This window comes from Herbaspirillum frisingense (assembly GCF_047325095.1).
GTDB classification, from domain to species: Bacteria; Pseudomonadota; Gammaproteobacteria; order Burkholderiales; family Burkholderiaceae_D; genus Herbaspirillum; species Herbaspirillum frisingense.
Map to the genome: position 1 here is coordinate 1190768 of NZ_CP168558.1, position 458075 is coordinate 1648842.

The following is a 458075-nucleotide window of genomic DNA, read 5'->3' on the forward strand; positions in this document are numbered from 1 at the left end:
CGCCTCGCGATTGGGGCCGATCGGTTCGATCTGTTCGATGACGTAGAGCTCGCCCGGGTTGGGGCTCAACTGGATGACGGAGGGGAATAGTTGATGATGCTCAGCGACCTTCCTTTCATAGTCCGCGCGCTGCTCCATCGGTACATACCGGATGAAGCCGAAGCCACCGGCCCAGGGGAATTCCTGGGCCAGGTCGCGGCTGTCCATATAGCGCAGCAGACGCTCGCGATTGAGTTCGCCCGGACCGATGGCGAGGATGGCACCACGCGTGCCGCGCAGGCCGTGTTCATAGCGGCGCAGCAGGGACTCGATGTCGTCCCTGATCCAGCGGCTGTCCATGGCCAGACTGCTGCGTACCTCCTGATGATTCAGATGGGACAGGCCGGCCACCCCGGCCAGCAGCAGGCCCAGGGCAATCAGCAGGAAAATCCAGGTATTGCGCGTGACTCTGGTCATTTTCGACAGGTCTTTCTTGTTGGAATGCATGATCATCAATGAAACAAGCCCACGTACCCCCACGTGAGCCGGCGCAGTGCGCCAGGATGTGCTGATTCCACCAGCAGGCAGTCCGGTGGACAATCAGGAAATTCCCGGTCTGGCCATACAGGCCAGCCGGGATCAATCGGTTTATGACTTAGGTGCGCGCCTCAATGCAGCAGGATCCTTGCTTTCAGCGGCATCTCCTCGATCTGCTCGAAGCGACGCAGCCGGGTCAGGATGGCTTCGTCCAGCACATGCTCCTTGTTCAGCAGCAACACCCCGGAGCGTGTACGCAGGTCTTCGGCCAGCTTCATGCCGACCCGCAGTTCCTGCGGTGCCAGCAGGCGGGTCTGCTGTTCCAGCATCAGCCGCTGTTCTTCGATCATGGTGACGAAGGCCTCCACCACCAGCGGGTCGTAGCGATGGCCGGCATGTGTGCGCAGCATTGCCAGTGCCTTTTCCGGTGTCGTGTTCTGGCTGGTGATGCCGCCATTGCACAAGCCCTCGAAGTCGCGTACCACCGCCAGGATGCGCGAACCCAGGGGGATCGCGTCGCCCGACAGGCTTTCCGGTACGCCTCGGCCGTCATGGCGTTCGTGTTGATGACGGATGATCTCGCCGGTCTCGGCCAGGCTGGGGATGGGCGTCAACAGCATCTGCCCTTTCACCGGGTGCCAGAGGAAGCGCTGCAACTCCTCGCTGCTCATCTTCTCGATCGGCTTGCGTACCAGATCTTCGGACAGGCCCAGCTTGCCGATGCCATGCAACATGCCGGCCATCATGGTGTCCCTTGCGTGATGCGCCGTCATGCCCATGCGCAGTGCGAGCTGTTCGCACCAGCGCGCCACCCGGGCCGACTGACCGCTGGCCAGACCAGCGCGCAGTTCGCTGATGTCGGAGAAGACATGCAGCATGGAGAGGAAAGACTTGTGCTCTTCTTCCTGGGCGCTTTCCAGGAACATCACGGTCTGCCGCAATTCCTCGGTGCGTGCCTGCACCTGCCGCTCCAGCTGGCGGTTGAAGTCGGCCAGTTGCAGGTTCTGTTCGTGGACCTTGCGTTCCAGCGCCATCTTCTGCTTGCGCAGTTGCTGCTCTTCCAGCGCGTGCGCCACGATCATCAGCAGTTCGCGATCGTCCCAGGGCTTGGCGAGGTAATGGTGGATGCCACCATCGTTGATGGCCGAAATGGTGCTGCCGATCTCGGAATAGCCGGTCAGCAGGATGCGCATGGTGGCCGGCCATTGGCGCTTGACCTGGGCCAGGAATTGAGCGCCGCTCATGCCCGGCATGCGCATGTCGGAGATGACCAGGTCGACGTCGGCGCTGGCCATGACTTCCAGTGCGGCCTCGGCGCTGGTGGCGGTGAGCAGCTGGTAACCCTGCGGACGAAAGCTGCGCTTCAAGGCCGAGAGGATGCTCTGCTCATCATCCACCAACAGGATGCAGGGCGGCGGCAGGGTAAAGGGATCGGCTTGTTGGACGGTCTGGATTTCCTGGCTATGGATGGCGCTCATGATGCTTCTCCTCTTTTTGCTGGCGCTTCAGTCGCTTCAACTGTTTCAATCGCTTCCTTTGCCACTGGTGTTGCTGTCGCTTTTGTCTTCTCCGTGACGCGTGCGGGATCAATCGGTAATTCGATCCGGAAGGTGGTGCCTCTGCCCGGTGCGCTGCAGACGCGGATGTCACCGCCATGCTTCTTGATGATGCCGTAGGACAGCGACAAGCCCAGGCCGGTCCCGCTGCCGACCGGCTTGGTAGTGAAGAAGGGTTCGAAGATGCGGTTGATGTGTTCCGGTGCGATCCCGTGACCGGTATCGCTGATGCTGATGGCGACCCGATCGCCACAGCGCTCGGTGCGTAGCGTAACCACGCCCTTGTCGCTGATGGCCTGGGCCGCATTGACCAGCAGGTTCATGAAGACCTGATTCAGTTCCGAGGCCAGGCACCTGACCATGGGAAGCTCGCCGTACTGCTTGACGACCGTCACCTTGTACTTCAATTCGTTGTTGGCGATGTTGAGCGTGCTATCCAGGCCGCGATGCAGGTCGGCCATCTGCCAGTTGCTCTCGCCGGTGCGCGAAAAATCCTTGAGCGATTGCACGATGTTCTTGACCCGCTGCAAGCCTTCATTGGATTCACTGAGCAGTTCGGTGACGTCCTGACTGAGGTATTGCAGGTCGGCCCGGTCTTCGAAGCCCTGCAGCTCGGACTGCGCCACGCTGGCCGGCAGGGCGCCGCCGAGTACGCACTGGTAGAGCTTGATGCCTTCCAGCAGGGTTGCCACGTAGTTGCCCAAGGTATTGAGGTTGGCGGACACAAAGCCGATCGGGTTGTTGATCTCGTGCGCCACGCCGGCGGCCAACTGGCCGATGGAGGCCAGTTTTTCGGACTGCATCAGTTGCGCCTGGGCCATGCCCAGCTGTTCGATCAGCTTGCGCTGTTCCTCGGCCTGGCGTTGCAGCGTGTCTTCCATTTCCTTGCGGCCGCTGATGTCGGTCATCAGGCCGATCACTTCCAGCGGCGTGCCGGCTTGGTCGCGGATCAGGCGCAGGGTGTCGTGCATCCAGAGATAGCGGCCATCGCTGGCGCGGAAGCGGTATTCGTAGATCTTCTGGTCTTCCACGAACAGCATGGCCAGGCTGGAGAAGATGGCTGCCGTATCGTCGGGATGGATGTGGTTGAACCAGAAATTGGAATCGTCCAGCATCTCCTGTGGCTCGTAGCCCAGCACGCGCGAAGCATTCTCGCTGACGAAGGTGAGCCGGAAGTCGCCCGACGGCACGCTGCTGTAGATGATGGCCGGTGTGTTGCCGATGATGTGGCGGTAACGTGCGTTATCCTTGAGCAGGGCACGCATGTCGGGGGCGTCACCGATCGTACTGTCGTCCAGGTGCGGACTGCTCAATTGCCTGGACACCAGGGCATCGCAATGTCCCATGATGGCCTCCCCTCATCGTAGCCTCCGCAGCAGGGGGCGGAGGTCTGCCCCGTATCGTTAGACGGTGCGATGCATCGCCAGAGCCTTGGCTGTACCGCGTTGCGACAGGTCCGGCTGGGACCGCGTCATGCCGGAAGCAGCGCCCGGCGCACTCCCCACGGCAGCATCCAGATTGAATACGCTGATCGCCTGGATCATTTGCTGGGTCGATTCTTCCAGGCTGGCGGCGGCCGCTGCGGCTTCCTCCACCAGTGCGGCATTGCGCTGGGTGACTTCGTCCATCATCACCACCGCTTCATTGACTTGCTGGATACCGGTCTGCTGTTCGCCGGAAGCGGCCGTGATCTCTGCCACTGCAGTGGCGGCCTGCGTCACCGAACGCATGATGCCGTCCATGGTGTCGCGCATCTCGTCGGCCAGCTTCACGCCGGCGCCGACGCGCTGCGACGATTCATCGATGAGGGCCTTGATTTCCTTGGTGGCCTGGGTCGAACGCTGCGCCAGGGTGCGCACCTCGCCGGCCACGACGGCGAAGCCGCGACCCTGTTCACCGGCACGCGCGGCTTCCACGGCGGCGTTGAGTGCCAGGATATTGGTCTGGAAGGCGATGCCATCGATCAGCCCGGTGATCTGCTTGATCTGGTCGGCGCTCTTGTTGATCGCATCCATGGTTTCGTTGATGTGCCTGATCGAGGCTTCGCCGGTGCGGGTGGTGACCAGCGCTTCTTCCACCAGACGGTTGGCCTGGCGCGCGTTTTCGCTGTTCTGGGTGACTGTGGAGGCCAGTTCCTCCATGCTGGCGGCGGTCTCTTCCAGACTGCTGGCCTGCGATTCGGTGCGCGAGGACAGGTCCATGTTGCCACGCGCGATCTCGCTGGTGGCCTGGGCCATGTGTACGCCACTGCGACGCACGTCGCCCACCGATGCCACCAGGTTCACACGCATCTGTTCCATTGCCTGCAGCAGGGCCCCCATTTCATCGCGACGTGCCTGCAGATCGTTGGCCGAGAGATCGCCACCGGCGACCCGGCGCGATTGTGCGACCGCCTGCCGCAGCGGTGTGAAGATGCGCGAGGCCAGTGTCATGCGCAGCAGCGCCAGGCTGGCCAGGGCAACGCCGGAGGCAGCCAGGGTCGGCAGGCTGCTGGCGTGATCCATACATTGCGCATTGAGGAAGGCCAGTGCGCCTACGCCCACGGCGGCCACCCCCAGCGCGAGGTCCAGCCGGGTCTTGAGCGATACCCGCGCCGCGCGTTGCACCGCGCCGCGCAATCCGGTCGGTACCACCTCGCCGCGATACACGGCGATGCGAGCACTTTCTTTCTTCAGTTCCTTGTAGGCCCCCTCGGCGGCATTGACTTCGGCACGACTGGGCTTGGTACGCACCGACATGTAGCCGCTGCAGACGCCGCGCTCCCAGATCGGGGTGACGTTGGCCTTGACCCAGTAGAAGTCGCCGTTCTTGCAGCGGTTCTTGACCAGGCCTGTCCAGGGCAGGCCGGCCTTGAGCGTGCTCCACAAGTCAGCGAAGGCCAGCTCCGGCATGTCCGGATGGCGCACGATGTTTTGCGGCGCGCCGATCAGCTCTTCTTCGGTAAAGCCGCTGACGGCGATGAAGGTCGGATTGACGTAGGTGATGCGTCCCTTGGTATCGGTCTTGGAAACGATCGATGCATGGGCGTCGATGTCGCGTTCCTGTTGGGTGACGGGCAGGTTCAGGCGCATGATCGACTCCAGGGAAGTTGGTTGATGGAATCATTAAAACACAAATTCATTTAAATCGTTTAAAAAACGATTTATTCGAGATATAAATAATGAATTCGTTGCGCGTCACCAACGTAGTTGTCGGAAGGAAAAGACCTGATGAGCTTTGTTGAGGATTAATCTAAGTATCTGAAATATATAGATAATATTAATTTTTATAGCGTTTTCCCGTCCGCTTTCCGAGCGTCTGGAGAAAAGCGACGTCGAAATATAAATGATTAATTTGTTTTATTTATTGGTGGGTGCCAGATGATGGAAAGTGTGCCGTCTCCATCCTTCCGCCCTCCCTTACCGGCGCGATCGATTACCCGCTCCAGGCTGGCAGGGCAAGGCAGGGGGGGGCGCATGCTGTCCAATGCCCGACCCCGGACGGAACCTGCATTGCAGTGCGGACGAAACAAGCCCGCGCAGGCCTGTTGCTTCAGTGCTCCGCGCCTGCGCCTGACGCATGCTGCCGCAAGGCCAGCGCCAATTCCTGGTCCAGGCTGGCCATGTGCCTGACCAGCATGGCCGGGACCATCGCCATCACGATATCGGCCAGCGGCGCATTGCCATCGTCCAGGTAGGGGCGCAAGCGGTGCATCAGCGCCAGCAGCTCGGCATGGTCGCGCCGGTGGGCGCGGATCTCGCCATAGCCGATGGCTTCCATCATGTTTTCTTCCTGGCGAAAGCCGGCTTCGATCTCGGCAACCAGCGCCGCATAGGCACTGGCAAAGCGGTCCGCGGGCAAGGCCGCGAGGGCGGCAATGCCTTCCAGCACCTGGCGGTGCTCGGCATCCATGTCGGTGAGCAAGGCAGGGATGGCCTGGCGATGCAAGCCGGCGTCGATGGTCGGGGTGGGATCGGCGGTATGGGGCATGACCAGTCTCCAGCAGCAGGGTGCGACCGGTCGCGGGTCGGGGCGGAGGCGTCCGGGTTGCCGGCAACAGCGCGGTGCCGTTTGTTGCTGATCGGTACTCGCTAGCCGGAAGAACGCTCACTTCTGATTCTAGAAGCTTGGTCTCGAATTATTTTGAGATAGCGCAAAGCTGCCGGCATTGCCGGCGCCGGAAAGTGCATGGCACAAAGCCGGACGCCACCCGTGAAGGTGGCGTCCGGCTTGCTTCAGTCAGCCACCCCGGAGGGTGGCCGCGCGCTTGTAAAAAACGCCGTCACTGGCTCTGCAGTAGGTGCCGTCAGGGGGGCAGCACCTTGCGCAGCATTGCTGCCAGTTCGGGCGGGGAAAACTTGGCGACATAACCATCGGCGCCCACCGAACGCACATGGTCTTCGTTGGCTGAACCGGTCAGCGAGGAGTGGATCACCACCGGCAATTGCTTGTATCGGTCCGAGGCCTTGATCTTGCGGGTCAGGGTGAAGCCATCCATTTCCGGCATTTCGAGGTCGGTCAGCACCATGGCGACCTTGTTGGTCAGCGGCTTGCCTTCCTGTTCAGCTGCTTGCGACAGTTCCTGAAGTTTCTTCCAGGCCTGGAGGCCATCGGTAGTCATCACGTAGGGCAGGTTCAGGTCCTTCAGGCATTGCTCGATCAGGGCACGCGCCATGCGCGAATCGTCGGCGGCCAGGATCACCGAGCCAGGCTTGAGCCGGAACTCGTTGCTGCCCGGCGACGGGCTCTGCAGCTGTTCCTTCACCGGCGAGACCATGTTCAGGATATGTTCCACGTCCAGCACCTGGACCAGCCGGCCGCCATCGAGCGCCGAATCAAGGCGGGCGATGCTGGTCACCAGGCTGCCCGGCGAATGCGAATCGGCCGGCAGTACCTGGCTCCAGTCCAGGCGCACGATCTCTTCCACCGACTCCACCGCAAAAGCCTGGGTATGGCGGGCGAATTCGGTGATCAGCAGGATGTTCATGCCATGACCAGCCTTGCAACCGGCCACCGCCGGCAGGTCCACCACCGACATCACCTGGCCGCGGATGTTGACCATCCCCAGCATCGGCGAGCGCATGCCGGCCGCAGCGGTGATGTCCATCATGGGAACGATCTCGCGGATCTTGAAGACGTTGATGCCATACAGCTCACCCGGCTTGTCGGTGGAACCATCAGGAGTTCCCAGACGGAACAGCAGCAGCTCGAACTTGTTGCTGGAGGTCAGGTTGGTGCGTTCGTCGATTTCTTTTTGAAAGGCGTCCATTGTCGTCCTCGGGGATCAGAATTGTTCCCAGTCGCCGTTGTCGGCGGCGTGGTCATGGTTGCTCTTGGTAGCGGCCGGGCGGGTCGGTGCAGCCGGCTGGGCGATGCTGCGGGCGCGGGCCTGGGCCACCGCCGGGCGCGCCGGGGTGATGTCGCGCACTACCGGTGCGGCTGCGGCCTGCATCATGAGCACCGGCACATGGCTGCTGTCGAGGCGGAACACGCCAACGGTCTGGCTCAGTCGTGTCGCCTGTTCCTGCAGGGCCTTGGCGGCGGCAGCGGCCTGCTCCACCAGGGCGGCATTCTGCTGGGTGTTTTCGTCCATCTGCACCACGGCATTGTTGATCTGTTCGATCCCTTGCGACTGCTCGGCGCCGGCGGCGGTGATCTCGGCCACGATGTCGGAGACGCGCTTGACGCTGGCGACCACCTCGTTCATGGTCTGGCCGGCTTCGTGGACCAGCTTGCTGCCAGTGTCCACCTTGGTCACGGAGTCGTCGATGAGACCCTTGATTTCATGGGCAGCGGCAGCGCTGCGCTGGGCCAGCGAACGCACTTCCGAGGCCACCACTGCGAAGCCGCGTCCCTGTTCACCGGCACGGGCAGCTTCCACGGCGGCGTTCAGGGCCAGGATGTTGGTCTGGAAGGCGATGCCGTCGATCACGCCGATGATGTCGACGATCTTGCGCGAGGATTCGTTGATGGCGCCCATGGTATCGACCACCTTGCCGACCACCTGGCCGCCACTCTGGGCGATCTCGGACGCGGATACGGCAAGCTGGTTGGCCTGGCGGGCGTTGTCGGAGTTCTGGCGCACGGTGGAGGTCAGTTCTTCCATGGCCGAGGCGGTTTCTTCGAGCGCGCCGGCCTGTTGTTCGGTGCGGGAGGACAGGTCCATGTTGCCGGTCGCGATCTCGGCCGAGGCAGTAGAGATGGTGTCGGTACCCTGGCGCACTTCACGCACGATGTTCAGCAGGTTGCCGTTCATCTGCTTGAGCGCGTCCAGCAGCTGGCCGGTTTCATCGCGATGGGCGCTGGGGATGTCGGCGGTCAGGTCACCTTCGGCCACCTGGCGGGCAATGGCGACCGCATTGGTCAGCGGACGGGCCACCAGACGGGCGATCCACCACGAGAGAATCATCGACAAGGTGATGCATGCAACGACCAGGACGATGATGGCCAGACGTGCCTGTTCATAGACCTGGGTGGCAGTGGCATCGGAGACGGCAGCCCCCTTGCTGTTGACTTCGGAGAGTTCGCTGATCTGCTCCTGCAGCTTGCGATAGACCGGGGTGGAGGCGCTGTTGAGCAGGGCGTGTCCGGCCTGCTTCTGGCCGTCCTGGAACAGGGCGGAAATGCGGTCATGCAGTTGTTTGTATTCGGCTACGTTGCGCTGGATTTCCGGATACAGCTCCTTTTCACGGGGCTCGGAAACCAGCTTGCCGTATTCCGTCACTTCCTTCATCAGCATGTCCATCTGCTTGTCGGCGCGCTCACGTGAGGCCTGCTCTTCCTTCTTGTCGTCGGCCAGCAGCTGCTGCATGTCGAAGCTGCGCGAGCGGGCCAGTGCCAGGCTGATCTTGGACAGCGTGCTCATGCTGGGCAGCCAGTTGCGGGCGATGTCGGTGGAACTCTGGTTGACCTGCCCCAGTTGTGCAATGGCGAAGCCGCCCAGCCCTACGATGAACACCAGCACCACCAGAAAGGCAGCGTTGAGCTTGTGGGCGATTTTCAGATCGTAGAACCATTTCATGATGACAACTCCTGATAGGTGCGCTATTCGGATGTGTGAGTGCGCTCAGGGACCATCATAGGGAGGAAAAGCAAATAAATCAAATAAAACAAATTAAGCAGTTGTTTTATTTTCTTAGGGATTTTCCTGATTCAGGGGTTTTCCGGCGACGGGGCTTTGCTGCAGCCATTTTTCGACGGTATTCATCAAGCCCACCTGGGTGAAGGGCTTGCTGAGGTAATCGTCCATGCCGGCGTCCAGGCAGCGCTGGCGATCACCTTCGATGGCACTGGCCGTAAGGGCGACGATGGGGGTGCGCGGGCGAGCCTGGGCCTGTTCGATGGCACGGATTTCGGCGGTGGCCTGGTAGCCATCCATGATAGGCATCATGCAGTCCATGAGCACCAGGTCGTACTGGCCGTGGCGTATGGCGTCGACCGCCAGCAAACCGTTTTCCACTTCCTGCAGGACACAGCCACGACGCGCCAGCAGGATGCGCAGGAGCTGGCGGTTGATGTCGGTATCTTCGGCCACCAGGATGCGGGCGCCGTTCATCACCGTCGAGGGGAGGCTGGCAGGGGCGCCGGGGGAGGGCGCCTCCTGCACCGGCCTCTGCGCACTGAGTGACGCGGCCGGCGCTTGCTCCGCTTGCACGGTAGAAGCCGTCAGTACCGGGGATGGCGAGGGTGAGCCGGCGCCGGGCAGCGGCTGCGCGCCTTCGGCGCAGAGGATATCGAAGCTGAAGCGGGTCGACTGGCCCGGTACGCTCTGGCAGGCGATCTTTCCACCCATCAATTCCACCAGATTCTTGCTGATTGCCAGGCCCAGCCCGGTGCCCCCGAAGCGGCGCGAGATCGTGTTGTCGGCCTGGGTGAATGGCTGGAACAGTTGCGCCAGGGCTTCCGGTGTGATGCCGATGCCGCTGTCGGCAACGGCAAAGAACAGCCGCCAGCGGTTGAGCCCCGATTCTTCCTTTCGTGCCGACATGCTCAGGCGCACGTGCCCGGCCGGGGTGAACTTGATGGCGTTGCTCAGCAGGTTGCCCAGCACCTGTTTCAGGCGCGAGGGATCGCCCACCAGGCACAGGCTTTCGTCGCAGTCGATGCGCAGGTCGAACTCCACCTCCCGGTTGTGGATCGACGGGCGATACAGCTCGGCCACATCGCGCGCCAGGCGGGCCGGATGGAAGGCCACCTCTTCCAGGTCCAGCTTGCCGGATTCGATCTTGGAAAAGTCCAGGATGTCGTTGATGATGCGCACCAGGCCGCTGCTGGCATTGTGGATGCTGTCGGCATAGTGGCGCTGTTTGCTGGACAGGCCCGATTCCATCAGCAGTTCGGACAGGCCCAGGATGCCATTCATGGGTGTGCGGATTTCATGGCTGACCATGGCCAGGAAGCGTGACTTGGCCTCGTTGGCGCTGTCGGCTTCTTCCTTCAACTGCATGGCCAGGGCGGCGTCCTGCTCGCGGCGCTGTGCCTGGCGCAAGGCCACGGCGAAACCACCGATCAGGCCCACCAGGCTGATGGCCGCCACCAGCATGAGCGGGTACATGGATTCCAGCCATTCGCCGAAATAGACCTTGTCGGTGACTCCGATCTCCAGAAACATCGGCGCATTGCGCACCGGCCGGTGTATGCCCAGCCAATGCTGCTGCATGAAATAGTAGGGGGCGCGGCCATCCTGGTTGGAAGGTCGTTGCGGATGCAGTTCAGCCAGCGGCGTGATGTCGCGCTCGGCATCAGTGGCGTGGACCAGGGCGGTGCTGATCAGGGCTTTTTCATCCTGGCGCGAGAGCAGGATGGAAAACGGCTTGTCCTTGGTGACGGCACTGAAGAAGTCTTCAAAGAAGGTGCAGGGCAGGGCCACCACCACGATGGCCAGCATGCGCCCCTGGCGATCATTGATGCGCCGGCTCAGGTAGAAGGTCGGCACGCCGGCGGCACGTGAATTGACGGTTTCTCCGAGGAAATCTTCGGTCGAGGCCGATTTGCTGTGGTGCAGATAGTAGTCGCGGTCGCTCAGGTCCAGCGGTGGCGCCGGATGGACACGCGAGAGCGCGATGATGCGACCGTCGGCGTTGCTGATGCCGACGCCGGAAATGAAGGGCAGTCCGCGGATCTTCTCGCGCAGCGCCTGCGAAAAATCGGCACTGCCCACGTGCTGGCGGAGTTGCAGCTCGTCATCGATGTTGGCCGCTTCGATGTCGTACTGGATGCTGTCGATCACCAGACGCGCGGAGGACATGGTCTGGGCCGTGCTTTCTGCCAGCACGGTGGAGAGGGTGGACAGATCGTTACGCCAGTCGTTGAGACTGGCCCGATACAGCAATACGCCTGAGACGATGAGGGTGGTCATCAGCAGTCCCAGTAGCAGTACGCCCAGCGTGACCGCGGAGCGGCGGATGCGGGGCCGCAGCGGCGCGGTGCGGGGGGCAGGCAGGGGCTGGCTCATGTCGTGCAGGCAGGTACGGCGTGGGTGGACGTGGATGCAGGCCTGATTCAGGCAGACATGGGCGCGTGGGCGTAGCGCCGGATCTCATCCAGTACCAGCCCGAAGCTGACCTGCAGTTGCACCAGTTCTTCGGGGCGTGGCGTCTGGCCCTGGCGGCCGGCCTGTTCGGTCTGCAGCAGCAGGGCAGTCAGTACACGGGCGTTGAACAGGGCGCACATGCCCTTGAGGGTGTGGCTCTCGTGGCGGGCGGCGTCGGCATTGCCGGCCAGGGTCGCCTGTTCCAGTCGCGAAAAGATGTCAGGTGCACTGTCGAGGAAGGTACGTGCCAGCGCCGCGACGGTGCGCGCATCGCCGCCTACGGCCTCCAGCAGATCGCTGGGATCGATATGAAGATAGTCGCTCGCTGACTGGCCCGGATGCACGGTTCCCCCCTGTGTTTTCATTTCTTTGCCGCCGTTTTATTTCGGCTCTTCTATTGGCAATGTGAAGCTGAAAGTCGATCCCTGATGTTGTTTGGACTGTAACACGAGTTTGCCCCCCATGAGCGTTACCAGACGCTGGGCAATGGTCAGTCCTAGACCGGCGCCATCCCTGGAACGGCGCACGCTGTCGTCGGCCTGGGTGAACTTCTCGAAGATGGTCTCCAGTTGCGCGGGTGGAATGCCGATGCCGGTGTCCTTGATATGGATGTCGAGCTGGTCGGCGGCACTGCGCTCGACCTCGACCATGATGCGGCCTGTGTCGGTATAGCGTACGGCGTTGCCGATCAGGTTTTCCAGCACGCGCAGCACCTTGCGCTGGTCGCATACCAGCAGCTGCGGGACGTCGTCTGCAATGCGGCATTCCAGCAGCACACCCTTGTCGCGGGCAGCCGCATAGTGGCGGGCGATAGCCTGCCCGACCAGTTCGCGCAGGTTTTCCGGTGCCATGTGAACGGTTACGCGGCGGTCTTCCAGTTCGGTCACCTCTAGAATGGCATTGACCAGGTCCAGCAGGCGATTGCCACTGTCGTGGATGGCCGTGGCGTACTGCGCCAGGGGCGACTCCCCCAGCTCCTCGCGCAAGGCGTCGGAATAGCCGAGCACGCCGTTGAGCGGGGTGCGGAACTCATGCGACATGTTGGACAGGAAGCGCGACTTGGCCTGGTTGGCCTGCATGGCGTCCTGGCGGCTGCGTTGCAGCGAGCCGGCCATCCAGATCAGTACCGCATTGAATACCAGCACCGCCAGCGTGATCAGGGTCGCCAGCGTGAGGGTACGGTTGCGTTCGCGGTAGTAGGGGGCCAGGCGTTCTTCGATGTCGATGCCCACCGAGGCGTAGAGCGGGTAGTCGCGCAGCTTCTGGAAGGCGTAGATGCGCTCGCGGCCGTCGACCCGGCTGGCGGCTTCCACCACGCCGCTGCCCTGGGCCAGCATGGCAGCGTAGACCTTGCCGCCGCGCACCTGCTCGCCCATGGCGTCCATGTCGCCGGTGCGGCGCACCCGTGCCACGCCATCGGCACCGACCAGGGTGATCACGCCGTGATGGCCGACATCGATCTGGTGGTACAGGCTGGTGAAGTATTGCGGGTCCATCGAGACCACCACCACGCCCCCGAAGCTGCCGTCGGGGCGGTTGATGCGTCGCGTGAGCTGCAGCGACCATTTCTTGGAGACGCGGCCCAGTACCGGGGTACTGATGAAAAGCTTGTCTTCACCGCCATGCATGTGAACCTGGATGTGTTCGCGGTCGGACAGGTTCAGGGGTGTGAAGGGCTTGCTGGAGAGCACCACGTCACCGTTGCGGTCGACGATGGTGAAGAGGTTGTAGACGTTGCGTGCCACCAGGCCATTGTCGATCTCGTTGGCCAGGTCCAGTGCCGGGCCGCGTTCACCATAGCGGTAACGCAGGTAGACGGCAGCCTGGTCGGCTGCTTCGATGGTGCGGTAGGCATGTTCCAGGAACAGCCGCGAGAGCGACTGGGCATCGCGACGGGCGTCCTGCAGGTGGTTTTCGCGGCTGGTCTGCAGCTCCTTGAGCGCTCCAAGCCACAGACCGCAGATCAGCAGCAGGGAAAACAGCCCCAGCGCCAGGCGCAGATCGATGCGTGCAAACCGGAGCGGCAAGAGAGAGGTTTTCCGGTCATCCATGGCACTGCTGGCCTTTCCAGTGGTAGTCCCTAGCGGGACTCGCGCTCCCTGCGTGCACAACAGGCCCGCATGTAGCCGCGTAATTCATCAAAATTGACCGGTTTGGGGAAGAACACCACCCCTGCCGGAATACCGCCACGCTGCGCCATCTCGTCCTGATCCAGGCTGCTGACGATGGCGATGCTCACATCGCGCAGTTGTGGATCGTTGAGGATGGTCTTGACCACTTCGTAGCCGTCCATGCCTTCCATCACGATATCGGCCAGCACCACGTCGGGTTTGCTGCGCGCGATCTCCAGCAATGCCTTGTAACCGTTGTCGCAATAGACCAGATCCAGCGGCAGCCCCCAGGAACCGAGCGCGCTTGCATACAGCTCGCGTTGCAGGCGGTTGTCCTCGATCACCAGTACGGCGGTGCGGCCATTGCCAGGGCGCGGAGCCGGCGCGTTGCGACTGTACTCGGTAGCGTCGCCGGAGCTACCCGGCGTGGCCTTGTAGGCATGCACGGCAGCCAGCGGAATGCGACGGTGACCGCCCTTGGTCTTCCAGGCTTCGATGATGCCGGCCTCGACCAGTTGCTGAACGGAGGACACCGAAATGCCCAGGATATGGGCCGCTTCCTGCGTGGTGCAGACCTCGGAGCTGATTGTCTTTGCGGTTTTCATAAATCCATTATCGGTATATTACACAAATAAATCAAATTCGTTAGATAAAATTTGAATTCGGTATAATCGGTTTTCGACGAAAAGCAACAGTCTTGCCGCGCAGTCAGTTTCGACGACCGCATCAGGCAGGGAATTTCGTGAGTTCGTCAGATTTTGTGTATTTTGCCTGCTTTTGGGCAATCCAGCAGAAGTTATCGGCCGGCGGGAGTTTCCGCCGACGATGCCCCGTGCCAGCCCTAGAGACTGTCCAGGCGAGCGCGCAGGGTGGCGGCCTGTTCCTGCAGGCGGGTGATATCGGCCTGGTCCATCTTCTTGAGTTGCTGGTAGGCCATGCCCATGCGGGGGTTGTTGCCGAAGGTGGAACGGTGGCGCAGGAAAAAATCCCAGTACAAGGCATTGAAGGGGCAGGCGTCCTCGCCGGTCTTCTGCTTGGGATCGTAGGCGCAGCCCTGGCAATAGTCGCTCATGCGCCCGATATAGGCGGCGCTGCTGACATAGGGCTTGGTGGCGATGATGCCGCCGTCGGCCCATTGGCTCATGCCCAGGGTGTTGGGCAGTTCCACCCATTCGAAGGCATCGATGTAGATGCCCAGGTACCAGTGGTGCAGTTGCTTGGGGTCCAGTCCGGCCAGCAGGGCGAAGTTGCCGATCACCATCAGGCGCTGGATGTGATGCGCGTGCGCCGTCTGCAACGACTGGCCGATGGCGTGCTGCAGACAGCGCATGCGGGTCTGGCCGGTCCAGAACCAGGCCGGCAGCGGCAGCCGGTGTGCCAGGGCATTGCGTTCGTCATAGCCGGGCATCTGAGACCAGTAGATGCCCCGCACGTATTCGCGCCAGCCGATGATCTGGCGGATGAAGCCCTCCACCGCCGCCAGCGGCGCATCGCCATCGCGATAGGCCTGCTCGGCGCGACGGACCACCTCCAGCGGCTGCAGCATCTTGACGTTGAGCGCGAACGACAGCAGCGAGTGGAACAGGCGCTGGGCCCGGCTGCTCATCGCGTCTTCATAGTCGCCGAAGCAGGGCAGCACGCGGGTGATGAAATGCTCCAGGTGCTGCAGGGCTTCGTCGCGATCCAGTGGCCAGCGCAACTGCTTGGCCTGCGGCTCGCCGAAGCTGGCCACGCCCTGTTGCTGCAGCATCTGCCATAGCGCGCCGTGGTCGTGCGGTGCGCGCCAGTCTTCCGGTTCGGGCGGAGTACCGGGCCAGCGCTTGCGATTGTCGTGGTCGAAATTCCATTGACCGCCCTCGGGCTGGCCGGCCGCATCAAGCAGCAGTTCGAAGCGGCGGCGCATCTGCCGGTAGAAGTGTTCCATCAGCCATTGCTTGCGCCCGGCGAAGAGGCGCGGCAGCTCATGGCGGGCGGTGAGGAAGTGCTCGGTATCGACCGCAGTTGCCGGCAGCGCCTGGCCCTCGGCCCATTGTTGCAAGGTCTGGTCGACCCGCCATTCATCCGGCGCCTGCCATTGCACCTCCTGGGCCTGGTAGTGGGTCACCAGGGCCGACAGGTTGGCCTCAAGCGACTGGCGGTTGCTGGCATCGTCCAGGCTGATGTAGCGCACCCGGTGGCCGTCGGCGCGCAGGCGCGCGGCAAAGGCACGCATGGCGGCGAAGATGGCCAGGATCTTCTGCGCGTGGTGCAGCACGTAGTCGGTTTCCGAACGGACTTCCATGAGCACGTAGACCACCTCGGGATCGACGGTATCGAACCAGGAGTGCAGCGGGTTGAGCTGGTCACCCAGGACCAGGCGCAGAGTGCGGGCCGGATGGGACGAGGACGTGTCTTTCTTCTTCATGCTGATGCGTCAAAAAGGATGCCTGCGCCCATAGCGGCTCAGTGCCACGAACGCGCAGAGCTTGAGCAGGCAGGGCAGGGCGGCATAGACCAGGGGCAGGCTGGTGCCGGGGCCCTGGCCAGGGTGGTAATCCAGGGCCGACAGGATGGGGAGCGCGATGCCGGCCAGGGCCAGCGCCAGCTTGCCCAGCATGGTGAGGATGCCAAAGGCCGCACCCACCGAGCCGCGCCCGGTGACGACCCGCGCCAGCAAGACCGGCGGCAGCAGCAGGTCGGCGCCCAGTGCGGCACCGGTGGCCAGGCACACGGCACGGAAGGCGAGGCGATCGCCCGGCCCCAGCCACGCCGCGCCGATGAAGCCCACGGTCGACAGCAGCATGGCCAGGCGCCAGCAGGCCACCGCGCCGACCTTGCGCGCCAGCGCACTCCACAGCGGCAGACCCAGCGCGGCCGCGCCGAAATAGGCGGCCAGGAACAGGCCGGCCAGGGCCTTCTCCTGCAATTGATCTTCGATGAAGAACAACGCCAGCGTGGCCGGAATGGCAGCCGACAGGGCATTGAGCAGATAGGGGGACAACAGGGCGCGGAAGGCGTGATTGGCCCACAGGCTGGCCAGCGCCTGTCGCCACGGCTGCCCGGCTGCCACGGTGGGCGGCGCCGGCTGGCGCAGCAACAGCACTAGCGCCACGCCCAGCACGGCGGCAAAGAACAGGCAATACATATTGAGACGGGCCGCCACCCGCGTCGGGTCGGCGGCCAGGATGCCCACCGGCACCACGCTGGCCACGATCACCCCGACCAACCCGGCCGCCTCGCGCCAGGCCACGGCGCGCAGACCATCGTCAGGCAGGCGCGAGCCCCATGACAGGTAGGCGATGCTCAGCATGCTGTGCGCGCCATAGGCCAGCACCAGCATGCCGACCAGCCAGGGCATGGCGGCCTGGGGCGTGGCGGGAGGATTCCACAGACAGACGAAAGCCAGTGCCAGCACCAGCGCGGCCAGGCCCATCCAGCGCTTCTGGCGTTGCGCCGAGTGATCCAGCAGATGACCGAAGAGCGGGTCCTGCAGCATGTCCAGCAGGCGTGCGGCAAACAAGACCCACCCCAGCGGGGCCAGTGCCACGCCGACATGGCTGGCGTAATACGCCGGCAGCTGTACGAACAGCGGCAGCGCCGCCATCGCCAGCGGTGCGCCCAGCATACCGTAGGCCGGGTCGTGCCAGCGCCCGGGCAGGCGGGCGGTGCCTGCACTCAAGGCGTTTCCCCCAGCAGGCGGCGTCGCAGGCTGTCGTCACGGCTGGGCTGGCCGAGCCAGATATTGAAGAAGGAGCGTGCCAGTTCGGGATCGGCGATCTCGGCCAGCAGCTTGTTCCTGTCATAGAGCCGCATGCCACGTCGGGGCAGATAGACGCCCACCAGTTCATCGCCATCGGCGACATCGACGAAGGCGCGGCTGAGCTCGCTCTTCCAGCGCGCCAGCGTGGGGCCGGGGATCGGCGCCGGACTCATGCGCTGGATTTCGTCGATGGAGGTATTGGCCAGCCGGTCGCGGCTGATGCCGACCTTGTAATCCAGTTGCAGCGCGAAAGGCTGGTTGTCGTCCAGAGGGCGCTGCGGCGCCCACAGGGTGGCGTCATAGATGCGCAGGCCCAGCCAGCGCATGGTGCCGCTGCCCACGGTCTGCGCCTGCGGCAGCACTTCGCGCCAGGGTGGGGTGGCTTGCGGAGCGGCCTGCGCGAAGGCGGTCCCGGCCAGGGAGAGTTGCAGGCCCAGAGCGATGCCTGTCATCAGGCGCCGCCGGTAAGACGAAGACAGGGAGGCAAACAGGGTGAACAGGGCGGTAGCGATGGACATGCGGGTCATTCCTCGGGGCGAAGGTAGGGTGCACCAATGCGCGGCGCTTCACATGCTCGCTAGATTACTACCAAAGAAAGGCGAACGCTACTACTCGGTATTTTTTATTTACCAATCGGTATTATAGTGTTCGAGCCAGACCGTTCAGCGCGTCCATTTGCGCTCGTAGTCCATCTCCTCGAAGTGCTGGACCAGGAAATCGATGAACACCCGGACCTTGGCCGGCAGGTGCTTGCGCCCCTGGTAGGCGATATTGATGGTCAGGCGCGGCAGGTCCCAGTCATCCAGCACCGGCACCAGCCGGCCGGCGACGACGTCGTCGTAGATGATGTAATTGGGCTGGATCAGGATGCCCAGCCCCTCCAGCGCGGCGGCCCGGATGATCTGACCGTCGTTGGATTGCATCAGGGCGCTGATCTCCAGCGTGCGTTCGCCGGCCTGACGGTGGTGAAAGCGCAGGCTGTTGGGCTGGTTGGCATGGCTGTAGATCAGCAGGTCGTGCGCGACCAGGTCCTCCAGCGTGCGCGGTACGCCACGTGCGGCCAGGTAACCCGGAGCGGCGGCCAGGATGCGGCGGGTCGAGGCCAGGCGGCGCACGGCGATGTTGGAATCCGGTTCGAACTCGCGGGTGCGGATGGCCACATCGATGCCACTGTCGAGCAGGTCGACGTAGCGATTGGCCGCTACCAGGTCCAGCGTGATGTCCGGATAGAGCCGGTGAAAGCGCGGCAGGATGGGGCTGATGTGCTTCATGCAGAACGACAGCGAGGAGGTCACCCGCAGCATGCCGCTGGGCGCCACGCTATTGGCGTTGACCAGTTCCTCGGCCTCCTTCATCTGCACCAGGGCCGCCTTGCATTGGCGGTAGAAGGCTTCACCGGTCTGGCTCAGTCCCAGGCGGCGCGTGCTCCGCTCCACCAGGCGTGCACCCAGGCGTTCTTCCAGCGCCGCCAGGCTGCGGCTGGCCGCGGCATTGGACATGCCCAGCACCTCTGCCGCACGCGACAGGCTGCCCAGCTCGGCCACCTGCACGAAGAGTTCGAATTGGCTCCAGCGGTCCACCCGGGTCTCCCGTCATGGCCGGGTGGAAAACAGTTTTCCACTTCCGGCATATATCCCTCCAAAAAACCGGCCTATATTAACGCCCAGCGGAAAAATCCGGACGATCCACCCAAAATAAGCGAGGAGACCATGCTCAACCTGAACGAAGACACCATCACCCAGGCCGTGCTGGCCCGCCATGCAGGCATGCCCGACGAGCGCCTGCGGCAGATCATGACCAGCCTGGTGCAGCACCTGCACGCCTTCGCCCGCGAGGTCAAGCTGACCGAGGAAGAATGGTTCGAGGGCATCCGGTTTCTCACCGAGACCGGCCAGATGTGTTCCGACAAGCGCCAGGAATTCATCCTCCTCTCCGACACCCTGGGCCTGTCCACGCTGGTAATGGCGCAGCAGAACCACAAGCCCGCCGGTTGCACCGAGGCCACGGTGTTCGGTCCTTTCCACGTCGAGAATTCACCGCGCTACGAACTGGGTGCCGACATCGCCAACGGCGCACGGGGCGAGCCCTGCTTTGTCAGTGGCAGTGTGCGAGGACTGGATGGGCAGCCGCTGGCCCATGCCACGCTGGAAGTGTGGCAGGCCGACGAGGATGGCTTCTACGACGTGCAGTATCCCGACCTGGACCAGCTGCAAGCCCGTGGTACCCTGCAGACCGACGCCCAGGGGTGCTTCCATTTCCGCAGCATCCTGGCCAACTCCTATCCCATCCCGCATGATGGCCCGGTAGGGCGGATGCTGGACAAGCTGGGCCGGCATCCATGGCGCCCGGCTCACCTGCACTTTCGTATCCGGGCCGAGGGCTATGAAACATTGATCACCCACGTGTTCCGCCGCGGCGACCACTACCTGGACTCGGATGCCGTGTTCGGCGTGCGTTCCACGCTGATTGCCGATTGGCCGCGCCATGAGGCGGGCATCGCCCCCGATGGCAGCCATTGCGAGCAGCCCTTCTACACGCTGCACTATGATTTCATCCTCAATCCCCAGCGCAACTGAACCGAGACCGCCATGCAAGCCTTTACCTACACCAGCGCTGCCGCCCGTGTGATCTTCGGCGCCGGCAGCCTGCAACATCTGGTCCGCGAAACCGAGCAACTGGGCGCCCGCCGCGCGCTGGTGCTGTGCACCCCGGGCCAGCGTGCCGAGGCCGAACGCGTGGCCGCGCTGATCGGCGAACGCTGCGCCGGCATCTTCGACCAGGCCGTCATGCATGTGCCCATCGAGACCGCGCGCCACGCCCGCGAAGTCGCCCGCGAACTGGAGGCCGACTGCGCCATCGCCATCGGCGGCGGTTCCACCATGGGCCTGGGCAAGGCCATTGCGCTGGAATCGGATTTGCCCATCCTGGCTATCCCGACCACCTATGCCGGCAGCGAGATGACGCCGATCTACGGCATCACCGAAGCCGGCCTCAAGAAGACCGGGCGCGATGTGCGCGTCTTGCCGCGCACGGTGATCTACGATCCCGAGTTGAGCCTGGGCCTGCCGCTGCCCTTGTCGGTCACCAGCGGCATCAATGCCATGGCGCATGCGGCTGAGGGTTTGTACGCGCCCGATGCCAATCCCATCATGTCGATGCTGGCCGAGGAGGGTATCCGCGCACTGGCCGAAGGGCTGCCGCAGATCGTCCTGCGCGCCGATGACCTGGATGCCCGCAGCCAATGCCTGTACGGCGCCTGGCTGTGCGGGACGGTGCTGGGCAATGTCGGCATGTCGCTGCATCACAAGCTGTGCCACACGCTGGGCGGCAGCTACAACCTGCCGCATGCCGAGACCCACACCGTGATCCTGCCGCATGCACTGGCCTACAATGCGCCGGCCGCGCCGCAGGCCATGCAGCGCATCGCCCGCGCCCTCGGTAGCGAGGACGCGGCACAGGGCGTGCATGCGCTGGCGCGCACGCTGCAGGCGCCGTTGTCGCTGCGCGAGCTGGGCATGCCCCATGAAGAGCTTGATCGCTGCACCGATATCGCCTTGCAGAATGCCTATGCCAATCCACGTCCGCTGGAGCGGGCCGCCTTGCGCGCCTTGCTGGAAAATGCCTGGCATGGCCATGCACCGGTTGCGGGGAACTGAGATGGCAGTCCGGCACATCGTGATGTGGGACATCCAGGGCGAGCGCGGTAGCGCGCCGCATCTGGCCAATGTCGAACAGGTCAGGCAAGCCTTCGAAGGGCTGGCCGGCCGCATTCCCGGCCTGCGCCATCTGGAGGTCGGCACCGACGTCAGTGGCGTCGATTACGCCTGTGACGTGGTGCTGGTCACGGAATTCGACAGTGCCGAGGCCTTGCGTGCCTATGCCGACCATCCCGCCCACCTGGCCGTGCGCCAGCAACTGGGCAGCCTGCGCATCGCGCGGCATCAGGTGGATTATCCGGTGCGCTGAAAAGCGACCAAAAGCCGGGCTGAAAGGCTGCGCAAAAGTGGCAGACGCGCCACGCCCATCGATCAGCGCAGCAGCAGGTGACCGATGGCGGCGCGTTCTTCCATCAGTTCATCGACGGCCCCCTGCAGGCGTTCACGTGCGAACGCGTCGATCGCCAGGCCGGTGATACGTTCAATGCGACCTTCTTCGCAGCGCACTGGCACGCCAAAGAAAATCCCTTCCGGAATATCGTAGTCGCCATTGGAGGGCAGGCTCATTGATACCCACCGGCCGTGGCTGCCGCAGACCCAGTCACGCATGTGGTCCACCGCCGCACTGGCGGCTGATGCCGCTGATGATTTGCCGCGGGCTTCAATCACCGCACTGCCACGTTGTGCCACGCGGGGAATGAAGACTTCCCGATTCCATTGCTCATCCTGGATACGCAGGGGCACCGGCTCGCCTCCGACCAGCGCGAAGCGATAGTCGGCATACATGGTGGGTGAGTGATTGCCCCACACCATCACCTGCTCCAGGCTATCCACCGGTTCGCCCAGGCGCGTGGCCAGCATGGCGCGAGCCCGATTGTGGTCCAGTCGCATCATCGCGCTGAAGCAGGCGGGGGCGAGGTCGGGGGCGGCACTCATGGCGATGAGGGCATTGGTATTGGCCGGGTTGCCGACCACCAGCACCTTGACCGAGCGGCTGGCAACGGCATTGAGTGCGCGCCCCTGCTGGGCGAAGATGTTGGCGTTGGCTGCCAGCAGGTCGCGCCGTTCCATGCCCTTCTGGCGCGGCTGTGCGCCGACCAGGATGGCGTGATCGACCTGATCGAAGGCGCGCTCTGCGTCATCCGTGCAGACGATACCCCGCAGCAGCGGGAAGGCGCAGTCCTGCAATTCCATTTCCACGCCGCGCAGTGCCGGCTGCGCCGCAGGGACATCCAGCAAGCGCAGGCTGACCGGCTGGTCTGGCCCCAGCATGTCGCCGTTGGCGATGCGAAAGACCAGTGAATAACCGATTTGACCGGCGGCGCCGGTGATGGCGATGTGCTTGATTGGCTTCATGATGGACTCATAGTTGATGAATGGGAGGCCCGGTGCAGCAGAAATCGAATCTGAAGCTTCGACCTCCACCGCCCGTCTTGCCTGGACTGTTCTCGCAGACCGTGAATCCACTTTACGCACGTCTGATGAAGCTGTAAAACAACTTAATCTGTTTTGATCAACCTACAAAAAAGGTAGATATTTGCCTCGGTATTGCTGTCTCCCGACCGCTTAGACCATGCCGCCATTGGCGCGGATGGTCTGGCCGTTGATCCAGCCGCCGGCCGGGCTGACCAGGAAGGCCACCACCTCGGCGATATCGTCCGGCTGCGCCAGGCGTTCCAGCGGCGGCAGCTTGGCCAGGTGTTCGATCTGGGCCTCGGTCTTGTCCTTGAGGAAGAGATCGGTGGCGGTCGGTCCCGGCGCCACGGCATTGACGGTGATGCCGCGTCCGCGCAGTTCCTTGGCGAAGATGTTGGTCATGGCCTCCACCGCCGCCTTGGTGCCGGCATAGACCGAATACCCGGGCAACGCCAGGGCCTTCACGCTGCTGGAAAAGTTGACGATGCGGCCGCCGTCGCGCAGCCGTTTGGCGGCGATGCGCATGGTGTTGAAGCTTCCTTTGAGGTTGATGGCGATCAAGCGGTCGAAGAGCTCGTCATCGGTATCGGCCAGCATGGTCAGGCCGGGCTGGATGATGCCGGCGTTATTGACCAGGAAGTCGACGCCACCGAAAAGCGTGCAAGCCTGATCGACCATGGCGGCCACCTGTGCCGGGACGGCGACATCGGCCTGGACGGCGGCAGCCCGTCCGCCGGCGGCTTCGATCCCGGCCACGACCGCGTCTGCGTCGGCCTTGCGACCGGCATAGTTGATGATGACGGCGATGCCGTCGGCCGCCCGGCGCCTGGCGGTGGCCGCCCCGATGCCGCGTGATGCGCCGGTGACGATGGCGACCTTGTTGCTGGAACGGGAGCCGGAAGCGGTATTGGCGATACTGGTCATGGTTTTTCTCCTGAATGGAAAGTCATTGGGACGGAACGGCATGGAAGAATCATCTCACCGGTATCGCTTCTGCTGTAGTCGTATAATCGACATATCGCTTATCCACTTATTGCATAGCCATGTTCGATGATCTGCTCCTGTTGCGCAGCTTCGTTGCCATCGTCGAATGCGGCAGCATCTCCGCGGCTGCACGGTCGCTGCAGATGGCCCAGCCGACCCTGAGCCGGCAGTTGAGCGCATTGGAACAGCAGTGCGGCGCCGAGCTGCTCAGGCGCGATACCCATCGCATGAGCCTGACCGAGACCGGCCAGCGCTTCCTGCACGATGCCCGCGCCATCATCGAACTGGCCGACGCAGCCCAGCAACGACTGAGGCTGGAACAGGGCGGACTGCAGGGCAACATCCGGGTGTTTTCCACCATCGACTTCGGGCAGACCGTGGTGAGTCGTCTCATCAGCAGTTTCATCCACGCCCACCCCGGCGTGACGATGGAACTGGCCTATTCGAACCGTCCGCTGCACATGATCGAGGAGGGCTGCGACGTTGGCATCATCGCTGGCGAGCTGACCGACGACCGGGTGGTGGCGCGCTCCCTGGGACAGATCCGCCGTCATGTGGTGGCGTCGCCCGGGCTGGTGGCGGCACACCGCCGCTGCCGTCGTCCGGAAGACCTGCAGGAATGGCCGTGGGTGATCCTCTCGTCCGCTACCTTTGGCGGTACGCGCGAGGTAACGCTGTATCGGGACGGGGAAGAAAGTCGCCTGCAGGTACGCCCGCTGCTGCAATCCGAAGGCGTGACCAGCCTGCGCGAAGCAGCGCGCATGGACCTCGGCGTGGCGGCGTTGCCGACCTGGCTGGTCGAGGAGGATCTGGTCTCCGGCCGGCTGGTGCGACTGCTGCCGAAGTGGGAAGCCAGCACGCTGCCGGCGCATGTGGTCTATCCGGCGCGGCGCAACCTGCCGCTGCGGGCCAGGACCTTCGTGGACTTTGCGCTGGAGTACATGTCCACGGTCCTGACCTCGCACAGGCGCTGAAAAGCCGCGCTGAAGGATTGCACGGAAGAGCTGCGTCCGCTCTGCCTCAGGAGTGCAGGGCCTCGCTCCAGAGATCCACCGGACCCAGGCGATCAGCACTTTGCGTGGCCAGCATCCAGCCTGGATATTCAGGCGGCAGGGCACTGACCTCATCAAGGGCCTGCAATTCTTCCTGATCGAGTTGCAGATCGATGGCGCCCAGGTTGTCCTGCAACTGGTCGATGCGACGCGCTCCCATGATGACCGAGGTCACCACCTCCCGTGACAGCAGCCAGGCCAGCGCCACCCGCGCCGGGCTGACCTGGTGACGGCGGGCGATTGGCGCCAGCACATCGATGATGTTCCAGGCGCGCCCCTTCTCGACGATGGGGAAGTCGAAACCGGAACGGCGCGAGTCCGCCGGTTTCTGGTTGTCGCGGCTGAACTTGCCCGACAGCAGGCCGCCGGCCAGTGGGCTCCATACCATCAAGCCCATCTTTTCGGCTTCCAGCAGGGGGGCGATTTCTCGCTCCAGATCGCGTCCGGCGAGCGAGTAATAGGCTTGTACCGTTTCGAAACGCGCCAGACCCTTTTCCGCCGAAACACCGATGGCGCGGGCGATCTTCCAGGCCTGCCAGTTGGATACGCCCACGTAGCGCACCTTGCCCTGGGTCACCAGATCATCCAGCGCGCGCAGGGTTTCGTCGATGGGGGTGATGGTGTCGTTGGCGTGCACCTGGTAGAGATCGATGTGGTCGGTCTGCAAGCGGCGCAGGCTGGCTTCGACCGCATCCATGATGTGACCCCGCGAGGCTCCCACATCATTGCGACCCGGCCCCATGCGGCTGTAGACCTTGGTGGCCAGTACCACATCGCTACGCGCCAGGCCGAGGTTGCGGAAGGACTGGCCCAGCGTGGCCTCGCTGGCGCCGGCCGAATAGACGTCGGCGGTATCGAAGAAATTGACGCCGGCCTCGAAGGCGGTCCTGACCAGCTCATCGGCCTCTTTCTGGCCGACGTTGCCGATGTGCTGGTAGACGCCTTCGCCATTGCTGAAGGTCATCGTGCCCAGGCAGAGACGGGAAACGAGCAGGCCGGTGTGGCCCAGGGTACGGTATTGCATGTTGGATTCTCCTCGGCTGGAATGGATAGGTTCGGACGGTGACCGGTGGCGAAATCGACGACCGTCAGTGCGTCATGCGATCAATGTAGTCCTTGCGTTCCAGGAGGAAAATACAAATAATCGGCGGATCATTTTCCATAAATAGAAAACGTCGATGGACTGGAACGACCTCAAGTTCTTTCTCGAAGTGGCCCGCAGCGGCAGTCTCACCAGGGCGGCCAGTGCATTGAAAGCCAGCCAGTCCACAGTGGCGCGGCGCGTGAGCGAGCTGGAGCAGGACCTGGGCGCCACGCTGTTCGAACGGCATCAGACCGGCTACTTCCTCACCGACGAAGGGCAGGAGATACTGCGCCGCGCCGAAGCCGCCGAGCAGGGCGTGCTGGCCGTGGAGCGGGGCGCGGCCAGTCTGAGTGGAACGATCTCCGGCACGGTGCGCTTGGCAACCTCCGAGAACCTGGCCACGGATCTGGTCATTCCCGCCATGCCGGCGCTGGTCAAGCGCTACCCCGCGCTATGTCTGGAGATCGTCACCCACACCGCCACGGTGACGCTGGGTCGGCGTGAAGCCGACCTGGCCTTGCGGGTGGTGCGGCCGGCCAGCGGCAACCTGAAGCTGCGCCAGCTTGGCCGGATGAGTTATGCCGTCTACGCCAGCCGCGCCTACCTGAAGCAGCACCGCCAGCGCGACGGCGATCCCTTCGCCGGTCGCGATGTCATCACCTGGGACGACGCTCACAGCCACCTGCCGGCGGCGCAATGGATGACGAGCCATGCTACTCAGGCGCGCACCGTGCTGATGGTATCGAACCTGCCGATGCAGATCGCGGCGGCGCGTGCCGGCCTGGGGCTGGCGATCATCCCGGATTTCCTCGCCACAGCCCCGGAGCTGGTGAAGGTGGTGCCATCCGAGGAGCTCTTCGACAATGGCCTCTGGCTGGTGATGCACGCCGACCTGAGCGCATCGGCACGCGTGCGCGCCGTGGCCGATTTCCTGGCCGAGACGGTGGCGCGGCATCCGGTTCTGGGGCGCGCGCGCTGAGTGGAGAACGGGGGCGGGGCAGGGGCAGGATGGCGTCGCCGACGCCTTGCTCTTGTCGGCAGTCAGATCCGCAGTCTGGCGTCGGGGTGACCCTCCTCGGCCTAGAGTCCCTTGCGCAGGATATCGAATGCCTCAAGCAGGTACCTGGAGGCAGGCTTGCGTTGACCGGATTGTTCGCGCCAGGTCTGCAAGGCAAGCCGCATGGCACCCACAGACACCATGGCCACCATCCGCAGCCGTGCTCGCTGCTCAGGATGGCGCCATACCTGGCATAGCGCGTCGAAGAGCATGACCTCCTGCTCCGCATAGAAGGCCTGTTTGCGCGCCATCAGGGACTCACTGGAACGCATCAGATTGTCCACCGCCGTCATCTGTTCGGTGGTGTAGCGCCCAATGTGCGCCACCATCACGTCCCGTACCGCATCCAGTGGATCGGCATCCGGCGACACCTTCAGCAGGTCCGCCAGCAAGGCAGCGGTATCGGCGTCCCGCCAGTACAGGATGATGTCGTCCTTCGACTTGAAATACGAAAAGAAGGTGCGGCGGGAAATATCTGCCGCCGCCGCGATGTCGTCCAACGTCGTGGCGGCATATCCACGCGCCATGAACAAGCCTTGCGCCACCTCGGCGATGCGACGCCGCGTCTCCAGACGCTTGCGCTCGCGCAGGCCAGGGGAAGCCCCGGAGTCGACGGAAGATGAAATGTCAGACATGAATAAACTCATTGCTAAATTGCACTGAGTGCATTAAATTATGCACTCAGTGCTTATTTTTGAATCCGATTACTGCTTTCCAGACAGGTTGACGATGATGACACATTGGACGGAGTCTCTCATCCCATTTCAACGCGGACGTACGGCCATCGTCACGGGGACCGGCGGCCTTGGCTATCGTACGGCACAGGCGCTGGCCGCCAGTGGCGCCCGGGTGATCATCGCCGGGCGGAATGCGGACAAGGGCGCTGCGGCGGTGCAACGCATCCGCAGCGAAGTGCCTCAGTCCCTGGTCGATTTCGCATTGCTGGACCTGGCCAGTCTGTCTTCCATCAGCCAGTTTTGCCGGCGCCTGCAGGATACGCATGGGTGTGTCGACCTGCTCATCAACAATGCTGCCGTGATGGCGCCGCCGCAGCGCTGCAGCACCGAGGATGGCTTCGAATTGCAGTTCGGTACCAACTACCTCGGGCATTTCGCATTGACTGCCCAATTGCTGCCTTTGCTGCGGGCGGCCACCCAGCCGCGCGTGGTGACGGTGTCGAGCGTAGCGGCGCGCTCGGGAAAGATCAGTTTCGAGGATCTGCAAAGCGAGCATGCCTATCGGCCCATGAGCGCCTATGCGCAATCCAAGCTGGCCTGCCTGCTGTTTAGCATCGAGCTCCAGCGGCGCAGTCAGGCCATGGGCTGGAATATCCGCAGCATCGGCGCACATCCCGGCGTTTCCCGTACCGACCTGATCGCCAATGGCGCTGGCGCGCAAAGCGCTGCGGGATTGCTGCGGCGTTACTTCTGGTTCCTGTTCCAGCCCGTGGAGCAGGGAGCACTGCCCATCCTCTACGCGGCAACGGCCGAAGAGGCCGAGGCAGGTGCTTACTATGGACCGGACAAGCTGGGGGAGACCCGCGGATTTCCAGCCCCTGCCCGCGTCCCCAGGCAAGCGCTTGATCGCGGCGTGGCCGAACGGCTCTGGCAGGTGTCGGAACAGCTGGCCGGCGTGCGATTTACCTAGGGCGGGCATTGTGCTTCCAGGCCGCCGCGCAGTGTGAATTGGGCACCGGCGTCCGTTTGCTCTTCACCGTCGAGCTGGCCGGCGGGTCCGGCACCGACGCTTTTCTCCCGCATTCGGGTGGCGCTTCTATGATGACATGCTGCTGAGTTAGAATCGTTCGCCTAGACGTAACCAATACGTTACTGAAAAACTTACTCAGGGGGGAGAATGCGTCATTTTGATGAGCTGCCGCGTCGCAAATTTTTGCAGGCCGGGGCGGCATTGCTGTATGCGGGCAGTGTTCCTTCGGCGCTGCTCGCCGCGCCCGCGCTACATTCCCCCAGAAACCTGCGAGCCCTGCGCAGCAGCATGCACGGCCGTCTGATCTTCCCGGGTGAAATGGGCTATGCAATGGCCGCTGCACCCAACAATGCCCGCTATGCCGACATCCTGCCACGCGCCGTGGCGATGTGCGCCGACGCGCATGATGTCCAGCTCTGCCTGCGCTGGGCGGCCGACCATCGCGAGCCGTTTGCGATCCGCTCGGGCGGCCACAACTACGCTGGATTCTCCACCACCCGGGGCTTGCTGATCGACGTCAAGGCGATGAACAAGGTGTGGTACGACCTCGACAAGAACCGTGGCTACATCCAGGCCGGTGCCTGCAATCAGGATATGGCCGACGCTTTCAGCGGTACCAATTTCGCAATCCCCTCAGGCCGTTGCCCGACCGTGGGTGCCAGCGGCCTGGTGCTGGGCGGCGGCTGGGGTTTTTCCGCGACCCACGCGGGCCTGACCTGCGACAGCCTGGTGCAGACCGACCTGGTGCTGGCCAGCGGCAAGCAGGTCTCCGCCGATGCCGGCGGTGATTACAGCGACCTGTTCTGGGCGCTGCGCGGCGGGGGTGGCGGCAACTTTGGCGTCAACACCGCATTCAGCTTCGAATTGCATGAGGTCAAGGATGATGTGACCATCTTCAACATCGTGTGGCCGGGCGAGAAGCAGGTCGAATTGCTGCTTGCCCTGCAAGCGATCCAGAACGAGCACGCGCAGCATATCTCCACCCGCACCAAGGCCTATCCCAGCGCGCCAGGTGCGTATCCGAAGCGCGACCAGCTGCTGGTGACCACCTTGGGCCAGTTCTTCGGTCCGCGCGAAAAGGCGCTGGAAGTGCTGGCACCGGCGCTCAGTATGGTCAAACCGATCAAGCAGGACATCCGCCAGATGAGCTACTGGCAAGCGCGCGACTACCTCATCACCGATGATCCGAATGGCATGTACGATCTGCGTTCGAGCTACGTCGCCGACAAGCTGCCTCCGGAAGCGCTGGAAACCATGCTGCGCTGGATGATGAAATGGCCCGGCGGCTCGCTGCTGCCGCAGAACATGGGCATCCTGTTCGCCATCGGCGGCAAGGTCAGGGAGGTGGCGGCGGACGCCACCGCGTATGTGCACCGCAATGCCAATTACATCTTCGAGATGGAGAGTGCCTGGGCGCCGATCGATCATCCAGACACGGTGCGCCGGCAGCAGGCATGGCTGGCCGCCTATTTCGAGGACATGCAGTGCTATATGCTGCCGCAGTCCTACGTGAATTTCCCCAGCCGGAACCTGCCCCACTGGGCCAAGGCCTATTACGGCGACAATCTGACACGACTGATGCGGGTGAAGAGAAAGTACGATCCCGAGAAGCTGTTCACGTTCGAGCAAAGCATACCGTCAGCTTGAAGCGGAAATCGCCTGGACCTGATCCACCCCGGGTCCGATCGAGGCCCAGGCATGCTATCTGTGAAGCATTCGTGCAGGTTCAACCCAGGTTACCGGCGAAGCGTCGTGCGTAGTCTTCACGTTTAAAGGCCTCGATCAGGAAATCGATGAAGAATCGCGTCTTGGCCGGGAGCAGGTGGCGGCTCGCATAGTAGAGAGAGATTGCGCCCGCATCGGCCCACCAGCGCGGCAAAACCCGCACCAGCTCCGCCGACTCCAGTCCTGCCAGGACATCAGGAACGGCCACCATGACCATACTTAAGCCCAGCAGCACCTCGCTCTTGCATCAACCATAACCGGACCAGGCGGGCCGCCGCGTTGCTGGTGCAGCGCTGCGGCCACTTCGGACAGGGAGGCAGCTTGCACCTTGGTCAAGACCCTCGGCAAAGCGCGATTGCTGTCGCCCTGCTTGTTCAGGTTAAATCTGGCAGGCGCACGCCATTGCCTTTGTCTGTCACGACCTCGACAAGTAGATTCCGAATCCAGCGATGGCCAGCGTGTCCGTGGCTGCGCTCGTGCCAAATCAAGCTGACGTCGAACTGCTCCGAAAGCCAAGGGATATCGATCAAGACGAGCCGGTCCGCCTGGCCTCGTAGTTGCCGCCTCGGCACAAGGGCGACAAGATCGCTAGACGAAACGATCTCGGGGACGAAGAGGAAGGACGCTGCCGACATAACGACTTGGCGGCGATGCCCAAGCGCTGCCAGTGCCTCGTCGATCGGCGTTGTGAAGGCGCCGCCCGATGGTGACACGATTACATGTTCCAGTTTCGCGAACTCTCCGGGCGTAAGTCCGGGCCTGAGACTTGGATGATCTCGTCGACCGATGAGGACGTAGGTCTCCGTGTATAGGTGGCAGGTTCGCAGATGCACGTGACTGGGATCAGGCGTGGTGAGAGCCAGGTCGATCTCGCCGCGACTTAGCTGTTGCTCCATCGACGCAGGATCCCAATGGCGAACGGCCAGGCGCACCCCCGGCGCGCGCTGCCTCAACGTCACAGCGAGCGGTATCAGGACCGCAGCCTGCACATAGTCCGTGCAAGCCACCGTGACTGTCAGCTTGCCCCGTGCCGGCGAGAAGTCTTTATGGGAATGGAGGGTAATTCGCAGTTGATCGAGCGCTTCTCGCAGCGGGCCGATTAGGTCGAGCGCCTTGGCCGTAGGCGTCATCCCGCGGTGGGCCGGGACAAGCAAGGGATCGTCGAACACATCCCGAAGGCGGCTCAACTGTGCGCTCACTGCTGGCTGACTAAGGTGAAGTCGCGCGGCCGCCTTTGTCACATTCCGCTCTGCCAGGAGAGCTTCAAGAGTCAGCAACAAATTGAGATCGATGCGTCCGGTATCCATGTGGTGGATTGTAGAGTAAAAAATAATCGATTTCACATATACCATGGCCAGAGGCCATCATGCGGTCATTGCAAACCACTTGGAGAACCGCACCATGACCAAGAAAGTCCTCATCGTCTACGCCCACCCTGAGCCGGCCTCGCTGACGCGGCAACTGGTCGATGTCTCGATTGAAGCCCTTACCGCCCAAGGGCATGAAGTCATTCAGTCGGACCTCTATGGCATGCGCTGGAAGGCTGTCTTCGATGCAGAGGATTTTCCGAGCAGGGTTAATCCTGATCGCCTCTCGTACATTATGGAATCAGGTCATGCCTATGCAACTGGGCAGCAGACGGCGGATGTCGCCGCAGAGCAGGTGAAGCTGCTGGCGGCCGATGCGGTGATCATGCAGTTCCCCCTCTGGTGGTATGGCTTGCCCGCCATCCTGAAAGGCTGGATCGATCGTGTCTACGCCTTCGGCTTTGCCTACGGGTACAAGAATGGCACCAACGAATATCGCTTTGGGGACGGCATCCTGAAGGGCAAGCGGGCGCTGGTCAACGTTTTGGCAGGCGGCCCGGCTGCGGACTATGGTCCGCGCGGCATCAACGGCCCGATTGATCAGCTGCTCTTTCCGCTCACCCACGGCGCGCTTTTCTATCCAGGCATGGACGTGCTCCCCGTCCATCCGGTGTACGGCGCCGCCCATGTCGGCAAAGCGGAAGAGATCGAACTCATCCGGGCGGCGTGGCGTAGTCGCGTCGAACGCCTGTTCGACGACGCGCCGATTCCGTTTCGCTCGCAGAACGGAGGCAGCTTTCCCGATCGCCACACCATGGCCGACCATGTTTCGCCAGGCCAAACCGGCATCGCCGCGCACATTGCCGACCTGACCGACGCATAAGGACATGGAAATGGATATGGCCCTCATCGGGCTTGGGCAAATGGGCTCGGGTATGGCCGCCAGGCTGGCCTGGAACAATCGCGACAAGGATGTCTTTCCGGACATCCCTGGCGAGGCCGAATGGATCCCGCTGCCGGCGCACCCAAAGAACACGGATGTCAACGAACTCGCTTGGACGACAATAAACAAAAAACCCGCTATCTCCTAGGAGATAAGCGGGTTTTCCGGATGTCCTTGGATTTCAAAGGACTGATGTTTGGTGGAGCCGGCGGGAATCGAACCCGCGTCCAGAAGCACTCTACAGACAGTTCTACATGCGTAGTGCAGTCAATTGGTTTTGATCCTGGCGACGCGGACGCACACGCTTCGACAGGACGAGTTACCTTGGATTTAATGACGTATCAAGTAACCCGATACGCCACGATTCCCTGTAAATGACTCTACCGCTGTTGCCAGCACACCCCAGGGAAGAAGTGCTGTAGAGCTAGAAGTTTCTTAGGTTTCTAGGTGCGATTTACGCTGCGAGAGCGTAAGATTCGTCGTTTGCATTTAAGCAGTTCCGGATGGATTAACGAGGTAACCAGTCCTCGGCATGCCCTGTTCCGCTTTGCAACCCCTGTCGAAACCAAGTCGGCCCCGTGAGTGTTGAAGCTTCGCAAATCCAGCTGGGCGCTTGAACCTGCGTATTACGCTTGCCTCCCGCTAGAGAGGCGCCCGCTTTTCGGCGGGAGGTAAATTATAACCTACTCCTTGTTGTATGGGCGTGGCCGCGCTTTTCAAGGTCCGGCGTCCACTCCGTTCATCCATTCATCCATCCGTTCATTCATCCAGTCACTGGATCGTCAGTTCCACCCGCGCCTTGGGCTCCTTGGCTGGAATACCGGTGCCGTCCAGCCTGGGGGCGATCAGGAAGATACGCGCCGGGTCGATCACACTTTGCTCCTGCAGGTAATTGCGCACCTGGTCGGCACGACGCTGGGCCAGATTGCGCAGATCATCCTGGGTGACCTCGGTATGTTCCAGGATCATCTTTTCCATCTCTTCCGGCGGTAAGGACTTGGACAACCCGATCATGTTGCGCGGCTTGTCGAACTTGCTGTCCTTGTAGACGCGCTCCAGATACTTGCCGCGCTCGGCCGGGCTGATGCGCACCGGGCCGGAGGGCTGGCCTTCGCGGGCGATCAGGTCGGCGCGTTTCAGGCCGCGCATCTTGCGTTCCAGGGCTTCTTGGCGCAGGCCCTGGTCATCGACCTGAGGATCGACGCGGCCGGTGATGTCGAGCTTGATGCCGGGGCGTTCGTGCAGGACATAGCCCAGCGCATCGAGCTTCTTGCGGACCTCGTCGGTGACCTCGGAAGAGCCCGGCGCGAACTCGATATAGCGTAGTTCGCCGATGTGCTCGTCGGCACGGAACATCGATCCGATGAGGGCAAAGGGCGAGGTAACGGCCTTGACGATCAGGTTCACGAAGACCCGTACGATGATGCCGCCGACCGAGAACTCAGGGTCGGAGAGCGAGCCTGAGATCGGCAGGTTGAGATTGATATTGCCGTCACGGTCCTTGAGCAGCGATACCGCCAGCATGACCGGCAGCTTGGTGGCGTCGGGGCTGTCCACGCGTTCGCCGAAGGTCAGCTGTTCGATGCGCAGGTCGTTCTGGGCGACCAGCTTGTCGTTCTCGATCTTGTATTGCACGTCCATGGACAGCTTGCCCTTGGTGATCGGATAGCCGGCGTACTTGGCGGAGTACGGCGTCAGGCGCGGCAGTTGCACGCCGTTGGCGCTGGCCTTGAGATCCAGGTACATGGGCTTGAACAAGGGATTGAGCGAGCCGGAAATCTGCAGCGGGGCATCGTTGTCGATCTTGCCGCTGATGTTGACGGGAGCGGGCTGCGGTTTCTCCGAGGAGATCTGGCCGATGGTGCCGGCCAGGCCGGTCATGTTGGCGGTGTAGTTGGGTTTGACGAAGTTGTCGGTGTAGTTGATGTTGCCGCCTTCCAGGACCACCTGACCGATGCGTACGATGGGGGCATCAGCGGAGGCGGCCGGCGTGGTCACCGGGGCGGTGGAGGTTGTCTTGCGGGAGCTGCCGATGTTGCCGGGCGTGGCGTCCTTGCTGTCCTTCTTGCTGTCGTCGGTGATCGAGCCCTGTTCCTGGGCGTCGGCCACGACGATGTCTTGCAGGTTCAGGCGGCCCTTGTCGGAAAGGATGGCGCGGGCGTAGAAGTTGGACAGGGTGATCTTCTCCAGCGCCACTTGCATGCGTGCACCCAGTCTGGCCTGGATGCCACTCACGGCCAGGGTGCGCCAGCGCAGGAAGTCGGTGGAGGTGACCTTGTCCTGCATGCGCAGGTTGGTGACGGCAGCCTCGCCCTTGTAGTCCAGCGCGAGCTTTTGGCTCTCCAGCGGCGGCGTGACGGCCAGCTTGCCCTTGGCGCTGACCAGGCCGCTACTGAAGGTCACGTTGAGGACATTGGTGAAGTAGTGCTGGAAGGGCGTGATGGGCAGGTCCTTGACGTCCAGGTCGAGGTCCAGCTGCTTCAGGTGGGACGCAGCCTGGCCGCTCAGTTCGGCACTGCCGGCTTTGTCGAAGCGTGCCTGCAGCTTGAAGGGGATGGGCTGGTCCAGCGTGTCACTGAGATTTTTCGCCTGCAATGACAGGGACTGCAGGCTGATCGGCTGGGCCCCCTTGCCGGGCGGCGTCAGGCGCAGGTCGGCCAGGTCCACGCTGGTGTCGTCGAGCTTGATGTGCCCATCGCGCAGTTGCAGGGTGGAGTTACCGGAGAGCTTGCCGGCGATGTCGGTGACGGGGCTGCGCGCCAGGTAATTGCGGTAGGCGGCAAGGTCGATGCGTTCCAGCTTGAGCTTGCCACTGACCTGTGCCTTGAGCGGCTGGACCTGACCGTCGAAGGCCAGCGTGCCGTGACCGTTTTCCGTCACCGACAGGTTCAGTTGGGCGGGCTTGGCATCGACGGCGGTCGACAGGCCGGTGGCATTGATCTCCAGTTTGGAGAGCTTGATGTCCTGCGCCGGGCTGGCGTTGGCCTGGTCACGCCAGTGGATGTCGCCGCCGCTTACTTTCAGTTGTTGCAGGACGATGGGGGCCGCTGGTGCGGGTGTCGCTGGTGCAGCCGGAGTCGCCGGAGTCGCCGGTGCCGGCGTGCTGGCCTGCGCTGGCGTGGCGCCCGGGTTTGGCCGGCGCCTTGCTGTTGCTGGTACCGCTGCCGAGGGCGCGCAACCAGTTGATTTCGCCGCGGGCATTCATGTCGACCCAGACTTGCGGCTGTTCCAGGCTGACCTGGCTGATCTCGCCGCTGGCGGCCAGCAGGTCGAATTGTCCGAGCTGCACGGCCAGCGACTTGGCCTTGAGCAGCGGGGCCTTGGCCTTGTCCTGCAAGGAAATGTCATCGATCCGGATATCACCGGCCAGGGTCACGGTGGGCTTGTCTTCCTTGCGACTGAAGCCCAGGTCCAGCCTGGTGGTGAGCTTGGCGCTCTGCACGGCCAGGGGCAGTTCGGCGGGGACGAAGGGCAGGTAGCTGACCAGGTCCAGCTGGTCGATGTCGATGGCGAATGCCGATTCCTGCGACGAGGTGAAGGGTTTGCTGCGACCCTTCAGGTGCAGCGGCGTGCCGTTGATGGTGGCGGCAAGTTGCGGCTGCACGAAACTGTCGATGTTGCCGGGCAGGTTGGAGATGAAGGGCAGACCGAGTTGTAGGGCGGCGATGTCGATGTTTTTGCCGCTGACCTTGTCTTCGAAGTGGATTGCGCCATCCTGCAATTGCACGTTGGCAAGCGAGAAGCGGGCCTGGCCTTCGCTCTTGGGCTGTGCAGCCAGACGGTCGAGGATGTCGGAGAAGTTGTAGTGGCCGCTGCCGTTGGCGTCCAGGCGGATGACATGCAGTTGCGGAGTGGTCAGCTTGATCTCATCAAGTACCGGTGCCATGCGTAGCAGTGAGGCCGAGGAGGCGTCCACCAGCAATGATTGGGCGCTGAAGAAGGCACTCTTGCCGTCGGCTTCGAAGAGCGTGATATCGGAGGCCCGCAGCGCCAGCCGGAAGGGATTGAAGCTGATCTCGCCGATAGAGAGCTTGCGGCCGATCTGGGCCTGGGTCTGATCGACGGCGATCTTGCGCACCAGCGCCGGCAGGGCGGCCCAGCTGAGGGCGGCCAGCACCAGCAGGACGACCAGGATCCAGCCCAGCCATCTGAGGGGGCGGCGCAGACGCTGCCATGCGGGGTGCTGGGTGAAAGAGGCGGTGCCCGGCTTGGTCATTGCGGTTTTCCCTTGTCGGTGCCGGCCCGTCGGCTGCATTGGCTGCAATGGCTGCAATCCTTGCAAGGGAGGCCGGTTCTGATTGTGATGTGTCGGCGGTGAGCCTGTCTGCCGTCATTCTAATGCGAGGCGTCGTCACTGTGACACGTGAGGCTGGCGCAGGCTAGGAGGGGAAAGCGGCGCCAAAGTTTCCGCTGGGCGCCGCTGGGAAATCAGGAGAGGAGGGTGAGGATCTGCAGTGGGGCGTGCAGCAGGACGTCGGCATCCCATCCGGTGGGCTCGCTGTGACCGCAGTAGCCCCAGGCCGCAGCGATGGTGGGCATGCTGGCGGCACGGCCGGCCTGGATGTCGCGCAGGTCGTCGCCGACGTACCAGCAATCCTCGGGCGCCAGTTGCAGGCGCCGTGCGGCTTCCAGCAGCGGTGCGGGGTGGGGCTTGGGGTGCGGGGTGGTATCGCCGGAGACGATGCAGGCAGCGTGGCCCAGGCCGATCTGCGGGGCTAGCACGTCGGTGAAGCGCGCAGCCTTGTTGGTGACGATGCCCCAGGCGATCTGGCGCGATTCCAGCTGTGCCAGCAGTTCGGGGATGCCGTCAAACAGGCGGCTGTGCTGGCTCATGTTGGCTTCGTAGCGATCCAGGAAGCGCACGCGCAGCGCTTCATATTCGTCGTGCTCGGGATGGATGCCGAGCGCTGCCCCGATCAGGCCGCGTGCACCGGCCGAGGCGACCGGGCGAAGCTGCTCATAGGGCGCATCGTCCAGGCCGCGCTCCTGGCGCAGGAAATTGGCGGCCGCCGCAAGGTCGGGCGCGGTATCGGCGAGGGTGCCGTCAAGGTCGAACAGGATTGCGCGCGGGGGGCGTAATGGCATGGGGTCTTGTCTGTGATGGCGGTGGAGAGGAGCGGCCGCAGCAGGGCGCTGCGGCGCGATGGCGGATCAGGCCAGCTTGGTACAGGCGACCAGGTAGTTGACGCTGGTGTCTTCGTTGAGGGAGTAGATCTTGGTCAACGGGTTGTAGCCCATGCCCTTGAAGGCGTCGATCTGCAGGTCGGCCTCGCGGGTGTAGCGGGCCAGTTCGGCCGGGGTGATGAACTTGGCGTAATCGTGCGTGCCCTTGGGGAGCAGGCGCAGGACGTATTCGGCGCCGATGATGGCCATCAGGTAGGACTTCATGTTGCGGTTGAGCGTGGAGAAGAACAGCTTGCCGCCCGGCTTGGCCAGGGTGGCGGCGGCGCGCACGATGGCGGCCGGATCGGGTACGTGTTCCAGCATTTCCATGCAGGTCACCACGTCGTACCGGCCGGCTTCGCGTGCGGCCATGTCTTCGGCGGCGATTTTCTCGTAGCGCACCTGTACGCCTGATTCCATGCTGTGCAGGTCGGCCACTTTCAAGGCCTTGTCGGAGAGGTCGATGCCGGTGACGTCGGCGCCCTTGATGGCCATGGATTCGGCCAGGATGCCGCCACCACAGCCGATGTCGATGACTTTCTTGCCGGCCAGCGGAGCGCGGGCATTGATCCACTCCAGGCGCAGCGGGTTGATTTCGTGCAGGGGACGGAATTCGGAACCCGGGTCCCACCAGCGATGGGCCAGTTCACTGAATTTCTGGATCTCTTGGGGATCGGCGTTCATGGTCGCGTTGGTCGCATTGGTCGTGTTCATGGGGCCTAATGATAGCCCAAACGGACAGTCCCGGTTGGCGGCGGCAGATCAAGTGATGCGGCAAAAAGGGGCTGACGCGCAAATGCCGCAGCAATAAAAAAACCCCGCCGAAGCGGGGTTCATTGAGCCTTGTAGCGTCAATCGATTACTTGCGGGTACCCACAACTTCGATTTCCACACGACGGTTCTTGGCGCGGCCAGCAGCGGTCTTGTTGTCAGCGACCGGTTGCGACTTGCCCTTACCTTCGGTGTAGACGCGGTTGGCTTCAACGCCCTTCGAAACCAGGTAGGCCTTGACGGACTCAGCGCGGCGAACCGACAGCTTCTGGTTGTAGGCGACGGAGCCGATCGAGTCGGTGTGGCCGACGGCGATGATGACTTCCAGGTTGATGGCCTTCAGGTTACCAACCAGTTCGTCCAGCTTGGCCTTGCCAGCCGGCTTCAGGGTTGCCTTGTCGAAGTCGAAGAATGCGTCAGCAGCGTAGGTGACCTTTTCCGAGGTCGGAGCAGCGACAGGAGCCGGAGCCGGAGCAGGAGCAGCAGCGGCAACCGGAGCCGGTGCCGGCGGTTCTTCGCACGGACCGTTCACGTAAGCGGTTTGCCAGCACAGACCGTAACCGCTGCGGGTCACGACGTCACGGCCATCTTGCAGGTACAGGCTGCCGGGACGAACCTTGATGTCCTTGGTTTCCTGAGCGGTGGCAGACAGTGCGATGGCTGCGGACGCAGCAGCGAAGACGAGTTTTGCTAATTTGTTCATGTTTCTCCTCTCGGGTGAGATATCCGCAGATAAACTGCGCTACAAGATTACGACATCAAAAAATGAATAATATCATGTGTTCAGGTCGTCACAGGCCCTTGTTCCATGGGGCTAGTAATGAACTTAGCCGCCATTCTGCCACACGGATTGCCCTTGAGCGATGCTTGCCAATTGGTCCAGACAACGTTTTTGGGACTGTGTTGTTTCTTCGCAACGGGATATTTTTGAGCCATTTTTGTTCCATCTGAGCCTGAAAAACCCCGATTTTTTCTAGAAAATCCTTATTTTTCATACAGTTCGCGCATTTTCGTCTCGGCAAGTAGTTGTCATTTTCTCCGAGGCATTGTCGGCGGCGATGTGGATCATTTTTCGGAGCCGGGGCACGGGAATGATCCCGAGAAAGTTTTTGGCGCTTGTTATTTTGGCATCAGGTAGGCCAGCGCAAGGAAAACAATGCCTTCTGGTAATGCTTCCGTATCCATCTCCCCAATCTGGTGCGTCAACGGCCTGGCTGCCGGATGCCGCCACTAATATATATAGCGAGTGCGACCACAAGGCCAGCCGCTCTCGCAGGCTGGGAGCGGCTGTGCGGCGGGCATCTGAAATTTGCGTCACTTCCCTGGCGGGCGGTGAAGCGCGCCGTTGGAGGCGTTTTGAGGGCGGTTGAAGGGCTTTTGACCCTCCTGGCGTGCTAGAATCCACTGTTCTGATCAGTCCAAGGGCCACGCCCGCCCGGCAGGATTTTCTGGCCGGGAAACATCTTTCGACTCTCCAATGGATCAATTCGCTAAAGAAACCATCCCCATTTCCCTCGAAGAAGAGATGCGCAAGAGTTACCTCGATTACGCCATGAGCGTGATCGTGGGTCGGGCACTGCCGGACGTGCGCGATGGCTTGAAGCCGGTGCACCGCCGCGTGCTGTACGCGATGCACGAGATGAACAACGTCTGGAACCGTCCCTTCGTGAAGTGCGCGCGCGTGGTCGGTGAAGTGATGGGCAAGTATCACCCGCACGGTGACGCTTCCATCTATGACACCCTGGTGCGTATGGCCCAGGACTTCTCGCTGCGCTATACCCTGGTCGACGGCCAGGGCAACTTCGGTTCCATCGACGGCGACGGCGCTGCGGCGATGCGTTACACCGAGTGTCGCCTGGACAAGATCTCCAACGAATTGCTGGCCGACATCGAGAAGGAAACCGTCGATTTCGTGCCCAACTACGACGGCAAGGAAAAGGAACCTTCGGTCCTGCCGACCCGTATCCCCAACCTGCTGGTCAACGGCTCCTCCGGCATCGCCGTGGGCATGGCCACCAACATCCCGCCGCACAACATCACCGAGGTGATCAACGGCGCGCTGCATCTGCTGGCCAACGAGCATTGCACCATCGATGAACTGATCGAACTGGTGCCGGCACCGGACTTCCCGACCGGCGGCATCATCTATGGCGTCTCCGGCGTGCGCGACGGTTATCGTACCGGTCGCGGCCGTGTGGTCATGCGCGCAAAGACCCACTTCGAAGAGTATGGCCGCGAAGGTCGTATCGCCATCATCGTCGATGAGCTGCCCTACCAGGTCAACAAGAAGGCCTTGCTGGAACGTATCGCCGAGCTGGTGCGCGACAAGAAGCTCGAAGGCATTTCCGACCTGCGCGACGAGTCCGACAAGTCGGGCATGCGCGTGGTGATCGAACTGAAGCGTGGCGAAGTGCCTGAGGTCGTATTGAACAACCTCTACAAGCAGACCCAGCTGCAGGACACCTTCGGCATGAACATGGTGGCCCTGGTCGATGGCCAGCCCCGCCTGCTGAACCTGAAGCAGCTGCTGGAATGCTTCCTGTCGCACCGGCGCGAAGTGGTTACCCGTCGCACCGTGTTCGAACTGCGCAAGGCGCGTGAACGCGGTCACGTGCTGGAAGGTCTGGCCGTGGCACTGGCCAACATCGATGACTTCATCGCCATCATCCGCGCCGCACCGACGCCGCCGATCGCCAAGGCCGAACTGATGTCGCGCGCCTGGGATTCGTCCATGGTGCGCGAGATGCTGGCCCGCGCCGGCGAAGCCAACGAAGGCGGCATCGAAGCCTTCCGTCCGGAAAGCCTGCCGTCCCACTACGGCATCCAGTCCGATGGCCTGTACAAGCTCTCCGACGAGCAGGCCCAGGAAATCCTGCAGATGCGTCTGCAACGCCTGACCGGCCTGGAGCAGGACAAGATCGTCAACGAATACAAGGACGTCATGGCGCAGATCGCCGACCTGCTGGACATCCTGTCCAAGCCGGCCCGCGTGACCGCCATCATCACCGACGAGCTCAACGCCGCCCGCAACGACTACGGCATCGGCGCCAAGGACGAGCGTCGCTCCACCATCGAGCACAATGCCACCGACCTGGCCACCGAAGACCTGATCACGCCGCAGGACATGGTGGTCACGCTTTCGCACACCGGCTACATGAAGTCGCAGCCGGTCTCCGAATACCGTGCGCAAAAGCGCGGCGGTCGCGGCAAGCAGGCCATGGCGACCAAGGATGACGACTGGATCGACCAGCTCTTCATCGCCAACACGCATGACTACATCCTGTGCTTCTCCAACCGTGGCCGCCTGTACTGGCTGAAGGTCTGGGAAGTGCCGCAGGGCTCGCGCAACTCGCGCGGCAAGCCCATCGTCAACATGTTCCCGCTGCAGGATGGCGAGAAGATCACCGTGATCCTGCCGGTGTCGGGCGCCAACCGCAGCTTCCCGGATGACCGCTACGTCTTCATGGCCACCAGCCTGGGCACGGTCAAGAAGACCCCGCTGTCGGACTTCTCCAACCCGCGCAAGGCCGGCATCATCGCCGTGGACCTCGATGAAGGCGACTTCCTGATCGGTGCCGCGCTGACCGATGGCGCCCATGATGTGATGCTGTTCTCGGATGCCGGCAAGGCCGTGCGCTTCGATGAAAACGATGTCCGTCCGATGGGCCGTACCGCCCGTGGCGTGCGCGGCATGAACCTGGAAGAAACGCAGCAGGTCATCGCCCTGCTGGTGGCCGAGAACGAGCAGCAATCCGTGCTCACGGCCACCGAGAACGGCTTCGGCAAGCGTACCCCGATCACCGAGTACACCCGCCATGGCCGTGGCACCAAGGGCATGATCGCGATCCAGACCAGCGAGCGTAACGGCAAGGTAGTGGCTGCGACCCTGGTCGATTCCAGCGACGAGATCATGCTGATCACCACCGGTGGCGTGCTGATTCGCACCCGCGTCTCGGAGATCCGCGAGATGGGTCGTGCCACCCAGGGCGTGACCCTGATCGCGGTGGAGGACGGCACCAAGCTGTCCGGCCTGCAACGCGTGGTCGAGTCCGATGTGGAAGACGTGATGGACGGCGAGAACGCCGAGGGTGCCGGCAGCGAAGCTCCTGCCGCTGGCGAGTAAAGCAAGTCCCGGGCGGCTGGCGACATGCCGGCCGCCTTTTTTGATGGCGAACGCAGAAATGGTCTATAACTTTTCCGCCGGACCGGCGGTATTGCCCAAGGAAGTGCTGCAACAGGCGGCCGACGAGATGCTGGACTGGCATGGCAGCGGCATGTCGGTCATGGAGATGAGCCATCGCGGCAAGGAGTACATGTCCATCATCGAAGCCGCGCTGGCCGACGTGCGCGCGCTGATGAACATCCCCGCCAACTACAAGGTGCTGTTCCTGCAGGGCGGGGCGATTGCAGAAAACGCCATCATCCCCATGAACCTGGCGGCCCTGCGTTCACCGGCCGGCAAGCATGAAGTGGGCGTGGCCGACTACATCAACACCGGTTCCTGGTCGGCCAAGTCGATCAAGGAGGCAGGGCGCTATTGCACAGTGAACGTGGCGGCTTCCTCGGCCGACCGCAAGTTCGCCAGCATTCCGGCACGCAGCGAATGGAAGCTCTCGCGCAATGCCGCCTACGTCCACATCTGCAGCAACGAGACCATCGACGGCGTCGAATACCAATACACTCCTGAGGTTGCAGCCGATACCGATGGCGCGCCGTTGGTGGCCGACATGTCCTCGCACATCCTTTCGCGCGAGGTCGATGTCTCGAAATACGGCGTCATCTATGGTGGTGCCCAGAAGAACATCGGCCCGGCCGGCGTGACCATCGTCATCGTCCGCGAAGACCTGCTGGGTCACGCGCTGCCGTTCTGCCCCTCGGCCTTCGACTGGAAGATCGTGGCCGACAACGACTCCATGTACAACACTCCGCCGACCTACGCGATCTACATCGCCGGCCTGGTGTTCCAGTGGATCAAGCGCCAGGGTGGCGTGGCCGCGCTGGAAGCGCGCAACATCGCCAAGGCCGGGCTGCTCTACGGTTACCTGGATAGCACCGATTTCTACAGCAACCGTATCGCAGCCGATTGCCGTTCCCGCATGAACGTGCCGTTCTTCCTGCGCGACGAGTCGCTCAATGACACTTTCCTGGCCGGCGCCAAAGAGCGCGGCCTGCTGCAGCTGAAAGGCCACAAGTCGGTCGGCGGCATGCGTGCATCGATCTATAACGCGATGCCGATCGAGGGCGTACAGGCCCTGGTCGATTATCTGAAAGACTTCGAAAAGCAGCACGGCTGAGCCGCACCTGACCGGGCATCCAGCCCGAGCGGTGCCGGCCTTCGGTCGTGCGCCATGCCAATGCCATGCCAAGAGCGCCGCAGGCCGGTCTTCGCGCCGGAATGCGGCTGCAGACACTGAAAGAGCAAGATGAGTGACGACAAGTTGCTGCCCCTGCGCCAGAAGATCGATGCCATCGATGCGCAAATCCTCGACCTGCTGAACCAGCGCGCCCGCGTCGCGCAGGAAGTGGGCCACGTCAAGGCCGAGACCAATGCCCCCGTGTTTCGCCCCGAGCGCGAAGCCCAGGTGCTGCGCCGCGCCGCCGACCGCAATCCCGGTCCCTTGCTGGGGACCGATATCCAGACCATCTTCCGCGAAGTGATGTCGGCCTGCCGCGCGCTGGAAAAGCGCGTGGTCGTCGCCTATCTCGGCCCTGAAGGCACCTTCAGCGAGCAGGCCGTGTACCAGCAGTTCGGCCACGCCATCGAAGGACTGCCCTGCGTGTCCATCGATGAAGTGTTCCGCGACGCCGAAGCCGGCACCGCCGATTTCGGCGTGGTCCCCATCGAGAATTCTTCCGAAGGTGTGATCAATCGCACGCTGGACCTGTTGCTGCAGACCACCCTGACCATCAGCGGCGAAGTCTCCATCCCGGTGCATCACAGCCTCATGACCGCCGACGGCAAGATGGATGGCATCACCCGCATCTGTGCACACTCACAGGCTCTGGCCCAGTGCAATGCGTGGCTGAATATGAACTATCCTTCCATCGAACGCCAGGCGGTGGCCTCCAACGCCGAGGCGGCGCGCATGGCAGGTGAAGACAAGAGCGTGGCGGCCATCGCCGGCGAGATCGCTGGCCAGAAGTACAACCTGCAGACCGTCAATGCCCACATCCAGGACGACCCGCACAACCGCACCCGCTTCGCCATCATCGGTCGTCTGCGCACGGCGCCCTCCGGTCGCGACCAGACCTCCATCGTGCTGTCGGTCCCCAACAAGGCCGGTGCGGTGTACAACCTGCTGGCCCCGCTGGCGCGCCATGGTGTGTCGATGACGCGCTTCGAATCGCGACCGGCCCGCATGGGGGCGTGGGAATATTATTTCTACGTCGATCTGGAAGGTCACGAGCAGGACGAGAAGGTCGCCCAGGCGCTGGAGGAGCTGCGCCAGAATGCCGCCTTCTTCAAGCTGCTGGGTTCCTATCCGCTGGGCCTGTAAGTGCCTGCCGTCCTGACACCTTTACCGTCCGAGTCCAACGTGTTCAAGAAAGTCGTCATCTTCGGCGTGGGCCTCATCGGCGGCTCGTTTGCCCTGGCGCTGCGCCGCGCCGGCCAGGCCGCCCACATCGTCGGCGTCGGTCGCTCCCCGGCCAGCCTGGAGCGCGCCCGCGAACTGGGTCTGATCGATAGCGTTGCCACCGACCCGGCGGCTGCAGTCGATGGGGCCGACCTGATCCTGCTGGCCGCCCCGGTGGCCCAGACCGAAGCCATCCTGGCCTCCATCGCGCCCTACCTGGCACCGCGGGCCATCGTTACCGACGCTGGCAGCACCAAGGGCGACGTGGTCGCCGCAGCCCGCAAGGCGCTGGGTGCGCGCATCAGCCAGTTCGTCCCCGCCCATCCGATCGCCGGGCGTGAGCAGCATGGTCCGGAAGCCGCCCTGGCCGACCTCTACGAAGGCAAGAAGGTGGTCATCACCGCCTTGCCCGAGAACGCCGCGCAGGACGTGGAAACGGTCGCCGCCGCCTGGCGCGCCTGTGGTGCCGTCATCCACCGTCTTTCGCCGCCGGAGCATGATGCGGTGTTCGCCTCGGTCAGCCATCTGCCGCATGTACTGGCCTTTGCGCTGGTGGACGATATCGCCGCCAAGCCGCATGCGGACACGCTGTTCCAGTATGCGGCCAGCGGCTTTCGCGATTTCACCCGCATCGCCGCTTCTTCGCCCGAGATGTGGCGCGACATCACACTTGCCAACCGCGATGCCCTGTTGACCGAAGTCGATGCCTATCTGGTGCAATTGCAGTCCATCCGCGAGATGATCGCCAATAGCGATGGCCCCGCGCTGGAACAGGTCTATGCCAGTGCCCGCGATGCGCGCCAGCAATGGGCCGCCGCCATCGAGGCTGCCGAACGCAAGAACGGCTGAGCCAGCCTGGCCGGCAGAATAGTGAAACTTTGCGTGCCGCTGCGGCGGCCCGATTCATCCACCGAAAACGAATCACGATGAAACAGCCTTCCTACCCCCGTCATATCGACCTGACTCCGGTGCACCACGTGCAAGGCACGGTCAAGCTGCCCGGCTCCAAGAGCATCTCCAACCGCATCCTGCTGCTGGCGGCGCTGTCCGGCGGCACCACCCGTATCTTCGACCTGCTGGCCTCCGACGATACCCTGGTCATGCTGATGGCCCTGCAGACCCTGGGCGTGAAGTGGGAGCAGATCGAAGGCACCCAGGATTACATCGTGCATGGCGTCAATGGCGTGCTGCCGGTGCACCAGGCCGATCTCTTCATGGGCAATGCCGGTACCGCCATCCGCCCGCTCACCGCGGCGCTGGCCGTGCTGGGTGGCGACTACACGCTGCACGGCGTGCCGCGCATGCATGAGCGCCCCATCGGCGACCTGGTCGATGCCCTCAATGCGGTCGGCATGCGCATCGACTACACCGGCAACCCGGGTTATCCGCCGCTGCATATCCGTCGCGGCCAGTTGACTTCCTCGCGCATGAAGGTGCGCGGCAATGTGTCCAGCCAGTTCCTGACCGCCTTGCTGATGGCGGCGCCCTTGATGGCGCGCGAAGAGGCGATGCAGATCGACGTGGTCGGCGAGCTCATTTCCAAGCCCTATATCGAGATCACGCTGAACCTGATGCGCCGCTTCGGCGTCGAGGTCGAGCGTGATGGCTGGCAACAGTTCATCATCCAGCCCGGCCAGCACTACCGCAGCCCGGGCAGCATCCACGTCGAGGGCGATGCGTCCTCGGCCTCCTACTTCCTGGCGGCCGGCGCCATCACCGGCGGCCCGATTCGGGTCGAAGGGGTGGGCCGCGACAGCATCCAGGGCGATGTGCGCTTCGTCGAGGCGCTGCAGCAGATGGGGGCCACCATTACCATGGGTGAGAACTGGATCGAGGCCTCGTCCAACGGCCCCCTGAAGGCCATCGAAGCCGATTTCAACCATATTCCCGACGCCGCCATGACCATCGCCGTGGCCGCGCTCTATGCCGACGGCCCCAGCACCTTGCGCAATATCGCCAGCTGGCGCGTCAAGGAAACCGACCGCCTGGCTGCCATGGCCACTGAGCTGCGCAAGCTCGGCGCCGAGGTGGAGGAGGGCGCCGACTACCTGAAGGTGACGCCGCCGGCCGAGATCGGCAGCGCCGCCATCGACACCTATGACGACCATCGCATGGCCATGTGTTTCTCCCTGGCATCGCTGGATGGTGCATTGCGGCGTGGCAACCGGGTGCGCATCAATGACCCCAAATGCGTGGCCAAGACCTTCCCGGATTACTTCGACGTCTTCAAAAAGATTGCCGAGCAAACCTTGATCTGATAAACCCTGTAGTAACGAGAAATTGCACTAAATTATTCACTGATAAAGGGTTCAGGCCATGGAAAAAGCAAAGATACCGGTCATCGCCATTGATGGTCCCACCGCCTCGGGCAAGGGCACCGTGGCCCAGAAGGTGGCCCAGCAACTGGGTTTCCATTACCTGGATTCGGGCGCGCTGTACCGCCTGACGGCGCTGTCCGTGCTGCGGCGCGGCATCGCCCTGGACGACGAGCATGCGCTGGCCAAGGCGGCCGAGCACCTGCACTGCCATTTCGATGGCGCCCACATCTTCCTGGCCAATGAAGACGTGACCCAGGCCATCCGTGCCGAAGAGGTTGGCAATACCGCTTCCCGCATCGCCGCCCTGATCACCGTGCGCCAGGCCTTGTACGGCCTGCAGTTGTCATTCAGGAAATCCCCCGGCCTGGTGGCCGATGGTCGCGACATGGGTACCGTCATCTTCCCCAACGCCCGTCTGAAGGTGTTTTTGACCGCCAGTGTGGAAGCGCGCGCCACAAGACGCTATAAGCAATTGATTGACAAGGGTTTTTCTGCTAATATCGAAGACCTCTCCAGAGATTTGAAGGAACGTGACGAACGCGACGTGAGTCGCTCGTCGGCCCCCTTGAAGCCTGCGGAGGGCGCATATCACCTGGATACATCCGACATGACCGCTGACGAAGCGGTGCAGCAGGTACTCAGCTGGTACGCTGCCCTGGGGCATTGAAAGCGCCTGAATCTGCTTGAAAAAGCGCCTTTCGCTGCCATCATGGGCAAGTCCTTGTTGTACCCGTAGTGCCATTGGTGCCCGGCAGATGCAAAGTCTGACGGGTGTTGATAAACCTAACCCAGTATCCATGCCGTCGGCGGCAACGCAGGCGGCAGTGCAAGTCGGGACGATTGCATCGTACGGATACCGGCCAATCTTTCTTACTTTCTTTTATGTCTACCACTACCGTTATCGCTGCAGGTGTTGATACCTCCAGCGAATTTGCTGCTCTGTTTGAAGAATCGCTGTCGCGTCAGGACATGCGTTCGGGTGAAGTCATCTCGGCAGAAGTCGTGCGCCTGGATCACAACTTCGTGATCGTCAACGCCGGCCTGAAGTCGGAAGCATTCATCCCTGTTGAAGAATTCAAGAACGACAACGGCGAAGTCGAAGTCAACGTCGGCGACTTCATCTCCGTTGCGATCGAATCGCTGGAAAACGGCTTCGGCGACACCATCCTGTCGCGCGACAAGGCCAAGCGTCTGGCATCGTGGCTCTCGCTGGAAAAGGCGATGGAGTCCGGCGAGATCGTCACCGGTACCGTCAATGGCAAGGTCAAGGGCGGCCTGACCGTTCTGACCAACGGCATCCGTGCCTTCCTGCCGGGTTCGCTGGTCGACACCCGTCCGGTCAAGGACACCACCCCGTTCGAAGGCAAGACCCTGGAATTCAAGGTCATCAAGCTGGATCGCAAGCGCAACAACGTCGTTCTGTCGCGCCGTGCCGTGATCGAAGCCTCCATGGGCGAAGAGCGCGCCAAGCTGATGGAAACCCTGAAGGAAGGCACCGTCGTCACCGGTATCGTCAAGAACATCACCGACTACGGTGCGTTCGTTGACCTGGGTGGCATCGACGGCCTGCTGCACATCACCGACCTGGCATGGCGTCGCGTGCGTCACCCGTCGGAAGTGCTGTCGGTTGGCCAAGAGATCACCGCCAAGGTCCTCAAGTACGATCAAGAGAAGAACCGCGTCTCCCTGGGCGTGAAGCAACTGGGCGACGATCCGTGGACCGGTCTGTCGCGTCGCTACCCGCAAGGCACCCGCCTGTTCGGCAAGGTCACCAACCTGACCGACTACGGTGCATTCGTGGAAGTCGAACAAGGCATCGAAGGCCTGGTGCACGTCTCCGAAATGGACTGGACCAACAAGAACGTGGCCCCGAACAAGGTTGTCCAGCTGGGCGACGAAGTCGAAGTCATGGTTCTGGAAATCGACGAAGAGCGTCGTCGTATCTCCCTGGGCATGAAGCAGTGCAAGCCGAACCCGTGGGACGACTTCGCCATGAGCCACAAGAAGGGCGACAAGGTCAAGGGTTCCATCAAGTCGATCACCGACTTCGGCGTGTTCATCGGCCTGCCGGGCAACATCGACGGTCTGGTGCACCTGTCCGACCTGTCCTGGACCGAAGCTGGCGAAGAAGCCGTGCGCAAGTTCAAGAAGGGCGACGAGCTGGAAGCCGTTGTTCTGGCCATCGACGTGGAACGCGAGCGCGTCTCCCTGGGCGTGAAGCAACTGGAAGGCGACCCGTTCAACAACTTCGCCGCCCTGAACGACAAGGGTGCGTTGGTGACCGGTACCGTCAAGTCGGTTGAGCCCAAGGGTGCTGTGATCCAGCTGAACGACGAAGTCGAAGGCTACCTGCGTGCATCCGAAATCTCCCGCGACCGCGTGGAAGATGCCGGTACCCACCTGAAGGTTGGCGATTCCGTCGAAGCCCTGGTCATCAACATCGACCGCAAGGCTCGCAGCATCCAGCTGTCGATCAAGGCCAAGGACAACGCCGAGACCCAGGAAGCCATGCAGAAGATGTCGGCTGACTCCAACGCTGCTTCGGGCACCACCAGCCTGGGCGCGCTGCTGAAGGCCAAGCTCGACAACAAGAACTGATCTTCCGGTCACGATGACGAAGTCGGAGCTGATCGCCCGTCTGGCTGAGCGTTATCCGCAACTTGTCGCCAAGGATGCGGATTACGCGGTCAAGACCATCCTCGATGCCATGGTCGACGCACTCGCGACCGGCCAGCGTATCGAGATCCGTGGTTTTGGCAGCTTCGCGCTCAACCGCCGTCCGCCGCGTATCGGCCGCAATCCCAAGTCTGGCGACAAGGTGATGGTTCCCGAAAAACGGGTGCCGCACTTCAAGCCCGGCAAGGAATTGCGCGAACGCGTCGATGCGATGGTCGGCCAGCCAATCCGCGAGGATTGAACCGGCTTGGCCTGTGACCAGGCAGTTCTTGTCGCCAGCTTCATTGATGGCGATGTCAGGCTGCAGTAATCGTTGATACCTTGCACCTGCCCAGCGCACGCTGAGCGGGTGTAAAGGCAGATCAACAAAATGAACGGCATCTTTGGATGCCGTTTTTTTTCACGTACAATCCGCATTTGACCTGGATTGACCTGGAAAGCGAGCGAAACAGGCCCGATTTTTCCGGCCAGCGCAATAATTGCGATCCGGCACGCCCCGCCGCGAGGTGCGCAGGCGGCCTTCCGGGCAGCACACTGACCCGCCAGAAAGGATTACGCCATGAAAATACTCTCCCGATTGATCGCGGCCATCCTGTTCGTGTTCTTCTTTTTCTTCGCCCTGCGCAACACCCAGGAAGTGACCATGCACTTCTTCCTCGGCTATGAGCGCAGCGACCCGCTGGTCCTGGTCCTGCTGGCCTTCTTCGTGGTCGGCGCGGTACTGGGCGTGCTGGCCATGGTGCCGCTGGTCTTGCGCCATCGTCGCGAAGCCTCGCGCTACAAGAAGACCCTGGCCCAGATACAGAAGGCCCAGGAAGACCTGGTCCAGGCACAGGCCCAGCCGCCACAGCCAGACAGCGTGATAACAGCGCAGCACATCCTCTAATTGCCCCTCTCTCTTTATGGAATTTGAATTTTGGTGGTTGCTCGGCATCCCGGTCTTCTTCGGACTCGGATGGATTGCCGCGCGGGTTGACATCAACCAGTTGCTGTCCGAATCGCGTACCCTGCCACGCGGCTATTTCAAGGGCCTCAACTTCCTGCTCAACGAGCAACCCGACAAGGCCATCGACGCCTTCATCGAAATCGTCAAGCTGGACCCGGAAACGGTAGAACTGCACTTTGCCCTGGGCAACCTGTTCCGCCGCCGCGGCGAGACCGAACGCGCCATCCGCGTGCACCAGAACCTGCTGGCGCGCCCGGACCTGCCGGCCGAGCACCACGGACATGCCCTGTATGAACTGGGCCAGGATTATCTGAAGGCTGGCCTGCTGGACCGCGCCGAGGAAACCTTCAACAAGCTCATCGACACCCCCTACAGCGCCCAGGCCGGTCGCGCCCTGCTGGAAATCTACCAGCGCGAGAAGGAGTGGACCCGCGCCATCGCCGCGGCCGAGATCCTGCAGGCCACCCGCGCCGGGGGCCGCCAGCGCGAGATCGCCCAGTTCTATTGCGAACTGGCTGCCGACGAACTGGTGCGCACCAATACCGATGCCGCCATGTCCCTGCTGGACAAGGCCCTGGCCGCTGACCGCAAGAGCGTACGCGCCACCATGCTGATGGGCGACGCGCTGCGCGCCCGTGGCGACATCGAGGGCGCGCTGGAAACCTGGCGACGTGTGGAGCACCAGAGCGTGCCGCATACTGCCCTGGTGGCGCAGCGCCTGATGGATGGCTATATCGCCGTGGGCCGCCCGCAGGAGGGTATCAACCTGCTGCGCGCCTACCTGGCCGAAGCGCCGTCGATCGACTTGCTGGAAGTGGTCTTCAAGGCCGTCCTCGACGCCGATGGCATCGACGCCGCCAACGTCCTGGTCAGCGACGAACTGCGTCGTACGCCCACGCTGCTGGGCCTGGACAAGTTCCTGGAAGCCCGCATGATGAGTGCGCCCCAGACCGTGCGTCCCGAGCTGGCGGTAGTCAAGACCCTGGTGCATGGCTATACCCAGAAGCTGGCACGCTACCAGTGCAGCCACTGCGGTTTCAAGGCCCGCCAGTTCTATTGGCAATGCCCGGGCTGCAGCCAGTGGGAGACCTATCCGCCGCGCCGCACCGAAGAACTGAACGTGATGAACTGAACGTGATGAATCAAGGCCGCATGGCCGTACCTGACACTCTGGATCTACCATGAAAATCACCATCATCGGCACCGGCTACGTTGGCCTGGTGACCGGCGCCTGCCTGGCCGAACTCGGCAACGATGTGTTCTGCCTGGACCTCGACCAGCGCAAGGTCGACATTCTCAACAACGGCGGCATCCCCATCCACGAACCCGGCCTGGAAGAAGTGGTGGCGCGCAACCGTGCCGCCGGCCGCCTGCAGTTTTCCACCGACGTTGCCGCCAGCGTGGCCCACGGGGATATCCAGTTCATCGCGGTGGGTACCCCGCCCGACGAAGACGGCTCGGCCGACCTGCAATACGTGCTGGCCGCCGCCCGCAACATCGGCCGTCACATGGAAGGCTTCAAGGTGGTGGTCGACAAGTCCACCGTGCCGGTGGGTACGGCTGACCGCGTCAAGGCCGCCATCGCCGAGGAACTGGCACAGCGCGGCACGACCGATGCCAGCTTCTCGGTGGTCTCCAATCCGGAATTCCTCAAGGAAGGCGCAGCGGTAGAAGACTTCATGCGCCCTGACCGCATCGTGATCGGTCACGATCAGAGCGCCGATGGCCAGCGCGCGCAGAAGCTGATGAAGAAGCTCTACGCGCCCTTCAACCGCAACCATGAGCGCACCTACTGGATGGACGTGCGCTCGGCCGAATTCACCAAATACGCCGCCAACGCCATGCTGGCTACGCGCATTTCCTTCATGAACGAACTGGCCAACCTGGCCGATCGGGTAGGCGCCGACATCGAGTCCGTGCGTCACGGCATCGGTTCCGATCCGCGTATCGGTCACAGTTTCCTGTATGCCGGCTGCGGCTATGGCGGCTCCTGCTTCCCCAAGGATGTGCAGGCGCTGGAGCGCACCGCCCGCGACTACGACCAGGAACTGCTGATCCTGCAGGCCGTCGAGCGTGTCAACGATCGCCAGAAGCACGTGCTGGGCAAGAAGATCGTCACCCGCTTCGGCGAAGACCTGGCTGGAAAGCACTTCGCGATCTGGGGGCTGGCCTTCAAGCCCAATACCGACGACATGCGCGAAGCGTCGTCGCGGGTGCTGATCGGCGAACTGGTACGACGCGGCGCCAGCGTGGCCGTCTACGATCCGGTGGCCATGAAGGAAGCCGGCCGCGTGCTGGAACTGGACTTTGCCGACGATACGCAGTTGCTGCAGAAGATCCGTTTCGCCGCGTCGCCCAATGACACCTTGCAAGGTGCCGACGCCCTGGCCATCGTCACCGAATGGAAGGCTTTCCGCAGTCCTGATTTCGAGCGCGTCAAGGCGGTACTGAAGACCCCGGTCATCTTCGATGGCCGCAACCTGTTCGATCCGCAGCTCATGGCCGACAGCGGCATCGAATACTACGGCATCGGCCGCACTCTTCAAGCGCGTGGACAATAACGTGAACAAGGACCTCTCTTCCGCCTGGGATTCCGCCCGCATCCTCATCGTGGGCGATGTCATGCTGGACCGCTACTGGTTCGGCGAAGTCAATCGCATCTCTCCCGAAGCCCCGGTTCCGGTGGTGCGCGTGGAACGCCGCGAGGAGCGCCTGGGTGGTGCCGCCAACGTGGCACGCAATACGGCCAGCCTGGGAGCCAGGACGGCGCTGCTGGGCGTCACCGGCGACGACGAGCCGGCGCGCGTGATGGAGAACATGCTGCGCGAAATGGGCATCGACAGCCACCTGAACCGCGACCCCAGCATCGCCACCATCGTCAAGCTGCGTGTGATCGGGCGCCAGCAGCAGCTGGTGCGCATCGACTTCGAAGAGGCGCCTACCGATACCGTATTGCGCGACAAGCTGACCCAGTTCAACTCGCTGGTGGCCGATTACGACGTCATCGTCTTTTCCGACTACGCCAAGGGCGGGCTGGTCAACGTCGCTGAGATGATCGCCACCGCGAAGAAGCTGGGCAAGCGCATCCTGGTCGACCCCAAGGGCGATGATTTCACGCGTTACGCCGGCGCCTCCATCCTCACGCCCAACAAGTCGGAGATGGTGCGCATCGTCGGCCAGTGGAAGAACGAGGAAGACCTCACCGCACGTGCCCAGAAACTGCGTACCGAACTGGGCCTCGAAGCCTTGCTGCTGACCCGTTCGGAAGAAGGCATGAGCCTGTACCGCGACGGCGAAGTTACTCACTTCCCCACCATGGCGCGTGAAGTGTTCGACGTATCTGGCGCAGGCGATACCGTCATCGGTACTCTCGCCGTGATGCTGGGCGCAGGTGCTTCGCTGGTGGATGCCGTCACCATGGCCAATCGTGCCGGAGGCATTGTGGTCGGCAAGCTCGGTACCGCCACCGTGACCCGCGAGGAATTGCTGGCAGGGTGATTTGAGAGCGGTTTTCTAGCTGGATTACTGTCAACAGGCTGCTGTGACTTTCGTTGAGGATGGGCAGCGCATTTCCGGATGCGCTGCCCTTTGTTTTTTCCCTCAATCCAGAAAGTCGAAAGGACGCATCATGTTGAAGAAAACCCTGTTGTTCGTACTGAGCTTTTTCGTCGCTACCGGTCTCGCCCTGGCCGAGGTGGACGTCAACAAGGCCGATCAGGCCGCCCTCGACGGCGTACGCGGAATCGGTCCCTCCATGTCCAGGCGCATCCTGGATGAACGCCAGAAGGGCGGTAGCTTCAAGGACTGGAGCGACCTGCAGGCCAGGGTCAAGGGCATCAAGGACAAGGCCGCCGCGAAGCTGTCTGCCAATGGCCTGACGGTGAACGGTCAGCCTAAGTCCGGAGCGCCCGGCGACGCGGCTGCCCGCTCGGGTAAGGCTGTCAAATCCCCACGCGCTGAGAACAAGGGCAAGGAGCCCGCCGCCAAGGCTGACAAGATGGCTGAAGAGCCGGCGGCCGCCAAGAGGTGACGGCTAAAAGTTGCTGATCTGAGGAAAGCCCTCGTAGCAAGGGCATCCGCAGGGTGGCACGACAGCGTCGATGAATCTGGCGCTTGACGGTGGGCCGAGGTAGGGGAGGCCTGCTGTTCGATGTCAGGCAATGGGAAGCGGGCGAGGGCGATGTCCGCGCTTCTTGTGCATAACTAAATCTTGTTTCTCGAAAAATTTGGGGTTAAAGTGAGCTGCAGCCTGCCGTTAACCTGGGCAACCACGTCCATCTGCGTTGATGAATCATGATAATTGCCGAGCTCCCCGTCAATGAAGCTGCCCGCATCGACGCCCTGCATTCGCTGCGCATCCTCGATACGCCCAGGGAAGAGCGCTTCGACCGCCTGACCCGCCTGGCGCGGCGTCTGTTCGATGTGCCGATGGCGGTGGTGTCGCTGGTCGATGTCCATCGCCAATGGTTCAAGTCCTGCGTAGGACTGGGCGATGCCACCGAGACCTCGCGTGACGTTTCCTTCTGCGCCCATGCCATCCTGAGCGAAGACCTGACCATCGTTCCCGACGCCCGGCTCGATGCGCGTTTCGCCACCAATCCCCAGGTCACCGGCGAACCCTTCATCCGGTTCTACGCAGGATGTCCCATCAAGAGTGAAAGCGGCTTTACCCTGGGTACCTTGTGCCTGGTCGATACGGTCCCCCGCAATTTCGATGTCGATGAGCAATCCCTGCTCAAGGACCTGGCTGCCATGGTCGAACAGGAACTGGCTGCCGTGAAACTGGCCACCATCGACGACCTTACCGGGGTCTCGAACCGGCGCGGCTTCGAGGCGCTGGCCCGGCATGCCCTGGCCAACGCCCGGCGCATCGGCCATGCCGCCTGCGTGCTCAACTTCGACCTGAATCATTTCAAGCAGATAAACGACCGCTTCGGGCATTCCGAAGGCGATCAGGCCCTGACCGATTTCGCCGGCCTGCTCATGGCCAACCTGCGCGAATCCGATGTCATCGGGCGCCTGGGCGGTGATGAATTCGCGGTTTTCCTGACCAATACTTCCCTGGACGATTCGGTCGTCGTCCTGCAGCATCTGCAGCAGGCGGTGCAAGCCTTCAACCAGAGCGGCCAGCGCCAGTATCAACTGGACTACTGCGTCGGTGCGGTGCAGTACGATGCAGCGCGGCACCCTGACCTGGCTGCCCTGCAGCGCGACGCCGATGCAGCCATGTACGAGCGCAAGAAGGCGCGCCGCGCCGCGCCCTGATCCAGTCAGCGGGGGCTGGCGGCGGCAGTGCATGCAGGCAAAGGCGATACGGGCGGCGAAATAGCTTAAAATGCCCCCCTGAGCCAAAAAGCCGACTGCAGCCACCTCATGTCCTATCAAGTTCTCGCCCGTAAATATCGTCCCCGCAGCTTCGACACCCTGGTAGGCCAGGAACACGTCGTGCGCGCGTTGACGCACGCGCTGGAACAGCAGCGGCTGCACCACGCCTACCTGTTCACCGGTACCCGGGGTGTAGGCAAGACCACGCTCTCGCGCATCCTGGCCAAGTCACTCAATTGCGTCGGCCCGGATGGCAACGGCGGCATCACCGCGGCTCCCTGTGGCGTGTGCGAAGCCTGCGTGGCCATCGATGCCGGCCGCTTCGTCGACTACATCGAGATGGACGCCGCCTCCAACCGCGGTGTGGACGAGATGGCGCAGTTGCTGGAACAGGCCATCTACGCGCCGTCCAACGCCCGCTTCAAGGTCTACATGATCGATGAAGTGCACATGCTCACCAACCACGCCTTCAACGCCATGCTGAAGACGCTGGAAGAGCCGCCCGAGCACATCAAGTTCATCCTCGCCACTACAGATCCGCAAAAGATTCCCGTGACCGTGCTGTCGCGCTGCCTGCAGTTCAACCTGAAGCAGATGCCGCCCGGCCACATCATCAGCCATCTCGACAACATCCTGAACCAGGAAGGCATCGCGTTCGATCCCCCCGCGCTGCGCCTGCTGGCGCAAGGGGCGTCGGGCTCCATGCGCGATGCGCTGTCGCTGACCGACCAGGCCATCGCCTATGCCGCCGGCCGGGTCACCCTGGAAGCCGTGCAGGGCATGCTGGGCGCGCTGGACCAGTCCTACCTGATCCGCGTCCTTGATGCCCTGGCCGTGCAGGATGGCGCGGCGCTGCTGGGCGTGGCCGACGATATGGCGACCCGCAGCCTGTCCTACAATGCCGCGCTGCAAGACCTGGGGACGCTGCTGCACCAGATCGCGCTGGCGCAGGCCGTACCGGCCGCACTGGCCGAGGACCTGCCCAACCGCGAAGATATCCTGCGCCTGGCGACCCAGTTCAGTCCCGAGCACGTGCAGCTGTTCTACCAGATCGCCGTGCACGGCCGCAATGAACTGGGCCTGGCCCCCGACGAATACGCCGGCTTCAGCATGACGCTCTTGCGCATGCTGGCCTTCCGTCCGGTCAGCGCCACTGCCTCCGGCCCGGTACCGGCCGCAGCAGCACCAGCCGCAGCGCGCCCGGCTGCACCGCGCCAGGCGGCCCCACTGATGGCGCCGCAAGCGGCCGTGACCAGCGCCCCGGTCGCCCGCGTTCAGGCCCCGGCAGCAGCGCCAGCGCCGACCGTGCCGACTGCACTGAATGCACCGCCCGCAGCAAGCGCATCCGCAGCACCTGCAACAGCTTCAGCCGCACCTGCTACGCGTGCTGCCCCTGCAGCCCCGGCATCGGCCCGCGAGGCAGCGCTGATGGCAGCCCGCGTCGGCAAGAACGGCAAGGCTCCTGCTGCTCGTCCAACACCTGCGCCGACACCAGCGTCGGCGCCTGCTGGGGGCGCCGCGCAGGTGGTATCCACCGCTGCCGCCCCGGCTGCTTCGGCTCCGCGTGCCGCCGCGCCGCTGGCGTCGGACATGCCGGACATGCCCGAACCGCCGCCCTTCGACGCCATTCCGCCCTGGGAAGAGGATGCACGCGGCGACACGATGCCACCCGCTGGCTTCGCGGCTGAAAAAAAAACTGAGCCCGCTGTCGCCGTCGCACCGGCCGCGCCCGCCGCACCCCAGCGTCTGGCCGCCACACCCGCACAGCAACAGGAAACCGCCCGCATCGCCGCTGAACTGGGCTGGGACGGCCATTGGCCCAGCCTGGCCGCCAGCCTGGCACTGCGCGGTGTGGCCCATCAGATGGCGTTCCAGAGTGAACTGGTGCGCTGCGAAGCGCTCAATGGTGGCAATGTCTGCTTCCACCTGCGCATCCCCCTCGACACCCTGCGTTCCTCGGGCAGCGTGGAAAAACTGGTGGCCGCCCTGTCAGAACGCTTCGGCAAGGAAATCCGCGTGGAAACCGAACTCGGCGCCGTCGCCGACACGGCCAACGCGGTGGCCGAAGCCGAACGCGCCGAGCGCCAGCGCAAGGCTGAACAGAAGATGACCAGCGACCCCTTCGTGATGACCATGATGCGCGAATTCGGCGCCACCATCGTGCCGGGGTCGATCCAGGCGTTGTGAAGCAGGAACGGAAGGACCGACCGGATTGCCGGGCGCTTCCGCAAACGCGATAGAATCCCGTGAAATTGAAACAAGGAGCATGAGCATGATGAAAGGTCAACTCGCAGGTCTGATGAAGCAAGCACAGGCCATGCAGGACAACATGAAGAAGGCCCAGGAACAACTGGCCAACATCGAGGTGGAAGGCCAGTCCGGCGCCGGCCTGGTGAAGGTCGTGATGACCTGCAAGAACGATGTCAAGCGTGTCTCCATCGATCCGTCGCTGCTGGCTGACGACAAGGACATGCTGGAAGACCTGGTCGCCGCCGCCTTCAACGACGCCGTGCGCAAGGCTGAAGCCACCGCCCAGGAAAAGATGTCCGGCGTCACTGCCGGCATGCCGATGCCCCCGGGCTTCAAGATGCCGTTCTGAGGTCGGTGCGGCCCGCGCATGCATGCCGGGCCGCCACGATCGCTGCGGTAAAGCAAGACATCCATGATGTTGACGGAATGCACGATTGTTTAGGGGATGCACCATGTTCATCGTCTCGATCACGTACACCAAGCCGGCAGGCGACATCGACTCCCTGCTGACCGCGCACAAGAAATTCCTGAACCAGCAATATGCCGACGGCGTGTTCCTGATGTCGGGCCGCAAGGTTCCGCGCACCGGCGGCATCATCATTGCCGATTGCGCCGATCGTGCCGAGATCGAAGCCATCATGGAGTCTGATCCCTTCTTCATCGGGGGCGTGGCCGAATACGAGATCATCGAATTCGTGCCTTCGATGACCGCCGAGGCGCTGGAAGCCTTCCGCTATTCCGTAGACCGCAATTGAAAACGCCCTCCAGTCTCACCGTCCTCACCGAATCGCTGCGCCGGCTTCCCGGCATCGGGCCCAAGACCGCGCAGCGCATGGCCTACCACCTGCTGCAGCATGATCGCGACGCCGCTGCCGAGCTCAGCAAGTCGCTGGCGCAGGCGCTCGATACCATCCGTCATTGCGCGTTGTGCAACACCTTCACCGAGCAGGTCATCTGCGAGACCTGCCAGGACAGCCAGCGCGACCATACCCAGCTCTGCGTGGTGGAGTCGCCCTCCGACCAGGTCATGATCGAGCAGACGCTGACCTTCAAGGGCCTGTATTTCGTCCTCATGGGGCGCCTCTCGCCGCTGGACGGCATCGGCCCGCGTGACATCCATCTCGAAAAGCTGATCACCCGCGCCACCGATGGCGTGGTCACCGAGGTGGTGCTGGCCACCAACTTCACCAACGAAGGCGAAGCCACCGCCCACTACATCAGCGAGACCCTCAAGGCCCGTGGCCTCAAGGTCAGCCGCCTGGCACGGGGTGTCCCGGTCGGCGGCGAGCTGGAATACGTGGATGCCGGCACCATCGCCCGCGCCATGCTGGACCGCCGCACGACGTGAGGCCGGGCAGGTTTTCAGATGAAAAACTTGCAGGCATGAGGTCGACGATGAAGGTCAAAATGCGCGACATCCAGTCCATGCTGCAATAGAATGACGACTGCCAGCCGCCCGCTACCCCCGGAGGCTGCCGCAGGCGACAGCGCAGCAACCCTGCGCACCGGACTGCACACCAACCCACGCATTTCAGGACACTGGCCACTACCCGACAAGAGCCAGGTCCGGCATCACGATCAGGAGGAGATCACCGGATCGGCCGCGCCGCAGCGCGTCAGCCATCCGGTGCAAGCACGATGAGCACAGGCACATCCAAGCCCGGCCCGCTGGCCGGCATCAAGGTACTGGAACTGGGGACGCTGATTGCAGGCCCGTTCTGCTCGCGCATGCTGGCCGAATTCGGCGCCGACGTGATCAAGGTCGAAGCCCCCGGCAACGGCGACCCGCTGCGCCAATGGCGCGTGCTCAAGGATGGCACCTCGCTGTGGTGGTCGGTCCAGGCCCGCAACAAGAAGAGCATCACCCTCAACATGAAGGACGAGCGGGCTCAGGAAATCGCCCGCAAGCTCGCCCTGGAGGCCGACGTCATCATCGAGAACTACCGTCCCGGCGTGCTGGAAAAGTGGAGGCTCGGCTATGAAGACCTCAGGCAGATCAACCCTGCCACCATCATGGTGCGCCTGTCCGGCTACGGCCAGACCGGCCCCTTGCGCGACCTGCCGGGCTTCGGCGCCATCGGCGAATCGATGGGCGGTATCCGCTACGTCTCCGGCCACCCGGATCGTCCACCGGTGCGCATCGGCATCTCCATCGGCGACTCCATCGCTGCCCTGCACGGCGTCATCGGCGCCATGATGGCGCTGCGCCACCGCGACGTCACAGGCGGCCGCTGGAACGGCAAGCAGGGTGACGACTGCGTCGCCGGCCAGGGGCAGATGGTGGATGTGGCCTTGTATGAGGCCGTCTTCAACATGATGGAATCGATGGTCCCCGAGTTCGACTTTGCCGGCGTGATCCGCGAGCGCACCGGAGGTGCGCTGCCCGGCATCGTGCCCTCCAACACTTACACCACGGGCGACGGCATGAACATCGTCATCGCCGGCAATGGCGACGCCATCTTCAAGCGCCTGATGAGTGCCATCGGTCGCGTCGACATGGCCAGCGACCCCGGTCTGGCACGCAACGACGGGCGCGTCCCGCGTACCGCCGAGATCGACGCGGCCATCCAGCAGTGGTGCAGCACGCAGAGCATCGACAATGCCCTGACCACGCTGCAGGGGGTCGACGTCCCGGTCGGCAAGATCTACTCGGTCAAGGACATGATGAGCGACGCCCAGTTCCTGGCGCGTGACATGTTCGAGCAGCACCAGTTTGCCGACGGCACGCCGGTCAAGCTGCCCGGCATCACGCCCAAGATGTCCGAGACACCCGGCCAGACCAAGTGGCTCGGTCCCGAGCTGGGCGCCCACAGCGATGAAATCCTGCAATCGCTGGGGTATGATGAGGCCCACATCAAGATGCTGCGCGACCACGGCGTGGTCTGAGCGGCACGCAACGGTAGCGCAATCTGCACGGGATTGCGGACCAACACTGCACTGGCTGCAGACAATAAAGCAGCAAAAACGCAGCACCCCCATCCACACACGGAGGAGACATAATGAAATTGAGCTGGAAGCAATTGCTGATCGCCGCGGGCCTGTTCCTGGCCGGCTACTTTTCCTTCAACGGCAGTGCCGGTGCACAGGCACTGGAAAAGCCCAAGGTGTCCATCGCCGTCGGTGGCAAGAACCTGTTCTATTACCTCCCGCTGACGGTGGCCGAACAGCTCGGTTATTTCAAGGATGAAGGCCTGCAGGTCGAGATTTCCGACTTCGCCGGCGGTGCCAAGGCCTTGCAGGCGATGGTGGGCGGCAGCGCCGACGTGGTCTCGGGCGCCTACGAGCACACCATCAACATGCAGGCCAAGGGCCAGGCCATCGTCGCCTTCGTGCTGCAAGGCCGTGCGCCGCAGATCGTGCTGGCCGCCAACAACAAGACCATGCCCAACTACAAGAGCGTGGCCGACCTCAAGGGCAAGAAGATCGGCGTGACCGCACCCGGTTCATCCACCAGCATCATGGCCAGCTATGTGCTGGCCAAGGCCGGCCTGAAGCCCACCGACGTCTCCTTCATCGGCGTGGGTGCCTCGGCCGGTGCGATCTCGGCCATCCGCTCCGGCCAGATCGATGCCATCGCCAACCTGGACCCGGTGATCTCCATGCTGGAGCAGCACAACGAGATCAAGACCATCGCCGACACCCGCACCCTGAAGGACACCAACGACGTCTTCGGTGGCCCGATGCCGGCCGCCACCCTGTACGCCCCGGCGGCCTTCGTCCAGAAGTATCCCAACACCACGCAAGCCCTGACCAACGCCATGGTGCGCGCGCTGAAGTGGATCCAGAAGGCTGGCCCCTCGGACATCATCAAGGCCGTGCCGGAGAGCTACCTGCTGGGCGACCGTTCGCTCTACATCGATGCCTTCATGAAGGTGCGCCAGGCCATTTCGCCGGATGGCTACTTCCCGCCAGGTGGTCCGGATACCGCCCTGCGTACGCTGAAGGCCTTCGAGCCCTCGCTGGCCGACAAGCAGATCGACCTCTCCAAGACCTTCACCAATTCCTTCGTGCAGAAGGCCAACGCCAAGTACAAGTAAGAAGCAAGGCTCCCACCCGATGCGAATGCACAGCAAATGCCCGGCAACGGGCATTTGCGCATCTGAACGGGGCGCTTGCCTGTGTCTCATCCAGCGCGGCCGTGCCGGCCCGTAATGCAGTGAAGTCCTGAATCCCTGAAGCCCAGACGCCATGACGCCAGCCCTCCAGTTCGACAACATCACCTGCACCTTCGTCTCCAAGGACGATCGTTCCCAGCGCTACACCGCCGTGGCCAATACCGACCTGTCCATCGCACCGGGCGAATTCGTCTCCGTGGTCGGCCCCACCGGCTGTGGCAAGTCCACCCTGCTCAACGTCGGTGCCGGCCTGCTGCAACCCTCCTCGGGCAGCGTCAAGGTATTCGGCGAAGAGCTCACCGGCATCAATCGCCGCGCCGGCTACATGTTCCAGGCCGAGGCGCTGATGCCCTGGCGCAGCGCGCTGCAGAACGTGATCGCCGGCCTGCAGTATCGCGGCCAGGACGAGAAGGCGGCTGCCGAACTGGGCGAGCAATGGCTGGCCCGCGTGGGTCTGCAAGGCTTCGGCGACCGTTACCCGCACCAGCTCTCCGGCGGCATGCGCAAGCGTGTGGCCCTGGCGCAGACCCTGATCCTGGACCCCGACATCATCCTCATGGATGAACCCTTCTCGGCCCTCGATATCCAGACCCGCCAGCTGATGGAAAACGAGGTGCTGGACCTGTGGAACGCCAAGAAGAAGGCCGTGCTCTTCATCACCCACGACCTCGACGAAGCCATCGCCATGTCCGATCGCGTGATCGTGCTGGCCGCAGGCCCTGGCACCCACCCCATCGGCGAATTCAGGATCGACCTGCCGCGCCCGCGTGATGTCGCCGAAATCCGCATGCATCCCCGCTTCGTCGAACTGCACCAGCAGATCTGGGACGTGCTGCGCGACGAAGTCCTCAAGGGATATCAACAACAGAAGCGCGCAGCGTAAGCCGTACCGGAAAAGATCAGGGAAGAGAATCAGCACCATGTGGAAATTACTGAAACCGAATCACAAGAACATCCGCTTCTGGCAACTGATGGTATTGGCCATCGTCCTGCTGGTGTGGCATGTGGCCACCCGCAATCCGCAGACCGCCTTCTTCTTCGGTGAACCGCTGAAGGTGGCCCAGCGCATCTGGGAGTGGTTCACGGTGGGCAGCGGCTCGCTGGAAGTGGGCATAGGCGATACCACCTTCTTCACCCTCACTTTCCCCGCCGAGATCTATTCACACCTGCTCATCACGCTGACCGAGACCGTGCTGGCCTTCGTCATCGGCACCGTCTTCGGCCTGGGCATCGGCCTGTGGCTGGCGCTGTCGCCGACCGCCTCGGCCATTCTCGATCCCTACGTGAAGGCCGCCAATTCCATGCCCCGCGTGATCCTGGCCCCGATCTTCGCCATGTGGTTCGGCCTGGGCATCTGGTCCAAGGTGGCCCTGGCGGTCACGCTGGTGTTCTTCATCGTCTTCTTCAACGTCTACCAGGGCGTCAAGGAAGTCAGCCCGGTGGTGTTGGCCAATGCCCGCATGCTGGGCGCCAACGCGCGCCAGCTGCTGCGTACGGTCTACCTGCCCTCGGCCACCTCGTGGGTGTTCTCCAGCCTGCACACCTCCATCGGCCTGGCCTTCGTCGGCGCGGTGGTGGGTGAGTACCTGGGTTCGGCACGCGGCGTCGGTTACCTGATCCTGCAAGCCGAAGGGACCTTCGACATCAACACCGTCTTTGCCGGCATCGTCGTGCTGACCGTCTTCGCGCTGGTGCTGGACCTGGCCGTGGGCGTGATCGAGAAGCGGCTCATGAAGTGGCAGCCCAAGAGCGGGGAGACTGAAAAGCTCTGAATGCTTGGCCGGGAGGACACAGCGGATTGAAAAAACAACAAGTAAAGCAACCGGAACATCGATAGGGTCGTGTCAGACCGGAACCTGATATCGGAGAGGCGCCAGTGGCAACACCGGCGCCTTTTTGTTGCCCGCCGTCCTGGAGTTCATCCGTATCGGGAAATGCCCTAGATCCCCCGACCCCGCCTTTGTCTATAGTGAGTCACTGCATGGATTGATTCACTCTGGATTGGTCGATGTCCAACAATCACATCCGAGGGGGAACAATGAGTGTGTTCAAGAATATGAAAATCGGCACCAAGTTATCACTGGGGTTTGCCGTCCTGCTGGTGCTGACGATGATCCTGGCTGCCGTTGCACTGGTCAGCATCCAGTCACTGACGACCTCCATCAAGGCCGCAGATGCCGTCCAGGACCGGCACCTGGTGCCGCTCTATCTGGTGCGCGAGGCGCTGGACCAGACCGGCCTTGCGGCGCGCAATGCCTATGTATTCCGTAGCGACGCCGATGCCGCCAAGGAACTGGCCATCGTCGATGAACAGAAGAATATCTATCTCAAGGCACTGGCCGAACTCGAACCGGAAATGGCCGGCAACAAGAGTTTCGACAAGGTGCGGACCGGGCTGCTGCAGATGGCCGAGGAACTCAAGCGTCCGCGCATCTATCGCGAAAGCGGGAAGAACGAGGAGTTCCGTGACTTCCTGGTCAATGAATGCAGCCCCCTGCGGCGCCAGATCGTGCAGGACATCAACAAGGTCATTGCGGAAGTGGACGCCGAAAACGACCGCGCGCATCACTCCACGCTGGAAATGGCGACCCACGGTTCCATGGTGGTCGCCGCGCTCACCTTGCTGGTGACGTTCATCTCGATCATCGTGGCCGTACTGATCACCCGCAGCCTGCTCAAGCAACTTGGCGGTGAACCCGCCTATGCTGCCGACATCGCCCAGCAGATCGCTGCCGGTGATCTGACCTCTGAAGTGGTGACGCGGCCCGGCGATAACGCCAGTCTGCTGCTGGCCATCAAGAAGATGCGAGACAGTCTGGTCGCCATTGTCGGCAAGGTGCGTGAAGGCACCCAGACCATCGAACAGGCTTCCTCCGAGATTGCCACCGGTAACCTGGACCTGTCTTCCCGCACGGAGCAACAGGCCGGTGCCCTGGAGCAGACCGCCTCCGCCATGGAAGAACTGATGTCCACCGTAAAACAGAACGCCGACAACGCCAGGCAGGCAAGCCAGCTTGCGGTATCGGCCTCGGAAGTGGCCAGCCAGGGCGGCGTCGCCGTGGGCCAGGTGGTGAGTACCATGGAAGGCATCAATGCCTCCTCGCGCAAGATCGTCGACATCATCAGCGTCATTGACGGTATCGCGTTCCAGACCAATATCCTGGCCTTGAACGCGGCAGTGGAAGCTGCCCGGGCCGGTGAACAGGGCCGCGGCTTCGCAGTCGTGGCGTCGGAGGTGCGCAACCTGGCGCAACGCAGCGCCACCGCTGCCAAGGAAATCACCGAACTCATCAATGACTCGGTGGGGCAGATCGGCCAGGGCAGCAACCTGGTCCAGCAGGCTGGCGCAACGATGGAAAACGTGGTCAACAGCGTGAAGCGGGTGACCGATGTCGTCGCCGAGATCTCGCACGCCAGTCAGGAGCAGAGTCACGGCATCACCCAGGTCAACCTGGCCATCACCCACATGGATGAGGCCACGCAGCAGAACTCGGCGCTGGTCGAGGAGGCCGCTGCCGCTGCCAATTCGATGATGGAGCAGGCGGCCACCCTGGCCAGCCTGGTCTCGACCTTCCGGCTTGATGCCCGCCAGCGCGCGTAGCGCCAGCGCCACGGTACTGACGGTGGGCCAGCGTACAATGACGGCTTGAACAGCGCACCGCCCGTGGCCCATGAGGGTTATCCGGCAGGACGGCATGCAAATCGGGGAGTGGGGGCAAGGGCGATGAGCCAGCAGAGTGACTTGATCGAATTCGGTTCGGAAAACGCCTATCGGCTGCTGGTGCAGCGGATCAAGGACTACGCCATCTACATGCTGCGTCCGGATGGTGTGGTCGCCAGCTGGAATGCCGGCGCCCAGCGCTTCAAGGGCTATACCGCTGAAGAAATCATCGGCCAGCATTATTCGGTCTTCTATGAAGAGCCTGATCGTCTCGCTGGCCTGCCCGCCACCAACCTGGCCCTGGCCCTGCGCGAGGGCAAGTTCGAGGACGAGGGCTGGCGCGTGCGCAAGGATGGTTCACGTTTCTGGGCGCACGTGGTGATCGATCCGATCTACCAGGAAAATGGACGCCTGCTGGGGTTCGCCAAGATCACCCGCGACCGCACCGAGCAACTGGAAACCAACGAAAAAATCCTCTTCATGGCCCGGCACGATGCCATGACCGGCCTGCCCAACCGTGTCCATTTCCTGGAACGCCTGGACGAAGCCATGTCCACCCTGCATGCCGGCCAGCAACAAGTGGCCGTGGTCAGCATCGACCTGGATGGTTTCAAGGAAATCAACGATGCCTTCGGTCATGGCGTGGGCGACCAGCTGCTCTCCGAACTGGGGAAGCGTCTCAAGAACACCGTGGGCGAGGGCGAGACCGTGGCGCGCTTCGGCGGTGACGAATTCGTCGCCTTCAAGGTATTCCGTCAGCAGCGCCATCTGGCGGACTTCATCAGCCGTCTGCAGCGCGCCCTGACCTCCATGCTGCACCTGGCGCAGACCGACATCGTCCCCGGCGCGAGCCTGGGGGTGGCGATGTTTCCCGGCGACGCGGGTGACCGCGGGCAATTGCTCAACAATGCCGATCTCGCCATGTATCGCGCCAAGAAGAGCATGGATGAAAAGATCTGCTTCTACGAAGCCAGCATGGACGAGGCTTCGCGCGCCCGTCGTGCCATGGCACGCGATATCTGGACTGCACTGGAACGCGGGGAGTTCTTCCTGAACTACCAGATACAGCGCGCCGTCAGCTGCGACGAGATCACCGGCTATGAGGTTCTCCTGCGCTGGCAGCATCCGGTACAGGGACTGATCCCGCCGGCCGTATTCATCCCGGTGGCCGAAGAGTGCGGCGCCATTGGCGCCATTGGTGACTGGGTGCTGGAGCACGCCTGTCGCGAGGCGACGCAATGGAATCTGCAGCCACGCATCGCCGTCAACCTGTCGGCCCTGCAATTGTCCAATGCCGGCCTGGTGGAAAAGGTACGTTCGGTGCTGGCCGCCACCGGCCTGCCAGCGCAGCGGCTGGAACTGGAAGTCACCGAAACCGCCATCATCGCCGACCGCGAACGCGCCCTCTACCTGCTGCAGCAGCTCAAGGCCATGGGCGTGACCATTGCCATGGACGATTTCGGCAGCGGCTATTCCTCGCTGGAGACCCTGCGTTCCTTCCCCTTCGACAAGATCAAGCTGGACCGCAGCTTCATCAGCGAGCTGGAAACCAGCCAACAGGCCAAGGCCTTTGTGCGTGCCATCCTGGCGCTGGGCCATAGTCTGGCTGTGGCGGTGCTGGCCGAAGGCGTGGAAACCGAAGCCCAGCGCGCCATCCTTGAGCAGGAGGGCTGCCAGGAAGGGCAGGGCTATCTGTTCGGCCGACCGGCGCTGCTGAGCGCCCTGGGTGAGCTGGCGCAGGCGGTGCCGCCCCATGAGGTGCCACGTCGCGCCTGATCGGGAATTGGAAATGCCCCGGCGGCCGACGCGCCGGACCGATTTCGCGTACGCTGCCGGTTGTCATTGTCCAGCGAGTTTCCCATGAGCCAGAGTCTGAGCCTGCCCGAGGACGGGGCGCCCACCGTTACCGTTACCGTCACCGCGACCGCCACTGCTGACGTCGCTACCCGTGGCGAACCCCGAGCCGCACCATCGCCCCACGCCGATACCTTGTCGGCGCTGGCGCAGTTTCTGCTCTCCCATCGCAAGGTATTGGTACTGACCGGCGCCGGTATCAGCACTGCATCCGGCATTCCCGATTATCGCGATGACGCAGGCGTGCGACGTGGCCGCCTACCCATCCAGGGCAGCGAATTCCGCCAGTCCGAAGCCGCCCGCAAGCGCTACTGGGCTCGCAGCATGCTCGGCTGGCCACGCCTGGCCCAGGCCCTACCCAATGCGGCCCACCAGGCACTGGCGCAGTTGCAGGCAGCCGGCCACCTGGGCGCAATCCTGACCCAGAACGTCGATGGCCTGCATCAGCAGGCCGGCAGCCGCGATGTGCTGGAACTGCACGGCAGCATCCATGCGGTGCGCTGTCTGGCCTGTAGCACTCCCTATGGTCGTGCCGGGATCCAGGCGCAGCTGGAACGCAGCAACCCCGCCTTTGCCCAGCTGCAGGCAGAAGTCCTGCCCGATGGCGATGCCCAGCTGGAGCCCGATGCCGACGCCGCCTTCCACGTTCCCGCCTGTACTGCCTGTGGCGGCATGCTGCAACCGGACGTGGTGTTCTTCGGCGATGGCGTGCCGGCTGCGCGCAGCGCCCAGGCCGAAGCACTCGCCCGTGACTGCGATGCCATGCTGGTGGTGGGTTCTTCGCTGATGGTGTTGTCGGGTTTTCGCTTTGCGCGCATGGCGGCCGCCGCAGGCAAGCCGGTGGCGGCCATCAATCGCGGTCGTACTCGTGCCGACGAACTGCTGGCCTTCAAGCTGCAGGAGGATGCCGAGTCGGTGTTGCCGCGTCTGGCGGCACGACTGCTGTCACAGCCGCCTTCCTGATCGACCACAGTACGATGGCTGCTGCCATCAGCGCCAGCAGCGCGGCCGCAGCAAAGGCATGCGCAAAACCCTGGGCATAGGCATTTCGCGCCAAGGCCAGCACCGCCGCCTGCCGTTCGCCATAGCCCTGCGCTGCCTGCACCATGTCGCCGGCCATCGCCCGCGCCACGAACTGGGCCGCGTGTCCGGGCGCCTCTTGCATGCCCGCCATCCCCGTCAGCATGCGGCCACGCGCTGCCTCGGCCAGTACTGCACCCAGGCCCGCAAAGCCGGCCAGCACACCCGTGAAACGCGAGGTGGTACTGATGCCCGAGGCCATGCCCGCGCGCTCGCGTGGCACATTGCCCATGATGGCCTTTTGCGTTTCGCCATTGAGCAGGCCACCGCCACTGCCCAGCACTGCCATGCCGAGGATCACCAGCATCTGCGATCCCGATCCGGCCGCCCACATCATCAGCAGGTTGCCCAGCGCCGTCACGCCCAGTCCCAGCGCCAGCACCTGCGCCGAGGACAGGTAGTGACCCAGTCGTCGACCCAGCTGCGGCAACAGCAGCATCGCCAGCGCGAAGGGCAGCATGCCCAGGCCGGTCTGCAGCGCGTTCAGGCCGCGTGCGTTTTGCAGGAACAGCGGCAGCAGCGACGCCATCACCTGGGCCGAGGCCGCATAGGCGAACATGGCCGCCACTGCCGCCACGAAACCGGCATGACGGAATAGCGACAGCTCCAGCATCGGATGCGCGCAGCGGCGCTCCCAGGCGATGAAGAGCAGGAATAAAAATGCGCCACCCAGACCACGGGCGACGCAAACAACGCTGGTCCACCCCTGTTCCGGACCCGTGATCAGGGCCCAGGTCAGGAGGAAGACCGCGCTGGAGAAAGACAGGATGCCCAGCGGATCCAGCGGACGCGGCAGCGGATTGCGTGACTCCGGTACCTGCCGTCCTACCGCCATGCCCAGCAACAGGCAGACCGGCAGGTTGATCCCGAACGCCCAGCGCCAGCCCAGCAGGGTATTGATGACGGCGCCGATCAGCGGCGCCAGCACCATGGTCAGGCCCATGATGACGCCCCACACTGCCCAGGCGCGAGCGCGCTCGCTCTCGTCATGGAAGGCATGGCCGATCACCGCCAGCGAAGGCGCCAGCAAAAGGGCCGCACCCACCCCCTGCAGCGCGCGGGCCGCATACAGGGCCTGTGCCGTGGGAGCCAACGCACAAAGCAGCGAGGCCAGCGCGAACAGCGCCAGCCCGCCCCGCAGCACGCGCTTGCGGCCATAGCGGTCCGCCAGGGCACCGGCCGGCAGCAGCAGCGCGGCAAAGCACAGCACATAGCTGCTGACCACCCATTCCACCTCGCTGAAGGACGCCTGCAGCTCACGCGCCACCGTGGGCAGGATGATCCCGACCACGTTGGTGTCCAGTACCGTCATGGCACATCCCAGCGAACCGGTCAGCAGGATGCGGCCAGCGGTGGAGGAAAAGGGCGAACGCATGGCGGCGCGGGCAGGAGGGCAAGAGGGTCTTACTTCAACGCCGCCACGCCGGCCTTGGCGATGTCTTCATCATGCTGCGGGGTGTCGGCCGACACGCCGATGGCCCCCACCACCTGACCGTCGGCCACCAACGGCAGGCCGCCGCGCATCAGGACAAAGCCGCGTGCCGTGGCGGCCGCCGGGCGGTTGCCGTTGATCGCATCTTCCAGCGCGCCGCTGGGACGGCGAAACAGTGCTGCAGTACGCGCCTTGCCCGGCGCGATCTCGACTCCGGCCGGTACGGCCGCGTTGTCCATGCGCACCAGCGCCACGGGCAGACCGGCGGCATCCACCACCGAGATCACGCAGGGCCAGTTTTCCGCCTGCGCCTTGGCCTGGGCAGCCTGCAGCACCTGTTGTGCAGCGGCCAGCGTGAGCACCGGCTGGGTCGGCAGGGTGGCGGCAGCCGCTACATTGGCAGCCAACAGGCTGGAGAGGGCCAGGGCGAGAAGTCGGTTCTTGATGATCATGGAATTCCTTTTCTGAAATGCGAGAGGGGAGAGGGTTCATTGAACCAGTCTCTATAATTCACTTCAATAATCACCAACCACGACTTAATTAGTTTTAAACTAATTCAAGACATCGCCGCCATCCCTCATACCGGAGCAAGCCTGTGGACCTACGACACCTGCGTTACTTCCTGACCGTCGCCGAAGAACTGCACTTCGCCCGTGCTGCCGAACTGCTGGGCATTGCGCCACCCACGCTGTCGGTGCAGATCCAGGAGCTGGAGCGCCAACTGCAGGTCCAGTTGTTCGCCCGCACCAAGCGCTCCGTATCGCTGACCTCGGCCGGTCGTGATTTCGTCGAGCAGGCTCGTGCGGTACTGGCACGCTTCGACCAGGCCATCGACGTAGGTCGCCGTGCCGGGCGCGGCGAGCTGGGCCGGGTCGAAATCGGCTATGTGGGATCGGCGGTATTCGGCGGCATCCTGCAGCAGCAGATCAGCGCCTTCCGCCGTCAGTGGCCGCAAGCCACGGTACATGCCCGCGAGTGGCCGATGGCGCAACTTTCCGACGCGCTGGAAGAGGGCAAGGTCGACATCGCCTTCCTGCGCATGCCGGTGCCGCTGGGCGGCACCCTGCAGTCGCAAGTCCTGTTGCGCGACCGCTTCTGTCTGGCCCTGCCCGCTGATCATGCACTGGCAAGCCCGGACGCTGCCGTGCGTTCACGGGCCCTGGCCGGAGAATCCTTCATCCTGCCCGAGCAGGAGCTGGGCAGTCGCGAGGTCTGGCGCCGCGGCGGTTTCGAGCCGCGCAGCATGAGTCGTCCAGGTGGACTGCTGGCGGTGCTGGCCGAGGTATCGGTGGGCGCGGGCGTGGCGGTGGTGCCGGGGGTATTGACCTCGGTGGTGCAACTGCCCAATGTCTGCTATCGGCCGCTGGCGGGCAGCGCTATCGTTTCCGAGGTGGCAGCCGTATTCCGTCGTCACGAACGCGCGCCGGCGGTGCGCAATATGATCGCGGCGATCCGCACCAGCAAGCCGCTGCAGGTTCACGGGCCCTTGAACACATCTCGCAACTGATGACGACATGAGTTCCGGCCAGGACACTGGCTTTGTATATTCTTATCCGTTTTCCTTCGTTCATTCGGACCGGTTCGCGGCCACATAATCCTTGGTCGGTTTCACCTCCCAAGGAAATCATCCGCATACGCCACCCGCCACATTTCCACGCCAATGTGATGCAAGTTGGCGGCGGGTATTTCCGCGATCCACTGAAGGAAGTCCATCATGCTCAAGCAACTTGCCGGCCTGCTGCTCATCGGCGCTGCCGTGATTGCCGGCGCCCACGCCGCGCCCCCTGCCACGCCCGAACGCGAACTGAAGATCGGCTTCGTCCCCGGCCCCTACATCGACGAATTCAAGCTGGGCGTGCAACCCGAGCTGCAGAAGAAGGGCTACAAGATCCGCTACTATGAGTTTTCCACAGGACTGGAAGCCAACAGCGCCGTCTTCAAGGGCGACATCGATGCCAACGTGATGCAGCACTCGGTATTTCTGGCTTCCTACAATGAGCGCAACAAGACCGACCTGGTGGGCATCGTGCAGGTGCCTACGCCCCCCATGGGCCTGTATTCGCGCAAGCACAAGGACCTGAACAACCTGAAGAAGGGCTTCACCGTCGCCGTACCCAACGACCCGGTCAATCTGCAGCGCGCCCTGTGGATACTGCAAAGGCTGGGCTGGATCCGCATCCGCGAGAACAAGCCGGTCGACGTCACCGAACTGGACGTGGTGGAAAACAAGGTCGGCCTGAAACTGGTGCTGCTGGAGAATGCCCAGGGTCCACGCGCGCTGGATGACGCCGATTTCGCCGCCGTCCAGGGCAACTTCGCCATCTTCGCCAAACTCAAGCTGTCCGAGGCCTTCATCCTGGAAGACATGAAGCCGCCCTACATCAACGTGGTGGCCGTCAGGAAGACCCGCCAGGACGAGACCTATGCCCGCGATATCGCCCAGGCCTACCGTTCCGACTATTTCCAGAAGGCCATCCGCAGCGACCGCTTCTATGACGGTTTCACCCTGCCGGATTATTTCAGCAGCAAGGACCAGGACGACAAAAACCTCAAATTGGGCAAGAACTGACCGGCGCATTGTCCCGCCGTTGCCACCCGGCTGCCATCAAACAAAAGGCTCGCTCCCGGTCGTTCCGGGGCGAGCCTTTGCTCTATTGTGCTTGATCCGGAGGCTCAGGCCGCCCTGGCCTGGCCACCGGTGCTGGCAGGATGTACGAGTCCGAAATGGGAACGCAGGGTCTTGCCCTCGTAGTCGAGACGGAACAGACCGCGTTGTTGAAGCAGCGGCACCACACCATCGACGAAGTGCTGCAGGCCATCCGGCAGGGCATCGGGCATCAGGTTGAAACCGTCGGCGGCGCCGGCCTTGAACCACCGTTCGATGTCATCGGCAATCTGCTCGGGCGTGCCGACCAGTACCCGGTGACCGCCGCCACCGCACAGGGCACGGATGACATCGCGCACCGTGTGTGGCCGCCCCTTCACCAGCGACAGCGTGGCATGGAAGAAGGTGTGGTTGCCATTGCCGCCACCGGGCAGGGCCAGCTTGTCCGGCAGTGGCCGATCCAGGTCCAGGCTGTCCACTGGCACCCCGAGGATGCCGGCCAGGCGCTTCAGGCTATAGCTCCAGGGAATGTTGTCGATCAGTTCGTCGCGTCGGCGCAGGGCCTCGGCTTCGGTGGCCCCGATGATGGTGGCCAGCCCCGGCAGGATCTTGACCGCATGGGGGCCGCGTCCGAGCTGTGCGGCGCGGGTATTGATGGCGCGGCTGTAGGCCAGCGATTCTTCCACGGTATGGGCCGCCGAGAAGACCGCCTCCGCGTGACGTGCGGCCAGCTCCTGGCCATCCCCCGATCCGCCGGCCTGTACCAGTACCGGCTGGCCTTGCGGCGTGCGCGGCAGGTTCAGCGGGCCGTGCACCTGGAAGTGGCTGCCGCGATGGGCGATGGGATGCACCCGGCTGTCATCGATGAAACGACCGCTGAGCTTGTCGGCCACCAGCGCCTCGTCTTCCCAGCTGTTCCATAGCGACTTCACCACCTGGGTGAATTCATCTGCACGCGCATAACGCGCTGCATGGTCGGGAACCTTGTCCAGCCCGAAATTGCGGGCCGATGCGACATCGGCGGTGGTGACGATGTTCCAGCCGGCACGGCCGCCACTGACATGGTCCAGCGTCGCGAAGCGGCGTGCGATGTTGTACGGCTCGTTATAGCTGGTGGAGGCCGTACCGATGACGCCGATATGGGTGGTCGCGGCCGCCACCGTGGCCAGCAGCACGGTAGGCTCCAGCGCCGTGATGGGACGGAAATCGATCTGCTCGATGATGGCCGCATTGTCGGCCAGGAACACCGCATCGAATTTGGCCGCCTCGGCGATGCGCGCCACCTTGACGTAATGCGCGGCATCGATGAAGGCCAGCGGATCGGCGTGCGGCAGGCGCCACGCCGACGGGATGAAGTCGGAATGCAGGATATTGACGTTCAGATGCAATTGCCTTGGGGGCTGGCTCATGGGGGCTCCGGGGAGGGGAACGACTCGTGACACGTGCACAGGCTCAGGCCATACGCAAGTAAGACCGACCGGTCGCGCTCCATGGAGGCATTCCTGATGATGGGAAACCCGACGATTCTGTGCCGGCCACCCCGGCGGCAGCCACGAATATATCCGCATAAACATATGCGCGCGGGACGGCTACAATGCCCGGGAGCGAGGGGGAGGGACCCCGACGCCAGATCAATAACAAGCGTGCGTGACGTCAATGAGCCTTCTTTTTATCGTATTGCTGATCGTGCTGGCCTGCCTGGTGCTGGGGCTGGCGGCCTGGGGTGGGTTTGCGCTCTGGTACCAGTGCCCTGGACCGCGCTGGGCGCGTCTGCTGGTGATGGCGACATGGAGTCTGCCAGCGCTGGTCACCCTGGCAAGCCTGGGAGCATGGGCCGGGCCAGGTGGCGCATCGCCCTGGGGGCCGCTGGCCTTCGTGCTGGCGCTGGTGGTGTTGCTGTGCTGGTGGCGCGGCATCCGTGCTTCCCATGATCGGGTCTGGGCCGACGATGTGGCCTGCATGCTGGTCTCGCAGGTCACGGGTGATCGCGTCAGACTGGACAATGTACGCAACTTCGAATGGCGCAGCGAGACCGATTACGATGTGCGCTGGGAGTCGCGTGACTACGATCTGTCGCAACTGGTCTCGGCCGACCTGCTGCTGTCCTACTGGATGGGGCCGGCGATTGCGCACACCCTGGTTTCCTTCGGGTTTGCCGATGGCCGGCGCCTGGTGTTTTCGCTGGAGATCCGGCGCGAACGCGGCGAATCCTTCTCGGCCCTGGGCGGCTTCTTCCGCAAGTTCGAGACCGTGATCGTCGCCGCCGACGAGCGCGACATCGTCCGTACCCGCACGAACGCCCGTGGCGAGGACGTCTACCTGTATCGCCTGCAACTGCGCCCCGACCAGTTGCGCAAGGTCTTCCTCGGATACCTGGAACGCGCCGCGCAGGTGCGCGCCACACCGCGCTTCTACAACACCCTCACCAGCAACTGCACCACCATCGTCTTCGAGTTGGCGCGCCGTCTTTCTCCCACCTTGCCGCTGGACTATCGCCTGCTGCTCTCCGGTTATTTCGCCGGGTACGTGTACGACCACGGGGTATTGACGCCCGGCTACCGCTTCGAGCAACTGCGCGAGGCCGGCCGCATCACCGGACGGGCTTTGCAAAGCGGCCCGGGGGACGACTACAGCAAGCTGATCCGGCGTGGCGTACCAGGGGTGGGCGAAAACGAGCTCCGCTGAAACTGCGCGACGAAGTCCAAATCCGTTTACCAACTATCCAAGCATAAAATCATTCGTATTCGCTCACCGCGAAGCTGATTAGCATTTCCTTCCTGCGCCACTCTGGTTGCGCATCCTGAAACGTCAGAGAAGGAAATCCCCATGTCAGAAGCGGTGAATCATTTCCCCCTGCCGGCAGCCGCCGAGTCCTCCCCCGTGCGCCGATCGAGGCGACTGCGTCCCTTGCAAGAACTCGGCAACCGCAGTCTGTTCCTGCTCTCCTGGGCCGCACCGCTGCTCCTGCTGCTGCTCTGGGAAGCCTTCGCCCGTGCCGGTGTGCTCTCGCCGCAAGTGCTGCCGGCGCCCAGCAAGGTATTGCAGACCGCCTGGAACCTGATCGGTCAGGGCCGCCTGCTCTCCGACCTCGGCGCCAGTCTTCTGCGGGCTGCCGCCGGCTTCGTCATCGGCGGTAGCCTCGGCTTCGTGCTGGGCACCCTGGTCGGCTTCTCGCGGCTGGCTGAAGCCCTGTTCGACCGTAGCGTGCAGATGGTGCGCGCCGTCCCCTTCCTGGCGGCGTTACCGCTGGTGATCGTGTGGTTCGGTGTGGGCGAGGGCGGCAAGGTGTTCCTGGTGTCGCTGGGCGTGCTGTTCCCGATCTATATCAATACCGTGCTGGGCATCCGCCAGGTCGATCCCAAGCTGCTCGAACTGGGCCGCGTGACCGGGCTCTCCAACTGGACCCTGATCCGTCGCATCGTGCTGCCCGGTGCCTTGCCCTCGATCCTGGCCGGGGTGCGCTATGCGCTGGCAGTGGCCTGGCTGGCACTGGTGATCGCCGAAACCATTGCCGCCAATACCGGTATCGGTTCACTGGCCATGGATGCGCGTGAATTCCTGCAGACCGACGTGATCGTGCTGACCATCGTCATCTATGCCGGCATCGGCGTGGTCTCGGATGCCATTGCCCGCCTGCTGGAGCGCCGTCTGCTGGCCTGGCATCCCAACTACGCCGCCAAGGGGAAATGATGAGCACCACCACCCATACCATGCATCCGGCCGGCATCGATGAGATTGCCGTGCAGGTCGCCGGTCTCAAGCGCCGCTATGGCCAGCGCACCGTCATCCAGGGCTTGAACCTGCGCATCCATCGCGGTGAGTTCGTGGCCCTGCTGGGTGAGAGCGGTTGCGGCAAGACCACCCTGCTGCGCGCCCTGGCGGGGCTGGACGCCATCGATGGTGGCCGCATCGACGGTCCGGCGCAACCGGCCGTGGTGTTCCAGGAACCGCGCCTGATCCCGTGGGACCCCTTGTGGCGCAACGTTTCCCTGGGGCTCGATGACAAGAGCGGCAAGCCGCTCGCACAGGCGGCGCTGGAAGAAGTCGGCCTGGGTGGCCGCAGTGAGGATTGGCCCCGCAATCTCTCCGGCGGCCAGGCCCAGCGCGTGGCGCTGGCACGCGCCCTGGTGCGCGAGCCTCGCCTGCTGCTGCTGGATGAACCCTTTGCCGCCCTGGACGCCCTGACCCGCATCCGCATGCATGCCCTGGTGCGCCAACTGTTGGCGCGCCATCGACCCGGCGTGCTGCTGGTCACGCACGATGTCGATGAAGCCATCGTTCTGGCTGACCGCATCCTGGTCATGCGCGATGGTGCCATTGCCAGCGATCACCACGTCGCGCCGGAAGCCGCCCACCATCGCGCCCACCCGGCGGCCGAAGCCCTGCGCACGCAATTGCTGGCCGAGCTGGGCGTGGCGGCTGCCGATGCGCTGCATTAATAGCGATCTAATGCCGATCTGATTTCCCTTCACCATCACTGAATGCTCATGACCCAAGACGCCAAGTCCGCCCATCACCATCATCGCCATCGTCGTCTTCTGTTGCAGGCGGCCGCAGGCGCCGCCGCCCTGGGTGCCGTCGGTGCTCCCACCGTGGCGCTGGCCGCCGGTTCCTCTCGCAATACCGATACCGTGCGCCTGGCCTGGGGCAAGGGCGGTCTGCCCGGTATCGCCCGCACCCGTGGCGAATTCGAAAAGACCCTGGCCCGCGATGGCATCAAGGTGCAATGGGTGGGGCCTTTCCCCAATCACGCGCCTTCGCTGCAGGCGGTCACCGGCGGTAGCGCCGACTTTGGTTTCGGCGGCAGCACCACGCCCGCGCTGGCGGCCATGATCGCCGGCTCGCCGCTGGTATTCACCCAGTTTGCCGTGGTCGAGCCACGCAGCACCGCCATCATCGCCAAGGATGGTTCGGGCATCACCAAGGTCAGCGATCTGGTCGGCAAGACCGTGGCGGTAAACCGCTCGGGCCTGGGCGAGTTCCTGCTGGTGGCGGCGCTGGAAAAGCACGGCATCGCCCGCGACAAGGTGCAGTTCGTCTATCTCAATCCGCCGGATGCCGGTCCGGCCTTTTCCCAGGGCAAGGTCGATGCCTGGTCGATGTGGAGCCCGGGCGTGGACATTGCGCGGGTCGAATACAAGGCGCATGACGTCTTCTTCGAAGGCCGCGATCTGGATTTCCTGATCGACTTCAACTCCTACGTCACCCATCGCAAGTTCGCGCAGGAAAACGCCGACATCGTGCGCGCCGTCAATGCCGCCTATCGCGCCGAGGGCGAGTGGATCAGCAGGAATCCGCGCGAGGCCGAGATCCTGGTGCAGAAGGATGCCGGTTATTCGGACGCGGTACGCGATTCGCTCATCAAGCTGGCGCGGCGCTGGGAATTCCATGGCGCCGATGACGCGAAGTTCATCGCCACCTTCCAGGGAGCGGCCGATTGGTTGGCCGCACGCAAGATCCTGCCGCAGAAGGTGCAGGTGAGCGATTACATCGTCAAGGTCTGATTCATTTCAAGGAGAGAAGCATGAGCGTCAACTTCATCGGCATGGTCACCACCAACAAGAATTCGGAGATTCATGCTCCGGTGGGGCCCGCCATCGATATCGATTACCTGCAGCGTTTCGCGCGTGCCCACGAAGAGGCCGGTTTCGACCGGGTGCTGGTGCCGTATCACTCCAACGGGCCGGACGCCATCCTGACCATCGCCCAGGTGGCTGCCGCCACGCGACACATCAAACTGATGCTGGCACACCGGCCCGGGTTCGTGGCGCCCACGCTGGCGGCCCGCCAGTTGGCCACGCTGGACCAGTTCAGCGGTGGGCGGCTGGGGGTGCACATCATCTCCGGCGGTTCCGACGTCGAGCAGCGACGTGACGGTGACTTCCTCGATCACGACCGGCGTTATGCCCGTACCGATGAGTACCTGGAAGTCCTGCGCAAGGTGTGGACTGCCGGCGAGCCCTTCGATCATCACGGCGAGTTCTATCGCGTCGAGCAAGCCTTTTCCGAGGTCAAGCCGGTGCAGCAGCCGCATATCCCGATCTTCTTCGGTGGCGCCTCCGAGGCCGCCATTCCGGTCGCGGGTCGGCACGCCGACATCTATGCCTTGTGGGGTGAGTCACTGGACCAGGTGCGCGAGCTGACCGGGCGTGTGCGAACCGAAGCGGCCCGGCATGGGAGGGAGATCAGTTTCTCGGTTTCCTTCCGTCCCATCCTGGCGGCCACCGAAGACGCTGCCTGGGAGCGTGCCGAACGTATCTTGGCTGAGACACGCCGCCTCCGCTCCGGCAATGGCAGCCGTCATCCGGCCCAGACCGGGCCCCAGGAAAGCGTGGGCGCACGCCGCCTGCTGGCCGCCGCAGAAAAGGGTGACCGGGTGGATCGTCGCCTGTGGACCGCCATTGCCCGCGAAACCGGTGCCCGCTACAACTCCACGGCCCTGGTCGGTACGCCCGAGCAGGTGGCCGAGGCGCTGCTGGATTACTACGACCTGGGCGTAACGACCTTCCTGATCCGCGGCTTCGATCCGCTGGAAGATGCCCTCGACTACGGTCGCGAACTGATCCCGCGCACCCGCGAACTGGTGGCAGAACGCGTGCGCCAGAAACTGGAGAAACAGCAAAAGCAGCAAAAGCAGGCCGCCTGATTGTTCCGGCCGCAACGTGACAGTGGCTCCGCATTGCGGAGCCACTGTTTTTTTGCGGAGATGAAATGCCTGTCGTCAGGCCGACTGCAAAGCCTGTTCCAGATCGGCCAGCAGGTCATCGATATGCTCGATGCCGATGGACAGGCGCACCGTATCCACGGTCACGCCGGCCTTGTCCAGTTCCTCCGGCGACAGCTGGCGGTGCGTGGTGGACGCCGGATGCGTGGCCAGCGACTTGGCGTCGCCGATGTTGACCAGCCGCGTGAAGAGCTGCAGCGCATCCTGGAAGCGCGCGCCACCGTCGCGACCGTTGGCCACGCCAAAGGTCAGCACGCCCGAAGCGCGACCCTTGAAGTATTTCTGCGCCAGTTGATGATCGGGATGGCCTTCCAGCCCGGCATAGTTGACCCAGCGCACCTTGGGATGGCGTTTCAGGTATTGCGCCACGGCCAGGGTGTTGGCGGTGATGCGGTCCAGGCGCAGGGCCAGGGTCTCGATGCCTTGCAGGATCTGGAAGGCATTGAACGGCGACAGCGCCGCTCCGGTATTGCGCAGCGGCACCACGCGTGCGCGACCGATGTAGGCGGCCTCGCCCAGTGCTTCGGTATAGACCACGCCGTGATAGCTGACATCGGGCTCGTTGAGTCGCTTGAAGCGTTCCTTGTGCTGTGCCCAGGGGAACTTGCCGGAATCCACGATGGCACCGCCCAGCGTGGTGCCGTGGCCGCCCAGGTATTTGGTCAGGGAGTGCACCACGATGTCGGCGCCGTGTTCGAAGGGACGCAGCAGGTAGGGCGTGGCCACCGTGTTATCCACGATCAGCGGGACGCCATGTCGATGCGCGATGGCGGCCACGGCCGCGATGTCGGTGATGTTGCCCAGCGGATTGCCGATGGATTCGATGAAGATGGCCTTGGTACGGTCGTCGATCAGGGGTTCGAAGGAAGCCGGCTGGCGTGGATCGGCAAAGCGCGTGGTGATGCCGAACTGCGGCAGGGTATGGGCGAACAGGTTGTAGGTGCCGCCGTAGAGCGTTGAGGCCGAGACGATGTTGTCGCCCGCCTCGGCGATGGTCTGGATCGCATAGGTCACAGCCGCCTGGCCGGAGGCCAGTGCCAGCGCGGCGATGCCGCCTTCCAGGGCCGCCAGGCGCTTTTCCAGCACGTCCTGGGTGGGGTTCATGATGCGCGAGTAGATATTGCCCTGGACCTTCAGGTCGAACAGGTCGGCGCCATGCTGGGTATCATCGAAGGCGAATGCCACCGTCTGGTAGATCGGCACGGCCACGGCGCGCGTGGTCGGATCAGGGTCGTAGCCACCGTGTACGGACACGGTCTCGAATTTCCATTGTGGGTTGTCTGCCATGTTGTCTCTCTCTTATCGTTGAACGGGGATGCCGGAAGGGATACCACACCGAGACCCTAGCGCGACGGCGGGCGGGGCGCCAAGAAATGATTCGTCATATGCATATGCGGCGACGGATGATGCCGGTCGCAACAGCGTGCGATCTTGGTCATCATGCCGTTTCGCATTCCCATCGCGCATGCGTAAGATCAAATTAGTCGTTTGAACAGGTTTTGCTGCACTGCTTCAATGGCTTTACCAACAGCCATTCTTGAATCAGGAGCCAGTATGGAAACGACTACTTCCCACTTGCCCGCCGACATGAGTCACGCTGATGCCAGGCGCGGCGTGCGGGCACGCCTGAGCTATCTCGCCAGTCATGCCCGTGACCCGGTCAGCTATGCCTGTACGCCACCCCCTGGCGTTCCCTGGGAGAGCGCCGACTACACCGTGCACGACACCTTCATCGCTGATGCCGGCGCCTGGCGCGATCTGGATATCGATATCAACGGGTTCGAATTGCGTGACGCCCCCACGGCCTTGCGCAATCCGGGCGATGCCGACGAGATCGAGGCGATCTGTTATGCCGAGGCGGTGGAGCTGGCATTGGAGGTGACCGGTGGCACCCATGCCTATGTCTTCGATCACCTGGTGCGCGAGCGCGACCCTGCACGCGCGACGCTGGATTTCGGGCGCGCCGCCCGTGGTGCCACGCCGGCAGCCAACGGTCGCATCCACAACGATTACACCGAGGTATCGGGGCGCAGGCGCCTGTCCATGGTCTTGCATGATTCGGACCTGATTCCCTTTGCCCGGCACTTTTCCATCATCAACATCTGGCGCAGCCTGCGCGGCGTGATCGAGGACACACCGTTGGCCGTGGTCGACGCGCGCAGCGTGGCACGCGAGGACCTGGTGCGGGGCGAGGTACGCTATCCCCGTCGCACCGGCGAAATCTATCTGATGCGCCACAACCCTGCGCATCGCTGGTGTTATTTCCCGCAGATGGATCGTCACCATGCGCTGGTGTTCAAGCAGTTCGATTCGCGCACCGGCGGCGTGGCACGCTTCACCCCGCATACCGCTTTCGACCTTCCCGACATCCGGCCCGGGGCCCCCTTGCGTCAGAGCCTGGAAATCCGCTGTCTGGTGGTGCATGCATGAGCGCGCCGCACCCCGTGATCGAATACTGGTTCGACTTCGGCAGCAACTACAGTTACCTGAGCACGCTGCGCATCGAGCAGGCGGCGCAACTGGCCGGTGTATCCGTGCAGTGGCGGCCCTTCCTGCTGGGGCCGGTGTTTCGCGAACTGGGCTGGAGCACGTCTCCTTTCGTGTTGCAGAAGGAGAAGGGGGAGTACACCTGGCAGGACATGGCCCGCCAGTGTCGCAAGTATGGCCTGCCGTGGCGGCGTCCCAGCCGCTTTCCGCGTCCTGCGGTGCTGCCCACCCTGGTCGCCCTGGCGGGATCCGGGACGCACTGGGTGGGTGGCTTTTGCCGTCTGATGATGCATCTGAACTTCGCCGAGGACCGCGACATCGACAGCGCCGGGACGGTCGCTGAAGTGTTGACGGCGATGGACCTGCCCGTAGCCTCCCTCCTGGAGGATGCGCAGTCCGCAGACAATCGCGCCCGCCTGCGCGAGCAGACCGTGCTGGCCCGTGCGCGAGGCATCTTCGGCGCGCCTACCTTCTTCGTCGGCAAGGAGATGTTCTGGGGCAACGACCGGCTGGACGACGCATTGGCCGCCTGCAGGGAACCAGCCAGCTTCAGCCCGTGAGGCTGGTCCCGGCCTCGTTGCGTATCCAGGCGGCGACCTGCTGTACTTCGCGGCGGGCTGCAGGGGTGGCCTGGATCATCCAGTAGGCGTAGCCATCCTCGTCCTGCGCCCGTGCTTCGCCCAGCAGCACCAGCTGGCCGCTGGCCAGTTGCGGTCCGATCAGTTCGATGCGGCCCAGCGCCACGCCCTGTCCGGCCAGTGCCGCCTGGATCACCATGTCGTACTGGTTGAAGCGCAGCATGCGGTGCTTCTTCTTCCATTCGCCATGGTCCAGCCAATCCTTCCAGCGCAGGCGCGGGTTGGCTTGTTCGAATTCGATCAGGGTGGTATCGGCCGGCAGCTTGCCTTGCTTGAGCAGCAGGGGGTGCGCCACCGGTGCCACCGATTCCCCGAACAGGCGGATCGCTTCCGGCGGCGTCTGGGCGCGCGTGGTGTAGCGCAGGGCCAGATCGATGCCTTCGTGGCGCAGGTCGATCACGCTGTCACTGGCCGCCACCCGCACGTCTATCCCCGGCACCTGCTGCTGCAGTCGCGACAGGCGCGGCAACAGCCATAGCCCGGTCATGCCGATGCTGGCGGTGATGGTCACCGGACGGCTTGCCTGGGCGGCGCGCAGTTCGCCGATGCTGTCCTGCAGTTGCAGCAGCGTCGCATCACAGCTGCGGAACAGCCGCTCACCGGCGGTCGTGAAGGAGATTGCGCGGTGGTGGCGGTGCAGCAGGGCGGTTCCCATGAATTCTTCCAGCAGATGGACCTGACGGCTCACCGCCGACTGGGTCAGGAACAGGTCTTGTGCCGCCAGCGTGAAGCTCATGCGGCGGCCCACGGCGACAAAGCCACGGATCAGGTCCAGCGGCGGCAGCTTGGCGAGAGGGAGTGTCATGGCGGTCGGCAAGGGGAGCAGGTCGGATACGCTATTGAAGCATAGTCGTGCATCCTCGTGGGCATCCGGTGTCCATCATTTCGCATTCCATTTTGGAATGGATAGTCGTGCCGAAGTCATTTGAATGCGCTCTCTTTTCAGAGTCAAATTGCATCATTCATCTATCCAGGATCGCCTCTTGCCATGAGCCATGCTTCTGTGAGCCACAAACGTCTCTGGGCCGTGCTGGCCGGTGCTGCCATCATGAGCATGGCGCTCGGATCGCGCCAGACCTTCGGCCTGTTCATCAGTCCCTTGTCCTACGATCACGGCCTGCCGGTGACCCTGGTCGCCTTCGCCATCGCCCTGCACAACCTGGTATGGGGTGCGGCGCAGCCGCTGGCCGGTGCCATGACCGATCGTCATGGCCCAGCGCCCGTGGTGGCATTCGGCGCGGTCTGCTACGCCATCGGCCTGGCGTTGACGGCACTCGCCCCCAACGGCGCCTTGCTGGTCTTGGGCATGGGAGTCTTCATCGGCGTGGGTATCAGTTGCACCAGCTTCGGCGTGGTGCTACCGGCGGTGGGGCGCAGCGTACCGCCGGAACGGCGCAGCAGCGCCATGGGGCTGGTCAGTGCCGGTGGCTCGCTGGGCCAGGTGCTGATGTTGCCGCTGGTGCAGGCTTTGCGCGCTGCCTCGGGGATCAGTCTGGCGCTGCTGGTGCTGGCCGCGCTGGTCCTGATGGTGGCGCCGCTGGGGCTGGTGTTGCGCTCCCCAGCGATCCGTACGCCGGTCATGCCGCGCCAGGAGGGCGGTTTGCGGCGGGTGATGGTGCAGTCACTGCGGCACCGTGGCTTCCAGTTGCTGACCCTGGGATTCTTCGCCTGTGGATTCCAGCTGGCCTTCATCGCCACCCACCTGCCGGGCTATCTGGAACTGTGCCACATGCCCACCGGCCTGGCGGCGACGGCGCTGGCGCTGATCGGCCTGTTCAACATGGCCGGCAGCTGGACCTGCGGCTGGCTGGGCGGTCGCTATCGTCCGCAGCAGGTGCTGGGCTGGCTGTACCTGGTGCGCAGCACCGCGATCGGATTGTTCTTCATCGCCCCCAAGAGCAGTCTGTCGGTGACCCTGTTTGCCGCAGTCATGGGGCTGACCTGGTTGGGCACGGTCCCGCTGACCACGGCGCTGGTGGCACGCCTGTTCGGTCCGACCCACATGGGCAGCTTGTTCGGCGTGTGCTTCCTGAGCCACCAGATCGGTTCCTTCCTCGGCGCCTGGCTGGGGGGCTGGATGCTGGAACTGAGCGGATCGTATTCCTTGCTGTGGATGGCCACCTTCGTGGTGGGAATCGTCGCGGCGCTGCTGCATTTTCCCATCGATGATGGCCAGCCCGGGCGACTGAAGGCCGCTTAGGACCGAGACCTTCACTGCACCTTTACGATGACATAGGCGGTCGAGAACACTCTTCCCGGTGTGACGGTCTGCCCCGGCAGCTTTTGCAGGGTCGCCGTCAGGCGCTTGTTGATCGTAAATTGTTCGACGGCTGCAGCGGGCGACGACGGGCTGGGAGGACATCGTTCCTCGGTTGCCCTCAGCCGATACCAGCCGGCATTGCGGCCGGACGGGAAGGACTGCGACAGCCACTGGCCGGTCACCGATGAACTCAGGAACTGCATCTCTTGTTGATTGTCTGCATCGCTCAGGCCTATCCCCACTCCCTTGGCCAGCGACGGGTCGGTGCCGTAGTTGTCCGAAAGCAGATAGCGTACCCCCTGACTCTGATTCACATAGCCCAGCAAGCGGGCAGCCGCCAGCGCCCCCGGTGAAACCTGGAGGCCGAAGGCGGTCTGGTTGTCATCCGTGCCGGCGGCGAAAGGCGGCTTGCTGCCGATGCCCTCGTCGCAGCGGAATGAGAGCGTGAATTCCACCTGGCGCGTCTGCCCCAGATTGAGCTCGGTTTCCGAGATCGGCGGGAACACCACTTCCGGTGTCACATTCTGGACCACGCAAGAGGGCAGCACGCTCAGTGTTGCGCCCATGCGCATGCCGAATGCAATGCCATTGGCCGCGCCAAAGAACAGGTAGCGATAGGCATGGTCTTCACCATCGTCATCCATGTCGCCGCTGGCTCGGTTATAGCCGGGACCGCGCAGCATCAGGTAGCCATTGGGCTGGGTGCACTCATACGCGACGGCTGCCCAGCGCGTGTTGTCCGGTGCGCCACTGCACCAGTTGCTGGTTCCGGTGCCCGGTGTCAGGTCCGATACCCTCGCCACCTCGGCCTTGATCGGACTGAGGTGACGGGCGCGGATCAGGATCTTCCTGGTGGCCTGATCGACATCATAGGTATCGAGCTTGCTGGACTGGTAATAGCGGGAAAGGATCTTGCCCGAGCGCAGATGCGTGAGGCGGATCGCAACCCCGGGAAACCATGTGCGATAGAAACCATGGAGGCCATCCTTGATACCTATTTCGGCATAGCCACCGACCCTGTCATCACCGTTGGTGGAAAAGACTTCATAGATCTGGTCGGCATCGGCCAGGTCGCAGGTCCAGAGCAGCGTATCGCCGTTGATGCCGGCCGCTTCAGCGGCGCTGGCCACCGCGCTGCCCAGTATGCTGCCTGGTGGCTGGATCGCCGTACTGGCCAGATTGATACGGCCGAACCAGAACTGGGCAGAGCCGCCGTCACTGAGCGGCGCGAACGGATAGGCGGCGCGGTTGTTGCGCTTGCAGATGGCTTCTGCCGTCGGTGCCAGCAGCAGCCACAGGGAAAGCATCATCAGCAAAAGCAGCATCGTGCGCGCGCGATGGGGATAGTGAGGAAAGAGGGACATGGGCGACCGGGTGGGGAAGGGGGAAGGGGAAAGGGTGGGAAGGAGACCCCAACCATCATCGCTCCCCGCGCTGCGCCGGTGAATGGGCCTGACCCGCAATGCGCATGGGCCGATGCCTAGCGCAGCATATGGGATTTCGCCCATGCCGCAATCAGACTTCGCCAGCCCGTCGATGGGCGTGCGCCGATCCTCTGGATGCCCGCTCTTGCCTAAGATGCGATCGGTGCAGGGCGCTTCGGTCGGCGTCTGCATTTTCTTTCTGTCGGCCGAATCCTTTTGGGGGTAAACATGAAAAAGTATCTTGCAATCCTGATGTTGGTCTCGCCATCCCTGGTGCTGGCGGCCGGCAATACCATCAGCTTCCGTGGCCAGGTCAGCAAGCAGACCTGCCAGGTGATGGTCGATGGCGCCACCAATCCGGTGGTGCTGCTGCCCACGGTGGCTGCGGGCGACCTGGTGGCCGCTGGCAGCGCCGCCGGTGAGACCCCCTTCGTGGTCAGCGTGAGCGGTTGTACGGCATCGGCTTCGGATTCACTGAAGATCAAGACCCAGTTCCTGGCCAGTTCCGCCACCGGTGGTAACAACATCCCCAACCTCGGCAGTGCCAAGAACGTGGCACTGCAATTGCGTGCGGGCATGGGCGGAGAAGCCATCAAGCTGGTCGGCGGAAGTGCCGTCTCGGTTGATGGCCTGGAGATCGCCACGGGCGCCACCAGTGCGTCGCATACCTTCTCCGTGCGCTACATCTCAGAGGCTGGCTCGGCGGGAGCCGGTTCGGTCATCGGATCGGTGCAGTACGCGCTGGACTACCTCTGACCTGCGGGCCGGGCCGCCCTTCGGGGCGGCTGCCTTGCAGCGTCGCCGCTTGTTGATCATCTCCTTCGCTACCTTCAGGCCCGGTGCAGATTCAATCCACGCATCTCGCAGATTGAATGTAAACCGGCGCCAGCTTTGTCGCTTCACCTTCGCCGCCGCTGGATCGCCGCCGCGGTGCCTTTTCCGTTTTGAACATGAAAAAAGCAAGCTTGCTCGCAGGGCTCATCATGGTGTTGGTATTCATCGCAAGCGCCCAGGCCAGCGTGACCATGCTTGGCACGCGCATCATCTATCCGGCCGATGCCAACGAACAGGCGCTGCGTTTCAGTAACCCGGACGATCACCCCAATCTCGTCCAGGTGTGGCTCGACGATGGTCGCAGCGGCGATGCCCATGCCTTGTCCTCGCCGTTCCTGGTGATTCCGCCGGTGTTTCGGGTAGAGCCGCATGGGGGGCAGATGGTGCGATTGTCGTATGTGGGTGCAGCGTTGCCACAGGATCGGGAGTCCCTGTTCTTCCTCAATTTTCTCCAGGTTCCGGCCCTGAAGGCTGATTCCGTCGGGGAAAACCAGCTGGTGCTCACCGTACGCAGCCGCATGAAACTGTTCTACCGACCGACGGCACTGGCCAGCGAGGCCGATGCTGCGCGGGCGCCGGATGGCCTGGCATTTTCCATCGATAGTACGGGCAGTGCTGCCACCGTCGTTGTCGATAATTCCAGTGCCTACCACGTCGTGGTGCAGCAGGCGACGCTGCTGCAGGGAGAGCAGCAACAAGCGCTGGCGCGGGCCACGGTGATCAGTCCGTTCCAGCAGTTGCGCTGGCCGCTGACACGTGTGCCGGTGGAACGCTCGGACCTGCGCATGCAACTGCGCATCGTCAATGATTTCGGGGCGGAAGTCGTGCGCGACTACCCACTGCACTGACGAGACCGGTAGTGAAACCATGCAGATCAACGCTACGGGCGGGAGCCGGCTGGACAGCGCTGTCGTTGGGCGTCAGTCTGTTGGTCATGGCCCCGCCGGTGGCCGGGCAGCCGGAGCAGAGCTATCGCTTCCTGGAGGCGCTGGAGATGGCCTCGCCTGTCAACAAGGGTAGCCTGTCGCGCTTCAACCGGGTCGGTAATGTGGAGCCCGGCACCTACAGCGTGGATGTGTTCGTCAATGGCAGTTTCAGTCACCGGCGGTCGCTGCGTTTCGACTTGTTCGAAGGGCAGGGCGTCGCAGCCTGCTTCAAGGCGCAGGATGCTGCCATGTTGAACCTGCGTCCTGATCTGCTGGCGCAACTGGGGCAGCGCGAATGTGCGCGCATCGAAGAACTTGCGCCGGGCGCAAACGCGGTGTTTGATCTGGCCAATCTGCGCCTGAACCTCACCTTGCCACAGGCACAGCTCAAGCACGTGGCGCGGGGCTATGTCGACCCCGAACACTACGACGCCGGCGAAAGTATCGGCTTCGTCAACTACAGCATCAGCCAGTACTACGTTCGCACGGCACAGGTCAGCCATAGCGCGACCTACGGCTTTACCGACAGCGGCGTCAATCTCGGTCTGTGGCGCCTGCGCCAGCAGGGCAGTCTGGGCTATGACAACCATGCCGGGCTGGCCTGGAATCCGGTACGTACCTACGCCAGGCGCGCCTTGCCAGGCTGGACCAGCGAACTGTCGGTGGGCCAGAGCTTCACTTCCGGAAAGCTGCTCTCCGGTCTGGCCTACCAGGGTCTGGAACTCAGTTCGGATGACCGCATGCTGCCTGACTCGCAGCGCGGCTACGCGCCGGTCATTCGCGGCAATGCCCGCAGCAATGCCCAGGTCATCGTCAGCCAGAAGGGACGCGAGATCTATCGCACCACGGTGGCGCCAGGCAGCTTTGTCATTGACGATCTGTATCCGACCAGTTACAACGGCGACCTCGACGTCACCGTGATCGAGGCTGACGGCACGCGTTCCGGCTTCAGCGTGCCATTTTCCGCACTGCCGGAATCGATGCGCCCGGGTCGCTCGCGCTACAGCCTGACCGCCGGGCGCACACGTGATACCGACACGCCGGCGCTGTTCATGGACGCGCTTTATCAACGTGGTCTGAGCAATGCCTTGACCGGCAACGTCGGGATGCGACTGGCCCGGGCTTACCGGTCGGTGCTGATCGGAACTACCTTGGCAGGGCCGGCAGGGTCGGTCGGACTGGCGCTGAATCATTCTTACGCAGATACCGGGCGTGGGGCCCGCGCTGGCTGGATGCTGGGCCTGTCGTATTCGCACGCCTTCGAGGCCACCGGCACCAATTTTTCCATTGCCAGCTATCGCTATTCGACGGCCGGCTACCGTGAGCTGGCCGATGTGCTCAGCGAACGCCATGCCGGGCGCGGCAACCAGTGGGCGCTGGCCAATTCCAGCAGCTATCAGCAGCATTCGCGGTTCGACGTCTCGCTCAGTCAGCAACTGGGCAGCGTGGGGTCACTCTACCTCTCCGGGCTGACCCAGACCTTCTATCACAACCGCAGCCGCATCACCCAGTTGCAGTTCGGTTATTCAACCATGTGGAGCAATGGCATGAGCATCAATCTGGCATTCCAGCGGCAGCAGGTCAGTGCCGCCTCCAGCGTACAGTCGGGCCTGGACCCTCGCCTGCCGCAAGCGGGTCGACCAGGTTCCTCGGTCATGCTGTCGCTTTCCATTCCATTGGGGCAAGCCGGCGCTGATCGGCCGGTCCTGAGCAGCTCGGTGGTCAAGGCGGCTGGACAGGATCTGTACCAGTCGCAGCTCTCCGCCATGGTGCGGGGCGAGCGCCACATCAGCTACAGCCTGGGTGCCAGCCACGCACCGGGCGGAGGACAGGACAGCCTCAATGGCAATGTCGGCATGCGCCTGCCGAAGGTCAACCTCAATCTCAACCTGGCGCGTGGCCATGACTACTGGCAGGCTGCGGCCAATGCCCGTGGCGCGCTGGCCTTGCATGGTGGCGGCATCACCTTTGGCCCCTATCTGGGAGATACCTTTGCGCTGGTCGAAGCCAAGGGGGCCGAGGGAGCCCGGCTCTTCAACGGTCAAGGTGCGGTGATCGACAGCAACGGCTTTGCGCTGCTGCCGTCCTTGTCACCCTACCAGCGCAATGTCGTGGAACTGGCGGACGCCGGGATGAGCAGCAAGAGCGAGATCCTTGAGAGCCAGCGCACCGTGATCCCCTACGCCGGCGCCACCCTGAAGCTGAACTTCCGGACCCGCTCCGGCCATGCCTTGTTGATCCGGCTGCGGCGGGACGATGGTCAGCCCCTGCCCATGGGGGCCGATGTGCTGGACCCGCAGGGCGAGCTGGTGGGCATGGTGGGGCAGGGTAGCCAGGCCTATCTGCGCATCGCCCCGTTGCGCGGCAACCTGCTGGTACGCTGGGGGGATGGCCAGCAGGAGCGCTGCGCGGTCCGTTACGACTTGCACGGCCAGGATCTCAAGGCCGCCCTCCTGCGCCTGGATGCCGCTTGCATCGCCGCGCCCCGGCGCGAAGCCTTCCTCCCCGCCGACGCCGGCCCGCCCGCGGCAAGTGGAGCTACGCAATGAGGCGGTGGTCCATGTGGCGCTGTGCCTTCCTGTGGCTGAGCCTGACAATATGCAGCACCGGAGAGGCCGGGATCATGCCGGAACGCACGCGTCTGATCTTCAGCCAGGGCGTTGGCGAGATCAGCCTGCGCCTGGCCAATACCAACGATTACCCGGTGATGCTGCAGAGCTGGGTCGATCAGGGGGAAGGCAGCCAGGCGCCGGACACGGTGCTGTCTTCGATGTTCGTCATGCCGGCGGTGCAACGACTGCAGCCGCACGCCGTCAGCCAGGTGCGGGTGTTGTACACCGGTGATCCCCTGCCGGCCGGGCGCGAGTCGGTGTTCTGGCTCAATCTCTATGAGATAGCGCTGTTGTCGGCCAAGGCCCCGCAGCAGGATGCATCACGGTTACTGCTGGGGATCAACACGCAGATCAAGCTGTTTTACCGCCCACCTGGCCTGCCTGCCCCCGGTCCGCAGTGGCACCGCGCACTGCACTTCCATCTGGAACGCGACTCCGGGGAAGAAGGCGCATGGATGCTGGTATGCCGCAACGACAGCCCCTACTTCGTCTCCTTCGCCGCCTTGCAGCTTGGCGATGGCGCACATGGGTTCTCCGCACGTCTGGCGCCCGACCAGATGGTCCCACCCTATGGCCAGCAGCGCTATGTGTTGCAGCAGGATGGAAATGCCCGGACCGGGATGCCCGCCGCCTGGCAAGCACCGTACCTGCGGTACCAGACCATCAATGACGACGGCCGTCTCAGCGAACACGAAGTTGCGCTGACACCGCCCTCCCACCCCTGAACGGAGTACTTATGCTTGGCCTCACTTACCACAGCACCAGGAGTGACAGGATGCCCGCGATGACGCGCGCGCAGCTGTTGCAGGCGCTGCGTCGACGGCAGTTCCTGCCCTTCCTGCAAGCCATCGTCGGTACCGATGGCCAATGGCAGGGTGCCGAGATCCTGATGCGATGGCAGCATCCGCAAGCCGGGATGCTGCCGCCGGGCAGTTTTCTGCAGAGGCTGGAGGAGGAGGGACTGTTGGCGGCGGCCACGCGGCAGATGCTCAGACAGCTCAGCATCGGCTGGAAGCGGGCGCAGGTGCGTCTGTTGCAGCCCTTCTTTCTCTCCTTCAACGCATGTGGCCAGCAATTGCACGACGATACCCTGGTGGCGCAATGTCAGGCCCTGTTGCAAGACTTGCAGGAGGGGCAGCTACGCTTGATGATCGAGATGCCCGAACGCGGCGGCGATCTCGGGCCGGTGCATTGCCGTCGCCTGTTCGCCCAGTGCGAGCATGCCGATATCGCCATAGCGCTCGATGATTTCGGCGTCGGTGACGCTCGCCTGCACCAACTGGCCTGCGGCCGCATCAGTTGCCTCAAGCTCGACCGTTCATTTGTTGCTGCCATGCACGGAAATTCCATGTACAGTCGCCTGATCGAAAAGATCGTGGCACTGGCCGCGGTATTCGGTGCCTCCGTCACCGCCGAAGGTGTCGAGACCCTGGCGCAGTGGCAGGGCCTGCACCGCATCGGGGTGAGACGCTTCCAGGGATATTACTTTGCCAGGCCGATGGCGCTGCCGGATTTTTTTGCCAGGTTGAATCACGTCAGGAGGCCGGTAAGCGGTCACGCCACACAAGCATCGACGATGAAGCCAGTTTCGGAAAGGGGGTGTTGCCGTGACGACTAGAGGGGTAACGATACGGGTCGGCATTGCCGATGATTTTCCGGTGGTTCTGCGCGGGATAGAGGCGATCCTGGCGCCCTGCACGGACATCGCACTGCACTTTTCCGCCGAGAGCATCGCCCAGCTCATGGCGGCGCTGGCGCAGACACCGGTCGATGTACTGCTATGCGACTATGCTTTCGACGACGACCCGCACGCCGACGGCCTGGACCTGCTCAAGCGGCTGCGTCGTCACCATCCGGCAATGAAGGTGATCTTCCTCAGCGCCCACGCCCAGCCGCAGATCATCTCCAGCGCCCTGGAGCTGGGCGCCGCCGGATTCATCGGCAAGAATCGCAGTGATTTCGTCAACCTGCCACAGGCCATCTACAGCGTGCAGGGAGGCCAGGTCTACCTGCCGCAGTCCCTGTCGTCGGCCCTGCTGGGCAGCCTGTTCAGCGTCAACCCGCGTCAAAGCGGCCTGGGCCAGCTGTCCGAGCGCGAGCTGGTGGTGGCGCGCATGATCTGCCAGGGCATGTCCATCACCGCAATCGCCGAACGACTTCACCGCAGCCCCAAGACCATCAGCAACCAGAAGGTGGCGGCGATGAAGAAGCTGGGAGTGAGCAATGACGTCGAACTGAGTCGCGTCTTCCAGAGCCTGGGCGACTGATCCAGCGCGCCACCGGACCCCATGCCACGCCAGCTCCTCGCCCTTTCCGAGCGCTACTATCGGCGCCTGCTCTACTGCTGTGCCTGCCTGTTGTCGGCGGCCATCGTCTGCGCCATCCTGTTCCTTGGATACAGCGCCTTTTCCCAGTTCCGTGAACGCCAGATCGGCACCTTCACCAGCAAGCGCGAGCAGATCAAGTCCGAGGTTGACCGGCTGACAGCGCGTGTGGTCCAGTTCGCCGAAATGTACGCACGCCTGCAACATCTTTACAAGAGGGAATTGCTGACGCTGGAGGGTTATACCGGCAACGTCGGTGGCGGGCAGATCACCCGCAGTCCGGAAAACTTGACGGTGGTACCGTTCTCGCTCCTGGTCCGCAGCGATACGGCCGCCGACCGCCTGCGCTTGGCCAGCCTGCTGCTCCTCTTGCGTCAGGCGTCGGCCCTGCCGATGTTCAATCCTGCCGAGCCAGGGGTGACGCTGGACGGTTTCATTTATACGGCCGATGCCGGTTTCCTGGCGGTCTCGCCACCGCTGGAGGGGGCTGAGCTCGCTCTGGTGAGGCAACAGGGTATCGCGCGCTTCATCAGCGCCCTGGGGGCACCGGTCAACGCGGCCTTCGCCGCCGAACGAGAGCGAGCCGCCCGCGCCCAGGGCAGCACCGGACAGCGTGTGCTATGGATGAGTCCGGCCTTGAGCGCGCCGCTGGTACGTAATGCGGTGACCAGGCTGGCCGTGCGTATCCAGCTGGACAAGGGCGATGAGGCCACGGCCGTCTTCTCGGTCCCGGCCAGCCAGTTCCGCCAGTTCTTCATGAAGAACGAAGATACCCCTGGACTGTTCGTCTTCGAAGGACAGGGTAGCGTCCAGTTGTTGAGCCAGCCGGACGGCCAGGTCGATCCGGGCCTGATGCAGCACATCCAGGAGCATGTGCGACGCGAGATGGATCTGCATGATCACGTCGGCCATTTCCATGACGATGGCAGCTTCTTCATCGCCCAGACCATCGAGGGGCCGGATTGGGTGGTGGTCTATACCTTTACCTGGCGCGACGTGCTGGCCGGCCTTCAGGGCAACTTCATCACCGGCGCTTTCTGGGGGCTGTTCTCCTTGCTTTTCGTGTGGGCAGCCACCTTGTACTTTGATCGTTGCGTGATCGGCCCGCTACAGAAGAAAGCGCTGGCGATGGTGGAAAGTCGCCAGTTCAGCCAGACCATCATTGACACCCTGCCGGTGGGTATCGCCGTCTATGCGCCGGGCTCCGGCGAGGTGGTGCTGCGTAATGCAGTGGCGGCACAGATGCTGGAGCAATCTGCACTGCCCAGCGCCGGCTTCTACGCCCAGATCCTCACGGCGGTGCGGGTGGGTGACGATCTGCGCCAGGCCATGATCGAAGCCGAGCTGCCTTTGCGCGACGGCGGCGTGAGCCACCTGGGGGCAGTGTGGTCGCGCACCCGCTTTTCTGGTCAGGATGTGCTACTGCTGGGCATGATCGACCTCAACATGCAGAAGGCGCATGAAGCCCTGATGCGCGACGCCAGGAGCATGGCGGACCGTGCCAACCAGGCCAAGTCCATGTTCCTGGCCCAGGTCAGCCACGAAATCCGCACCCCCTTGCACGGGGCCATCGGTCACCTGGAGTTGCTGACGCGTGAAGACCTGTCGGCGCCGCAGCGCCAGCGCATCGAGCTGATCCGGCATGCCTTCGACATGCTCATGAGCCTGGTCAACGACATTCTCGACATCACCAAGATCGAGTCGCAGAGCATCACGCTGGCTTCCGAGCAGTTGCAGGTCAACGAGCTGCTCGAAGAGTGCGCCCAGCTGTTCGCGCCGCTGGCGCTGGACAAGGGACTGCAGTTCCGCTGTCTGCCGGATGTCGCGCTGGAACGTCCGCTGCGCGGCGATCCACGTCGGCTGATGCAGATCCTGCAGAACCTGGTTGGCAATGCGGTCAAGTTCACCAGCACCGGCAGCATCACGTTGTCCACACGCCTGCTGCGCAGTGCCGAGGGGGTGAGCGTGGTGCGTTTCGAGGTGGCCGATACCGGCATCGGTGTTTCGTCCGGGGCGCGCCAGCGCATCTTCAAGTCCCTGCAACAGGCCGACGACAGTATCAGCCAGCGCTTCGGTGGCACCGGACTGGGGCTGTCGCTGTGCCGGCGCCTGGCCGAGTTGATGGGCGGCGATATCACCCTCACCAGCGAGCCGGGGAAGGGCAGCGTGTTCGGTGCCGAGATTGTGCTGCAGACCTTGCCGCAGGCGAATTCGCAGCATGTCGCTCCGCTGCGTGGACGACAGGTGGCGTTGCATGCCGGTGAGGCGAGCACCGCAGCCATGTTGCGCGCCTACCTCAAACATTGGGGTGCCGAGCCGGTCGAGCCGGAGTCGGCGGGCCTCACGACCATTCACCTGGTGGCGCCGGACAGCGTAGAAGCCTTCGTGGCTGCGCCTGTGAGTGTATCGAAGACGGCCGTGCTGATCCGCGCCGATGTGGTTCGCCACAGCAGCAGCGTGACGCACTGGCGCCAGGTCAGTGCCTTCGACCGCCATGCCTGGCGGATGGCCCTGAGCCAGCAGGATGGAATGATCGTACCGCCATGGCGAGGCCGGCCGCAGGCCGTGCAGCTGCCCGTCGCACCGGACATGCTGGACGTGCTGGTGGTGGAGGATGACTACGTGAATCTGACCCTGATCCAGCAACAGCTGCAGGCGTTGGGCTGTCAGCGCCTGCGGTTGGCACTCGATGGCCTGGACGCCCTGGCGCAATGGCAGGCGCAGCGCGCCGACCTGCTCATCACCGATCTGGACATGCCGGGGCTGGACGGCGTCGCGCTGGCCCGACGCGTGCGTCAGGAACATGCGCAGGCATGCATCATCGCCACTACCGCCGCCGGCCCGGACAGCCTGGCACACTTGCCCAGCGGACTGTTCGATGCCCTGCTCTATAAACCAGGGTCGCTGCAGCAGATGCAGGAACTGCTATCCCGTTTCGGCCGCCCGGCAGCGCCGGTACAGGACCAGGGTGACCCGCTGCAAAAGGTACTGCTGGATGCTTTTCGGCACAGTTGGCCGCAGGAGAGGGACAAGTTGCAGCAGGTCCTGCAGCGCGGCGATGGCGAACGCGCCGCACGCATCCTGCATCGCCTGCAGGGTGGTCTGCTGGCCATGGGCCGCGAGCATCTGGCCGAACGCAGCCAGATGCTACAGACGGCACTGGTCGACGGCGAGCCGGATGCAATGCAGGCCATCCTGCAATGGATCGCCGTGGTCGACGCCGAGACCTGAGGGATCAAGCTCAGAATGTATGACGTACACCCGTCATCACGCCGAACTGGTTCATGCCGACCCCGACCGTCCCGCCCACGTCCAGCGGGATCGCGGCGCTGCCGCCGTTCTTCATGTATCCCACCGAGCTATACAGCGCAGTGCGCTTGGAGAGGTTGTAGGTCAGGCGCGCCACCGACAGTGTGGAGTTGTTGGACGTGCCCTTGATCTTGAGCCGTGCCACCTGCGCATCCAGCACCAGCGCGACCGACAGCGGCGTGGAGAAGCCCAGGTAGTACAGGTCCGAATCGGTATTGGCGGTGGCTGCGCGGGTCTTGCGGTCGATCACGCCGCCGCCGATCTTGCTCTGGCCCAGCATCACGTAGCCATTCAATGTGACGCGCTGATCGTGATTGTTGCTGCTGGTGAGGCCATTGGCGGCACCGGTGTTGCCGTACAGGATGTCGTAGGAACTGGAGATGCCGTAGCTGCTGCCGTCATAGGCCAGCATACCGGTGATCTGGCGACAGGCCTTGGCATTGCCGGCCACTTCGCCGGCACAGTTGGTGGCGCTGGCACCGCCGGCGCTGGAGGTATCGCGGCCGAAGCTGTAGGTGGCGCCGACGGTCAGACCGTTGAAGCTGCCCAGGTAGCCGATGGCATTGTCGCTGCGGGCGTTGGGGATGTACGAATCGATGCTGCTGATGGAAAAGATGTTGGGACCCATCACATCCGACTTGGCCGTCACCAGGTAGGTCATGTTGACCTGCCGACCCAGCATCAGGCTACCCCAGCCATTCTTCAGGCCGACGTAGGACTGCCGGCCGAACAGGCGATTGCCCTGGCCCATGGCACCGGTATCGACGGCGAAGCCGGACTCCAGCACGAACATGGCCTGCAGTCCGCCACCGAGGTCTTCGCTACCCTTGAAGCCCAGGCGTGACGGGAACGAGGCCGTCAGCGACGGCATCTTCAGGACCGAGTTGCCGGCAGCATTGGCGTGGGTGGTATAGACCACGCCGGTATCGATGATGCCGTAGATGCTGACCTGGCTTTGCGCCAACGCCTGCTGTGCACAAGTCATTGCCGTGAGCGCCATGGCGCCTGCGACCAGTTTTTTCATGCTCTTCCCCATGTTGATTGAATTGAGTGGACCGGATGTGGAGGTGGCAAGCGTGCAGACCGACCTGCCGTGACGCCGTGCGCGTGGACGCACGACCTCATCGCTTGCTGCGGCGATCATAGGGAATCGGAACGATGAAAAATATCCGGCGCTTGCATCTTGCGGGCGCGCGACTATCCACTTTTTACGTGGGTTGGCGGAGCGCTGCATCAGGGTGCGAGACGCGGAAGGAGATGATGTTTCATGGTGCAGGGACGAAAAAAATGGCACCGTGACGATGCCATTTTTTCCTTCCCTGCAGACAGTCGCGTGATCGCAGGCTAACGCATCCCACCCCGCGTCTGCTTGGGCAGTTCCCCAAACCGCTCCCGATAGTACGCAGAGAAACGTCCGAGGTGACCAAAGCCGAATTCGAAGGCGGTGTCGGTGATGTTGGCGCCGGGATGGGTCAACAGGCGTTCGCGTACCGCGTCCAGGCGGATGTTGCGCAGCAGGTCCATGGGGGCCACGCCGTATTGCTGGTGGCACAGCGCATTGAGCGCGCGTACGCTCACGCCGGCGGCGCTGGCCAGGTCGGCCAGCGCCAGCGGGGCGCACAGGCGGGTGCGGATGTAACGCTCCAGCATGTCCAGCCGCTGCAGCTTGCCGGCGCCTACCAGGCTGTCGCCGGATTCGCTGGCCGCGAGCTGCGCGCTGCCGGGAACACCCAGTACCGGCTGCACCGTGCTGGTCAGCTGAGAGAGCAGGAATTGCGCGGCACTGCGTTCGAAATGGCGAATCCACTCGCCATGCCCCTCGCTCTGCCCGGGCAGGGCCAGTACGCGCAGCAGCGACTGGATCAGCAGGTCCCAGTGCGGCGCGGCCTGCTGCGGCAGCAGGAACAGCGAGGGCATATTGGCCGGTCCGGGCTGGCCCATCGCGCTCAGTTCCTCGAACAGCGCCAGCGGTACCTTCAGGATCAGTTGCTCGGAACCCGCCTGCCACCACAGGCGCAGATTCCGTTTTGGTGCGATCAGCGCGGTCTTGCCCTGCGGGATGCACACTTTCTGGCCGTCGGATTCGATCTCGGCCGTGCCGGAGAGTGTCATGTGGACCAGGGCGAAGCCATTGAACAGGCGTGGCCGCACGATGACTTCGGCGCCGTACTTCAGCATGAAGATCTGCAACTGCTGGATGGCGGCCTTGAAGAGCACGGTGTCGACGTCGTCACCCTTCCAGAACAGATCGTGTTCCGACAGTTCGTTGGCGACCTGGGCGTGGCAGTCGACCTTGCGGGTGGACTGGAACACGCGACGACGATACAGCGGCTCCAGACTGAGCGCATGGACAGTGTTGAGCATGTTAACCTCTTAACGGTCCCGCCCGCGCAGTGCCGGTTGCGGGGGAGACGTTGGTACCGGGTGGTGATGCAGTACGGGCGCACCGGCCGATGGCCAGAAGTGCGCCGCACCTTCATGGATTGCAGGACCGGGAGGCGCGCTGTCTGCTTTCCCTTCAGTCAGCGAGCCTCGCGGTCAATGCAATGAGGTTGCAAGTTTCATGCCCGCCAGGAGGACGGGCAGGGGCAAAGATGGGGCAGGGTGCTGCGGTTCATGTCGGTCTCCTCTACGGTCTTCTGGTCGGGCCTGCGCTGGCGTGGGCGCTGGCCTCGCTATGGTGGTGCGCACGGCACGCGTGGAAGGCGTCGTGTGCTCGGCTCTGCGGCCGCTGGCCTTGGATTCTATGCCCAGGGCGGGAGAACGTACAATATCAAATCAGCATCATGGTATGCCCCGGAGGTATAGTGGAACTTCGCCATCTCAAGTATTTCAACGCCGTCGCCAGCACCCTCAGCTTCAGCCGTGCGGCCGAATTGCTGCACATCGCCCAGCCGCCCCTGAGCCGGCAGATCCGCCAGCTGGAAGACTTGCTGGGGGCCGAACTGATCGACCGTGCCTCGCGTCCCATTGCCCTGACCATGGCCGGCAAGTTCTTCTACGAGCAGACCCTGCAGGTATTGGCGCGGCTGGAGCAGATCGAGGAAGGCACCCGTCTCATCGCCAAGGGACAGCAGCACTGGTTCAACATCGGCTTCGTGCCGTCGGCGCTGTATGGTCTGCTGCCGGAAATGATCAAGCGTTTTCGGACCGAACTGCCGGATATCGAGATCGGCTTTTCCGAGATCGTCACCATGGAACAGATCGAGGCACTCAAGTCCGGCCGCATCGACGTCGGCTTCGGCCGGCTGCCCATCACCGATCCCGACATCGTCTGCGAGACCATCGTGGAAGAGCCGCTGGTGGCGGTGTTTCCGCTGGGTCACGCGCTGCTGGCGCGCAACAAGGTGACGCTGGCGCAACTGGCCGAGGAGCGCTTCATCCTCTATCCGGCGCGTCCGCGTCCCAGCTATGCGGACCAGGTGCTGGAAATCTTTTCCAGTCGCGGTCTGCGGCCCACCATCGTCAAGGAAGCCAACGAAATGCAGACCGCCATCGGCCTGGTCGCAGCCGGGGTCGGCGTGACCCTGGTACCGCGTTCGGTGCAGGGGCTGCACCGGTCGGACGTGGTCTATCGGCCCTTGTCCAACAAGGGTGTGCATTCGCCGGTGATCATGAATTTCCGGGCCAACGACCGTTCCGTGCTGCTGGAGAAATTGCGCGCCACGGCATCAGGCATCGCGCAGATGCATGCAGAGGAATATCCCTGAGCTTGGCCGGAAAGACAACGGGCCATGCGCAAGGCATGGCCCGTTCCATCATGATGCCCTGCCTGCTCAGGCAGCCAGGCGCGGACGGTTGATGTCTGCCTTGGGCAGATCGCTCTGTTCCGGCAGCAGGCTGAAGTTGAACTCGATGGCATAGAAGGGCGCATCGACTTCGTGCTTGCGCAGTTCGGCCGGGTCGGTCACATGCGTCATCTCCGGCACCAGGCCCTCGCGGGTGGCGAAGGCGAAGTCATCCCACAGGTACGGATCGCCGGCGATGTTGATCTGCGTGGTCAGCTTGCGATAGCCCGGCACGGTGACGAAGAAGTGGATGTGCGCAGGACGGCTGCCATGACGGCCCAGCTTGTTGAGCAGGCGATCGGTCGCACCGCCCGGGGGCACGCTGTAGCCGACCGGCACGCGGCTGCGGAAGCGATAACGGCCCTGCTCGTCGGTGCGGATGGAGCAGCGCAGGTTGAACGGGGTCTGGTCCGGATCGAAGAAGGAATAACGGCCCAGGTGGTTGGCGTGCCAGACTTCCACCAGCGCATTGGCCAGCGGCTTGCCGTGCTCGTCGCAGACCTGGCCTTGCATGAAGAGGGTATCGCCCGGCTGCTCGTCCTTGTCCATGCGCGCAAAGCCCTTCTGTTCGGGTGCGCCCGAGACGTACAGCGGACCTTCGATGGTGCGCGGGGTGCCGCCCTGCACGCCACGACGCGCTTCGGCTTCGTCCATGCGCAGGTCGAGGAAGTGCTCGAAGCCCAGGCCGGCGGCGATCAGGCCATATTCGCCGGACTTGCCGGCCGAGGTCAGATAATCCACGGCAGCCCAAAATTCTTCCGGCTGCACATCCAGGTCTTCAATCGTATAAAACATGTCGCGCACGATGCGGTTGACGATGGTCTTGACACGCTGGTTCCCTTCCGCGAGCTCGGTGCTCTCGATTTTCTGCAATACCGCGTCGATGGCTTTCTTGTCCACGTTGTCTCTCCTGTCTCTGGTTGGATGTGGTTGGCTTGCTCTGGTGTCGCTGGCCGGTGAATGTCAGGCCAGCGAGACCAGCGGGGTCTTGCGGTCGCGGCGCAGTGCGTTGACGCGATCCTGGTCGAGTTCGATGCCCAGGCCGGGACCGGTGGGCAATTCGAGGGCGAAGTCGCGATAGCGCAGCGGCGTGGCGAGGATTTCTTCGGTCAGCAGCAGCGGACCGAACAGTTCGGTGCCCCAGGCCAGGGCACCGAAGGTGGCGAACAGCTGGGCCGAGGCCATGGTGCCGATGGCACCTTCCAGCATGGTGCCGCCATACAGATCGACCTGTGCCGCACCAGCGATGGCGGCGACCTGCTGGGCGCCGGCCAGGCCGCCGGACTGGTTGATCTTCACGGCAAACACGTCGGCGGCGCCCACGCGTGCCAACTGGTAGGCGTCCTGCGGTCCGTGCAGGCTTTCATCTGCCATGATGGCGATGCGGTTCTTCTGGCGCAGGCGGCGCAGTCCGTCGTGGTTGCCGGCGGCAATGGGCTGCTCCACCAGATCGACGCCGGCATCGGCCAGCAACCGCATGCCCAGCATGGCATCGGTCTCGGTCCAGGCCTGGTTGACGTCCACCCGCACGCTGCCGCGCTCGCCGATGGCGCGCTTGATCGCTGCCACGTGGGCGCAATCCTGCTGCACGGTGCGGGCGCCGATCTTGAGCTTGAAGATGTTGTGACGGCGCTGGGCCAGCATCTTCTCGGCTTCCTCGATGTCGCGGGTGGTGTCGCCGCTGGCCAGGGTCCAGGCGATGGGCAGGGTCTCGCGTACGCGGCCGCCGAAGAGGGTGGACAAGGGCACGCCCAGGCGGCGCGCCAGCGCATCGCACAGCGCGGTCTCGATGGCGCACTTGGCGAAGCGGTTGCCCTGCACGTGCTCGTCCAGCAGGTGCATGCGTGCGGCGACCTGGTTGGCGTCGGTGCCGAGCAGCAGTGGCGTCATGTAGGTCTCGATGTTGACCTTGATGCTTTCCGGGCTTTCTTCGCCATAGGCCAGTCCGCCGATGGTGGTGGCTTCACCCCAGCCGGCGACGCCGTCGTTGCCGGTGATGCGCACCAGGACCAGGGTCTGGCGATGCATGGTGGTCATCGACAGGCGATGCGGGCGGATGGTGGGAACGTCCAGCAGCAGGACCTCGACGGTCTCGATGGAGGTGGCGGGCAAGGATGAGCTCAAGATGAAATCCGGGTAAGTGGTGTTGAGTGCTGGCAAGCGATGACTTGCCGCATCATAGGAAAAAAGCGCGCCGGGTGTCCAAGACCGTTTCGGGCATGCTGCATACCTTTTGGGTATAACGTCCTTGCCGTGCAAAAAACGGATAAGCCAGGCCGGAAAGATTGCAAATGGTGGATATCCGGACCGGCAGGCACTACCTAAGATGCGTCCTATACCGGGCCAGACCTGGTGTCTAACGATGAGGACACGCAGCATGAACACATCCACCCAGCCTGATCAGCAAGGCTATGCACCGCTGGTGCAGTTCCCCCGCGCCGACGGCGCCCGTACCCCCTACAAGGTATTCAGCTCCAAGGAGGTCTACGACCTGGAGCAGGAGCGCATCTATCGCGGCGAGACCTGGAGTTTCCTGGCCCTGGAAGCGGAGATTCCCAACAATGGCGACTTCAAGAGCACGTTCGTCGGCGATACCCCGGTGGTGGTGACCCGTACCGAAGACGGCAGCCTGGCCGCCTGGGTCAACAAGTGTTCGCACCGGGGCGCCGTGGTCTGCCGCACCCCGCGTGGCAATGCCAGTTCCCACAGCTGTGCTTATCACCAGTGGAGCTTCGATTCGCGTGGCAACCTGCTGGGCGTGCCGTTCCGCCGCGGCCAGAAGGGTGCGGCCGGCATGGCCAAGGACTTCGATCCCAAGTGCCATGGCCTGCGCCAGTTGCGCGTGGACAGCTACAAGGGCCTGGTCTTCGCCACCTTCAGCCAGACCGTGGAATCGCTGCCGGACTACATCGGCGCCGAGATGCGCCCCTGGATCGACCGCATCTTCCACAAGCCCATCGTCTACCTGGGCTGCACCCGCCAGTATTCCAAGTCCAACTGGAAGCTCTACCTGGAAAACGTCAAGGACCCGTACCACGCCAGTCTGCTACACCTGTTCCACACCACCTTCAATATCTTCCGCGTGGGCATGAAGGCGCGCTCGCTGGCTGACAAGCATCATGGCCTGCACAGCATCATCACCGCCACCAAGAACGAGGTGGAGACCGCCGATGCCTACAAGCAACAGGAGATCCGTTCCTTCGACGAGGGTTTCTCGCTGCAGGACCCGTCGGTGCTGGGCCAGATCAAGGAATACGAGGAACTGACCACCAACCACATCCAGCCCATCTTCCCGCAGCTGGTGGTGCAACAGATCCACAACACCCTGGTGGCGCGCCAGCTGCTGCCCAAGGGGCCCAACAACTTCGAGCTGATCTTCCACTTCTTCGGTTACGAGGACGACACCCCGGAACTGCGCGCCCTGCGCATCAAGCAGGCCAACCTGGTGGGGCCGGCCGGCTACATCTCGATGGAAGACACCGAGGCTACCGAACTGGTGCAGCGTGGCACCGCGCGTGACCCGGATCACTGCTCGGTGATCGACATGGCGCGCGACAACCCGGACCAGGAAGACACCCTGATCACCGAAAGCCTGATCCGCAAGTTCTGGATGGGCTACCAGAAACTGATGGGCTTCCCGTCCATCGAAAAGGCATGAACGAGGCACAGCAGATGGAAAACATGGAACAGATGACATTGTGGTTCGCCCTGCACCAATTGCAGGAGCGTTACGTCCACGCCCTCGACAACGACCGCCTGGAAGAGTGGCCCGAATTCTTCACCGATGACTGCCTCTACGAGATCATCCCGCGTGAAAACGCCGATGCCGGCCTGCCCATCGGCATCATCTACTGCGACAGCAAGAAGATGCTGCATGACCGCGTGCTCTCGCTGCGCCATGCCAACATCTACGAGGCACACACCTATCGGCACATGACGTCCGGACTGGTGTTCACCCAGAACGCCGACGGTTCGGTCGATGCGCAGTCCAGCTATGTGGTGGTGCAGACCTTGCAGAACGGTGAGTCCTTCGTCTACCAGGCTGGTCGCTATGAAGACCGCGTGGTCAAGACCGACGCCGGCTGGCGCTACGCCCGTCGCCGCGTGATCTACGACACGCTGCGCGTGGCGACGCTGTTGGCCACTCCCATCTGAGGTCGGTATGAGCGAGTGGTTCGATGTCGGCCATGCCGATGATTTCGCCGAAGGTGAGGTCGCTGCGGCCAGGGCGGGTAGCCAGGCAGTGGCGATGTTCCGCCTGGGTGAAGAGATTTTTGCGCTCAAGGACTTGTGCACCCACGGCAATGCCAAGCTCTCCGATGGCTATGTCGAGGATGGCTGCGTCGAATGTCCGCTGCACCAGGGCCTGTTCGATATCCGTAGCGGTGCACCGCGTTGTGCGCCGGTGACCGAGGCCGTGCGCAGCTTCCCGGTGCGCGTGGTGGCGGGGCGGGTCGAGGTCGGCGTCGGCGATGCCACGCAGACCGGAGACGGCGCGGCAGCTGCGCAGGACGCCGCACCGCAGCTGGTACAGGCCAGCGTGGAGAGTATGGAGCGCGCTGCGCCGGACGTGGCGATCCTGCGCCTGCGTTGCGCCGCGCCCCTGTCCTGGCGTGCCGGACAATACATCGACCTGCTGCTGGAAGACGGCCAGCGCCGCAGCTATTCCATGGCCACCCATGCCGGTGCCGGCAGCGACCTGCTGGAGCTGCATGTGCGTCACCTGCCCGGTGGCGTGTTCACCGATCGTGTCTTCGGCGGCATGCAGCCGGGCCAGGCGCTCACGCTGGAAGGGCCGACCGGCAGCTTCTATCTGCGTGAAGGCGCGCAGCCGGTGATCCTGCTGGCCAGTGGCACAGGATTTGCTCCGGTCAAGGCGCTGGTGGAAGAGGCGATCGCCGTCGGCAATACCCGGCCCATGCGCTTGTACTGGGGGGGCCGTCGCACCGCTGATCTCTACCTCGATGCGCTGTGCCGCGACTGGGCGGCGACGCTGCCCTGGTTCGAGTATGTGCCGGTGCTGTCGGAGGCGGATTCCGCTTCCGGCTGGCAGGGGCGCACCGGCTTCGTCCACCAGGCCGTGATGCAGGATGTTCCTGCGATGCAGCAATATCAGGTCTATGCCTGTGGCGCACCGGTCGTGGTAGAGTCAGCGCGGCGCGATTTCACGGCCGCCTGTGGCCTGCCTGAGACAGCCTTTTTCGCGGACTCCTTCCTTTCGAAGGCCGACCTGCGGACATAGGACGGCAGGCCGGCGCATGCGTTGAACCAGGCTTTCATCGACGCAGGGCGTACCGTCTACACCGCATTGCAACATCACGACGATTTCAAACCATCAAGAACCTAGAGGGGAATCCAGGCATGAACCGACTGACTAAAGTGGCAGGTGCAGTAATGATGGCAATGGCCGCAGGCGCGAGCCTGTCGGCCCAGGCGGCCGACGTGGTGAAGGTCGGCTTCCTGACCACCCTGAGCGGCCCGGCCAGCGCGCCCGGCGTGGACGAGCGCGAAGGCTTCATGCTGGCCCTGAAGACCCTGGGCAACAAGCTCGGCGGCGTGCGCGCCGAAGTCATCGTGGTGGATGACCAGTTCAGCCCGGATGCCGCCAAGCAGGGCGCGGACCGCCTGATCAAGCGCGAGAAGGTCGACATCCTGAGCGGCTTCGTCTATTCCAACATCCTGCTGGCGGTGGCGCCGGCTGCCTTTGCCAGCAAGACCGTGGTGGTCAGCGCCAATGCCGGACCTGCCCAGCTGGCCGGTGCCGGCTGTAATCCCTATTTCTTCAGCGCCAGCTACCAGAACGATGCGACCCACGAAGCCGCCGGCAAGCTGATGGCCGACAAGGGCTATCAGCGCGTGGCCATCATCGCCCCCAACTACCCGGCGGGCAAGGATGCCTCGGCCGGCTTCAAGCGCTTCCTGAAGAAGGAACCGGCGGTGGAGCTGTTCCCCAAGCTGGGCCAGCTTGATTTCGCCACCGAGATCGCCCAGCTGCGCGCAGCCAACATCGACGCGGTGTACTTCTTCCTGCCGGGCGGCATGGGCGTGAACTTCGTCAAGCAATATGCCGCTGCCGGCATGGACCCCAAGATCGTGCGCGTGATGCCGGCCTATGACGCCGACCAGCAGATGCTGTCCAACGGCGACCTGATCGCCGGCGTGGCCAATACCGGCCAGTGGTCGGCCGACCTGCCCAATGAGCAGAACCGCGCCTTCGTCGCTGCCTACGTCAAGGAATACGGTCGCCAGCCCTCGATGTATGCCTCCCAGGCCTATGACGCGGCCATGCTCATTGACAGCGCCGTCAAGGCCGTCGGTGGCAAGGTGGATAACCGTGAGGCCCTGATCGCCGCCATGAAGGCTGCCAATTTCAAGTCGGTGCGCGGTGGCTTCAAGTTCGCGGCCAACCACTTCCCGATCCAGAACCAGTATGCGCGGGTGGTGACCAAGGGCGCCGACGGCAAGTACGTCAACAACATGACGCAGACGCTGTTGACCGACCACGTCGACGCCTACGTCAGCGAATGCAAGATGCAATAAGGGCGGATCATCTTGGGTAATCTGATCTTCGAGCAGGTGCTCAACAGCCTGCAGTTCGGCGTCATGCTGTTCCTGATCGCATCAGGATTGACGCTGATCTTCGGTGTGATGAACTTCGTGAACCTGGCGCACGGCAGCTTCTTCATGATCGGCGCCTATGTGGCGGCGGTGGTGGCCGGTGCCAGCGGATCGTTCTGGCTGGGCCTGCTGGTGGCCCTGCCGGTCACCGCTGCGCTGGGCTTCCTGCTGGAGTGGCTGGTGTTTCGCCGGCTCTACAAGAAGGACCACATGGTGCACGTGCTGGCCACCTTCGCCTTCATTCTGATCTTCAACGATGGCGTGCGCATGATCTGGGGGCCGCAACCGCTGCCGCTGAACATGCCGGCCGCCTTCGCCGGACCGGTCAATCTGATGGGCCTGCCTTACTCCAGCTATCGCCTGCTGGTGATGGCGGTGGGTGTGGCGGTGGCCATCGGCCTGTACTTCCTGATCAACCGCACCCGCCTCGGCATGTGGGTGCGCGCCGGAGCCAACAACCTGGAGATGGTCACGGCCATGGGCATCAACATCCGCCTGCTGTTCCGGCTGGTGTTCAGCTTCGGCCTGTTGCTGGCGGCACTGGCCGGCATCATGCTGGGACCGCTGGTGGCGGTGCAGGCCGGCATGGGTGACGATGTGCTGATCCTGGCCTTCGTGGTGGTGGTCATCGGCGGCATCGGCTCGGTGCCGGGCGCGGCCATCGGCGCGCTCATCGTGGGCGTGGTCGATACCCTGGGGCGCGGTCTGCTGCCGTCCCTGTTCGCGCTGTTCCTGAGCGCCGACGCCGCCGCTTCCGTGGGTCCGGCGCTGGGCTCGATGATGATCTACCTGGTGATGATCGCGGTGCTGTTCTGGCGCCCCAGCGGTCTGTTCCCGGCACGTACCTGAGGAGTCTCATGCAACGTCTGTTCGTTCCCCTGCTGCTGGTTCTGGCAGTGCTGCTGCCGATACTGGCGCAGGCCACCGGGATGGAGTACTACATCGGCGTGGTCACACGCATCCTGATCTTTTCGATGGTGGCGGCCAGCCTGAACTTCATCCTCGGCTATGGCGGCATGGTCAGCTTCGGCCATGCGGTGTTCTTCGGCCTGGGTGCCTACGTGACCGCCATCGCCAGTTTCCATGGCGTCACCAGCGCCTGGCTGATCTGGTTGCTGGCGGCGTTGGTGACGGCGCTGGTCGGCCTGGGCATCGGTGCCATCGCGCTGCGTACACGGGCGGTCTATTTCATCATGATCACCATGGCGCTGGCGCAACTGTTCTACTACTTCTTCGTCGGCCTGCGCTTCTACGGCGGCGATGACGGCCTGCAGGTCAATGCCCGTCCGGTGCTGGGCCTGGGTCTGGATATCAGTGGCGACAATGGTTTCTACTGGGTGGTGCTGGCCTGGCTGGCGCTGTCCTACCTGTTGCTGGGGCGCCTGCTGGCCTCGCGCTTCGGCCTGGCCCTCAATGCAATCCGCCAGAACGAGCGGCGCGCCCAGGCCATCGGCTACCCGGCCATGCGCTACAAGCTGGCCGCCTTCGTGATTGCGGCCGTCATCGCCGGCATCGCCGGCAGCCTGATCGGCATGAGCAACCTGTTCGCCAGCCCCAAGCTCTTGCACTGGTCGCAGTCCGGCATCCTGCTGGTGATGGTGGCCCTGGGCGGGGTGGGATATTTCTACGGCGGCCTGCTGGGGGCGGCGGCCTTCCTGCTGCTGGAAGAAGTGCTGTCCACCCATTTCGAATACTGGCAGATCTATGTCGGCCTGATCCTGTTGCTGGTGGTGATGGTGGCGCCGCGCGGCGTGAGTTCGCTGGCCACCATCGGCAAGACCTTGAAGCAGGGAGAGCAACATGGCGCATGAGCACGCCGCCGCATCGGGCGCGCAGGCGCTGTCGGTCCGGGGCCTGAAGAAGAACTATGGCGGACTGGCCGCCACCCGCGATGTCCATCTGGAGATCGCGGCCGGCCAGGTCCACGCCATCATCGGCCCCAACGGTGCCGGCAAGACCACGCTGCTGTCGCTGCTCTCGGGCGCGCTGGCGGCCGATGCCGGCGAGATCTACCTGTTCGGCCAGGCCATGCACGGTCATGCCGAGCAAGCCAGGGTGGCGGCCGGGCTGGTGCGCTCGTTCCAGATCACCAGCGTCTTCGATGAACTGAGCGTGCTGGAAAACCTGCAGGTGGCCGTACAGCGCGGCCAGCATCGCAGCTATGGCTTCTTCCACGCCAGCGCCAGCGACCGCCTGGCGCGGGAAGCCGCGCTGGAGGTGGCACGCCGGGTCGGGCTGGAGAAGGTGGCGCACCAGTTGTCGTCGCAGTTGTCGCACGCGGCGCGACGGCGCCTGGATGTCGGCCTGGCCATTGCCTGCCGACCGCGCGTGCTGTTGATGGATGAGCCCATGGCCGGTATGGGCCATGAGGAATCGGGCGACATGATCGCTTTGATCCAGTCGCTCAAGCAGGAACTCACCGTGGTGCTGGTCGAGCATGACATGGACGCCGTCTTCGCCCTGGCTGACCGCATCACCGTGCTGGTACAGGGCGCGGTGCTGGCCACCGGCAGCGTGGACGAGATTCGCGCCAATGCCGAGGTCAAGCTGGCTTACCTGGGCGAGGAGGAAACACAATGAGTGCATTGCTGGAGGTGGAAGGCCTCACCGGCGGCTATGGGGCCAGCCAGGTGCTGTTCGGGATCGACCTGCGTGTCAACGAGGGCGAAGTGGTCACCCTGCTGGGCCGCAATGGCATGGGCAAGACCACCACGCTGCGCACCATCCTGGGCCTGAACCGGCCCACCGGCGGCCAGGTGCGTTTCCGTGGCGAAGCCATCCATGCCGCCAGCGCCGACGCCATTGCGCGACGCGGGATCGCCATCGTTCCCGAGGGCCGGCAGATCTTCAAGAACCTGAGCGTGGAAGAAAACCTGTCCGCCTTCGCCGCCCGTCGCAACGGACGCGACAATCCGTGGACGCTGGAGAAGATCTATCAACAGTTCCCGCGCCTGAAGGAGCGTCGCGCCAACGGTGGCGGCCAGCTCTCGGGCGGCGAACAGCAGATGCTGGCCATTGGTCGCGCGCTGATGACCAATCCGCATCTGCTGATCCTGGATGAAGCCACCGAAGGCCTGGCGCCGCTGGTGCGCGAGGAAATCTGGTCCTGCCTGAAAGCCCTGCGCGAATACGGCCTGACCATCATCGTCATCGACAAGTACATCAAGCGCCTGATCGGCTTTGCCGACCAGCACACCATCCTGGAAAAGGGCAAGGTGGTCTGGCAGGGCGATTCTGCGCAACTGTCGGTGCAGACCGAACTATGGGACCAGTATCTCAGCGTTTAAGCGCATTGAATGGTCTTGCGAACTGCCTTAAGGAAAAGATAATGCCCGCGCCCCAATCGTTGACTACCACCCGCCGCGTCCTCTGCCCCGAAGCCGACTGCGAAGCAGGTTACAACCTCAAGGCGGCCTTCCCGGACTTTCCGCAGGTCCTGCAGCAATGGCAGCAGGCCACCGCCGCCATTGCCGGCACGCTGCTGAGCGAGGCCGATATCGCCTATGGCAGCGGGCCGCTGCAGCGTTTCGATTTCTACCGCGCCGACGGTGGCGCGCGTCCCTTGCTGGTGTTCATCCACGGTGGCTACTGGCAGGGTGGCGACAAGCAGGACATCGGCTTCATCGCTGCGCCCTATGTGCAGGCCGGCATCAGCGTGGCGGTGATCAACTATTCGCTGGCCCCGCAGGCGCGCATCGAGGACATGGTGGACGAGGTGCATGCCTGCCTGGCGTCGATCAGGGGCATGGCGCACAAGCTGCAGATCGATCCGGCGCGCATCTCGCTGATGGGGCATTCGGCCGGCGGGCATCTGGCGGCCTTCGTGGCGGCACAACTGGTGGCACAGCCTGGCGCACAAGCGGTGCAGGCGGTGTTTGCAATCAGTGGCGTGTTCGATCTGGTGCCGTTGATTCCCACTTCGCTGAACCGCGCCCTGACGCTGGATGTCGCCCGTGCCGACGCACTGAGCCCGGTGCTGCAGGCTGGCCCGGCCAGTACCCGCGTACACACCATCATCGGTGAGCAGGAGACGGTGCAATTCCATCTGCAGGCCGCGGTGATGGCCAATTGCTGGTCGCAGGTGGTGGCTCATCACGTGGTACCGCAGACCCATCACTACACGGTGCTGCTCCCGCTGGCCGATGCGGCCAGTCCGGTGTGCCAGGCGGTGATCGGGGAAATGCTCGGCTGAGGCCGACGGCTCCCCGTCACTGACTGCGACCCACCGCTCGTCACGCTACCAACCACCGCCCAGGGCCCGATACAGGCCCACGCTGGCGCGTGCCGAGTCTGCCTCGGCCACGATCAGCTGGTCCTGTGCGGCCAGCAGCTGGCGCGTCTGTTCCAGCACTTCCACGCGACTCTCGGCACCATGGTCGAAGGCCTCGGTGACCGCTCTCAAGGCTTCCTCGCTGGCCGCCTTCTGCTGTTGCAGGGCCAGGCGCCGCTGGTCGACTTCGCTCTCGTTGACCAGCGCGTTTTCCACATCCTCGGTGGCTTTCAGCATGGCCTGGCGGAAGCGCGACAGGTCTTCCGCATGGGCGCCTTTGGCCGCCGCCACTTCCGCATCCACCCGACCGAAATCGAACAGGCGCCAGCGCAGGCCCGCTACCGCCATGGGCTGCAGGGTGCGCTCGGAGAGTTCGAAGCGCGACAGGCTCTCGAAACCCAGCAAGCCCGATAAGGACAGCTTGGGGTAGTACTCCGACATGGCCACGCCGATACGGGCGTTCGACGCCGCCAGCCGGCGCTCGGCGGCTATCACATCGGGACGCCGGCGCAGCAGTTGGGCCGGTGCCGGCAGGGCCTCCAGGGAGGGCGCGGCGGCCATGGTCGGCGCATCGCTGGTCCACTGGGTCGCCAGGCTGCCGGGTGCCGCCCCCATCAGGACATCGAGCCGATTGCGCTGGACCTCGATCTCGGCGCGTACCGGTGTGACCGCGGCGCGCGCGCCGGCCAGCCGGGCCTGCGCCTGGGCCAGTTCGCGACGATTGGAAAACCCGTCCTGCAGCCGCAGCGCCACCAGTTCACTCAACTGGCGCTCGGCGGCGATCTGCTGTTCCAGCACCTGGAGCCGCGCTTGCGCCCCACGCAGCCGGAAATAGGCATCGGCCGCTTCGGCGGCCAGCGATATCCGCACCCCCAGGCCATCGGCGGCGGCCGCCTCGGCGCTGGCGAGATCGGCTTCGCGCTGGCGATGCAGGCCACCGAAGAGATCGATTTCCCAACTGGCGCCGACGCCCAGGTCGTATTGCGTGTGGTTGCGCTCGTAACCCGGGAAGTTGCTGGCGATCTGGCCCAGCGGACTGCGCAGCGACTGCCGCTGCTGCTGCACCTGCAGGTTGGCGCTGGCGCTGGGCAGCAGGTCGGCATCGGCCAGTTGTGCCACCGCACGGGCCTGCTCGACGCGGGCCAGGGCGGCCTGCAGGTCCAGGTTCTGGGCCAGGACGCGATCGATGATGCGATCCAGCACCGGGTCGTGGAAACCGGACCACCATTGGCGCAGCGCCTCGCTGGAGGCGTGCTGATTGGTGGAGGCCTGCGCCGCCGCACCGGCATGGGCATAGCGGGCCGGCAGCACCGCGCCCGGGGCATCGCCGCTGGCGTAATCGGGGCCGACGGCGCAGGCGCTCAGCGTGGTGGCGACCAGGAGAGCGAGCAGGCTCAGGGGGAGGGAGCGGGGGCGGTGTGGCATGCGCTTGCCTTTCGTGGGGTTCGATGAGTTACTTGCAAATTGATAGTTGCTAGTGTAAAGTTACTTTCATTATGAAAGCAACTGGTTTGTTCCGATGTGGTGATCCCGCTCCCGTCTTTCGCCTGTTGCTGATGTGTCACTCCCCATTTTCTTTTTCCATCCACCGATCCTTGCAAGGAGTTGTTCCATGGCCCATCCCCTCTCACCCGACGGCAATCCACCGGCTGTGCGCAAACGGATGACGGGCAAGGCCCACCTGGGGCTGGCGGTGGCCGGCGTGGCCGCGTTGGCGCTGGCCTTCTATGGCTGGCACTGGTGGCAGCATGGGCGTTACCAGCAAGACACGGACGATGCCTATGTCGGCGGCGACATCACCGTCATCAGCGCCAAGGTGCCGGGCTACATCGCTACCGTGGCGGTGGGCGACAACCAGGTGGTGCATGCCGGCGACCTGCTGGTCAGGCTGGACGACCGCGACTACCGCGCCGCGCTGGCCCGGGCCGATGGCGCCGTGGCCGCCCGCAAGGCCGAACTCGCCAACCTGGAGGCCACCCGTGCCGTGCAGGCGGCGCTGATCGCGCAGGCCAAGGCCACGGTGGACGCCAGCCAGGCCGAGATCGTGCGCAGCCAGGACGATGACCGCCGCTTCGAGCGGCTGGTGGACAAGGCGGCGGTGTCGGTGCAGGCGGCCCAGAAGGCTGCGGCCGATTACCGCCAGGCGGCGGCCAACGGTCAAAAGGCCCAGGCCGGACTGGCCGTGGCCACGCGCCAGCTGGCCGTGATCGATACCCAGCAGCAGCAGGCCGCAGCCGGCCTGGCCCAGGCCATGGCCGAGCGTGAAGCAGCCAGCCTCAACCTGGGCTATACGGAATTGCGTGCTCCCATCGACGGCGTGGTCGGCAACCGCCGCGCCCGTGCCGGCGCCTATGCGGCCACGGCCAGCCAGCTGATGGTGATCGTGCCGGCCCACGGCCTGTGGGTCGACGCCAATTTCAAGGAAAGCCAACTGGCCGGCATCCAGCCCGGTGACCCCGCGACCATTGAGGCCGATGCCGTGCCGGGCCGGGTCTTCCATGGTCGGGTGGCCAGCGTGGCACCGGCTACCGGCGCCCAGTTCAGCGTGCTGCCGCCGGAAAACGCCACCGGCAACTTCACCAAGATCGTGCAGCGGGTACCGGTGCGCATCGTCCTCGACCAGGCTGATGCGACGCTGGATGCGCTGCGCCCCGGGCTGTCGGTGGTGGCGCGGGTTGACCACCGGAGCCAGGGATCATGAGTGCCAGCGCGACAGCGGCGGGGCAACTGATCCAGCCGTCGCAGATGACGACTTCCGCCAAGGTCTTCGCCTTTGGCGTGATGTGCATCGGCATGTTCGTGGCACTGCTGGATATCCAGATCGTCTCGGCCTCGCTGCGCGACATCGGCGGCGGCCTGTCGGCCGGCAATGATGAAACCACCTGGGTGCAGACCAGCTACCTGATCGCCGAGATCATCGTCATCCCGCTCTCGGGCTGGCTCACGCGCACCATGTCCACGCGCTGGCTGTTCGCCTTCTCGGCCGCCGGCTTCACCCTGACCAGCCTGCTGTGCGGGCTGGCCTGGAACATCCAGAGCATGATCGTGTTCCGCGCCATGCAGGGTTTCCTGGGCGGGTCGATGATCCCCACCGTCTTCACCACCGCCTTCGCCTTCTTCGACAACAAGCAGCGCGTCATCGCCGCCTCCACCATCGGTGCCATCGCCTCGCTGGCGCCCACGCTGGGCCCCACCGTGGGCGGCTGGATCACCGATCACTACAGCTGGCACTGGCTGTTCTTCATCAACCTGCTGCCGGGCATCTTCATCACCCTGACCGTGCCGCGCCTGGTGCGCATCGACCTGCCGGACTGGTCGCTGCTGCGGCGGGCCGACTATCCGGGGATCATCCTGATGTCGCTGTTCCTCGGCTGTCTCGAATACACCCTGGAAGAAGGCCCGCGCTGGGACTGGATGGGCGACCCGGTCATCGCCACCACCGCCTGGGTGGCGGGCATTGCCGGCGTGCTCTTCGTCTGGCGCAGCCTGACGGCCGCCGAACCGGTGGTGGACCTGCGGGCGCTGAAGGATCGCAATTTCGCGCTGGGCTGTTTCTTTTCCTTCGTCACCGGCATCGGCATCTTCGCCACGATCTACCTCACCCCGCTGTTCCTGGGACGGGTGCGCGGTTTCAGCGCCTTGCAGATCGGGCTGGCGGTGTTTTCCACCGGCGTGTTCCAGATCATGTCCATCCCGCTGTATGCCTGGCTGACCAAACGCATGGACCTGCGCTGGATCATGATGCTCGGGCTGGGTCTGTTTGCGCTGTCGATGTGGCAGTTCGTGCCGATCACGCATGACTGGGGCTGGGCGCAACTGCTGCTGCCGCAGGCACTGCGCGGCGTGGCCCAGCAACTCGCGGTGCCACCGACGGTGACGCTGACTCTGGGTGGCCTGGCGCCGGCACGACTGAAGTTCGCCTCGGGCCTGTTCAACCTGATGCGCAACCTGGGCGGCGCCATTGGCATTGCGCTATGCGCCACCATCCTCAACGACCGTACCAACCTGCACTTCATGCGCCTAGCCGAGCACCTCAACGGCGCCAGCGAATCCATGCTGCAGTGGCAGGGGGCGGTGGGCGATGCCCTGAGCACGCAACTGGGTGACGCGCTGGCAGGGCAGGCCGCCGCCTTGCGCCAGTTGTGGCAACTGACCTATCGCGAGGCGCAGACGATGACCTTCTCGGACGCCTTCCTGGCCGTGATGGTGTGCTTCATCATCGCCACCCTGATGGTGCCGCTGATGCGCAAGGTGGTACCGCCCAAGGCGCCCTCGGCAGATGCGCATTGAGGGCAGGGCGGCCCGGCGTGTCACAATGCGGCACAATGCGGGTCGCACGCAGTAATGCCCTGCTGCGGCCACCCTGAGAACCTGAAAACCTGAGTACAGCTGGAGAACCCCACATGCAGCGCAAGCGCTTTGATGACATGCAATGCCCGATCGCCCGTTCGCTGGACCGCGTGGGTGAGTGGTGGAGCATCCTGATCCTGCGCGATGCCTTCTATGGTCTGTCGCGCTTCGATGAATTCCAGAAGCACCTGGAGATCGCCCCCAACATCCTGACCCGCCGTCTGGCCGGGCTGGTGGAGCAGGGCTTGCTGGAGAAGGTTCAGTATTCCGAACGCCCGCCGCGCTACGAATATCACCTGACCCCGCGTGGACGCGATTTCCGCCCGGTGCTGCTGGCCCTGCTGCAATGGGGCAATACGCATTTCGCCCCGGAAGGTGCGGCCGTGATCCTGACCGACATCGAGACCGGCAAACAGGCCATCCCCATGATGGTGGATGCCAACACCGGCAAGCCCATCACCCCCAAGACCCACATCATCGCCGAAGGCCCGGCGGCCAGCGACAAGGTCAAGCGCAGCATTGCCGAGCTGCTGGAACGACGCGCCGCCGCTGCTTCCTGAGCGGCGCATCGTGGGGGGCGGCCAGACCGGCTAGGCTGCCTGGCGGCTGCCGGCAGGATCGGCCAGCCGGGCGAACTCGGCCAACAGCGCGATGAGCACCATGACCGCCGCGCCCAGGAACATCAGGCGATGCTGGCCATGCACCAGGTTGAAGAGCGCCGAGAAACCATAGGCCGCCAGCGCCATCAGGGCCGCCGAAAACACCGTGGCGCGACTCCACACCAGATTCTGCTGCACCGGATGGTGCGGCAACAGCTCATGCACCCGGGCCACTGCCAACGGCACCATGCCCGGCGCAAACATCCCGATCACTAGCGTGTACAGGCCCAGCAGCAGATGATTGTCGCTCTGGTACACGCCCACCAGCATCGCCACCTGCACCACGCTGAACAGGGCCATGCCATTCTGCGCACCAGCCTTGTCCGCTACCCAGCCATACAGCGGCGGACCGACGATGGCGCCGACTCCGTACAGCACCCAGAACAGCGCGCCATATTCGGTCCCCATGCCCAGCCCGCGCGAGATGTAATCCACCAGGAACACCATCGGTGCCACCGCCGAAGCCGCCATCAGCGCGTATTGCGCGAACAGCAGCTTGATGCGCCAGTTGGCCGTGGTCACGTGTCGTGGCGCCGGGTGCGCTGTAGCAGCTGCACTCTTGTGGCCCTGTACCGGCGGCCAGGCAAACCAGCTCGCCGCGCTCAGCACGGCCGACAGCACTGCCAGCCCGATCCAGGTGACACGCAGCCCCATGCCCAGCAGCAGCGGAATGAGCGTACCGGTCGCGGCGATGCCCAGCCCCAGCCCGAGGAAGATCGCACCGCTGGCGCGCCCCCGGCTGGCCGGCGGCACGTGCGGCAGGATGGTTCCGGCCACCAGCACCATCACCACCCCGCCGGCCACACCCGAGAGCAGGCGCCAGACGAAGTACCAGGCCAGCGACAAGGGGAAGGCACAGGCCAGGAAGGTCAGCGTGATGAGCAGCATCATCAGCCGCAGCGCGCACTGGTTGCCGATCCGCCCGCCGATGGGACGGGCGATGAGCGCGCCGATCAGATAGCCGGCCAGATTGGCGGCACCCAGGTAGATCACGCTGGAGGTGGAAAACCAGTGCTGATGGATCAGCTCGGGAATGAGCGGCGTAAAGCCGAACCTGGCCAGCCCGATGCTGACCAGGCTGGCGGACAGCCCGGCGAAGATATAGCGCCAGACCTCGGCGCGGGTAGCGGAGGGCGCGTGGGTGGCATGTGTGGCGTGGGAGGGGTCACCCACAGGGTTTTGTGAACGCATGATGGCCTGCCTGTTCAAGTAGTTTCAACGTGGATTGCAAGTTGACCGATGGGCACCGTGGTCGGGTGCGATGTTTGACATTAACGTCAATATTGACACAATAGTCAAAATTGACATGAGCGTCAAGAATGGGTTTAATGTGTGCATCGTATCGACAACAACAGGAGACCGGGATGGCAGGCGTAAGGCAGTTTGACGAGGACGAGGTATTCGAGGAAGCGCTGGCCGTGTTCTGGCAGAAGGGCTATGCCGCCACCACCATGCAGGATCTGGCGGCGGCCACCGGCGTGCAGCGCGGTTCCCTATACAACGCCTATGGCGACAAGGAAACCTTGTTCCTGCACGTCTTCGGACGTTACCGCGACAGTTACCTGACGCAGTTGCGCCAGGCGCTGGCGCAGGAAGACCCGCGCCTGGCCCTGCGCCAGTTCCTGCATTACATCTTCCGCTCGATGCGCACCGGCAAGCCCTCGCGGGGCTGCCTGAGCACCAAGACAGCCCTGAGCGAGGAAGGCAAGGAAGAACAGATCCGCGCCGTGATCCGGGGTTTGCTGGATGACATGGAAGCGGTCCTGCTGGAGCGCTTCGACCGGCCGGACACCCGCAGCCAGTTGAGCATGACCCCGCGCGAAGCGGCCCGCATGGTGGTCTGCATGACACGGGGACTGGTGGTGCTGGAGCGCGTCTATCAGGACGAGAAACGGCTCAAGGAAATGGCGGAGATATTGATTGGGACGCTGCTGCCCGAAGAGGGCAGCAGGAAATAAAGGCTTCGGACAGAAGCTGGAAACTCAGGCCTTGCCGCTGGAGAGCATGCGCTCGACATACCGCGCAATCAGGTCAATCTCCAGATTGACCTTGCTCCCCGCCTTCAGGTGCTTGAGGGTGGTCACTTCCACCGTGTGCGGGATCAGGTTGATCGAGAAACGGCAGGCATCGGTCAGGTCCTCGACCCGGTTCACCGTCAGCGACACGCCGTTGACCACGATCGATCCCTTGTAGGCCAGGTACTTGCCCAGCGCCTTGGGGGCATCGACGATCAGTTCGCGGGATTCGCCCACCGGTTCGAAGGAGTGCACCTGGCCCAGGCCGTCGACATGGCCGGAGACCAGATGGCCGCCCAGGCGCTCGGCCAGGGTCAGGGCCTTTTCCAGGTTGACTTCGCCAGGGGCGTCCAGGCCGGCGGTCAGGCGCAGGCTTTCGCGGGAGACATCCACGGTGAAGCCGGTGGCGGTCTTTTCGACCACGGTCATGCAGGCGCCGTTGAGGGCGATGGAATCGCCCAGGCCGACGTCGCCCATGGGCAGCGCGCCAGCATCGATGGTGAGGCGCACGCCGGCATCGGGGCCGGCGGCCAGAGGGGTGACGGAAGTGATGGTGCCGACGGCGGCGACGATACCTGTGAACATGGTGCGGTCCTGATGCAGAAAAAGTGGGGAGTCGATTATTCGAAACGTGCAAGGATACGCAAATCCGGCCCGACCTGCTTGACCTCGTGGAAGCGGATGCCGATCTTGCCCGACAGGTCTTCCAGCGGTGGCAGCTCGAACATGTTGCGGCCTTCGCCGATCAGCGCGGGGGCCAGGTAGACCAGCAATTCATCCACGCAGCCTGCGCGGATCAGGGCGCCGTTGAGCTTGGCGCCGGCTTCCACGTGCAGTTCGTTGATCTGGCGTTGGCCCAGTTCGCGCAGCAGGCCGTCGAGGTCGACCTTGCCTTCGGCATTGGCCAGCAGGATCACTTCGGCGCCTTCGGCTTCCAGCGCGGCGCGCTTTTCGCGGTCGTCGGTGGCGGTGAAGACCCAGGTGTTGCCGCCCTGGATCACGCGTGCCTCGGGCGAGACGATCAGCTTGCTGTCCACCACGATGCGGCGCGGCTGGCGCGGGGTGTCGATGGCGCGCACGTTCAGTTGCGCATCGTCCTTCTGGATGGTGCCGATGCCGGCCATGATGGCGCAGGCGCGGGCGCGCCAGATGTGGCCGTCGTCACGCGCGGCCTGGCTGGTGATCCACTGGCTCACGCCATTGTGCAGGGCGGTCTTGCCGTCCAGGCTGGCAGCGCTCTTCATGCGGACCCAGGGGCGGCCGGTGCGCATGCGGTGCAGGAAACCGATGTTGATGTCGCGGGCATCCTCTTCCAGCATGCCGCAGGCCACCTCGATGCCGGCCGCCTGCAGGCGTGCCAGGCCCTGGCCGGCCACCAGCGGGTTGGGGTCGGCGATGGCGGCTACCACGCGGCCCACGCCGGCACGGATCAGGGCGTCGGCGCAGGGTGGGGTGCGGCCGAAGTGGCTGCAGGGTTCCAGGGTGACGTAGACGGTCGCACCGCGTATATCGGCCCCGCGTGTGGCGGCGTCGGCCATGGCCTGGATTTCGGCGTGATTTCCGCCAGGCGGCTGGGTGAAGCCGGCGCCGATGACGCGGCGGTCCTTGACGATGACGCAACCCACACGGGGGTTGGGGGTGGTGTCGAGCATGCCGAAGCCGGCCTGGATCAGGGCCAGGGCCATGGCTTGCTGGTCATTCTCGATGTCGAACTGGTAGAGCGGGTCTTCTGTAGGAGTCATGGCTTGGGCAAACGGAGGAGGCCGCCGTGCGGCGGGCCGGATGCCCGTCAATATACACGGCTTTGTGCGGCCGTCCTTGCGCCGGCGCAGGCCTCACTCATTGCCGGCCTTGCTGCATTGGGCATCGCGCCCGGGGGTGCAGACGCGTACTCTTCCCAGGAAATTGATCACCACCACCCGCTCCTGCCCGTCGTGGCTGAAATACCAGCTGCCGCGCGTCACCGGCTGGCCGCCAGGCTGGTAGGCCACCAGTTCGCCGCCGGTGGTGTAGGCCACCGAGATGGTGCTGGCCAGGGCCTGCCGGCGCGAGACGACGTGCTCGCCGACCATGATTTCCCAGCCGCTGTGCCAGTCGTCGCCGGCGACCGGCCGCATCTCGGCGCGGCGGCCATGGCGCAGGGCTTCGGAGCGGGTCAGCTGGACGCTGTGGAAGAACTCGTTGGCGGCCGTCACCAGTTGCTGTTCATTGGACAGGTTCTGCAGCGCCGGTACGCCGGCGGCCAATACCAGCCCGGCGATCAGCAGGACCACCATCAGTTCGATGAGCGTGAACCCTCGGTGACGCCCATGTGGATGCGCGGGTCTCACCAGCAATCCTTGCCATCGGCGCGACGACCACCCCGGCTGTCCAGATAGAGGGCGCCGCACTCGGTATCGTGATAGTTGCGATTGACGCCTTCCGCGCCCGGGCTGGCCTTGAGCAGCACGCAGGTGGACAGCGTTTCGCCGTCGCAGGCGCGGGCCGACAGGGCATAGGCGCTGGTCTCGGGCGTGGCGCCGGAATACCACTTGAAACCGCCCGTGCCACTACCCGCCGTGAAGCCCTGGTAACGGTGCTGGTGGGAAAAGTGGCGCTCCTCTTGCAGCAGCAACTGCAGCAGGGCGGCACGCCCTTCGGAGCGGCCTGCCTTCTGGATGATGTGGCGATAGCCGTTCCAGCCCATGCCGCCCAGTATCACCACGATGGCGAGCACGATCATGATTTCCAGCAGGGTGAAGCCGTATGACGGCGTTTTGAGGTAGCGAGTCCGAAGTTTCATGTCATTCATGTGAAGGTAGATAAAGGGTGCGCCAGGCCAGCCATCGGCAGCCCGAGGCTGCGGATGCTGCAGATGCCTCGCCATCCGACAGGCGCACCACGGCCTGCAGCGCGACCATGGCACCGTTGCGGCCGTAACCCGCGGCGCTGAGGCGATAGACCGGCGCCGGTGCCGGTGCCGGCATCCCCGGGGCAGGGCTGCCGGCGGTTCCGGGCAGGCGTTCGATCAGATAGCGAGGGGAGGTGCTGCCCTGGCTGTTGGGCAAGCGGCGTCCGGTGAACTGGCCATAGGCCGCCGCCGTGGCACGGGCGCCCACCAGTTGTGCCGGCAGCCAGCCACTGCGTTCGGGACGGCCCAGGCACAGCCCCAGCCCGTCTGCATCGGTGCGGCACTCCAGCTGGGATGCGAACGTGGCGGGATCGATGCGCCGGACCCGGGCGATGTCGTCGCAGGCGTCTTCCAGCGTGGCCTCTGCTGCCAGCCGGGCCTGGGCGTGATCGCGGTGATTGCGGGCGGCGCGTTCGTCCAGCAGCAGCAGCGAGGTGGTGGCCGCACCCAGCAACAGGAGCAGGCTCAGCAGCATGAGCGCGATCATCAGCGTGGCGCCGCGCTGGTGGCGGCATGGATGTCCGGTCTGCAGGCGCATCAGGGGCCAGTGGATATTCATCGCATTGCTCCGGTGCTCAGGTTGCGCAGCATCACGGTGGTGCGGAAGACGGCTCGCCGTCGCTGCTCGCCGTCCTCTTCGGTGACGCGCCAGCCCGGGGCGGCATGGCGACCGGGCGGGAGCAGGTCGAAGCTGCGCGCCGGCGCACCATCGGCCGCCGGTCGACGCTGGGTGCCACGCACCAGCAGGGCGATGCGGACCAGCACGACCCGTTGCCAGCCATCGGCGGGCATGGCCGAGGCATCCAGCCAGCGGTCCGGTGCGCCGTCGTCATCGCTGTCGATGGCGTAGCGCAGTTGCATGGCCTCCACGCCGCGAGCGATGGCGTCGGAGGTCCAGTTGCCGTTCTTGCCCTGGTAGCGACAGCGCAATTCCGCCTCACCACCGGTGCCGGGCGCGATGTAGTAGATGACCCAACTGCGGGCCGCTTCCTGCAGCGGTCCGACCGGGGCCTCGGCGCCACTGCAGTTGACCACCTCGCTGCGGCTGCCACGCGGCGCGCCGAAGAAGCCCAGCATCAGCAGGTCGCTGTGGTTGACGCCATCACCGCTACTGCTGCCGAACCTGTCGGTGGCCGGGTCCAGCAGCTCGGCCTGGCGGCTGTCGTCCAGTCCGCGCAGTCCTTGGCCGGTGGGCATGGCGTCGTCGGCGAGGTTTTCCCAGGGCAGGTGGCCGGCCTGTTGCAGGGCCTGCTGCAGGTGTTCCAGCGCCAGCCGGCCGGTTTCCTGCACGCGTCCGTGGTCGTCGATGTCCTGGTAGACGCTGCGTGCCTGCTGCAACATCACACCGGCTGCCAGCACCACCACCCGCCCCACGGCCAGGGAGATCATCAGTTCGATCAGGGTCAGGCCGTCTTGCCGATGACGCTGCCGGCGAACTTGCCTGGTCATCATGGTCAGCGCCCCAGCACCAGCATCAGCAAGGGGGCGCGTGCCGCTGTGGCAGTGGCCGCCACCGCGCTGCGGCGCCAGCCCAGCTTGAGTACCACAGGCGCTGTGGCGGCCTCTTCACAGGACCATTGGTCCTGCGGCGTCGGGTGGGCATCGCGGCAGACCGTGGCCCGGGCTTCCGGGAGTTCGCGCGTCAGCCGCGCGGCCCAGTCGGCGATGGCGGCGTTGGCGAAGGCGGCAGGGGAACAGGGGGCGAGGTCGCAATCAGCGCGGGCTGGCGGGGCCCGGCCGGCGGTGAAGGAAAACAGGTAGGGATCGGTCGCGCCCGGGGCGGACGATGTGAAGGAAGTAGGCAGGGTGGCCGCCCGCAGTTCGGCCAACTCCTGCGCCAGCAGCGTGGCGCTGGCATGCTGGGCGCTCTCGGCGCTGCTGCGCAGGGCATGCATTTGCAGCATCACCAGGGCCAGCGCGCCGGTGCCGATGACCAGCATGGCCACCAGCACTTCCATCATCGAGAAACCTGCGCAACGGGTTTGCATGCGGCCATCCGAAAAGAAAGCCGCGAGTGTAGGGAAAACGCCCGGGTGCTTCCACCGGGAAGCGTTTTCAGTGGCCCGCTATCGAAAACTTCAGAAGGATGAGCCGGGTTGCGTCAGGAATTGCGTTTCCTCGGCGGTGGAATCCCGCCCAAGGATGCGGTTGCGATGGGGGAAGCGGCCGAAGCGCTCGATCACCGCAAGATGGCGTCGCGCATAGTCGGCATAGCCGTCGAAGGCCGCCTTGTCCTCGCCGCTGGCGGATTTGGCCAGGGCCGTCATCAGTTGCACCACGTATTGCTGGTCATCCAGGTCTTCGGCATGTTCCAGCGGCAGGTAGAGAAATACCCGTGCCAGCGGCGGCAGTTCCTGATCCAGCCCCATGGCCAGCGCCAGATGCGTGCACTGGCGTGCCAGTTCGTCGAAGGCGAAGGCTTGTGGGGTGTCGCGGTAGATATTCCTCGGCATCTGGTCCAGCAGCAGGATCAGCGCCAGCATGGAATGCGCATCCTCGGTCCAGTCATCCAGCGCATTGGCTGCGGCCTGCTGCACCAGCGCTTCGAAGCGGCTGCGGCACTGGGCGTCGATGTCCGGGTTCTTGCTCCACCAGAGCTTCTTCTGGCATTCGGCCACCTGATGTGCCGGCATGGCCTCCCAGCCTTCGCCGAACCAGAAGTCCAGCACTTCCCCGACCTGCGTGGCGCTCTTCATTCGGCGATCACGGTGATCTGCACATCGCCCAGGCTGACTTTCTGGCCGACCGTGATCTTGCAGGTCTTGCGGCTTTCGGGCTTGCCATCGACCCGCACGTGGCCTTCGGCCACCAGTTGCTTGCCGGCGCCGCCGCTGTCGCACAGGCCGCAGAGTTTGAGCAGCTGGTTCAGTTCGACATGGGGATGGCCCTGCAGCGGGAAGGTGATCTTTTGCATATGCTTTCTTTCGGGAGCGCAGCCCCGGGCGGAGCGGACGTGCGGCCAGGGGCATGAAACAGGGACATGAAACAGGGGCATGAAACAGGGAGCGGTAAGGTACGCCGCTCAGGGCGTTTTGTCCAGACCGTGCTCCACAGCATACACCGCAATCTGTACCCGGCTGGAAAGCTTCAGTTTCTTGAGGATGTTCTGGACATGGATCTTCACCGTGCTCTCGGCGACGTCCAGGGTGCGGGCGATTTCCTTGTTGCTCTCGCCACGGGCCACGCAGGCCATGGTCTCGCGTTCGCGGGCGGTCAGCCTGTCGCGGGCGGCCGTCACCGGGGCCGGTGTCTGGTGGGCGGCGCGGAACTGCATCACCAGCTTGGCCGTCATCGCCTCCGAAATCACCGGTTCGCCGGCTGCGGCGCGCTTGATGGCCTGCACCAGATACTCGGCCTCGATGTTCTTGAGCAGATAGCCGGCGGCGCCATTGTGCAGGGCGGTGCTGAGGTCGTCGGCCTCTTCCGAGACGGAGAGCATCAGCACGGCCGTGTCGGGCAGGTCTTCCACGATCAGCTGCATCGCTTCCAGACCCGACAGACCGGGCATGTTCAGGTCCATCAGCACCACATCGGGCTGCAGCTGGCGGGCCCGCTTGACGCCGTCCAGACCATCGACGGCTTCGCCGACGACCTCGAATTCGGGATGGCGTTGCAGCAGCAGGCGTACGCCGCTGCGAAACAGGGTGTGATCATCGACGAGCAGGATGCGGATGGGCGTGGGCATGGTGGGGCGGTTCCTTGCAAAGGTTCTGGGATGGCTTCAGGCCACGAGACGTTCCTGGCGCATCAGACGGATGGTGACGCAGGTACCTTCATCGGGCCGGCTGTCGATCTGCAGTTGCGCGCCGAGGCGGTCGGCGCGTTCCTGCATGATGCGCAGACCCACATGGTCGGCGCCCTTGGCGCTGGCCTTGTCGAGCTGGAAGCCGTGACCGTCGTCGCGCACCGTCAGGCAGAAGTCGCGGCCGTTGGTGACGGCGATGTCCACCCGGTTGGCGTGGGCATGCTTGCGGATATTGGACAGCGCCTCCTGCAGGATGAACAGCACCTGCAACTGCTGTTCCGGCGCCAGCGGCGGACCGTCGCCGCTGATGGTGATGGCGCCTTGCAGGCCGGTCTGGCGCTGCAGCTTGTCGAGCGACTTGCGCATTTCCGAGTCGAGGCTGCTGTCCTGCAGGCGGCTGCGGAAATTGAGCAGCAGTTCGCGCACGTCTTCATAGTTTTCCTGCACGCCGGTGCGCAGCATGGGTGCGATCTCGCGGATTTCGGCCAGGTTCTCGCGCGCCAGCGAATCCTCCAGCATCTGCACCTGCAGGTTGAGGAAGTTCAGTCCCTGGGCAATGCTGTCATGCAGGCCCTGGGCCATCAGGTTGCGTTCGTGGGCGATGGCGAATTCCTTTTCGCGGGCGATCAGGCGCTGGTTCTCGATGGCCGCGCCGAGGTGGCGGCCCAAGGTTTCCAGGAGGCGGCGCTCGTCGCCGTCGATGCTGCGCTCCTGCAGGAAATGCAGGGAGAAACTGCCGATGGCCTGTTCCCGCACCAGGATCTGGAAGATGCCCAGCGACAGCGCGCCTTCTTCCTGGCAGCGGTAGCGCCGCTGCGCATCGAGTTCGCGGAAATCGCGTACCAGGATCACCCCCTGCCGGGTAGCCGCGCCGCACAGGCAGTCATCGACCTTGATGCAACGTTCCTCATCGATGATCTTGTCGGAGATGCCATCCTGCACCGTGAGATAGAGATTGCCGCGCTCGTCGAGGATGCGCACCGTGCCGCCATCGGCCTGCATGCGCTGCATGATGCGTTTGAGGAAACCATCGCACAGGGCTTCGATGGTATGCGCGCCCGAGAGGAAGTCGGTGATCTCGTAGAGCGTGCCGACTTCTTCGTTCTGCTCGCGCAGGCGGGCGGTCTTTTCGGCCACGCGCTCTGCCAGCGTGCGGTGCACGCCTTGCACATGATCGGCCATCTGGTTGAAGGCCTGGGCCAGTTGGCCGAACTCGTCTTCACTCTCCACCGCCAGCCGCACGTCCAGGTCGTTTTGCGACATGCGCGCAATGCCGGCCTGCATGCGCCGCACCGGGCCGACGATCCACAGGTAGAGCAGATACAGCACCGCGATGCTCGCCGCCAGCGCCAGGAAGATCAGCGCCGTCTGGCACAGCCGCAGCCAGGTGGTCTTGCCGGTGAGGTCAGCTTCCACATAGGCCACCAGCAGGTTGATGTCACCCACGAAGTCGGGCAGCTCCTGCAGGTAGCGATCCAGCGCCTGCTGGCGCAGTACCGGGTCGTCCGCCTCCAGCACGGTGCGGGCATGGACCTGCATGCGCTGCTGCCATTGATCTTGCACGTGCAGCAGCTGTTCGTGAATGGGACCGGTGGCCGGCACGAAGCTGGGTTCACCCGCCTGCCCCGTCTGCACCAGCGCCAGGATCTGGCTGAAGCGTTCGATGTGGTGCTGGATGTCGGAACGCTCGTGGCCGGTTTCCATCGCCAGGCCCAGCTCGTAGGAGCGCATGCGCAGGCTGCCGGCCTCGTTGATGACGGTGCCGCCGCCCTCCAGTTGCCAGGACAGCAGCAGGGTATAGCCGATGGCCGTCATCGTCAGGCCCAGACCGACCAGGGTCATCAGCAGGATGCGGAAGGTCAGGCGCTTGTGGGGCGGCAGCGGGTTGGGGAGCAGGGCCAGGGTGGGAGCGGGCATGATGGAAGGTTCCAGGGCTAGCCAGGGAAGCGGCAGTCTAGGCCGTCGGCCGGACTAAAACACCGGGTCCAGGTCAATCTTTGTGCAGATCGTGCAGGATTTGCCGGTCCTGGCGCCCTAGCCGCCGGTCTGCGACATGAAGCGGATGATTCTGTGCGGTGCCTGACTGAATTCATGGCGTTCCGGCTTGAGTTCGATGGCCAGGCGGATCGCCTCCCCCAGCCCGCCATCATCGATGCCGGCGCGCAGCAGCGGACGCAGTTCCAGGCGCGCCTCCTGTCCCAGGCAGAGGTAGAGCGTGCCGTCCACCGAGAGCCGCACGCGGTTGCAGGTGGCGCAGAAGTGCTGGCTCATGGGTGTGATGAAACCCAGCGTGCAGCGACCATCGGCGCTGCCCCAGTAGCGCGCCGGGCCACCGCCCAGCTCGGTGGCCAGGGGCTGCAGGTCGAAGCGGGCCACCAGTGCATCGCGCAGGGGACCAAGCGCGACGACGCCGCTGTTGCGACCGGTCTCGCCCATCGGCATGGCTTCGATCAGGCGCAGGATGAAACCCTGCGCGAAACAGAACTCCGCCATGCGTGGCACCTCGTGTTCATTGACGCCGCGCAGCACCACCATGTTGACCTTGATGGGCGCAAATCCGGCATCCCTGGCGGCGGCCAGTCCCGCCATGACGCTCTGCAGGCTGTCGCGTCCGGTGATCTGCGCCGCGCAGGCGCGATCCAGGCTATCCAGGCTGACGTTGATGCGCTGCACGCCGGCTGCCCGTAGCGCCCTTGCATGCTTGTGCATCTGCGTGGCGTTGGTGGACAGCGACAGTTCCTCCACCCCCGGCAGGGCCGACAATTGCGCGGCCAGCGTGGGCAGCCTGCGCCGCATCAGCGGTTCGCCGCCGGTGAGTCGTATGCGCCCTACGCCGAGTCGGGCGAAGGCGGCGATCACGCGCGTGATCTCGTCGAAGTCGAGCCAGTTGGCTGGCTCCTCGAAACCGGAAAAGCCCTTGGGCATGCAATAGCTGCAACGCAGGTCGCAGCGGTCGGTGACCGACAGCCGCAGGTAGTCGATGCGCCGCCCGAAGCGGTCCAGCAGGGCCGGGCGGCTGGAAGGTGGGACGGACGAGGGGACGGGCGAGGACATGCAGGCTCCTTATTGCAGCAGCGGCGATGTCATGCCGGGAAGTTGCACGCCAGTGATGCGTGCAGCGCCCACCAGTTGCTGCAGGTAGTGACGCAGGGCCTGGTCATGGGCGGCGCGTTGCAGGGCCTGGGCGATGTTTTCGCGCACCGCCTCGAAGGGCAGGCGTGTGCCGTCCAGCTTGCGCCCCACCTGGACGATGTGCAGGCCGAAGCGGGTCTCCACCAGACGCGGGATGATGCCCTGTGGTGTGGCGGCGAAGACGGCCCGTTCGAATTCAGGCACGCAGGCGCCCCGGACGATCTGCCCCAGGCTGCCGCCCTGTGCGCCGGAGGGGCAGTTCGAGAGCGCGGCGGCCTGCGTGGCGAAGTCCTCCGGTTGCGCCAGCAAGTGCTCCAGCACCGATTCTGCACGTAGGCGCAGGGCTGCCAGATCGACCTCCGGGGTGACCTGGAACAGGATATGGTTCACTTCCGCCAGCGCCCCGATGATGAAACGTTCAGGCGTGGCCTGGTAGTGGCGCCGGCATTCTTCTTCACCGGCCTGCGGAATGCCGACCTGGCGCTGCAGCAGGAGCTCGATACGCGCATCGTCGTCCTCACCTTGCTGCTGCAGGCGCTGCGCTTCCTCCAGCAGCAGCCGGCGCAGTACCAGGGTGGTCATGGCCGACTGCAGGTCCTGGTCATCGGCATCGCGGGCGGCCAGTTCCTTGGCCATCTCGGCGTCGCTCAGTTCGTATTCATTGACGGTGACAGGCATCCTGGTTCTCCCCGCTCAACGCGGCCGCACCAGTTGCCAGGCCCGGCTCAGGTAGGTGATGGACGCAAAGCCGCTCCACACATGCACCAGCCGCGTGAAGGGGAAGATCACGAACAGCGTCAGCCCCATGAACAGGTGCGCCTTGAACAGCAGCGGCGCACCTTCGATGAAGCCGGCGGCGTCGCCCCGGAAGGTGACGATGTGCTGCGCCCAGGTCATCAGCAACACCATCATGTGGCCGTCGCGGTGCTGGGCCGACTCGGCGATGGTGGACAGGCCCAGGCACAGCGTGACCAGCAGCCACAGCAGCAGGAGCTTGTCGGCGGGGCGGGTGACGGCGGCGATGCGCGCGTCCGTCAGGCGGCGATGGATCAGGATCGCCAGTCCCAGCAGGCAGAGCGTGCCGAACACGCCGCCGGCCGACATGGCGACCAGTTGCTTGAAAGCGTGGCTCACGCCCACGGCATCCCATACCGCCACCGGCGTGAGCAAGCCCACCAGATGACCGAAGAACAGGCCCAGTACGCCGACGTGGAACAGGATATTGCCCAGTCGCAGGCGGCCGGCATGCAGCAGCTGCGAGGAGTCACTCTTCCAGGTGTACTGCTCGCGCTCGAAGCGCAGCAGGCTGCCCAGCAGGAACACCGCCAGGGCGATGTAGGGGTAGATGCCGTAGAGGAATTGGTGCAGGTAGCTCATGCTGGTCTCCCGGGAGCGGATTGGGTGGCGGACGGTACGGCGGAGCGGGCATGCTGCCGGGTATGGAAATGCAACGGCTGCACGCCGCCCGGCCCGGGTTTGAGCAGGGGTTCCACGCCGTCGGCACCGGGACCGAAGACTTCCATGGCCTCGTCCATGTCGCGCACTGGTGGATCGTCCTGCTCGCGTGGCACGACCTCGGTGAGCCGGGTCAGCAACAGCAAGGGCGCGGCGTAGGGGCTGTCCCGGCGCTGCAGGCGCTGGCCGATGGCGGCCAGCACATGGATCGCCTCGCCCAGCAGCAGGGCGGCCCTGTCCTGCGACAGCAGGCTCAGGAATTCCAGGAACAGCGGCACATAGTCCGGCAACTCGCTGGTGGCCGGCTCCAGGCCCTGGCTGCGGTATTCCTCCAGCAGATCGACCATGGCCTGGCCGCGGTCGCGGCTTTCGCCGTGGATGTGTTCGAACAGGTGCAGCGACAGCGCGGCACTGCGGTCGAAGGTATCGACGTAGTTTTCCTGCAGGGTGAGCAGCGGGACGGATTGCAGGTGGTGCAGCAACGGTTGCAGCGCTGGCAAGGCCTCCGCTAGCGCCGCCTCGCCCTGCAGGGCCTGCTCGATCTCGGGCAGTGCTGCGATCAGTTCGGGCTGGGGATAACTCATCAGCGCCGAGACGACGCGGTAGATCGTGCCGCTGCCGGCCGCGTGATTGACGTGGGAAGTCATGACAGGGGCTCCATTCATTCGGTGACGGGGGACTTCTTGCGCGACTTGGGCATGTCCACGAAGATCACGCTGCCTTGCGGCTTCTTGCCGAACAGGCTGCCGTCGGAGACGCCGCCGGAACAACCGTTGCCGAAGCTGAAGCCGCAACTGCCCTTGTCGTTGAAGCTGTCTTCCACCATTTCCTTGTGCGAGGACGGCACCACGAAACGGTCTTCGTAGTTGGCGATGGCCAGGGTCTGGTACATGTCCTCGACCTCGTCGGCCTGCAGGCCGACCTGCTGCAACAGCGCTTCTTCCTGCCGGCCGTGCACCGTCTGGGCGCGCTTGTAGGCACGCATGGCCAGCAGGCGTTGCAGGGCGTTGAGGATGGGCGCTTCCTGGCCGGCGGTCAGCAGGTTGGCGAGATAGCGCATCGGGATGCGCAGCGATTTCACGTCGGGGATGATGCCGTCCATCCCCATGTGGCCGGCCTCGGCGGCCTTCTGGATCGGCGACAGCGGCGGGATGTACCAGACCATGGGCAGGGTGCGGTATTCCGGATGCAGGGGGAAGGCGATCTTCCATTGCATGGCCATCTTGTACACCGGCGAGCGGCGTGCCGATTCTAGCCAGCTCTCGGCAATGCCCTGGCGGCGCGCCTCGGCGATCACGGCCGGGTCGTGCGGGTCGAGGAAGCAGTCCAGCTGGGCCTGGTAGAGCGCCTGCTCGTCGGCCACCGAGGCTGCTGCCTCGATGCGGTCGGCGTCATACAGCAGCACGCCCAGGTAGCGGATGCGCCCGACACAGGTTTCCGAGCACACGGTGGGCTGGCCGGCCTCGATGCGGGGATAGCAGAAGGTGCATTTCTCGGCCTTGCCGGAGCTCCAGTTGTAGTAGATCTTCTTGTACGGACAACCGGAGATGCACATGCGCCAGCCACGGCACTTGTCCTGGTCCACCAGCACGATGCCGTCATCCTCGCGCTTGTAGATCGAGCCCGAGGGGCAGGACGCCACGCAGGCCGGGTTCAGGCAGTGTTCGCACAGGCGCGGCAGGTACATCATGAAGGTCGATTCGAAGCTGCTGTGCATCTCCTTCTGCACGCCCTCGAACAGCGCATCCTGGCTGCGGGCGCTGAATTCGCCGCCGAGATCGTCTTCCCAGTTCGGCCCCCAGGTGATCTTGTCCATCTTCTTGCCGGTCAGTACCGAGATCGGCCGTGCCGTGGGCGGGGTCTGCATCAGGGGCGCCTTCTGCAGGTGTTCGTAATCGTAGGTGAAGGGCTCGTAGTAGTCGTCGATGGCCGGCAGGTTGGGATTGGCGAACAGATTGGCCAGGATGCGCAGGCGGCCGCCCTGGCGGGGCTCCAGCTTGCCGGCGCCGGTGCGGGTCCAGCCGCCTTGCCACTTCTGCTGGTTCTCCCATTGCTTCGGATAGCCGATGCCGGGCTTGGTCTCGACATTGTTGAACCAGGCGTATTCCACGCCGTCGCGGCTGGTCCAGACGTTCTTGCAGGTCACCGAGCAGGTGTGGCAGCCGATGCACTTGTCCAGGTTGAGCACCATGCCCACTTGTGCGCGAATTCTCATGATGCCGTCCTTTCTTGCAGGCTGCCGTCGAGCCAGTCGACCTTGTTCATCTTGCGCAGGATGATGAACTCGTCGCGATTGCTGCCGACGGTGCCGTAGTAGTTGAAGCCATAGGCCAGTTGCGCATAGCCGCCGATCATGTGGGTTGGCTTCAGCACCGCCCGGGTGACCGAGTTGTGGATGCCGCCGCGCTTGCCGCTCAACTGCGCGCCGGGTGTGTTCACGATCTTTTCCTGGGCGTGGTACATCAGGCAGATGCCGCCCGGGATGCGCTGGCTCACCACCACGCGCGCGGTCAGGGTGCCGTTGCTGTTGAAGACTTCGACCCAGTCGTTGTCCACCAGTCCTGCGGACTTGGCGTCGTCTTCCGAAATCCAGACATGCGGCCCGCCGCGACTCAAGGTGAGCATGCGCAGGTTGTCCGAGTAGGTGGAGTGGATGCCCCACTTCTGGTGCGGCGTGAGGAAGTTGAGCACGATCTCCTTCTCGCCATTGGGGTGCCGCCCGAGCATGGGGGCGACCGTCTTGGTATCGACCGCTGGTTTGTAGACGCACAGGCCTTCACCGAAATCCAGCATCCAGCGGTGGTCCTGGTAGAACTGCTGGCGGCCGCTCAGGGTGCGCCAGGGAATGAGTTCATGCACATTGGTATAGCCGGCGTTATAGCTGACCTCTTCTGACTCGAGGCCCGACCAGGTCGGCGCCGAGATGATCTTGCGCGGCTGCGCCTGGACGTCGCGGAAACGGATCTTGTCATGCTCGCGGCCTCGCGCCAGGTGGGTATGGTCGCGCCCGGTGATCTTGCCCAGTGCTTCCCAGGCCTTGACCGAGACATGGCCGTTGGTTTCGGGAGCGAAGCTGAGGATCATCTCGCAGGCATCGATGGCGCTGTCCAGGCGCGGGCGGCCCTGGCTGACGCCGGGCTCGGTGACGCGCCTGTTCAGTGCGCCCAGTTCGGCCACCTCATGTTCGGTGTTCCAGTTGATGCCCTTGCCGCCGTTGCCCAGCTTGTCCAGCAGCGGGCCGACCGAGGTGAACTTCTTGTAGATGTCTCGGTAGTTGCGTTCCACCACCATGAAACTGGGGGCGGTCTTGCCGGGGATGAGGTCGCATTCGCCCTTCTTCCAGTCCTTCGGTTCGAAGGGCTGGCCCAGTTCGGCCGGGGTGTCGTGCATCAGCGGCTGCAGCACGATGTCGCTGCGGGTGCCGAGGTATTCGCCACCGATCTGGCTGAACTTGCTGGCGATGCCCTTGTAGATTTCCCAGTCGGTCTTGCTCTCCCACAGCGGTTGCACCGCTTCCGAAAGCGGATGGATGAAGGGATGCATGTCCGAGGTGTTGAGGTCATCCTTTTCGTACCAGGTGGCGGTGGGCAGCACGATGTCGGCATACAGGCAGGTGGTGCTCATGCGGAAGTCCAGCGTCACCAGCAGGTCCAGCTTGCCCTCGGCAGCCTCTTCCCGGTACTTGACCTCAGCCGGGCGGATGGCCTGCCCGGCGTCGTCGAACAGCGCATGCTGGGTCCCCAGCAGGTATTTCAGGAAATACTCGTGGCCCTTGCCGGAACTGCCCAGGATGTTGGAGCGCCAGACAAACATGTTGCGCGGGAAGTTCTTCGGGTTGTCGGGGTCGTCGCAGCTCATGTTGACGGTGCCGGACTTCAGGGCTGCCTTCAGGTAGTCCTGCGGGGTCTGGCCCAGCGCCTGGGCGGCGTCGCACACGTCCAGCGGATTGGTTTCCAGCTGCGGGGCCGAGGGCAGCCAGCCCATGCGTTCGGAGCGTGCGTTCATGTCGATCATGCTCATGCCGGCCAGCTTGTCCTTGTCGGCGGTGGGGGCGACGATCTCGTCCAGGCCCAGCTTTTCGTGACGCCACTGGCTGGTGTGGGCGTAGAAGAAGCTGGTGCCGTTCATCTGCCGGGGCGGGCGCACCCAGTCGGTGGCGAAGGCCAGCGGCGCCCAGCCGAACTGCGGGCGCAGCTTTTCCTGTCCCACGTAGTGCGCCCAGCCGCCACCGGACTTGCCCACGCAACCGCACATCATCAGCAGGTTGATGATGCCGCGATAGATCATGTCGTTGTGGTACCAGTGATTGAGCGCGGCGCCGACGATGACCATGCTCTTGCCCTCGGTGTCGTGGGCGTTCTGCGCGAATTCGCGTGCCACCTGGATCACCAGCTCGCGCTTGACGCCAGTGTGCTTCTCCTGCCACGCCGGCGTGTAGGGAATGTCGTCGTCATAGGACTGCGCAATCTGGCCGCCCAGACCCTGGTCCACGCCATAGTTGGCCATCATCAGGTCGTGCACGGTGGCCACCAGTGCGGTGCTGCCGTTGGCCAGGCGCACGTGGCGTACCGGCACGCGGCGCGTCTGCAATTGCTCGGCATCGTCCCCGCCGAAGTAGTTGAAGGCGACCGCGACCACCTCGTCGTGCTGGTCCACCAGCGAGAGCAGCGGCTCGATCTCGCGACCGGAATGACCGTCCCGGCTTTCCAGGTTCCAGCGGCCCAGCTTGGCGCCGTCGTTGACCTGGCCTTCGCCCCAGCGGTAGCCGATGGAACCGTTGGGCGCGACGATCTGGCCGGTGGTGGCATCGATGGCCAGGGTCTTCCAGTCGGCGTTGTTGGCTTCTTCCAGCTGGCTGGGCATCTGCGAGGCGCGCAGCAGGTGCTCCGGCAGGTAGCGGCCCTCGCGTTCCACCAGCCGCACCAGCATGGGCAGGTCGGTGTATTGCCGGACGTAGTGGCGGAAGTAGGGCGAGGGGCGCTGCAGGTGGAATTCCTTGAGGATCACATGGCCCATGGCCATGGCCAGCGCGGCGTCGGTACCCGGGCGCGGGGCCAGCCAGATGTCGCCGAACTTGACCATCTCGCCGAAGTCCGAGGACACCGCCACGGTCTTGGTCCCCTTGTAGCGCACCTCGGTGTAGAAGTGGGCGTCGGGGGTGCGGGTCTGCGGCACATTGGAGCCCCATACCATCAGGTAGGTGGAGTTGTACCAGTCGGCCGATTCCGGCACGTCGGTCTGCTCGCCCCAGATCTGCGGGCTGGCGGGCGGCAGGTCGCAGTACCAGTCGTAGAAGGACAGGGCCACGCCGCCGATGAGGCTCAGGTAACGGGCGCCGGCCGCGTACGACACCATCGACATGGCCGGGATGGGCGAGAAGCCGATCACCCGGTCCGGGCCGTACTGCTTGATGGTGTAGGCATTGGCGGCGGCGATGATTTCGTTGGCGGTATCCCAGTCGGCCCGCACGAAGCCACCCTGGCCGCGCACCGACTTGTAGCTTTTTGCACGGGCGGGGTCGCTGGTGATGGCGGCCCAGGCCTCGACCGGGCCCAGGGTGCGGCGCGCCTCCTGCCACAGTTGCATGAGACGGCCGCGGATCATCGGGTACTTCACCCGCTGGGCGGAGTAGACGTACCAGCTATAGGAGGCGCCACGCGGGCAGCCGCGCGGCTCGTGGTTGGGCAGGTCGGGACGGGTACGGGGGTAGTCGGTCTGCTGGGTTTCCCAGGTGATCAGGCCGTTCTTGACGTAGACCTTCCAGGAGCAGGACCCGGTGCAGTTGACCCCGTGTGTGGAGCGCACCACCTTGTCGTGCTGCCAGCGGCTGCGGTAGGCGTGTTCCCATTGGCGGTCTTCGTCGACCACGGCGCCATGTCCATCGGCGAAGGTGGACTTCACCCGCGACATGAACTTCAATCGGTCCAGAAAATGACTCATCGTGAATCCTCGGTTGCGTGGGTGCATACCCCACCTGCGTTATCGATATGGGCAGTCTTGATGGTTGGAAAGTGTAGGCAGGCGCCCCGTCCCTGCCTATTCACCGGCTTGGTCAGGGCAGCCATCCAGGCGGCGGAGGCGGGCTAGTTCGAAAGAACGAGGGCCATTTCAACAGGGCATGGGCGCGCCCTTGCGGGCGTAGTACCACCAGGTGATGAGCATGCAGCTGGCATAGAAGCCGACGAAGACGAACATCGCCATGTCCGGCGCGCCGGTCATCCTGATCGACGTGCCGAAGCTCTGCGGGATGAAGAAGCCGCCATAGGCGCCGATGGCGCCGGAGAAACCCAGTACGGCCGCCGATTCCTTGCCCGCATCCAGGCGGGCCTGCTGTTGCGCTGCCTCGCCTTGTCCCGCGGCAGCGCGCTCGCGCTCGGTCTGGAAGATGATGGGAATCATGCAGAAGGTCGAGCCATTGCCCAGTCCGGTGAGGATGAACATGCCGATGAAGGAGGCCAGGAACAGCGTGAACTGGTGCGTATGCAGGGCCGGCAGGATGCCCAGCAGGATGGTCAGCCCCATGGCCAGGAACACCCACAGCGTGACGCGCGCGCCGCCGATGCGGTCCGAGATCATGCCGCCCAGCGGCCGCGCCAGGGCACCGGCCAGCGGGCCGAGGAAGGCGAAGCGGGCGACTTCCACCTCCGGGAACTGGGCCTTGATCAACATTGCAAATGCCGCCGAAAAACCGATGAAGGAGCCGAAGGTGCCGACATACAGCCAGCACATCAGCCAGTTGTGCTTGCGCTTGAAGATCACCGCCTGGTCGGCCAGCGACGCCTGGGCAGAGGCGATGTCGTTCATGCCGAACCAGGCTGCCAGGGTGGCGGCGACGATGAAGGGGACCCAGATGAAGCCGGCATTGGCCAGCCAGTAGCTGCTTTCCAGGCCGCTCTTGGGATCATGGAAGAGCACCCCCTGGCCGGCGATGGAGGTGGCGAACACGGCCGAGGAAATCACCAGCGGCGTGACCAGTTGCACCACCGAGACGCCCAGGTTGCCGATGCCGGCATTCATGCCGGTGGCGTAGCCTTTGCGCGCCTTGGGGAAGAAGAAGCTGATGTTGGCCATGCTGGAACTGAAATTGCCGCCGCCCAGCCCGCACAGCAAGGCCAGGCCCAGCAGGGTGGAGTAGCTGGTGCCGGGGTCGCGCAGGGCCAGGCCCATGCCGATGGCGGGGATCAGCAGGCTGGCGGTGGAAATGGCGGTCCAGCGGCGCCCGCCGAACACCGGCACCAGGAAGGAATAGAAGATGCGCAGCGTGGCGCCCGAGAGGGCGGGCAAGGCCGTCAGGAAGAACAACTGGTCCTTGCTGAAGTGAAAGCCGGCCTTGTCCAGGTTGGCGGCCACTACACTCCACAGCATCCAGACTGCGAAGGCCAGCATCAGGCAGGGGATGGAGATCCAGAGATTGCGGTTGGCGACCTGCTCGCCTTGCTTGCGCCAGAAGTCCGGGTTTTCCGGCTCCCAGCGCGTGAGTACGTGGTTCATGAGGTGTCCTTGAAATGGGAAGGGATCAGTCGGCCGCCAGGGCCTTGCGTGGCGCTTGCAGGCCTTCGCGGCGGAACTGGAAGTGCATCCACACCAGCGAGATGCAGACCGTGCCGTAGAGCAGCATGAAGCAGGAGCTGCGTACGCCTGTGACGTCCAGCACCACGCCGAACAGGATCGGCAGGATGAAGCCGCCCAGCCCGCCGGCCAGGCCGACGATGCCGGAGACCGCGCCGATGTTGCCGCTGTAGTCGTCGGAGATGAACTTGAAGACCGAGGCCTTGCCCACCGCCATGGCCACGCCGACCACCATCAGCAGCGCCGTGAAGAGCACCGGGTTCAGGCCGATGTGGAAGGTCCTTGTGCCGCCCACGGTCTGGATGGCGAAATCGGTCTGTGGATAAGACAGCAGGAAGAAGGCCACCCAGCACACCCACATCACCCACCAGGTGACCTGGTAGGCACCGTACTTGTCGGAGAGCCAGCCGCCCACGGCACGCAGGACACCGCCCGGCAGCGAGAAGCAGGCCGCCAGCAGGGCGGCGGTCTTGATGTCGAATCCGTATTCGGTGACGTAGTACTTGACCATCCACAGGCTCAGGCCCACATAGCCGCCGAAGACCACCGAGTAGTACTGGCAATAGCGCCAGACCCTGGGGTCCTTGAGCATGCGCACCTGGTCCATGAAGCCGGTGTCGGACCTGACCTGGTGCGCCGGGTCGGTGGACGAGCCCAGCCAGAACAGCAGGGCTGCGGCCAGCATCAGGGCGGCATAGACCTTGGGCACCAGCATCCAGCCACCGGCGGCGATGAGCACCGGCGCCACGAACTTGTTGACCGCTGCGCCCGAGTTGCCGGCGCCGAACACGCCCATGGCCAGGCCCTGGCGTTCCTTCTTGAACCAGCGCGCCACATAGGGCGTGCCGACCGAGAAGGAACCGCCGGCCAGGCCCACGAACAGGCCCAGTACCAGGAAGTGCCAGAAGGCGTTGGCGTAGGAAATCAGCCAGATCGGGACCACCGTGCACAGCATCAGGATGAAGAACACGATGCGCCCGCCGTAGCGGTCGGTCCAGATGCCCAGCGGCACCCGGATCAGGGAGCCGGTCAGCACCGGCGTGGCGGTGAGCAGGCCGAATTCGGTTTCGTTCAGGTGCAGGGCATTCTTGATGGGGATGCCGATGACCCCGAACATCATCCAGATGGTGAAGCAGACGGTAAACGCGAGCGTGCTGGAACCCAGCACGCCATAGGCCTTGCGCTGGTCGGACATGGAGCCTCCTGCGGATGTTGATCGATGGGTCCAGCTTAGCGATCGGTGCAGGCCGGCAACATCGGTCCGACGGAGAGGCGGGGGAAGGGAGAAGAGGGAGGCAGTAAGGGCAGGCTGCCCGCCGGAAGAACTAGTTCTTCCGGTGGAGCAGGTCAGGCCGGGTCAGTTTGCTGACAGGGTCTGCTCGGCTTTGTCCAGCCAGGTGGCGAGGCTGTCGGTGAGGTCCTTCTGGCTGAAGGAGCAGCTTTCCTCGGTGAAGAGACTACCGGCTTCGAGGCGGCCCAGCAGGTCTTCGGCAACCTGCTGGTAGCGGGGTGGCAGGGCTTGCATCACGTCGTCGCGGGCGCGCCAGGTGGCGCACAGGGTGGCGATGCTGGCGCGTTGCTCGCACAGGGCGGTGAGGGCCTCGCGCATGGGGGCCAGTTGCTGGGCGGCGGGGTGGCTCATGGTGGGCTCCCGGTCAGGCGCGGGCGGCGATGACGAACAGGGCGATCACGCTCAGGTAGCCGACCGCCCAGACCGCCGAGCGGGCCGAGGGTTTGTCGTTCAGGTAGAACAGGGTATAGAGCAGGCGGGCGGCGATGAAGACCACGCTGGCGATATCGATCTGGCCCTGGGCGGCACCAGCCTGCTGCGCCACCAGCACGGCGGCGGCGAAGAAGGGGAAGGCCTCGAAGTGGTTGCGATGGGCGTAGTCGGCGCGGCGGCGCACACCGGTCTGCTGGTCCAGCCAGGCACGCGGTTCGGCGTTGTCGAAGTCCTTGCGACCGCGCTTGGCCACCGCGATGGTGAACACCGGCATCAGGCCGGCGATCAGGATGCACCAGTTGGACAGGGTCATGGATTCAGTCTCCTTGTTGGGTTGTCGTGTTCGATGTTGCGTTCGATGTCGGGTATGGCGCGTCCAATGTGGGCTCAGGATGGGTTCATAGCTCCTTGGCCGCGAAGGTATTGCAGGCGCTGACCTTGCCTTCGTTGATGCCGCGCTTGAACCAGGTCACGCGCTGGGCCGAACTGCCGTGGGTGAAGGAGTCCGGCACCACCACGCCGCGCGCCTGACGCTGCAGGGCGTCGTCGCCGATGGCGGAGGCGGCGTGCAGGGCGTCTTCGATATCCCCTTCTTCCAGGATGTGACGTGCCTGGTTGGCGTGGAAGGCCCAGACCCCGGCGAAGCAGTCGGCCTGCAGTTCCAGTCGCACCGACATGGCATTGGCCTGCTTTTCGCTGGCATTGCGGCGGGCCGCATCGACCTTGTCGGAGATGCCCATCAGGTGCTGCACGTGGTGGCCGACTTCATGGGCGATCACATAGGCCTGGGCGAAGTTGCCGGAGACTTTGAAACGCTGCTTCATCAGTTCATAGAAGGACAGGTCGATGTAGACCTTCTGGTCGCCCGGGCAATAGAAGGGACCGGTGGCGGTCTGGCCGGTGCCGCAGGCGGTCGGTGTGCTGCCGGAAAACAGCACCAGCTTGGGCCGCGCATACTGCTTGCCGTTGGCAGCGAAGATCTGGCCCCAGGTGTCTTCGGTGTCGGCCAGGACAGTGGAAACGAAGCGCGCCATCTGGTCGTTGGGCGAGGGTTTGTGGGCCGGTGCCTGTTGCTGCACCGGTACCGGGCCGCCTCCGCCGGAGAGCAGGTTGAGCATGGTCAGCGGGTTGATGCCCAGGAAGTACGACGCCACCAGTGCCACGGCCACGGTGCCCAGGCCGATGGAGCGGCCGCCGAAGCCAAAGCCGCCCCCTCCGCCGCCACCTTCACCACGACGGTCTTCCACGTTGTCGCTTTCGCGATTGCCTTCCCATTTCATGATTCGTTCCTCTGCGGGCCTGTCTGCAATGCCCGGATTGTAATGGATGACATGGGGCGCCGGCTTGTCGGACGTTGTCTGACGGGGCCGGGAGGGTTCCGTCCGATTCCGCCCGATGAGCTGGCAAGGTATCGTGCAAAAAGGGGCAGGGTGGATGTCGGATGACTGGATGCAGGGACGCCCGCTTGGCGCGCTCGGCATTCGGTGCCACACTGGCTGCCTTGATCGCTGCATCGTCAGCGGCATTCCTGGCTGCACCCATCGCTCCACGCAACGCTGCATTGCCCGCTGTACTGCTGGCTGCACTGCTGGCAGCACCCCGTCCGCAACAAGCACAACAACACTGGAGGCGACACATGATCATCTGGCTCATTGTTTTCATTGCAAGCGCATTGGCGCTGATGATGGCGCGTGCCAGCGCCTGGGTCTGGCTGGCGGCCGAGGCGGCCCTGATCTTCCTGGGCGGCGCCGCGCTCGATATCGACTGGCCGGTGCGGGTGCTGCTGGCGATCCTGTTGTTTACGCCGACCCTGGTGGTGGCGATCCACTCGGTGCGGCAGTCGCTGATCACGCGGCCGGCGCTGGACACGTTCGCCATGATGGCGCCGCGCATGTCCGACACCGAACGCGATGCCATCGAGGCCGGCACCACCTGGTGGGATGCCGAGCTGTTCTCCGGCAAGCCGGACTGGGATCGCCTGTTTGCGCTGCCGGCGCCGCGCCTGACACCGGAGGAGCAGGCTTTCCTCGATCACGAGGTCGAGCAGCTGTGCGCCATGGTCAGCGACTGGGACACCAGCGTGAAGACCCAGGACCTGCCGCAGCAGGCCTGGAAATTCATCAAGGAGCGCGGCTTCCTGGGCATGATCATTCCGCGCCAGTACGGCGGCAAGGAGTTCTCGGCCTACATGCATTCGCAGGTGGTGATGAAACTGGCCTCGCGCAGTTCGGCTGCGGCCATCGCGGTGATGGTGCCCAATTCGCTGGGGCCGGCCGAATTGCTGCTGCATTACGGCACCGAGGCGCAGAAGGATCACTACCTGCCGCGCCTGGCACGGGGACAGGAGATTCCCTGCTTCGCACTCACCAGCCCCTATGCGGGTTCGGATGCGGCGGCCATTCCGGATATCGGCATCGTCTGCAAGGGCCGGTATGAGGGACGCGAGACGCTGGGCTTCCGGGTCACCTGGAGCAAGCGCTACATCACCCTGGCACCGGTGGCCACCGTGCTGGGCCTGGCCTTCCGGGCGCGCGATCCGCATGGCCTGCTGGGCTATGCGATGGAGCCCGGCATCACCTGCGCACTGATTCCCACCGACCATCCTGGGGTGGTCACCGGTCGTCGACACTGGCCGCTCAATGCGGTGTTCCAGAATGGTCCGACCGAGGGCACCGATGTCTTCATCCCGATGGATTGGGTGATCGGCGGCGTGGCCCAGGTCGGACGCGGCTGGCGCATGCTGATGGAATGCCTGGCCGCGGGGCGGGCGATTTCGCTGCCCTCGTCCAGCGTCGGTTTTTCCAAGATGGCGGTGCGCGGTACCAGCGCCTATGCCGCCATGCGGCGCCAGTTCAAGATCGAGATCGGCAAGTTCGAGGGCGTGCAGGAAGCGCTGGCGCGCATGGGCGGGCATCTCTACATGATGGATGCCACGCGCCGCCTGTCGGCACTGGCGGTGGATGCAGGCGAGAAGCCATCGGTGATCTCGGCCATCTCCAAGTACCACGTCACCGAGCGCGGGCGCATGGTGGTCAATGACGGCATGGACGTGATCGGTGGCAAGGGCATCTGCATGGGGCCGGGCAATTTCCTGGCGCGGGTGTACCAGCAGATTCCGATCGCCATCACGGTAGAGGGCGCCAATATCCTGACGCGCTGCCTGATCATCTTCGGCCAGGGGGCGATCCGTTGCCATCCCTATGTGCTGCAGGAGCTGGCTGCGGCATCGGAGGAGGACCGCGAACGCGCGGTGCAGGCCTTCGACCGCGTGCTGTTCGCGCACCTGTCCTTCGCGGCGGCCAATGCGGCGCGCAGCCTGGTGGGTGGCATCAGCGGCGGCTGGCTGTTGCCGGCACCGTCCCAGGCGGCGCATGCCACGCGCCGCTACTACCGCGCCGTGGTCCACCTGTCCTCGGCCTTCGCCTTGCTCACCGATGTCAGCATGGCGGTGCTGGGCGGTACGCTCAAGTTCCGTGAACGTATCTCGGCGCGGCTGGGGGATGTGCTCTCGCAGTTGTACCTGGTGTCGGCGGTGTTGAAACGCTTCGAGGACGAAGGTCGTCAGGAAGCTGACCAGGCCTACGTGGACTGGTCGGTGCAGGATGCCCTGAACCGGGCGCAGGAAGCCATCGTCGAGACCCTGAACAACTTCCCCAACCGGCCGGTGGCGCTGTTGCTGCGGGTGCTGATCTTCCCGCTGGGGCTGCCTTATCGCAAGCCGTCGGACCTGCTCGGCACGCTGGTGGCCAAGGCCATGCAGACCCCGGGCGCAAGCCGCGACCGGCTGGTGGCCGATACCTATGTGCCCGGCGAAGGTGATCCGCTGGCCTGCGGCGAACTGGCCTTTGCACTGGCGCCCGTGGTGCAGCAACTGGAGCAGCGGCTCAAGCCGGAGATCAAGGAAGAGCGCCTGCCGCCGATGCCGCAGAGCCTGCGTGAACTGCCGGCCTGGAGTGCACTGGTCCTGCAGCGCGGACTGATCTCGCAGCAGGAGAAGGAAGTGCTGGATGCCTTCGCCCACTATGGTGACCTCAGCGTGCAGGTGGACGATTTTGCGGCCGACTTCGACCGGGCCGAGAACATGGCAGAGGTTTCCTAGTTCGCGTAAGCTGCCGGCTCCGGATACAGCCACAGGATGAACCATGACCCGACAGCCCCGCATCTACCTCGCCGGTCCCGATGTCTTCGCGCGCGACTATGCCACGCACAAGACGCGCATCAAGCAATGGTGCGGCGAGCTGGGCTTGCTGGCCTTGTGCCCGGGCGATGACGAGGTGCAGGGCGAGAGCAAGTCCGAGATCGCCCGGCGCATCTACGAAATCAACGTAGCCCTGATCGAGTCGGCCGATGCCGTGGTGGCCAACGTGCGCGACTTTCGCGGCCATGAGCCGGATTCGGGCACGGTCTTCGAGATCGGCTACGCGGTCGGGCGTGGCAAGAAGGTGTGGTGCTACAACACGCCGGCGCAGGATCTGCTGGCGCAGGTGCCGCAGGGCGAGCCCGGTTACTGTCGCGAGGGCATGCAGATCGAGGACTTCGGCCTGCCGCGCAACCTCATGCTGGCGCATGCCGCCGAACTGGTGCAGGGTGACCTGCGCGCCTGCCTGGAGCAGGTGGCGCGCTGGCATGCGGGACGGCGCTGAGCCCGTCTGCGCGACATCATTGCAGGGGTACTCGCCCCATCAGATAGAACTCTTCATTGGGACGCATGCTGGTCACGTTGGCCAGCCGGTTGGACATGCCGAAGAAGGCCGCGATGGCCGCGATGTCCCAGACTTCCTCCTCTCCCCAGCCCTGTTCCCCGAGCAGGGCGAAATCCTCCTCGTTGACGGCCCAGGCGCTGGCCGAGACCTTCATGGCGAAATCCAGCATGGCCTTTTGCCGCGGGCTGATGTCGGCCTTGCGGTAATTGATCGCGACCTGGTCGGCCAGCAAGGGGTCCTTGGCGCGGATACGCAGGATCGCACCATGCGCCACCACGCAGTACTGGCATTGGTTGGCATTGCTGGTGGCGACCACGATCATCTCGCGCTCGGCCTTGGTGAGCTTGCCGGGCTTGTCCATCAAGGCATCGTGATAGGCGAAGAAGGCGCGGAATTCGTCCGGGCGGTGCGCCAGGACGAGGAAGACGTTGGGGATGAATCCTGACTTCTCCTGCACTGTCAGGATGCGCTGGCGGATGTCCTCGGGAAGCTCGTCGAGTTCGGGAATGGGAAAGCGGCCGATGGGGGCGGTCGGGGTCATGGGGTCTCCTGTTGTCGTGGTAGGCAGGGCAGTGGCTGCCCCGGAGAGAACATAGCACTTCTTCCGGTCGTTCAATGTCGCCAGCCTGACGGTGAAGCCTTTTGCTTCACGTATTGATCAAATGCAATGAAAAATATGATTAAGATATATCTTGAAATATTCAAAATAAAGATATATCTTGGCTATATCGATCGACACGCAGCGTGCGTCAGTCGCTGCCTTTAGCAAACCGACAAGAAGGAAATACCATGTTCAAGCATCTATTCGGCCACCACGGCCAGCCGGGCCACGGCCCCATGCATCAGCGCCACGACCGTCCGCACCATGGCGGCGGCCTGTTTGATGAAGAGGGCCATCGCGGCCACCACGGGCCGCGTGGCCGCGAGGGCGGCGGGGGCGGTCGCGGTGCGCGCATGTTCGAGCAGGGCGCATTGCGCATCGTGATGCTGCACCTGTTGCAGGAAAAGCCGCGCCACGGCTACGACATGATCAAGGCCATCGAGCAGCTGGTGGGCGGTGGCTACAGCCCCAGCCCGGGCGTGATCTACCCGACCCTGACCCTGCTGGAAGAAATGGGCCATGCCTCGGTGCAGGGCGAGGAGGGCGGCAAGAAGCTCTACACCATCAGCACCGAGGGCCGTGCGCATCTGGAAGAGAAGGAAAACGCCGAGATACTGCAGCAGGTGCTGCGCAAGTTCGAACTGCGCCGCCAGGAACGGCCGGATGCCGATTCGCCGGAACTGCGCCGGGCGGTCCAGAACTTCCGCATGGCGCTGCATACGCGCCTGGCCAAGGGCAAGCTGCAGCAGGAAGAACTGCATGCCATCATCGACATCATCGATCGCGCCGCCGTGGCGGTGGAGCGGGCCTGAGCCCCAAAGAAGCAAGCAAGGAGAGCAACATGAAGGAACATCGCTACCGCATCACCCTGGAACACCTGGCCACGGCGTCGGAGGGGCAGACGCTGCATGAGCCCATCAGTTTCGAGGCTGGCAACCATGACGATATCTTCAGTATCGTTGGTCGCCTGCGCGGCAATGGCCAGTTCGACAGCGATACCAGCGCGCAGTTGGCGCTGGGGCTGAAACTGTTTTCGGAGGTGATGCTGAAGAACCGCAAGCATCCCCTGTTCGAAGAAATACAACCGGCCCTGCGCGACTTCATCATGAAGCTCAAGGCGCAGGGCAAGGCCGCCGCAGAATAAAGCGGCCAGCCGGCGGCGCCCTTACTGGTTGGCCGGCGCGATCATTTCAGCGTAGTCGTAGAGCGCACCCAGGATGTCCTGGGTGCGCTCGTCGTCTGCCTGCTCCTGCAACTGGTCGATCTGTTCGAACAACTGGGCGATGGTGCGCGCGCCACCGGCGCCTTCGAACAGGCGGGCAGCGCGATGCTCTTCCCAGTGCTGGGCTTCATCAGGACGCAGGGTCTCGGGGAAGTTGCGAGCGCGATAGCGGAACAGGATTTCGTTGAGGCGCATATCGTCGAAGGACATGCTGGCCTCGGCCAGGGCGGCTGGAGCCAGGGCGCGCAGTTGCGTCAGCTGGCGCCGGTCACCGTTGCCGATGAAGCCGCCGTAGAGGTCTTCATCGACGTCGGGTCGGTCTTCGCCCTCGCGCTGGTAGACCTGGCGCCACAGTGACGACAGGTCGGGCAGGGCGGCCGCGTGTTCGGCATGGCGCAGCGCGGTGTCGACGTCGATGCCCAGGGCGGCGGCGCGCTCGGCGCTGAGGGTCTTGAGGCTGCCCACCACCATGGGTGACTTGTTCAGGTGGATGCTCTTGACCGGCAGGCGCTCTACGCCCTCCGGCAGGTCATCGCGCCGGGTGAACATGCGTGTGCGCACGGTGGCGGCGTCCAGGCCGGCCAGTTCGGCGGGGTCGTAGCCCAGGTCCCAGGCGATCACTTCGTTCTTGTTGGTGGGGTGCATGCCCAGCGGCCACATCAGCGCCAGGCAGCCCTGCGCCACCGGGAACATGCCGGAGACATGCAGGAAGGGCTTGGCCGCCGGCAGGCCGATTTCGGCGGCGGCCTTTTCCTTCTTGTGCAGGGCCAGGGCGAAGTCGAACAGGCGCGGGTTGTGCTGGCGGATCAGGCGCGCCAGCGCGATGGTGGCGCGCACGTCGGAGAGGGCGTCGTGGGCGGCTTCGTGCAGCAGGCCATTGGCCTTGGAGAGATGTTCCAGCTTGAAGCTGACGCTGCCGTCTTCCTTGGTCGGCCACTGGATGCCATCGGGGCGCAGGGCATAGGTCAGACGTACCACATCCAGCAGGTCCCAGCGGCCGCAGCCGTTGGCCCATTCGCGGGCATAGGGATCAATCAGGTTGCGCCAGAACATGAAGCGGGTGACTTCGTCGTCGAAGCGGATGGTGTTGTAGCCCACGCCGATGGTGCCGGGCTCGCCCAGGGCCTCTTCGATCTGCGCGGCGAATGCGTGTTCGGGGATGCCGTGTTCCAGGCAGTGCTGCGGCGTGATGCCGGTGATCAGGCAGGACACCGGGTCGGGCAGGTAGTCCGGCGCCGGCTTGCAATAGATCATGATGGGTTCGCCGATCTCGTTGAGTTCGGCATCGGTGCGCACGGCGGCGAACTGCGCGGGACGGTCACGGCGCGGCACGGCGCCAAAGGTTTCGTAGTCGTGCCAGAGGAAGGTGTGATTGGACATCGCGGCGGGCTTCTATGGGAATCGCGCGATTATAGAGCCTTGTGGCCTGCGCGCCGTGATCAGTGCGCAGGCCGGCGGGATTGCGGAGGGTTTCTCGATCGATGCCGAGGGCCTGGATGGCGGCGTTACTGCAAGGCCGGCGTATCGCGCTTGAGCACCTTGCGCAGCAGATCCTGCAGGGTGCCGCTGCGCAGGGGCGGGTTGCCGCTGGCGTACTGGATGTTGTCGATCACCCAGCCGCGGGCGTCGCGGGTCAGGGTCAGGCGGTCGGTCCATTTGGCCGGGGATTGCAGCTTGGCATCGCTGAAGATCAGTTCCACCGTGCAGGTCGCTTCACGTTCCTGGGCTTCGCACTGAACCACTCGGAAGGTCGAGGCGCCATTCGGGTTGCCGGTGAACAGGTCGCCCTGCACCAGGGGTGGCAGCGGCTCGGCATCGGGATCGGCGGCCAGGTCCGCGGCCGCCTGGGCGGTGCGGGCTTCCTGGGCGACCGAGACATCCTTGAGCAGGTCGAACAGCGACACCGACAGGAAGCTGCGGAAGGTGATCAGTTCCTTCAGCGTCAGCGCGCCGGAGGGGCGGGCCGAGGCGTGGGCCTGGTAGAACTCCGTGACCAATTCCTTGGCTTTGCCGTCTTCATTGGCCGTGCACGCTGCCAGCAAGAGGCTGGCGGCGGCGAAGAGTGTCGTACCGATCCGCTTCAATCTGATTCTCCCTGTGCCGTGGTCGCGTGCATGGTAGAGGGGCATGCGGCCGACGGTCTGTTGATCTGTTATTTCGTTATTACCTTGTCATCAGTGGAATGTGAACGATTGCGTGAGCAGATCGACAAGCATTCCCGGTGGCAAGCTTACGCCTCCCGGCTCGGCAGGAAGGCCCGAAATACATCGCCAAAAGGCCGCCAATTCGCTGCAAATGCTGTGTCAAAGCGGGCTGGCGAGGCGTGCCGGCTCGCTCTGGAGCGGGTACCACGTTTGTTGCGGCGACGCCTTACTCGCTCTGCTGGATGGCGTCGCTGAGGTTGTCGGTGAGGTATTCGCGCTGGGAAGACTGGTCGTTGCCGATGAATTCGATGTCATCGATGCGCCACTGGCGGTTTTCGCGGACCAGCAGGATCTTGTCGTTCCAGGATTCGTCGCTGCCCGATTGCTGGTAGCGGAAGGCCACCTGGCAGGCGGCGCGATCCGCTTCGCTGTCGCAGGACTGGACGGCGAAGGAAGTGGCGCCCTCGAAGAGCGAGGTGAACAGATCGCCCTCGACGATGGGGGCCGCCTGCGGGCCGGCGGCGGCCTGGTAGCGGGCGTCGGCCGCTTCGGCCCGGGTCAGCAGGCTGTAGAGGGAGCGGCTGACCAGCGGTTCGAACTGCTTGAGTTCATCGGCCGAGGGCAGGCCGGGGGCGTTGTGCTTGAGGTGGATGCGGTAGAAGTCGCCAACCACTTCGGCCTGCTGCTGCTCCTCGCCGCTGAAATTGTTGCAACCCGACAGGGTCAGCAGCATGCCCAGGGCGACGGCGCCGGCACCGGTACGCAATGCATGGGCGGAAGAGGGGGCGGCCGCGGGTGAGGCTGAAGGTGAGGCTGGGCGGGGAGGAGGGGCGGGACGGTGCAAAGTGGTCATCCTGGTGTTCCTGGCGCCGGGTCTTGCCCGGTGCTCGTGTCATGGCGGCATATGCCCCGAAGAGGGCGCTGTGCCCGGTTACGGCCTGATGCTGGGTTGATGCTCTTGGGTCTGCCCGGTTAGTCCGGGGCGAGTCGCAAACGTTCCGCAGCGCCCCGGTTGGAGGCGCTGCAGAGGGGGGCAATGCGGTGGTGCTGGTGCTGCCGACAATCAGGGGGGCGGGCTTAGACCGATTCGGTCAGCAGCGAGAAATGTTCCACCTGCGGGGCGCCGGCGAAGAAGGGGCCGACGATGCCGCGCCATTCGGTAAAGGCGGGCGATTCGCGGAAGTCCACGGTATGGTTTTCCAGGGTGGCCCAGTACACCATGAGCAGGTAGCGCTCCGGCGATTCGACGCCCTTTTGCACCTTGTGGCCGAGATAGCCGGTGGCCTTGCTGATGGTCTGCGCCAGGCCGCGCTGGATGGCTTCGTCGAATTCGGCTTGCTTGCCGGGTTGGATGCGGATGTCCGCCAGTTCCAGGATCATGTGGTTCTCCATTGTGCAGTGCATAGTCGAGGGTGGCCGCCGGCGCCGTGGTGCGTCGGCGGGCCGCACGATTATCACATTTTCCCCGGAGGCCGGCGTTCAATGGAATTTGTGGTCGGCTGAAAAGCTTTCACGCGCGGCCTGCAGTGGCCTGTTTTGGGGCGTCGTCATGGTGCGCGCAGGTTTTTTGCACCGTCTGGCGGCAAGTCGTGTGGATGCCGAAATCTTTTACGGATTTATTTTGCGTCCACGCGCCGCAGCAATTGTTATTTGGGGCCGCGCTCAATACACTAGCTCCCGTTTTATCTATCCAAAATCAAAACAAATCCACAACGAAAGGGATCTCCATGTCGGGTTCGTATTTCCCCCAATGGCGGCTGCGCCAAAGCACCATTGACGGCCAGGGAGCCGTGATCGCCGCCGACGAGCGGCTGCCTGCGCCACAGACCCTGGCCATGGGGGTGCAGCACGTGGTGGCCATGTTCGGTTCGACCGTGCTGGCGCCGCTGCTCATGGGCTTCGATCCCAACCTGGCGATCCTGATGTCCGGCGTCGGTACGCTGCTGTTCTTCCTGCTGGTGGGCGGCCGGGTGCCGAGCTACCTGGGGTCCAGCTTTTCCTTCATCGGCCTGGTCATTGCGGTGACCGGTTATGCCGGTTCCGGTGCCAATGCCAATCTGGGCGTGGCGCTGGGCGGCATCATCGCCTGCGGTGCGGTGTATGCGGTGATCGGCCTGATCGTGGCCGGCGTCGGTACCCGCTGGATCGAGTCGCTGATGCCGCCGGTGGTGACCGGTGCAGTGGTGGCGGTGATCGGCCTGAACCTGGCGCCGATCGCGGTCAAGGGCGTCTCGGGCAGCAGCTTCGACAGCTGGATGGCACTGGCCACCGTGCTGTGCGTGGGCTTCGTCGCCGTGTTTACGCGTGGCATGCTGCAGCGCCTGCTGATTTTGGTCGGGCTGCTGCTGGCCTATGTCCTGTATGCAGTGCTGGCCAATGGCCTGGGCCTGGGCAAGCCGATCGACTTTGCCAGCGTGGCCAATGCCGCCTGGTTCGGCGTGCCGCACTTTGCCACTCCGGTGTTCCAGGTCAGCGCGATGGCCTTGCTGGCTCCGGTAGCGATCATCCTGGTGGCCGAGAACCTGGGTCACATCAAGGCCGTGTCGGCCATGACCGGCCAGAACCTGGACCGCTACATCGGTCGCGCCTTCATCGGTGACGGCCTGGCGACCATGCTTTCGGGTAGCGTCGGCGGCACCGGCGTGACCACCTATGCCGAGAACATCGGCGTGATGGCCGTGACCAAGATCTACTCCACCCTGGTGTTCGTGGTGGCGGCGGTGATCGCCATTCTGCTGGGCTTCTCGCCCAAGTTCGGCGCGGTGATCCTGACCATCCCCGGGGCGGTGCTGGGCGGTGTATCGATCGTGGTGTTCGGTCTCATTACCGTGTCCGGCGCCCGCATCTGGGTCGAGAACAAGGTCGATTTCTCCAACAATACCAACCTGATCGTGGCGGCCGTGACCCTGGTGCTGGGCGCGGGCGACTTTACCCTCAAGCTGGGCGGCTTCGCGCTGGGTGGCATCGGTACCGCCACCTTCGGGGCGATCATCCTGCATGCGCTGCTCAAGCGTCGGGGTTGATTCCATCCTGACAATGCGTGTGGGCGGGAAGGAAGAGGCCGGTTCGGGTCGGGCCGTTCCCGGCAATCGGCCTTGATGTTCTGTTCGTGCTGAATGTTCGGATATGGCGGAGATTTAGTGAAAATTTCCGTTGAGCAATCTCCGTTTGCTGTCTATACTTTGGCGCGTTGCAGCGCAGCGTCGCCGCCATGGCCCCGGGGGGCCGGGCAGGAGGCCAGGACAGCCTGCTACACGTCGTCGGGCCAGGTCTCTTGCCAGGCTCGCTTATCAGGGGAATCACCGCATGAACTCCGCCATCCGCCTGCCAGCCTTGCTGTGCATCGCCCTCCCTTTGCTGTCGGCCTGTGACGCCCTGGCCGGCAAGAAGGACTACGCCTATTTCCGCCAGCATATGGACGAGGCCAAGTCGGTGTCCGACCAATGCCAGCTCAACGGCACATCGGGCATGAACCAGTCCCAGATCAAGGTCTGCGAAGCCGCCCGCGAAGCCTGGGCCAATCGCAACTTCAACTATTGATCGGCTGAGGCGGCCCGGACGCGGCCCGGACGCGGCCTGGCATCGTCACGGCGCTGTCACAAATCTGTCAAAGACGGTCGTTAGAATGCGGGGTTTTCGATTGCCCTCTTCCCTGACTGGCCGCTCATGCACAATCCGCCGGATACGCCGCAAGCCTTGCACCTGCTCTACGAGCCGGCCGGATTCATCTGCTCCTTCCGTTTCGAGGAGGGCCGTGCGCGCCAGATGAACTGGAACGAGGTGATCGATGATCATCCGGTCGCTCCGGCGTTCAGCTGGCTGCACGTGAAGACGGCCGACGTGAAGATCCAGCAATGGCTGGCCCACCACAGCGGCATCCCCGAATACATCACCGAATTCCTGCTCAGCAGCGACACCCATCCGGGCCTGCATGCCACGCCCGACAGCGTCTACGGCACCTTGACCGACATGAAGATGGAGATCGGCGACACCGGCACCGAGAAGGGGGCGCTGCATTTCTACCTGGACCGCACGCGCCTCCTGACGCTGCGCACCCAGCCGCTGATTTCCACCAACATGCTGCGCCAGAAGGTGTTGGACGGCGGCGATTTCGACAATCCCATGGACCTCTTCGCCGAGCTGCTGCGCTGCCTGGCCGACGGATTCAATGCGCGCCTGGACAAGCTCAACGACAAGGTGGACGACATCGAGTTTTCGGTGCTCTCGGATCGCCGGGCCGAAGACCGGGCCGAGCTCTCCGGGATTCGCCGCCAGTTGGCTGAGCTGCGGCGCTTCATCGCGCCGGAACGCCGCATCCTGGCGCAGTTCCAGCGCTTGCGCCCGTCCTGGGTGCCGCGCGAGGCGCTGGAAGACCTGACCCATGCACTGGACGAACTCAATGAACTGCATTCCACCGTGGAAGCGGTCTATGAACGTGCCAAGCTGCTGCAGGAAGAGATCGCGTCGCAGATGTCGGAGCAGATGAACCGCAACCTGATGGCGCTCTCGATCCTGACCGCGCTGTTGATGCCGGCCACGCTGGTGTCAGGGATTTTCGGGATGAACGTGGCAGGTCTGCCGGGTCTGCATGACGAGACCTCGTTCTGGATCGTGATGGGGCTCATGGGTGGCCTGGGGGTGGCGACCGTGGCCTTCCTGCGGTGGATGAAGATCTTCTGAGGAAGATCTTCCAGATGGCGCTTGAGCTGCTCGAGGTGCCTTGTGCGCTTGAGGTGCCTTGTGCGCTTGAGGCGCTTTGGGCGCTTGAGGCGCTTTGGGCGCTTCAGGTGCGGCAGGCACCTGCAGCGTTTCAGTCGCGTGTTGCCATGGCTTCCTCGCTCTCGCGGATCAGCTTGTCGATGTCCAGGTTGTCCACTGCTTCCACCCGCAACGACAGCGGGCGCCACAGCGAATACAGCCACAGGCCGATGGTGCAGAGCGTGCCCAGGAACAGGGTGATGAAGCCCGAGAGGAACAGCCCGATGAAGGGCGAGGCGATCAGGCCGTCATAACCGATCAGGTGCTTGCCGTCCCAGGTGATGGTCTGGGCGCCGAATAACGACAAGACCCCCATCAGGGTCGAAAACGGTACCAGCGAAAACGTGGTGCCGATGGCCAGCAGCTTGTAGATGGACGCCATCGACATGCGCTGGATCTTGATCTGCTCGAACATGAGCCTTCCCCTTGCTCGTCCGCGTGGAGTTGTCCACGCCGCTGCGCCTTCCCGTGCACGGACGGCGTAGCGCATGGCGCCGCCCGCGTGGCCTTGCGGCCGGTTCCCCGGAATACCGGGATTACTTGCCCCAGCTGTCCTTGAGCGTGACCGCGCGGTTGAAGATCGGCTGGCCTTCGGTCGAGTCGACGCGGTCGGCCACGAAGTAGCCGTGGCGTTCGAACTGGTAGATCTCGCCCGGCTTGGCGTTCTTAAGGGTCGGCTCCAGGTAGGCGGTGATGACTTCCTTGGAGTTCGGATTCAAGGCTGCCAGGAAGTCCTTGCCGCCGGCATCCGGATGCGGGTCCGAGAAGAGGCGGTCGTACAGGCGCACTTCGGTGGCCAGGGCGTGGTCCGCGCTGACCCAGTGCAGGTTGCCCTTGACCTTGTAGTTGGAGCTGCCTTCGGTGCCGCTCTTGCTGTCTTCGAAGTAGTTGCAGTGGACGGCGATGACGTTGCCGTGCTCGTCCTTGTCGCAGCCGGTGCATTCGACCACGTAACCGTAGCGCAGGCGCACCTTGTTGCCGGGGAAGAGGCGGAAGTAGCCCTTGGTCGGCACTTCCATGAAGTCTTCACGTTCGATCCACAGTTCCCGGGTAATGGGGAAGTGACGGTGGGCGGTGTCGTGTTCCGGGTGCGCCGGCGGATAGACCGGGGCGCTGCAATCGATGGACACGCCTTCGGGGAAGTTGTCGATGATCAGCTTCAACGGACGCAGCACGGCCACCGCGCGCGGGGCCTTGGGGTCGAGGTCTTCGCGCAGTGCGCCTTCGAGCACGCTGAAGTCGATCCAGCTGTTGTTCTTGGAGGCGCCGGTGCGGTCGCACATCAGGCGGATCGCTTCCGGGGTATAGCCGCGACGGCGCAGGCCGACGATGGTGGGCATGCGCGGGTCGTCCCAGCCGGAAACGATCTTTTCATCCACCAGCTGGCGCAGCTTGCGCTTGCTGGTGATGATGTATGTCAGGTTCAGGCGGGCGAATTCGTACTGGTGCGGCAGCGGCTTCTTGAAGAAACCTTCCTCGGCCAGTTGCTCCAGCAGCCAGTCGTAGAAGGGGCGCTGGTCTTCGAACTCCAGGGTGCAGATGGAGTGGGAGATGTTTTCCAGGGCGTCCTCGATCGGATGCGCGAAGGTGTACATCGGGTAGACGCGCCACTTGTCGCCGGTGTTGTGGTGGGTGGCATGGCGGATGCGGTAGATGGCCGGATCGCGCAGGTTCATGTTGGGGCTGGCCATGTCGATCTTGGCGCGCAGGATCAGGGAGCCGTCGGGATGCTTGCCGTCGCGCATTTCATCGAACAGGCGCAGCGACTCCTCGGCCGGGCGGTCACGCCAGGGCGAGTTCTTGCCGGGTTCGGTGAGGGTGCCGCGGTTCTCGCGCATCTGCTCGGCGTTCTGCTCGTCCACATAGGCCAGGCCCTTGCGGATCAGCGCTTGGGCGCAGGCGTACATGACGTCGAAGTAGTTGCTGGCGTAGTACAGGTGCGACTTGCCCTCGTGCTCCCAGGAGAAGCCCAGCCACTTGACCGAGTCGAGGATGGTGTCGACGTACTCCTGCTCTTCCTTTTCCGGGTTGGTGTCGTCGAAACGCATGTGGCAGCGGCCGGCGTAGTCGGCGGCCAGGCCGAAGTTCAGGCAGATCGACTTGGCGTGGCCGATGTGCAGGTAGCCGTTGGGCTCGGGCGGAAAACGGGTCACCACCTGCGGCAGGGCCTCGCCCTGACCGTTGCTGCGCTCGGCGTAGGTGCCGGAAACCAGATCGGATTCGATGATGCCGCGCAGGAAATTGGTGGAGGGGGCAGGGGTGTGACCGTTTTTCAGTTCGTTGCTCATGAGATGAATCGGAGGAATGCCTGTTTATTCAGATGGCAAGCATTTTACCGCACGTGCCCGATTTCAACGGGCTTTGCGGCTGCCAGGGCCAGATTTTTTGCCGGGAGACAACGCATGGTCCAGCTTGGTGATCAGGCTGATTGTCTTGGGAGACACTTTTCTTGTTACACAAGATACGGGTGGGAATTACCTGTCAGGAGGGGCGGCTGGCAATCTGCGCCCATGACTTGGCAGCGTGCCGGGTCAGGTAAACATTCCCGGCCCCTTGCAGGCAGGGGGGGCAAGAAAAAGGAGCGCAATCATGAATCGACTGATCAAACTGGTCGTCGCCGCCAGTGTGGCGGCTGCAACCCTCTCGGCCTGCGTGGTGGTGCCGGCCGGACCGCCGCAACCGCACTATTACCGTCCTTATTACGGCCCGGGTTATTACTACGGGCGCTGATCGGCCGCCGATCGGTCGCTGATATTCCCGGTACTGGCCTGGATCACATCTGCCTGAACAGATGGGCGAAGAGGCGACTCACCGGCAGCCGCTGGCCGTCAGGTCGGCCATGCAGGGTGAGCCACAGCTTGCCCGCTTCGTCGCGCTGCGCGGCCTGTATCTGACGGGCCTGGACCACGATGCCGCGATGGACCTGCCAGAACTGCTGCGGGTCCAGTTGCGGGATCAGTTCCCGCAGGCTGGTACGGATCAGGGCCTCGCCCTCGGCGGCGACCACGTTGACGTATTTGTCGGTGGCTTCGAAGTACAACACGTCCTGTACCGGGATCATCCTCACCCGGCTGCCCACGGCGGCGCGGATGAAGTCCAGCCGGGGTGGTTTGTCGCCGGGAGCGGGCAGGGCCAGCGCGCGCAACTGTGCCAGGGCGTGCTCCAGGTGGGCCTCCTGGCTGCTGGCGGCGCGCTGGGCCAGCAGGGTTTGCAGGCGGCTGACCGTCACCGCCAGGCGTTCGCGGGTGACCGGCTTGAGCAGGTAATCGACGGCGGCGCGTTCAAAGGCCTGCACCGCATAGTCGTCATAGGCCGTCACGAACACCAGCAGCGGGAAGGGCCGCTGCGCCGGCCATTCCTCCCCCAGTTGCGCCGCCACTTCCAGCCCGCTCAGTCCGGGCATCCGGATATCCAGAAACAGCACATCGGGCAGGGTCGCCAGCGTCAGCTCCAGCGCCTCGATGCCATTGGCCGCCAGTTGCGGCGGTGGCAGTGCCGGCCAGGCCTGGGCCAGTGCCTGCCGGAGCGCCTGGGCCAGCAGGGGTTCGTCTTCGGCGATCAGCGCTGTAGGGACGGCCATGATGGCTCCAGAGTGAAGGATTCTTCAGACAAGGTTTTTTCAGGCATCCAGGGCGCGGTTGTGGCGCGTGGTGCGGTGGGCGCTCCTGAGTGCCTTCAGCGGGATGGTGATCTGCGCCATGGCGCCGGCCGGGACGTTGTGGGTGATGATCAGTTCGGCCAGCGGGCCATAGAGCGTGACCAGACGTTCGCGGATATTGTCCAGGCCGAAATGCATGCCGATCACCGGCTCCTTCTGCGGTGGTGGCTGGTTCAGGCTGATGCTGGTGGGCAGGCCGGCACCGGTATCGAGCACGCTCAGGACCAGCATGTCGTTATGCACGGCGGCGCGCACGGTGCAGTTGCCGCCGTCGACCTTGGGTTCGAGGCCGTGCTTGATGGCGTTTTCGACCAGGGGCTGCAGCAGCATCGGTGCCAGCCTGAGGCGGCCCAGGTGTTCCGGCAATTGCAGGGTATAGGACAGGCGCATGCCCATGCGCAGCGACATCAATCCCAGATAGGCCTTGATCAGGTCGAATTCCTTTTGCAGCGAGGTGCTGTCGGCGCGCGAGGCCGACAGGGTGGTGCGCAGGTATTGCACCAGCTGGTTGAGCATCAGCTCGGCCTGCAGCGGATCGGTGCTGATCAGCGACTGCAGCGTGGCCAGGGTATTGAACAGCATGTGCGGCTCGATCTGGGCTTGCAGCATCTGCAGCTGGGCCTGCACGGCCTGCTTCTCGACCTGGGTGGCGTGGGCTTCCAGGGCGGCCATCTTCTGGCGGTTCCAGAAGAACAGGGTGGCGCCGAAACAGACCAGGAAGGTCAGCACGATGACCGCGATGATGTTGTCGCTATGCTCCGGCACCAGGCTCAGGATGGGCTGGCCCATCAAGAGGCTGGCCAGCACCCGGCCCAGCAGTACCGCCAGCGGTGCCATCACCACGATCACCAGCAGCATGCCCAGCTTGTTGGGTGCGTCGTTACCCCACAGCAGCAGGCGGCTGCCGTTGATGAACAGCATGGCGAGCAGGCCGATGCACATCGATACCTGCAGGTTTTCATAGAAGCTGCCGCCGATGCGCAGCAGGTAGGTGACGGCCAGCGCGCACAGCAGGTTGATCACCAGCGTGGGCAGCAGGGCCAGCGCCAGTTCGCGCAGCAGCAGGAGCAGGCGGGGCGGGACGGAAGTATCGTGTGGGGTCATGCGGTCCTGGGAGAGTGCAAACAAGCGGCCGAGGGGCGCGCTGCCCGCTCAGCGGCGGCGCAGTTCGCGCGCGATCATCGCCTTGTTCCAGTCGGCGGGAAAGCGCCCGAATACGCTCAAGGCGTGGAATAGTACCCCGATTCCCCAGCCAAGGAGAGGCCCGATGCTCCACCAGTGAGGATGCGGGGTGAGCAGGTTGGCCAGCATCAGCCCGGCATTGACCACCAGGTAGATCGCCAGATGCCGGAAAAAGCCCAGCTGGCGTGCCACGCGCCGCTCGGCGCACAGGTAGTCGGGATGGGTGGTGTCGTTGTAAAGCTCGGTATCTCGCATGGCGCTCTCCTTGTCTGGCTGCCTGGGTGATCATGCCCGCAGCATGCGCGCCGGCCGGGTGCGGGGCCAGCGCCGTGCGACCAACGGTAGCAGCGCGGGTGCCGGATGCTTGAAGCGCGGCGTGATCTGCACTACCTTATGCGGCCCACCCTTCGGAGAACTTCATGTGGCCCTATCCCAGGATTCTTGCTCATCGCGGCGGCGGCACGCTGGCGCCGGAAAACACGCTGGCCGGTTTTCGCGCCGGTCTGCAGCACGGTTATCGTGCAGTGGAGTTCGATGTCATGCTCACCCGCGATGAGGTCCCGATCCTGATGCACGATCCCCAGCGCGGGCGCACCCTGCCCGGCAGCGGGCGCATCGCCGAGACCGACTGGGCCGAGTTGCGCGAGCTGGAAGCCGGTGCCTGGCGTGACTCCGCCTTTGCCGGCGAGCGCATTTGCACCCTGGAGCAGTGCCTGGATTTCTGCCTGCAACAGGGCATCTGGATGAACGTCGAGATCAAGCCGGCCGCGCCGGAACATGCGCGGCGCACCGCCGAGCTGACCGCGCAGGCGGTGGCGCGGCGCTTTGCCGGAGTCAGCGGTGCCGCCTTGCCGGTGCTGTCCTCGTTCTCGTTCGAGGCCCTGCTGGCTGCGCAGGAGACCGCGCCGCAGTTGCCGCGCGGCTTCCTGGTGGATGTGATCCCGGAAGACTGGCAGCAGCGCCTGGCGCAGTTGCAGGCGGTCGCCCTGCATACCAACCACAAGCACCTGACCCCGGCCCTGGCGGCCAGCGTCAAGGATGCTGGCGTGGGCCTGTTCTGCTACACCGTCAACGATACGGCACGTGCCGCCGAAATCCGCGCCTGGGGCGTGGATGCCTTCTGCACCGACCGCATCGACCTGATCGCCGCCGATGCCTGGGCAGCGTGAACGGGGGAGGCTCTTGCTAGCGGGCATCGCGCAGCGTGGAAATGAACGGCAAATCGCGCTCTTACCGGCGGACTGAATCATGGCTCGCCCGCTATGATTTCCCTGCGGTCGACGCTGTCAGCCAAAGTTGTCAGGATGCTGTCAACGTCTCGCAAAAGCCCTGCGTTAAGGAAACACAAGGCCGGCGCCCGTGAGCACGCCGGTGGACTTGTGGAGCACACAACACTGAGAGATAGAGGAAAACGATGAAGATCAACAAACTGCTGGCCGCCGTACTCGTCGCCGCCTTCGCCATGCCAGTCATGGCCCAGCCCGCACCGGCAGCGGCTCCCGCAGCCGAAGCGCCGGCCGCCAAGCCTGCTCACAAGAAGCACAAGAAGCACGCCAAGAAAAAGCAGAAGAAGCACAAGAAGCACGCCAAGAAGGCCGCGCCGGCAGTGCCCATCAACAAGGGCGCCTGATTGCGGTTGCCGCCGGCCGGAAGACCTGGCCGGTGACCTGCTTTACCGGAAGGTCAGGCTGACATTGTTAAGGACCGGGGAGCGCAGGGTAGCGCGCAGTACCGGGTCAGCCGAACCTGTAACCCGTCCGGGGTCATCCCGGCGGGTTTTTTTTAGTCCGTCGTTGCGGGGCGTCACGGCGAGCTGGTGGCGCCTGCATGAGCTTGCACGAGGCTGCCCGAGGGGACCCTTGAAGCCCGCCCATCGGCGCCGGATCACGTATAATCATCGGTTCGCAATCGTTTTTTGCACCGACTATCATCCGGGCCGAATCTGCCTCTTTCCGGCGGCATCAGGTCCATTTATCCGTCTTCGAACATGAACTCAGCCGAAATTCGCGACAAGTTTCTGAAATTCTTTGAATCCAAAGAACACACCATCGTCCGTTCCTCCAGCCTGGTGCCGGGCAATGACCCGACCCTGCTGTTCACCAATTCGGGCATGGTTCAGTTCAAGGACGTGTTCCTGGGCACCGACAAGCGCAACTACGTGCGCGCCACTTCCGTGCAGCGCTGCCTGCGCGCCGGCGGCAAGCACAATGACCTGGAAAACGTCGGCTACACCGCGCGCCACCATACCTTCTTCGAAATGCTGGGCAACTGGTCCTTCGGCGACTACTTCAAGCGCGAATCGCTGAAGTGGGCCTGGGAGCTGCTGACCCAGGTCTATGGCCTGCCGGCCGACAAGCTCTGGGCCACGGTCTACCAGACCGATGACGAGGCCTACGACATCTGGACCAAGGAAATCGGCCTGCCGCCGGAGCGCGTGGTGCGCATCGGCGACAACAAGGGTGCGCCCTATGCCTCCGACAACTTCTGGCAGATGGCCGAGACCGGCCCCTGCGGCCCCTGTTCGGAAATCTTCTATGACCACGGTCCGGACGTCTGGGGCGGCCCCCCGGGTAGCCCGGACGCCGACGGCGACCGCTACATCGAAATCTGGAACAACGTGTTCATGCAGTTCGACCGCCAGCTGGACCCGGCCACCGGCGAATACACCCTGACCCCGCTGCCGGCGCCCTGCGTCGATACCGGCATGGGCCTGGAACGCCTGGCGGCCATCCTGCAGCATGTGCACAGCAACTACGAGATCGACCTGTTCCAGGCACTGATCAAGGCCGCTGCCCGCGAAACCGGCATCAGCGACCTGTCCAACGCCTCGCTGCGCGTGATCGCCGACCACATTCGCGCGACTTCCTTCCTGATCGTCGACGGCGTCATCCCCGGCAATGAAGGTCGCGGCTACGTGCTGCGCCGTATCATCCGCCGCGCCCTGCGTCATGGTCACAAGCTGGGCCAGACCAAGCCCTTCTTCCACAAGCTGGTCAAGGACCTGGTGCTGCAGATGGGCGCCGCCTATCCGGAACTGCCGGAAGCCGCCGAGCGCGTCGAGATGGTCCTGAAGCAGGAAGAAGAACGTTTCGGCGAAACCCTGGAACACGGCATGAAGATCCTGGAAGCCGCACTGGCTGCCAATACCGGCAAGCTGGACGGCGAGACTGCCTTCACCCTGTACGACACCTACGGTTTCCCGCTGGACCTGACCGCCGACATCTGCCGCGAGCGCAATGTCGAACTGGATGAGGCCGGCTTCAACGCCGCCATGGAACGCCAGAAGAGCGCCGCCCGCGCCGCCGGCAAGTTCAAGATGGCTGCTGCCATCGAGTACACCGGTGACAAGACCCGCTTCGTCGGCTACGAATCCCTGGCCCAGCAGGCCAAGGTGGTGGCGCTGTACGTGGCCGGCAGCCCGGTGCAGAAGATCGAGGCCGGCCAGGACGCCATCGTGGTGCTCGATACCACCCCGTTCTACGCCGAATCCGGCGGCCAGTCGGGAGATGCCGGTGCGCTGGAAGCGGCCAATGCCCTGTTCGCCGTGGCCGATACGCACAAGATCCAGGCCGATGTGTTCGGTCACCATGGTCAACTGATCAAGGGTAGCCTGGCCATCGGCGACGCCGTCGAGGCCAAGGTCGATGCCGACCAGCGCGCGCGCACCATGCGCAACCACTCGGCCACCCACCTGATGCACAAGGCCCTGCGTGAAGTGCTGGGTTCGCATGTGTCGCAGAAGGGTTCGCTGGTGGATGCCGACAAGACCCGGTTCGACTTCAGCCACAACGCGCCGATGACCGCCGACGAAATCCGTCGCGTGGAAGACATCGTCAACCGCGAAGTGCTGGCCAACGTCGCCACCGGCGCCCAGCTGATGGCTTACGACGACGCGATTGCCGCCGGCGCCATGGCGCTGTTCGGCGAAAAGTATGGCGACCAGGTGCGCGTGCTCTCCATCGGTACTTCCACCGAACTGTGCGGCGGTACCCACGTGACCCGTACCGGTGATATCGGCCTGTTCAAGATCGTCTCCGAAGGTGGCGTCGCGGCCGGCATCCGCCGGGTTGAAGCGGTCACCGGCGAAGGCGCGCTGGCGCTGGTGCAGTCGCTGTCGGCCCGGGTGGCCGAGGCCGCTGCCGCCCTGAAGACCCAGCCGGAAGAACTGTTGCCGCGCATCGGCCAGGTGCAGGATCAGGTCAAGGCGCTGGAAAAGGAGCTGGCATCGCTGAAGTCCAAGCTGGCCTCCAGCCAGGGCGACGAACTGGTGAGCCAGGCCGTCGACATCAACGGCATCAAGGTGTTGGCGGCAACGCTGGAAGGCGCCGACGTGGCGACCCTGCGCGAGACCATGGACAAGTTGAAGGACAAGCTCAAGACCGCCGCCATCGTGCTGGGCAGCGTCAAGGATGGCAAGGTCAGCCTGATCGCAGGCGTGACGGCCGATGCCACCGCCAAGGTCAAGGCCGGCGAACTGGTCAACTTCGTCGCCCAGCAGGTGGGCGGCAAGGGTGGCGGTCGTCCCGATATGGCCCAGGCCGGTGGTACCGAGCCGGCGGCCCTCCCGGGCGCCCTGCAGGGCGTGGCGGGCTGGGTCCAGTCCAAACTGTAAGCCGACACCGGCGCGGAGCACTCATGAGCGATTTCAAGTTCTGCCCGGTCTGCGCAGCATCGCTGGTGCTGCGCGCCGATGAAGGCGAGGCGGGCAAGGTCCGCCTGGCCTGTCCTGAAGGCCATTGGACGCATTGGGACAACCCGCTGCCGGTGCTGGCCGCGCTGGTCGAAATCGACGGCAAGATGTTGACGGCACGCAATGCCGCCTGGGCTGAGGGGCGCTTTGCCCTCATCACCGGTTTCATGGAACGCGACGAGACGCCCGAGCAGGGCATTGCCCGCGAACTGAAGGAAGAGACCGATCTGGACGCCCAGTACATCGAGCTGATCGGTGTCTATGAATTCATGCGCAAGAACGAGCTGATCATCGCCTACTACGTCAAGGCGAGCGGGGTGATCAAGCTCTCGCCGGAGCTGGTGGAGTATCGCCTGTCGGATCCGGCCGATCTGCGACCCTGGCCGGCCGGAACCGGCCATGCCGTGGCCGACTGGATGCGTCAGCGCGATCTGGATGTGCAGTATGTGGAATTTGCCGGTTCCACTACGCCCATCGAGGCGCCGGTGGTGCTGAAGTAATCAAGGCGACAACAAAGTGGTGCCGATGCCCGTTGCAGCAAAAAGCTTGCTTCTGCACAAGCTTAGTGCGGCGAAAACAACAGAACTTGTGCAATGCATCAAGTCGGCGCATTTTGCAGTAGAATCGTTTTCGTTGTGATCCATTTTGAGTCGAAGTAATGACCATTCAATTTCACCGGGAACTTGATGCGCGCGGTCTTAACTGCCCGCTGCCCATCCTCAAGACCAAGAAAGCCCTGGCCGATATGGCCAGTGGACAGGTGCTCAGGGTGACCGCCACCGATACCGGTTCGGTGCGCGATTTCCAGGCTTTTGCCAAGCAGACCGGCAACGATCTGCTGGAGCAATCGCAGAATGATGAACATGAGTTCATCTTCTTCATGAAGCGCAAGTAGATTTCTGCCATGCCAGCAATGGCTGGCAGCATGAAAAAACCCGCAACTCTCCGAGCTGCGGGTTTTTTGTTGTCCGTCGCCAGGCGGTCGAGCAGCCGCCCGGGCGCTTCAGAATTCCGGGTGGAAACTTTCGGCGCGGGCGATGGGCCAGAACTTCTCATAGACCCGATAGCGGTAATTGCCGTCGATCAGGTCGTTGGGCTGGAGATACTTGAGCACGTTGGACATCAGTTGGATCTCGTGATCGTTGATGCGCCGCACGATGTGATGCGGACGCAAGGCCGAGGTGTGAGGCAATCCGGCGGCTTGCACCAGTTCCTGCAGCGCGTGCAGGGTGCTCTGGTGGAAACGATGCACACGCTCGGCCTTGTCCGGGACGACCAGCGCGCGGGCGCGATTTGCGTTCTGGGTCGCCACGCCGGTGGGGCAGCGGTCGGTATGGCAGCTCTGCGACTGGATGCAACCCAGGGCGAACATGAAGCCACGCGCCGAATTGCACCAGTCCGCTCCCAGCGCCAGCGTACGCGCCACGTCGAAGGCGGTGACGATCTTGCCACTGGCGCCGATCTTCACCTTGTCGCGCAAGCCGATGCCCACCAGGGTGTTGTGCACCATGACCAGCCCTTCCTGCAGCGGCATGCCGACGTGGTCCACGAATTCCAGGGGCGCGGCGCCGGTGCCGCCCTCGGAGCCGTCCACGGTAATGAAGTCGGGCACGATGCCGGTCTTGAGCATGGCCTTGGCGATGCCGAAGAATTCCCAGGGATGGCCCACGCACAACTTGATGCCGACCGGCTTGCCGCCGGACAGGCCGCGCAGCTTCTCGATGAATTCCAGCAGCCCGATGGGGTTGGAGAAGGAAGAGTGCACCGCTGGCGAAATGCAGTCCACGCCCATGGGAATGCCACGGGTGGCGGCGATTTCCGGGGTGATCTTGGCCGCCGGCAACACGCCACCGTGGCCGGGTTTGGCGCCTTGCGACAGCTTCACCTCGATCATCTTGATCTGCGGTGACTGCGCCTGGGCCGTGAATTTTTCTTCATTGAAGCTGCCATCGGCATTGCGGCAGCCGAAATAGCCGGAGGCGATCTGCCAGACCAGGTCGCCGCCGAATTCACGGTGGTATTCGGAGACCGAGCCTTCGCCGGTGTCATGGGCGAAATTGCCTTTCTTGGCACCCTGGTTCAGTGCCCGGATGGCATTGGCCGAGAGCGAGCCGAAACTCATCGCCGAGACATTGAAGACCGACATCGAATACGGCTGGGCACGATCAGCGCCGACCGTTACGCGGAAGTCGTGGCTGGCGATCTTGGTCGGGGACAGCGAATGGCCGATCCATTCATGGCCGGCCTGTTGCATGTCCAGTTCGGTACCGAAGGGGCGGCTGTCGACCTCGGCCTTGGCACGCTGGTAGACGATACTGCGCTTCTTGCGCGAGAACGGGCGGCCGTCCATTTCATCTTCGAAGAAATACTGGCGCAGCTCCGGACGGATCGATTCGAACATGAAGCGGAAATGGCCGATCAGCGGATAGTTGCGCAGCACGGCGTGGCGCCGTTGTATCAGGTCATGGATGCCCAGCACGCTCAAGGCCAGCGGAATCAAGACCCAGGCCCAGTTCAGGGCATGGGTGGCCGCCAGTGCCAGCAGGACGACGGTCAGTACGAGCACCGCCCAGAAAACCAGATACCGATTTGCCCACATGGAAAAGTCCGTTTGTTGTCATTGTTGAACCGGTACCGACCAGTTGGTCAGTAGGCGGGGTTAGCAGGATTCTAACGCCCTGGGGCCAGCCGCGTGCGGGACGAACTGAGGGGTGTTTCCCGTCGATTTAGCGGTAAGGGCCGTCGCTGACGGCACGCGGGCCCGTTACGCGGGCAGTGGGCATCCTTATTGCTTTGCCGAATCATCACGCTGGCCGCCTTGGGGATTCGGCAGCCTGGCGTCCTCCATCTCCACAACCACACCAGCTCCTGCTCAGCAGAGGCGAGAGACACGATGTCGTTATGAAAACAGTTGCTTCACGCGCCCTGTGCCGCCATGAGCCAGGCCGGGACCAGGCCGTCGTGGCCATGGCGCGCCCGCCGCGCCTGCTGGAAACCTTGCTGGCCAACCTCGATGGCATGGTCTACCGTTGCCGCGACGACGCCTACTGGACCCTGGAATTCGTCAGCGACGGTTGCCAGGCGCTGACCGGCTACGCCCCGGGTGACCTGTTGCTCAACAGCCGCTTGTCCTTCCTGGAGCTGACCCACCCGGATGACCGCGACATGGTGCGCGCGCATATCGAGACATGCCTGCGCGAGCGCCGTCGCATCGATATCGAATATCGCATCGTGCATGCTGACGGCAGCCTGCGCTGGGTGTGGGAGCGGGGCGTGGGCCTGTACAACGCGGCCGGCAAGGTGGAGGCCCTGGAAGGCTTCCTGCAGGACGTGACCGAACGCAAGGAAGCCGCCCAGGCGCTGCAGGAAGCCGAGCGACGCTATCGCAGCATCTTCGAGAATGCCATCGAGGGGGTGTTCCAGACCACGCCCGACGGCACCTACATCGCCGTGAATCCTGCCCTGGCGCGCATCTACGGCTATCACTCGCCGGAAGACCTGATCGTGGGCCTGCGCGATATCAGCCACCAGCTCTATGTGGAGCCGGAGCGGCGGACCGAATTCATGCGCCTGATGGAGCAGCATGGCTCGGTGTCCAATTTCGAGTCGCGGGTGTACCGACGCGATGGCGACATCATCTGGATTTCCGAGAATGCGCGCGCGGTCTACGACGACGCCGACAAGCTGATCTGCTACGAGGGCACGGTGGAAGCCATCACCGAGCGCAAGCTGTACGAAGCCGAGATGCGCCACCAGGCCACCCATGATGCCCTGACCGGCTTGCCCAACCGCAACATGCTGCACGAACACCTGCAGCGCGCCATCCAGGTGGCGCGCCAGAAGGGTGGCCTGACGGCGGTGGTGTTCGTGGACCTGGACCAGTTCAAGTTCATCAATGACAGCCTGGGCCACCAGGTCGGGGACGAATTGCTCAAGACCGTGGCGCAGCGCCTGCAAGCCTGCCTGCGCGATACCGATATGGTGGCGCGCCAGGGCGGCGACGAATTCGTGCTGGTGCTGCAGAACCAGACCGGCGGCGAGCAGGGCATTGCCGAGGTCATGCAACGTATCCTGGCGGCTGTGGCGCGCCCCTGGCAGGCCGGAGACCGTGAATTCCAGGTCACCGCCAGCATCGGCGTGAGCCGCTATCCGGCCGATGGCAAGGATGTGGAAACCCTCCTGAAGCAGGCCGACTCGGCCATGTACCGGGCCAAGGAGCAGGGACGCAACAACTTCCAGTTCTTCGCTCCATGGATGGATACCCAGGTCAGCAACCGCCTGGAAATGCTGATCAACCTGCGTCGGGCGCTGGATCAGGACGAGTTCAAGCTGTACTACCAGCCCAAGCTCAGCTTGAAGGATGGCAGCGTCATCGGTGCCGAGGCCCTGATCCGCTGGCAGTCGCCCGAGCAGGGCATGGTGCCGCCGGACCGCTTCATTCCCTTCGCCGAGGATGCCGGCCTGATCGTGCCCATCGGCGAATGGGTGTTGCGCACCGCCTGTCACCAGAACAAGTGCTGGCAACAGGCCGGTTTGCCGACCATTCCGGTGGCGGTGAACCTGTCGCCGCGGCAGTTGAACCAGAGCCTGCCGGATTTCGTCAGCGATGTGCTGGCCCAGAGCGGGCTGGCGCCATCCTGCCTTGAGCTGGAAATCACCGAGAACGTGGTCATGAAGGATGCCGAAAAAAGCGTGGCGACCCTGCATGCCTTGAAGCGCCTGGGCCTGCAGATCTCGGTGGATGACTTTGGCACGGGGTATTCCAGCCTGTCGTATCTGCGGCGCTTCCCGGTGGATGCGCTGAAGATCGACAAGTCCTTCGTGCGCGATATCGCCCGCGATGCCGACAGTGCGGCCATCGTCAAGGCGGTCATCTCCCTGGCCCATATCCTGAACCTGCGCGTCATCGCAGAAGGTGTGGAGGATGAGGAGCAGCATGCTTTCCTGAAGGAAAATGCCTGTGATGAGGTGCAGGGTTATTACTTTGGAAAGCCGATGGCGGTGGCCGATTTCACCGAATGGCTGACCCGGCGTGCGGGAAGCGGCCTGCCGGCGCCAGGTAAATAATCGTGCACGGGGTGCAACAGGCTCCATCCACGGAAATCTTTGTGCTACACTCCGCGCAGAACTTTTTAATGCCTTGCGCCCGACCGCCGCAGCCTGTGCGGACAACAAAGTCTCCATGACGCAAGGCCGGTAGTTGAAAAGGTGCCAGTCGGCCGTCCGCAACCCCGCGACATGACGGCTTTGCGAAAGCGCGATACCTCCGCGACGCCGATTTGCCCGGGTCTTAGATTCCAGCTCATTCAATCTCCAAACACCGGAAGGTAGCGCCGCCGCATCCAGCACAGCGCAAGACTTGCCGTACCTGGCCTGATCGCGGGCCTGGTTTGTCGCAGCCCTGCGGGATGGAGATCAGCTGCAAGCCGAACTTTTGTTAACAACAAGACGCACAAGAGTGGTACATGAATATTGCTGAGGCCAAGAAAGTCCTCGAAACCGCATTGCTTTGCACGCATGAGCCGCTGTCGATCAATGACCTGAAGAAGCTGTACGTCGATCCCGAGAGCGATGAGAGCAGCGACGTCAATGCCGAGATGATCCGGCAGATGCTCGACGAGCTGCGTACCGAGTGGGCCGACAAGGGCGTGGAGGTGGTCAGCCTGTCCACCGGCTGGCGCTTCCAGAGCCGCAAGGAAATGAAGGTCTACCTGGAGCGCCTCAATCCGGAGAAGCCGCCCAAGTACACCCGCGCCACCCTGGAAACGCTGGCCATCGTCGCCTACCGCCAGCCGGTCACCCGCGGCGATATCGAAGAGATCCGCGGCGTGGCCGTCAACACCCAGACCATCCGCATGCTGGAAGACCGGGGCTGGATCGAGTCGATCGGCCATCGCGATGTTCCGGGACGACCGGCCTTGTTCGCGACGACACGCAAGTTCCTGGATGACCTTGGCCTGAGCTCGCTGGAGGAATTGCCGCCGCTGCAGCAGGTCAGCGGCGAAGCGGCTGCCCAGGGCGCGCTGCTGGAATTGCAGGCCCTTGAGGGCGGCGTGGCTGCCCTGGCGGCAGAAGAGCCGGACGAGGAGTCTGCAGACGCTACACCGGAACTGCCGGAAGCTGGCGACGAAGCAGACGCTGTAAAGACTGCAGAGGCTGCAGAAGCCGGAGAAGCCGTCGAGATCGCCGAAGCGGTGGATGGTATCGACAGTTCGCCTGACGCCGATGACACCGAAGCGTTGGTCGGGCAGGCCGAAGCCGATGCTTCCGCAGATCACATGGATATCGCAGCCGCCGCCGGGGAAGAGCGCGCTGCGGGTAATCAGGACGACGCTTCCCCGGAAGCACCAGAACCTTTTGAGCAAGACGTTGCCGTAACTGGCACAGACGCCATCGAAGCCGTCGGCGAAGCGGCAGGCGAGCATAACGACACCACCGAGCGGGCCGATCAGCGGGAAGATGACGCGCGTCCGCCACATCCAGATTCGAAGAATGAAGCCAACTAGTTCCAAAGACGAGACCCAGGTCGAACTCGCAGCGGCTGCTGCCGCCACCACCGACAAGCCGGTGAAGAAGCGCACCCGCAAGCCTGCGGCCAGCGCCGCATCCGAGGCAAGCGAGGTGCCGGCGGCGCAAGCCGTGGCTGCCGATGCTGCTGCGCCGAAGAAGCGTGCTCCCCGTGCCAAGAAGGCAGTGGCCGAGGAATCGGCCCCGGTGGAGCAAGCTTCCGCCCAGGTTGCAGCTGCACCTGCACAAGAGCCTGCCGAGCCGGTCAAGAAGCCACGCGCGACCAAGCCGCGCGCCAAGAAGGCCGATCAGGCCATCGAAAGCGCAGCCTCGGCCGCTTCTGCCCAGTTGAGCCTGGAGATCGAATCCGCGCCCGCGCCGGCCAAGCCCAAGCGCGCCGCCAAGCCCAAGGCGGCTGCCCAGGCTGAAGCAGCTCCGGCTGCTGCGGCACCGGCACCGGCGCCTGTCGAGCCGCCCAAGGTCATCGTCACCGTGGGTGAGGAAGTGGTGGCGCCGCCGGTGCTGCTGGACGCCCCGCTGGACCCGAACCGTGCCAAGCCCGCCCGTCGCGGCGTGCGCGGCCCCCGCGCCCTGCGCAACAACCGCGCCGCCCAGCGCGCTGCTGCCGGCGCCGAAGCAGGTGCTCCGGCCAAGGGCGAGAGCCCGTCGGCACCGGAACAGCCGCGCGGCCAGTTCGGCAAGAACAATGGCCATGGTGGTCAAAGTGGTCACAACGGCCAGCCCGGCCAGCAAGGTCAGCAAGGCAAGAAGAACTTCGACAAGAACGGCAAGAAGCCCAAGGCCCCGCAACTGGGTCTGCGCGCGACTGAGCCGGTGGACGACATCTTCTCCTACGTCACCTCGGAAGCCTATGACCGTGACGAAGGCGCCAAGGCCGGTGGTCGCCAGGCGCACCAGATGCGCGGCAAGAACGGTCGCCGCGACCTGACCGCCGAGGATGATGCTCCCAAGCTGCACAAGGTGCTGGCCGACGCAGGTCTGGGCTCGCGCCGCGACATGGAAGAGCTGATCGTCGCCGGCCGTGTCTCGGTCAATGGCGAGCCGGCCCACATCGGCCAGCGCATCCTGCCCACCGATGCCGTGCGCATCAATGGCAAGCTGATCCAGCGCAAGGTGAGCAAGCGTCCGCCGCGCGTGCTGGTGTACCACAAGCCCTCCGGTGAAATCGTCAGCCATGCCGATCCGGAAGGACGCAGTTCCGTATTTGACCGTCTGCCGACCATGAAGGCCGGCAAGTGGCTGGCCGTGGGGCGTCTGGACTTCAACACCGAAGGCCTGCTGCTGTTCACCACTTCCGGTGACCTGGCCAACCGCCTGATGCACCCGCGCTACAACATCGAGCGTGAATACGCCGTGCGTACCCTGGGTGAGCTGGAAGAGGGCATGCGCCAGAAGCTGTTGAGCGGCGTCGAACTCGATGATGGTCCGGCGCAGTTCTCGCGCATCGCCGACGGTGGTGGCGAAGGCGTCAACAAGTGGTATCGCGTGACCATCGGCGAAGGTCGCAACCGCGAAGTGCGCCGCATGTTCGAGGCGGTCGGCCTGACCGTGTCGCGCCTGATCCGTACCCGCTATGGCGCCATGACGCTGCCGCAGACCTTGAAGCGCGGTCGCTGGGAAGAGCTGGAAGAAAACGCCGTGCGCAACCTGATGGCGGCCTGCGGTCTGGAAAAACAGGCTGGCGAGGCCAAGTCGGGCAATGGTGGCAAGCCGCAGGGCAACGCGCCTCGCGGAAATGCGATGCAGAACAAGGGGCCGCAGAAGGGCCGCAGCAGCGGCAATTTCGGCAACCAGGGCGGCAATTACGGCGGCCAGGGTGGCAATGCCGGGGGCGGCAACTACGGTGGCGGCAATTACGGTGGTAACAAGGGCGGCAACAAGGGTGGCCAACCCAAGAGCCGCCAGCCTGACCCGCTGCAGACCGCATTGGGCTTCCCTGACGCCGGCAACGGCCAGCGCCGCGGCAATCGCCCGCAGCGTGGTGGCGGCAACAGCGCGGCCAACTACATGCTGGGCGGCCTGCCGGGCATGAATCGCCGTCGCGGCGGTCGCTGATGCAGTGAATTGTCCGGCGGCAATGCCGCGGACAATTCGGCCTGTCATGCTGCGATAAGCCCCGCAGGAGTGCGCCAATGACGTTTTTTATGGACGTTTTTGGTGCCTTCTTCACATTTCTGCCAATTCGGGATTTGCTGTCAATACCTGGATCGGTTATAATGTGTTAGTTAAACGCAACCTGCCGCGAATCGCATATGTGATAAATCATTGATAGATCCGCCTGCGCCCCGATGTGTTGGAAGTCCGGCGGTTCGCGTGATGTGTGATCTCGATTTGTGTAGAGATAACAAAAGATGGGCAGATGCCCATTTTTTTTTTGCTGTTCAATTTTGGATGTCTGCCTGCCACTCCGGCAAAGCAGCATTGTCATGGAGAAAAAGTCTTGCAATTGCTGGAACTGATCGAATCCACCCTTTCGGGCCTGGGCTACGAACTGGTCGAGTTCGAGAAGGCGCCGCGCGGTCTGGTGCGCGTCTTTATCGATTTCCCGTTCGATCCTGATGCGGAGGAAGCGCGTTCGATCACCGTCGAGGATTGCGAGAAGGCGACGCATCAACTGTTGCACGTCTTCACCGTGGAAGACGTGATCTATGAGCGTCTGGAGGTTTCCTCGCCCGGCCTGGATCGCCCCCTGAAGAAATTTACCGACTTCGTGCGTTTCGTGGATTGCGAAGCCGTGGTCAAGTTGCGCGTGCCGCTGCCTGGTACGTCCAACCGCAAGACCTACGAAGGCGTGCTGCGGGCGCCCGAAGGCGAGGAACTGGTACTGGAATTTGAAGCAAACGATGGGTCGGCTGCCGTGTTGAATTTCACGCTGGCCGATGTGGATAAGGCACACCTGGTGCCGCAGGTCGATTTTAGGAGTCGCAAAGGATGAGTCGCGAAATTTTGTTGTTGGTCGATGCGCTGGCGCGCGAAAAGAACGTCGATAAGGAAGTCGTCTTCGGCGCATTGGAGCATGCCCTGGCGCAGGCTACCAAGAAGCGCTATGAAGGCGAGGTCGACATTCGCGTCTCCATCGATCGCGAAAGCGGCGAGTTCGAATCCTTCCGCCGCTGGCACGTGGTGCCCGACGAGGCCGGCCTGCAACTGCCTGACCAGGAAGTGCTGCTGTTCGAAGCCAAGGAACAGTTCCCCGACATCGAAGTGGACGAATACATCGAAGACCCGATCGAGTCCGTGGAATTCGGCCGTCGCTTCGCACAGGACACCAAGCAGGTGGTCCTGCAGCGCATCCGTGATGCCGAACGCGAGCAGATCCTGGCCGACTTCCTGGCCCGTGGCGATGCCCTGGTGACCGGCACCATCAAGCGCATGGAGCGCGGTGACGCCATCATCGAATCCGGCAAGATCGAAGCCCGCCTGCCGCGCGACCAGATGATCCCCAAGGAAAACCTGCGTATCGGCGACCGTGTCCGTGCCTATATCCTGCGCGTGGATCGCGGCGCCCGTGGCCCGCAGGTGATCCTGTCGCGCACCGCGCCGGAATTCATCATGAAGCTGTTCGAGCTGGAAGTGCCGGAAATCGAACAAGGCTCGCTGGAAATCAAGTCTGCCGCACGTGATCCGGGCGTACGCGCCAAGATCGCCGTCTACACCGCCGACAAGCGCATCGACCCCATCGGTACCTGCGTGGGCATGCGCGGTTCGCGCGTGCAGGCCGTCACCGGTGAACTGGGTGGCGAGCGCGTGGACATCGTGCTGTGGTCGGAAGACCCTGCGCAGTTCGTCATCGGCGCCCTGGCCCCGGCCAACGTCACCTCCATCGTGGTCGATGAAGAGAAGCACGCCATGGACGTGGTGGTGGACGAAGAGAACTTGGCCATCGCCATTGGTCGCGGCGGTCAGAACGTGCGTCTGGCAGCCGAACTGACCCGCTGGCAGATCAACATCATGACGGCCGAGGAATCGGCCGACAAGTCGGCGGCCGAGACCGCGCTGATCCGTACGCTGTTCATGGAAAAGCTCGATGTTGACCAGGAAGTGGCCGACATCCTGGTCGAGGAAGGTTTCTCGACCCTGGAAGAAATCGCCTACGTGCCGATCACCGAGATGCTCGAGATCGAATCGTTCGACGAAGAGACCGTCAATGAGCTGCGCAACCGCGCCCGCGACGCCCTGGTGACCGAAGCGATCGCCTCCGAAGAAGGCCTGGAAGGCATGGAAGAGGAACTGATCAACTTCGAAGGCCTGGACCGTGTGCTGGCCGGCAAGCTGGGTCTGGCTGGCGTGAAGACGCTGCCTGCCTTCGCCGGCCTGGCTTATGACGAATTCGGCGCGATCCTGGCCCTGCCTTCCGAGCGCGCGCGCCAACTGATTGAAAATGCATTTGAAGATGTGACCGACGATGAAATGAAGCTCATCGATTCCAAATACGATGAGCGCGCCAAGGCCCTGCAGGCCAAGGCATGGAGCGCAGTCGAAGGCCGCTGAGAAGCGGTGCGTCTCCACATCATCTGCCGAGCCACATAGAAAAGAGGACTGAATGGCGAGTAACAACGTTGCCCAATTTGCCACCGAGCTGAAAATGCCCGCTGACCTGCTGCTGACCCAGCTGCGTTCGGCCGGCGTCGAGAAGAGCTCTGCATCCGATTCCCTGTCGAAGGAAGACAAGGACCGCCTGCTTGAACACCTGCGCCGAGCGCGCGGGGCCGCGCCGGAAGGCGAGAAGAAAAAGATCACGCTGACCCGCAAGGAAACCACCGAGATCAAGCAGGCCGATGCAACCGGCAAATCGCGCACGATCCAGGTGGAAGTGCGCAAGAAGCGTACTTTCATCAAGCGTGACGAGCCCAGCGTGGACGAGACCGCAGCGCGTGCTGCGGCGCCTCAGCGCGATCCGGCTGTCGAAGCGCAGGAACGTGAGCAGGAAGAGGCTCGCCGTCAGGCCGAACTGAAGGCACAACAGGAGCGTCTGGACCAGCTGGAGGCCGAACGCGCCGCCCAGGCCAAGGCTGCCGAGCTGGAGCAGCAACGCATCCGCGAAGAAGCCGAGGCCGAAGCCAAGCGCCAGGCCGCGGAAGCGGCTGCTGCTGCCGCCGAAGCCGAGAAGGCCAAGGCTGCAGCCCCCGCCGCGACGGCTGCTGCCGCTGCTGCGCCGGCTCCGGCGGTCGACCAGGCTGCCGAAGAAAAGAAGCGCGCTGCTGCCGAAGAAGCCAAGAAGAAGGCTGAAGCCGCCGCCAAGGAAGCCGCTGACCGTGCTGCCGCCGCTGACCGCGCCCGCAAGGCCGTGGAAGACGAAGTGGCACAGATCAAGGCCATGATGAATGCGCCGCGTCGCGTCATCAAGGCGCCCGAACCTGCTGCAGCCCCGGCCAAGACCTCCGAAGGCACGCTGCATAAGCCGGCGACCGCTGCCAAGCCGGGCGAGAAGAAGGATGACAAGAAGCCGGTCGTGGCTGCAGACAAGAAGTCGATCAAGTCGGCCAATGTCTCGTCGACCTGGCAGGACGATGCCAAGAAGCGTGGCACCGGCGGCATGAAGTCGCGCGGCGCTACCGGTGGCGGTGGTCGCGATGGTTGGCGTGCCGGCCCCAAGGGCCGTCGTCATTCGCATGGCGATGATCAGCGTGAAAGCAATTTCCAGGTGCCGACCGAAGCCGTGGTGCACGATGTCTACGTGCCGGAAACCATCACCGTGGCCGAAGTGGCCCACAAGATGGCGGTCAAGGCATCCGAGGTCATCAAGCACCTGATGAAGCTGGGCCAGATGGTCACCATCAACCAGGTGCTGGATCAGGAAACCGCCATGATCGTGGTGGAAGAAATGGGCCACCGTGCCCACGCCGCCAAGGCGGAAGATCCGGAAGCGCTGCTGGTCGAAGGCGAAGAACACGCCGATGCCGAAGCGCTGCCGCGTGCACCGGTGGTTACCGTCATGGGTCACGTCGACCACGGCAAGACCTCGCTGCTGGATTACATCCGTCGCACCAAGGTGGCCTCGGGTGAAGCCGGCGGCATCACCCAGCACATCGGTGCCTACCACGTGGAAACCCCGCGCGGCATGATCACCTTCCTGGATACCCCGGGCCACGAGGCGTTCACCGCCATGCGTGCCCGTGGTGCCAAGGCGACCGACATCGTGATCCTGGTGGTGGCAGCCGACGACGGCGTCATGCCCCAGACCAAGGAAGCGATCGCCCACGCCAAGGCCGGCGGCGTGCCGCTGGTGGTGGCGATCAACAAGATCGACAAGCCGGGTGCCAACCCCGACCGCGTCAAGCAGGAACTGATCGCCGAAGAAGTCGTGCCGGAAGAATACGGTGGCGATGCCCCGTTCATCGCGGTATCGGCCAAGACCGGCGAAGGCATCGACTCGCTGCTGGAAAACGTGCTGCTGCAGGCCGAAGTGCTGGAACTGACCGCACCGGTGGACGTGCCGGCCCGTGGCCTGGTGATCGAAGCCAAGCTGGACAAGGGTCGTGGCCCGGTGGCAACGATCCTGGTGCAATCCGGTACCTTGAAGCGCGGCGACGTCGTGCTGGCTGGTTCGGCCTATGGCCGCGTGCGCGCCATGCTGGACGAGAACGGCAAGAACATCGCCGAGGCAGGCCCGTCCCTGCCGGTGGAAATCCAGGGCCTGACCGAAGTGCCCTCCGCCGGTGAAGAAGTAGTGGTCATGACCGACGAGCGCAAGGCGCGTGAAATCGGCCTGTTCCGCCAGGGCAAGTTCCGCGACGTGAAGCTGGCCAAGCAGCAGGCCGCCAAGCTGGAAAACATGTTCGACCAGATGACCGAAGGCGAGGTCAAGAACCTGCCGATGATCATCAAGACCGACGTGCAAGGTTCGCAGGAAGCACTGGTGCAGTCGCTGCAGAAGCTGTCCACCAGCGAAGTGCGCGTCCAGGTGGTGCATGCCGCCGTGGGTGGCATCAGCGAAAACGACGTCAACCTGGCGGTCGCCTCCAAGGCGGTCATCATCGGCTTCAACACCCGTGCCGACGCATCTGCTCGCAAGCTGGCAGAAGCCTCGGGCGTGGACATCCGTTACTACAACATCATTTACGATGCGGTGGACGAGGTGAAGGCCGCGATGTCCGGCATGCTGTCGCCGGAGAAGCGCGAACAGGCACTGGGTCTGGTGGAAATCCGCCAGGTGTTCGTGGTCAGCAAGGTGGGTTCGATCGCCGGCTGCTACGTGCTGGAAGGCCTGGTCAAGCGTGGCTCGCAAGTGCGTCTGCTGCGCAACAACGTGGTGGTGTGGACCGGCGAACTGGATTCGCTCAAGCGCTTCAAGGACGACGTCAAGGAAGTCAAGTCGGGCTTCGAGTGCGGTCTCTCGCTCAAGGGCTACAACGACATCGAAGTGGGCGATCAGCTCGAAATCTTCGAAGTCCAGGAAGTCGCCCGTACCCTGTAAAAAGGCAATATGCCGGCGTATCCTGATGGATGCGCCGGCTTCACTGGCAAGATCCGTCGCAGCAACGCGGGAATCCTCCCGCCAAGCCATCGACGGATTGTTTTTTTAAAGCATGGCAAAACATAGCAAATCCATTCCCGGGCGCGGCTTGCGCGTAGCCGACCAGATCCAGCGCGATCTGTCGGAGTTGATCGCCTTCGAGCTGAAGGACCCGCGGGTGGGCATGATCACCATTACCGAAGTGCAGGTCACGCCGGACTACGCGCACGCCAAGGTTTTCTTCACCACGCTGGTGGACAACCCGGACGCGATCAAGAACACCCTGGCCGGACTGCGCAAGGCGGGCGGTTACCTGCGTACCCAGCTGGGGCGGCGCCTGACCATCCACACCTTGCCGGAACTGCATTTCGTGCACGACAACTCGACCGCGCGCGGCATTGAAATGTCGCGCCTGATCGACGAGGCCAACGCTACCCGCGCCAAGGATTCGGACGACGAGGCCTGAGCCAGGCGTCGGCTGCGTCGTAGCATTGCAGTTTTCTCCTTCATCTTCGCACCGGTCTGCGATCCCTTCATCGGGGCGCGAGGCCGGTCTTGCATTTCATGGCTGACAATATGACGGCGGACCCCGCGTCCGCTTCCCCCGATAGTGCGCCGGAGCAGGGCAAACGCAGCAAGCGCGGCCAGCCGCAACGGCCGCCGCGTCCTCCGCGCGTGCCGGTGCATGGTGTGTTGCTGCTGGACAAGCCGGTGGGCCTGTCCTCCAACGACGCCCTGATCCGCGCCAAGCGCATGCTCAACGCGCCCAAGGCCGGCCATACCGGCACCCTCGATCCGTTCGCCACGGGCTTGCTGCCGCTGTGCTTCGGCGAGGCCACCAAGTTCTCGCAGGACCTGCTGGAAGCCGACAAGACCTACGAGGCGCTCGTGCACCTGGGTGCGCGCACCGATACCGGCGACACCGAGGGCCAGGTCCTCGGTGAGCGGCCGGTGGCTGTCAGCGTGGCGCAGATCGAAGCCGCGCTGGCGCAGTTCCGTGGCCCGATCAGCCAGGTTCCTCCCATGCACTCGGCCTTGAAACGTGATGGCAAGCCCTTGTACGAATACGCCCGCGCCGGCATCACGCTGGAACGTGAGGCGCGCGACGTGACCATCCATGCGCTGGAGTTGCTGGATTACCAGGCGCCGATGTTGCGTATCCGCGTCACCTGCAGCAAAGGGACCTATATCCGCGTGCTGGGTGAAGATATCGGCGAGGTCCTGGGCTGTGGTGCTCACCTGAACGCACTGCGCCGCACCGGTGTCGGCCCGCTGACGCTGGAGGGGGCGGTCACGCTGGAACAGTTCGACGCCCCCGGTGACGTCGACTCCCGCAAGGCCATGCTGTTGCCCGTCGATGGCCTGCTGCGCAGCTTCCCGGCAGTGCAACTGACGGATGAGCTGGCGCGCCGTTTCCTGCACGGGCAGCGCCTGCCGCTGGGCAAGGAGGGTGTGCCCGTACCGGATCAGACCGGCCGGGTGCGGGTCTATCGCAGTTCGGATGGCGCCTTGCTGGGCACCGGGTTGTTGCAGGAGTACGCCATCCTGGCGCCGGAACGGCTGGTGTCCGCGGCCTCCTAGAAATCAGCCAGACCCAGCACAAAAGCAGCACAAAACAGCAGCAAAGCGGCTTGCAGCAGGTCTTCCCGGGGGATGCTCCGGGCGCCGGCAAGCCGTTGAAAACACAGGTTTTTTCAAAGTTCATGCGTCGCAACATGCTATAATGCGCGCCTCCCAAGAATCGGCATTCCAACCACAGTCACCATGTCAAACAATATCCGCGCAATTCGCAACATCGCCATCATCGCCCACGTTGACCACGGCAAGACCACCCTGGTGGACCAGCTGCTGCGCCAGTCCGGTACCTTCCGCGACAACCAGCAAGTGGACAACCGCGTGATGGACTCCAACGACATCGAAAAGGAACGCGGCATCACCATCCTGTCGAAGAACTGCGCGGTGGAGTACAAGGGCACCCACATCAACATCGTCGATACCCCGGGCCACGCCGACTTCGGCGGTGAGGTCGAGCGCGTGCTGTCGATGGTCGACTCGGTGCTGCTGCTGGTGGATGCCCAGGAAGGCCCGATGCCGCAGACCCGCTTCGTGACCCGCAAGGCGCTGGCCCTGGGTCTGAAGCCGATCGTGGTCCTGAACAAGATCGACCGCCCGGGCGCACGCGCCGAGTGGGCCATCAACGCCACCTTCGAACTGTTCGACAAGCTGGGTGCCACCGAAGAACAGCTGGACTTCCCCGTGATCTACGCCTCGGGCCTGAACGGCTACGCCAGCCTGGACCCGGAAGCGCGCGGCGGCAGCATGGAGCCGCTGTTCGACGCCATCCTGAAGTACGTCCCGGCCCGCAAGGATGACCCGGACGCACCGCTGCAACTGCAGATCACCTCGCTGGAATACTCGTCCTACGTCGGCAAGATCGGCGTCGGCCGTATCCTGGCCGGTCGCGTCAAGGGCGGTCAGGACGTGGTCTGGATGAACGGTCCCGAAGACAAGCCCACCAAGGCCCGCATCAACCAGGTGCTGACCTTCAAGGGTCTGGAGCGCGTGTTGGTGGACGAGGCCCTGGCCGGCGACATCGTGCTGATCAACGGTATCGAGGAAATCGGCATCGGCTCCACCATCTGCTCGCCGGATGCGCCCAATGGCCTGCCGATGCTGAAGGTCGACGAACCGACCCTGACCATGAACTTCATGGTCAACACCTCGCCGCTGGCTGGCCGCGAAGGCAAGTTCGTCACCACCCGCCAGATCCGCGATCGCCTGGAAAAGGAACTGAAGTCCAACATGGCCCTGCGCGTGGTGCAGGCCGAGAACGACGACTCGACCTACGAAGTGTCGGGCCGTGGCGAATTGCACCTGACCATCCTGATCGAAAACATGCGCCGCGAAGGCTTCGAACTGGCCGTGTCGCGTCCGCGCGTGGTGTTCCGCATGGTGGATGGCGTTCGTGAAGAGCCGTACGAAAACCTGACCGTCGATGTCGAAGAAACCCACCAGGGTGGCGTGATGGAAGAACTGGGCCGCCGTCGTGGCGACCTGCAGAACATGGAACCGGACGGTAAGGGCCGTGTGCGCCTGGAATACCACATCCCGGCACGTGGCCTGATCGGCTTCCAGGGTGAATTCATGACCCTGACCCGCGGTACCGGTCTGATGAGCCACGTGTTCGACGACTACAAGCCGGTTGACACCACCAAGGGTGAACTGGCCGGCCGTCGCAACGGCGTGCTGATCTCCCAGGATGACGGCGCCGCCGTGGCCTACGCACTGTGGAAGCTGCAGGATCGCGGCCGCATGTTCGTCAGCCACAACGACCCGGTGTATGAAGGCATGATCATCGGCATCCACTCGCGCGACAACGACCTTGTGGTCAACCCCATCAAGGGCAAGCAGCTGACCAACGTGCGTGCTTCCGGTACCGACGAAGCCGTGCGCCTGGTGCCGCCGATCGAGCTGTCGCTGGAATACGCGGTGGAATTCATCGAGGACGACGAGCTGGTCGAAGTCACCCCGAAGAGCATCCGCCTGCGCAAGCGTCACCTGAAGGAACACGAACGCAAGAAGGCATCGCGCGAAGAATCGATCTAAGGGAGCGGGGTGGCCGGCAACGGCCGCCGGAGTGAGACAGGTTGTGTTGATATGTGGTTTGTGAATAACTGATATCAGCACAATAAAGCAGACAGCCATGATGCACTGCCATATAGTTACACCTGTCTCCTCCAATTTCCTCCTAAAGAATTGGATTCAAGCCCGCAACTTCGGTTGTGGGCTTTTTTTTTGCCGATTTCGCCGGACCAACCGATGAGGCGCTTTCCGGGCTTCCCAGCGGTGTTCGGCGCCGGATTTGTCTTCATCTCTTTGTCAGTAGAGATGAACATTTGTCCAAAATAGATTTTGTTGCGCTGTTTTTGTGCATTGCGAAATGACGACTGCCGGTTTGTGGTGCAGAATCGAGTCCGCTGTACGAAAAATCCTATCTCGAAGAGGATAGAGGGGACACCAGCCCGCAACGCGCAAGCCTTGCGGGCTTTCTATTTGTCGCTGCTATCTGCCATTGCTAGCCATTGCTGGCGTAAGCTGGAAAGACCCTCGGGACGGCGCCGAAGTACCATTGCGATGATTGCGGCGAGTGTGGCTATCCCATCGTCGGCCCCGCGCCCGAAGGCGCAAACGAACCTTGATTGATGCATTTCGTCAGCCCATGAAGAAAGACCTGCCTCCGCGTACCCTGAGCGTCGCCCCGATGATGGACTGGACATAATTAGAGCTGGAACAGCTATAAATACTGGATGGTTTTAATTTTTTGGCCAAATTTTGGCCATCACTCCAGAAATTTGTGTTCCCATCTGTGGTCGAAACGGCAAATATGTTCTCGAGCTTGGATTATGATTGTCGGGGGAACGATGTAATCCGTAGTTACGTAAAGCGCAGGGGCCTTACGAGACCATCCTACGGAGTGAGACTTAGCACGGGGAAATTCGTGACAGAACAAGAACTGAATCCTTCAAGCGAGCTGATCGAAAGTGTTACTGCACCGGCCATAGATATCGTTACATCCTCTTTGCGCCTTCTCCGGTGGGCTCATGACCACGGCCTGTTGGTTGTCTCAGCCTATTATCCAGGGCCGGACTATGAGCACCCTACCTTCGATAGCATTTCCCAAGACGGGATTATTTTGCTCAGGCAAAAGCAGATCCGTTTCATTGGAGTAAATAGCCAACGCGGGCAGATCAGTGTCTACCTTAACAAGGTGGCACCGGGTGGACGTGCTTCAAAGAAGTTGCCTCTTACATGCGATGGCTACCAGCTCATTTTCCGCCAAGGTGCTACAGATGAGGTCTCTCCTACGAACATTGCCCAAGGCGCTAATCCCTGCGCGATTCATGTCGGAGCGCAAGGATCTTTCTACACATGCGGTAGCTCCATTTCCGTAGGCAATTTTCGGGGGGCTGGAACTCTGACGTGCTTATTAAGGGACGGTGCTGGGGGCTTATACGGCATGTCTAACAATCACGTATCAGGGGCATGTAATTACGCCCCTACTGGCCTGCCGATCGTTGCGCCGGGGATTACTGATGTTGCGCCGCAAAATCCTGCGCCGTTTACGCTGGGTTTTCACTTACGGCAGCTACCCATGACATTGGGCGACCCAACCGTTGTAGATACTTCGCTCAACCAAGATGTGGCCGTATTTAAAATTGCTGATCCTGCAAGAATCTCTTCAATGCAGCAGGATGCATACGACACGCCCTCTCTGGCCGCCCCTTTGGTTCCGGGGATGGAGGTTGAGAAGGTGGGGCGTACCACTGGCCACTCTAGAGGGAGGGTAATTAATACGATTACTGGTCCTCTTGCCATCTCCTATTCGGCGCCCCAATATAATTTCTCGGGGCAAGCCTATTTTGAAACGATGAGCGTGGTACATGGTCTGACTGATAGATTTTCGGATTTTGGCGACTCCGGATCACTAGTAGTGCATACGGATGCCGCAGGCATACGCTATGCTGTAGGTATAGTGGTCGCTGGTGGGGATGACTCGTCCGCACCGGGTACGAAATTCTCTCTCATCATGCCAATTCAGCCCATCTTGCAAAGATTGGGTATGTCTTTGGTTTCAGGACATAACTTGTAATGGACCCGTTCCAGGCCGCCGAGCAATTGTATTTAGACATTGCCGCATCGAAAGGTGCGGTGAATGTCAGTGCATGGCCTGATGGAACTTCCTATATCCTCAAGGTATGGGTGGCGCCAGGCGCCAATACTCCGAAATTGCCGCCTACCTATGACGGGTACCGTGTTCTTGTCGAGCCCACTCCTAAGATCCAGGCGAGTGCTTACTTTGCCTAATATTTATTGGAGAACGTAGGCTCTATCTTGGGATGTTTTTAATAGAAAAGGCGCATCGCGCCTTTTTCTTTTTCACTGGCTTGGAGCGCGTGTGTGAGCCACAAAACTATTGAAGAAAGCATCGAGGATACCCTCCAGGCGGTATTTTTACTTGCGGGTGGTAAAGACAAATTCATCGGCATTGCTGAGGCCGAGGCCCATGAAATCGCGAGGAAATGGGATCTCAATATAGATACTATCGGACGGATTCTTCGATCGCATCTTTTCGTGGAACACCACCTTACCGAGCATCTTCAGCGGGTTAATCCAAAACTTGGACCGCTTTTGACGGCAAAACTTAGCTACACGCAAAAGGTTGAGTTGATCGACAGAGGGGATAAGTTTCTGGCTGAGCTTGTTCCTGGCCTTCGTCGTATTGGAGCTATTCGTAACCGATTGGCGCACCAATTGGATGCGGCTATAAAGCCAGAGGATGTGACGGTCTTTCTTCAAAATCTTATTTTCGTTGCGATGAGGACTGAGCGTTTCCGCCCGGATCCCCCGCCCGATGATCCTCTTCTGGTTCTAGAAGAATTTTCTCAGCACGCGGCGAGCTGGCTGCACGCAACATACAGCAAGGTTGGTGCATTAATGCGAAGCGCCGGAGTGGGAATTCCGGAAGAGCGTGCAGCAAAAAAAGACGCCTGAGCGTCTTTTTTTGCTCCGCCTTGCGCTCAATGCCTAGTTTCGTGAGCCTCCTTGGCCTCCCGCCGCTGCCTATCCAAGTATTCACCAACGTCGCGAACATCGGCTACTCGGTTGCGCCCTTCCTTCCGAGTGGGGATCGGGAACGTCCCTGCAGAAATTTTATTGTGCGCAGTGCCGACTTCTAGGCTAATTTCGTCGCAGACCTCGGCTAGTGTCATCGTCATACGCTCGTACTTCATCACAAGGAACATTTGCGCCTTCATTTTGCGCCTCGCTTCTGCAGCTCCCTCTGAATGTACCAAGCGGCCTTTTTCAGATCCTCAATAGCGCTGCCCTTCAGATCTGCGCGCCAGATGTATTTAACCGCATTGCCCAGGTTGAAACCCATATGTTCGGTGATCTGAATACACTCGATACCGGAAGGGTGGCCGGTGTAGTGGGCCGGATTGTTGACGTTATCCGACTGAGCCGCAGGCTTGTTTTTCGACGGAACTATGCGACGCATGCTTCCTCCGTCATGCTGGCCAGGATCGAGCGGGCCTGCCCGCTCGTCATGAGGTTGGTCTCTGCGCGCAGGGAATCGAGCTCGAAGCGCACGTCATCGATGTCTGATTGAAAGACCATCGTCCCGTAGCCGAATTTATTGGCCAGGCGTGCGACTGCAGCTACAGGCATGACACGGCCTACAAGGCGACCGTAAGCCTCGAAGAACTCAACGAATCCCGAAAGGGCGCCGGCCAGGCTGTACCACTGCCCGTCGCTGCGTGCCCGATACACTGCGCCGTCGCGGTCGCAGTCGGTCTCGCCAGTTGTCTCCAGTTCGACCAGGAGCTGCTCGATGGGACGGAAAGTGTCCTCCACGAACGCAGGGAAGTGCGAGAGTGGCATGGCGGGAAAATCGAGGCGTTTGAAGTTGCTGCCGGCCTTCCTGAGGCGGCTACGAACGCGTGTGCTCATGGTCTTCACTCCTTGGATTTCGGGAAAGGCCAGGCAGCATCGGGTGCGAGTGCCCTAGTGGGCTCCGGCTCGATGTCGCGGAAGGCTTCGCGCTTCAGTTCGCTGGTATCGACTCCGACGATCCTTGCGACCTTGAAGAGGGTGGCATTGAGGCTGATCGCGTCGGCGTCATCCTCATCCGGCTTGAACTCACCATCGACGATTTCTGTGGACCAGACGCGACCAGGCTCGAGCAGCCCTTCGATGAAGAGGCGGCACACATCTTCATCTGTTGCCTGCTCAAGCATGTGGTCGACCTCGGCGTGCTGCGTAAGATCGGCGTCGTAGGTCTCGTCGACGTCGCTCGAGATCTCAATATAGAAGCCGCCGGTGCTTCCGGCCACAGCAATGCGTGCGGCCATGGCGCGATACACGGCCGCAGTATGGATAGGCTGCAGCTGATCTCGAATTGCGGAGAAAACGGACTGATGGTACTTGTCGTAGGCGGCCGCGATGACCTCTTCGGCCCGCTTCTTCGGCGGTGTGAAGGCCCCCGCTCCGGAGCCATCGCTCTCCGCGTCTGCAGCCTTCTCCAGCTCAGCCTCGTACTCGGTCTGCTGCTCCTCGGTACGAGCGATGCCGGCCTTTTCCAGCGCCTGCTGGATTTCGGTCTTGAGGTATTCGGGTACTGGCTTCCCGTCATGTTCTACCAAGTACGCCGCTGGCTTTGGAAGTTGGCTGATCGACAGAGCTTCGAGAATGCTCTTGCTCGACATCTCCGCATGATTCACCAGACGTTGCAGGCCCCAGAGTCGCTCAGAGCCGTTGAGGGTGGTGCCGTAGGGGAACTGCACCCGCAACTCCTTCCAGTCCGAGAAGATTGGGATCTTCTTCTTTTCGGCCTTGGTGATGATGATCTTGAAATGGGTCTGCTTCTTGGTCTCGAAGCAGTCAGGGTCGGTGCAGGTGTTAGCGTCGACGTCGGTGAATACATCGGGCTGATTCCCCGCGCGCTTTGGGCATTCCTGGCAGCTTCCGCATCCCTTCACCAGTTTGGCGTCCGCCGGATCAAACGGTGCCTCGTCAAGACTGAGCATGTAGCGCGTGGCCAGCAGCTCCTGGGCGGCCCGGTGAGACATTGTGCCGTCGTGGCCATTATTGGCCAAGATCTCGCTCATTGCCTTTTCCTGCAGCGCAGGTACGGGAATGCGGGCGACCAGAAGGGCGGTCGATGCGTTTACCTTGCCTTCGGTGAGGGCGGCGCGGGCCTCGGGGGCGAGCCGCAGCAGCTGCAGACGGGTGTAAGCCCAACGGCGCTTAACGCCCATCTTCTCGCAAAGCTCTTCAATCGAGAAGCCGTAGTCGTCCATAGCTTTGCGCATCTTCTCGGCTTCTTCAATTGGCGCTACGTCTGCGCGCTGGTGGTTCTCGACCAGCTGCATGATCGCGACCTCCGCATCGGAGATCTCGCGGACGATGGCCGGCACTTCAGTCAGGCCAGCCAACTTGGCGGCGCGATAGCGGCGTTCGCCGGCGACGATTTCCACATCTGTATGGCTACCTGCGACCGGGCGAGTCAGGATCGGCTGAAGGATACCGCTCTGCTTGATGCTCTCGGACAGTTCGGCGAGGGCGTCCTCGTCGAACGTCTTACGGGGCTGATTCGGGTCGGCCACGATGTACTCGATGGGGATCATGCCGAAGTGCGGATGGGTCAGATCGATGCTCATGCTTGCTCCTGGGCCTGGACGTGGTTCCAGACGGGTTTAGTTTGAGAGAGGAATGCGTGCAGGCCGACCACGTCTGCCTGGCTGAGAGAGAGGTGCTGGCGGAGGATGCCGGCCTCGGCGGTGAAGATGCCGACATGGCCGTCCGGGAAGATCGACCAGGTCAACTGATTGGTTTGCTCAGCTTGCTGAGCTACCACAAGTCCCCCCCCGCCCCCCGACTGGGAACCGGCCGAGGGTGTGGAATCCAGGCTCGCGACGCTGTCGCGAGCAGGAGAGGACGAAGCCTTGATCAGCTCGCTGCCTTCGGCAGCGAGAGCGTAGAGGCCATCCTGCACAAGAATGCGGCCGGCTTTGATGGCGACCGCGAGGCAGGTAGAGACTGCGTAGCCTTTCCTCAGATCTAGCGCCATCCTCATCTGCTCGGGTGTCGCAGGTCCATGCTTTGCGAGGAATGCGGTTGCTTCCGCCTCGCGCGAGATCGTGCGTTTGCCCCGTCGAGGTTTCTTGGTCGGCGAAGCGGCCGCCTTATTGCGACTTGCAGGAACGCCGACCGACAGCGCAGCAGCAGGCGGAGGGGCGGTGTCCTTCACGCCCTCGCTGCCTGACTGCCATCCAAGCGCTCCTGGCCCCTTTGCGTGATACTCAGGCAGCATCAAGCCGTTCTTACCTTCGGTCGATTTGCTGACGATTTGGCCCTCCAGTTGTGCCAGGGCGAGGAGTTGGGTGAGAGGTTCGTCGTCAATGTCCAGCGCATCGCACAGTTGCGCTTTGCGCAGACCGGGGCGGCGCCGGATAAGCGCGACCAGTGCATCAAGCTTTTCTGAGTCGGTCATACGTTTCTCCGGGTAGAGTGGTCGTCAGGAACGAAAAATAAGAGGTCCGCCCGTGCGTCTTGCACGCAAACCGTGATCTGCCAAGCGGTGTGATGTGGAGGGGCAGCGATGGGAGCTGGTTGGGGCGCGCCGATGATGACGCCCTGAGCGCGCATGGCGTCCAGGACGCTGGTGAGCGAGGCTCCTGCTTGACCAGTTCTGAGCCTGCGCATTGACTGCAGGCGCTCGTTCATGATGTCCAGCGTCATCTGCGGTGAGGGCTTCATGTACATGCTGGCCTCACTGTGGGACGGCGCGGCAGGCCTTTCGACGGGCCTCCTCGGTGCGATCTCCTGCAATGCTGTGAGGCCACGGAACCCGACACAGATCTCGCAGGCGGTCGAAATCGAAGAGACCGTCCGCGCCATCTGCTACCTCGGCTGCATCGAGAGCGGAGTCGCGAGGTAGCGATAGGTCGTCGGTCACAGCCAAGGCCGAGAGCACAATGAAGGCGCTGGCGAAAGCCAGGATGATGAGAGCCGCTTCCGCAATCTTCGCGAGCTTCTTCATGCTGGCCTCACCGAGATTTTGCAGACGCCGAACATATCGAGTGCAGACGTGTGCACATCGAAGGACGAGTGCGCGATGATAGATATGGTCAGAGGGATACCGCTCTCGCGGGTCACTGTGAGGAGGAAGGCTTTCATTTAGCCTCCCGGCATGTCTTCGGAAGTTCAAGACCAATGAACTGGGCAACAAGGTGCGCACTGGCTTGTGACAAGCTGAAACATGCTCGGCCTATCCAAAGGTCCCAAGAGCCATCCCTGTTGCTATTGAAGCGGCAGTCGTTTTCCCCATTGGAGGTTGCGAACACGAGCGAAGCAGTGCCTTTCACGCTTTGAAGGTCTGCTGAAATGCTGTTGCCTGACGAGGGGCCGTGCTTGATAAGAAGCAGTCGATATCCGCGAATCGCGGTGAGAACGGTTAGAGTGTTCGGCTGGCTCATGCCTTCCTCGCTTTCGACCACAAAGACGGGGCAACAAACAGGGGCGCGGCCCGCAATGCAGACGCGCGGCTGCGGCCTTCGTTGTGACACTTGGCGCACTTGCCGTATTGAGTGAGCTGCTTCGCGGTTACCTGCTTCCCGCAAGCGCAGTCCTTGCGGACATGTGAAATATGGCGGGAATGCGTGACACGCCGGAACATGGCCTCGCTCTCTGGCGCCAGTCCGAAGCGGCTCATTTCGCACCTCGCTTGCTGTACTGATCTGCAGCGGATTGCTTCGCTTCGGCCGATGATTGACCGAGCGGCCAGTCGCGGCGTTGGGCGGGCCCGCGACCAGCAAGGAAATTGAATTTGGGCGGCCGTTGGAATGAGGTGGCCTTGTTGCGTCGTGAACTCATGGATCCCTCCGTGGTTTAACGGATGGGAGTATCACTCAAGTGATTTTATATTTCAACACTTGTGTGATAAATGAGAGATAAAAAAAACACGACAATGTCGTGTTTGCAACAGGCTAATCGGGTCGAGTGAGCCCTCACCGCGATGATTTCTCATGCAGTGGGTGAAGAGCGCAGAGCTGAAGGGTTACTTTTGTTGCCTCTTCCGAGTGAGCTCTTCGATCAGCTCAGCGTTGGCTTGTTTCGTATTTTCAAGATTCCTGAAGTATTCGTCTTGCTGTTTCGATGTGAGGCCTTCGAACAGCTGAAGCAGTGCAATCTGGCGCGCAGTCAGACTCGCCGGCACGTTGCTGTCGTTGGAGGCCGGCGCGATCTCCGGATCGTCGGTCTCCATTCGTAGATATTCGGCGCTGACCCCCAGCACCTTTGCGATATCCAGCAGGCTTTCCCCGTACCCCCTGATACCCGATTCGATGTTGCCAATTGTTCCCTGGGATAAGTGGGCCTTCTGCGCGAGCTGTGCTTGCGTCAGGTGCTTGGCTTTTCGGGTGGCGCGCAGCCGTTCCCCCAGGGTTTCTTTGTTCATGGCGCGGATTAAATCACTTCTGTGAATCACAGAGGTGTTGACGTAAATATCACTGTGGTGATTAAATGCCGGGATGAAACCACTCGATAAAGCCATCGAACTCTCCGGAGGGGTGTCCAAATTGGCGCACCTAATCGGGGTTCGCCAGTCGGTCATTAGCAACTGGCGAGCACGCGGCACGCTGATCGAACCACTCTTATGCGCACGTATTGAGCGAGTGACAAAGGGCGCGATTACCCGCCAGCATTTGCGGCCTGACGATTGGCAGGAGATCTGGCCCGAGCTGGTTACCGTTGGTGAATCGTTACCGCTGTTCGCTGGAGCCACGTATGCAGTCCAGGATGTGCGGTAGCGCCCGATGTCCCAAGGGAAAGCACGTGCAGCTGATCGCCAGGACGGAGACGCCTGGCGAGAAGCGGAAATAGTTCTTCGGCTGGCAGCGCCGCGAGCCCGACGAATGATGCAGCCGACTCGGTGCTCAGAATCGCTTCGCAGTCAGAGAGGGTCTGGCGGACGGAGCTGTTGACGAGAGGGGCGATCACCGCGAGGTTGTGACGGGACAGTTTTGAGGCGAACTGAATTATCACCAGGTAGCGATGCATGGTCATGGCGGGTGCGCATTCTTATTGATGAGCATTCAATTTAATTTCCAGGGGACGAAAAGTCATGCGTAATGAAACGCACACGCCGATTTCCATCGTGGCCACCTACGTGGACATGTGGAGAAAGCGAATCGACGCCAGCCGCGAGACGATCGCGGTATTGATTGTCGAAGCACATGAGCGCATAGGCGGGCCAGCAAACACCGGCATCCGATTCGAGCCGCCAACCCAGGACAGCTTCACCAGGTCGCGCGTAATTGCCGACCGCATCTTCCGCTGGTTGGATGATCGCTCGAAGGACACCAACCTGCTTCCCACCAATTTCCTTCCATCGCTCTTGGCCGCAATGCCGGCGGACATTTGCCTGCGGTGCATCAACGATCTGCTCACGCCACTGCACCTGGTCGCAGGGAGAGTGGACGCCGAGCTGTCCGGCGAGATGGATGCGGTGCGGCACCTTGCAGCGGTGGCGAAAGAGAGTGGTGAAGCCATCGGGGCGCTTAGCCTAGTGGTGGCGATGCCGACCCTGCCGGCCATGGAAGCGGCGGTCAAAGAGCTGGATGAGGCCATCGAATCCAAGCGCAGCGCCCGCCGCGCGCTTCGTGGCGCCATCCTGAAACTGCGCGGTGCAGGAACCCGATTCATCTCGGTGGTCCGCAAGGGGGCCGGCCGGTGATCAAGGATGTTGCAATGATTCCGCAGTCCCTCAAGGACCGTAAGCAATGGCTGATTTGGCGCTTTGAGCCCGGTAAGAAAAAGCCGCTAAAAGTGCCGTACTGGCCGAGTGGAAAGAAGCGTCACGGAACACAAGGTGATGAGAAGGACCGTGCCCTCCTGGGGACATTCGATACCGCCCTCATGGCTGCAACGGCTGGCGGCTTTAGCGGAATAGGCTTTGCCTTCCTGCCCGATGACGGCCTGATCGGTATCGACATCGACAAGTGCATCGACGGAGAGGGCGTCATCAGTGAGCTGGCCCAGGAAGTGCTGGCGCTATGTCCGAGCTACGCTGAGCGCTCCCCGTCACGGACCGGATTCCATATCATCTGCGAAGGGAAGACCGAGACCTTCAAGTCCAATCGAGTGGGCCTGGAGGTCTTTTGCGGCAGCCAGTTTTTCACATTCACCGCCGATTCCCTTTCACCCGACTTAGTCGAGCTGCAGCCGATCACGGAGACGGCATTATCGCGCCTAAGGGAGCTGGTTGACGGCGGTAAGAGCAAGGACATCGAGCGGCCGGCCGATCCGCCGCCTGCCCTTAGCGACCGAGCCAGGCTTGAATCAGCGCTGGCTTACATCCCGGCCGATGATTACCACAGCTGGATAAAGGTGGGCATGGCCGTCTATAGCGTCCTGGGCGATGCGGGCTTTGCAGTGTGGGATTACTGGTCTTCCAAATCCGATGGCTATGGTGGCCAGGAGGACTGTCGCAAGCACTGGAAATCGTTTGGCAGTGGTGTGAAGGTGACAGAGGCAACGATTTATCGCCTTGCCATTGATGCGGGCTGGAAGCAGCCAGCGCCTGCCAAGACTGGGCCTCCGCGTGCGAAAGCAAAGGCGAAGACGGCCGCTGATGGCGAATCTCCCCGACCCCCTGGATGCGAAGGAGATGCCACGGTTGATGCGGAGGATGAGGGAGGTCCAGCACATGGCGGTGCCGAGCCGCCCCCCGAGTTTGATGCCGCTGCGCCGCCGGCAGAGGGGGCGGGGGAGGTGCCGAAGAAATCCGGCAAGCCTCCGAAAGTGCGGCCGCCTGAGTTCTGGGAAACACGTGACTACCTCCTGGAGCACTTCGTCCTGTTGTACGGCACCAGTACGGCCTGGGACACCGTCAACAAACTGCAGATCAAGGTGGCCGATATGCGCTTGGCTTTCGGCACCGATGAAGTGAAGTACTGGCTGGGTAACAGCGAGCGCCGAATGGTCAGCTCGGACAAGCTGGTCTTCGACCCAACCGGGAAGGTCGATGATGACCCTGAATACGTCAATATGTACGACGGATTCGCCATCGAGCCGAAGAAGGGGGAATGCGGCCTGATCCTGGAGCTGCTACTGCACCTCTGCGATGGCGACACGGACATGTTTGTGTGGATCGTGAAGTGGATCGCGTACCCGTTGCAGTACCCCGGCGCGAAGATGGCTACATCCATCATCATGCACGGCGATGAAGGCTCAGGCAAAAATCTGTTTTGGGAAAAGGTGGTGCGGCGCATCTACGGTCAGTACTCCTGGGTGATCGGTAATGCGCAAATCGAATCGCAGTTCAACGAATGGGCCTCCCGAAAGCTGTTCCTGGTGTGCGACGAAGTGGTCACGCGCAACGAACTGAAACAAATCAAGGGGAAGCTGAAACACATGATCTCGGGCGAGGAAATCCCGATCAACCCAAAGAACCTGCCCGAGCGATACGAGGCGAACCACATGAATTTCGTCTTCCTGTCGAACGAGCTGCAGCCGCTCGCCTTGGACAAGACAGACCGTCGCTATCTGGTGCTATGGACGCCGCCGAAGAAAGACGAAGAGTTCTATCGCTCCGTGGCCGACGAGATTGAGAACGGTGGCCTGGAGGCTTTCTTTTACTACTTGCGCGAGGAAGTCGATTGCACCGATTTCTCGCCGCACACTAAGCCGCTCGACAGCCGGGCCAAGCAGAACCTGATTGCATTGGGCCTGACCGCGCCGGAGCGCTTCTACCGCGAGTGGCAAGCGCAAGCACTGCCGTTGCCCTTTATGACATGCAGCGCGATGCAGCTCTACGCTGCCTTCACCAGGTGGTGCCATCTCAACGGCGAGCGCTTTCCGCCTACTCAGACGCTTTTTGGCCGGACGGTGGAGCGAATAGCCGGCGACGCGTTGAGACGGAAATTGGTGGAGTACGACCTCGGTGACGGCGCAGGGGCCAAGCAACGGACGGTCTATTTGATCGGTAAGCCGGCCGAGGGTGTGTCATTGAAGGAGTTTGCGAAGAATGGAAGCGATCTGTTTCAGAAGGATCTGAACCGCTATCGACGTGTGTATGACCAGCAGGAGAGTGGAGGTGAACACTAACCCTTCACCTGCCATTCAACTATTCATAGCTTGAATGCCGCGCGGGAAAAGGCTTTGTGAATAGTTTGAACAGTGTGGGGAGTTTTAATCGGGGCCTTCGTATGCGTGCGCGCGTGAGGGATGTTTGGTTCTTGCTTTGGGTACCTTTTTTAACTATTCAAACTATTCAAACCATTCATAAAGTCAATGCTGATAAGGCTTTCAACGCATTGATAGTTAGGTGAACAGTATGAACGGTTTGCGAAAGGGGCTGAAATGAGGTCGAGGGACGCGATGCCGAAGACGGCGGCATTCATTGATTCGCTTCGATTGGCCTTCGGGGCCGGTTACATCAACAACGTGCTACGAAGGGGCATGCGAGGCCAACCGGTGTTCCACGCGACGGAAGGTGGGTTCGAACTCGGTACGCCGCTGGAGCGCGGCGCGGTAGCAGTGAAATTTGATCAATACGGCGTGTCGTACGTCGTGTCACTTGATGGGGAAGAAGATGCTGGTAGCAATTGAGCTGAACAAGGGAGCGATTTTCAAGGATGTGGGGCATGCGTTGCACACTGCGTTCGTCGTGATCGCCAATGAGGCCCGCCAAGGCTGCGTAACGCGCGCCGCATTGCTGAGGATTATGGAGTATGCGCCGAAGCTCTCCGATACGCAGGCGGACTGGTTCGAAGCTTTACGCGGTGCGCCTGCTGGGACAATCGATTTCTCCGGCCTGCGGGACGATGACATCCGCGCCCAGTGCGCACTCATCGTGTCGGCGGTAAGAAGCAAGCTGCCGGAAGCGGAGATGAACGTCGTGCTGGCGCGTTTCGGCGCCACCGACTACGAGGACGTCGACGGCTCGCGTCGATATGCTTTCTCCCGTGAGCGCTCGGACGCGATTCTGGCACTGGCAGATTGGATGCGGCCGCTGGTCAGGAACGTACCAGCTCAAGCGGTGGATCTTCTCTTGGCTCGCCTCTTTGCCGACCATGCCAAGACGAAGATCACGGTTCGCGAGCTGGCGGATTCGTTCAAGGGATCGCACATGAAGTTCCACCGGGCGGGCAAGGTTGTGCGTGAGCATGTGAAGCAGCTGGAAGTGATGGCCCATGCCCGGCTTCATCCCTATTTTGTAGAGCAGGGGATCGTCCCACCGCGCCGGCAGTTATCCACAACGAAAGAAAACGATTGACGGCGGTGTTACAGTTGGCTTATATTTTGTCCAGACTCGACGCACTTACGTTCAAAGCCCTGGAAAAGAAATTCTCCAGGGCTTTTTGCTTTTCAAGCCGACGTCCACATGTGCAGACGTCTGCGTTGTCTTGCTTGTCCGTTTCTTCGGCACGCCGCGCCATCAATGGAACGGTCACTTCACGGGTCTGTTTCGAAGGGCGTCATTGATCTCAAGTATTTCGTTGGCAATCTTCTGCTTCTGGTCAAGAAGCTGGATCGCGGTCATATGGTTTGACGCAACCGCTTGTGCATGCATTTCTGTGATGACGTCGAGAGTCACGGAAAGAGCTTGTAATCGTGCGGTTATGAGAGATAGCTCCGCCTGCTCACGCAAAGAATTGATGTTGTTATTACTGTCCGCTTGAGTGCGAGCCATCGACTCTTGTTGGAGCAATATTGTGAAGACTAGTCCAACTAGGGTAAGCGCGCTCAGAAATGGATTGAGAGAGCCGCCAATGAAATCACCGAACTGCCCCCAAGCTGCTTGAGCTGTTGAGACATCGGTCGCACCCTCTTTGCCAAAAATGTACTCTGAGAATGGTCCGAACCTTACGAAGTAGGCTACCAGAGTTAGACCGAAGACGCTGCCGGCAATCTTCACCATAGCTTTTGTTGCTTGCTCCAGATCCTCTCGGGACCATGCAGTTACTTTGCTTTTTATGTCCATGTTGTTGTCGTGAGATTAAGTTCAACGCTCTGAGGAAGGTTCCCTAGAGGCCAAGCTCGAAGGATACAACAAGCGAGCCTTTGGGTTTTCGGCTGGGCCGCGCCAGCGCCCACGGACCGAACGTGTAGCCATCTGTTGAGTTCTTTCTTCCGTGCGTGTGCACGAACGTTCGCCGCGCTTTGTCGCGGCTTTTTTATTCGGTGGTGCATATGTAAGTCGATTTGAATGGGAATGGCCCGCTGGGCCTGGGTGACACCTGGACCGAATGGTGCGATGTGGAGATCACGAAGGATGGTAGTGATCGCCCGGTCAGCATCAAGGCAATGCGTACGCCTAGTTGTTCCAGTTGCTCACGTTTGCCTTTTGTGTTTCTGGTCTTTTGTTTCGCTCATCTAGCCGGATTGTGAATCGGGTATAGTTTCATCTCTCATTTTGTGGAGGGGTTATGGAAATTGAGGAAAGCGTCGCTAGAGCGGCGATGATGCACAAGGCCTGCTTGAAGCACGCGTCAAAAATCAAGGAGATTCTTGCGGTGAAGCTGGTCGACGACGACTATGAATGGCGCGAGGCTATCGAATTGGTGGATGGAAGTGATGATGATAGCTTCGAGTTGCACGGCTTCTTTGGGCGCTTTGTGTTCCGATATCATTTCGGACGTGCCACGATGGGGAATTCGTTTGGCTACGTCGGTCGCTATTCGATCCGTCGCATCGAGCTAGATGGATCGGAGGTTGAATTCGCAGCATTACCGTTCGATGCGACAGGTAACCTTGCTGGGGCGGATGGCCGATTCCCTAACCTGGACGAACTGCAGCGGGCGGGTTACGAAAGAGCTAAGCGCGCGCTTGTCGGCCGGCTTTGTCAAAGTTGGCTTGCCGCTCTGCCTGAATTTCCTTGATTGATATTTTTGTCTCCGAGGCCCCGCTGAGTGCGGGGCTTTTTTTCATCTCTGCGATCAGCGAGGCTTGGCGATGGCGGCGTCTCCCTATAAGCACCTCTACAACACGAAGACCTGGTATCGGCTGCGGCATGCCCAGCTGACCGGGGTCCCGATGTGCGAGTTCTGTGCGAAACGCCGAAGGGTGCAGCCTGCCCAGGTGGTCGACCACATTAAGGCCCATCGTGGGGATGAGCGGCTGTTTCACGATCCCGCGAACCTGCAGTCGCTCTGCAAGCCCTGCCACGACAGCGTGAAGCAGCAGATGGAGAAGAGCGGCATCGAGCGTGGGTGCGACGAGAACGGCATCCCGGTGGACGCTGCGCACCATTGGCGCCAGGCCTGAGAGCGACGAGGCGGGTGGCGGTCAGATCTCTGGGGCGGTTCGACCTGAGACCGCTCGCTTCCCTCGATTTGCAGCGGCGGGAAATATGGAGGGGGGGGTATTCCCAGGAGGAACACATGGCAGGTAATCACAATTCGGGCCGGAAGGCCTTGCCGGCGAACGTCCACATGTTGCTGGGCAACCGCAGCAAGAAGGGCGCGGCTGACCTTGCCGGCTGCGCGCGGCCGGCGGTCGCGATTCCCGATCCGCCACCGCACCTCCGGGGGGCGGCGCTGGCTGAGTGGCACCGCATCACGCCGTTGCTGGAGGCGATGGGCGTGATCGCCGAGCAGTACATGGCCCCGCTGGCTGTCTACTGCCAAGCCTGGGCCGACTACGTGCGGGCCTACGAGAAGATCCAGCTGCTCGAAAGCATCGGCCAGGACGGCTATGTCGATAAGACGCCTTCCGGTTACAAACAGATGTCGGTGCACTACCAGGTCGCCAACCGTGCGGCGGACCAGATGAAGACTTTCGGCACCGAGTTCGGCATCACGCCGGCGTCGATAGCGAAGGTCTCCGGCGCCGCGCCGCAAGGGGATTTGTTCGGGTATGGAAACGACAAAGAAAAGGGCAACGAAAAGCCGAAAACGGACTACTTCAGCCGGTGATACGGTCGAGCGCTACGCTCGCGCGGTGGTCTCCGGCGATATCGTGGCAGGCCCCCATGTGCGGGGCGCCTGCCAGCGACACCTGGACGACCTGGTGCATGGCGGCGAACGCGGCCTGCGGTATGACGCCGAGGAGGCCGCCCGCGCGATCAATTTTTTTCCAGACGTCCTGCGGTTGACGGGCGGCGAGTACGACGGCATTCCCTACCAGCTGCTGGACTGGCAGCAGTTTATCGTCGGCTCAATCTTCGGGTGGAAGGGGGCCGACGGCTATAGGCGGTTCCGCACTGCCTATGTTGAGACCGGCAAGGGTTCGGGCAAGTCGCCGTTGGCCGCCGGCATTGGGCTGTACGGCCTGATGGCAGATGGCGAAGCTGGTGCGGAGGTGTATGCCGCCGCGACGAAGAAGGACCAGGCGATGATCCTGTTTCGGGATGCGGTCGCGATGGTCGACCAGTCGCCGGAGCTGGCCGCGCGCATCCAGAAGTCGGGTACAGGTCTGAACGTCTGGAACCTGGCCTGGCTGGAACGCCGGAGCTTCTTCAAGCCTATCGCGTCTGACGACGGCCAGTCCGGGCCGCGACCGCACTTCTCGCTGCTGGACGAGATCCACGAGCACAAAGACGGCTATGTGATCGAGATGCTGAAGGCCGGCCAGAAGAGCCGCCGCCAGCCGCTTTTGTTCGGGATCACGAACAGCGGCATCGACAAGACCACGGTTTGCGGCGACTACCACGACTATTCCGCGAAGGTGTGCTCCGGCCAGCTGCAGGACGACACGTTCTTCGCATACGTGTGCGCTGTGGACGTCGGTGACGACCCGTTCAAGGATGAAGGGTGCTGGCCGAAAGCCAATCCGAGTCTGCGCTTCGGTCTGCCCGGCTATCGCTACCTTCGGGAGCAGGTCGACCAGGCGCGCAACATGCCGAGCAAGGAGAGCACGGTCCGGCGGCTGAACTTCTGCCAGTGGGTCGCGGCAGAGTCGCCATGGATCGGTTCCCACGTCTGGTTCCAATGCCAGGACAAGGAGTTCGACGTCCAGCGCCTGATTGGCCGTCGCTGCTTCGGAGGCTTGGATCTGTCCAGTACGCAGGACTTGACGGCACTCGCCCTGCAGTTCGAGCCGGTGGACGACGATCCGTTCTGGCGCCAGCTTGAGTGGTTCTGGTTGCCTGGCGACGGTCTTCATAACAAAGCCGAGCAGGACCGCGTGCCGTACCTGGTGTGGCGCGATGGAGGTCACCTGGAGGCGCTGGCCGGGCGGGCAATCAACAAGCTCGCGGTCGTGAAGCGGTGCGCTGAAATCGCGGCCATGTACGACTTGCAGGCGCTGGCCTACGACCGCTGGCGCATTGAGGATCTGAAAATGATTTGCGATCAGGAGGGCGTGACGCTGCCGCTAGTGGCATTCGGCCAGGGCTTCAAGGACATGGCGCCGGCGGTCGATGAGTATGAGCGGCGACTCCTCGAGGCGACGCTTCGGCACCGGGGTAATCCGGTAATGACCTGGTGTGCGGCCAACGCCGTGGTCGCCAGCGATCCTGCGGGCAACCGGAAGGTTGAGAAGAAGCGTGCGACTGGTCGCGTGGATGGAATCATCGCGAACCTCATGGCGACCGGCGCCAGCATGGCGGCCGTTGAGCAGACTACAGAACCTGGAATTTTGATCCTATGAATACATCTCAACCCTGGTACAACGAATCTCGTGTTCATCAGCAGGGCAGTACGATCTTGAACAGCTGGCGTGCCGACCGACAGGCTGCACGGTCGGCGGCGCCTCAAGCCGCCACACCTGTTTCCGAGGTGACGCGCGGGACCGAGATGTTCGATGTGCTGACCGGTGGCTTCGGACCAGCCAGTGCTGGCGTCCCGGTGAACGAGCAGACCGCCATGTGTGTCTCGGCCGTTTATGCGTGCGTGGCGCTGATTGGCGGCGCCATCGGTGCATTGCCCTTGAACCTGTTCAAGCGCAACGCCGACGGCCGCGACAGCTATGCCAGTGATCTCTGGTGGCTGTTCAATGAGCAGCCGTGGCCAAACTGGACGGCGGGAAGTGCCTGGGGATTTGCGGCACAGTCAATCGGCCTGCGTGGCGACGGCTTCTGGCGGATACATCGTGTGACGCCATACACAAATCAGATCCAGGGCTTTGAACCTTGCCATCCGGCTCGTATGCTCGTGGTGCGACAGAGCGGGCGGAACTACTATCGCTACATCCAGGACGATGGCACCGAGGTGGTCATCGACCAAGACGATATGCTGCACTTTCCTGGCGTCGGCTTCGATGGTGTGCGCAGCCTGAGCCCGTTACGAGCAGCGCTGCGGCCGCAAGCCGGGATCGCTCTGGCGGCGGACGAGTTTGCGGCTGCTTTCTTCCGCAATGGCGCACGGCCAGACTTTGCATTGAAGACCACGGGCAATATTACGAAGGAGCAGGCCGATTTGCTGCGGGCGACCTGGGCGGAAAAGCACAGCGGTGTGCACAACGCGCACCTGCCTGCGGTGCTCACCGGCGGCCTCGATGTCCACCAGCTGACGATGAACGCGGAAGATGCCCAGCTGCTGACCACCCGTAAGTTTCAGGTCGAAGACATTGCCCGGATCTACGGCGTGCCGCCGCACATGATCGGTTACACGGAGAAGACTACCAGCTGGGGCAGCGGTGTCGAGAATATGTCCATCGGATTCGTCCGCTACACGCTTGCGCGATACCTGACCGGCATGCGGCAGGAAATCAATCGGAAGATCTGGCCACGCAACAACCAGGTGTTCTGCGAGTTCAATCTCGACGCGCTGCTCGAGGGCGATGCCACGGCGCAGGCCGCATATTTTTCGAAGGCCCTCGGCGGTCCTGGTACGCAGGGCTGGATGACCATCAATGAGGTGCGGCATTTGAAGAACCTTAAGCCGCTGCCCGATGGCGACCGCCTGGTACAAGCCGGCGCCGCAGCGGCGCCTGAGGACAACCCGCCCTCGCAAGAAACAACCGACACACCTAAGGGGAACGACGATGCACCCGATGCAGAAACTGCTGGTCAGTAACCGCCGTCAAGGCAAATTCGAAGTGGTGGCGACGGCTGGCGCCGATGAGGCCACCGTCTACCTCTACGACATGATCGTCTCGAGCGACGACGAGGCGGAATGGTGGGGCGGCGTAAGCCCGCAGTCGTTTGTGAAGGCGTTGAACGAGATCACCGCCAACACCATTCACTTACGCGTCAATTCTCCCGGCGGCTCGGTCTTTGCTGGCCGCGCCATTGAGCAGGCGATCCGTGAGCACAAGAGCAAGATCATTGTGCACGTGGATGGCATCGCGGCCAGTGCAGCCTCGTTCCTGATCATGGCCGCCGACGAAATCATCATGGCACCGGGTAGCTTCCTGATGATCCACAAGGCCTGGACCTTCAGCTACGGCAACGCGGACGATCTGCGCAAGCAAGCTGACGTGCTGGACCAACTGGACGCCAGCTTCGTACGGACCTATGCCAAGCGCAGCGGCCAAGGCGAGGAGCAGCTCGCGACCTGGCTGGCGGCCGAAACCTGGTTCTCGGATCAAGAGGCAGTGAGGCAAGGCTTCGCCGACAAGGTGGCCGATGAGGAAGCGCCGAAGGACCAGGGCGTGAACTGGAATTTGGCGGCGTTCGAGCACGCACCCTCTGCGACCATCCGTCCGGCCGCGCCGCCCAAGGCCGTCGCCGAAACGCCCAAGGATCCGGCGCCCGAGCCCGTCGACCGTGAGAAGCTGATGCGTGCCGCCCTGAAAGCAATGATTCCCGCCTGACGCTCACGCGCTGGCATTTAACCAAGCCGCCGAAAGGCGGCATTTTTTTTGGAGTTTTCGATGAGCAAATTGCAAGCCCTGCGTGAGCGCCGCGATGTTGTGGCGCGCGCCCTGAATGATCTGGTCGACAAGGACAAGACCCCCGAATGGAAGTCCGAGCACCAGGAGAAATATGACGCTGCCATGCGCGAGATCGCGGACATCGATGCGCAGATCAAGCGCCACAACGAGGCGATGGCCGCGATTGGCGCCGCCGGCACCGAAGGCAATGTCGATCCGACGCTGCGCAACGAGTTCACCCGTACCCCTGGCGCCCACGGCAACAACGACGGCGCGCTGCGCGCCTACCTCATGAACGGCTTCCAGGGCCTGGACAATGAGCAGTTGACCTCGCTGCGTGCTCGCCAGAACCAGGACATCCGCAATGCCATGTCGACCACCACTGGCACCGAAGGCGGCTACACCGTGGCCACCGAGTACTACCGCCAGTTGACGCAGGCCTTTAAGGCAATGGGCGGCCTGCGCGCCTTGGCAACCATCCTGCAAACCAGCACCGGGGCGCAGATGAACTTCCCGACCGCTGACGCCACTTCTGAAGTCGGCGAGATCGTTGGCCAGAATACCGCAGTCACCACCGGTGAAACCACGTTCGGAAACATCTCGATGGACGTGTACAAGTATTCGTCCAAAAAGATCGCAGTGCCGTTCGAACTGATCCAGGATTCGATGTTCGACATCGAGGGCTACATCAATAGCCTGCTGCAGATCCGCCTGGGCCGTATCACCGCCCAACACTTCACCACCGGCACCGGCGTGAGCCAGCCGCGCGGCCTGATCACCGCCACCCAGGTGGGTAAGGTTGGCGCCACCGGCCAGATCAATTCGATCACCTACGATGACCTGGTCGACCTGGAGCACTCGGTGGACCCGATCTATCGCGCAGGGCCGAAGGTAGGCTGGATGATGCACGACACGTCGGTCAAGGCGGTACGCAAGATCAAGGACACTTCCGGGCGCCCGATTTTCGTGCCTGGCTATGAGCAGGGCAATCCGGGCGGTGCGCCTGATCGGCTGTTGAACCGCCCTTTGGCCGTGTGCCAGGAGATGCCAGTGATGGGGGCCAACGCAAAGTCCGTGGCCTTCGGCGATTACAGCCGCTACATGATCCGCGAGGTCATGGACCTGACCATCTTCCGTATGGCAGACAGCGCGTTCGTGCTGAATGGCCAGATCGGTTTTGTCGGCTTCAACCGCCAGGGCGGGAACCTGATCGACGTCGGTGGCGCCGTCAAGACCTACCAGAACGCCGCCAGCTAAGAAGAGCTGCAGATTCCACAGGGCATCTCTGGTGCCCGTTGTAATGAGGGGCCGGCCAACGGTCGCAACTCAAACTCACAGGAGAAAATCATGGCAAGAAAGAAAGTTCGCATCTTGGTCGACGCAGTCATTGATGGCCAAATTTACAAGCCCAACCAGGTGGTGGATTTCGACGATGGCAAGGCCAAGGTGGTCGTCAAGGCAGGCCAGGGCGACGACAGCAAAGAGGCTGTGCAGTACGCGCTTGGCCAGCCCGGTGCTGAAGTGGTAACTCATACCGTCCTCGAGGCGGAAGAGCCGGCCAAGCCGGCCGGCGGCGAGGGTGGCGGAACGGGCAGCGGTGCGGGCGGCACCCTGCTGCCGCAGGCCTGAGGAGCGCGGCATGCCGTTAATTACTCTTGAAGGCCCCGCGACGGAGCCCATCGACGCTGATGTGGTGAAAAGCTCAGCGCGTATTGACGGCACTGCCTTCGACTCGCAGATCGCCATGATCATCCCGGCGGTTCGTCGGTCGGCTGAGCGTGCGCTCGGCCGCCGTTTGATTACTCAGCAGCTGATGCTGGCGATGGAGCGATTTCCATGCGGGCGCATTGACCTTGAGGTGCCGGACGTCGCCGAGATCCTGCACGTGAAATATCGCGACCCCGGCGGTGAACTGCAGACGATGGATCCGTCGCTCTATGAATTAGCGGACGGCGGCGAGGTGACGCCTGCAGCTCTTGCGCTGGCACCTGGGGCGGTGTGGCCGGCTGTTCTGGCTGGACCGCGCTGCGTTCAAGTAGCGTTCAAGGCGGGCTATGGCGAGAAGACGGATGTGCCGGAAGACATCCGCCTCTGGATGGTGGCACATGCCGCGCAACTGGTGAACCAGCCCGAGGGGCAGACCGAGTCGACGCTCAAGCCGTTACCTTTCGTTGACGGCCTGCTGGACAGTTATAAGGTGCTGCGCGTCAGCTAAGCAAAAATGTGCAGACGTCTGCACAGGAGAATCAGATGCGACCAGGTGAACTCAATCGCCGCATCGTCGTGGAGCAGGCCTCCAACGTCAAGAATGATGACGGAGACCTTGTCTCTAGCTGGGCCACGGTGGCCGAGCTATGGGCGCGGAGGGCGGACGTCTCAGGGCGCGAACTTGAGGCCGCGATGGCGAAGGATGTTGAGATATCGGTGAAATTCGTCATCCGCTATCGCACGGGCATCTTGCCTAATATGCGGGTGGTGCTGGACGGTCAATACTATCGGGTGATTGCTGCACTCGATAAGTCTGGACGCCGCGAAGAGATGCAGATCTATTGCGCAACGGGATTGCTCGATGGCTAAGATGGAAGTTGATGGCTTTGACGACGTGATCCGCCTCCTAGAAGGTCTTCCCGAGAAGGTCGGTTCCGACGCGTTGCGGTCAGCAGCGAATGCTGGTGCCTCGATTATCAAGGCCGAGATTATTGCGCGCGCACCTCGGCAGCGTGGAATTCTCGCCGCCAACATCTACCAAAAGCACATCGAGGAGGTCTCATCGGCGACCTCCCAGACCTACCATGTCTCTTGGCGCAAGAAGGGCGAGGATGATGTGCCGTTCTACGGGGCATGGGTGGAGTACGGGCATTGGTATATCCCGCGTAAGCCTGACGGAATCACATGGAAGAAGCATCGCACCGATTCCAAGCCAATCTTCGTTGCGGCCCATCCTTTCCTGCGGCCAGGATATGAAGCGAAGAAGGGCGCAGCGCTCAAAGCCATGCTGGAGCGGCTTTCGGAGCGGGTATCGGAAGCATTGAAGGGGATGTAATGATCGAAAAGACTGTAATGGACTTGCTGAATGATCTGGTGCAGAACCGGGTCTTCTTTGATCAAGCGCCAGCCGATGTAGATCGTCCCTACATCATCCTTCAGCAGGTTGGCGGCGAGCCCATTGAGTTTCTCGAAGGTCCATCTGGAAAGGACTTCGTGCGCTTGCAGATCGACGTTTACGCAGGGACGCGCACCTCGGCCAATGCGCTGATGTCGCAAGTGAGGTTCCGTTTGGATGATTTGCAGGCGTCTGCAATCGGTGCGCCGTTCAGCTTGTATGAGGCGGCGGTAGAACTCTATCGCCGTAGCTGCGATTTCCGGATTTTGGCGCCATCGTAGGCGCTGAACAGAATTCATCAACAGGCCCCTCATGGGGCCAATTTTTTTTGAAAGGTCACAATCATGGGCTTCAAACTGCCTGATGGCGCAAAACTTTTCGTCGCCGCTACACTCGATGTTGTCGTTGCGACGACAGCGGTATCCAATGCCGCTGAAGCCGTGGCCCAAGTCGGTGGTTCGGCGGATATCGATGTCGGTGACATCGTCATCGTGAGTTCACCCGGATGGCTGAAACTCAACCAACGTGTCGCCCGCGTCAAGGCATTCGCGGCCGGCGCTGTGACGCTCGAAGGCATCAACACTTCTGACATCGAGCAATTTCCAGCAGGCGATGGTGTTGGCAGTCTCCAGAAGGTACTGACCTGGCAGCGAATTCCTCAGGTGAGCTCGTTCGACTCCTCGGGAGGTGACCAGAATTTCGTCACCGTTGAGTTCCTCGACGATGATCAGCAACACCAGGTCCCTACCACCAAGAGCCCTCAGACCATCTCCATCACGGCAGCCGACGACCCGACGTCACTTCATAGTGCTGTGCTGGAAGCAGCCGACGCGATTGGCGCCATTCGTCCTCTACGGCTGGCGTTGAAGGGCGGCTCGGAGATCTACTACAACGGCTACGTCTCCTACAACCCGACGCCTGTCCTGTCCAAGGGCAACGTCATGACCACCAAGGCATCGCTCGCTCTGGTGTCTCGTCCCACCCGTTATGAGTCTTGAGGTGCTGAATGCTCAAACTGAAGCCTAACCCGACCTTCCAGCTGGAGGTCGACGTCCCAGTCGCGGGAGAAGCGAAGCCGACCAAGATCAAGATGACTGCTCTCTACCGTGACACCGAGGAACTAGAGAAGCTGATCGGCGGTGATCAGAGGGTGACCGTCGACGAATTCGTCATGGCGACGATCACCGGGTGGGACGAGGTCGATGCCGTCTTCAGCGAGGCTGCTCTCGGCGAGCTGCTGCGCAACTATCACGGTGTCGGCATCGTGATCCATCGGGCCTACTTCAACGAGGTCTATAAGGCGGCGCGGGGAAACTGATCGCCGCGGCCGAGTTCCTCTATACGCCGGAGCCGGATGCGGCACAGTTGGCGGCGCTTGGGCTGACTCCGGATGATCTTGGGGCTGGTGCCAGCAGCTTTGAGGTCTACCCTGAGAACTACCCTTCGGTCGAGGTGTTCAACGCGATGCGGACCCAGTGGCGTGCTGACATGGGGTCCCTCATCGGCCTGGACTATTCGGCGCTGCCAACGGTCATGCGCCTATATGGCGTGCCTTCGGCGAAGCGGCGGAAAGTATTCGATGACGTGCGGGTAATGGAGCACGCGGCGATTAAGTGGATGCGTGAACAGTAACGGCCGCCTTCGGGCGGCATTTTTCTTCAAGGTAGTGAGATATGTCCAACTCTGGCGGAAGCGATCTAGCAGGTAGCGTAACAGTCGGCCTCACGGCCGAAATGGATCAATTCAAGGCCGACATGCGTGATGCGGGCCAGGCCGTGCGCGAGGTCAAGAGCGAGGCCACGTCGGCGGCGGCAACGGTCGTGCCAGCGTTGAATCAGATCTCGGCCGCCGGCACGGCCGGTGCGAAGGAATTGACCACCGCACAGCAGCGCTACCTGGAAGGCCTGCAACGCCAAGTGGCCGCAATCCAAGGCGGCAAAGTGGCGTCCCTGGAGTTGCGTGCCGCTCAGTTGGGTGTGTCTGAGGCAGCGGCACCCCTGTTGGCAACTTGGCGCCAGTTGGAGGCGACCCAACGCAAGAACGCTGAAGCGTCTGTCGTGGCCGCCTCGGCATTCAAGGCTCAAGCCGAGAGCGAAGAGGATGCCGCAGCGCGTATTCGTGCCTCGGTGGCAGCTTCCCTAGAAAAGACCGCTGCGCTCAATCAGGAGATCGAAGCCTCTCGCGCCGCCGCAGCAGCTGCGCGGGAAGTCGGTGGGCGTAGTGCGCCCGCCGGGACAGAGCGGATTGACGCTTCATTGCAGAACCGCTCCCTGCAGGAAACTGCGGACCGGGTCGCCGAGGTCAATCGCGCTCTCAGTTCCATCGGTCGCGGCGCTAGCAGCCAGAAGGAACTGCAGGCGCAGACCGACAAGCTGGTCAGTCTCTGGGGGCAAGGCCGGATCTCTGCCGAGCAGTACGCGGCGGCGGTCAAGCAGCTCGACGTCTCAGAGGCTCAGCTGAACAAGACAAACGCGGACGCTACGGCCAAGGCTGATGCCTTCATCGCACGGCTGAAGGATCAGGCGGCGACCGCCGGCAAGAGTGCCAAGGAGCTGCTGGAGTACCGGGCCGCGCAGTTGGGCGTCACCAACCAGGCGGCGCCACTGATCGAGCAGATTGAGAAGGCCGAGAAGGGAATGCATGGTTTCAGCCTGGCCACCAGTGGCAGCCGGCGCGAGCTGGGTGTCTTGACTCGGGAAATCGCCAGCGGCAATTTCAGCGGGGCCAGCCGTTCGTTCTCGATCTTCGCAGAGCAATCCGGCCTGATGCCGGCACTGTTGTCCCCGGCATCGATTGCTATCGGCGGGCTGGTTGCAAGTGTCGGTGCCCTGGCCGTCGCTTACTTGCAGGGGCATGAAGAAGAGAGGAAGTTCTCCGATGCCCTGGTGGTCACGGGCAATGCCGCCGGCGCCACCGCCGGGAGCCTTCACGAGATGGCCGTACAGGCAGCTGGCTCTCTCGGTAGTCTCTCGGCTGCGAAGGATGTTGTGCTGGAGCTGGCCAATAGCGGTAAGTATTCGGCGGAGCAGATTGGCATGATCGCGACCGTGGCGGTCGATATGCAGGTGGCCACCGGCCGCGCCGTGAAGGACACCGTGCGCGAATTCGAGGAGTTGGCACGCTCTCCCGTCGACGCGAGTGCGAAGCTGAACGAGCAGTACCATTATCTGACGCAGTCGGTATATGACCAGATCGCGGCATTGCAACGACAAGGCGACACCCAGGCGGCGGTGGATCTCGCTGAGCGGACCTATGCCGATGCAATGGGCGAGCGTGCTCGCTCGATCAATGAGCACATCGGGACCATCGAAGGTGCTTGGAACAAGGCTAAGAATGCGGTGGCGGGGTTCTGGGATAAGGTAATGAATGTCGGCCGCCAAGATCTCCTCAAGCAGGACATCGCTGAATATAGGCGGCGTCTCTCAATCGGTGTCTGGAACCCAGAAGACCAAGCGGTGATCGAGAAGCGTATCGCTGAAATGGAGAAACTGGATAAGGCTCAGGACATGGCTGCGGCTCAGCAACGGGAGGATGCTCGCACCAGCAGTGCCTCTATTGAGGCGGCTCGAGCAGTCGACCAGTTGACGGAGTCTGTCGACAAGAATATCCGCAAGCGCAATGAATTGGCGAAGCTCTCGCAGAACTTTACCGCCCTGATGCGGGAGGCAAACCGAACTGGCGCCGCCAACGCCCGACTTGATGGCGTCCTTTTCAGTGAATCTGGAGACCCACTCAGTGGCGGCCTGTTCTCCAAACTGCAAAAGGACATCGAGGACAAGTACAAGGAAAAGGCTCCAGCCGGCACGGATAACGCGCTCAACGCACGGATCAAAGCGATCCAGGGCCAGCTGCAGGAGGCCGAGCGCAACCTCCGTTCTTCCTTGCAAGACAACAAGGCTCTGTACGACGTCGGTTTGTTGAACACGCAAGAATATCTGCGCGCCGATTACGAGGCCCGCCGTGCTGCCTTGGACAAGGAAATGGCCCTGGCCAAACAGCAGGAAGAGGTAGCAGGCCAGAAGAAGAATCTGAGTGCACTGGAGGAGGCGAAGAACCAGCAGCGGAAGATCCGCGACGAGCAACAGCAGAACGAACAGAAGTACGCCAACGACACGCGCTCCCTGCTGGAGAAGAATGCCCGCGATGTGCAGGCCTATGTCGATTCGCTCAATGCCTCATACAACACCCGTGCCGCAGCCATTCGCAACCTGGTGGATGGCGCGGGCCTTGGTGACGCGGCCCGAGATGAGCTGAACCGGCTCAATCAGGTGCAGCAGGAGTTCGACCGCGCCGCCGATGCCCTGCGCAAATCGAGGGAGAAGGGCGAGGCGCATGGCGGCTTGAGCCAGTCGCAGTACGACGATGAGATGGCTGCGCTCAAGGCAAGTCTGGAAGCGCGGCTCCAGCTGGAGCGTGACTACTCCGAGCAGACAAAGAAGGTCCAGCAGGATGGCTGGCTCGGTGCGGGGCGGTTCATGCAGAACTACGCTGACCAGGCTGCGAACATCTCTAGCCAGGTCGAGAGCCTGTTCAGCTCGGCCGCTCGCGGCATGGAAGATGCCTGGGCGAACTTCGCTACCACAGGAAAGCTCAATTTCAGCGATCTGGCGAAGTCCGTGATCGCGGATATTGCCAGGATGCAGGCCCGTGCTGCGGTATCGGGCCTGTTCAGCAATCTCATCCCCTTGGCGCAATCGCTATTTTCACCGGCCGGCGCTGCGTCTTCGGGCGCCAGCACGGCGGACTATTGGCAATCGGTCGTGGGAGGCGGATTGGGCCTGAAGGCCAATGCGCTGGGCGATGTGTATCAGTCGCCGTCTCTCAGTGCGTATAGCGGCCAAGTGGTATCTCGACCGACCGTATTCGCCTTTGCGAAGGGCGCCGGCCTGATGGGCGAGGCTGGGCCTGAGGCGATCATGCCCCTGTCTCGCGGCGTCGACGGAAAGCTGGGCGTCAGTGTGTCTGGTGTACGAGGTGGTGCTGGCGGTCCGGTGGCAGTCAATTTGATCAATCAGTCCGGGACGCCTCTTGATGCCTCTGCGGAGATGTCGCCCAGCGGTGACCTGACGGTCATCCTCAAGCCGCTGGAGAGGATGATGGCCAACAACATTGCCAGCGGCCAGGGACCGCTCACGCAGGCAATGAAGAGCCGTTTCAACCTAAAGGCAGTGACAACATGAGTGTGCAATTCCCTACCTATGCGCGAATGGCTCTTGGCACGTTCCAGGAGAAGCCGAGTAATAACATGGCACGCACGTCGATGGATCGCGGTGTGCCTAAGCAGCGACGAGTGCAGAGCGACGTCCTGGTCGCTCTGTCATTTGATGTGGTCTTCCTGAGTAACAAGGCTGCATCCGATTTTCGAACCTGGTACTACGGCGATGCCGGCGCTGGAACGGTCTGGTTTGATTGGCGAGATCCACGTACCAATCAGACACGTAGCGTCCGGGTGGTAGCGGGGTCGCTCGGCCCTCTCGCTCCGGACGGGCCGTTTTCTTCTGGTGTTTCCAGGCGGAGCATTCAGCTGGAATATGTGGAGCACCTATGACTTCAGTTGGATTCAGAAAGGGCCGGCAGCGGGTCGATGATATCAACGGAATCTTGCAGTTCCTGGAGATCACGCATCCGAGTTTCAGCGCCCCGGTCTACATCGTCAGCGATACGCGAGATTGGGTCAGCAACGGCCGCACCTATATTGGCTTCCCATTCCGGTTTGCCTTCCCCACCGACTCGGAGAACGAGGCCCCTCAGGCCCGGATCGAGATCGACAACACCGGGCGCGACCTCATGGGGGAGATCGAACGCTTGCCATCGGGTGCCGTGCTCAACGCGACGGTCAAGATTGCCGGCCGCGACACGCCGGACGTGATCGAGTGGAGCTGGTCGGTACCAATCATGGCCATCTCGGCCGACGCCGCCTTGATCAGTGGGACGCTGTCGCAAGACCGGCTCTTGAGGCAGCAGGCCGTCCGCCTTCGCCATGATCCAAACACGTCGCCGGGGATTTTCTGATGGTCACCCCTCGCTCTCTGCAGCGGTACATCGGAATGCCCTATGACGCGGAGAAATTCGACTGCGCTGACCTGGCGGTACTGCTGCAGCTGGAGCTGTTCGGCAAGCACATTGCGCTGCCGTCGGAGAGGGCTAGACGAACGGCTCAGGCTGCCACCATCCGGCGCTACCGCACCGAGCTGGCATTCCAGGTGCCGCCGGAGCAGATCAGAGACGGCGATGTCGTGATCATGCAGGCGGACGCCCCGCATATCGGCACGCTCTTTCACATCAATGGCGCTTGGCGCGTACTGCACAACAGCCGTTCCCTGGGCTCCGTCTGGCTGCACCGGCTCGGCGACCTCCCGGGCATTGGCTTATTTATCGAGGGCTTTTACAGATGGAATTGATTGATCGCGATGGCAAGGTGCTGATGCGGATGGGTGAAGTGCAGACGTCTGCACGTGCCGGCCTTGTCGTCACGCCCCATTCGGTCACGCTGGAGGGCCAGCATATCGGTGTCGAATCGCTGCTGCACAATGAAACCCTGGCCGCTTTCCTGGCGCGTACCGCGCAGGAGGTGGATGCCGATGCCTGGGTGGTGGCGATCAATGGCGCCGAGGTGCCCCCGCAGTTCTGGGCGCTGACCCGCCCCAAGCCCGGCGTCCTGATCGAATGCCGGCGACGGGTGCGCAACGGTGGCATCTTGCGCCTGGCGGCCGTGGTCGCTATTTCTTACTTCACCCTAGGTCCCGGCGGTCTCGGCACCAGCGGCCTGTTTGCAAGCGGCGGCATAGTCGGCGGCGGATTCTTCGCTGCTGCGGCCGCATATGTTGTCGGCACAATGCTGGTGAACAAGCTGCTGACGCCTCAGCAGGCCAGTATCGAAGCGCTCCAGAGCAATACGGCCGGCTCCACGTACAGCCTCGCTGCCAGCAACAATCAGAGCCGCCCGTATGAACCGCTGGGCTTGCTGTTCGGTCAGGTGAGAATTACACCGGACTTCTCATCGCAGCCGTTCACCTGGTACGAGGGACAGACTCAGTATCTCTACGAGGTTCTGCACGGCGGGATCAACTGCGCGTCGGTGTCGGACATCCGGATCGGAAAGACGCCACTCGGAAGCTATTCCGATTGGGAAACCCAGTTCGAGGGTTTCCCCTCGATGCCGAATCAACCGCTGGGTGGCTGGGCAAACGTCGATTCTGTTGCCGGCGCCAAGCTGGTGGGCGGGCCGGATCTTGGCTCATGGCAGGCCTACACCCCAGGCGAATGGGTGACGCGAACCACATCGGTCAACACCATGGCCGTTCAGATCGATCTGGACGCATCGCTGTACTGGATCGCCGACGATGGAAAAGTCGGGGAGCGTACTGCCGATATTGAGCTGCAGTATCGTTTGCTTCCCTCGGGCGCCTGGCAGGCGCTGGATCTTCGCCATTACAGCAGCGCCTCAACCGACACCATTCGGGAATCGCTGACCTATGGCCTGCCGCTGGGGCAGTACGAGATCCGCCTACGCAAGAACACCGCTGACAAGTCGTCGAACCGCGAGGCGAACACCTTCGCCTGGTCCTACCTGAAGAGCGTGCAGCCCGACAGCGGCTACTACGCTGGCATCGGGCGGGTCGGCCTGAAGATGCGGGCCTCTGGCCAGCTCAGTGGCACGCTGGATACGGTGAACTGGCTGGGGCAGAGCAGGGCGATTCCTGTTTGGAACGGCTCGGCTTGGGTGACTGCGACCACCCGTGAGACGGGCGCCTCCAATCCCGGCGCCTTGATGCTGCAGTATATGCGTGGCATTTACGGGCCGGACGGCCGGCTGCACGCCGGCATGGGCTTGAGCGATGACATGATCGACTTTGAGTCTCTGCAGGGGTTCATGGTCCGTTGCACTGCGATGAATTTCCGCTTCGACTGGTATCTCGACCAGACCATGTCGCACCAAGAGGTGCTGAGCAATATGGCCGCTGTTGGTCTAGGCAGCCTGGCATGGCCACGGGGCAAGTGGGGCGTCATGTGGTTCCAGGAGAACGAGCTGGAGAGCGGCGTCGTGAACATGGCCACCATGACCGCCGGGACCTTCAAGGTGGATTACCTGACGCTGGATACCTCCGATGGCCTGGAGTACCAATATTTCGACCGGTATCAGGATTTCACCTGGGTCTCTCTGCGGGTGAAATCGCCCAATGTCGAGACGGCCCTCAATCCGGCACGGATCACTTCGGTCGGAGTGACCGAGGAGGCCCATGCGGCATTGCTGGCGCGCTTCCATATGGCGCAGAGCGAATTCCAGCGCAAGTCGATCACCTTCGACACGGATCTGGAACACCTGACCTATCAGCGCGGGGCGGTCCTGCGCCTGAGTCACGACCTGACTCAGTGGGGATACGGCGGTCGCCTGGCCGTTGTGGGAATGGCCGGTGGTCGCGTCCAGCTGACATTGGACGACATATTGCCGGCCGGCGCCGGTGGTTTCATCGGGCTTCGCTTGCTGGGAGACAAGTCGTGCACGGTCTTCCCGGTGCAGCCCCTTGCCGACGAGAGCCGGGTGGTGACACTGGTCAATCCCTGGCCAGCGTCGGTTCCACTTCCTGGTGCTGACGGATCACCGGTGCACGACGTCATCTGGCTCTACGATTTCAAGGCGACGCCGGGTTATCGCGTCCGGGTGACCGAGATTCAGCCTGACTCGGACATGAGCGGTGCGACGGTGACCTGCGTTCCCGAGGGCGACGAGTTCTGGGCTTACGTGCTGTACGGCGCCTATACCCCGCCAGTGAATCAATCGCGCCGACCGGCGCTGCCCGAGGTCACCAAGATCGAGGTGACCGAGCAGCTGATCCGGCAGGGCAATACCTTTGCGGTGACCTTGACGCTGACCATGGATTTCGCCGGCAGCGTGGACCATGTCGAGATCTGGGGCGCCACTGCGGGCAACACGCTGCATCGGCTCGGAACGGCATCGGGACGGCGGTTTGTCTTTACCGGCGGTGTCAGCGATGTCTGGTCATTCGAGGCCCGGCCCTACGACGGCTTCGGCCGGCTCGGGACGGTCGGGCGGGTCGATTACGCGGTGCTTGGGCTGAGTCTTCCTCCGAGCAATGTCCCGTGGTTCCGCATCGATGGCAACACGCTGACCTGGGGTGTGGTGGCGGATGTGGATCTGCTGGGCTACCTGATCCGGTACCACTATGGCGACAACCCGTCCTGGGGTGATGCCCATCCCTTACATGATGGGGTGGTGACAGACACGCCCTATACGCCGCCGGCCACGCCGCAAGGTCCGCTGACGCTGATGATCCGGGCGGTCGATACCTCGGGGAACCTATCTGAGGTGGCGGCCGTGATCCGCACGCAGTTCGGCGACGTCCTGGTCGCCAACGTGGTCGAGACCTACGACGTCCAGGCGATGGGCTATCCCGGCTCGCTCCTGAATGCTTCCGTTGTTGGCGGCCAAATTGTTGCGGATAACACCTCGCTGTTCTATCGCGATGACGCGGCCAATTTCTACAGCCAGTACGACAGCGCGCAGTTCTTCAATGACAACTATGCGCCGCTGATCTACGTCACGACCGTCATAGCGCCGTCCAGGCTGGCCGAGGGCAGTGCAATAACGCTGGATGTCGATTTCGCGGGCGATGCTCAGTTCATCGAGTATCGGACCACGGGTTCGCAACCCATGTTTGCGAAGCCGGATGCCGAGGTGTTCTACGGGGCGGACGGGACGCCCTTCTATACCGATGACGGTGATTTCATGCCGTGGCCAGGACGCATTACCTCCCATGAGGTGCTGTATCAGTTCCGCTTCCAGACAGGGCGGGGGCCGAATCAAGGTCGGATCGGCAAGTGCGTGGCGGTCATCGACATCCCCGACGTCATTGAACGGTTCAACGACGTGGCGGTGCCGGCTGGTGGCATGCGCTTGGCGCTGAGTAAGACCTGGTACGCCATCGACAACATCCAATTGACGCTGCAGGACGATGGCGGAAGCGCCGTCATGGCGAAGTGGCTGGACAAGAGCATTCCGCTGGGGCCGCGTATCGCTTGCTACAACGCGACCGGGGCAATGACATCGGGAAACGTAGACGTGATTTTGCAGGGCAAATGAAAGGTAAATATGGATATCTCCACCATCAGAAGCATCTTGAACGGGGACGCTGTTCCCAATACCGGCCAATACCGGGTCGCAATGGGGAAGCTTTACGACTTCCTCACGGCCTTTACCGGTACCGACTCGGCCGACACCACCACCTTGGCGACGCTGTTGGGGGTGACGTTGGCGCAGCGAACTGGTGTTGTCGGAAGCATGCGCAACGCCAGAATGCGCATTGCTGCAGCGAGCAATGTCGGTAACTTCATTGCCGACGAAGTCATCGTGCAGTCGGCATTGGGCGGCGAGCGTCGATGCCTGAAGGGCGTGAACGGCAATGTCAACCTGGGCGCTGTGGGCGCTGGTGGCATGGATGTCGCTCCCGCGCCCACTAGCGGCTTCGTCTGCGTATATTTGGGCTATAGCCCGACTGCCGGCAACGCCAGATTGTTCGCGCAAGATGCGACAGCGGCCGCACTTGGCGAGGTGTATGGTGGCGCCAACCTACCGGCGGGCTACACCATGACTGCACTTGTGGGTGTGTGGCCAACTGATTCTAGTGGCAGGTTCAAGATCGGGCAGCAGATTGATCGGGAGATTTTTCTGCCGAACACGCTTGCATTTCAATCCGCTGGACAGAAGCTCACTCCCACCTCGTTCTCGGTCGCCGCAGTTGTTCCCAAAAATGCAAAGTCCATGCGCGGCTCTGTGGGCGGCGTTTGCCCGACCTCACAGGCGCTTAACTTCATCGTGGCCGGCGATGCCAGTAACACAGGCTGGGCATATGCCTCCGCCTCTCCTGTAACGGCAGTGAGCGCCCCTTTCGAGCGCGTTCCGTTGATTACGCCCCAAACGCTGTATTGCACGGCGAACAGCAGCGCTGACACTCCTACGGTCAGCATCTATTGCACCGGCTACAGCTTCTAAGAAAGGACAATATGGAAACCGTATTTGTGCAGCTTGATCCGAGCGAGATGTTCATCATCGGCTATATGGGCTCACCCCAGGATCCCGAAGCGTTTCCCAATCAGCTGGAAATGTCAGTGGACGATCCCCGCTGGGCGACCTGGTATAACGCTCAGTCCTACTTCATCCAGCAAGCTGTGCCGGCACCGGTTGCAGCCTCCTAGGCACCCAACGAATTCCATACAAGCCCGCACTGCGGGCTTTATTTTTTTTGTGCAGACGTCTGCACTCGGTGAAAGGGGGTGATGTGGAACGGCCGCAAAGGGCAAAAGAAAAGGAGAGCCGGATCTCGGTTGAGGATCTGTACTCGTCCGTTCAGGGGCTGCGGCGGAGCCTGGATGCTCGCCACGTCGAAAACGTGCAGCACATGGACGCCAACACGGCGCAGCTACGGGAAATCAAGGAGCAATTGGACGAGCTGCGCGAGGGGTTCCCTGCCGGTGATCCTGGTGGCCACCGGCGGTATCACGAGGAGCTCATAAGGGCTGCGGAAGAGCGGCGGAAGTTCTGGCAGGACTGGCGCTCGCACATGATGCGAACAGGATCATGGGCGGCGCTGGCCTTCCTTCTGTACCAGTTCAAGGATTACTTGCGCTGGATTTTTTCAAATATCAACAAGGGGTAGTACATGCTGAAGAAGTTCTATCAGAAATTCCAGACGCGGCTGGCCGCGCTGGTCGACAAGAGCGCTTGGTTCCTGATCGTGCCGGCGCTGGTCATCGTCTATTGCATCGATCCGGTGCGAACGATCTCGGTGCTGACCTGGATGCTGTTCGTCGCCATCCTGGTGGGATTCTGCATCCAGATCAGTCGTATCGCCTGGTCGCCTATCGACCTGGTCAACATGGTGGGCATGGCGGCCCGTGATCCGCGGGCGAGTGCCATTGTGGTCGCGGCCGTCATCGTGTTTGTAGGCTTGCTGGTGCTTTCGGTGGTGCTATGGACGCGACCGTAGTGCTTCCGAAACTGGCGCTGGTGTATCTGCCCCTGCTGCTCACTACGCAGCAGCAGATCTGGCCGAATGCCCCGATGCCTTCATTCCTTGCTGCCCAGATTGAGCAGGAGTCCTGCATCTCGCTCACGCACTCGAAATGCTGGAATCCGCGTGCCGAATTGACCACGGCAAGGGAGTACGGCTTTGGCTTTGGCCAGATCACTCGGGCCACGCGGGCGGATGGCTCGATACGCTTCGACAAGTTCTCTGAGCTGAAGGCCTCCTATGCCAGCTTGGCAGGGTGGGCCTGGGCCGACCGCTTCAATCCTCGCATGCAGATGACGGCTCTGATCGAGATGGATCGCGGAATCTTTCAACGCCTCGATGCGGCGACAGAGCGCGATAGGCTGGCCATGACGCTGTCTGCGTACAACGGCGGGGAGGGCGGTCTTGCCCAGGATCGATGGCAGTGCAGGCTGAAGCCTGGATGCGATCCGTCCCGGTGGTTCGGTCACGTCGAACTCACCAGCAACAAAAGCCGGGTGAAGTGGCAGGGCTACGGCAAGAGCGCCTACGAGATCAACCGGGAGTACCCGCGCAACATCCTGGATGTTCGACGGGCCAAGTACGTCCCTTTTATGGAGTGAGCTATGGCAGGAATTTTACGAGCGCTGATCCTGCTGGTCGCCGGCGGTCTGGTCGGCGCCGGCCTGGTGTGGAAGGAATGGGCTGCCGAGAAGCGTAGTGCGCAAACTGTGGCTCAGGTGGTGACGGCTGGCCAGGATGTGGTGCTGCGCCAGGTGGTCACGAATTACGTGGACCGGGTGAAAACCATCAAGGTCCAGGGTGAAACACGAATAAAGGAGGTGCCGATTTATGTCACGGCTCAAGATGACGCTGCTTGCAGCATCAATGCTGGTTTTGTCCGGCTGTGGAACGCGGCAAACGCCGGTGCCACCATTTCCCCAGATCCCGGCGGCGCTGATGCAGCGCCCAGCGGGGTTAGCCTCTCAGACACTGCGGCCCAGCACGACCGGGAAGCAACCTACACCCATCAGCTCGAAGAGCAACTGATCGCCCTTCAGGACGCCGTCAGTGGCGTCCTGGAGGTGGCCGCAGCGGCGGCCAAGCAGTAAGAGTAGAGCGCCCGGCCGGTTGCGCGAACAACCGGACCGGGCCTCAATCCACTGAGTTAGCAGTGAATCAAGCCAGGGCCCTACCAGCCTCGCGAGGCGGCCAGGAGTCTACCACAACAAGGAAGGTTCACCGTGGCAACACCCAATCCCATCATTCCATGGCTCGGCGGCAAGCGCCGCTTGGCCGACATCATCATCCCCCGTTTTCCTGCTCACACGTGCTATGTCGAAGTGTTTGCGGGTGGCGCAGCGTTGTATTTCCTGCGGACTCCTGCGAAGGTCGAGGTGATCAACGACGTCAACGGGGACGTGGTCAATTTGTACCGTGTCGTCCAGAACCACTTGGAGGAGTTCGTCCGCCAGTTCAAGTGGTCACTGTCCAGCAGGGAGATTTTCAAGTGGCTGCAGGACACGCCGCCAGAGACCCTGACAGACATCCAACGTGCAGCCCGGTTCTTCTACTTGCAGCAGCATTGCTTCGGCGGCAAGGTCGAGGGACAGACCTGGGGCACGGCCACGACTGCACCTCCCGTCAATCTGCTCCGGATTGAGGAGATGCTGTCAGCCGCACACCTGCGCCTGGCTGCTGCGCAGATCGAGCGTCTCGACTGGACGAAGTGCGTCGAGCGCTACGACAGGCCGCATACGTTCTTCTATATGGACCCTCCATATCTGGAGACGGAAGGCTATGGAGTGCCATTTCCTGTCGAGCAATACGAGCGCATGGCATCAATGATGCGAGCGCTACAGGGCAAGGCCATAGTCAGTATCAACGACCATCCAACTATCAGGAAGATCTTCGCGGGATTCCAATTGGAGGAGCTGAGTATTGATTACACGGTTGGCGGTGGCGGCAAGGCTGCTCGGAGAGGGGAACTGCTGATTTATAGCTGGGATCGGGAGCAAGAGCCGGCCGGACTGTTTTAGGCCGAAGAGGGTGATGAGCTTCAGCGATAATGACAACTAAATTCGGACTTGTCGAAAGATTGACGTTTCCATCGTGTATTGACATTCCTTCGAGGACCGCTTGTAATGTCAGAAGAGGGCCAGTGTTTGCGTCACTGGCCCTCTATTAGATGATCAAGTTGGTGTGGTTAAGATCATCAATATTGCTTGGCTAAGCATCAACTGCAGGATTGGAGCCGGCATTTCAAACTCCAATCCTGCATCCCTAAAAGTCAATTTGACTTTCATCGATAGACCTCCGTAAAAGCGTCGGAACCTTGTGAAGCCCCGCCTACCGGGTCTCAGGCCGCCGACAGATCCTATCTTAGCTCACGTCAGGGTGAGCAGAGTATTCAACAGCCTCCTCCTAGTTGTCGGTTTATTAGTCCGCCTAATATTTTTTTGCGTTTTCTTCCACATTCTCAACCAATTTGCGATATGCGATAACGCGTAGTCCCGCGCGAGGACTAGGGTCCGGAAGGAACGAAGAATATTTTCTGTTTTTTTTATAATTTGTGGCATTGTTGCAACGAGCGTGCTGCCTATGCCTGCTGATAAATTCCCGGCTAAAGATTTCCGCTGTGGTCGTAGCCAAAGCGCGACTAGTACAAGCAGATGGCGATAATGAGGCAGTGGCTGGGGGATGAGGCGGCTGGACTCGTTTAGCTTTTGATTTACACCTGGGGGTCGGGCTCAAGCGGCTACTGGGCTGTTCTAGGTTGAAGAAGAGCGCCTGTGCAGACGTCTGCACGGGCGCTCTTTTTTTTGCTTAAAATACTGTGTTTATATACAGTATTGGCGAAAGCTTAATGTCTATTAGTCTCAATCAAATGGACCCCCATCCGCAGCCGGACGATATTGGCCTTCGCCAGCCGGACGGGCCTGGTCATGGTCAAGGTGCGATGGGGAGTCCGCCTCGGCGAGGGATACTGGTTACCGTGAGGCGACTTAAGCACCAGGGGGTAAACTTGTCTCCTGACGAAAGGAAGCGAGCTCAGGCGGTGGTAGGGGAGTTGAAGATCCGCCAAGTGAGTGAGCGGAGGTCCGAATATCGTTCCATCGCCGAAGTTCTGGACTTCGATGATAGCGACAGTCAGCATCTTAGATATTTCCCGTCCAGGCTGCTGGTACTACTGAATCCAGAAATCCTTTGGGTGGATGAGCGGGGGATGCTGGTCTATGGGATTGAGCGCGTAGGTGGTATTGGAAGTGCAATGGTTTCCTACTGGCAGACGTGGCAGGTCGGTTTCGGCATAGTCGATGCTGGGCCGCCGTTTTGATGGAGTTCTATTTTCGTAGTTGGTATTGTGCCAATGTATATAAAATGCTCCTGGTAAAGAGGCTATTTTAAAAAAAACACATATGGGGGAATTGTGCACGGACAGTGGACAGGTACATTCAGCGGTAGCGGCGATCAGAGCGTCCAATTCAATGTGATCCTTAATCTTGATGAGCGCGGAAGGACTGCCGAAGGACGAATGTTTGTTCACTTTGGACCAACATATAGCCCGCCTGGTCTTGTTTTCTTTCTGTCAATTCCTCAAAACAAAACAAATCGTTTTTCTATCTCGTTAGATAAAAATTCATTCTTCCCTATTGATGCCTCTTCGGGTCTTCAATATTCATGGACCGAATTTGATCGGCAATTCCCTGAAAAGCCTTTCACTCAGTCTTTCAAATTTGCTGGCGAACGCAAAGGAGCGGAATTCCAGATCCAAGTCGAAACTGACCAAGTGATTGGAACAATAAGGTTAAGCCAACGGCAACAGAAAAGCTCAAGCTTAGCGAGCCAGAGGCTGTCGTGGAGTGAGTTTAAAGAAAAGGTGAATGGCCTAGATTCAAACCGCTTCATTTATCGTGGGCAAAACCAAACCTGGCCTTTACGAACCAGCTTTCATCGAACTAAGCGCGCAGACTTATCTCGGTTTTTGGCAGAAGATATTCAGACGCTGCACCGAAGACTATCCGGGCAAACCAAGCATGTGTTCGACCTTACGCAGCCTTTGCAAAATGGAGCGTTCTTCAACATGCTTCAGCATCATGGTTATCCCACACCGATTCTAGATTGGAGCCACTCGCCCTATGTAAGTGCATTCTTTGCTTTTCGAGGGCTATCGAGTGAAAAGTCTCAAGATGGTCGCAATCCATACGTTCGAATTTTTGTCTTTGACATGCAGGAATGGGTGAGGGACTACAGCCAGGTCTCTATGCTCGATGTAGTTACTCCGCATTTCTCCGTGCAAGAGTTTATGGCACTAAATAATGACCGTCTCGTTCCTCAGCAAGGAATAGCTACTGTCACGAACGTTGATGATATCGAGCGCTACATCGCGGAAAGAGAAACAGAGCGAGGCAAGAACTATTTATCCGCCATCGACATTGCATGGAATGCACGAGATGAGGTGGTGAAAGACCTAAATCTGATGGGCATTACGGCGGGATCTTTGTTCCCTGGAATAGATGGCGCTTGTGAAGACGTGAAAGAGCGCCTATTCAATATTTAAGCGGGTGTTGCACTGCTCGATGGAAACCCTCGGCGCGGAACGCGCTTCTGCGCCTAATTTAGTGTTCGGCGAACCTTACGAAGCTGGGCTTATTCAGTTGAGTCAGAACCGTAGAACGATAACTCTCGTACCATCAGCGCGGATATCGTCGGATTTTTGATATTTCGCCCGAGCACCTAACGGCGTAGTTTTCAGCGTAACTTCTCAAGAATCCGGCAAGTTCTCATAGGTAAAATGACCAATGCATCATAAAGTATGATTCGGAACAACATTTCGTGAGAGAGCCTATGCGAGAAAAATTTTCCGCCTTCTATAGCGTCCCCGAAGACGAACGCGAAGCGGCGTGGTCCGACGCTACCTTTGTGCTTGACGCAAATATCCTGCTAAATCTCTACCGATTTCCGCTGGGTACTCGCAGGGACCTATTGGAGATCTTTGATAACCTTGGGGATCGCCTATGGGTTCCATTTCACGCAGCATTGGAATATCAGTTTAGTCGTCCCGGGGTTATTGCTGAGCAGCAGCGCAAATTTTACGAAGTGAAAAAGGCACTTGACGCGGGGTTGGACACGATGACCCAAAGGTTGGGTGCGCTGCAGCTCACGACGCGTCACTCCATCATTGATGTAAATCCCATCGTGGATAAAATCTCTGAGGCAATTGCCGTCTTTAAGAATCAGCTTGACGAACTAAAGAAGGGCAGTGATTTCGACCTCGACAGTGACGCTGTTCGGAGTCGATTGGATGGCGTTCTAGCGGGACGGGTAGGTAATCCACTGCCCAAGGAGGTCCTCGGTCAGATTCAAAAAGAGGGCGAATTAAGATTCAAGTCTCTAATGCCTCCCGGATACCTGGATGCTGGGAAGGGTGGGAAAGGTGACTTAGGCCCGTTCATGTATGAAGGTCTCTACTATGAGCGCAAGTACGGCGACCTCATCGTCTGGAAACAAATTATCAAGCATGCCCAAGAGCGAAAACTAAAAAAAATTATTTTCTTAACTGATGATGCTAAAGACGACTGGTGGCTAACGATAAATTCCGAAGGTCCAAAGACAATAGGGCCAAGACCGGAATTACGGGAAGAAATTCGAAGGGAGGCGGAGGTCGAATTTTTCCATATGTATGACACGAGCAGCTTCCTCAAATTTGCTAGTAAAAACCTCGGTCGCGCCGTGCCGCAAAAATCTATTGACGAGGTTAAGGACATTGTGCGAAGTGCACGGTCGGAAGTCGCGAATGTTGAAGTGGAGGTTGGCACGTCGCTCAATAGTGAAGTGGGTAAGCGGGTGCGCACCTGGCTACAGAGCACGGGCCAGGTTCCTATTCAAGTATTAGGTCATGGAAAGGCCTTTGCGTCCATCAATTCTAAAATGGTCGAACTGAGTATCCTTATCGTGATTCCTGGCAAAGATGTTCAGCATCTTCTGAAAAATGCGGTTATTGACAGCCTTGTGCGCAAAACTGATTTTGATAAGCTGGTGATAATCGTTGGCGGAGTCGACGACCATGAAAGCGCGGCCGAATGGTTCGCCCGGGAGGACGGACGATCCCTAGGCAATCATTATGCACTTATCTATGGCGCGCTTGAGTCTGAAGAGGAAGAATCCAGAACAGTTTTTAAGCCTCAGTTCGCTGCCGGGGTATTGGGTCATTATTTGCTACTGCTTTCTTGAGTCGTAGTTGGGCTTATTCTATGAAGGTCTTTTGCCCGGATTTGGGTGTACCTTGCCAGCATTCTCCAGTCGCGATGACCTGAGACCAGCGCGACCTGTTCGATGCTATAACCTTGCTCGAATAGCCGCGAAACCCCTTCGTGTCTGAGATCATGGAATCGCAGATCTTCGATGCCTAAGGCATTGCAAGCCCTCGGAAATAAGCTACTCACAGTCCCTTCGTTGATAGGAAAAATTCGCTCCTCCTTATCGACTTTCGGCTGGCGCTTGACGATATCGAAGGCGTCGCCTAGGAGCGGGACCTCCTGATCGTTGCCGATTTTCGCCCGAGGATGCTTTCGATTGCGGATAATGATGGTTCTGTCCTGCTCGTTGAGGTCAGCCCATTTGAGGTTGATGATCTCGCTCAGGCGCATGGCCGTGTCGACCGCGAAGGCGATCAGATCGGCCATTGGGACCTTCTGGCGCGCTTTCACCAAGAACCAGGTGCTAATGTTGCCCAGCTCGACCTTCGTCGGCCGGCGCGTGCGCTCTTGCGACCTGGTCGACAGACCAATGTGCGCCATGTAGGCGCGCGCCTGTTCGACGGCATCCAGGTTCACTGGCCAGCGCCAGATGTTTTTGGCAGCCTTAATGACGCTGGCGAAGTAGGTCAGGTCGACGGCGATCGTCACGCCACCCGCGCCGGCGGCTTTCCGGACCTTCACATAGTCGATCAGGACTTCGCCGGTGAGTGCCGGCATCGTATGCTTACCGAGTGCGAGTTTCAAATTCGACAGCACTGCCTTTTTGTTTTTGCCCAACGGTTTGACCTGGGTCTGCTCCTCTATATAGCGATCGATAGCAGAGCCGAGTGTCTTGTCTGATATGATACGCACGTCCTGAAATTTGAGCGCCCGCATATCGGCTTCCTGCCGCGAAGCCCATTCCTGTGCCTGCGCCTTTGTGTCGAACATCTCGCTCTGCGCGGGAAATCCCTTCCTCCGAATCCTCGCACGCCAACGCTTGCCAATTTTCTGGAATGTCGCCATCTGGATTTTGTCCAATTTTTGTCCAATGGCGAATGATAAACCATTTATTTTCGTGAAATATCGTGAAGTCTGAATTGGCCAAAGAAGCGCCGGAAAGCCGCGCTAGTGCTGGGAATAGCCTGAGTTTGCCGCCTCGGACGATTTCTGTCGCCCCGATGATGGACTGGACCGACCGCCACTGCCGCGTCTTCCACCGCCAGATCACGCGCCATACCTGGCTCTACACCGAGATGGTGACCACCGGTGCGCTGCTGCACGGGGATGTGCCGCGCCATCTCGATTTCGATGAGCAGGAGCATCCTGTCGCCCTGCAACTGGGTGGCAGCGAGCCGGCCGACCTGGCGCGCAGTGCGAAACTGGGCGAGCAATGGGGGTATGACGAGATCAACCTGAACTGCGGCTGCCCCTCCGAGCGCGTGCAGAAGGGGGCGTTCGGCGCCTGCCTGATGGGCGAGCCGGCGCTGGTCGCCGATTGCGTCAAGGCCATGCGCGATGCGGTGTCGATTGATGTGACGGTAAAGCATCGCATCGGCATCGACCAGGTCGAGTCCTACGACTTCGTGCGTGACTTTGTTGGACAGATTGCCGATGCCGGTTGCAAGACCTTCATCGTGCATGCCCGCAACGCCATCCTCAAGGGCCTGAGCCCCAAGGAAAACCGCGAAATCCCGCCACTGAAGTATCACTACGCCTATCAGCTCAAGAAGGATTTCCCGGAGCTGGAAATCCTCATCAACGGCGGTATCAAGACCCTGCCCGAGATCGATGAGCATCTCCGGCATGTGGACGGCGTCATGCTGGGCCGCGAGGCGTATCACAATCCCTACCTGATGGCGGCTTTCGATGCCCGCTACTACGGCGATCTGGAGGGTGGCCTCCAGCCCAGCCGGGCTGAGGTGATCGAAGCGATGTTGCCGTATATCAAGCGTCAGCTGGAACTGCACGGCGACAATGGCCGCGGCCTGCGCCTCAACAGCATCACCCGCCACATGCTGGGTCTGCTGACCGGCATGCCCGGCGCGCGCGCCTTCCGCCAGACCCTGTCGGACTCCAAACGCCTCGCGCTGGGGGACCCGGCGCTGTTGCTGGAAGCCCTGCAGCGTACCCAGGCCGCACAGGCCGCGTAATTGCGCAACGGAGGAGGCCCGCAATCCTTTAAAATAGCGGGTTCCAATTGGGAAAAGAGCTCGAATATGCCACTTGCTACAACCGAAGAAATCGTCGCCGAGCTCCGTGCCGGTCGCATGGTGATCCTGGTCGATGAAGAAGACCGCGAAAACGAAGGTGACCTGGTGCTGGCCACCGACTTCGTGACGCCCGAAGCCATCAATTTCATGGTCACGCATGCGCGTGGCCTGGTCTGCCTGACGCTGACCGTAGAGCACGTGGATCAGCTCGACCTGCCGCTCATGGCCACCCGCAACGGCACGGCCTACGGCACCAATTTCACCGTTTCCATCGAAGCCGCCGAAGGCGTCACCACCGGCATCTCCGCCGCCGACCGCGCGCGTACCATCCAGGTGGCCGCCTCCAAGGGCGCCAAGCCCTCCGATCTGGTGCAGCCGGGGCATATCTTCCCCTTGCGCGCCCAGAAGGGTGGCGTGCTCATGCGCGCCGGCCATACCGAAGCCGGTTGCGATCTGACGGCCATGGCTGGACTCACGCCGGCGTCGGTGATCTGCGAAATCCTGAAGGAAGACGGCACCATGGCCCGTCTGCCGGACCTGCTGGAATTTGCCGAGAAGCACAAACTGAAGATCGGTACCATCGCCGACCTGATCCATTACCGCAGCCGTAACGAGAGCATCATCGAACGCGTGGCCGAGCGCGAGATGCAGACCGCCCATGGTACGTTCAAGGCCATCGCCTATCGTGACACGCCCTCTGGTGGCGCTCACCTGGCGCTGGTGCGTGGCGACATCCAGCCGGGCCAGGAGACCCTGGTGCGCGTGCATCAGCCGGTATCCATCCTGGACCTGCTGGAAGCCGGCGTGACCACTCACTCGTGGAACCTGGCTTCGGCCATGAAGGCGGTGCAGGAAGCGCCGTCCGGCGTGATCGTGCTGCTCAACTGCGAAGAATCGGCGCAGCAGATGTTCGACCAGTTCGGTGCCCTGAACAAGGTCGGTACACCCGAGGCGGCCAAGCCGACCCGTGCCGACCGCATGGATCTGCGCACCTACGGCATCGGCGCCCAGATCCTCAAGGATCTCGGCGTGTGCAAGATGAAGCTGCTGGCCAGCCCGCGCAAGATGCCGTCGATGGCCGGCTTCCAGTTGGAAGTCACCGGCTACCAGACCCGCGACGTGGCCTGATTGCAGGACGACACGATTACGCAATTACGCAAGTCAACCAATCGAGAAGGAACAGCCATGACCATCGGAACCTATGAACCAGACTTCAATGGCGAAAGCTTGCGCATCGGCATCGTGCAGGCGCGCTTCAATGAAGACGTCTGTCACGGCCTGCTGGCCGCTTGCCTGGCCGAGCTGAAGCACCTGGGCGTGGCCGACGAGGACATCCTGCACGTGACCGTGCCGGGCGCGCTGGAAATCCCGCTGGCACTGCAGAAGATGGCCGAGACCGAACAGTTCGACGCCCTGATCGCGCTGGGCGCGGTCATCCGCGGCGAGACCTATCACTTCGAACTGGTCTCCAATGAATCCGGCGCCGGCATCACCCGCATCGGCCTGGACTTCGGTCTGCCCATCGCCAATGCCGTGCTCACCACCGAGAACGACGAACAGGCCGAGGTCCGCATGGCCGAGAAGGGCGCCGATGCCGCGCGCGTCGCGGTGGAAATGGCCAACCTGTCCATCGTCCTGGAAGAACTCGGCCAGGCCACCGAAGAAGAATAAGTCCCTCCCGCCGTGCCGCTTGCAGCGCAGGCGGCACGGCAGTGCCGCCGCCTGTCTTGGGTCGGCACTCGCATTCATCAGTTTCAGTCATTCGAGGCTCCGGCCGCATTCATCATGTCGAACAAATCTCAACACGCCAATTCGAACAAGAACCGCACTCCGCGTCACCGCGCCCGCGAGTTCGCGTTGCAGGGCTTGTACCAGTGGCTGCTCAACCACGAGCATGCGGGCGCCATCGAAGCCCACATCCGCGAAGCCCACGGTTTCGACAAGGCCGACGCCGAGCATTTCGATGCGCTCCTCACCGGTGCCATCCGCGATGCCGAGAAGCTGCGCGCCGGCCTCTCGCCGCTGATCGACCGTCCCATCAAGGAATTGTCGCCGGTGGAGCACGCAGCCCTGCTGATCGGTGCCTACGAGCTGCAGAACCACATCGAGATTCCCTACAAGGTGGTCATCAACGAAGCGGTCGAGCTGACCAAGTCCTTCGGCGGCATCGATGGTCACAAGTACGTCAACGGTGTGCTGGACCGTTTTGCGGCCCAGACGCGTGCCACTGAAGTGGAAGCCGCCGGCCGTCGCTGAGCCGGATGGGGCTCGCCTTTGTGGTGAGCCTGCGGGCCGGCGTTGATCGTCCCGCGTTTGCTCCTGTTTTGCCCCCGTTTTGTCACTGTTGTGTGTTCGTTGTCGGGAATTAGTGCATGAACCTGAATCAACTGGCTGCACGTCTGCAGCACATCGCCCCCTTCCATGTGATGGAATTGTCCAAGAAGGCGGCCGTCCTGGAGCAGCAGGGACGCCACCTGATCCACATGGGCATCGGCGAGCCGGATTTCACGGCTCCGCCTGCCGTCGTGGAGGCGGCAACCCGCGCCATGGCCGAGGGCAAGATGCAGTACACCTCGGCGACCGGCCTGCCGGCCTTGCGCACGGCGATCTCGCAGCACTATCGCCAGGTCTATGGCCTGGACATCGCGCCGGAGCGCATCGTCATCACCGCGGGTGCCTCTGCGGCGCTGTTGCTGGCCTGTGCGGCGCTGGTGGACCGTGGCAGCGAAGTGCTGATGCCGGACCCCAGCTATCCCTGCAATCGCCATTTCGTGGCCGCCTTCGAAGGTCAGGCCCGGCTCATTGCCAGCGGCCCGGAACACCGCTTCCAGTTGTCGGCCCAGATGGTGCGCGAGCACTGGAGCGAGGCCACCCGGGGCGTGCTGCTGGCGTCGCCATCCAACCCCACCGGGACCTCGATTCTTCCGGATGAATTGCGCGCCATCGTCGGCGAAGTCCGCCAGCGTGGTGGCTTCACCATCGTCGATGAGATCTACCAGGGCCTGTCCTATGAGGGCGAACCGTTCTCGGCGCTGTCGCTGGGCGATGACGTGGTGGTCATCAACAGTTTCTCCAAGTATTTCAACATGACCGGCTGGCGCCTGGGATGGCTGGTATTGCCGCCAGCGCTGGTGCCGCAGATCGAGAAGCTGGCGCAGAACCTGTTGATCTGTGCCTCGTCGATCGCGCAGCATGCCGCCGTGGCCTGCTTCACGCCGGAAACCATCGCGATCTATGAAGAGCGCAAGGCCGAATTCAAGCGTCGTCGCGACTACATCGTGCCGGCACTGGAAAGCCTGGGATTCACCGTACCGGTGGTGCCGGACGGCGCCTTCTATGTCTATGCCGACTGCAGCGCGCTGTCTGATGATGCCGACCAGCTGAGCCTGGAGATGCTCAACGAAGCCGGCGTGGTGCTGGTGCCTGGCCTGGATTTCGGTCCCTTCACGGCGCGTCGTTATATCCGCCTGTCCTATGCCACGTCGATGGAAAACCTGCAGGAGGCGGTAGCGCGTCTGCGCGTATTCTTCGCGCAGCGTCAGAAGGAAAAGGCCGCCTGAGCCGGGAGCCTGGCAGTGGCCAAAAAAAAGGAGCCCGAGGGCTCCTTTTTTGCGTTCTGAATACCGGTAATATCCAAATCGCAACGCACTGGCCCTTATAGGGCAGCGAGTTGTTCTTCCGCCTTTGGCTTGGCAGCCGATGCCACGTTGTTGGCCGGCTTGGGCTGCTCGGCGCTGGCCGCCACACCGGAGGCCGGCGGCAGCTTGACGGTTGCCGTGGTGTAGATGGAGATGTTCTTGCCCATCGCGACCTGCTTCAGGTTCTGGTACTCGGACAATACCTTGATGCCATAACCACCGTCGTTGGACATGTCGGCCGCGCCGACGTAGCTCTTCAGACCTGCTTCGACGGAGCCGCCACGGGTGACATATTCCTTCAGGATCTGCGAACCGACGCGAATGTTGGCGACCGGATTGAGGGCTGCCTTGATGCCGCCCAGCTCCTGGAACTTGTCGTGGTGTACCTTGGCCATCACCTGCATCAGTCCCTGCGCGCCCATCGGGCTCTCGGCGAAGGGGTTGAAGCGCGATTCGATGGCGATCACCGACAGGATCAGCAGCGGATCGAGCTTGATGTCACGGGCCGTCAGGTAGGCGGCCGACACCAGCATGTCGGCAGCGTCACTGGCCACGCGATAGCGCTTGGCCAGCCAGTTGGTGACCAGCTTCTGCTGACGCGGGTTGCCCAGCAACTGGCGATCTTCGGCCGACAGGTTCTGTGCTGCCAGCGGAGTGATCGGCGCAGGCTGCACCGTATCGGCCGCCATCACGCCTGCCAGGGCGGTGGTCGGAGCCACGGGTGCGGTGGGCGACATCAATTCGGCCAGACCCGGGGTGGCCGGGGTGTCGGCTTGCTGGACTTCCTCCGTGGCATCGGAGAAGGGGGACATGCTGATCAGCTTGTCAGCCAGTTCGGGATTAAAGAACATCAGGCCCAGCACAAACAGCGCGGCAATGCCGAGTATCGTCAGAACACGATGGGCGATACCGAAAAATTGAGCAATGCGCGAGTTGCCGGAGAGATTCCGGAAATTCACGCGGCGAAGCACCTGCGGGGCGCCTGATAAAGGCGCCTCGGAAGCTTGGTTGGACATTGAACCTCCTGCATTATTGCGGCAAAAACAGGGCTCGCCTGGCCAAGAAGTGAAGACCAAACGGCTGAACTGTCGTCGCTGCAATCTATTACGTTACCGTCGCAAGGCGTTACGGCAAGGCCATCCGCGAGGCCTGCTGGCCCTGCCGTCGGATGGCATGTTTCGGGGGGTAGGGCTGACGCCCTGGACACACTTCTTGAGTTGCTGGGACCCCGGATCCCTGGATACCTTGCTTGGCTTGACTGTTTTGTTTCAAGCCTCTACGAGCCCACGGCTCACCTCTTCGGTTTAGAGTGGGCGAATTGTAGAAGCCACTTTATATCGAGTCAATACTATTAAATTAGTTCTTTATAACTTTTGTGTATCATATTCAGCGTGGCCTTCCTTCAAAAATCAATAGAATCAAGCGTTTGCCGGGGATAGTTGAGCCGGCTGTGATGCAAAAAGAAATTTGTTAAAAAGTATGAAATACACTGATTTGCGTGACTTTATTTCCCAGTTGCAACAAAAAGGGGAGCTCAAACGGGTCGCGCACCCGGTTTCCTCGCATCTGGAGATGACCGAAATCGCCGATCGCACCCTGCGAGCCGAAGGTCCGGCGCTCCTTTTTGAGCAGGTTGATCAGAAAAATATCCCCGTTTTAGCGAATCTTTTCGGTACTCCTCATCGCGTCGCACTCGGTATGGGGGCCGAAAGCATCAGTGAATTGCGCCGCATCGGCCATCTGCTGGCGCGTCTGAAGGAGCCGGAGCCACCCAAGGGTATCAAGGATGTGCTGGATCTGGGCACGCTGGTGAAGTCGTTGTGGGACATGGCGCCCAAGGAGCGCGGCTCGGCACCGTGCCAGGATGTGGTGTGGGAAGGCAAGGACGTGGACCTGTCGCGCCTGCCGATCCAGCACTGCTGGCCTGGCGATATTGCACCGCTCATCACCTGGGGGCTGGTCATTACCAAGGGGCCGCACAAGAAGCGTCAGAATCTGGGCATCTATCGCCAGCAGGTGCTGGGTCCGAACAAGGTCATCATGCGCTGGCTGGCCCATCGCGGTGGTGCGCTGGATTTCCGCGAACACTGCATCGCGCACCCCGGAAAACCCTATCCGGTGGCCGTTGCCCTGGGTGCCGACCCGGCTACTATATTAGGAGCAGTCACACCGGTGCCGGATAACCTCTCGGAGTACCAGTTCGCCGGTCTCCTGCGCGGCAGTCGCACCGAGCTGGTCAAGGCCATGGGCAGCGAGTTGCGCGTGCCGGCCTCGGCCGAGATCGTGCTGGAAGGGCATATCTATCCGGACGAAAAACATGCATCCGGATTCGAGCACGCGCTGGAAGGTCCGTATGGTGATCACACCGGTTACTACAATGAGCAGGACTGGTTCCCGGTCTTCACCATCGACCGCATCACCATGCGACGCGATGCCATCTATCACTCCACCTATACCGGCAAGCCGCCTGACGAGCCGGCCGTGCTCGGCGTGGCCTTGAATGAAGTGTTTGTGCCGCTGCTGCAGAAGCAGTTCGCCGAGATCACCGATTTCTACCTGCCGCCGGAAGGTTGCAGCTACCGCATGGCGGTGGTGCAGATGAAGAAGTCCTATGCCGGCCACGCCAAGCGGGTGATGTTCGGGGTGTGGAGTTTCCTGCGCCAGTTCATGTACACCAAGTTCATCGTGGTGGTGGATGAGGATGTGGACATCCGCGACTGGAAGGAAGTGATCTGGGCCATCACCACGCGTGTGGACCCGGTACGCGATACCGTCCTCGTCGATAACACGCCGATCGATTACCTGGACTTCGCCTCGCCCATCAGCGGGCTGGGCAGCAAGATGGGCATCGATGCGACCAACAAGTGGCCCGGCGAAACCAATCGCGAATGGGGAACGCCGATCGTGATGAGCGATGAGGTGAAGAAACGCGTCGATACCATCTGGAAGGATCTCGGCATCTGATGTGCCGGCGTCACTGAAGCAGTGGATCAGCATCCGGAGGCCGCGCACATTGTTGACGCACTTGCGCGGCCTTGCCCTTTCTGATGCGGTGCAATGAATTAGCTGGCCGGGGTGATGTGAATTGGGATACAATGCTCCCCGGCGGGCCCCTGCGCATTGTGGCATGGTCAACCTGGTCAGGTCGGGAACGAAGCAGCCACAGCTATTTCCCACAAGTGCCGCAGACAAGGCTCGCCTCTTGATCTCATCTCAGCCGTTATGTTCGTCATGACGGCTTTCTGCAAGTCCCCCCCTTCCAAAGAGACTACACCGCCGCTCCATGTGCGGCGGCCTGCATGTTGGATACGCGCTATCGGCGGGCGTCCAGGCGATCTGCCAGGATGGCCGACACGCCCGTGAAAGCCGGATACTCCGCCGTGATCACATAGGTCGGAATGGCCTGGGTCAGGACCGACATGCGCCCCTTGTTCTCGAAGCGCGCCCGGAAGGGTGAGCGGGCGAAATAATCCCCCAGGTGTGGAACCACGCCGCCACCGATATAGATGCCGCCGAGCGCACCCAGCGTCAGCGCCAGATCGGCTGCCACCGTACCCAGCATGCTGCAGAACAGGTCCACCGTTTCGCGGCAGATGGCATCGCCTTGCTGGAGCGCGCCTTCCACGATGTCAGCCGCCTTCAACTCCGCAGCGGGATGGCCGTCGATGGCCAGCAGGGCGCGATGGATGAACTCCAGGCCGGGGCCAGACACCAGGCGCTCCGCCGATACGTGCTCATGGAATTGCCAGGCATAGGCCAGCACCGCCGCTTCACGCGGATTGGCCGGGGCGAAGGCCACATGCCCGCCTTCGCTGGCCAGCGGCAGCCAGTGGCCGTCGCCACGGACCAGACCGCCCACACCCAGCCCGGTGCCAGCGCCGACCAGGCCGATTGGCTGGTCTCTTTTGGGCGCACCGCCACCGATCTGCTGCAGCTCGTCGGTGCGCAATTGCGGGACCGCCATTGAGAGCGCGGTGAAGTCATTGACCACCAGCAGCAGGTCCAGCCCCAGCAATTGCCGTGCGGCCTCGATGGAAAAGGCCCAGTCGTGGTTGGTCATCTTGATCTGGTCGCCTTGCACCGGATTGGCGATGGCCACCACGGCGTGCCGGACTGGTGGCTGGCCTGCCAGCTGGAGATAGGTCTGTACGGCATCGGTGAATTCCGGATAGTCGGCACCGCGCAGCACCTGCACCTGTTCGATATGGCCGGGTGCCGTTTCCAGCGCAAAGCGGGCGTTGGTGCCACCGATATCGGCCAGCAGGCGCGGCCCGTCGGCCTGCGCCTTGGAAGTAGAAGGAGAGGGGGCTCCGGTTTGCATAGGGTTGTCCTTGTTGTCTTCGTTCCGTAGGGGCGGCAGAGCGCTGGGCGTCGCCGCCGGTCGGAATGTGTCGGGTCATTGAGGCCTGCCTGAGGGTATGAGGCAGACCGGCGCGCCAGGTTCCGACGGATGGTCGTCCATCCGCGACGGCGCGCATGGTATCAGTGTTGGGGCAGGCGTTGTTGGAGTGCTGAGCGAACCTGGGCAATGACCTCGTTCCAGTCGTCCGTCTGGGTCTGGCGGAAGATCGTGAAGGAGGGATACCAAGGGGTGTCGCTACGGTCCAGCTGCCAGCGCCAGCAGGTATTGACGCGATTGAGCAGCCACACCGGCTTGCCCAGGGCGCCGGCCAGGTGGCATACCGAGGTGTCGACACTGATCAGCAGGTCCAGATGGGCGAGCAGCCCCGAGGTGTCGGCGAAGTCACGCAGTGCTCCAGAGCAATCCTTGACGTGGCTGGCCAGCGGATGGCTGTGCAACTGGGCCAGCGCCGTGTCGCCGACCTGCACCGAATAGAATTCCAGCTGAGCGTGCTCGCGTGCCAGTTCCACCACCGGTGCCAGCGCATCGAAGGGGAGCGATCGTTGACCGTCGATGCGCACGGCGTCCGGATGGGTTTGTGCCGAACTGCCGGCCCAGACCAGTCCCACACGCAGGGCGCGGTTGTGCGGCAGGCGTTGCGCCCAGTCGTTCCAGGCACTGGCCTCAGGCAACAGATAGGGCGCGCGCGGAATGTCTGCTTCGCTGAATGACTGGCACGCCAGCGGCAAGCTCATCAATGGGCAGTGCACATCGAAGGCCGGGCGCATGAAGCGCTGGCTGCTGATGACCTCGGCCGCCCCGGGGACATTGCCCAGCAGCTTGACCAGTGCGGGTTGCACTTCCAGGATCACGCGTGCGCCCATGGCTGCCACCAGTGGCACGTACCGTACGAATTGCAGGGTGTCGCCAAAGCCCTGTTCGGCGTGCAGAAGGATGGTCTTGCCCTCCAGCGAAAAATCGCCCAGCCAGAGCGGCTCGGTGAAGTGGCGCAACTGACCTTGCATCTGTTCGGTGTACCAGCGCGCCTCGTAGGCGCGCCAGCCATTCTGGTAGTCCCCTTGCAGCAATTGCATGAGGGCGTCGTTCCACGGCGCGGAGGAGGCGTCTGGATTCAGTTGGCGGGCGCGATCGTAGGAGGCGGTGGCCTCGTCGAAGCGACGCAGGGTTTCCAGGGTCGAGCCCCGATTGAACCACAGGTCGGCCGAGCTATCGTCCAGCGCCAGGGCTTGGTCATAGGCTTGCAGCGCTTCCAGCGGGCGTTGCAGCTGTACCAGGACATAGCCCCGGTTGGACAGCGCCTGGTAGAAATCAGGCTTTACCGTGAGTGCGCGGTCGTAGGCGGCCAGGGCTTCTTCCAGCAGGTAGCTGTCCTTGCAGGTATTGCCGAGGTTGAACCAGGCTTCGATGAAATCCGGGCGCAGGGTCAGGGCCGAGCTATACGACTGGCGTGCATCGGCGTAGGCAAACAGGTCGTGCTGCGCATTGCCTTGCTGGAACCAGGCATCGGGATTGTCCGGGTTCATCTTCAGCGTCCGCGCGAAGTCTTCCAGGGCTTCGGCGGAACGTCCGAGACGCCGCAAGGCTGTACCACGCCGCAGCAAGGCGTCGGAAAAATCAGGTTTGGTGGCGATCAGGTGGTCGTAGCGGGCGACGGCTTCCTCGTCGCGGCCCAGTTGTTCGAGCGCCCCTGCGTGGTCGAAGTAGGTATCGAGGTGGCCGGGATTGAGGTCGATGGCCTTGGCCAGTTGCGCCTCGGCGGCGGCCCAGTCTTCCTGATGCAGCTTGAGCATGCCATACAGGTAATTGGCTTCGAAATGCCGGGGCAGCTTGAGCAGGACTTTCTTGTACAGCTCCTCGGCCGGCGCCAGATCGCCTTTTTGATGCAGCGCGAGGGCTTTTTGCAGCAGGATGAGAGAAGGATTGGCTTGCTGACGCATGGACTGGTTCGGGAGAGAAAAGGGGGCAGGCGGCGTGGCCGGCCTGAGCGTGCAGCAAGTGTCCCAAATTCACTCCGATTTATCCCGCGGATTACAGGTGGAATTGCCGCCTATATCTTCCTTGCGGCTGCTTGGGTCGCCGCAAGCGGCAATGTGGCTTTTCTTTTACACTAGGACGACGTCAGACAACTGACGGTCGACGCAAGCCGGCATCGACCGCTTATCTTCATTTGTGCTCATGCAGGTATTGCGCCACAACGATCACGCCACTACGGAGTCTTCCCGATGAGTTTCGCCATCCCCGCACCCGCCCAGACCACGATCCCCGTGGTGGGTGGTGCTCCATTCCCGGTCCGCCGCATCTATTGCGTCGGTCGCAACTATGCCGCCCACGCCCGCGAAATGGGCCATGACCCGGACCGTGAGCCGCCATTCTTCTTCATGAAGCCGGCTGATGCGATCGTGCCGACCGACTCCGTGCTGCCCTATCCGGCCGCTACCGCCGATTACCATCACGAGATCGAGATGGTGGTGGCGCTGGCCAAGGGTGGTCGCGATATCCCGGTGGAACAGGCGCTGGATCTGGTCTACGGCTATGCCGTCGGCCTGGATATGACCCGCCGTGACATCCAGGCGCAGGCCAAGAAGCTGGGCCGCCCCTGGGACATGGCCAAGGGATTCGACCAGTCCGCACCCTGCGCACCGATCGTGCCGGTGGCCCAGTCCGGCCATCCAGAGCGCGGCGCGGTGTGGCTCAAGGTCAACGGCGAAGTGCGCCAGCAAGGCGACCTGTCGGACCTGATCTGGAGCGTGGCCGAGACCATTTCCTACCTGTCGGGTCTTGTTGAGCTGTTCCCGGGAGACATCATCTTCTCCGGGACGCCGGAAGGCGTGGGGGCGGTGGTCAAGGGCGATCGCCTGCAGGGACATGTCGACGGCTTGCCCGATATCAACATCACCATCGGCTAAGCCTTCGCACAGCCGCGCCAGCCGGTTCTTGCGGGCGGCTGTTTGACCTGGTTTCCGGCCTGCCGGCCCCGGCTGGCCGGGGGCGGAAACCAAACTGTCATGAAGCGATTGGCGATGCGGCGTATAATAGGGAGTTCCGGGCGTGGCAGGTCGTCGTCCCGGTCAGCATCTTTTGCATCATCCGAAGCGCCCGGCCGCTCAGGTTTGGCCGGTTCGCCCGTAACACATCAACACAGAAAGCAATCAGAACCCGTGCGCATGCACCCCATGCACCGGAGCCGCCTGGCGGCTGCCGCGGCGCTGTCGCACCGTTCGCAATAAACCATGTCCGACACCACGTCCGCGTCCGCAGCACCGGCTGCACCCGCCGTCCGCTTCGAAGATTTCGGCCTCTCGCCCGATATCCTGAAAGCCCTGGCCGAGCAAGGCTATGTCCATCCCACCCCGATCCAGGCCCAGGCCATTCCTGTGGTGCTGCAAGGCCGGGACGTGATGGGTGCTGCCCAGACCGGTACCGGCAAGACCGCCGGCTTCTCGCTACCCATCATCCAGCGCCTGCTGCAACACGCCAGCCACAGCGCCTCGCCGGCCCGCCACCCGGTGCGCGCCCTGATCCTGACGCCCACCCGCGAGCTGGCTGACCAGGTGGCCGACAACGTGGCCGCCTATTGCCGCTTCACCCCGCTGCGTTCCACCGTGGTCTTCGGCGGCGTGGACATGTCGCCGCAGACCGCCATCCTGCGCGCCGGCGTGGAAATCGTCATCGCCACTCCGGGCCGCCTGCTGGACCACGTGCAGCAGAAGACGGTGAACCTGTCTCAGACCCAGATCCTGGTGATGGACGAGGCCGACCGCATGCTGGACATGGGCTTCCTGCCGGACCTGCAGCGCATCATCAACCTGCTGCCCAAGCAGCGCCAGAACCTGCTGTTCTCGGCCACCTTCTCGCCGGAAATCAAGAAGCTGGCCGCCAGCTTCCAGAACAACCCGGTCACCATCGAAGTGGCCCGCAGCAACGCCACTGCCGAAAACGTCACACAGACCATCTACAAGGTGGATGAGGCGGCCAAGGCCGATGCAGTGAGCTTCATCATTCGCCAGCGCGAACTGAAGCAAGTGATCGTCTTCTCCAACACCAAGATCGGCGCATCGCGCCTGGCGCGTACCCTGCTGGCCGAAGGCGTCAAGGCCTCCGCCATCCACGGCGACAAGACCCAGGGCGAGCGCATGGCCGCGCTGGAAGCCTTCAAGCAGGGCCAGATCGAAGTGCTGGTGGCCACCGACGTGGCTGCACGTGGCCTGGATATCGCCGAGCTGCCCTGTGTGATCAACTACGATCTGCCCTACAACGCCGAAGACTACGTGCACCGTATCGGTCGTACCGGTCGTGCCGGTGCCTCGGGCGACGCCATCTCGCTGTTCTGCGACAAGGACGACCGTCTGCTGACCGACATCGAGAAGCTGATCAAGAAGAAATTCGAACGTGCCGAGCTGGCTGGTTTTGCTCCCCGTGCGCGTCATGAACGCGGTGAACGCAGTGATCGTGGCGACCGGAGTGAACGCGGCGAGCGCGCCGACCGTGGCGAGCGTAGTGATCGGGGTGATCGTAGCGACCGCGGCGAACGCAGCCGCAGCAGCCGCGATGGCTATTCCGCTGCGCCGCGTCGCGAGAAGGTCGATCCCTGGTTCCTCAAGCCCTACGAGCCCAGCGCCGTCGAGACCGTGTCCACCAAGCCGGAACTGCCCAAGAACAACCGTCCCAAGCCCAAGGTGGCGGCCCTGCTGGGCGGCATGCCCAAGCGCTGAGCGCTTCTTTCAGCGCGAGCCGAAACGCGCTTGCCAGCCGGTGAGCGCGCCATTCCAGAATCCTTCCCGGTCGCGGACCTGGCCTGTTTCGCTGGCCAGTCCGAGGAAAGCAGCGGCCTGCTGCAACTGTTGCAGTGGCTGTCCCAGGTCCAGTGCCTGCGCGCCGTTCTGCTTGGAAAACTTCTCCCCCGTCTCATTTACCAGCAGCGGTACATGCAGGTAGCGCGGGGTCGGATAGCCCAGCAAGCCTTGCAGGTAGATCTGCCGTGCCGTCGAGTCCAGCAGATCGGCCCCGCGCACGACGTCAGTCACGCCCTGTTCGGCATCGTCCACCACCACCGCCAGCTGATAGGCCCAGAAGCCATCTGCCCGCTGCAAGACGAAATCCCCCACCTCCGAGGCCAGGTGCTGCGTCTGCGGTCCCAGCCAGCGATCTTCGAACTGCACCCGTTCCCCAGGCTGCCCGGCATCCGGCACGCGTAGCCGCAGCGTGCGGGCCTGCTTGCCCGGTGCCAGGCCGTGGCGGCAGGTGCCGGGATAGATGGCGGCGCCGTCACTGGCTGTTCCCACCCGTGAATCGGCGATTTCCTTGCGGCTGCAACCACAGGGATACACCATTGTGCCCAGCTTCTCCCGGGCCAGCTGGTAACGCTCCTTGCGCTGGCTCTGGACCAGTACCGGGCCGTCGGCATGCATGTCCAGCGCCGCCAGGGTCTCCACGATGTCATCGGCAGCACCCGGCACGGTGCGGGTTTCGTCGATGTCCTCGATGCGCAGCAGCCAGCGCCCGTCATGGATGCGCGCATCCAGGTGGCTGGCCAGCGCCGCCACCAGCGAACCGGCGTGCAGCGGCCCGGACGGGGAGGGCGCGAAGCGGCCGACGTAGGCGCAGGCGCTCACATTGGCTCCGGTGCGGAGACCGGCCCGATCAGCGATGCACGTACCTGCGGTTGGGCCAGGTGCTGGATGAACCATTTAAGCGATTTGCCCTGTTCAGCCTTGGGCCAGGCCACCATGAAATTGTCGTTGGGTTTGGCGGCCAGGGTCTGTTTTTCCACCAGCGCCCCCGAGGTCAGGTAGGGTTCCGCCCAGATGCGGGGCAGATGGCCGCAGCCCAGGCCCGCCAGCTGCGCCTGCAGCTTGTCGGCCACGGTGGCCACTGTCAGGGTTTCCTGGCCTGACAGCAGGCCCATGGTCAGGGTCGGCAGCGACTGGCTGTTGTCCCCCACGGCGATGGCGCGGTGGCTGCGTACCAGCTCGGCCGACAAGGGCTCGTCGGCGGTGGCCAGCGGGTGCTGCGGCGCTACCGCGAATACCCAGTCCACGGCGCCCAGTTCCTGCATCTGGAAGCGGCCACTGGTGCGCACGACCTCCGGCCCATCCAGGGTCACCCCGATGACCAGGTTGGCGCGGCCTTCGATCAGCTTTTCCCAGGCGCCGGTCAATACCCCGGGCGTGAAGCGCAGGCGGGTGCCGGATTGTTCGCGATCGAAGGCTTCGATGATGGGCAGCATCTTGTCGAAGGGGATCAGACTGTTGAGCACGATGTGCAGCTCGGTCTCGCGGCCGGTGGCGGTGCGTTTGACACGCTGTTCCAGGTCGCTGGCGGCCAGCAGCAGGTGCCGGCCCTCCTGCAACAATTGCAGCCCGGCCGGTGTCAACTGGGCTCGATGGCCACGGCGGTCGAACAGCAGCACGTCGAGATCGTCTTCCAGCTTGCGCACGCTGTAGGTCAGCGCCGAGGGCACGCGGTCCAGTGCCACGGCAGCGGCGGCAAAGCTGCCCTTGCGGTCGATCATGTCCAGGATCAGCAGGGATTCCAGGGTGAGGTTCACGTCGCTTTCCCTTGTTTAAAATTTTTGAATGAACACTACGGATTTTAGACCTTATCTCGGGAAAAGTTAGCCACTATAGTGACGCCATCGACAAACATTTTGTACAAACCACTTCCGGTCTGTACGTCACTTGAGAAAGAGGTGTTGACATGATGGAACTTCGCAAAGCGAACGATCGTGGCCACGCCAACCACGGTTGGCTGGATTCGTATCACAGCTTTTCCTTCGCGGATTACTATGATCCCAAGCACATGGGTTTCGGCCCGCTGCGCGTGATCAACGAGGACCGCGTGGCCGCTGGCCAGGGCTTTGGTACGCACGGCCACCGCGACATGGAGATCATTTCCTACGTGCTCGAAGGCGAGCTGGCCCACAAGGACAGCATGGGTAACGGCAGCGTGATCCGCCCGGGTGACGTACAACGCATGAGCGCAGGCACCGGGGTACGGCACTCGGAGTACAACCACTCCCAGGACGGTACCACCCACTTCCTGCAGATCTGGATCATGCCGGACCGCGCCGGTGCCGATCCTGGCTACCAGGAGGCGCATTTCTCGGCCGCCGACAAGGATGGCAAGTTGCGCCTGGTGGCTTCCGGCGACGGTCGCGACGGTTCAGTCAGCATGAATCAGGACGCCCAGCTGTATGCCGGCCTGTTCGACGGTGCCCAGCGTGCCGACTATGCCTTGCCGCAAGGCCGCCTCGGATATATTCACGTGGCCCGTGGCAAGGTCAGCGTCAACGGCCAGGCCCTGGAAGCCGGCGATGCCGTCAAGCTCAGTGCGGTCGACCGCATCGAGATCAGCGACGGCGACAAGGCGGAAGTCCTGTTGTTCGACCTGCCGCGCTGATGGATTCGGGTGTCTGCTGCGGCAGCCCCATGATTCTGTAGTCCTGTAGTCGCATTGCCCGCCGGTACCGATCACACCGGCGGATTTTCCACCGTGTCACTTCACTCTCTAGAGAAGGAATACCCGTCATGACCAAAGTTGCCATCGTCTACCATTCCGGCTACGGCCACACCAAGAAGCAGGCTGAAGCCGTGCAGGCCGGCGCTGCTGGCGTTGCCGGCGCCGATGTCGAACTCATCGCCATCAGTGCCGAAGGCACCATCACCGACGCGCAGTGGGCCAGCCTGGATGCGGCCGACGCCATCATCTTCGGCTCGCCGACCTACATGGGTACCGTGTCCTGGCAGTTCAAGAAGTTTGCCGACGCATCCTCCAAGCCCTGGTTCAGCCAGAAGTGGAAGGACAAGGTCGGTGCCGCCTTCACCAACTCGGCGACCATGAACGGCGACAAGCTCTCGACCCTGCACTACCTGTTCACCCTGGGCATGCAGCACAGCATGATCTGGGTCGGCACCGGTCTGATGCCGTCCAACAGCAAGGCTGCCCAGCGCAACGACATCAACTTCGTCGGTTCCTTCTCGGGCCTGATGGCGCAAAGCCCGTCGGATTCCTCGCCGGAAGAAGGCCCGCTGCCGGGCGACCTGGAAACGGCCAAGCTCTTCGGTGCACGCGTGGTGGAAACCGCAGCCAAGTTCAAGAAGTAAGCAGCAGGAAGCATCCAGCAACCGCCACGGCGGACGCAAAAAAGCCGGCCTCAGTTCACTGGGGCCGGCTTTTTCATTGCTGCAGGACGGGCGATCAGGCCTGGGCGGACGCGGTTTCCTGTGTTTCTTCACCCTTGCGCTGCGCCGAAGCGCAATGCGGGCAGGACTTGCCCGGCACATAGTCTGGCGACAACTGCTCGCGTGGCGTGACCACGGCGCGGCAGGCGAAGCACTGGGCGGTCTGGGTTTCCTTCAGTTCCGGGCTCAGGGCGGTACGGTAGTCGAAGACGAAGCAGTCGCCGTTGTAGTGGGCACCGCCGACATCCTCGAAATACTTCAGGATGCCGCCTTCCAGCTGGTAGACATGGTCATAGCCGATGTTTTGCATGTGGATGGCGGCCTTTTCGCAGCGGATCCCGCCGGTGCAGAAGGTGACCACGGTCTTGCCTTCGAAGTCGGCCCTGTGGTCCTCGATGACCTTGGGGAATTCGGTGAACTTGCTGATGCGGTAGTCGACCGTGTTCTCGAAGGTGCCGACATCGACCTCGAAGCCATTGCGGGTATCGACCATCACCACCGGACGGCCCTCGTCATCATGGCCCTGGTCCAGCCAGCGCTTGAGCTCCCTGGGTTCCACGAAGGGTGCCCGGCCCAGCTCGGGCTTGATCAGCGGATGCTTCATGGTGATGATTTCAGCCTTCAGTTTCACCAGCATGCGCGTGAACGGTTGCTTCTCGGAATAGCTTTCCTTGACGATCAGGTCGGCGAAACGCGGATCGGCGCGCAGCCAGGCAAGGAAGGCGTCGATGTCCGGCCGCAGGCCGGCCAGGAACAGGTTGATGCCCTCCGGGCTCAGGATCACCGTGCCACGCAAGTTGTGTTGTTGGCAAAACGCGAGGAATTCGGGACGCTTTTCAGCGGTATCGTCGAAGCTGACGAATTTGTAGGCGGCGATGTTGACGTACGGTGTATCGGGGGACTGCATGGTTCGTTACTCAGCTCTAAGTCTTTGAATTGTCAGCATTATATACGCGCGGCCCAGGCGTTCGCAGCAATTTGCCGGCGCCTGCCCGGCTGGATGTCGCTTCTCTGATGCAGATCAAGGCGGCTTCTAGCAATATTTCGAGCAGTTTTGTGTAAATTGTTCACAGGCAGTTGAATTCCTGTGAAAAGCTGGTCTCGCAAAGCCGAAGTGCATCCCAAGCTCCGGTAAAATGTCGTCCTATGACTACCCCGCAATTTGTTCATCTCCGAATGCACTCGGAGTACTCCATCGTCGACGGCCTGGTGCGCATCGACGACATCGTCAAGGCCGCTGCCAAGGATGGCCAGGCCGCTCTGGCGGTGACCGATCTCTCCAACCTGTTCTGCATGGTGCGGTTCTACAAGGAAGCGCGTGGCAAGGGTGTCAAGCCCATTGCCGGCTGTGACCTGTGGATCACCAACGACGCCGATCGCGACAAGCCGTTCCGGCTGCTGGTGCTGATCAAGAGCCGTCATGGCTACCTGCAGCTATGTGAAGTCCTGTCCCAGGCCTGGTTGAACAACCAGTACAAGGGCCGCGCCGAAGTGCGCATGGAGTGGCTGGAGGCGCTGCGCCACCAGGAAGGTGGCAATGGCCTGATCGCCCTGTCCGGCGCTGGGCTGGGCGACATCGGCCAGGCCATCGACAACGGCAACCTGGCCCAGGCCGAAGCCTGCGCCCGCCGCTGGGCCGATATCTTCCCGGGTGCCTTCTACCTGGAACTGCAGCGTGCCGGCCAACCCAACATGGATGTACAGGTGCGCCAGAGCGTGGCCCTGGGCGCCAGGCTGGGCCTGCCCTGCGTGGCTACCCATCCGGTCCAGTTCCAGAGCCCGGAAGAATTCATCGCCCACGAAGCCCGCACCTGCATCGCCGAAGGCGAGATCATGGCCAATGCGCGCCGGGTGAAGCGCTTCAATGAACAGCAGTACTTCAAGTCGCAGGCCGAGATGGCCGAGCTTTTCGCCGACCTGCCGGGGGCCATTGCCAATACCGTCGAAATCGCCAAGCGCTGCAACCTGGTGCTGCAGCTGGGCAAGCCACAACTGCCGGACTTCCCTACGCCGGACGGCATGACCATCGACGACTTCCTGGTGGCCCAGACCAAGGCCGGGCTGGAAGTGCGTCTCAAGGAACTCTTCCCCGACGAAGCCGAGCGCGAGAAGCAGCGCCCGCGCTATGAAGCGCGCCTGGAGTTCGAGAACAACACCATCATCAAGATGAAGTTCCCGGGCTACTTCCTGATCGTGGCCGACTTCATCCAGTGGGCCAAGAACAATGGCGTGCCGGTTGGCCCCGGCCGGGGTTCCGGCGCCGGCTCGCTGGTGGCCTACTGCCTGCTGATCACCGACCTCGACCCGCTGCGCTACAACCTGCTGTTCGAACGCTTCCTGAACCCGGAACGCGTCTCCATGCCCGACTTCGACATCGACTTCTGCCAGGAAGGTCGCGACCGGGTGATTCAATATGTGAAGGATCGTTACGGCAAGGAGGCGGTCTCGCAGATCGCCACCTTCGGTACCATGGCGGCCAAGGGCGCGGTACGCGACGTGGGTCGCGTGCTGGACCTGGGCTACAACTTCTGCGACGGCATTTCCAAGCTGATTCCCTTCAAGCCGGGCAAGCTGGTCACGCTGGCCGATGCCATCGAGGAAGAGCCGCTGCTGAAGGAGCGGCTGGAGAACGAAGAAGAGGTCAAGCAGTTGATGGGCCTGGCCCAGCAGGTCGAAGGCATCGCCCGCAACATCGGCATGCACGCCGGTGGCGTGCTGATTGCCCCCGGCAAACTCACCGATTTCTGCCCGCTCTACACGCAGGGTGGCGACTCCGGCGTGGTATCGCAGTACGACAAGGACGATGTGGAAGCCGTCGGTCTGGTCAAGTTCGACTTCCTGGGCCTGACCACGCTGACCATCCTGGATCGCGCGGTGCGCTACATCCGCATGCTGGACCCGGCCATGGCCGAGTTCGACCTGGCCAAGCTGCCGCTGGACGACCGGCCCTCATACGAACTGCTGACCAAGGCCAAGACGGTCGCCGTGTTCCAGCTGGAAAGCCGCGGTATGCAAGGCATGTTGAAGGACGCACGCCCCGACCGTTTCGAGGACATCATCGCCCTGGTGGCGCTGTATCGTCCCGGCCCGATGGACCTGATTCCCGACTTCTGCAAACGCAAGCACGGCGAAGCCTTCGACTATCCCGACCCGCGTACCAAGGACATTCTCTCCGAGACCTACGGCATCATGGTCTATCAGGAGCAGGTGATGCAGATGGCGCAGGTGATCGGCGGCTACTCGCTGGGCGGCGCCGACTTGCTGCGCCGGGCGATGGGCAAGAAGAAGGCCGAGGAAATGGCCAAGCACCGTGAGCTGTTCCGCGAAGGCGCGGCCAAGAACGGGCTGGACCAGGCCAAGGCCGACGAGATCTTCGACTTGATGGAAAAGTTCGCCGGCTACGGCTTCAACAAGTCGCACGCGGCCGCTTACGCGCTGCTGTCCTACTACACCGCCTACCTCAAGGCCCACCACCCCGCCGCGTTCATGGCCGCCAACTTGTCGCTGGCCATGGAAGACACGGACAAGGTCAAGATCCTGATCGAAGATGCGATCGACATCTGCAAGCTGGCCATCCTGCCGCCGGACATCAACAAGTCCGACTACCGCTTCATGCCGGTGGGCGAGCCCGGCAAGAAGGCGACCCAGATCCGCTACGGTCTGGGCGCGGTCAAGGGCGCCGGGCAGAATGCCATCGAAGCCATCCTGGAAGCACGCAAGAGCGGCCCTTTCAAGGACCTGTTCGATTTCGCCAAGCGGGTGGACAAGAAACAGATCAACCGTCGCACCATCGATTCGCTGATCCGTGCCGGCGCCTTCGACTGCTTCAAGGTCGATCGCGCCATCCTGCAAGCCTCGGTCAACCTGGCCTGGGAAAGCGCCGAGCAGGCCGAGAAATCGGCCAACCAGGTCAGCCTCTTCGGCGGCGACGACAGCGACCTGGAAGCCCCGCTGGAATACGTGCAAGTGCCGCCCTGGAGCGACAAGCAGCGCCTGACCGAGGAAAAGGGCGCGCTGGGCTTCTATCTCTCCGGTCACCTGTTCTCGGCCTATGAAAAGGAAGTGCGCCGCTTCGTACGCACCAAGATCGCCAGCCTGGAACCCTCCTGGGAGCCGCGCAGCCTGGCCGGCATCATCACCGGCGTGCGGGTGCAGATGACCCAGCGCGGCAAGCTGGTGATCTGCACGCTCGACGATGGCACCGGCGTGATCGAAGCCACCATCTACAACGAACTCTTCGAACCCTTCAAGCATCTCATCAAGGAAGATGAGTTGCTGGTGGTCTCGGGCAAGGTCTCGGAAGACCGCTTCAATGGTGGCCTGCGGGTGGCCGCCGACAAGGTCATGGACCTGGGCGCGGCGCGTATCCAATATGGCGTGCGCATGGTGGTGTCGCTGAACAAGGCGGTTGATCCCAACCAGCTGCGGGACACGCTGTCGGCACACCGCCAGGAGCAGGGCCTGCCCTTCGTGATGCGCTACCAGCAATCCGATGCGGCCTGCGAGGTGGTGCTGGGCGACGCCTGGCGCGTCAATCCCAGTGACAGCCTGCAATCGACCCTGGTGGCGTCGTTCGGCAAGGAGGCGGTGGTGGTCGAATACTAGTCTGTCGGGTCCCAGTCACATAAAACAACATAATTACCATGCAGATTTCCTCGTGTCGGCTGCCGTCGCTCGCCGTCCTTCTGGCCTTCTCTTCGCTAGGCCTGGTGTTGCCCAACCTGTCCAATGCCAGTCTGTTTTTGCTGGTCCTCCTGGGCATCGTGACCCTGTTCGTCTATCGCCACCAGACGCCCGGGTGGCAGGCCCAACTGCCATCGATGAAAGTGCTCTTCATCGTCATGGCCCTGCCGGCCCTGGCAGTGTTGATCCATCAGGTGGGTGTGGGGCACTTCACCTTCCGTGACTATGACCGCCCATTGCGGCTGGCCTTCTTCGTGATGGTGTTCCTGGCGGTCTGGCGCGTGACCGATATGGCGCTGGACTGGCTGCCATGGGCCTGGATGCTGGCCTGCGTCCTGTGTTTCGCCAAGGCCTGGATGATCACCGATGGCGGCAGCCTGCCCAATTCCGGCAGCCTGGGTTTCATGGCAGGGATTGCGTTTTCGAACGCGGCCATGCTCATCGGCACCTGGCTGTTATTGTCACTGCAACTGCCGATGTCGACCTTGCAGCGCGGCTTGCGCATCGTGGCCATCGTCCTGGCCCTGGGCGTGACCTTCATGGTCAAGACCCGCGGCACCTGGCTGGTGCTGCCGTTCTATGCGGTCTTCCTCATCCTGTATCTGAAGCAACTGAGCATGATGCGCAAGATGCTGATCCTGCTGCTGCCGCTGGTACTAGTGGGAGTTGCCATGCTCTCCAGCGACATGGTGAAGCATCGCATCTACGACATCGGTGATGACATCCAGGCGTATTCCGATCGCAGTGACCGCGAAACTTCCGTGGGCCAGCGCCTGCAGATCTGGCTCGGTTCCTGGCAGCTCTATCGCGAGCATCCTGGATTCGGCGTGGGGCGGGAAGGATTCAAGCCGGAACTGCATCGCCTGGCCGACAAGGGAGAGATCTCCAACGCCGTGGCCGAGCTTCCGCACTCGCACAATGGCATGCTGTTCCAGATGGCGCTGTGGGGGACTGGCGGCCTGGTGGCCTGGGTGCTGACCTACCTGGTCCCGCTGGTGATGTTCTGGCGGGAACTGGGGCACGCCGACGTGAAGGTAAGGACCTACGCCGCCATGGGCGTGGCTTTGTGCCTGGGCTACTGGGTATTCGACTTTACCGATGTGATGTTCTTCTGGGTGATCCTCAATGGCTTCTACACGATCAACCTGGCCATCTTCTTCTGCGCGATAGGGCGGTGCAAGCAGGCTTCGGCCGGCCTGCCCGCGAACGCCTAGCCGCGCTGGTCAGCCGCTATTGCGGCGATGCCTGTCGGTCGGCGATCCAGCCTTGGACGATGTCCAGCACGCTCTGCACGCTGATGGCGAGCATGCAATCGCAGGTCATGATGCGCAGTTTTTCGCAGCCCTGGCAGGACGGTTGATCGGTGCACAGATTGCTGGCGCGCTTGCCCAGTGCCGCCCAGCGACCGGGGTGCATGGGGCGCGTCGGGGGGAACAGGCCAAGGGTACGCTGACCGATCGCTGCCGACAGGTGCAGCGGACCGGTACCGCTGGCAATCAGGCCGTCGGCCTGAGCGATGAATTGCGTCAACCGCGCCAGGCTCATCGTGCCGCAGGTATTGACCACGTGCGGCAGAGCCAGCAGGGCGCCGGCATGCTGCTCCAGCCACTTTCCTTCGTCGGCGCTGCCGGTGAGCCAGATACGCAGCCCAGGTTGCTGTTGCAGTGTCTGTGCCAGCGCCGTATAGCGCTCAACCGGCCATTCGCGGCCGTGGCCATTGGACTTGGTGTGCAGGATCAGGTTGAACGCGTGGGGCGCAAACTCTGCCGCGATCCCGGCGTCAACCGGAATCGAAAAATGATAGCTGTCGGCAATCTGTTCGCGAGTCGGAATATGGCTGTCGCCATAGGGGCGCAGGAACTCGAAGTTGATCTGTGACTCGTGGTTCTCGGACAAGCCCTTGCTGAAGCGCACCCTGTCATTGCAGTAGATCAGCTGGTATACCTTCTGCCGCGCATTGCCGATCCGGTGCTTCACCCGTGCGAAGAAGGCGGCCTTGGCCAGGTCGCGGTTGGGCTGGGCCAGGATCACGGTGTCGATGTCGCTGGCACGCAGGAAACCATAGAGCTTCTCGCCCACATCCTCTTCTTCCACGACGTCATCGATGTCGTCGCAATAGCGCACCACGTCGGCCGCATAGCGGCGGCACAGCATGCTGATCCTGACCCCGGGGTTGAGTTCTTTCAGGCGCGCTGCCATCGGCAGGGTCAGGACGATATCGCCGATGTTGTCGGTACGACTGATGAGGATGTGCTTGCTGGTGATCGGCATGGCAGGAACGAAAGTGAGTCTGTTCTTCTTGGTGGGCGAGTTTAGCGGGCGCGGCGCTTGCGCAGATAGCGCACATACCACTTCAGGCTCTCCAGCGGGCGTCCCTGGCGGTACATGAAGCGCGAATGCATGCGCAGTTCCTTGGTGTTGCGCGGCTCCTGGTCCAGTGCCATGTCGGTCCAGGGCGAGATGTCCAGGTAGCGGCGGAACAGGTCGCAGGCCTCATGCCGGCTCCATGCCGCCCATGGTTTCACGGCACCAGCGAAGTGCACGAAGATGGCCTTGCCCACCGGCTCGAGCGCGAACTTGTTGACGTTGAGGTCGTGGATCAGGTCGTACAGGTAGTTCCATTTCGGTGACAGATATCGCGCCCGGCCGTTGAGGACGATGTTGAGCGCGTCCTGGTCGTTGAAACGCATGTCGGTCTTGCTGTCCAGCAGCGCTTCCAGCGTCTTGGGCGTGATGTCTTCGGCCAGCCATTTGCGGATGTTGATGAAGATCACCCCACCGTTGAAATATTCGTTGTGTGCCAGTCCCAGTGCCGCCACCCGACGTTGCAGCGTCACCGGCGCGTCCGGTACCACCACTGCGATGTCGTTGGAGATATCCATGTCCACCAGTTCGTCGACGCGGTTGAAGCACAGGATGTCGGCGTCCAGATACAGCACGCGATCGGTCACCTCGGCCAGCACGGTGGGGATCACCAGGCGTGTGAAGATCGACAGCGAATAATGCGAATGGCCCAGGAAGTGCGAGAACTGGGTGAAATCGTTCAGGTCCAGCAGGTGTAGTTCGGTCTTGACCCGATACATCGACTCAAGCTGCTTCAGGCGCCGCTGATGGTCTTCCGATACTTCGAAGGCCAGCACGTGGAAGGTGAAATGCTGCCCCGGATTATTGGCCACGATGGAAGCAATGGTGCCACCCATGGCGCGGAAATAATTGTTGTCCACGCAAAACGCAATGTGGAAGGAGGGCTTGCCGTTACCGGGCTGCGCCTGGATTTCTGCTTGGCTTGGGACGTTCATCAGATGGCTTTCATGACTTGTTCGACGCTGACCGCCTTGACCCAGTCGCGGCGGCCCGGGGCGGTGATGACGACGCTGTTGGCGCGATCGACCGGTACCCATTCCGGATTCTTCTGCCGCATCAGGGCGATCACCGGCACGCGTACTGCGTTGGCCAGGTGCATCACGGCCGTCTCCACCGAGATGATCAGGTCGCATTCAGCCAGCATGGCCGGCAACTGGAAGAAGTTCTCTTCGGCGCTGAAGAGTTGCGTGCGCTGCAGCTGGTAGCGGCCGATCACCTCGCGCGCATTGGCCAGTTCCTGCGGTACAGCGTTGACGATGAAGCAGGCATCCTGCCAGCCCTCGCGCGCCTGCATGGCCTGGATCAGCGCGGCCACCTGTTCCAGCGTCCAGCAGCGCTTCCTGGTCTTGGCGTAGGGATTGATGAACACCAGCTTGCCGCTGCGTGCGGCGAATTGCCAGCGCACCAGTTGCTCCTGCGCATACTGGTGCCATTGCAGCGGGATGTCCACGAACGGGAACCGCGCCTCGTCCTTGACCTCAAGTCCACTCAACTGACGGAACCAGAAGGCATACACATCGCTGATGTGATGCTCCGGATCGTTGCTGCGGTAGCTCGGCATCTCGGCATCCAGCTGCCGGTAGGCCAGCAGATGATGCGGCTGGAACAGCGAGACCTTCTTGCGCATGCCGACCACCCAGCCTTCCGGACTGATCTCGCGCGCCAGACCGGCGTAGAGGTGCGGGCGCAGGGTCGCCAGCGATACCACGATGGGATAGTGCTCGCCACGCGCCTCGGCGATGGAGGCGCGATACAGCTCCGGACTGTAGGTGCGGGTGTAGACCTTGTCGAAGAAGGAGCAGGCGGCCGTCCAGTCGTAGAGCGAATACTTCTTCAGGTGCGGCCACTGGCTGGCGTCAGCCGTGCGGCGCACTTCATCGACCCACAGGTGGACCTTCAGATGCGGATTCTGCGCGGCGAAAGCCTTGAAGAAATTCTGCAGATAGGTGAAGTCGCCCAGGGCCAGATGGGCGATGAAGAGGATCTTGTCGGATTTCTTCAGCAGGTCGGCGGGGATCAGGCAGTTTTGCATGGGCATGCTCAGACGGAGGCTTCCTGTTGCTGGGAGAACTGCAGGCGGTACAGGTTGGCGTAGACCCCTTCCTTCTGCAGCAGTGCCTGGTGGTTGCCCACTTCGACGATCTGTCCGTGCGACAGCACCACGATGCGGTCGGCACGTTCGATGGTGGACAGGCGGTGGGCGATGACGAAGGTGGTGCGGCCCTGCATCAGGCGATCCAGCGCCGCCTGCACGGCGCGTTCGGACTCGGTATCCAGGGCCGAGGTGGCTTCGTCCAGGATCAGGATGGGCGCATCCTTGTAGATGGCGCGGGCGATGGCCACACGCTGGCGCTGACCGCCGGACAGGCGCGAGCCGTTGTCACCGATACGCGTCTGCAGGCCTTCCGGCAAGCCCGCCACCACATCGTTGAGGTGCGCGGCCTCGACGGCTGCGGCCACGCGCGCTGCGTCGGGGCTGGGGTCGCCATAGGCGATGTTGGCGGCCAGGGTGTCATCGAAGAGCACCGTGTTCTGGTTCACCATCGCGATCTGCTGGCGCAGGCTGGGCAGGGAGATGGTTTCGATGGGGCGGCCGTCGAGCAGGATTTCACCCGAGGTGCTGGAATAGAAGCCGGGGATGAGGCTCACCAGGGTGGACTTGCCACCGCCGGACATGCCCACGAAGGCGATGGTCTCGCCCGCTTCGACCTGCAGGTTGAGGTTCTTCAGGGCCAGCTGTTCGTGGCCGGGATAGGCGAAGCTGACATCGACGAAGTCCAGCTTGCCGGTCGCGCGTGCGGTCAGTGGCTGGCCGGTGGTGCGTTCGGTGGTCTTGTCGATCAGGTTGTAGACTTCTTCGGCAGCGGCCATGCCGCGTTGCAGGGGGCCGTTGATTTCGGCCAGCTGCTTCAACGGTGCCAGCAGCATCAGCATGGCGGTGATGAAGGAGACGAAGCCGCCCACGGTGATCTGGCCGTTGCCGGACTGGATCAGGGCCATCACGATGACGATCGCCACTGCGGTGGCGGTCATGAGCTGGGTGATGGGAACGGTGGAGGCAAAGGCGGCCGTCATGCGCATGGTGTAGCTGCGCAGGTTCTCGGCGCGACGATGGAAGCGCTCCTTCTCGTAGTCCTGGCCGCCGAAGATCTTGATGACCTGCTGGGCGCGGGTGGTTTCCTCGATGACCTGGGTCATCTCGGCGTTGACGTTGAGCGAATCACGGTTCAGTTTCTTGAGGCGCTTGCCGGTGGTGCGCACCACGATGGTCACCAGCGGCAGCAGGACCAGGGTGACGATGGTCAGCACCCAGTTCAGGTACAGCAGCCAGGCCAGCAGGCCTAGCACGGTCAGTGCCGAACGCAGGATGGAGGTGAAGACCTTGGTCACCATGTCGATGATCTGCTGCACTTCGAACATCATCGAATTGATCACCTTGCCCACCGTATTGGTGGCATAGAACTGCACCGGCAGGTCCAGCATGCGGGCGAACATCTGGCGGCGCAATTCGTTGAGGATGCGGGTGGACACCCAGGTCATCATGTAAGAACTGGTAAAGGTGGCGATGCCGCGGATGAAGAAGATGCCGATCACCGCCGCCGGCACCAGCCAGAGCGAGAAGGTTGGCTTGCCCACGAAGCCCTTGTCCAGCAGCACCTGGAAGATGTAGGGCACTACCGGTTCGGTGGCGGCGGTGACGATCATGGCGATGAATGCCACGGCCAGCCGCTTCTTGTAGGGCAAGTGCAGGGCCGCCAGGCGTTTCATGTTGTAGGACAGCATCGGGAGAATCCTTGCGTGCAGGTAATGCGGGTAACGAAAAGGTGAGATTATGCCGTGTTCGCCGGTCCAGCAGGCTGTTGCCGTGCCAATGACCACAGGATGACCCCCAGGAAGGCGAACATCATCACGCCATTGTTGTGTGTCAGGAAAGCCTGGGTCAGCCCGAAGGCCAGGTAACTCAGCATGAGCATCATGCCGGCGCCGGCGGCCATACGAGCCTCGATGCTCCTGCCAGGGACGGCCCGCCCGGCAAACAGCCGCAATGGCAGCAGGTACAGCACCAACACGGCCAGCAGGCCGGGGATGCCATGCTTGACCAGGGCATCCAGGTATTCATTGTGGAGATGGGTATGCTCTGCCACCGAGTCCGATGCCAGGCCCTCTTCGACCATGTGCTGCTTGGCCTGCATCATGCCTTCCTTGCCGAAGCCCAGCAGCATGTGGCGGGGCGCCAGGTACAGGCCCACACGCAGCATCTCCAGGCGCGCGCCCACCGAGGACTGGGCATCGGCGTGTTGGAGGTAACCGCCGGCCTCGCTCACGGCCTGCCGGTAGCGTGCGGTCAGCGGCGAATGGGGTAGCAGCGCCAGTACCGCCAGTGCGACCAGAGCGAGCACGGCTGGCTTGAGCAGGCGCCGGGCCTGGCCGGCACGTATCAGCAGGTATGCGGCCAGGATCGCGCAGAAGGGCAGGGCCAGCCAGCTGCCGCGGCTGCCGCTGAGCAGCGTGGCGACCAGGGCCATCAGAACGCCGGTGGCATGCAGCAGTTTCCAGCGCAGCCCGTGGCCCAGCGCCAGCGCACGCGCCAGCCCATAGGCCGACAGTACCGCCAGCAGCGCGCTGATGTTGCCGTACTGGATCGGATTGGTACTGCCGCCCGGACGGTCCATGCCCCAGGCCAGCCATTGCCACAGACTCAACAGCCCGGCGCCGATGGCGCCGACCGCCGCACCCGACCACAGCGCGCCCGGCCGGGGCGGGAACGTGCACAGCAGCAGCAGTGCCGGGATCGCCAGCAGGAAGCGCAAGGGCGCATCGTATTCCCGCCCCGGTGCGTGATGTATCAGGTTCAGGGCCACATGCAACAGGAAATAGAAGCCCAGGGCGGCGATGAACAGGTAATCCGGAGCTGCCAGGCGGAGGCGGGGAGAGGCGGGCCGCAACAATACCGTCGCACCCAGCACCAGCATCCCCGCACCCAGGGAAAAACCGCTTGCGATGACCAGCGAAATTGCCGACAGCAGGAAGACAGCCAGTGAGGTATAGGTGGGCATGGAAAGCGAAAGAACGCGCAGGCGGGCCGCGAAGTGCGCATTGTAATCGATGCGCTGCGGCCATCGCCTTGCGCCGGGGCGTGGTGCCCGGCAATTCTGCGATACGTGTTGCGCCCGTCCGCGCCGGGCGACCTGGGGCCGGATCACATTAGGATGATGTCGTACTGCTCCTGCTGATAATCGCTCTGGACCTGCAGTGACACCGGCTTGCCGATGAAGTCCCCCAGCATGGCCAGGTGCTGCGACTCTTCTTCCAGGAACATGTCCACCACCACCTGCGAGGCCAGGATCCGGAATTCACGGGGGTTGAACTGCTTGGCTTCGCGCATGACCTCGCGCAGGATCTCGTAGCACACCGTCCGCGGCGTCTTGACCTGGCCGCGCCCCTTGCAGGCCGGGCAGGTCTCGCACAGGATGTGGGCCAGCGATTCGCGGGTGCGCTTGCGCGTCATCTCCACCAGGCCCAGCGTGGAGAAGCCCGACACCGAGATCTTGGTGCGGTCGCGTTGCAGCGCCTTGCCCAGTTCGGCCAGCACCGCCTGGCGGTGCTCCGTGCTCTCCATGTCGATGAAGTCCAGGATGATGATGCCGCCCAGGTTGCGCAGCCGCAGCTGGCGGGCAATGGCATGTGCCGCTTCCAGGTTGGTCTTGAAGATGGTGTCGTCGAAGTTGCGACCATTGACGAAGCTGCCGGTGTTGACGTCGATGGTGGTCATCGCCTCAGTCTGGTCGACGATCAGGTAACCGCCCGACTTCAGGTCCACCCGACGTCCCAGGGCGCGTTCGATTTCCTCTTCCACGCCATACAGGTCGAACAAAGGGCGCTCGCCGCGATAGTGCATCAGCTTGGGCAGCACCGAGGGGGTATAGATGGCGCCGAACTCCTGCAGCATGTGGAAGTTCTCGCGTGAATCGACCTGGATGGTGGCGGTCTGGTCGGACACGAAGTCACGCAGCACGCGCTGGGCCAGCGACAGGTCCTGATGCAGCAGCGTGGGCGCCGGCTTGGTCTTGGCCTGCTTGATGATGGTGGCCCAGGTGGTGCGCAGGTATTCGACGTCCATCTGCAGGTCGGCGTCGGAAGCATCCTCGGCCATGGTGCGGATGATGAAGCCGCCTTTTTCCTCGGCCGGCAGCAAGGCTTGCACCTTGCTGCGCAAGAGCTCGCGCTCGGCTTCGTTCTCGATGCGCTGGGAAATGCCGATGTGCTTGTCCTGCGGCAGGTAGACCAGCATGCGCCCGGCAATGGAGATCTGCGTGGACAGGCGCGCACCCTTGGTGCCGATCGGGTCCTTGATCACCTGTACCGTGATGGTCTGGCCATCGTGCAGCAGTTTCTCGATGGGAATGGCAGGCGCGTTCTGGCCGTCGTGCGGACGGGCTTCCCAGATGTCGGCCACGTGCAGGAAGGCGGCGCGCTCCAGGCCGATGTCGATGAAGGCTGACTGCATGCCCGGCAGCACCCGGACCACCTTGCCCAGGTAGATGTTGCCGGCCAGGCCGCGCGAGAGGGTGCGCTCGATGTGCAACTCCTGCACGGCCCCTTGCAGGATCAGCGCAACCCGCGTCTCCTGCGGCGTGATGTTGATGAGGATGTCTTCGCTCATAGGATTCGAACGCCCGCTTGTTGTAGTAGTTGAGCCGTCTCGAATAGCGGCAGTCCCATGATACCGGAATGACTGCCCACGATATTGCTGATGAACACCGATGCCAGGCCCTGGATGCCATAAGCGCCGGCCTTGTCGTAGGGTTCGACGGTATTGCAGTAGGCGGCGATGGCCTCGGCGGTGAGCGGCGCGAAACTGACATCGGACTGCTGCACGATCTGCCAGACCTCGGTTTCCACGCCCAGCGTCACGCCCACGGCCACACTGGTCAGGACCTGGTGCGTACGGCCGGAGAGCAGGGTGATCATGCGCACCGCCTCGTCATGGTCGGCCGGCTTGCCCAGGATCAGGTCGTCCACCACCACGGTGGTATCGGCCGACAGCAGCGGCCGGTGCGGCAACTGGCGCAGGATCATGGTCTGCTGGGCGCTGTCGAGCTTGGCGCGGGTGACGCGGGCGACGTAGTCCAGCGGGGCTTCCCCGGGCAATACGCTTTCGTCGACTTCCTTGTCCGAGAGCATCAGTTCGAAATCGATGCCGATCTGGCGCAGCAGTTCGCGGCGGCGCGGGCTTTTCGAGGCGAGGTAGATTTTGTGGTCCGCTTGTTTCATTGAGCCATGCATGTCAAGGGCCGCTGCCCGGGAGGCGAGGCCGGCGGTGGACGGGTTCAGGCGCGGTGATACGGGTGGTTCTGCGTAATCGACCACGCGCGGTACAGTTGCTCGGCCAGCATCACGCGCACCATGCCATGCGGCAAGGTCATGCTGGAGATGCGGATGAGCGTGTCGGCGCCGGCCTTGAAGCCGGGATCGAGCCCATCGGCACCGCCGATGACGAAGGCCACGTCGCGGCCATTCTGCTGCCACTGGACCAGTTGCTGCGACAACTGTACCGAGGTCCAGTCGCGTCCGCGCTCGTCCAGCGCAATCACGCGCGCGCCCTTGGGCAGCGCGGCTTCGATCTTTTCGCGTTCCTGTGCCATCACGGTCTCGGCCGTGCGGCTGCCGGAGCGTTCGACGGGTTTGATTTCCTTCAGGATGATCCGGCATTCCGGTGGCATGCGCTTGGCATACTCCTGGAAGCCGGTCTCGATCCACGCCGGCATCTTGTGGCCGACGGCAGCAATCACCAGTTGCATCAAGCCTTGCTGGTGCGCTTGGCGGCCGGCTTCTTGGCGGTCTCGCTCTTGGCGGGCGCCACGCGCACGGTCTTGCCGGTCGGGGTCTTGGGGGCAGCGGTTCTGCTACGGGTGGTCGCAGCCTTGGGCGCGGCGGTCTTGCTGCCGGCAGCGGTGCGGGTGGTGGTGGTCTTGGCGGCGGTGGTCTTGGTGCCGGTAGTGCGCGTGGTCTTGGTGGCAGCAGTCTTGGCACCGGTAGCGCCCGTGGTACGGGTGGTACGGGTCGTGCCGGCTGCAGCGCGGGTGCCGGTGGTGGTGCTGGTCGAGGTGGCGCGCGGCTTGCGGGCCGGCTTCTTCGGTGCATCCTCGTCGTCGTCCAGGGCCTGGCTGGCTTCGACCGCTTCGGCCTGGGCACGCGTACGGCGGATCTTGGGGGCCGGCTCCTCGTCGGCGGCAGCGCGCTTGGCGGAGGCCGAGGTACCGGTGCGCTTGGCCGCGCCCAGCTTGACTTCCTTGTCGCCCCAGATTTCTTCCAGGCGGTAGTAGGTGCGGATGGCCGGCTGCATGATGTGCACGATCATGTCACCCAGGTCGACCAGCACCCATTCGCCGGTGTCTTCGCCTTCGATGCTCACGACGTTGCCGCCCTTGGCCTTGACCTTGTCGCGCACCGAGGCGGCCAGCGCCTTGGTCTGGCGGTTCGAGGTACCGGAGGCGATCGCCACGCGGTCGAACAGGCTGGTCAGGTGGGTGGTGTCATAGATGCGGATTTCTTGCGCCTTGACGTCTTCCAGAGCGTCCACGACCAGGGTTTGCAGTTTTTTGATGTCCATTATTGAGTTCGGTACAGATGTTGTTGTTCGATATAGTCTAGCACCCTGCCCGGGATCAGCGAATCGGGTCGGATGCCGCGTTGCAGCTGGGCACGGATTTCAGTCGACGAGATATCGACCGCCAGCCCGAGGGCCAGGTAGCCGTATCCGTGCGTGGTGCTGCGGATCTCTTGCGGCGCAGCGTTGCGCCGCTTGAATTCTTCCCTCACGGCCGGCGGCACGTGGGCGTCGGCCAGCTCGAAGCCGGGCCGGGAGGCGGCACACAGGTGCGCCAGTTCAAACAGTTCCTGCCAGTGCTGCCAGGTGTCCAGGTGCTGCAGCTGGTCGGCGCCCATCAGGAACACGATGGACACCTCCGGCCCCAGTTCGGCACGCAGGGCGCGCAGGGTATCGATGGTATAGGTCGCGCTGGCGCGGCGGATTTCCTGCTCATCGATGACCACCGGCACCCGCTGGCGATCGAAGGCCAGGCGCACCATCTCCACCCGGTCCGCCGGCGCGGCTTGTAGACCGTGCTTTTGCCACGGGTTGCCGGTGGGAATGACGCGCAATTCGTCCGGATGCAGCAGGTCCACGAAGTGCTCGGCCAGCTTGACATGCCCATTGTGGACAGGATCGAAGCTGCCGCCAAGCACGGCAATGCAGCGCTGCGCCGCGGGCGGCGCCATTACAGCCATTCCTTGTGGACCAGGAAGTCCGAATACAGTGCGGCCTCCGGGCTGCCGGCTTCCGGGTGCCAGTCATAGCGCCATTTCACCAGCGGCGGCATGGACATCAGGATGGATTCGGTACGGCCTCCCGACTGCAGCCCGAACAGGGTGCCACGGTCGAAGACCAGGTTGAACTCCACGTAGCGTCCGCGGCGATAGGCCTGGAAGTCACGCTCGCGTTCGCCATAGGGCGTCTCGCGGCGAGCCGCCACGATGGGCAGGTAGGCCTCCAGGAAGGCGTCCCCCACACTGCGCTGCATGGCAAAGGCCTGCTCGAAGGGCAGGGCGTTGAAATCGTCGAAGAAGATGCCACCCACGCCACGCGGCTCCTTGCGGTGCTTCAGGTAGAAATACTCATCGCACCAGGTCTTGAAGCGCGGGTACAGATCGTCGCCGTATGGCTGCAGCGCATCGCGACAGGTGCGGTGGAAATGGCGGGCGTCATCCTCGACCCCGTAGTAGGGCGTCAGGTCCATACCGCCGCCGAACCACCAGACCGCTTCTTCTCCCTCTGCATGGGTGGTGAAGAAGCGCACGTTCATGTGCACCGTCGGGATATAGGGATTGCGCGGATGCAGCACCAGCGACACCCCCATGGCTTCCCAGGCACGGCCGGCCAGCTGCGGGCGGTTGGCGGCTGCCGACGGCGGCAGGTTCTTGCCCATCACGTGCGAAAAGCCTACGCCGCCGCGCTCCAGCAGGTTTCCTTCTTCCAGCAGGCGCGACGTGCCGCCGCCGCCTTCCGGACGTTCCCACGAATCCGACAGGAAGGCCTTGCCATCGGCGGCTTCCAGGGCCGCGACGATGCGCTGTTGCAGGTCTTGCAGGTAGGCCTTGACGGCGGCGGTGTGGGTGGAGGCGTTGGAATGGGTGGTCACGGCGGGTCGCTCTGGTGCACGGTTACTGGGCGGAAATGCGTTCCAACCCGCGATTGTACCTTGCCCGCCCCTTCGTGGGGCGGCAAAAGCCGGTCCGTCGGGCGCCACGGACCGGCGGTGTGGGGCGTTAGCCTCAGGTTTGCGGTGGTTGCGCCAGCGGCACGGCCACCTGGTAGGTAGCGGGTGCCGGCCAGCCTTCCTTCAGGCAGACCTCGGCGATGGCATTCTGCACATCGGTATAGACCTGGCCGAAATTGGGTGTCGGGGCATGTACGCGCAGGGCGATCAGGGTGCCGGTGGCGTTGAATTCCTGGATCACGATGCCCGGTGCCGGCGTCTGCAGCACATTGGGAATGGCCTTGATGCGCTCGGTCAGCTTGGCGATGGCCACCTGGGGATCGACGCTGTAGGCAATCTGGCAACGCAGGTCGGTGCGGCGCGTGGCATTGACGTTGTAGTTGATGATGTTTTCCGAGAACAGCTTGTTGTTGCCGATGATCACGCGCAGGTTGTTGTCGGTGGTGATGATGGTGGTCACCAGGCCGATGTCGGAAACCGTTCCGGTCTGCCCGGCGGCGGTGATGTAGTCGCCCACCTTGAAGGGACGCAGCACCACCAGGAAGATGCCGGCCGCGAAGTTCGACAGCAGGCCCGACCAGGCCACGCCCAGCGCCACGCCGACCGCGCCGATCATGGCGGCAAAGGAGGTGGTGGGAATGCCGCAGACTTCCAGGATGCCCATCACCAGCAGGATGCGCAGGATCACGTGCATGGCCGAGCTGGCGTAGTTGATCAGGGTGGTCTCGAACTGGCGCGCGGTCAGCACCCGGCGCACCACCTTGGACAGGGTGTTGATGAACATGCCGCCGATGATCCAGATGGCGATGGCGGCGATGACCTTCAGGCCGAATGGCACCAGGTAGAGGTTGATGAGGGTGTCGAAGTTGAGCAGGTGTTCAGGCATCGGGGCTTCCTTTTCTTCGGTGGTGGCGTGTCGTGCTTAGTCTGCCGGCATGGGCTTTTGTTGCAGTCGGCGGGTAGCTCGCATGAAGCATAAAGCGACTGTCCCCCGCAACACACCGGGCGTTGCGGGGGACAGTGGGTCGTACGGTGTTCGGCTTAGCGCTTCAGGGCGCGCCAGCCGATGTCGCGGCGCATCTGCGAGCCGGCGAAGTGGATCAGGTCGGCGGCATCGTAGGCGTGCTTCTGCGCGACCTTCACGCTGTCACCCAGGCCCACCACGCACAGCACGCGGCCGCCCGAGGTGGTCAGCTTGTCGCCGGTCAGGGTGGTGCCGGCGTGGAAGGTCACGCAATCGACGGTTTCGGCCGGGATGTCGGTGATCAGGTCGCCACGGCGCGGTTCTTCCGGATAACCGTGGGCGGCCATCACCACGCCCAGCGCGGTGCGGCGATCCCATTCCAGCTCGACCTTGTCCAGCGTGCCGGTCACAGCGTGTTCGAACACCGTCAGCAGATCGGTCTTCAGGCGCGCCATGATGGGCTGGGTTTCAGGGTCGCCCATGCGGCAGTTGAATTCCAGCGTCTTGGGGTTGCCTTCGGCGTCGATCATCAGGCCGGCATACAGGAAGCCGGAGAAGGGGATGCCATCCTTGGCCATGCCCTGCACGGTCGGCACGATGATTTCGCGCATCACGCGGGCATGCAGCGCCGGAGTCACGATGGGGGCAGGGGAGTAGGCACCCATGCCGCCGGTATTGGGACCCTGGTCGTTGTCCTGCAGGCGCTTGTGGTCCTGGCTGGTGGCCAGCGGCAGGATGTTCTTGCCGTCCACCATGACGATGAAGGAAGCCTCTTCGCCGGCCAGGAATTCCTCGATCACCACGCGTGCGCCGGCATCGCCCAGCTTGTTGTCGGAGAGCATCATGTCCACCGCCGAATGCGCTTCTTCCAGCGTCATGGCGACCACCACGCCCTTGCCGGCGGCCAGGCCGTCGGCCTTGATGACGATGGGGGCGCCCTTCTTGGCGATGTAGTCATGCGCGGCCGCGACGTCCGAGAAGGTCTGGTACTCGGCAGTGGGAATGGCGTGGCGCTGCATGAAGGCCTTGGCGAAGTCCTTGGAGCTTTCCAGTTGCGCCGCTTCCTTGGTGGGGCCGAAGATCTTCAGGCCACGGGCGCGGAAGACGTTGACGATGCCGGCTGCCAGCGGGCCTTCCGGGCCGACCACGGTCAGCGCCACGTGTTCCTGCTCGACGAAGTCGGCCAGGGCCACCGGATCGGTGATGGCGATGTTCTGCAGGCGCTCGTCGAGTGCGGTGCCACCGTTGCCGGGAGCGACGTAGACCGTCTGGATGCGCGGCGACTTGGCGATGGCCCAGGCCAGCGCATGTTCACGGCCACCGGAGCCAACAACTAGGATTTTCATGGGATAGGGAGGTAAAAGTGGCGAATGGGCAAAATGGGCAAAAGCGGAGAATTATTCTTCGATCACGGCGTTGGTATAGAGCTCCTGGGTGTCGTCCAGGTTCTCCAGCGCATCCAGCAGTTTCTGCATCCTGACGCCGTCTTCGCCTGCGAACACGGTTTCGGTGGCAGGCTTCATGGTGATCTCGGCGACTTCGGCCTTGAAGCCGGCGGCTTCCATGGCGGCCTTGACGGCGGCGAAGTCGTTGGGCGCGGTCAGCACTTCGATGCCGCCTTCCTCGTCGGTGACCACATCTTCGGCGCCGGCTTCCAGGGCCGCTTCCATGATGGCGTTCTCGTCAGTGCCGGGGGCGTACATCAGCTGGCCGCAGTGCTTGAAGAGGAAGGCCACCGAGCCTTCGGTCCCCATGTTGCCGCCGAACTTGGAGAAGGCGTGGCGTACTTCGGCCACGGTGCGCACGCGGTTGTCGGTCATGCAATCGACGATGATGGCCGCGCCGTTGATGCCGTAGCCCTCATAGCGCACTTCCTCGTAGTTCACGCCGTCCAGGGCGCCGGTGCCGCGCTGGATGGCACGGGTCACGTTGTCCTTGGGCATGTTGGCGTCGGAGGCGCGGTCCACCGCCAGGCGCAGGCGCGGGTTGGCGTCCGGGTCGCCGCCACCCATGCGGGCAGCCACGGTGATTTCCTTGATCAGGCGGGTCCAGATACGACCACGCCTTTCGTCCTGACGGCCTTTACGGTGCTGAATATTGGCCCATTTGCTGTGTCCAGCCATGTTGAATCTTCCTGCAAGATGGTGAGGGCAGAACCGTCCCTGTGCGGCAATCCGTGATGATCGGCAGGCGCTGCGGCAGGGCCGGCAGGCGCGGACGACGGATCGGCGCGGACGGGGACAAGGTTCGGACAGGACCGATAATGCTTTCCTGCCGCCATGTTCTGACTATAATCGGGCGGGCATTTTACCATACCGCCTCCCCCGTGATTTTTGCCTTCGAAGCCGAGTTGACATGAATAATCCCCTTCCCATCGCCACCCATTCCGGCGGGCAACTGTGCCTGTTGCCGCAACTGGCCAATCGCCACGGCTGCATTACCGGCGCCACCGGCACCGGCAAGACGGTGACCCTGCAGGTGCTGGCCCAGGCGCTGTCCGATATCGGCGTGCCGGTGTTCATGGCCGACGTCAAGGGTGACCTGTCCGGCCTGGGCAAGGCCGGCAGTGCTTCGCCCAAGACCACCGCGCGCCTGGCCCAGCTGGGCCTGCCCGAACCGGCCTGGGCCGCCGCCCCGGTCGCCTTCTGGGATGTCTACGGCGAAAAGGGCCATCCGGTACGCGCCACCATCTCCGACATGGGGCCGCTGATGCTGGCCCGCATGCTCAACCTGAACGATACCCAGCAGGGCGTGCTGCAACTGGTGTTCAAGATCGCCGACGACCATGGCCTGCTGCTGCTCGACACCAAGGACCTGCGCGCCATGCTGCAGCATGTGGGCGAGAACGCGGCGCAGTTCAAGACCGAATACGGCAACATCTCGGCCGCCAGCGTGGGCGCCATCCAGCGTGGCCTGATCGCCATCGACGAGCAGGGCGGCGACCAGTTCTTCGGTGAACCGATGCTCAATATCGAGGACTGGATGCAGACCGACGCCCAGGGGCGCGGCATCATCAACATCCTGGCTGCGGACCGGCTCATGAACGCGCCGCGCCTGTATTCCACCTTCCTGCTGTGGATGCTCTCGGAGCTGTTCGAACACCTGCCCGAAGTGGGCGACCTGGACAAGCCCAAGATGGCCTTCTTCTTCGACGAAGCCCACCTGCTCTTCGACGAAGCCCCCAAGCCACTCCTGCAGAAGATCGAACAGGTGGTGCGCCTGATCCGCTCCAAGGGCGTGGGCGTCTATTTCGTCACGCAGAACCCGCTGGACATTCCCGACACCGTGCTGGGCCAGCTCGGCAACCGCGTGCAGCACGCCCTGCGCGCCTATACCCCGCGCGACCAGAAGGCCGTCACGGCGGCGGCCGAGACCTTCCGTCCCAATCCCATGCTCAATACCGCCAAGGCCATCACCGAGCTGGGCGTGGGCGAGGCGCTGGTGTCCTTCCTGGATGAAAAGGGCCGGCCCAACGTGGTCGAGCGCGGCTATGTGCTGACCCCGGCTTCGCAGATCGGCCCGGTCACCGATGACGAACGCCGGGCGCTGATCGCGTCGTCGCTGGTGGCCGGCGTCTATGAACAGGTGATCGACCGCGAATCGGCCTATGAGCGCCTCAAGGGCCGCGCCGTGCAGCAACCGCAAGCCGCCCCGCAAGCCTCGCCCCAAACAGCCCCGGCCCCTGCTCCCGCCGCTCCGGTGGACGACAACGCCTGGGGGGCGTCAGCCGGCCGCAGCGCGCCGTCGCCGACGACGTCATCGCGTCCCGCCGGGGGCACCCGCATGTCGCCCCGCCAGCCGCAGCCACAGCAGCAACCGGCCCCGCAACAGGACGACGGCGGCGGCCTGGGCGATCTGTTGAAGGATGCCGCCGGCGGCATCTTCGGTAATGGCGGTGGCGGCAATCGCCGCAGCGATTCGCCCCTGCAGGCGATGGTCAAGTCGGCCGCCCGCAGCATCGGTTCGCAGGTCGGTCGCGAACTCATTCGCGGCGTACTGGGTTCGCTGATGAAGAAGCGCTGATGCGATCGCGCCCGACCGTCCCCGGCGGAGGGCGGGCGCAGGCATTACAATCGCGGCCATGACAGCCGCCACCTCCCACTCCACGCCGCGCCAGGTTTTCCTGGGCGGCCTCCTGCTCGCCATCGTCGGCGCCATCTTCTTTTCCGCCAAGGCCATCGTGGCCAAGCTGATGTACCGCTACCAGGTCGATGCGGTCATGGTGATCACGCTGCGCATGCTCTTTTCCTTCCCCATGTTCGCCGTCGTGGCGATCTGGAAGGCCCGCACCCAGCCGCCGCTGGCGCGGGCCGACTACCTGCGCATCGTGGTGCTGGGGCTGATGGGCTACTACCTGTCGAGCTTCCTCGACTTCCTCGGCCTGCAATATATCTCGGCCGGGCTGGAACGGCTGATCCTGTTCCTCACGCCGTCCTTCGTGATGCTGATCGCCTTTTTCTTCTTCAAGCGCAAGGTCGGGTGGATCGAATGGGCGGCCTTGCTGGTGTCCTACTTCGGTACCGTGCTGGTGTTGCAGCACGACCTGCATACCGGTGGCAGCGATGTCCTCCTCGGCAGTGCCCTGGTACTGGGCTCGGCCTTCAGCTATTCGATCTACCTGATTTCCTCCGGCGAACTGGTGCGCCGGGTTGGCGCGATGCGACTGGTGGCCTATGCCATGTGCGTCTCCAGCGTGGCCTGCGTGATCCAGTTCTTCGTGCTGCGGGCACCGGCCGAGCTGTTCACGCAGGTAGCCCCGGTGTACCAGCTTTCACTTTTCAATGCGGTGTTCTGCACGGTATTGCCGGTATTCCTGACCATGGTGGCGGTGGCCCGCATCGGCGCGCCCACGGCGGCGCAGGCCGGCCTGGTCGGGCCGGTATCCACGCTCTTCATGGGAGCGGCGCTGCTGGACGAACCCATCACCGGCATCCAGCTGGTCGGCACCGCGCTGGTGCTGGCCGGCATGTGGCTGCTGTCGCGCAAGAAGCGCTAAGGCGTTCTATACTGCCCCACCGGAACTGAAGTTCCAGACATACCGCTCACCGAAAATCAAGGAGACCCAGATGGCAAAAGCAATCCGCATGAGCAAGACCGGCGGCCCCGAGGTGATGGAATACGTGGACGTCGAAGTCGGCCAGCCCGGGCGGGGCGAAGTCCGCATCCGCCACGCCGCCGTCGGCCTGAACTTCATCGATTGCTATTTCCGCTCCGGTCTCTATCCGCAACCGTTGCCTGCCGGCCTGGGCCAGGAGGGCGCCGGCACCATCGAAGAACTGGGCGCCGGCGTGACCGGCTTCCAGGTCGGTGACCGGGTGGCCTATGCCGGGCGCCCCAACGGCGCTTATGCCGAAGAGCGCGTGATGCCGGCCGATATCCTGGTCAAGCTGCCCGACGCGATCAGCTTCGACACGGCTGCGGCCATGATGCTGCAGGGCATGACCGTGCAATACCTGCTGCGCCAGACCTATGCGCTGCAACCGGGCGACACCATCCTGTTCCATGCCGCCGCCGGCGGCATCGGCCTGATCGCCTGCCAGTGGGCCCGTGCGCTGGGCGTGAATCTGATCGGTACCGTCAGCAGCGAGGAGAAGGCGGCCCTGGCCAAACAGCACGGCGCGGCCCATGTGATCAACTACAAGACCGAAAACTTCGTCGAACGCGTCAAGGACATCACCGGCGGGCGTGGCGTGCAGGTGGTGTATGACTCCATCGGCAAGGACACTTTCATCGGCTCCCTGGATTGCCTGCGTCCACGCGGCATGATGGTCAGTTTCGGCAATGCCTCCGGTCCGGTGGCGCCGTTCGGGGTGTCCGAACTGGCTTCGCGTGGCTCGTTGTTCCTGACCCGGCCTTCGCTGGGCAACTACACCTCCACCCGCGCCGAACTGGACGCCACCGCCGGCGACCTGTTCGACATGGTCCAAAGCAACAAGATCAGCATCGAGATCAACCAGCGCTACGCCTTGAAGGACGTGGCCCAGGCCCATGCCGACCTGGAGGGGCGCAAGACCACCGGCTCCACCATCCTGATCCCCTGATCCGCCATCTCACCGACCAGGAGCCGCCATGGACCAGCCTCGCCACGATCCCGGCAGCCGCAATCCCATGGATCATCCGCCCGAGCAGGAGAGCGGCGCCGACGGCTCGCCCAAGTTCGGGCGGCTGTTGGCGGTGCTGATCTGTGCGGTACTGCTGATCGTCGTCATCACCTTCGCGAGCGAAGCCTACTTTTCATAGCGAACTCGAAATTCTTCGGTGTGAATCTCGCAAGATATCCATAAATCACATCAACAATGCGCCAATAGCGCATTTCTTCCCGTCTTGATCGTCAAATGCAGCCTCTGCGCCCGCGCGAATATTCGCGTCGGCGCCGTCAGGGGCGAACATTTTGACGGGAGTGGGAGATGGGATGGAAATGGCACCGGGGCCGCTATAGCGGCGCACCCGGTTATCCGTGGCGGATCTGGGGCCTGGTCCTGTTGCTGTGCGCAGGTGCGGTGGCAGCTGCGCCGGGCAATATGGGCAGCAGCGGCAGCGCAATCACCCGGACCAGCGCACACGGCGTTCCCGGGGTCAGCGAGACCGAGATCATCCTCGGCCAGTCGGCGCCGTTTTCCGGTCCGGCCGGCGAGCTTGGACGGGATTTCCAGGAGGGGGCGCAAAGCTACTTTGCCCGGGTCAATGCGCGTGGCGGCGTTTACGGCCGTCGCGTCAGGCTGCTGAGCCTGGACGATCGCTACGAACCCGAGCGGGCACTGGCCAATACCCAGCAACTGATCTGGCGCGACAAGGTGTTCGCCCTGTTCGGCTACTCCGGCACGCCCACGGTACTGGCGGCATTGCCGGTCATCCGCGAGGCCGGCATTCCCCTGTTTGCACCGCTGTCGGGCTCGTCTGCGCTGCGCCAGCCCTTCAATCGCCTGCTCTTCCACATCCGTGCCAGCTACGTCCAGGAGACCGAATTCCTGCTACGCCAGTTGAAGAGCACCGGTCGCCGCCGTGTGGCGGTGTTCTACCAGAACGACGAACTCGGCAAGGGCCTGCTGGATATCCTGCGCCAGCGTGTGCCGCTCTACGGCCTCACGCTGGTGGGCAGCGCCGGTATCGAACGCAACAGTGATGCCGTGGCTGCGGCGGCTGCCGAGCTGGCCCGGGCGCGGCCCGACGTGGTGATCCAGGTGGTGTCCTACCAGCCAGCGGCGGCCATGATCAACCGCATGCGCGCTGGTGGTTACCTGGGCGGGTTCTCGCACTATTCCTTCGTCGGTAGCACCTCCCTGTCGGCGCGCCTGAAAAACGCCGGCGTCGGCGCCGAGGTCACCCAGGTCGTGCCCTTTCCCAACAAGGCCCGCCTGCGCATCGTCTACGAATACCAGCAGGCCATGGCCCATACCCCCGGGATCGACTGCAACTTTACCGGCCTGGAAGGCTATATCGCCGCCCGCGCCCTGGTGGAAGGTCTGCGTCGCGCCGGCCGCGATCTCACCCGCGAAGGCCTGATCCGGGCGCTGGAGAGCATCGCCCCGGCCAACTACGACGGTGGTGGCTTCAGCCTGCATTTCACCCCGACCGACCACAGCGGCTCGGATTTCGTCGACCTGACCGCCATCGGCGCGGGCGGACGCTTCATCAACTAGCCGCCCCAGCCCACAGGGCCGGGGCGGGTTTGCGCTACACTGCAGCCTTCGGCCGATCCGGCCTTCTCTCATCCGCCTCAAGGATTTGCCGTGACTGCTAGCCGCTATGCCACGCTTGCCGCTGCTCCATATTCGGGCGTGGCGCTGATCGCCGCCTGCTCGGCAGGCTTCCTGTGGGGGACTGGCGCGCTGGTGGTCAATATCCTGATCGCCCGCTACGGCTTCGCCCCGGGCGATATCTCCTTCTGGCGCTTCGCCGTCGGCGCGATCTTCCTGTGCCTGATCTTCGGCACCCGCATCCACCTGCCCACCTTGCGTACGCTGCTCGTGCCGGTGGTGCTGGCCGGCGCCACCATGGCCGGTTACGTGCTGTGCTGGTTCCTCGGCATCGAACGCATCGGCGCGGCGATTCCGACCTTGATTGCGCTCTGCCTGCCGCCGGGCTTTTCCACCCTGATCGCGCTGGCGCGCGGGCAGGAGCGGCTGGACCTGTCACTGGCGGTGATCCTGACCGCCGCCCTGGGCGGCACCGTGCTGATCGTCGCCCGTCATGGCGGGATGGGGGAGGCCGGTCAGGCTGACCTCATCATCGGCCTGCTGTGCTCGGTGGCCTCGGCGCTGCTCTATACCGGCTTCACGCTGGTCAGCGGGCGTCTGTCATCAGCCCTGGGCGCCGGGCAGGCGGCCACCTGCCTGACCGTGGTGGCCGCGCTGGTGATGGGCCTGACGACTCTCGCGCGTCCCCTGCAGTGGCCGTCCGGCATTCCTCCGCAAGCCTGGTTCCTCTATCTCGGGGTAGTCACGGCGGCGCTGGCACTGCTGGTCTTCAGCTGGGGCGCGGCGCGCCTCACACCCACTGCCTTGACGGTGGCCACCCTGATCGAACCGCTGACCGCGGTCGTGCTCTCCGCGCTGCTGCTGGGTGAACGACTGGGCGCCAGTCAATGGGCCGGCGGCGTGCTGCTGCTGTTGAGCATCTGGGGACTGGGGCGGAGGCTGTCGCGTCCCACCCCATCAGAGCAAACCTAGTCGACCGGCTGCCCGTCCTTGTCCACCTTGATGCGGATGCGGCGCGTCACGCCACTCGGGCCGGGGAAGTCCTCGAAGGCCGAGCGCACCATGTAGGGCATGGCCGCCGCCAGTCCGGCGCGATTGCCTTCGCTGTCTACCACCACGTCGAACAGTTTCCTGCCGTCGGCCACATTGCTGATGCCGATCTGCAGCCGCCTCAGGAAGACCGGGTAGCTGGTGGTCTGCATGGGGCCGCCATACCAGAACGGATCATAGAATGGACCGTAGGGACCATAGAAGCCGAACGGCCGTGGCCCGAAGCGTCCCCAGCCCGGTGCCGGGCCGTAGAAGAAGGGATCGTAGGCCGGCCGGCTGACCACCACCTGCTCGGTATTGATGCCGTAGCTGAAGCTGACGTTGAGCTGGGCCTGTTTCGGCTGGGCCGCTTCGGTAAAGCCCAGGAACTGCAGTTCCTGGCGGATCAGGCCGGCGTAGTTCTGGTATTCCAGGTCGTTTTCCTGTGCCGGGGTGGGGGCGAAGGCATAAGCCTTGTCGTTGTCGGCCGGGGACCAGGCGTGGAAGGAGGTGACATTGCTCTCGATCACCGAGGCGCAACCGGACAGCAGCAGACCCGCCGCCGCGATGAAGGGGTAAAGCCAGCGTTTCATGAAGATGCTCCAGTGGAAAAGGCCAGGCGCCGGGCGGATGGCTAGGCTCTCTGCGGACGCCAGGTCAATGACCAGGGCCGCCGGGAAGCAGTAGGACAAGGGGCCGGGACTTTCTATCCCGGGCGCACCGTCCGGCCGCTTCCTGCGCAGTGCTGCCCCATCCTGGGGCGTGCGCCACGGTCGCTATTGTAGTGCCGCCGTGCTGCCTTGGCGAACCATGGCGGTCGGCGGTGGTCTTTCACCGGACGCGTCCCCGATTCCCGGCTGGTTTTTCAGCCCGTTTTCAGGCCGATAGCATCCGCGTGATGCGGGATGATTGGTAAAATCGGGTTTTTGCTGCACCTGATTTAGATTGCGACTGTCGTCGCCTTCATCTCACCTCATCTCCATTATCTCCATTTCCACTCTGGACAGGCCTCCATGCGCACCGATACGCCTCAGACGATCTACCGTAAAGACTACGCCGCTCCCAACTATCTGGCCGACACCGTCGAGATGGGCTTCGACCTCGATCCCGCCGACACCCGCGTGGCCACCCGTCTCACGATGACCCGCAACCCGGCCGCCAAGGGCCGCGACCTCGTGCTCTTCGGCGAGGAACTGGTACTGGTGGCCCTGCGCCTGAACGGCAAGACGCTCTCGCAAGACAAGGGGGATTTCCGCATTGCCGCCGGCGTGCTGACCATCCCCGCCGCACCGGCCAGCGTGGAACTGGAAATCGAGACCCTGATCCACCCGGACCGCAACACCTCGCTCATGGGCCTGTATGTGTCCAATGGCAATTTCTTCACCCAGTGCGAAGCCGAGGGCTTCCGCAAGATCACCTATTTCCCTGACCGTCCGGATGTGATGGCCCGGTTCACCGTCATGCTGCGCGCCGACAAGGCCCGCTACCCGGTGCTGCTGTCCAACGGCAACCTGATCGAAGAGGGCGCCCTGCCCGATGGCCGCCACTACGCCAAGTGGGAAGACCCGTTCAAGAAGCCGTCCTATCTCTTCGCCCTGGTGGCCGGCCAGCTGGTCTGCCAGGAAGAAACCGTCCGCCTGCATTCCGGCCGCGACGCGCTGCTGCAGGTGTGGGTGGAAGAGGGCAACCTGGACAAGACCCAGCACGCCATGGATTCGCTCAAGAACAGCATCGACTGGGACGTCGAACGCTTCGGCCTGGACCTGGACCTGGAGCGCTTCATGATCGTCGCGGTGGGCGACTTCAACATGGGCGCCATGGAAAACAAGGGCTTGAACATCTTCAACACCAAGTTCGTGCTGGCCAACCCGCGCATTGCCACCGATGTGGATTTCGCCAACATCGAAGCGGTGGTCGGCCACGAATACTTCCACAACTGGACCGGCAACCGCGTCACCTGCCGAGACTGGTTCCAGCTCTCGCTGAAGGAAGGCCTGACCGTCTTCCGTGACCAGGAATTCTCGGCCGACATGATCGGCAGCGACAGCGGCCGCGCCGTCAAGCGCATCGACGACGTGCGCGTGCTGCGCCAGGCGCAGTTCCCGGAAGACGCCGGCCCCATGGCGCATCCGGTGCGCCCCGACTCCTACGTGGAAATCAACAATTTCTACACCGTCACCGTCTATGAAAAGGGCGCCGAAGTGGTGCGCATGTACCAGACCCTGCTGGGCCGCGAGGGCTTCCGCAAGGGCATGGACCTGTACTTCGAACGGCACGACGGCCAGGCCGTCACCTGCGACGATTTCCGCGCCGCCATGGCCGACGCCAATGGCCGCGACCTTTCCCAGTTCGAGCGCTGGTACAGCCAGGCCGGCACGCCGCTGCTGCAAGCCGCCGCCGACTACGATGCCAAGCGCAAGACCCTGACACTGACCCTGGAGCAAAGCTGCCCGGCCACGCCCGGCCAGAAGAAGAAACAGCCCTTCCACATCCCCGTGGCCGTCGGCCTGCTGGACGCCCAGGGCCGCGACCTGGCACTGACCCTGGAGGGGGAAAAGAAAGCCGGTGCCACCACCCGCGTACTGGAACTGACCAAGGCCAAGCAAAGCTTCCGCTTCATCAATGTCGACCAGAAGCCGGTGCCTTCGCTGCTGCGCGGCTTCTCCGCACCGGTGGTGCTGCAGTTCGACTATAGTGATGCCGAGCTGGCCTTCCTGATGGCCCACGACAGCGACGCCTTCAACCGCTGGGAAGCCGGCCAGCGCCTGGCTACCCGGCGCCTGCTGAACCTCACCGTGGCCGTGCAGGCGGCACGCCAGTCCGGTCATGTGGTGGCGGTCGACACCGTGCTCAACAACCTGCAACATGATGGCGCCCTGGCCGATGCCCTGCGCGCCACCCTGCAGGACGAATCGCTGGACCCGGCCTTCCGCGAACTGGTACTGACCCTGCCGTCGGAGACCATGATCGCCGAGCAGATGGAAGTCATCGACCCGCACGCCATCCACGTGGCGCGCCAGTTCCTGCGCCGCTCGCTGGCGCGCGAACTGCGCGACGAGCTGCTGGCCGTCTACCGCCGCCACCAGACGCCGGGTGCCTACAGCCCGGATGCCGCCTCTGCCGGCCGTCGTGCACTCAAGAACGTGGCCCTGTCCTACCTGGCCGAACTGGATGACGAAGAGGCCATGGCCCTGGCCCGCCAACAGGACGAGGATGCCAACAACATGACCGACCGCCTGGCCGCGCTGTCGGCCATCCTCAACAGCGCTGCACCCGGCAAGAGCGAGGCACTGCAGCGCTTCTATACCGAGTTCGAGCAGGAAGCCTTGGTCATCGACAAGTGGTTCACGCTGCAGGCCACGGCCCGCAATGCCGACGTCAACACCGTGCGCACCCTGACCGAACACCCGGCCTTCACCCTGAAGAACCCCAATCGCGCCCGCAGCCTGATCTTCAGCTTCTGCAACGGCAATCCGTCCGCCTTCCATGCACTGGATGGCAACGGCTATGCCTTCTGGGCCGAGCAGGTCATCGCCCTCAATGGCAGCAATCCGCAGGTCGCAGCGCGCCTGGCGCGCAGCCTGGACCGCTGGCGCAAGTACACCCCGGCGCTGCAGGAAAAGATGCGTCTGGCCCTGCAGCAGGTGGCAGGCACGCCGAAGCTGTCGCGCGACGTGGCCGAAGTCATCACCAAGGCGCTGGCCGATTGATCACCGGAAAAGATGATTCGACGATCTTTTATTTCCCTCATTCATAAATCATAAAACCACCCACAAGGAAGACCATCATGAAACGCATCAGCCTCACGCAACACCTGATCGAGCAGCAGCGCCTGCACAACAAGATTCCGTCCGAACTGCGCCTGTTGATCGAAGTCGTCGGTCGCGCCTGCAAGTCGATCTCGCATGCCGTCGGCAAGGGTGCGCTGGGCGAAGTGCTGGGCAGCGCCGGCAGCGAAAACGTGCAAGGCGAAGTGCAGAAGAAGCTGGATGTGATTTCCAATGAAATCCTGCTGGAAGCCAATGAGTGGGGCGGTCACCTGGCAGCCATGGCCTCCGAGGAAATGGAGACCATCCACCGCATCCCCAACCGCTACCCAAAGGGCGAATACCTGTTGATGTTCGATCCGCTGGACGGCTCCTCCAACATCGACGTCAACGTCTCCATCGGCACCATCTTCTCCGTGCTGAAGGCACCCGACGGCATGACCGAGCCGAGCGAGCAGGACTTCATGCAGCCCGGCACCAAACAGGTCGCTGCCGGCTACGCCGTGTATGGCCCGCAGACCGTGCTGGTACTGACCACCGGCGACGGCGTGCACTGCTTCACGCTGGACCGTGAAATGGGCGCCTGGGTGCTGACCCAGAAGGACATCCGTATTCCTGAAGACACCAAGGAATTCGCCATCAACGCCTCCAACGAGCGTCACTGGTTCCCGCCGGTCAAGCGCTACGTGGATGAAATGCTGGCCGGCACCACCGGTCCGCGCGGCAAGGATTTCAACATGCGCTGGATCGCCTCCATGGTGGCCGACGTGCATCGCATCCTCAATCGCGGCGGCATCTTCATGTACCCGGCCGACGCCCGCGAACCCGGCAAGCCGGGCAAGCTGCGTCTGATGTACGAAGCCAACCCGATGGCCTTCATCGTCGAACAGGCCGGTGGTGCCGCCACCGATGGTCAACAGCGCATCATGGATATCCAGCCGGAAAAGCTGCACCAGCGCGTAGCGGTGTTCCTGGGTTCCAAGAACGAAGTCGACCGCGTCACCTCCTACCACCAGCAGTAAGTACTGATGCTGGCCCCGGCCAGCATCAGTCAGCTGATACGGGGGCCGGCGCAGGCATACCCGCCTGCGCCATGCGTACCTGATTGCGGCCGCCGCGCTTGGCTTCATAGAGCGCGGCATCGGCCCGCCCCAGCAGTTCTTCCACCGAGCGCGAAGCGCCCTCCAGCAGATCCAGCGCACACACACCGGCGCTGACCGTCACCACGCCTACCGGATTGCCACGATGCCCCAGGTCCAGCGCCTGGATGCCGGCGCGTATCTTCTCGGCCACCACCACGGCGCCCTCGGCATCGGTCTCGGGCAGGAGCATGACCATTTCCTCACCACCGTAGCGCGCCGCCAGATCCCCCGGGCGCCGCTGGCGCTCCTTCAGGACCAGGGCGATGCGACGCAGGCATTCATCGCCGGCCTGGTGGCCATACAGGTCGTTGTACTGCTTGAAGAAATCGACATCGATCATCACCAGCGACAGGGCCGCGCCGCTGCGCGTGGCACGCCGGAATTCGGCATCCAGCACCATGTCCAGGTGGCGCCGGTTGGCCAGGGTGGTCAGGCCATCCTGATGCGCCAGCAACTCCAGCTGCTTGTTGGCCTGGCGCAGTTCACCCATGGCCTGCAGGGCACGGTCCTCGGCGGCCAGGCGTAGCTCGATCTGGCCGATCAGGCGCCAGCCGAACATGGCAATGATCAACAGCAGCAGCGACACGGCCGCCCCATAGACGATGGTTTGCTGGCGCCAGTCGGCCAGGGCTTCGTCGCGCGCGATGGTGACTGTCACCACCAGCGGGAATGCCTGCACCGATTGGTAGGACAGGTAGCGATAGGTGTCGTCCAGCGGCGAGAGGATTTCCGCGTGACCACTGGCCGGGCCGCTGAGCAACTGACGGATGCTGGTATCTGCCGTGATGTCGCGGCCAATGTAGTCGGCCTCGAAGGGCTGGCGCGTGAGTACCGTGCCCGGACGCAGCACCAGCAGGATGGAACTGCTCTTGCCGATATCCACCGTCTGGTACAGCGCGTTGAAGTGGTCCACCCGCAGGGTCGCCAGCAATACGCCGGCAAAGCTGCCGTCGGGGTGGTTCAGCCGGCGCGACATGGGTATGATCCAGTTGCCGGTACTGCGGCTGACCAGGGTCGCACTGATGTGGGGTTCGCTGTCCTCGTGGTCGCGATGGTAGATGAAGTAGGCGCGGTCGGCATTGTTGGCATCAGCCGGCCGTGGTGTGGATGAACTGGCCATGCGATTGCCGGCGGCATCGTAGATGTAGAGCCCGTCCAGCTGCGGCATTTCCTTGGACAGCTGGCGCAGCAGGGGGGACATGCCACGGGTGTGGGCGGGGTCCACGCCGGTTTCGTAGATGCGGTCGCTGATGTTGATCAGGGAGCCATGGGTCGCCTGGAACACGTCATAGGCATGACGCGCCAGCGCCTTGGCGATATTGCCGGAATAGATGCGGGTGTTTTCCACCTGGGCCAGACGGGCACTCAGGCTTTGCCAGGTATGGCCGGCGGCGATGGCAATGCAGATCAGGATCACGAAAAGTCGCGCCCGGCGCGCCACCGAATGGCGCGCAACCCGTCCCGCCTTTGCCAATATGGGCCGCATGTAAAGTCTCTCCCCTCCCGGCGGCACTTTCCCCGCGCAGGGGAGGCCGTTTTGAGCAGTATAAGGAGAAGGCGGGCGGCACCGCGTCGCGATCAGTCCACGAAAACGCCCTCAATTCAACGGCTGGGACGGCAGCGCCGGCCGCCGCATCAGCCGCACGCTGTGCAAGGCCGTCAGCAGCACCGACAGCCAGATCGGGCCATAGGTCCCAAGCTGCGAGAGGTGCAGCGATTCGCCCAGCACCGCCATGGCCACCAGCACCAGCAGCACCGGTTCCACATAGCCCAGGATGCCGAACAGGCCCATCGGCAGCAGTTTTCCGGCGCGCAGGTAGCTGGTCAGGGCGATCATGCTGATCACGCCCAGCCCCGGGATCAGCAGCCACATGGACGGGGTCCGCACGGTGGCCGCCAGAGAGGCGCTCATGAGCACGGCGACCAGGGACGGCAGCGCCAGCACCATCAGCTCCACCGCAAAGATCAGCAGGGAGTCCAGCCTGATGCGCCGACGCAGGATGAAGTAGGGCGGATAGCCGAGCGCCACGGCCAACGTCGGCCAGGAAAAGGCACGCGTCATCCACAGTTCGTGCGCAACGCCGATGCATGCACATAGCACCGCCAGGCGCTGCAGCAGGTTCATCTTCTCGCCGTAGTAGAAGCGTCCCACCAACACCATCGACAGCGGTAGCAGGAAGTAGCCGAGCGAGACCTCCAGCGCCCGCCCGTTCACCGACGCCCACAGGAACAGCCATTGCTGCAGGGCCAGCAAGGCCGCCATCGCCAGTGTCACCAGACAGGTGCCGGGACGCCCCAGCAACTGCGCCACGGCCGCCCGCAGCCGCGGCAGCTCGCCGCGCCAGGCCAGCAGGCCGATCACGGTCAAGAGGGTGCCGAGGATGCGCCAGGCAAAGATGTCGGTGCCGTCCAGCGGGGCCAGCAGGCGGGTATAACCGGAGAGGAAGGCGAACAGCGCGGACGCCAGCACGGACAAGCCGATGCCACGGCCGATTTCTTGAGGATTCATTGCAAGACCAGAGGACGGCCCGCGCCAGGGAAAGGCGCCGGCAAAAGCGCGATTCTACGGCATGCCGTGGCGCTGCGCGGGTCTCACAATGAAAAGCCCCGGCCGAGGCCGGGGCGATGGTGCGGTGGTCGCCGGTATAGCCTTGGCTAACCGAAGACGTTCAGGCTTTGCTCAGTCAGCAATCAGGCCTCATTCAGCAATCAGGCGCCCGGCGAGGTGCCCATGGGGCCGTCCTTCAGTTCGCGGGCATAGTTGTTGGGACGACCATTGGGGACCTCATACCCCTTGGGATCCACATACTGGCCGTTCTGGCCGCTTTCCTGCATGCCAGCCGGCGAGCCGGTTGGTTGACCCTGGTAGTTGTAGTACTGCGGCGACGAAGAGGACGAGGACGATGGCGACACATCGTATTGCTGCTGCGTACCCTGCACGCCGTTGCCACCCTGGTCATAGGATTGGGCGTAGGCGCCAGTGGCGAAAGTGGCGGCGGCCAGCACGGCGGCGGTGAGGAAGGTCTTGGTCATGGCTGTTCTCCTTTATCCTTGATTGATCATTGCTTGCTGCCCATGGGCAAGTGTTGCAGTGTTGCGCCAGGCGATGCCAGGTTGCACGGGCAGGCAGTCTGGAAGAATCGTTTTCCCCGAGGCCGTTGGCGTTTGTGGAAAACTTGGCTTCATCATAGGAAGCTGTGGCCGCGCCAACAGTCGGAAAGCCCAGCATGTTGTTGTCAGACGTTTCTCGCGTGTCCGACAGTCGCGGCGGGTCAGGATGCGCATGTCGGTCAAGGGAAAAAGCCGGCAGGAAAGCGCGACTCCTGAAGCTCATCAAGCGCAATCCTTGCTGGGTAGCGGAGCCTGGCGCCCTGGTGCCGCGCGTGCAATGAACAGAGGAAGCCGGAATGAATGTCAGCGCACAGGCTGACAGGACCGGGACGATTCGTTACAAAACGTATCCATGCCCGGATCTGGTGCGCCCTGATGGGTCTGCAAGCCTCCGTCGGGCGGCGAAGACAGCTGTCGCAAAATCATCGCCGTACTGACTTCCTTGATCAAATTCATGCCGACGCCTGCTGCAATCGGGTTATGCTGACCTGATCACACCAGCCAATGACGCCACTACGGGGGACGTCATGATGATGCAAGGAAGGGGGACAGCATGCATAAATTCCTGCCAGCGATGCTGCTGGCGACCATGGCCTTCACGGTCCTGCCACTATCGTTGCAGGCCGCTGAATGCACGAAGGTCGTCATCTCTGCCGATTCGGATTACGCACCTTTGCATTGGTACGACGGCAAGCGCCTGACCGGCGCCAGCATCGAGATCGCCACCCGCGCACTCAGTGCGCTGAACATTCCCTATGAGGTCCGCTATGTCGGGCCTTTTCACCGCGTCCTCAGGGAGGCCGAGAGCGGTGAAGTCGCCTTGGTCTCTTCCCTCAAGAACACGCCCGAACGTCAGCAATACTTGGCCTATGCCTCGGTGCCGCTGTTCCGCAACCCGATCGCCGTGTTCGTGGCACGCAACAATCGCTTCCCCTTCAGCGGCTGGAAGGACCTGATCGGCAAGCGCGGGGCCATTACGCTAGGCAACCAGTTCGGTGGCGGCTTCGACGAATTCATGCGCGACAACCTCATCATCGAGACCGCGCAGAAGGTCTACATGAATTTCAGCAAGCTCGATTCGGGCCGTATCGACTATCTCATCACCGGTTACTACAGCGGCATGATCTACCTGAACCAGACCGGCCAGTCCGAGAACTTCATGCCGCTGCGCCCCTTCGTCAGCGAGACCGACAATTACATCGCCATGAGCAAGGCCAGCCCCTGCGTGAAATACCTGCCACGCATCAACGCGCAACTGGAGGCAATGCAAAAGCGCGGCGAATTGCGCGCCGTCCTGCAGAGCTTCGAGACTGACTTGCGCATCGATCCGGCCAATCAGGACGAGCCACCACGGCCGCGATAGACCAGCACCCGGTGCCGGCGCGGGAAATCCCGGTTTGAAGCCGGAAAGCGGCTTTGTTCCGCCCAAGGCCACCGTTGCTGCCGGGTTACATTGTCATCAGCGCGGACGCTGCCGTCCCCGGCAGGGCGCGGAAGCGTCCACATCCACATCAATGCTCACACGCAAGCCTCGCCACAGAACGAGGCAGTGCGGGCTTGTCATTTGTTCATGAATCCAAGAGACGGAGAGGCCCTTGAAGCTGCGTACCAAAATCATCTGGCTGTGTGCCACCACCCTGATCGGCATCCTGGTGATCGCCGCGGTCTCGCTGACCACGCTCAGGCGCACCATGATGGAAGAACGCGAGGCACAGCTGTCCTTGCTGGTGACCCTGGCCAAGGCTGCGGCCGAAAAGGCGCAGGCCCAGGAGCAGGCCGGCAAGCTGACCCGCGAGCAGGCCCAGGCGCAGGCCAAGATGGTCATCGGCAGTTTTGCCAAGGAGCAGAACTACTACTTCGTACGTGGCTACAGCGACGACTTCAACTACGTGCACCCCAATCCCAAGCGGGTGGGCATCCAGGACAAGACCGCCAAGGAAGATGGCGACCGCTACCGCGCCGCCCTGCAGGGTAAGGAAATCGGCCTGCTCATCGCCGAAGGCACGCGTCCCAATACCACCGAGAAGGTGCAGAAGCTGTATGCGGTGACCCGCTTCGCGCCGTGGGACTGGACCATCGGCTTCGGCGCCTACATCGATGACATCAACCAGGCCTTCTATCGCAATGCCCTGGTCCTGCTGTTGCTGGGGGCGGTACTGATGGGTGCCATTGCCACCATGGCCGCCTTCATCCTGCGCTCCATCCTGCGCCAACTGGGCGGCGAGCCGGCACGGGCGGTGGAGATCGTGGAACAGATCGCGCAAGGGGACCTGTCCACCGCCGTGGCGCTGAAGGCCAACGACCGCCACAGCCTGCTGCATTCCATCGAAACCATGCGGCGCAGCCTCTCGGGTATCGTCCAGGGCGTGCGCCAGGGGACCGATACCATCACCACCGCTTCCGGCGAAATCGCCGCCGGCAATCTGGACCTGTCGTCGCGCACCGAGCAGCAAGCCAGTGCGCTGGAGGAGACCGCCTCATCGATGGAAGAACTCACCTCCATCGTGCGCCAGAATGCCGACAATGCCAGCCAGGCCAACCAGCTGGCCATCACTGCCTCCGGTGTTGCGGCCGATGGCGGGAAGGTGATCGAGCAGGTGGTCGGCACCATGGCCGACATCAACAGCGCCTCCACCAAGATTGCCGACATCATCGGCGTGATCGACGGCATTGCCTTCCAGACCAACATCCTGGCCCTGAACGCCGCGGTGGAAGCGGCACGGGCCGGCGAGCAGGGGCGCGGGTTTGCGGTGGTGGCATCGGAAGTGCGCAACCTGGCCCAGCGCAGCGCCCAGGCCGCCAAGGAAATCAAGGGCCTGATCGAGGATTCGGTCGGCAAGGTGGACAACGGTTCGCATCTGGTCGAGCAGGCCGGCCGCACCATGCAGGAAATCGTCACCAGCGTGCGTCATGTGGCCGACGTGGTGGCCGAGATCAGTGCCGCCAGCCGCGAGCAGAGTGCCGGCATCGAGGAAGTCAACCGCGCCATCACGCAGATGGACCAGGTGACCCAACAGAATGCCGCGCTGGTGGAGGAGGCCGCAGCTGCGGCGGCCTCCATGCAGGACCAGGCGGCCCAGCTGGCGCAACTGGTGACGGTGTTCCGTCTGCCGGGTTGAGTCGGTGGGTTCCCGTCCTCTCGCCTCTGGCAGCTCCGGCGCACCGGCCTATCGCCAGCTTTCACCCGAGCAGGTGCAGCAGGTGCTGGACTATATCGATGCCAACCTGCAGCGCAATATCACCGTGTCCACCCTGGCGGCGATGTGCCATCTTTCATCCAGTTGCTTCAGCCGGGTCTTCAAGGCCAGCACCGGCTACACACTTTGCCAGTGGATGATGCGCCAGCGATTGCTGCGCGCGCAGGTGTTGCTGGCGGAGCCGGGTCGCACGGTGGTGGATGTGGCCATCGCCGTGGGTTTTCATGACCAGAGCCATTTCCTGCGCCAGTTCAAGCGCATCACGGGAACGACGGTGCAGGAGTGGCGCCAGCGGCCGGTGACATGACGTCGCCTGTTTCCCGGATCGCCAGATTGACAAATCGACGGAATCGATGCGCGGGCATTGATTCATCTGTAGCAGAGATTAATCTTGCGGTTCGCCTAGCCAGCAAAAAGGCCCGCAGTTGCGTTGCGGGCCTTTGTGTTGTTGAGCTGGAATGGCTGTGATCGGCAATATCAACGATCTCAACGATAGAAGGGTTCGACCCGCCCCTTGAGCTTGGACATCATCGGATTGCCCTTGCGATCCAGTGCGCGGCCGGCGGGAATCTTGACCCAGCCTTCGCTGATGCAATATTCGCTGACGTTGTTCAATTCCTTGTCGTTGAGCTTGATGCCGATGTCATGCTCGAAGATGGCGGCATCATAATGCGGGCTGCGGGGATCGACGCTGAGGCGGTCGGGGAGGGCGGGGCGTTGTGCGGTATCGTTCATGGGCGCGATTATCGGATATAAAAACGGGCAAGACAATTATTTCATATCCGCAAGCAGGCCTGTATTGCCGTCGTGCCAAGCCTTGTTCTTGCACCTTCCAGTCCCAGGTCTTCCTTCCCACTGACGGAGCTCGCTGCGCAGGCGTGACGTCGTCCTACTATCCACAGGGCATTTTCCGACAGCAAGGCTGGCCGCTCGCCGATAGCGCGGCCGCCGCTGGCATCGCATCCTTGAGACCTCTGATCTTGCGCGAGGATGTATGCGATCTACTGTCGAGGAAATGCAGGCCGCCGAATCGGCCGCCCGGGCCTACCGTCCACAGGCCGATGAGCTTGTGCCCAGCCTGCTGCATGGCAAGCTGCTGGCGCCCGCTCCCGATGCAGACGCGCTGGCGTCGGCCCGTCTATATCTGGAGCAGCAATTGCGGGCCGCCGAAGCGCTGCCCTGCGATCTCCCTGAGGATGCCCACGCGCTGGCCGGGTGGATGGAGCGGCGCGCGGCTGATGTCGGCCAGGCTTATGCCGCGTATCTTCAGCAGCGTCAGGCCGGGGCGCCGCGTCGCTTTTTCAGCGGCAAGGCACATGCGCTCAATTTTCTGCGCCGCGTGGCCCCGACCAAGCTGGTCGATGGCGCATGGCTCTACAGCGCCCTGGAACGCTGGCGCGACCCGCTGTTCCGCCCGTTGATCCTGACCTATCTCGAAGAGCTGGGTGATGGCGACCCTGCCATGAACCACGTCAGCCTGTACCGCAGCCTGCTGGCCGCCCATGGCGGCGAACCGGCGCTGCCCCTGTCCGAGCCTCATTACGTGCAGGGCGCGCTCCAGCTGGCGCTGGCCTACCACGGCGGGCAATATGAAGCGGAAATGTTCGGCTTCAACCTGGGCTATGAACAGTTGCCCCTGCATCTGCTCATTACCGCCTACGAGCTCAACGAACTGGGGATCGATCCCTACTATTTCACCCTGCACATCACCATCGACAACGCTGCCAGCGGACATGCACGCAAGGCCGCGGACGCCGTGGCCCAGGCGGCAACACAGGCAGCCGATCCGCAACAGTTCATGCAGGGCGTGCGGCGGGGCTACCTGCTCAACGACCTGGGCCTGAGCACGATGGATGTGATCAATTCCTTCGACCTTGAGCAGGAGGTGGTGAGCGTGATGCAGGACAAGGCGCAGTTCGGCCGGATGATGCATTCCGATTACTGCCGCATCGGTGGCAAGACCGTCAACCAATGGCTGGAACAGCCAGACGGGATGGCACGTTTCCTGGAGGAATTGACCAAGGCCAGATGGATAATCCGGGCGGCGCCGGCAGAGGAAAGCCGCTTCTGGCGACTCATCGATGCGCCGGGTGGGCAGATGTTCGGTGTCTTCGACGACTACGAAAAGCAAACCATCCGTGAATGGATAGAAAAAGGCTGGAGTGACGCCAAGCGCCAGCCCAGTTATCGCGCGCTGGCACGCGGGCGCCAGGTGGAGCCGATGGCGCCGCAGGGCGGGCCACGCGCCGTCATTGGCTCAACCCAGCAGCTCGATGCGCTGGTGGAGCAGATGTCACCTGGCCGCCATCACTTCGTGCCGGGCCTGGAAGCGTCGCGGCGCTTCAGCGCCCTCTATCGGACAGCGTGTGTGGCATGACGGTGTGGCAGGAAAGCACGGATGGCAGGCGCAATTCCCGTCGGGCGGGAGCGTCGTCCTCAAGGAAACGGACGGGCATCGCCCCGGCTCGGCTATAATTGCCGGCCTTGATCCGCTCGAGTCAGTGTTGCCCGCGTTCCCGCGCGGCAATGGCCACAGCGGACCATGCCTGATCGCCGCGCCGCAAGTCGCGGCCTACCCCACATCTGTCATTGGATCGGCCCCGCGCCGGTCGTAGGAGAAATCATGAACATCCGTTCCAGAAAACGCCTGGTCTATCGTCGCCACCGCATCGGCATGCTCATTGCCGCCATTGAAGCACTGATGGCGCTGGAAGAAGCCACGCTGGAAGCCAAGAAGGCAGCGTAAGCATTCCAATACGCCCAGAAAAGACCGGCCCGAGAGGCCGGTTTTTTCTTGCCTGGCCGGATCTCCCCCGCCTGATGTCAATTGAAACAATCGCGTGAACTCCTGACATCGATGTGTAACTGCGTCGCCTCAAGATACACCCATGCCGAAACGCAAACGCAAGCCCGGATGCATATCGGCAGCAAAGCCCCACATTGACGACCCGTCACCACATTGACATTGAATTGGAGAACATCATGCGCATCTTCAGCACCCTCTTCACCGGCCTGATCCTGACCCTGGTTGCCACCGCTGCCCGCGCCGACAGCATCTTCACCGGTGCCATGGACTACGAGTCGCCGCTGCCCATGATCCTGCACGTCGGCGGACGCCTGATCGGCCGGCTCTTCAGCTGAGGCAATGGGTGGCGCCATGGCCGGCCGCGTGCCGGCCCATGCCCCCGGACCTGGTCTGCTATGGCACAATCAGCCGCCTTCAGCGTGAGGAACCGTCACCGATGTGCGTCAACTACAAGCCCACCCCCAAATCCGAGATTACCGCCCTGAGCGGGGCCGATACCAGCGCCACCCCGGACTGGCCCGAGGAAACCTGGCAGGACTATGCTGCTCCGGTGGTGCGCGCTGGCCTGCAGGGCGAGCCCGAGCTGATCGTCGGCACCTACGGCATGATGCCCCGGCGCAAGTTGCAACCCGGTCTGCAGATATCGACCATGAATGCCCGTGCCGAAACCATCGGCGAGAAGCGCAGCTATGCCGGCTCCTGGCGCCAGGGCCATACCTGCCTGTTGCCGATGCAATGCTTCTATGAACCGAACTATGAATCCGGCCGCGCCCAGCGCTGGGCCATCGGCATGGCCGACGACCAACCGTTCTGCGTGGCCGGCCTCTGGCGCGCCTGGGAAGAGGCCGAGGGCGGCTATGCTTTTTCGTTTACGCAGATCACCATCAACGCTGACCAGCATCCGTTGATGCAGCGTTTTCACAAGCCTGGAGAGGAAAAGCGCAACCTGGTCATCATCCCGCGCGCGCTCTACCGGCAATGGCTCAATGCCGGCACGCCCGAGCGCGCAGCGGCGATGCTGCTGAACTATCCGGCCACGCAGATGAAGGCGTGGCCCGCGCCCAAGGCGCAGGCCGGCGGGCAGCAGAGCGGCTTCCTGTTCTGAGGGATCCGCACTGCTGCCCAGGAAGTTACCAGCGATAACGCCAGCCCGCCACCACGGCGTGCTGGGTCTGCAGGTCGTTCAGGCCCAGGTTGTAGTCCAGGAACAGGCTCGACGCCTGGCCCAGCTTGCCGGACAGGCCGGCTCCCAGCACCAGGCCGTCGCGCTTCTGTTGCAGGCCGGCGACCTGGAAGTTGACGCCCGGCGCGCCCTGGAAGGAGGCATTGAGGCTACCGCCGGCATCCAGCCATTGATGGCTCCAGAATGCGCGCAGCTCGCTCTGCAGCTTGCCATCTTCGCGCAGGGGCAGGTGCCAGCGGGCACCTACCATCGACACCGCCGAGCGTGAAGTCTGTGCACTGGCATTGAGGCCGAGCGCACCGGCACCGGTTTCGGAGAAGGCGTCCTGGCGCAGCAGCGTGCCTTGCAGCGAGACCAGCGGCTCGAACACGTAGCTGCCGCGATCGATGCGATAGCTGGCCTCGGCATGCAGGCCGAGTTCATCGCCGTTGTAGTCACCGGCCGCGCGCGAGACATCATTGCCGATCACGATGCTGCGCTGGGTAGCGTACTGGTTGCGGCCATAACCGACGATGCCCTTGAAGCGCCAGTCACCGCTCTGGTACTGCGCGTACACGGCGACCTGATGGCCTTCCACCTTGGCGCTGTCGCCGGCGGTGTTGTAGGCCAGGCGGGTATTGTCGTAGTGATAGGCCAGGCCCATGCTCCAGCGATCATCCAGCACCCGTTCCACCCCCATCAGCAGGCCATTGCTGTTGCTGGTGTAGCCGGCGGCATTGCCGTCGGAGCGGGTATTGCCATGGCCGCCCGCAACCTGCGCCCAGGCGCCGCCATCTTCGCGCACACGCAGGGGCCACAGACCGCTGCTGCCATTGCTGCTGTCGGTCATGGTGGCGGCGCTGTACTGGTAGTCATAGCGATCCGTCTCGGCCGAGGCCAGTTGCAGCTGGCTCATCGCAAAACCGCTGCCGCCGGAGAAGGCGGACCCGCCGCCAATGTTGCGGTTACCCAGGGTCTGCAGCGATTGGCCCATCAGGCCCAGCGTGGACAGGCCCTGATAGGCACGCCCCCCCAGGCTCTCGAAGGCGCTGCGCGCCTGCACTGCCGACAGGCCGTCGATCAGCGCCAGCTTGGCGCGCATGGCGCTGGACAGGCTTGCCAACTGGCCGGCCTGGGTCAGGGCATTGGCCACGCTGGCCTGGTTGCCGGTGGTGGTGACCGAGGCATAGCTGTTGCCATTGCGCGCCATCGTCAATTGCACCGCATTGCCGGTGTAGCTGACCGTAGGCGAGACAAAGGCGAAGTCGCTGCGCACGGCATTGAAGCTGCCGCTCACGGTGCCGCTGGTCGACAGGATGGTATAGGGCGTGCTCAGCGCATAGGCGCCGCTGCCGGCGGCGATGGACAGGCTGCCGGCCAGGGCGGCATTGCCGTTGACCTGGATCAGGCCGCCGCTGCCGTCGGCGCTGGTGCTGACCTGGGTGGTGGCGCCGTCCTGCAGGTTCAGATTGCCCTGGACCGTCAGCGTCGAAGTGCCGGCCGTGGCCAGCGTGCCACCGGCGGCCACCGTGGTGCTGCCCACCGTGCCGGTCCCGGAGAGGGTGCCGCCACTGTTGACGCGCACTGTGCCGCCCAGCACGCCATTGACGCTGAGCTTGCCGCCATTGACATTGGTGCTGCCGGCGAAGCTGGTCGAGTTGCCGCTGAAGACCGTTTCGCCGGCCAGCTGGTTGATCGTGCCGTTGCCCGAGATGGCCGCTGCCAGCGTGTAGTTGCTGCTGCCGCTGGCATTGTGGTTCAGGTTCAGCGTACCGTTGCCGGCGCCGAAAGCCAGCGATGTGGTGTCGAGCTGGCCAGGCGCGGCTGCCGTGCTGCCAGGGGCGGCACCGACGTTGAGGGTACCTGTGGAACCACTGCTGGTGGCGATGCGGATCACCGAGGCGGTAGCGCGCGCACCGTCGCTGATGGTCAGGGTGCCATTGCCACCGGCCCCGACATGCAAGGAATTGGTGGTGATCCAGGCCGAGTTGGCACCGGTCAGCGTCACGCTGCCGTTGCTGTTGGCATTGTTGGCGATATAGCTGCGGTTGCCGGTGACCTGGCCGCCATCGGAGATGGTCAGCGTACCGTTGCCCAGACGACCGACGTTGACGTCCGAGCTGCTGCTCCAGGTGGAGCCGGCCCCGGTCACCGTCATGGTGCCGGAGGCGCCATTGAGGTCGCCCAGCAAGCCCTGCACATCGTTGATACGGCCACCGGCCGAGATGACTACGCTGCCCGTGGCGCCATTGTTGTGGCCGACAAAGAAGTCTCCCGAGTGGTTCCAGACCGAGCCGCTGCCAGTGACCAGAGCGCTGCTGTTGGACCCCGCTTCGGTTCCCACATAGCCATCGGTGCTGGTGACGTTGCCGCCTCCCGAGATGGTCAGGTTGCCATTGCCGACGTTGCCCACGTAGAGCACGCCGGTGTTGATCCACTTGCTGCCGCTGCCGGACACGGTGACATTGCCGCTGCTGCCGGCCAGGTGGCCGACCAGGGCGCCGGTATCGGTGACTACGCCCCCATTGCTGATGCTGAGGTTGCCGCTGGCGCCGTCGCCGTAGCCGATCGACAGGCGATCGCTGGCGGTGAAGTTGGCATTGTTGACCGTGAGCGTACCGCGCGCGCCAGTGATGTCACCCAGATGCACGACCGCGGCAGTGGCATTGGCACCACCGCTGACGGTGAGCCATCCGGTGCCGCCAGTGGAACCGGAGCTGGCGTCACCGCCCACGGTGAGGTTGCCCGCCGCCAGCGAAGAACCGGCGCCGCTGACATTGACGCTGCTGTTGGAGGTGTCCTGGCGCCCGATCACCGTATTGGCGCTGCTGACATTGGCACCGTCGCTGATGGTGAGGTTGCCATTGTTGACCGTGCCCACGAAGAGCGAACCGGTATTGGTCCAGCGACTGCCGACGCCGCTGATATTGACGGTGGACAGTGTGCTGCCGGCGGTACCGATCACGCCGGTGACGGAATCCACCGTGGAACCACCGGTAATGGAAAGGCTGGCGCTGCCGCCACTGCCGACTGTGAGCCGGTCGCCGATCAGCCATTGCGTCCCGTTGATCAGGCTGGCGCTGCCATTGCTGCCACCGCCACTACCCAGCACCACCGAGCCGCTCATGTTGACGACACCGCCATCGACCTGCATCGTGCCGACCGCCCCGGTGTTGCCGATGACCAGGCCGTTGCCGATCAGGCTGCTGTCGGTATTGATCGTGAGGTTGCCTACGCCACCGCTGGCACCACCGACATAGGTGGTACCGCTGATGTTGGCGACCGCACCGGCGTCAAGCGTCAACGATCCGACGCCATTGAGGCCGACGGTCGCATCGCTGCTGCTGTTGAGCCTGGCGCTGCCATTGGTGCCGCTGCCGGTGACGGTAATGGTGCCGTTGGAACCGTTGCTGTTGCCGATCAGGACCGACGAGGTGTTCAGCGTCGCCTGGTTGATCTGCAGGTTGCCCACCGTACTGCCGCCGACGGTCAGTGCCTGAATGGTGGTGTTGCTGGAAAGCACCGGATCGACACCGGGATAGGCGTTGATGACCGCAGCATCCGTGGACGTGGGTGCTGCCCCCGTCCACTGCCAGTTGCTGTCGTTGGTCCAGTTGTTGTCGACGTTGCCGGTCCACGACGCCACCTGGGCGTGCGCGGCGCTGCCGATCAGCAGCAGTGTTGCCAGTGCACTGACTGGCAACGGTCTTGCATGAGCGAAGCTGCGCTTCGATTGCATGATTCCCCCCCTGGGTAGAGGCTGCCTGTTGCCGACATCTCTTAGCGGATGAGCTGGCGTTGCAGCCTATGCTTGTTGTTGATTGATCTTTACGGAAACCCGTAAGGATTTTACAAGCATCAAAACGAATTTTTGGTGGGAGTGATGATTTTTTGTGATCTTGCGCATAGGGGAGGCATGATCATTCCCGTTGACCGGTACTTCGGTTTCACTGGGTGGGATTGCGGCGTGGCCGTACGCAGCCCTGGAACAGGCTTGGGCAGGGCAGGGAGCGGGCTTCAGGAGGCGGCGCTGCCGTCCCCATCAACATCACGGGCGACGGCAGTGCCAGCCAGGTCATCGAGTCAGGCAGCCTGGTAGGTCGGATAGTCGGTATAGCCTTCGGCACCGCCACCGTAGAAGGTGTTGCGGTCGGCCTCCGCCCAGGGGGCGTCCAGACGCAGACGTTCCACCAGGTCGGGATTGGCGATGAAGGGGCGGCCGAAGGCCACCATGTCGGCATGCCCCGAGGCGACCGCATCCATCGCCATCTGGCGCTGGTAGCTGTTGTTGGCGATGTAAAGGCCACCGAAGGCGGCGTGCAGCTTCTTGAAATCGAATTCCGATGCCGCGTTGCTGCCCCGGGTCTGGCCTTCGACGCAGTGCAGATAGGCCAGGCCCAGCTTGCCCAGTTGCTCGGCGTAGTACAGGTAGGTACGCTCGGGATCGCTGTCCAGCGGGATGTCACCGGCCGAGCGGGTCAGCGGCGACAGGCGCACGCCCACGCGATCGGCACCCCAGATATCGGCGACGGCGGTGACCACTTCCACCGGGAAACGCACGCGGTTTTCCAGCGAGCCACCGTACTGGTCGGTGCGGTGATTGGTGCTGTCGCGCACGAACTGCTCCAGCAGATAGCCATTGGCCGAATGCACTTCCACCCCATCGAAGCCGGCTTCCTTGGCCAGCCGCGCAGCGTGGCGATAGTCCTCCAGCAGGCGCGGGATTTCGGCAGTCTCCAGAGCACGTGGCATGGAGGGCCTTGCCTGCGTCTGCGACTCCAGGAATACCAGCTCGCCCGCCTGGATCGCCGAGGGGGCGACCGGCGCTGCGCCGTTTTCCTGCAATGAGCTATGCGAGACCCGGCCTACGTGCCAAAGCTGGTTGACGATCTTGCCACCTGCCGCGTGGACCGCATCGGTGATCTTGCGCCAGGCCGCGACGTGTTCCTCGGTGTAGAGACCTGGGGTGAAGGCATAGCCGCGGCCTTCGCGCGAAATATTGGTGGCTTCGCTGATGATGAGACCGGCCGAGGCGCGCTGGCGATAGTATTCGATGGCCAGTTCGCTGTGCATGCCCTGCATGTCAGCGCGCGAGCGCGTCAGCGGGGCCATGGCAATACGGTTGGCGACGTCGATGGCGCCGATGCGGGTGGGGGAAAACAGATCAGATCCGGTGTGCGACATGATGTTGACTCCTTCTGGTGAGGTGGTGATGGTCGTCATCATCGGCAATGGGAAGAAATTCGGCCAATTTATTATTGATAAAACAGATTTATCGTAGACAATATATCTAGAACTCATTTCATAAATAGTCGTGAGATGCGTTCTGGGCAGAACCCGGAGGGAGCGGCCCGTTTGGGCGAATTGCTGCGTTACTAATTTGGGTCAAGACGCCCAGTCTTGACCCAAATTCGCGCCTTGCACTTCATCCCAAACGGGACTCGCTCGCACTCGCGCCTATTTATGAAATGAGTTCTATATGAAATACGACCTCAACCTGTTGCCGGTCTTCGTCGCCCTGATGGAGGAGCGCAGCGTCACGCGGGCCGCCTCGCGACTGGGCATGACGCAGGCAGCTTTGTCCAATGCGCTGGCCCGGCTGCGCCTGACCCTGCAGGATCCCCTGTTCATCCGCGAGCGCTACGGCATGCGCCCCACGCCCAAGGCCGAATTGCTTGCCCCCGCGCTGGTGGCGGCACTGGCGTCGATGGATGCGGTGGTATTGGGCCAGCAGGCCTTCGAACCGGCGCGCGCCGATCACCTGATCACCATCGCGCCCAATAGCTATGTCGAGTTTGTCCTGGTGCCGCAGCTGGTGGCCCGCTTGAGCGTGGTGGCGCCAGGTGTGCGCCTGCGCACCTTGCCTTTTGGTACCGACCTGGCCGAGACCGGCGTGAGTTCAGGCGATACCGCCATGGTGCTGGGACGCATCAATGACGCCCCGGATAACCTGGTGGTGCAGCACATCGGCGAGGATGGCCTGGCCTGCGTCGTACGGGCCGACCATCCGGTCATCGGCACGCGCATCGGCAAGAGACAATATGAGCGCATGAAGCACGTCAACGTGCTGCCACCCGGCCGTCTGCGCACTGGCCTGTTCCAGGCGCTGGAGCGCAGGGGCCTGCGACGCGAGGTCGCCGTCTCGGTCACGCATTTCGCCTCCATCCCCGAGATCGTGGCCGCGACCGATTACTGTGCGACCTTGCCCATGCTGATCTGCAAGCGGCTCGTCCACGATACCCGATTGAAGGTATTGCCGACGCCGGTCGATCTCGGTACTTTTCCGCTGCACATGGCCTGGCACGTGCGTTATCGCGATGATCCGGCGCATATCTGGTTGCGCAAGCTGGTGGCAGAGGTGGCACAGGCCCTGGGTTGAAGTGCCGGTAAGCGGTGGCGGCGGGGCGTTTTCAGGGTGTGTACGAGGGTCGGGCGTCGGTGCGCGTAGCATTTTCGACTAACGCGGTAATGTCTTGCGGATTGCCGATAGGGCGATCGCTTGTATCATTGCTCCTCCTGCCTTCGCCGATGAAGGTTTTCCCGAACCCCTACTTGGTCACATCATGCCTCTTGATACGCTTCTGCTGTTCGTACCGGCCTGCTTTGCATTGAACATGGCTTTCGGGCCGAACAATCTGCTGTCCATCACCATCGGCGCGCATTACGGCTTGCGGCTGGCAATTCTGGCCTCCGTCGGGCGCCTGGTCGCCTTTGCGATCATGATCGCCGTGGCCGCGCTGGGCATGGGAGCATTGCTCATGGCGTCGCAACTGGCCTTCACGGTCTGCAAGTTGCTGGGCGCCACCTATCTGGTCTGGCTGGGTTTCAAGGTCTTCTTTTCCAGGGCGACGCTGTCCGTTGACGGCCTTGCGGGAGAGCAGGCGCACGGCGATATCCGCACCTTCATCCGCAGGGAATTCCTGGTCGCCATCGGCAACCCCAAGGCGATCCTGGTCTTCACTGCCTTTTTCCCGCAGTTCGTGGTTCCCGGCAATTACTGGGTCAGTTTCCTCATCCTCGGCGGGATCTTCCTGAGCCTGGAAGTGGTCGCGATCGCGGCCTACGCCTATGCGGGCAGCCGGCTTTCCGGCGTGATCCAGAATGCCCGGGGCCTGCGCTGGATGAACCGCATCAGCGGCGGCACCATGATTCTGTTCGGCGCCATCCTGGCGCTGGCCAAGCGGCCTGCTGCATAGCGTTGTTGCAGCGTCAGGACGCTAGCGCGAGCATTCGTGTCAACAAGGTATCAAGCAGTATCGGAAAAAGAGCGGGTAGCGCGGGCTGCGTATTTGTCTTCGATTCGTTGGCTCATGGCATAGCCAAAGGCCTGGCACGGGATTTCAATATAGCGGTAACCCAGATAGCCGAGCAGGACCATGAGTGGCAGGAAGAGGTAGCCTCCGCCATAGTCGGACATCAGGGCGATCAAAGGTGTATGGACCAGATACAGCGAGTACGAGATTTTTCCGACCCAGACCACCCATTGCGGATAGAAGTCATGGTTTTTCAGCGAGATGATGACAAGCAGACTGCAGATGATAACGACCGAGGCATGGAAATGCGGTATTGGTATGGCCGAGTTGACGCCCAGGGCAATGACCAGCAGCGGCACCCATTTGGGTGAGAGTTTCGGCAGGTGATCCCGATACTGGTAAATGAGACAGCCGGCTATCATGCCGTCGATGCGGAACCACGCGTTGAGCATCAAAGGAGCTGACAGGGCCCACACCGCCACATACAGGACCACCAATACCAGTGCGATTCTGCGGCGGAACAGGAAGATACCCAGCAACATCACATAGAACCATTCCTCCAGGGACAGGCTCCAGTAATATCCGAACACCCCGCATTCGGATACCTTCACACACTTGAAATACAGGTAGAGATTTGCGTACTGGAAAAGCACAGCAATCGCGTGATGAATGTTGTTTCTTACCGAGCCTGTGTGAGTACCACCTCCCACAATAACTACTACGGTCAGCCAGAATGCCAGCCAAAAGAACGCAGGCCCCATCGTGCGGCACCAGCGACGGCTAAGGAATATGAATGCAATGGCCGAGCCAGTCTGCCGTTGGGTGATGCGATCCAGTGAGGCCGATACCAGATAACCGCTCAGCACGAAGAAAAGGTCAACTCCAAACCATCCCGAGAACCAGTGCAAATTGATGTATTGCGTCTGCTCCGTCCCCAGCGGAGAACTGGCCCAATGTGCCAGTATGACCAGCAGAATGGCACATCCCCTGACCGCATCCAAATTCTTGTTATGTTCCATTTTTACTTTCCTGGGTAATGCCACCGATCCGAGAGCTAAGTGGGATTACGTTCTTCCGGTAGGAAATACCGGTTTGCATAGTGCGTCCGGCTTCCTGTCACGATCGGGGGGGCTCAACCTCATCTTTGCCCTCCCCACGCTGAGTGGCATCCATCACGCATTTCCCTCTTCATCGCAGGACGGAATGGCAGTTGCCCCACATATGGAAAAGGGTTCCAGGCACAGGCCAGGAACCCTTTTGAATCGGAGTCGGGACGAGCGTCGACTTACGGGAGTGCGGCACTCTTGCCAAAAATAAGCTGTTTAATGGCAAAAAAAATTATAGCGTAAAGAAAGGTTGATTGAAAGCAGCCAGCTCCGGGGTGTGGTGCTGGCTCTCACTGGAGCGGATTCCGATCATTTCGGCAATGGGGGTTGCGAGCCAGGTGGAGAAATCGATGCGATGCGTCAGTACGGGTTTGCCGATGGCTATGATGGTTCGGAGCTGATCCTGTTTGTCACTCCGTTTGCGGGTCTCGCGTTTGCAGACACGGCCGGTGTCCCTATCGATGAAGATCTGACTGCGCTGCGTCAATGGTGCATGGAAGTGTCGGAACTGCCGGCGGTCAAGCAGCGGCCGGCCAGAACGCCGAAGCCGACGATCCATGTCGCATGGGCTTCTGGAGCATGTTCAAATCCATTCTGGGAGACCGGATCGGGACGCATCATCTCGATCCGGCCTTGTGTCCCTTGAGTTCCTTGTGTCCCTTGTGTCAGCCGTCACGGTAACGTCTGTATCCGCGATGCGTGATGCGTGATGCAATACCTTTCGCCTATCCTTTCGTATAACTAGACACTCCCTCCTGCACTGTCCACACTGCGCCCTGTGGCAGAGCTGCAATGGGGGCTCACGCCGTCGTTCGGCGCAGTGCGACCTGTGCCCTCGCAGCCTCGCTTCGCCCATCGATCCTTCTGGCCGGTAATGGCATCGTCCCGATCAGTCGGACGGCCATCCATGCATGCCTACCGCGTGCCGGAAACGGTCGGCTTCAATGACCCTCTGAGGAAAACAACAATGTCCACTTCCCTTCGCCAGATCCGCGCAGGCTCGCTCACCCCACTGCTGCGTCCTCTCGCTGCTGCCGCCATGATATTCGCCGTGGCCCAGGCAGCGCATGCCGAGGCGCCGATGCTGAAGAATCAGCCGGGTTTCTATCGCACCATGATCGGTGACATCGAAGTCACCGCACTGTCGGATGGCACCAACCATCTGCCGGCCGGCAAGCTGCTCAAGGGGATCAGCAAGGAAGATCTGGACAAGCGCCTGCAGGCAGCTTTCGTCACTGATCCGGTGGAAACCTCGGTCAATGCCTTCCTGGTCAACACGGGCAAGAAACTGATCCTGATCGACACCGGTGCTGGCGGCGTGCTCGATGCCGACAGTGGCCACCTGCTCACCAGCCTGAAAGCGGCAGGGTATCGCCCGGACCAGGTGGATGAGGTCTACCTGACCCACCTTCATCCCGACCACGAAGCCGGTCTCACGCACAAGGGCAAGCGCGTCTTCCCAAAGGCCGTCGTGCGGGCCGACAAGAAGGATGCCGACTACTGGCTCAACCCGGCCAACAAGGCCAAGGCCAGCGCCATCAACCAGGAATTCTTCGAGGTCGCGGAGAAGTCCCTCAAGCCCTATATCGCGGCCGGCAAGTTCCGCCCCTTCGAGGGTGACGGCGAGCTGCAGCCGGGTGTGTCCAGCGTGGCCAACTACGGTCATACCCCTGGTCACAATGCCTACCTGGTCAGCAGCAAGGGCCAGCGCCTGTTGATCGTGGGTGACATGATCCATGTGGCGGCGGTACAGTTCCCGCAGCCAGATGTCACCATCGGTTTCGATACCGACGAACATGAAGCCATGGGCGATCGCCGCAAGGCTTTCGATGCGGTGGCAGATGCCCGGGAACTGATTGCGGCTGCTCACCTGTCCTTCCCTGGCATTGGACATATCGTCAAGGATGGCAGCGGGTATCGCTGGGTGCCGATCAACTACGCACTGGCGCGCTGAGCGTATTGATCGTTGCGATGATGTGACCATCGACCAGAAGCGGCTGCCATCGGCGAGCCGCTTTTTGTTGTTGGCAACGTCTGCCAATAATTTCTACTTGCATCAATAAATCGCAGTCGGTATTATTCGGAATCATTCGGTTCCAAATATTCCATGAGCTTATCCCATCTCCCATCAGGACCAGGACGTCCGCGCGAATTCGAGATCGATGCCGCCGTCGAATCGGCGATGCAGGTCTTCTGGACGCGTGGTTACAACGGCACGTCGCTGGTCGACCTGATCGATGGCACCGGGCTGTCACGGGGCAGCCTGTACAAGGCTTTCGGCGATAAGCATGGCTTGTTTCTTTCCGCACTCGACCGCTATATTTCCCAGTCGCTGGTTCGTCTGCTCAGCACGCTGGAGCAGCCAGGATCGGCCAAAGCCGCGATACGGGAAACCCTGATGCGCCTGGCGGAAATGTCTTGCCGCAAAGAAGGGCGTCGCGGCTGCATGCTGGTCGCAACGGCGATGGAAATGGTGTCACACGACGATGATGTCGCCGAGCGAGTCAAGGCCATGGTCGACCGTATCCGTCATGCGTATGCCAAAGCCATTGCGCGTGGGCAGGCCAGCGGGGAAATTCCCGCGCATCACGATCCACAAACCTTGGCAACCGTGATCGTCAGCCTGACTCACGGCATGCGCACGCTTGGAAAGGTAGGAGCAGTAGACAAGCAAATGACCGCTGTCGTCGAAACGGCGATGCGACTGCTCGACTGATTTTTTTTGCTCAATTTGGAACCTATCGGTTTATATTTAATGAATTCTTTCACTACCTCTTCGCACGCAGAGCATGCGCCCCATCCGCGTCGATGGCTGGCATTTGCCGTCTTGCTGGTGGGGGCCTTCCTGCCGCCGCTGGATTTCTTCATCGTCAATGTCGCACTGCCGTCCATCCGTACCGGCCTGGGTGCCGATCCTGCCGAGATGCAACTGGTGATATCCGGTTACGCCGCCGTGTATGCGGTGTTCCTGATCACCGGGGGACGGCTGGGAGACCTGTACGGGCGCAAGAGGGTGTTTCTCGCAGGTCTGGCGGGCTTCGGCCTGTCGTCGCTGCTCTGTGGTGTTGCGCCTACGCCTGCCATGCTGATCGCCGGCCGGCTGCTGCAAGGCTTGAGTGCGGCGATCATGGCGCCGCAGGGGCTGGCATCGATTCAGGCGCTGTTTCCCGAGCGGGAGAGGGCGCGGGCGCTGAGCATGTACGGCGCGACCATCGGACTGGCAGCGATTGCCGCCCAGGCGCTCGGTGGACTGCTGATTGCGGCCAATGTCGGTGCCCTGCAATGGCGGGTCATCTTCCTGATCAACCTGCCGCTCGTGGCGCTCGTGTTCCTCGGCGGAATTCCCTTGTTGCCGGACACGCGCAGTCCACATCCGGCGCGGCTGGACCGGATGGGCGTGCTGCTCTGTGCACTCTCGCTGGGCCTGCTGGTGGTACCACTGGTGAAAGGGCCTGAGGCCGGCTGGCCGTGGTGGACCTGTCTCATGCTGCTCGCCTCACCGGGGTTTGCCGTTGCGTTCTGGCGCTACGAGCGGTGGCTCACGGAGCGCGGTGGAACGCCGTTGGTCGCGCCTCAGTTGGCCGATGCACCTGGCCTGGTGCTGGGGATGATCGGAGTGTTGTTCTTCTATGTGGTCTCGGCCTTCTTTCTCACCTTCTCGATCTATCTACAGGAGGCGATTGGGATGAGCGCATTTGCGACCGGCTTGATGTTTGTGCCGTGCGGACTGGGCTTCCTGATCGGGCCCTTGACGACACCCGCCGCCGCGCGCCGGTTAGGACGCTGGACTCCGGTACTGGGGATGGCGCTGGAAGTCGTCGGCTGCCTGATTCTCAGTGCAGTGGTGGCTTCCACACCCGCCGCGCGGGCACCGGCACTGGCAGGCGTCGTGATCGCGCTCTCGCTGATTGGATTCGGGCAGGGGATCGCCGTGCCCACGCTGGTGCGATCGGTCATCGATCTTGCGCCGGCCGGTGGTTCCGGCATGTTGGCCGGGATCGTGAATTCCGCTTTGCAAATCAGTGCGGCCCTGGGCGTGGCTGTCATCGGCAGCGTGTTCTTCAGTCTGGCGGGTTCCCGCCATACGCCATCGTCCCTGGCGCATGCCTTCAGCTGGGCGATGGTATGTGTCGCCGCCAGCCTGACGGTCGCGGCGCTGTTGGTTGCCCGTGCATCGCGTTCTCGTCGGTAGATGGTCACGGAAAAAATCTCCCACCACGCTGCACGAAGGCCAGAGCCAGAGCCAGACCGCAGCGCGGTCCCGCGCATCTCTGTAGCGATGCAATGTAAATGCTGTCCCACTTGATCACGATAGGAATCTCGATGTCTTCTCAATTTTTGAATCACGTCTCTGTTGTCACCGGCGGTTCGACCGGAATTGGTTTGGCGATCGCACAAGGCCTGCTTGCGCAGGGCGCCAAGCGGGTGTACGTGACAGGTCGCTCACGCAAGAGTCTTGATGAGGCCCTTGGTGTCCTGGGTGACTCAGCGGTGGCGGTGGTGTCCGACGTCTCCAGGCTTGCGGACCTCGAATATCTGAAAGCCGAAATCGAAAAGCGCGGTGACCGCCTCGATTCGATTTTTGCCAACGCCGGCATCTGCGAGAAACACCCCTTCGGGGCGACCGCCGAGGCGGATTACGACCGTACCTTCGATATCAACGTCAAGGGCGTGTTCTACACCGTGCAGACACTGCTCCCGCTGCTGTCGGATGGCGCTTCCGTGGTGCTGACATCCTCCATCTGTTCGAGCAATGGCATGGCTGAACTGAGCGTCTATAACGCCTCCAAGGCGGCAGTGCGGTCCTTCGCGCGCACCTGGACCAACGATCTGCGGGCACGCAAGATCCGCGTCAATGCGCTGAGTCCGGGGTTTACGCGCACGCCGTTGATGGACAACAGCCTCAAGCTCGACCACGCGCAGATCGATAGCCTGAAAGAGTACGTTTCCCAGATCACCCCATTGGGTTACATGGCTGATCCGGCCGAGATTGCGAGTGCCGGGTTGTTCCTTGCGTCTCCAGATGCTCGTTACATTACCGGGATTGAACTGACGGTGGATGGAGGTCTTTCTCAGATCTGAGCATTCCAGCGGATGGCAGGGATCGGTAGATCTCTGCCGGTTGAAGTGTGGTGATCTCTCTTGTCGAATGGGATGGCTGCCGAGGAGACTCTTATTTTGATTTGATTCCATAAGAGATCGCTCGCGGTTTCAACTACTCGGCACTTCGGGAGAGAGACCTAAAGCTTTATTGGAGATGCATTTAAGAAAAATTCTTTAGAAGTTGTCACAGACGGGATCGTCTAGCCGTCTTGGAAGTAGCGGGCTTTCGACATTGAACCCGCACAACCCAACTTCAAGGAAGAATTTATGAAACGTCCGAATTGGTTTCAAGTTTCCGGCGAGGGCGCCAAGGCGCTAGGCGCGCTTCATCATTACGTAACGACCGGCACCGACTTGCCTGGTGAGTTGATACATCTGGTCTTCTTGAGGGTTTCACAGATCAATGGATGCGCGCACTGCATCGACATCCATACGCGCGACCTCATCAAAAGCGGGATGTCGGTCGATAAGGTGGTCCTGGTACCGGTGTGGGAGGAAGTGAGCTATCTGTTCTCCGACCAGGAAAGCGCTGCGCTCGCCTGGACCGAGGAAGTAACGCGTGTCAGCGAAACGCATGCTTCGGATGAAGCATACGCGGCGGCACTTTCTGTCTTTGGTGAAAAAAATCTGGTCGAACTCACCATCGTGATCGCCGCGATGAATGCCATTAATCGGATGGGAATCAGTTTTCGCATGAAGCCGCTTGCGAAGGCTTAGCATTTGAGGGACGAGGGCAGGCTTTTCGTACCAGCATCGCCAAATAGAAAAAGGGTTTCGGGCGAATGCCTGGAACCCTTTATGCGCTGGTGCTGATGGGCGGAATCGAACCGTCGACCTACTGATTACGAATCTGCGAGGAAAATTATATAAATCAATTGGTTAGGGGAATTTTTGCTCCGCCATTCAAAAAACGACGGCCTGCAAGGCCAATAAGGACGCCTCTCGATTTGGAATTGCGGAGCGGACTTTTTGGTTTTGAATGCGAATGTCATTGGCGATACTGATAAAGTTTTTCGTGGCCGCAATCGGCCAGAAGCCGCCTTCGACTACCAAGACAAGCGCCCGCATTGTGCGGGCGTTTGTATGTTCAAATCATGGGCGGGATTTGTTATTCAGAAACGGCGGGTGAAGCTAGCTTAGGCCCCCTGCCCACCGATTAGAACCGAAATAGCCCAGATATAGAACAGACCGCCCAGCGAGAACCAGAGGCTGACCATCATTGCAATGGCCAACATAGTTGCGAGGCTTTTTCTCATGAGCCGTGAGCCATGCATCGGCGTTGATTCTGTTGCGCTCGATGAGCGTTGGCGAGCGAGTAATTACTTAGGTCGCCCAGCAAGTTTTTTTTCAGAGGCAACCGCAGATGCGCTTGTCTGGGGCGTGGCTAAAGGTCTCTTTGCTGTACCGGATTTCCATTTTCCTTTCCCTTTAGTGCCGCCTTCCTTCTTGGCTGCTTGAGCCGCCGGCTTTTTTGAGCCAGGTTTTTTGTAAACTTTAGCTGGGGCATTTCTCCGCGTTCTGCTTTGTGTCTGCCGAGACTGCATTTTCTTACCAATATCAATAGCTTGTTGATTTGCATTGAAAACTGACCCACTTTCCCAGGAAATTTGCATCCAAAGTTGACCCATGTTTAGACCACAATCCTGCTCATGACAGCGAGCGGGAGAACGGAGTGATAGACGTGGCCCTACTTGGAATTATTCGACGCTGGTACATCAGAGACCGCATCTCAATTCGGGAAATCGCTCGCAGGCTCGACATTTCCCGCAACACAGTTCGCCGCTACATCCGATCCGATGTCAGCGAACCCGCTTATCCAGCAAGGCGTTCGCCAAGCTCGCTCGATGAATTCACCGCCAGGCTCTCTGCTTGGCTCAGCGCAGAGGCGGTCAAATCTCGGAAGCAAAGAAGGACCCTGAAACAGATGTTCCTGGACTTAAGAGAACTGGGATACGAGGGGTCGTATGACCGGGTGGCTGCCTTCAGCAGGCAATGGAAGGTGGGTCAAATGGAGAGGGTCAAATCTGCGAGCAAATCAACATTTTAGACGAATTGGTATCGAAGGGCGTCAGGCCTTACTGTACGAATTTAGCGACCCGCTGCGGCGCAGTCGCGAAATCCATTCTCACAGGCGGCGACTGCGATCCGGAATTGGCAAGATTCTTAAATTCGGTAGCAACGGACGGCAGTATCGGACGAAAGCAGCCATGTCAAGGAGATATCACAATATCGATTACACCTACAGGCGAGCTTGATATCACGACCGAACATCAAAATCTATGTGGTTACCGCGGGGATTTCGACTATTTGATCGCTGCGGGTACTCCTGTGGCATAAAGACACCATTCGGTGCGTCAAAATGCATCAAATTTGAGCACCGCCGTTTGGCGGGGAAAGCTAGGCTGGCCGGGACTCGGCGCCTGACGCAAATTTGAGTCAAAACCGACATATGTAGCGGGCAGGCGCGGGGTGGGGGCAACCGCGCGCGCAGGGCCGGGAAAGTGATTTTAACTGTACGTATGTACAGTTTTATTGAAAAAATCACCCCCCCTAGTTATCGATATGACGTGCACCACCTATCCCGCGCCGATCCCGCCAGAGGGCCTCGTCCAGCCCGCCCCGGCGGCCCGGTTCGCCGGCGGGCCGCTGGCCCTGCACATCACACACAAGCTGCATGCCGGCTTCCCTAGCTCCGCCGCTGACTACACCGCCGGTCCGCTGGACCTGAATCAATACCTGGTATATCGCGTCGCCTGTATCCACCACGGCAAGCAACGCAATCCATGTCGCCTGGCTTGCAGGATTGCCTCTTGCCATCAGCTTCCATCTTTCCATCGCCTTCCGAAGGCGCCCGTTCGCTTATGCGCCCCTCATGGACAATCGCCGTCCGGCTACCACAAGTCGGATTGGGGCCAAACGGGAATTCGAAATGTCTTAATCGCTACCTATATTGGTAACATTTGGGATAAACTCGGTATAGAATGACGCCATGCATGGAAATACCTACACCGTTGAAGAAGTCGCCCGGCGACTCAAGTTGCACGTCAAGACAGTGCTGCGCCATATCAGGGAGGGCCGCCTGCGGGCCTCCAAGATCGGCAAGTCCTATCGGATTTCCGGTCCGGACCTGAATGACTTTGCCGGTTTGGCGGCGCCAGTAGCGGGCCAAGGCGAAATTGTGGCGCGTACCACGAGCATCGTAGAGGTACCCGGGATATCGGCCGAATTTGCCAGCCGCATCGCAACCAACCTGCAGGCTTTGCTGATCAGCCGGGGAGGACACGGTCAGCCCATGCATCTTGATACCGCATATAACCCGCTGGAAAGCCATCTGAAGATCATTCTGGTTGCTTCGCCCAGAGAGGCCGCATCGGTGTTGGAGGCACTCGACTCTTTTCTTGGCGTGGCGCAATGACGCCAATATTCAGGACGCGTGATGCAGAGCGCCTTGCCCTGGCACGCTATCGCGAACTGCTGGATGAGTGGCCGGTCCCCCATACCCACTGCATGGTGCCAAGCGGCATGGGAGAAACCTTCGTGCTTTCCTGCGGCCCGTCCGAAGGGCCGCCGCTGGTGCTGCTGCATGGCGCGCAGGCCAACGCGGCAAGCTGGCTGGTGGACGCAGCGATATGGGCACGGCACTTCCGTGTCCATATCATTGACTTGCCAGGCCAGCCCGGATTGAGCGCGCCATCCCGCCTGGTTCCAGCCAGTCGCGCGGCCCTATGCTGGCTCGACGACCTGATGGATGGGCTTGGACTGGTCAACGCCTCGTTCGCGGGCATTTCGCTGGGTGGCTGGATGGCGTTGAGCTACGCAGTATCGCGTCCAGGGCGCGTGGCGCAACTGGTGCTCATCTCGCCCGCCGGCATCGGACGGCAACGGGCATTCCTGCTTAAAGCTTGGCCCTATTTGATGCTCGGGCAGTGGGGATTGCGCAAGATACGTCGCATGGTGATCGGACCTGTTGCCGGCGCGCTGTCGCCATTCCATGCCAAGCTTGCCTCGCTGATGGAATACATCGGCCTGCATGCGCGCATTCAACCTATCGTGCTACCCAGGTTCAGCGATGCTGCTCTGGGTTCGCTGGCCATTCCGGTCATGGCAGTGCTGGGAGGAAAAGACGTGCTGCTTGATTCGGCCCACACGCGGGCGCGGCTTGAACGGTGCGTTCCGCACGCCTGCATACACTGGAGGCCAGAGGCCTTTCACTTCATCACCCGTGAAGCTGAAACCATCCAGGCATTTCTTCTCGCGCCTGACGCGCGCGGTACGCCATGAGAAGCGTGATCATTTCGATGGGCCCGGTCCGAATACTGCATTGCCCGGCCCAGGAAGGGCGTATTGCCAGCGAAGGTGATACGGACTCCTTGTTCAGTGCCGCATGGGAGCGCTGTGCGCAGCTGGTGGCCATCGATGCCAGCTGCCTGGACGAATCCTTTTTCCAGCTGTCGTCCGGATTGGCGGGCCGGCTTGTCCAGCGCTTCGTGAACTACCGCATGCCGCTCGCCATTCTCGGCCAGCTCGGCCGCCATCTTGATGCCAGTCAGGCGCTTACTGACTATGTCCGAGAATCTAATCGCGGAAACGCGGTCTGGTTTCTCGACCGTCTTACCGACCTGGAAAGCCGGCTGAGCTCCAACGCGCTTGCACCGCGCCGGCCATCGTAGTGACACGCGTTTGGCTGAGGCGAGAAGCCATGGCGGGTATACCGTTGGGCGCACCAGGGAGATGAAGGTGGCTTTCTGTATGCGTACCTGGCTTGCTTTGACGGGATTGCCATCGGTTGCTGTACGGCGATCCTGGTTACTCGAGGTATGCGTCCATGGATGTCAACGCGCTGGCTGCAGTGCATGACGATCCTGGCGATGGCTTTACTCTAGGTTCAGCTTCTCTTCCCATGTTGCCATCATGTCAGGACTTACCTTTCCCGCGTTGACCCCGGGGAGGGAGCCTGGCCACGCCCGTGCCCGCCATCCGGTTCGCCGTCGGCCCGCTGGTCTTGCACATCACGCACAATCCGCATACTGGGTCGCCGGACGGTGAACTGCGGCGATGCGTGGCGAGCCGCCGGCGGCTGGCGAGGGGCAAGTCAGGCCGTGAAGAAGCGTTGGAGCGCGTGGCAAAGTCGGGAAGACAATGGAACTCGCCGAACTGTTTCATTCCGGAATTCCAACGCCGGACAACCGATACAAAAATATTTACAAACCGCTTGCTCTGTATATATGTTGATGTAGAATTTCTCAAACAAATAATTATTCAACTGAGGAGACAAGAATGGCATTCATCACGAACGCGTGGTATGTCGCGTGCTGGGCGGCACAAGTGAAACCAGGCGAAATGTTCCATCGGACCTTGCTCGATCAGCAGGTGGTTTTCTATCGCAAGCAGAACGGTGAGGCGGTGGCGCTTCAGGATCGCTGTCCGCATCGCTTCATTCCCCTGCATCTCGGCAACCTGCGCGGCGATAGAATCGAGTGCGGCTATCACGGTCTACAGTTCGACTGCTCCGGAAAATGCGTCAAGAATCCCCATGGTGATGGAAAGATTCCGGCGGCGGCGAAGGTACGGTCCTATCCCGTGCACGAGAAGCACGGCATGCTGTGGATCTGGATGGGAGAGGGGGCGGGCGATCCCGCGCAGATCCCGGACTACAGTGTCCTGGAGCCTGAATCGGGCTATCGGACCAGCACCGGCGGCTATATCCACATCAACGCCAACTATGAGCTGATGGCGGAAAACCTGCTCGATCTGAGCCATATCACCTATCTTCACGATGGCCTGCTGGGTAGTCCGGAGCAGGTGGGGGCCGACCAGGAGGTGAAGGAGGAGGGTAGCCACATCATCTGCAACCGGTGGATGCCCAATGTCAGCGTGCCCGGCATCTTCGATATGCTGTACAAGCGCGATGGCAGGCACGTCGACATGTGGACCAACATGCGCTGGATTCCACCCAGCAGCTTCATCCTGGATTCGGGTGTGCATGCGCCGGGCGGCCAGCGCGAAGACAAGGGCTGGTATTTCGGCGTACACATCCTGACCCCCGAAACCGAGCGCACTACTCACTATCATTTTGCCGCTGCACTGCCATCGGGCACCGTGATGACCTCCGAGGAAGCGGCGCGCTATGCCGAATTGCGTCGCTTCGCCTTCGAGGAGCAGGACAAGCCCATGCTCGATGCGCAGCAGGCCGCGCTCGGCGAGGCCAACTTCTGGGACATGAAGCCGGTACTGCTGAGCGTGGATGCCGGGCCGGTACGCATGCGCCGTGCACTGGAACGCATGCTGGCTGCTGAGCGTCAGGGCAGCGCTACGATGGGCTGACAGACAGCCGATTCGCAATACCCATAATAAAAAACCAGAGAGGAGACAACAATGCAGAATGCATGGAAAGGCGCCGCCATGGCCGCCCTGGTCGCGGCCGCATGGGTGCCGGCTGCTGCGCAGACGCCGGTGAAGATAGGGTTCATCGCTGAACTGTCGGGGCCGCAGGCCTCGATCGGGCGCGATCAGTACGATGGTTTCATGCTGGTCGTCGAACGCAATGGCGGCAAGCTGGGCAATGTGCCGGTTCAGGTGATCAAGGAAGACACGCAACTCAAGCCGGATGTGGCCAACCAGGCGGTGCGGCGGCTGATCGAGAAGGAGAAGGTGCCGATCATCACCGGCGTGTCTTTCTCCAACATCATGATGGCGGTGCACAAGTATGTGACCGACCATCAGGTCTTCCTGATCGGCTCCAACGCCGGCCCCTCGCAGATCGCCGGCGCACAATGCTCTGCTTACCAGTTCATCACCGCCTGGCAGGGTGACCAGGCCGCCGAAGTGGTCGGCAAGTATGCCACCGACCGCCAATACAAACGTGTGCTGTTGATGGCTCCGAACTACCAGGCCGGCAAGGATACGTTGGCCGGCTTCAAGCGCCATTATAAGGGGCAGGTGGTGGACGAGCTCTACACACAGCTGAATCAGCTGGATTTCGCGGCGGAGATCTCGCAGGTGTCGGCGGCGAGACCGGATGCGGTCTTCGCCTTCTTCCCCGGCGGTCTGGGTGTCAGTTTCGCCAAACAATATGCGCAGGCGGGCCTGATGAAGAAAGTGCCCTTGCTGTCGGTGTTCGTAGCCGACGCCATCAACCTGCCATCGATTGGCGATAACGCCCTGGGCATGGTCAGCGGCAGCTTCTGGGGGCCGGATCTGGAGGTGGTGGCCAACAAGCGCTTCGTCGAGGACTTCGAGAAGAAGTATGGGCGAATTCCTTCCAACTATGCGGCCCAAAGCTATGATGCCGCGCAATTGCTGGACTCGGCCATCGGGAAGGTCGGCGGCAACGTGGCGGACAAGCCGGCGTTCATGGCCGCGCTCAAGGCTGCAGATTTCCATTCCGTACGTGGGAGCTTCCGCTTCAACAACAATCATTTCCCGATCCAGGACATGCACATTCTGGAAGTGGCCAAGGATGGCAAGGGACGGCTGAGCCTCAAGACCGTGGCCACGCCCTTCAAGGCGGTCGAGGACGCCTATCACGACAAGTGCCCGCTGAAGAACTGATCAGCGTTTCTTTACTTCACAACGGGATGGTTCAGCGGCCGTCCCGGGACTGCATCCATGACCCTCAAGACCATTCCCGTGCGCGTCGTCGAGAAGCGCCGCGCTGCATTAGATATCTGCCTCTTCGAACTTGAGCGTTGCGATGGCCAGGCCTTGCCGCCGTTCAGCGCCGGTTCGCACATCGACGTTCATCTGCCAGGTGGTCTGGTGAGGCAGTATTCGCTGTGCAACGATCCCGCACAGCACCAGCGCTACCAGATCTGCGTCCTGCTCGATCCTCATACCCGCGGTGGATCACGGGCCATGCACGATAAGGTGGCTGTCGGCGACACGCTGCTGATCGGCGAACCGCGCAACCTGTTCCACTTGGTGCCCGGCGAACATGCGGTGGTGCTGCTGGCGGGCGGCATCGGTGTGACGCCCTTGCTGTCGATGGCCTTGAAACTGCTGGCCCAGGGGCGCCGCTTCCACCTGCATTACTTCACCCGCAGCGCCGAGCGAACGGCCTTTCATACGCAGATACTGCAGTCGCCTCTGCGTACGATGGTGTCGTTCTGGTTCGATGATGCGCCCGGGGTGGCGCGGCCGAGTATAGGCGACATCTTGGGCCATGCGGAGCCGGACGCCCATGTCTATGCCTGTGGCCCGCTTGGCTTTCTCAAGTACGTGCAGGATACCTGTGCGCAGATGCAATGGGCACATCTCCACTACGAGGCTTTCACTGCCGCGCCGGTGGCGGAAGGGGATGCCTTCGTGGTCAAGCTGCAAAGCAGCGGCCGCTTGATAGCGGTCTCGGCCGGGCAGACCGTCGTGGAAGCGCTGGCCAAGGCGGGGGTCGAAATCCCTGTTTCCTGTGAACAAGGGATTTGCGGAACCTGCCTTACCCGGGTCTGCGAAGGCGTGCCGGATCATCGTGACCAGTATCTAACCGATCAGGAACGGGAACGGGGCGACCAGTTCACGCCGTGCTGTTCGCGCGCCAGGTCGCCGGTACTGGTGCTGGATCTGTGAGCGCAAGGCGAGACCGGGACGTGGAACCCGCCTCGCCTGTAGGAAATCGGCAAGCCTGAGGACCTTGCCACACATGCGTTGGCGCCGGAAATCCGCGTTGCGCGGCGGTATAATGGATGCCCACAGGTAATCTTCCACTTTCAAAAAATGATCTCCTCCGGCGCTTCGTCAATTAGGCTGCACACCGACGTAGATAACCGTCTGGCGCAGTCCACCGGACAGGGCGACGGCGCGATGCAGCAAAAGCCGGCCCGCCGCAGCCAGAGCGATCGTACCCGCGAGGCGCGCGACCGCCTGCTGACTGCGGCCATCGACGTGTTAATGGAAAAGGGCTACGCCGGCCTGACCACCAAAGAGGTGGCCACCCGCTCCGGCCTGTCCAACGGCGCCCTGATGCATCACTTCAATTCCAAGGCTGAACTGGTGGTGGCCGCCACCGCCGCCGTCTACGATGTCGCGATCGAACGTGGCCAGCGGGTAGCGAAGTCGGCCCAGGCAGTCAAGGATCCGGTAGCGGGCTTCATTACCGACAGCTTGAGCGTGTATTTCGACTGGCCGTTCGTGGCCGCGCTGGAAGTCATCATCGTGGCGCGCACCGATGCCGAGCTGATGGAGCAGATCCTGCCGGTGATGCAGCACTATCGCGACACCACCAACGAAGTGTGGCTGCAGGTGTTTCGTGCCGCGGGTTTCTCTGCCAAGCAGGCCAATACCATTCTCAATCTCACCCTGAACCTGGTAAGGGGCATGGCGATCAACCGTCTATGGCGCCACGATGATAGCTACTACAGGCAGCTTCTCAAGGACTGGACCAGGTTGATCAAGTCGGCCATCAGTGTGAACTAACGGCCGGCAGGTTCCTGCATCGATGTACTACCGGCGGCATTTTTCTTGTCCGAGAACAGATCGAACATCAACCGGCGCAGCCACTGGTTGCCTGGTTCCTTGTGGAACTTGGCATGCCAGAACACGTTGATCCCGGTCTCTGGCAAGTCCACGGGATGCTCCAGGAAACGCAGGTTGAACGGGGCCAGGCACTGGCGCGCATAGCGCTCCGGGACGGTTGCGATCATGTTGGTGGTCGAGAGGATATGGCCCACGGCCACGAAGTGTGGCACCGACAGGCGTATGTTGCGCCGGATCCCCTTGCGCTCGATGGCCTCGTCCAGCTTGGCGTGACCAGTACCGGGTGCCACCACCATCACGTGTTCCGCCTCTGAAAATTCTTCCACCGAGATCTTCTTCTTGTCCAGGGCATGACCGCGTCGCATCAGGCAGACGTACTTCTGCTCGAAGAGGCGCTGCTGGAAAAATCCTGTCTTCAATTGCGGCAGCAGGCCGACCGCTAAGTCGACGTGGCCTGATTCCATCCCATCCTTGAGATTGATGGTGGTGTTGCGCACGGTATTGATCGAGATGTTGGGTGCGATACCCGCCAGTGTGTCCATCAAGCGCGGCAGGAAATAGATCTCACCGATATCGGTCATGCCGATGGTAAAGGTGCGGCTGGTGCGTTCCGGGTCGAACAGGGCTTGTTGGTTGAGCGTGCTGTGGATGGCGCTGAGAGCATAGGCGATGGGCTCGGCCAGTTGGATCGACAGCGAGGTCGGTTCCATGCCCTTGGAGGTGCGCAGGAACAGTTCGTCACCCAGCAGGCGCCGCAGGCGGTTGAGCGCGTTGCTGATGGCTGGCTGGGTCTGGCCGAGCTTCTCGGCCACGATCGATACACGGCGGTCGACGAGCAACTGGTTGAACACCACCAGCAGGTTGAGATCGATGTCCTTGAGTTCCATTCCAGCTCCCGGGTCGCTTGAGTAATATCACTGCCAGTGATTTTTGAAATTCAGAGAATACTATATATTTATAAATAGCCACTTCCTATAATCGCCTCACCCAACATAAAAATGACAAGCAGGCTGAGGAGACAGGCATGGAACTGGTGGTGCAACCACTCGGGCGTTCGTTCGCCGTAAAGGCGGGAGACAATCTGCTGGAGGTACTGCAGGCCAATGGCGTGCCGGTGTCCTACAGCTGTCGTGCAGGCCGCTGCGGAACCTGCCGCTGCAAGCTCGTCGAAGGCAAGGTGCTGGAGTCTGCTGGCGACGCCAAGCTGACCAATCCGGGCGGGGGCAGCCATGTGCTGGCCTGCATGAGCGTGCTGACCGAAAGCTGCGTGGTGGAGATTCCGGAGCCCGACGAGATCGTGGCCCATCCTGCGCGCATCCTCAAGGCGAGCGTGGTGGCGATCGAGGATCTCACGCACGACATCAAGCGCCTGGTGCTCAAGTCACCCAAGCCGCTCTCCTTCTCGGCAGGCCAGTACGCCATTCTGCAGTTTACGCCGGAACACATCCGGCCTTATTCGATGGCCGGTGTGGCCGACGACGACACACTCGAATTCCATATTCGCAAGGTACCCGGTGGGCGGGTCACCGGCTATGTCTTCAATACGCTCAAGCTGGGCGATGCGGTGCGGGTATCGGGCCCCATGGGCACGGCCTACCTGCGCAGGAAGCATGAAGGTCCGGTGCTGTGCATCGCCGGTGGGACCGGGCTGGCCCCGGTGCTGTCGATCGTGCGGGCGGCCACCGCCTTGAAGATGACCAATCCCATCCACCTCTATTTCGGCGTGCGCTCGTCCGCAGACATCTATGGGCAAGCGTGGCTGGATGAACTGGCACAGCGCAACCCGAACCTGCATGTCCACGTGGTCATCGCCACCAACGAGCCGGGTACCCGCCACCGTGTGGGTCTGGTGACCGATGCGGTCTCGGCCGACTGGAGCGATCTGCGCGACTGGCGTGCCTACCTGTGCGGCGCGCCGCCGATGGTCGAGGCCGCGACTCTGATCGCCAAAGCCAGGGGGATCGCGATGGAGCATATCTACGCCGATGCGTTCTACGCCAGTCCCGACTGACAGCAAGAGACCGAAACAAGGAGACGAGATGAAAGCCGAAGTGCCAGAAATGGTGCGCGCCGAGCGCCGCCAATACTACGACCAGATCAATCATTTCAGCATGACGCCGCTATGGGAAGTGTTGGGCCGTCTCGTGCCGAGGCAGCCGACGCCAGCCATTACACCAGTGCTGTGGAAATACGCCGACGTGCGCGAGCATGTGATGCAGGCCGGCCGACTGATCAGCGCCGAGGAGGCCGAGCGGCGCGTGCTGATCCTGGAAAATCCCGGGCTGCGCGGTAACTCCTCCGTCACCCAGACGCTGTATGCGGGCCTGCAACTGATCATGCCGGGAGAAGTGGCACCGGCACACCGCCATACCCAGTCTGCCTTGCGCCTGGTGCTGGACGGCGAGGGTGCCTATACCGCAGTGGACGGCGAGCGGACCACCATGCGACGCGGTGACTTCATCATCACGCCAGCGTGGACCTGGCATGACCATGGCAATCTGGGGCAAGAGCCGGTGGTCTGGCTGGATGGGTTGGATATTCCGCTGGCGCGCTTCTTCGATACTGGTTTCGCGGAACCTGGCGCGGCCCATTCGCAGGGGGTGACCCGGCACGAAGGCGATGCGCTGGCGCGCTATGGCAGCAACATGGTTCCGGTCGATTTCCACCAGCCGGCCAGTGCGCCCACCAAGGTTTTCGTCTACCCGTTTGCACAGACCCGCAGCGCCCTCAAGACGATCGCACTGGGTGACATCGATGCACATCACGGTTACAAGCAGCGCTTCGTGAATCCGGCCACCGGCGCGTCGCCGATGCCAACCATGGGTGCCTTCATCCAGCTGCTGCCCGCCGGTTTCGAGAGCCTCCCTTATCGCAGTACGGATGCCACCGTCTACGTCTGCCTGGAAGGAGAGGGCGAGGCCCTGGTCGGCGATCAGCTGCTGAAGTTTCAGGAAAACGATGTGTTCGTCCTGCCCTCCTGGTACACGCTGCAGTTGCGGGCCGGGCGCGAGACGATCCTGTTCAGCTATTCCGACCGGCCGGCGCAGCAGGCCATCGGCTTTTGGCGCGAAGAGCGCTTGCCGGCGCATCGGCAAGCCTGACCAATCCGTCCATCCATTTCGACCCTTGCATCTGGCTGCCCTGATGGCCGGGCACTTACTCAATCTTCAATCGGAGCCTTCATGAACTACGCCGTACCCGCTGCGCCTATCATCCACCTCGAGATCGCCGGCAGCACCGATGTCTTCCCCGTCAATCGTATCTTCTGCGTGGGGCGTAACTATGCCGCCCACGCACGCGAAATGGGCAAGGATCCTGAGCGCGATCCCCCGTTCTTCTTCATGAAGCCGGCCAATGCCGCCGTGCAGGCAGGCCAGAGCGAGAGCCGCATTCCCTATCCGCCCATGACCGCCAACTTCCACCATGAGATCGAACTGGTGGTCGCCATCGGCCGTGGCGGCAAGGACATCACTGTCGACGACGCCCTGTCGCATGTGTACGGCTATGCCGTCGGCCTGGACATGACGCGCCGCGACCTGCAGCTGGATGCACGCGAAAAGGGACGTCCCTGGGAGTTCGGAAAGTCCTTCCGCGATTCCGCGCCGATCGGCCCGATTCATCCGGTGGCCAGCGTCGGCCAGGTCACAAGCGGCGCCATTGCCTTGACTGTCAATGGTCAAGCTCGCCAGCACTCCGACGTCAAGGAACTGATCTGGTCGGTCGCAGAGAGCATTGCCTACCTGTCGCAATACGAGCCACTGGAACCCGGCGACATCATCATGACCGGCACTCCGGAAGGCGTGGCTGCGGTGGTTCGCGGTGACTTGATGGAAGGCAGCGTCGAAGGCCTTGGCACGATCCGCGTGCGCGTGGCGGACTGATCGTCGTAGGTAGCAGAGGAGACCTGACATGCATAACCCCAGCGAAGCTTTCCCGGTCGAGCAGAAATGGGCCGGTGACGGCTCCAGCCGCATCCCGTTCTGGGCCTATACCGACCAGGGCCTGTACCAGCGCGAGCTGGAACGATTCTTCTATCGTGGGCACTGGAACTATGTCGGCCTGGAGGCCGAGATCCCCCATCATGGCGACTTCAAGCGCACGGTCGTGGGCGAACGATCGGTGGTGATGATCCGCGATGCAGACGGCGAGATCAATGTGGTCGAGAACGTTTGCGCCCATCGCGGCATGCAGTTCTGTCGCGAGCGCAGCGGCAACCGCAAGGAACTGGTGTGTCCCTATCACCAGTGGAACTACAAACTCAATGGCGATCTGCAGGGCGTACCGTTCCGACGCGGGGTCAAGCAGGATGGCAAGGTCAACGGCGGCATGCCAAGCGATTTCAAAGTTGAGGAGAACGGCCTGACCAAGCTCAAGGTGGCGCGCCGCGGCGGTGTCGTGTTCGCCTCCTTCGACCAGGACGTGGAGGCGCTGGAAGATTTCCTCGGGCCGCAGATCCTGGCCTACTTCGATCGCCTGTTCAATGGGCGCCAGTTGAAGATCCTCGGCTATAACCGCCAGCGCATCCCGGGCAACTGGAAGCTGATGCAGGAAAACATCAAGGATCCTTATCACCCCGGACTGCTTCATACCTGGTTCGTGACCTATGGCCTGTGGCGGGCGGATAACAAGTCGCAGCTGCGCATGGACGACAAGTTCCGCCATGCAGCGATGATCTCCACCCGTGGCACTGGCGGGGTCAAGAACGAGGTGACGACGGGTGTGAGCAGCTTCAAGGAGAGCATGCAGATCCAGGACAAGCGACTGCTCGACATCGTCCAGGAAGACTGGTGGAAGGGGCCGACGGCTGTGATGATGACGGTATTTCCCAGCGTGATCTTCCAGCAGCAGGTCAACAGTGTGTCGACCCGCCACATCCAGCCCAACGGGGCCGGCTCTTTCGATTTCGTATGGACCCATTTCGGTTTCGAGGACGACAGCGAGGAAATGACCGAACGCCGCCTGATCCAGGCCAACCTGTTTGGCCCGGCCGGTTTTGTTTCAGCCGACGACGGCGAAGTGATCGAGTTTTCCCAGAGCGGCTTCGAGCAGAAGCCGATTCACCGGACCCTGGCCGAACTGGATGGGCGCGACGTGCACGATACCGAGCACATGGTGACGGAGACCCTGATCCGGGGCATGTATGACTATTGGCGCAAGGTGATGGAGGTTTGATGATGGATGCCAGCTTGTATGTCGAACTGTGCCAGCTCTATGCCCGCTATGCCGAAGTGACCAGCAGCGGGCGCTGGGAAGAATGGCCGGACTTCTTTACCGACCAATGCCTCTACAAGGTGCAGCCGCGCGAGAACTTCGAGCGTGGTTTCCCCCTGGCCACGATGTCCTTTATCAGCAAGGACATGCTACATGACCGGGTCTATGGGATCCGCGAAACCTTGTTCCACGACCCGTACTACCAGCGCAATGTGACGGGCTTGCCTCTGCTGAAATCGGTGGAAGGGGAGCTGTTCCGGGTCGAGGCCAATTATTCGATCCTGCGCACCAAGATGAGCCAGGAGACCACCGTCTTCAATGCCGGGCGCTATCTGGATGAAGTTCGTATGACGCCACAGGGACTGCGGTTCAGCACGAAGCTGTGCATCTACGACTCGGAAATGATTCCGAACTCCCTGATCTATCCAATCTGAGGCATTCATGAGCGATACCAGCACTGAACAATGGATCGAGGCCGGCAGCGTCGACGGCATTCCCGCAGATGACGTGATCGGCGTCGAAGTCGCGGGCAAGTACCTTGCCCTGTATCGGGTCGATGATCAGGTCTTTGCCACCGACAACATTTGCACCCATGGCCACGCCAGGCTGTGCGACGGCTTCCTGGACGGCCACGAGATCGAATGCCCCTTGCACCAGGGCAAGTTCGATATCCGCAGCGGAAAGGCCATGTGCGCGCCGCTGAGTGACGACGTACGTACGTATCCGATACGGATCGAGGACGGAAAGGTCTTCGTTGCAATCTAAAAAAGGTGCCGCCACGCATGCGGCGCCATTCCCATGATGACAAGAGAGGAGACAACATGAAATATTCGAAGACACTCGCTGCGGGCGCCAGTGCGTTGGTGGCCATGGCGGCGCTGGCATCGATGCCAGCGCTTGCGGCCGATGCCATTCGGATCGGCTTCTCGGCGCCCTTGACCGGTAGCCAGGCCGTCGTGGGACAGGATCAGGTGGACGGCTTCAATCTGGCCATCGAACAGAATGGCGGGAAATTGGGCGGACGTCCTGTGACCCTGTTCAAGGACGATGACCAGCTAAAGCCGGAAATCGGTTCGCAGATCGTCCGCAAGTTCATCGAGAAGGACAAGGTCGATGCCATCGTCGGCATGGGCTTCTCGAATGTATTCATGGCTGGTCTGAAGCCCATCGTCGATTCTGGCATCGTGGCCATCGGCACCAATGCCGGACCGTCACCCGTCGCCGGGGCATCCTGCGCAGTCAATGTGTTCTCCGTCGCGTGGCAGAACGATGGTGCAGCCGAAGCGGTTGGTCAGCACATGAAATCCAAGGGGTTCAAACGCGTGGTGTTGCTGGCGCCAAATTACCAGGCCGGCAAGGACATGCTTGCCGGTTTCAAGCGTTTCTACCAGGGGGCGCCGGCTGATGAACTCTACACTCAGGTCGGCCAGACCGATTATTCCGCCGAGATCTCGCAGATCCAGGCACTGAAGCCGGATGCCGTCTTCGTGTTCTATCCGGGTGGCATGGGCGTGAACTTCGTCAAGCAGTTCAGCCAGGCCGGTCTGCTGGGCAAGCTGCCCTTGTTCTCCATCTTCACCGTGGACGGAACCACCATGCCCGCCTTGCGCGATGCCGCGGTGGGTAGCGTGTACGGCGCGATGTGGGATGCCGCGCTCGACAATCCAGAGAACAGGAAATTCGTCGAGGCCTTCCAGGCGCGCTACAAGCGGGTCCCCAGCGAATATGCCGCCACCGCGTATGACGCCGCGCGGGTGCTGGACTTGGCAGTGCAGAAGAGCAACGGCAACACCAGCGACCGCAAGGCGTTCGCTGCAGCGGTCAAGGCCGCCGGTGGCGAATTCCGCTCTGTGCGCGGGCCGTTCCGCTTCAATAACAACAACATGCCGGTGCAGAACTACTACATGTTCGATGTCGTCAAGAATAGCGGCAAGGTAGAGGTCCGCCACAGCGGTGTGGCGCTGGCAGAGCACGCTGACAGCTATGGCAGCCTGTGCGCGAGGAAGTAAGTCATGGACCTTATCCTACAGATCGCGACCCAGCTACTCAACGGAGTGCAATACGGGGTACTCCTGTTCCTGCTGGCGGCTGGCTTGACGCTGGTGTTCGGGATCATGAGCTTCGTCAACCTGGCCCATGGTTCGCTGTACATGATGGGCGCCTACTTCTCGGCACTGGGCTACGAATATGGCGGCAATTTCTTCTGGGCAGTGGTAGCCGCCCTGGGAGGGTGTGCCGTTCTTGGCATGGCGCTGGAGCGCCTGGTAGTTGCGCGCCTGTACCGGCGTGACCACCTTGACCATGTGCTGGCGACTTTTGGTCTGGTGCTGTTCTTCAATGAAATGGTGCGCATCCTGTTTGGTCCGCAGCCTTATTTCCTGCCGTTGCCCTCCTTCCTGGAGGGCAGCATCGAGATCATGGGCGCTAGCTATCCGGCCTATCGTCTGGCCATTATCGTGACCGGCCTGCTGGTGGCGGCCGGCGCACAGTGGATGATCAACGGTACCCGCCTCGGCATGCTGATCCGTGCCGGCGCGGTCAACCCTGCCATGGTCGGCGCGCTTGGCATCAACATCGGCTTGCTCAATGGTTTGCTGTTTGCCATCGGTGCCGTGCTGGCCGGCCTGGCTGGTGTGATGGCGGGTCCCATCCTGTCTATCCAGTCCGGCATGGGCGAACCGGTGCTCATCGCCACTCTGGTGGTCATCGTTATCGGCGGTATCGGCTCTATTCGTGGTGCCTTGTATGCGGCGCTGATCGTGGGTATCGCCGACACCTTGGGGCGGGCCTTCCTGCCGCAGATCTTCCGCACCCTGATGGATCGCGAAGCGGCCACGGCCGCGGGGCCGGCAGTGGCCTCGATGCTGGTGTACGTGCTGATGGCCGTGGTGCTGGCTGTCAAGCCGAACGGGTTGTTTCCCGCAGGAGGAAAGTCATGATATCGACCTCTCGAACACGAGGTTTCTCGTTCTGGGTGCCATTCCTCTTGCTGGTGCTGCTGGCCTGCGTGCCGGTGCTGGCAGAATGGGCTGACCAGGCCTTTTTCATCACCCTGTTCGCCCGCATGCTGGTGTACGCGCTGGCCGCCGTGGCGCTCAACCTGGCGCTGGGCTATGGTGGCCTGGTCAGCTTCGGTCATGCCTTGTTCTTCGGCGTGGGTAGCTATTGCGTGGCCATTCCCGCCTTCCATGGCATCGATGCCGGCTGGCTCCATCTGCTGGCATGCGTGCTGGTCTGCGGCGTGCTGGGGGCGGTCACCGGTTTCATCAGCCTGCGCACCAGCGGTATCGCCTTCATCATGATCACGCTGGCATTCGCGCAGATGGGCTATTTCGTCTTCGTCAGCCTGAAGCATTATGGCGGCGACGATGGCATGACCATTACCGCACCATCCCAATTCGGCTGGTTCAGCCTGGGCGACCTGAAGACCCTGTACTACGCCGCCTTTGCCTTGCTGTGCCTAGCACTGCTGGCCATGTGGCGCATCCATGGCGCGCCGTTCGGGATGGTGCTGCGTGGCGCCCGCCAGAACCCGCGTCGCATCAATGCCCTTGGCTTCGCCACGCGCCAGTACCAGCTTGCGGCCTATGTCATCTCTGCGGTGGTCTGCGCGCTCGCCGGCATGCTCTTTGCCAACCTGAATGCATTTGCCTCGCCCAGCTCGCTGGCCTGGTCGATGTCGGGCGACCTGATCGTGATGGTGGTACTGGGAGGCATGGGCACTGTCGCCGGTCCGTTGCTGGGTGCCATCAGCTTCCTGGGCGTGGAGGAAATTCTTAAGTCGTACACGGACCACTGGGCCGTGGTCTTTGGCCCGATGATCGTACTGATTGCCCTGGCCGGACGCGCGGGCATCATGGGAGTGTTGTCCAAGCTGGACGAACGCCTTGCCCTGCGCAAGCGCGGCACCGGGCGCGCTACACGGCTTGCCGCCAACCTGGCCGGGGAGGAATCGCGATGAGCCAGACATTGCTTGAAACCAGAGGTCTGACCAAGCGTTATGGCGGTCTTCTGGTCACGGACCAGGTAGACCTGGACATCCGTCCCGGCGAGTTGCACGCCATCATCGGCCCCAATGGCGCCGGCAAGACTACGCTGATCAACCAGCTCTCCGGTGAGCTGCGGGCCGAATCAGGTGTCATCCGCTTCCAGGGACGGGATGTCGGTACGCTGGGAATTGCGCAACGCGCCCGCCGCGGCTTGCTGCGCTCCTACCAGATCACCGCCGTCTTCGAGGAATTCACGGTACGCGAGAACGTGATGCTGGCCGCGCACGGTGCGCGGCGCCACGGCTTCTCGTTCCTGCGTTCGCTGCTGGGACAGCCTGACCTGGCGGCCATCGCGCGAAAGGTCATCGATGAGGTCGGCCTGGCGGCCATCGACGGCACGCTGGTGGGAGAACTGGCCTACGGTCAGCGGCGCCAGCTTGAGCTGGCCATGGCATTGGCAGCCGAACCCCGCTTCCTGCTGCTGGACGAACCCATGGCTGGCATGAGTGGGCAAGAGTCTGCCGCGGTGGTGGCTTTGCTGCAGCGTCTGAAAGGGCGCTACGGCATCCTGCTGGTGGAACACGACATGGAAGCGGTGTTCGCGCTGGCCGACCGCATCACGGTGCTGGTCTACGGCCGGGTGATGTTCTGCGGTACGCCTGAAGAGATCCGCCGCCATCCCGAGGTTAAGGCGATTTATCTGGGCGAGGAGGAGTGAGCATGACAGCTTTGCTGGAAGTAGAGAACCTGAGCGCCTCCTATGGCCAGGCACAGGCCCTGTTCGGCGTCAGTTTCGACGTCCGGCCCGGGGAGGTGGTGACCCTGCTGGGACGCAACGGCATGGGGCGCTCGACCACCATCAAGTGTCTGTTCGGCCTGTTGCGCGCACAGCGCGGGCGCATCAGGATGCGCGGACAGGAGATCCATGCCAGTCCCTCGCACGAGATCGCGCGCCTGGGTCTGGGCCTGGTGCCCGAAGGGCGCCAGGTCTTTCCCAATCTGAACGTGGAAGAAAACCTGGTGGCCACGGCCCGTGCCCCGCGTCAGAAGTCCGTTGTCGCGCCCTGGAACCTGGCCCGTGTCTACGCATTGTTCCCGCGCTTGCAGGAACGGCGCGGCAACCAGGGCTGGCAGTTGTCCGGCGGTGAACAGCAGATGTTGGCCATCGGTCGCGCATTGATGACCAATCCTTCGTTGCTGGTGCTGGACGAGGCCACCGAAGGTCTTTCGCCACTGGTGCGCCAGGAAATCTGGAATGCCCTGCTGGCGCTCAAGCAGGAGGGCCTGGCCCAGATCGTCATCGACAAGAACATCAAGCCACTGCTCAAGCTGGCCGATCGTCATTTCGTGCTCGACAAGGGGCAGGTAGTGTGGTCGGGTGCCTCGGCGCAGCTGGCTCGTGAAACAGAACTCATCCACCAGTACCTAGGAGTTTGACGCCATGGGCGCAGAACGCATCCTTCATAACTATTTCCGTAGTTCCTCTTCCTACCGTGTACGCATCGCCCTGAAGTTGAAAGGCTTGCCGTTCGACTACCGCGCGGTGCACCTCAACCGCAATGGCGGAGAGCAGTTCGGTGCCGCCTTCCAGACGCTCAATCCGCAGGCGCTGGTCCCTGTCCTGGATGATGGCACCGGGCTGATCAGCCAGTCACTGGCCATCCTGGAATATCTGGAGGAGCGCTATCCACAGATTTCGCTATTGCCGCCGGATACGGCGCAGCGTGCCTACGTGCGCCAGGTCGCCGCCAGCATCGCCTGCGAGATGCATCCGTTGAACAACCTGCGGGTGCTGAAATACCTCAGCGGCACAATGGGTGTATCGGAAGAACAGAAGAAGGCCTGGATCCACCACTGGAACCGTCTCGGCCTGGAAGCCCTGGAGCGGCAGGTGGCGAGCTCGTCCATGCGCGGCCGCTTCATCTGTGGCGATACGCCTGGGCTGGCCGATTGCTGCCTGGTGCCGCAATTGTTCAATGCCCGCCGTTTCGAGGTTGACCTTGAACCTTATCCCGTCCTGCGTGGCATCGCCGGCGAGTGCGAACAGCTGGATGCTTTCCGTGATGCCCATCCGGCGCGCCAGCCGGATGCGGAGTGATCCATCGGCCGACAAGCGCCCGATATTTACCGACCGGGGCAGGCAAGAACTGACAGCGACATTACGGAGCGCGCCCACAGAAAAAACGATAGCCGGCAGAGAGACCGGGCTACGCGGCGCCATCCTTTCGACAACTACAGGAGGAAACATGCAGAAGATGAAAATCGCCGGCGCTATGACGCTGGCAGGGATTGTATTGTCCGGCGCGGCGCAGGCGCAAGGCTCGTCGGTGATGATCTACGGGATCATCGACAGCGCTGTGGCCTACACAACCAATGCCAATGCAAACGGCAATTCCGTGATCAAGATGCCGTCGCTGACCGGCAGCTATCCATCGCGTATCGGATTCAAGGGCAGCGAAGACCTGGGCGGTGGCCTCCAGGCCCTGTTCGTCCTGGAGTCCGGCTTCGCCCCCGACAGCGGCGGCATGGGGCAGGGCAACCGCCTGTTCGGCAGGCAATCGTTCGTCGGCCTCAAAGGCGGCTGGGGCCAGGTATCGCTGGGACGCCAGATCAACATGACCTTCCTTGCCACTGCCAAGAGCGACGTCATCGGCCCCAGCCTGTTCTCCATCAACAGCATCGACAGCTACCTGCCCAATGCGCGCAGTGACAACGCCATCGGCTATCTGGGCAACTTCAACGGCTTCACCGTCGGTGCCACGTATAGTTTCGGTCGCGACACTGCCTCCGCCGGCGGCCCCTCGGCCACCAACTGCCCGGGAGAGGTGGCTGGCAACGCCAAGGCCTGCCGCCAGGTGACCGGCTTGCTGGGCTATGACGGCAAGGGCTTTGGCATCAATACTTCCTACGACATCATGTATGGCAATACCGGCGCTTCCGGCGGCCTCAGCAGCAGCGGCAACACCGACCAGCGCGTGACGCTGAACGGATACGTCATGCTGGGTGAGGTCAAGCTGGGCGGAGGAATCATCGATCGCCGCACCCGCGCTGTCGGCAATGTGAACACCGACTCCGATCTGTACTACCTGGGTGCCAGCTATCCCTTCTCTGCGGCCCTGGTGCTGGACGGCCAGCTGATACGCCTGAACGTCAAGGGCAGCAGCAATGACGCAACGATGTCGGTGGCAAGGCTCACATACAATCTTTCCAAGCGCACGGCCATCTATACGTCGATGGGCTACATCAAGAACGGCGGGACCTCGGCCTTGGCCCTTGATGCTGGCGGTACGGTCGGCGCCGGCAAGAACCAGTTTGGCGTGATGACTGGTATTCGCCATATGTTCTAGGGACAACGGGATCGATTGCCTTCTTCGGAAGAGAAGGACCGACATACTCGCAGTAACCACCCTGGACATCGCTGGCGACACTTGCGTGCAGAGTAGTGTCGTTGTTTGGCCCGCCAGATGGCGGGCCATTTTTACTTGGAAAAGCGCAAATGCGCTCGAGCTTTGCGTTGATTTCTTCGCAGGATTGAACTGCGTCATTTATGCCTCAAATCCACTCTATTTCACTTTTACTTTTTTGCGTCCCATTATGATGTTCTGCGGAGCAGTAATATCCCCAGTAATTTGCTGACCAACTGATCCGTGGATCGTCATTTGGATATTGCGTTTGTGCGTTTGCGATGGGAGCGAGGCATCTGAGGTGCCTATCCCTTCAACCATCCCAAGTAAACGAGCCTTCCCCATTAGGTCCAGATTGCGGAATCGAGCGAGTAATTGCTCTTCATCCAAAGACAACGCTTGACCACTTCTTATACCCGTCACCACAAACTGCACGTCCACGCCCAAACGTGCCACAGCTTGTAAATAACCTGCATCCGGGCGACGTTCATCTTGTTCGTAAAACAATTGCGCACGGCGCTGCACGCCTCCTATGGCTGCAAACTCAGTTTGATTAAATCCCAGTCGGGTGCGTTCCGACTTGAGGCGTTCCCCAATTGTGTTCATAAAGACGCATAAATCGATTGACATGAGTCCATTTGGACTCTATATTCGCGTCATTGCTAAGTGACGTGTACAACGATTATCCCATATGCCTACCCTCTCCAAGCACGTAGCCCGCCCCCACGCCGATACTTCGGTGGCCGTTACCTTCCGCCTTGAAGCTGATGAAGAGCAAAGACTGGCCGAGTTGGCCCGCCAGGATTTGCGCACCCGCTCTTCCTTTGTGCGCCTGCTGATCTTGCGCGGCATGGCCGCTTACGACAAAGACGTCAAGGCCCAACGGGCTTGATCCTCGGAGGCTGCCATGTACGACGATCCCCGCAAAATCCGTCATCGCCGCATCGTGGTGCGCGTCAACGACGACAACTACGACATCATGAGAGCCCTGGCCCAGTACCAAGGTGAAAACCTGGCCACGCTGGCTCATGATCTGTTGATGCATCAGGCCATCGCCCTGGCGCAATCCTATTCGATGCCGATCTTATCCGAGCAGAACGTGCAAGCCAAGGCGCTCACGAGCCACTTTTCAGTGCCTCGCAATGCCTGATATCGAATTACCGTTCACCCATCCTGCGTTAGTCGAAGCTCTGGAAGTGATCATGAACCGTGAGGGCTTCGACACGATTGAACAAGCAGCCGAGTTCGTCATGGCCCAATCTGTTCGAGAAGGTATCAAACGTGTTACAGGCAAGGGGCGTGCACTCTATGCCATCAAGGGAAAGAAAACAACATGCGTGTAATCAGCCTGCCGTGCCCTCATTGCCAAAGCGCTGTACGTGCAGCCAAAAGCCGGACCATGTCCACGCTGATGAAGGAAATCACCTATCGATGCCAGAACGTCGATTGCGGCCATACCTTCGTTGCCACGCTGGAGATCTCCCGTACCGTTTCGATGTCCGCGATGCCTAACCCCGAGGTGAGCCTTCCCATCTCGCCCCGTGCCTATCTGGTACCCCAAGGAACAGGCACTGCCTGACCTGCTGGTGACCGCTTAGCCGGTCGCTGAACCCCAAATTGACTAAGACCTGTCGTGCGCCGTTTGGCGCACGCGGGATTCGCTCACCCTAAAGAAATCTCACCATGGCTCTCGATCAGCAACCGGCCGTCCTTGCCCTCGCCTCGCTGCGGCTTCGTATGGGCGACGACATCAAGGAATTTCAATGCGCGCAGCGGATGTTGCTGCGCAAGGCGGTACTGCAAGACGAACTGCAGTGGAATGTGATCTGGCAAGGTAAGAACGTTATTTCCGCCCGCCTCGTCCAGCGCTTGCAGCGTCTCGGCGGCCTGATGGGGGCATGGTAATGCGTACTGTGATCGCTCATGGCATCGCTGTTCTGTTGCTGCTGGCGCCATCTCTTCTGGCGGCTCTCGGGCTGGTGCGGGGGTAATGATGCGCGGAGCCCGAATTAAGGACCATGCGTCATTCCGTCCGGCATCGGACCTGCTGCGTGAGCGTTCGGCATGGGTGCCCACGCCTCCCGGTAATGAAGCTGCTAAGGCTGAGCTAAGTAAGTCCATTTCCCTGCTGCGCAATCGCAGGCGACCCGATCTCCAAACCGGCATTGCCTACTCCTGGGCAGCGATGGCCAAGCCAGTGCGTCGACACATCCTGGCACTGGCGGGACTCTCCGCAGATCGCTGGGAATGTCCAATTCACTCCTTCACTGAAGCGGAACGCTTGGCCATGCGCCATGCGGTGCTGCGCGCCATTACAACGTATGAAAGAGCTCTCAATGCAGTCTAGAACAGTCGATGCCAAGACACGCCGTCGGCATCGGGCCTTCGTGGAGTCTCGGCAATTTACCGGTGAACTGGCACGTATTCCGCTGAAGTGGCGCGGACGTGTCGTGAGCCAGGCGCTAGAACTGATGTCGGTATGGCACTGGAACAAGATTTTTGAGCCGGTTGCGGTTCAATTCGTCCGGGAATTCGCTGAGCAGTACGTGCCGGCCGGCGTGGATCTGTCGCAGGATGATGCCGATATTTGCGCCACGGCCGAGAAAGCCGCCGAGAACGTCAAGAAGGTCTTGTGGAAGGCGATTTCTGACACACACGCCCGCGACCTCATCGAACAAGAGTGCAGCGACTACGGCATTGATATGCCTGAAGTCGACGATGATGATTTGCGCGCCATCATTGCGCGCGTGGTGGATCCGCGCTGGTGGCGTCGGCAACTGCGCAAGGTTGTCGGAAGAGCCTTTGAGGGCGGCAACATTCGCCTGGGCTATGTGCACTATCACGGTGAGCCCTATGCCAGCAATGACGCCGTACTCTCTCGGCTGGCGCAGAACAGAAGAAATACAGCCGCGCTGGAAGCGACCATCGTGCGCAATGAGGCGGGCCAGGAATTCAGCATTGCTGAACTGGCCGAAAAGACGACCGCAAATAAGACCATTCGTCGCGGCGAACTCATGCTGCGCATCAATGGTTTCGAGGTAATTGCAAAGGAGTGCAACGATCAGGGGCTATTTCTTACTTGGTCGTGTCCGTCTCGCTTCCATGCGACGCTGCATACGGGGAAGCCCAATCCGAAATATGACGGATCCGATCCGCGCACAGCCAATAAGTACCTCGGCAAGATGACTGCGCTGGCACGCTCGGCGTTGGCCCGTCGCGGCATCGGTCTGTACGGTTTCCGTATCGCTGAACCGCATCACGATGGATGCCCGCACTGGCACATGCTGGTGTTCGTACGTGCTTTGCCGGACTACACCACGCCGCACGTCAAGGACGTGGCCAGCCGCGCTATCCGCGTCATGAAGCGCTACGCCTGGCGCGTGGATCGCGGCGAACCGGGCGCATTCAAGCGCCGCCTGGACGTGAAACGCATCGATTGGACGAAAGGCAGTGCTGCTGGTTATATCGCCAAGTACGTAGCCAAGAACATCGATGGCGTCGCGGACCACAAGACCAAAGAAGGCTACCTCATCACCACCGATATGGCGGGGGACCGAGAACTAACACCCTCGGCCCGCGTGGAAGCCTGGGCGGCCCGCTGGGGGATTCGTCAGTTCCAGCAATGGGGCGGCGCACCGGTAAGCGTCTGGCGCGAGCTGCGCCGCGTGCCGGCAGACATGGTCAAACAGGCCCCGCCGGCCATGGCCGCTGCCTGGGATGCCGTGCAAAAGGTCGAGGGCGAGAAGCGCGCATGCTGGGCCAGTTACCTGCGTGCGCAAGGTGGCGCGCTGGTAAAACGCGACGATCTGATGGTCACGCTCGCGAAGGAAACCAAGACTGTCACTGGCCGCTATGAGGAGTGCGAACGCGTGATGCCCTATGGCGTGCAATGCCGCCAGATGGTCGGTGTGGTTTTTAAATCTGTTCGTCACACATGGACGCCAGTTCAAGGGCATGACGCTCGCGCATCGGCGGGTTCGGGGTTCCCTTGGACTCGTGTAAATAACTGTACGCAGCCCGCTGGGACTGACTTTGCGGCCGATGCGTCCTTTGAGCCGAAGACCGCGCCGGCGCCGGTCATGTTCAAGCCCGACCAGGCCGCGCAGATCGAACATGCCTGGCTGGCCTTGGGCGCATGTCCCTGGCCACGGCCGGTGGCCGACGACATGTCGAGCGGGCCGGCGCTAACCATAACGGCCGACGAGCAGCGCCGCGCTCTGGCCTCATGGGACGCCATCAAAGCATGCCCCTGGCCGCGCATGGTGCCACTGCCGGACAAGTCACCGCGTCGTGGTACGCCGCGCCAGGTCGCCGACTGGCGCGCCGGCCGGCTCGACGTGGCCGAGATTCCGATTGATCCCAACCCAACGAAAGGGAACGCCCCATGACTGCGTTTCGTGTCGTCGTGCGCACTGTCAGCGCACGCCATTCCTACACCGCCATCGCAGCGCATAGCTGCGACGTGATCGCCGCCGCCGTCGATCGCTTTGGCGTGTGCTCCGTAACGGCCATTCAGGAGAATCAAGAGTGAACGCAAATACCAATGCCACCATGACCGCCCACGCCCACGCCCACGCCCACGCCGCCGCCGTTCCGCTGCGAGACTTCAACCTTCAGCCGCCGCGCTCGCATGACCGCATCACATTCAAAACCGCTGATGACGGTGAGCTGGCAGGCTATGTGTCGAAACTCGGCCGCCATATCGGCAACGGGCAGCTCTTCGCATGGGTAGAACTGGATAACGCCTTGCCAGGTTCTTTCAGCGCTGTGCTGCTGACCGACGTCACGTCGTGCGATGACTGCGGTGCAGCCCGGCGCCAGTCTGCGGCTGTCAACGAAGCGCGCCGCCTTTGCCTGGCCGACTACAGTGGGACGCTGGCAGATCAACAGCGCGCGGTGCGGGCAGCATGATTGTTTTCGACTTCCTCGAATGGGCTTTCAGGCTGTGGGCTGCCGCCCTCTGGGTTCTCCTCGCTTGCTTCGGGGCCTTCACCGGACTGACTGCGTGGGCAATCATGCTTGTCGCGATCTGCATCCATATTGAGAAGAAATTCGTTTGGATTGCGGCCATCCTGTATGCAGTGACTTCGATTTCACTTGTCGTCTTCAGTATCCGTATGTCTGTTTCCACTTTCGATAAATGGGGGGGCTGATGGCCGGAAAAGTTGACGAGATTTTTCTAGACGATGCTTGCCTTGACCGTTTGACGGGCATTCGGCGCGGCAGCACACGCGCGGGAGTGAAGCAAACCAAGCACGAAATGCAGGCGGCATTCCTGCGCGAAATCGGGATTCCCTTTATCTCGAATGCGCGCGGCCGGCCGGTGGTCCTGCTGTCGGCGGTAGAATCGCGCCGCACGGCAGAGGCCCCGAAAAAGGGATGGAAACCAGCAGTGATTGGGGCATGACATGGGGCGCAGGCCGTCGAAAAATTCGAATCTTCCACGCGGCGTGCGTGCGCGCGAGCAGCGTAGTGGGGTGATTTATTACTACTACGATGCCGGCGGCAAGCCGCGTCGTGAGATTCCTCTCGGCTCTAACTACGTTGAGGCCGTACGGAAGTGGGCCGAGATGGAGGCGATGCCGCCGTCCACCGTCTCCAGGGTGGTGACGTTCCGCTACGCCTGCGAGGTGTACCAGCAAAAATACATGCTGGATAACAGCCCCAAGACTAGGCGCGAGAAGCTGCGGCAGTTCCCGTTCCTCTTCGAATTCTTCGACAATCCACCGGCGCCGCTCGAAGAAATCAAGCCGATCCACGTCCGCCAATACATGGCCTGGCGCAGCAAGAAGCGGCAGGATTCTTTGCGCGAAAAGGGGCTTGAGGTGAAGGGCGACGAAGGGCGCGTAGCGGCCAATCGTGACAAGGCGCTGATTTCGCACGTCTGGAATGCGGCACGGGCCGAGGGGCTGACCGATTTGCCCAATCCCTGCGCCGGCATCAAGTCGTTCCGCGAGGAGGGGCGGGACGTCTATGTCTACGACGACATGTATTCCCTGGTATGGGAGAAGAGCGGCCAGGTGCTGCGCGAGGCGATGGATCTGGCATACCTGCTCGGCGGCCGGGTGGCCGACGTGCTCAAGGTGGACGAGAAGCACATCCGCGAGGGCGCCATCGAGGTGACACAGAACAAGACCAACAGCAAGGTGCGCATCGAGATATCGGGGGAGCTGAAGGTGCTTGTCGAAAAAATCCTGGCCAGGAAGAGAAATATTGTCGGAAAAGTAACGACAACGCGCCTGCTGGTGAACGAAGAGGGCCAGCCGCTCACCTATGAAACCTTGCGGAGCAGGTTCGACAAGGCGCGGGAAGATGCCGGTATTCCGTTTGCCGAGTTCCAGTTCAGAGACCTTCGCGCCAAGGCTGGAACGGATAAGACCGATTCCCAAGGGGTGAGGGCGGCGCAAGGGCAGCTCGGACACAAGAGCGTGACGACGACGGAAATCTACGTCCGAAAGCGGCGCGGCCAGAAGGTGACGCCGACCAAGTGAACAAGCCGCCTCCGGGCGGTTTTTTTTGTACCCAATTTCAGCGCCTACCAATGCGAGCTATTTCAGGGCGGCGTGCGTAAGTGCGAAAATTGCGGAGCAAAGCCAGAATTGCGGAGCAAAAAAAAGCGGCCTGCATCGCTGCAAGCCGCTTCTATTCTGGTGCTGATGGGCGGAATCGAACCGTCGACCTACTGATTACGAATCAGTTGCTCTACCAACTGAGCTACATCAGCAAAAGTCCGCGATTATAGCGGTTTCTTTCCGCCAATTCCACTCCCCAAGGAAAATTCCCACCCCTTCGCCCCAAGGGGCAGGACCGGCCATTTCGGGCGGAGAGTCAAGGATCAACCATCGATCTTCCGATCCTCTTCCTTGGCTTCTTTCATGGCATCCGGCTCCAGTTCTTCGGCGGAGCGGTTGCAATAAATGAAATATCCCCATGCCGCCAGCAGCACGCCCGTGCCTGCCAACAGGGCTGCGGCATAGACCAGGTCGGCGGCTTCTTCGTGTACCGCGCGGAAGGTCATGACCAGGCCTTCGATGGCCAGGGCGACGATCACCACCACGAAAAATCGCGACAGGAAGCGCCGTACGCGCGTAGGGGCGCTGATATTGGCGTCGCGGACGACTTCTTCCTCGGTGATGGTCTCGGCGATCTGGAAGGCGACGACCGCGGCCGCCAGGATCCCGATGGCCTCGATCAGTGCCTGGGCTTGCGACAAGCCCATCCCCTCGACCACCGCCTCGTAGCCCATGCGGGCGGCAATGATGATGAGCGCCAGCGCGCCCAGCGCAAAAAGCACGGCAATCGTGCCGTGTACAACGCCAAATACTGCCGTGATCCGTTTCATCGCTTCTTCCCCTTCATCTTGTCATTGAGAGCGATTGGACTGATCAGGTGCGGAAAGGTTGTCTGCCTGTGAACGGTCTCAGAAGAGGGGGCATGACTCGCGCAATGCAGGCGGCGCGGCGATATGGGCAAGGAAAATTGTTTCCTTGCAGCACCATCTGCCCGCACCGAAGGCTGGCTTCCAGATGTCTTACAGCGGGTTCAGTCGTTGTGGCATGGCTGGTGCGCGGGCCGGGGGCCTATCCTGACGTTGTCAGCTTCGGTCATGTTCAACTCGCCGGCGAGGTACTTTACTCGCGGCCCAGCGTCAAGGAGGTCATCATGCCCCAGTCAGCATGGAGCAATAAGCGGGAACGTCAGTATGAACACATCAAGTCCGGCGTCCTCAAGCGCGGCGCGAGTACCAGCCGTGCAGAGGAAATCGCCGCCCGTACGGTCAACAAGGAGCGCGCACAGCACGGGGAATCCCGTTCTGCCAGTGCCAGCTCTCTGCACGATATGCCCGCCTCGCGCCGGGGCGGTCTGCGGTCGCACAAGGGGAGCGGTGGTCGCACTTTCAAGCAGCTTTATGCCGAGGCGGCGGCGCGCAACATCAAGGGGCGTTCGGGAATGAACAAGGCCCAACTGGAAAAGGCACTGGCCTAGCGCGGTATCTGATTTCCGCCCACGGCTCACGTACCGTTCGCGCTTGCGCCGGCATGCGCCGGCAGGAAGGACAACGCCCCCGATGTATCTCGGGGGCGTTGCTTATTGCGTGCTGCTGTTTTGCCCTGCAGTCTGCGGCCGTATCAGCGCTTCAGGCGGCAGGGCGGTGCAGCGACCTGGCTTACTTGGTCACTGCCAGCAGGGTACGTTGACCACCCTTGTAGGTGTACAGGGTCAGGGAGCCGTCCTTGATGTCACCCTTGGCGTCGAACGCGATCACACCGGTCACGCCCTTGTGGCTGATCTTGGCCAGTTCGGGCAGGTACTTCTTGGGATCGGCGGAGCCGGCCTTGGCCATGGCGTCAGCCACGGTCATGGTGGCGTCGTAGGCATAGGCGGCGTTATAGACGACATCGATGCCGAACTTCTTCTTGTAGGCCGCGCGGAAATCGTCCATGCCCTTCTTGCCGGAATCATCCACGCCACCTGCTTCGGCGCAGACCACCTGGTCTTCGCCCAGGCCATCACCGGCCAGGCTGGGCAGGGAGCCGGTACAGATACCGTCGCCACCCATGAACTTGGCGTTGATACCCAGCTGCTTCATCTGGCGCAGCATCGGACCACCCACCGCATCCATGCCGCCGAAGAAGACCACGTCCGGCTTCTTGCCCTTGAGCGAGGTCAGGATGGCGTTGAAGTCGGTGGCCTTGTCGTTGGTGAACTGGGTGCCGACGATGGTGCCACCGGCAGCCTTGGCACCCTTGGCAAATTCTTCAGCCACGCCCTGACCGTAGGCGGTACGGTCGTCGATCACGGCGATATGCTTGGTACCCAGCTTCTGCACGGCATACTTGCCCAGGGCTGCACCCAGTTGCGCATCGTTGGCCACCACGCGGAAGGTGGTCTTGAAGCCTTGCTGCGTGTACTTGGGATTGGTGGCCGACGGCGAGACCTGCGGAATGCCGGCGTCGCTGTAGATCTTGGATGCCGGGATGGTGGTGCCGGAATTGAGGTGGCCGATCACCGCGGCGACCTTCTGGTCGACCAGCTTGGTGGCCACTGCAGTCGCTTGCTTGGGGTCCGACGCGTCGTCTTCGCCGACCAGTTCGAACTTGACCTTCTTGCCGCCGATGGTGAAGCCCTTGGCGTTCAATTCTTCGACTGCCATGCGGGCGCCGTTCTCGTTATCCTTGCCCATGTGGGCGTTAGGACCGGACAGCGGGCCGACGTGAGCGATCTTGACCACTTCCTGGGCATGCGCGGCGCCTGCGAATGCCAGACCGATAGCAGCAGTTAATGGAATAATGGCGCTCTTGAGTTTCATAGATTTCCTCTGTAGATTGGATTGACCACTTTTAATGTTTTGTCTCACTACACAGCTTTATTCAGATCCCTGTTGCGGTGACCTGGCGTCCCGCTTTGCTTTCGTCCCCGACTTTCTGAATAATGCAGACGGTACAACATAAGAATCGGCTAAGCCAAGTTTTTTTTGAGCGGCCTACCTGTAAATCATCCTCATATTTGTCCCATGCCTGCCAAACTTCATACGCTCGATAAGGTGGATCGCAAACTGCTCAACATGCTGCAGAAGGACAACCAGATTTCCACGCGCGTACTGGCGGAAAAACTGCACATCTCGCAACCCACCTGCCTGCGCCGCATCCGTGACCTGCGCGAGGCCGGCATCATCAGCGCCGAAGTGGCGATGGTCGATCCCTTTGCGCTCGGCTACGGCATGCTGGCCTTCCTCGAAATCTCGCTGAACAACCAGTCGGACCAGCACATGCAGGACTTCGAGCAGCGCATGGCCAAGGAGGCCGAGGTCATGCAGTGCTACTTCGTCTCTGGCGAATATGATTACTTCCTGGCGGTCCATGTGATCGACATGGATGCCTACTATCAGTTCGTCAGACGTGTGATCTCCGGTTCCGGCAATGTGCGCCACTTCCAGTCGCGCTTCCCGATGAAGCGCGCCAAATTCACCACTCGCATCAGCTTCGATGAGAAGGCGGCCGAGGTGCAGGTGCGCGTGCCAGGCTGATCTGGCCTGGCGGCATCATGGGTGTACCGGCGTTTCGTTAGGCCCGGCGAGCCGTCTTCATAGCATCCTGGCCTCGCATTTACTAAGTTTACTTAGTTTCGCCATTCACCTTCTTTGTCCCGTAGGGCGGGTCTTTCCATCGGGCTGGCACGCAGTTTGCATTGCGTGGCGGTTGTCAGTTGTGTTATTTTCGGGATATCCAGTGGTGTGCGTTGAAGATGGCCGCCCGCCGCTACATCCTCGCCAAGGTGGCATCGCGGTCACAGGCAGCAAGAGCGGACACAGATCAGCATCCAGCGTCGGCGCGCGCCAGGCCGGCCACTCGGCAATACCCAGCAATCCCTATCATCCACCGTCTGCGGCCTGAGTCTGCAGGGCGCCGCATTGCCTGACCTGCCGTCTTTGTTGCCGGCAGCCGCAGGGGATTGGCAGCCTGACTTGCCGCCGGATTGGCTCAAACCACCACTTCAGTCACACAGAACAGAAAGGAAAACCCGCACGATGCACGAAGTCGAGTTATTCATCCAGGACATGGCGATCATCATGCTGATCGCCGGCATCGTCACCGTTGTCTTCAACAAGTTGAAACAGCCGGTGGTGCTGGGCTATATCGTCGCGGGCGTGATCATCGGCCCGCATACCCCGCCGTACGACCTGATCCAGGATGAGAAGACCGTGCACATCCTTTCGGAGCTGGGCGTGATCTTCCTCCTGTTCTCGCTGGGGCTGGAGTTCAGTCTCAAGAAACTGGCCAAGGTCGGAGCCACCGCCTTCATTGCCGCCGCCGCAGAAATCCTGCTGATGATCTGGATCGGCTACGAGATCGGCCTGTATTTCGGCTGGAAGCGGATGGACGCCATCTTCCTGGGCGCCATGCTGGCCGTGTCCTCCACCACCATCATCGTCAAGGCCCTGAATGAGCTGGGCATGAAGAACGAGAAGTTCGCCCAGATCATCTTCGGCATCCTGATCGTGGAAGACATCCTGGCCATCGGCATGATCGCCTTGCTCTCCGGGGTGGCCACCAGCGGTTCGGTCGATTCCACCGAAGTCTTCACCACCGTGGGCAAGCTGGTGCTGTTCATGACCGTTTCGCTGGTAGTGGGCATCCTCGCGGTGCCGCGCCTGCTGAGCTTCATCGCCCGCTTCAAGAGCCAGGAGATGCTGCTGGTGGCGGTGCTGGGCATCCTCTTCGGCTTCTGCCTGCTGGTGATGAAGCTGCAATACAGTGTGGCGCTGGGGGCCTTCCTGGTGGGAGCGGTGATGGCCGAGTCGCGCCATCTGCATCGCATCGAACGCCTGGTCGAGCCGATTCGCGACATGTTCTCCGCCATCTTCTTCGTGGCCATCGGCCTGCTGTTCGATCCCAACGTGCTGGTCAAGTACTGGATGCCGATCACCGTTATCACCCTGGCCGTGGTCTTCGGCAAGCTCATCAGCTGCGGCCTGGGGACCTTCGTGGCCGGGCAGGGCGGGCGCACGCCGATGCGCGTGGGCATGGGCCTGGCGCAGATCGGCGAGTTCTCCTTCATCATCGCCGCACTGGGCCAGAGCCTGAAGGTCACCAGCGACTTCCTCTATCCCATCGTGGTGGCGGTGTCGGCGGTGACCGCATTGCTCACGCCCTACCTGATCAAGGCTGCCGACCCGCTCTCGGCCAAGGCGGTCACGCTGGTGCCGGCACGCGTATCCGGGCTGATGGGCATGTACTCCAACTGGCTGGAAAGCCTGCAACCGACCGGCGACCGCGCCGAACTCACGCGCATCATCCGCCGCATCCTGATGCAGGTGATGGTGAACCTGGCGCTGGTGATCGCCATCTTCATCGGCGGTGCCTTCTTCGTCGATGGCCTCTCGCGCCAGCTGTCGGCCTGGACGCCGGATTCCGACGTCCAGAAAGCCATTATCTGGGGTGGTGCGCTGGTGCTTTCGCTGCCATTCCTGATCGCCACCTATCGCAAGCTGCAGGCCCTGTCGATGTTGCTGGCCGAGGTCAGCGTCAAGCCCGAGTTCGCGGGAGCGTATACTTCCGGCGTGCGCAAGGTCGTCTCGGAGGTCTTGCCCATCATGTCCATCGTCGGCATCATGCTGCTGATCTTCGTGTTGAGCGCCAGCATCCTGCCGCCGCTGAACCTGCTGGCCTTCGTGCTGGCAGCCGCAGCCGGGCTGCTGTGGTTGCTCTGGAGTAAGCTGGTCAAGCTGCATTCACGGTTGCAGATCGCGCTGTTCGAGACGCTGGACGAGAAGCCGGATGATGTGCACTGAGCGGCAATCATCCCGCCATATAGGAATTTAGGGCTTCCGGAAAACCGGATCCCAGGGTTTTATTTACGTTGGACTAAAGAAAATGACTCAAGACGAACTCAAGCTGGCTGTGGCCAAGGCCGCCATCGACTACGTGGTCGATGGCGAAATCATCGGTGTGGGTACCGGCTCCACCGCCAATTTCTTCATCGATGAACTGGGCAAGATCAAGCATCGCATCAAGGGCGCGGTAGCGTCTTCCGAGGCGACGGCCGAGCGCCTGCGGTCGCACGGCATCACGGTGTTCGATCTCAACGAAGTCGAGACCATGCCCGTGTATATCGACGGCGCCGATGAGATCAATGCCGGTGGTGCCATGATCAAGGGCGGTGGTGCAGCGCTGACCCGCGAAAAGATCGTGGCCTCGGTGGCGCAGAAGTTTGTCTGCATCGCCGATGGTTCCAAGCTGGTCGACGTGCTGGGCAAATTCCCGCTGCCGGTGGAGGTGATTCCCATGTCGCACGCCGTAGTGGCCCGCAAGCTGGCTGCGCTGGGCGGTGAGCCGCGTCTGCGCCTGAACAAGAATGGCGACGGCCAGCCGCTGGTGACCGACAACGGTTGCTACATCATCGACGTACTGGGCCTGGCCATCACCGATCCGGCCGATATCGAAGACAAGATCAACAATATCGTCGGCGTGGTCACCAATGGTCTGTTTGCCCGCCAGGGTGCCAATGTCTGCCTGCTGGGCACCCCCGACGGCGTCAAGAAGCTGGAGTTCTGAAGCCCCTGTTCTGAAGGACGAGCAGCAGCTTCTGCGCTCCTGCAGGACGCAAGAAAAAATGGCCGTGTCGCGAGACACGGCCATTTTCGTTGCTGCCATCGCTGTGGATCAGCGCTGACGATCAGGGCTGCGCGGCCTTGGCCTTGACTTCGTCCCGTGCAATGACCACGGTCATGCGCGCCGGATCAAGATACTTGCGTACCGCCGCATTGAGTTGCGCCAGTGTCAGGTCGGCCAGTTTCAAATCCAGCTGCTGCTGCCACAGGAAGCTGCGGTCCAGGTTCATCAGCGCCGTCCAGCTGGTGGCGATGCCGCCATCGCCGGCGCGCTGCTGGTTGCGCTGCTGCAGGATGCCGGACTTGGCGCGCAGCAGTTCTTCGTCCGTGAAGCCATCCTTGATGAGGCGGATGATTTCTTCGCGCACGGCGGCATCGACCTTGTCCAGGTTCTGCGGGGCCGCGATGGCGCGCACGCTGAAGTAGCCCGCATCACTGATGGCGCCCACCTGCAGCCCGCTGTTGATGCCGTAGGACAGCCCATCCTGCTGGCGGATGCGGTCGGCCAGGCGCGACTTGAGGCTGGAGCCGCCCAGCAGGTAATTGGCAACCGCCAGCGCCGGATAGTCGGGATCGTCATCGCGCAGGCGGATGTTCTGGCGCGCCAGATAGACGCCGTTTTCCTTGTCGGGAGTATCGATGACGATACGCTTGGCAGGGATATCGGCCCAGGTGTGCAAGACCCGTGCATAGGGGGCCGGGCTGGCCCAGCCGGCGAAGGCCTGGTCGATGGCGGCACGGGTGGCCTGGACGTCGAAGTCACCGACGATGGCCAGCTCGCCATGGGAAGCGCCGTAGAAGCGCTGGTGGAAGGCCTTGACCTGTTCCAGCGTGACCGCCTGCACCGCGGCAATGCGCTGCTCCAGCGTTTGCGCGGCACGCCAGTCGCCGCTGGGGTAGTGGTCGAAGTGCAGTTGCAGGGCCTCGGCGGCGCGGGCGTCCGGCTCCTTGCGGGTGGCTTCCAGTGCCGCCAGCGTTTCATTCTTCAGTTGCGTGAATTCGGCCGGGTCCATGCGCGGATGGCGCAGCACCTCGCCGGCCAGCGCCAGTGCCGGGACCAGATTGTCGCGGGTGGTCTGGAAGCGATAGACGTTGCCATTGATCTTCAGGCGCGTGAATTCATCGGCCAGCTGACGACGATCCAGTTTCTCCGTGCCGCGCAGGAGCATGGCAGCCGTCAACTGGGCCACGGCACGCTGGCCGAACAGACCCTGGGCATCGCCGAATTCCAGGTTCATGCTCACCGATACCGTCTGCCCACGCGACTTCTTGGGCAGCAGTGCCAGGTTCAGCGAGGCGTGCGGCGGCTGTTCCGGTGCGATGCGGGTGGTCCGCTGTTCGATGTTGCCGGGCGCCGGGTCGAAGGCTTCCCCGGAGGCGATGGCCGGGCGCGGCTGGTATTGGGCCAGCAGTGCCTCCACGCTGGGCGCGGCGGGGACCTCGCTGCGTTGCGGGTGATCTTCCGGCAGGTACAGGCCCACGGTGCGATTGTCGCGGCGGAAATACCTGGCGGCAGCCGCAGCGATGTCGGCACTGCCCAGGCGCTGCTCCAGGTCGCGGTCGATGAATACCAGCCGCCAGTCACCACGTGCAATCGCATTGGACATGGCCACGGCCATCTGTTGCGGATTGTTCTGCAGGGTCTCGAAGTTGTTCCCGCTCTCGCGATGCAGGCGCGCCACTTCCTCGGCCGTCGGCGGCGTGGTGCTGAAGGATTCTACGGCCGCGATCATGGCCTGCTTGACGGGTTCGATGTCGACTCCGGCCTTGAGCTGCGCCACGATCATCTGCAGCCCCGGTGCGAAGCCGCTGAGCTGCATCGAATAGACCGCCGTCGCCAGTCCGGTCTCCACCAGCGACTTGTGCAGCCGGCCGTTGGGCGTGTCGGCCAGGATGTCGCTGGCGAAGGAGAGGGCGGTTGCGTCCGGGTGCAGCGCGGAAGGCATCTTGTAGCCCAGCGCCACCAGTTGCAGGTCGCCGCGCCGGCGGATGGCGAACTGGCGTTCACCGTCCTGGGTCGGCTCCACGGTCCAGAATTCCGGCAGCTTGCGCTTGGGCCGGGGCAGGCGGCCAAACGTCTGGTTGACCCATTGCAGCACCTCGGCCGGCGCGAACTTGCCGGCGATCAGCAGCACCGCATTGTCCGGCTGGTAGTACGTGCGATAGAAGGCCTGCAGGTTGTCGATGCGGACGTTCTCGATATCGCTGCGCGCGCCGATGGTGTTGCGGCCATAGCTGTGCCAGTCATAGGCCACGCTCTGCATGCGCTTCAACATCACCCGCGAGGGGGAGGTTTCGCCGGCTTCGAATTCGTTGCGCACCACGGTCATCTCGCTGTCGAGGTCCTTGCGCGCAATCCTGGAATTGACCATGCGATCGGCTTCCATGGCGATGGCCCATTGCAGGTTGTCCTGGCCGGCCTGGAAGGTCTCGTAGTAGTTGGTGCGGTCCAGCCAGGTGGTGCCGTTGAAGTTCATGCCGCGCTTGCTGAACTCCTGCGGAATGGCCGGATAGCGCGGCGACCCCTTGAACATCAGATGCTCCAGCAGGTGCGCCATGCCGGTCTCGCCGTAGTTCTCGTGGCGCGAGCCGACCAGGTAGGTGATGTTGACGGTGACGGTGGGTTTGGAGTCGTCCGGCAGCAGCAACAGTTTGAAGCCATTGGCAAAACGGTATTCGCTGATGCCCTCGGCACTGGGCCCGGCGGTGACACCGGGCGGCAACGCCAGGGACGCACCGGTAGCGGCTGTGGTGGCGCTGGCCGGGGTGGCTGCGGCAGTGGCAGCGTAGGAAACCGGGGCCGCGAGGGCCAGGCCCAGGCTGAGGGCGAGGAGGGCAAGGCGCAGATGACGCAAGGACAAGATGGACTCCAGCAGGAAGACGGATGCGAGGGTGGAATGGTAGACCCAGCCGCATTGTAGCCTCAGCGATACGGCCCCATGCGATGCACGCAGGCAAAAAAATCGCCGCCGTGGCGGACCAGGGCGGCGCTGTGCGAGTGGGCAGCGATCCGAGCCGCCCGGCCTCGCGCTTATTCGCTGGGCGGTACGAAACCGGCAGCTGCATCGGCACCTTCGCCGAAGAAGTGCTTTTCCATCTGTGCCGCCAGGTACTTGCGGGCGCGGGCATCGGCTAGCATCAGGCGGTTTTCGTTGACCAGCATGGTCTGGTGCTTCAGCCAGGCGGCCCATGCCTCCTTGGAAACGCTTTCATAGATGCGCTTGCCCAGTTCGCCCGGATAGGGCGGGAAGTCCAGGCCTTCGGCTTCCTTGTTCAGTTTGATGCAGTGGACCATGCGTGCCATGTCGATTCCTTGGTTCGTTAAGATGAAATGCCTGGGACGGGCGGGCCTGCGATGGGGGTCAGCGGTTGAGCCTGCTCACGTCCTGACGAAAAAATTCAATACAGGTTCTTGATCAGCACCTGCGATTTGCGTTGCCAGTTGTAGATCTGCTGGCGGTCCTGCGGCAGGTCGTTCACGCCTGCCAGCACGAAGCCGCGCTTGAGGAACCAGTGCGAGGTGCGCGTGGTGAGCACGAACAGCTTGGTCAGTCCGGCTTCGCGGGCGCGGGTCTCGATGTGCTTCAGGATACGGTCGCCATCGCCCTGGCCTTGCACTTCCGGGTTGACCGTCAGGCAGGCCATCTCGCCCATGCGTGCCTCGGGGAAGGGATAGAGGGCGGCGCAACCGAAGATGACGTTGTCGTGCTCGATCACCGAGAAGTAATGGATTTCGCGCTCGATCAGTTCGCGGCCGCGCTTGACCAGCGTGCCATCGGCTTCCAGCGGTTCGATCAGTTTCAGGATGCCGCCCACGTCCTCGATGGTGGCCTGGCGCAGGCTTTCCAGGTTTTCGTAGGTGACCATGGTGCCTACGCCATCGTGGGTGAACAGTTCCAGCAGGGCCGAGCCATCGGTGGCAAACGGCACGATGTGGGCACGCGAGACGCCCGCATTGCAGGCCTTGACCACGCTGGCGAGGTAGAAGGCCGCATCCGATGGCAGGAAACCCGCCGACAGCACGGCTTCAGCCTGGTGCGAGGAGAGTTCGCGGATCTCGGCTCCGGCGGCGTCCTTCATCATCGGTGTTTCCGACAGGAAGATCAGCTTTTCCGCGCGCAGCGCGATGGCCGCCGAGACCGCCACGTCTTCCATGGTCAGGTTGAAGGCTTCCCCGGTGGGTGAGAATCCTAGCGGCGAGAGCAGGACGATGCCGCCCGCATTCATGATCGGCTGGATCACGTCGGCGGCAATCTTGCGCACCACGCCGGTCAGTTGCAGGTCCACGCCATCGTAGACGCCCATCGGACGGGCCGTGACGAAATTGCCGGAGATGACGCGGATAGCCGAATGCGCCATCGGCGTATTGGGCAAGCCCTGGCTGAAGGCGGCCTCGATATCCAGGCGCAGCTCACCGGCGGCTTCCTTGGCGCATTCCAGGGCGGTGCTGTCGGTGACGCGCAGGCCATTGTGAAAGCGCGCCTCGACGTTGCGCAGTGCCAGTTGCTCGGCCACCTGTGGGCGCGAGCCGTGTACCACCACCACCCGGATGCCCAGGGCGTGCAGCAGCGAGAGGTCCTGGGCCAGTACCTGCAGGTCGCCGGCCGTGACCAGCTCACCCGGGAAGGCGACCACGAAGGTCTTGCCGCGGAAGGCGTGGACATAGGGCGCGACGGAACGCAGCCAGTTGACGAATTCGGTCTGTTTTTCCATGACGCGCATTATAACCAGCGTCGGCGCTGGGCGTAGGCTTGCGCGCTACCAGCGGCCAGATTTCTTGCGGGGATGTTGCAAAGCGGGACCAATGGCCCGACCAGCATGACCGGCAGAGCCTGGCCAGACTGCCCGAACTTGCACCATGGGCCCGGCAGCCGCCTGCAGCCTGACCGGGCGGGCCGTGGCAGGTATAATGTCGGCCTCATGTCCGTTACCAAAGCACCCACCACCACGCCCGGCGCCGAGCCGCAGAAGAACCCGCAGCAGGAGCGCCCGCGCAATGAGCGCAATGTCCGCGATGGCCGCGATGGCCGCACCCCGCGCCGCGCCGATCCCGCCGCTGACGCCGCGCCGCCGCTGCGCAACCCGCTGCCGCCGGTAACCTTCCCGGAAGAGCTGCCGGTCTCCGGCCGCCGCCACGAGATCGCCGAGGCGCTGCGTCGCCACCAGGTCGTCATCGTCAGTGGCGAGACCGGTTCCGGCAAGACCACCCAGTTGCCCAAGATCTGCCTGGAGCTGGGCCGTGGCGAAAAGGGCTTGATCGGCCACACCCAGCCGCGCCGTATCGCCGCCTCGTCCACCGCCAAGCGCATCGCCCAGGAGCTCAATTCCCCGCCCGGTGAGCTGGTGGGCTACAAGGTGCGCTTCAATGACACCCTGTCCAAGGGCGCCTGGATCAAGCTGATGACCGACGGCATCCTGCTGGCCGAGACCCAGACCGATCCGCTCTTGCGCCAGTACGACACCATCATCATCGACGAGGCGCATGAACGCAGCCTCAACATCGATTTCCTGCTGGGCTACCTCAAGCAATTGCTGCCCCGGCGTCCCGACCTGAAGATCATCATCACCTCGGCCACCATCGACGCCGACCGCTTCGCCCGCCATTTCGGCCGCGAGGTCAAGGGCGAGATCGTACCGGCCCCGGTGATCGAGGTCTCGGGTCGTCTGTATCCGGTGGAAATCCGCTATCGGCCCATCGACAATGCCGACCGCAGCGGCGTCTCCACCGAGGTGGCGCAGGCCCGCGCCCGTGCCGAAGGGCGTGCCAGCCAGGCCCAGAAGGACCGCGAACAACGCGACCTGATGGATGCCGTGGTCGACGCCGTCGATGAGCTGGCCCGCATCGGTTCCGGCGACGTGCTGGTGTTCCTGCCCGGCGAGCGCGAGATTCGCGACGCCGCTGAAGCCCTGCGCAAACACCATCCGCCGCATGTGGAAATCCTGCCGCTGTTTGCCCGCCTGTCGGCACAGGACCAGGAGCGCGTCTTCAAGACCAGCAATGCCCGACGCATCGTGCTGGCCACCAACGTCGCCGAGACCTCGTTGACGGTGCCGGGCATCCGCTACGTGGTCGATGCCGGCCTGGCGCGTGTGAAGCGCTACAGCTATCGCAACAAGGTCGAGCAGCTGCAGATCGAACCGGTGGCGCAATCGGCCGCCAACCAGCGCGCCGGCCGTTGCGGCCGGGTGGCAGCGGGGGTGTGTATCCGTCTGTATGACGAGCAGGATTTCCTGCAGCGCCCCAAGTTCACCGACCCGGAAATCCTGCGCTCCTCGCTGGCCTCGGTCATCCTGCGCATGAAGTCGCTGCACCTGACGGACGTGGAGAGCTTCCCCTTCATCGAACCACCCCTGGGGCGCGCCATCGCCGATGGCTACCAACTGCTGCAGGAGCTGGGCGCGGTAGAAGAGCAGGACGGCGTGAACCGCCTCACGCCCCTGGGCAAGCAGCTGGCGCGCCTGCCGCTGGACCCGCGTGTGGGCCGCATGATCCTGGCCGGTCGCGACAATGCCTGCCTGACCGAATTGCTGATCATCGCCGCCGCCGTCTCGGTGCAGGACCCGCGTGACCGGCCGATGGACGCGCAGAACGCGGCCGACAACGCGCACAAGAAATTCGCCGATGAGAAATCCGAGTTCGCCAGCTACCTGAAGATCTGGAAGTGGTTCGAAGAAGCCATCGCCCACAAGAAATCCAATCGCCAGCTGCAGGAACACTGCCGCGAGAACTTCCTCTCGCAGCTGCGCCTGCGCGAGTGGCGCGACGTCCACTCGCAATTGCTGACCATCGTCAAGGAACAGGGCTGGCGCCTGAACGAAGCCGCGGCCACCTATGACCAGCTGCACCTGGCGCTGCTGACCGGCCTGCTGGGCAATGTCGGCTTCAAGAGCGAGGACGATGCGCAATACCTGGGCGCACGCGGCATCAAGTTCAACATCTGGCCCGGCGCACACCTCACCAAGAAGCCCGGCCGCTGGGTTATGGCCGCCGAACTGGTCGATACCGCCCGCCTGTATGCCCGCTGCGTGGCCAACATCCAGCCCGAGTGGCTGGAAAAGCTGGGCGGCCACCTGCTGAAGAAATCCTGGGGCGAGCCGCGCTGGGAGAAGCGCGCCGCGCAAGTCACGGCATCCGAGCGCGCTACGCTCTACGGCCTGGTGGTGTATAGCCAGCGCCGCATCAACTACGGCAACATCAACCCGGCCGAGGCCCGCGAGATCTTCATCCGTGATGGTCTGGTCGGTGGCGACTTCGACACCCGCGCCCCGTTCTTCGCGCACAACCAGAAGCTGGTCCGCGAGATCGAGAACCTGGAACACAAGTCGCGCCGCCTGGACGTGCTGGTGGATGACGAGCTCATCATCGGTTTCTACGACAAGCTGATCCCGCACGACATCTGCAACGGCGTGGACTTCGAGAAGTGGCACAAGCAGGCCACCGCCGCCGATCCCAAGCTGCTCTACCTGAACCGCGACGACCTGATGCGCCACGAGGCGGCCGGCGTCACCACCGAACTCTTCCCCAAGACCATGAACGTGGCCGGCATCGCCATGGCGCTGTCCTACCACTTCGAACCGGGCGCCCCGCGTGACGGCGTCACCCTGACCGTGCCGCTGTATGCCCTGAACCAGGTCTCGGCGGACCGCTGTGAATGGCTGGTACCGGGCATGCTCAAGGAAAAGGTGCATCTGCTGCTGAAATCCCTGCCGCAGAAACTGCGCCGCCACTGCGTGCCGCTGCCCGATTACGCAGCGCGTTTCTGCGAGCGCATGGAAGAACGCAAGACCTTCGGGCGCGGCAACCTGATCGACGCCATCATCGCCGACATCCGCGAACAGATCACGCTCCTGGTCAAGCCCAGCGACTTCAAGCAGGAGACGCTGTCGGCCCACCACGCGATGAACTTCAAGATCATCGACGAACATGGTCGTCAGCTGGAAATGGGCCGCAACCTCGCCGCCCTGCAAGCCGAGTTTGGCGGCCAGGCCCGCCAGCAGTTCCAGAAGCTGGCCGAGCAGGTGGCCATCGCACCGCGTGACGACAGCGACGACGAGGCTGCCGCGCCGGCGACCCAGAAGGCAGCGCCCAAGGGAGCCGCCACCTCTACCGCCGCGGCATCGACAAACGCTGCACCGGCTTCCACAGGCGAGTACAGCAACCTCACCGGCTGGAGCTTCGGCGAGCTGCCCGAACTGCTGGAAATCACCCGAGGCAGCGGCAAGCAGGCACAGACCCTGATCGGATTCCCGGCGCTGGTGGACCGCAAGACCCATTGCGACCTTGAAGTCTTCGACGACCCGGCCGAGGCTGCGCGCTTCCATTACGCCGGCCTGCGCCGCCTGTTCGCGCTGCAGATGAAGGAGCAGCTGAAGTACCTGGAGAAGAACATCCCCGGCCTGCAGCAGATGGGCATGCAATTCATGGCCCTGGGATCACAGGAAGAATTGCGCGAGCAGATCCTGAATGCCGGCCTGGAACGCGCCTTCCTGCAGGACCCGCTGCCACGCAATGCGGACGAATTCAATCGTCGGCGCGACGAAGGCAAGGCCCGCCTGGGCCTGCTGGTCAACGAGATTGCCCGCCTGTGTGGCCAGATCCTGGCCGAATATCATGCGCTGCCCAAGAAGCTGCAGGGCATCAAGGCCCACGCCCAGGCGGCGGCCGACATGCAGGCGCAGCTTTCGCAACTGGTGGGCAAGCGCTTCGTGGCCGAGACCGACTATGGCAACCTCAGCCACTATCCGCGCTACCTCAAGGCCATCAACGTGCGCCTGGACAAGCTGCGCGCCGACCCGGCCCGTGATACGCGCCTGCTGGGCGAGTGGAACTCGGTGGCGCTGCCTTACCAGCGTGCCTTGAAGGACCGCGCCGGCCGGGCCGATCCCAAGATGACCGAGTTCCGCTGGATGCTGGAGGAATTGCGCGTATCGCTGTATGCGCAGGAACTGAAGACGCCCATGCCGGTGTCGGTGAAGCGCTTGCAGAAGGTGTGGGAGAGTATGCAGCGCTAGGTACGTGATTGGCAGCGTGGCACGGCCCGAAAACCGCTTCCACGCTGCGATTCAGCCAATTTCCACCGATTTTCGCGTAAAATGCGTGATTCTTTGAATCAGTCGAGTACGTCGAACACCATGGCCATCAAGTCAGACAAGTGGATCCGCCGCATGGCGGAGCAGGAAGGAATGATCGAACCCTTCGAGCCGGGGCAGGTGCGCCAGTCGGCGGACGGGGCCAAGATCGTTTCCTACGGCACCTCGTCCTATGGTTACGATATCCGCTGCGCCGACGAATTCAAGATCTTCACCAACATCAATTCCACCATCGTCGATCCGAAGAACTTCGACGAGAAATCCTTCGTGGATTTCAAGGGCGATGTCTGCATCATCCCGCCGAACTCCTTCGCGCTGGCCCGTACCGTCGAATACTTCCGCATCCCGCGTAGCGTGCTGACCATCTGCCTGGGCAAGTCCACCTACGCGCGCTGCGGCATCATCGTCAACGTCACCCCCTTCGAGCCGGAATGGGAAGGCTACGTCACCCTGGAGTTTTCCAATACCACCCCGCTGCCGGCCAAGATCTACGCTGGCGAAGGCTGTGCCCAGGTGCTGTTCTTCGAGAGCGATGAAATCTGCGAAACTTCCTACAAGGATCGCGGCGGCAAGTACCAGGGCCAGCATGGCGTGACCTTGCCCAAGACCTGAGCACATCGCGGCGTCAAGCTGATAAACGATTTACAAAGAAGGCTTCCTGCGGGAAGCCTTCTTTGTATGGATGGCGCTTCTGCCATATGTCGTACGTGTTCAACGGCGCTTGCGGCCGGCGCTTAGTTTCAGCGCCTCTTCCCGCATCAGCCGCGCCGCGCCGCTGATGCTGCCGGTCCGGTAGGCCAGGTGCAGCGGGGCTTTCAGGTCCGAGGCACCGGTCAGCCTGAGATAGACCACCCCCTCCGCATTGACCCGCGTCATCGATGCCGGGATCACCGCCACACCGACGCCTGCCGCGACCAGCGACAGCGTGGAGAGGTTCTTGCGCGCCTCCTGGAGCACCTGTGGCGAGAAGCCGGCCGCGTGGCAGGCGGCGATGATGGTGTCGTACAGGCCGGGGCCGTTGGGCCGGCGCGTCATGATGAAGGATTCCTCGGCCAGGGCGTGCAGGGCGATGCTCTTGCGCTTGCCGCCGTCGGCCAGCGGATGGTCGATGGGGAGCGCGGCGACCATGTCTTCCACCAGCATGGTTTCTATCGTCAGCCCGCTGGCGTCGCCCACCGGCGAGCGCACGAAGGCGAGGTCGAGCCGCTTGCCGCGCAGTGATTCGATCAGTTCGTTGGTATTGCTCTCTTCCACCGTCATGATCACGTCCGGCGCATCGGCGCGGAAGGCGCGGATCACCGAATGCACGAAGGGATGCAGTGAAGCCGATTCGGTGAATCCCACCGCGATGCGCCCCATCTTGCCCTGGGCGATGCGGCGCACGCTGGCCACCGTGGTATCCAGCTGGGCCAGCAGGGCGCGGGCGTCGACGAGCAGGGCGGCGCCGCTGTCGGTCAGCTCCATGCCGCGTGGCAGGCGATTGAACAGGGTCACGCCCAGCTCGCGCTCCAGCACGCGGATCTGCTGCGACAGCGGCGGTTGCTGGATCCCGATGCGTTCGGCTGCCTTGGTCAGGTGGCCCTCTTCGGCAACGGCGATGAAATAGCGCAGCAGGCGCAGGTCGATGGCAGGTGACATATCGTATGAATATGGATAGGCTATCTGACATATATTAGACAAAAACCCTCCTCAAGAGTAGCCTTTCATGCATGCGGCAATCACGCCGCGCCTGCATGAGACGACGATGAGCACTCCCGATCCCCTGGCCCCAGAGCGGCCTGTCCCCACTACCAGAGAACTGTTCCTGGGCTTCCTCGGCCTGGGCATGACCGCCTTCGGCGGGGCGCTGCCGCTGGCGCATCGCATGATCGTGGAACGGCGGCGCTGGCTGACCGAACCCGAATTCGTGGAACTGCTGGGGCTGTGCCAGTTTCTGCCGGGCGGCAACATCATCAACCTGTCGGTGGCGCTGGGCATGAAATTCCGCGGCTGGAAGGGTGCGCTGGCAGGCATCACCGGACTGATCGCGGTGCCGTCCATCGTCGTGATCCTGCTGGGGATGATTTACCAACACTTCCAGCATGATCCCAACGTCAAGCACCTCTTCGCCGGATTGGCCGCGGCCGCTGCCGGGCTGCTGATCCAGATGGCGGTGAAGATCGCGCTGCCGCTGCGCAAGAACCTGGTGCTGGCGGGGGTGGCCATCGTCTGCTTCGTGGCCATCGCCTTGCTGCGCATCCCGCTGCTGTGGGTGATGCTGGTGATGACGCCGATCAGCGTGATCCTGACCGCCCGCTACGGCGAGCGTTTCGCCGCCAGGCCGCAGGTTGCGGCTGCCAAGGATGGCGTCAAGGACACAGCCAAGAAGGAGGGCGCGCAATGAGCCAGACCCTGATCGCATTGGCCGTCATCTTCACGCAGTTGTCGGTGCTGGCCTTCGGTGGCGGCAATACCATCCTGCCGGAGATGCAGCGCCAGGTGGTGGAGGTGCATCACTGGATGACGGCCGAGGATTTCAGTGCCCTGTTTGCCCTGGGCCAGGCCGCGCCCGGTCCCAACCTGATGGTGGTGACCCTGGTGGGCTGGCATGTAGCCGGCTTCTGGGGGATGCTGGTGACCAGCCTGGCCAAGTTCGGGCCGTCGTCCATCATCACCATCATCATGCTTCACGTGTGGGAGAGGTTCAAGGACAAGCCCTGGCGGCGTCACGTGCAGGCCGGGCTGCTCCCGGTGACCGGCGGATTGGTGGCGGCATCGGCGTTGCTGATCGCCCAGGCCTCGATCACCCATGGCTTCCTGGCGGCGATCACGGCGGCTACCGCCATCATCGCGCTCAAGACCAGGATCCATCCGTTGTGGTTATTGTTTGGCGGGGCCTTGGCGGGGTTCTTCTATCTCGGCACTTTCTGACGGCGCGGCTGGCGCGGAGTCCCTGCGCCTTCGATACGCGGCAGAGCCGCTACTCAGTCCGAACGGGAGTGGGTATGTCGATCCCGAAAAGAAAACAGCCGATGCCTTCGCAGGCATCGGCTGTTTTTTACGTTCAGCGCTGAGGCTTATTGCTTGACGCAATCCACGAAGTAATCGCGGCGGCCGTTGACTTCGCGCTTGACCAGACCGTGCACGTCGGTTTCGAAACCGGGGAATTTCTCGTTGAAATCACGGGCGAACTTCAGGTAATCGACGATGGTCTTGTTGAAGATTTCGCCCGGGATCAGCAGCGGAATACCCGGCGGATACGGGGTCAGCAGGATCGAAGTGACGCGGCCTTCGAGTTCATCCAGGGGGACGCGGTCGATCTCGCGGTGGGCCATCTTGGCGAAGGCATCCGAGGGCTTCATGGCCGGTTGCATGTCCGAGAGATACATCTCGGTGGTCAGGCGGGCCACGTCGTAGGCACGGTAGGTCTCGTGGATCTGCTGGCACAGGTCGCGCAGGCCCAGGCGCTCGTAGCGCGGGTTGCGCTGGGCGAACTCGGGCAGGATGCGCCAGATCGGCTGGTTCTTGTCGTAGTCGTCCTTGAACTGCTGCAGTGCCGTCACCAGCGTGTTCCAGCGGCCCTTGGTGATGCCGATGGTGAACATGATGAAGAAGGAATACAGGCCGCACTTTTCCACGATCACGCCGTGCTCGGCCAGGTACTTGGTCACGATGGAGGCCGGGATGCCGGTCTCGCCGAACTGGCCGTTCAGGGCCAGGCCGGGGGTGACGATGGTGGCCTTGATCGGGTCCAGCATGTTGAAGCCCGGTGCCAGGTCGCCGAAGCCGTGCCAGTCGTCCTCGGCCTTGATGACCCAGTCTTCGCGCTCGCCGATGCCGTCGGCGGCGAAGCTGTTGGGGCCCCAGACCTGGAACCACCACTCATCGCCGAACTCCTGATCGATCTTCTTCATGGCGCGGCGGAAGTCGAGCGCCTCGATGATGCTTTCTTCCACCAGCGCCGTGCCGCCGGGGGCTTCCATCATGGCCGCGGCGACGTCGCAGGAGGCGATGATGGAGTATTGCGGCGAGGTCGAGGTGTGCATCAGGAAGGCTTCGTTGAAGGCATCCTCGTCCAGCTTCACGGTTTCCGATTCGCGCACCAGGATCTGCGAGGCCTGCGACAGGCCGGCCAGCAGCTTGTGGGTCGACTGGGTCGAGAAGATCAGCGATTTCTTGGCGCGCGGGCGGTCCTTGCCGATGGCGTGCATGTCCTTGTAGAAGTCGTGGAAGGTGGCGTGCGGCAGCCAGGCTTCGTCGAAGTGCAGGGTCTCGATTTCGCCGTCGAGCATGTCCTTCAGGGTTTCGACGTTGTAGACCACGCCGTCATAGGTCGACTGGGTGATGGTCAGGATGCGCGGCTTCTTGTTCTTGGCTTCGCGGGCGAAGGGGTTGGCTTCGATCTTGCGCTGGATGCTTTCCAGCGTGAACTCTTCCAGCGGGATCGGTCCGATGATGCCCAGGTGATTGCGGGTGGGCATCAGGAACACGGGAATCGCGCCGGTCATGATGATGGAGTGCAGGATGGACTTGTGGCAGTTGCGGTCCACCACCACGATGTCGCCGGGGGCGACGGTGGAGTGCCACACCATCTTGTTGGAGGTCGAGGTACCGTTGGTGACGAAGTAGCAGTGGTCGGCATTGAAGATGCGCGCCGCATTGCGTTCCGAATTGGCCACCGGGCCGGTGTGGTCCAGCAGCTGGCCCAGTTCTTCCACGGCGTTGCAGACGTCGGCGCGCAGCATGCGCTCGCCGAAGAACTGGTGGAACATCTGGCCCACGGGCGACTTCAGGAAGGCCACGCCGCCGGAGTGGCCGGGGCAGTGCCAGGAATAGGAGCCATCCTGGGCGTAATCGACCAGGGCGCGGAAGAAGGGCGGGGCCAGGCCGTCTAGGTAGGACTTGGCTTCACGGATGATGTGGCGGGCCACGAACTCCGGGGTGTCCTCGAACATGTGGATGAAGCCGTGCAGTTCACGCAGCACATCATTGGGGATGTGGCGCGAGGTGCGGGTTTCACCGTAGAGATAGATGGGGATGTCGGCGTTCTTGTGGCGGATCTCGCTGACGAAGGCGCGCAGGGCCTTGAGGGCGTGGTCGGTTTCCTCGTCGGAGCCGGCCCCCATTTCCTCGTCGTCGATGGACAGGATGAAGGCCGAGGCGCGCGACTGCTGTTGTGCGAACTGGGCCAGGTCGCCGTAGCTGGTCACGCCCAGCACTTCCATGCCTTCGGCTTCGATGGCGTCAGCCAGGGCGCGGATGCCCAGGCCCGAGGTGTTCTCGGAGCGGAAGTCTTCGTCGATGATGACGATGGGGAATCGGAATTTCATGGAATTCTCCAGGCTTCGCGCGCGTGGGGCGCCGGGTAGGCGGACGCGCGCAGGGGTGAAAAGAAGAGCGCCTGGGCTGGCAGTGCTTGCGCGCCGGAAAAAATGAAAGCGGGATTGTCGCAGATATGCGCTAAAGAGGTGCGCAGTTTAAGCAAAAACGGGAAAAAACAACAGCCGCTGTCCGGACCCGATTCAACGTCTTTGGTACGTCACAAAAGCGTAGTCCAATCCGGAAGTTTCGGAGTGGTGTTCCTCGCGCGCCGTCTCCTGCCAACGCTGCTCGTCGATGGCCGGGAAGAAGGCGTCGCAGTCGAAGCTGCCGGCGATGCGCGTGATGATCAGGCGGTCCACCAGCGGCAGGGCCTCGGCATAGATCTGGGCACCACCGATGATGAAGGCCGGGGCGTCGCCGGCCAGGGCCGCAGCCGCCTGCAGCGAGGTCGCGGTTTCCACGCCGTCGTGTTGCCAGTCGGCATTGCGGGTGATGACGATGTTGCGGCGATTGGGCAACGGCCGACCGATCGATTCGAAGGTCTTGCGGCCCATCAGGATGGCATGCCCCGAGGTGGTGCGCTTGAAGTGGGCCAGGTCTTCCGGCAGGCGCCAGGGCAGGGTGTTGTTGATGCCGATGCCGTTGTTGAGGTCGGTGGCGACGACGATGGTGAGCTGGCCGGAAGGTGTGGTCATGCGGATGCGTTCTTGCCTGAATGGAGTGGAAGGTGGTCGAGGCCGCTCAAATCAGCCTGGACTGGTCTGATTGGCCTGGATGGCCCTGAATCGGTCGCAGCGGGCCGGCCCTGGGCCGGTGACGATTTCTTCAGACGCATAATGTTACAGCAGCCATGCTGCGGCACGGAACTTTCTGCACCTGCACCTGCCCTTATACCTGACACCGGCAGCCGAACGGCCTCGTCAGCGGCCTGCCAGCCAGCAGTGATATTTTCATTCCGGAAACATCGCTGGCATTGTCCGGAAATGCCGGAACCATGCCAACGCCCTGCGAACTTGCGAACAATCCCCGCCACATTTGGGTAAACTAGCGCCTGCTTTCCAGTTCGGCGCAGCCCAGAGCGTCAGCCGGGGCTCTTAACCAGAAAATTGCATGTCAGACAAAACAATAATGCTGCTTCACACCACCTCCGGGCCTGGCGCGGGACCATCCTCCCCGTCCAGCACCACACGATCGACCTGGTGGCGCCGTCTGGCCGCGCCCGCGACCCTCGCCGGTCTGCTGGCCCTGGCCCTACCGCAAGCCGCCCTGGCCTTCGATTTCAATACCGTTGCCGCACGCGCCAAGGCGCTGGCCGGCAAGTCCTACAAGAAACCCACCGATGACCTGCCCAAGTCGCTCAAGGACCTGAGCTACGAGCAGGCCAGCCAGATCTACTTCCGCGACGACAAGTCCTGGTGGCGTGCCCAGAAGCTGCCCTTCGAGCTGTCCTTCATCCACCTCGGCGCCAGCTACACCGAGCCGGTCAAGGTCAATGAAGTGGTCGGCGACGCCGTGCGCGAAATCCATTTCAATCCGGCCCTGTTCGACTACAGCGCCAATCGCAGCGTGGATCAGCGCAGCCTGCGCAATCTCGGCTTTGCGGGTTTCCGCATCCGCTTCCCGCTGAACTCGGCCAAGGTCAAGGATGATGTGCTGACCTTCCACGGCGCCAGCTACTTCCGCGCCATGGGCCGCGGCCAGAGCTATGGCCTGTCGGCGCGCGGCCTGGCGATCGATACGGCGCTCTATTCGGGGGAGGAATTCCCGCGCTTCACCGAGTTCTGGCTGGAGCGTCCCTCGGGGGATGCCAAGGAGCTGGTGATCTATGCGCTGCTGGATTCGCCCCGCGCCACCGGTGCCTACCGCTTCGTGCTCAAGCCGGGCGTCGATACCGTGATGGACGTCAAGGCCCAGCTCTACCTGCGCAGCAATGTCACCAAGCTGGGCATTGCGCCGCTGACCAGCATGTTCCTGTTTGGCGAGAACCAGCCCGGCCCGGCCGACGACTTCCGTCCGGAAGTGCATGACTCGGACGGCCTGTCGATGCAGTCCGGTACCGGCGAATGGCTGTGGCGTCCGCTGGTGAATCCCAAGCGTCTGCTGGTGACGTCCTTCTCCTTCGACAATCCGCTGGGCTTTGGCCTGATGCAGCGTGATCGCAGTTTCTCGCACTACGAAGACCTGGACTACAACTACCAGGCCCGCCCCAGCGCCTGGGTCGAGCCCAAGGGCAAGTGGGGTTCGGGCCGCGTGGAACTGGTGCAGATTCCCACGCCGGACGAGACCAACGACAACATCGTGGCCTACTGGATTCCGAACACCCTGCCCAAGCCGGGTCAACCGTTCAATGTGGAATACCGCCTGTCCTGGCAGAAGGACAATGAAAAGCGTCCGCCGCTGGCCTTCGTCACGCAGACCCTGTTCGGTCACGGCTACCGTCCCAAGCAGGAAGGCAAGGCCGACGAGGTGCAGCAACTGGCCATCGATTTCGACGGTGGCAGTCTCAAGAAGCTGCCGGCCAATGCGCGCGTGGAAGGCGTGGTCGAGGCCGATGCCAACGGCAAGCTGGCCAGCGTGACCACACGCAAGAATGAAATGACCGGCGGCTGGCGCGTGGAAGTCAAGCTGCGCCGGCTGGAAGAAAACAAGCCTGTCGAGCTGCGCGGTTTCCTGCGCAATGCCAATGGCGGCACAACCTTGTCTGAAACGTGGAGCTACATATTACCCCCCAACTAAGGCAGACTTCGGCAGCCTCGCAGGCGCTCGAGGATTACCTCGCCCGCCTGCCGCTGTCGCCTGAACAACGCCAGGACCTGGCGGCGCGGGCGGGTGCGATCGGCTCCGGTGATCCGGTGGCGGACCTGCACCGCGTGCTGGCCGAGGCTTCCGGGCGCGATGTGCAACTTGTTGCAGCCGCCGCCCAGGCGTCGGTGGACGCACGCTTGCGCCTGATGTATCCGCAGTCCCATACCGACGGCGCGACCGATAGCACCGACCCTGCCGACACCGGCAGCGTCGTGCCGCCCATCAGCCAGGAGCGCGGCCAACCGCACATTCCGGTCGGGCCGCCCATGCACCGCAAGTCCATGGTTCCGCGTCCCTGGGGTGAACTCAATCCCTTCTCGCGCTGGGTGGAGGAAGAAACCCGCCGCCTGGAGCGTCGCCCCAGCCGCTGGCGTCGCGCCCGCAAGGGCCGCGCCAAGCTGGCCGAGCCGGTGCCGGCACCGGTGGATGATGAACCGCGTTACATCGAAGATCACCTCGACCAGTCCGAGGCGCCTGATCCCAAGGGCCACTGGCAGCACACCGGCAACGTACGCCGCATCACGTTGCTGATCCTGATGGTGCTGCAGACCTCGATGGCCACCTATTTCATGAGCGACGTGCTGCCCTACCACGGCACCAAGCCGCTGGAGATGGTGGTGCTGTTCCTGTTCGGCCTGCTGTTCCTGTGGGTGTCGGCGGGTTTCTGGACGGCCATGACGGGCTTCCTGGTCCTCATGCGCGGTGACGACAAGTACCTCATCTCGCACGAGAAGGCCGGTCACACCGAGATCGCGAAAGAAGCGCGCACGGCCATCGTCATGCCCATCTGCAACGAGGACGTGGCACGCGTCTTCGCCGGCCTGCGGGCGACCTACGAGTCGCTGGAGCGCACCGGCCAGATCGCGCATTTCGATTTCTTCATCCTCTCCGACAGTGGCGAAGCCGATATCTGCGCCGCCGAAACCGCCGCCTGGAATCGCCTGTGTCGCGAGACCGGCGGCTTCGGGCGCATCTTCTATCGCCACCGCCGCCGCCGCGTCAAGCGCAAGAGCGGCAACCTGGACGACTTCTGCCGTCGCTGGGGTGCCGATTACCGCTACATGGTGGTGCTGGACGCCGACAGCGTCATGACCGGCGAATGCCTGACCAAGCTGACCCGCCTGATGGAAGCCCATCCCGGCGCCGGCATCATCCAGACCGCGCCGCGCGCGGCCGGACGTGACACGCTGTATGCCCGCATCCAGCAGTTCTCGACCCGCGTATATGGACCGCTGTTCACCGCCGGCCTGCACTACTGGCAACTGGGCGAGTCGCACTTCTGGGGGCACAACGCCATCATCCGTCTGCAGCCCTTCATGAAGTATTGCGCGCTGGCGCCGCTGCCGGGCAAGGGCAACCTGTCCGGGCCGATCATGTCGCACGACTTCGTCGAGGCCTCGCTGATGCGGCGCGCCGGCTGGTCGGTGTGGATCGCCTACGATCTCGACGGCAGCTACGAGGAAATGCCGCCCAACCTGCTCGACGAACTGAGCCGCGACCGTCGCTGGTGCCAGGGCAATCTGATGAACTTCCGCCTGTTCCTGGCGCGTGGCATGCACGTGGTGCACCGTGCCGTGTTCGTCACCGGCGTGATGGCCTATGTCTCGGCGCCGCTGTGGGGGCTGTTCCTGATCCTGTCCACGGTATTGCTGGCCGCGCACACGCTGATCGACCCGCAATACTTCACGGCGCCGCGCCAGCTGTTCCCGATCTGGCCGGAATGGCATCCGGAAAAGGCCCTGGCGCTGGTCTCGGCCACCGCCACCATCCTGTTCCTGCCGAAGATCCTGGCGGTATTGCTGTTTGCAGTGAAGGGCGCGCGGGGCTTTGGCGGCGCGCTGGCCCTGTTCCTGAGCATGGTGATCGAACTGCTGTTCTCGATGGCGCTGGCGCCGGTGCGCATGCTGTTCCACACCCGCTTCGTGCTGGGCGCCTTCCTGGGCTGGAATGCCGGCTGGAAGTCGCCGCCGCGCGCCGACAACGAAACCGGCTGGGGCGAGGCGCTGCGCCGCCATGGCTGGCATTCGTTGCTGGGCGTGGCTTGGGGCGCGCTGGTGTACTGGCTCAACCCGTCCTTCATCTGGTGGCTGATCCCGATCGCCGGTTCTCTGGCGGTGTCGGTGCCGGTATCGGTGCTGTCCTCGCGGGTCAGCTTTGGCCGTGGCTTCCGTCGCGCCGGTCTGTTCAAGATTCCCGAAGAGACCTCGCCACCCTTCGAATTGCGCGAGACCGTGCGCCACCATGAAGAAACGCCGGCGTTGCCCGGCTTCGTGGAAGCGGTGGTCGATCCCGCCTTCAATGCCCTGGTGTGTGCCACTGCGCATGCCCATCCGCAGGTGCCGCAACTGACGCAGCACCTGCGCGAGAAGCTGGTGCGCACCGCGCTCAAGGATGGGCCGGACGCGCTCAACGACAAGCAGAAGAACAGCATCCTGGAAGAGCCGGGTCTGCTGTCTCAGCTGCACCAGGCGGTCTGGAGCGGCGTCCCGGAAGTCCATCCGGACTGGCGCGTCGCCCTGGCCCGGCAGGACGCACCGATGCTGGCCGCCTGAGGGGGCGGACAGGACCGGAGACGGCCGATGAAATTCGGCCGTCATCATTTTCTGACATCATCTTTCGCGTTTGCCACGAGCGACCATGACCGAGCCGCAAGATCAACTGCCCCACGCCATCCCGACTTCGCACGCCCCTGCACGACAGAAGGCGTGGTGGAGCGGGCTGGCGCTGGTGCTCGTGCTGGGCGGCGGTTACTGGCTGTATTCGCGCCAGCAGCCGCCGCCAGCGGCGCCCAAGCCGATTCCGGTCAAGCTGGAGACGGTCACCGTCGAACGGGCCGACCTGGAACAGGTAGTCAATGCCACCGGCAATGTGGTGGCGCAGGATTATGTGGATGTCGGCTCCAAGGTGGCTGGCCAATTGTCGGATGTCGATGTGGTCATCGGTGAAGCCGTCAAGGCCGGTCGCCTGCTGGCCACGGTGGCACCGGCCGTGCAGAGCAGCCGCATCGAGAACAACCGCGCCACGCTGGCGCGCCTCAAGGCCGAGCTGGCCGGACAGAACGCCCAGCTGGACTTTGCCCAACTGCAGTTCCAGCGCCAGACCCAGCTCAAGGCCGAGAACGCCACCCGCGAGGAATCCTATGAATCCAGCCGCATGAACATGTATGCGGCGGCGGCCCGGGTGGACGCCACCAACGCCCAGATCCAGCAGACCGAGGCCTCCATCCGCGAAGATGAGGCGGTGCAGAAACAGACCCGCATCGAAGCGCCGGTCAGCGGCACCATCGTCATCCTCAACGCGCGGCCGGGCCAGATGGTGGGCGCCAACCAGGAAGTCCTGATGCGCATTGCCGACCTCTCGCGCATGACGGTGCAGGTACCGGTATCGGAAGAAGACGTCACCCGCCTGCAAAAGGGCATGACCGCCTACTTCACCACGCCCGGCTATCCCGGCAAGCGCTGGAGCGGCAAGCTGCGCCAGATCATGCTGCTGCCCACCGACGACTCCGGGCGGCAGGGCAAGAAGGCCTTCTACACCGTGCTCTTTGACGTGGCCAATCCCAGCCGGGAACTGATGAGCGGCATGAGTGCCGATGTCTATTTCGTGCTGGCGCGGGCCGAGCGTGTGCCCACCATCCCGCGCTCGCTGGTGACCAAGCCCGGCATGGATGGCACCCAGACCGTGAAGGTGGTACTGGAGGACGGCAAGCTGGAGAGCCGCAAGATCAAGATCGGCATCCGCGATGGCGAGCGCGCCCAGGTGCTGTCGGGCCTGAAGGAAGGTGAGCAGGTGCTGTTGCCAGCCAATCCACCGGCCCCTGCGGCCACCGCCGGCGCAGCCTCACGCTAGCCGCCAGGCATGCTGTACAGTAGAGGCTGCGCCGGGGAGGGCGGCCTCTTTTTCCTGTTTCGATGCACATGACCCATGAGATTGCCTAGCCCGACTCCGCCTGTTTCCGATCTGCTGCCCCGCCTGGCGCGGGTGGCGCTGGCCGTCTCGCTGGCGCTTGCCATGGGGGCCTGCGTCACGCCCCAGGTGCAGACCGATCCCATCCTCGAAATGCAGGTGCCCGACAAGTGGGGCGGTGGCGCCTCGGCCGACGTGGCCCACGCAGAACAGTTGTGGCCCGATACCGACTGGTGGAAGCAGTTCGGCAGTGGCGAATTGTCCGAACTGGTGCAGGAAGGCCAGCGCAACAACTATGAAATCGCCGCCGCCTTTTCCCGTATTAAGCAGGCCGAGGCCCAGGCCCGCATCGCCGGTGCGCCGCTGTTGCCCAATGTCAGCCTGAATGCCGGGGCCAGCCGTGAAATGCCGATCTCAGGCGGCACCCCGGCCAATGCCGCCAACGCCAGCCTGCAGATCAGCTACGAGATCGACTTCTGGGGCAAGAATCGCGCCGGGGTCGAAGCCGCCGAAGCCACCCTGCGCGCCAATCGCTATGACCGCGAGACGGTGGCCCTGACCGTCACCAGCGGCATCGTCTCCACCTATCTGCAAGTGCTGTCGCTGCGCGACCGGCTGGAGATTGCGCGCCAGAACGTCAACAACGCCGAACGCGTGCTGCGCCTGGTGGAAGCGCAAAGCCGCGCCGGCTCGGCCTCGCCGCTGGACCTGGCGCGCCAGCGTTCGGCCCTGGCCAACCAGCGACAGCTGATCCCCGACCTGCAACAGCAGGAGCAGGACGCCCAGACTGCGCTGGCCATTTTGCTGGGCCGTCCGCCCCAGAATTTCAAGGTCGAGGAAAAAGGCCTGGCCGGCATCCAGATGCCGCGCATCTCGGCCGGCCTGCCGTCCGAACTGCTGACCCGCCGGCCCGACATCCGTCGCGCCGAAGCCAACCTGGCGGCCGCCAATGCCAACGTCGCCGTGGCCCGGGCGTCGCTGTTCCCCAGCATCACGCTGACCGGCTCCACGGGCGCGCAGAGCAATGCCTTGCTGTCCCTGTTCGATGGTCCCAACCTGTTCGCCAATCTCGGTGCCGGCCTGATCGCGCCCATCTTCGATGGCGGCAACCTGCGCAACCAGCGCGCCCTGGCCGAGGCCCAGAAGGAAGAACTGGTGCAGGTCTACCGGCAGCGCGTGATCACCTCGCTGTCCGAGGTGGAAAAGGCCCTGGGCGCCATTCGCAGCCTGGAAGAACGGTACCGCCTGAAGGTAGGGGAAGTGGACCAGGCGCGCTTCGCCTTCGAGCTGGCCGAAATTCGTTATCGTGCCGGTGCCGAAGACCTGCTGGTGGTGCTCGATACCCAGCGCACCCTCTCCGAAGCCCAGAACCAGCTGGGCCAGATCAAGCTGCAGCGGCTGCAGGCGACCGTCTCGCTGTACAAGGCCCTGGGCGGCGGCTGGCAGGACAAGCAGGTGCCGGGCGACACCGGTACCGCCACCGGCACCGTATCCTGAACAGAGTGGCTCAGGCCGTGGCCTGCCACTCCTGCACCAGCACCTGGACCAGCTCGGCCACGGTCAGCCCGTCGCGGATGAGCGCCGCAGCTTGTCCGGCCCAGTGGGCGCCGAATTCGTGCACATCCCTGGCCACAGCCATCGCATTGAGCTGCTTGCCGGCGTCGTAGGCGGCCGGATAGGCCGGAATTGGCGGCGCGTCGGGGGTATCGATTTCCTGCATGAAGCGATTGACGATGCCGCGTGCACGGCGGCCTGAAATGGCGGCCGTCACGCGCGTGTGTTCGGCGCGCTCGCTCTTGAGCAGGGCCCGATAGGCGGCATTGGCGCCGGATTCGCGGGTGAGCAGGAAGGCGGTTCCCATCTGCACCGCCTGCGCGCCCAGTTGCAGGGCGGCGGCAATGCCCTTGCCATCCATGATGCCGCCGGCTGCGATCACCGGCAGGCGGCTATGCTGCGCCAGCAGGCGCACCAGGGCGAAGGTCCCGATCTCCTCATCCTTGTCCTGGTCGAAGATGCCGCGATGGCCACCGGCCTCGATGCCTTGCGCGACGATGGCGTCGATCCCGGCGGCCTCGATCTGGCGTGCCTCGTCCAGGCAGGTAGCGCTGGCCATCAGGAACACCCCGGCCTGCTTGAGGGACTGGATCACCGCAGCCGATGGCAGGCCGAAGTGGAAACTGACCACCTTGGGCGGCTGTTCCAGCATCAGTTGCTGCATCCCGGTATCGACCTTGAAGCTCTGGTAGATCTCCTTCAAGGGCAACGCAATGCTGCCGCCGAATTCATCCAGATGGCCTTGCAGGTGCTGCAGCCAGGCCGCATCCCGGGTCGCATCCAGCTGCGCCGGTTGATGGCAGAAGAAGTTGACGTTGAAGGGCTTGGCCGTGAGCGCCTGCAACTGTGCCAGCGCTTCGCGGGCCTGCGCCACGTTCGAGGCGCCCAGCGCCAGTGAACCCAGGGCGCCGGCATTGGAGGCGGCAGCGGCCATGGCCACGGTGGAACTGCCAGCCATGGGGGCCTGGATGATGGGATGGGCCAGGCCCAGTCGTTGCAGCAGGGGGGTAGTCATGCATCTCTCCCGAAGCGCGCACCGGCCGGCGCACTGCCGGTGGCGGCATGCGCAGGTGGTTCAGACCGCCATGGGGGCGGTCAGGGGGGCGTGGTGCTGGTAGTTCTCCAGCGAGAAGTCGGAGGGCTCGATCTGCTCCAGCCATTGCGGTGCGTATTCGCCGGTCTTGGCGAAGTCCGGTACGCGGTCGGAAATGAGCAGTTGCGGCAGCGGGTAGGGTTCGCGCGTCAACTGTTCCTTGACCATCTCGATATGGTTTTCGTAGATGTGGGCATCGCCCACGAAGTAGCTGAACCAGCGCGGCTTGTAGCCGGTCAGGCGCCCGACCAGATGCAGCAGTGCCGCCGCTTCGGCCAGGTTGAAGGGCGTGCCCAGGCCGATGTCGTTGCTGCGCACGTACAGGCAGAGCGAGATTTCGCCGGTGTTCTGGTTGGGCAGGAACTGGTACAGCAGGTGGCAGGCGGGCAGGGCGATTTCGTCGAGCACCGCGCAATTCCAGCCATGGAACAGGATGCGGCGGCTGCCGGGGTTCTTGACGATGGTGTCCAGGCAGTCGCGCAACTGGTCCACCGCCTTGTACAGCAGCACCTTGTCCACGCCTTCATCCTGCAGCGTGGAGACGATGCTGAAACCCTTGCTGCGGGCCGCGTCGATCTGCGCGCTATGCGCGGCATCGATCAGCTTGTAGGCCGGCCACTGGCGCCATTGCACGCCATACACCGGGCCCAGGTCGTCGGTGCCGGTACGGAAGGGATTGGCCAGCCAGTCGGCGTTTTCATTGGCGTTCTGGTCCCAGACCTTGCAGCCCAGGGCGCGGAAGTCGGCGGCGCTGCGCGTGGCGCGCAGGAAGCCGCACAGTTCGCCCACCACCGACTTGAAGGCCAGACGCTTGGTGGTCACCGCAGGGAAACCCTTCTGCAGGTCGAAGCGCATCATCGCGCCGGGGATGCTGAGGGTGCGGATGCCGGTGCGGTTGTCTTGCCAGGAGCCGTTCTCGAGGACGTCCTGGATGAGGTCTTGGTATTGTTTCATTGCAATGTTTCGGGTGCTGGCCACTGGCCGAGGGATGCGGGATTGTAGCGCATCGACAGGGCAAGCACCCGACCGGCGGGGAGCCTTGGCATGGCGTCAATGACGAAACGCCAAGGCTTGCCCGCTGCGGGCGGTGGCGCTCAGAAGCCGACGTTCTGGCCGCCCTTGAGTTTCAGCATGGCGCGGGCGTCGTCGGGGCTGGCCACTTCCAGGGAGAGCGCTTCGATGACGGTGCGGATGCGGCGGACCTGGTCGGCATTGCTCTTGGCCAGGTTGCCGGGGCCGTCCCAGAGTGAGTCTTCGAGACCCACGCGGGTGTGGCCGCCCATGGCCGCCGACATGGTGGCGATCGGGATCTGTCCGCGGCCGGCGCCCAGTACGGACCAGAAGTAGTCTTCGCCGAAGAGGCGGTCGGCGGTGCGCTTCATGTGCATCACGTCTTCGACGTCGTTGCCGATGCCGCCGCGCAGGCCGAAGACGGACTGGATCAGGAAGGGGGGCTTGATCAGGCCTCGGTCGATGAAGTGGGCGGCGGTGTAGAGGTGGCCGATGTCGTAGCACTCGATTTCGAAGCGGGTCTGGTTGGCGCTGCAGGATTCGAGGATGTAGGCGATGTCCTTGAAGGTGTTGCGGAAGATGCGGTCGTCGGAGCCTTCGAGGTAGGGGCGTTCCCAGTCGTATTTGAAGTCCTTGAAGCGGTTCAGCATTTCATACAGGCCGAAGTTCATGGAGCCCATGTTGAGGGAGGCGACTTCGGGTTTGAGCTGCAGTGCGGGTTGCAGGCGTTCTTCTACGCCCATGGTGGGGGCGCCGCCGGTGGTGAGGTTGATGACGACGTTGGAGCGGGCTTTGATCTGGGGGAGGAATTTGCGGAATTCGTCGGGGTCCTGGGTGGGTTTGCCGTTGTGTGGGTCGCGGGCGTGGAGGTGGACGATGGCGGCGCCGGCTTCGGCGGCGGCCAATGCTTCGTCCCTGATCTGCTCGGGGGTGATGGGCAGGTGGGGGGACATCGAGGGGGTGTGGATGGCGCCTGTGACTGCGCAGGTGATGATGACTTTCTTGGGCTTGGCCATGGGGTGTGCTCCTTTGATGTTGGTTGTGCTTTTGGGGGTGCTTTGCTGTCTTCTGTCTTGTTGCTTTGCTTCGTTTTGTTTTGTTTTTTGGGTAGTCTGGTCTTGCTGACTATTTGCGCTCTAGCTTAATGCTTTTCTCTCTCCGGTCGCAGGGGAGCGCCGGGGGCGGCCCGGCAGCCGCTCACTTTCTTTGGCCCGCCAAAGAAAGTAAGCAAAGAAAACGGGCCCCAAGAGCCAGCCCTCCTGCGGAGGGTGCCCGCCGGAGTGAAGCGGCAAGTGGGAAAAATAGAGTCGCTTCGCTCCCACTATTTTTCTGATCCACTTGCCGCTTCACTCCGGCGGCTGGCTCCCAAGGGGGAAAGCGTGTCCGGCTCGCCTTCGGCCTCGCGGGGGGACTCGCCTTCGGCTTCGTGGTGCTCTTGCTTGCTTCGGTTTTGCCTTTGCTTTCCTTTTCTTTGCTTCTTTGTTTGCTATTTCTGCTTGCGCTTGTGCGCAATCAGTCCCATCAGTCTGTTGTCGCGCCAGCGGGCGCGTTCGCCTAGCTGGTCTGCGGGTAGGGCGGCGCGTCGCTCTGCTTCAATGCGCTCCAGGGTCTCGCTGTTCCATTCATTGGGAGCTTGTGTCTTCGCTACGTCGCGGTAGGTGTGGCCGTAGCGGCGGGCATAGTCCAGTACGCCTTCGGGGGCGTTCAGGTCGATGGTTTCGAATGGGCCCATGAAGGACCAGCGCAGGCCGAGGCCGTCCTTCAAGACCTTGTCGAGATCGGCAGCAGTGGCGTAGCCGTTTTCGTAGAGGTTGAGGGCTTCGTTCAGTACCGCGCCCTGGATGCGGTTGAGCAGGAAGCCGGTGATCTCCTTGTTCAGGACCACCGGGGATTGGCCAGCACGGGTGTAGATGTCGCGGGCGCGTTCGACCGTGGCAGCGGAGGTCCAGGGGGCCGGGGCGAGTTCGACCAGGGGGACCAGGTAGGGCGGGTTGACGGGGTGGGCGACCAGGATGCGGTCGCGTCCGGGCAGGTGCTCCGAGAAGGCGGAGGTGGGGATCCACGAGGTGGAGCTGGTGAGGATGGTCTGCGGGGCGGCCAGGCGGTCCATTTCGGCGAAGATGGCGCGTTTGACGTCTACCGTTTCCTTGACGTTTTCCTGGACCAGGATGGCGTCCTGCAGGGCGGCGGCGAGGCTGTCTGCCGTGTGGATGCGGGCCAGTACGGTCTGCGGTGTTTCGTCGATCAGGCCATGGCTGGCGAGGTCGGCCAGGTTGTCCTGCAGCAGTTGCCGGCAACCCTGCAGGGCTTGCGGGACGGCGTCCCACAGGTCCACCCGGTAGCCGGCGCGGGCAAAGACGATGGCCCAGGCGCGGCCGATCAGGCCAGCACCGATGACGGCGATCTTTTCACTCATGACGGCTCCTTAGCTCAATACTTCGACATTGCCGCATACCGACAGGCTGCGTCCACTGATGGAGGCGCCGGCCGGGGAGCAGATGAAGATGATCTGGTTGGCGATGTCTTGCGCCGTGACCATCTTGCGCAGCGAGACCTTGGAGAGCAGGCGCTGGCGCATTTCTTCATGTTCGATGCCATAGGCCTCTGCCTTGGCGGCGACGATGCGCTCCTGGCGGGCACCTTCGACTACGCCCGGCAGCACGGCATTGACGCGGATATTGGACGGCCCCAGTTCGATGGCCCAGGTTTCGGTCAGGCCGATGACGCCGTACTTGGAGGCCGAGTAGGGCGTGCGCAGGGCAAAGCCCAGGCGGCCGGCGACCGAGGAGATGTTGACGATGGAGCCGCCACCGTTCTTCTTCAGCATCGGTACGGCGCGCCGGGTGCAGAGGAAGGGGCCGGTGAGGTTGACCGCGATGGTCTGGTCCCAGCCGGACAATTCGACGTCTTCCACCGGCAGGGTGGGGCCGGCGATGCCGGCGTTGTTGACCAGGACATCCAGTACACCGCCCCAGCGCTGGCTGAGGTCGGCGAACATGGCGTCGACCTGGGTCTCGCTGGTGACGTCGGTCAGGCTGTAGCTCACGGGGGCGCCGGCGAACTGGCTGCGGGCGCTGGCGAGGAAGTCTTCGCTGACGTCGCAGATGTGGACGTGGGCGCCGGCCTCGACGAAGGCGGCGGTGATGGCCAGGCCGATGCCCTGGGCGCCGGCGGTGACGATGACTTTCTGGTCTTTCAGATTCAGGTCCATGGTGCAGTGTCCTTGTTGCAGGGAGGGAGAGTGCTGGCTCAGAGCCAGAGGATTTTCTTGCGATAGGTAAGATCGTTGAGCAGCGGTTCGGCCGGTCCGGTGTGGAAGACGGCGCCGCGCTCCAGGGCGAAGACGCGGTCGGCCAGGGCCAGCACCAGGTCCAGGTTGTGTTCGACGATGACGATGGAAACCTCGCGCCGCAACTGGTCGAAGACGGTGAACAGTTCCTGCACCACGGCCGGGGCCAGGCCTTCGAAGGGCTCGTCCAGCAACAGCAGCTTGACGTTGCCCGACAGCGCCCGGGCCACCGCGACCATCTGCTGCTCACCACCGGAGAGGAAATCGGCGTGGGTGTGCAGACGTTCCTTCAGGCGCGGGAAGTATTGCAAGATCTTTTCTTCACTCCAGGCCACGCCGTTGCTGCTGTCGTTCTTGCGCGCCAGTCGGCCCAGCGCCAGGTTCTCGGCCACCGTCATACCGGCGAACAGGCCGCGCCCCTGCGGTACATAGCCGATGCCCAGGCGGGCGATATCGGGGGCGGACAGTCCGGCGATGTCGCGACCGTCATAGCGGATGGTGCCGGAGGCTGGGCGCAGCAGGCCGGTGAGGGTCTTGAGCAGGGTGGACTTGCCGGCGCCATTGCGGCCCAGCAGGGCAACGATCTCGCCCTGCCGTACCTCCAGGCTGGCGTCATTGAGGATGTGGCTCTTGCCGTAGTAGGCATTGACGCCCTCGAAGGCCAGCAATTGCGCCCGCTCTTGCGCATCGCCGCTGCTGCGGCCGGTGACCGGCGGGGTGCCGTGACCGGTGTAGATTTCCTGCACGCGCTGGTCGGCGCGCGCCTGTTCGGGTGTGCCAGCCATCAGTACGCTGCCCTGGTTCATCACGGTGACCTGGTGCGAGAAACCCAGCACGCGGTCGATGTCGTGTTCCACGATCAGTACAGGGATATTGGCGGCGATGATCTGCACCAGCCGCGAGACCCGTTCACGTTCGGTAGCGGCCAGGCCGGCCAGGGGTTCGTCCATCAGCAGCACCTGGGGCTTGGAGCCCAGGGCGATGCCCAGGTCCACCAGCCGTTGCCCGCCGTAGGAGAGGGCCCCACCTTCGATGTCGTCGATGCCCTTGAGCCCGAGGAAGCGCATCAGTTCGGCGGTCTCGGCATGGATCTCGGGATAGCTGTCGATGTCGCGCCACATGTTGTAGCGCGCCGCATGCCGCGCCTGCAGGGAGAGCCGCAGGTTTTCGTAGATCGACAGGCCCTTGAAGAGATTGGTGATCTGGAACGAGCGCGCCAGGCCGCGCTGGCAAATCTCGCTGGGCGGCAGGCCATGGATGGGCTGGCCGTTGAGCAGCACGCTGCCGCCATGCGGGGCGAACATGCCGGAGATCAGGTTGAAGGTGGTTGTCTTGCCGGCGCCGTTGGGGCCGATCAGGGCGTGGATTTCCCCTGCATGCAGCGCGATCTGCGCATTCTTGACGGCCTGGATGCCGCCGAAGCGGATTTCGATGTCGCGGGCTTCCAGGACCACGCCCTGCCGGGGCGGCGGTTGCAGGAAGTCCGGCAGCGGCAGGCCATCGACGATCTGGCGTGCGCTCATCGCGGCGCCCACTTCGGCCGGCGGCTTGAGGCGGCGCAGCAGCTGGCGCCAGATGCCGACCAGCCCGGTGGGCGAGAACAGGATGAAACCGACGAAGGCCAGGCCGAACCAGAGCAGCCAGTTCTCGGTCCAGATCGACAGGCATTCGCGGAACAGGATGTAGAACAGCGCACCCAGCGCCGGCCCGAGGAAGCTGCGCATGCCACCGATCACCACCATCGCCAGCAGTTCGCCGGAGAAGGCCACCGAGGTCGGTTCGGCCGAGGCGAAGCGGTGGTGGAAGGCCAGCAGAGCACCGGCCAGGCCGGTGACGGTGGCCGAGATGATGAACATCTGCAGTTTGTAGACGATGGTGGCGTAGCCCTGGAAGCGCGCCCGCTGCTCGTTCTCGCGGATGGCCACGATGGTGTGGCCGAACGGCGAGCGGATCAGCCGGTGCAGGCAGTAGAGCACGGCAAAGGCGATCAGGCTGACGAAGACCAGGTAGGCCAGCGACTGGTCCAGGTCGATGCCGGCGACCACCGGTCGCACGATGCCGCCCAGCCCCGATTCACCGCCGGTGAAGTCGGTCCAGCGGAAGGCCACCGCGAAGGTCAGCGCCGACAGGGCCAGCGTGAGCAGCGAGAAATACACGCCGCGCCGGCGCAGGATCAAAAAGCCCACCAGTGCCGCGCAAACCGCGATGAAAGCGATGGTGAACAGCAACGGCAGCACGATCTGGCCGGGGAACCAGTATTTCTGCGACAGCGCGGCGGCATAGGCGCCCACCCCGAACCACGCACCGTGACCGAACGAGGTCAGGCCGGTATAGCCCACCAGCAGGTTCAAGCCCATGGCGGCGATGGCGTAGATGACCACGTCGGTGGCCGAGGTGGTGGTCAGGCCCAGCAGTGGCAGCAGCAGGGGCGTGATGATCAGCGCGGCGGCGCCGATCCACAGGGATTGGTGTTTCGGATTCATGGAGAGCATAGGGTTCATGGCCGCGGTCTCATTCGAAGCGTTCGATGCGCTCGCCCAACAGGCCGCGCGGACGGAAGATCAATACCAGCAGCATCAGCAGGTACATCGAGGCCTCGCCGGCCGGGGCGTAGAACTGGATGGTGATGCCGCGTACCACGCCCACCAGTACGGCGGCCAGCACCACGCCCCAGAAGCTGCCCAGGCCGCCGATGACCACCACCACGAAGGCGGCCGTCATGATCTCGGCCCCCATGGCCGGCTGTACCCCCGAGATCGGCGCGAACAGCACCCCGGCCAGTGCGGCCAGGCCGACGCCCAGCATGACGATGGCCGTCATGTAGGGCTGCAGGCGGATGCCCAGTACCGCCACCATGTCGGGCTTCTGCACCCCGGCACGCACCACGCGGCCGAAGGAGGTCTTGTTGAGCAGCAGCCAGATCAGCGTCAGCGCCACGATTACGATGGCCAGCATCAGCAGGCGATAGCGCGAGTACATGAAGTCACCCACCATGATCTGGCCCTTGAAGGCCGCCGGGATCGAAGCCGGGAGTGGCGATGCGCCCCACAGGATACGGATCAGCTGTTCCGCAACCATCGACAGGCCGAAGGTCAGCAAGAGTCCCAGGATGGGATCGGCCGAATAGAAACGGCGCAGCAGGAAGCGTTCGAACAGGATGCCCAGCAGTGCCACCAGCAGCGGCGAGATGAAGACCGCCCCGGTGAATCCCAGATGCCTGGTGATCTCCACGGCGAGATAGGCGCCGATGGCATAGAAGGCGCCGTGCGCCAGGTTGACGATGCCGCCCAGGCTGAAGATCAGCGACAGCCCCAGCGCGATCAGCAGGTAATAGCCGCCGACCAGCAATCCGTTGAGGATTTGTTCCAGCAGGAAAACGATTTGCATTGCAACTCCGGCCCGAGGCCTTGCGAAAGTGAGGCGACTGGCGGCCACGCCCGGGTCTCAGGCATGGCCGCGTGGCGGTATGGTCCGGGGAACTTCAGCTGAACTTGCAGGCGTTTTCCTGCATGGTCGGCGCGATCGAATCCAGCGGTGCGTTCGGTCCCGGCACGGCCGCGCCCAGTTGCAGGAAGTCCCACTGGTCCTTGGCGCGCCCCTTGGGTTTGGGCGAGAGGGTGTACATCTCCTGCATCAGCTGGTGGTCCCAGTCGCGATAGACGCCCTTGCGGCCCTTGAGGATGTCGATCTGCGCACCTTTCTCGAAGTACTCGATCAGTTTCATGGTGTCCAGCGACTTGGTCTCGGCGATCGCCTGGGCGACCGAGCGAAAGCCCACGTATTCGCCCCAGGCCTGGTTCTCGGGCGGCTTGCCGTACTTCTTGATGAAGGCCGCCACGAAGGCCTTGGAGGAAGGACTGTCGACATCGTGGTGCCAGGTGGTGGGCCAGGTGCCGGCGAAGTTGTCTGCGCCCGCACCCCAGGCTGCCACGGTATCGAAGCCGAAGCCGGCGATGGGGAAGGGCAGGCCGAATTCGGAATACTGCTTGATGAAGTTGGTGATCTGGTTGCCGGCCAGATTGGAGATCACCAGATCCGGCTTGGCCTGGCGGATCTTGAGCAGGTAGGGGCTGAAGTCGGTGGCATCGGTGGGCACCAGTTCGTCGTTGGCAATCGTGCCGCCATTGGCGCCGACGAATGCCTTGGCGGTGCGCAGCAGGTCATGGCCGAAGGCATAGTCGGCGGTCAGGGCATACAGCTTCTTGCCCTTGATCAGGCCGTTCTGCAGCAGTTGCTGGCCACAGGCCTTGACGTAGGTGGAGTTGGCGGCCTCGATGTGGAACATGAACTTGTTGCAGCTCTTGCCGCGCAGCTCGTCGGAGTTGCAGCCGGTGTTCATGAAGAGCTTCTTGTTGCGCTGGGCGACCTGGGCGATGCCCAGCGCCGAGGCCGAGGAAATCTCGCCGATCAGCAGCGCCGCGCCATCGCGCTCCAGCAGGCGCTGTGCCTTGGAGGAGGCAGTGGGCGGATTGACCGAGTCTTCCGACAGCAGGGTGAGCTGGCGCCCCAGCAGGCCGCCGGCCTTGTTCTGTTCTTCCACGGCCAGGTTGATGCTCATGACCGCGTATTCGCCCATGGGACCGAGAAAACCCGTGCGCGGCGTCAGGTGGCCGATGATGATCTTGTCGGACTGGGCGCGCACGATAGCCGGAAAGCCCATGGTCGAGGCGCCCGCGATGGCGGCAGCGCCGGCTTGCAGGATGCGGCGGCGGCGCGGGGAGGCGGGACTTGCAGCGCTGCTGGTGGTGCTGTCGTTGTCGTTGTCGTTGTCGTGGTTGATGCCGTTGTTGCCGGACGTGCTCTGGTCTTGCTCCATGGTGCGATCCTCCTAAATATCCGGCGGGCGCCGGTGTCTCCTGGGAACTGCGTTCTTTGTATCGAGCAGGGTGACCGGGGCGGTGGACTGGGATGGCGGCCGTCGGTCGTGTTCGCAGCAACATGCGCAGCGGCCGGGTGGGCCAGCGCAGAGAACCGGAGATGGGCGAGGTGTGCAGCGGCGAGCGGGCAGGGCAGGCAAGCCTGTCCTCACGAGGGGGATAGATGACGCAGGCGCTGTTGTCTGCGCTGTGCGTGCATCCGGTGCAACTGTCTCCTGGTGGCCGTCACCGCTGCGGGCCGGCCACCGCCGCAAGACTGTTGGCTGTGGGGTGGCGCCGCGCTGATCCGATTTTTTGTTCTGCTGATGTCATTTATTTGACATGTGATCAAATGTATTCGATAGAATCGGTAGCGTCAACCGATCATGCAGGCAGCGAAATGGGTGACGGGATCAGGAACGGATAGCTGTCGTCCTTTCGCCGGTCGGCCCCTCAAGGCTGCATGCGCCCTGCCTTGAGCAGCATCGGTCAGCAATGTGGGGCGCGTCCGCAGCTTGTGCCGGAGTGCTCCTGGACAGTGCTCGCGGGAAGTGCTCCGCTATAATCCGCAAAAAATTTTCATCTATCGCCATGGACCAGACACTGATTGCCGACCTCTCCACCGTGCGCAAGATCCAGCACGCCACGCTGTCCGAGCGGGTCTATCAGGACCTGTGCGAACTGATCCAGGCCGGCCAGGTGCGGCCCGGCCAGAAGCTCACGCTCAAGGGCCTGGCCGATGCACTGGGGACCAGCCCCATGCCGGTACGCGAGGCAGTGCGTCAACTGGCCGCCGAGGGGGCGCTGGAAATCCTGCCCAACCGCGCCATGCGCGTACCGCTGATGACCAAGGGCAAGTTCAGCGAACTGCTCAAGATACGGCTGGCGCTGGAGGGCCTGGCGGTGGAACACGCGGCCAGCTACATCCGCCCGGACGAGCTCGATGAAGTCGCCCGCCTGCACGAAACCCTGTCGGTGGAAATGCAGCGCAAGAAGCCCAATGTCGATGTGATCATCCGCCTGAACAAGGAACTGCATTTCGCCGCCTACCAGGGTTCGGGCATGTCGACCCTGGTGGACCTGATCGCCGGCCTGTGGCTGCAGGTGGGCCCGGTGATCAACCTCGACCTGCGCGCCGGTTCGCGCCGCCTGGCTGAAGCGCCGGCCCTGAAGCATCATGCGATCCTGCTGGAAGGCCTGCGCGAGGCCTCGCCGCAAAAGGCGCGCGAGGGGCTGCAGGGTGACCTGTTGAGCGCAGCGGAGATGATCCTGGCCGGCGATGGCCTGCCGGATTGAAATAGGTCATCGCCCCGGGCATCCGGTTTGAAGCCGAATGTGGATGCAGTTGACGATCGTAGATAGAGTTGGTCGATCCATCGAATTGCCTATGGACTTTCGCGCAGGTGCTCCATTCATCGGTCCCTGGATTTCCGGTTCTGTGCGAGGAGTTCTCTTGCCGTCGTCATTGCCTCCTCGCGTGAGTCGGAGACGAGCAGAGGGTAGCCCCAGAATTTTGCAAAGACCGGGGCAAAGGCTCTGAATCCGAGACGTTTCGCCGAGTTGGGTTCAATGACGATCATTGCCAGAACCAGCTGTCGCAATTGAACCTTGTGCTTTTTCATCCAGAGCGCTGTGCGTTTCTTCTCTTCTTGCGAGTGTTCATGGTTTTCTGCAGGTACCGTATCGGTCAAGAGCACGAAGGGCTCCCCGCGCTGCAAATTGGCCTCGAATTCGGCGAAGTCCTGCTCGTGGTCGTGATTCGGTTCCTGGGTAAGCGTCATCCAGACCAATGGAAAATCCGTACTATTCATCGACATGATCGTCTCCTTTGTTTTTCATGGTGCGCCAGGTGAAGGCAATGGCGAACACGCCGGGTAGTGAAATGAAAAGCACTGCCGAGAAGGCAATGTGCCAGCCATCGCGCAAGCCGTCCGAGATCCCACCGAGGGTGTTGAGGAGTACAAGCAGGCTGCCTATAGCCAGCGCCAGCCATCGGGTCGTACGCGTACCAATCAGTGCGAGAAGCACAGTAATGATCCAGCAACCGTAGAACGCGGAGAACATCCACAGTACGTTGGTCTCAAAGGTAATTGCTGGCGTTGCTCCATGCGATCTGGCCAAGTCGTTGACGTAGAAGAACAATTGGAAGCTGACGAAAAGCACAGCCCCCACGGCCGTGGTGAGCCAGAACAGGGCGATCCTGTTGCGATTGTTGATGGCCCGGTTCTGGAGGGCGGGCAGTGAGGGTGGTTGGGAGGGTATAGAAGTTTTCACGATCATTCGTAACGGAAGGGTTTCGCATTTCCAATGCGGGAGGTGTCGCTCTGTGGGCGCTCAATATTTGTAATCCAGGGTTACCATCATGCTGCGCGGCATACCATAGCTCACGGTATCGAAATCGCCCTTCTGCAGTGCGTACTGCTTGTTGAACACGTTGTTGACGTTGACTGTCATCGTGGTGTTCTGGGAAACGGCGTAACGCATCATCAGTGACGCCAGGGCATACGACCCCTGCGCCCCACCCAGCGTACTGGTGCCAGTATTGGCGGCCTCGTAGAAGCTGCTCTGCCATTTGACGCCGCCACCCAGCGTCAGCCTGCTCCACTCTCCTGATAACTGGTAGGTAGTCGAGAACTGCGCCGTGGTGCGAGGTATCTGCGAATTCAGGCGCACTCCATTGGCGTCTTGTGCTGTGAAGTGGGAAAGACCCGCGTAGATGTTCCAGCCGCGTGCCAGCTCACCTTGCAGATCTATTTCCAGACCGCGTGACTTCGTTCCATCCACAGCCTGATAGGCCTGGGCGCCGCCCGGCGTATAGCTTCCAGGGATTATCTGGGCGGCGTTGTCCAATTTGGTTTCGAACAAGGCCACCGATGCATTCAGGCGCCCGTGCATATAAGCAGCTTTGAGGCCGATTTCGGTCGTCTTTCCTGTGGCCGGGGTGAGCACGTTGCCTTGGCTGTCCTGATAGTCGGTTTGCGGATTGAAGATGCGCGTGTGGCTGACATAGGTCGAATAGGTCTTGTCGAGCTCGTAGATCAATCCTGCATACGGGGTGAATGCGCTGCTCTTTTTGTAGTGCATTGACGCGCCGCTGACGCTGTCGTCGATTTCGTAACTGTTCAGGCGGCCCCCCACAATTAGCTTGAGTGACTGGGCCAGGGCGAGCCGGGCGGCGCCGTAGACCCCGCTCTGTTTGATTTCGGTGCTGGTCGGTACTACGGGCATCCCAGCGAAGTCAGGGCGGGGGAAGGGGGCGCTCAGGTCATAGATATTGACCGGGTTAAAGCCAGCGTAGAAGGGGGCGATATCATCCTGGCCGGATGTGCGGCGCGAGCTGGTGGCGCCTACCACCAGATCATGCTGGCGGCCCAGGAGCTGGAAGGGACCGCTCATCATCACATCGATCGTATTTTGCCGGCTGCTGCCGGTTGAACTGAGTGCCACGGGATAGGCTCCATACGGATAGAACCCCAAACCGGTAGTGCGATCGGGGCGACCCACCAGGCCAAGCAATTCAGCGTTGTATTCAGTGCGGTACTGGTTGGCGATGGCCCGGAGTTTCCAGCCATTGTCGAATCGATGATCAACCTCGACAAAGGCTGTCTTGAGCGTGTTGTTCCAATGACTCCAGTCCTGCGCGTAGCTCTTGGACGGAGAATAATTCACCTGCGTACCATCGCTGAACCAGAGCGGCAAACCGCCCCAGGTGGAACCGGTCGACCTGAGGTCCTGATAGTCATAGCCCAGACTCAGTTTCGTGCCAGACGTCAGGTCGGCCTCGACTATCCCGTAGAAAGCCTTCTTTTCGGGCTTGTAGCCGTCAATATAGGAGTGTCCGTTCTGGTAACTCGCCACCATGCGTGCGCGGATGCGTCCGTCCTCGGTCAAGGGAGTCGATATGTCGGCCATTCCGCGATGGGTATCCCAGCTTCCCGCACTGAGCGAGGCGGAGGCCGAGAAGTCTTGGGTCGGTCTTTTTCGTACAAGGTTGATAGCGGCCGAAGGATTGCCCGTGCCAGTGAGCAAGCCCGATCCGCCGCGTACTACTTCGACACGATCATAGAACGCAGTATCGAGCGCGCTGATCCCGCTCCCATTGACGGTACTGCCGACGACCGTGGGGATGCCGTCATATTGCACGTTATTGATCAAGAAGCCGCGCGAGTAGAAACTGGTTCTCTCGCTGTCGGACTGGTAAGACGTGATTCCGGTGGTGTTATCCAGCACGCCTTGCACAGAATTCAATAGCTGATCGTCCATGCGTTGGCGTGTAATCACCGTCATCGACTGGGGTGATTCCAGCGGTGATAGCTGCAAGTGCGTTGCTGTTGTCGTTTCACCGCTGATGTAGGAACCGGTGCCTTCGGTGCTTGCCCTATCCGAGGGAGCCGTGATGGTGACGGCTGGCAGGGGAGTTTCACTTTGCGAGGCGGTCGCTGGTTGTGGCGGGACAGGAGACGATCCGGCGGCGAATGCGCTTTGCGTACTGATGATCATTGCCGCCGCAACGGCAGATCCCAGTATGGTACCGGGCTTACTTCTGGTGACTCTCCGGTATGGCCTATCGGGATTGTGTGAGGAGATCGGGCTTGAGCGCGGCCCAATGGTTCGACGGGGTGTCGCAACAGCGATGAGAGAATTCATGAACGATAATCATTGTTATTTGGATGTCGCATTTAACAATAGAGATAATCGGATGTAATAGCGAAACTCGGCCAGATTATTATTCAATTCGGCCAATCCGATAGATTGCACTTGCTCAGATTGATGTCATGAAAGGTGTCCTGACCTGTTCCCAATGGCGAAGGCTGGGCCAAGGGAAACAGGGTCTGGGGACGTTTTGCTGCGCTTGAGCTGAGGTTTGGCGTGCTTGAACTGAACCTGGCGGGCAGGCGTTTGCGGTGTGTCGGTTCGCCGGGGGGGGGGGCAGCCTGATTGATTCAGGATGAGAATTTATCGAGAAGCTTGATGCCTTCTATCGGAACGTCCGTCTTACCGCCCTTACGCTCCGAGAGGAAGCGTGCCGGAGACTTGCCCGTCGCCTTGCGAAACATAGTGATAAAGCCACTGGCGTTTTCGTATCCCAGCTCCAAAGCCACCGTTTGCACGCTGTCACCCTTGGTCAGCCGTTGAAGCGCAAGGATCACATGAAGCTGTCGCCGCCAGCGCCCGAAGCTCATGCCGATTTCGTGTTGGAAGAGGCGGGTCATGCTCCGCTCGCTCATGCCGATGCGCATGGCCCAATCTGCCTTCGATGTCTTGTCCGATGGGTCGGCCAGCATCATTTCCGCGAGTCGGCGTAGCTTCAGCTCACGCGGTATGGGGAGATGCAGATCTTCTATCGGAGCGGTAGCCAATTCGTCCAGCAGTGCGGCAATCAAGCGGTCTTCGCGTCCCTGCAGCGGGTATAGCTCGGGAAAGCCCGCCACCTTCAGCAGCAGCTCGCGCAGCAATGGCGATACCGAAATCGTGCAACAGGTTTTCGGAAGATCGGGTGCCGCATCTGGCTCCACGAACAGGCAATAGCATTCCGTTTCTCCTTCACCTCTCGCTGCGTGAGGTAAGTCACCGGGTATCCAGATCGCGCACTGCGGTGGAACGATCCACACGCCGTCTTCGATTTCGCAGTTAAGGATGCCGCGTACGGAGTAGATCAACTGTGCCTTGCGGTGTTGATGCCTGGCGTTTTCCCAGTCCTTTGCTACCGAGGTCGCGCCCAGGGCTACGATGGGCCGGGGGATGCTATCAACCTCTCGCGGCGCGACAGTCAGATCAGTGATTGCAATGCGCGACATATCTCGTAGAACCTCGTGCAGGACGAGCGTAGTGAGCCAGATTGGGCGATATCATGATCGATTTGTTCAACGAAGTCGGTCGTCCCTGGTCGTGTAAGATTTCAAGCCCCAAATTGGAGCTACCCCCGATTTTCAAAGACGGACATTGTCCTTGCGGGGCTACCAGCTCCTGTGCACGCCGGCTCTTTGTTCCTGGTTGTCAAACTTGTCCCGGGCCTCGCGGAAGTCTTCTACGTGCTCCACCACCCAAGTCCAGATAGGGGACATGCGTAGCAAGAGATCCTCACCCAGGGAGGTCAGCTCGTACTCTACACGCAGCGGTTTTTCATCATGCTCGCGCCGCAGCAGCAGGCCGTCGCGTTCCAGCGCGCGTAGCGTCTTGGTCAGCATGCGTTGGGTGATGCCGACCAGCTGCCGTTTAATCTCGGCATGGCGCATCGTGCCGTAGACACCCAGGGCGTGCAAAATACCTAATGCCCAGCGGCTGCCTGCATGAGCGAGGACGTCTCGTCTCACGCCATCCTCCTCCTCCTTCAAGCTCTGACAGATGACTTCAGCCTGTGCCAGTGTCTTATCGGTGATCTTTGCTTTCCTCGGTATCATCCGTGTGCCTTCTTGAGAGCGTTACACAATCGTGCAACCATGGAACATCTTATCAGCAACGACTCTCAGGAATCATCATGCATAGTGGTACTCCGTTTCCTCCCCAGGCGATTCTTGTCTTGGGTGCGGGCGAACTCGGCCTCCCGGTGTTACGCAATCTCGCACGTGTTGCCAAACGTGCCCCAGGATCGACAATCAGCGTCCTGCTCAGGGATGCCACCATCAACACACAAGTCGCTGAGAAAAAAGCGGAAATCGATGAACTCCGCAGTTTAGGGATTCAAATGGTTGCGGCAGACCTGGTGAACGATTCAATCGACCAGCTAGCGCAGGTCTTCTCTCATTTCGACACCGTAATCGGCTGCGCTGGTATGGTCGCAGGTCGCGAAACGCCGATGAAGTTGGCTACGGCAGCTTTGCGTTCCGGCGTGAAGCGTTACTTTCCGTGGCAGTTTGGCGTTGATTTCGAGGAAATCGGACGCGGTAGTCCGCAGGATCTCTTTGATGCTCAACTCGATGTACGCGAGTTGCTGCGCGCCCAAAGCAGTACTGAATGGGTCATCATCTCTACAGGCATGTTCACCAGTTTTCTCTTCGAGCCTGTATTCGAAGTGGTGGACTTCGCCACCGACACGGTGAATGCCCTGGGCAGTCTTGAGAACAGCGTGACGCTGACCACGCCAGAGGACATTGGCGCCCTGACTGCTGAAATCGTGTTCTTCGAACCTCGCTTCCGTAACGAGATCGTCTATCTCTCGGGTGATACGCTGACTTATGGCGAGTTGGCGAGCGTTCTGGAACAGGTCCTGGGACGTCCTTTCAAGACCAATGTTTGGAGCGTGCCCCACCTTCTCGAGGAATTGGCCAGAGATCCAACGCATCACATCAAGAAATACCGTGCCGTATTTTCGCTAGGCAAGGGGGTAGCGTGGCCGAAGGATCGTACCTTCAATGAACGACAATCCATCCCGGTCATTACCGCCGCCGAGTGGGCAGAGGAAAATATCAAAGGGAAATGAGCGCCGCGCCGGGGAAGTTGAGCGGAGGAAGCCAGTGCATGCGGCGCTGCGTCAAATTTGGCGGGTATGGCTCAGGCTGTTGGTACAATGCCCACTTTCCGCCACTTCCCTTGCAGGCCTTATGGATATTCTCTTGTTCCTGGTCGATTTCATCGTCCACATCGACCGTCACCTGGCCGAGCTGGCCGCTTCCTACGGACCCTGGTTGTTCCTGATCCTGTTCCTGATCATCTTCTGTGAAACCGGCCTGGTGGTCACCCCCATCCTGCCCGGCGATTCGCTGCTGTTCGTGACCGGCGCGCTGGCTGCCACCGGTGCCTACGATATCCACCTGATGCTGCTGACCCTGATCGTGGCCGCCATCCTGGGGGATAGCACCAACTACCAGATCGGCAAGATGCTGGGCATCAAGGTGTTCGACAAGCCCAATTCACGCATCTTCAAGAAGGAGTACCTGGACAAGACCCATGCCTTCTTCGAAAAGCACGGTGGCAAGGCCATCATCATTGCCCGCTTCGCACCCATCGTGCGTACCTTCGCGCCCTTCGTGGCCGGCGTGGGCGCGATGACCTATCCGCGCTTCTTCCTCTACAACGTCATCGGCGGCATCGCCTGGGTGGCCAGCTTTGGCTATGCCGGCTACTTCTTCGGCAACCTGCCCATCGTGAAGCAGAACCTGAGCCTGTTGATCGTGGTGATCGTGATCCTGTCCATCCTGCCGGGGATCATCGAATACATCCGTCACAAGCGTCGTCCGGGCTGATCTGCGGTACGCAGACCCAGCTTCGGCGTCCCATAAAAAATGCTGCCCGGTCGACACCCGACCGGGCAGCATTTTTCTTTTTATCCACAGGAAATTTCAGTCGGCGTTGCGCCCGTACTGCACATCCGGTCGCAGCGGTGTCTTGCTGGACGCGGCGCGCACGTATTGTGGCGGCCAGGCGATGTCTTCACGCAATTGCTGTGCCGCCTGCATGGGCCAGTAGGGGTCGCGCAACAGTTCGCGCGCCAGCAGCACCAGGTCGGCCTGGCCGGTGCGCAGCACGTGTTCGGCCTGGATGGCGTCGGTGATCATGCCCACGGTACCGGTGGCGATACCGGCCTCGGCCTTGACGCGGGCGGCAAAGCCGGTCTGGTAACCGGGGCCGACCGGAATCGGCGCCGACGGCAGGTTGCCGCCGCTGGAGACGTCCACCAGGTCCACACCCAGCTCGCGCAGGCGGGCTGCGAGGGCCACGGTGTCGTCCGGCGTCCAGCCGCCTTCGGCCCAGTCGGTGGCCGACAGGCGCACCAGCAGCGGCAGCTCGTCCGGCCAGACGGCACGGGTGGCGCGTACGGTTTCCAGCAGGAAGCGGATGCGGTTCTCGAAGGAGCCGCCATAGTGATCGCTGCGACGATTGCTCAGCGGGGACAGGAACTGGTGGCCCAGGTAGCCATGGGCGCCGTGCAGTTCGATCAGCTTGAAGCCGGCCGCATGGGCGCGTCGGGCTGCATCGGCGAAGGCCTGCACCAGGGCGGCGATGTCCTCGACGCTGAGTGCCTGCGGCTCGGTGTAGCTGGTGTCGAATGCCAGCGCGGATGGGGCCCGCGGCAGCCAGCCGCCCTCGGCCACGGCGACACTGCCGGCCGGGCCGTCCCAGGGGCGCAGGGAGCTGGCCTTGCGACCGGCGTGCGCCAGTTGCACGCCCGGCACCCCGCCTTGCTGTTCGATGAAGCGGGTGATGCGGCGCAGGGGGGCGATGTGCTCGTCCTTCCAGATACCGAGGTCGGCCGCGGTGATGCGGCCTTCGGGGACCACCGCCGTGGCCTCCATGATGACCAGTCCGGCGCCGCCCACGGCGCGGCTGCCCAGGTGCACCAGATGCCAGTCGTTGACGAAGCCATCCTCGGCCGAATACTGGCACATCGGCGACACCGCGATGCGATTGGGCAAGGTGATGCCGCGCAGGCTCAGCGGCGAAAACAATTGGCTACTCATGCGGAACTCCTGTCATGTCGATGGCGAACGAAATGCGCAGTCTAGGGGATTTCAGGATTTCGCGTCGGCCACCGCCTGGCTATTGTCCGGTCTCGAACTGCAGCGCCGCCAGGCTGGCGTAGAGACCGTCGCGGGCCACCAGTTCGGCATGGGTGCCGGTCTCGACGATACGGCCGTGCTCCAGCACGATGATGCGGTCGGCGCGCTGCACCGTCGCCAGGCGGTGCGCAATGACCAGGGTGGTGCGTCCCACCATGGCGGCTTCCAGTGCGCTTTGCACCAGCCGTTCGGATTCGGCATCCAAGGCGCTGGTGGCCTCGTCCAGCAACAGCAGCGGCGGGTTCTTCAACAGTGCGCGGGCGATGGCGATGCGCTGGCGCTGGCCGCCGGACAGGCGCACGCCGCGTTCTCCCAGGAAGCACTGATAGCCCTGCGGCAGACGTTCGATGAATTCGTGGGCGGCGGCCATCTGGGCGGCGGCAATCACTTCCGCATCGCTGGCACCGGGCCGGCCGAAGCGGATGTTTTCCATGGCATTGGCCGAGAAGATGACGGTGTCCTGCGGCACGATGCCGATGGCGTTGCGCAGGTCCTGCAGGGTCAGGTAGCGGATGTCCACGCCATCGAGGCGGATGCTGCCCTGCTGCGGATCGTAGAAGCGCAACAGCAACTGGAACAGCGTGGTCTTGCCCGCGCCGGAGGGGCCGACCACGGCGACCGTTTCGCCTGGCCGCACATCGAGCGAAAACCCCGTGAGCGAGGCATGCTCCGGGCGCGAAGGATAGTGGAAGCCGAGCTCGGCGATGTGCAGCGCCGCGCCGTTGGCGGTGCGCGGCGGCAGTTTTTCCGGCAGCAGTACCGACTGCACCGGTGAGTGTGCTGCCAGCAGGTCGAGCAGGCGCTCGGTGGCGCCGGCTGCGCGCTGGGTGTCTCCCATCACTTCCGAGAGCGCGCCCAGGGAGCCCGCCACCAGCGAGGCATAGAGGATGAACTGGCCGAGTTCGCCGCCGCTCATGCTGCCGCGCATGACCGCATGCGCGCCCAGCCACAGCACGAAGACGATGGCGCCGAACACCAGCAGGATGGCCACCACCGTCAGCAGCGAGCGGGCGCGGATGCGCTCCATGGCGGTTTCGAAGGCGCGCTCCACCGACTGGCCAAAGCGGCGCGCTTCGATTTCCTCATGGGCGAAGGCCTGTACCGTGGGCATGGCGTTGAGGATTTCGCCGGCCATGGCCGAGGCATCGGCCACGCGGTCCTGCGAAGCGCGCGAGAGCTTGCGCACGCGCCGGCCGTAGAACACGATGGGCAGGACCACGGCTGCCAGCATGACGATGATGATCGAGGTCAGTCGGGCGCTGGTGATGAAGAGCATGCTCATGCCACCCAGGAACAGCAGGATGTTGCGCAGGGCCATCGAGATGCTGGTGCCGACCAGGGTCTGGATGAGGGTGGTGTCGGTGGTCAGGCGCGAGAGCACTTCACCGGTCTTGGTGGTTTCGAAGAACTCCGGGCTTTGCGTGACCACGTGGGCATAGACGGCGCTGCGCAGGTCGGCCGTAACGCGTTCACCCAGCCACGACACCATGTAGAAGCGCAGTGCGGTGGCTACACCCAGCACGCAGGCCACGCCGAACAGGGCCAGGAAATAGAGATTGATGTGGGCGGTGCTACCGGCCGCGCCTGGGCCGGCCGCACCTGAGCCGGCCGCACCGAAACCCAGATCGATCATCTGCTTGAAGGCGTAGGGCACCGCCAGGGTCGCCGCAGCGGCCACCAGCAAGGCCAGGCCGGCCAGCAGGAACTGTTTCTTGTAGGGAGCGAGAAAAGGCAGCAGGCCGCGCAGCGCCGCCAGCGCCGACTTGCGCGCCGTGGCGCTGGCCTGGCGGGTGTCTGGATCGGTGTCGGCGGACTGGGTCGGGTGTGCGGGTTGGGTGAGCGAAGGCGGCGGCGTGGAAGACATGGACATGGATCAGGGTTTAGGGGCCAGCGCGCTGGAGGGATAACACGTGGGACCGTGGACAACGATCCTGTTGCCATCGGGCTACGTCGGCGGGCGGGGCGAAAATCTCATTGCCGCGTTGAACCACCGCGCTGCGCCCTAGTCGGAACAGGCATCAGTATAAACAGTCCCGGGACAGCGCCGAGAATAGCCCCGGCAGCCCCGGACGATCTGACAAAGTGTATCGCAAAGTTGTCCGTCAGCCATTGCCTGACCGCCCCGGCCTGTTACAGTACCCAAGCCGGTAGCGCCCATCCGCAGAGAAGCAGCATCCACCCACCGTCATTGGCAAGGAGATACGCTTGGCCCAACCCGCACTGATCCCCACATGCTGGGATAGCTCCGATTCCGATTCCGATATTCGCGCCGACCACCGGCAGCCCCGTGCAGAAGCCAGTAGCGGGCACTGTAGCCAGCCCGGCGCCGAACTGGTGGCCGGGCTCAGCGCCCGTGAAGCGTACATCTCGCCGAAGTATTTCTACGATGCCTTGGGCAGCAAGCTGTTCGAAGCCATCTGCGATCTGCCCGAGTATTATCCGACCCGCACCGAGGCGGCCATCTATGCCACCCATCAGGACGCCATGGCGGCAGCAGTCGGTACCGGCTGCACCCTGATCGACCTGGGCGCCGGCAACTGCGCCAAGGCGGCGTCGCTGTTCGGGGCGTTGCAGCCACGGCAGTATGTGCCGGTGGATATTTCCACCGACTTCCTGCACCAGTCGGTGCAGGGTTTGCAGCGTCGTTTCCCGGATATCCCGATGCAGCCGCTGGCGATGGATTTTTCCTCGACGCTGACACTGCCGCCGGAAGTGGATGCGCAACGGCGGCTGTTCTTCTACCCCGGTTCGTCGCTGGGCAATTTCGATCCACAGCAGGCGCTGGCCTTCCTGCGTCGTGTACGGTCGGCGCTGCCGGGCGGAGAGGGTGGCATCCTGATCGGGCTGGACCTGGTCAAGGATACGCACGTGCTGGAAGCCGCCTATGACGACGCCCTGGGCGTAACGGCGGCATTCAACCTGAACGTACTCAAGCACGTCAACGAGCTCATCGATGCCGATTTCAATGCACGGGACTGGCGCCATGTGGCTTTCTACAATGCCCGCTTCCAGCGCATCGAAATGCACCTGGAGGCCAGGCGCGACCTCATCGTCCGTTGGCCCGGTGCGCGCCGTACCTTCCATCAGGGCGAGCGCATCCATACCGAGTACAGCCACAAGTTCAGCGAGCAGGACATCCTGGGTCTGCTGGAGCAGGCCGGTTTCGGCGGCTGCCGGATGTGGTTCGATACGCGGCGCTGGTTTGCGGTGTGTTACGCCCAGGCGCGCTGAAGAGCGCGTTGAGTCCTTTCCCTTGAATTCCAGTTCTTTGCAGGAGAGCGGATGCCCTCAGTCCTTACTACCCTGGACCAGTCCATGCGGCAGCTTGCCCCGGAATCCGCGGCGGCGGCCACCGCCGCCACCATCGATGCCGTGATTGATGCTGCCGTCCAGCAACTCAACCATCGCCCGCGCGAAAAGCTGGGCGACCGCTACCGTCGTCTGCGCCGTCAGTCGCAGCTGATCGCCGAGCCCCTGTCGGCTGAGGATTGCTGCGTGCAGGCCATGCCCGACGCCAGTCCGATCAAGTGGCATCTGGCGCATACCACCTGGTTCTTCGAGACCTTTTTGCTGGAGCGTTTCCAGTCCGGTTTTGCGCCATTCCATCCGCAGTTCCGCATGCTCTTCAATTCCTACTACGAGGGCGTGGGCGCAAAATTCCCGCGCCCGCAGCGTGGACTGTTGACCCGGCCGGCACTGGAGGAGGTGATGGCCTATCGGGCCCAGGTGGACGAACGCATGCTGTTGCTGATCGATGCGCTGGAGGCCGATGGCGCCGATCCCGACACGGGGTCGCAGCAGGCCCAGCTGAAGGATTTCCTGGCCCTGCTGGAGCTGGGCATGCAGCATGAGCAGCAGCACCAGGAGCTGATGCTGACTGACATCAAGGTGCTGTTGTCGATCAATCCGCTGCAGCCGGCCTACCAGCCACTGCCGGCCAGCATGCAGTTGAACGATCCGGTTGAGCTGGAATTGCAATGGCACCGCATCGACGCCGGCGTGGTGGAGATCGGTCATACCGGCAGCGGCTTCTGCTTCGATAACGAGACGCCGCGCCATCGCCAGTTCGTCGAGGCTTATCAGTGCGCTTCGCGGCTGGTCAACAATGCCGAATACCTGGCCTTTGTCGAGGCCGGCGGCTATGAGGACGCCAGCTTGTGGCTGTCCGAGGGTTGGGAGTGGAAGAAGCAGCAGGACCTGAACCATCCGCTCTATTGGCGGCCCGCCGGAAACGGGCGATGGCGTGAGTTCACCGAGTATGGTCTGCAGCCGCTGCAACCGCATCGTGCCGTCGTGCACCTGTCGTATTACGAAGCCGACGCCTATGCCCGCTGGGCTGGGGCGCGTTTGCTGACCGAAGCCGAGTGGGAGCACGCGGCGGCCCGTCTGCAAGGCCAGGGACGTGAGTTCTTCGGCGTGGCCTGGCAGTGGACCAGCAGCAGCTATGCGCCGTATCCCGGCTTTGCTGCGGCACCGGGCGCGGTGGGCGAGTACAACGGCAAGTTCATGGTCAACCAGTACGTGCTGCGGGGATCGTCATCGGCCACGCCGCTCAATCATGCCCGACTGACCTACCGCAACTTCTTTCCCGCCACGGCGCGCTGGCAGGTCAGCGGCATCAGGCTGGCACGCCAGGCCTGATACCGCGCTCGGAGGCGGATTTAGAAGGTCTCCCACTCGTCCGACTTTTCCTCCTTGTGGCTGGCGGGCAGGGCCGGCCGGGCGGTGGGCGCCGCTGATGGCGCCGGACGTGCCGGCAAAGCCTTGGCCGGGCTTGCAGCGGCTGCCACCGCTACCGGCGGCGCCTTGCGCACGGCAGTGGCCTGGATACTGCGCGGGACACTGCTTATTTCCGGTGCTGCCCCCTTCTCGTCCAGACGGAACACACTGACCAGTTCCAGCAGACGCTGGGCCTGATCCTGCAGCGCCTGTGCCGCTGCGGCGGCTTCTTCCACCAGGGCGGCGTTCTGCTGCGTGGTGTTGTCCATCTGCATGATGGCCTGGTTCACCTGTTCGATGCCGTCGCTCTGTTCCCGCGTGGCCGCTGAAATCTCTCCGACGATGTGGCTGACCTGTTCGATGCTGTGGACCACCTCATCCATGGTACTGCCGGCCTGTGCCACCAACTCGGTCCCGGAGGAGACCTGGGTGACCGAGTCGTTGATCAGCTCCTTGATTTCCTTGGCGGCGGTGGCTGAACGCTGCGCCAGTCCGCGCACTTCGGAGGCCACCACGGCAAACCCACGGCCCTGTTCGCCGGCGCGTGCCGCTTCCACGGCGGCATTGAGCGCCAGGATGTTGGTCTGGAAGGCGATGCCGTCGATGACCGAGATGATGTCGACGATCTTGCGCGAGGAATCATTGATGGCGCCCATGGTCTGCACCACCTGCTTGACAGCCTGGCCGCCCTGGTTGGCCACTTGCGTGGCGGTGCCGGCGAGCTCGCTGGATTTGCGGGTGTGGTCGGCGTTCTGCTTGACGCTGGAGGTCAGTTGTTCCAGCGAAGAGGCCGTCTCTTCCAGAGCGCTGGCCTGTTCCTCGGTGCGCGAAGAGAGGTCCAGGTTGCCAGTGGCGATCTGGGTCGAGGCGGTGACCATGGAGTCTGTGCCGCGTCGCACTTCGAGCACGATGGCCTTGAGCTTCTGGTTCATCGCCGCCAGTGCGTGCAGCAGGCGGCCGGTCTCGTCGGTGGAGCGGGAGTCGATCACGGCGGTCAGGTCACCGGCGGCGACGGTCTCGGCCACTTCGACGGCACGGCTGAGCGGCCGGGTGATGCTGCGCGAAATGGTCCAGGCGATGAAGGCGGCGAACAGGGCCGAGACCAGACCGGAGACCAGCATGATCAGGCGCGTGGTGTTGTAGGCGGCTTCGGCGTCGGTGACCGACTGGTCCATCATCTTTTGCTGGGTGTCGGCCAGGTTGTCCAGTTCACCGAAGTAGGCTTTCTGCAACGCACCGACTTTGGTGATGAGCAGTTCGACAGCGGCATCGCGCTGGCCCTTGGCATTGAGTGCCTCGACTTCCCTGCGCTGGGCGGCATATTCGTCGCGCGCCTTCATGACCTTGGCCAGTTGCGCGCGGGCCGCGGGATTGACCAGCATCCCGTCGAGCTCCTTCAGGTGAGCCGTGACCTGCAGCGAGAGATCGTTCACGACCGCCTGTTCCCGCGTCGCCTGCTCTGGACTATTGGTCAGCAACTGGTTACGCACGGCGATGGCGACGTCGTCGATCTTGCCGGAGATGGTGTTGATGAGGGCGATCTTCTTGTAGCGGTCGTTGACCACCAGATCGAGTGCCTTGTTGATGTCTCCCAGGCGGATCAGGCCCAGGGTGACGATGGCGGCGATCACCAGGATCAGGACCGAAAAGGCGAAGGCCAGGCGTGTGGCAATGCTGAGATTACTGAAGCGCATTATTTTCCCCCCGAAAAATGTGATTGCGACTTGTTTGTTAAAGCAAAAGAACTGGTGTGATGACCAGTCATCGATGATAAGCCAGTTACGTGTAACGAGAACCTGCCCATCACGTAAATTCATGACGGAATATCTATCCTCGCGGCAACATCAGCTGGCCGACAATTCAAGCTGCAAGGCCGTGCGGGGGGACGCGGTCTTGCGGCGATCGGTGTCGCTGACCTCAGGCAGCGCGCGGCTGACTCAGGACAGCCGCGTAGCGTAGCACGAACAGCAGGAAGGCCAGCGACCAGCAGGCAGCAGATATCGTCAGGAGGAAGTTGCCCGAGATGAACGTTGCTGCAATGCGACATCCAGCTGCCGCGCTGATGGCCGCATAGATGGCGATGGTGCTGCGATCGGCGCGCAGGGCACGGCCGGTATGCCCCAGCGATACCCGCGTCATCACCCCCAGCACCATGCTGCCCATGGCACCGGCTGTGAGCGCGTGGATGGCGCCGATTTCCAGCGTCGGTAGCGCCACCAGGCTCAGGCCCAACAGGGCTACGCCGGCGATCAGCCACAGATAGGCCAGGTGCAGCACGGCCAGCAGGGGTTCGGCCAGGGTGGCATGGCCGCGCCAGCCCAGCAGCCTGGCCAGGTTCAGCGCCGCCGCCAGTAACAGCAGGGCACCTACGGCAGTGGCGCGGGGCAGGCAGGCCCAGGCCAGCAGCGTGGCGTGCAGGCTGGCGGTGGCGGCCATGTCGAGCCAGCGATGGCTGGTGACTTGAAGCGGGCTGCGGTGTGCCGTGAGCCAGTTGCGCGTGAAGGTCGGGATGATGCGCGCGCCGATCACTGACATCAGGATGCAGACCGCCACCAGTGCCAGGCGCCAGTCCCGGCCCGGGGGCTGGTCCACGCCGCCGGCGCGCAGGTACATCAGCAGGTCGGCCACGCCCAGCAGGGCCACGGGGAGTGGCATGGGCAGGTTGCGGCGGTTGCGGGCGGCGATGATGTCGCGCCAGGCCACGGTGCACAGGGCCACCGGAAACAGCAGTTCAGCCAGCGCTGCCAGCCACAGTGGCAGCAGCGCGGAAACGGTGCCGACCACGCGGCCCAGCAGCCACAGGCCGGCCAATACCGCGAGCAGGGTGCCACGTACCGGAGTGCGGCCGGTCCAGTTGGGGATGGCAGTGAGCAGGAAGCCGGCGATGGCGGCCATGATCCAGCCGAACAGCATTTCGTGGATGTGCCAGCTCAGGGCATCGAAATGGGTCGGCAAGACCACGTGACCGTGCAGGATGCCGATCCACAGCACCATGCACAGGGCCGCCCACAGGCTGCCGGCCAGGAAGAAGGGCCGAAATCCCAGCGAGAACAGGGCCGGAGGGGTGTTTGCAGGACCCGGCTTGGACGATGTGGGGGCCGACGAGCGGACGCTGATCTGGATCATGGGATGTCCCGAGGTTGGCGGCCGACAGCATGGGAGTGCGGCGGCCTGAGCGGGGCATTCTAGGTCGGCAGCCGGGACTTGCCTTTGCGATGAAACAAAGGGGGATGCTTTGCCACGGCAATGTGCCGTGCGCGGAGAGAACGCGGGTGGGATGGGGAGAGAGAAGCCTGAAAAGGGAGACCGCACGAAACAACGCCGACCTGTAGGTCGGCGTTGGAAGCTTACGCTCACGGGGATAGGCCGGGATCGCCGGCGCTGTTCCGTTTTCAGGCAGCCTTGGCTTGCGAGGAGCCGGCCTGGTTGGCGCTCTCGCTGATGGCGATCTGGCGGTTCACGGCAGACAGCACGGCCTTGAAGGAAGCAGTGACGATGTTGGCGTCGATGCCCACGCCGAAGCCGGTCGGGGCTTCGTTCAGGCGCAGTTCGATGTAGCTGGCCGCCTTGGCGTCGGCACCGGCACCGATGGCGTGTTCATGGAAGTCCATCAGCTTGATGTCCAGGCCCAGGGCATGCACGAAGGCATCGATGGGGCCGTTGCCGCTGCCGCGCACGGTGACCGGCTGGCCATTGCGTACGATGTCGACTTCGATGTTGATCGACTCGGCCTTGGCCGTGTCTTCCGACATGCGGTGGGCGCGGTAGACATAGGGCTCGCTGCGCTCCAGGTATTCACGCTGGAAGATGGCGTGGATGTCGGAGGCGTTGATTTCCTTGCCGGTGGCATCGGCCTCGCGCTGGATGGCGCGCGAGAATTCGATCTGCAGGCGGCGCGGCAGGGCCAGGCCGTATTCCTGTTCCAGCAGGTAGGCCATGCCGCCCTTGCCGGACTGGCTGTTGACGCGGATGACCGCATCGTAGCTGCGGCCCAGGTCGGCCGGGTCGATCGGCAGGTAGGGCACTTCCCAAATGGCGTCGGGCTGCTGCTTGGCGAAGCCCTTCTTGATGGCATCCTGGTGCGAGCCGGAGAAGGCGGTGAAGACCAGGTCGCCCACATACGGGTGACGCGGGTGCACCGGGATCTGGTTGCACTCTTCCACCACCTGGCGCACTACGTCGATGTCGGAGAAGTCCAGACCCGGGTTCACGCCCTGGGTGTACAGGTTCAGGGCCAGGGTGACCAGGTCGACGTTGCCGGTGCGCTCGCCGTTGCCGAACAGGCAGCCTTCGACGCGGTCGGCGCCGGCCATCACGGCCAGTTCGGCCGAGGCCACGGCGGTGCCGCGATCATTGTGCGGGTGCACCGAGATGATGGCGCTGTCGCGGTGCTTCAGGTTGCGGCACATCCACTCGATCTGGTCGGCGTAGACGTTGGGAGTGGCGCACTCGACGGTGGAGGGCAGGTTCAGGATGATCTTGCGATTGGGCGTGGCGCCCCAGGTTTCGCAGACGGCGTCGCAGATGTCCTTGGAGAAGTCCAGTTCGGTGGTGCTGAAGGATTCCGGCGAATACTCGAAGCGCCACTCGGTGCCGGGACGCGCATCGGTCAGTTCCTTGACCAGCCTGGTGCCGGTGACGGCGATGTTCTTGATCTCGTCGCGCGACATGTTGAAGACGATCTTGCGGAAGGCTGGTGCCACCGAGTTATACAGGTGAACGATGGCCTTCTTGGCGCCTTCCAGCGATTCCACGGTGCGGCGGATCAGTTCTTCACGCGACTGGGTCAGCACGATGATGGTGACGTCGTCGGGGATGCGGTTTTCGACGATGAGCTTGCGCACGAAGTCGAAGTCGGTCTGCGAGGCCGAGGGGAAGCCGACTTCGATTTCCTTCAGGCCGGTCTTCAACAGCAGTTCGAAGAAGCGCAGCTTGCGCTCGGCGTTCATCGGTTCGATCAGGGCCTGGTTGCCATCGCGCAGGTCGGTGCTCATCCAGATCGGCGGGGTGTCGATCACCTTGCTGGGCCAGGTGCGATCCGGCAGGTCGATGGCGGGGAAGGGGCGGTATTTGGCGGCGGGGTTGTTCAACATCATGATGGACCTCTAAGTCTGAAGAATGCGTGGAATGCGAAAATGCTTCAATGCGTCAGATGTGGCGAATCGGGTTGCCTGGCTGCCACGGGCGCGTGGCCAGACAACCCGTCATAGAGCCAGAGGCGGCATCTCCTGCCGCGCGCAGGTCGGCTGGCATGCTTGCCGGCGCGGAGTATGGATGGTCCTGGTGTTCGAATGCATGATCGCTTCGCCTGATGCGGCTGCGACGTCGGCTTGGTACAGCTTGCGCGTCACTGCCTGGTTTTACTGCCGGTATTGCTGGATTTGATTGGGTTTGCCGGATCGCGTGACATCAGCGGGAACGGCAGGAACTGCGGATTTTAGCGCGAGGCTAGTAGTAGCGACACCGATAGCAACGCTAGCAGGGCGCTGGCGCTGTTGTGGCGTAGGGAGAAGTTTGCTGCGGAAGTCATCTAAGAAATGTAGAAGATTGGCCGCAAGCTTGTCAAGCGCTATCTGCCGGAGCCGAGGAAAAGCCAGGTAAAAGCCTGCCGGATTGAAATAAATTTGTTGCTACAATCGTCTGGCAAATGACCATTAGGTCATTTATCTTCACGCGGCGGGCCCGCAAACGGTGGTGCGGATGGAACGCCGCTGCCCGATTGCGCTCCAACGCAAGCCCTGCAATGGTGCCACCATGCCCGTCAGTTGTCCTTGCAGAAACTATAACAACAGCACCCGCCCGCGGGACTATCCTCATCCATGCAGAAACGCCCGGACCTGATCGTTTGCGAAGAATGCGACGCCGTCTACCAGCGCATGCCGCTCGGGGAGCGCGAGATCGCCCGTTGCCTGCGCTGCGGGGCCGAGCTTGAGCGCGATACCGGCAAGCGCCTGCAGCACCTGCTGCCGCTGACGGTGGGCGCGCTGATCCTGTTCGTGATCGCCAATGTCTTCCCCATCGTGACCATCGAACTGCAGGGCCTGTCCAGCCAGACCACCCTGATCGGCGCGGTGGTCGCGCTCACCCGTGATGGCATGTCGGAAGTGGCGCTGCTGGTGCTGGCCACGACCCTGCTGTTCCCGCTGATCCAGCTGGGCGTGCTGCTTTACCTGTTGCTGCCGGCGGCGCGTGCGACCCGGCCGCCCGGCTTCGTGCTGCTGCTGCGGCTGATGCAGGCGGCGCGGCCGTGGGGCATGATCGAAGTCTTCATGCTGGGCATCCTGGTGGCGCTGATCAAGCTGTCCAACATGGCCGAGGTGATTCCCGGCCCGGCGCTGTGGTCCTTCGGTGGCCTGACGGTGCTGCTGACGGTGGTGGTGTCGTTCAATCCGCGCTATCTGTGGCATCTGTGGGAGCAGCAGCAGGCCGAGCAGTTCGGTGACCAGGGAGCAGGCGCATGAGCCGCGCCCATGAACCGGCCAGCGTCACTCTGGCCGAAGATGAAGACCTGCCGGTGGCGGACGCCGCCTCGCAGGGCGTCATCGGCTGCCACCACTGCGGCACGGTCTGGCAAGGCGCCACCGAGCACGAGCACTGCGGCGTATGCCACGCGCCGCTGCACGTGCGCAAGATCGACAGTCTCACCCGCACCTGGGCGCTGCTGATCGCGGCCTGCATCATGTACATCCCGGCCAACATGATGCCGGTGATGGTCACCAGTACCCTGCTGGATGAACAGCGCGACACCATCCTCTCCGGCGTCATCTATTTCTGGACCTCGGGCGAATGGGGACTGGCGCTGGTGGTCTTCGTGGCCAGTTTCCTGGTGCCGCTGTTCAAGCTGGTGGCGCTGGGCATCCTGGTCATCTCGGCGCGCCGCCGCAGCCGCTGGCAGCGCCTGCAACGGGCCAAGCTGTATCGCCTGGTCGAAGCCATCGGACGCTGGTCCATGCTGGACGTGTTCGTGGTCTCGGTGCTGACCGGGCTGGTCAAGATCCACGGTTTCGCCAACGTCCACGCTGGCATCGGCATTGCCGCCTTCGGTGCGGTGGTGGTGCTGACCATGCTGGCCTCGCTCTCCTTCGATCCTCGCCTGATCTGGGACGATGCCCCCCCGATTTCAACTGTCAACAAGAAACAGGAACCCGCATGACCCCACCTGACACCCCCCAGGACAAACCGGCGCTGCTGCAGCCCCGGCGCACGCGCCAGCGCAACTGGCTGCCCTCGCTGGTCTGGCTCATTCCCATCATCGCGGCCATCGTCGGGCTGACGCTGGTGGCCAAGATCCTGGTCGAGCGTGGCCCGGTGGTTACGGTCAGCTTCCGCTCGGCCGAGGGCCTGGAAGCCGGCAAGACCAAGGTCAAGTACAAGGATGTGGAAATCGGCCAGGTGCAGACCCTGAAGCTGGCCGCCGACCGCTCGCACGTGCTGGTGGGTATCCAGCTCAACCAGGAAGCCTCCGGCTTCAATGCCGAAGACACGCGTTTCTGGGTGGTGCGCCCGCGCATCGCCGCCTCGGGCATCTCGGGGCTGGGCACCTTGCTCTCGGGCGCCTATATCGGTGCCGATGCCGGTGTCTCGGAAGAGACCAAGAAGGAATTCGTCGGCCTGGAGCAGCCGCCCATCGTCACGCGGGATGCCTCGGGTCGCCAGTTCGTGCTGCATACGGACGACCTGGGCTCGCTCGATATCGGTTCCCCCATCTTCTACCGGCGTATCAAGGTGGGTCAGGTGGTGGCCTATGACCTCGATTCGGATGGACGTGGCGTGACCCTGCGCATCTTCGTCAATGCCCCCTACGACAAGTTCGTCACCCAGGCTTCGCGCTTCTGGCATGCCAGCGGCTTCAACATGGAACTCAATGCCAGCGGCTTCAAGCTGCATACCCAGGCGCTGTCGACGGTGGTGCTGGGGGGCATCGCCTTCCGTGACCGCGATGAAGATCGCGTCAGTGCACCGGCCAAGGAAGGTTCTGAATATCCCTTGGTCGAAGACGAAAGCGCTGCCATGAAGGAGCCCGATGGCGTGCCGCAGACGGCCTTGCTGTATTTCGACCAGTCCCTGCGTGGCCTGCAGCCGGGCGCCACCGTCGACTTCCGTGGCGTGGTGCTGGGCGAGGTCAAGAGCATCGGCGTCGAGTACGACCGCGAGCGCCGCGAATTCCGCATGCCGGTGCTGGTGCAGATCTATCCGGACCGCCTGGGTCGTCGCTTCCACGAAGAGACCGGCGAGGAGCGCCGCTCCAATGCGCAATTGCTGCGCCTGCTGGTCAAGCGCGGCCTGCGCGCCCAGCTGCGCAACGGCAACCTCCTGACCGGCCAGTTGTACGTGGCGATCGACTTCTTCCCCAAGGCCAAACCGGCGCAGATCGATCCTGAGAAAGTGCCGCTGGAGTTGCCGACCATCCCGGGCAGCCTGGACGCATTGCAGCAGCAGCTCTCGGATATCGCCGGCAAGCTCTCCAAGGTACCGTTCGACGAGATCGGTCGCGATCTGCAGACCACCCTGAAGACCTTGAACAAGACCTTGTCGACCGCCGAGCAGACCGCTGCGCGCATCAACAACGACATCGCGCCCGAGATGCAGGCCGCCATGAAGGACGCCCGCAAGACCCTCAATGCGGCCGAGCGCACCTTGTCCGACGATGCACCCCTGCAGCAGGACATTCGCCAGACCATGCAGGAACTGTCCAAGGCCGCGGCCTCGATCCGCGTCTTGACCGATTACCTGCAACAGCATCCGGAATCGCTGATCCGGGGCAAACAGGAGCCATGATGCACAACAGGAACAGCCTCTCTCCCAAGACCCTGGCCGCCGCCGCCCTGGTGGCGTCACTGCTGGCCGCTTGCGGCAGTTCGCCGCCCGCGACGTTCTACACCCTGGCCAGCCCGGCCGACAGCGCGCCGGCGGTACGCACCGCCAGCCAGGGGCCGCAGACCTTCATCGAGGTGATGCCGGTGGCGGTGCCCGACCGCCTGGCCCGTCCGCAACTGGTGGTGCGCAGCGATGCCACCCGACTGGAGGTACTGGAACAGGACCGCTGGTCCTCGCCCTTCAACAATGAGTTGCGCGATGCCCTGGCCGCCGGCGTGGCCGCGCGCCTGGGCGCCATCGACGTCTCGCGGGGCGGTCGCCCGGCCGACCAGGCCAGCTATCGGATCAATGTCGAGCTACGCGACTTCGATGCCGCCCGCGGTGGACGCGTCCAGGCCGCCTTCGGCTGGACCATCACCCGCTCCGACGACCGCCGCAGCGGCGCCTGTCGACTGACGGTCGTGGAGCCGGTCAGCGGTGGCGCCAATGCCGACGTGGTCGCCGCCACCCAGAAGGCCGTCGCGCAGGCAGCGCAGGCGATTGCCGATGGCGTACGCGCTTTGCAGGCGGGGCAGGGTGGGCAGTGTTCGGGGTGAGATCGTCCGGATCGATCGAGCACCCAAGAAAAAGCCGCTTCCTCGGAAGCGGCTTTTCAACATCTCAAGACCGGTCAGCGATCAGTAGCGATCAACGATCACCGTAGGAGCGACGCGGGCCGTCGGCGCGGAAGCCGCCACCGTTGTTACCCTTGTAGCCACCGCCAGCACCGCCTTCGCGACGCGGACCACCGGCCGGCTTGGCGCCGCCGAAGCTGCGACCTTCGCGGTTGCCGCTGTAGCCGCCGCCTTCGCGATTGCCACCGAAGCCACCTTCACGGTTGCCGCCTTCGCGGTGACCACCGAAACCACCTTCGCGATGACCACCGCCTTCACGGTTGCCGGCGCCGTAGCGCGGGCCGTTGTTGCTGCGGCCGTCGCCCGGACGCCAGCCACCCGGCTTGCGCGGGCTGCGCGGTGCAGCCGACTTCTTCGGTTCGAAACCTTCCACCACATCGACCGGGATGGTCTGCTTGGTGAAACGTTCGATGCGCTTGACCTGCATGCCTTCAGCGTGATTGACCAGCGAGATGGCCACGCCATTGCGGCCGGCACGACCGGTACGACCGATACGGTGCACGTAGTCTTCGGCGAACTTGGGTAGGTCGTAGTTGAACACGTGGGTGATGCCCGGCACGTCGATGCCGCGGGCGGCCACGTCGGTGGCCACCAGCATGCGCACCTGACCGCGGCGCAGGCTGTTCAGGGTGCGGTTACGGGCGCCCTGGTGCATGTCGCCATGCAGTGCGGCGGCAGCGAAACCGGCAATGTTCAGGCGATCGGCGATGGTGTCGGCGTCACGCTTGGTGGCGGTGAAGATCACGGCCTGGTCGATGCTGGTGTCGCGCAGCAGGTGATCCAGCAGGCGATTCTTGTGCGACAGGTCATCCACGAAGTGCACGCGCTGCATGATGTTTTCATGACGGGTCGACGAGCTGGCGATCTGGATGGTCAGCGGGTTGTTGGTGATGCGCTTGGCCATGTTGCCGACGACGCCGTCCAGCGTGGCCGAGAACAGCATGGTCTGGCGGGTGGTCGGGGTAGCGGCGACGATCTTTTCGATGTCGTCGATGAAACCCATGTCCAGCATGCGGTCAGCTTCGTCCAGCACCAGGATCTGCAGCTGCGAGAAATCGATCTTGCCCGATTCCATGTGGTCGATCAGACGACCCGGGGTGGCCACCAGGATTTCAGGATTGCGCGACAGCAGTTGCATCTGCTTCGGATACGGCATGCCGCCCAGGATCGACACCACGCGCACGCGGCGCATGTAGGCACCGTACTTGTCGGTGGCAGTGGTCACTTGCAGGGCCAGTTCGCGGGTCGGGGTCAGCACCAGCATCTTCGGCTGTGCCGGCTGGTAACGCGGACGCTCGCCACGGGCACGGGTGGCCTGGCGTTCCTGGTTGGGAGTACGGGCGGCCTGCGGCGCCTGCGGCAGGTCTGCCAGCTGGTGCAGCGAGGGCAGCATGAAAGCGGCGGTCTTGCCCGAACCGGTCTGCGAGGACACCAGCAGATCCTGGCCGCTGATGGCGGCGGGGATGGCTTTTTCCTGGACCGGGGTCGGGGAGGTATAGCCTGCTTCGGTCAGGGCTTTGATGATCGAAGGGTTCAGGCCGAGTGCTTCAAAAGTCATAATCTCTTTCGTGAATGTGATACGCCAGGCACGAGACGGGCGAACGCAAGCGCGCCGGACATCGAGTGTCTGAACGAAAAAAAGCAACGCCAACCGACGAAATGACTATGAAAAATACAAAGAAATTTCGGCACAAAAGCTTTGCGCCGGGACGGCATCATCAAGGGATGCCAGGGGCGGGGGGCTTTTACGGGGAACTTGTCGTTATGACAGGTAAGGCTTGCGAAGCTGCTTGGGCGAATCTGGCTGGAAATCCTGGAAACCAGGGTTCACGTCCGATTCGCCTGTGCATCGGTTATTGCAATGCACAAGGCGAATCATACAGTAAAACATCGAAATTAGCACCAAAGGTTTTCGATAACTGTCTTTTATTTGTGGATAAGGCTTGCTTATTCCGCCATTCCGCCAACTACGCGCGAAAAGCCGCCGTCCACGTAGGTGATTTCACCGGTAATACCCGAGGCCAAGTCGGAGAGCAGGAAGGCCGAGGCATTGCCGACGTCTTCGATGGTCACATTGCGGCGCAGCGGGGCAGTGGCAGCCACGGCACCCAGGATCTTGCCGAAGCCCTTGATGCCGCTGGCGGCCAGGGTCTTGATCGGGCCGGCCGAGACGCCGTTGACGCGCACGCCCTTGGGGCCGAGCGATTCGGCCAGGTAGCGCACCGATGCCTCCAGCGAAGCCTTGGCCAGGCCCATGGTGTTGTAGTTGGGGACCACGCGCTCCGAGCCCAGATAGGTCAGGGTCAGCAGGGCGGCGTTGGGCGACAGCAGCGGCAGGGCGGCCTTGGCCATGGCCGGGAAGCTGTAGGCCGAGATGTCGTGGGCGATCTTGAAGCCTTCGCGCGAGAAGCCTTCCAGGAAATCGCCGGCGATGGCGTCGGCCGGGGCGAAGCCGATGGCGTGGACCAGGCCGTCCAGCTGGCTCCAGGACTTGCCCAGGTCGGCGAACAAGGCATTGATCTGCTCATCGCTGCCGACGTCGCAGTCGAAGATCAGCTTGCTGTCGAACTCTTCGGCGAACTTGGTGATGCGGTCCTTGAAGCGCTCACCGACGTAGGTGAAGGCCAGTTCGGCGCCTTCGCGCTTGCACGCCTGGGCGATGCCGTAGGCGATGGAACGGTTGGACAGCAAGCCGGTGATCAGAATTTTTTTGCCTTGCAGAAATGCCATGATGACTCCGTATGGTCCGCCGCGTCCTGCGTAGGGCCGCCTGGCAGGCGGGCGCGCGGGGCGGCCGATGGTGATGGCGACGGTCGCATCGTGCGGCCACCGCGCTGGAACAGACCCGGATTGTAGGGGCTAGCGGCAGGCGCGGCAACCTTTGCGGCCCGTTCGCATCGTGCGGCCATGCTATGAACTTAGGGCCTGTTCACACTCAATCTGCGAGTGCGAGAGGTCGTCAAGCGTTGTCTGCCTAGGCGCAGCGACGCGCCGTAGTGGTGCTACGGCAAGGAGCTGCAACAACGGCAGGCGACGCTTGACGGCCTCTCCCGGAGGGTTGCGCCCAGAAGGCGCGCTGGCGGCGTTGCACGGCAAGGCTGGTGGCACCACCACCAGCCTTGCCGCGCGCCTTGCCACCACGCCTTCTGGGCGCAACGCATCTCGCAGATTGAGTGTGAACAGGCCCTTGCTGCTTTAATTGCTTCCCTGTAATCGTTCCTCTATTTACAATGCCCCGGAACAAAATCGTTTCCAGGCCGGTGGGCACGGGACTTGCCTGCCCCCAGACATCAACGCCCGCGACAGCGCAGACAGACAACCGCATGGTCAAGCCCCTGAAGACATCCCGGATTTTCCTTTCCTCCCTGCTGGCCGCTACGCTGGCTTACGCTGCTCCGGCCCACGCCGAGCATGCCTTTTCGCTGTACGACACGCCCAAGTATCCGGCCGGCTTCAGCCATTTCGACTACGTCAATGCCGATGCGCCACGTCGCGGCACGCTCTATCTGGCCAACCCCGACCGCCGCACCAGCTTCGACAAGTTCAATCCCTTGTCCTTGAAGGGCGTGGCCGCCGCCGGGCTGGACCAGCTGATGTTCGAGACCCTCGCCGTGTCTTCCGCCGATGAGGTCGCAACCGTCTATGGCTTGCTGGCCGACGACATGAAGCTGGCGCCGGACCGCATGTCCATGACCTTCCACTTGAATCCCAAGGCGCGCTTCAACAATGGCGACAAGGTCACGGCCGAGGATGTGAAGTATTCCTATGACACCATCCTGGCCAAGGGTGCGCCGCAATTCAAATCGGTCTTTGCCGATGTGAAGGATTGCGTAGTGGTCGATGCGGCGACGGTGCGCTTCGACTTCGCCAGCAGCAACCATGAACTGCCGCTGATCGTAGGCAGCGTGCCGGTGTTCTCCAGGAAGTGGGCGCAGGGCACCCCCTTCGACCAGATCCAGCTGACCCCGCCCATCAGCACCGGCCCCTACCTGATCGAGAGCTACGACACCGGCCGCAGCATCACCTACCGCCGCAATCCCGACTACTGGGGCAAGGAGGTGCCGGCCCGGCGCGGCATGTTCAACTTCGAGCGTATCGTCTACCGTTTCTACAAGGATGACCTGGCGCGGCTGGAGGCCTTCAAGGCCGGCGAGTTCGACGTGGTGGTGGAGTACAGCGCCAAGAACTGGGCGCGCAGCTATACCGGCCCGCAGTTCCGAGACGGCCGGATCATCAAGAAGGAATTCAAGCATTCCAATGGTGCCGGCATGCAGGGTTTCGTGATGAACCTGCGGCGCGACCAGTTCAAGGATGTGCGCGTGCGCCAGGCCATCGGGCTGGCGCTGGACTATGAATGGATGAACCGCCAGCTGTTCTACGGCCAGTACACCCGCATCTACTCCTTCTTCAACAACAGCCAGCTGGCCGCGACCGGCGAGCCGCAGGGCGACGAGCTGGCCTTGCTGAAGTCGCTGCAGGCCAAGGGCCTGAAGATCGATCCGGCGGTGTTCGGCCCGGCACCCATCCCACCCTCGACCAATCCACCCGCCTCGCTGCGTGCCAACCTGCGCCAGGCCCGAGAACTGCTGGCCCAGGCCGGCTGGGTCTATCGCGATGGCGCGGTACGCAATGCCCAGGGCGTGGCGCTGTCCTTCGAGATCCTGGATGACCAGAGCTCCATGTCGCGCGTCATCAGCGTGTTTGCGCGCAACCTGCGCACGCTGGGCATCGATGTGGTCCAGCGCAGCGCCGACTACGCGCTGGTGGCCAAGCGCATGGAAGACTTCGACTTCGACATGACCAGCATCCGCTTCCCCGACACCAGCAGCCCGGGCAATGAACTGTTCGACATGTTCGGTTCCAAGGCGGCCGATGAAAAGGGCTCCAACAATGCCTGGGGTCTGAAGGACCCGGTGGTGGACCAACTGGTGCAGGCGGTGGTGGCGGCCGATACCCGGGTCCGGCTGACTGCCGCGGCGCGGGCGCTGGACCGGGTGCTGCTGCACAAGTACATCGTGGTGCCGCACTGGTATTCGTCCACCCATCGCATCGCCTACCAGAACCGCTTCGGCATCCCGCAGGTGGCGCCGCTGTATTACCAGGCCGATCCCTATGTGATCAGCACCTGGTGGGAAGAGAAGGGGCGTTGAAGATGAAGCATGCAACGATGTCCGGCCAGGCCGGTCTTGAACGAGGATGCCTGCAGTCATGAATATCTGGTCCTACATTTTGAAGCGGGTGCTGTTGATGATCCCCACGCTCTTCGGCGTGGTCGCCATCACCTTTGCCGTGATCCAGTTCGTACCGGGTGGCCCGGTGGAACAGGCCATGCTGGAGATGAAAGGCCGTGGCGGCGGCGGTGAGGCCTCCGGCGGTGGCGCCACCAGCGGTGCCTCGGCCTATCGCGGCCGGCAGGGCATCGACGAACAACGCATCGAGGAAATCAAGAAACTCTACGGCTTCGACAAGCCCCCGGTAGAGCGCTTCTGGAGCATGCTCAAGGGCTTCCTCACCTTCGACCTGGGCAAGAGCTTCTACCACCATGGCGATGTCTGGACCCTGGTCAAATCCAAGCTGCCGGTCTCCATCAGCATCGGCCTGTGGACCTTCTTCCTGAGTTACCTGATCTCGGTGCCGCTGGGTATCGCCAAGGCGGTGCGCGAGGGCAGCCGTTTCGATGTCGCCACTACCGGCCTGGTGCTGGTCGGCTATTCCATTCCCGGCTTCGTGCTGGGGGTGTTCCTGCTGGTGGTGTTCGCCGGCGGCAGTTTCGTGCAGTGGTTCCCGCTGCGGGGGCTGACCTCGGACAACTGGGCCAGCCTGTCGCTGGTGGGCAAGGTCACCGACTATCTCTGGCATATCACGCTGCCGGTGGCGGCCTCGGTGATCGGCGCCTTTGCGGTCATCACCATGCTGACCCGCAATACCTTCCTCGAAGAAATCCGCAAGCAGTACGTCCTGACCGCGCGCGCCAAGGGGCTGTCCGAGCGCAAGGTGCTCTACAAGCACGTCTTCCGCAATGCCCTGATCCCGCTGGTGACCGGTTTCCCCTCGGCTTTCATCGCTTCCTTCTTTGCCGGTAGCCTGTTGATCGAGACCCTGTTCTCGCTGGACGGCATGGGTCTGCTGGCCTATGAATCGGCGATCCGGCGCGACTATCCGGTGGTGATGGGTACGCTCTATCTCTTCACTCTCATCGGTCTTGTGGTGAAGTTGCTGGGTGATCTCTGCTATGTGTGGGCCGACCCGCGCGTTCAATTCGAAAGCCTGGCGAAATGAGCATGACCCCTTCCTTGGCCCCGTCCATCTCGCCCAGCCGCCGCATCTGGCTGCGCTTTTGCGCCGACCGTACCGGTTACTGGAGCCTGGTGCTGTTTTCCATCCTGTTCGTGCTGAGCCTGGGCGCGGAACTGATCTCCAACGACAAGCCGCTGGTGGCCAGCTACCAGGGCAAGCTGATGTTCCCGATGCTGCAGGATTATTCGGACAAGAGCTTCGGTGGCGATTTCGATTCGCCGGCCGACTATCTCGATCCCTTCATCGAGCAGCAATTCCACAAGGATGGCAACTGGGTCATCTACCCGCCCAATCGCTACAGCTACAACACGCTGAACTACTTCGCAAAGCAGCCCAACCCGGCCGAACCCTCCGGCGAGAACTGGCTGGGCACCGATGATCGCGGACGCGATGTGTTTGCCCGGCTGCTCTACGGCTTCCGGGTGTCGGTACTGTTCGGCATGGCGCTGACCTTCATCGGCGTGGTGCTGGGTGTGGCCGCAGGTGCCGTGCAGGGCTACTTCGCCGGGCGCACCGACCTGATCACCCAGCGCCTGCTGGAAATCTGGGGCTCCATGCCGGAGCTCTACCTGCTGATCATCTTTTCCTCGATCTTCCAGCCCAGCCTGGGGCTGCTGCTGGTGTTGCTGTCGCTGTTCGGCTGGATGAGCCTGTCGGATTACGTGCGCGCCGATTTCCTGCGCAACCGCAATCTCGAATACGTGCAGGCCGCCCGCGCCCTGGGCTTGCCGGACCGCCTGATCATCTGGCGTCACGTCCTGCCCAATAGCATGACCACGGTGGTGACCTTCCTGCCCTTCCGCATGAGCGCGGCCATCCTGGCACTGACCAGCCTGGACTTCCTCGGCCTGGGCGTGCCACCTTCCACACCCAGCCTGGGCGAGCTGCTGGCGCAGGGCAAGAACAATCTCGATGCGTGGTGGATCGCGCTGTCCACCTTCGTGGTGCTGACCGTGACCCTGCTGCTGCTGACCAATATCGGCAATGCCCTGCGCAATGCCCTGGATGTGCGGAGGAAGGCATGAGCGGCCCCCTGCTGGAAGTGAAGGACCTGACGGTGCGCTTCGGCGACGCCGTGGTGGTGGACCGCGTCAGTTTTTCCATTGCCCCTGGCGAGAAGTTCGCACTGGTGGGGGAGTCCGGGTCGGGCAAGACCGTCTCCTCGCTGGCGGTGCTGCAACTGAACCAGGATGCGCGCTATGAGGGCAGTATCCTGCTCGACGGCCAGGACGTGCTGCAGAAGAGCGAGCGCCAGATGCAACAGGTGCGCGGCAACGATGTGGCGATGATCTTCCAGGAGCCGATGACGGCCCTGAACCCGCTCTTCACCATCGGCAACCAGATTGCCGAGGTGTTGATGCACCACGAAGCCATCGACGCCCGCGAGGCCGCCCGGCGTGCCGTAGCCTTGCTGGAAAAGACTGGCATCCCGGAGCCGGCGCGCCGGGCGCTGTCCTACCCGCACGAGCTCTCGGGCGGCCAGCGCCAGCGCGCCATGATCGCCATGGCCCTGGCCTGCAAGCCCAAGCTGCTCATTGCCGATGAACCGACCACGGCACTGGATGTGACCATCCAGGTGCAGATCCTGGCCCTGCTGAACCAGTTGCAGCGCGAGGAAAACATGGCCGTGCTGATCATTTCGCACGACTTGAACCTGGTGCGCCATTTCGCCGACCGCGTGGGCGTGATGGAGAAAGGCAAGCTGGTGGAAAGCGCCAGCGTGCCCGAACTGTTCGCCAGCCCCCAGCAACCGTACACGCGCAAGCTGCTGCAAAGCCGGCCGCAGCGCAATGCCGTCGATGTCCCCGGGGACGCGCCGGTGGTGTTGCAGGCCGAGAAATTGCGCTGCACCTACCAGATCAAGCAGGGCTGGTTTGCCAAGCGCGCGTTCCATGCGGTCGACGGTATCGACCTGCAATTGCGGCGCGGTGAGACCATCGGCATCGTCGGGGAGTCCGGCTCCGGCAAGTCCACGCTGGGGATGGCCCTGCTGCGGCTGTCGCCGGCCAGCGTGGCGGGCAGCATCCGATTTGACGGCGTGCCCATCTCCGAGCGCAGCAGTCGCGACCTGCGGCCCTTGCGCGCGCGCATGCAGGTGGTGTTCCAGGACCCGTTCGCCTCGCTCTCGCCACGCCGTACCGTGGAGCAGATCGTCGGCGAAGGCCTGGCCCTGCACCATCCCGGCCAGAGCCTCGAACAGCAACGCCAGGCGATCGTCGCCGCGTTGGAAGAGGTGGGCCTGACGGCGGCCGTGCTGGAACGTTATCCCCACGAATTCTCCGGCGGCCAGCGCCAGCGCATCGCCATTGCCCGCGCGCTGGTGCTGCAGCCGGAACTGCTGCTGCTGGATGAACCGACCTCTGCGCTGGACGTGACCGTGCAGCAGCAGGTCTTGCAATTGCTGGCCGATCTGCAGCGCCGGCATGGCCTGGCCTACCTCTTCATCACCCATGATCTGGCAGTGGTACAGGCCATGGCGCATCAGGTGATCGTGATGAAGGACGGCAAGGTGGTCGAGAGTGGTGATACCGCCGAGGTACTGCAACGACCGCAGCAGGAATACACGCGTCGCCTGGTGGCGGCCGCCACCTACGCCGAAGCGGCTGGCTGACGCGGCGATCACACCCCAAAAAAAGAAAACCCGAAGTCCGGATCAGCTCCGGGGCTTCGGGTTCATACGGACTACCGTTGTTTTTCTTTTCTCGTGCTTGAGGCGCGTTTTTGTTATGGGCGGTCACGCCGCCCGGGTCTCCTCCGGCATCCTCCGGATTATTGCTTGCGTGCGCCGTTGCCCGAGGCCAGGGTGAGCGGCTTGCCGGCCACCTTGCGGGCTGGCGCCGGGGCGGCCTTGCGTACCGGTGCCTTGGCGGCAGCGACCTGGCGGCGCACCGGTGCAGCACGATGATTGGCGGCGACCCGTGTGGGCGCGGCATGCGCGGCCACATTGGGGACGTGCAACTGCAGGCTCTGGCCGGCGGCCAGGGTGTCGCGCTTCAAGCCATTCCATTCCTTGATCTGTGCCACGCTCACACGATAGCGACCGGCGATGCCGGCCAGGGTGTCGCGCTTGCCGGCCTTGACGTAGATGCGGCGGGTTTCCGGCGCATCCGGAGCAATGGCCAGGCGGGCGTTGTCGGCGATTTCCGGGGTCAGGTCGGTATCGAGCGCAGCGGTTTCCTCGGTCTTGGGCACGAGGATGGTGGAGCCGGCCTTGAGAACCATGCGCGGCGGAATTTGGTTGACGCTGCGGATCACTTCAGGGGTCGTGCCGAACTTGCTGGCGATGGTCTCGATGCGCTCGCGGGCGCTGGAGACGGTGTGTGCGGTCCAGGTGGAGAAAGCCTGCGTCCACTTGGACATGTTGGCCTTGAACTTCTCGGCATTGCTTTCCGGCAGGAGAATCTTGGTGTCTTCGCCGCCGATGATGACCGGGCGGTTGAACTGCGGATTGAGCGCCTTGAATTCATCCAGCGACAGTTCGGCCAGCTGGGCGGCGACCTTGACGTCGATGTTGCGGGTCTTGCCGATGGTCACGAAGTAGGGCTGGTTATCGACCTTGGGCAGGGCGATGTCGAAGCTGGCCGGGTTGGCGATGATGTTCTTGACCGCCTGCAGCTTGGGCACGTAGTTGCGGGTCTCATTGGGCATCTGCGCCGACAGGGTGTTGAAGTCGATCGGCAGGCCGGCGGCCAGGTTGCGGTTCACGGCGCGCTGCACCGAGCCTTCGCCCCAGTTATAGGCGGCCAGTGCCAGTTGCCAGTCGCCAAACATGCCGTAGAGCTTCTGCAGGTAGGTCAGCGCCGCATCGGTCGAGGCCAGCACGTCGCGGCGCTCGTCGGTGAACATGTTCTGCTTGAGGTTGTAGTCGCGCCCGGTGGAGGGGATGAACTGCCACATGCCGGCCGCCTTGGCGGTGGACAGGGCCTCCGGATTGAAGGCCGATTCGATGAAGGGCAGCAGCGCCAGTTCGGTTGGCATGCCGCGCTTTTCCAGCTCCTGCACCACATGGAACAGATAGCGAGAAGCGCGCACCGTGGTGCGCTGGATGTAGTCGGGACGGGAGCTGTACCACTGGGTCTGGCTCTCCACCAGCGCATTGTCCAGATCAGGAATCCCGAAGCCCTTGCGAATGCGTGTCCAGATGTCGATGTCGTTCATCCCCGGCAGGGCATTGCCGGCCAGTTCGGGATTGATCGCATTGAAGGGAGCGGGGTAGATCGAGATATCGTTGGCGTAGGAGAGCAGCGGGGTGCCAGCGCAGAACAGGGCGGCAATGGCAAGTTGTTTCAAAGTACGCTGCATGTGGGCGATATCCTGTGCCAGAGGCAAAAGTTTGCGTGCGGCGCTTCCGTTGCAGAGCTGTGATTGAAGCTCGACACCTCCTGCCGGCGGGATCCGGATCAGTCCGATCACGGTCGCGTGCAGGTTGACGGTAATGCAAGGTCGGAAGCTGCGAGTTTCCCCGGCGTGGTGCAGGGAGGACACCGGTTCGTAAAAAATCGTAAAAACGCTGGTGCCCAAATTGGGGAATTGAAGGAGTGTACGGAAGACCCTTTTTCGCAGTCAAGTAAAAATTGGTCCCTGTTACAAAGCCAAGTCCTTGATTTGAAGGGAATTGCGCCCTAATTTTCCCCCAACGTCGGTCTATTTGTAGGTATTTTTCCATTCGCGCAGCGCCGCAAAGCTGCTAACTTCGTCCAACTGCGCCAAACGGCCCGCCTTCTGCAAGGAATGCTGGATTTCCGGCGAGCTCGCCCGCAGGAAAGGATTGGTCTCGCGCTCCAGCCCGATGGTGCTGGGCACGGTAGGCAGTCCTTGCTCACGGCGGGCGCGCTCACGCACGATGCGCGCCGCCAGCTCGGCATTGCCCGGTTCCACCTCGGCGGCGAACTTCAGGTTCGACAGGGTGTACTCGTGGGCGCAGTAGACCTGGGTGGTGGCCGGCAGGTCGGCCAGTTTCCCAAGGGAATCCAGCATCTGCTGCGGACTGCCCTCGAACAGCCGGCCGCATCCCCCGGCAAAGAGCGTATCGCCACAGAAGAGCATCTGCTGCTGGGCGGTGTAGTAGGCGATGTGACCCAGGGTATGCCCCGGCACCTCGATGACCTCCAGTTGCAAGCCCAATGCGGCGATGTTGACCTGTTCGTTCCCGTGCAGCGGGACGGTGATCCCCTTGATGCGGGATTGTTCACGCGCCGGACCATAAACCGGAACGACAGGGAAGTCGTCGCTGACCGCCTGCCTTGCCAGCTCGATCACGCCGCCGACATGGTCAGCATGATGATGAGTCAGTAGAATAGCGGCCAACGTCAGGCCTTCGGCCTGCAATGCGGCCAGTACGGGCGTGGCATCGCCGGGATCGACCACGGCGGCGTAGCGCCCGTCGTGGATGATCCACAGGTAGTTGTCGTCGAACGCCGGTACGGCCAGGACGTCCAATGAAGTTTTCTGATCTGCTTGAGCTGGCTTGGCTGGCTGGGTCATGAGGCGCGAAAGAAGAGATGGCTGACAAGGCTGAACATGCCCACAATGCTGGCAATCCCGAAATTATAGACCTGGCCACCTGGTTGCAGACGCCCATCGGCAATTACCTGCGCCAGTGGGAGCAGCACCATCTCAATGCCTTGACGGCCGACATCTTCGGTTTCAACGCGGTGCAGATCGGCTCTCCCCAGATCCACGCCCTGCAGGCCAACCGCATGCCGTATCGCTGGCTGGCCGACAAGCGCATGCCGGTGGAAGGCCAGTCCGAACTGGAAGTGCCGCAGGTCGTCACACCCGACTTCGGCGAACTGCCCTTCGCCAGCCAGAGCCTGGACCTGGTGGTGCTGCCGCACGTACTGGAGTTCGCCGCCGAGCCGCACCAGGTATTGCGCGAGGTGGAGCGCGTGCTGATTCCGGAAGGGCAGGTCATCATCTGCGGCTTCAACCCCAGCAGCCTGTGGGGCATGCGCCAGGCAGCGGGGCGCCTGACCGGCGCGCACTTCCTGCCGCAGGACGGCGAATTCATCCGCCTGCCGCGCCTGAAGGACTGGCTCAAGCTGCTGAACATGGAAGTCAACCGCGGCCACTTCGGTTGCTACGCCCCGCCTTGCGAGACCAGCCAGTGGCTGGACCGCTTCGGTTTCATGGAGAAGGCGGGCGACCGCTGGTGGCCCTACTTCGGCGCGGTGTATATCGTGCAGGCGATCAAGCGCGTCCCCGGCATGCGCCTGATCGGCCCGGCCCTGCAGCGGCAGAAGCTGAAGGCGCCGCGTGGCGTGCCGGTGACCAACCGCATCCACAAGACCGACTGAGACCGACAAAACCGGCCGGTGCTGCGCGATCAGGTATCATCGCGGCCCGCCCACCCGAGCAAATAGATGGAAGAGCATGGACAAAGTAGAGATTTATTCCGATGGCGCCTGCAAGGGCAATCCTGGTCGTGGCGGCTGGGGCGCGTTGCTGGTGGCTGGTGGACAGGAGAAGGAAATCTTTGGTGGCGAGCCCAACACCACCAATAACCGCATGGAGCTGATGGCGGTGATCCAGGCGCTCAATGCCCTGAAGCGCCCCTGCGAAGTCGTGGTGCATACCGACAGCCAGTACGTGCAGAAGGGTATCAGTGAATGGATCCACGGCTGGAAGGCACGCGGCTGGAAGACCGCCAGCAAGGAACCGGTCAAGAACGCCGACCTGTGGCAGGCGCTGGACGCCGCCCAGCAGCAGCACCAGGTGGAATGGCGCTGGGTACGCGGCCACAACGGCCACGCCGGCAATGAGCGCGCCGACCAGCTGGCCAACCGCGGTGTGGACAGCATCCGGTAGGCGACCCTCCTTCGATTTTCAGTACACTCGTATCAGCATCAACACCAGCAGGAGCAAGCATGCGTCAGATCATTCTCGATACCGAAACCACGGGCCTTTCGCCGCGCAACGGCAACCGCATCCTGGAAATCGGTTGCGTGGAAGTGCTCAACCGTCAGTTGTCGGGCAAGAACCTGCACTTCTACATCAACCCCGAGCGTGACTCCGAAGAAGGTGCGCTGGCCGTCCACGGCCTGACCACCGAATTCCTGGCCGACAAGCCGACCTTCAAGCAGATCGCCGCCGAGTTCCTGGACTACGTGCGCGGTGCCCAGATCATCATCCACAACGCTCCCTTCGACGTCGGCTTCCTGGATGCCGAACTGGCCCTGCTGGGCTTGCCGCCCTTCAAGGAGCACATCGCCGACGTGGTGGACTCGCTGCAGATGGCCAAGGAGCTGCACCCTGGTCGTCGTAATTCGCTCGATGCGCTGTGTGACCGTTATGGCATTTCCAACGCTCACCGCGTTCTGCACGGCGCCTTGCTGGATGCGGAACTGCTGGCCGAGGTCTATCTCTCCATGACGCGAGGCCAGAACTCGCTGACCATGGACCTGGGCACCGAGGAAGAAGTCAGCGCCGGTGACGGCAAGCTGGAACTGGCCCCGCTGTCCGAGGTGATCGTGCTGGCCGCCAGCGAAGACGAACTGAGCCTGCACGAAGATGTGCTCAACCAGCTGGACAAGGAAGCCCGCGGCAGTTGCGTCTGGCGCTTCGAACCGCCGCCACCCGAGGCCGCCGCCGAAGCAGCCTGAACAGGCGAATCTGGCCAAAGAATGTGGCCGGACTGCCCGCAGGATTTTGCATGGCGATAAAAATGAAGAATTATTTACCAAGCGCTTGCGCACCGTGAAAAAGATTGGCATAATCTTGTCTCTCGATTGGCGCTGCAGTAAAAAGCCGGTCAGGTACGGAAGGTTAGCTCAGTGGTAGAGCACTGCATTCACACTGCAGGGGTCGCAAGTTCAAACCTTGCACTTTCCACCAAATTCAGAAAAGCCCGCCTTGTGCGGGCTTTTCGCGTTTTTGCGTCGAATATGCGGAGCAGAGCAATTTAGTGTTCTGTCGGAGTCAGGGGGATTTGCCACAAAATTGCCACAGTTCAGTGGTGAAGGGATATTCGTGGCAACAATTCGACAGAGAGCGGCAGGAGCTTGGGAAGTACAAATCAGAAAAACTGGATTCCCAACCTGTTCTCGCACATTTGACAGCAAAGCAGAAGCGCGCGCTTGGGCGACTCATATCGAGTCGGAGATGGAGCGTGGCGTTTTCCGTGATCGCTCAGAAGCGGAAAAGACAACCCTGGGTGAGATAATTCGGCGCTACCTCCGCGACGTGTCCCCTGGCAAAAAAGGGGCCGAGAGTGAGCAATATCGGCTTGGAGCGATTCTTCGAGATGATCCGATCGCGGAGATCAAAATGGCGGCACTCAGCGGCAAGCTAATGGCCGCCTGGCGCGATAAGCGACTGCAGACCGTTTCAGGATCTACCACCAATCGTGACCTTGCTCTCCTCTCTGCCGTGATCAACTGGGCTAGACGGGAGCAGGATATTCATATCGAGAATCCGATTAGCTCAATCAGAAGACCCCCAGAAAGTCGCGGTCGGACCCGGCGGTTGACCGCCGGGGAGGAAGAAAAACTCCTTGCTGCTCTGGTCACTCCACCGGCGGGCATTCGCAGCCGCCTGACTGACCCACGCAATAGGTGGATGCATTCTCTTGTGGTATTTGCGATCGAGACAGCAATGCGTCGTAGCGAAATTCTCCGTCTCACCTGGAAAGATGTCCACATCGAGCAGCGTTACGTCCATCTGGTTGATTCCAAGAATGGAGAAACTAGGGACGTGCCACTGTCAACACGGGCAGTATCCATACTCCAAGCGCTTCAAGAGCATGAGTCAGGCCATGTGTTTCCAATTTCAGCAGACAGCGTAAAGAAAAGTTTTAACCGAGCTGCAATTCGGGCTGGCCTAGAGAACTTGCGATTCCACGATTTGCGGCATGAGGCTACCAGCCGTCTTGCCCAAAAGCTTAGTAACGTTTTGGAGCTTTCCTCGGTCACTGGTCACAAAAATCTTGGCATGTTGAAGAGGTACTACCATCCGCGTGCCTCGGACTTGGCGAAAAAGCTTGATTAACCCAAAGGTGAACGTTTATGGGGCGCAGTCTGCGTCTCCAATCCGGGTCGGCCACAGCAGCCACTGCGGCCGGCCCTAACCATGCGTACCGATATAGGAGGTAAGTCCATGGCTAGCGAAATTTTAGCTAAGTCGATCGTCGGAGATATTGTTATTGAAGACGTTTTATGTGATGTAGATGGCGATCTCTTAGGTAACGAGACGGCGCTCTCTAACCTGGTTCAAATTCTTCGTCCGGCGGTCAATCATGTGGCAGTACTGTGCGACGATCAAATCAGGTTACACGAGGCCATCAAAGTCTACTCCCACCTCTTTCTGGAAACATCATCGGTTGCAAGCGCCGCACTTGTGCTCTTTGCATCGAACATGATTGATGCAATGTAAATGCCATTAGCATCTTCGGATAAAGGTGAACGTTTATGGGGGGGGGGGCGCCTGGACCATGCTTAATACCGGGCTACGGAGCCAACGTTGTTGGCTCCTACCGGATATTACTTCGCGCTAAGCGCGAAGCCGCGCCATGGTCCAGGAATGACTTCCTCTATGTGTGAAGGTGCCATGGTTCTGCAATGATTCGTAGGAATCTGTATGACTGTCTTTCGTAGTGACATCGCCTTAATCAATGCCATTTCATATGAAACTAAAGATATTCATTGATACAGAATTCACCGATTTTATTGATTGTCATCTCATCAGCTTGGGAATGGTGGCCGAATCGGGTGAAGAATTTTATGCGGAGGTGCCATATCCGGATGCTGCCTGCAGCTCCTTTGTGCGCGAAGCTGTGATCCCGCTGTTGGGAATGCTGCCAAATTCGAAATGTGAGGTTAAGGACCTAAAGGAGAAAGTGATCGATTGGTTCGGTTTAGTTCGATCGAAGGCTGAATTTCTGGAAATATGCTTTGACTATCAAACCGACTGGGATCTGCTCGCTGACGCCATGGATTCGTGCGTACCGCAATGGTGCTTACCTCGCTTTATCGGACGAAATATTAACGAGTTGCTTCGCTATTCGTTCCATAAAAAAAATAAACTTCCGGAGCACCATGCCCTTTATGACGCAAGAGCCAACTTATACGCTTTCAGAGAGCGACCGACCATGCCATCCATTGATATGAAGAGGTGTAAATAATTTATAGGGCTGCAGTCAGGTCGGAGTTGTTTTAAATACAATTAAATGTGAGCTATTCTCTTTTGCCGAGCCGCACTGGTATAAACGCAACATACAACTGTATATAAATACAGCATTATAGCTGCGGCGCGTACGACGCACGCAGATGCGCGTACGCACCGCGCAGTTCTGCGTTTAGAATGCGCAGATGGGGCGCGCGATCACAATAAACGATCTGAGTCAGGTTACTGGATACACCCGGCACCAGCTGAGGGCATTGTTGGCTGAATTGCCCATGTATCAATTCACGTTGGATGCTGAGCGCGTGGCAGCAAATTACTCCGCGCTGGATATGTTGCTTATCGCGGTCTGCTGTCGGCTAGAAACCCTTTATGGTATGCGGCGTAAGGCAGTTGCAGAATATGCCCCGCAGATCGCGGAAGCAATTAATCGCCCACGGGGCGTTTCGAAGTCATCAAGACTGCTCTTAAGCTTTGATCCGATTGCGGTTGAATATCGAGAAGATAGTATTGAGATCGTTAACGACGCTGTCGTAATTGGATTAGGGCCAGTTCTCGCGGCCGTCAGTGATCACTTGATGCCGATGCATAGCCCCAAGCAGTACGAGCTGAATTTGAATTCAGTTGGACTGGCAGAAAACGGCAATCTTGTTGTCGGTGGGAACGAAAAGATTATTGAGGAAGATTAATGAAATATAGGCCTTGTCTTCCATCTTTATCGCATGCGTTGTAGGTATAACTGCCCATATGCGACGTGTGAGATTAGATAGTTATAAGAAAAATAGAGCCGTTAGGCTCAGATAACAGGATAAAACCATGACGGTCTACGTAGACGATGAACAAATCGCCTGGCGCGGCAAGCTGTGGTGTCATATGGTGGCGGATACACCTGATGAATTGCACGCTTTTGCAACTCGCTTGGGGCTTAAACGTAGTTGGTTTCAGAGTGCATCTGTCTATCCACACTATGATGTAACTCTCTCTATCAGGGAAAAAGCGCTTAGCATGGGCGCTCATCTAGCGGACAGAAAGACACTTATCGCTTGCGCTCGGCGCATGAAGAGTGCGGCAAGTATAGAGCAGCTTTCTCTGTTCGCAACCGCAGCTTAACCGCGCATCCGTGATGTCTCCAAACATGCAAAATGCACTCTCTCTACGGCAATACGAAACGATCGCTAGCAAGACCGATTTGTTTGCCCAAGATCCCCAGGCTATTCAAAACCTGAGCTATGGTTTTCATGGTGAAGTAGGTGGGTTGCTTGCTGCAGTAAAGAAGCAACGCCGAGAGACGATTACTCAAACGAATGCGGAGATAGCCGAGGAAGAAATTGGCGATGCATTATGGTATTTGTCGACTTTAGCCAGACACTCGGGTTTTGATTTTCAGCAGATTGGTGTCCAAGCAATCGCTGCGCTGCAGCGTCATCTACATGTAAGCGCTGCCAAGCGCTCTGATAGCGACCTTCTTTTTAGCGAAATAGATGGGTTGCTGGCTTACCAAACCAAGGAAATTCCAGAGAAAACAGCGAAATTACTCTATGACCTCGCGAGGCACACTGGAATGCTGTTTGCTGTGTTCGATGAGTCTTCTGGGAAAATTGGAACACCACATCCAGAGGAGCAATTTGGAGAACTGTTTGCGCACCTGGGCCTTGTGGCCGCAAGTTTTGGATTGAGATTAGAACAGATTGCAGAGCAGAATTTAGACAAGATCCGGTCACGGTGGCGCTTAGATGATGCACCTTATCACCCATTATTCGACGAAGATTATCTTGAGCACGAGAAGCTGCTTAGAAAATTCGAAATTGAATTCATTGAGCGTGACGTACGCGGTAAGAAGTTTGTCGTGCAGCAGCTTTTTAAAGTGAATGTCGGCGATCCTTTGACTGATAACCGTGCCAAAGCAGATGACTACCGGTTTCACGATGTTTTTCATCTCGCCTACGTTGCTCATCTTGGTTGGTCGCCCGTTATACGGGGGCTCTTGAAGCTGAAGCGAAAGAGCGATCCTTCAGTCGACGAGAATCAAGATGGGGCGCGAGCCATGATTATCGAAGAAGGTATCGCTACTTGGATTTTCAATTACGCGCGCGACAAAGAAGACTTTTTCGTAAAGGTCAATGAAGGCAAGCTGGAATATGGCCTGCTGAAGCAAGTGCATACAATGGTTTCCGGTTTCGAGGTCGATAAGTGTCCGCTCTGGCAATGGGAGAAGGCAATTCTCTCTGGGTTTGAGATATTTCGCCAATTGCAAGAGCACCGCGGCGGTATTGTGGCCGTTGATATGAATACGCGCACTATTACTTATCGGAAGTCAGAAAGGGGTACATCATGAACGCCCAGCAATTTATTAAAGAACTTGCAGCCATTACTTTGCCTAATGTGTTCAATCCTTACGCGGATCAATGCGTTACGCATGATAGAAAAGGCGCCGCAAAATTACGTCGGTCCAATCTGACGGGCTATTTGCAGTCGATCGAGAACATCGGTGCAGATACCATTTGGATGGGCCGCGATTTGGGATACCGTGGTGGACGTCGAACCGGTTTGGCGCTGACAGATGAGTCCAACTTGCATTGGATGGAAGAGTGCTATCCAGGAAGCAAGCCTGTGCGCGCAACGCTGGGGCCCGCTATAGCTGAGCGCACCGCGACCGAAATCTGGGCCGCGATACGTCAGCTTGAGCTGCCTCCTTTACTGTGGAACGTTTTCCCATTTCATCCTCATGAAGAGGGCGATGAGATGACTAATCGTCGTTTTTCCGCGGGAGAACTCAACGCTGTTGATGCTTTGAATCGAGAGCTAATCAGTTGGCTGAAAATTCGCCGTATTGTCTGTATTGGGCAGGATGCCGCTAAGTATGCCGAGAAATTTGGGGTTGAAGTCGAATGCATTCGGCACCCCAGTTATGGAGGCGTCAGAGATTTTCGCGCAGGAATCCAGCGGCTATATGACATTGTTCTTGATGCTGGCAATCATCGACAGCCTGCCTTGTTCTGATTGAACACGTTAAGCGAGTGCGTTTCGCGCATTGCTTACTCCTCCCCAGCTATTGGTATCTAATGTTGCGAAGGTCGAGATACAAGTCAAGCTTCCAGGAGTTAAGCCAGCTTCAATCGAGACGAAGTTAAGAAGTCGAGCAAGGCCGATCAGATTTCCTAAAGCACGTGAGCAGTAGTGGTGCGATCGATAAACGGCCGTAAGATTGACGGAATTTTTACCTACTAGTTTGAAACTGACGTTGCTTAAGCAGGGTCCTCCATAAGGGCGGCGAGCATCAAAGGTTGGGTTGTACGTTGGGATATCGCCACCATCTTGTCCATCATCCGGGATAGGGATAAGGTCCACTTCAGGATCGGCAATATTTAATTCATAGGTTGATCGATAGCTGCTGCGAGCAGCAACGTTGGCGCGCAGTTTTTCGATCATAATTTCCAATGGATTTATGCGGTTTATCCCATCTGAAGAGGGGCGGGAGATCATACGTTCTGTGTAAGTACCCCAGGTTCCGACTTTGCCCCCCCGATCAAGCGCCTCCTCAATTTTTTTGTACATTGCTGGGCGACCGTGACGTTTGTACATTGACTGAGGAAAGATTGTGGACGCCACGGTGTCTAGCGTGAGTCCGCAATCGGTGCCTGCCCGCATCAGGCTGTCAACGACCTTTAATCGTTCCAATTCGTCCGGTGCCATTGACAATGGGTCTTCAATTTCGAGTACGAGATTGAAGTCTTCTCTATGTTCGGCATTGAGCAGATGAACCGCCGCAGCGTGCCAAATTGGAACCAGACGTTTACTGATGTTTTGGTCGAAGAGTTTGGCCATGGTTAGAGAGCAAAGCTGTCAATGAGATGTGTTTCAAGGTACTGTGTGGGCAACCAGGCATGGCCCGAATTGCCCCAAGTAACTCCCCAGCTGTTACGGATCAAGACGTGTAGATCGTTGGTGCTTATATGGGTGCCCAAACCGACGGCTACGACAGCGTGAGCTGCATCTGGGACGTAATCTGTCGCGTATTCGACAATGCCGCCCTTTGGGGAAAAAAATTTATCCGACAACGCCAGGGCAAGGCAAACAAGTTTTCCGGCTTTGAGAGTGTCATGAATAAGCGCTGGATTTAGGCGTCTTTTGGTCACTTTACTGGTCAGTAATGGCCCTGCAACTGTGGGGACAACCGCTAGTGGCCGCGCGTGATCATTCGGGTCATATGCATACTGGACCTCGGGTGGCTGGCCAGGAACATGCAAAGCACCTATTGCAGAAGACATAGTCAAACCGTCGCCTGCTTTCCAGCCTTTGATCTGTTTTGCCGCATGGTGCGCCAAGTAATCGATGCTGAGCGCATCGTTGCTCCCGTTCGCATGTTGATTGAAATCAGAAGACGCGAAAGCTAGGCAGGTACCGCGGCCGAATTGATCTCTGGCTGTTCCACACGCAGCCGAAAAATTAACAATTGGGTTGATCATGCGCCAATCGCCTTTGCTTCTTCGATTCTTTGCGACTTTTCACTGGACGTAAGTCCGGTCGACATTTGCTCATACTCAGCAGCAAAGTTATAGCGATGTTGTCCCTCTGCCGATGGCTGCCAGCGGCGATGTTCAATCATCGAGAAAGGGGTCTGCGTACCATATTCAATGGCCTTATCTTCCGGACGGGATACTGTGAAGCGCATGGAGGAGCGGCGTCCAACAAGCGTATCAGGAGGAAAGTTCTGATCTACCGGGGCAGTACGGACGTCCTTATTGCTTGGAACCTCGACATGGTAGCCAGCTGATCGTATTTCATCGACTGACCAGCAATAACCAGCTCCGGCATTATTTTCAAGTTCGAGGACGAAGACATCGTTGGCCCTCGGCTCGAGGATGACATCGCGATCGCTTGAATCCAATAGCCAAACATCTGCGTGCCCTTTAACGGCGAGCTCGGTCCCAGTAAGTGCTAGTTTGAGTTCTTTAGGCGCCAGGTTAATCACATTGTGTGCAACATGTTTGCTGATGATTTTGAGTCGATTCAAGGTCCAGACCATGGACGTAAAGCTAACGCCGAGCCGCAAAGAGAGCTGGTAGATATTCGACGGGTTGCTTAAAGAACCTGTTGTCCAGCCTTTGCGCCGCAAAATATTGTTGAGAAGCCACGTAGGAGCAAGTAAGGAATAGGCGAATTGATCGGCTTCTTGTTCGACTGTTGCAGCACCATTGCTGTATTCGATCTGAATATCGCTTGTCGCTTCGTGATTAAGAAAATGATGGCCTAATTCGTGAGCGCAGGTCATATGCACTAGTCCAGGGGGGCGATCCACATTCACAATGATGCCTGGCCGATCTTCATTGATATAGGCGCCAAGTAATCGGTCGAGCCGTTGGAACATGACGGCTACACCAGAGAGTTCCGCAATCTTTAGCGGGTCAACGCGTGTATAACCTGCGTCAATGCGTTCTTTCGCCCTGGTTTCTCGCAAGATGTCTCCTGCTCGACGCCCCGCATCGAGTAGATTGTTCCTGGTCGCCATTATTTACCCCGTCTTGTGGTCTTCGAAGAGTTCCGCAGGTAATCCGTAAATCGCATCAATTGGTCCAGATCAGAATCCGAAAGCCCTTTGGTTGCACGCGCAAGAAATGCAAGCTGGCCATTTTCTGTTTCTGTTCGGCCCGTTAAGAGAAAATCAACTGTTGTGCCGTACAGTATCGCAAGCCTATTCAATTCGATGGCTTCGACCTTGCGTTGCCCACTTTCAATGTTGGTAACTGCTGGCCGTGATACTCCGAGCGCAGTCGCCACTTCATCTTGAGACAGGCCCACAAAGTCACGCGCCTGCCTCAAGCGTAGTCCAAGGTCGATGCGCACTTGATCAATGTCCTCGTCGTTTTGACTCATGGCTTGCTCCCAAGGTATTCAATGACCTTCGCAGATAGCTTTTCGACGAATTCATCGCGACTCATGTAGCCCCCGGCCTGGATAACGGCGCTGGGTATTTTTTTGCCGACGATTTCTTCGATATCGACTAAAACTTCAACAGCCGTCATTGACTCGACTGGCGCTACCAAGGCGTCAACGATGCTTGCCCCCTCCGGGCCAACTGGCAGCGCTCGCTCATCCCAAAAATTTTCGAGCTGAGCGCGTAATTTGGCTTCCACTGATGACATATTGCATCCCCGTAACGATATCAAACGATGACTGTACGAATATCGTACATCGCCTAACCGCCACTGTCAAAATATACAGTGAAATTTTTCAACTGCTTGCGTGCAATGTCTTTTTTGCAACTCTAGTCTGAAAATCGCTCGAGAAATGCGTAGGCGCATGCATCGTGGCATGCCGCTGTCTTTTGGCCTCCATACTCCGCTCTGATCACAGATAAGGATTCTGCCCTCCTAAAGCATACTGCATCTAAAAAATGTGTATTTTATAGTGATTATTAGTAACGTCATAAACAAGCCAGATCTTCTTACTAGCCTTCCAGTTTGCTCCGTGATCGGGAAAATTAGATAGCCAGAAGTACAAAGAACTGTTGTAGGTAGACCAAATCGGCATCTATAGGCGGTGTGGGCGCGAGGCAATGTGACTCTGCTTGAAAGGCGGCGTGAGGGCGAGGCAATGTGACCCCGCTTGTATGGCGGAATGAGCGTGAGGCAATGTGACTCTCTTCGGGGGCGGCAGGCAAGATCGCGCCAAGGTTGCGTAGCTAAATGGGCCGCTAATCAGGGCTAATGTGACTCAGCCTGGAGGCGACGCAATGAGAAAGAAACAAGCCCACAATAAGCGCCTGTATATTCGTCACTTGGCATTCAAGAAACAATATGTTTTTGCTGGCGAAGATCGCGCTTGGATGAATATCAGACCAGTTGGGCGGGAATTTGGTAGTCCAGATTTTGAGCGATCAGCGGCACTTGAAAAAGCTACATGGTGAGTTATTTGTAACGCGGAGATATTGAACGAAGCACTGTTCGTATAACACGAGAGCCCCGTACCGAGTTCGGTGCCAGACTTCCGGCACCTTTCATGAGCTGAGCTTGACCGTAGCGGGTGCGTGTTTTACTGGAAGAGTGCCCTAAGGCGACCGAAACATCGTCTGGATCGAGGTTTTGCTTCCACTGGGATGCAATTGCGTGCCGGAGAACGTAGGGCGTAACGTCCCGTTTATTGGGCCAGATGGCTTTTCCTGCCCTTCGCAAAGCAGAGGTGAAATTGACCTTTGAGTCAACGGCCACTATCAGTCCGGTGGAGGCATCCGTGCCGATTAGTCGCGCAATTTCCGACAATAGAAAACTGGAGACAGTGCTATCTATTTCATACTCAATGTCCCGAACTTTTTGTCCCTGCGTTTCTTTCACCTTGCTACCAGCAATTTTTATGACCAAGGTGCGGCCGTCCATGCGCACGTGAATACCGTTTTCCAGTTCTTGTGGCCTCGCGCCGCTGACCGCCATGACCAAGAAGGCTAGTTGATATTTACTTTTCTTAAATTGCTCATACAGCTTTTCCCGAAAGTCTCCATCCTTTGAGAGACCGCCGAGCATATTTCGCTTGGAAACTCGGGGTTTAGGATCTTTTATTTCACATAGCCCAGCCTTTTGTGTCATCAGTATTTTTAGCTCGGCGATGAAGTTGATCGATTTACAAATTCCGAAGATTTCGTTGTCGGCAGAAGCTGCATCGAGCTTATTCAGAAGCTTTACGATACTGGATCGCAAGAAATAGTTTGTTGCCGCCAGACGGCGGTAATAAGTCGCCTTACTTTGTGTTTCTGACAGAACCGCAAAGAAATCGCCCGGCCGGTCTTGTTTTCGGGCTGCCAATTTTGCTATCGTGCGGCGGATCTCGGCATCATAATTGGCCTTCGTCGCATTAGAAATCTTATCGATTTCAGATTCTTTTTTTATGATCTCGACGAGAGAGGCAACGTCGTCAGATAGGAATTTTCTTGCGCGCGGATTTATCATTTTTTGCTCGAAAAAGAGGATGCGATAGCGGATGGGCACCTGGCAGTGCCCACATTCTCTGTCTGACAGAGAATGTCATTTGAGTTGTTGAGCACTGATGTTGAATTTAGGGGCCCCCACTGCTATCGTGACGACATAAATTTGGTGTGGAGATCAAATGAGCAATCGTGATTACTCAAATGGTATGGCTGCAGGAAGCGCTCTTGCCAGTGCGGCGGCAAAGCGAGCTCAAAACAATGCGGGCCAATGGCAAGAATTTTCAGGTCGGCTTGAATCAAAGCTCGTGAACGAAGAGGTCGAGAGAAGCGTGACCGTCGCATATGCAAAAGCTCTCCGAGACGCGTTGAGGCAAGTCGCTCCTTCACATCCGTTGCTTAATACGGTCGAAGCCGAAAAATTTCTAAACAATGCTCGCGCTAAGGCATTCGCAGAAAAAGGCTTCGTCTACAACCAGGCCACCAATCAAGTCTCTCCTCGGCGCTAGATAAATCTTCAGTCACCGAGAAGATCCTTGTTGGATGGAGTCGCCTTCTGTGGAGTTTGAGGCCCTTTCTCTGGACTCTGAGTGCCGATCCCCCCTACCGCACCACCAAGCCCGTGGCGTGCTTCTCTCACGCCTCCCGCGAAGATATGCTGAGTATCTTCGCTCGCACGTTCCGCCCCGGCCAGCACTCCGGAAGCTTGACCCAGCCATCGCATTATGTTGTCCGGAATGAAGTGGATCAGCGAAAAGACCAGATGAACGACGGTGGTCATGAGTGTTGCGTAAATTGTTATAAACGCAATAAAAGATACTATGCCTGTGGTTGAGTCAGTTTGGACGCCTGCCACCACGCTCATAAAGGAACCATTGATCATTCCGGTGACAGGCTGCGTAAGTAGCATCGACCCGATCAGGCCAAACAACATCAGGCTAGGTCTCATCACTAACGACATAATCATCATCCAGCCGGGACCAGCTTTTCCCACTGCATCATCTCCGTCAGGATGTACGTGGGCAACAGCGAAAAGCGGACCAGCGATAACGGATTCCAGAACTAGTACGAACCAATTGACGATAGAAGTCATCCAGGTAATGAACGGAATCATTGGGATGTAAGTGGAGAGAACTACCCCAAAGAAAAACAAAGCGATGGTCAAGGTAGTCACTACCCCAGAAAGGACTTGCAGTACGGCCCCTACATCGAAGGCGAGCCCGACAGTACCCTTCGCGATTACCGAATTTGCGACACCGGCCGCACCGGCCATCGCAGCGAGACATCCTTCACCAATACCTACGATCGTGTCGCCGAAGGACTTCATCTGGCTCATGTGATTCAGGTTGGAGCCTGCAATTTCCTGTGTCATCTGATTGATGCCGCCCATGAAGGGCGCGGACAGCAGCTTGCGCACATACTCCCATGCACCTTCGCCGGCCTGCGGCAGCCGCACGTCTGTTTCGGTGTAGTAGACCTGGCGCACGCTGTCGGAACGATGCTTGGCGTATTCGTCGGCGACCGCCATTGCGTCTTTGTAAGACTGGAGCACATCCTGTGTTTCCTTGTCATTGATCGCGATTGGGTCCGATGTCGGAAGGCCGTTCAGGGTGGATTGCATCACATCGTTCATTTTCACGATGTGGTTGTACCAGGTGCCGGCATAGATCCAGCCACCATCTTTGGCCGCAGCCAGAAAGTCGGATCGCGCCCGGTCATTCGTCTGGTTGACCGCGTTTTTTGCCGCCGTGCGCAGCGCGTTTTCGTAGTTGTTGGCGGCTGTATCGATCGTGCCGGCGGTGGGCTTGTAACCAGTCACGATTTGATTTGCGACAGGCTGCAGCTCCTTGATCATCGACTGAAGCGCCGCGGCGTGCGCTGCCAGAATTGGCTCTTTCAGGACCTTGGTGTTGCTGTTGCCCTCGGAGGCCTCATAAGACTGCTTCCAGGAGACGCCACCGCACACGTTCTTGTTGATGTAGCTGTTGTCGTTAGCGTTCCAGGTGTACTTGGTGACGCTGTAAGTCGCATTGGAGACGTTCTTTGCCGTCGTGTACATCGCAACCGGCGGGGCCAGATCGAACACGTCGTAGTTGAGTAGCTCGCCAGAATTCATCATGACCTGCTGCGATGTTGCAGGCTCGATGCGCGTGGAGCGGCCGGACTCGCTATATTGCTTATTCATCGCTGCGGCGCAGACCTCGAACCGCAGAATGTTTGCTGCCAGCGGTCGGGAGTCTGGAATCATCGGCCGGGAGATCATGTTGTCCCGGCTCATCTGCTCAATGGCGGCGTTCCACATCTTGTCCGCGATACCGACGCCCTGCAGGGCGAGCCATAGGATGCCGATCTGGATCAGCGAAAAGCCTGAGCTGAGTGGAAGAAGCAGCGCCGTACCGCCAACGGTGCGAAGAGGAATCCAGATCGATGACATCTTCCTGCCGAGCAGCTCGCCATCGTGCGCCGAGTCGACCGTTCCCTTGACGGTCGTGTAGCCGACGAAGAGCATGCCGACAAACAGCACGGCGGTGTTGAAGATCGCCATCATGGATCCGAGCACCGTATCAGTCGGCGCGGCCGATGCTTTGCCGCCGGATGAGATCAGCCCGACGATATCGCCGAACACCTCTCGAAGGAAATCGACCGAAGTATCGCCGGGAGGAGGCGTGAATTGAGCGATTGTTCCGCTATCTGGGCCTGCCAGGGCAGAACTAGCCAGAGTGTAGATTGCGAATGCCGTGAGGAGACGTTTCATTTCTCACCCCGAAGCGTCAGGGATGGGATAAAAAGTGCATCAATGATCCAGAGGATCCAGTACGGGAAGATCGCCCATTTATTACCGAACTGATAGTAGGAAAAAAGAGCTATCGTTGCACACGCCGGGAATAAAACCCAGCCGGTCCCCCATTGGGCGAACACTCTCTTGAGACACCATCGATGCTGACCAAACGGCATAACCATACCGGTAAATAACAATAAATATGCCCAGGCCTTATAGGTAAGTACTTCAAACGTGCAGCTGTTCCAAATAACGTATCCTCGGCGAAGAATTTTCAAGAAATAACTCATTGCTTGCCTCCTCCCGACGGGAAGCCACTCCTCGAAACCGCGTCGATGGGTTTAGGTGCATTTTCACGAATCCATTGAATGCAAGAACGCTCCGCGTCTTTTATTTTGCTTTCTGCGCATGGATAGTTTGGTCCACATTGCTGGCTTTCGCGTGCTGCTTTTTCACATTCAACTTGAGCACGGGACGGAGCATTATTTTGCAGTTCTCCAGCAATGCATGGCGCAACGGCTAAAAGTGCCTGGAGATAGCAGCCTACGCACATTGCGTACGATTTGAAAAGGTGACGATTCATTACTAGCCCTTGTTTGAATGGTTGTAGGCGGGTCTTGTGCTCATGAAGGCACGTAGCTCTTGCATCTTTTGTTGCGCTACTTTTCGCTCGGTAGGTGATGATGCAATCGGGAGTGCTGGATCTTGAGATTTGTTTCGATTTGCCCGACGCTTTTGGATCCCCATACCGAGATCGATGGTGAACTCTCCGCTCAGGTACCTCTGAACAATTGCCTCTAGCCACCTTCGCGGGGAAACAATCTCTGGTTTTTTCCCCTGGCGAGCGGCTTCAGTGACACCAGCAAATTCGTCGACGATATCCTGTTGCGAGGTAGGGGATTCTATTCGGCGCAACACAACATCTATGATTGGTCGATGGTCTTGGATGCAGGTTTCGATTTCGAGATTTGCCGAAATAGAAAAAACACTACTACCGCGCGAAGCGCGTTTGTGTGTAGTGGTGGTCTTTGAAGTGATCTCTGATGTAGTCTTTGTTAAAGATGGGGTGTAATGGCCTAGCTTGCCAGGAACTGCCTCGCCGACTTGTTGGTTAGGAGCTCCCCATCCAGTTGGCGAATTTCCATCCAACTGCGAGAGAAGGAAATTCGTGACCCGCTCAAGAGGAATGCGATAGTAGAGTTTCGCCGGGACACCGGAAAGTTTCTCTTCCAATAATCCGAGCGCCTTGAGTTTTTTGCGCGCGGATTCTTGTTTTGCGCGAGATAGGCCGACTTCCCATTCCCAGCTTTGTTTGTCAGGCCCTGATGGGGGGAGCATGACGCCAGAAGCTGTTCGTTCCGCGTCGCGAAGCTTGTAAAACCACGCATCCTGGCCGATTTTGGACTGCCAATGGAGTCCTTGAGCCAAAAACAAGGTCGCTTCGGCACAGCCAATGGCACGCGCGATAGCGGGCGGATACGCGATAATTTCTCTATTGCCAAGTAACTCCGCCAGCAGCCGTGAGATCAGTGCTTCACTCATCGCGAGAACAAGATCGTATTATTGGCTGGCAGGCGGGGGTGTCCGGCTTTGCGCTTTGGTTGTCCGACTTCTTTCTGCGGAGCCGACAAACCATCCTCAACCTTTTCCGGATTGCCCCAATTGCGAATCTGCCCTAAGCGCCATCGCAAATATCTTGACTGCTTGATAGGTGTAAGTCCCTCAAGCCGCTTCGAGCGGATGGTGGAGGGCGCAAAGCCTGTTAAAGCGGCTACTTCTTCCACTCCGACCAAAGTGTCATCTGGCAGTTTTGCCAGTTTTGCTACCAGCGCCCAATCTCTCGCCATCACTCTCTCCTATGGAAATTCACGTCTCCAATATCCGTTAGGGCTGAGAAAAAGCACAGAACACTAAATTACCGCAGCTTAAAAGAGCTAGGTTGAGCTATGATCGATCATCAATGAGATGAACGCAGAATGCGGCTCAATGCAGCGCACGATGACTTTGCGGAGAGGTTGATTTGGGATTGCTAAAAGATCTTCAAACTAGGTTCGGAAAAGTAAGTTATCTACGGTGTGAAAGCGACAATGAGACGGAGCGCGGCTCCTTCGACGACGTAGATCTGAGCGTGCGACCGGACGGTTACGAATACTGGCATTCATTGCGAGAGCAGGGGGAGCGAGAATTGGCAATCGTCTCAGTTGCAGCGCGCAAACCTGGTAGACCTGCGTTATTGCAAACATACAAGATCTATAAGAAAGATTTTTTGAGGCGTTGGAGCAACTTTGTCACGGAACGCGCCGCCACAGACAACGTCACCAAGGATCAGCTGTGGATGGAGCTCGGGTTTATGTGGGATGTCGAGTTACGGGAGTTGCGGAGGGGGGCGACTGGCAAATCTCGAGTTACTTACGATCGGTACATGAAAGTGCTTCGACCACTTGTTGAGAAGAACGGGTGGCATCTCATGCGCCACGGATGCATGACAACGATTTTTAGTGCTCGGCTGTATAGCCAGGAAGAATTTGTGGAATGGGTGAAAAGTTGGGAGTCTCCCACAAACTTGCCACATCTGAAGCTCGTGCCGAAAGTATAATTAGGCTAAAATGAGCTTCGTAGAGATCAGTTAAGCTATTGAAAAATAAAGCTTAATTAAGCATTCTCGTTATTAACACAGGCAATTTTTCTGATTCACACTGCAGGGGTCGCAAGTTCAAACCTTGCACTTTCCACCAAATTCAGAAAAGCCCGCCTAGTGCGGGCTTTTCGCTTTCCTGCTTCCGTTTTCCATTTTCCATTTTCCCTTCATCGCCCCCATTCGCTATCCGTTAAGCTAGCGGGCATTCGGAAAGTACAAGGAAACGAACCCTCATGCACGACATCATCTGCCCCCACTGCGGAAAAGCCTTCAAGATCGACGAAGCCGGTTATGCCGACATCCTCAAGCAGGTCCGTGACAGTGCCTTCGAGCAGCAATTGCATGAACGCCTGGAACTGGCCGAGCAGGACAAGCGCAACGCCATCGAACTGGCCCGCGCCCGGGCCGAGGGCGAACTGCAGAAGGCCGCCGCTGCCCGTGATGCCGAAATCCAGGAATTGAAGGCCCGCCTGGAGGCTGGTGAACTCGCCCAGAAGATGGCCGTGGCCGAGGCCATGGCCAATGTGGAAAAGGAACGTGACCGGCTGGCCCATGACCTGGAGCAGGCGAAAAAGGAAAAGCTGTCCGACCTGCAACTGGCCGAGGCCCGCCTGGCCCAGCAACTGCAGCAGACCGTCAGCGAAAAGGATGCCGAGATCCAGGCGCTCAAAGCCAGGATGGAATCCATTGCCATCACCCAGAAACTGGCCGTCAACGAAGCGGTCGGCGTGGTGGAAAAAGAGCGTGATGAACTCAAGAGCAGCCTGGTGCGCGCCGAACTGGAAAAGCAGCTGGCCGAGAAATCATTGAAGGACAAATACGAAACTCAGATCAAGGACCGCGAAGACATGATCGAGCGCCTGCGCGACATGAAGGCGCGGCTCTCCACCAAGATGGTCGGCGAAACCCTGGAGCAGCACTGCGAGACCGAGTTCAATCGTATCCGTGCCACTGCCTTCCCGCGCGCCTACTTCGAGAAGGACAACGATGCCCGCAGCGGCAGCAAGGGCGACTACATCTTCCGCGATACGGACGCGGCGGGTACCGAGATCGTTTCCATCATGTTCGAGATGAAGAACGAGAGCGATCGTACCGCCACCAGGAACCGCAACGAGGATTTCCTCAAGGAACTGGACAAGGACCGCCAGGAAAAAGGCTGCGAATACGCCGTCCTGGTCTCGCTGCTGGAACCTGAGAGCGAGCTGTACAACACCGGCATCGTCGATGTCTTCCACCGCTACCCGAAGATGTACGTGGTCCGCCCGCAGTTCTTCATTCCCATCATCACCCTGCTCAGGAATGCTGCGCTCAATTCCTTGAAGTACAAGACCGAGCTGGCGCTGGTGAAGGCACAGAACATCGACATTACCAACTTCGAATCCGAACTCGATACCTTCAAGGCCGCCTTCGCCAAGAACTACGACCTGGCGTCGCGCCGCTTCCAGACTGCGATAGAGGAAATCGACAAGTCGATCGACCACCTGCAGAAGACCAAGGAAGCCCTGCTCGGCACCGACCGCAACCTGCGCCTGGCCAACGACAAGGCGCAGGATGTCACGATCAAGCGGCTCACGCGGGGTAATCCGACCATGGCGGGGAAGTTTGCCGATCTCAAGAAAGAGACGCCTGACGGGCAGTGATGCAGCCGGCTTCAAGGACACCGTGGTCAGGTCCTGGTGCCTTGTCATCTCTCGATCATCGATGTGGCGAGGACTCCCCGTAACGGGCGGGAAGTCGGTGCGTGTCGTGGCAGGACGAAGCACCACCCGGCACGCTTTGTTTCGTCCCTGCCAGCTTTCTTAGAGCGAGGAAATCAATGTCGCACCACATGCAGTTGCGTCACCGTGATAGGCGACCTGCTTGCCGTGGTGCTTGCGCGTGCTGTTGCTGGGCTGGATGGCGAATTGCCCCTTGCACTTGGGACAGGTCGTCATATCGCCTTCAAGCGCGACCGCCTTGCCCATGGCCTTGAGTGTATCGTTGGCAGATATCACTTCACCGCCGTGAGAGGTCTTGTCACCCAGGCGGATGACGGCTCTACCTTGTTCATCTTTCATGAGGGGATTTCCTTGGTTGATGGATGGTTGGTGGAATGTCTTCGGCCCATAGCAAGGCATTGGCGATGGGATCTTTTTCGCCAGACCAGTTTTCCATTTCTTTCTTGTCACCTTCTGGATATTCATTTCTATCCAGTGCATGCGCTGTCTCCGCCCACCCGATGGGTGTGCTGCCGGACGGCTCATCGAAAGGATCATTAGAGTCGATGACACTGACCGTGTTTACTGCGTCAGGCCAGATCGGATCACGGCAAGTCCATAGCGCAATCAGGCGGTGACTGGTCATCAGCAAGATGAACGGCATCATCGCAATGCGCGACGCTGCGCTGGCACGCATCCCGAAGCTGTATAGGCAGAACAAAAAGCTTTCCAGCGCGTTTTCCTTTTCCTTGAAGAAGAGGAGCGGCTTAGGTAAATCCGCCGGACCGTGATTCATGTACCAGCACCAGTAGTTCCACTGCGAAAGTAGGCCTGTGAGGCATTCGTCCTCTTCCCACGTTCGCCCGATCGCGAATGCTCGTATGACGTTGCCGTTCTGATCAACCTCATAATGTCGGATATGAAAGATGTGCCTGCTACGGACGATTCTGCGGTGGATACAGAAGATAGTCTTATCGTTCCAGGGGACTTCCCATGTGATATCGCCCTCGCCCGGCTTAGAAAAGAATCTGCGGTGACGAATCGCGTAGATTTTCTTTTCCCTGCGATTGAAGCGGATGGGGCGCCGCTTGAGTGCGAAGAATTCGTCCCTCCCATACTTGAACGCCAAGCGCGCAAATTCGATGAACCCTGCGATTGCTATGAGATAGATAATACTTAATGTCGTACTATCTGATGGAAGGGGCCGCAGATGGATCTTCACCATGCTTGCCAGTATCAGCCCTAACACAAGGATAGTGTAAATAACCGTACCGGCTTGCCAATGCCTTTCTCTAAACGGCTGATCCGTCACGTCCATGTAGGTGGAATTGATTCGGAAAATCGTGGCGGAGTCTTTGCACTCAGAACTGACAGGCTCATTGATGCTCAAGCGATGTCGAAGATCCCATTCGGGGATAGGGTGACCAGCTTTGAATTGAATTATGCGTTCATCCATTTTTAACTTAAAGCGATTTTTTAGCTCCGTATGACGCTAGGCGAGGCGGACCTATTTGTTCGGCGTTAATGCTTGGGAGGTATGTCTTTTTCCCAGAGTAGAGCATTGGCAGCACGGTCTGCTTCGCCAGACCAGCTTTGCATGTCCTTTTTGTCGCCTTCCGGATATTCGTTTCGATCCAGTGCGTGCGCAGTTTCTGCCCATCCGATGGGTGTGCTGCCGGAGGGCTCGTTGAAAGGGTCATCTGGCTCGAAGACGCTGACCTTGTTCACTGCGTCAGGCCAGATCGGATCACGGCAAGTCCATAGCGCCATCAGGCGATGGCTAGTCATCAGCAGGATGAACGGCATCATCGAAATGCGATAGGCAGCGCTCGCACGCATCCCAAAGCCGTATAGGCAGAACAGAAAGCTCTCGAGGGGGTCTCCTTCTCCTTGAAGAAAAGGAGCGGCCTAGGTAAATCCGCCGGACCGTGATTCATGTACCAGCACCAGTAATTCCATTGCGAGAGCAGGTCTGCTAGGCATGTCCCTTCTTCCCATGTCCTGCCGATCCCGAATGCACGTATTACATTGCCATTCTGATCGACCTCGTAATGTCGGATATGGAAAACGTAGCCGTGACTGGCCCTTCTCCGGTGGATGCAAAAGATGGCTTCGTCGTTCCACGGGACTTCCCATGTGATATCGCCTTCACCTGGTTTGGCACCGAATCTGCGGTGACGAATCGCGTAGATTTTTTTCTCCTTGCGATTGAAGCGGATGGGGCGCCGCTTGAGTGCGAAGAATTCGTCTTTCCCATACTTGAAAGCCAGGCGTGCAAATTCGACGAATCCTGCGATTAGAAGAAGATAGGCAAGAGCTAAACCAGTACCGAATGGTGGTAGAGGTTGCAGGTGGATCTTTATCGTGGTTGCCAGTATCAGCACTAACACGCAGATAGCGTATCGGCAGCGTCATGGACAGCCTCCATCCAGTTCGCCAGTTGCTCGCTCCTGAGCCAGCCGACATGGGTCATCACCAGCTGAAGGTAGCGTGGTTCGAATTCCTTGAGCGCGGCTTCATAGACGGCAGGGAAAGCCTTTAGCTTCTTCTCGTCCAGGGTCGGCTTGCCATTGTCATGAGTCAGATCATGCCAAGCTTCGTCTGCGGCGGCCTCTTGCCGACCGGCCTTGTCGATGCCGTACTTCCTTCTTTTCTCTTGTTGCTTCTTCTCGTAACGCTCAAGCCCACCCGCCTTGAAGACGGCCATCCACCCCTTCAACCCAGCGTAGAGATTGCCATCGGGATGATGCTTGCTTACCTCGTCGATCGTGTCGTCGAGGTTCACGTCGTCACGGGCTTCCCGACGTACGTGTTGTTCCGTCATGGCCAGGATGTCGGCGATGACTTTGGATTGATGCACCTTTTCATCGAATCCTGCCTGCAAGCCCGGTACGGTCAGCTCGCTGAAGTCGTTGGTCATGCCGACCGGGTCGTTGAGGGCGGCGATGTAGCCTTTGAAGTGGGGTTCCTGTTGCGCCATGATGCCGTTGAAGCGCGCCTTGGTGGCGTATTTCAGGCTCTCGAAATCGACGGGGGTGTTGCTGAAGGAAAAGGCTTTCTTCATGGCCTCTGTGTTGGCAGCGAAATGCGAGACCTTCTCCGCGCAGGCGCTGAATTCGCCGGTATGCACCGCACTGCCCGCCAGCAGGGCGGGGATGGCGATGCAGCGCATGTGTTTCTTGCGCCAGCTTGCATCGCTGACTTTCTTGATCAGGGTCCTAGTCCACTGCACATTGGACCAGCCTATCCAGAAGTTACCTGCGGGGTCGGCATCGGTGTGCTCGATGTCGACGCAATAGGCGCGAACGACTTCGCTGGCTTCGATACAGGCGAACCGGATTGTCGAGGGATGGGGCGCGTTGTATTCCAGCGGGTAGTTCCACAGATGCCCGGTGGGCAGGACGACATAGGCCTTGAGCCGCTGGCGTCGCTCGTCATAGGTATAGAGATAGCCGGGGCGCAGCGCACGCAGGGTGTACTTGGCGGTGCCTGCGGCCTGGGGTGCGTCTTCGATGCGGAAATTGCCGGATAGCCCTGGTACGACGTCCGCGCCATATGGACTGGCGACGGCGTAGCGGACCGGGTAGATCAGCAGGCCTTTCTTGTGGCAGAAGTTACAGTTGGTCATCGTGCTGCTCCTCTGGAAGGGGACATGAGGCGGTGGAGCTCTTCCATCTGCTGGTAATCGACATGGTCGAGCCGGGCGAGGAGGGCGCTCCAGTTGGTTGCGCCGCTGGACAGTGCGGTCCATGCGTCGCTCAGTTTTGGATGCTGAAGAAATGCGCTTTCGTAGCGAACGCAATGGATGGCGTAGGCGATCAGGTCATCTGGCGCGGAAAGATTGAGCCGCTGCCGGCCTCGACCGAGTGCGAGTTCGCCACGTCGCTGGTGTTGCAGGATTTCCTGCGGCGTGAAGGAGGCGGGTGGCTTGTCGAGATTGCGCAGTACGCGTTCCAGCAGATGGGCGTGGGCCAGGCTGTTCCACTGGTTACTACTGGGCCAGGCGGGCCGGATTCCTTCCAGGGCGTCCACTTCCCGTCCCGGGCCGGGCATGCTCCACCAATGGCCGCACCAGGCGAAGCACCACTGCGTGACCGGACCCAGCAAGGCGTCGCGTTGCTCGGGGGAGAACAGGTGCATGGACAAGGAAAAGACGCGAGGATCGAAGTAGCGCCAATAGATGGGTTCCCCTTCCGGGCCGGGGCCGATCAGGAAGCGGGCGATGGCACGCGCCAGCCTGTCGATGTCTGCTTCGGTTTCAAGCCAGGCGCACAGGGTGGGCGGATGTGCTGCCTCCGGCTCCTGGCGCAGGGCGGTGGTGACGGTTTCCTGCTGTTCCGGCGTGAGCGCGGCCATGTCGATGAGGCGCGGCGTCAGTTCTTCCGCATCCTTGAGCATCGGCGTGTTGCAGACATGCGTGGGAAGCGACTTCAAGATCGGGTGATAGCCGGCACTGGATGGCTCGACCAGCACGTAGCCGGTGGTGATCACATCACCGGGAAGCGAGACGGCTTGCATGGGATCTCCGTATGGATCAGGACAAGGGGACGCTGGCGTCGCCCGCCTGCGCGGCGCCGTTGTTCCGGGTGGAGCAGAGGCGTGCGCCGGGGAATTCGGCGGGCTTTTCCTGCGGGCCGAAGGTCTGGTGGTCTTCGGCGTGGATGTGATGTACGCCCTTCGTGAAGCCGGTGATGCCCTCGGCGATCACCAGTTCGCTGCCGCCACCGTTGAGGCGGATACCCTTCTTGGCTCTGAGGTTGATCCAGTCGCGGGTGCTGATGATGTCCACTACCTTCTGCGCGAGGATTTCCATGCTGTCGTTCTGTGCCTGGATTTGCACCCGTCCGCTGGCGGCGATGAGTTTCAGACCCATGCGGTAGGCCAGCAGCGAGATCTTTTCTGCGGCACTGGCAAAGAAGGACTTGCCGGCCGCCAGCGAGACATGGCTGCCGGCGGTCACGGCGGCGTGCTCGGCGCTGGCCAGATGGGTGGAGGCGCCGGAGCTGGCTTCGATGCCGCTGGGGCTGGCCAGCAGCAGATGCGGTTCGCTCAATTCGGCAGGGCGGCCATCCTCGCTGCTGCTGCCCTGGATGGCGTCGTTCTGCGCCTGGAGGGCGGTGGCAACTTGCTGCTGGTCGCCGTCCTTGTCCTGGGCCTGGTGTTCCTGGGCCAGCCGGGAGAGGCTGTCCACGGTGCTGCGCGCCTGCGTCAACCGGGTCACGGTCTCGCCCAGGCCGGTCACATGTCCATGCGCCTTGGGTCGTGCCTCGCTGGTGAGCAGCAGTCCCTGGGCGGCGCGGATGACGCCGTGCGCGTCGGAACGTAGCTCGAATCCCTGGCCGCGGGCGTCCCGGCGTCCCTCCCGTTGTTCGATGCGGGTGATGTGGCCCAGGGAGAGTTGACTGTCGAAGGCGTCACTGCGCATCTGTGTCTGGATGGCCCCGTGCGTGTCATCGAAGAGCAGGTGACCGGAGCGGCCCACCGGGGTATTGCCCTGCCTGGGCGTGAGCTCAAGGCTGCGCATGCCGGACAGGGCCACCTGCGAGGGCAGGGCCCAGGGTGGCATGTTGATCTGGTTGACCACCGAACCGGTGATGATGGGTCGATCCGGATCGCCCCCCAGCCATTGCACGATCACCAGCTGCCCGATGCGCGGCACGGCGATGCATCCCTGTGTGCCGCCGGTCCAATGACTGGCCACCCTGATCCAGGCCGAACTGCCGGCGTCGTTCTTGCCGATCCGGTCCCAGTGGAATTGCACCCGCACCCGGCCATATTCGTCGACGAAGTGATTTTCGCCGGAGGGGCCGACCACGGTGGCCGTCTGGATGCCGTTGAGCAGGGTTGGCTGGCTGTGGTGACCCCGGCCTGGGCGCCAGGGGATGCGTCGGCGCAGGCAGGTGATCCGGTTGGTGTAGATGGGAGGTGCGTCGGCGCCCTGCAGATAATTGTTGGTGGCGCTGTGCTCCACGCTGATGATCAGGAACTTCTGGTCTTCGTCACGACTGCTCCTGTCGGGCTTCCTTGATCCTTGCTCCGAGAAATGGCCGGTCATGCGGAAGGTGCGGCCCGGCTGCAGATAACGGCAATTGCCGGCGCCCTCGAAGATCTTGGCCTGGGCTTCGAATTCTTCTATCCGGATGCGGCTTTTCCGGTCGCCCTCTTCCCGGCTGCCAAAACCATAGGCGCCTGTGTATTCGTAATGTTCCACCGGCAGGGCCGAACCCTGCTTGTTCAGCGTTGGTACATTGACCGCAAGGGTGCCGGCCATCTTGAAATCGTAGCTGGTGAGGGCAACGCTGGCGGGCTGGAAGCGACGCGCAGCGGACCAGCTGGCAATGCCGTCTTCTTCGATGGCGCCGCCATGGCGCTGGAAGGGGACTTCCTCGTCGCCGTCGATGGGCTGGGCGTAGGTGGAGTCATCCGACAGTATCAGGTGATGGCCCTGGGCGTCGTGCTCGTAGTGGTAATGCCATCCGGCGTCTTCCCATCGACGGTGCAGCATATTGCTGTCGCTTTCGTCGAACTGGAACATCTGGGTCCGGACCGGATCGGTTTTTCTGCGCTGAAGGTCCCATTTCGCGTGCAGGCGATAATCACGGAAGATCGTCGCACTCAGGTCTTCCAGCGAAAGACGGTGGAAGATGCGGTTGTTCTTGCGTGATTTCAGGAAGGCCAGCCAGGGGACCAGCCGGGCTTCATAGAAGGCGATGCCACCATCGCTACGCAGGAGAGTGAAGCGATCGACATAGCCGGTGAAGTAGCGCTGCGTGCCATCGGCGCGGGTCAGGGCTGCGCACAGCAGCTTGCCCATCATGGTTTTGAGCTCGATGCCGGCATCGTTGCTCAGCAGTTCCAGCGAGTAGCAAAAGTCGCGGCTCAAGGCCTCGCTGGCCTCCAGCCGATTGATCAGCAATTCGGCGTCGGGGCCGTCCTCATGGACGAAGGAGAGTTGCAGGATGCGATTGTGCTGGCGCTGGCGGGTCAGCATTTCCCAGCGCTTGGGGTCTCGTTGCATGCGGGTCTTTCTGCGGGAAGGGGTGGTTTCCCGGAGAAAGCGGATGCGCTACTAGCAGGCCAGATCGGGAAAGCGCAGATGGTTGCATGGCGCTAGCACGAAGTCTGTTGAAATGCTTCGAGAAATGAGGTGTTTTCGCCGCTGGCGATGATGTGGAAAAGGCTGACCGGAGAGGGCGTCCAGTGACGGTCAGCGGTGTAACTTCGTGCTGCCTTTTCGGATATCAGGTCCGGGAGAATCGGCTGAATTCCTCGGCCAGACTGGCGTAGAGACGCCGATACTGTGCCAGCCTGCGCATCAGCTGTTCCTGCCTCCCGGAGTCGGGGTGGTAGGTCTCCAGAATCTCCGGCGCCACGCAGACTTTCGCCACATCCTCCCCCCTATGCGCCAGGCGCCCCAAGCGCGCTGCCCCCAGTGCTGCGCCGACTTCCGCCCCCGCATGTCGCCGCAAGGGAATTCCCAGCGCTGTGGCACACAACTCTCCCCAGAACGCACTGCGCGATCCGCCGCCGACGAGGGCGGCGCTCTGCAGCACGGTACCCGCCGCCTGCAGCGCTGCATAACCATCCGCCATGGCAAAGGCCACACCCTCCATCACGGCATAGGCCAGGTGGGCGGCGTCGTGCGCCGGTGTCATGCCGAACAGCACTCCCTTGGCATTGGCATCGTTGTGCGGGGTGCGTTCGCCGTTGAGATAGGGCAGGAAGATCGGCGCCTGGGTCTGTTGCGTTGCGTTGAGATGTTCGGCACCGGCGACCAGTTCGGCCACCTCGCGACCGACCACGCCGGATAACCAATGCAGGCTGGCAGCGGCGGACAGGATCACGCTCATCTGGTGCCATTGCCCGGGCAGGCAGTGGCAGAAGGCATGCACGCCCTGTTGCGGGTTGGGGGCGTGCCGTGCGGTGGCGGCAAACAGCACGCCCGAGCTACCCAGCGAGAGGAAGGCGTCGCCGGCCTGGATCACGCCGATGCCCACGGCGCTGGCGGCATTGTCACCGGCGCCGCCAGCCACCACCACCGGGCCGTCGATGCCCCATTCGCGGCGCAATTCCTCGCGTAGCTGGCCGGCCACTGCGCTGCTTTCCACCAGGCGCGGCATGTGGCTGCGGTCCAGTCCGGTGGCGGCGAGCATGCGCTCGGACCAGTCGCGTCGCGCCACGTCCAGCCAGAGCGTGCCGGCCGCGTCCGACATCTCGGAGACAAACTCGCCGGTCAGCTTCCAGCCCAGGTAATCCTTGGGCAGCAAGACCTTGTCGATGGCACGGTAGACCGCCGGTTCGTACTTCGACAGCCACAGCAGCTTGGGCGCGGTAAAGCCGGGCATGGCGCGATTGCCGGTGATGAGGGCGGCGTCTGGCACCAGTGCTTCCAGCTCCACGCACTCGGCGTGGGCGCGCATGTCGTTCCACAGGATGGCCGGGCGCAGGACGTTGCCGTTGCGGTCCAGCAGGGTGGCGCCATGCATCTGGCCGGAGATGCCGATGCCGCGCAGCGCCGAGAAGGCCTGCGGGGCCTCGGTGCGCAGCGCGGCGATGGCGTCCTGCGTGGCGTTCCACCACGATTGCGGCGCCTGTTCTGACCACAGCGGGTGCGGGTTGTCCACGCGCAGCCTGGCGCCGGTGGTGGCGATGACGCGGGAGTCGTCGTCGGTGAGGACGAGCTTCACTTCGGAAGTGCCGAGGTCGATGCCCAGATAGCTCAAATCAATTTCCTTTGCTTGCGGAGTAGGGGTCAGGCCACTGCCCGGACGTCGTCATTGAGCCGGTGCAGCGAGCGGAAACGCGAGGGCGGCATGCCCTTGCAGGCCAGGAACTGGCGATTGAAATTGGAAAGATTGTTGAAGCCCACCCGGTAGCACACCTCGGTCACGCTCAGTTCGGTGCACATCAGCAGTTCGCAGGCTTCGTTCAGGCGCAGGCCATTCTGGTACTGGATGAAGGTGCAGCCTGTATGGCGCTTGAAGAAGCGGGTAAAACTGCTCACGCTCATGCCGGCCAGGTCGGCCACATCTGTCTCGCGCAGGTTGCCACCCAGATTCTGGCGGATATAAGACAACACCTGGTTGATGGTGGACGACATGTGGCGCTGGGCATTGAGGTCGTAACCCGGACCGGCCAGCGGCCTGCGCTCTGGGCAGGACGCCAGTTGTTCCAGCACCGACATCATCAGCACCACGCGCCGCGCACCACCGGCCTGTGCCAGTTCCTGCATCAGCGGCGTGATCGATATCCCCAACGCATCGGGAAACTGCAGACCACGCGCTGCGCCATCGAGCAGTTCCTGCAAGGGCGCCAGTTCGGGAATGGCGCCCACCATGCGCTCCACGAAGGGGCGCGAGAACTGCAGTACCAGGTCGCGCCCGGCCAGGTGCTGATCCTGCCCCAGGTTGCTGACCCAGTTGTGCGGCAGGTTGGGGCCGGTCAGCACCAGGTTGCCGGGGCCGAAATCGTCGATGCAGTCACCCACGAAGAACTTGCCGTTGGAGGCGGTAATGACGTGGATTTCATATTCGGGATGGAAGTGCCATTTGGCCACCGTGTGCGGGTAGTCATGCACCCAGGCCCTGAACGATTCGTCCTGGCGGGTATGCACCAGTTCCAGATCCGGACTCATGCTTGGTCTCCTTGCCATGCGGGCCGTCGTCATGCCAGGGGGCCGGCAGGGCGCCCGCGGGCAGCGACAGGTTCTCTCCGCTTGCTACATCGAACACATGCAGGTCATGCTGATCGAAGGCCAGTGTCAGCGGCGCGCCCGTTTGCGGCAGGCGCTCGGCAGGGACCAGTGCGGTCAGCGTCTCTTCGCCGCAGCGGGTGGTCAGCAGTGCGTCGGCACCGAGAATCTCGACCAGTTCCACGCTGACCGGGCAGGTCAGGCTGGCGGCTGTGTCCCGCTGGCCGGCAATGCGGACGTAGTCGGGACGTATCGCCAACTTTACCGCCATTCCATGGCGCAGGCGTGAAAACCTTTCACCTTTGAGTGTCCAGCGCTGACGGGCTGTGTCGATGACCACGTCCTGATCTTGTCGCTGCACCACGCCCGAGAGGAAGTTCATCGCCGGAGTGCCGATGAAGCCGGCCGCAAACAGGTTGCGCGGGTAGCGGTAGAGCTCGGCCGGGCTGCCGGCCTGGACGATGCGGCCCTCCTGCATCAGGACCACGCGATCGGCCAGGGTCATCGCCTCCAGCTGGTCGTGGGTGACGTAGACGGTAGTGGTGCGCAGGCGCTGGTGCAGGCGCTTGATGTCGCCGCGCAACTGGGCGCGCAGCTTGGCGTCCAGGTTGGAGAGCGGTTCGTCGAACAGGAACACCGAGGGCGTCTTGATGATGGCGCGGGCAATCGCGGCGCGTTGCTGCTGGCCGCCGGACATGGCGCGGGGCTTGCGCTCCAGCAGGGTGTCCAGGTTCAGCATGGCGGCCACCTCGCGCACCCGGCGGTCGATCTCGGCGGCCGGTCGCTTGAGCCGCCGCAGGCCGAAGGCGATGTTGTCATAGACATTCATGTGCGGGTAGAGCGCATAGTTCTGGAACACCATGGCCACGTTGCGATCCCGCGCCGGCAGCGCGTTGACCACCTGGCCGCCGATGGCAAGGGTGCCGCCCGAGATGTCTTCCAGGCCGGCGATCATGCGCAGCATGGTGGATTTGCCGCAGCCGGAAGGGCCCAGCAGGACCACGAATTCACCGTCGCCGATGTGCAGGTCCAGTGGATGTAGCACCGGCGGGCCACCGGCATAGTGCTTGGCCAGTCCCTGGCAGTGAATGTCAGCCATGGTCAGCCTTCCATCTCGATCTGGATCTTGACGTCCTGGGGACGTCCGCTGGCGGCTTCCTCGAAGGCGCGGATGCTTTGCGAGAAGGGGAATTTGCGTGAAATGAAAGGCTTCACATCGATCATGCCGGAGCTGATCAATGCCAGCGCCCTGGGGAAGATATTGGCATAGCGGAAGACCGATTCCAGCCGCACTTCCTTGGTCTGCATGGCCACCACGTCCAGCGCCACCGGTTCCGGCGGCATGCCCACCAGCACCGCGCAGCCGCCCGGGCAGACCAGGTCCATCAGGCTCTGGTAGACGCCGCCATGGCCGGAGGCTTCGAACACCACATCGGCGCCCCAGTCGCCGGTGAGCTGGCGCACTACGTCCACCAGCGAATGTTGCGACACATCGACCGTGGTGACGGCGCGGTTGCCGGCGAAGTGCGCCAGTTTCTCCGCCACCACATCGGCCAGGATCACCCGTGCCGCGCCGCCGGCCAGGGCAGCCAGGGCCGTCATCGCACCGATGGTGCCGGCGCCGATCACCACTGCCGTGTCGCCCGGTTTCATGCGCGCCTTGGTGGCGGCTTGCAGGCCGATGGAGAGCGGCTCGACGATGGCGCCCTCGGCGAAGCTGACATTGTCCGGCAGGCGATAGGTGAAGGCGGCGGGATGCACCACGCTACCGGTCAGGCAGCCATGGATCGGCGGCGTGGCCCAGAAGCGTACCGCCGGGTCGAGGTTGTACAGGCCGCGCAGCGTGGCCGGCGAATCCAGGCGCGGGATGCCCGGCTCCATGCAGACGCGGTCGCCCACCTTCAAATGGGTGACCTCGGCCCCGACCTCGGCTACCGTGCCGGAGGCTTCATGGCCCAGCACCATCGGCGCTTCCACCTTGAAGGGGCCGATGCTGCCGTGGGTGTAGTAATGCAGGTCGCTGCCGCAGATGCCCACGGTATGGATGCGGATGAGTACATCCTGCGGTCCCACCTGTTGCGGCAGGTCGATCTCGCGCAGCTTCAGTTCGCGGGTGGCTTCGAGTACGAGGGCTTGCATGGGGTCTCCTATTTTGCTTTGAGCATGGAATTCAACAGCCGGCTCAATACGCCGACGAAGATCAGGGGCGGTAGCGCCAGCAGCACGGTAGAGGCATTGATCACGCCCCACGGCACTTCCTGGCCCATCGAGGTAAAGGCCGAGGCCACCACCGGCAAGGTGGCGCTGGCCGAGGAGGTCAGGGCCAGGGCGATCATCAGCTCGTTCCAGACCAGCACGAAGCTGAAGATGATCCCGCCCAGCAGGGTGCCGGCGCAATTGGGCAGGGCGATCTTCCAGAACACGGCATAGGGGCCGTAGCCGTCGAGGGCGGCGGCTTCCTCGATCTCGCGCGGCATGCGCTGGAACACCGGGATCGACAGCCAGGTGATGGTCGAGAGCGTGGTCAGCAGATAGGTCACGATCATCGAGAAACGCGTGTCGTACAGACCCAGGTCGACCCAGATCGCAATGAGCGGGATGGCCACCGCCACTGGCGGCAGGAAGCGCAGCGACAGCAGGAAGAACTGGATATCGCGCTTGCCCGGCACGTGATAGCAGGCAATCACATAGGCTGCCGGTACGCCCATGAGCGTGCCCAGCAGTACCGCGCTGCCGACGATGACGGCGCTGTTGGTGAGACCGGTCAACACTTCCGGGCTGCCGATGACCTGCCGGTAATTCTCCAGCGTGGGCGTAAAGAAGAAGCGCGGCGTGGGCGTGACGATGTCCAGCAGCGTCTTGAGCGAATTGAGCAGCGCCCACAGCAGCGGGAACAGCGCCACCAGCACCAGCAGGATACCCACGCCCCAGACGGCGCAGCGTGCGATCAGTCTTCCCATTTGCTCACCCGCTTCCAGATCAGGGTAAAGATCAGCGTGGTCGCCACCATCATCAGTACCGCCATGGTGGAGGCATACGAGACCTTGCCGGACAGTCCAATCCCTTGCGCATAGGCATACATGTCCAGCGTCTCGGTGGTGACGCCGGGGCCGCCCTTGGTCATCACGTAGATCAGGTCGAAGGAACGCAGCGACTCCACCATCTTGATGAAGACCAGGCTCATCAAGGGGGCCTTCAGCATCGGCAGGGCAATGTAGGCGTACACCTGCCAGGTGCGGGCATAGTCCAATCTGGCCGCTTCCAGTGGTTCAGGGGGGAGTGTTTCCAGCAGCTTCAACACGATCACGGCGAAGAACAGGCCCCATTGCCAGATGTCCACCAGCGCCACCGCGTACAGTGCCATCACCGGGTCGGACAGGAAGGCCGTGTCATGGATGCCCACCAGCCCCAGCACCCAGCCAAGGATGCCGGTCAGCGGCGAATACATGAACTTCCAGATGAAGGCCGCCGACACCCGGGGCAGCAGTACCGGCGTGATCAGCAGCACGCACATGGCGTGCCGCCACTTGCCGTGGACGTTTTCGAAGAGATAGATGGCGATGAGCACACCCGCCACCACGGCGCCGAGCACGGTCACCACTTCCCAGATCGCCGAGACTTCGATGGCGTTGAGGAAGCGCCGGTCCGACAGCAGTCTTTCCACGTTGCGCAGCCAGACATAGTCGCTGTCGGGATAGCGCAGTACGCGGTTCTTCAGGGCCAGGTTGATGGCCGCCACCGTCGGCACCAGGCCCAGCACCAGCATCACCAGCAGCGAGGGCCCCAGGAACAGGTAGGGTAGCGAGGTCTTTCCACGATTGAACATGCAGGACTCCGGAAGCCGCCGCGACCCAAGGATAGGGCCTCGGCGGTGACTTCTTCTAAGCGAGGCGTAGCGTCGGCGCCACGCCAGTACGTTCCGATTCCTTGGCGACCGTTCGTCCTGAGTAGGCCCGCAGGGCCGTATCGAAGGCGCGCGGTGTCTGCGCCAGTCGTGCAAGTTCAGCAAAGAACCGGCGACAAGTACAGTTGCGCCTTCGATACGCGGCCATGCCGCTACTCAGTCCGAACGGTGCTCGGGGTGGGATCGAGGTTTGGCTTGCCGCTATTTGCGCGCATGTTCCATGGCATCCTGCGCATATTGCGCAGCATCGTTGAGCGCGCGAGGAATGTCCTTCTGCGTGCCGGTGAACACTTCCTCCAGCGCCACGCCCAGGTTGTCGCCGATGTCCGGCCATTGCGGGCTGGGCCAGATGGTCAGCTTGGAGACCGGGGTGGTGTCCTTCAGACCGGCCAGGATCTGCGGCTTGACGTTCTTCTGGAAGTAGTCGCTCTGGACGGTGCTGTTGCGGTTGTAGTCGCTGAAGACCTTTTCGCGCAGACGGGCCTGTTCCTGTTCCTTGCCGGTGGCGAAGGCGATGAACTTGCCGGCTGCCTGGCGCGTGCATTCATCCTTGGCGCCGACGGCCGAGATGGCCAGGCCGTGGCCATAGGCGGCCGAGGGCAGGGGAGCAGGCGGACGGGCATAGCCGACCTTGTCGGCCACGCTGGACTTGCTGCTGTCTTCCATCCAGTCGGCAAAGGGCGTGGACTCGATCATGAAGGCCACCTTGCCGGAGCGGAAGGCTTCCAGCGCGTTGCTCCAGTCGTAGGTCGCAGCTCCCGGTGGCGCGTACTTGAAGAGTTCGGCATAGAGCTGTGTGGCCTTCACTGCCGCTGGCGAATTGAAGGCCGGCTGGTTGTTCTTGTCGGTCCAGCTGCCGCCCTGGGCCAGCATGAAAGGCGCCCAGCGCCACACGTTCATGCCCGAGCCGCGCTGGCCGCGTGCCACCCAGCCATAGACATTGGGCGGGGAATGCAGCTTCTTGATGTCGGCCACCAGTTCGTCCAGCGTGCGTGGTACCGGCAGGCCGACCTTCTCCAGCAGGTCGCGGCGATAGAAGAGGAAGTCCGAGCCGCCGATCAGCGGCGCGAAGTAGGCTACATCCTTGTAGCTGGCCACGGCACGGCGGCCGGGCAGGAAGTCGTCATAGTCGGCTTCCTTGGGGAAATACTTCAGCAGCGGCACGATCCACCCGGCCGAGGCGAATTCGGCCACGTTGGCCTCATCGACGTAGTAGACCTGATACGAGCCGGCCTTGGTGGAGGCATCCAGGCGCGACTTCGCGCGACGGTCGTTCTCGCCGAAGTAGCTGATCTCGACGCGGGTACCGCTGCGCTTCTGGTAATCGGCCAGCGATTTTTCCATCACGGTCAGTCCCAGACTCTTCTGGGCCAGTACCTTCAGTACGGGGACGTTGCAGGACTGCGCCGATACCGACAACGGCAACGCAGCACCCAGGACGGCGCACGCGGCGCCCAAGTAGAACCTGTTCACGATTTGTCTCCTGATATTTTTTATCGATCACCTGTCACGTGTCTCGGCGTGCGCGCAACCCGATCGGGGAACATAGCGCAGTGCGAACACAGCCTGTCTGACGGCCAGGCCAAGAGTACGAGCCCAGGGCGCGGCGCTCCACGCCAAAAGCGTGAAGGGCGGTGATACTTTTTGCTCAGGTTTTATGTGCGCTGCAGAATTTTGTATTGCCGACAGCGTGTCTACGACACAGTGGGCGGGGCAGCCATGGCTGGCAGGCTGACCACCACCACCAGACCGGTGCCGCTGGCCGGTACTTCCAGCCGTATCGCGCCCTGCGAGGCCTGCACGATCTCGCGCACGATGGCCAGGCCCAGGCCGGAGCCCGGCTGGTCCGGGCGGGCATTGCGATAGAAGCGCTCGAACACGCGCTCGCGCACTTCAGCCGGGATGCCGGGACCATTGTCGGTCACCGTGACGATGAGCTGCTTGCGCCTGTGCTGCAGCCCCACGGTGACCTTGCCGCCCTCCGGGGTGTAGCGCAGGGCATTGTCGATCAGATTCATCAGCATGCCGCCCAACTGGGCTTCGTTGCCGGTGACCATGGCACTTTCCAGGGTGGTCTCCAGGCCGAGGTCGATGTTCTTCTTCAAGGCCAGCCCGGCCAGTTCTTCCAGCACCATTGCCGCCACCGACAGCAGGTCCACCGGGCCGCGCGGGAAGGCGCTGCCGTTGGAGGCTTCGGCCTGCGACAGCAACAGCAGCTTGTTGGTCAGATCGGTCATGCTGCGGCTGCCCTCCTGCAGCGAGGCCAGCACCTGGGCCACCCGCTGCGGATCGTCGAGCTGGCGGGCGAACTGGATCTGCGAGTCGATCACCGCCAGGGGCGTACGCAACTGGTGCGCGGCATCGGCCACAAAGCGCTTCTGCACCGTGACCTGGGCATTGAGGCGGAAGATGTACTGGTTGATCGCCTCCACGATGGGCCGCAGTTCCTGCTGCAGGCCACCAGCCTGCAGGGGCGTGAGCGAATCGGGCTGGCGCGTGGCCAGCGCGTCCTTGAGCGCCAGGATAGGCCGCAATTCCATGGTCAGGCCCAACACCACCAGGCTGATGGCCAACAGCAGCAATACGATCTGGCGTCGCAGCGAGGCGTGCCACTGGTCGTCGATCATCTGCTGGCGCCCCTGCATGGTCTGGCCCACCGAGACCGCCACCATGCGCAGCGTCCCCTCGTCGAACAGGGCGCGGATATAGCTCACCACACGCAGCGGCCGCCCTTCGAAGGTGGTGGTCGTATAGACCGGGTAGAGTGCCGCAAAGTCGGGCTGGGCGGGGAAGTCGGGGCGGCCGGCCAGGAGCGTGTCGTCATCCATCAGCACCTGGTAATAGACGGCATCCTGCGCTGGCGAGGCGAACAGTTCCAGCGCCGCCGGTGGCACCGAGACCACCGGAGCGCCATCGTTCCAGCCGACCTGGCCGGCCATCATGCGGGCCGAGGCCAGCAGGGCGCGATCCTGCACCAGGGTAGCGCTGGAGACGGCGTTGTCGTAGGCGTCGCTGGTGGACAGGCCCACATAGACCGCCATCGGGATCAGCAGCCACCACAGCAGCCGCAGGCGCAGGCTGTCAATCATCTTTCTGGCGCAGCAGGTAGCCCAGTCCGCGCAGGGTCATGATGGCGGCCGAGGAATGTTCCAGCTTCTTGCGCAGGCGCGAGATGTAGATTTCGATGGCGTCCGCGCTGGGTTCTTCGGAGAGGCTGAAGACGCCCTTCATCAGGGCCGTCTTGGAGACCGTCTTGCCCTGCTTGAGCATCAGCACTTCCAGCACGTCGTGCTCGCGCGCCGGCAGCGCCAGGGTGGTGCCGGCCACTGCGAACTGGCGCGTGTTGCTGTCGTAGACCAGGTCGCCGCAGTGGATTTCGGCGGCCTTGTCGGGGGTCTGGCGGCGCACCAGTACCTTGATGCGGGCCACCAGTTCACGGATCTCGAAGGGTTTGACCAGGTAGTCGTCGGCGCCGGCGCCGAGGCATTCCACCTTTTCGTCGATGGAGCCGCTGGCGGTGAGGATCATCACCGGCACGCCGTTGTGACGCTCGCGCAGGCGGCGCAGCACGTTCTTGCCATGCATCTTGGGCAGCATCAGGTCCAGCAGCACGACATCGTAGTTCTCGTCGCGCAGCACCTGGTCGGCGATCTCGCCATCGGCGGCGATATCGACCTTGAACTTGTGTTCCTTGAGAATCTGCTCCAGCCAGTGGGCAAGCTGGGGATTGTCTTCAATCAGGAGCAATTTCATGCGGTAGTCTCGTGTTTCTTTGGCATCTTTTTTGTTGCGCTGCAAATAAAAAAGCCGTTTTTTGGAAAGCTGGATGAAGGTTTCGGCTTCTTAGAATAGGCCCGCAGATCAATAAAAAGTGAAGATGGCGACAGACCATCCCACCCATAATCAGGAGGCAATCATAATGCGTCACGCCGTTCGTGTGTTTTCGTCAGCCCGCGCCACCCCTTTGCGCCGTACCCTCATCGCCGCTGGCGTCACCGCCATCACCGCCTGCGCCCTGGCATTGGCCGCGCCGCAGGCCCATGCCGCCGACAAGATCATCATCATGGTTGGCGGCATCAACAAGCTCATCTACCTGCCGCCCAAGCTGGCCGAAAGCCTGGGCTACTTCAAGGAAGCCGGCCTGGACGTGGAACTGCAGTCGCAGCCGGCCGGGGTCGATGCCGAGAACGAGCTGCTGGCCGGCGCCGTGCAGGCCGTGGTCGGCTACTACGACCACTCCATCGACCTGCAGAGCAAGGGCAAGGAAGTCACCTCCATCACCCAGTTGCTGCTGGTACCGGGCGGCATGGAAATGGTGCGCGCCGACCTGGCCGACAGCGTGCGCAGCATGGCCGACCTCAAGGGCAAGACCCTGGGCGTGACCGGGCTGGGCTCGTCTTCCAGCTTCCTGGCCCAGTACCTGGCCAGCCGTGCCGGCCTGAAGTCGGGTGACTACTCGATGCTGCCGGTTGGCGCCGGCAATACGCTCATCGCCGCCATGAAGCAAAAGCGCGTGGACGTGGCCTGGACCACCGAGCCGACCACTTCCATCCTGCTGTCCACGGGCGCGGCCAAGGTGCTGGTGGACATGAGCAGCGTCGATGGCACCCGCGCCGCACTGGGCGGACTCTATCCGGCTTCCAGCGTCTACGTGCATCGCTCCTGGATGAACAGCCACAAGGCCGAGTCGCAGAAGCTGGCCACCGCCTTCGTCAAGACCCTCAGGTACATCCAGACCCACTCGGCCGAAGAGATCGCCGACAAGATGCCCAAGGATTACTACGGCGGCAACAAGGCCATCTACGTGCAGGCCCTGAAGGCGTCGCTGCCCATGTATTCACCCGATGGCAAGATGCCCGCCGGTGGCCCCGAACAGGTGTTGAAGGTGATGGCCGGCTTCAACCCCAACATCAAGGGCAAGAACATCGACCTGTCCAAGACCTATACCAACGAGTTCGTCGATCAGGTGAAGTAAGGCCTCCCTGCACGCACGCGCCGAACACCCTAGAATCCGCTGCATCCGCTGCATCCGCTGCATCCGCTGCATCCGCATCCCCCCCGATTCGACCAACAGGAGACATCGTGAACAAGAACATTCGCCAAACCTTGCTATCGCTGGCCGTGGCCGGCGCAACCCTGGCCGCTTTCCCCGGCCAGGCCTCGGCTGCTGCCAAGATCACCATCATGGTGGGCGGCATCAACAAGATGGTCTATCTGCCGGCCAAGCTGGCCGAGCAACTGGGCTACTTCAAGGAAGAGGGCCTGGACGTCGAGCTGCAGTCGCAGCCGGCCGGCGTCGACGCCGAGAACGAACTGCTGGCCGGTGCCGTGCAGGCCGTGGTCGGTTTCTACGACCACTCCATCGACCTGCAGACCAAGGGCAAGGAAATCACCGCCATCACCATCCTGGGCCAGGTGCCGGGTGAGGTGGAGCTGGTCTCCACCAAGGCCGCGCCGCACTTCCAGAGCATGGCCGATGCCAAGGGCAAGACCCTAGGTGTGACCGGGCTGGGCTCGTCCACCAACTTCCTGACCCAGTACCTGGCCTCGCGCCATGGCATCACCTCCAAGCAGTTCTCGGTGCTGCCGGTGGGCGCGGACAATACCTTCATCGCTGCCATGAAGCAGGGTCGCATTGATGCCGGCATGACCACCGAGCCGACCGCCTCGCAATTGCTGAAGACGGGTGACGCCCAGGTGCTGATCGACATGCGTACCGTGGAAGGCACGGTCAAGGCGCTGGGTGGCCTGTATCCGGCGTCCAGCGTCTATGTGCAGCGCAGCTGGCTCAACAGCCACAAGGACGATGCGCAGAAACTGGCGCGTGCCTTCGTCAAGACGCTCAAGTTCATCAACACCCACAGCGCCGAACAGATCGCCGACAAGATGCCCAAGGACTACTACGGCAACAACAAGCCGCTGTACGTGCAGGCCTTGAGCAACTCGCTGCCCATGTATTCGCAGGACGGCAAGATGCCCAAGGGCGGGCCGGAAACCGTACTGGCGGTGCTCTCGGGATTCAATCCCAACGTCAAGGGCAAGCATGTGGACCTGTCCAAGACCTATACGGATGAATTCGTCGACACCGTGAAATAGGACTCCGTCCGATAGCCCCGGGACGACGTTGTCGCCGGTCCCGCTTTCCGAACCACGCTTGACGCCATGATGCGAAATATCGCGTCAGGGCGGTACTCAACCTCCAGCCCCGAAAGAGCCATCCGATGAATGCGATCAACCAGCACGCCTTCACCCCCGCCGGCAATGCCGCCCAGGAAACGCCAGCCATCGAATTGCGCAACGTGACCTGCCGCTTCATCACTGCCGACGGCAAGGCTACCGTGGCCCTGCGCGACTTTTCCATGAGCGTGGCCCGGGGCGAATTCGTGGCCGTGGTCGGCCCCACCGGCTGCGGCAAGTCGACCACGCTGTCGCTGATCACGGGTCTGCTGAAGCCCACCATGGGCGAAGTGCGCGTGATGGGGCAGCCGGTCAACGGCATCGATCCGCGCATCGGTTTCGTGTTCCAGAACGATGCCGTCTTCCCCTGGCGCAGCGTGCGCGACAACGTCGCCGCCGGCCCCATGTTCCGTGGCCAGTCCAAGGCCCAGGCGCATGCGCTGGCCGATGAATGGATACGCCGCGTAGGCCTGGACAAGTTCGGCGACCACTATCCGCACCAGCTCTCCGGCGGCATGCGCAAGCGCGTGGCGCTGGCCCAGACCTTCATCAACAGCCCCGAAATCCTGCTGATGGACGAACCCTTCTCGGCCCTGGACATGCAGACCCGCACCCTGATGCAGGACGAACTGCTGCGCCTGTGGTCGGCCCATTCCGGCTCGGTGGTGTTCGTCACCCACGACCTGGAGGAAGCCATCGCCCTGGCCGACAAGGTCTATGTGCTGACCGCCCGCCCGGCGACCCTGAAGAGCGTCTATCCCATCGACCTGCCGCGTCCGCGTGTGATGGAAGAGGTGCGCTACGAGCAGCGCTTCATCGACATTTCGCGCCGCATCTGGGCCGATCTGCGCGAGGAAGTCCATATCGCCTGAGGGATCAGGCATCTGGCACCAGGTAGCCACCAGCGACCTTTCCCGACAACGAGTCTGAATAACGAAATCCGACAACAGGTGAGCAACATGACACAAGCACAAGCAAGCCACTCCGCCGCGACGATGGACATCGCCGCCGTCGAAGCCGAGGCGCAGCGCAAGATTCGCGGCCGCCGCAACCTGGTCATCGGCCTGCGTATCGCCATCCTGGTGATCGTGCTGGGCGGCTGGGAAGTCTGCGCCCGCATCGGCTGGATCGATCCCTTCTTCTTTTCCCAGCCTTCGCTGATCGTGATCCAGATCTATGACTGGATGGTGGAAGGCACGTCCCAGGGCTCGCTCTGGACCCAGGTACTGGTCACGCTGGAAGAAACCGTGCTGGGCTTCCTGATCGGCTCGGTGGCCGGCGTCATTGCCGGCATCGTGCTCGGTCGCAACAAGCTGCTCTCGGATGTGTTCAGCCTCTACATCCAGATCGCCAACTCGATTCCGCGCGTGGTGCTGGGTTCCATCTTCGTCATCGCCTTCGGCCTGGGCATGGCTTCCAAGGTGGCGCTGGCGGTGGTGATGGTGTTCTTCGTGGTGTTTGCCAACGCCTTCCAGGGCGTGCGCGAGGCGGACCGCTACATGATCGCCAACGCCCAGATCCTGGGCGCCTCCCGCCGTCAGGTGACCATGGCGGTGGTGATTCCCTCGGCGCTGTCGTGGATCCTGGCCAGCCTGCATGTGAGCTTCGGCTTTGCGCTGGTGGGTGCGGTGGTGGGAGAGTTCCTGGGTTCCAAGCAGGGTATCGGCCTGTTGATTTCCACCGCCCAGGGTGCCTTCAATGCCAGCGGCGTGTTTGCGGCCATGATCGTGCTGGCGGTAGTGGCGCTGGCGGCGGATTGGTTGCTGCACGCGCTGGAAAGGCGCCTGCTGAAGTGGCGTCCGCAGGCCTTCTGATGGGCCGGCCGCAAAAGTCTTAGAATGATGAAGTGATGCGGGGGCCCCGGTTAGTGTGCCCGCCGCTTTTTGTCATTGCATTGTCCATCGTCCATCGTGTTGCCTTCTTCTTTCAGCCGCCTTCCACCATGTCCGCCGACCAGCCGCAACGCCTGAGCGAGTCTCCCGCCGCTTCTTCCCTGAATGATCCCGGCAGTGATCCCCGTAGTGATCCGATCACCCAGCGCGCCTTGCTGTGGATCGTCGCCTCCGGCTTCTTCATGCAGACGCTGGACACCACCATCGTCAACACGGCCTTGCCGGCCATGGCGCGCAGCCTGGGTGAGCCGGTCCTGAACATGCACCCGGTGGTGGTGGCCTATACCCTGACAATGGCCTCGCTCACGCCCGCCTCGGGCTGGCTGGCCGACCGCTTCGGCACGCGCCGCATGTACTTCGCAGCGATCCTGCTGTTCGTGGTCGGTTCCATCCTGTGTGCCGTGGCGCCCACCTTGCCGATGCTGCTGGCCGCACGCGTGGTGCAGGGGTTGGGTGGCTCCATGCTGTTGCCGGTGGGGCGCCTGGCGGTGCTGCGGGCCGTGCCGGGGGCGCAGTACATCGCTGCGCTGGCCTCGATCTCGATTGCCGGGCAACTGGGACCGGTGGTGGGGCCGGTACTGGGCGGCTGGCTGGTGCAAAGCCTGTCCTGGCACTGGATATTCCTGATCAATGTGCCCATTGGCGTAGTCGGGATGGCGGCGGTGCTGCGCTTCCTGCCAGACGACAGCCTGGCCGATACGCCGCGCTTCGACCTGCTGGGCTGTGCCTTGCTGTCGGCCTGCATGGTGGCGTTCTCGCTGGCGCTGGATGTGCCCTTCGATACGCAGCGCGGAGCCTGGAGCGCGGCCCTGTTCCTGCTGGCGGCGGCCACCGTGCTGGGCTACTGGTGGCATGCGCGCGGCCATGCGCGGCCGCTGTTCCGGCTGGGCCTGTTCGGTGAGCCCAATTTCAGCATCGGCCTGGCCGGCAACCTGGTCTGTCGCATCGGTTCGTCTGCCGTGCCTTTCCTGTTGCCTTTGCTGCTGCAGGTACGGCTGGGGTATTCCCCGCTGCATGCGGGCATGCTGCTGCTGCCGGCGGCCATCGCCGGCACCATCGCCAAACCGTGGATCGCACCGCTGGTCAAACGCCATGGCTATGACCGCTTCCTGCTGGTCAATACCGCCATCGTGGGCGTGTCCATCGTGTCCTTCGCCCTGATCACGCCGGGCTGGCCACTGGCGGCGGCCATCGTGCAACTGGCGGTCTTCGGTGCATCGAACTCGATGCAGTTCGCGGCCATGAACAGCGTCACCCTCAAGGGCTTGCGCAAGGATGATGCGGGTAGCGGCAACAGTCTCTTTTCGATGGTGCAGATGCTGGCCATCGGCCTGGGCGTGACCATCGGCGGCACCATGGTCAACGCCTTCAAGAGCCCGGAGGGTGTGGCCACCAATGCCAGCTTCCAGATCACCTTCGTGATCGTGGGCGTGATCACCCTGGTCTCTGCCTGGGTGTTCCGCCGGATGGACCCGCGTTATTTCAAGTAAAGACCGCAAGGATGGGAAGATCGGCAGCGCTCAGGTATCGCTCCACTGCCGCAGCAGGTTGTGGTAGCAGCCCACCAGCGTGCGCCGCGCCTGGGCGTCGGCATCGGTCTGGTTCAGGCGCTGGATGGCATTGTCCATCTCGAACAGCATCTGGCGCTGGCCATCGTCGCGCACCAGGCTCTGCACCCAGAAAAAACAGCCCATGCGTACGCCACGCGTAACCGGGGTCACGCTGTGCAGGCTGGTGGCCGGGTAGAGCACCATGTCGCCAGCGGCCAACTTGACGCTGTGCATGCCGTAGCTGTCTTCGATCTGCAATTCACCCCCGTCATACTCGGCCGGGTCGGCCAGGAACAAGGTGGCCGAGACATCGGTACGCAGCTTGCGGCCCGTGTGCGGATGGATGCGCACGCTGCCGTCCACGTGCGCCCCGAAGCCCATGCCCTCGCCATAGCGGTTGAACATGGGCGGGTAGATCAGGTTGGGCAGCGCCGCGCTGATGAAGCGCGGATGCCGCTCCAGCGCGGAGACGATGAGGTGCTGACACTGCAGGGCTATCTCGGCACGCTCGTCGATCTGCTGGTTGAACTTCAGCGGCGCGCCCTGGTAACCGGCGGTCACGCGACCATCCACCCAGGCGGGTCCGGCGGCCTCCAGCAGGCCGCGTACCGTCTGCAGGGTGGCCGGGTCCAGCAACTGGGGGATGGTGACGAGCATCGGTTTCCTTCTGCCTTACATGCGATAGGTCAGCGACAGTAGCGCGGTACGGCCCGAACCCGGGACCGAACGACCGCCGTCGGACTGGATCAGCGCATCGTAATACATCTTGTCGGTCAGGTTGTACAGGTTCAGGCGGATGTCATAGGCCTTGGTGGTGTAGGCCAGCATGGCGTCATAGCGGGTGTAGCCACCGACCTGCACCGTGTTGGTGGCATTGGCATAGCGCTGCGACATGTAGGTCGCGCCGCCGCCGACCTGCCAGTGCGGGGCCAGGTCGTAGGTGGTCCAGGTGGTGAGGGTGTGCTTGGGCGTATTGACCGGCACCTTGCCGACCGAGGTATCGCCCACGGCGCCGCCGATGACCTGGGCATCCAGGTAGGTGTAGTTGGCGGCGATCTGCCAGTCACGCGTGATGCGACCGGTGGCACCGGCGCGCGCACCGTTCACGCGGACCGTGCCGGCCAGGGCATAGACGCCGGTGGTGACCAGGCTGCGGGCGTTTTCCTTGGTGATCTGGAAGGCCGCTGCGCTCAGGGCCAGGCCATTGTCCAGGTCCCATTTGCCGCCCACCTCATAGGAGCGGTTCTTTTCCGGATCCAGGTTCTGCTGGCCCAGGGTACCGGTCAGCTGTTCCAGCGAGGGGTTGAACGAGGTGCCATAGGACAGGTAGTAGGCCTGTGCTGCGCTGGGCTGCCAGATCGCGCCCGAGCGCACGCTCAGGAAATTGACGGTCTGGTCAGCCGAGGCCAGTGCGGTGGAGCCTGAGGTGTTGCCGGCGTTGATCGAGTTGCTGATGCTGGCGATGTAGCGGTCATAGCGCAGGCCGCCGACCAGCTTGAACTGCGGCACCAGTTCGATGGTGTCGCCGACGTAGGCGGCGATGGTGTTGGCACTGCCACCGGCGTGGTTGCCGGCAGTATCGGCCACGCTGCTGCCGGCGGCGCTGTAGCCGGGATTGACCACGCTGACGCAATCCATGTAGCCGGTGGTGGCGCCTGCGGCATTCAGAGAGCGGCCGTTGCAGCTGCCGTTGCGGTAGTAGTTCTGGTTGTCGTAGCCGTCATGACCCACTTCCACGCCCACCAGGGCATCGTGCTTCACGCTGCCGGTGGCGAACTTGGCCGCCAGTTCGGTCTGGTTGAAGATGGAGTAGTCGCGGATGTCGCGGTCATGGCTCTGGCCGCGCACGTAGAGGCTGGATAGCGGCAGGTTGCTGGTGGCATTGGTCAGCGCCGTGAAGCCGCTGGAAGAGACCGTGCCGATGGTATTGGGCGCGGTTTCCACGGCATCGGTATGCACGTAGTTGAACTGCGTCTGGCTGCGCAAGGTCACGTCGGGAGCGATCTTGTGCTTGATGCCGGCATTGAAGGAGGCCACGTCCTGGTTGGTGCGGTCGCTGTTGAGACCATAGGCGGTGTTGCGGTCGACATTGACGGGATGGCCGTTCAGCGGCGGCAGGCCGTAATCGGGCTGGTCGTGGTTGTGCTGCAGCAGGGCCGAGAGAGTGATCTCGGTGGACGTACCGATGCCCCAGACGTAGGAGCCGGCCAGGCCGAAGTCCTGCACGTCGGTCTGGTTGCGGGTGCTGGCCGCGCCGGTCTGGGCCATGGCTTCGATGCGCAGGGCGGAGGTATCCGACAGCGCGCGGTTGACGTCGGCGGTGCTGCGCACCAGGCCGTTGGTGGTGACCGAGGCCGAGACTTCGGTGGCCGTCTTCAGGTTGGCCTTCTTGCTGACCTGGTTGATGATGCCGCCGGTGGAGCCCCGTCCGAAGAGCATCGAGGATGGGCCCATCAGCACTTCCACTTCCTCGATGGCGAAGGTGTCCCGGTAGTACTGGCCACGGTCGCGGAAGCCGTCCAGGTAGATGTCGGTACGCGCCGAGAAACCGTTCAAGTTGATGTTGTTGCCGATCTGGCCGCCTTCGGCGCCACCCAGTGTGATGCCGGACACATTACGCAGCGCGTCGGCCAGCGAGCTCGCCCCCTGCGATTGCATCTGCGCCTTGTTGACCACCGTCACCGATTGCGGCACGTCGTGCAGGTCGGCGGGCAGTTTGCTGATGGCGGTGCCGGTGCTGGCGAAATCGTCGCGGCGGCCTTCCACCGTGACCGGGGCCAGCTGGTTGCTGGCGGTCGCAGAGGTGGTCGCAGAAGTGGATGCAGAGGTGGATGCAGAAGCGGGCGCAGTCTGTTGCGCCAGCAGCGGCAGGGGAGCCGCAAAGGTGGCCAGCAATGCGGCGGCGATCGGCGTGAGACGGTTCATGTTCGTGTCGAGGAGAGTGGAGTAGAGAAACGAGAAGCCAATCCGGCTCGCGCCGGATTGGCTCCAATGGCTGGCTACTCCGTCCTTCGACATGGAAGACCGTTTGGCTGGCTGATGACCAGTATTGTTGTTCTGTATGCCAATGATTTTTATTCACTGGCATGGCTGGCAAGATTAAGCAGACAAGCTGACAAATGACTGTCAACAAGCTGACGTCAAACTGAGTGTGACAAAAAAGTAACACCGCCTGCCGGCCCCGGGCTGTCTCGGGCAATCCCCGATTTGCAGCATTGGCGCGGCTGCAATACGATGCAGCGTCACGCAGAGGTTTTGCGCTGTTTTTTCTCTTTCGAAGTTCCTATGAATGTTCTGCTGGTCGAAGACGACCCGGTGCTCACCGACGGCCTGTCGCGTGTGCTCAATTCGCATGGTTTCACCGTGCATACCGTCAACAACGGCCACGATGCCTTGTCGCAGCGTTTCAATGCGGCCGTGCTGGTGCTGGACATCGGCCTGCCCGGCATTGATGGTTTCGAGGTCCTGCGGCGCATGCGTGCGGCCGGCAACAATACCCCGGTGCTGCTGCTGACGGCGCGTGACACCATCCCCGACCGCGTACACGGCCTGGAGCTGGGCGCTGACGATTACCTGGTCAAGCCCTTTGCCACGCCCGAGCTGGTGGCGCGCATCAAGGCGCTGATCCGCCGCAGCGCGCCGCAGCCGGCACAGCTGACCGTGGGCGGCCTGTCGCTGGACAACGCCACCAAGCGCGCCGACATCGATGGTCGCAAGATCGAGCTGTCCCTGCGCGAATGGACGGTGCTGGAATACCTGATGCAGCACGCCTCGCGGGTGGTCTCCAAGCAGCAGATCATCGACGCCGTACTGCCCTGGGGCGAGGATTTCACCATCAACGCGGTGGAAGTCTACGTCTCGCGCATCCGCCTCAAGATCGCCGACTCCGGGGTGGTGATCCGCACCATCCGCGGCTTTGGCTACATGCTCGAAAAGAGCGAGACCTGATCCCGGCCGGCAGCGCATGTCCGACACCGCCGCGGCCAGTCCATCGCCGACCCACGCCAGCATCCGGCGCGACCTGCTCAGGTGGCTGATCGCGCCCTTGCTGTTGCTCAACCTGGTCGGCGCCGGCCTGACCTACTGGCTGGCCTGGCTGCCGGCCCAGCACGCCTTCGACCAGAACCTGATGGATTCCACCTGGGGCCTGTACGCCCAGGTGCGCCACCGGCAGGAACGCACCACCGCCGAACTGACCCAGCAGGCCGAGCAGATCCTGCGCAGCAACCATTCCGACACTACCTTCTTCGCCGTGCGCAATACCGAAGGCCAGATCGTGGTGGGCGACAAGGGTTTTCCCCGCTTGCCGGAAAGTGATGTCTTCGACCGTCCCATCAACTTCGATGGCGAGATGCGCGGCGAGCCGGTGCGCATCGCCGCCATGCAGGTGCGCGTCAAGAACGGCATCATTTCGGTGGCGGTGGCCGAGACCATCCGCAAGCGCGACCGGGCGCACTACACCATCCTGCTGTCCTTCCTGTTGCTGGACGGCGCACTGACCTTCGGTTCGTTGTCGGTGGTGCTGATCGCCGTGCGGCGCGGCCTGCGCCCGCTCAAGAGCCTGCAGCGCAACCTGGAGCAACGCGGTCATGGCAAGCTGGGCGCCATCGATGGCACCGGCGCACCGGTCGAACTGCAGCCGCTGATCGTGGCCATGAATGAACTGATGGCGCGCATCAACAAGGGTGAGCAGGCACAGCAGAACTTCATGGCCGATGTCGCCCACCAGTTACGCACCCCCCTCACGGGGCTCAAGCTGCAACTGGAGCTGCTGCACGACAAGCATCAGGATCAGCCCGATACGGCCCGGTCCCTGGCGATGATGAATTCCTCGGTGGAACGCATGATCCGCCAGAGTCGCCAGTTGCTGGCCCTGGCGCGTTCCGAGCCGGGGCTCTTCGAGAGCCGCAAGCTGGAAGAGCTGTCGCTGGACAAACTGCTGGAAGAGTCGGTCCAGCACTTCATCGAAGAGGCCGACAAGAAGCGCATCGACCTCGGCTTCGACCTGCAGCCGGCGCGAATGCGGGGCGACCGCTTCCTCCTGAGCGACCTGATCGACAACCTCATCGATAACGCTGTGCGCTATTCGCCCCCGCATGGCACGGTCACGGTCCGTTGCATGGAGCAGGATGGTGCCGCCGTGCTGACGGTAGAGGATTCCGGGCCGGGTATTGCGCCCGAGCATCGCGAGCTCATCTTCGACCGCTTCTACCGCGCCAACGACAAGGTGGCCGGCAGCGGCCTGGGCCTGGCCATCGTGCGCGAGATCGCGCATGACCATGGCGGCGTGATCAGCGTTGATAGCGGCGAGCACGGGCTGGGCACGCTCTTTACAGTGCGCTTTCCGCTGGCAGGCTGATGGAAGGGGGCCTTGCGCCGCCGCCGAACCTCGCTCTCCCGGTTCTGTCTAAACACCTTCTTCGTGACAATCCAGGAGGCAACATGACGGACAAGGTCCTGCAAAGCGGTACCCACATCGCCCGCTATGAAGCGGTGGAAAAGCCCGACGAGGGATTCGAGGCGCAGGTCTTCGTGCGCCTGGCGCGCGAGCCCGAGATCGCCGAGACCTATATTCCCGTGGGCCTCTTCCCGACCGAGGAAGAGGCGCTGGCCAGCGCCCGCGAACGCGCCCAGCGCGCCTTGAAGGAGCACGAATTTTGAGCGCCCCCGAGTTCTCCCTCACCCCCGGTGCCCTGTATCTGGCATCGCCGCGCCGCCGCACCCTGCTGCTGGGCGCGGCCGCCGGTGCCGCACTGGTGCTGGCCGGTTGCGCCTCCAGCGGCATGCAGGGTGGTGCGGCGCCGTCTTCCTCGACCCTGTTCGAGCTGCGCGGCGCTACCACGGTGCCGACCCAGGGCTGGATCAAGGCGCAGATCAGCGATCCCCCGGGCGGCGACATCTACCTTGCGCCGCGCGTGGCACTGGATGCCAGCGACGTGCAGCGCGCCAGCGCGCAGAAGGACGCCGCCGGTCGCGCCATTCTGGTGTTGCAGTTCTCGCCGGTCGGGACGGCCAGGCTGGCGGCAGCCTCGCGGGAATTCATGGGCCGCCAGCTGGCGGCCGTGCTGGAAGGTCGTGTCACCAACGTGGCCAGGGTGGAGGGGCCGATGACCATCAACACCATGGCCTTGACCGGCTTGTCCAGTTTCGAGGAAGCGGTGCGCCTGGCGCGTCTGTTCCCCAGCCGCTAGGGCGCAAAGGCGGCAGGGCGCTGGCCGGGTGGGGCAGGGCATGCTAATGTCCTGCCCATTGCACGCCACCGCGGCTTCACGCACCAGCCCAACAATAACAATGTCCGTCGCCCGCCACATCGTCCAGGTCCACCCACGCTTGCTGATCGGCATGGCCGTGGGTATTGTCGCCGCCGTCTTCATTCCTGCCTCCACCTGGATCAGTCGATGCCTGATCGGCTGGAACGCCGGTGTCTGGTTCTATCTTTTCAGCCTGTGGCTGATGATGGTGCGAGCCGATGCCAAGGCCGTCAAGCGCCTGGCCGAAACCGAGGATGAAAGCGCCCAGGTGGTACTGGTCATGGTCTGCGTAGCGGCCATCGCCAGCCTGCTGGCGATCCTGCTGGAACTGGCCGGGGTCAGCCACCACAGCGAGGGCGGGCGCCTGCTGCGCTATGCCTTCACGGCCTCCACCGTCTTCGGTTCCTGGGCCCTGATCGGGACCATCTTCACCTTGCACTATGCGCGGCTGTTCTATGCCGATGATGACGATCCCGACGCCCTGCCGCTGCGCTTTCCCGAGGGGCAGCGCAATCCCGACTACTGGGATTTCCTCTATTTCGCCTTCACCATCAGCGTGGCGGTGCAGACCTCCGATGTCGGCGTGGCTTCGCGCTCGCTGCGCAAGTCGGTGCTGGTCCATTCGCTGATCTGCTTCATCTTCAATGCCGCCATCATCGGCCTGTCCATCAATATCGCTGCCGGCCTGGCCGGCAACTGAGCCGACCGGCGCCACTGGTTGTCGGCGCCAGGATGTCAGCGCAATGGAACCGAACCGGCGGGCGCCTGTCCTAGCCGGGTTCATGCAGCCTCAGGCAGTCCCGGGCAATCCCGGGCCGGGCGCAGCGTGAACCGGAAGGCCACCGTATAATGGCCGGCTTTCCGTGTGGCAAAAGGCAAGACCAGGGGAGGGGGGCAAAGAACCCCCGCAGCTCGACCAACGATTCGAACAACGGAGCGCACCGTGCGGGTTTATTCCAGCCAAGCAGAAGAACGTATTGCCATGTTGAAGCGCCAGGGCAAGGGCGCATTTTCCGGCCCACCACTACCGATGGGACCCTTGATCGGGTTTTCGGTGGCGATCGTGGCGGTCGTCCTGATCGCCCTGTTCACCTACGAAGCCTCGGTCAGCCGGGGGGAAGCGGCCAATGCCGTCTCGCACACCATGCAGGTGCGCGAGCAGTTGCAGAATCTGGTCTCCACCCTCAAGGATGCCGAAACCAGCCAGCGCGGCTTCCTGCTGACCGGCACCGAAAGCTATCTCAGTCCCTATAACCAGGCGCGGGCCGCCTTGCCGGGCGAGATCACGCGCCTGCGCGAGCTGATCGTCGACAACCCCGACCAGGTCAAGCGCCTGTCGCAGGTGGAACGGGTGGTCAACGACAAGATGGAAGAACTGGCCGAGACCATCACCCGACGCCGCAATGGCGATGCCGCTGGCGCGCTGGCGGTGGTGCAATCGGATCGCGGCAAGATGTCCATGGACCGCGTGCGCACCCTGACCCGCGACATGGAAGAGCAGGAGCGCGACCTGCTGACCGCACGTCAGTCCGACTGGCGTGATGCAGTCGCCTTTTCCACCGCCGTGGCCTGGGGTGGTTCGGCCCTGCTGCTGGTATTGATCGCCGCTGCTGCCGTCACCACCTCGCGCGACTATCGTTCGCGGGAGAAGCAGACCTGGATCCGCGCCGGACAGATGGGCCTGGCCGAGCGCCTGCAGGGCGAGCAGCGCCTGAGCACCCTGGGCGAAAACACGCTGGCCTTCCTCACGGCCTACCTGAACGCGCAGGTCGGCGCCATCTACCTGCGCACCGATGGCGGCGATTTCCAGCGCTTCGCAGCCTATGCCCTGGAAGATGAGGGCGAGCAGCAGATCCAGCCCAATCTGCGGGACGGCCAGGGTCTGCTGGGCCAGGCGGCCAAGCTCAATCGCGCCATGCATGTCAAGGATGTGCCTGAGCACTATCTCACCGTCTCCTCGGCCGTGGGGCGTCATCAGCCGCGTGAGTTGCTGATCGTCCCGGCCTCGGTGGATGGCACGGTGCAGGCCGTGTTCGAGCTCGGCTTCCTGCGCCGGGTGCGCGCCGAGGAAGAAGAATTGCTGGCCCGCCTGTCGGACCAGATCGCCATCGCCGTGCGCTCCTCCAAGGACCGCACCCGCCTGGAAGAACTGCTGGAAGAGACCCAGCGCCAGTCCGAGGAATTACAGGCCCAGCAGGAGGAACTGCGGGTCAACAATGAAGAACTGGAAGAGCAGGGACAGGCCCTGAAGGCCTCGCAGCTGCGCCTGGAAACCCAGCAGGCCGAGCTGGAGGAAACCAATGCCCAGCTGGAAGAGCAGGCCCAGTTGCTGGAACTGCAGAAGGACGACCTGGCCAAGACCCAGGTGGTGCTGGTGGACAAGGCCACCGAACTGGAGCGCGCCAACCAGTACAAGAGCGAGTTCCTGGCCAACATGAGCCACGAACTGCGCACCCCGCTGAACTCCACCCTGATCCTGGCCAAGCTGCTGGCCGACAACAAACAGGGCAACCTGACCGACGAACAGGTGCGCTTCGCCCAGACCATTTCATCGGCCGGTAACGACCTGCTGGCGCTGATCAACGATATCCTCGACCTTTCCAAGATGGAGGCCGGCAAGCTCGATATCGTCTCCGAATCCTTCGTGGTGACCAAGCTGGCCGAGGAACTCAAGGCCAGCTTCGCCATGACCGCCCAGCAGAAGGGCCTGGGCTTCAAGGTGGACGTGGAGCCGGGCGTGCCGCAGCGCATGGAAACCGACATGCAGCGCCTGGGCCAGATCCTCAAGAATCTGCTCTCCAACGCCATCAAGTTCACCGAGAAGGGTGAGGTCAGCCTGCGCGTCTATGCCGACGCCCAGAACCGCATCGCCTTCGCCGTGCGCGATACCGGTATCGGCATTGGCGAGGACCAGCATCAGTTCATCTTCGAAGCCTTCCGCCAGGCTGATGGCAGCACCCACCGCAAGTACGGCGGCACCGGTCTGGGCCTGTCGATCTCGCGTGACCTGGCCCACCTGCTGGGTGGCGACATCACCGTGCAGAGCCGGCCGGGCGAGGGCAGCATCTTTACGCTCTCGCTGCCGCAGGTCTACAGCGGTGACCAAGCCATCCTGCGTGCACCGGCGACGACGCCGAAGTCGGCAAATGCCGCTGCCGCAGCCTCGACACTGCAGGCGGCCCAGGTGGCCACGGCGCCGGACGTGCGCGTTGCCAGTGCCTCGGCGACGGCTGCCACACCGACACGCCTGCAGGAGATCGCCATCGACGACGACCGCCACCGGATCGAGGCCACTGCACGCCTGATCCTGGTGATCGAGGACGATCCGGCCTTCGCCATGATCCTGCGCGACCTGGCCCATGAGATGGGTTTCCAGTGCGTCGTCACGCACTCCGCCAACGAAGGCGTGGCCGCTGCCGAGATGTATCGTCCCAGCGCCATCCTGATGGACATGAACCTGCCCGACTTCTCCGGTCTGGGTGTGCTGGACCAGATCAAGCGCAATCCCAAGACCCGCCACATCCCGGTGCACGTGGTGTCGGTGGCCGACTATTCGCAAGAGGCCATGGAGCGCGGCGCCATCGGTTACGCACTCAAGCCGGTGCAGCGCGAAGAGCTGATCGGCGCCATCCGCAAGCTGGAAGCCAAGTTCCTGCAAGGCCTGCGGCATGTGCTGGTGGTCGAGGACGATGCCCGCCAGCTCGACAGCATCCGGCAGTTGCTGGCCGGCGAGAACATCAACCTGGTCGGTGTGCGTACTGCCACGGACGCCCTGGCGCGCCTGCGCGAGACCACCTTCGACTGCATGGTGATGGACCTGAACCTGCCCGACCTGTCCGGCTACCAGTTGCTGGAAAAGATGGCCGAGCAGGAGCATGTGGCCTTCCCGCCGGTGATCGTCTATACCGGCCGCTCGCTCTCGGCCGAGGAAGAGCAGAACCTGCGCCGCTTCTCGCGCTCCATCATCATCAAGGATGCGCGTTCGCCGGAGCGCCTGCTGGACGAGGTGACGCTGTTCCTGCACCAGGTGGAAACCACACTGCCGCCGGAAAGCCAGCGCCTGCTCAAGGTGGCGCGCGACCGCGAGACGGTCTTCGAAGGCCGCCGCATCCTGGTGGTGGAAGACGATGTGCGCAACATCTTTGCGCTTTCCTCGGTGCTGGAGCCCAAGGGCATGAAGGTCGAGATCGCCCGTAACGGCCGGGAGGCCCTGGATGCGCTGCAACGCAGCCAGGACAAGCCCGGCGCCGTCATCGACCTGGTGCTGATGGATATCATGATGCCGGAGATGGACGGCCTGACCGCCATGCGCGAGATCCGCAAGCAGGCCATCTGGAAGCGCCTGCCCATCATCGCGCTGACCGCCAAGGCGATGAAGGATGACCAGGAAAAATGCCTGGCCGCCGGCGCCAACGATTACATCGCCAAGCCCCTGGATGTGGAAAAACTGCTGTCCCTGGTACGTGTATGGATGCCCAAATAAACCAGGCCCTGGCCAACCGGCATTTCGATATCGAGATGCAGTTGCTGCTGGACGCCATCTACCTGAAGTATCACTGCGATTTTCGCGGCTATGCCGGCGCCTCCCTGAAGCGTCGCCTGGCCACGGCCATGATCCGTTTCGGCTGCGACACCCTCTCGCAGCTGCAGGACAAGGTGCTGCATGATGCCACCGTCTTCCCGGCGCTGATGGACTACCTCACGGTGCAGGTCAGCGAGATGTTCCGCGATCCTGGCTACTTCAAGGCGCTGCGCGAGAAGGTGATGCCGCTGTTGCGCACCTATCCGTCGCTAAAGATCTGGGTGGCCGGCTGCAGCAGTGGCGAGGAAGTCTATTCCCTGGCCATCCTGCTGCGCGAGGAAGGCCTGCTTGAACGCAGCATCATCTACGCCACCGACATCAACCAGACTGCGCTCAAGAAGGCCGAGGCCGGCGTCTACGAGCTGGACCGCATTCCCGGCTTCACCAGCAATCACCAGAAATCCGGAGCAAGGACTTCGCTTTCGGATTACTATACGGCGGCTTATGGTGCCGTCGTGTTTGACAAGTCCTTGCGCCGGAACGTGGTCTTTTCCGACCACAGCCTGGCCACCGACAGTGTGTTTGCAGAGATGCACCTGGTGTCTTGCCGCAACGTGCTGATCTATTTCAACCGCCATCTGCAGGAGCGCGCCCTCGGGCTGTTCCGCGAATCGCTGGTGCGCAAGGGCTTCCTCGGCCTGGGCTCGAAGGAGTCGCTGCGCTTCTCCTCGCATGGCGTGGCCTTCGACGAGGTGGACCGCGAGGAACGCCTGTTCCAGAAGAAGGGCGAGCTGTGAGTACCGTCACCTTGCCTTCGCTGGAGGGCCGCAACATCGAGGCCGTGGTCATCGGTGCCTCCGCCGGCGGCGTAGAGGCGCTCTCGGAAATCCTCCCGGCGCTGCGTCGTGGCGCGGCAGTGGCGACCATGGTGGTGCTGCACCTGCCGCGCGAACGGCCCAGCCTGCTGCCGCAGATCTTTGCCGACCGTTGTGCCCAGCCGGTGGTGGAAGCGCAGGACAAGCTGCCAGCCCAGCCCGGCGTGATCCATTTTGCGCCGCCGGATTATCATCTGCTGGTCGACCGCGGCGAGGAAGGGCCCTTGCTGGCCATGTCCAATGATGAACTGGTCAACTTTTCGCGACCGGCCATCGACGTATTGTTCGAGTCGGCTGCCGATGTCTACCGCGAGCGGCTGCTGGGCATTGTCCTCACCGGTGGCAACCACGATGGCGCGGCCGGCTTGCAGGCCATCGGTCGCGCCGGCGGCATGACGGTGGTGCAAAGCCCGCAACAGGCGCAGGTGCCTTACATGCCGGTGCAGGCACTGGCGCTGGGCAAGATCGACCATGTGCTCACGCTCTCGCAGATTGCCGATCTGCTGCGTACCGTAGGCGTACAGGGGAATGACCAGGAAAAGGAACGCAGGTGATAGAACAACAGAAACAAAGAGACCTGCCACGGGTGAAATTCCTGCTGGTCGATGATCTCGAAGAAAACTTGCTGGCCTTGTCGGCGCTGCTGCAGCGTGACGATGTCGAACTGCTGCTGGCGCGCTCGGGCATGGAAGCCCTTGAGCTGCTGCTGCAGCACGAGGTGGCACTGGCCTTCATTGACGTACAGATGCCGGTCATGGACGGCTTCGAACTGGCCGAACTGATCCGCGGCAGCGAGCGTACCCGCAACGTGCCGCTGATCTTCGTGACGGCCGGCGTGCGCGACGAACGCCGCCTGTTCAAGGGTTACGAGAGTGGCGCGGTGGATTTTCTCTACAAGCCCATCGAACCGCACATCCTGCGCAACAAGGCGGAGGTGTTCTTCCAGCTGTATCGTCAGAAGCAGCAACTGGCGCTGGAACTGCGGGCGCGCACCGAGACCTTGCGCATGAACGAGATGTTCGTCGCCATCCTCGGCCACGATCTGCGCAATCCGCTCAGTGCCGTGGTGATGGCGGCCACGTTGATGCAGCGGACCTACAAGGAAGAGGTGGCGCAAAAGGCCTCGCAGCAGATACTCAACGGCGGCAAGCGCATGGCCAAGCTGATCGAGAACATGCTGGACCTGGCCCGCGCCCGCCTGGCAGGCGGCATTCCGCTGGTGCGCGCCAGTGCCTGCCTGGGCGAGATCACCGAGCGGGTGGTGCAGGAATACCAGGCCACGTATCCGGGTAGCGTCATCGAACGTCGCATCGAGGGTGACGACAATGGCTACTGGGACGGCGACCGCCTGGGCCAGGTAGCGGCCAACCTGCTGGGCAATGCCCTGCAGCATGGCGAGCCGGGCCATCCGGTCTGCATCGGCATCGATGGACGCAGCGAGCACGAGGTGGTGATGGTGATCGCCAATCGCGGCGTGATCCCGGAAGCGCTGCTGCCGGTGATCTTCGATCCCTTCCGCGGTGGCGAGCGCGAGATCGGACGCAAGGAAGGCCTGGGACTGGGTCTCTTCATCGCCCAGCAGATCGTCAAGGCACATGGCGGCAGCATCAGCATGACCTCCGATGACCAGGTGCAGACCATGGTGACGGTGCGCTTGCCGCGCCGTTGATCCGTACCGGCGCGTCGATAACGGCGACCGGCACTATGGACGTAAAAAAGCCAGCTCCCTGGAGCTGGCTTTTTGCTGCTGGAGGCGGGTCTACTGCCAGCCATACCGCCGCGCATACCAGCCCTTCATCGCCTGGATCAGCACCGCATAGGCGACGAGGATCGCCACCAGCCACGGGAAGTAGGACAGGGGCAGCGCTTCCAGCTTGAAATAGTGCGCCAGCGGCGTCATCGGGATGGCGATGCCGATGGCCATGATCACCAGCGTCATTCCCATCAGCGGCCAGGAGGCGCGGCTCTGGAAGAAGGGGATACGACGGGTGCGGATCATGTGCACGATCAGGGTCTGCGAGAGCAGGCCTTCGATGAACCAGCCGGACTGGAACAGGGTCTGGTGTTCCGGCGAGCTGGCGCCGAAGACGAACCACATTAGTGCGAAGGTGCTGATGTCGAAGATCGAGCTGATCGGACCGAAGAAGACCATGAAGCGACCGATGTCGCCGGCATCCCAGCGTTGCGGTTTTTCCAGGAACTCCTTGTCGACGTTGTCGAAGGGGATCGAGATCTGCGAGACGTCGTACAGCAGGTTCTGCACCAGCAGATGCAGGGGCAGCATCGGCAGGAAGGGCAGGAAAGCACTGGCGATCAATACCGAGAAGACATTGCCGAAGTTGGAACTGGCCGTCATCTTGATGTACTTCAGCATGTTGGCGAAGGTCTTGCGGCCTTCCAGCACGCCTTCTTCCAGCACCATCAGGCTCTTTTCCAGCAGGATGAGATCAGCCGCTTCCTTGGCGATATCGACGGCGGTATCGACCGAGATGCCGATGTCGGCCGCGCGCAGGGCCGGGGCGTCGTTGATGCCGTCGCCCATGAAGCCAACCACATGGCCACGGTCATGCAGCGCGCGCACGATGCGCTCCTTGTGGGCCGGCGAGAGCTTGGCGAAGACGGTTACGGTTTCCACCGCTTCGGACAATTCGGCGTCGCTCATCTTTTCCACATAGGAACCGAGCAGCATGCCCTTGACCTCCAGCCCGACCTCGCGGCAGATCTTGGCAGTCACCAGTTCGTTGTCACCGGTGAGGATCTTGACCTTCACGCCATGGGCGCGCAGGGCGGCCAGCGCCGGTGCGGTGGATTCCTTGGGCGGGTCGAGGAAGGCGATGTAGCCGATCAGGACCAGCTCCGATTCATCGGCCAGGCTATAGACCTCCTTGGTCGGCGGCAGATCGCGGGCGGCCACGCCGACCACGCGCAGGCCTTCGGCGTTGAGGCTGCCGGTGGTGGCGCGGATTTCCTCCAGCAGTTCGGCGGTGAGCGGTACGATCTGGCCGTTCACGCGGGCGTGCGAGCAGACCGAGACGATCTCTTCCACCGCGCCCTTGCAGATCAGCTCATGGTGGTCTTCGCGCTCGGAGACCACCACCGACATGCGGCGGCGCTGGAAGTCGAAGGGAATCTCATCGACCTTGCGATAGGCCGAGGCGATCGACATCTCGCGCTGCAACTCGGCGTGTTCCAGTACGGCCACGTCCAGCAGGTTCTTCAGGCCGGTCTGGTAGTAGCTGTTGAGGTAGGCGTACTGCAGCACTTCGTCATCGGGCTCGCCATGGATGTCGGTGTGGCGTTCCAGGAAGATCTTGTCCTGGGTCAGGGTGCCGGTCTTGTCGGTACACAGCACGTCCATGGCGCCGAAGTTCTGGATCGCATCGAGCCGCTTGACGATCACCTTCTTGCGCGACAGCGCCACGGCGCCCTTGGCCAGGGTCGAGGTGACGATCATGGGCAGCATTTCTGGTGTCAGTCCCACCGCCACCGACAGGCCGAACAGGAAGGCCTCGACCCAGTCACCCTTGGTGAAGCCGTTGATGAAGAACACCACCGGCGTCATCACCAGCATGAAGCGGATCAGCAGCCAGCTGACCTTGTTCACGCCCGCCTGGAAGGCAGTGGGGGTGCGGTCGGTGGCGGTGACGCGCTCGGCCAGGGCACCGAAATAGGTGCGCTTGCCGGTGGTCAGGACCACGCCGCTGGCCGAACCGCTGACCACGTTGGTGCCCATGAAGCACAGGTTGTCCAGCTCCAGCGGGCTGCTGGTGTTGAGGTTGCTGGGGGTGACGAACTTTTCCACCGGCAGCGATTCGCCGGTCATTGCGGCCTGGCTGACGAACAGGTCCTTGGCCGACAGCAGGCGCAGGTCGGCCGGGATCATGTCACCGGCGGAGAGCAGCACGATGTCGCCCGGCACCAGATTGCGGATGGGTACTTCGACGCGACGCGCGCCCTTGGGATGCAGGGTTACGTCGAAGTAGCGCTGGGCTTCGGCGGCGATCTCCTCGACCTGGTCGTGACGCATCACCGTGGCGGTGTTGCTGACCATGGCCTTGAGCTTGTCGGCGGCGGTGTTGGAGCGGGCTTCCTGGACGAAGCGCAGCAGCGTGGAGACCACCACCATGGTGCCAATGACGATGGCCGCCTTCATGTCTTCGGTGTAGAAGGACACGGCCGCCAGCAGGGTCAGCAGCAGGTTGAAGGGGTTCTTGTAGCAGTGCCACAGGTGGACTGGCCAGGTCAGCGGCTTTTCGTGTTCGACTTCATTGGGGCCGCTGTGGACGCGGATGGCGTCGGCTTCGGCCTCGGTGAGGCCATCAGGGCGCGATTGCAGGCGCTGCAGCAGGGCCTGTGCCTCGCTGCGGGAGGCCTCGCTCAGTTGTTCGGCCAGGGTCTGCGGGACTTCGCGGGTGACCGGGGCGCTGCGGAACATGTCCATGCCCAGGCGGCGGAAGTGACGATCCATGCCGCGTGCGCGGATGAAGCTGGCAAAGGTTTCTTTCAGCAGGTTCAGATTCATGACGTGCTTCTTTTCTTGTTGGTCTTCGTCCCGGGGACGAAGGATGTGCATCGCACCGGCAAGCGCTTGGACTTGCCGGCCTCGGATCAGCGCCGTGGCCGGTCCCCGCCGGCAAGGGCGCGGGCGAGCGGGCAGGGCGCGCTGGGTCTTCGCGTGTTCATGGAATGTGCATAGCCTCCGCCTGGTTGAGCGGAGCCCCTGTCATCGGCGCCTGATGGCGCAAGCAGAGCAGGCCGCGCGTGGCGATGAGCCAGGCGGGCATGCATGCGGCATGTGGCAGGCAAAAGCCGTCCCGGCGCTGCGCAGGGCAGGCAAGGCGTGGTGATGCATGCGTCATGCCGCCGTGTCTGCGGCGGTCGATCGTCGATCTGTCGTTGTGAGGGAATATCGCTGTCGCCAGGGCGCGGGGAAACCCGTCAAACAGGCTGCGCGCTACCGACATGAGATGCCGTCATCTGCCTTGTGCAAGATGACGACAGGAAGAAGTCCTGCTGAAATCCTTGCTGAGGCTTAACCCGGAATTAACCGGCAACAACTGTCACCCGAACAAGTGCCCATGAGAGGGACTCCAGAAAATGAGAACGGGCGAATTCTACGCCCGCGCAGAAAACAGGGTCAAGGCAATTCGCCCGATCTTGCCAAAAATTTGTGCATGTGCAACAGATGCGATGCTGGCTGTCAGCCCTTTGTCAGGGCCGCCCGGCGGGCATCTCCGGGCCAAGCCTGCGCTGCTGTGCAGCACCGATTGTTCCCGCTGCTGCCTTGTCTTCCATGATGTGCGACCTATACTCGAAACGAGGCAAGCCCCATCAAGAGTACGCGCACCACGCGCAAGACCAAGAAACTCGACCAGGAGACGCATCATGCCCAACCTCATCATGAACAACCTCATGTTCTT

413 protein-coding genes, 2 tRNA genes, 2 other RNA genes and 1 pseudogene (2 of these 418 running past the window's edge) are annotated in these 458075 nt (G+C 62.3%); 247 read left to right on the forward strand and 171 right to left on the reverse strand.

Features of this window, described 5'->3' with window-relative positions; translation table 11 throughout:
* The 15 genes from ACEOAC_RS05505 to ACEOAC_RS05575 all read right to left on the reverse strand — a co-directional run.
* Window positions 1-456: the beginning of a CHASE domain-containing protein gene (locus ACEOAC_RS05505; RefSeq protein ID WP_413444269.1), read on the reverse strand. Its footprint begins 4050 nt before the window's first position; only the first 456 of its 4506 coding nucleotides appear in the window; its start codon is at window positions 454-456; its stop codon lies beyond the left edge, outside the window.
* A 191-nt stretch (window positions 457-647) separates the two neighbouring features.
* Entirely contained in the window at window positions 648-1994 is a 1347-nt protein-coding gene (locus tag ACEOAC_RS05510; protein WP_413444270.1) for an HD domain-containing phosphohydrolase, read from the reverse strand.
* Window positions 1991-3418 carry an ATP-binding protein gene (locus ACEOAC_RS05515; RefSeq protein ID WP_413444271.1) on the reverse strand — a complete coding sequence of 476 codons (1428 nt, stop codon included), beginning with the start codon at window positions 3416-3418 and terminating at the stop codon, window positions 1991-1993. Before ACEOAC_RS05515 ends, ACEOAC_RS05510 begins: the two co-directional genes overlap by 4 nt.
* A gap of 57 nt (window positions 3419-3475) precedes the next feature.
* A complete protein-coding gene (locus tag ACEOAC_RS05520; protein WP_413444272.1) occupies window positions 3476-5143 on the reverse strand; it encodes a methyl-accepting chemotaxis protein in 1668 nt (555 codons plus the stop codon).
* Between the two features lie 460 nt (window positions 5144-5603).
* The gene (locus tag ACEOAC_RS05525; RefSeq protein WP_413444273.1) at window positions 5604-6041 is read right to left on the reverse strand and encodes a bacteriohemerythrin; all 438 of its coding nucleotides are present in this window, start codon (window positions 6039-6041) and stop codon (window positions 5604-5606) included.
* Between the two features lie 316 nt (window positions 6042-6357).
* Window positions 6358-7320: a chemotaxis protein gene (locus tag ACEOAC_RS05530; RefSeq protein ID WP_413444274.1), complete on the reverse strand. Its 963-nt coding sequence runs from the start codon at window positions 7318-7320 to the stop codon at window positions 6358-6360.
* Window positions 7321-7335: 15 nt separating this feature from the next.
* Window positions 7336-9072, reverse strand: a complete 1737-nt coding sequence (locus ACEOAC_RS05535; RefSeq protein ID WP_413628726.1) for a methyl-accepting chemotaxis protein — start codon at window positions 9070-9072, stop codon at window positions 7336-7338.
* A 114-nt stretch (window positions 9073-9186) separates the two neighbouring features.
* Window positions 9187-11505 (reverse strand): ATP-binding protein, encoded by a 2319-nt coding sequence (locus ACEOAC_RS05540; RefSeq protein WP_413628727.1) that lies wholly within the window; start codon window positions 11503-11505, stop codon window positions 9187-9189.
* Window positions 11506-11552: 47 nt separating this feature from the next.
* Window positions 11553-11948 carry an Hpt domain-containing protein gene (locus ACEOAC_RS05545; protein ID WP_077235479.1) on the reverse strand — a complete coding sequence of 132 codons (396 nt, stop codon included), beginning with the start codon at window positions 11946-11948 and terminating at the stop codon, window positions 11553-11555.
* Between the two features lie 15 nt (window positions 11949-11963).
* Window positions 11964-13634: an ATP-binding protein gene (locus tag ACEOAC_RS05550; RefSeq protein ID WP_413445192.1), complete on the reverse strand. Its 1671-nt coding sequence runs from the start codon at window positions 13632-13634 to the stop codon at window positions 11964-11966.
* A 29-nt stretch (window positions 13635-13663) separates the two neighbouring features.
* Window positions 13664-14299, reverse strand: a complete 636-nt coding sequence (locus ACEOAC_RS05555; RefSeq protein ID WP_413445193.1) for a response regulator — start codon at window positions 14297-14299, stop codon at window positions 13664-13666.
* A gap of 236 nt (window positions 14300-14535) precedes the next feature.
* Window positions 14536-16098: a cryptochrome/photolyase family protein gene (locus ACEOAC_RS05560; RefSeq protein WP_413445194.1), complete on the reverse strand. Its 1563-nt coding sequence runs from the start codon at window positions 16096-16098 to the stop codon at window positions 14536-14538.
* Between the two features lie 9 nt (window positions 16099-16107).
* Entirely contained in the window at window positions 16108-17298 is a 1191-nt protein-coding gene (locus ACEOAC_RS05565) for an MFS transporter (RefSeq protein ID WP_413628905.1), read from the reverse strand.
* A gap of 50 nt (window positions 17299-17348) precedes the next feature.
* Window positions 17349-17951: a chalcone isomerase family protein gene (locus ACEOAC_RS05570; protein ID WP_241812189.1), complete on the reverse strand. Its 603-nt coding sequence runs from the start codon at window positions 17949-17951 to the stop codon at window positions 17349-17351.
* 144 nt (window positions 17952-18095) lie between these two features.
* On the reverse strand, window positions 18096-19013 hold the full coding sequence (locus ACEOAC_RS05575; protein WP_413445618.1) for a LysR substrate-binding domain-containing protein: 918 nt from the start codon (window positions 19011-19013) through the stop codon (window positions 18096-18098).
* Window positions 19014-19142: 129 nt separating this feature from the next.
* Between ACEOAC_RS05575 and ACEOAC_RS05580 the strand changes: the two genes are divergently transcribed.
* The 3 genes from ACEOAC_RS05580 to ACEOAC_RS05590 are packed head-to-tail and all read left to right on the forward strand — an operon-like array spanning window position 19143 to window position 21399.
* Window positions 19143-20009 (forward strand): intradiol ring-cleavage dioxygenase, encoded by an 867-nt coding sequence (locus ACEOAC_RS05580; RefSeq protein ID WP_182992886.1) that lies wholly within the window; start codon window positions 19143-19145, stop codon window positions 20007-20009.
* Between the two features lie 12 nt (window positions 20010-20021).
* A complete protein-coding gene (locus ACEOAC_RS05585) occupies window positions 20022-21089 on the forward strand; it encodes a maleylacetate reductase (RefSeq protein WP_413628728.1) in 1068 nt (355 codons plus the stop codon).
* A gap of 1 nt (window position 21090) precedes the next feature.
* Window positions 21091-21399, forward strand: a complete 309-nt coding sequence (locus ACEOAC_RS05590; protein WP_039874383.1) for a Dabb family protein — start codon at window positions 21091-21093, stop codon at window positions 21397-21399.
* Window positions 21400-21461: 62 nt separating this feature from the next.
* Here ACEOAC_RS05590 and ACEOAC_RS05595 read toward each other — a convergent pair whose 3' ends face one another.
* Both ACEOAC_RS05595 and ACEOAC_RS05600 read right to left on the reverse strand, forming a co-directional pair.
* Window positions 21462-22448: a malate dehydrogenase gene (locus ACEOAC_RS05595; RefSeq protein WP_039874428.1), complete on the reverse strand. Its 987-nt coding sequence runs from the start codon at window positions 22446-22448 to the stop codon at window positions 21462-21464.
* Window positions 22449-22655: 207 nt separating this feature from the next.
* Window positions 22656-23429: an SDR family oxidoreductase gene (locus ACEOAC_RS05600; protein WP_413628729.1), complete on the reverse strand. Its 774-nt coding sequence runs from the start codon at window positions 23427-23429 to the stop codon at window positions 22656-22658.
* Between the two features lie 119 nt (window positions 23430-23548).
* On the opposite strand from ACEOAC_RS05600, the gene ACEOAC_RS05605 reads away from it, so the two are divergent.
* Complete coding sequence (locus tag ACEOAC_RS05605; protein WP_241812187.1) at window positions 23549-24463, forward strand: LysR family transcriptional regulator; 915 nt, start codon at window positions 23549-23551, stop codon at window positions 24461-24463.
* A 46-nt stretch (window positions 24464-24509) separates the two neighbouring features.
* Here the strand turns inward: ACEOAC_RS05605 and ACEOAC_RS05610 are convergent, their stop codons facing one another.
* Complete coding sequence (locus tag ACEOAC_RS05610; protein WP_413445653.1) at window positions 24510-25565, reverse strand: aldo/keto reductase; 1056 nt, start codon at window positions 25563-25565, stop codon at window positions 24510-24512.
* Window positions 25566-25719: 154 nt separating this feature from the next.
* On the opposite strand from ACEOAC_RS05610, the gene ACEOAC_RS05615 reads away from it, so the two are divergent.
* Window positions 25720-26604 carry a LysR family transcriptional regulator gene (locus tag ACEOAC_RS05615; protein ID WP_413445654.1) on the forward strand — a complete coding sequence of 295 codons (885 nt, stop codon included), beginning with the start codon at window positions 25720-25722 and terminating at the stop codon, window positions 26602-26604.
* Between the two features lie 101 nt (window positions 26605-26705).
* On the opposite strand, the gene ACEOAC_RS05620 is transcribed toward ACEOAC_RS05615, so the two are convergent.
* Entirely contained in the window at window positions 26706-27317 is a 612-nt protein-coding gene (locus ACEOAC_RS05620) for a TetR/AcrR family transcriptional regulator (RefSeq protein WP_006462101.1), read from the reverse strand.
* A gap of 94 nt (window positions 27318-27411) precedes the next feature.
* On the opposite strand from ACEOAC_RS05620, the gene ACEOAC_RS05625 reads away from it, so the two are divergent.
* Together ACEOAC_RS05625 and ACEOAC_RS05630 are read left to right on the forward strand one after the other, a co-directional pair.
* Entirely contained in the window at window positions 27412-28329 is a 918-nt protein-coding gene (locus ACEOAC_RS05625) for an SDR family oxidoreductase (protein ID WP_413444939.1), read from the forward strand.
* A gap of 348 nt (window positions 28330-28677) precedes the next feature.
* The gene (locus ACEOAC_RS05630) at window positions 28678-30036 is read left to right on the forward strand and encodes an FAD-binding oxidoreductase (protein ID WP_413444940.1); all 1359 of its coding nucleotides are present in this window, start codon (window positions 28678-28680) and stop codon (window positions 30034-30036) included.
* Window positions 30037-30115: 79 nt separating this feature from the next.
* On the opposite strand, the gene ACEOAC_RS05635 is transcribed toward ACEOAC_RS05630, so the two are convergent.
* Together ACEOAC_RS05635 and ACEOAC_RS05640 are read right to left on the reverse strand one after the other, a co-directional pair.
* Window positions 30116-30349 (reverse strand): transcriptional regulator, encoded by a 234-nt coding sequence (locus ACEOAC_RS05635; protein ID WP_413444941.1) that lies wholly within the window; start codon window positions 30347-30349, stop codon window positions 30116-30118.
* A 139-nt stretch (window positions 30350-30488) separates the two neighbouring features.
* Entirely contained in the window at window positions 30489-31457 is a 969-nt protein-coding gene (locus ACEOAC_RS05640) for a LysR family transcriptional regulator (RefSeq protein ID WP_413444942.1), read from the reverse strand.
* Window positions 31458-31515: 58 nt separating this feature from the next.
* On the opposite strand from ACEOAC_RS05640, the gene ACEOAC_RS05645 reads away from it, so the two are divergent.
* Together ACEOAC_RS05645 and ACEOAC_RS05650 are read left to right on the forward strand one after the other, a co-directional pair.
* Entirely contained in the window at window positions 31516-32304 is a 789-nt protein-coding gene (locus ACEOAC_RS05645) for an NAD(P)H-dependent oxidoreductase (protein ID WP_241812183.1), read from the forward strand.
* Between the two features lie 10 nt (window positions 32305-32314).
* Window positions 32315-32512, forward strand: a complete 198-nt coding sequence (locus ACEOAC_RS05650) for a hypothetical protein (protein ID WP_241812182.1) — start codon at window positions 32315-32317, stop codon at window positions 32510-32512.
* A 49-nt stretch (window positions 32513-32561) separates the two neighbouring features.
* On the opposite strand, the gene ssrA is transcribed toward ACEOAC_RS05650, so the two are convergent.
* The 6 genes from ssrA to ompA all read right to left on the reverse strand — a co-directional run bounded on the left by ssrA (window position 32562) and on the right by ompA (window position 39001).
* Window positions 32562-32942: a transfer-messenger RNA gene (gene ssrA, locus ACEOAC_RS05655) on the reverse strand.
* A gap of 193 nt (window positions 32943-33135) precedes the next feature.
* A complete protein-coding gene (locus ACEOAC_RS05660; RefSeq protein ID WP_413628906.1) occupies window positions 33136-35403 on the reverse strand; it encodes a DUF748 domain-containing protein in 2268 nt (755 codons plus the stop codon).
* Window positions 35354-36580, reverse strand: a complete 1227-nt coding sequence (locus tag ACEOAC_RS05665) for a DUF748 domain-containing protein (RefSeq protein ID WP_413628730.1) — start codon at window positions 36578-36580, stop codon at window positions 35354-35356. The genes ACEOAC_RS05660 and ACEOAC_RS05665 overlap by 50 nt, the downstream gene beginning before the upstream one ends.
* Before the next feature lie 212 nt (window positions 36581-36792).
* Window positions 36793-37449: an HAD family hydrolase gene (locus ACEOAC_RS05670; RefSeq protein WP_241812180.1), complete on the reverse strand. Its 657-nt coding sequence runs from the start codon at window positions 37447-37449 to the stop codon at window positions 36793-36795.
* A 66-nt stretch (window positions 37450-37515) separates the two neighbouring features.
* Window positions 37516-38241 carry a bifunctional 2-polyprenyl-6-hydroxyphenol methylase/3-demethylubiquinol 3-O-methyltransferase UbiG gene (gene ubiG / locus ACEOAC_RS05675; protein ID WP_241812179.1) on the reverse strand — a complete coding sequence of 242 codons (726 nt, stop codon included), beginning with the start codon at window positions 38239-38241 and terminating at the stop codon, window positions 37516-37518.
* A 145-nt stretch (window positions 38242-38386) separates the two neighbouring features.
* The gene (gene ompA, locus ACEOAC_RS05680) at window positions 38387-39001 is read right to left on the reverse strand and encodes an outer membrane protein OmpA (protein ID WP_006462111.1); all 615 of its coding nucleotides are present in this window, start codon (window positions 38999-39001) and stop codon (window positions 38387-38389) included.
* A 774-nt stretch (window positions 39002-39775) separates the two neighbouring features.
* On the opposite strand from ompA, the gene gyrA reads away from it, so the two are divergent.
* The 25 genes from gyrA (at window position 39776) to ACEOAC_RS05805 (ending at window position 68981) form a co-directional block, all read left to right on the forward strand.
* Window positions 39776-42421 (forward strand): DNA gyrase subunit A, encoded by a 2646-nt coding sequence (gyrA, locus tag ACEOAC_RS05685; protein WP_413445044.1) that lies wholly within the window; start codon window positions 39776-39778, stop codon window positions 42419-42421.
* A 58-nt stretch (window positions 42422-42479) separates the two neighbouring features.
* Complete coding sequence (serC, locus tag ACEOAC_RS05690; RefSeq protein WP_241812243.1) at window positions 42480-43592, forward strand: 3-phosphoserine/phosphohydroxythreonine transaminase; 1113 nt, start codon at window positions 42480-42482, stop codon at window positions 43590-43592.
* Window positions 43593-43721: 129 nt separating this feature from the next.
* The gene (pheA, locus tag ACEOAC_RS05695; protein ID WP_006462114.1) at window positions 43722-44795 is read left to right on the forward strand and encodes a prephenate dehydratase; all 1074 of its coding nucleotides are present in this window, start codon (window positions 43722-43724) and stop codon (window positions 44793-44795) included.
* Between the two features lie 39 nt (window positions 44796-44834).
* Window positions 44835-45722 (forward strand): prephenate dehydrogenase, encoded by an 888-nt coding sequence (locus ACEOAC_RS05700; protein WP_413628731.1) that lies wholly within the window; start codon window positions 44835-44837, stop codon window positions 45720-45722.
* Window positions 45723-45799: 77 nt separating this feature from the next.
* Complete coding sequence (gene aroA / locus ACEOAC_RS05705) at window positions 45800-47131, forward strand: 3-phosphoshikimate 1-carboxyvinyltransferase (RefSeq protein WP_413444630.1); 1332 nt, start codon at window positions 45800-45802, stop codon at window positions 47129-47131.
* 58 nt (window positions 47132-47189) lie between these two features.
* The gene (gene cmk / locus ACEOAC_RS05710) at window positions 47190-47858 is read left to right on the forward strand and encodes a (d)CMP kinase (protein ID WP_413444631.1); all 669 of its coding nucleotides are present in this window, start codon (window positions 47190-47192) and stop codon (window positions 47856-47858) included.
* 215 nt (window positions 47859-48073) lie between these two features.
* Window positions 48074-49789: a 30S ribosomal protein S1 gene (gene rpsA, locus ACEOAC_RS05715; RefSeq protein WP_077235498.1), complete on the forward strand. Its 1716-nt coding sequence runs from the start codon at window positions 48074-48076 to the stop codon at window positions 49787-49789.
* A 13-nt stretch (window positions 49790-49802) separates the two neighbouring features.
* Window positions 49803-50108, forward strand: coding sequence for an integration host factor subunit beta (locus tag ACEOAC_RS05720; protein WP_006462119.1), 306 nt, complete (start codon window positions 49803-49805; stop codon window positions 50106-50108).
* Between the two features lie 318 nt (window positions 50109-50426).
* Window positions 50427-50753 (forward strand): lipopolysaccharide assembly LapA domain-containing protein, encoded by a 327-nt coding sequence (locus ACEOAC_RS05725; RefSeq protein WP_039874393.1) that lies wholly within the window; start codon window positions 50427-50429, stop codon window positions 50751-50753.
* Between the two features lie 16 nt (window positions 50754-50769).
* On the forward strand, window positions 50770-51945 hold the full coding sequence (lapB, locus tag ACEOAC_RS05730) for a lipopolysaccharide assembly protein LapB (protein WP_413628732.1): 1176 nt from the start codon (window positions 50770-50772) through the stop codon (window positions 51943-51945).
* Window positions 51946-51994: 49 nt separating this feature from the next.
* Complete coding sequence (locus ACEOAC_RS05735) at window positions 51995-53374, forward strand: UDP-glucose dehydrogenase family protein (protein WP_413445246.1); 1380 nt, start codon at window positions 51995-51997, stop codon at window positions 53372-53374.
* 1 nt (window position 53375) lies between these two features.
* Window positions 53376-54311 carry a D-glycero-beta-D-manno-heptose-7-phosphate kinase gene (gene rfaE1 / locus ACEOAC_RS05740; RefSeq protein ID WP_342222434.1) on the forward strand — a complete coding sequence of 312 codons (936 nt, stop codon included), beginning with the start codon at window positions 53376-53378 and terminating at the stop codon, window positions 54309-54311.
* Window positions 54312-54441: 130 nt separating this feature from the next.
* Window positions 54442-54843, forward strand: coding sequence for a ComEA family DNA-binding protein (locus ACEOAC_RS05745; protein ID WP_413445247.1), 402 nt, complete (start codon window positions 54442-54444; stop codon window positions 54841-54843).
* Between the two features lie 263 nt (window positions 54844-55106).
* Window positions 55107-56078, forward strand: coding sequence for a sensor domain-containing diguanylate cyclase (locus ACEOAC_RS05750; protein WP_241812173.1), 972 nt, complete (start codon window positions 55107-55109; stop codon window positions 56076-56078).
* Between the two features lie 108 nt (window positions 56079-56186).
* Window positions 56187-58325: a DNA polymerase III subunit gamma/tau gene (locus tag ACEOAC_RS05755; protein ID WP_413628733.1), complete on the forward strand. Its 2139-nt coding sequence runs from the start codon at window positions 56187-56189 to the stop codon at window positions 58323-58325.
* An 85-nt stretch (window positions 58326-58410) separates the two neighbouring features.
* Window positions 58411-58737, forward strand: coding sequence for a YbaB/EbfC family nucleoid-associated protein (locus ACEOAC_RS05760; RefSeq protein ID WP_006465014.1), 327 nt, complete (start codon window positions 58411-58413; stop codon window positions 58735-58737).
* A 103-nt stretch (window positions 58738-58840) separates the two neighbouring features.
* Window positions 58841-59143, forward strand: a complete 303-nt coding sequence (locus tag ACEOAC_RS05765; RefSeq protein WP_006465015.1) for a YciI family protein — start codon at window positions 58841-58843, stop codon at window positions 59141-59143.
* Window positions 59140-59736 carry a recombination mediator RecR gene (recR, locus tag ACEOAC_RS05770; RefSeq protein ID WP_006465016.1) on the forward strand — a complete coding sequence of 199 codons (597 nt, stop codon included), beginning with the start codon at window positions 59140-59142 and terminating at the stop codon, window positions 59734-59736. The genes ACEOAC_RS05765 and recR overlap by 4 nt, the downstream gene beginning before the upstream one ends.
* A 290-nt stretch (window positions 59737-60026) precedes the next feature.
* The gene (locus ACEOAC_RS05775; RefSeq protein ID WP_413444577.1) at window positions 60027-61274 is read left to right on the forward strand and encodes a CaiB/BaiF CoA transferase family protein; all 1248 of its coding nucleotides are present in this window, start codon (window positions 60027-60029) and stop codon (window positions 61272-61274) included.
* A gap of 113 nt (window positions 61275-61387) precedes the next feature.
* Window positions 61388-62425, forward strand: coding sequence for an ABC transporter substrate-binding protein (locus tag ACEOAC_RS05780; protein ID WP_006465019.1), 1038 nt, complete (start codon window positions 61388-61390; stop codon window positions 62423-62425).
* Between the two features lie 151 nt (window positions 62426-62576).
* A complete protein-coding gene (locus tag ACEOAC_RS05785; protein ID WP_006465020.1) occupies window positions 62577-63386 on the forward strand; it encodes an ABC transporter ATP-binding protein in 810 nt (269 codons plus the stop codon).
* 37 nt (window positions 63387-63423) lie between these two features.
* Window positions 63424-64275: an ABC transporter permease gene (locus tag ACEOAC_RS05790; RefSeq protein ID WP_102662259.1), complete on the forward strand. Its 852-nt coding sequence runs from the start codon at window positions 63424-63426 to the stop codon at window positions 64273-64275.
* 266 nt (window positions 64276-64541) lie between these two features.
* Window positions 64542-66104, forward strand: a complete 1563-nt coding sequence (locus tag ACEOAC_RS05795) for a methyl-accepting chemotaxis protein (protein WP_413444578.1) — start codon at window positions 64542-64544, stop codon at window positions 66102-66104.
* Between the two features lie 123 nt (window positions 66105-66227).
* Window positions 66228-67940: a putative bifunctional diguanylate cyclase/phosphodiesterase gene (locus ACEOAC_RS05800; RefSeq protein WP_413444579.1), complete on the forward strand. Its 1713-nt coding sequence runs from the start codon at window positions 66228-66230 to the stop codon at window positions 67938-67940.
* A gap of 84 nt (window positions 67941-68024) precedes the next feature.
* Window positions 68025-68981 (forward strand): NAD-dependent protein deacetylase, encoded by a 957-nt coding sequence (locus ACEOAC_RS05805; RefSeq protein WP_413444580.1) that lies wholly within the window; start codon window positions 68025-68027, stop codon window positions 68979-68981.
* Here ACEOAC_RS05805 and ACEOAC_RS05810 read toward each other — a convergent pair.
* Window positions 68908-70473 carry an MFS transporter gene (locus ACEOAC_RS05810; RefSeq protein WP_413628734.1) on the reverse strand — a complete coding sequence of 522 codons (1566 nt, stop codon included), beginning with the start codon at window positions 70471-70473 and terminating at the stop codon, window positions 68908-68910. The two genes, ACEOAC_RS05805 and ACEOAC_RS05810, sit on opposite strands and share 74 nt — an antisense overlap.
* Before the next feature lie 29 nt (window positions 70474-70502).
* The gene (locus ACEOAC_RS05815; RefSeq protein WP_077235509.1) at window positions 70503-70982 is read right to left on the reverse strand and encodes a GlcG/HbpS family heme-binding protein; all 480 of its coding nucleotides are present in this window, start codon (window positions 70980-70982) and stop codon (window positions 70503-70505) included.
* 143 nt (window positions 70983-71125) lie between these two features.
* On the opposite strand from ACEOAC_RS05815, the gene ACEOAC_RS05820 reads away from it, so the two are divergent.
* Together ACEOAC_RS05820 and ACEOAC_RS05825 are read left to right on the forward strand one after the other, a co-directional pair.
* Window positions 71126-72037: a LysR substrate-binding domain-containing protein gene (locus ACEOAC_RS05820; RefSeq protein WP_241812166.1), complete on the forward strand. Its 912-nt coding sequence runs from the start codon at window positions 71126-71128 to the stop codon at window positions 72035-72037.
* Between the two features lie 207 nt (window positions 72038-72244).
* Window positions 72245-73099 (forward strand): MetQ/NlpA family ABC transporter substrate-binding protein, encoded by an 855-nt coding sequence (locus ACEOAC_RS05825; RefSeq protein WP_006465028.1) that lies wholly within the window; start codon window positions 72245-72247, stop codon window positions 73097-73099.
* 104 nt (window positions 73100-73203) lie between these two features.
* On the opposite strand, the gene ACEOAC_RS05830 is transcribed toward ACEOAC_RS05825, so the two are convergent.
* Window positions 73204-74544, reverse strand: a complete 1341-nt coding sequence (locus ACEOAC_RS05830; RefSeq protein ID WP_413445139.1) for an LLM class flavin-dependent oxidoreductase — start codon at window positions 74542-74544, stop codon at window positions 73204-73206.
* Between the two features lie 247 nt (window positions 74545-74791).
* Here ACEOAC_RS05830 and ACEOAC_RS05835 point away from each other — a divergent pair, with 247 nt between their 5' ends.
* From ACEOAC_RS05835 to ACEOAC_RS05855, 5 genes are all read left to right on the forward strand, one after another.
* Window positions 74792-75820: a DUF4105 domain-containing protein gene (locus ACEOAC_RS05835; RefSeq protein ID WP_413445140.1), complete on the forward strand. Its 1029-nt coding sequence runs from the start codon at window positions 74792-74794 to the stop codon at window positions 75818-75820.
* 141 nt (window positions 75821-75961) lie between these two features.
* Complete coding sequence (locus ACEOAC_RS05840) at window positions 75962-76825, forward strand: ABC transporter permease subunit (RefSeq protein WP_241812162.1); 864 nt, start codon at window positions 75962-75964, stop codon at window positions 76823-76825.
* The gene (locus ACEOAC_RS05845; protein ID WP_413628735.1) at window positions 76825-77574 is read left to right on the forward strand and encodes an ABC transporter ATP-binding protein; all 750 of its coding nucleotides are present in this window, start codon (window positions 76825-76827) and stop codon (window positions 77572-77574) included. Before ACEOAC_RS05840 ends, ACEOAC_RS05845 begins: the two co-directional genes overlap by 1 nt.
* Before the next feature lie 48 nt (window positions 77575-77622).
* Window positions 77623-78639: an NrtA/SsuA/CpmA family ABC transporter substrate-binding protein gene (locus ACEOAC_RS05850; protein WP_077235518.1), complete on the forward strand. Its 1017-nt coding sequence runs from the start codon at window positions 77623-77625 to the stop codon at window positions 78637-78639.
* 20 nt (window positions 78640-78659) lie between these two features.
* On the forward strand, window positions 78660-79781 hold the full coding sequence (locus tag ACEOAC_RS05855; RefSeq protein WP_413443589.1) for an LLM class flavin-dependent oxidoreductase: 1122 nt from the start codon (window positions 78660-78662) through the stop codon (window positions 79779-79781).
* 75 nt (window positions 79782-79856) lie between these two features.
* Here ACEOAC_RS05855 and ACEOAC_RS05860 read toward each other — a convergent pair whose 3' ends face one another.
* Window positions 79857-81146 carry an O-acetylhomoserine aminocarboxypropyltransferase/cysteine synthase family protein gene (locus tag ACEOAC_RS05860; protein ID WP_413443588.1) on the reverse strand — a complete coding sequence of 430 codons (1290 nt, stop codon included), beginning with the start codon at window positions 81144-81146 and terminating at the stop codon, window positions 79857-79859.
* Window positions 81147-81413: 267 nt separating this feature from the next.
* Between ACEOAC_RS05860 and ACEOAC_RS05865 the strand changes: the two genes are divergently transcribed.
* Window positions 81414-82289: a CmcJ/NvfI family oxidoreductase gene (locus ACEOAC_RS05865; RefSeq protein WP_413443587.1), complete on the forward strand. Its 876-nt coding sequence runs from the start codon at window positions 81414-81416 to the stop codon at window positions 82287-82289.
* The gene (locus tag ACEOAC_RS05870) at window positions 82286-82906 is read left to right on the forward strand and encodes a 2-hydroxychromene-2-carboxylate isomerase (protein ID WP_413443586.1); all 621 of its coding nucleotides are present in this window, start codon (window positions 82286-82288) and stop codon (window positions 82904-82906) included. Before ACEOAC_RS05865 ends, ACEOAC_RS05870 begins: the two co-directional genes overlap by 4 nt.
* Here ACEOAC_RS05870 and ACEOAC_RS05875 read toward each other — a convergent pair.
* Window positions 82896-83789, reverse strand: a complete 894-nt coding sequence (locus ACEOAC_RS05875) for a LysR substrate-binding domain-containing protein (protein ID WP_413443585.1) — start codon at window positions 83787-83789, stop codon at window positions 82896-82898. The genes ACEOAC_RS05870 and ACEOAC_RS05875 overlap by 11 nt on opposite strands.
* A gap of 183 nt (window positions 83790-83972) precedes the next feature.
* On the opposite strand from ACEOAC_RS05875, the gene ACEOAC_RS05880 reads away from it, so the two are divergent.
* Window positions 83973-85184 carry an MFS transporter gene (locus tag ACEOAC_RS05880; protein ID WP_241812156.1) on the forward strand — a complete coding sequence of 404 codons (1212 nt, stop codon included), beginning with the start codon at window positions 83973-83975 and terminating at the stop codon, window positions 85182-85184.
* Between the two features lie 11 nt (window positions 85185-85195).
* Here the strand turns inward: ACEOAC_RS05880 and ACEOAC_RS05885 are convergent, their stop codons facing one another.
* Entirely contained in the window at window positions 85196-86860 is a 1665-nt protein-coding gene (locus ACEOAC_RS05885; protein ID WP_413443584.1) for a fimbrial protein, read from the reverse strand.
* A gap of 36 nt (window positions 86861-86896) precedes the next feature.
* Between ACEOAC_RS05885 and ACEOAC_RS05890 the strand changes: the two genes are divergently transcribed.
* A complete protein-coding gene (locus ACEOAC_RS05890) occupies window positions 86897-87424 on the forward strand; it encodes a fimbrial protein (protein WP_039876786.1) in 528 nt (175 codons plus the stop codon).
* A 91-nt stretch (window positions 87425-87515) separates the two neighbouring features.
* Here ACEOAC_RS05890 and ACEOAC_RS05895 read toward each other — a convergent pair whose 3' ends face one another.
* A complete protein-coding gene (locus ACEOAC_RS05895; protein ID WP_413443583.1) occupies window positions 87516-87668 on the reverse strand; it encodes a hypothetical protein in 153 nt (50 codons plus the stop codon).
* Here ACEOAC_RS05895 and ACEOAC_RS05900 point away from each other — a divergent pair.
* The 6 genes from ACEOAC_RS05900 to ACEOAC_RS05925 all read left to right on the forward strand — a co-directional run bounded on the left by ACEOAC_RS05900 (window position 87652) and on the right by ACEOAC_RS05925 (window position 96595).
* Window positions 87652-88350: a molecular chaperone gene (locus ACEOAC_RS05900; protein WP_413443582.1), complete on the forward strand. Its 699-nt coding sequence runs from the start codon at window positions 87652-87654 to the stop codon at window positions 88348-88350. The genes ACEOAC_RS05895 and ACEOAC_RS05900 overlap by 17 nt on opposite strands.
* Window positions 88351-88436: 86 nt before the next feature.
* Entirely contained in the window at window positions 88437-90977 is a 2541-nt protein-coding gene (locus ACEOAC_RS05905; RefSeq protein ID WP_413443590.1) for a fimbria/pilus outer membrane usher protein, read from the forward strand.
* A 74-nt stretch (window positions 90978-91051) separates the two neighbouring features.
* Window positions 91052-91765, forward strand: coding sequence for a molecular chaperone (locus tag ACEOAC_RS05910; protein ID WP_241812151.1), 714 nt, complete (start codon window positions 91052-91054; stop codon window positions 91763-91765).
* Between the two features lie 50 nt (window positions 91766-91815).
* Window positions 91816-92658 carry an EAL domain-containing protein gene (locus ACEOAC_RS05915; RefSeq protein ID WP_413628736.1) on the forward strand — a complete coding sequence of 281 codons (843 nt, stop codon included), beginning with the start codon at window positions 91816-91818 and terminating at the stop codon, window positions 92656-92658.
* Window positions 92648-93307, forward strand: coding sequence for a response regulator transcription factor (locus ACEOAC_RS05920; RefSeq protein WP_051110952.1), 660 nt, complete (start codon window positions 92648-92650; stop codon window positions 93305-93307). The genes ACEOAC_RS05915 and ACEOAC_RS05920 overlap by 11 nt, the downstream gene beginning before the upstream one ends.
* A 21-nt stretch (window positions 93308-93328) precedes the next feature.
* Window positions 93329-96595 (forward strand): ATP-binding protein, encoded by a 3267-nt coding sequence (locus tag ACEOAC_RS05925; RefSeq protein ID WP_413443580.1) that lies wholly within the window; start codon window positions 93329-93331, stop codon window positions 96593-96595.
* Window positions 96596-96605: 10 nt separating this feature from the next.
* Here ACEOAC_RS05925 and ACEOAC_RS05930 read toward each other — a convergent pair whose 3' ends face one another.
* Entirely contained in the window at window positions 96606-97697 is a 1092-nt protein-coding gene (locus ACEOAC_RS05930; RefSeq protein ID WP_006465053.1) for a porin, read from the reverse strand.
* Window positions 97698-98017: 320 nt separating this feature from the next.
* Window positions 98018-99037, reverse strand: a complete 1020-nt coding sequence (locus ACEOAC_RS05935; RefSeq protein ID WP_413443579.1) for an AraC family transcriptional regulator — start codon at window positions 99035-99037, stop codon at window positions 98018-98020.
* 443 nt (window positions 99038-99480) lie between these two features.
* Between ACEOAC_RS05935 and ACEOAC_RS05940 the strand changes: the two genes are divergently transcribed.
* Complete coding sequence (locus ACEOAC_RS05940; protein ID WP_006464257.1) at window positions 99481-100383, forward strand: LysR family transcriptional regulator; 903 nt, start codon at window positions 99481-99483, stop codon at window positions 100381-100383.
* 66 nt (window positions 100384-100449) lie between these two features.
* On the opposite strand, the gene catA is transcribed toward ACEOAC_RS05940, so the two are convergent.
* On the reverse strand, window positions 100450-101361 hold the full coding sequence (gene catA, locus ACEOAC_RS05945; protein ID WP_413443578.1) for a catechol 1,2-dioxygenase: 912 nt from the start codon (window positions 101359-101361) through the stop codon (window positions 100450-100452).
* Between the two features lie 63 nt (window positions 101362-101424).
* The gene (locus ACEOAC_RS05950; RefSeq protein ID WP_413443577.1) at window positions 101425-102585 is read right to left on the reverse strand and encodes a muconate/chloromuconate family cycloisomerase; all 1161 of its coding nucleotides are present in this window, start codon (window positions 102583-102585) and stop codon (window positions 101425-101427) included.
* 253 nt (window positions 102586-102838) lie between these two features.
* Here ACEOAC_RS05950 and andAc point away from each other — a divergent pair, with 253 nt between their 5' ends.
* From andAc to ACEOAC_RS05995, 9 genes are all read left to right on the forward strand, one after another.
* Window positions 102839-104119: an anthranilate 1,2-dioxygenase large subunit AndAc gene (gene andAc / locus ACEOAC_RS05955; RefSeq protein WP_006464260.1), complete on the forward strand. Its 1281-nt coding sequence runs from the start codon at window positions 102839-102841 to the stop codon at window positions 104117-104119.
* A complete protein-coding gene (gene andAd, locus ACEOAC_RS05960) occupies window positions 104116-104616 on the forward strand; it encodes an anthranilate 1,2-dioxygenase small subunit AndAd (RefSeq protein ID WP_006464261.1) in 501 nt (166 codons plus the stop codon). The genes andAc and andAd overlap by 4 nt, the downstream gene beginning before the upstream one ends.
* Before the next feature lie 7 nt (window positions 104617-104623).
* On the forward strand, window positions 104624-105703 hold the full coding sequence (gene andAb / locus ACEOAC_RS05965) for an anthranilate 1,2-dioxygenase ferredoxin subunit AndAb (protein WP_413443576.1): 1080 nt from the start codon (window positions 104624-104626) through the stop codon (window positions 105701-105703).
* Between the two features lie 119 nt (window positions 105704-105822).
* Window positions 105823-107001 (forward strand): ABC transporter substrate-binding protein, encoded by a 1179-nt coding sequence (locus ACEOAC_RS05970; protein ID WP_241812147.1) that lies wholly within the window; start codon window positions 105823-105825, stop codon window positions 106999-107001.
* 12 nt (window positions 107002-107013) lie between these two features.
* Window positions 107014-107928, forward strand: coding sequence for a branched-chain amino acid ABC transporter permease (locus ACEOAC_RS05975; protein ID WP_413443575.1), 915 nt, complete (start codon window positions 107014-107016; stop codon window positions 107926-107928).
* An 8-nt stretch (window positions 107929-107936) separates the two neighbouring features.
* On the forward strand, window positions 107937-108890 hold the full coding sequence (locus ACEOAC_RS05980) for a branched-chain amino acid ABC transporter permease (RefSeq protein WP_006464265.1): 954 nt from the start codon (window positions 107937-107939) through the stop codon (window positions 108888-108890).
* Entirely contained in the window at window positions 108880-109659 is a 780-nt protein-coding gene (locus ACEOAC_RS05985; RefSeq protein ID WP_180666716.1) for an ABC transporter ATP-binding protein, read from the forward strand. The genes ACEOAC_RS05980 and ACEOAC_RS05985 overlap by 11 nt, the downstream gene beginning before the upstream one ends.
* Window positions 109656-110366, forward strand: a complete 711-nt coding sequence (locus ACEOAC_RS05990; protein ID WP_413443574.1) for an ABC transporter ATP-binding protein — start codon at window positions 109656-109658, stop codon at window positions 110364-110366. Before ACEOAC_RS05985 ends, ACEOAC_RS05990 begins: the two co-directional genes overlap by 4 nt.
* Before the next feature lie 41 nt (window positions 110367-110407).
* A complete protein-coding gene (locus ACEOAC_RS05995; protein WP_413443573.1) occupies window positions 110408-111271 on the forward strand; it encodes an alpha/beta hydrolase in 864 nt (287 codons plus the stop codon).
* 45 nt (window positions 111272-111316) lie between these two features.
* On the opposite strand, the gene ACEOAC_RS06000 is transcribed toward ACEOAC_RS05995, so the two are convergent.
* Window positions 111317-112774 (reverse strand): efflux transporter outer membrane subunit, encoded by a 1458-nt coding sequence (locus tag ACEOAC_RS06000; RefSeq protein ID WP_413628737.1) that lies wholly within the window; start codon window positions 112772-112774, stop codon window positions 111317-111319.
* A 187-nt stretch (window positions 112775-112961) separates the two neighbouring features.
* Here ACEOAC_RS06000 and ACEOAC_RS06005 point away from each other — a divergent pair, with 187 nt between their 5' ends.
* From ACEOAC_RS06005 to ACEOAC_RS06015, 3 genes are all read left to right on the forward strand, one after another.
* Window positions 112962-114050, forward strand: a complete 1089-nt coding sequence (locus tag ACEOAC_RS06005; RefSeq protein WP_413628738.1) for an HlyD family secretion protein — start codon at window positions 112962-112964, stop codon at window positions 114048-114050.
* On the forward strand, window positions 114047-115639 hold the full coding sequence (locus ACEOAC_RS06010; RefSeq protein WP_413445707.1) for a DHA2 family efflux MFS transporter permease subunit: 1593 nt from the start codon (window positions 114047-114049) through the stop codon (window positions 115637-115639). Before ACEOAC_RS06005 ends, ACEOAC_RS06010 begins: the two co-directional genes overlap by 4 nt.
* 113 nt (window positions 115640-115752) lie before the next feature.
* Window positions 115753-116259, forward strand: a complete 507-nt coding sequence (locus ACEOAC_RS06015) for a winged helix-turn-helix transcriptional regulator (RefSeq protein WP_077235542.1) — start codon at window positions 115753-115755, stop codon at window positions 116257-116259.
* Window positions 116260-116289: 30 nt separating this feature from the next.
* On the opposite strand, the gene ACEOAC_RS06020 is transcribed toward ACEOAC_RS06015, so the two are convergent.
* Complete coding sequence (locus ACEOAC_RS06020) at window positions 116290-117549, reverse strand: YbfB/YjiJ family MFS transporter (RefSeq protein WP_413445393.1); 1260 nt, start codon at window positions 117547-117549, stop codon at window positions 116290-116292.
* Between the two features lie 173 nt (window positions 117550-117722).
* Here ACEOAC_RS06020 and ACEOAC_RS06025 point away from each other — a divergent pair, with 173 nt between their 5' ends.
* Window positions 117723-118316, forward strand: coding sequence for a TetR/AcrR family transcriptional regulator (locus ACEOAC_RS06025; RefSeq protein ID WP_006464274.1), 594 nt, complete (start codon window positions 117723-117725; stop codon window positions 118314-118316).
* 24 nt (window positions 118317-118340) lie between these two features.
* Here the strand turns inward: ACEOAC_RS06025 and ACEOAC_RS06030 are convergent, their stop codons facing one another.
* From ACEOAC_RS06030 to ACEOAC_RS06135, 22 genes are all read right to left on the reverse strand, one after another.
* A complete protein-coding gene (locus tag ACEOAC_RS06030) occupies window positions 118341-118958 on the reverse strand; it encodes a riboflavin synthase (RefSeq protein ID WP_413445394.1) in 618 nt (205 codons plus the stop codon).
* A 35-nt stretch (window positions 118959-118993) separates the two neighbouring features.
* Window positions 118994-120115, reverse strand: a complete 1122-nt coding sequence (ribD, locus tag ACEOAC_RS06035) for a bifunctional diaminohydroxyphosphoribosylaminopyrimidine deaminase/5-amino-6-(5-phosphoribosylamino)uracil reductase RibD (protein WP_077235545.1) — start codon at window positions 120113-120115, stop codon at window positions 118994-118996.
* Between the two features lie 93 nt (window positions 120116-120208).
* Complete coding sequence (locus ACEOAC_RS06040) at window positions 120209-120703, reverse strand: GspH/FimT family pseudopilin (protein ID WP_241812140.1); 495 nt, start codon at window positions 120701-120703, stop codon at window positions 120209-120211.
* Window positions 120700-121155, reverse strand: coding sequence for a type IV pilin protein (locus ACEOAC_RS06045; protein ID WP_413445395.1), 456 nt, complete (start codon window positions 121153-121155; stop codon window positions 120700-120702). The genes ACEOAC_RS06040 and ACEOAC_RS06045 overlap by 4 nt, the downstream gene beginning before the upstream one ends.
* A gap of 1 nt (window position 121156) precedes the next feature.
* Window positions 121157-121822, reverse strand: coding sequence for a PilX N-terminal domain-containing pilus assembly protein (locus ACEOAC_RS06050; protein ID WP_413628739.1), 666 nt, complete (start codon window positions 121820-121822; stop codon window positions 121157-121159).
* Window positions 121819-122715, reverse strand: coding sequence for a PilW family protein (locus ACEOAC_RS06055; protein WP_413628740.1), 897 nt, complete (start codon window positions 122713-122715; stop codon window positions 121819-121821). The genes ACEOAC_RS06050 and ACEOAC_RS06055 overlap by 4 nt, the downstream gene beginning before the upstream one ends.
* A 2-nt stretch (window positions 122716-122717) precedes the next feature.
* Window positions 122718-123251, reverse strand: a complete 534-nt coding sequence (pilV, locus tag ACEOAC_RS06060) for a type IV pilus modification protein PilV (protein ID WP_413628741.1) — start codon at window positions 123249-123251, stop codon at window positions 122718-122720.
* Window positions 123252-123341: 90 nt separating this feature from the next.
* Window positions 123342-123959, reverse strand: coding sequence for a DUF924 family protein (locus ACEOAC_RS06065; protein ID WP_413443886.1), 618 nt, complete (start codon window positions 123957-123959; stop codon window positions 123342-123344).
* The gene (locus tag ACEOAC_RS06070; protein WP_006464284.1) at window positions 123956-124177 is read right to left on the reverse strand and encodes an RNA-binding S4 domain-containing protein; all 222 of its coding nucleotides are present in this window, start codon (window positions 124175-124177) and stop codon (window positions 123956-123958) included. The genes ACEOAC_RS06065 and ACEOAC_RS06070 overlap by 4 nt, the downstream gene beginning before the upstream one ends.
* Before the next feature lie 108 nt (window positions 124178-124285).
* Window positions 124286-124948, reverse strand: a complete 663-nt coding sequence (locus ACEOAC_RS06075) for a response regulator (protein ID WP_006464285.1) — start codon at window positions 124946-124948, stop codon at window positions 124286-124288.
* A 36-nt stretch (window positions 124949-124984) separates the two neighbouring features.
* The gene (locus ACEOAC_RS06080) at window positions 124985-126925 is read right to left on the reverse strand and encodes a type IV pili methyl-accepting chemotaxis transducer N-terminal domain-containing protein (protein ID WP_413443885.1); all 1941 of its coding nucleotides are present in this window, start codon (window positions 126923-126925) and stop codon (window positions 124985-124987) included.
* Window positions 126926-127042: 117 nt separating this feature from the next.
* Window positions 127043-128062 carry a GTP 3',8-cyclase MoaA gene (gene moaA / locus ACEOAC_RS06085; RefSeq protein ID WP_413443884.1) on the reverse strand — a complete coding sequence of 340 codons (1020 nt, stop codon included), beginning with the start codon at window positions 128060-128062 and terminating at the stop codon, window positions 127043-127045.
* 9 nt (window positions 128063-128071) lie between these two features.
* Complete coding sequence (locus ACEOAC_RS06090; protein WP_413443883.1) at window positions 128072-128818, reverse strand: peptidylprolyl isomerase; 747 nt, start codon at window positions 128816-128818, stop codon at window positions 128072-128074.
* Window positions 128819-128833: 15 nt separating this feature from the next.
* The gene (gene narI, locus ACEOAC_RS06095; protein WP_413443882.1) at window positions 128834-129517 is read right to left on the reverse strand and encodes a respiratory nitrate reductase subunit gamma; all 684 of its coding nucleotides are present in this window, start codon (window positions 129515-129517) and stop codon (window positions 128834-128836) included.
* On the reverse strand, window positions 129514-130242 hold the full coding sequence (narJ, locus tag ACEOAC_RS06100; RefSeq protein ID WP_413443881.1) for a nitrate reductase molybdenum cofactor assembly chaperone: 729 nt from the start codon (window positions 130240-130242) through the stop codon (window positions 129514-129516). Before narJ ends, narI begins: the two co-directional genes overlap by 4 nt.
* A 14-nt stretch (window positions 130243-130256) precedes the next feature.
* A complete protein-coding gene (narH, locus tag ACEOAC_RS06105) occupies window positions 130257-131810 on the reverse strand; it encodes a nitrate reductase subunit beta (protein WP_413443880.1) in 1554 nt (517 codons plus the stop codon).
* Complete coding sequence (locus tag ACEOAC_RS06110) at window positions 131807-135535, reverse strand: nitrate reductase subunit alpha (RefSeq protein ID WP_413443879.1); 3729 nt, start codon at window positions 135533-135535, stop codon at window positions 131807-131809. The genes narH and ACEOAC_RS06110 overlap by 4 nt, the downstream gene beginning before the upstream one ends.
* Window positions 135536-135703: 168 nt before the next feature.
* Entirely contained in the window at window positions 135704-137086 is a 1383-nt protein-coding gene (locus ACEOAC_RS06115; protein ID WP_413443878.1) for a NarK family nitrate/nitrite MFS transporter, read from the reverse strand.
* Between the two features lie 25 nt (window positions 137087-137111).
* Window positions 137112-138359 carry an MFS transporter gene (locus tag ACEOAC_RS06120; RefSeq protein ID WP_413443877.1) on the reverse strand — a complete coding sequence of 416 codons (1248 nt, stop codon included), beginning with the start codon at window positions 138357-138359 and terminating at the stop codon, window positions 137112-137114.
* A 162-nt stretch (window positions 138360-138521) separates the two neighbouring features.
* On the reverse strand, window positions 138522-138806 hold the full coding sequence (locus tag ACEOAC_RS06125; protein ID WP_102662307.1) for a hypothetical protein: 285 nt from the start codon (window positions 138804-138806) through the stop codon (window positions 138522-138524).
* Window positions 138807-138819: 13 nt separating this feature from the next.
* Window positions 138820-139200 (reverse strand): MAPEG family protein, encoded by a 381-nt coding sequence (locus ACEOAC_RS06130; RefSeq protein ID WP_006464296.1) that lies wholly within the window; start codon window positions 139198-139200, stop codon window positions 138820-138822.
* Window positions 139201-139285: 85 nt separating this feature from the next.
* Window positions 139286-140167, reverse strand: coding sequence for a neutral zinc metallopeptidase (locus ACEOAC_RS06135; protein ID WP_413443876.1), 882 nt, complete (start codon window positions 140165-140167; stop codon window positions 139286-139288).
* Between the two features lie 356 nt (window positions 140168-140523).
* On the opposite strand from ACEOAC_RS06135, the gene ACEOAC_RS06140 reads away from it, so the two are divergent.
* Together ACEOAC_RS06140 and ACEOAC_RS06145 are read left to right on the forward strand one after the other, a co-directional pair.
* Window positions 140524-142986, forward strand: a complete 2463-nt coding sequence (locus ACEOAC_RS06140; RefSeq protein ID WP_413443875.1) for an acyl-CoA dehydrogenase — start codon at window positions 140524-140526, stop codon at window positions 142984-142986.
* A gap of 43 nt (window positions 142987-143029) precedes the next feature.
* Complete coding sequence (locus ACEOAC_RS06145) at window positions 143030-143530, forward strand: nucleoside 2-deoxyribosyltransferase (protein ID WP_413443874.1); 501 nt, start codon at window positions 143030-143032, stop codon at window positions 143528-143530.
* A gap of 16 nt (window positions 143531-143546) precedes the next feature.
* Here the strand turns inward: ACEOAC_RS06145 and ACEOAC_RS06150 are convergent, their stop codons facing one another.
* Window positions 143547-144131 (reverse strand): peroxidase-related enzyme, encoded by a 585-nt coding sequence (locus tag ACEOAC_RS06150; RefSeq protein WP_241812123.1) that lies wholly within the window; start codon window positions 144129-144131, stop codon window positions 143547-143549.
* Between the two features lie 248 nt (window positions 144132-144379).
* Between ACEOAC_RS06150 and ACEOAC_RS06155 the strand changes: the two genes are divergently transcribed.
* Window positions 144380-145003, forward strand: coding sequence for a PadR family transcriptional regulator (locus ACEOAC_RS06155; RefSeq protein ID WP_413628742.1), 624 nt, complete (start codon window positions 144380-144382; stop codon window positions 145001-145003).
* A gap of 29 nt (window positions 145004-145032) precedes the next feature.
* Window positions 145033-145335: a DUF3861 domain-containing protein gene (locus ACEOAC_RS06160; protein WP_006464302.1), complete on the forward strand. Its 303-nt coding sequence runs from the start codon at window positions 145033-145035 to the stop codon at window positions 145333-145335.
* Window positions 145336-145356: 21 nt separating this feature from the next.
* Here ACEOAC_RS06160 and sbcB read toward each other — a convergent pair whose 3' ends face one another.
* The 4 genes from sbcB to ACEOAC_RS06180 form a co-directional block, all read right to left on the reverse strand.
* A complete protein-coding gene (sbcB, locus tag ACEOAC_RS06165; protein WP_413628743.1) occupies window positions 145357-146793 on the reverse strand; it encodes an exodeoxyribonuclease I in 1437 nt (478 codons plus the stop codon).
* A 125-nt stretch (window positions 146794-146918) separates the two neighbouring features.
* Window positions 146919-147497, reverse strand: a complete 579-nt coding sequence (locus tag ACEOAC_RS06170; RefSeq protein ID WP_413445526.1) for a hypothetical protein — start codon at window positions 147495-147497, stop codon at window positions 146919-146921.
* A 286-nt stretch (window positions 147498-147783) separates the two neighbouring features.
* Window positions 147784-148410 (reverse strand): DUF3828 domain-containing protein, encoded by a 627-nt coding sequence (locus ACEOAC_RS06175; protein ID WP_413628744.1) that lies wholly within the window; start codon window positions 148408-148410, stop codon window positions 147784-147786.
* 224 nt (window positions 148411-148634) lie between these two features.
* Window positions 148635-148937, reverse strand: coding sequence for an antibiotic biosynthesis monooxygenase family protein (locus ACEOAC_RS06180; RefSeq protein ID WP_006464306.1), 303 nt, complete (start codon window positions 148935-148937; stop codon window positions 148635-148637).
* Here ACEOAC_RS06180 and ACEOAC_RS06185 point away from each other — a divergent pair.
* The 4 genes from ACEOAC_RS06185 to ACEOAC_RS06200 all read left to right on the forward strand — a co-directional run bounded on the left by ACEOAC_RS06185 (window position 148936) and on the right by ACEOAC_RS06200 (window position 152237).
* Window positions 148936-149334, forward strand: a complete 399-nt coding sequence (locus tag ACEOAC_RS06185) for a hypothetical protein (protein ID WP_413444881.1) — start codon at window positions 148936-148938, stop codon at window positions 149332-149334. The two genes, ACEOAC_RS06180 and ACEOAC_RS06185, sit on opposite strands and share 2 nt — an antisense overlap.
* Window positions 149285-150580 carry a solute carrier family 23 protein gene (locus ACEOAC_RS06190; protein ID WP_413444882.1) on the forward strand — a complete coding sequence of 432 codons (1296 nt, stop codon included), beginning with the start codon at window positions 149285-149287 and terminating at the stop codon, window positions 150578-150580. The genes ACEOAC_RS06185 and ACEOAC_RS06190 overlap by 50 nt, the downstream gene beginning before the upstream one ends.
* 283 nt (window positions 150581-150863) lie before the next feature.
* Entirely contained in the window at window positions 150864-151097 is a 234-nt protein-coding gene (locus ACEOAC_RS06195; protein ID WP_006464308.1) for a hypothetical protein, read from the forward strand.
* 126 nt (window positions 151098-151223) lie between these two features.
* Entirely contained in the window at window positions 151224-152237 is a 1014-nt protein-coding gene (locus ACEOAC_RS06200) for a transporter (RefSeq protein ID WP_234294400.1), read from the forward strand.
* Between the two features lie 130 nt (window positions 152238-152367).
* On the opposite strand, the gene ACEOAC_RS06205 is transcribed toward ACEOAC_RS06200, so the two are convergent.
* Both ACEOAC_RS06205 and ACEOAC_RS06210 read right to left on the reverse strand, forming a co-directional pair.
* Window positions 152368-152730, reverse strand: a complete 363-nt coding sequence (locus ACEOAC_RS06205; protein ID WP_077235571.1) for a hypothetical protein — start codon at window positions 152728-152730, stop codon at window positions 152368-152370.
* Between the two features lie 121 nt (window positions 152731-152851).
* Entirely contained in the window at window positions 152852-154603 is a 1752-nt protein-coding gene (locus ACEOAC_RS06210; protein ID WP_182992780.1) for a glutamine--tRNA ligase/YqeY domain fusion protein, read from the reverse strand.
* A 301-nt stretch (window positions 154604-154904) separates the two neighbouring features.
* Between ACEOAC_RS06210 and ACEOAC_RS06215 the strand changes: the two genes are divergently transcribed.
* Window positions 154905-155045, forward strand: coding sequence for a hypothetical protein (locus ACEOAC_RS06215; protein WP_166758282.1), 141 nt, complete (start codon window positions 154905-154907; stop codon window positions 155043-155045).
* A 43-nt stretch (window positions 155046-155088) separates the two neighbouring features.
* On the opposite strand, the gene ACEOAC_RS06220 is transcribed toward ACEOAC_RS06215, so the two are convergent.
* From ACEOAC_RS06220 to ACEOAC_RS06230, 3 genes are read right to left on the reverse strand one after another with little or no spacing between them, the layout of a single operon-like run.
* Window positions 155089-155895 (reverse strand): LytR/AlgR family response regulator transcription factor, encoded by an 807-nt coding sequence (locus ACEOAC_RS06220; RefSeq protein ID WP_413444883.1) that lies wholly within the window; start codon window positions 155893-155895, stop codon window positions 155089-155091.
* 39 nt (window positions 155896-155934) lie between these two features.
* Window positions 155935-157077, reverse strand: a complete 1143-nt coding sequence (locus tag ACEOAC_RS06225) for a sensor histidine kinase (RefSeq protein WP_413444884.1) — start codon at window positions 157075-157077, stop codon at window positions 155935-155937.
* A 48-nt stretch (window positions 157078-157125) separates the two neighbouring features.
* Entirely contained in the window at window positions 157126-157410 is a 285-nt protein-coding gene (locus ACEOAC_RS06230) for a 2TM domain-containing protein (protein ID WP_413444885.1), read from the reverse strand.
* 164 nt (window positions 157411-157574) lie between these two features.
* Between ACEOAC_RS06230 and ugpQ the strand changes: the two genes are divergently transcribed.
* From ugpQ to ACEOAC_RS06255, 5 genes are all read left to right on the forward strand, one after another.
* Window positions 157575-158324, forward strand: coding sequence for a glycerophosphodiester phosphodiesterase (gene ugpQ, locus ACEOAC_RS06235; RefSeq protein ID WP_413628745.1), 750 nt, complete (start codon window positions 157575-157577; stop codon window positions 158322-158324).
* A gap of 245 nt (window positions 158325-158569) precedes the next feature.
* Window positions 158570-158785, forward strand: coding sequence for a hypothetical protein (locus tag ACEOAC_RS06240; RefSeq protein ID WP_006464316.1), 216 nt, complete (start codon window positions 158570-158572; stop codon window positions 158783-158785).
* Window positions 158786-159142: 357 nt separating this feature from the next.
* Window positions 159143-161767, forward strand: coding sequence for an alanine--tRNA ligase (alaS, locus tag ACEOAC_RS06245; protein WP_241812112.1), 2625 nt, complete (start codon window positions 159143-159145; stop codon window positions 161765-161767).
* A gap of 23 nt (window positions 161768-161790) precedes the next feature.
* Window positions 161791-162345, forward strand: coding sequence for an NUDIX domain-containing protein (locus ACEOAC_RS06250; RefSeq protein WP_413444750.1), 555 nt, complete (start codon window positions 161791-161793; stop codon window positions 162343-162345).
* A 158-nt stretch (window positions 162346-162503) separates the two neighbouring features.
* The gene (locus ACEOAC_RS06255; RefSeq protein WP_006464319.1) at window positions 162504-162740 is read left to right on the forward strand and encodes a sulfurtransferase TusA family protein; all 237 of its coding nucleotides are present in this window, start codon (window positions 162504-162506) and stop codon (window positions 162738-162740) included.
* A gap of 108 nt (window positions 162741-162848) precedes the next feature.
* Here the strand turns inward: ACEOAC_RS06255 and ACEOAC_RS06260 are convergent, their stop codons facing one another.
* Window positions 162849-164444, reverse strand: coding sequence for an FMN-binding glutamate synthase family protein (locus ACEOAC_RS06260; RefSeq protein ID WP_413444751.1), 1596 nt, complete (start codon window positions 164442-164444; stop codon window positions 162849-162851).
* A 302-nt stretch (window positions 164445-164746) separates the two neighbouring features.
* Here ACEOAC_RS06260 and ACEOAC_RS06265 point away from each other — a divergent pair, with 302 nt between their 5' ends.
* The 12 genes from ACEOAC_RS06265 to ACEOAC_RS06320 all read left to right on the forward strand — a co-directional run bounded on the left by ACEOAC_RS06265 (window position 164747) and on the right by ACEOAC_RS06320 (window position 182381).
* A complete protein-coding gene (locus tag ACEOAC_RS06265) occupies window positions 164747-166912 on the forward strand; it encodes a putative bifunctional diguanylate cyclase/phosphodiesterase (RefSeq protein ID WP_413444752.1) in 2166 nt (721 codons plus the stop codon).
* 398 nt (window positions 166913-167310) lie between these two features.
* Window positions 167311-168351 carry an SMC-Scp complex subunit ScpB gene (gene scpB, locus ACEOAC_RS06270; RefSeq protein ID WP_413444753.1) on the forward strand — a complete coding sequence of 347 codons (1041 nt, stop codon included), beginning with the start codon at window positions 167311-167313 and terminating at the stop codon, window positions 168349-168351.
* Window positions 168338-170428: a 23S rRNA pseudouridine(2605) synthase RluB gene (gene rluB / locus ACEOAC_RS06275; RefSeq protein WP_413628746.1), complete on the forward strand. Its 2091-nt coding sequence runs from the start codon at window positions 168338-168340 to the stop codon at window positions 170426-170428. Before scpB ends, rluB begins: the two co-directional genes overlap by 14 nt.
* A 385-nt stretch (window positions 170429-170813) precedes the next feature.
* A complete protein-coding gene (gene rimP, locus ACEOAC_RS06280) occupies window positions 170814-171308 on the forward strand; it encodes a ribosome maturation factor RimP (protein ID WP_006464325.1) in 495 nt (164 codons plus the stop codon).
* Window positions 171305-172864 carry a transcription termination factor NusA gene (nusA, locus tag ACEOAC_RS06285; protein WP_006464327.1) on the forward strand — a complete coding sequence of 520 codons (1560 nt, stop codon included), beginning with the start codon at window positions 171305-171307 and terminating at the stop codon, window positions 172862-172864. Before rimP ends, nusA begins: the two co-directional genes overlap by 4 nt.
* A gap of 52 nt (window positions 172865-172916) precedes the next feature.
* A complete protein-coding gene (gene infB, locus ACEOAC_RS06290; RefSeq protein ID WP_413628747.1) occupies window positions 172917-175790 on the forward strand; it encodes a translation initiation factor IF-2 in 2874 nt (957 codons plus the stop codon).
* A 112-nt stretch (window positions 175791-175902) separates the two neighbouring features.
* Entirely contained in the window at window positions 175903-176295 is a 393-nt protein-coding gene (gene rbfA / locus ACEOAC_RS06295) for a 30S ribosome-binding factor RbfA (RefSeq protein WP_006464329.1), read from the forward strand.
* 98 nt (window positions 176296-176393) lie between these two features.
* Window positions 176394-177410, forward strand: coding sequence for a tRNA pseudouridine(55) synthase TruB (truB, locus tag ACEOAC_RS06300; protein ID WP_413628748.1), 1017 nt, complete (start codon window positions 176394-176396; stop codon window positions 177408-177410).
* A gap of 183 nt (window positions 177411-177593) precedes the next feature.
* On the forward strand, window positions 177594-179435 hold the full coding sequence (gene typA, locus ACEOAC_RS06305; RefSeq protein ID WP_413443278.1) for a translational GTPase TypA: 1842 nt from the start codon (window positions 177594-177596) through the stop codon (window positions 179433-179435).
* An 892-nt stretch (window positions 179436-180327) separates the two neighbouring features.
* Entirely contained in the window at window positions 180328-181479 is a 1152-nt protein-coding gene (locus tag ACEOAC_RS06310) for a trypsin-like serine protease (protein ID WP_413443279.1), read from the forward strand.
* Window positions 181479-181694 carry a hypothetical protein gene (locus ACEOAC_RS06315; protein ID WP_413443280.1) on the forward strand — a complete coding sequence of 72 codons (216 nt, stop codon included), beginning with the start codon at window positions 181479-181481 and terminating at the stop codon, window positions 181692-181694. Before ACEOAC_RS06310 ends, ACEOAC_RS06315 begins: the two co-directional genes overlap by 1 nt.
* 93 nt (window positions 181695-181787) lie before the next feature.
* Entirely contained in the window at window positions 181788-182381 is a 594-nt protein-coding gene (locus ACEOAC_RS06320) for a hypothetical protein (protein ID WP_413443281.1), read from the forward strand.
* Window positions 182382-182640: 259 nt separating this feature from the next.
* Here the strand turns inward: ACEOAC_RS06320 and ACEOAC_RS06325 are convergent, their stop codons facing one another.
* The 6 genes from ACEOAC_RS06325 to ACEOAC_RS06350 all read right to left on the reverse strand — a co-directional run bounded on the left by ACEOAC_RS06325 (window position 182641) and on the right by ACEOAC_RS06350 (window position 187941).
* Window positions 182641-182886, reverse strand: a complete 246-nt coding sequence (locus ACEOAC_RS06325; protein WP_413443282.1) for a DUF3310 domain-containing protein — start codon at window positions 182884-182886, stop codon at window positions 182641-182643.
* Window positions 182874-183338, reverse strand: coding sequence for a hypothetical protein (locus ACEOAC_RS06330; protein ID WP_413443283.1), 465 nt, complete (start codon window positions 183336-183338; stop codon window positions 182874-182876). Before ACEOAC_RS06330 ends, ACEOAC_RS06325 begins: the two co-directional genes overlap by 13 nt.
* Before the next feature lie 5 nt (window positions 183339-183343).
* Complete coding sequence (locus ACEOAC_RS06335) at window positions 183344-185047, reverse strand: ParB/RepB/Spo0J family partition protein (RefSeq protein WP_413443284.1); 1704 nt, start codon at window positions 185045-185047, stop codon at window positions 183344-183346.
* A complete protein-coding gene (locus ACEOAC_RS06340) occupies window positions 185044-185880 on the reverse strand; it encodes a hypothetical protein (RefSeq protein WP_413443285.1) in 837 nt (278 codons plus the stop codon). Before ACEOAC_RS06340 ends, ACEOAC_RS06335 begins: the two co-directional genes overlap by 4 nt.
* Before the next feature lie 279 nt (window positions 185881-186159).
* On the reverse strand, window positions 186160-186429 hold the full coding sequence (locus tag ACEOAC_RS06345; protein WP_413443286.1) for a hypothetical protein: 270 nt from the start codon (window positions 186427-186429) through the stop codon (window positions 186160-186162).
* A 1017-nt stretch (window positions 186430-187446) separates the two neighbouring features.
* A complete protein-coding gene (locus ACEOAC_RS06350; protein WP_413443287.1) occupies window positions 187447-187941 on the reverse strand; it encodes a helix-turn-helix domain-containing protein in 495 nt (164 codons plus the stop codon).
* On the opposite strand from ACEOAC_RS06350, the gene ACEOAC_RS06355 reads away from it, so the two are divergent.
* The 5 genes from ACEOAC_RS06355 (at window position 187919) to ACEOAC_RS06375 (ending at window position 192666) form a co-directional block, all read left to right on the forward strand.
* On the forward strand, window positions 187919-188197 hold the full coding sequence (locus ACEOAC_RS06355; RefSeq protein ID WP_413443288.1) for a transcriptional regulator: 279 nt from the start codon (window positions 187919-187921) through the stop codon (window positions 188195-188197). The two genes, ACEOAC_RS06350 and ACEOAC_RS06355, sit on opposite strands and share 23 nt — an antisense overlap.
* 314 nt (window positions 188198-188511) lie before the next feature.
* Window positions 188512-189123: a hypothetical protein gene (locus tag ACEOAC_RS06360; RefSeq protein WP_413443289.1), complete on the forward strand. Its 612-nt coding sequence runs from the start codon at window positions 188512-188514 to the stop codon at window positions 189121-189123.
* 14 nt (window positions 189124-189137) lie between these two features.
* A complete protein-coding gene (locus ACEOAC_RS06365) occupies window positions 189138-191495 on the forward strand; it encodes a DUF5906 domain-containing protein (RefSeq protein WP_413443290.1) in 2358 nt (785 codons plus the stop codon).
* Between the two features lie 273 nt (window positions 191496-191768).
* Window positions 191769-191999 (forward strand): hypothetical protein, encoded by a 231-nt coding sequence (locus tag ACEOAC_RS06370; protein WP_413443291.1) that lies wholly within the window; start codon window positions 191769-191771, stop codon window positions 191997-191999.
* Entirely contained in the window at window positions 191983-192666 is a 684-nt protein-coding gene (locus ACEOAC_RS06375) for a hypothetical protein (RefSeq protein ID WP_413443292.1), read from the forward strand. The genes ACEOAC_RS06370 and ACEOAC_RS06375 overlap by 17 nt, the downstream gene beginning before the upstream one ends.
* A 174-nt stretch (window positions 192667-192840) precedes the next feature.
* Here ACEOAC_RS06375 and ACEOAC_RS06380 read toward each other — a convergent pair whose 3' ends face one another.
* Window positions 192841-193374 (reverse strand): hypothetical protein, encoded by a 534-nt coding sequence (locus ACEOAC_RS06380; RefSeq protein WP_413443293.1) that lies wholly within the window; start codon window positions 193372-193374, stop codon window positions 192841-192843.
* A 445-nt stretch (window positions 193375-193819) separates the two neighbouring features.
* Between ACEOAC_RS06380 and ACEOAC_RS06385 the strand changes: the two genes are divergently transcribed.
* From ACEOAC_RS06385 to ACEOAC_RS06525, 29 genes are all read left to right on the forward strand, one after another.
* On the forward strand, window positions 193820-194272 hold the full coding sequence (locus tag ACEOAC_RS06385; RefSeq protein WP_413443294.1) for a hypothetical protein: 453 nt from the start codon (window positions 193820-193822) through the stop codon (window positions 194270-194272).
* A gap of 73 nt (window positions 194273-194345) precedes the next feature.
* Window positions 194346-194657, forward strand: a complete 312-nt coding sequence (locus ACEOAC_RS06390; RefSeq protein WP_413628749.1) for an HNH endonuclease — start codon at window positions 194346-194348, stop codon at window positions 194655-194657.
* 116 nt (window positions 194658-194773) lie between these two features.
* Window positions 194774-195307 carry a phage terminase small subunit P27 family gene (locus tag ACEOAC_RS06395; RefSeq protein ID WP_413443295.1) on the forward strand — a complete coding sequence of 178 codons (534 nt, stop codon included), beginning with the start codon at window positions 194774-194776 and terminating at the stop codon, window positions 195305-195307.
* On the forward strand, window positions 195249-196982 hold the full coding sequence (locus ACEOAC_RS06400; protein WP_413443296.1) for a terminase large subunit: 1734 nt from the start codon (window positions 195249-195251) through the stop codon (window positions 196980-196982). Before ACEOAC_RS06395 ends, ACEOAC_RS06400 begins: the two co-directional genes overlap by 59 nt.
* Entirely contained in the window at window positions 196979-198349 is a 1371-nt protein-coding gene (locus ACEOAC_RS06405; RefSeq protein WP_413443297.1) for a phage portal protein, read from the forward strand. The genes ACEOAC_RS06400 and ACEOAC_RS06405 overlap by 4 nt, the downstream gene beginning before the upstream one ends.
* A complete protein-coding gene (locus tag ACEOAC_RS06410) occupies window positions 198327-199088 on the forward strand; it encodes a head maturation protease, ClpP-related (protein ID WP_413443298.1) in 762 nt (253 codons plus the stop codon). The genes ACEOAC_RS06405 and ACEOAC_RS06410 overlap by 23 nt, the downstream gene beginning before the upstream one ends.
* A gap of 60 nt (window positions 199089-199148) precedes the next feature.
* Complete coding sequence (locus tag ACEOAC_RS06415; protein WP_413443299.1) at window positions 199149-200405, forward strand: phage major capsid protein; 1257 nt, start codon at window positions 199149-199151, stop codon at window positions 200403-200405.
* Window positions 200406-200495: 90 nt separating this feature from the next.
* Window positions 200496-200777 (forward strand): hypothetical protein, encoded by a 282-nt coding sequence (locus tag ACEOAC_RS06420; RefSeq protein WP_413443300.1) that lies wholly within the window; start codon window positions 200496-200498, stop codon window positions 200775-200777.
* A 10-nt stretch (window positions 200778-200787) separates the two neighbouring features.
* Entirely contained in the window at window positions 200788-201363 is a 576-nt protein-coding gene (locus ACEOAC_RS06425; protein WP_413443301.1) for a hypothetical protein, read from the forward strand.
* Window positions 201364-201398: 35 nt separating this feature from the next.
* Window positions 201399-201725 (forward strand): phage head closure protein, encoded by a 327-nt coding sequence (locus ACEOAC_RS06430; RefSeq protein WP_413443302.1) that lies wholly within the window; start codon window positions 201399-201401, stop codon window positions 201723-201725.
* Window positions 201718-202191, forward strand: a complete 474-nt coding sequence (locus ACEOAC_RS06435) for an HK97 gp10 family phage protein (RefSeq protein WP_413443303.1) — start codon at window positions 201718-201720, stop codon at window positions 202189-202191. The genes ACEOAC_RS06430 and ACEOAC_RS06435 overlap by 8 nt, the downstream gene beginning before the upstream one ends.
* Complete coding sequence (locus ACEOAC_RS06440; RefSeq protein WP_413443304.1) at window positions 202191-202532, forward strand: DUF3168 domain-containing protein; 342 nt, start codon at window positions 202191-202193, stop codon at window positions 202530-202532. The genes ACEOAC_RS06435 and ACEOAC_RS06440 overlap by 1 nt, the downstream gene beginning before the upstream one ends.
* Before the next feature lie 63 nt (window positions 202533-202595).
* A complete protein-coding gene (locus tag ACEOAC_RS06445) occupies window positions 202596-203249 on the forward strand; it encodes a phage tail protein (RefSeq protein WP_413443305.1) in 654 nt (217 codons plus the stop codon).
* Between the two features lie 8 nt (window positions 203250-203257).
* Window positions 203258-203569 (forward strand): phage tail assembly chaperone, encoded by a 312-nt coding sequence (locus ACEOAC_RS06450; protein WP_413443306.1) that lies wholly within the window; start codon window positions 203258-203260, stop codon window positions 203567-203569.
* Between the two features lie 47 nt (window positions 203570-203616).
* Entirely contained in the window at window positions 203617-203883 is a 267-nt protein-coding gene (locus ACEOAC_RS06455; protein WP_413443307.1) for a DUF1799 domain-containing protein, read from the forward strand.
* 101 nt (window positions 203884-203984) lie between these two features.
* A complete protein-coding gene (locus tag ACEOAC_RS06460) occupies window positions 203985-207431 on the forward strand; it encodes a phage tail tape measure protein (RefSeq protein ID WP_413443308.1) in 3447 nt (1148 codons plus the stop codon).
* A gap of 364 nt (window positions 207432-207795) precedes the next feature.
* Window positions 207796-208263 (forward strand): DUF1833 family protein, encoded by a 468-nt coding sequence (locus ACEOAC_RS06465; protein ID WP_413443310.1) that lies wholly within the window; start codon window positions 207796-207798, stop codon window positions 208261-208263.
* Complete coding sequence (locus ACEOAC_RS06470; protein ID WP_413443311.1) at window positions 208263-208652, forward strand: hypothetical protein; 390 nt, start codon at window positions 208263-208265, stop codon at window positions 208650-208652. The genes ACEOAC_RS06465 and ACEOAC_RS06470 overlap by 1 nt, the downstream gene beginning before the upstream one ends.
* Window positions 208643-212353 (forward strand): host specificity factor TipJ family phage tail protein, encoded by a 3711-nt coding sequence (locus ACEOAC_RS06475; RefSeq protein ID WP_413443312.1) that lies wholly within the window; start codon window positions 208643-208645, stop codon window positions 212351-212353. The genes ACEOAC_RS06470 and ACEOAC_RS06475 overlap by 10 nt, the downstream gene beginning before the upstream one ends.
* A 9-nt stretch (window positions 212354-212362) precedes the next feature.
* Window positions 212363-213262 (forward strand): phage tail protein, encoded by a 900-nt coding sequence (locus ACEOAC_RS06480; RefSeq protein ID WP_413443313.1) that lies wholly within the window; start codon window positions 212363-212365, stop codon window positions 213260-213262.
* An 11-nt stretch (window positions 213263-213273) separates the two neighbouring features.
* Window positions 213274-213465 carry a hypothetical protein gene (locus ACEOAC_RS06485; protein WP_413443314.1) on the forward strand — a complete coding sequence of 64 codons (192 nt, stop codon included), beginning with the start codon at window positions 213274-213276 and terminating at the stop codon, window positions 213463-213465.
* Window positions 213466-213548: 83 nt separating this feature from the next.
* On the forward strand, window positions 213549-213926 hold the full coding sequence (locus ACEOAC_RS06490) for a hypothetical protein (protein WP_413443315.1): 378 nt from the start codon (window positions 213549-213551) through the stop codon (window positions 213924-213926).
* Between the two features lie 3 nt (window positions 213927-213929).
* Window positions 213930-214256: a hypothetical protein gene (locus ACEOAC_RS06495; RefSeq protein WP_413443316.1), complete on the forward strand. Its 327-nt coding sequence runs from the start codon at window positions 213930-213932 to the stop codon at window positions 214254-214256.
* Window positions 214241-214882 carry a hypothetical protein gene (locus tag ACEOAC_RS06500; protein ID WP_413443317.1) on the forward strand — a complete coding sequence of 214 codons (642 nt, stop codon included), beginning with the start codon at window positions 214241-214243 and terminating at the stop codon, window positions 214880-214882. The genes ACEOAC_RS06495 and ACEOAC_RS06500 overlap by 16 nt, the downstream gene beginning before the upstream one ends.
* A 3-nt stretch (window positions 214883-214885) precedes the next feature.
* Window positions 214886-215371, forward strand: a complete 486-nt coding sequence (locus tag ACEOAC_RS06505; RefSeq protein ID WP_413443318.1) for a hypothetical protein — start codon at window positions 214886-214888, stop codon at window positions 215369-215371.
* 132 nt (window positions 215372-215503) lie between these two features.
* The gene (locus tag ACEOAC_RS06510) at window positions 215504-216298 is read left to right on the forward strand and encodes a DNA adenine methylase (RefSeq protein ID WP_413443319.1); all 795 of its coding nucleotides are present in this window, start codon (window positions 215504-215506) and stop codon (window positions 216296-216298) included.
* Between the two features lie 986 nt (window positions 216299-217284).
* Window positions 217285-217596, forward strand: a complete 312-nt coding sequence (locus ACEOAC_RS06515) for a hypothetical protein (protein ID WP_413443320.1) — start codon at window positions 217285-217287, stop codon at window positions 217594-217596.
* A gap of 198 nt (window positions 217597-217794) precedes the next feature.
* The gene (locus ACEOAC_RS06520) at window positions 217795-218820 is read left to right on the forward strand and encodes an FRG domain-containing protein (protein ID WP_413628750.1); all 1026 of its coding nucleotides are present in this window, start codon (window positions 217795-217797) and stop codon (window positions 218818-218820) included.
* Between the two features lie 287 nt (window positions 218821-219107).
* Window positions 219108-220493 carry a PIN-like domain-containing protein gene (locus tag ACEOAC_RS06525; RefSeq protein WP_413443322.1) on the forward strand — a complete coding sequence of 462 codons (1386 nt, stop codon included), beginning with the start codon at window positions 219108-219110 and terminating at the stop codon, window positions 220491-220493.
* Here ACEOAC_RS06525 and ACEOAC_RS06530 read toward each other — a convergent pair.
* Entirely contained in the window at window positions 220472-221539 is a 1068-nt protein-coding gene (locus tag ACEOAC_RS06530; RefSeq protein ID WP_413443323.1) for a site-specific integrase, read from the reverse strand. The two genes, ACEOAC_RS06525 and ACEOAC_RS06530, sit on opposite strands and share 22 nt — an antisense overlap.
* Window positions 221540-221643: 104 nt before the next feature.
* Here ACEOAC_RS06530 and dusA point away from each other — a divergent pair, with 104 nt between their 5' ends.
* The 5 genes from dusA (at window position 221644) to ACEOAC_RS06555 (ending at window position 226271) form a co-directional block, all read left to right on the forward strand.
* Window positions 221644-222651, forward strand: coding sequence for a tRNA dihydrouridine(20/20a) synthase DusA (gene dusA, locus ACEOAC_RS06535; protein ID WP_413443331.1), 1008 nt, complete (start codon window positions 221644-221646; stop codon window positions 222649-222651).
* Between the two features lie 66 nt (window positions 222652-222717).
* Window positions 222718-223839, forward strand: coding sequence for a bifunctional 3,4-dihydroxy-2-butanone-4-phosphate synthase/GTP cyclohydrolase II (gene ribBA, locus ACEOAC_RS06540; RefSeq protein WP_413443324.1), 1122 nt, complete (start codon window positions 222718-222720; stop codon window positions 223837-223839).
* 57 nt (window positions 223840-223896) lie between these two features.
* Window positions 223897-224382, forward strand: a complete 486-nt coding sequence (gene ribH, locus ACEOAC_RS06545) for a 6,7-dimethyl-8-ribityllumazine synthase (RefSeq protein ID WP_006465461.1) — start codon at window positions 223897-223899, stop codon at window positions 224380-224382.
* A 114-nt stretch (window positions 224383-224496) separates the two neighbouring features.
* Window positions 224497-224967, forward strand: a complete 471-nt coding sequence (gene nusB / locus ACEOAC_RS06550) for a transcription antitermination factor NusB (RefSeq protein WP_039877107.1) — start codon at window positions 224497-224499, stop codon at window positions 224965-224967.
* Between the two features lie 116 nt (window positions 224968-225083).
* Window positions 225084-226271 carry a pyridoxal phosphate-dependent aminotransferase gene (locus tag ACEOAC_RS06555; RefSeq protein ID WP_413443325.1) on the forward strand — a complete coding sequence of 396 codons (1188 nt, stop codon included), beginning with the start codon at window positions 225084-225086 and terminating at the stop codon, window positions 226269-226271.
* 95 nt (window positions 226272-226366) lie between these two features.
* Here the strand turns inward: ACEOAC_RS06555 and ACEOAC_RS06560 are convergent, their stop codons facing one another.
* Complete coding sequence (locus ACEOAC_RS06560; RefSeq protein ID WP_413443326.1) at window positions 226367-227365, reverse strand: transglycosylase SLT domain-containing protein; 999 nt, start codon at window positions 227363-227365, stop codon at window positions 226367-226369.
* Window positions 227366-227828: 463 nt separating this feature from the next.
* Here ACEOAC_RS06560 and ubiD point away from each other — a divergent pair, with 463 nt between their 5' ends.
* Both ubiD and ffs read left to right on the forward strand, forming a co-directional pair.
* Window positions 227829-229313 carry a 4-hydroxy-3-polyprenylbenzoate decarboxylase gene (gene ubiD / locus ACEOAC_RS06565; RefSeq protein WP_182992768.1) on the forward strand — a complete coding sequence of 495 codons (1485 nt, stop codon included), beginning with the start codon at window positions 227829-227831 and terminating at the stop codon, window positions 229311-229313.
* Between the two features lie 140 nt (window positions 229314-229453).
* An RNA gene (gene ffs / locus ACEOAC_RS06570) (signal recognition particle sRNA small type) lies at window positions 229454-229552 on the forward strand.
* Between the two features lie 110 nt (window positions 229553-229662).
* Here the strand turns inward: ffs and ACEOAC_RS06575 are convergent.
* Window positions 229663-230670, reverse strand: a complete 1008-nt coding sequence (locus ACEOAC_RS06575; protein WP_413443327.1) for a glucokinase — start codon at window positions 230668-230670, stop codon at window positions 229663-229665.
* A 161-nt stretch (window positions 230671-230831) separates the two neighbouring features.
* Window positions 230832-232649: a tetratricopeptide repeat protein gene (locus tag ACEOAC_RS06580; protein WP_413443328.1), complete on the reverse strand. Its 1818-nt coding sequence runs from the start codon at window positions 232647-232649 to the stop codon at window positions 230832-230834.
* A 285-nt stretch (window positions 232650-232934) separates the two neighbouring features.
* Here ACEOAC_RS06580 and ACEOAC_RS06585 point away from each other — a divergent pair, with 285 nt between their 5' ends.
* Window positions 232935-233618: a fumarylacetoacetate hydrolase family protein gene (locus ACEOAC_RS06585; protein ID WP_006464652.1), complete on the forward strand. Its 684-nt coding sequence runs from the start codon at window positions 232935-232937 to the stop codon at window positions 233616-233618.
* 324 nt (window positions 233619-233942) lie between these two features.
* On the forward strand, window positions 233943-235424 hold the full coding sequence (locus ACEOAC_RS06590; RefSeq protein WP_006464653.1) for a DEAD/DEAH box helicase: 1482 nt from the start codon (window positions 233943-233945) through the stop codon (window positions 235422-235424).
* Between the two features lie 9 nt (window positions 235425-235433).
* On the opposite strand, the gene gluQRS is transcribed toward ACEOAC_RS06590, so the two are convergent.
* Together gluQRS and ACEOAC_RS06600 are read right to left on the reverse strand one after the other, a co-directional pair.
* Entirely contained in the window at window positions 235434-236324 is an 891-nt protein-coding gene (gene gluQRS / locus ACEOAC_RS06595) for a tRNA glutamyl-Q(34) synthetase GluQRS (protein ID WP_413628751.1), read from the reverse strand.
* On the reverse strand, window positions 236321-237259 hold the full coding sequence (locus ACEOAC_RS06600) for a LysR family transcriptional regulator (RefSeq protein ID WP_077237598.1): 939 nt from the start codon (window positions 237257-237259) through the stop codon (window positions 236321-236323). The genes gluQRS and ACEOAC_RS06600 overlap by 4 nt, the downstream gene beginning before the upstream one ends.
* A 149-nt stretch (window positions 237260-237408) precedes the next feature.
* Here ACEOAC_RS06600 and ACEOAC_RS06605 point away from each other — a divergent pair, with 149 nt between their 5' ends.
* A complete protein-coding gene (locus ACEOAC_RS06605; protein ID WP_077237597.1) occupies window positions 237409-238110 on the forward strand; it encodes a pirin family protein in 702 nt (233 codons plus the stop codon).
* Between the two features lie 128 nt (window positions 238111-238238).
* A complete protein-coding gene (locus ACEOAC_RS06610) occupies window positions 238239-238814 on the forward strand; it encodes a flavodoxin family protein (protein ID WP_006464657.1) in 576 nt (191 codons plus the stop codon).
* Window positions 238815-238908: 94 nt separating this feature from the next.
* Here the strand turns inward: ACEOAC_RS06610 and ACEOAC_RS06615 are convergent, their stop codons facing one another.
* On the reverse strand, window positions 238909-239799 hold the full coding sequence (locus tag ACEOAC_RS06615) for a sulfurtransferase (protein ID WP_006464658.1): 891 nt from the start codon (window positions 239797-239799) through the stop codon (window positions 238909-238911).
* Between the two features lie 239 nt (window positions 239800-240038).
* On the opposite strand from ACEOAC_RS06615, the gene dnaE reads away from it, so the two are divergent.
* Both dnaE and ACEOAC_RS06625 read left to right on the forward strand, forming a co-directional pair.
* The gene (dnaE, locus tag ACEOAC_RS06620) at window positions 240039-243497 is read left to right on the forward strand and encodes a DNA polymerase III subunit alpha (protein ID WP_077237595.1); all 3459 of its coding nucleotides are present in this window, start codon (window positions 240039-240041) and stop codon (window positions 243495-243497) included.
* Between the two features lie 38 nt (window positions 243498-243535).
* Window positions 243536-244789, forward strand: a complete 1254-nt coding sequence (locus ACEOAC_RS06625; RefSeq protein ID WP_006464660.1) for an O-antigen ligase family protein — start codon at window positions 243536-243538, stop codon at window positions 244787-244789.
* A 16-nt stretch (window positions 244790-244805) separates the two neighbouring features.
* On the opposite strand, the gene ACEOAC_RS06630 is transcribed toward ACEOAC_RS06625, so the two are convergent.
* The 14 genes from ACEOAC_RS06630 to ACEOAC_RS06695 form a co-directional block, all read right to left on the reverse strand.
* Window positions 244806-245846, reverse strand: coding sequence for a glycosyltransferase family 9 protein (locus ACEOAC_RS06630; protein WP_413444435.1), 1041 nt, complete (start codon window positions 245844-245846; stop codon window positions 244806-244808).
* A 41-nt stretch (window positions 245847-245887) separates the two neighbouring features.
* Window positions 245888-246874, reverse strand: coding sequence for a glycosyltransferase family 8 protein (locus ACEOAC_RS06635; RefSeq protein WP_413444436.1), 987 nt, complete (start codon window positions 246872-246874; stop codon window positions 245888-245890).
* Window positions 246874-247971 (reverse strand): glycosyltransferase family 9 protein, encoded by a 1098-nt coding sequence (locus tag ACEOAC_RS06640; RefSeq protein ID WP_152486717.1) that lies wholly within the window; start codon window positions 247969-247971, stop codon window positions 246874-246876. Before ACEOAC_RS06640 ends, ACEOAC_RS06635 begins: the two co-directional genes overlap by 1 nt.
* Before the next feature lie 8 nt (window positions 247972-247979).
* The gene (msbA, locus tag ACEOAC_RS06645) at window positions 247980-249722 is read right to left on the reverse strand and encodes a lipid A export permease/ATP-binding protein MsbA (protein ID WP_006464664.1); all 1743 of its coding nucleotides are present in this window, start codon (window positions 249720-249722) and stop codon (window positions 247980-247982) included.
* A 47-nt stretch (window positions 249723-249769) separates the two neighbouring features.
* Window positions 249770-250996 carry an O-antigen ligase family protein gene (locus tag ACEOAC_RS06650; RefSeq protein WP_413628752.1) on the reverse strand — a complete coding sequence of 409 codons (1227 nt, stop codon included), beginning with the start codon at window positions 250994-250996 and terminating at the stop codon, window positions 249770-249772.
* A 143-nt stretch (window positions 250997-251139) separates the two neighbouring features.
* A complete protein-coding gene (gene rng, locus ACEOAC_RS06655) occupies window positions 251140-252603 on the reverse strand; it encodes a ribonuclease G (protein WP_077237526.1) in 1464 nt (487 codons plus the stop codon).
* Window positions 252600-253214 carry a Maf family protein gene (locus ACEOAC_RS06660; RefSeq protein WP_077237525.1) on the reverse strand — a complete coding sequence of 205 codons (615 nt, stop codon included), beginning with the start codon at window positions 253212-253214 and terminating at the stop codon, window positions 252600-252602. Before ACEOAC_RS06660 ends, rng begins: the two co-directional genes overlap by 4 nt.
* 56 nt (window positions 253215-253270) lie before the next feature.
* Window positions 253271-253741 carry a 23S rRNA (pseudouridine(1915)-N(3))-methyltransferase RlmH gene (gene rlmH, locus ACEOAC_RS06665; RefSeq protein ID WP_413445181.1) on the reverse strand — a complete coding sequence of 157 codons (471 nt, stop codon included), beginning with the start codon at window positions 253739-253741 and terminating at the stop codon, window positions 253271-253273.
* On the reverse strand, window positions 253741-254553 hold the full coding sequence (rsfS, locus tag ACEOAC_RS06670; protein ID WP_413628753.1) for a ribosome silencing factor: 813 nt from the start codon (window positions 254551-254553) through the stop codon (window positions 253741-253743). Before rsfS ends, rlmH begins: the two co-directional genes overlap by 1 nt.
* A complete protein-coding gene (locus tag ACEOAC_RS06675; RefSeq protein WP_006464670.1) occupies window positions 254553-255221 on the reverse strand; it encodes a nicotinate-nucleotide adenylyltransferase in 669 nt (222 codons plus the stop codon). The genes rsfS and ACEOAC_RS06675 overlap by 1 nt, the downstream gene beginning before the upstream one ends.
* Window positions 255221-256141: an oxygen-dependent coproporphyrinogen oxidase gene (hemF, locus tag ACEOAC_RS06680; RefSeq protein ID WP_006464671.1), complete on the reverse strand. Its 921-nt coding sequence runs from the start codon at window positions 256139-256141 to the stop codon at window positions 255221-255223. Before hemF ends, ACEOAC_RS06675 begins: the two co-directional genes overlap by 1 nt.
* Window positions 256142-256274: 133 nt before the next feature.
* Complete coding sequence (locus ACEOAC_RS06685) at window positions 256275-257105, reverse strand: mechanosensitive ion channel family protein (protein ID WP_077237522.1); 831 nt, start codon at window positions 257103-257105, stop codon at window positions 256275-256277.
* A gap of 155 nt (window positions 257106-257260) precedes the next feature.
* Entirely contained in the window at window positions 257261-258529 is a 1269-nt protein-coding gene (purD, locus tag ACEOAC_RS06690) for a phosphoribosylamine--glycine ligase (RefSeq protein ID WP_006464673.1), read from the reverse strand.
* A 51-nt stretch (window positions 258530-258580) separates the two neighbouring features.
* Window positions 258581-259306 carry a YebC/PmpR family DNA-binding transcriptional regulator gene (locus ACEOAC_RS06695; RefSeq protein ID WP_006464674.1) on the reverse strand — a complete coding sequence of 242 codons (726 nt, stop codon included), beginning with the start codon at window positions 259304-259306 and terminating at the stop codon, window positions 258581-258583.
* 232 nt (window positions 259307-259538) lie between these two features.
* Here ACEOAC_RS06695 and ACEOAC_RS06700 point away from each other — a divergent pair, with 232 nt between their 5' ends.
* The 6 genes from ACEOAC_RS06700 to ACEOAC_RS06725 all read left to right on the forward strand — a co-directional run bounded on the left by ACEOAC_RS06700 (window position 259539) and on the right by ACEOAC_RS06725 (window position 265852).
* Window positions 259539-261206, forward strand: a complete 1668-nt coding sequence (locus ACEOAC_RS06700; protein WP_413628754.1) for a helicase HerA-like C-terminal domain-containing protein — start codon at window positions 259539-259541, stop codon at window positions 261204-261206.
* 58 nt (window positions 261207-261264) lie between these two features.
* Entirely contained in the window at window positions 261265-262179 is a 915-nt protein-coding gene (locus tag ACEOAC_RS06705; protein ID WP_006464676.1) for a DMT family transporter, read from the forward strand.
* 70 nt (window positions 262180-262249) lie between these two features.
* Window positions 262250-263224, forward strand: coding sequence for a quinone oxidoreductase family protein (locus tag ACEOAC_RS06710; RefSeq protein WP_413443534.1), 975 nt, complete (start codon window positions 262250-262252; stop codon window positions 263222-263224).
* A gap of 28 nt (window positions 263225-263252) precedes the next feature.
* A complete protein-coding gene (locus ACEOAC_RS06715; protein ID WP_166758259.1) occupies window positions 263253-263423 on the forward strand; it encodes a hypothetical protein in 171 nt (56 codons plus the stop codon).
* 167 nt (window positions 263424-263590) lie between these two features.
* Window positions 263591-264823: an ABC transporter substrate-binding protein gene (locus tag ACEOAC_RS06720; protein WP_241812090.1), complete on the forward strand. Its 1233-nt coding sequence runs from the start codon at window positions 263591-263593 to the stop codon at window positions 264821-264823.
* A 90-nt stretch (window positions 264824-264913) separates the two neighbouring features.
* Window positions 264914-265852, forward strand: coding sequence for a DMT family transporter (locus tag ACEOAC_RS06725; RefSeq protein WP_413443535.1), 939 nt, complete (start codon window positions 264914-264916; stop codon window positions 265850-265852).
* On the opposite strand, the gene ACEOAC_RS06730 is transcribed toward ACEOAC_RS06725, so the two are convergent.
* Window positions 265849-266502: a DUF4136 domain-containing protein gene (locus ACEOAC_RS06730; RefSeq protein ID WP_413443536.1), complete on the reverse strand. Its 654-nt coding sequence runs from the start codon at window positions 266500-266502 to the stop codon at window positions 265849-265851. The two genes, ACEOAC_RS06725 and ACEOAC_RS06730, sit on opposite strands and share 4 nt — an antisense overlap.
* Before the next feature lie 420 nt (window positions 266503-266922).
* Here ACEOAC_RS06730 and pepN point away from each other — a divergent pair, with 420 nt between their 5' ends.
* Both pepN and ACEOAC_RS06740 read left to right on the forward strand, forming a co-directional pair.
* Window positions 266923-269619, forward strand: a complete 2697-nt coding sequence (gene pepN, locus ACEOAC_RS06735; RefSeq protein ID WP_413443537.1) for an aminopeptidase N — start codon at window positions 266923-266925, stop codon at window positions 269617-269619.
* 77 nt (window positions 269620-269696) lie between these two features.
* Window positions 269697-270698: a class 1 fructose-bisphosphatase gene (locus ACEOAC_RS06740; protein ID WP_006464683.1), complete on the forward strand. Its 1002-nt coding sequence runs from the start codon at window positions 269697-269699 to the stop codon at window positions 270696-270698.
* 25 nt (window positions 270699-270723) lie between these two features.
* On the opposite strand, the gene ACEOAC_RS06745 is transcribed toward ACEOAC_RS06740, so the two are convergent.
* From ACEOAC_RS06745 to ACEOAC_RS06755, 3 genes are all read right to left on the reverse strand, one after another.
* Window positions 270724-272304 (reverse strand): diguanylate cyclase, encoded by a 1581-nt coding sequence (locus tag ACEOAC_RS06745; RefSeq protein WP_413443538.1) that lies wholly within the window; start codon window positions 272302-272304, stop codon window positions 270724-270726.
* Between the two features lie 111 nt (window positions 272305-272415).
* A complete protein-coding gene (gene rarD, locus ACEOAC_RS06750; protein ID WP_241812086.1) occupies window positions 272416-273327 on the reverse strand; it encodes an EamA family transporter RarD in 912 nt (303 codons plus the stop codon).
* Between the two features lie 200 nt (window positions 273328-273527).
* A complete protein-coding gene (locus tag ACEOAC_RS06755; protein WP_413443539.1) occupies window positions 273528-273851 on the reverse strand; it encodes a hypothetical protein in 324 nt (107 codons plus the stop codon).
* 631 nt (window positions 273852-274482) lie between these two features.
* Here ACEOAC_RS06755 and ACEOAC_RS06760 point away from each other — a divergent pair.
* From ACEOAC_RS06760 to ACEOAC_RS06770, 3 genes are all read left to right on the forward strand, one after another.
* Window positions 274483-275292, forward strand: a complete 810-nt coding sequence (locus ACEOAC_RS06760) for a substrate-binding periplasmic protein (protein WP_413443540.1) — start codon at window positions 274483-274485, stop codon at window positions 275290-275292.
* Window positions 275293-275524: 232 nt separating this feature from the next.
* A complete protein-coding gene (locus ACEOAC_RS06765; RefSeq protein WP_006464688.1) occupies window positions 275525-277048 on the forward strand; it encodes a methyl-accepting chemotaxis protein in 1524 nt (507 codons plus the stop codon).
* A gap of 4 nt (window positions 277049-277052) precedes the next feature.
* Window positions 277053-277433: a helix-turn-helix domain-containing protein gene (locus ACEOAC_RS06770; RefSeq protein ID WP_413443541.1), complete on the forward strand. Its 381-nt coding sequence runs from the start codon at window positions 277053-277055 to the stop codon at window positions 277431-277433.
* A gap of 179 nt (window positions 277434-277612) precedes the next feature.
* On the opposite strand, the gene ACEOAC_RS06775 is transcribed toward ACEOAC_RS06770, so the two are convergent.
* Window positions 277613-277861: a DUF3297 family protein gene (locus ACEOAC_RS06775; protein ID WP_006464690.1), complete on the reverse strand. Its 249-nt coding sequence runs from the start codon at window positions 277859-277861 to the stop codon at window positions 277613-277615.
* 259 nt (window positions 277862-278120) lie between these two features.
* On the opposite strand from ACEOAC_RS06775, the gene ACEOAC_RS06780 reads away from it, so the two are divergent.
* From ACEOAC_RS06780 to ACEOAC_RS06795, 4 genes are all read left to right on the forward strand, one after another.
* Complete coding sequence (locus ACEOAC_RS06780; protein WP_413443542.1) at window positions 278121-279503, forward strand: iron-containing redox enzyme family protein; 1383 nt, start codon at window positions 278121-278123, stop codon at window positions 279501-279503.
* A 246-nt stretch (window positions 279504-279749) separates the two neighbouring features.
* Window positions 279750-279872 (forward strand): hypothetical protein, encoded by a 123-nt coding sequence (locus ACEOAC_RS06785; RefSeq protein WP_255411918.1) that lies wholly within the window; start codon window positions 279750-279752, stop codon window positions 279870-279872.
* 236 nt (window positions 279873-280108) lie between these two features.
* A complete protein-coding gene (locus ACEOAC_RS06790) occupies window positions 280109-280267 on the forward strand; it encodes a hypothetical protein (RefSeq protein ID WP_166758255.1) in 159 nt (52 codons plus the stop codon).
* 101 nt (window positions 280268-280368) lie between these two features.
* The gene (locus ACEOAC_RS06795) at window positions 280369-281037 is read left to right on the forward strand and encodes an SOS response-associated peptidase (RefSeq protein WP_413443543.1); all 669 of its coding nucleotides are present in this window, start codon (window positions 280369-280371) and stop codon (window positions 281035-281037) included.
* 25 nt (window positions 281038-281062) lie between these two features.
* Here the strand turns inward: ACEOAC_RS06795 and ACEOAC_RS06800 are convergent, their stop codons facing one another.
* Both ACEOAC_RS06800 and ACEOAC_RS06805 read right to left on the reverse strand, forming a co-directional pair.
* Window positions 281063-284833, reverse strand: a complete 3771-nt coding sequence (locus ACEOAC_RS06800) for an autotransporter domain-containing protein (RefSeq protein WP_413443544.1) — start codon at window positions 284831-284833, stop codon at window positions 281063-281065.
* Between the two features lie 344 nt (window positions 284834-285177).
* Complete coding sequence (locus tag ACEOAC_RS06805; protein ID WP_413443545.1) at window positions 285178-286278, reverse strand: alkene reductase; 1101 nt, start codon at window positions 286276-286278, stop codon at window positions 285178-285180.
* Window positions 286279-286573: 295 nt separating this feature from the next.
* Between ACEOAC_RS06805 and ACEOAC_RS06810 the strand changes: the two genes are divergently transcribed.
* Entirely contained in the window at window positions 286574-287473 is a 900-nt protein-coding gene (locus tag ACEOAC_RS06810; protein WP_413443546.1) for a LysR family transcriptional regulator, read from the forward strand.
* Window positions 287474-287657: 184 nt separating this feature from the next.
* A complete protein-coding gene (locus ACEOAC_RS06815; RefSeq protein ID WP_413443547.1) occupies window positions 287658-288290 on the forward strand; it encodes a LysE family translocator in 633 nt (210 codons plus the stop codon).
* Between the two features lie 50 nt (window positions 288291-288340).
* Here the strand turns inward: ACEOAC_RS06815 and ACEOAC_RS06820 are convergent, their stop codons facing one another.
* A complete protein-coding gene (locus tag ACEOAC_RS06820; RefSeq protein WP_413443548.1) occupies window positions 288341-289366 on the reverse strand; it encodes an acyltransferase family protein in 1026 nt (341 codons plus the stop codon).
* Between the two features lie 337 nt (window positions 289367-289703).
* On the opposite strand from ACEOAC_RS06820, the gene ACEOAC_RS06825 reads away from it, so the two are divergent.
* The 6 genes from ACEOAC_RS06825 to ACEOAC_RS06850 all read left to right on the forward strand — a co-directional run bounded on the left by ACEOAC_RS06825 (window position 289704) and on the right by ACEOAC_RS06850 (window position 295273).
* Entirely contained in the window at window positions 289704-290099 is a 396-nt protein-coding gene (locus tag ACEOAC_RS06825) for a hypothetical protein (RefSeq protein WP_413443549.1), read from the forward strand.
* 321 nt (window positions 290100-290420) lie between these two features.
* Window positions 290421-291407, forward strand: coding sequence for an MBL fold metallo-hydrolase (locus ACEOAC_RS06830; RefSeq protein ID WP_413443550.1), 987 nt, complete (start codon window positions 290421-290423; stop codon window positions 291405-291407).
* Between the two features lie 153 nt (window positions 291408-291560).
* Window positions 291561-292169, forward strand: a complete 609-nt coding sequence (locus ACEOAC_RS06835) for a TetR/AcrR family transcriptional regulator (protein ID WP_166758254.1) — start codon at window positions 291561-291563, stop codon at window positions 292167-292169.
* 39 nt (window positions 292170-292208) lie between these two features.
* Window positions 292209-293645, forward strand: coding sequence for an MFS transporter (locus ACEOAC_RS06840; RefSeq protein WP_413443551.1), 1437 nt, complete (start codon window positions 292209-292211; stop codon window positions 293643-293645).
* A gap of 131 nt (window positions 293646-293776) precedes the next feature.
* The gene (locus ACEOAC_RS06845) at window positions 293777-294535 is read left to right on the forward strand and encodes an SDR family oxidoreductase (RefSeq protein WP_241812075.1); all 759 of its coding nucleotides are present in this window, start codon (window positions 293777-293779) and stop codon (window positions 294533-294535) included.
* A gap of 288 nt (window positions 294536-294823) precedes the next feature.
* On the forward strand, window positions 294824-295273 hold the full coding sequence (locus ACEOAC_RS06850; protein ID WP_413443552.1) for a carboxymuconolactone decarboxylase family protein: 450 nt from the start codon (window positions 294824-294826) through the stop codon (window positions 295271-295273).
* 602 nt (window positions 295274-295875) lie between these two features.
* Here the strand turns inward: ACEOAC_RS06850 and ACEOAC_RS06855 are convergent.
* Entirely contained in the window at window positions 295876-296184 is a 309-nt protein-coding gene (locus ACEOAC_RS06855) for a hypothetical protein (protein WP_413628755.1), read from the reverse strand.
* Window positions 296185-296237: 53 nt separating this feature from the next.
* Between ACEOAC_RS06855 and ACEOAC_RS06860 the strand changes: the two genes are divergently transcribed.
* The 8 genes from ACEOAC_RS06860 to ACEOAC_RS06895 all read left to right on the forward strand — a co-directional run bounded on the left by ACEOAC_RS06860 (window position 296238) and on the right by ACEOAC_RS06895 (window position 303964).
* Window positions 296238-296603, forward strand: a complete 366-nt coding sequence (locus ACEOAC_RS06860; RefSeq protein ID WP_413628907.1) for a winged helix-turn-helix transcriptional regulator — start codon at window positions 296238-296240, stop codon at window positions 296601-296603.
* A 942-nt stretch (window positions 296604-297545) separates the two neighbouring features.
* Window positions 297546-297971: a helix-turn-helix domain-containing protein gene (locus tag ACEOAC_RS06865; RefSeq protein ID WP_413443483.1), complete on the forward strand. Its 426-nt coding sequence runs from the start codon at window positions 297546-297548 to the stop codon at window positions 297969-297971.
* Window positions 297968-298837, forward strand: a complete 870-nt coding sequence (locus ACEOAC_RS06870; protein WP_413443484.1) for an alpha/beta fold hydrolase — start codon at window positions 297968-297970, stop codon at window positions 298835-298837. The genes ACEOAC_RS06865 and ACEOAC_RS06870 overlap by 4 nt, the downstream gene beginning before the upstream one ends.
* Window positions 298834-299226 (forward strand): DUF4180 domain-containing protein, encoded by a 393-nt coding sequence (locus ACEOAC_RS06875; protein ID WP_413628756.1) that lies wholly within the window; start codon window positions 298834-298836, stop codon window positions 299224-299226. The genes ACEOAC_RS06870 and ACEOAC_RS06875 overlap by 4 nt, the downstream gene beginning before the upstream one ends.
* A gap of 607 nt (window positions 299227-299833) precedes the next feature.
* Window positions 299834-300880, forward strand: coding sequence for a Rieske 2Fe-2S domain-containing protein (locus ACEOAC_RS06880; protein WP_413443486.1), 1047 nt, complete (start codon window positions 299834-299836; stop codon window positions 300878-300880).
* Between the two features lie 51 nt (window positions 300881-300931).
* The gene (locus ACEOAC_RS06885; RefSeq protein WP_413443487.1) at window positions 300932-302107 is read left to right on the forward strand and encodes an ABC transporter substrate-binding protein; all 1176 of its coding nucleotides are present in this window, start codon (window positions 300932-300934) and stop codon (window positions 302105-302107) included.
* Window positions 302108-302164: 57 nt separating this feature from the next.
* Window positions 302165-303118 (forward strand): PDR/VanB family oxidoreductase, encoded by a 954-nt coding sequence (locus ACEOAC_RS06890; RefSeq protein WP_413443488.1) that lies wholly within the window; start codon window positions 302165-302167, stop codon window positions 303116-303118.
* A gap of 234 nt (window positions 303119-303352) precedes the next feature.
* Window positions 303353-303964, forward strand: a complete 612-nt coding sequence (locus tag ACEOAC_RS06895; protein WP_413443489.1) for a TetR/AcrR family transcriptional regulator — start codon at window positions 303353-303355, stop codon at window positions 303962-303964.
* Here the strand turns inward: ACEOAC_RS06895 and ACEOAC_RS06900 are convergent.
* Window positions 303961-304911, reverse strand: coding sequence for a LysR family transcriptional regulator (locus ACEOAC_RS06900; RefSeq protein ID WP_034331401.1), 951 nt, complete (start codon window positions 304909-304911; stop codon window positions 303961-303963). The two genes, ACEOAC_RS06895 and ACEOAC_RS06900, sit on opposite strands and share 4 nt — an antisense overlap.
* Before the next feature lie 137 nt (window positions 304912-305048).
* Here ACEOAC_RS06900 and ACEOAC_RS06905 point away from each other — a divergent pair, with 137 nt between their 5' ends.
* From ACEOAC_RS06905 to ACEOAC_RS06965, 13 genes are all read left to right on the forward strand, one after another.
* Complete coding sequence (locus ACEOAC_RS06905; protein WP_413443490.1) at window positions 305049-306035, forward strand: 2Fe-2S iron-sulfur cluster-binding protein; 987 nt, start codon at window positions 305049-305051, stop codon at window positions 306033-306035.
* Between the two features lie 28 nt (window positions 306036-306063).
* Entirely contained in the window at window positions 306064-307125 is a 1062-nt protein-coding gene (gtdA, locus tag ACEOAC_RS06910; RefSeq protein WP_413443491.1) for a gentisate 1,2-dioxygenase, read from the forward strand.
* A gap of 81 nt (window positions 307126-307206) precedes the next feature.
* Entirely contained in the window at window positions 307207-307905 is a 699-nt protein-coding gene (locus ACEOAC_RS06915; RefSeq protein WP_413443492.1) for a fumarylacetoacetate hydrolase family protein, read from the forward strand.
* 28 nt (window positions 307906-307933) lie between these two features.
* Window positions 307934-309196 (forward strand): aromatic ring-hydroxylating dioxygenase subunit alpha, encoded by a 1263-nt coding sequence (locus ACEOAC_RS06920; protein ID WP_413443493.1) that lies wholly within the window; start codon window positions 307934-307936, stop codon window positions 309194-309196.
* A 2-nt stretch (window positions 309197-309198) separates the two neighbouring features.
* Entirely contained in the window at window positions 309199-309669 is a 471-nt protein-coding gene (locus ACEOAC_RS06925; protein ID WP_413443514.1) for an aromatic-ring-hydroxylating dioxygenase subunit beta, read from the forward strand.
* A gap of 7 nt (window positions 309670-309676) precedes the next feature.
* Window positions 309677-310000, forward strand: a complete 324-nt coding sequence (locus ACEOAC_RS06930; protein ID WP_413443494.1) for a non-heme iron oxygenase ferredoxin subunit — start codon at window positions 309677-309679, stop codon at window positions 309998-310000.
* Between the two features lie 56 nt (window positions 310001-310056).
* A complete protein-coding gene (locus ACEOAC_RS06935; RefSeq protein WP_413443495.1) occupies window positions 310057-311244 on the forward strand; it encodes an ABC transporter substrate-binding protein in 1188 nt (395 codons plus the stop codon).
* Window positions 311245-311247: 3 nt separating this feature from the next.
* The gene (locus ACEOAC_RS06940; protein ID WP_413443496.1) at window positions 311248-312174 is read left to right on the forward strand and encodes a branched-chain amino acid ABC transporter permease; all 927 of its coding nucleotides are present in this window, start codon (window positions 311248-311250) and stop codon (window positions 312172-312174) included.
* Entirely contained in the window at window positions 312171-313196 is a 1026-nt protein-coding gene (locus tag ACEOAC_RS06945; RefSeq protein ID WP_413443497.1) for a branched-chain amino acid ABC transporter permease, read from the forward strand. The genes ACEOAC_RS06940 and ACEOAC_RS06945 overlap by 4 nt, the downstream gene beginning before the upstream one ends.
* On the forward strand, window positions 313193-313942 hold the full coding sequence (locus ACEOAC_RS06950; protein ID WP_413443498.1) for an ABC transporter ATP-binding protein: 750 nt from the start codon (window positions 313193-313195) through the stop codon (window positions 313940-313942). The genes ACEOAC_RS06945 and ACEOAC_RS06950 overlap by 4 nt, the downstream gene beginning before the upstream one ends.
* A 2-nt stretch (window positions 313943-313944) precedes the next feature.
* Complete coding sequence (locus tag ACEOAC_RS06955) at window positions 313945-314661, forward strand: ABC transporter ATP-binding protein (RefSeq protein ID WP_413443499.1); 717 nt, start codon at window positions 313945-313947, stop codon at window positions 314659-314661.
* Window positions 314662-314665: 4 nt separating this feature from the next.
* Window positions 314666-315322, forward strand: a complete 657-nt coding sequence (gene maiA, locus ACEOAC_RS06960; RefSeq protein ID WP_413443500.1) for a maleylacetoacetate isomerase — start codon at window positions 314666-314668, stop codon at window positions 315320-315322.
* Window positions 315323-315470: 148 nt separating this feature from the next.
* Window positions 315471-316571, forward strand: coding sequence for a porin (locus ACEOAC_RS06965; protein WP_413443501.1), 1101 nt, complete (start codon window positions 315471-315473; stop codon window positions 316569-316571).
* A 216-nt stretch (window positions 316572-316787) separates the two neighbouring features.
* Here ACEOAC_RS06965 and ACEOAC_RS06970 read toward each other — a convergent pair whose 3' ends face one another.
* The gene (locus ACEOAC_RS06970; RefSeq protein ID WP_413443502.1) at window positions 316788-317258 is read right to left on the reverse strand and encodes a helix-turn-helix domain-containing protein; all 471 of its coding nucleotides are present in this window, start codon (window positions 317256-317258) and stop codon (window positions 316788-316790) included.
* 61 nt (window positions 317259-317319) lie between these two features.
* On the opposite strand from ACEOAC_RS06970, the gene ACEOAC_RS06975 reads away from it, so the two are divergent.
* From ACEOAC_RS06975 to ACEOAC_RS07025, 11 genes are all read left to right on the forward strand, one after another.
* Entirely contained in the window at window positions 317320-317520 is a 201-nt protein-coding gene (locus ACEOAC_RS06975; RefSeq protein WP_413443503.1) for a hypothetical protein, read from the forward strand.
* A 15-nt stretch (window positions 317521-317535) separates the two neighbouring features.
* The gene (locus ACEOAC_RS06980; protein ID WP_413443504.1) at window positions 317536-317778 is read left to right on the forward strand and encodes a hypothetical protein; all 243 of its coding nucleotides are present in this window, start codon (window positions 317536-317538) and stop codon (window positions 317776-317778) included.
* A complete protein-coding gene (locus ACEOAC_RS06985) occupies window positions 317771-317971 on the forward strand; it encodes a hypothetical protein (protein ID WP_154134891.1) in 201 nt (66 codons plus the stop codon). The genes ACEOAC_RS06980 and ACEOAC_RS06985 overlap by 8 nt, the downstream gene beginning before the upstream one ends.
* Window positions 317962-318207 (forward strand): ogr/Delta-like zinc finger family protein, encoded by a 246-nt coding sequence (locus tag ACEOAC_RS06990; protein ID WP_413443505.1) that lies wholly within the window; start codon window positions 317962-317964, stop codon window positions 318205-318207. The genes ACEOAC_RS06985 and ACEOAC_RS06990 overlap by 10 nt, the downstream gene beginning before the upstream one ends.
* A gap of 104 nt (window positions 318208-318311) precedes the next feature.
* Entirely contained in the window at window positions 318312-318533 is a 222-nt protein-coding gene (locus tag ACEOAC_RS06995) for a hypothetical protein (protein ID WP_413443506.1), read from the forward strand.
* A 431-nt stretch (window positions 318534-318964) separates the two neighbouring features.
* Window positions 318965-321016 (forward strand): replication endonuclease, encoded by a 2052-nt coding sequence (locus tag ACEOAC_RS07000; RefSeq protein WP_413443507.1) that lies wholly within the window; start codon window positions 318965-318967, stop codon window positions 321014-321016.
* The gene (locus ACEOAC_RS07005) at window positions 321013-321159 is read left to right on the forward strand and encodes a hypothetical protein (RefSeq protein ID WP_413443508.1); all 147 of its coding nucleotides are present in this window, start codon (window positions 321013-321015) and stop codon (window positions 321157-321159) included. The genes ACEOAC_RS07000 and ACEOAC_RS07005 overlap by 4 nt, the downstream gene beginning before the upstream one ends.
* A 20-nt stretch (window positions 321160-321179) precedes the next feature.
* Window positions 321180-321539, forward strand: coding sequence for a hypothetical protein (locus ACEOAC_RS07010; RefSeq protein WP_413443515.1), 360 nt, complete (start codon window positions 321180-321182; stop codon window positions 321537-321539).
* Window positions 321536-321781: a hypothetical protein gene (locus ACEOAC_RS07015; protein WP_413443509.1), complete on the forward strand. Its 246-nt coding sequence runs from the start codon at window positions 321536-321538 to the stop codon at window positions 321779-321781. Before ACEOAC_RS07010 ends, ACEOAC_RS07015 begins: the two co-directional genes overlap by 4 nt.
* Window positions 321781-322035, forward strand: a complete 255-nt coding sequence (locus ACEOAC_RS07020) for a hypothetical protein (RefSeq protein WP_413443510.1) — start codon at window positions 321781-321783, stop codon at window positions 322033-322035. The genes ACEOAC_RS07015 and ACEOAC_RS07020 overlap by 1 nt, the downstream gene beginning before the upstream one ends.
* Before the next feature lie 70 nt (window positions 322036-322105).
* The gene (locus tag ACEOAC_RS07025; protein ID WP_413443511.1) at window positions 322106-323119 is read left to right on the forward strand and encodes a tyrosine-type recombinase/integrase; all 1014 of its coding nucleotides are present in this window, start codon (window positions 322106-322108) and stop codon (window positions 323117-323119) included.
* A gap of 157 nt (window positions 323120-323276) precedes the next feature.
* Here ACEOAC_RS07025 and ACEOAC_RS07030 read toward each other — a convergent pair.
* A tRNA-Thr gene (locus ACEOAC_RS07030) sits at window positions 323277-323352 on the reverse strand.
* Window positions 323353-323463: 111 nt separating this feature from the next.
* Window positions 323464-323970: a hypothetical protein gene (locus ACEOAC_RS07035; protein WP_006464390.1), complete on the reverse strand. Its 507-nt coding sequence runs from the start codon at window positions 323968-323970 to the stop codon at window positions 323464-323466.
* 320 nt (window positions 323971-324290) lie between these two features.
* Between ACEOAC_RS07035 and ACEOAC_RS07040 the strand changes: the two genes are divergently transcribed.
* Window positions 324291-324614, forward strand: a complete 324-nt coding sequence (locus ACEOAC_RS07040) for a plasmid stabilization protein (RefSeq protein ID WP_077238396.1) — start codon at window positions 324291-324293, stop codon at window positions 324612-324614.
* A gap of 181 nt (window positions 324615-324795) precedes the next feature.
* Here the strand turns inward: ACEOAC_RS07040 and ACEOAC_RS07045 are convergent, their stop codons facing one another.
* On the reverse strand, window positions 324796-325938 hold the full coding sequence (locus ACEOAC_RS07045; RefSeq protein WP_006464388.1) for a branched-chain amino acid ABC transporter substrate-binding protein: 1143 nt from the start codon (window positions 325936-325938) through the stop codon (window positions 324796-324798).
* Between the two features lie 204 nt (window positions 325939-326142).
* Between ACEOAC_RS07045 and ACEOAC_RS07050 the strand changes: the two genes are divergently transcribed.
* The 3 genes from ACEOAC_RS07050 to rpiA all read left to right on the forward strand — a co-directional run bounded on the left by ACEOAC_RS07050 (window position 326143) and on the right by rpiA (window position 329683).
* Window positions 326143-326655, forward strand: a complete 513-nt coding sequence (locus ACEOAC_RS07050; protein ID WP_006464387.1) for an Lrp/AsnC family transcriptional regulator — start codon at window positions 326143-326145, stop codon at window positions 326653-326655.
* Between the two features lie 501 nt (window positions 326656-327156).
* Window positions 327157-328920: a cation:proton antiporter gene (locus tag ACEOAC_RS07055; protein ID WP_182992722.1), complete on the forward strand. Its 1764-nt coding sequence runs from the start codon at window positions 327157-327159 to the stop codon at window positions 328918-328920.
* An 82-nt stretch (window positions 328921-329002) separates the two neighbouring features.
* Entirely contained in the window at window positions 329003-329683 is a 681-nt protein-coding gene (gene rpiA, locus ACEOAC_RS07060; RefSeq protein ID WP_413443512.1) for a ribose-5-phosphate isomerase RpiA, read from the forward strand.
* Window positions 329684-329804: 121 nt separating this feature from the next.
* On the opposite strand, the gene ACEOAC_RS07065 is transcribed toward rpiA, so the two are convergent.
* The 3 genes from ACEOAC_RS07065 to argA all read right to left on the reverse strand — a co-directional run bounded on the left by ACEOAC_RS07065 (window position 329805) and on the right by argA (window position 334452).
* Entirely contained in the window at window positions 329805-332600 is a 2796-nt protein-coding gene (locus ACEOAC_RS07065; protein ID WP_413443513.1) for a M16 family metallopeptidase, read from the reverse strand.
* Window positions 332601-332770: 170 nt separating this feature from the next.
* Window positions 332771-333043: an oxidative damage protection protein gene (locus ACEOAC_RS07070; RefSeq protein WP_006464383.1), complete on the reverse strand. Its 273-nt coding sequence runs from the start codon at window positions 333041-333043 to the stop codon at window positions 332771-332773.
* Between the two features lie 95 nt (window positions 333044-333138).
* Entirely contained in the window at window positions 333139-334452 is a 1314-nt protein-coding gene (argA, locus tag ACEOAC_RS07075) for an amino-acid N-acetyltransferase (protein ID WP_006464382.1), read from the reverse strand.
* 207 nt (window positions 334453-334659) lie between these two features.
* Here argA and hrpA point away from each other — a divergent pair, with 207 nt between their 5' ends.
* Entirely contained in the window at window positions 334660-338751 is a 4092-nt protein-coding gene (gene hrpA / locus ACEOAC_RS07080; RefSeq protein WP_413628757.1) for an ATP-dependent RNA helicase HrpA, read from the forward strand.
* A gap of 120 nt (window positions 338752-338871) precedes the next feature.
* Window positions 338872-339441 (forward strand): dCTP deaminase, encoded by a 570-nt coding sequence (gene dcd / locus ACEOAC_RS07085; RefSeq protein WP_006464380.1) that lies wholly within the window; start codon window positions 338872-338874, stop codon window positions 339439-339441.
* A 99-nt stretch (window positions 339442-339540) separates the two neighbouring features.
* Here dcd and ACEOAC_RS07090 read toward each other — a convergent pair whose 3' ends face one another.
* Complete coding sequence (locus ACEOAC_RS07090) at window positions 339541-340467, reverse strand: LysR family transcriptional regulator (RefSeq protein WP_102664670.1); 927 nt, start codon at window positions 340465-340467, stop codon at window positions 339541-339543.
* Window positions 340468-340573: 106 nt separating this feature from the next.
* On the opposite strand from ACEOAC_RS07090, the gene ACEOAC_RS07095 reads away from it, so the two are divergent.
* Entirely contained in the window at window positions 340574-341212 is a 639-nt protein-coding gene (locus ACEOAC_RS07095; protein ID WP_413444589.1) for a chromate transporter, read from the forward strand.
* The gene (locus tag ACEOAC_RS07100; protein ID WP_413444588.1) at window positions 341209-341739 is read left to right on the forward strand and encodes a chromate transporter; all 531 of its coding nucleotides are present in this window, start codon (window positions 341209-341211) and stop codon (window positions 341737-341739) included. The genes ACEOAC_RS07095 and ACEOAC_RS07100 overlap by 4 nt, the downstream gene beginning before the upstream one ends.
* 146 nt (window positions 341740-341885) lie before the next feature.
* Here ACEOAC_RS07100 and ACEOAC_RS07105 read toward each other — a convergent pair whose 3' ends face one another.
* Together ACEOAC_RS07105 and ACEOAC_RS07110 are read right to left on the reverse strand one after the other, a co-directional pair.
* Complete coding sequence (locus ACEOAC_RS07105) at window positions 341886-344138, reverse strand: arginine/lysine/ornithine decarboxylase (protein ID WP_006464376.1); 2253 nt, start codon at window positions 344136-344138, stop codon at window positions 341886-341888.
* Window positions 344139-344330: 192 nt separating this feature from the next.
* The gene (locus tag ACEOAC_RS07110; protein WP_006464375.1) at window positions 344331-344825 is read right to left on the reverse strand and encodes a dihydrofolate reductase; all 495 of its coding nucleotides are present in this window, start codon (window positions 344823-344825) and stop codon (window positions 344331-344333) included.
* Between the two features lie 415 nt (window positions 344826-345240).
* On the opposite strand from ACEOAC_RS07110, the gene ACEOAC_RS07115 reads away from it, so the two are divergent.
* From ACEOAC_RS07115 to ACEOAC_RS07130, 4 genes are all read left to right on the forward strand, one after another.
* The gene (locus ACEOAC_RS07115; RefSeq protein WP_413444587.1) at window positions 345241-346866 is read left to right on the forward strand and encodes a glucan biosynthesis protein G; all 1626 of its coding nucleotides are present in this window, start codon (window positions 345241-345243) and stop codon (window positions 346864-346866) included.
* Entirely contained in the window at window positions 346839-349487 is a 2649-nt protein-coding gene (gene mdoH / locus ACEOAC_RS07120) for a glucans biosynthesis glucosyltransferase MdoH (RefSeq protein ID WP_413628758.1), read from the forward strand. The genes ACEOAC_RS07115 and mdoH overlap by 28 nt, the downstream gene beginning before the upstream one ends.
* 85 nt (window positions 349488-349572) lie before the next feature.
* Window positions 349573-350784: an efflux RND transporter periplasmic adaptor subunit gene (locus ACEOAC_RS07125; RefSeq protein ID WP_413445039.1), complete on the forward strand. Its 1212-nt coding sequence runs from the start codon at window positions 349573-349575 to the stop codon at window positions 350782-350784.
* A 75-nt stretch (window positions 350785-350859) separates the two neighbouring features.
* Window positions 350860-352338 (forward strand): efflux transporter outer membrane subunit, encoded by a 1479-nt coding sequence (locus ACEOAC_RS07130; protein WP_413445040.1) that lies wholly within the window; start codon window positions 350860-350862, stop codon window positions 352336-352338.
* A 10-nt stretch (window positions 352339-352348) separates the two neighbouring features.
* Here ACEOAC_RS07130 and ACEOAC_RS07135 read toward each other — a convergent pair whose 3' ends face one another.
* The 8 genes from ACEOAC_RS07135 to ACEOAC_RS07170 form a co-directional block, all read right to left on the reverse strand.
* On the reverse strand, window positions 352349-353410 hold the full coding sequence (locus ACEOAC_RS07135) for an NAD(P)H-dependent flavin oxidoreductase (protein ID WP_413445041.1): 1062 nt from the start codon (window positions 353408-353410) through the stop codon (window positions 352349-352351).
* Window positions 353411-353470: 60 nt separating this feature from the next.
* Window positions 353471-354442, reverse strand: a complete 972-nt coding sequence (locus ACEOAC_RS07140) for a thymidylate synthase (protein WP_413445042.1) — start codon at window positions 354440-354442, stop codon at window positions 353471-353473.
* 140 nt (window positions 354443-354582) lie between these two features.
* Window positions 354583-355515, reverse strand: coding sequence for a 3-keto-5-aminohexanoate cleavage protein (locus ACEOAC_RS07145; RefSeq protein WP_006464368.1), 933 nt, complete (start codon window positions 355513-355515; stop codon window positions 354583-354585).
* A 470-nt stretch (window positions 355516-355985) separates the two neighbouring features.
* Entirely contained in the window at window positions 355986-356915 is a 930-nt protein-coding gene (locus tag ACEOAC_RS07150) for a 3-hydroxyacyl-CoA dehydrogenase (protein WP_413628759.1), read from the reverse strand.
* Between the two features lie 9 nt (window positions 356916-356924).
* Window positions 356925-357710: an SDR family oxidoreductase gene (locus ACEOAC_RS07155; protein WP_006464366.1), complete on the reverse strand. Its 786-nt coding sequence runs from the start codon at window positions 357708-357710 to the stop codon at window positions 356925-356927.
* Between the two features lie 38 nt (window positions 357711-357748).
* The gene (locus tag ACEOAC_RS07160; protein ID WP_413628908.1) at window positions 357749-360271 is read right to left on the reverse strand and encodes an ATP-binding cassette domain-containing protein; all 2523 of its coding nucleotides are present in this window, start codon (window positions 360269-360271) and stop codon (window positions 357749-357751) included.
* 28 nt (window positions 360272-360299) lie between these two features.
* The gene (locus ACEOAC_RS07165) at window positions 360300-361175 is read right to left on the reverse strand and encodes a branched-chain amino acid ABC transporter permease (RefSeq protein ID WP_006464364.1); all 876 of its coding nucleotides are present in this window, start codon (window positions 361173-361175) and stop codon (window positions 360300-360302) included.
* Between the two features lie 94 nt (window positions 361176-361269).
* Window positions 361270-362604: an ABC transporter substrate-binding protein gene (locus ACEOAC_RS07170; protein WP_413444661.1), complete on the reverse strand. Its 1335-nt coding sequence runs from the start codon at window positions 362602-362604 to the stop codon at window positions 361270-361272.
* A 631-nt stretch (window positions 362605-363235) separates the two neighbouring features.
* On the opposite strand from ACEOAC_RS07170, the gene ACEOAC_RS07175 reads away from it, so the two are divergent.
* Window positions 363236-363940: a GntR family transcriptional regulator gene (locus ACEOAC_RS07175; protein WP_413444660.1), complete on the forward strand. Its 705-nt coding sequence runs from the start codon at window positions 363236-363238 to the stop codon at window positions 363938-363940.
* Window positions 363941-364056: 116 nt separating this feature from the next.
* Here the strand turns inward: ACEOAC_RS07175 and ACEOAC_RS07180 are convergent, their stop codons facing one another.
* The 5 genes from ACEOAC_RS07180 to ACEOAC_RS07200 all read right to left on the reverse strand — a co-directional run bounded on the left by ACEOAC_RS07180 (window position 364057) and on the right by ACEOAC_RS07200 (window position 369045).
* Window positions 364057-364461: a hypothetical protein gene (locus tag ACEOAC_RS07180; RefSeq protein WP_413444659.1), complete on the reverse strand. Its 405-nt coding sequence runs from the start codon at window positions 364459-364461 to the stop codon at window positions 364057-364059.
* Window positions 364448-364924: a hypothetical protein gene (locus tag ACEOAC_RS07185; protein ID WP_413444658.1), complete on the reverse strand. Its 477-nt coding sequence runs from the start codon at window positions 364922-364924 to the stop codon at window positions 364448-364450. The genes ACEOAC_RS07180 and ACEOAC_RS07185 overlap by 14 nt, the downstream gene beginning before the upstream one ends.
* Before the next feature lie 54 nt (window positions 364925-364978).
* A complete protein-coding gene (locus ACEOAC_RS07190) occupies window positions 364979-367144 on the reverse strand; it encodes a TonB-dependent siderophore receptor (protein ID WP_413444657.1) in 2166 nt (721 codons plus the stop codon).
* 443 nt (window positions 367145-367587) lie between these two features.
* Entirely contained in the window at window positions 367588-368442 is an 855-nt protein-coding gene (locus ACEOAC_RS07195; RefSeq protein ID WP_413444656.1) for an AraC family transcriptional regulator, read from the reverse strand.
* A gap of 159 nt (window positions 368443-368601) precedes the next feature.
* A complete protein-coding gene (locus tag ACEOAC_RS07200; protein WP_241813848.1) occupies window positions 368602-369045 on the reverse strand; it encodes a winged helix-turn-helix transcriptional regulator in 444 nt (147 codons plus the stop codon).
* Window positions 369046-369122: 77 nt separating this feature from the next.
* Between ACEOAC_RS07200 and ACEOAC_RS07205 the strand changes: the two genes are divergently transcribed.
* The gene (locus ACEOAC_RS07205) at window positions 369123-370064 is read left to right on the forward strand and encodes an aromatic alcohol reductase (protein ID WP_413444655.1); all 942 of its coding nucleotides are present in this window, start codon (window positions 369123-369125) and stop codon (window positions 370062-370064) included.
* 121 nt (window positions 370065-370185) lie between these two features.
* Window positions 370186-370827, forward strand: a complete 642-nt coding sequence (locus ACEOAC_RS07210) for a DedA family protein (RefSeq protein ID WP_039876006.1) — start codon at window positions 370186-370188, stop codon at window positions 370825-370827.
* 96 nt (window positions 370828-370923) lie between these two features.
* Here the strand turns inward: ACEOAC_RS07210 and ACEOAC_RS07215 are convergent, their stop codons facing one another.
* Window positions 370924-372042, reverse strand: a complete 1119-nt coding sequence (locus ACEOAC_RS07215) for an NADH:flavin oxidoreductase/NADH oxidase (protein WP_413628760.1) — start codon at window positions 372040-372042, stop codon at window positions 370924-370926.
* Between the two features lie 79 nt (window positions 372043-372121).
* Window positions 372122-374011 carry an ABC transporter transmembrane domain-containing protein gene (locus ACEOAC_RS07220; protein ID WP_413628761.1) on the reverse strand — a complete coding sequence of 630 codons (1890 nt, stop codon included), beginning with the start codon at window positions 374009-374011 and terminating at the stop codon, window positions 372122-372124.
* Between the two features lie 335 nt (window positions 374012-374346).
* Between ACEOAC_RS07220 and egtD the strand changes: the two genes are divergently transcribed.
* A complete protein-coding gene (egtD, locus tag ACEOAC_RS07225) occupies window positions 374347-375372 on the forward strand; it encodes an L-histidine N(alpha)-methyltransferase (protein ID WP_413445687.1) in 1026 nt (341 codons plus the stop codon).
* 51 nt (window positions 375373-375423) lie between these two features.
* Window positions 375424-376782, forward strand: a complete 1359-nt coding sequence (gene egtB, locus ACEOAC_RS07230) for an ergothioneine biosynthesis protein EgtB (RefSeq protein ID WP_413445686.1) — start codon at window positions 375424-375426, stop codon at window positions 376780-376782.
* Window positions 376783-376802: 20 nt separating this feature from the next.
* Here the strand turns inward: egtB and ACEOAC_RS07235 are convergent, their stop codons facing one another.
* From ACEOAC_RS07235 to leuA, 3 genes are all read right to left on the reverse strand, one after another.
* Complete coding sequence (locus ACEOAC_RS07235; RefSeq protein WP_413628762.1) at window positions 376803-378554, reverse strand: methyl-accepting chemotaxis protein; 1752 nt, start codon at window positions 378552-378554, stop codon at window positions 376803-376805.
* Between the two features lie 223 nt (window positions 378555-378777).
* The gene (locus ACEOAC_RS07240) at window positions 378778-379986 is read right to left on the reverse strand and encodes an NnrS family protein (RefSeq protein ID WP_413628763.1); all 1209 of its coding nucleotides are present in this window, start codon (window positions 379984-379986) and stop codon (window positions 378778-378780) included.
* Between the two features lie 266 nt (window positions 379987-380252).
* On the reverse strand, window positions 380253-381956 hold the full coding sequence (leuA, locus tag ACEOAC_RS07245) for a 2-isopropylmalate synthase (protein ID WP_413445210.1): 1704 nt from the start codon (window positions 381954-381956) through the stop codon (window positions 380253-380255).
* A 723-nt stretch (window positions 381957-382679) separates the two neighbouring features.
* On the opposite strand from leuA, the gene ACEOAC_RS07250 reads away from it, so the two are divergent.
* Genes ACEOAC_RS07250 through ACEOAC_RS07265 form a run of 4 tightly spaced genes read left to right on the forward strand, consistent with a single transcriptional unit; the run spans window position 382680 to window position 386273 of the window.
* Complete coding sequence (locus ACEOAC_RS07250; protein WP_006464353.1) at window positions 382680-383321, forward strand: paraquat-inducible protein A; 642 nt, start codon at window positions 382680-382682, stop codon at window positions 383319-383321.
* Window positions 383318-384013: a paraquat-inducible protein A gene (locus tag ACEOAC_RS07255; RefSeq protein ID WP_413445209.1), complete on the forward strand. Its 696-nt coding sequence runs from the start codon at window positions 383318-383320 to the stop codon at window positions 384011-384013. The genes ACEOAC_RS07250 and ACEOAC_RS07255 overlap by 4 nt, the downstream gene beginning before the upstream one ends.
* Complete coding sequence (locus ACEOAC_RS07260) at window positions 384010-385638, forward strand: intermembrane transport protein PqiB (RefSeq protein ID WP_241813857.1); 1629 nt, start codon at window positions 384010-384012, stop codon at window positions 385636-385638. Before ACEOAC_RS07255 ends, ACEOAC_RS07260 begins: the two co-directional genes overlap by 4 nt.
* Window positions 385635-386273 (forward strand): membrane integrity-associated transporter subunit PqiC, encoded by a 639-nt coding sequence (locus tag ACEOAC_RS07265; protein WP_077238374.1) that lies wholly within the window; start codon window positions 385635-385637, stop codon window positions 386271-386273. The genes ACEOAC_RS07260 and ACEOAC_RS07265 overlap by 4 nt, the downstream gene beginning before the upstream one ends.
* Window positions 386274-386364: 91 nt before the next feature.
* Here ACEOAC_RS07265 and ACEOAC_RS07270 read toward each other — a convergent pair whose 3' ends face one another.
* A complete protein-coding gene (locus tag ACEOAC_RS07270) occupies window positions 386365-387909 on the reverse strand; it encodes a DEAD/DEAH box helicase (protein WP_413628764.1) in 1545 nt (514 codons plus the stop codon).
* Window positions 387910-388298: 389 nt separating this feature from the next.
* A complete protein-coding gene (gene fabI, locus ACEOAC_RS07275; RefSeq protein ID WP_102664198.1) occupies window positions 388299-389081 on the reverse strand; it encodes an enoyl-ACP reductase FabI in 783 nt (260 codons plus the stop codon).
* Between the two features lie 593 nt (window positions 389082-389674).
* Between fabI and ACEOAC_RS07280 the strand changes: the two genes are divergently transcribed.
* Genes ACEOAC_RS07280 through ACEOAC_RS07295 form a run of 4 tightly spaced genes read left to right on the forward strand, consistent with a single transcriptional unit; the run spans window position 389675 to window position 395259 of the window.
* On the forward strand, window positions 389675-391501 hold the full coding sequence (locus ACEOAC_RS07280; protein ID WP_241813199.1) for an extracellular solute-binding protein: 1827 nt from the start codon (window positions 389675-389677) through the stop codon (window positions 391499-391501).
* 58 nt (window positions 391502-391559) lie between these two features.
* Window positions 391560-392630, forward strand: coding sequence for a microcin C ABC transporter permease YejB (locus ACEOAC_RS07285; RefSeq protein ID WP_413445250.1), 1071 nt, complete (start codon window positions 391560-391562; stop codon window positions 392628-392630).
* Window positions 392627-393673 carry an ABC transporter permease gene (locus ACEOAC_RS07290; protein ID WP_039875999.1) on the forward strand — a complete coding sequence of 349 codons (1047 nt, stop codon included), beginning with the start codon at window positions 392627-392629 and terminating at the stop codon, window positions 393671-393673. Before ACEOAC_RS07285 ends, ACEOAC_RS07290 begins: the two co-directional genes overlap by 4 nt.
* Window positions 393670-395259, forward strand: coding sequence for an ABC transporter ATP-binding protein (locus ACEOAC_RS07295; RefSeq protein ID WP_413445249.1), 1590 nt, complete (start codon window positions 393670-393672; stop codon window positions 395257-395259). The genes ACEOAC_RS07290 and ACEOAC_RS07295 overlap by 4 nt, the downstream gene beginning before the upstream one ends.
* Before the next feature lie 158 nt (window positions 395260-395417).
* On the opposite strand, the gene ACEOAC_RS07300 is transcribed toward ACEOAC_RS07295, so the two are convergent.
* A complete protein-coding gene (locus tag ACEOAC_RS07300) occupies window positions 395418-396950 on the reverse strand; it encodes a transglycosylase SLT domain-containing protein (protein WP_006464343.1) in 1533 nt (510 codons plus the stop codon).
* A 342-nt stretch (window positions 396951-397292) separates the two neighbouring features.
* Window positions 397293-398087: a hydroxyacylglutathione hydrolase gene (gene gloB / locus ACEOAC_RS07305; RefSeq protein ID WP_413443693.1), complete on the reverse strand. Its 795-nt coding sequence runs from the start codon at window positions 398085-398087 to the stop codon at window positions 397293-397295.
* 62 nt (window positions 398088-398149) lie between these two features.
* Between gloB and ACEOAC_RS07310 the strand changes: the two genes are divergently transcribed.
* From ACEOAC_RS07310 to ACEOAC_RS07360, 11 genes are all read left to right on the forward strand, one after another.
* Entirely contained in the window at window positions 398150-398944 is a 795-nt protein-coding gene (locus ACEOAC_RS07310; RefSeq protein WP_413443692.1) for a class I SAM-dependent methyltransferase, read from the forward strand.
* Window positions 398945-399020: 76 nt separating this feature from the next.
* Window positions 399021-399455, forward strand: a complete 435-nt coding sequence (rnhA, locus tag ACEOAC_RS07315) for a ribonuclease HI (RefSeq protein ID WP_077238367.1) — start codon at window positions 399021-399023, stop codon at window positions 399453-399455.
* A 59-nt stretch (window positions 399456-399514) separates the two neighbouring features.
* Window positions 399515-400249, forward strand: coding sequence for a DNA polymerase III subunit epsilon (gene dnaQ, locus ACEOAC_RS07320; RefSeq protein WP_234294288.1), 735 nt, complete (start codon window positions 399515-399517; stop codon window positions 400247-400249).
* A 157-nt stretch (window positions 400250-400406) separates the two neighbouring features.
* A tRNA-Val gene (locus ACEOAC_RS07325) sits at window positions 400407-400481 on the forward strand.
* A 135-nt stretch (window positions 400482-400616) separates the two neighbouring features.
* The gene (locus ACEOAC_RS07330) at window positions 400617-401633 is read left to right on the forward strand and encodes a site-specific integrase (protein WP_413443691.1); all 1017 of its coding nucleotides are present in this window, start codon (window positions 400617-400619) and stop codon (window positions 401631-401633) included.
* 108 nt (window positions 401634-401741) lie between these two features.
* Entirely contained in the window at window positions 401742-402017 is a 276-nt protein-coding gene (locus tag ACEOAC_RS07335; protein WP_413443690.1) for a hypothetical protein, read from the forward strand.
* A 250-nt stretch (window positions 402018-402267) separates the two neighbouring features.
* The gene (locus ACEOAC_RS07340) at window positions 402268-402765 is read left to right on the forward strand and encodes a hypothetical protein (RefSeq protein ID WP_413443689.1); all 498 of its coding nucleotides are present in this window, start codon (window positions 402268-402270) and stop codon (window positions 402763-402765) included.
* 274 nt (window positions 402766-403039) lie between these two features.
* Window positions 403040-403453, forward strand: coding sequence for a hypothetical protein (locus tag ACEOAC_RS07345; RefSeq protein ID WP_413443688.1), 414 nt, complete (start codon window positions 403040-403042; stop codon window positions 403451-403453).
* 127 nt (window positions 403454-403580) lie between these two features.
* Complete coding sequence (locus ACEOAC_RS07350) at window positions 403581-403874, forward strand: DUF4031 domain-containing protein (RefSeq protein ID WP_413443687.1); 294 nt, start codon at window positions 403581-403583, stop codon at window positions 403872-403874.
* Between the two features lie 25 nt (window positions 403875-403899).
* Window positions 403900-405099 carry a nucleoside triphosphate pyrophosphohydrolase family protein gene (locus ACEOAC_RS07355; RefSeq protein ID WP_413443686.1) on the forward strand — a complete coding sequence of 400 codons (1200 nt, stop codon included), beginning with the start codon at window positions 403900-403902 and terminating at the stop codon, window positions 405097-405099.
* The gene (locus tag ACEOAC_RS07360; protein ID WP_413443685.1) at window positions 405096-405764 is read left to right on the forward strand and encodes a uracil-DNA glycosylase; all 669 of its coding nucleotides are present in this window, start codon (window positions 405096-405098) and stop codon (window positions 405762-405764) included. The genes ACEOAC_RS07355 and ACEOAC_RS07360 overlap by 4 nt, the downstream gene beginning before the upstream one ends.
* A 9-nt stretch (window positions 405765-405773) precedes the next feature.
* On the opposite strand, the gene ACEOAC_RS07365 is transcribed toward ACEOAC_RS07360, so the two are convergent.
* From ACEOAC_RS07365 to ACEOAC_RS07385, 5 genes are read right to left on the reverse strand one after another with little or no spacing between them, the layout of a single operon-like run.
* Window positions 405774-406589 (reverse strand): hypothetical protein, encoded by an 816-nt coding sequence (locus ACEOAC_RS07365; RefSeq protein ID WP_413443684.1) that lies wholly within the window; start codon window positions 406587-406589, stop codon window positions 405774-405776.
* 2 nt (window positions 406590-406591) lie between these two features.
* Complete coding sequence (locus ACEOAC_RS07370; protein ID WP_413443683.1) at window positions 406592-407230, reverse strand: C1 family peptidase; 639 nt, start codon at window positions 407228-407230, stop codon at window positions 406592-406594.
* Window positions 407227-408222 carry an ImmA/IrrE family metallo-endopeptidase gene (locus ACEOAC_RS07375; RefSeq protein WP_413443682.1) on the reverse strand — a complete coding sequence of 332 codons (996 nt, stop codon included), beginning with the start codon at window positions 408220-408222 and terminating at the stop codon, window positions 407227-407229. The genes ACEOAC_RS07370 and ACEOAC_RS07375 overlap by 4 nt, the downstream gene beginning before the upstream one ends.
* A 50-nt stretch (window positions 408223-408272) precedes the next feature.
* A complete protein-coding gene (locus ACEOAC_RS07380) occupies window positions 408273-408638 on the reverse strand; it encodes a helix-turn-helix domain-containing protein (protein ID WP_413443681.1) in 366 nt (121 codons plus the stop codon).
* A complete protein-coding gene (locus tag ACEOAC_RS07385; protein ID WP_413443680.1) occupies window positions 408635-408907 on the reverse strand; it encodes a hypothetical protein in 273 nt (90 codons plus the stop codon). Before ACEOAC_RS07385 ends, ACEOAC_RS07380 begins: the two co-directional genes overlap by 4 nt.
* A 590-nt stretch (window positions 408908-409497) precedes the next feature.
* On the opposite strand from ACEOAC_RS07385, the gene ACEOAC_RS07390 reads away from it, so the two are divergent.
* Complete coding sequence (locus tag ACEOAC_RS07390; protein ID WP_413443679.1) at window positions 409498-409671, forward strand: hypothetical protein; 174 nt, start codon at window positions 409498-409500, stop codon at window positions 409669-409671.
* A 1-nt stretch (window position 409672) separates the two neighbouring features.
* On the opposite strand, the gene ACEOAC_RS07395 is transcribed toward ACEOAC_RS07390, so the two are convergent.
* Window positions 409673-410743: a site-specific integrase gene (locus ACEOAC_RS07395; RefSeq protein ID WP_413443678.1), complete on the reverse strand. Its 1071-nt coding sequence runs from the start codon at window positions 410741-410743 to the stop codon at window positions 409673-409675.
* Window positions 410744-410861: 118 nt separating this feature from the next.
* On the opposite strand from ACEOAC_RS07395, the gene ACEOAC_RS07400 reads away from it, so the two are divergent.
* Window positions 410862-411188, forward strand: coding sequence for a hypothetical protein (locus tag ACEOAC_RS07400; RefSeq protein ID WP_413443677.1), 327 nt, complete (start codon window positions 410862-410864; stop codon window positions 411186-411188).
* An 8-nt stretch (window positions 411189-411196) separates the two neighbouring features.
* Here the strand turns inward: ACEOAC_RS07400 and ACEOAC_RS07405 are convergent, their stop codons facing one another.
* From ACEOAC_RS07405 to ACEOAC_RS07420, 4 genes are all read right to left on the reverse strand, one after another.
* A complete protein-coding gene (locus ACEOAC_RS07405) occupies window positions 411197-413434 on the reverse strand; it encodes a DotA/TraY family protein (protein ID WP_413443676.1) in 2238 nt (745 codons plus the stop codon).
* Window positions 413431-413748 carry a hypothetical protein gene (locus tag ACEOAC_RS07410; RefSeq protein WP_413443675.1) on the reverse strand — a complete coding sequence of 106 codons (318 nt, stop codon included), beginning with the start codon at window positions 413746-413748 and terminating at the stop codon, window positions 413431-413433. Before ACEOAC_RS07410 ends, ACEOAC_RS07405 begins: the two co-directional genes overlap by 4 nt.
* A gap of 295 nt (window positions 413749-414043) precedes the next feature.
* Entirely contained in the window at window positions 414044-415000 is a 957-nt protein-coding gene (locus ACEOAC_RS07415) for a hypothetical protein (RefSeq protein WP_413443674.1), read from the reverse strand.
* Window positions 414997-415305, reverse strand: coding sequence for a helix-turn-helix transcriptional regulator (locus ACEOAC_RS07420; protein ID WP_413443673.1), 309 nt, complete (start codon window positions 415303-415305; stop codon window positions 414997-414999). The genes ACEOAC_RS07415 and ACEOAC_RS07420 overlap by 4 nt, the downstream gene beginning before the upstream one ends.
* Before the next feature lie 1024 nt (window positions 415306-416329).
* Here ACEOAC_RS07420 and ACEOAC_RS07425 point away from each other — a divergent pair.
* Entirely contained in the window at window positions 416330-417736 is a 1407-nt protein-coding gene (locus tag ACEOAC_RS07425) for a DUF2130 domain-containing protein (RefSeq protein WP_413443672.1), read from the forward strand.
* Window positions 417737-417895: 159 nt separating this feature from the next.
* Here the strand turns inward: ACEOAC_RS07425 and ACEOAC_RS07430 are convergent, their stop codons facing one another.
* The 15 genes and pseudogenes from ACEOAC_RS07430 to ACEOAC_RS07500 form a co-directional block, all read right to left on the reverse strand.
* The gene (locus ACEOAC_RS07430) at window positions 417896-418153 is read right to left on the reverse strand and encodes a PAAR domain-containing protein (protein ID WP_006464337.1); all 258 of its coding nucleotides are present in this window, start codon (window positions 418151-418153) and stop codon (window positions 417896-417898) included.
* Entirely contained in the window at window positions 418143-419249 is a 1107-nt protein-coding gene (locus ACEOAC_RS07435) for a DUF6708 domain-containing protein (RefSeq protein WP_413443671.1), read from the reverse strand. Before ACEOAC_RS07435 ends, ACEOAC_RS07430 begins: the two co-directional genes overlap by 11 nt.
* Before the next feature lie 65 nt (window positions 419250-419314).
* Window positions 419315-420060, reverse strand: a pseudogene (locus tag ACEOAC_RS07440) (DUF6708 domain-containing protein); the annotation flags it as partial.
* A 116-nt stretch (window positions 420061-420176) separates the two neighbouring features.
* Entirely contained in the window at window positions 420177-421421 is a 1245-nt protein-coding gene (locus ACEOAC_RS07445) for a T6SS effector BTH_I2691 family protein (protein WP_413443670.1), read from the reverse strand.
* Window positions 421418-422311 carry a DUF4123 domain-containing protein gene (locus ACEOAC_RS07450; RefSeq protein WP_413443669.1) on the reverse strand — a complete coding sequence of 298 codons (894 nt, stop codon included), beginning with the start codon at window positions 422309-422311 and terminating at the stop codon, window positions 421418-421420. The genes ACEOAC_RS07445 and ACEOAC_RS07450 overlap by 4 nt, the downstream gene beginning before the upstream one ends.
* Window positions 422312-422327: 16 nt before the next feature.
* On the reverse strand, window positions 422328-424811 hold the full coding sequence (locus ACEOAC_RS07455; RefSeq protein ID WP_413443668.1) for a type VI secretion system Vgr family protein: 2484 nt from the start codon (window positions 424809-424811) through the stop codon (window positions 422328-422330).
* 223 nt (window positions 424812-425034) lie between these two features.
* On the reverse strand, window positions 425035-426516 hold the full coding sequence (xylB, locus tag ACEOAC_RS07460) for a xylulokinase (RefSeq protein ID WP_413628765.1): 1482 nt from the start codon (window positions 426514-426516) through the stop codon (window positions 425035-425037).
* A 29-nt stretch (window positions 426517-426545) separates the two neighbouring features.
* The gene (locus tag ACEOAC_RS07465) at window positions 426546-427427 is read right to left on the reverse strand and encodes an AraC family transcriptional regulator (RefSeq protein ID WP_413444514.1); all 882 of its coding nucleotides are present in this window, start codon (window positions 427425-427427) and stop codon (window positions 426546-426548) included.
* Window positions 427363-428583, reverse strand: a complete 1221-nt coding sequence (locus tag ACEOAC_RS07470; RefSeq protein WP_241813185.1) for an ABC transporter ATP-binding protein — start codon at window positions 428581-428583, stop codon at window positions 427363-427365. Before ACEOAC_RS07470 ends, ACEOAC_RS07465 begins: the two co-directional genes overlap by 65 nt.
* Before the next feature lie 2 nt (window positions 428584-428585).
* Entirely contained in the window at window positions 428586-429623 is a 1038-nt protein-coding gene (locus tag ACEOAC_RS07475) for an NAD(P)-dependent alcohol dehydrogenase (protein WP_234294283.1), read from the reverse strand.
* A gap of 8 nt (window positions 429624-429631) precedes the next feature.
* On the reverse strand, window positions 429632-430444 hold the full coding sequence (locus ACEOAC_RS07480) for a carbohydrate ABC transporter permease (protein WP_413444513.1): 813 nt from the start codon (window positions 430442-430444) through the stop codon (window positions 429632-429634).
* Entirely contained in the window at window positions 430432-431310 is an 879-nt protein-coding gene (locus ACEOAC_RS07485; RefSeq protein WP_241813183.1) for a carbohydrate ABC transporter permease, read from the reverse strand. The genes ACEOAC_RS07480 and ACEOAC_RS07485 overlap by 13 nt, the downstream gene beginning before the upstream one ends.
* Before the next feature lie 279 nt (window positions 431311-431589).
* On the reverse strand, window positions 431590-432861 hold the full coding sequence (locus ACEOAC_RS07490) for an ABC transporter substrate-binding protein (RefSeq protein ID WP_413444512.1): 1272 nt from the start codon (window positions 432859-432861) through the stop codon (window positions 431590-431592).
* Window positions 432862-433082: 221 nt separating this feature from the next.
* Window positions 433083-434477, reverse strand: a complete 1395-nt coding sequence (locus ACEOAC_RS07495; RefSeq protein WP_241813182.1) for a sensor histidine kinase — start codon at window positions 434475-434477, stop codon at window positions 433083-433085.
* Complete coding sequence (locus ACEOAC_RS07500; RefSeq protein WP_006462850.1) at window positions 434470-435141, reverse strand: response regulator; 672 nt, start codon at window positions 435139-435141, stop codon at window positions 434470-434472. Before ACEOAC_RS07500 ends, ACEOAC_RS07495 begins: the two co-directional genes overlap by 8 nt.
* Before the next feature lie 166 nt (window positions 435142-435307).
* Between ACEOAC_RS07500 and ACEOAC_RS07505 the strand changes: the two genes are divergently transcribed.
* From ACEOAC_RS07505 to mdtD, 5 genes are all read left to right on the forward strand, one after another.
* Window positions 435308-436363, forward strand: coding sequence for an ABC transporter substrate-binding protein (locus ACEOAC_RS07505; RefSeq protein WP_413444511.1), 1056 nt, complete (start codon window positions 435308-435310; stop codon window positions 436361-436363).
* A 107-nt stretch (window positions 436364-436470) separates the two neighbouring features.
* Window positions 436471-437484, forward strand: coding sequence for an ABC transporter substrate-binding protein (locus ACEOAC_RS07510; RefSeq protein WP_241813181.1), 1014 nt, complete (start codon window positions 436471-436473; stop codon window positions 437482-437484).
* A gap of 125 nt (window positions 437485-437609) precedes the next feature.
* A complete protein-coding gene (locus tag ACEOAC_RS07515) occupies window positions 437610-438437 on the forward strand; it encodes an ABC transporter ATP-binding protein (RefSeq protein ID WP_006462847.1) in 828 nt (275 codons plus the stop codon).
* A gap of 87 nt (window positions 438438-438524) precedes the next feature.
* Window positions 438525-439379 (forward strand): ABC transporter permease, encoded by an 855-nt coding sequence (locus ACEOAC_RS07520; protein WP_039874955.1) that lies wholly within the window; start codon window positions 438525-438527, stop codon window positions 439377-439379.
* Between the two features lie 128 nt (window positions 439380-439507).
* Window positions 439508-440947 (forward strand): multidrug transporter subunit MdtD, encoded by a 1440-nt coding sequence (gene mdtD / locus ACEOAC_RS07525; protein WP_413445101.1) that lies wholly within the window; start codon window positions 439508-439510, stop codon window positions 440945-440947.
* Between the two features lie 30 nt (window positions 440948-440977).
* On the opposite strand, the gene ACEOAC_RS07530 is transcribed toward mdtD, so the two are convergent.
* Together ACEOAC_RS07530 and ACEOAC_RS07535 are read right to left on the reverse strand one after the other, a co-directional pair.
* Window positions 440978-441664, reverse strand: a complete 687-nt coding sequence (locus ACEOAC_RS07530; RefSeq protein ID WP_413445100.1) for a Fe2+-dependent dioxygenase — start codon at window positions 441662-441664, stop codon at window positions 440978-440980.
* Between the two features lie 15 nt (window positions 441665-441679).
* Window positions 441680-443932: a TonB-dependent receptor gene (locus ACEOAC_RS07535; protein ID WP_413445099.1), complete on the reverse strand. Its 2253-nt coding sequence runs from the start codon at window positions 443930-443932 to the stop codon at window positions 441680-441682.
* A gap of 360 nt (window positions 443933-444292) precedes the next feature.
* Here ACEOAC_RS07535 and ACEOAC_RS07540 point away from each other — a divergent pair, with 360 nt between their 5' ends.
* The 9 genes from ACEOAC_RS07540 (at window position 444293) to ACEOAC_RS07580 (ending at window position 454324) form a co-directional block, all read left to right on the forward strand.
* On the forward strand, window positions 444293-444955 hold the full coding sequence (locus tag ACEOAC_RS07540; protein ID WP_006462842.1) for a response regulator transcription factor: 663 nt from the start codon (window positions 444293-444295) through the stop codon (window positions 444953-444955).
* Window positions 444956-444971: 16 nt separating this feature from the next.
* Window positions 444972-446366, forward strand: a complete 1395-nt coding sequence (locus ACEOAC_RS07545; protein ID WP_006462841.1) for a sensor histidine kinase — start codon at window positions 444972-444974, stop codon at window positions 446364-446366.
* Between the two features lie 83 nt (window positions 446367-446449).
* A complete protein-coding gene (locus tag ACEOAC_RS07550) occupies window positions 446450-446668 on the forward strand; it encodes a hypothetical protein (protein WP_006462840.1) in 219 nt (72 codons plus the stop codon).
* Window positions 446665-447198 (forward strand): SecDF P1 head subdomain-containing protein, encoded by a 534-nt coding sequence (locus ACEOAC_RS07555; RefSeq protein ID WP_006462839.1) that lies wholly within the window; start codon window positions 446665-446667, stop codon window positions 447196-447198. Before ACEOAC_RS07550 ends, ACEOAC_RS07555 begins: the two co-directional genes overlap by 4 nt.
* Window positions 447199-447298: 100 nt before the next feature.
* Window positions 447299-447958, forward strand: coding sequence for a DUF1345 domain-containing protein (locus ACEOAC_RS07560; protein WP_413628766.1), 660 nt, complete (start codon window positions 447299-447301; stop codon window positions 447956-447958).
* Window positions 447959-448240: 282 nt separating this feature from the next.
* The gene (locus ACEOAC_RS07565; protein WP_413444837.1) at window positions 448241-451741 is read left to right on the forward strand and encodes a response regulator; all 3501 of its coding nucleotides are present in this window, start codon (window positions 448241-448243) and stop codon (window positions 451739-451741) included.
* Complete coding sequence (locus ACEOAC_RS07570) at window positions 451726-452577, forward strand: CheR family methyltransferase (protein WP_006462836.1); 852 nt, start codon at window positions 451726-451728, stop codon at window positions 452575-452577. Before ACEOAC_RS07565 ends, ACEOAC_RS07570 begins: the two co-directional genes overlap by 16 nt.
* A complete protein-coding gene (locus ACEOAC_RS07575; protein ID WP_413444835.1) occupies window positions 452574-453209 on the forward strand; it encodes a chemotaxis protein CheB in 636 nt (211 codons plus the stop codon). Before ACEOAC_RS07570 ends, ACEOAC_RS07575 begins: the two co-directional genes overlap by 4 nt.
* Window positions 453206-454324 (forward strand): sensor histidine kinase, encoded by a 1119-nt coding sequence (locus ACEOAC_RS07580; RefSeq protein ID WP_077238348.1) that lies wholly within the window; start codon window positions 453206-453208, stop codon window positions 454322-454324. The genes ACEOAC_RS07575 and ACEOAC_RS07580 overlap by 4 nt, the downstream gene beginning before the upstream one ends.
* 90 nt (window positions 454325-454414) lie before the next feature.
* Here the strand turns inward: ACEOAC_RS07580 and mgtA are convergent, their stop codons facing one another.
* Complete coding sequence (gene mgtA / locus ACEOAC_RS07585) at window positions 454415-457177, reverse strand: magnesium-translocating P-type ATPase (protein WP_413444834.1); 2763 nt, start codon at window positions 457175-457177, stop codon at window positions 454415-454417.
* 863 nt (window positions 457178-458040) lie between these two features.
* On the opposite strand from mgtA, the gene ACEOAC_RS07590 reads away from it, so the two are divergent.
* On the forward strand, window positions 458041-458075 hold the start of the coding sequence (locus ACEOAC_RS07590; RefSeq protein WP_006462830.1) for a hypothetical protein. Its footprint extends 148 nt past the window's final position; the window shows 35 of its 183 coding nt (coding positions 1-35); it begins with the start codon at window positions 458041-458043; its stop codon lies off the right edge, out of view.

Excerpts from the sequence above, each read along its gene's own strand:
- ACEOAC_RS05510 (WP_413444270.1), bottom strand. The coding sequence starts at position 1,994 with ATGAGCGCCATCCATAGCCAGGAAATCCAGACCGTCCAACAAGCCGAT.
- ACEOAC_RS05515 (WP_413444271.1), bottom strand. The coding sequence starts at position 3,418 with ATGGGACATTGCGATGCCCTGGTGTCCAGGCAATTGAGCAGTCCGCAC.
- ACEOAC_RS05520 (WP_413444272.1), bottom strand. The coding sequence starts at position 5,143 with ATGCGCCTGAACCTGCCCGTCACCCAACAGGAACGCGACATCGACGCC.
- ACEOAC_RS05525 (WP_413444273.1), bottom strand. The coding sequence starts at position 6,041 with ATGCCCCATACCGCCGATCCCACCCCGACCATCGACGCCGGCTTGCAT.
- ACEOAC_RS05530 (WP_413444274.1), bottom strand. The coding sequence starts at position 7,320 with ATGGACGCCTTTCAAAAAGAAATCGACGAACGCACCAACCTGACCTCC.
- ACEOAC_RS05535 (WP_413628726.1), bottom strand. The coding sequence starts at position 9,072 with ATGAAATGGTTCTACGATCTGAAAATCGCCCACAAGCTCAACGCTGCC.
- ACEOAC_RS05540 (WP_413628727.1), bottom strand. The coding sequence starts at position 11,505 with ATGAGCCAGCCCCTGCCTGCCCCCCGCACCGCGCCGCTGCGGCCCCGC.
- ACEOAC_RS05545 (WP_077235479.1), bottom strand. The coding sequence starts at position 11,948 with ATGAAAACACAGGGGGGAACCGTGCATCCGGGCCAGTCAGCGAGCGAC.
- ACEOAC_RS05550 (WP_413445192.1), bottom strand. The coding sequence starts at position 13,634 with ATGGATGACCGGAAAACCTCTCTCTTGCCGCTCCGGTTTGCACGCATC.
- ACEOAC_RS05555 (WP_413445193.1), bottom strand. The coding sequence starts at position 14,299 with ATGAAAACCGCAAAGACAATCAGCTCCGAGGTCTGCACCACGCAGGAA.
- ACEOAC_RS05560 (WP_413445194.1), bottom strand. The coding sequence starts at position 16,098 with ATGAAGAAGAAAGACACGTCCTCGTCCCATCCGGCCCGCACTCTGCGC.
- ACEOAC_RS05565 (WP_413628905.1), bottom strand. The coding sequence starts at position 17,298 with ATGCTGGGCGCACCGCTGGCGATGGCGGCGCTGCCGCTGTTCGTACAG.
- ACEOAC_RS05570 (WP_241812189.1), bottom strand. The coding sequence starts at position 17,951 with ATGTCCATCGCTACCGCCCTGTTCACCCTGTTTGCCTCCCTGTCTTCG.
- ACEOAC_RS05580 (WP_182992886.1), top strand. The coding sequence starts at position 19,143 with ATGCTCAACCTGAACGAAGACACCATCACCCAGGCCGTGCTGGCCCGC.
- ACEOAC_RS05585 (WP_413628728.1), top strand. The coding sequence starts at position 20,022 with ATGCAAGCCTTTACCTACACCAGCGCTGCCGCCCGTGTGATCTTCGGC.
- ACEOAC_RS05590 (WP_039874383.1), top strand. The coding sequence starts at position 21,091 with ATGGCAGTCCGGCACATCGTGATGTGGGACATCCAGGGCGAGCGCGGT.
- ACEOAC_RS05600 (WP_413628729.1), bottom strand. The coding sequence starts at position 23,429 with ATGACCAGTATCGCCAATACCGCTTCCGGCTCCCGTTCCAGCAACAAG.
- ACEOAC_RS05605 (WP_241812187.1), top strand. The coding sequence starts at position 23,549 with ATGTTCGATGATCTGCTCCTGTTGCGCAGCTTCGTTGCCATCGTCGAA.
- ACEOAC_RS05610 (WP_413445653.1), bottom strand. The coding sequence starts at position 25,565 with ATGCAATACCGTACCCTGGGCCACACCGGCCTGCTCGTTTCCCGTCTC.
- ACEOAC_RS05615 (WP_413445654.1), top strand. The coding sequence starts at position 25,720 with ATGGACTGGAACGACCTCAAGTTCTTTCTCGAAGTGGCCCGCAGCGGC.
- ACEOAC_RS05620 (WP_006462101.1), bottom strand. The coding sequence starts at position 27,317 with ATGTCTGACATTTCATCTTCCGTCGACTCCGGGGCTTCCCCTGGCCTG.
- ACEOAC_RS05625 (WP_413444939.1), top strand. The coding sequence starts at position 27,412 with ATGATGACACATTGGACGGAGTCTCTCATCCCATTTCAACGCGGACGT.
- ACEOAC_RS05630 (WP_413444940.1), top strand. The coding sequence starts at position 28,678 with ATGCACGGCCGTCTGATCTTCCCGGGTGAAATGGGCTATGCAATGGCC.
- ACEOAC_RS05645 (WP_241812183.1), top strand. The coding sequence starts at position 31,516 with ATGACCAAGAAAGTCCTCATCGTCTACGCCCACCCTGAGCCGGCCTCG.
- ACEOAC_RS05650 (WP_241812182.1), top strand. The coding sequence starts at position 32,315 with ATGGATATGGCCCTCATCGGGCTTGGGCAAATGGGCTCGGGTATGGCC.
- ACEOAC_RS05665 (WP_413628730.1), bottom strand. The coding sequence starts at position 36,580 with ATGACCAAGCCGGGCACCGCCTCTTTCACCCAGCACCCCGCATGGCAG.
- ACEOAC_RS05670 (WP_241812180.1), bottom strand. The coding sequence starts at position 37,449 with ATGCCATTACGCCCCCCGCGCGCAATCCTGTTCGACCTTGACGGCACC.
- ubiG (WP_241812179.1), bottom strand. The coding sequence starts at position 38,241 with ATGAACACGACCAATGCGACCAACGCGACCATGAACGCCGATCCCCAA.
- ompA (WP_006462111.1), bottom strand. The coding sequence starts at position 39,001 with ATGAACAAATTAGCAAAACTCGTCTTCGCTGCTGCGTCCGCAGCCATC.
- gyrA (WP_413445044.1), top strand. The coding sequence starts at position 39,776 with ATGGATCAATTCGCTAAAGAAACCATCCCCATTTCCCTCGAAGAAGAG.
- serC (WP_241812243.1), top strand. The coding sequence starts at position 42,480 with ATGGTCTATAACTTTTCCGCCGGACCGGCGGTATTGCCCAAGGAAGTG.
- pheA (WP_006462114.1), top strand. The coding sequence starts at position 43,722 with ATGAGTGACGACAAGTTGCTGCCCCTGCGCCAGAAGATCGATGCCATC.
- aroA (WP_413444630.1), top strand. The coding sequence starts at position 45,800 with ATGAAACAGCCTTCCTACCCCCGTCATATCGACCTGACTCCGGTGCAC.
- cmk (WP_413444631.1), top strand. The coding sequence starts at position 47,190 with ATGGAAAAAGCAAAGATACCGGTCATCGCCATTGATGGTCCCACCGCC.
- rpsA (WP_077235498.1), top strand. The coding sequence starts at position 48,074 with ATGTCTACCACTACCGTTATCGCTGCAGGTGTTGATACCTCCAGCGAA.
- ACEOAC_RS05720 (WP_006462119.1), top strand. The coding sequence starts at position 49,803 with ATGACGAAGTCGGAGCTGATCGCCCGTCTGGCTGAGCGTTATCCGCAA.
- ACEOAC_RS05725 (WP_039874393.1), top strand. The coding sequence starts at position 50,427 with ATGAAAATACTCTCCCGATTGATCGCGGCCATCCTGTTCGTGTTCTTC.
- lapB (WP_413628732.1), top strand. The coding sequence starts at position 50,770 with ATGGAATTTGAATTTTGGTGGTTGCTCGGCATCCCGGTCTTCTTCGGA.
- ACEOAC_RS05735 (WP_413445246.1), top strand. The coding sequence starts at position 51,995 with ATGAAAATCACCATCATCGGCACCGGCTACGTTGGCCTGGTGACCGGC.
- ACEOAC_RS05745 (WP_413445247.1), top strand. The coding sequence starts at position 54,442 with ATGTTGAAGAAAACCCTGTTGTTCGTACTGAGCTTTTTCGTCGCTACC.
- ACEOAC_RS05750 (WP_241812173.1), top strand. The coding sequence starts at position 55,107 with ATGATAATTGCCGAGCTCCCCGTCAATGAAGCTGCCCGCATCGACGCC.
- ACEOAC_RS05755 (WP_413628733.1), top strand. The coding sequence starts at position 56,187 with ATGTCCTATCAAGTTCTCGCCCGTAAATATCGTCCCCGCAGCTTCGAC.
- ACEOAC_RS05760 (WP_006465014.1), top strand. The coding sequence starts at position 58,411 with ATGATGAAAGGTCAACTCGCAGGTCTGATGAAGCAAGCACAGGCCATG.
- ACEOAC_RS05765 (WP_006465015.1), top strand. The coding sequence starts at position 58,841 with ATGTTCATCGTCTCGATCACGTACACCAAGCCGGCAGGCGACATCGAC.
- ACEOAC_RS05775 (WP_413444577.1), top strand. The coding sequence starts at position 60,027 with ATGAGCACAGGCACATCCAAGCCCGGCCCGCTGGCCGGCATCAAGGTA.
- ACEOAC_RS05780 (WP_006465019.1), top strand. The coding sequence starts at position 61,388 with ATGAAATTGAGCTGGAAGCAATTGCTGATCGCCGCGGGCCTGTTCCTG.
- ACEOAC_RS05785 (WP_006465020.1), top strand. The coding sequence starts at position 62,577 with ATGACGCCAGCCCTCCAGTTCGACAACATCACCTGCACCTTCGTCTCC.
- ACEOAC_RS05790 (WP_102662259.1), top strand. The coding sequence starts at position 63,424 with ATGTGGAAATTACTGAAACCGAATCACAAGAACATCCGCTTCTGGCAA.
- ACEOAC_RS05795 (WP_413444578.1), top strand. The coding sequence starts at position 64,542 with ATGAGTGTGTTCAAGAATATGAAAATCGGCACCAAGTTATCACTGGGG.
- ACEOAC_RS05800 (WP_413444579.1), top strand. The coding sequence starts at position 66,228 with ATGAGCCAGCAGAGTGACTTGATCGAATTCGGTTCGGAAAACGCCTAT.
- ACEOAC_RS05805 (WP_413444580.1), top strand. The coding sequence starts at position 68,025 with ATGAGCCAGAGTCTGAGCCTGCCCGAGGACGGGGCGCCCACCGTTACC.
- ACEOAC_RS05810 (WP_413628734.1), bottom strand. The coding sequence starts at position 70,473 with ATGCGTTCGCCCTTTTCCTCCACCGCTGGCCGCATCCTGCTGACCGGT.
- ACEOAC_RS05815 (WP_077235509.1), bottom strand. The coding sequence starts at position 70,982 with ATGATCATCAAGAACCGACTTCTCGCCCTGGCCCTCTCCAGCCTGTTG.
- ACEOAC_RS05825 (WP_006465028.1), top strand. The coding sequence starts at position 72,245 with ATGCTCAAGCAACTTGCCGGCCTGCTGCTCATCGGCGCTGCCGTGATT.
- ACEOAC_RS05830 (WP_413445139.1), bottom strand. The coding sequence starts at position 74,544 with ATGAGCCAGCCCCCAAGGCAATTGCATCTGAACGTCAATATCCTGCAT.
- ACEOAC_RS05835 (WP_413445140.1), top strand. The coding sequence starts at position 74,792 with ATGAGCCTTCTTTTTATCGTATTGCTGATCGTGCTGGCCTGCCTGGTG.
- ACEOAC_RS05840 (WP_241812162.1), top strand. The coding sequence starts at position 75,962 with ATGTCAGAAGCGGTGAATCATTTCCCCCTGCCGGCAGCCGCCGAGTCC.
- ACEOAC_RS05845 (WP_413628735.1), top strand. The coding sequence starts at position 76,825 with ATGAGCACCACCACCCATACCATGCATCCGGCCGGCATCGATGAGATT.
- ACEOAC_RS05850 (WP_077235518.1), top strand. The coding sequence starts at position 77,623 with ATGACCCAAGACGCCAAGTCCGCCCATCACCATCATCGCCATCGTCGT.
- ACEOAC_RS05855 (WP_413443589.1), top strand. The coding sequence starts at position 78,660 with ATGAGCGTCAACTTCATCGGCATGGTCACCACCAACAAGAATTCGGAG.
- ACEOAC_RS05860 (WP_413443588.1), bottom strand. The coding sequence starts at position 81,146 with ATGGCAGACAACCCACAATGGAAATTCGAGACCGTGTCCGTACACGGT.
- ACEOAC_RS05865 (WP_413443587.1), top strand. The coding sequence starts at position 81,414 with ATGGAAACGACTACTTCCCACTTGCCCGCCGACATGAGTCACGCTGAT.
- ACEOAC_RS05870 (WP_413443586.1), top strand. The coding sequence starts at position 82,286 with ATGAGCGCGCCGCACCCCGTGATCGAATACTGGTTCGACTTCGGCAGC.
- ACEOAC_RS05875 (WP_413443585.1), bottom strand. The coding sequence starts at position 83,789 with ATGACACTCCCTCTCGCCAAGCTGCCGCCGCTGGACCTGATCCGTGGC.
- ACEOAC_RS05880 (WP_241812156.1), top strand. The coding sequence starts at position 83,973 with ATGAGCCATGCTTCTGTGAGCCACAAACGTCTCTGGGCCGTGCTGGCC.
- ACEOAC_RS05885 (WP_413443584.1), bottom strand. The coding sequence starts at position 86,860 with ATGCAGACGCCGACCGAAGCGCCCTGCACCGATCGCATCTTAGGCAAG.
- ACEOAC_RS05890 (WP_039876786.1), top strand. The coding sequence starts at position 86,897 with ATGAAAAAGTATCTTGCAATCCTGATGTTGGTCTCGCCATCCCTGGTG.
- ACEOAC_RS05900 (WP_413443582.1), top strand. The coding sequence starts at position 87,652 with ATGGTGTTGGTATTCATCGCAAGCGCCCAGGCCAGCGTGACCATGCTT.
- ACEOAC_RS05895 (WP_413443583.1), bottom strand. The coding sequence starts at position 87,668 with ATGAATACCAACACCATGATGAGCCCTGCGAGCAAGCTTGCTTTTTTC.
- ACEOAC_RS05905 (WP_413443590.1), top strand. The coding sequence starts at position 88,437 with ATGGCCCCGCCGGTGGCCGGGCAGCCGGAGCAGAGCTATCGCTTCCTG.
- ACEOAC_RS05910 (WP_241812151.1), top strand. The coding sequence starts at position 91,052 with ATGCCGGAACGCACGCGTCTGATCTTCAGCCAGGGCGTTGGCGAGATC.
- ACEOAC_RS05915 (WP_413628736.1), top strand. The coding sequence starts at position 91,816 with ATGCCCGCGATGACGCGCGCGCAGCTGTTGCAGGCGCTGCGTCGACGG.
- ACEOAC_RS05925 (WP_413443580.1), top strand. The coding sequence starts at position 93,329 with ATGCCACGCCAGCTCCTCGCCCTTTCCGAGCGCTACTATCGGCGCCTG.
- ACEOAC_RS05930 (WP_006465053.1), bottom strand. The coding sequence starts at position 97,697 with ATGAAAAAACTGGTCGCAGGCGCCATGGCGCTCACGGCAATGACTTGT.
- ACEOAC_RS05935 (WP_413443579.1), bottom strand. The coding sequence starts at position 99,037 with ATGCTCAACACTGTCCATGCGCTCAGTCTGGAGCCGCTGTATCGTCGT.
- andAc (WP_006464260.1), top strand. The coding sequence starts at position 102,839 with ATGAACACATCCACCCAGCCTGATCAGCAAGGCTATGCACCGCTGGTG.
- andAd (WP_006464261.1), top strand. The coding sequence starts at position 104,116 with ATGAACGAGGCACAGCAGATGGAAAACATGGAACAGATGACATTGTGG.
- andAb (WP_413443576.1), top strand. The coding sequence starts at position 104,624 with ATGAGCGAGTGGTTCGATGTCGGCCATGCCGATGATTTCGCCGAAGGT.
- ACEOAC_RS05970 (WP_241812147.1), top strand. The coding sequence starts at position 105,823 with ATGAACCGACTGACTAAAGTGGCAGGTGCAGTAATGATGGCAATGGCC.
- ACEOAC_RS05980 (WP_006464265.1), top strand. The coding sequence starts at position 107,937 with ATGCAACGTCTGTTCGTTCCCCTGCTGCTGGTTCTGGCAGTGCTGCTG.
- ACEOAC_RS05985 (WP_180666716.1), top strand. The coding sequence starts at position 108,880 with ATGGCGCATGAGCACGCCGCCGCATCGGGCGCGCAGGCGCTGTCGGTC.
- ACEOAC_RS05990 (WP_413443574.1), top strand. The coding sequence starts at position 109,656 with ATGAGTGCATTGCTGGAGGTGGAAGGCCTCACCGGCGGCTATGGGGCC.
- ACEOAC_RS05995 (WP_413443573.1), top strand. The coding sequence starts at position 110,408 with ATGCCCGCGCCCCAATCGTTGACTACCACCCGCCGCGTCCTCTGCCCC.
- ACEOAC_RS06000 (WP_413628737.1), bottom strand. The coding sequence starts at position 112,774 with ATGCCACACCGCCCCCGCTCCCTCCCCCTGAGCCTGCTCGCTCTCCTG.
- ACEOAC_RS06005 (WP_413628738.1), top strand. The coding sequence starts at position 112,962 with ATGGCCCATCCCCTCTCACCCGACGGCAATCCACCGGCTGTGCGCAAA.
- ACEOAC_RS06010 (WP_413445707.1), top strand. The coding sequence starts at position 114,047 with ATGAGTGCCAGCGCGACAGCGGCGGGGCAACTGATCCAGCCGTCGCAG.
- ACEOAC_RS06015 (WP_077235542.1), top strand. The coding sequence starts at position 115,753 with ATGCAGCGCAAGCGCTTTGATGACATGCAATGCCCGATCGCCCGTTCG.
- ACEOAC_RS06020 (WP_413445393.1), bottom strand. The coding sequence starts at position 117,549 with ATGCGTTCACAAAACCCTGTGGGTGACCCCTCCCACGCCACACATGCC.
- ACEOAC_RS06025 (WP_006464274.1), top strand. The coding sequence starts at position 117,723 with ATGGCAGGCGTAAGGCAGTTTGACGAGGACGAGGTATTCGAGGAAGCG.
- ACEOAC_RS06030 (WP_413445394.1), bottom strand. The coding sequence starts at position 118,958 with ATGTTCACAGGTATCGTCGCCGCCGTCGGCACCATCACTTCCGTCACC.
- ribD (WP_077235545.1), bottom strand. The coding sequence starts at position 120,115 with ATGACTCCTACAGAAGACCCGCTCTACCAGTTCGACATCGAGAATGAC.
- ACEOAC_RS06045 (WP_413445395.1), bottom strand. The coding sequence starts at position 121,155 with ATGAAACTTCGGACTCGCTACCTCAAAACGCCGTCATACGGCTTCACC.
- ACEOAC_RS06050 (WP_413628739.1), bottom strand. The coding sequence starts at position 121,822 with ATGAATATCCACTGGCCCCTGATGCGCCTGCAGACCGGACATCCATGC.
- ACEOAC_RS06055 (WP_413628740.1), bottom strand. The coding sequence starts at position 122,715 with ATGATGACCAGGCAAGTTCGCCGGCAGCGTCATCGGCAAGACGGCCTG.
- pilV (WP_413628741.1), bottom strand. The coding sequence starts at position 123,251 with ATGCAAACCCGTTGCGCAGGTTTCTCGATGATGGAAGTGCTGGTGGCC.
- ACEOAC_RS06065 (WP_413443886.1), bottom strand. The coding sequence starts at position 123,959 with ATGAAGAGCGCCACGCAGGTCGGGGAAGTGCTGGACTTCTGGTTCGGC.
- ACEOAC_RS06070 (WP_006464284.1), bottom strand. The coding sequence starts at position 124,177 with ATGCAAAAGATCACCTTCCCGCTGCAGGGCCATCCCCATGTCGAACTG.
- ACEOAC_RS06075 (WP_006464285.1), bottom strand. The coding sequence starts at position 124,948 with ATGCCCACGCCCATCCGCATCCTGCTCGTCGATGATCACACCCTGTTT.
- ACEOAC_RS06080 (WP_413443885.1), bottom strand. The coding sequence starts at position 126,925 with ATGCCCGCTCCCACCCTGGCCCTGCTCCCCAACCCGCTGCCGCCCCAC.
- moaA (WP_413443884.1), bottom strand. The coding sequence starts at position 128,062 with ATGTCCTCGCCCGTCCCCTCGTCCGTCCCACCTTCCAGCCGCCCGGCC.
- ACEOAC_RS06090 (WP_413443883.1), bottom strand. The coding sequence starts at position 128,818 with ATGCCTGTCACCGTCAATGAATACGAACTGAGCGACGCCGAGATGGCC.
- narI (WP_413443882.1), bottom strand. The coding sequence starts at position 129,517 with ATGAGCTACCTGCACCAATTCCTCTACGGCATCTACCCCTACATCGCC.
- narJ (WP_413443881.1), bottom strand. The coding sequence starts at position 130,242 with ATGACTTCCCACGTCAATCACGCGGCCGGCAGCGGCACGATCTACCGC.
- narH (WP_413443880.1), bottom strand. The coding sequence starts at position 131,810 with ATGAGAATTCGCGCACAAGTGGGCATGGTGCTCAACCTGGACAAGTGC.
- ACEOAC_RS06110 (WP_413443879.1), bottom strand. The coding sequence starts at position 135,535 with ATGAGTCATTTTCTGGACCGATTGAAGTTCATGTCGCGGGTGAAGTCC.
- ACEOAC_RS06115 (WP_413443878.1), bottom strand. The coding sequence starts at position 137,086 with ATGAACCACGTACTCACGCGCTGGGAGCCGGAAAACCCGGACTTCTGG.
- ACEOAC_RS06120 (WP_413443877.1), bottom strand. The coding sequence starts at position 138,359 with ATGTCCGACCAGCGCAAGGCCTATGGCGTGCTGGGTTCCAGCACGCTC.
- ACEOAC_RS06125 (WP_102662307.1), bottom strand. The coding sequence starts at position 138,806 with ATGAGCCACCCCGCCGCCCAGCAACTGGCCCCCATGCGCGAGGCCCTC.
- ACEOAC_RS06130 (WP_006464296.1), bottom strand. The coding sequence starts at position 139,200 with ATGACCCTGTCCAACTGGTGCATCCTGATCGCCGGCCTGATGCCGGTG.
- ACEOAC_RS06135 (WP_413443876.1), bottom strand. The coding sequence starts at position 140,167 with ATGAAATGGGAAGGCAATCGCGAAAGCGACAACGTGGAAGACCGTCGT.
- ACEOAC_RS06140 (WP_413443875.1), top strand. The coding sequence starts at position 140,524 with ATGATCATCTGGCTCATTGTTTTCATTGCAAGCGCATTGGCGCTGATG.
- ACEOAC_RS06145 (WP_413443874.1), top strand. The coding sequence starts at position 143,030 with ATGACCCGACAGCCCCGCATCTACCTCGCCGGTCCCGATGTCTTCGCG.
- ACEOAC_RS06150 (WP_241812123.1), bottom strand. The coding sequence starts at position 144,131 with ATGACCCCGACCGCCCCCATCGGCCGCTTTCCCATTCCCGAACTCGAC.
- ACEOAC_RS06155 (WP_413628742.1), top strand. The coding sequence starts at position 144,380 with ATGTTCAAGCATCTATTCGGCCACCACGGCCAGCCGGGCCACGGCCCC.
- ACEOAC_RS06160 (WP_006464302.1), top strand. The coding sequence starts at position 145,033 with ATGAAGGAACATCGCTACCGCATCACCCTGGAACACCTGGCCACGGCG.
- sbcB (WP_413628743.1), bottom strand. The coding sequence starts at position 146,793 with ATGTCCAATCACACCTTCCTCTGGCACGACTACGAAACCTTTGGCGCC.
- ACEOAC_RS06175 (WP_413628744.1), bottom strand. The coding sequence starts at position 148,410 with ATGACCACTTTGCACCGTCCCGCCCCTCCTCCCCGCCCAGCCTCACCT.
- ACEOAC_RS06185 (WP_413444881.1), top strand. The coding sequence starts at position 148,936 with ATGTGGTTCTCCATTGTGCAGTGCATAGTCGAGGGTGGCCGCCGGCGC.
- ACEOAC_RS06180 (WP_006464306.1), bottom strand. The coding sequence starts at position 148,937 with ATGATCCTGGAACTGGCGGACATCCGCATCCAACCCGGCAAGCAAGCC.
- ACEOAC_RS06190 (WP_413444882.1), top strand. The coding sequence starts at position 149,285 with ATGTCGGGTTCGTATTTCCCCCAATGGCGGCTGCGCCAAAGCACCATT.
- ACEOAC_RS06195 (WP_006464308.1), top strand. The coding sequence starts at position 150,864 with ATGAACTCCGCCATCCGCCTGCCAGCCTTGCTGTGCATCGCCCTCCCT.
- ACEOAC_RS06200 (WP_234294400.1), top strand. The coding sequence starts at position 151,224 with ATGCACAATCCGCCGGATACGCCGCAAGCCTTGCACCTGCTCTACGAG.
- ACEOAC_RS06205 (WP_077235571.1), bottom strand. The coding sequence starts at position 152,730 with ATGTTCGAGCAGATCAAGATCCAGCGCATGTCGATGGCGTCCATCTAC.
- ACEOAC_RS06210 (WP_182992780.1), bottom strand. The coding sequence starts at position 154,603 with ATGAGCAACGAACTGAAAAACGGTCACACCCCTGCCCCCTCCACCAAT.
- ACEOAC_RS06215 (WP_166758282.1), top strand. The coding sequence starts at position 154,905 with ATGAATCGACTGATCAAACTGGTCGTCGCCGCCAGTGTGGCGGCTGCA.
- ACEOAC_RS06220 (WP_413444883.1), bottom strand. The coding sequence starts at position 155,895 with ATGGCCGTCCCTACAGCGCTGATCGCCGAAGACGAACCCCTGCTGGCC.
- ACEOAC_RS06225 (WP_413444884.1), bottom strand. The coding sequence starts at position 157,077 with ATGACCCCACACGATACTTCCGTCCCGCCCCGCCTGCTCCTGCTGCTG.
- ACEOAC_RS06230 (WP_413444885.1), bottom strand. The coding sequence starts at position 157,410 with ATGCGAGATACCGAGCTTTACAACGACACCACCCATCCCGACTACCTG.
- ugpQ (WP_413628745.1), top strand. The coding sequence starts at position 157,575 with ATGTGGCCCTATCCCAGGATTCTTGCTCATCGCGGCGGCGGCACGCTG.
- ACEOAC_RS06240 (WP_006464316.1), top strand. The coding sequence starts at position 158,570 with ATGAAGATCAACAAACTGCTGGCCGCCGTACTCGTCGCCGCCTTCGCC.
- alaS (WP_241812112.1), top strand. The coding sequence starts at position 159,143 with ATGAACTCAGCCGAAATTCGCGACAAGTTTCTGAAATTCTTTGAATCC.
- ACEOAC_RS06250 (WP_413444750.1), top strand. The coding sequence starts at position 161,791 with ATGAGCGATTTCAAGTTCTGCCCGGTCTGCGCAGCATCGCTGGTGCTG.
- ACEOAC_RS06255 (WP_006464319.1), top strand. The coding sequence starts at position 162,504 with ATGACCATTCAATTTCACCGGGAACTTGATGCGCGCGGTCTTAACTGC.
- ACEOAC_RS06260 (WP_413444751.1), bottom strand. The coding sequence starts at position 164,444 with ATGTGGGCAAATCGGTATCTGGTTTTCTGGGCGGTGCTCGTACTGACC.
- ACEOAC_RS06265 (WP_413444752.1), top strand. The coding sequence starts at position 164,747 with ATGAAAACAGTTGCTTCACGCGCCCTGTGCCGCCATGAGCCAGGCCGG.
- scpB (WP_413444753.1), top strand. The coding sequence starts at position 167,311 with ATGAATATTGCTGAGGCCAAGAAAGTCCTCGAAACCGCATTGCTTTGC.
- rluB (WP_413628746.1), top strand. The coding sequence starts at position 168,338 with ATGAAGCCAACTAGTTCCAAAGACGAGACCCAGGTCGAACTCGCAGCG.
- nusA (WP_006464327.1), top strand. The coding sequence starts at position 171,305 with ATGAGTCGCGAAATTTTGTTGTTGGTCGATGCGCTGGCGCGCGAAAAG.
- infB (WP_413628747.1), top strand. The coding sequence starts at position 172,917 with ATGGCGAGTAACAACGTTGCCCAATTTGCCACCGAGCTGAAAATGCCC.
- rbfA (WP_006464329.1), top strand. The coding sequence starts at position 175,903 with ATGGCAAAACATAGCAAATCCATTCCCGGGCGCGGCTTGCGCGTAGCC.
- truB (WP_413628748.1), top strand. The coding sequence starts at position 176,394 with ATGGCTGACAATATGACGGCGGACCCCGCGTCCGCTTCCCCCGATAGT.
- typA (WP_413443278.1), top strand. The coding sequence starts at position 177,594 with ATGTCAAACAATATCCGCGCAATTCGCAACATCGCCATCATCGCCCAC.
- ACEOAC_RS06315 (WP_413443280.1), top strand. The coding sequence starts at position 181,479 with ATGGACCCGTTCCAGGCCGCCGAGCAATTGTATTTAGACATTGCCGCA.
- ACEOAC_RS06325 (WP_413443282.1), bottom strand. The coding sequence starts at position 182,886 with ATGCGTCGCATAGTTCCGTCGAAAAACAAGCCTGCGGCTCAGTCGGAT.
- ACEOAC_RS06330 (WP_413443283.1), bottom strand. The coding sequence starts at position 183,338 with ATGAGCACACGCGTTCGTAGCCGCCTCAGGAAGGCCGGCAGCAACTTC.
- ACEOAC_RS06335 (WP_413443284.1), bottom strand. The coding sequence starts at position 185,047 with ATGAGCATCGATCTGACCCATCCGCACTTCGGCATGATCCCCATCGAG.
- ACEOAC_RS06340 (WP_413443285.1), bottom strand. The coding sequence starts at position 185,880 with ATGACCGACTCAGAAAAGCTTGATGCACTGGTCGCGCTTATCCGGCGC.
- ACEOAC_RS06345 (WP_413443286.1), bottom strand. The coding sequence starts at position 186,429 with ATGAAGAAGCTCGCGAAGATTGCGGAAGCGGCTCTCATCATCCTGGCT.
- ACEOAC_RS06355 (WP_413443288.1), top strand. The coding sequence starts at position 187,919 with ATGAAACCACTCGATAAAGCCATCGAACTCTCCGGAGGGGTGTCCAAA.
- ACEOAC_RS06350 (WP_413443287.1), bottom strand. The coding sequence starts at position 187,941 with ATGGCTTTATCGAGTGGTTTCATCCCGGCATTTAATCACCACAGTGAT.
- ACEOAC_RS06360 (WP_413443289.1), top strand. The coding sequence starts at position 188,512 with ATGCGTAATGAAACGCACACGCCGATTTCCATCGTGGCCACCTACGTG.
- ACEOAC_RS06365 (WP_413443290.1), top strand. The coding sequence starts at position 189,138 with ATGATTCCGCAGTCCCTCAAGGACCGTAAGCAATGGCTGATTTGGCGC.
- ACEOAC_RS06370 (WP_413443291.1), top strand. The coding sequence starts at position 191,769 with ATGCCGAAGACGGCGGCATTCATTGATTCGCTTCGATTGGCCTTCGGG.
- ACEOAC_RS06375 (WP_413443292.1), top strand. The coding sequence starts at position 191,983 with ATGCTGGTAGCAATTGAGCTGAACAAGGGAGCGATTTTCAAGGATGTG.
- ACEOAC_RS06380 (WP_413443293.1), bottom strand. The coding sequence starts at position 193,374 with ATGGACATAAAAAGCAAAGTAACTGCATGGTCCCGAGAGGATCTGGAG.
- ACEOAC_RS06385 (WP_413443294.1), top strand. The coding sequence starts at position 193,820 with ATGGAAATTGAGGAAAGCGTCGCTAGAGCGGCGATGATGCACAAGGCC.
- ACEOAC_RS06390 (WP_413628749.1), top strand. The coding sequence starts at position 194,346 with ATGGCGGCGTCTCCCTATAAGCACCTCTACAACACGAAGACCTGGTAT.
- ACEOAC_RS06395 (WP_413443295.1), top strand. The coding sequence starts at position 194,774 with ATGGCAGGTAATCACAATTCGGGCCGGAAGGCCTTGCCGGCGAACGTC.
- ACEOAC_RS06400 (WP_413443296.1), top strand. The coding sequence starts at position 195,249 with ATGGAAACGACAAAGAAAAGGGCAACGAAAAGCCGAAAACGGACTACT.
- ACEOAC_RS06405 (WP_413443297.1), top strand. The coding sequence starts at position 196,979 with ATGAATACATCTCAACCCTGGTACAACGAATCTCGTGTTCATCAGCAG.
- ACEOAC_RS06410 (WP_413443298.1), top strand. The coding sequence starts at position 198,327 with ATGCAGAAACTGCTGGTCAGTAACCGCCGTCAAGGCAAATTCGAAGTG.
- ACEOAC_RS06415 (WP_413443299.1), top strand. The coding sequence starts at position 199,149 with ATGAGCAAATTGCAAGCCCTGCGTGAGCGCCGCGATGTTGTGGCGCGC.
- ACEOAC_RS06420 (WP_413443300.1), top strand. The coding sequence starts at position 200,496 with ATGGCAAGAAAGAAAGTTCGCATCTTGGTCGACGCAGTCATTGATGGC.
- ACEOAC_RS06425 (WP_413443301.1), top strand. The coding sequence starts at position 200,788 with ATGCCGTTAATTACTCTTGAAGGCCCCGCGACGGAGCCCATCGACGCT.
- ACEOAC_RS06430 (WP_413443302.1), top strand. The coding sequence starts at position 201,399 with ATGCGACCAGGTGAACTCAATCGCCGCATCGTCGTGGAGCAGGCCTCC.
- ACEOAC_RS06435 (WP_413443303.1), top strand. The coding sequence starts at position 201,718 with ATGGCTAAGATGGAAGTTGATGGCTTTGACGACGTGATCCGCCTCCTA.
- ACEOAC_RS06440 (WP_413443304.1), top strand. The coding sequence starts at position 202,191 with ATGATCGAAAAGACTGTAATGGACTTGCTGAATGATCTGGTGCAGAAC.
- ACEOAC_RS06445 (WP_413443305.1), top strand. The coding sequence starts at position 202,596 with ATGGGCTTCAAACTGCCTGATGGCGCAAAACTTTTCGTCGCCGCTACA.
- ACEOAC_RS06450 (WP_413443306.1), top strand. The coding sequence starts at position 203,258 with ATGCTCAAACTGAAGCCTAACCCGACCTTCCAGCTGGAGGTCGACGTC.
- ACEOAC_RS06460 (WP_413443308.1), top strand. The coding sequence starts at position 203,985 with ATGGATCAATTCAAGGCCGACATGCGTGATGCGGGCCAGGCCGTGCGC.
- ACEOAC_RS06465 (WP_413443310.1), top strand. The coding sequence starts at position 207,796 with ATGACTTCAGTTGGATTCAGAAAGGGCCGGCAGCGGGTCGATGATATC.
- ACEOAC_RS06470 (WP_413443311.1), top strand. The coding sequence starts at position 208,263 with ATGGTCACCCCTCGCTCTCTGCAGCGGTACATCGGAATGCCCTATGAC.
- ACEOAC_RS06475 (WP_413443312.1), top strand. The coding sequence starts at position 208,643 with ATGGAATTGATTGATCGCGATGGCAAGGTGCTGATGCGGATGGGTGAA.
- ACEOAC_RS06480 (WP_413443313.1), top strand. The coding sequence starts at position 212,363 with ATGGATATCTCCACCATCAGAAGCATCTTGAACGGGGACGCTGTTCCC.
- ACEOAC_RS06485 (WP_413443314.1), top strand. The coding sequence starts at position 213,274 with ATGGAAACCGTATTTGTGCAGCTTGATCCGAGCGAGATGTTCATCATC.
- ACEOAC_RS06495 (WP_413443316.1), top strand. The coding sequence starts at position 213,930 with ATGCTGAAGAAGTTCTATCAGAAATTCCAGACGCGGCTGGCCGCGCTG.
- ACEOAC_RS06500 (WP_413443317.1), top strand. The coding sequence starts at position 214,241 with ATGGACGCGACCGTAGTGCTTCCGAAACTGGCGCTGGTGTATCTGCCC.
- ACEOAC_RS06505 (WP_413443318.1), top strand. The coding sequence starts at position 214,886 with ATGGCAGGAATTTTACGAGCGCTGATCCTGCTGGTCGCCGGCGGTCTG.
- ACEOAC_RS06520 (WP_413628750.1), top strand. The coding sequence starts at position 217,795 with ATGTTTGTTCACTTTGGACCAACATATAGCCCGCCTGGTCTTGTTTTC.
- ACEOAC_RS06525 (WP_413443322.1), top strand. The coding sequence starts at position 219,108 with ATGCGAGAAAAATTTTCCGCCTTCTATAGCGTCCCCGAAGACGAACGC.
- ribBA (WP_413443324.1), top strand. The coding sequence starts at position 222,718 with ATGCCACTTGCTACAACCGAAGAAATCGTCGCCGAGCTCCGTGCCGGT.
- ribH (WP_006465461.1), top strand. The coding sequence starts at position 223,897 with ATGACCATCGGAACCTATGAACCAGACTTCAATGGCGAAAGCTTGCGC.
- nusB (WP_039877107.1), top strand. The coding sequence starts at position 224,497 with ATGTCGAACAAATCTCAACACGCCAATTCGAACAAGAACCGCACTCCG.
- ACEOAC_RS06555 (WP_413443325.1), top strand. The coding sequence starts at position 225,084 with ATGAACCTGAATCAACTGGCTGCACGTCTGCAGCACATCGCCCCCTTC.
- ACEOAC_RS06560 (WP_413443326.1), bottom strand. The coding sequence starts at position 227,365 with ATGTCCAACCAAGCTTCCGAGGCGCCTTTATCAGGCGCCCCGCAGGTG.
- ubiD (WP_182992768.1), top strand. The coding sequence starts at position 227,829 with ATGAAATACACTGATTTGCGTGACTTTATTTCCCAGTTGCAACAAAAA.
- ACEOAC_RS06575 (WP_413443327.1), bottom strand. The coding sequence starts at position 230,670 with ATGCAAACCGGAGCCCCCTCTCCTTCTACTTCCAAGGCGCAGGCCGAC.
- ACEOAC_RS06580 (WP_413443328.1), bottom strand. The coding sequence starts at position 232,649 with ATGCGTCAGCAAGCCAATCCTTCTCTCATCCTGCTGCAAAAAGCCCTC.
- ACEOAC_RS06585 (WP_006464652.1), top strand. The coding sequence starts at position 232,935 with ATGAGTTTCGCCATCCCCGCACCCGCCCAGACCACGATCCCCGTGGTG.
- ACEOAC_RS06590 (WP_006464653.1), top strand. The coding sequence starts at position 233,943 with ATGTCCGACACCACGTCCGCGTCCGCAGCACCGGCTGCACCCGCCGTC.
- ACEOAC_RS06605 (WP_077237597.1), top strand. The coding sequence starts at position 237,409 with ATGATGGAACTTCGCAAAGCGAACGATCGTGGCCACGCCAACCACGGT.
- ACEOAC_RS06610 (WP_006464657.1), top strand. The coding sequence starts at position 238,239 with ATGACCAAAGTTGCCATCGTCTACCATTCCGGCTACGGCCACACCAAG.
- ACEOAC_RS06615 (WP_006464658.1), bottom strand. The coding sequence starts at position 239,799 with ATGCAGTCCCCCGATACACCGTACGTCAACATCGCCGCCTACAAATTC.
- dnaE (WP_077237595.1), top strand. The coding sequence starts at position 240,039 with ATGACTACCCCGCAATTTGTTCATCTCCGAATGCACTCGGAGTACTCC.
- ACEOAC_RS06625 (WP_006464660.1), top strand. The coding sequence starts at position 243,536 with ATGCAGATTTCCTCGTGTCGGCTGCCGTCGCTCGCCGTCCTTCTGGCC.
- ACEOAC_RS06630 (WP_413444435.1), bottom strand. The coding sequence starts at position 245,846 with ATGCCGATCACCAGCAAGCACATCCTCATCAGTCGTACCGACAACATC.
- ACEOAC_RS06635 (WP_413444436.1), bottom strand. The coding sequence starts at position 246,874 with ATGAACGTCCCAAGCCAAGCAGAAATCCAGGCGCAGCCCGGTAACGGC.
- ACEOAC_RS06640 (WP_152486717.1), bottom strand. The coding sequence starts at position 247,971 with ATGCAAAACTGCCTGATCCCCGCCGACCTGCTGAAGAAATCCGACAAG.
- msbA (WP_006464664.1), bottom strand. The coding sequence starts at position 249,722 with ATGCTGTCCTACAACATGAAACGCCTGGCGGCCCTGCACTTGCCCTAC.
- ACEOAC_RS06650 (WP_413628752.1), bottom strand. The coding sequence starts at position 250,996 with ATGCCCACCTATACCTCACTGGCTGTCTTCCTGCTGTCGGCAATTTCG.
- rng (WP_077237526.1), bottom strand. The coding sequence starts at position 252,603 with ATGAGCGAAGACATCCTCATCAACATCACGCCGCAGGAGACGCGGGTT.
- ACEOAC_RS06660 (WP_077237525.1), bottom strand. The coding sequence starts at position 253,214 with ATGAAACAAGCGGACCACAAAATCTACCTCGCCTCGAAAAGCCCGCGC.
- rlmH (WP_413445181.1), bottom strand. The coding sequence starts at position 253,741 with ATGCAACTGGTGATTGCTGCCGTCGGCCACAAGATGCCGGCGTGGATC.
- rsfS (WP_413628753.1), bottom strand. The coding sequence starts at position 254,553 with ATGGACATCAAAAAACTGCAAACCCTGGTCGTGGACGCTCTGGAAGAC.
- ACEOAC_RS06675 (WP_006464670.1), bottom strand. The coding sequence starts at position 255,221 with ATGGCGCCGCCCGCGGCGCAGCGCTGCATTGCCGTGCTTGGCGGCAGC.
- ACEOAC_RS06685 (WP_077237522.1), bottom strand. The coding sequence starts at position 257,105 with ATGCCTGAACACCTGCTCAACTTCGACACCCTCATCAACCTCTACCTG.
- purD (WP_006464673.1), bottom strand. The coding sequence starts at position 258,529 with ATGAAAATCCTAGTTGTTGGCTCCGGTGGCCGTGAACATGCGCTGGCC.
- ACEOAC_RS06695 (WP_006464674.1), bottom strand. The coding sequence starts at position 259,306 with ATGGCTGGACACAGCAAATGGGCCAATATTCAGCACCGTAAAGGCCGT.
- ACEOAC_RS06700 (WP_413628754.1), top strand. The coding sequence starts at position 259,539 with ATGAATAATCCCCTTCCCATCGCCACCCATTCCGGCGGGCAACTGTGC.
- ACEOAC_RS06705 (WP_006464676.1), top strand. The coding sequence starts at position 261,265 with ATGACAGCCGCCACCTCCCACTCCACGCCGCGCCAGGTTTTCCTGGGC.
- ACEOAC_RS06710 (WP_413443534.1), top strand. The coding sequence starts at position 262,250 with ATGGCAAAAGCAATCCGCATGAGCAAGACCGGCGGCCCCGAGGTGATG.
- ACEOAC_RS06715 (WP_166758259.1), top strand. The coding sequence starts at position 263,253 with ATGGACCAGCCTCGCCACGATCCCGGCAGCCGCAATCCCATGGATCAT.
- ACEOAC_RS06720 (WP_241812090.1), top strand. The coding sequence starts at position 263,591 with ATGGGATGGAAATGGCACCGGGGCCGCTATAGCGGCGCACCCGGTTAT.
- ACEOAC_RS06730 (WP_413443536.1), bottom strand. The coding sequence starts at position 266,502 with ATGAAACGCTGGCTTTACCCCTTCATCGCGGCGGCGGGTCTGCTGCTG.
- pepN (WP_413443537.1), top strand. The coding sequence starts at position 266,923 with ATGCGCACCGATACGCCTCAGACGATCTACCGTAAAGACTACGCCGCT.
- ACEOAC_RS06740 (WP_006464683.1), top strand. The coding sequence starts at position 269,697 with ATGAAACGCATCAGCCTCACGCAACACCTGATCGAGCAGCAGCGCCTG.
- ACEOAC_RS06745 (WP_413443538.1), bottom strand. The coding sequence starts at position 272,304 with ATGCGGCCCATATTGGCAAAGGCGGGACGGGTTGCGCGCCATTCGGTG.
- rarD (WP_241812086.1), bottom strand. The coding sequence starts at position 273,327 with ATGAATCCTCAAGAAATCGGCCGTGGCATCGGCTTGTCCGTGCTGGCG.
- ACEOAC_RS06755 (WP_413443539.1), bottom strand. The coding sequence starts at position 273,851 with ATGACCAAGACCTTCCTCACCGCCGCCGTGCTGGCCGCCGCCACTTTC.
- ACEOAC_RS06760 (WP_413443540.1), top strand. The coding sequence starts at position 274,483 with ATGCATAAATTCCTGCCAGCGATGCTGCTGGCGACCATGGCCTTCACG.
- ACEOAC_RS06775 (WP_006464690.1), bottom strand. The coding sequence starts at position 277,861 with ATGAACGATACCGCACAACGCCCCGCCCTCCCCGACCGCCTCAGCGTC.
- ACEOAC_RS06780 (WP_413443542.1), top strand. The coding sequence starts at position 278,121 with ATGCGATCTACTGTCGAGGAAATGCAGGCCGCCGAATCGGCCGCCCGG.
- ACEOAC_RS06785 (WP_255411918.1), top strand. The coding sequence starts at position 279,750 with ATGAACATCCGTTCCAGAAAACGCCTGGTCTATCGTCGCCACCGCATC.
- ACEOAC_RS06790 (WP_166758255.1), top strand. The coding sequence starts at position 280,109 with ATGCGCATCTTCAGCACCCTCTTCACCGGCCTGATCCTGACCCTGGTT.
- ACEOAC_RS06795 (WP_413443543.1), top strand. The coding sequence starts at position 280,369 with ATGTGCGTCAACTACAAGCCCACCCCCAAATCCGAGATTACCGCCCTG.
- ACEOAC_RS06800 (WP_413443544.1), bottom strand. The coding sequence starts at position 284,833 with ATGCAATCGAAGCGCAGCTTCGCTCATGCAAGACCGTTGCCAGTCAGT.
- ACEOAC_RS06805 (WP_413443545.1), bottom strand. The coding sequence starts at position 286,278 with ATGTCGCACACCGGATCTGATCTGTTTTCCCCCACCCGCATCGGCGCC.
- ACEOAC_RS06810 (WP_413443546.1), top strand. The coding sequence starts at position 286,574 with ATGAAATACGACCTCAACCTGTTGCCGGTCTTCGTCGCCCTGATGGAG.
- ACEOAC_RS06815 (WP_413443547.1), top strand. The coding sequence starts at position 287,658 with ATGCCTCTTGATACGCTTCTGCTGTTCGTACCGGCCTGCTTTGCATTG.
- ACEOAC_RS06820 (WP_413443548.1), bottom strand. The coding sequence starts at position 289,366 with ATGGAACATAACAAGAATTTGGATGCGGTCAGGGGATGTGCCATTCTG.
- ACEOAC_RS06830 (WP_413443550.1), top strand. The coding sequence starts at position 290,421 with ATGTCCACTTCCCTTCGCCAGATCCGCGCAGGCTCGCTCACCCCACTG.
- ACEOAC_RS06835 (WP_166758254.1), top strand. The coding sequence starts at position 291,561 with ATGAGCTTATCCCATCTCCCATCAGGACCAGGACGTCCGCGCGAATTC.
- ACEOAC_RS06840 (WP_413443551.1), top strand. The coding sequence starts at position 292,209 with ATGAATTCTTTCACTACCTCTTCGCACGCAGAGCATGCGCCCCATCCG.
- ACEOAC_RS06845 (WP_241812075.1), top strand. The coding sequence starts at position 293,777 with ATGTCTTCTCAATTTTTGAATCACGTCTCTGTTGTCACCGGCGGTTCG.
- ACEOAC_RS06850 (WP_413443552.1), top strand. The coding sequence starts at position 294,824 with ATGAAACGTCCGAATTGGTTTCAAGTTTCCGGCGAGGGCGCCAAGGCG.
- ACEOAC_RS06855 (WP_413628755.1), bottom strand. The coding sequence starts at position 296,184 with ATGGGTCAACTTTGGATGCAAATTTCCTGGGAAAGTGGGTCAGTTTTC.
- ACEOAC_RS06865 (WP_413443483.1), top strand. The coding sequence starts at position 297,546 with ATGCATGGAAATACCTACACCGTTGAAGAAGTCGCCCGGCGACTCAAG.
- ACEOAC_RS06870 (WP_413443484.1), top strand. The coding sequence starts at position 297,968 with ATGACGCCAATATTCAGGACGCGTGATGCAGAGCGCCTTGCCCTGGCA.
- ACEOAC_RS06875 (WP_413628756.1), top strand. The coding sequence starts at position 298,834 with ATGAGAAGCGTGATCATTTCGATGGGCCCGGTCCGAATACTGCATTGC.
- ACEOAC_RS06880 (WP_413443486.1), top strand. The coding sequence starts at position 299,834 with ATGGCATTCATCACGAACGCGTGGTATGTCGCGTGCTGGGCGGCACAA.
- ACEOAC_RS06885 (WP_413443487.1), top strand. The coding sequence starts at position 300,932 with ATGCAGAATGCATGGAAAGGCGCCGCCATGGCCGCCCTGGTCGCGGCC.
- ACEOAC_RS06890 (WP_413443488.1), top strand. The coding sequence starts at position 302,165 with ATGACCCTCAAGACCATTCCCGTGCGCGTCGTCGAGAAGCGCCGCGCT.
- ACEOAC_RS06895 (WP_413443489.1), top strand. The coding sequence starts at position 303,353 with ATGCAGCAAAAGCCGGCCCGCCGCAGCCAGAGCGATCGTACCCGCGAG.
- ACEOAC_RS06900 (WP_034331401.1), bottom strand. The coding sequence starts at position 304,911 with ATGGAACTCAAGGACATCGATCTCAACCTGCTGGTGGTGTTCAACCAG.
- ACEOAC_RS06905 (WP_413443490.1), top strand. The coding sequence starts at position 305,049 with ATGGAACTGGTGGTGCAACCACTCGGGCGTTCGTTCGCCGTAAAGGCG.
- gtdA (WP_413443491.1), top strand. The coding sequence starts at position 306,064 with ATGAAAGCCGAAGTGCCAGAAATGGTGCGCGCCGAGCGCCGCCAATAC.
- ACEOAC_RS06915 (WP_413443492.1), top strand. The coding sequence starts at position 307,207 with ATGAACTACGCCGTACCCGCTGCGCCTATCATCCACCTCGAGATCGCC.
- ACEOAC_RS06920 (WP_413443493.1), top strand. The coding sequence starts at position 307,934 with ATGCATAACCCCAGCGAAGCTTTCCCGGTCGAGCAGAAATGGGCCGGT.
- ACEOAC_RS06925 (WP_413443514.1), top strand. The coding sequence starts at position 309,199 with ATGGATGCCAGCTTGTATGTCGAACTGTGCCAGCTCTATGCCCGCTAT.
- ACEOAC_RS06930 (WP_413443494.1), top strand. The coding sequence starts at position 309,677 with ATGAGCGATACCAGCACTGAACAATGGATCGAGGCCGGCAGCGTCGAC.
- ACEOAC_RS06935 (WP_413443495.1), top strand. The coding sequence starts at position 310,057 with ATGAAATATTCGAAGACACTCGCTGCGGGCGCCAGTGCGTTGGTGGCC.
- ACEOAC_RS06940 (WP_413443496.1), top strand. The coding sequence starts at position 311,248 with ATGGACCTTATCCTACAGATCGCGACCCAGCTACTCAACGGAGTGCAA.
- ACEOAC_RS06945 (WP_413443497.1), top strand. The coding sequence starts at position 312,171 with ATGATATCGACCTCTCGAACACGAGGTTTCTCGTTCTGGGTGCCATTC.
- ACEOAC_RS06950 (WP_413443498.1), top strand. The coding sequence starts at position 313,193 with ATGAGCCAGACATTGCTTGAAACCAGAGGTCTGACCAAGCGTTATGGC.
- ACEOAC_RS06955 (WP_413443499.1), top strand. The coding sequence starts at position 313,945 with ATGACAGCTTTGCTGGAAGTAGAGAACCTGAGCGCCTCCTATGGCCAG.
- maiA (WP_413443500.1), top strand. The coding sequence starts at position 314,666 with ATGGGCGCAGAACGCATCCTTCATAACTATTTCCGTAGTTCCTCTTCC.
- ACEOAC_RS06965 (WP_413443501.1), top strand. The coding sequence starts at position 315,471 with ATGCAGAAGATGAAAATCGCCGGCGCTATGACGCTGGCAGGGATTGTA.
- ACEOAC_RS06970 (WP_413443502.1), bottom strand. The coding sequence starts at position 317,258 with ATGTCAATCGATTTATGCGTCTTTATGAACACAATTGGGGAACGCCTC.
- ACEOAC_RS06975 (WP_413443503.1), top strand. The coding sequence starts at position 317,320 with ATGCCTACCCTCTCCAAGCACGTAGCCCGCCCCCACGCCGATACTTCG.
- ACEOAC_RS06980 (WP_413443504.1), top strand. The coding sequence starts at position 317,536 with ATGTACGACGATCCCCGCAAAATCCGTCATCGCCGCATCGTGGTGCGC.
- ACEOAC_RS06985 (WP_154134891.1), top strand. The coding sequence starts at position 317,771 with ATGCCTGATATCGAATTACCGTTCACCCATCCTGCGTTAGTCGAAGCT.
- ACEOAC_RS06990 (WP_413443505.1), top strand. The coding sequence starts at position 317,962 with ATGCGTGTAATCAGCCTGCCGTGCCCTCATTGCCAAAGCGCTGTACGT.
- ACEOAC_RS06995 (WP_413443506.1), top strand. The coding sequence starts at position 318,312 with ATGGCTCTCGATCAGCAACCGGCCGTCCTTGCCCTCGCCTCGCTGCGG.
- ACEOAC_RS07000 (WP_413443507.1), top strand. The coding sequence starts at position 318,965 with ATGCAGTCTAGAACAGTCGATGCCAAGACACGCCGTCGGCATCGGGCC.
- ACEOAC_RS07005 (WP_413443508.1), top strand. The coding sequence starts at position 321,013 with ATGACTGCGTTTCGTGTCGTCGTGCGCACTGTCAGCGCACGCCATTCC.
- ACEOAC_RS07010 (WP_413443515.1), top strand. The coding sequence starts at position 321,180 with ATGACCGCCCACGCCCACGCCCACGCCCACGCCGCCGCCGTTCCGCTG.
- ACEOAC_RS07015 (WP_413443509.1), top strand. The coding sequence starts at position 321,536 with ATGATTGTTTTCGACTTCCTCGAATGGGCTTTCAGGCTGTGGGCTGCC.
- ACEOAC_RS07020 (WP_413443510.1), top strand. The coding sequence starts at position 321,781 with ATGGCCGGAAAAGTTGACGAGATTTTTCTAGACGATGCTTGCCTTGAC.
- ACEOAC_RS07035 (WP_006464390.1), bottom strand. The coding sequence starts at position 323,970 with ATGAAACGGATCACGGCAGTATTTGGCGTTGTACACGGCACGATTGCC.
- ACEOAC_RS07040 (WP_077238396.1), top strand. The coding sequence starts at position 324,291 with ATGCCCCAGTCAGCATGGAGCAATAAGCGGGAACGTCAGTATGAACAC.
- ACEOAC_RS07045 (WP_006464388.1), bottom strand. The coding sequence starts at position 325,938 with ATGAAACTCAAGAGCGCCATTATTCCATTAACTGCTGCTATCGGTCTG.
- ACEOAC_RS07050 (WP_006464387.1), top strand. The coding sequence starts at position 326,143 with ATGCCTGCCAAACTTCATACGCTCGATAAGGTGGATCGCAAACTGCTC.
- ACEOAC_RS07055 (WP_182992722.1), top strand. The coding sequence starts at position 327,157 with ATGCACGAAGTCGAGTTATTCATCCAGGACATGGCGATCATCATGCTG.
- rpiA (WP_413443512.1), top strand. The coding sequence starts at position 329,003 with ATGACTCAAGACGAACTCAAGCTGGCTGTGGCCAAGGCCGCCATCGAC.
- ACEOAC_RS07070 (WP_006464383.1), bottom strand. The coding sequence starts at position 333,043 with ATGGCACGCATGGTCCACTGCATCAAACTGAACAAGGAAGCCGAAGGC.
- argA (WP_006464382.1), bottom strand. The coding sequence starts at position 334,452 with ATGGAAAAACAGACCGAATTCGTCAACTGGCTGCGTTCCGTCGCGCCC.
- hrpA (WP_413628757.1), top strand. The coding sequence starts at position 334,660 with ATGTCCGTTACCAAAGCACCCACCACCACGCCCGGCGCCGAGCCGCAG.
- dcd (WP_006464380.1), top strand. The coding sequence starts at position 338,872 with ATGGCCATCAAGTCAGACAAGTGGATCCGCCGCATGGCGGAGCAGGAA.
- ACEOAC_RS07090 (WP_102664670.1), bottom strand. The coding sequence starts at position 340,467 with ATGTCACCTGCCATCGACCTGCGCCTGCTGCGCTATTTCATCGCCGTT.
- ACEOAC_RS07095 (WP_413444589.1), top strand. The coding sequence starts at position 340,574 with ATGAGCACTCCCGATCCCCTGGCCCCAGAGCGGCCTGTCCCCACTACC.
- ACEOAC_RS07100 (WP_413444588.1), top strand. The coding sequence starts at position 341,209 with ATGAGCCAGACCCTGATCGCATTGGCCGTCATCTTCACGCAGTTGTCG.
- ACEOAC_RS07105 (WP_006464376.1), bottom strand. The coding sequence starts at position 344,138 with ATGAAATTCCGATTCCCCATCGTCATCATCGACGAAGACTTCCGCTCC.
- ACEOAC_RS07110 (WP_006464375.1), bottom strand. The coding sequence starts at position 344,825 with ATGACCACACCTTCCGGCCAGCTCACCATCGTCGTCGCCACCGACCTC.
- ACEOAC_RS07115 (WP_413444587.1), top strand. The coding sequence starts at position 345,241 with ATGTCAGACAAAACAATAATGCTGCTTCACACCACCTCCGGGCCTGGC.
- ACEOAC_RS07125 (WP_413445039.1), top strand. The coding sequence starts at position 349,573 with ATGACCGAGCCGCAAGATCAACTGCCCCACGCCATCCCGACTTCGCAC.
- ACEOAC_RS07130 (WP_413445040.1), top strand. The coding sequence starts at position 350,860 with ATGAGATTGCCTAGCCCGACTCCGCCTGTTTCCGATCTGCTGCCCCGC.
- ACEOAC_RS07135 (WP_413445041.1), bottom strand. The coding sequence starts at position 353,410 with ATGACTACCCCCCTGCTGCAACGACTGGGCCTGGCCCATCCCATCATC.
- ACEOAC_RS07140 (WP_413445042.1), bottom strand. The coding sequence starts at position 354,442 with ATGAAACAATACCAAGACCTCATCCAGGACGTCCTCGAGAACGGCTCC.
- ACEOAC_RS07145 (WP_006464368.1), bottom strand. The coding sequence starts at position 355,515 with ATGGCCAAGCCCAAGAAAGTCATCATCACCTGCGCAGTCACAGGCGCC.
- ACEOAC_RS07150 (WP_413628759.1), bottom strand. The coding sequence starts at position 356,915 with ATGAGTGAAAAGATCGCCGTCATCGGTGCTGGCCTGATCGGCCGCGCC.
- ACEOAC_RS07155 (WP_006464366.1), bottom strand. The coding sequence starts at position 357,710 with ATGGACCTGAATCTGAAAGACCAGAAAGTCATCGTCACCGCCGGCGCC.
- ACEOAC_RS07160 (WP_413628908.1), bottom strand. The coding sequence starts at position 360,271 with ATGAATCCGAAACACCAATCCCTGTGGATCGGCGCCGCCGCGCTGATC.
- ACEOAC_RS07165 (WP_006464364.1), bottom strand. The coding sequence starts at position 361,175 with ATGCAAATCGTTTTCCTGCTGGAACAAATCCTCAACGGATTGCTGGTC.
- ACEOAC_RS07170 (WP_413444661.1), bottom strand. The coding sequence starts at position 362,604 with ATGGAGCAAGACCAGAGCACGTCCGGCAACAACGGCATCAACCACGAC.
- ACEOAC_RS07175 (WP_413444660.1), top strand. The coding sequence starts at position 363,236 with ATGGACCAGACACTGATTGCCGACCTCTCCACCGTGCGCAAGATCCAG.
- ACEOAC_RS07180 (WP_413444659.1), bottom strand. The coding sequence starts at position 364,461 with ATGTCGATGAATAGTACGGATTTTCCATTGGTCTGGATGACGCTTACC.
- ACEOAC_RS07185 (WP_413444658.1), bottom strand. The coding sequence starts at position 364,924 with ATGATCGTGAAAACTTCTATACCCTCCCAACCACCCTCACTGCCCGCC.
- ACEOAC_RS07190 (WP_413444657.1), bottom strand. The coding sequence starts at position 367,144 with ATGATCATCAGTACGCAAAGCGCATTCGCCGCCGGATCGTCTCCTGTC.
- ACEOAC_RS07195 (WP_413444656.1), bottom strand. The coding sequence starts at position 368,442 with ATGTCGCGCATTGCAATCACTGATCTGACTGTCGCGCCGCGAGAGGTT.
- ACEOAC_RS07200 (WP_241813848.1), bottom strand. The coding sequence starts at position 369,045 with ATGATACCGAGGAAAGCAAAGATCACCGATAAGACACTGGCACAGGCT.
- ACEOAC_RS07205 (WP_413444655.1), top strand. The coding sequence starts at position 369,123 with ATGCATAGTGGTACTCCGTTTCCTCCCCAGGCGATTCTTGTCTTGGGT.
- ACEOAC_RS07210 (WP_039876006.1), top strand. The coding sequence starts at position 370,186 with ATGGATATTCTCTTGTTCCTGGTCGATTTCATCGTCCACATCGACCGT.
- ACEOAC_RS07215 (WP_413628760.1), bottom strand. The coding sequence starts at position 372,042 with ATGAGTAGCCAATTGTTTTCGCCGCTGAGCCTGCGCGGCATCACCTTG.
- ACEOAC_RS07220 (WP_413628761.1), bottom strand. The coding sequence starts at position 374,011 with ATGTCCATGTCTTCCACGCCGCCGCCTTCGCTCACCCAACCCGCACAC.
- egtB (WP_413445686.1), top strand. The coding sequence starts at position 375,424 with ATGCCCTCAGTCCTTACTACCCTGGACCAGTCCATGCGGCAGCTTGCC.
- ACEOAC_RS07235 (WP_413628762.1), bottom strand. The coding sequence starts at position 378,554 with ATGCGCTTCAGTAATCTCAGCATTGCCACACGCCTGGCCTTCGCCTTT.
- ACEOAC_RS07240 (WP_413628763.1), bottom strand. The coding sequence starts at position 379,986 with ATGATCCAGATCAGCGTCCGCTCGTCGGCCCCCACATCGTCCAAGCCG.
- leuA (WP_413445210.1), bottom strand. The coding sequence starts at position 381,956 with ATGATGTTGAACAACCCCGCCGCCAAATACCGCCCCTTCCCCGCCATC.
- ACEOAC_RS07250 (WP_006464353.1), top strand. The coding sequence starts at position 382,680 with ATGCAGAAACGCCCGGACCTGATCGTTTGCGAAGAATGCGACGCCGTC.
- ACEOAC_RS07255 (WP_413445209.1), top strand. The coding sequence starts at position 383,318 with ATGAGCCGCGCCCATGAACCGGCCAGCGTCACTCTGGCCGAAGATGAA.
- ACEOAC_RS07260 (WP_241813857.1), top strand. The coding sequence starts at position 384,010 with ATGACCCCACCTGACACCCCCCAGGACAAACCGGCGCTGCTGCAGCCC.
- ACEOAC_RS07265 (WP_077238374.1), top strand. The coding sequence starts at position 385,635 with ATGATGCACAACAGGAACAGCCTCTCTCCCAAGACCCTGGCCGCCGCC.
- ACEOAC_RS07270 (WP_413628764.1), bottom strand. The coding sequence starts at position 387,909 with ATGACTTTTGAAGCACTCGGCCTGAACCCTTCGATCATCAAAGCCCTG.
- fabI (WP_102664198.1), bottom strand. The coding sequence starts at position 389,081 with ATGGCATTTCTGCAAGGCAAAAAAATTCTGATCACCGGCTTGCTGTCC.
- ACEOAC_RS07280 (WP_241813199.1), top strand. The coding sequence starts at position 389,675 with ATGGTCAAGCCCCTGAAGACATCCCGGATTTTCCTTTCCTCCCTGCTG.
- ACEOAC_RS07285 (WP_413445250.1), top strand. The coding sequence starts at position 391,560 with ATGAATATCTGGTCCTACATTTTGAAGCGGGTGCTGTTGATGATCCCC.
- ACEOAC_RS07290 (WP_039875999.1), top strand. The coding sequence starts at position 392,627 with ATGAGCATGACCCCTTCCTTGGCCCCGTCCATCTCGCCCAGCCGCCGC.
- ACEOAC_RS07295 (WP_413445249.1), top strand. The coding sequence starts at position 393,670 with ATGAGCGGCCCCCTGCTGGAAGTGAAGGACCTGACGGTGCGCTTCGGC.
- ACEOAC_RS07300 (WP_006464343.1), bottom strand. The coding sequence starts at position 396,950 with ATGCAGCGTACTTTGAAACAACTTGCCATTGCCGCCCTGTTCTGCGCT.
- ACEOAC_RS07310 (WP_413443692.1), top strand. The coding sequence starts at position 398,150 with ATGGCTGACAAGGCTGAACATGCCCACAATGCTGGCAATCCCGAAATT.
- rnhA (WP_077238367.1), top strand. The coding sequence starts at position 399,021 with ATGGACAAAGTAGAGATTTATTCCGATGGCGCCTGCAAGGGCAATCCT.
- dnaQ (WP_234294288.1), top strand. The coding sequence starts at position 399,515 with ATGCGTCAGATCATTCTCGATACCGAAACCACGGGCCTTTCGCCGCGC.
- ACEOAC_RS07335 (WP_413443690.1), top strand. The coding sequence starts at position 401,742 with ATGGCTAGCGAAATTTTAGCTAAGTCGATCGTCGGAGATATTGTTATT.
- ACEOAC_RS07340 (WP_413443689.1), top strand. The coding sequence starts at position 402,268 with ATGAAACTAAAGATATTCATTGATACAGAATTCACCGATTTTATTGAT.
- ACEOAC_RS07345 (WP_413443688.1), top strand. The coding sequence starts at position 403,040 with ATGTATCAATTCACGTTGGATGCTGAGCGCGTGGCAGCAAATTACTCC.
- ACEOAC_RS07350 (WP_413443687.1), top strand. The coding sequence starts at position 403,581 with ATGACGGTCTACGTAGACGATGAACAAATCGCCTGGCGCGGCAAGCTG.
- ACEOAC_RS07355 (WP_413443686.1), top strand. The coding sequence starts at position 403,900 with ATGCAAAATGCACTCTCTCTACGGCAATACGAAACGATCGCTAGCAAG.
- ACEOAC_RS07360 (WP_413443685.1), top strand. The coding sequence starts at position 405,096 with ATGAACGCCCAGCAATTTATTAAAGAACTTGCAGCCATTACTTTGCCT.
- ACEOAC_RS07365 (WP_413443684.1), bottom strand. The coding sequence starts at position 406,589 with ATGGCCAAACTCTTCGACCAAAACATCAGTAAACGTCTGGTTCCAATT.
- ACEOAC_RS07370 (WP_413443683.1), bottom strand. The coding sequence starts at position 407,230 with ATGATCAACCCAATTGTTAATTTTTCGGCTGCGTGTGGAACAGCCAGA.
- ACEOAC_RS07380 (WP_413443681.1), bottom strand. The coding sequence starts at position 408,638 with ATGAGTCAAAACGACGAGGACATTGATCAAGTGCGCATCGACCTTGGA.
- ACEOAC_RS07385 (WP_413443680.1), bottom strand. The coding sequence starts at position 408,907 with ATGTCATCAGTGGAAGCCAAATTACGCGCTCAGCTCGAAAATTTTTGG.
- ACEOAC_RS07390 (WP_413443679.1), top strand. The coding sequence starts at position 409,498 with ATGAGAAAGAAACAAGCCCACAATAAGCGCCTGTATATTCGTCACTTG.
- ACEOAC_RS07400 (WP_413443677.1), top strand. The coding sequence starts at position 410,862 with ATGAGCAATCGTGATTACTCAAATGGTATGGCTGCAGGAAGCGCTCTT.
- ACEOAC_RS07405 (WP_413443676.1), bottom strand. The coding sequence starts at position 413,434 with ATGAAACGTCTCCTCACGGCATTCGCAATCTACACTCTGGCTAGTTCT.
- ACEOAC_RS07410 (WP_413443675.1), bottom strand. The coding sequence starts at position 413,748 with ATGAGTTATTTCTTGAAAATTCTTCGCCGAGGATACGTTATTTGGAAC.
- ACEOAC_RS07415 (WP_413443674.1), bottom strand. The coding sequence starts at position 415,000 with ATGAGTGAAGCACTGATCTCACGGCTGCTGGCGGAGTTACTTGGCAAT.
- ACEOAC_RS07420 (WP_413443673.1), bottom strand. The coding sequence starts at position 415,305 with ATGGCGAGAGATTGGGCGCTGGTAGCAAAACTGGCAAAACTGCCAGAT.
- ACEOAC_RS07425 (WP_413443672.1), top strand. The coding sequence starts at position 416,330 with ATGCACGACATCATCTGCCCCCACTGCGGAAAAGCCTTCAAGATCGAC.
- ACEOAC_RS07430 (WP_006464337.1), bottom strand. The coding sequence starts at position 418,153 with ATGAAAGATGAACAAGGTAGAGCCGTCATCCGCCTGGGTGACAAGACC.
- ACEOAC_RS07435 (WP_413443671.1), bottom strand. The coding sequence starts at position 419,249 with ATGGATGAACGCATAATTCAATTCAAAGCTGGTCACCCTATCCCCGAA.
- ACEOAC_RS07445 (WP_413443670.1), bottom strand. The coding sequence starts at position 421,421 with ATGACCAACTGTAACTTCTGCCACAAGAAAGGCCTGCTGATCTACCCG.
- ACEOAC_RS07450 (WP_413443669.1), bottom strand. The coding sequence starts at position 422,311 with ATGCAAGCCGTCTCGCTTCCCGGTGATGTGATCACCACCGGCTACGTG.
- ACEOAC_RS07455 (WP_413443668.1), bottom strand. The coding sequence starts at position 424,811 with ATGCAACGAGACCCCAAGCGCTGGGAAATGCTGACCCGCCAGCGCCAG.
- ACEOAC_RS07465 (WP_413444514.1), bottom strand. The coding sequence starts at position 427,427 with ATGAGTCCGGATCTGGAACTGGTGCATACCCGCCAGGACGAATCGTTC.
- ACEOAC_RS07470 (WP_241813185.1), bottom strand. The coding sequence starts at position 428,583 with ATGGCTGACATTCACTGCCAGGGACTGGCCAAGCACTATGCCGGTGGC.
- ACEOAC_RS07475 (WP_234294283.1), bottom strand. The coding sequence starts at position 429,623 with ATGCAAGCCCTCGTACTCGAAGCCACCCGCGAACTGAAGCTGCGCGAG.
- ACEOAC_RS07480 (WP_413444513.1), bottom strand. The coding sequence starts at position 430,444 with ATGGGAAGACTGATCGCACGCTGCGCCGTCTGGGGCGTGGGTATCCTG.
- ACEOAC_RS07485 (WP_241813183.1), bottom strand. The coding sequence starts at position 431,310 with ATGTTCAATCGTGGAAAGACCTCGCTACCCTACCTGTTCCTGGGGCCC.
- ACEOAC_RS07495 (WP_241813182.1), bottom strand. The coding sequence starts at position 434,477 with ATGATTGACAGCCTGCGCCTGCGGCTGCTGTGGTGGCTGCTGATCCCG.
- ACEOAC_RS07500 (WP_006462850.1), bottom strand. The coding sequence starts at position 435,141 with ATGAAATTGCTCCTGATTGAAGACAATCCCCAGCTTGCCCACTGGCTG.
- ACEOAC_RS07505 (WP_413444511.1), top strand. The coding sequence starts at position 435,308 with ATGCGTCACGCCGTTCGTGTGTTTTCGTCAGCCCGCGCCACCCCTTTG.
- ACEOAC_RS07515 (WP_006462847.1), top strand. The coding sequence starts at position 437,610 with ATGAATGCGATCAACCAGCACGCCTTCACCCCCGCCGGCAATGCCGCC.
- ACEOAC_RS07520 (WP_039874955.1), top strand. The coding sequence starts at position 438,525 with ATGACACAAGCACAAGCAAGCCACTCCGCCGCGACGATGGACATCGCC.
- mdtD (WP_413445101.1), top strand. The coding sequence starts at position 439,508 with ATGTCCGCCGACCAGCCGCAACGCCTGAGCGAGTCTCCCGCCGCTTCT.
- ACEOAC_RS07530 (WP_413445100.1), bottom strand. The coding sequence starts at position 441,664 with ATGCTCGTCACCATCCCCCAGTTGCTGGACCCGGCCACCCTGCAGACG.
- ACEOAC_RS07535 (WP_413445099.1), bottom strand. The coding sequence starts at position 443,932 with ATGAACCGTCTCACGCCGATCGCCGCCGCATTGCTGGCCACCTTTGCG.
- ACEOAC_RS07540 (WP_006462842.1), top strand. The coding sequence starts at position 444,293 with ATGAATGTTCTGCTGGTCGAAGACGACCCGGTGCTCACCGACGGCCTG.
- ACEOAC_RS07545 (WP_006462841.1), top strand. The coding sequence starts at position 444,972 with ATGTCCGACACCGCCGCGGCCAGTCCATCGCCGACCCACGCCAGCATC.
- ACEOAC_RS07550 (WP_006462840.1), top strand. The coding sequence starts at position 446,450 with ATGACGGACAAGGTCCTGCAAAGCGGTACCCACATCGCCCGCTATGAA.
- ACEOAC_RS07560 (WP_413628766.1), top strand. The coding sequence starts at position 447,299 with ATGTCCGTCGCCCGCCACATCGTCCAGGTCCACCCACGCTTGCTGATC.
- ACEOAC_RS07565 (WP_413444837.1), top strand. The coding sequence starts at position 448,241 with ATGTTGAAGCGCCAGGGCAAGGGCGCATTTTCCGGCCCACCACTACCG.
- ACEOAC_RS07570 (WP_006462836.1), top strand. The coding sequence starts at position 451,726 with ATGGATGCCCAAATAAACCAGGCCCTGGCCAACCGGCATTTCGATATC.
- mgtA (WP_413444834.1), bottom strand. The coding sequence starts at position 457,177 with ATGAATCTGAACCTGCTGAAAGAAACCTTTGCCAGCTTCATCCGCGCA.